The organism is Streptomyces sp. NBC_00490 (genome assembly GCF_036013645.1).
Taxonomy (GTDB): Bacteria; Actinomycetota; Actinomycetes; order Streptomycetales; family Streptomycetaceae; genus Streptomyces; species Streptomyces canus_F.
On sequence record NZ_CP107869.1, the window covers coordinates 4,833,602 to 5,291,372 of the forward strand.

A 457,771-nucleotide genomic window follows, 5' to 3' on the forward strand; every position below is an offset into this window, starting at 1 on the left:
CCTTCCCCGTCAACGGCGGCCAGCCCAGCCTGCTCGCCGGCCTCGGCAAGGAACTCGGCGGCAGCTGCGGGCCCGTGGCGCTGGTCCGCCCCGACAGCATCGCGGGCGACGAACTCCACGTCATGCTGGACTCCGGCCTGAAGGCCTCCGGCCACGCCGTGGCGGACGACCTGCTGGCCGCGGAGGACGCCACCGAGTACTCGGCGCAGTCCGAGCGCGCGCTCGCCCGCACGACCGGCGACCCGGTGAAGAAGGGGTGTGTGCTGCCCGCGCTCGGGGACCGCACCAGCACCTTCATGGACTCCTTCCGGCGCGCCCGCGAGGACTTCCCCGACGTACGCACCGGCACGGTCCTCGGCAGCGTCGACCAGACGGTGATAGACGCCTCCGGCGGGGCGTCGGGGCCCTACGAGGGCTCGTACATCACCGGCTGGTACCCGGTCGCGACCGATCGGCGCTGGGATCCGATGAAGAAGGTCATCAAGGAGCAGGCCTTCGACGACAACCGCATCGATCCCGCGGACGCCGGAGTGCAGACCACCTGGCTCGCGTACACCGTGTTCAAGGCCGCCGTCGACTCGCTCGGCGAGGGCGAGCTCACCTCGACCACCGTGCGCAAGGCGCTGGACGACGGTCTGAAGGTCGACACGGGCGGACTGACCCCGACCCTCGACTGGGACTACAAGAACGGTCTCGGCGCCGTCGGCCTGCCGCGTCTGGTCAACACCGAGGTGACGCTGCAAGCCGTACGCAAGGGCCGGCTGGTGGCGGCGCGCAAGGGCTTTACGGACGTACGCCAGACGCTGGCGAACGCCGACGTGAGCTAGCGCCCGGGAGCGGGGGCCGCGAGGGGCGGCCCCCGTCGGTCACAGCTGGGTGCGGTTGCGTTCGGTCAGGCCGTACGTCTTCGCGATCGCGTTCCACAGCTTGGCCGCCGTGATCTTCTGCGTGCTGGCCTCGCCGCTCGCGGTGTTGCCGGCCTGGGTCTGGGGGGTGGTGCGCGCCTGGCCCTTCTTGCAGCCCTTCTTGCCGGCGGTCTGGTCGGCCCACGCCGCGTAGTGGTTGTCGGCCGACGCGGACGCCTGCCACGCCTTGGTGAGGGCGGTGGTCAGCTGGGCGTGGTTCGGCAGCTGGTCGACGGAGAGGGTGGACAGCCGGGTCACCAGGTCGTTGCGCTGGGCGGCCGCGTCCCGCAGGTCCTTGGCCGCCTGGCCGAGGTTCTTGCAGGCCTTCACGTTCTCCACCGCGCTGATCACCGAGGCCCGGCTGTCACCGCTGTCGGCCAGCAGCTTGTCCAGCTCGACGGCCTGCGCCTCGGCCGGGTCGGCGGACGCCGAGGCGGACTCGCTCGCCGGCGCGGTCGCGGCGACGGGCTTGTTGCCGTCGCCGTCGTCCCCGCCGCCACCGGCCAGCAGCGCGCCCGCGCCGATGCCGAGGACGGCGATACCGATACCGACGGCGGCGATGACCGGCACCCGCGAGCGGTTGCGGCCGCCGCGGCCACCACCGTCGTCGTGGCGGTCACGGTGTCCGTGCGACGGCTGCTGGTGCCCCGTGTGCGGCGGCGGCGCCTGCTCGAAGCGCGGGAGCTGCTGCGTGGACCCGGCCGGGCTCTCGGCGCCCGGCCCGCTGCGGAAGAGGTTGTCGAACTCGGCGGGCGGCTGCCGCTCCCCGCCGTGCTGCCCGGGCACGGGCGCGATGTACTGCGTGGCCTCGGCGTCGGGCCCGGACACGGGCGGCAGCGGCCCGCCGCCCTGCGGGGCACGCCCCAGGTACTGCGTCTGCTCCGAGCCCCCCGGCGCGGGCATCTCGGGCGGCAGCGCCCCGGGCGCGACGGGCGGGATGTACTGCGTCGCCCCCTCGTCCGGGGACGCGGCGACGGGCGGGATGTACTGCGTGGCGCCCTCGTCCGCCGGGGGCAGGGGTACGCCGGGAGCGCCGTACCCTCCCGCGGTGTTCTGGTTCACCGGCGGCAGGTAGTACGAGGTGGGCTGGTCACTGTCGTGGCCGGCGCCCTGCTGGGGGTTCTGGTTCACCGGCGGCAGGTAGTACGAGGTGGGCTGGTCGTTGTCGTAGCCGCCGGGCTGCGGCAGCGGCTGTGACGCGTCCTGGGCGCCCCACTGCTGGGCCTGCGCCTGGTACGGGTCCGGCGCGCTCCACTGCTGCTCCTGCGGCGCACCCCAGCCCTCGCCCTGCTGCGGGGCGGGCGCCTGCTGCTCGGGCCCCCACGGGGTGCCCCAGGCCTGACCGCCGGGCGGCGGCGCGGGGGTCGGGTTCGGGGGGTGCGGGGCGGACTGGTGGCCGCCGGGTCCGCCCGTCTGGCCCGGCAGCAGCGGTTCGCCGCCGTCGGAGGGCAGCACGATGCCTTCGCGCGCCACGCGTGGCGAGGGCTCCTCGCCCTGTCCACTCTGCGTCACCGGGACTCCTACGAATGGGGGACCTTGTGAATCGTCGGCTCACGCTACCGGGTCCCCCGAGCCCGGTGCCACGCAGCACAGGACTGGAACGGTGTCCCTGTGACCGCGGTAACAAACCGGGCCCGCATCCGCTACACAGACGCTCCTTCCGCCTCCGGAGCCTTCGTTTCCCGTGTGTTCACGCCCCCGTACCCCGGGGTTTCACGCCGCCGCCTGCAACTCCAGCCGTGCCCCGAACTCCCTTACCACGGACTCGTCCTGGAACGGCTCCAGCCGCTGCTGGAAGTCCTCCAGGTAGTCGGCGCCCCGGTTGGAGCGGACGGTCTCCAGCAACTCCACGGCCTTCAGCCCGGTGTGGCAGGCCTGTTCGATCTCGCGCTGCTGCACCTGCGCGGTGGCGAGCAGCACATAGCCGATGGCCCGGCGCCGCGCCTTCGTCTCGGGAAGCCCGTCCAGCGACTCCTGGGCCCGCCGTGCCGCCGCCTCGGCCTGCCCGAGGTCCCGGTGGCAGTGCGCCAACTCGTCGGCGAGATAGGCCTCGTCGAAGTGCGCGATCCACGCCGGGTCGTCCCCGGAGGAAGGATCCGCCGCCTCCAGCGCGCCCACCGCCCGCCCGGACGCCAGCTGGGCCGCCCGCGCATCGCCCATCAACGCGTGCCCGCGCGCCTCGGCCGCGTGGAACATCGCCTCCGCCCGCGGTGTCACGCGCCCCCGCGCCCCTTCCTGCGCAGCGCGCGCCAACTGGGCGATCTCGCGCGGGTTTCCGAGCTGCGCGGCGAGATGGCTCATGGACGCGGCGAGCACGTATCCGCCGTAGCCGCGGTCCCCCGCCGCCTGCGCGAGCCGCAGCGCCTGGATGTAGTACCGCTGCGCCAGCCCCGGTTGGCCGGTGTCGATCGCCATGTACCCGGCGAGCTCCGTCAACCGCGCGACCGTGGCGAACAGTTCACGCCCGACGGCCTCCCGGTACGAACCGGCGAGCAGTCCGCTGACGACACTGTTGAGGTAGTGCACGACGACCGGCCGCACATGACCGCTGCCGTACTGGTGGTCGAGTTCCACGAGGGCCTGCGTCATCGCCCGCACGGCCGCCACGTCGGACTGGCCCACCCGCGGTCCCGCCTGCCGTGCCACCTGCGAGTCCGGCGAGGAGATCAGCCAGTCGCGGCTCGGTTCGACGAGCGCGGACGCGGCGACCGAGGAGCCGGACAGGAAGTCCCGGCGCCCCACGTCGCTGCGCCACAGCTCGCAGACCTGCTCGATGGCCCCCAGCACGGTCGGCGAGAACTGGAGGCCGACGCCCGACGCGAGGTTCTTGCCGTTGGCCATGCCGATCTCGTCGATCGTGACCGTACGGCCGAGTTTGCGGCCCAGCGCCTCCGCGATGATCGCCGGGGCGCGTCCCCTCGGCTGCTGCCCGCGCAGCCAACGCGCCACGGACGTCTTGTCGTAGCGCAGGTCGAGACCGTGCTCGGCGCCGCACATGTTGACCCGGCGGGCCAGCCCGGCGTTCGAGCAACCCGCTTCCTGGATGAGCGCCTGCAACCGTTCGTTCGGCTGCCGCGCGACGAGAGGCCTTGCGGCCATGGCGTACCCCCTGGGAACAACCCCTAGAGCGAAAAGATCCGGCCGTGAAGATCAATGCCCCGCGGACATACGGAAAATGCGAGGGATGTGAGGATTGCCGGGGTAAAGGACGGAAGCCACCCCGCATGTGGTTACCCACCTCCCCCCGCAGTTCCTCCCGCGCGCCCCCACACATGCATCCATGCGCCCCAGATGCGGAATCGATGCGCTGCCCCCGCGCGCGCTACGGCCGTAACCCGAGGTGGGCGCGGGAGTTGTGTTGGGCGTGGAAGAGACGATCGCGAGCACCGAAGCCGCCCAGATTCCGAAGCAGCGCGGGGAATCGCTGCTGGAGACCGCCGTACGCTACGCCGAGGAGCGCCACTGGGACGTGTTCCCCGGCACCTGGCTGGAAGCCGTCGACGGGGTGCAGCACTGCTCCTGCGGCGACGCGGCGTGCGCCGCTCCCGGCGCGCACCCCTCGCGGGAGGACTGGGCGACGCAGGCCACGGGCAGTGCGACCGTCGCGCGCCGGTTGTGGTCGAAGCAGCCGCTCGCGTCGATCCTGCTGCCGACCGGGCGGACCTTCGACGCGATCTCCGTCCCGGAGACCGCCGGGTTCCTGGCGTTGGCGCGGATGGAGCGGATGGAGCTGACGCTGGGGCCGGTGACCTTGTCGCCGGATCGCCGGATGCACTTCCTCGTACTGCCGGGTGCTTCGGTGAAGGTGCCGGACCTGGTGCGCAAGCTCGGCTGGACGCCCTCGTCCCTCGATCTGGTCGCGCTGGGCGAGGGCGCGTACGTGGCGGCGCCCCCCACGCGGTACGGATCCAGCGGGGCCGTGCAGTGGGCGTGCAGGCCCACGCCCGCCAACAGGTGGCTGCCGGACGCCGAGGAGTTGATCTCTCCGCTCGCCTACGCGTGCGGGCGGGACCGCTGAAAGGTCACCGCGCCCCTTAGGTTGGCTCCATGACGTCGGCTGTGAGTGTGCGTGGGCTCTGGAAGCGGTTCGGCCAGCAGGTCGCCGTTGCCGGGATCGATCTGGAGTTGCCCGCCGGGAAGTTCATCGGGCTCGTCGGACCCAACGGGGCCGGGAAGACCACCACCCTCTCCATGATCACCGGGCTGTTGCGGCCCGACCAGGGCTCCGTCGAGGTCGTCGGGCACGACGTCTGGCGCGATCCCGTCGAGGTGAAGGCCCGGATCGGCGTCCTCCCCGAGGGGCTGCGCCTCTTCGAACGCCTCTCCGGGCGGGAACTGCTCGCCTACTCCGGGCGGTTGCGCGGACTGCCCGGCGCCGAGGTCGACAAGCGGGCCACCCAGCTCCTCGACGTCCTCGACCTGGCGGGCGCGCAGCACAAACTGGTCGTCGACTACTCGACCGGGATGCGCAAGAAGATCGGGCTCGCGGCAGCCCTGCTCCACAACCCCGAAGTGCTGTTCCTGGACGAGCCGTTCGAGGGCGTCGACCCGGTGTCCGCGCAGACCATCCGCGGGGTGCTGGAGCGGTACACGGCGTCGGGCGCGACCGTCGTCTTCTCCTCCCACGTCATGGAGCTCGTCGAGTCGTTGTGCGACTGGGTGGCCGTCATGGCCGCGGGACGCATCCGGGCACACGGCCCCCTCGCCGACGTACGCGGCGCCGCGCCCTCGCTCCAACAGGCCTTCCTGGAGCTCGTCGGGGCGGGCGGGCGGAACACCGGGTCCGATCTCGACTGGCTGGGCGGCGGGGCGGCACGATGAGCGCCGACGTCACCGCCGTCGTCGTACGGCTGAAGCTGTCACTGCTGCGGAACGGGCTGAAGCAGTCCGGCGGGCGGCGGGCCGCGTACATCGCGTCGGCGGTCGTCACCCTGCTGTTCGCCGCGCTCCAGCTCCTCGGGCTGATCGCCCTGCGCGGCAACGAGCACGCCGTGTCCGTCGTCGTGCTGCTGGTGGCGGTACTGGCGCTGGGGTGGGCGGTGATGCCGCTCTTCTTTCCCAGCGGCGACGAGACGCTCGACCCGACGCGCCTGGTGATGCTCCCGCTGCGACCCCGGCCACTGGTGCGGGCACTCCTCGCGGCCTCGCTGGTGGGGATCGGGCCGCTGTTCACCCTCTGCCTGCTCGTCGGGTCCGCGATCTCGGTGGCGCACGGCGGACTCGCGTACGCCGTCGGCGTCGTCGCGGTCGTGCTGGCGCTGTTGGTGTGCGTGGCACTCGCGCGGGCCGTCGCCGCCGCCAACGTCCGGCTGCTGACCAGCCGTAAGGGCCGGGATCTGGCCGTACTGAGCGGGCTGGTCATCGCGATCGGGGCGCAGCTCGTCAACTTCGGCGCGCAGCGGCTGGGTTCGAGCGGGCTCGCGGAGCTCGATCCGGCGGGCGAGGTGTTGCGGTGGGTGCCGCCGGCTTCCGCGATCGGGGCGGTGGAGTCGGTGAGCGAGGGCTCCTACGGGACCGCGGTCGTCCAACTCGCGCTGAGCGCGGGGGCGCTGGCGGGCCTGATCGCCCTATGGGCCCGGCATCTGACCCGGCTGATGACCGCCCCCGACGGTTCCACGCTGCAGTCCGGCGGCGAGTCGGCCGCGCGTGAGCGGACGTCGACCGGGCTCGGGCGGCTGCTGCCCGCCGGGCGGACGGGGACGGTCGTGGAGCGCAGCCTGCGGTACATCTGGCGCGACCCGAAGACCAAGGCGGCGTGGGTGACCTCGCTCGCGATCGGCCTGATCGTGCCCGTGTTCAACGCGTTGCAGGGCACCGGATCGATCTACTTCGCCTGTTTCGCCGCGGGGATGCTCGGCATCCAGATGTACAACCAGTTCGGCCAGGACACCTCCGCGTTCTGGATCGTCGCCCTGACCATTTCCTCGACCCGGGACGCCTACGTCGAGCTGCGCGGCCGTGCACTGGCCCTGCTGCTGATCACCCTGCCGTACGCCACCCTGGTGACCGTCCTGACCACGGCGCTGCTCGGTGACTGGGCGCGACTGCCCGAGGCGCTCGGCCTGTCCTTCGCCCTGCTCGGCGCGATGCTGGCCACGGGTGCGTGGGCCTCCGCCCGCTTCCCGTACTCCATCCCGCAGGAGGGCTACAAGAACGTGGCCCCCGGCCAGGCCGGACTCGCCTGGATCTCGATCTTCGGCGGCATGGTGGGCGCGGCCCTGCTGTGCGCCCCGGTCATCGTCCTGACGATCTGGCTGAACGTCAGCGCGAACGGCGACGACTGGACCTGGCTGCTGCTCCCGGTGGGGGCGGCGTACGGGGCGGGCCTCACCCTGCTGGGCCTTCGCCTGGCGGCCCCGAGGACGGCGGCACGGCTCCCGGAGATCCTGGCGGCGGTGAGCAAGGGCTGAAGCGCTGTTCCGGCGGTCCCTCAGGGGCGCGGGGAACCGCGCGACAAGCCACGAACTGCCCGCACCCGCCGACGGCGACAGCCCCCCGAGTTCCTAGGCGCTCATCACCCCGTCAGCCCGTCGATGAACGGCTCGATCGCCGCGCGCCACGCATCCGGCTGGTCGTAATGAACAAGATGCCCCGCGTCAGCGACCTCCGCGTACTCCCCCCGCGGCAGCACCCGCACCATCTCCTGTGCCTCCGCCCGCCCCAACTCCCCGTCGAGCCCCCGAACGACCAACGCGGGGCACCGCACCTGCGCCAGCTCCTCCCAGTGCGCGTCGAACACCCACGGCTCCCGGGACTTCAGCATCTGCTCGTGCTCGAACACCGGCCGCCACCCGTCCGGTGACTCGGCCATCACCTCGGCGTAGAACTCCCCCCGCGCCGGATTGGGCCGCTCCACCCACGGATCGTCCTCCCCGAACCACTTGCGTACGTCGGCGAGGGTGGCGAAGGGGACGGGCCAGGCCTTGAACCAGTCCGCCCACTCCCGCTGCGAGGCCGCGCCGAGCGCGGAGGCCCGCATGTCGCAGATGATCACTCCGGACACCAGGTCCGGCCGTTTCGCGGCGAGCTGCCAGGCGGTCAGCGCGCCCATGGCGTGGCCGATGAGGACGGCGGGGCCGAGGCCGAGCTGTTCGAGGGCCGCTTCGGCGTCCTCGACGTAGGCCTCGCGGGTGAAGGCGGCGTGCGGGGGCTTGTCGCTGCGGCCGTGGCCGCGCTGGTCGAGGGCGACGGCCCGGTGGCGTTCGGAGAGCCAGCGGGCGGTGGAGGCCCAGTGGGAGGCGCGGCCCATGAGGCCGTGCAGTAAGAGCACGCCGGGCGATGGGTCCAGGGCGCCTTGTACGGTCCGCTGACCGACGTGCCGCCCGGCTGTCTCACCGTTCTCCCGGAGGCCGTGCTCCGTCGCGTCCCTCGCCGGGTCGGGCTTGGGAGGGTCGCCGAACTCCCAGGCCGCGAGACGTACGCCGCCCGCCCCGGTCACGTCGATGCGCCGCGCCATTGGTCCTGGCACCCCCCTCAACGGGTTCGTCGAAGTCCGTTCCGGCACCGCACCCCGAAGGACGCCGAGCCGGCCGGTCCTGTGAACCGTGTGCTGCCTGCCCCTGCCTGACGTGCCTGCTGTCGTGCCGCCCCCTCCCTGAAGCGCACGTTCCGCCCGACGTGTCACCCGAAGGCTATCGAAAGCCCATTCGAGAATGCGGTTTCCGCTGACAACACCCCTCGTTTGAGTGACCTTGCTCAAGGATTGATCGTCGCCGCCGAGGGGAGATCTTCAGCGGGAGGCGGACCGGTCGGGGAAACCGGTCCGAGGGGATTGACCCTGGGAGCTCGGGGCTCCGGGTCAGCACAGGGGAGGACAGGCCCCGGCGCCACACGGCGCCGGGGCCCTCCACACGTCTGCGGCGCATCCTCCCCGCCCCCTCAGGTCATATGCCTCACGCGACAGCCTTGCACGCGGGGCGTCCGAGCGCTGCGATTCGGCACAGTGAATCTTGGAATCGACGAGATCATCGGGATACCGCAACTGCCTCTGCTGTCCCGGCAGTTGAACACTCGACAGCAGGCGTACGACAGTCAGCGCTTGGCGACGAACACATGCGACGCGACGTCCGACTCCAACTCGGCCGCCTCACCCCCGCTGCCCACCAGCACCCCGCCGGCCGACTCCGTCACGCTCACCACCGAACCGGGCTGCACGCCCGCCCGGCGCAGCGTGTACATCAGCTGCGCGTCCGTCTGGATCGGCTCGCCGATACGCCGGACGACGACCGTCTTGCCCTCCTGGCCCGGGTCCAGGTCGGCCAGCGACACCATGCCCTCGTCCAGGAACGGGTCGGCACTGTCCTTCTCGCCGAGCTCCTCCAGACCGGGGATGGGGTTGCCGTACGGCGACTCGGTGGGGTGGCGCAGCAGCTCGAGCACCCGCCGCTCCACGGCCTCGCTCATCACGTGCTCCCAGCGACACGCCTCGGCGTGCACCTGCTCCCACTCCAGCCCGATGACGTCGACGAGCAGACACTCCGCCAGCCGGTGCTTGCGCATCACGCGCGTCGCCAGCCGGCGCCCCTCGTCGGTCAGCTCCAGGTGCCGGTCGCTCGCCACGGACACCAGCCCGTCGCGCTCCATCCGCGCCACCGTCTGGCTGACGGTCGGCCCGCTCTGGTCGAGCCGCTCGGCGATCCGGGCGCGCATGGGGACCACACCTTCCTCCTCCAGCTCGAGGATGGTGCGGAGATACATCTCCGTGGTGTCGATCAGTCCGGACATACGTGCCCCTCGATGAGATCTGCCGGAAGCGCAACGACTTCGCGGCGTGTGCGCTGGCCCTGGCCTCAATTCTGACGCATAGCACTGACAACCGTGCCGCGCCGGTGAAACGAGCTGGTTTCGCCAGCGATCCGAGGCACCGCCACGGCTGGGCCCCGCCGTATTGACACCGCACTGGTCCAGACCGCACGGTGATCCGCGACACAGCCGACCCGAAGGGGCCCGTATGAGCGACGGCACGCCCGCCGACCGGTTCTTCGACGCTGCGATCGGCCTGCTGCAGCGGGTCCGCGAGGAGGAGGCCGAGCACATCGACGCGGCCGGGGCACTCCTCGCCGACACCGTCGCCGCCGGCGGCAGGCTGTTCGCCTTCGGCGCCGGACACTCCTCGCTCGCCGCGCAGGACGTCGTCTACCGCGCCGGCGGACTCGCGCTGATGAACCTGCTCACCGTCCCCGGTGTCGTCGGCGTCGACGTCATGCCCGCCACGCTCGGCTCCGCCCTGGAGCGCGTCGACGGCCTCGCGACCGCCGTCCTCGACTCCTCCCCGCTCCGCGCGGGCGACACCCTCGTGATCATCTCCCTCTCCGGCCGCAACGCCCTCCCCGTCGAGATGGCGATGAGCGCACGCGCGCGTGGCGTGAAGGTCATCGGCGTGACGTCGGTGGCGTACGCCTCGGAGACGACCCCCCGCCATTCCTCCGGCACCTACCTCAAGGACCACTGCGACGTCGTCCTCGACTCCAAGATCGCCATCGGCGACGCGGAACTCACCCTCGACACCGTCCCCGCCCCCTTCGCCCCCGCCTCCACGGTCGTCACCTCGGCCCTCCTCCAGGCCACCGTGGCGACGGCGGCGGCCGACCTGGCGGCACGCGGCATCGAGCCCCCGATGCTGCGGTCGGGGAACGTGGACGGGGGGCTGGCGTGGAACGCGCGGGTGTTCGAGGAGTACGGGGACCGGATCTTCTACCGGCACTAGCGGGTGACGGGAGGACGGCCCGTCACCTCACCGCCGCAGAGCCCCCGCCAGATCGAGCGCCGAAGCGATCCGCACCGCCACGTCCTCCGCGTACACCGCGTCGGACCGCTCGAACTGGCTCCGCCCGGCGCCCCGCAGGAACGTCACGACCCCCAGCGTCCGCCCCCGGCTGCGCAGAACCGCGCACAGCGCGTGTACCGCGTCCCCGGGCCACTGCCGGGCCAGGGCCCACTCGCGCGCCTTCTCGGGCGGCACCGCCCCCACGCTGGCCCGTACGGCGCCCGTCCGGTCCACGCACTGGAGCGCCGGATGTCCCTCGGCGTAGCGCGCGGGCAGCCCGGCCTGTCCGGTCAGCAGGCTCGGGCCGGGCGCCCCGGAGGGCGTCGAGGCGACCCGTACCAGCCGTACCGGGGTGTCCGACTCGGCGGCCGGTTCCCCCGCCACCCGGTCGATCAGCGCGTGGTCGGCGAAGCCGGCGAGGGCGAAGTCCAGGTGGATCGTCGCGGCCTCGGCCGGGTCCTCGCACTCGGCGCCCGCCCGGGCCGCCCGGTGCAGCTGGTTGGCGCGGAAGCGCAGCGTGGACGCCTCCTGCTCGGCCTGCTTGGCCTCGGTGACGTCGTTGAAGAGCCATCCGACGCCCAGCGGCACCGGCTCCTCGGCGAGCGGCGAGGCCAGGCGGACGAAGCCGCAGCGCCAGCAGCGCCGCTGTTCGCCCTCGGGCGTGCGTACGCTCACCCAGATCTCGGCGGGTGCGGGCGGCGCGCCCTCGGCCAGCACATGGGTGAGCGCGCTCTCCAGCTCCTCGACGCCCTGTGCGAGCAGGTCCCCGAGGGGCCGTCCCAGGACGGAGGTGCGGCCGACACCGAGGGCCCGGGCCGCGTGCGCGTTCACCAGTGCGGGCCGCAGATCGGCGTCGACCAGCACGACACCCCAGCTGGCGTCGTCGAACAGGGCCTCGCTCAGGGCGATGGACCGCTCCAGGTCGATCTGCGCGTGCACCTCGCTGAAGGCGCAGTACACCCCGGCCGGCTTCCCGTCGGGGCCGTGCACGGCGGCCGACTGGGTCCGTACGAGGACCCGCCCGCCCTCCTTGGTGAGCAGGGCGAACTCGTGCACCTGCCGTCCGGGAGCCCGCATGGCGGACCGCAGCCACCCCTCGACCTCCTGGGCGTCCGCGCTGCGCACCGCCCACCCGGCGAATCCCTGCCGTCCCACCGCCTCCGCCGCGGTCCAGCCCAGGATCCGTTCGGCCTCGCGGTTCCAGTGGGTGACGACGCCGTCGGCGTCGAAGGCACACAGTGCCGCGTCCATACCGTCGAGCAGGGCGGCGAGCAGATCCGCGCCGTCGGGCTGTTCGGGCTCGTTCGGCCCCAGCTCGTCGGTGGTCCCACTACGCCGCGAAGCACTCACCTGGACCCCCTGCAGGCTGCGTCCGTCCGTACGGCACGTCGGTTCACTCACTTGCAATCATCTAACTGGAACGTGACGCAGCACACACCGGGTTCCCGCAAGTTGGGGGAATCGTTGTACGCCGCTTCTGTCTCTACGGTGCCCGATCCAGCCTGAGGTCGACCCACAGGTCGGTCTCGGGCGGCAGCACATAGCGCTCGACCTCGGTGAACCCGTGCTTCTCGGCGAAGCGCAGACCGTCCTCGTTGACGGCCAGGACACAGGTCTCGATCGTGGTGGCGCCCAGCACGCGCGCGTGGGCGAGCCCGTTCTCGTACAGCGCCGTCCCGAACCCCTGCCGCCGGTGCTCGGGCAGCACGCGCGCGATGACCGTCGCCGCCCCGCCCTCCGGGGGCCGTACCGTCGAGCAGCCGACGAGCACGTCACCGACGTACGCGTTCTCCAGCCGGTACCGCGCGGCGCGCTCCCGCACCGTGGCGAGGTCCAGCTCGTCGGCCGGGATGATCACGTTGTGGACGTGTCGCCACTGCTCGAGCATGGCGTCGCCCACGGCGGGCTGTATTCGGACATCAGGCACGAGGTCCACCTCCCCGCCGCGCGGACACCTCAATCTCGATCTTCGTACGAGGATGCCGGCGCCGTGAGGTGCTCTCTGGCCGCCTTGCGGAAGGCTGCCACCACGCGGCCCCGGTCCCCGGCCCGGGTCGCGACGACGACATGGCTCGGCTCGACGCCGTCCAGGGGGACCGTGGTGAGGTCGTGGCGCAGCGCCCTTCCGACGGAGACGACGGAGACCGCCAGGGTCTCGCCGGCGGCCACGAGCTCCAGTTTGTCCTCGATCGCCCCGATGAGCGGCCCGTCGGGTGCCGGGCGGCCGTCCGGCCGGGGCTCGAACCGCCAGAAGGCGCTGCGCACCGGATCCGCGGTCCGGGGCAGCGGCTCGTCGGCGATGTCGTCGAGGGTGACGGAGTCCTTGCCGGCCAGCCGGTGGTCCAGCGGGACGACGAGGACGCGCGGCTCGTCGTAGAGGACCGTCACATGCAGGCCCTCGGTGGGGAACGGCAACCGGGTCACGACCGCGTCGACCCTGTGGTCGAGGAGGGCCGGGCACACGTCGTCCCAGTTCAGGTGTGTGGTCTGCACGTCGGCGTCCGGGTGGCGGTGGCGAACCGCCCGTACCGCAGGAGTGACGATGAGGCCCGACGTGAAGCCGACCGTCATGCGGTTCGGCCGGGCGGCGGCACGCGTGTGTGCGGCCGCCTGCGTCGCCGCGCGGAGCAGCGCGTCGGCATGGGGCAGGAAGGTCTCCCCTGCCTCCGTCAGCCGCGTCCCCTGCGGGGTCCGGTCGAGGAGCCGGACGCCCAGCTGCCGCTCCAGGCGCTGCACCTGCCGGCTCAGTGACGGCTGGGTGATGTGCAGGGCCGTGGCGGCGCGGCCGAAGTGCCGGTGCTCGGCGACGACCGTGAAGTACCGGACCAGGCGGAGGTCGAGGTCGGTCATACGGGGAGCCTACCCAGTCCTGAGCTGTGGCGATGCCTGAACCGTATTGCTCGATGAGAAACAGGCTTTGGACGCGGACGGCGCCTGCTCCGGACGATGAGGACACCCAGACACATCCCTCTGTTCGGAGGCATCACCATGCGCGTTTTCGTCACCGGCGCCAGCGGGTTCGTCGGTTCCGCCGTCGTACGCGAACTCCTCGACGCGGGTCACCGGGTCGTCGGCCTCGCCCGCTCCGACTCCTCCGCCGCGGCGCTGACGGCCGCGGGGGCCGAGGTGCACCGCGGCGACCTCGACGATCTCGACAGCCTCCGCCGTGGCGCGGCGGCGGCGGACGGCGTCATCCACACGGCCTTCAAGCACGACTTCTCCGACATCGCCGCCTCGGGCGCGATCGACCTGCACGCCATCGAGGCGATGGGCGCGGCACTCGAAGGCACCGGCAAGCCCCTCGTGACGACCTCGGTGTTCCTGGTCCCGCCGGGTTTGTTCGCCACGGAGGAGGACCCGGCCGACCCGGTGTCCGTGGCACCCTTCCGCGTGCCCTCCGAGGAAGCCACCCTCGCCCTCGCCGAACGCGGCGTACGCGCCACGCTCGTCCGCCTCCCTCCGTCGGTCCACGGCCGCGGCGACGGGGCGTTCGTCCCCCAGCTGATCGACATCGCCCGCGACCGGGGCGTGTCGGCCATGGTCGGCGACGGCGCGAACCACTGGCCCGCCGTCCACCGCCTCGACGCGGCCCGCCTGTTCCGGCTGGCCCTGGAGAAGGCCCCGGCGGGCATCCGCCTGCACGCGATCGACGACGAGGGTGTGCCCTTCCACGCCCTCGCGACCGCCATAGGCCACGGACTGGGCCTCCCGGTCGTCCGGCTGTCCCCCACCGAAGCCGCCGCCCACTTCGGCTGGATCAGCCACTTCGTCTCCCTGAACCTCCAGGCGTCCAGCGCCCTGACACGGCAGCGGCTGGGCTGGAAGCCGGAGGAGGCGGGACTGCTCGCGGACCTGGCGGAGGGCCACTACTTCGAGGACGGGCGGACGAGCAAGCTCTGAGAGGCCGTTGTCAGACCCTCCTGCCACAGTTCCCGCCATGGACACGGACGAGTTCTGGAGCATCGTCGAGACAGCGCGCTCGAACACGACGGAAGACCTGCCCTTCCACGAGGCACTGGTCGACCTGCTGGCCCGCCGCTCGCCGCAGGACATCCTGCGGTACCAGGAGCGCTTCGACGCGCTCCACGGCGCCGTCCACCGCTGGGACGTGTGGGCCGCCGCCTATCTCATCGGCGGGGGCTGCTCCGACGACAGCTTCACGGACTTCCGTGCGGGGCTGATCGCCCAGGGGCGCGAGTGGTACGAGCGGGCGGCCGCCGTGCCGGACAGCCTCGCGGATCACGCCGAGGTCATCGGCGCGGCCGCCGACTTCGAGGACCGGGCCGTCTTCTACGAGGACGCCAACTACTGCGCCTCGGACGCGTACGAGCGGATCACCGGGGACGGCGAGGCCTTCTACGAGGCCTGGAGACAGTACGCGGCGGATCGTCCCGAGACCCGCGCCGCGACCGACATGGGCGAGGACTTCGACTTCGACGACGATGACGAGATGCGGCGACGGCTGCCCCGGCTCGCCTTGCTCTTCCTTTCCGAAAAAGCGGTTGATCGGACGCCGACCGGTTCTTAGGGTGGGTTCATCGCTGAAAGGAGGTGATCGGGTTAATGAGTGACACCCGGGCGCGAGAGGTGGCTGCGGGCTAGCGGCCTGCCACCACACCAAGTGCGGTGCCGGACCAGCGTGTGCGAGAAACACGCAGCCGGCCAATCCAACGCAGTCACCCGACCCGCAAGCTCGCCGGTAAGTCCGGCCGGCTCCCCGCTCAGGCGGTGGAACCCGAGCTTGCGGGTCGTCTGCGTTCCTGGAAAATTTTCGTAAGTGATCTGCGACACCCGCGTTTCTTGCGGCGCGCAGTACGCTGACCTCATGCTTTCGCTCGTTCGACGCCGCCACGTGGACTACGTCCGCGTCACGAGCATGGGCTGTCGACGCTCCATCTGAGCTTCCGGCCCCTTTCTGACGCAGCCACCCGCTGCCGTTCCCCACTTTGCTCCCCTCCTCTTTCTGTGGACGAACTCCATGACGAACGTGTCGACGCATCCGTCGTACCAGCAGCTCCCGATCATCGATCTCTCCGCCGCCGACCGCGGCCCCCAAGCCCGTGCGCTGCTTCATGCCCAGCTGCACAGCGCCGCCCATGACGTGGGGTTCTTCCAGCTCGTCGGGCATGGGGTCGGCCCGGAGGAGACCAGCTCCCTGCTCTCCGCCATGCGGAAGTTCTTCGCGCTTCCCGAAGCGGAGCGGCTCGCCCTCGACAACGTCCGCTCGCCGCACTTCCGCGGGTACACGCGGACCGGCGACGAGCGGACCGGCGGCAGCAGGGACTGGCGGGATCAGCTCGACATCGGGGCCGAGCGGGAGGCCCGCATACCGGGCGCCGACGAGCCTGCCTACTGGTGGCTCCAGGGGCCCAACCAGTGGCCCGGCTCACTGCCCGAGCTGCGGACCGCCGCGCTGGGGTGGGTCGAGCGGCTCAGCTCCGTCGCCGAGCGGCTGCTGCACGAGCTGCTCGCCTCCATCGGGGCGCCCGCCGACTTCTACGACCCGATCTTCGGGGCGCACGCCCATCCGCATCTGAAGCTCGTGCGGTATCCGGGCAGTGCGGGGGACGGGGCCGATCAGGGGGTCGGTGCCCACAAGGACTACGGGTTCCTGACCCTGCTGCTCCAGGACCGGGTCGGCGGACTCCAGGTGGAGCGTGAGGACGGGCGGTTCCACGATGTGCCGCCGCTGGACGGGGCGTTCGTCGTGAACCTCGGTGAGCTGCTGGAGGTGGCCACCAACGGGTATCTCGTCGCCACGAACCACCGGGTCGTCTCCCCGCCCGGGGCGACCGAGCGGTTCTCCGTCCCGTTCTTCTACAACCCGCGTCTCGACGCGCGCGTGGAGCCGCTGGCCTTCCCGTACGCCTCCGCCGCGCCCGGTGTCTCCGACGACCCCACCAACCCGCTGTTCGCGGAGTACGGCTACAACGAGCTCAAGGGCAAGCTGCGGGCACACCCGCTGGTGGCGGAGCGCCACCACGGCGACTTGCTGACTCCGGCCTGACTCACTCACCCGAGGAGCGCGGGCGACCGGCCACATACGGCCCGCAGCCGCCCGCGCCCCCCAGGCACCCTCTCAGTGAGCGATGTCCTCGTATCCCGGGACGTCCTGCGGCGTACGCGACCCCGGCCCCACGTACCGCGCGGAGGGCCGCACGAGCCGCCCCGTCCGCTTCTGTTCCAGGATGTGCGCCGACCAGCCGGCCGTGCGCGCGCACGTGAACATCGACGTGAACATGTGGGCCGGCACCTCGGCGAAGTCGAGGACGATGGCCGCCCAGAACTCGACGTTGGTCGCGAGCACCCGGTCGGGGCGGCGGGCGTGCAGTTCGGCCAGGGCCGCCTTCTCCAGGGCTTCGGCGACCTCGAAGCGGGGCGCGCCCAGCTCACGGGCCGTGCGCCGCAGCACGCGCGCGCGGGGGTCCTCGGCGCGGTAGACGCGGTGGCCGAAGCCCATCAGGCGCTCGCCCTTGTCGAGGGCCTGCTTGACGTAGGCGTCGGCGTCGCCGGTGCGCTCGATCTCCTCGATCATGTGCAGGACACGGGAGGGGGCGCCGCCGTGCAGCGGGCCGGACATGGCTCCCACGGCGCCCGAGAGGGCGGCGGCGACGTCCGCGCCGGTGGAGGCGATGACGCGGGCCGTGAAGGTGGAGGCGTTCATGCCGTGCTCGGCGGCGGACGTCCAGTAGGCGTCGACCGCGGCGACGTGCTTGGGGTCGGGTTCACCGCGCCAGCGGATCATGAAGCGTTCGACGACGGACTGGGCCTTGTCGATCTCGCTCTGCGGGACCATGGGGCGGCCCTGGCCGCGGGCGGACTGGGCGACGTACGACAGGGCCATGACGGCCGCCCGGGCGAGGTCGTCGCGGGCCTGGGCCTCGTCGATGTCGAGGAGGGGTTTCAGGCCCCAGACGGGGGCGAGCATCGCGAGTGCGGACTGGACGTCCACGCGGATGTCTCCGGAGTGCACGGGGATCGGGAAGGGCTCGGCGGGCGGCAGGCCGGGGCGGAAGGCGCCGTCGACGAGCAGGCCCCAGACGTTGCCGAACGAGACGTTGCCGACGAGGTCCTCGATGTCGACGCCCCGGTACCGCAGGGCGCCGCCTTCCTTGTCCGGTTCGGCGATCTCCGTCTCGAACGCGACGATTCCTTCGAGGCCAGGTACGAAACCGGGGTCGAGGTCGGACATCAGGCGGCTCCTCATGATGTGTGCGACGGGTGTCGGGGGCGGTGTGGGGGCGACCGGCGGAGGGGACGGCTCCGGATGGTCGGTCGGCCCTGTGATGCCCCGTACGGCGGGTGGTCACCCCACCGCGGCGACATCTGCACCATATCCCCGAGTGCCACCTTTGGGGAGTACTTGCGGCACTGAGTGCCACCCCTGTGCGGTGGGCCCCGACCGGTTCTCCGGCGGATTCCATACGGCAAGATGACGGCGTGACCGACGCAGACGCCGTCTCCCGCGACCCCGTTCCGTTCCCCGATCCCGCCGCCATGCGCAAGCAGTACCGGGCCGAGGGGCTCGCCGAGACCGACCTCGCCGCCACCCCCGTGGGGCAGTTCGCGCGCTGGTTCAAGCAGGCCGCGACGGAGGCCCAGCTGTTCGAGCCGAACGCCATGGTGGTCTCCACGGCGGACGCGGAGGGCCGGCCCACCTCTCGTACGGTGCTGCTGAAGCAGTTCGACGAGCAGGGGTTCGTGTTCTACACGAACTACGACTCCCGCAAGGCGCGTGACCTCTCCGAGAATCCGTACGTCTCGCTGCTCTTTCCGTGGCATCCGATGGCCCGGCAGGTCGTCGTCACGGGTGTCGCGCGCCGTACCGGGCGGGACGAGACCGCCGCGTACTTCCGGACCCGGCCGCACGGTTCGCAGCTCGGGGCGTGGGCCAGCGCCCAGTCGTCGGTGATCGCGACCCGGGCGGACCTGGAGGCGTCGTACGCCGAGCTCGAAGCCCGCTATCCGGAGGGCGAGCAGGTGCCGGTGCCGCCGAACTGGGGTGGGTTCCGGGTGGCTCCGCGGACGGTGGAGTTCTGGCAGGGCCGGGAGAACCGGCTGCACGACCGGCTGCGGTACGTGGCGGAGCCGGACGGGAGCTGGCGGGTGGAGAGGCTCAGCCCCTGAGCAGTCGGGGCGCTCAGCCCAGCGCGTCGTCCAGCAGTACGGCCCACTGGGCGACGACGCGTTCCCGGCGCCCCGCGTCGTCCGTGAGCAGGTTGGCCAGCCCCAGGCCCCGGGCCATGTCCAGCAGTCCCTGGACCGTCTCCCGTACCCCGGGCCTGGACTCGTCCGCGCCCAGGAGCTCGACCGCGATGCGGTGGGTCTCGCGGCCGACGCGGGCCTCCAGTTCCGTCACGTTGGGGCGGAGCTGGTCCTCGTTGGAGGCGGCGACCCACAGGTGCAGGGCGGCGCGGAAGAGGGGGCCGGTGTAGAGGTCGACGAGGGCTGCGACCACGGTCCGCCGGTCGGCCGTCGTGCCCTGCGGGAAGAGCGCCCGCAGAGCCGTCGAGCGTTCCTCCGCCACGTACTCCACCGCCGCCGTGAACAGGTCCTCCCGGGTCGGGAAGTGGTGCTGGGCGGCGCCTCGGGAGACGCCCGCGCGTTCGGCGACGACGGACACCGTGGAGCCCGCCCAGCCGTGTTCGGCGAGGCAGGCCACGGCGGCTTCCAGGAGCCGCTGCCGGGTGGCCCGGCTGCGGTCCTGTTTGGGAGTACGTTCCACACGGTCGCCGACCGTGCTCACAGCGCCCATGCGGGATCCCGTCGTTCCAGAAAGGCCGTCATGCCCTCGCGGGCCTGTGCGGAGGCGAACAGGCGGGCCGACGTCGCGGTGAGGTCGGCCGCGTCCCGGTCGAAGGCTTCCAGCACCCTAGCGGTGAGCAGCCGTTTCGTCTCCGCCAGGGCTTCGGGGGCCGCCTTGCGCAGGCCGTCCAGGAGGGGTTCCAGTACGTCGTCCACGGCGTCGCCCATCGCCGTCAGGAGGCCGATGCGGGCGGCCTCGGCGGCGTCGAAGCGTTCGCCGGTGAGGTAGTAGCGGGCAAGGGCGCGGGGGTCGGTGCGGGGCAGCAGCGGCAGGGAGATCACCGCGGGGGCGACCCCGATCCGTACCTCGGTGAAGGCGAAGCTCGACCCGGTGGCCGCCACCCCGATGTCGCAGGCCGCCAGCAGGCCCAGTCCGCCCGCGCGGACGTGGCCGGTGACCCGGGCCAGGACCGGTTTGGGCAGCTCGACGATCTGCCGCAGCAGCCCCACCAGCGCGTCCGGGTCGGGCGGGTCCTTCAGGTCGGCTCCCGCGCTGAACGTGTTCCCGGTGTGGGTGAGGACGATCGCGCGTACGTCCCCGTCCTTCCCCCCTTCGGCCAGGGCGGTCGCCAGCTCGCCCACCAGCGCGGCCGACAGGGCGTTGCGGTTGTGCGGCGAGTCGAGGGTGAGGGTCTCGATGCCCCGCGCGCGTGCGCGGCCGATCAGTGTCACTGGAGCTCCCTCAGTCGGCGGCGCAGGATCTTCCCGGAGGCGGCCCGCGGTACCCCGTCGATGAAGGTGACCTGGCGGACGCGTTTGTAGGGGGCGACGCGTTCGGCGACGTACATCATGACCTCTCCTTCGGAGAGGTCGGTGGCGGTGGGGCCGCGGACCACGTACGCGTGCGGGACCTCGTTGCCGTCGTCGTTGTAGACGCCGATGACGGCGGCGTCGGCGATGCCGGGGTGGGTGAGGAGGAGGGCCTCGAGTTCGGCCGGGGCGACCTGGAAGCCCTTGTACTTGATGAGTTCCTTGACCCGGTCGACGACGAACAGCCACCCGTCGGCGTCGGCGTGGCCGACGTCGCCGGTGTGCAGCCAGCCGTCGGCGTCGATCATGGCGGCGGTGGCGTCGGGGCGGCCCAGGTAGCCCTTCATGACCTGGGGGCCGCGGATGAGGATCTCGCCGTCCTCGCCGACGCCGACGTCCTTGTCGGGGTCGTCGAGGGAGACGATGCGCATCTCGGTTCCGGCGACGAGGCGGCCGACCGTGCCGGGGGGTGCGTGGCGCATGGCGGCCAGAGGGACGACGTGGGTGCCGGGCGAGAGTTCCGTCATGCCGTACGCCTGGCCCACGGGCGGCAGGTTCAGACGCTGCGAGCAGGCCTCGGCGAGCTTGGCGTCCAGGGGGGCGGCGGCGCTGATGATGTAGCGCAGCGTCGACAGGTCGTACTGGGTGACCAGCGGGTGCTTGGCGAGGGCCAGGACGATGGGCGGGGCGACGTACAGGCCGGTGATGCGGTGGTTCTGGATGGCCGCGAGGAAGGTCTCCAGGTCGAAGCGGGGCAGGACGACGACGGTGGCGCCGTTGCGCAGGGGCCCGTTCATGAGGGCCGTCAGACCGTAGATGTGGAAGAAGGGCAGTACGGCGAGGATGCGGTCGCCGGGGCCCACCGCGAGGGCGGGCGAGAGCTGGGCGAGGTTGGTGGCGAGCTGGCGGTGGGTGAGCATGACGCCCTTGGGGATGCCGGTCGTGCCCGAGGAGTACGGCAGTGCCGCCACGTCCTCCACGGGGTCGATGTCGATGACCGGTTCCGGGGCGGTCGAGCCCAGCATGTCGAGGAGCGAGCGGTGTCCCGGCGCGCTGTCGCAGACGAAGATCTCCTCGACGCCGCCCGCGAGTTCGGCCGCCCGGCGGGCCGTCTCCAGCAGTGGGGAGACGGTGACGATCCAGCGGGAGGCGGAGTCCTTGAGCTGCTTGGCGAACTCCTCCGGCGTGGCGAGCGGGTGCACGGTGGTGACGGTGGCCCCCGCGCGCGTGGCGGCGTAGAACGCCGTGGGGAACGCGATCGTGTTGGGGCTGTGCAGCGCGAGGACGTCCCCCTTGACCACCCCCGCCTCGGCGAGCCCCGCGGCGACGCGCCGGTGGAACACGTCCAGTTGGGCGTAGGTGAGGGTGGTGCCGTTCGTGCCGTCGACGAGGGCGGGGTTGTCGCCGAACTCGGCGGCGCGGCCCAGGACGGCCTCGTGGATGGGGAGTTCGACCGGGGGGACGTCTGCGTACTCGCTGCGGAACACGGTTCCTCCAAGACGGCCTAGTACGACTTGGGCAGGCCCAGGGTCTGGTGGGAGACGTAGTTGAGAATCATCTCCCGGCTCACCGGGGCAATACGAGCCACGCGCGAGGCCGTTATCAACGAGGCGAGCCCGAACTCCCGGGTGAGGCCGTTCCCGCCGAGGGTGTGCACGGCCTGGTCGACCGCCTTCACGCAGGCCTCCCCCGCCGCGTACTTCGCCATGTTGGCGGCCTCGCCCGCGCCGACGTCGTCGCCGGTGTCGTAGAGATGGGCCGCCTTCTGCATCATCAGGCGGGCCAGTTCGAGGTCGATGTGCGCCTGCGCCAAGGGGTGCGCGATGGCCTGGTGGGCGCCGATCGGGGCGTTCCAGACGGTGCGGTCGCGGGCGTACTCGACGGCTTTGGCGAGCGCGTGGCGGCCCATGCCGATCGCGAAGGCGGCCGTCATGATGCGTTCGGGGTTCAGGCCGGCGAAGAGCTGGAGCAGGCCCGCGTCCTCGTCTCCGACGAGTGCGTCGGCGGGGAGGCGTACGTCGTCGAGGGTCAGCTCGAACTGCTTCTCCACCGCCTGGAGTTCCATGTCGATCTGGCGGCGGGTGAAGCCTTCCGCGTCCCGGGGGACGATGAAGAGGCAGGGCTTGAGGCGGCCGGTACGGGAGTCCTCGGCGCGGCCGACGATGAGGGTGGCGTCGGCTATGTCGACGCCGGAGATGAAGACCTTGCGGCCGGTGAGGAGCCAGTCGGTGCCGTCCTTGCGGGCGGTGGTGGTGATGCGGTGGCTGTTGGAGCCGGCGTCGGGTTCGGTGATGCCGAAGGCCATGGTCCGGGTGCCGTCGGCGAGGGCGGGGAGCCAGTCCTGCTTCTGGGCTTCCGTGCCGAACCTGGCGATCACTGTGCCGCAGATGGCCGGGGAGACGACCATCATGAGCAGGGGGCATCCTGCGGCGCCGAGTTCTTCGAGGACGATCGAGAGTTCGGAGATGCCGCCGCCTCCGCCTCCGTACGCCTCGGGGAGGTTGACGCCGAGGTAGCCGAGTTTGGCTGCCTCGGACCAGAGTTGTTCGCGGTCGTAGGTGCGGCCGTGGCGTTTACCGAGGGCGGCTACTGCTGCTCGGAGGGCTTTGTGTTCTTCGGATTCGATCGTGGATGGCATGGGGCTCCTCCCGGGTGTGAGTTGTTTGTGGCTGGTCGCGCCCGCGCGGCGGTAGCCGCAAATTGATACAGCCCCGCGCCCCTAGGTGTCCTGCACTACTGCCAGCAATGAGCCGACCGTCACTTGTTGGCCAGGCACCACGTGCAGAGCCGTGAGCGTGCCTGTGAGCGGGGCTGTGATCTTGTGTTCCATCTTCATCGCCTCCAGCCACAGCAAGGGCTCTCCGGCCTTCACGGGCGCTCCCTCGGCCAAGCCCTCCGCGATCCTGACCACCGTTCCCGGCATCGGGGCCACCAACGAACCCGGGGCCAGCTGGGCCGTGGGGTCCGGGAAGCGGGGCAGGGCCCTGAGCCGGGTCGCGTTGACGTGCACCTCGTCGGCGTACCTCGTCACCTCGAACTTGCGCTGCACGCCCTCCACTTCGAGTACGACCAGACGCGCGTCCGCGTGCACGACGCGCACCCCGTCCGCTTCCAGGCCGTCGCGGGTGTGGCGGTAGCGGACCTCGTGCTCCTCGCCCGCGTGCTCGTAGCGCTTGGTCTGGGGCTGTGAGGGAACGTTGCGCCAGCCTCCGCCGAAGCGGGACGGGCGGCTTCGGGCGTCGGCGAGGGCCGCGGCCAGGGGGGCGTACGGGTCGGGGAGCGTCACCGTCAGGGACGGGAGGTGGCGGTCGTAGAACGCCGTGGTCATCGCCGCCGCCGTGAACTCCTCGTGGCGCAGGCTGCGGACCAGCAGGTCCCTGTTGGTGGTCGGGCCGTGGACCGTGGCCCGTTCCAGCGCGCCCGCCAGTTTGCGGAGTGCCTCCGTGCGGGTGGGGGCGTGGGCGATGACCTTGGCGAGCAGGGGGTCGTAGTGGACGCCGATCTCGGTGCCGTCGTCGTAGCCGGTGTCGAGGCGGACGGATTCCGGGACGGTCAGGCGGTGGAGGGTGCCCGTCTGGGGGGTCCAGTCGGTCGAGGGGTCCTCGGCGTAGAGGCGGGCCTCGACGGCGTGGCCACGCGCGCGTGGAGGGTGGTCCGCGTCCAGCGCGCGGCCCTCCGCCACCGCGATCTGGAGAGCCACCAGGTCCACGTCGAACACCGCCTCCGTCACCGGGTGTTCGACCTGGAGGCGGGTGTTCATCTCCAGGAACTGCGCCTTGTCGTCGGCGACGAGGAACTCGACGGTGCCGGCGCCCACGTAGTCGACCGCGCGGGCGGCGCGTACGGACAGCGCGTGCAGCTCGGCCACGAGGCCTTCGGAGAGTCCGGGGGCCGGGGACTCCTCGATGACCTTCTGGTGGCGGCGCTGGAGGGAGCAGTCGCGGGTGCCGAGCGCCCAGACCGTGCCGTGGGTGTCGGCGAGGATCTGGACCTCGACGTGGCGCCCGTTCTCTATGTACGGCTCCAGGAAGACCTCGCCGTCCCCGAAGGCGCTCGCGGCCTCGGCGCGGGCGCCCTCCAGTGCGGCGCTCAGCTCCTCCATGCGGCGCACGACCCGCATCCCGCGTCCCCCGCCACCCGCGGCCGCCTTCACCAGCAGGGGCAGATCGGCCTCGGTGGGCTCCCCCAGCGGCGCGAGGCCCATCAGCTCCTTCGCGCGCGTCTTGGACGCCATCGCCTCGATCGACGCGGGGCTCGGGCCGATCCACACCAGTCCCGCGTCCAGGACGGCGCGGGCGAAGTCCGCGTTCTCGGAGAGGAAGCCGTAGCCGGGGTGCACGGCGTCCGCGCCGGCCGCGACCGCCGCCTTCACGATCAGGTCGCCGCGCAGATACGTCTCCGCGGGGGTCACCCCCGGCAGCCGTACCGCCGTGTCGGCCACGCGCGCGTGGAGGGCGTTCGCGTCAGCGTCCGAGTGCACGGCGACCGTCCGGATTCCCAGCTCACGACAGGTGCGGAAGACGCGGCAGGCGATCTCGCCGCGGTTGGCGACCAGCACAGTCCCTATCAAGTGATCCCTCACATCCGTCACACCCCTCACATCCTGAAGACGCCGAAGCCGCCGCGCGCACCCTCGTACGGCGCCGTGTGGATGGCCGACAGGCACAGGCCGAGGACGGTACGGGTGTCGCGGGGGTCGATGACGCCGTCGTCGTAGAGCCGCCCGGACAGGAACATCGGCAGCGACTCGGACTCGATCTGCTGCTCCACCAGGGCCCGCAGAGCCGCGTCGCCCTCCTCGTCGTAGGGCTGTCCCTTCGCCGCCGCCGACTGCCGGGCCACGATCGACAGGACGCCCGCGAGCTGCTGCGGGCCCATCACGGCCGACTTGGCGCTGGGCCAGGCGAAGAGGAAGCGGGGGTCGTAGGCCCGCCCGCACATGCCGTAGTGCCCGGCGCCGTACGAGGCTCCCATCAGCACGGACAGGTGCGGGACGCGGGAGTTGGAGACCGCGTTGATCATCATCGCGCCGTGCTTGATGATGCCGCCCTGCTCGTACTCCTTGCCGACCATGTACCCGGTGGTGTTGTGCAGGAAGAGGAGCGGGATGTCCCGCTGGTTGGCCAGCTGGATGAACTGGGCCGCCTTCTGGGACTCCTCGCTGAACAGGACCCCCTGCGCGTTCGCCAGCACACCGACCGGATAGCCGTGCAGCGAGGCCCACCCCGTGGTCAGGCTGGTCCCGTACAGCGGCTTGAACTCGTCGAAGTCGGAGGCGTCGACGATCCGGGCGATGACCTCGCGCGGGTCGAAGGGCACCTTCAGATCGCCGGGGACGATCCCCAGCAGCTCCTCCGCGTCGTACTTGGGCGGCTCGGCCGGACCCGGATCGCCGTACGCCTTGCGGTGGTTGAGGCGTGCCACGACCCGGCGTGCCTGCCGCAGCGCGTCCTGCTCGTCGACGGCGAAGTAGTCGGCGAGGCCCGACACACGCGCGTGCATCTCCGCGCCGCCGAGGGACTCGTCGTCGCTCTCCTCCCCCGTGGCCATCTTCACCAGCGGCGGACCGCCCAGGAACACCTTCGCGCGCTCCTTGACCATGATCACGTGGTCGGACATGCCGGGAACGTACGCGCCTCCGGCGGTGGAGTTCCCGAAGACGACGGCGACCGTAGGGATCCCGGCGGCGGAGAGGCGGGTGAGGTCGCGGAAGATGGCCCCGCCGGGGATGAAGATCTCCTTCTGGGACGGCAGGTCGGCGCCCCCGGACTCCACCAGGCTGATGCAGGGCAGCCGGTTGGCGAGCGCGATGTCGTTCGCGCGCAAGGCCTTCTTCAGCGACCAGGGGTTGCTGGCGCCTCCGCGCACGGTCGGGTCGTTCGCGGTGATCAGGCACTCCACGCCCTCGACGACCCCGATGCCGGTGACCAGGGAGGCGCCCACGGTGTAGTCGCTGCCCCAGGCGGCGAGCGGGGACAGCTCCAGGAAGGGCGTGTCGGGGTCGAGGAGCAGCTCGATGCGCTCACGGGCGAGCAGCTTGCCGCGCCCCCGGTGCCGTTGGACGTACTTCTCGCCGCCGCCCGCGAGGGCCTTGGCGTGCTCGGTGTCCAGTGCGGTGAGCTTGGCGAGCATGGTCTCGCGGTGGGCGCGGTAGTCGGGGCCGTTGGTGTCCAGCGCCGACGACAGGACGGTCACAGCAGCTCCTCCGGGATGTCCAGGTGGCGGGAGCGCAGCCATTCGCCGAGGGCTTTGGCCTGCGGGTCGAAGCGGTGCTGGGCGGCGACGCCGGCGCCGAGGATGCCCTCGACGACGAAGTTGAGGGCGCGCAGGCCCGGGAGGGTGTGCCGGGTGACGGGCAGGTCGGCGGTCTCCGGGAGGAGTCCGCGGAATCGGTCGACGCTCAGCGCGTGCGCGAGCCAGCTCCAGGCCTCGTCGGTCCGTGCCCAGACCCCCACGTTGGCGTTCCCGCCCTTGTCGCCGCTGCGGGCGCCGACGACGAGCCCGAGAGGAGCGCGGCGCGTGGGCCCCGCCGGAAGGGGCTCGGGCAGCGGCGGCACCGGCACGTCTTCCAGTACGACGGTCTCCTGGGCCGGTGCCACGGACACCCGCCGCCCGTCATGGAGGACCGCGACATGGGGCACGGCCCCCTGGGGGACGTACACATCCTCGAAGACCCCATAAGGCGCGCCCTTTCCAGGTGGCGCCAGCACATGGAAGCCGGGGTAGCTCGCCAGCGCGAGCTCGATGGCGGCCCCGCTGAGCGCCCGTCCCACGGCCTCCTGGTCCGGGTCCCGTACGACGAGCCGCAGCAGCGCGCTGGCGGTCTCCTCGGTGTCGGCGTCGGGGCGGTCGGTGCGGACGAGGTCCCAGCGCACCTCGCTCACCTTGCCGAGGGCAGCCTCCAACTGCCCCTTCACCAGTGCCGCCTTGGCCTCGATGTCGAGCCCGGTCAGCACGAAGGAGACCTCGTTGCGGAAGCCGCCGAGCCGGTTGAGGCCGACCTTGAGCGTGGGCGGCGGGGGCTCGCCGCCCACACCGTCGATGCGGACGCGGTCGGGGCCGTCCTGGGTGAGGCGGACCGTGTCGAGGCGGGCGGTGACGTCGGGGCCCGCGTACCGGGCGCCGCCCGTCTCGTACAGGAGCTGCGCGGTCACCGTGCCGACGTCGACGAAGCCGCCGGTGCCGGGGTGTTTGGTGATGACCGCCGTGCCGTCCTCGTGGAGCTCGGCGAGGGGGAAGCCGGGGCGTCGGACGTCCCCCTCCCGGAAGAAGGAGTAGTTCCCGCCGGTCGCCTGCGTCCCGCACTCCAGCACATGCCCGGCGACGACGGCCCCCGCCAGCCGGTCGTACTCCCCGGGCCCCCACCCGAAGTGCGCGGCGGCGGGCCCGGTGACCAGGGCCGCGTCCGTCACGCGCCCGGTGACCACGACGTCGGCGCCCTCGCGCAGACAGGCGGCGATACCGAAGCCGCCGAGGTAGGCGTGGGCGGCGAGGCTGCCGGGGTGCTGTGCGGTGAGGTCGTCGCCCTCGACGTGGGCGACGCGGACCGGGATGCCGAGCCGGTCCGCCAACTCCCGCACCCGTTCGGCGAGTCCGGCCGGGTTGAGGCCGCCGGCGTTGGCCACGAGCTTGACGCCCCGCTCGTGGGCGAGAGCTAGCGAGTCCTCGAGCTGGCGCAGAAAGGTACGGGCGTAACCGGCGCCGGGGTCCTTCAGGCGGTCGCGGCCGAGGATGAGCATGGTCAGTTCGGCGAGGTAGTCGCCGGTGAGAACGTCGAGTTCACCGCCGGTGAGCATCTCGCGCAGGGCGTCGAACCGGTCGCCGTAGAAGCCGGAGGCGTTGCCGATACGCAGAGTCCTCACCCGGCCGCCCCCTTCGGCGGGCGTCCGCCTCCCGGTGGGCCCGCGAAGGCCTGGGCGATGTCGAGCCAGCGGTCGGCGTCGGAGCCTTCGGCGCACAGGGCGAGGTCGGTGCGGTGGGCCCGGTGGGTGACCAGGAGGCAGAAGTCGAGGGCGGGGCCGGTGACGCGGTCGGTGGCGTTCTCGGGGCCGTAGATCCACAACTCGCCGGAAGGGGCGGTGAGTTCGATACGGAACTCCTCGAACGGCGGAGTGAGTCCGTGCACGCCGAAGGAGTAGTCGCGCGTGCGGACACCGAGCCGGGCGATATGGCTCAGCCGGTCGGTGGGGGTACGGGTCACGCCCAGCGCGTCCGCCACGTCCAGTCCGTGCGCCCAGGTCTCCATGAGACGGGCGGTGGCCATGGAGGCGGTGGACATGGGCGGGCCGTACCAGGGGAAACGGGCGCCGTCGGGGGCGGCCCGCAGGGCGTCGGCCAGGTCCTCACGTCCCGCGCGCCAGTAGGCGAGCAGCCGCGCCGGGGGCTTCCCGGCACCCTCCTCGGCCCCGTTGTCCACGAAGTCCCCGGGTGCGGCGAGCGCCTTCTCGACCTCGCGGGAGAAGGCGTCCTGATCGGTCACCGCCAGCAGCGAGGAGTGGTCGGTCCAGGCGAGGTGGGCGATCTGGTGGGCGATGCTCCAGCCGGGGGCGGGCGTCGCGAGCCGCCACTGCTCGGGGCTCAACTCGGCCACGAGCAGGTCGAGCTCCTCGCTTTCGGCGCACAGATCGTCGATGACGGGCGTCGGGTCTGCCATGGAGCGAGGATGTCAGCGGTCCCAAAAACAAGCAAGCGTGCTTGCATGAAAATGTGCGGCCCTTAGGTCTGCCATTGACGGCACCCGACTTTTCCACAAGTCGGGATCTCTGCGCATTCGTCTGGCTACTCTCAGTCATGGGAGGTGGTCGGCATGCGGATCCGTGAACTCGACCCCAGCGCATCGCCGTTGGACTACTACGGCTACGAGTTGCGCCGCGTACGGGAGGAGGCGGGGCTGACGCTGGCGCAGCTCGGGGCGATCGTGTTCTGTACCGGGTCGCTGATCGGGCAGATCGAGACGGCGGCGAAGGTGCCGCAGCGGGAGTTCTCCGAGCGGGTGGACGCGGCGATGGGGACGGACGGGATGTTCTCGCGGCTGGTGGGGCTGGTGCTGCGGAGTCAGTTGCCGAACTGGTTTCAGCCGTATGCGGAGATGGAGGCGAAGGCGGGGTTCATCTCGACGTACCAGGCTCAGTTGGTGCACGGGCTTCTACAGACCGAGGCGTACGCCCGTGCTGTGCTCAGCACGCGGGAGGAGGGCAACCTCGACGGCCGGGTCGCAGCGCGGCTGGACCGACAGCGCATCCTGGAGCGGGACCAACCTCCCGTGACATGGGTGGTGTTGAGCGAGGCAGTACTCCAGCAAAAGGTCGGCGGGCCGAAAGTCATGCGACAGCAACTGGCCCACCTGCTGTCGCTGCAGAAGCGACGTGGCTGGAGATCCAAGTGCTGCCTTTCGAGGCCGGGGCACACACGGGACTGATGGGCTCGTTCACGCTTCTGCGCTTCGCCAGTGACCCGGACATCGTGTACACCGAGGACTTCGTCCAGGGCCACATGACGGCCAATCCTGAAGCCGTCAGAGAAGGCATGGTCCGTTACGATCATCTTCAAGCCGCCGCGCTCTCCGTGGACGACTCGGCGGCGCTGATCGCCCGTGTGATGGAGGAGCGGTATGGCAACCAACCTGAACATGACGGGCGCGATATGGCGTAAGTCCTCGTACAGCGGGGACACCGGCGGCGAGTGCGTCGAATGCGCCCCGCTCGGCAGCGCCTCCTGGCGTAAGTCGTCGTACAGCGGTAGCAGTGGCGGTGATTGCGTCGAGGTCGCCCGCCTCACCCCCCACATCGCCGTCCGTGACTCCAAGAACCCCCGTGCCGGAGTCCTCTCCGTGACCCCCGAAGCCTTCACTCACTTTGTGAGGGCAGCCGGCGGCGGTGTCCTCCGCTGACGCGTGACGGTGGGACGGCCGGAGGCGTCGGCTGCTGTGCCGCGGCGAGACCTTCGAGAAGGTCCCTGCGGATCGGGCGGAGGCCCGGTGCGCGTCGGTAGCCGAGGTGGCGTTCCAGGGGCCAGAAGACGGGCTGGCCCGTAGTGCGTCCCGGTTCTGTCGTGGTGGGCTCGGCCGTCGGGTCCACCCCGTCCTTCCACTCCACGTCCCCGAATGTGCCGTTCTCCGTGGCGCCCCCGACGACGGGTCCCGCCAGTACGTCGGTGGTGCGGTGGATGTTGATCCAGGCGTGCAGCTTCCGCAGGGCGTCGATCGAGTCGCCGGGCGCGTAGCCGGGGTAGTGGCGCCGGAACACCACACCGACCGGGCTGCCCGTGGTCAACAGGGCGATACGCCATCGCAGCTTGGGCCGTACCTGCCACAGGGCGGCCACGGCGATCACGGATCCCATGGAGTGGGCCTGGATCAGCAGGCGGCGGCGGTCGTTCTCGTCCAGCAGGTACTCGATCCGGTGCACGAGTTCGGGCACGGTGCGCACCGCCCAGGCCGCCGGGGTGAACGGGTGCGCCGCACGCGGCCAGAACGCGCCGAACGCCCAGGCCAGCCCCGCGTTCCGGCGCATCTCGGGCCGCAGCACGATGGCGCGTACGGCGAACACGGCCACCGCGACAAGGCCCACCAGGATGACGGCCCCGAGCGTCGTCAGCTGCTGGAGTACGTCGACCATGACGTCTCGTACGCCGGCCAGCCAGGAGCCGTCGCCGACCCAGTAGGCCCCGTACATGGCGCAGGTCAGGAGGACGACCAGGACCGCGAGGGTGGCCAGGCCGCGGTCGTACCAGATCAGGGCGCGGACTCCGGCGTACTCCGCGAACCGCAGCCTTTTCCACTGGCGTTGGTTGTCGAGGATGTCGTCCGGGTCCGCCTCGGGACCGGGACCGGGGGCGGGGGCGGGGGGCGAGACGTTCCGCAGCCAAGGCCGGCGCAGGGCGATGCACGTGGCCGCGATCGCGCCCACCGCCACGCCGAGCAGCACGACCAGCGGGAAGGCCGCCGCGACCACCTGGACGGCCCGCGGGATGAGGGCCGCGTACGGGTCGCCGTCTGGGGTGAGCCAGCCCTGGAGCCACAGGGAGAACGCCGCGGTGTACAGCCAGCCCACGAAGCAGGCCAGCACTCCCACCACGGGTCCCAGCAGCCCGAACAGGGTCGTCCTCGACGCCGAACCGGTCTCTCCGCGGACCATGGCGAGACAGGCGACGACCATGAGCACGAGTCCGACGCCCTGGGCGATGACCACGTAGTTCGCCTCCGCGCCCATGCCGGGCAGCATCGTGGAGCGCTCGCGGGCGGCGTCCCAGTCCCGGGAGGGCACCGCGCAGCACACCATGGCACCGACCGTCACCGCCAGGCACCCGCCGACGGCCCCCTTCGCGTACCGCAGGGGCCAGCGAAGCCGGTGCCGTGGAGTGACCATGGTTCCTTCGCGCTGGACGTAGCTGGCGCGGAAGTACGGGCCGTCGATCACCACGAGGACGGCGATCACCAGGATCAGCACGAACAGGGTCAGGGCCGGGGTGGCGTCGCCCTCGCGCAGGTCGTACTGGAGCGGCGGGACGATGAGCAGCATGGCCACCGTGAGCAGTCCCGCGCACAGGTGCCGTGTGGTCAGGCCCTTGGCCCGCGTGTTGTGCTCCCAGAAGCCGCGGACCTCCAGGGGGCGCCGGGTGTGGTGTCCGTTGCGCCGGTGCCGGTCCTCCTCCTCGGCCCGTTCGTAGGTCTCGCGCGCGGCGGTCCTGAGCACCGGGCGGTACTCGCGTTTGGCGTCCCGGGCGCTGAACGCCATCAGGGTGCCGACGACCAGAGGCGCGAGGGCCGCGAGGGCGAGGGCCGTCCCGGTGTCCGGCTCGCGGGCCGCGGTCACCGCGAAGTTGCCCGAGACGCACTCGGCGGTCTCGGCCCCGCACTGCCAGACGACCTGGTCCATGGCCGCCTGCCCGAAGACGCCGACCAGCATCACCGTCAGGGAGAGTCCGAGCAGCCGCGCTCCGAAGCTGTACAGGGAGCCCTGCCATGAGCGTTCCGGTAAGCGTGGCTGCATCCACGTCACCAGGTTGATGACGAGAAAGGGCAGCAGGAAGAGCCAGGCGGCCCGGCCGGCCCCGCCGATCAGGAGCCGGGGCCAGTCGTACACCTCCCGCAGGGGGCGCGGCCCGTCCGTGTCCTCCTCGGCGGGCCGGTACCAGCCCGCGCTGTCGTCCCCGCTCACCTGACGTACACCGGGCGGCCGGAGAACCTCCTCGCGGTCCACGACGCCGGTGCCGGGTATGACCAGTTCGATCAGTTCGACCGGCTCCGGCGGGGGTGGTTCGCCGACGGGCGCGCCCGGTGTTCCGTTGTCCATGAGAGCTCAGGGTGAGGCTGCCGACAGCCGCTGACAATGCGCAGAATGTACGAGAAGTCGCTGTCCGGAAGGGGGCTCGGGCTCCCCGCGGACCTCAGGAACCGTCCTCCGGAACCTTGGCCTTCCCCCGCCCCACCTGGGTCCGCACCGCCCCCATGCTCGCCGCGATGACCAGGGCGATCGCGGCGGCCTCGGTCATGGACAGGGCCTGGTTCAGGATGAGGAAGCCGGCGGTCGCGGCGATGGCCGGTTCGAGGCTCATCATGATCGCGAAGGTGGAGGCGGGGAGGCGGCGCAGGGCGACGAGTTCGAGCGTGTAGGGCAGGACCGAGGAGAGGACCGCCACGGCCGAGCCGAGGGCGATCGTGGTGGGGTCGAGGAGCTTCGCGCCGGATTCGGCGACGCCCAGCGGGAGGAACACCAGCGCCGCGACGACCATGGCGAGGGCGAGCCCGTCGGCCTGCGGGAAGCGGCGGCCCGTACGGGCGCTGAAGACGATGTACGCCGCCCACATGGCACCGGCGCCCAGGGCGAACAGCACGCCGACGGGGTCGAGGCCGCCGAAGCCTCCGCCGCTGAGGAGGAAGACGCCGCCGAGGGCGAGAGCGGCCCAGACGAGGTTGACCGCCCGGCGGGAGGCGACGACGGAGAGCGCCAGGGGCCCGAGCACCTCCAGGGCGACCGCCGGGCCCAGCGGGATGCGGTCGATGGACTGGTAGAAGAGCCCGTTCATCCCGGCCATCGTGATGCCGAAGACGACGACCGTGCCCCAGTCCGCACGCGTGTAGCCGCGCAGCCTCGGCCGGCAGACGACGAGCAGGACCAGCGCGGCCGCCACCAGCCGCAGGGTCACCACACCGGACGCCCCGGCCCGCGGCATCAGGCTCGCCGCGAGGGCGCCGCCGAACTGCACCGAGATGCCCGCGGACAGCACCAGACCGATGGAACCGAGGGAAGCCCGGCGGTGCGGGACTCCCGCCGGAGCGGTCTGGGCGACGGGGAACTCGGAAACCGGGGTCGGCGTGTTCACGGGGCCTTCCAGAGGACTTGGCGCGGATTTCGTTCATCTTGATGGACTTACCAGTCCACAGTAATGGACTACGTCAGGCGCGTGAACCTTTTTTGCCACTGTTTCCGGATGACTCGGCTCACGCCCCAGGGCCCTCCAGCCCCTCCGCCAGCACCTCCGCCAGATGCCGCCCCCGCACCCCCGCCAGCTGTCCCAGCTGCGTCCGGCAGGAGAAGCCGTCCGCCAGGACCACCGTCCCGTCGGCCGCCGCCCGCACCGCCGGCAGGAGCTGTTCCTCCGCGCACGCCCGCGACACCTCGAAGTGGCCCTTCTCGAAGCCGAAGTTGCCCGCGAGTCCGCAGCAGCCGCCCGCCAGCTCACCGCTCAGGCCCGCGGCTTCCCGCAGCCGCCGCTCGGCCGCGTCCCCGAGGACCGCGTGCTGGTGGCAGTGGGTCTGGCCGACCGCCGGACGGTTCACGCGAGGCGGCCGCCAGTCCGGCGCCAGGCGCTCCAGCGCCTCCGCGAAGGTCACCACCCGCGAGGCGAGACGCGCGGCCCGCTCGTCGTCGTGGAGCAGCTCCGGCAGGTCCGTGCGGAGCGCCGCCGCGCAGCTCGGTTCCAGGACCACCACCAGGAGGTCCGTCTCCAGTACGGGTGCCATCAGGTCGAGGGTGCGGCGCAGGACCGTACGGGCGCGGTCGAGCTGGCCCGTGGAGACGTACGTCAGACCGCAGCAGACCCGTCCGCGGCGCGCCTCGAGCGGACGGAAGCCCCCGGACGCCGTGCGCAGGGTCGGCGGCAGCACGGTCCCGATCCCCGCCGCCTCCAGGACCCGTACCGCCGCCCGCCCCACCTCGGGCGACAGATGCTCGGTGAAGGTGTCCGGCCACAGCACGACCCTTCCGCGCGGCCCCTCGCCCCGCGGCCTGAACGACCGGCTGAACGTCCTGGTCGCCAGCCGCGGAATGTCCCGCTCGGGAGCGAGCCCGCCGAGCCTCTTCGCGACGGCCGCCAGCGGGCGCACCCCGGCCAGCGCATTGGCCACCCGCGCGGCACGCGTGCGCGCCACCGCCCGCAGCCACACCGGCAGCCACCCCATCGCGTAGTGCGCGGCCGGGCGGCGCCGCCCCTCGTAGTGGTGGTGCAGGAACTCCGCCTTGTACGTGGCCATGTCCACCCCGACCGGACAGTCCGACCGGCAGCCCTTGCAGGACAGGCACAGATCCAGCGCGTCCCGCACCTCCTCGGACCGCCAGCCGTCGCTGACCAGTTCTCCCGCGAGCATCTCGTGCAGCAGCCGGGCCCGCCCGCGCGTGGAGTGCTCCTCCTCGCCGGTCGCGCGGAACGACGGGCACATCACGGAGGACCCGGGCGCGGACGTCGTACGGCACTTCGCCACGCCCACGCACCTGCGGACCGCCGCGGAGAAGTCACCGCCGTCGGCGGGGTAGCCGAAGGCCACGTCGACCGGCTCGCGGGGCAGGACGGAGAAGCGGAGGTTCGTGTCCAGCGGTGCCGGGCGCACCAGCATCCCGGGGTTCAGCAGGTCGTCCGGGTCCCACACGCCCTTCGCCCGCTCGAAGAGCCCCACCAGCTCCGGGCCGTACATCCGGGGCAGCAGCTCCGCCCGCGCCTGCCCGTCCCCGTGCTCGCCGGACAGCGAGCCGCCGTGCGCCGCGACCAGGTCCGCGAGCTCCTCCGAGAAACGCCGGAAGCGGCCGACCCCCGCGTCCGTCAGCAGATCGAAGTCGATACGGACGTGGATGCAGCCGTCCCCGAAATGGCCGTACGGCGTCCCGCGCAGCCCGTGCTCGCCCAGCAGCCCCCTGAAGTCCCGCAGATACGCGCCCAGCCGGGCCGGCGGCACCGCGCAGTCCTCCCAGCCGGGCCAGGCCTCGGAGCCGTCCGGCATCCGGGTCGCCGTACCGCTGGCGTCCTCGCGGACGCGCCACAGGGCGCGCTGACCGGCCGGGTCCGTCACGACCACCGCGTCCATGACATCGGCGGCCCGCACGATCGTCTCCGCACGCGCGCGTGCCTCGGGCTCGGTGTCGCCGCCCGTCTCCACGAACAGCCACGCGCCGCCGCGGGGCAGCGCCACCGCCGCGGGCACCAGGTCGGCAGCCATGCCCTCGACCGTCAGGGGGCCGTGCGGCAGCAGTCCGGCCGCGGCCTCGGCGGCCGCGCCCTCGTCCGGGTAGCCCAGCACCGCGAGGGCACGCGCGCGTGGTGACGCGACGAGCCGTACGACGGCTTCGGTGAGGATCCCCAGCGTGCCCTCGCTCCCGCAGAAGGACCGGGCGACATCCGCGCCCCGCTCCGGCAGCAGCGCGTCCAGCGCGTACCCGGAGATCCGGCGGGGCAGCTCGGGGAAACCGGTCCGCAGCCGCGCCAGGTCCCCCTCCACCAGCTCCCGCAGCCCCTCCGGCGCGCCCGCCCACCCCGGCCCCAGCCGCGACCGCCGCCCGCGCGCGGTGACCACGTCCAGCTCCCGCACACTGTCCGCGGTCGTCCCCCACGCCACCGAGTGGGAGCCGCACGAGTTGTTCCCGATCATCCCGCCGAGCGTGCACCGGCCGTGGGTGGAGGGGTCGGGACCGAAGCGCAGTCCGTGCGGGGCGGCGGCCTCCTGGAGCCGGTCGAGGACGAGACCGGGCTGTACGACGGCGGTGCGCGACTCAGGGTCGAGGGCCAGCAGCCGGTTCATGTGCCGGGTGAAGTCCAGCACCACCCCGGTGCCGGTCGCCTGGCCGGCGATGGAGGTGCCGCCGCCCCGCGCGACGACCGGTACCGCGTGCTCCCGGCACACGGCGAGGACGGCGGCGACGTCGTCGGCGTCGCGTGGGGCCACGACTCCGAGCGGGACCCGCCGGTAGTTGGACGCGTCCATGGTGGTCAGCGCGCGGGAGGTGATGTCGAAGCGGACGTCACCCCGGACGGCCTTACGCAGAGCGGCCTCTAGATCCGTCATGTGTCCAGCAAATCAAACGCCGCGTCTCAGCCGACGGACTGCGTTTCGACCAGGTTTCCCGTACCGGCTAACCTCACTCCGTGGCTGAGATCCAGATTCCCGCTGACATCAAGCCCGCCGACGGTCGATTCGGCGCGGGCCCCTCCAAGGTGCGGACGGAAGCGCTGGACGCGCTGGCCGCAACCGGTACGTCCCTGCTCGGCACCTCACACCGCCAGGCCCCGGTCAAGAACCTGGTCGGCCAGGTCCGTGAGGGCATCAGTGCACTGTTCTCCCTGCCCGAGGGGTACGAGGTCGTCCTCGGCAACGGCGGCTCGACCGCGTTCTGGGACGTGGCGACCCACGGCCTGATCGAGAACAAGTCGCAGCACCTGAACTTCGGCGAGTTCAGCTCCAAGTTCGCGAAGGCCGCCAAGCTCGCCCCGTGGCTGGCCGAGCCCACGGTCATCGCGAGCGACCCGGGCACGCACCCGGAGCCGCAGGCCGAGGCGGGCGTCGACGTGTACGCCCTCACCCACAACGAGACCTCCACCGGTGTCGCCGCCCCCGTCAAGCGCGTGGCCGGTGCCGACGAGGGCGCCCTCGTCCTCGTGGACGCGACGAGCGGCGCCGGCGGTCTGCCCGTCGACATCGCCGAGACCGACGTCTACTACTTCGCCCCGCAGAAGTCCTTCGCCTCCGACGGCGGCCTGTGGATCGCAGTGTTCTCCCCCGCCGCGATCGAGCGCGCCGAGCGCGTCCACGCGTCCGGCCGCCACGTGCCGGAGTTCTTCTCGCTCCCCACGGCGATCGACAACTCCCGCAAGAACCAGACGTACAACACCCCGGCCCTCGCCACCCTCTTCCTGCTCAACCAGCAGCTGGAGTGGTTCAACAGCCAGGGCGGTCTCGCCTGGTCCACGGCCCGTACGAAGGACTCCTCGACCCGCCTCTACGGCTGGGCCGAGGAGAGCAAGTACGCGAGCCCGTTCGTCACCGACGCCGCCAAGCGCTCGCAGGTCATCGGCACGATCGACTTCTCCGACGAGATCGACGCCGCCGCGGTCGCCAAGGTCCTGCGCGCCAACGGCATCGTCGACACCGAGCCCTACCGCAAGCTCGGCCGCAACCAGCTCCGCGTCGCCATGTTCCCGGCGATCGACCCGGCGGACGTCGAGGCGCTGACGAAGTGCGTCGACTACGTGATCGAGAAGCTGTAGTCGCCCGAGTTCGTACGACGACGAAGGGCGCCCGGGCGAACACCCGGGCGCCCTTCTCGCGTACGGCGCTCCCCTAGGCCGCCGTACAGCTCACACTCGGCACACCCCCGCCCCCGGGCGCGCCGCCGAACCCGAAGGTCGCCGAACCGCCCGCGGCGACCGAGCCGTTGTGCGAGGCGTTGGACGCGGTCACGGTCGACCCGGTCTGCGTGTACGACGCGTTCCACATGCTCGTCACCCGCTGCGAGCCGCTCCAGGTCCAGGTCACCTTCCACGAACTGATCGCGGTCGTGCCCGTGTTGGTCACCTTCACCTCGGCGTTGAAGCCGCCGCCCCAGTCGCTGCTGACGGTGTAGGCGGCGGTGCAGGCCGCCGTGCCGCCGCCGGGGTCGCCCGGACCACCGGGGCCGCCGCCGCCCGCCGGGAAGCCCGGCGCCTTGACGCTCGCCAGATACCCGTCCTTCACGGTGTCCACGGTCTGCCAGTCGTCCTTCAGGATCCCGCCCGTGTCACCGGAGTTGGGGTTCCAGGACCAGTAGGTCCAGTGGAAGGAGTCCGAGCCGTACGTCGACGTCGGCCGCAGATAGTCCACCAGCGCGGCCAGCCACCGCTGGTCCACGGTCGACTGGAGGGTCGTGCCGAACTCGCCCACCCACACGGGCGCGATGTTCTGCTTGAAGATGTAGCCCCAGTACTTGTCCCAGATGCCGGGCATGTTGGCGGGGAAACTGGGATCGCTGAACCAGCTCTGCTGGGCCACGGACGTGGCGTAGTCGTGCGCCGAGTAGACGACCCGGTTCGCCACGTTCAGCTGGACCGGGTGGTCGGCCACTCCCATCAGGTTGCCGCCCCACCAGCCGGAGACACCGTTGTACGTCTGGACACCCTCGACGAAGATCAGCAGCTCGGGGTTGACGGCGAGGACCGCGTTGCCGGCCCGCTGGGCGGCCAGACGCCAGTCCCTCGTCGTGTCGCCGCAGCCCCAACAGGCGGGGTCGTGGGGTTCGTTGTGGAGGTCGATGCCCACGACGGTGTCCTGGCCGAGGTAACGGGTCGCCAGGTTCCTGAGGTTGGCGATCCAGGTCGACTCCGGTACCGCGGAGGTGTACCAGAGCGCCGACTGGCCGCCGGAGTCCGGGCGGTGCCGGTCGAGGATGACCTTGAGGCCGTCCTGACCGGCGTACGAGACGATCTTGTCCAGGATCTGGAGGGAGTTGAGTCCTTGCAGGTCGGCGTTCTTGCCGCTGGAGAAGTCGATGCTGTTGGGGACGGTCCCCGACTTGAAGATGTCGTCGCTGAACGGGATGCGGATCGTGTTGTAGCCCAGCGTCTTCATCTGGTCGATCATGCTCTTGTAGTCGCGCGACCAGAGGCCGTGCAGGACGTAGTTGCCGGTCTCGAAGCCGAACCAGTTGATGCCGGCGATACGGACCGGCTGCCCGGCCTCGTCCAGGATCTGGCGGCCGCTGGTGTGCCAGTAGCCGGCGCCCGCCGCGGCCTCGGCGGCCTGGGCACTCTGGGCCGTCTGCGCGCCCAGCGGCAAAAGAAGGGCCGCGGCCACCGCACACAGCGCTCTTCGCAAGCTGCGGAACATGTCGCTGCTTCCTCTCGGGAGGCGCGGGCCCGGAACTGGGTGGGAGCGCTCCCACACCCGCACCTTCCATGGAAGTCAGGTCACATGAACACGTCAAGACACTGGACGCTACCGGCTGAGCTTCTGGAACCTGCGTACCGCCAAGGGCAAGAAGATCGCCGTCAGGATCACCGGCCACACGTACGCCATGAGCAGCGCGTGCTGCTCGACCCAGGAGTCACCGCCGCCGACCGGGGTGCCGAACAGGTCGCGGGTGGCGGCGGCCGTGGAGGAGATCGGGTTCCAGGAGGCCACGGCGCCGAGCCAGTCGGGCATCAGCTGGGGTGCGACGAAGATGCTGGAGATCATCGTGAGCGGGAAGGCCACCGCGAACAGGCCGCCCGCCGCCTCCGGGTTGGGCACGATCAGCCCCAGCCACACACCGATCCAGATCAGCGCGAACCGCAGCCACAGCAGCAGCCCGAACGCGGCGAGGAAGCCCAGGCCCCCGTCCGGCCGCCAGCCCATGGCGATCGCGGTCAGCATCATGATGGCCAACTCGGCGCAGGCGACCAGCAGATCGGTGACCCCGCGCCCGGCCACGACCGCCGAGGACGCCATCGGCATGGAGCGGAACCGGTCGATCACGCCCTTCGTGGCGTCGTACACCACGAGCGTCGCGGTGTTGATGAAGCCGAACGCCATCGTCATCACGAACATCCCGGGCATCAGGAAGTCCTTGTAGTCCCCGCCGCCGGGCACCTGCATGGCGCTGCCGAAGACATAGCAGTAGAGGAGGACGGAGAGGATCGGGAAGCCCAGCTGCCAGGCGATGTTGACGGGCTGGCGCTGGTAGTGGGTCAGGCCCCGGCGGACGATGTTCCAGACGTCGGCGAGGATCCAGTAGGCGCGGCCGTGGGTGGCCTGGCCGGTCAGGTCGACGGTGCTCATGCGGCGGTCTCCTCCTTCTCCGTGCGGTGTCCGGTCAGGCGCAGGAACACGTCGTCGAGGCTGGGCCTGCGCAGCCCGATGTCCTCCACCCGGACGCCCTCGTCCTGGAGGGTGCGGGCCACCTCGGTGAGCGCCGAGACGCGGTCGAGGACCGGGGCGTGGACGCGCAACTCGCCCTCCTCCGCCTCGGGTTCGCCGTCCGAGACGCGGGCGACGACCTTCACCACCCGCGGGATGTCGGCCCGTTCGGCGACCACCACCTCGACGCGGTCGCCGCCGACCCTGCTCTTCAGCCCGTCCGGGGTGTCGTCGGCGATGGAGCGCCCCTGGTCGATGACGGTGATGCGGGAGGCCAGCTTGTCGGCCTCCTCCAGATACTGCGTGGTCAGCAGCACGGTGGTGCCACTCGCCACCAACGCCCGCACGGAGTCCCAGACTTCGCCCCGGCTGCGGGGGTCGAGTCCGGTGGTCGGCTCGTCCAGGAAGAGGACGGCCGGGGCGAGGATCATGGAGGCGGCGAGGTCGAGGCGGCGCCGCATGCCGCCGCTGTACTTGCCGACGCCCTTGTCCGCGGCGTCGGTGAGGTCGAACTGCTCCAGCAGGTCGGTGGCGCGCGCCTTGGCCCGTCGGCCGCCGAGATGGAAGAGCCGGCCGAACATCTCCAGGTTCTGCCGGCCGGTGAGCACCTCGTCCACGGCCGCGTACTGCCCGGTCAACCCGATGCGGGCGCGCACCTCGCGCGCGTGCCGGGCCACGTCCAGGCCGGCCACGGTCGCCTGTCCGCCGTCCAGCCGCAGCAGCGTGGCCAGGATGCGGACGGCCGTGGTCTTCCCGGCGCCGTTCGGCCCGAGCAGTCCGTGCACGGTGCCTTCGCGGACGGCCAGGTCGAAGCCGTCGAGGGCGCGCTTCTCGCCGTACCGCTTCTCCAGTGCCTCGGCGCGCACCGCGTATCCGTCAGTCATGGGTTCCCCCTTGGTCTCCTTAACTGAGTACACCGTACCCGATTGCGCGTACGCCGTACCCAATTAAATTCCGGGGAACTAAGCTGCACCCATGACGAGCAGTTCGGAGACCAGCGGCGGCGGAGACATCGTCCGCACCCTTGAGCTCCTGTGGGACACGGGCCGGCGACCCAGCCGCGGACCCAAACCGGCCCTGACCCTGGACCGGATCGTGGAAGCGGCCGTCCAGGTGGCGGACGCCGACGGTCTGGACGCGGTGTCGATGCGCCGCGTCGCCGGCGAGCTCGGCACCGGCGCGATGTCGCTGTACCGGTACGTCCCCGGCAAGGCCGAGCTGCTCGACCTGATGCTGGACCGGGTACAGCGGCCGTCCGAGAACCCGGCGGACCTGGGCGACGGCGACTGGCGGTCGGCCCTGGAGGCCCTGGGCCGCGCGACCCTCGCCCTCTACCGCCGGCACCCCTGGCTGCTCCAGGTCAACCAGTCCCGCCCGATCCTCGGCCCGAGCGCCCTGGACGGCATGGAGAAGGTCCTCACCCTCATCAAGCCGATGGGCCTGACCGACCCCGAGCTGGTCTCGGCGATCATCATGATCGACGGTTACGTCGTCGGTGCCGCCCGCACCCAGCTGTACCAGCAGGAGGTGGAGCGCCGAACGGGCCTGACGGACGCGGAGTTCTGGCAGGCCCAGGTGCCGACGCTGGAGAAGGTCATGGCGACGGGCCGCTACCCCGTGCTCGCCGCCCTCTCCGACGACGCGTTCGGCACCGACTTCGACCACTTCGAGTTCGGCCTGCAACGCATCCTGGACGGCCTGGAAGTCATCGTGTCGCGGCGCCGGACGGAACAGTGATCCTGGCCCGGCGGCTCACTTACGGCGCAGCACCCGGAACCCGAACACGACGGCCGCGGCGATGGCCACGGCGAAGGCGCCGACCTTGACGTTCTTGCCGTCGGAGCCGCCGTCGCCGTCGGCCTGACCCGAACTCCCGCTGCCGGACGGCGAGTCGGACGATCCGCCGCCCCCGGGCGCGTCCTCGGCCACCACCTCGCTGTTGGCGCCCTCACTGCCGAGCATCAGCTTGGTGCCGTCCGGCGAGTAACTCACGGACTCCCCCTGCCCGATGGGCACGCTGATCCGGCCGCCGCGCTTGAGGTCGCCGCCGTTCCAGTCGTACCAGATGCCGCCGAAGTAGCCGCGTACGGCGAGCCGTCGGCCGTCCGGCGAGAAGGCGGCGTCGGTGGCCCAGAGGTCGACGGCGGCGGCGGGCCTGAAGACGTTGGCACCGGAGGTGGAGAGCTTGGCGGGCCCCTCGTACAGATGCCCGCCGTCCTCCTGCTTGTCGATGAGGTAGACGCGCCCGGTCTTCGGATGGACGATCATCGACTCCGCGTCACGGGAGCCGTCGGAGTACTTCACGACGTACTGCTTGGCGCGGATCGTCTGGTCCTTGAGCTCCTTGGGCTCGGGCAGCTGGTAGATCCAGACGTAGGGCCAGGTCACCCCGTCGTTGTCGCCGATGTCCCCGACGTAGATCTGGTTGTCGGGCCCGATGGCGATGGCCTCGACGTCCCGCTGGGTGCCGACACCCTTCAGGGTGATCCTCGCGACGGTCTTCCCGGTGGAGCTGTCGACGGCGTAGAGGTAGGTGCCGGTGTCCTGGTCGTTGTGGGTCCAGTAGATGCCCGGGTGCTGACGGGACGCGGCGAGCCCGCTGGACTCGGTGATGCGCGGATCCTCGATGGTGAACCCGCTGTCCCCGTCGGCGGCGACCGCGGGGCTCGCGCCCGTGAGAACGAGCAGGGCAGTGGCTCCGACAACACCGAGTAGCGCACGCATGGGGCCAAGCTTGCCATCCCTGGAAGGGCGTTCAAGTGTCCGGCCTCACACCCCACCGCGACCGCTGATCGTTCATCATGAGCGGATGCTCAGGTTCATGCCCGTCGGCGACTCCATGACGATCGGAAGCGCGGGCGAACACACATGGCGTTACCGGATGTGGCAGCACCTGCGCGGCACCTACGGCCGCCCCTTCGCCCTCGTCGGCCCGCGCGAGACGCTCCACGACAAGGCGACGGACACACCCACCTCGTACGAGTACGCCGACCCGGACTTCCCCCGCGCCCACCTCGCCGGCTGGGGCGAGGGGTGGCTGCACATGGCTCCGCTGATCGGTGACGCGGTCCGCTCCTGCCGGGCCGACGTCCTGCTGGTGTCACTGGGCCTCATCGACCTGGGCTTCTACACCAACGCGGAACAGACGGCGGAGAACGTCCGCGCCTTCGTCGCGGAGGCGCGCGCGGCGCAGCCCCGCGTCCGCATGGTGCTGCTCCCGGTCATCCCGAACGTCCGGGCCCAGGACGACCCGCCCTTCGGCACCCAGGTCACCCTCTTCAACGAACTCCTGGCCAAGGCGGTGGCCGACCTCGACGAGCCCCGCTCCCCCCTCCTGCTGGCCTCGCCGCCGCCGTCGTACGACATCACCCACGACACCTACGACGGCACCCACCCGAACGCGAGCGGCGAACACAAGATCGCGGCGGCTTTCGCGGAGGCGATGCATCAGGGGTGGGGGGTCGGGGAGCCCTACGTCTCCTCATCCTTGAGGTAGGCGGCACGCGCTTCCCCCACGTGTCCTGGTCACCGTGCGTATCGTTGTACTGCGCGGCTGTCCTTGTGCGAGGGGAAGCCGGGGAGGAGCGCCACGATGACCGTCCTTGAAGACAGGATCGCGATGGCTGAGGAAGACGACGAGCTGACGCTGGACAACCTGTTCGCGTCGCTTGAGCCGGCCACCCCCGAGGGATACAAGGTCGAGATCGTCGAGGGGACTGTCTTCATGGTGCCGCAGCGGGACATCCACTGGGCCATCATCCGCAGGATCGTCCGTGCTCTTGAGGATGTGTTCGGCGTGGACGTGAATGTCCTCTCGGACGTTCGCATCGACTTCCCGGGCGCCTTGAACGGCTACGCTCCCGATGTGGCGAAGGTCCGTGAGGGTGCCACGAAGAATGCCAAGAATCTCTGGTCCCACCAGGACCTGGAGTTCATCGCCGAGGTGATCTCCCAAGGCACCGCCGCCAATGACTACGGCCCCAAGCGGATCGCCTACGCCACCGCCGAGGTGCCCGTCTACCTCATCGCGGATCCCTATCAGGGCCGCTGCCACGTCTTCACGGATCCCAAGGAAGGCGACTACGCCACCGAGACGAGGGTCAGCTTCGGCAGCACCGTCGACCTCACCGGCACCGTGGTCGGCCTCACCCTCGAGACCGACGGATTCCCCCGCGACTGAGACGGGTCACTTGCCGCCGGCGGGTGGTGTCGCCGCGGGTTCCGCGAAGAACTGCCAGATCGTGATCACGGCGATGAGCTGGCCGATGAGGTAGGCGACCTGCAAGGAGTAGTAGCGCATCTGGTAGATCGACAGCAGCAGCCCCAGGCGGCTCTGCCAGTACCGGCGTTCACCTCGGAAGGTGTCCAGGTCCAGCGCGATACCCGTGACGGTGAGGACGAGCAGCATCGTCGCGGCGTACAGCGCGAGGTTGGCGGCGCCCTCCTGGGTGAACCAGCCGAACAACGCGTCCAGCGCCAGCGGAACACTGAAGGCGAGCACGACCGGAATCGCTTTGACCGCCCCGCGCCGCCCGGGCAGCACCCGCCACAGCGCCCCCAGGAAGAACCCGCCGCCGACCCAGGTGGACAGCCAGTAGACGATGCCGAGCGCCATGCCGGGCAGGCCGAACAGATCCAGCAGGGTGTCCCGCCAGGCCTCTCCCCGGACGAAGCCCGCCCAGGTCGAGAGGACGGCGGCGAGGAGACCGGGAACCAGTGCGCAGCGGACACCGCGGACGCCGTTGGCCCACCAGGTGTTCCTCGGCCCCAGCGCCAAAGCCGCGTCGACCACGGACACTTGCGCGGGAAGACGGTCGGGGAACGGCAGCGGGCCAGCCGCGGGCCAGTCATGCAGATCGTCCAACCGCCCTTCCAGCACCTGCCGTTCGGGCGGCTCGTCGCCGAACAGGCCCTGGTCCAAGCGGCGCAGCTCCGCGTGGGTCTCACGGTAGACCCGTGACTTCTCCATCAGCTCGCGGCGGGCGGCGGCGGCCGCCGCGAGGGGCCACTTTGAGACCTCGAAGCGTTGCTCCAGGACGGCGAGGCTCCGGAAGGAGACCACCGCCGCGTACAGGGCCAGCATGTAGACGGGGATCCAGAGGACCTCGGCGAGTGAGTTCGCGAGGCGGCCGCCGCTGATGGACACCGCGACCGGAAAGAACGCGAGGAACAGCAGACGGTCCGCCGGGTCCTCCAGGGGTGAGCCCTTCGGGGCTCGCCTGGTGTGCAGTACGGCGAGCATGGCGAGGGCGGTGAGAATCCAGGAGTAAGTGAGGATCCAGCCCTGACCCTTGGACACGGACCACATCGCTTCCCAGACGAAGTCGCTCCGATGCTGGATCCCGTACGAGGGGTCGCCACGGTCGCTGAGCCAGGAGGCGCGCTGCCAGTTGCGTTCCTCCGTGAGCGCGTAGCAGAGGGCCACCACGGCCGTCCACACGGCGATGGCGGGTACGACGATCCGCAACCGCAGCTCACGGTCCCTCGGTTGCCCACCGGAAGGAACACCTCTACGGGTCTTCGGGATGAGCTCCCCGTCGACGCCGAGCCGCCACGCGACGGCGACGAATCCGAGGACTGTCAGGGCCATCAGACAGCACGAGGCCGTCGTCTCGGCGGCGAGTGCCAGATCCGACGTCATCGGCTGGTCGTCCCACCACTGGTACAGGTCGAACCCCTCGGGCAGGCTCATGGTCACCGCGGGCGGGATCGCCAACAAGGCACCGACGACCCAGACGCGCCGGGGCGGTTTCGCGAAGGCGAGCAACAGAGCACCGGTGGCCAGTGCGAAGACATGTCCCCGCAGCAGCGCGTCCTCGAACCACCATGCGCTGCGCCGCACGTCGTATTCATGGATGAGATCGTCCGTGTACGTCAGCACGAAGAGGGCGACGGCGATGACGGCCCAGTATTCGAGGTTGCGCAGGACGGGATCCCGCGTGCGGCGGCGCGGGCGATAGCGGGCCGCCGCCCACAGCAGCAGGGCGGACATGGTCGTCGTCGACACCAATCCGCCGACCCAGTCGAGGCCCTGGGCGGTCAGGCGCTCGCTCTGCGCGGCCCACAGACGCTGCCAGGACGGCTTGACGGCGACGGTCACGGAGGGAGCCGAGCGCGAGCCCGTCATGCGGTTCTCGGGCCGCCACACCAGCCGGGAGCCGTCCTCCACGGCCGTCGGCCACGGCTGCGCGCTCTCGACCCCGGGTGCGCCCGGGTCCACCGTGATCGCGTCCCACCGGGCACCGCTCAGCGCGAGCGGTGGCCGGAGCGTCACGGACCAGGTGCCGGCTCCGGCCCGCAGCCGCCAGATCCCCACGTCGAGGTTCTCGTGGTACTGGCTGACCCAGGAATGGGCCTCGTAGACGACTCGGACTCGGCCGCCCTTCTCCGCCATGACCTCCGGCGCACCGGGGCGCCACTCCCACCAGCGCAACGGGTCCTGCCAGCCCGTCGCCTGCCGGGTGAGGCAGGCCATCGCGGTGGTGTGCGCGGGGCTGTGCCGACTGAGCAGCAGTGCCTCGGCGAAGGCCCAGTCGCCGGGTACGTCGACGGTTTGCCTGGTGACGACCTTCGTGTACGTACGGTCGTCGTGGAGGAGTTCGAGACTGGTCGACACCCTGGCTTCGGCGAGGCCCGTGCTCACGCACGCGGGGTCCGCCGTGTCCGCCGCACGCGCGGAACCGGGGCAGAGCAGCACCCACACGACCACCACGACCGCCGCCCACGCCCGGCTTCCCGGCAAGTCCGCCCCCCGACCGACTCATCACTGTGCGTTGCCGGTCATATTGCCCACGACCTCGCACAACAACTCCTCTGCCACGAAGGGCGCTACGGCCGACGGCACGGACGCGGGCCTGCGGGTGAAGAGCAGCGCCGTGTCGGCGTCAAGGCTCAAGATCACCCTTGCCTAGAGCGCACTCCACGCCGTTGGCTAGGGAGACATGAAGTACACGCAGCTCGGACGCACCGGACTCAAGGTCAGCCGACTCGTCCTCGGCACCATGAACTTCGGCCCGCAGACCGATGAGGCCGACTCCCACGCGATCATGGATTCGGCCCTCGACGCGGGCATCAACTTCTTCGACACCGCCAACGTGTACGGCTGGGGCGAGAACAAGGGCCGTACCGAGGAGATCATCGGCAACTGGTTCGCGAAGAGCCCCGCGCATCGCGACAGGACCGTCCTCGCCACGAAGGTCTACGGCAACATGGCCGGCGACGGCCCCTCCTGGCCGAACCACGACAAGCTCTCCGCCCTCAACATCCGGCGGGCGGTGGACGCGAGCCTCAAGCGGCTGCAGACCGACTACATCGACGTCTACCAGTTCCACCACGTCGACCGCGCCACCCCCTTCGAGGAGATCTGGCAGGCGATCGACGTCCTCGTCCAGCAGGGCAAGATCCTCTACGTCGGGTCCAGCAACTTCCCCGGGTACAAGATCGCCCAGGCCAACGAGATCGCCGCCCGGCGCGGCGGCACCATCGGGCTCGTCAGCGAGCAGTGCCTCTACAACCTCGCCGAGCGCCGCGCCGAGATGGAGGTCATTCCGGCCGCGCAGGAGTACGGGCTCGGTGTCATCCCGTGGTCGCCGCTGCACGGCGGGCTGCTCGGCGGTGTCATCAAGAAGGAGGTCGAGGGCGGGCGCCGGGCCGGTGGCCGGGCCGCCGACGCCCTCGCCAACACCACCGTCCGCGCCCAGATCCAGTCGTACGAGGATCTCCTCGACAAGCACGGACTCGCCCCCGGCGAGGCCGCCCTGGCCTGGCTCCTCACCCGCCCCGGCGTGACCGGCCCCATCGTCGGACCGCGTACGGCCGAACAGTTGGAGTCGGCGATCAGGGCGGTGGAACTGGAGCTGAGCGAGGACCTGCTGACCGGCCTGGACGAGATCTTCCCGGGCCCGGGCCCGTCGCCGGAGGCATTCGCCTGGTAGGAGCACCCCCTCAGGAGCGCGGGGGCGGAGTCGACAGGCGGCTCCGCCCGGCGGGCCCGTCGCCGGGGGCGTTCGCCTGATAGGCGCGCCCCGTCAGGGGCGCGGGGAACCGCGCGACCAGCCGCACTCGGCCCGCGGCCGGAAGCCGGCCGCAGTTCCCCGGGCCTACCGTCCGAGCATCGATGCCAACGCCACGACGACGAACATCAGCACCAGCACGACGGCCATGATTCGGTTCCGGGTCTTCGGGTCCACGCCCCGAGCCTAACCGGCCCCGCCGAGGGCCCACCGGGCGACCACCTCGTACCGCGGCTGCTCCCCCGGCACCCCCGACGTCGGCAGGTCGCTGCGGACCAGCGCCAGCTCGCCCACGGTCCACGTACGGCTCGTGAACCCCTCGAGGGCGGAGACGTACACCCGTACGTCCACGTCCGACCGGCTGCGCGCCAGCGTGAGGTGGGCCTTGTACCGCCGGTGCTCCCCCATCGGCACCCCCGCCTTCCGGGCCGCCGCCTCCGCACGGTCCGCCAGCAGCCGCAGCGCGGGCACATCGCCGGAGGCGCCCGCCCACAGCGCCCGCCCGTGCCCGAACTGCCCGCCGCCCCGCACGGCCAGCTCGAAGGGAGCGGTGCGCGCGGCCGCCCGCTCCAGCCGCGCCGACAGGTCCGCTACGACGACGTCCGCCACCTCGCCGTAGAACGCGAGCGTGAAGTGCCATCCCGGCCGGCCCGTCCAGCGCAGCCCGTCCGCGCCCGGGAGCCTCCTCAGCCCGTCCACCTCCGCGGCGAGTTCCCGAGCGACTTCCTGCGGGGGCAGTACGGCGGCGAAGAGTCTCATGAAGCCAGCCTGTCACCGGCCCGGACAGCCGTCGGCCCGGAGGGTGGGAGCCGTATCGAGGCGCTCCGGCCCTCCGGGCCGACCGGTCGGGACTTCTTACGCGGCCGTCGCCAGCCGCTCCCGCTCCCGGGGGACCAGGCCCACCCGCGGGTGCCCGTGGTGCCAGCCCACCGAGAGGCGCAGGTTGCCGACGCGGGCGAGGAACAGGCCGATCGTCACGGCCGCCGAGGCGGCGATCACACCGCCGGCCGCGAGGCCCGCCCGGACGCCGTACGCGTCGGTGATCCAGCCCGCGATCGGGGCGCCGAGGGGGGCGCCGCCCATGAACACCATCATGTAGAGGGACATCACCCGGCCGCGCATCGCCGGGTCGGTGCTCAGCTGGACGCTGCTGTTGGCGGTGACGTTGACCGTCATGCCGAACATGCCGATCGGGACCATGAGCAGGGCGAAGAGCCACAGGGACGGGGCGAGCGCGGCCACGATCTCCAGGGTGCCGAAGGCCACCGCGCCCGCGACCAGCACCCGCATCCGGGCGGTGCCGCGCCGGGCGGCGAGCAGGGCGCCGGCGAGGGAGCCGACCGCCATCAGGGTGTTGAAGAGGCTGTAGGAGCCGGCGCCCGCGTGGAAGACGTCGTCGGCGAAGGCCGACAGGTACACCGGGAAGTTGAAGCCGAAGGTGCTGACGAACCCGACCAGGACGATGGTCCAGATCAGGTCCGGGCGGCCCGCGACGTAGTGGAGTCCCTCCCGCAGCTGGCCCTTGCCGCGCGGGGCCCGCCCGACCGCGTGCAACTCGCGGGACCGCATCAGCAGCAGTCCGGTGATGGGCGCGACGAAGGACAGGCCGTTGGCGAGGAACGCCCAGCCGGTGCCGACGCCGGTGATCATCAGGCCCGCGACGGCGGGGCCGATCAGACGGGCGGACTGGAAGTTCGCGGAGTTCAGGCTGACCGCGTTCTGGAGCTGGTCGGGGCCGACCATCTCGGAGACGAAGGTCTGGCGGGCCGGGTTGTCGACGACCGTGGCGAGACCCACGGCGAAGGCCGCCAGGTAGACGTGCCAGACCTGCACGTGCCCGGAGAGGGTCAGGAAGGCGAGGGCGAGACCGGTGACGGCCATCGCGGACTGGGTGACCAGCAGCGTCGGGCGCTTGGGGAGGCGGTCGACGAGGACACCGCCGTAGAGCCCGAAGAGCAGCATCGGCAGGAACTGGAGCGCGGTGGTGACGCCGACGGCGGTCGAGGAGCCGGTGAGGCTCAGGACCAGCCAGTCCTGGGCGATGCGCTGCATCCAGGTGCCGGTGTTGGAGACGACCTGACCGGCGAAGAAGAGCCGGTAGTTCCGGCTCTTCAGGGAGCTGAACATCGAGGACTTCGAGGACCCGGCGGGATCCCCGGGGGTAGAGGTGGACGGTGCGGGGGCGGAGTCTGCTCCGGATCCCGTACTCAAAAGTGGTCGCCTCCTCAGGACGGATTACAGGTGTGCGAGCTTCTCCAGCACGGGGGCGGCGGCGCGCAGTTTCGCCCACTCGTCCTCGTCCAGGCCGTCGACCAGGGTGGCCAGGAAGGCGTTGCGCTTGGCGCGGCTCTCGGCGAGCATCGCCTCGGCCTGTTCCGTCTTCGTGACGACCTTCTGGCGGCGGTCCTCGGGGTGCGGCTCGAGCCGGACCAGTCCCTTGCCCTCGAGCAGGGCCACGATGCGGGTCATCGAGGGCGGCTGCACATGCTCCTTGCGGGCGAGTTCACCCGGGGTGGCCTTGCCGCAGATGGAGAGGGTGCCCAGGACCGACATCTCGGTGGGGCTCAGCGACTCGTCGACCCGCTGGTGCTTGAGCCGACGGGACAGTCGCATCACGGCGGAGCGCAGGGAGTTCACGGCGGCAGCATTGTCGCCATGCGTAAGGTCCGGCATCTCTTTAGCGTAACTCATTACTCTCGCTAAACAAGCTGGCGCGCGCGAGGATTCCCGTGAGGCGGGCCACTAAAACAGGATCATCACCCGTACGAGTGAGACGGCAGCGGAATGTGAACGCCGTGCGCCGACGCCCGCGACCCTCGTGTACATGGGGACCAGCGTGCTCAGCCTGCGGATAGACGGGGAGCTGCTCGAACGGCTCCGGGACCATGCGGCGAAAAGGGGAATGAGCGTCCAGGACTATGTCGTCCGAACGCTCATCCGGGATGACTTCGACGAGCGGTTCCAGACCGCCGTCGAGGAGACGGAGAAGTTCTACGGGGTCACGTGAGACCCAGGGCCGGCATCAGGTAGTAGAAGGCGAAGACGGCGGCGACGACGTACATCGCGGCGGGGATCTCCTTGCCCCGCCCGGCGGCCAGCCGCAGCACCACGAAGGTGATGAAGCCCATGCCGATGCCGTTGGTGATGGAGTACGTGAACGGCATCATCACCATGGTCACGAAGGCCGGGACGGCGATCGTGTAGTCCGCCCAGTCGATCTCCTTGACCGAGTTGGACAGGATCAGGAAGCCCACCGCGAGCAGTGCCGGGGTCGCCGCCTGGGACGGGACCATCGTGGCGACGGGCGTCAGGAACAGCGCCACGGTGAAGAGGCCGCCGGTGACGATGTTCGCGAAGCCGGTGCGCGCGCCCTCGCCGACACCCGCCGTGGACTCCACGAAGGCGGTGGTGGCCGAGGAGGAGCTGGCACCGCCCGCGGCGACCGCGAGGCCGTCGACGAACAGCACCTTGTTGATGCCCGGCATCTGGCCCTGGGCGTCGGTCAGCTTGGCCTCGTCGCTGACGCCCATGATCGTGCCCATCGCGTCGAAGAAGCACGACAGCAGGACCGTGAAGACGAACAGGACGCCGGTCAGCACGCCGACCTTGTCGAAGCCGCCGAACAGACTGACCTTGCCCAGCAGCCCGAAGTCGGGGGTGGCGACCGGGTTGCCGGGCCACTTCGGCGTCGTCAGACCCCAGGACGGGACCGTGGCGACGGCCTCGATGATCATCGCCACGACGGTCATGGCGACGATCGAGATGAGGATCGCGCCGGAGACCTTGCGGACGATGAGCGCCAGGGTGAGCAGGGCGCCCAGGATGAAGACCAGGACCGGCCAGCCGTCGAGGTGGCCGTCGCCGCCGAGCTGGAGCGGGACGGTGGTCTGGGCGGCGTCCGGGATGCGGGAGACGAAGCCGGAGTCGACGAGGCCGATCAGCATGATGAACAGGCCGATACCGATGCTGATGGCCTTGCGCAGACCGAAGGGGACCGCGTTCATGACGCGCTCGCGCAGACCCGTGGCGACCAGCAGCATCACGATGAAGCCGGCGAGCACCACCATGCCCATGGCGTCCGGCCAGGACATCCGGGGCGCGAGCTGGAGCGCGACGACCGAGTTCACACCCAGGCCGGCGGCCAGCGCGATCGGGACGTTGCCGATGACGCCCATGAGGAGCGTGGTGAACGCCGCGGTCACACAGGTGGCCGTCACCAGCTGACCGTTGTCGAGCTGGTTGCCGTACATGTCCTTCGCGCTGCCCAGGATGATCGGGTTCAGCACGATGATGTAGGCCATCGCGAAGAAGGTGGCGAAACCGCCGCGGACCTCGCGGGGGAGCGTGCTGCCCCGCTCGGAGATCTTGAAGTAACGGTCGAGGGCGCCGTATGCGGGCGCACCACCCGGCTGATCGGGCGCGGGGACCTTGGCGGGGGCCGAGGTGGACATGTTTTGGTGTTTCCTACGATGAGAAGTGGTCAGAGGCAAACCGTTTCAGTATGAACATATAAGGCGCCGCTCCACCATCTCCGCGCGTAGAACTGATCGCCTCGTAAGCTGTGCTCCATGGCGAAGTGGACCCCCAAGCACGAGGCACCCGAGCCCCTGGAGGGGCCCATCGTGCCGACCATCATCGGCGGCACGATCCTCTGGTTCGTCCTCTTCCTCGTCCAGCTCCCCTTCTACGGCTGGTTCGACGACCGCGGACACGCCTGGTGGGTGTGGACCTGCCTGGCCGGCACCGGGCTGGGGCTGTACGGCGTCTACTTCGTCAAGAAGCGCGACACCGCCATCAAGCGGGCGGCGGCGGCAGCGGCCGAGGACACCGGGACTCCTGCCGCGGAGTGAGGGGCATCCCGTACAACCACGGCACCACTCCCCTTGCCGGTCCGTCCTCCCCAGGTCGGATCTTCCGGCCACTCGGCATGTGAAGCCGTAAATCCGCACGTACCGTCGAACGCATGACGCACACCGACGCGGGCGCCGAACTCGATCCTGTGCATCCCGTTCCCGTCCCCGCCACGCCGGCGACCGGGCTCTTGGCCGCCGAGGTGGCCGAGCGGATCGCGAGCGGTCAGGTCAACGACGTCCCGGTGCGCAGCAGCCGGTCGATGGCCGACATCGTCCGCGCCAACGTCTTCACCCGGTTCAACGCGATCATCGGCGTGCTCTGGCTGGTCATGCTGTTCGTCGCGCCGTTCCAGGACAGCCTGTTCGGGTACGTGATCATCGCCAACACCGGTATCGGCATCATCCAGGAGTGGCGGGCGAAGAAGACCCTCGACTCCCTCGCGGTGATCGGCGAGGCCAGGCCGACGGTACGGCGGGACGGGGTGGCCCTGGAGGTCGGCACCTCCGACATCGTGCTGGACGACCTCATCGAGATCGGGCCCGGCGACAAGGCCGTCGTGGACGGGGTGTGCGTCGAGGCCGACGGTCTCGAGATCGACGAGTCACTGCTCACCGGCGAGGCCGACCCCGTGGTCAAGCAGCCCGGGGACGAGGTCATGTCCGGCAGCTTCGTCGTCGCGGGCGGCGGGGCGTTCCGGGCGACCAAGGTGGGGCGCGAGGCGTACGCCGTCCAACTCGCCGAGGAGGCCTCCCGGTTCACCCTCGTCCACTCCGAGCTGCGCTCCGGTATCTCCACGATCCTCAAGTACGTGACCTGGATGATGATCCCGGCCGCAACCGGCCTGGTCATCACCCAACTCGTCGTCAAGAGCAACGACCTCAAGGAGTCCGTCGCCCGCACGGTCGGCGGCATCGTCCCGATGGTGCCCGAGGGGCTCGTCCTGCTGACGTCGGTCGCCTTCGCGATAGGGGTCATCCGACTTGGCCGAAAACAGTGCCTTGTCCAGGAGTTGCCGGCCATCGAGGGGCTCGCCCGCGTCGACACGGTCTGCCTCGACAAGACCGGCACGCTGACCGAGGGCGGCATGGACGTCACGGAGCTGCGGCCGCTGAACGGCAGCGACGAGTCGTATGTACGCAAAGTCCTGGGCGCCCTCGGCGAGTCGGATCCGCGGCCGAACGCGTCCCTCCAGGCGATCATCGACGCCTACCCCGACGCGGAGGACTGGCGCTGCACCGAGTCGCTGCCCTTCTCCTCCGCCCGCAAGTACAGCGGGGCGACCCTCAGCGAGGGCAACGGGGAGTCGAGCACATGGCTGCTGGGGGCGCCCGACGTGCTGCTCGCGGCGGACGACCCCGCCCTCGCCGAGACCGAGCGGCTCAACGAACAGGGCCTGCGGGTACTGCTCCTGACGCGGGCCGCGCGGAACCTGGACGAGGCGGAGGTGGCCCAGGGCTCACGGGCCACCGCCCTCGTCGTCCTGGAGCAGCGGCTGCGGCCCGACGCGGCCGACACCCTGCGCTACTTCGCCGAGCAGAACGTCCGGGCCAAGGTCATCTCCGGCGACAACGCCGTGTCCGTGGGTGCGGTGGCCGGAAAACTCGGGCTGACCGGGGCGACCGTCGACGCGCGCACCCTGCCCACCGACACGGAGGGCATGGCGAAGGCCCTCGACGAGGGCACGGTGTTCGGGCGGGTCACCCCGCAGCAGAAGCGGGACATGGTGGGCGCGCTCCAGTCCCACGGGCACACGGTCGCGATGACGGGCGACGGCGTCAATGACGTCCTCGCGCTGAAGGACGCCGACATCGGGGTGTCGATGGGCTCCGGCTCCGAGGCGACCCGGGCGGTGGCGCAGATCGTGCTGCTCAACAACAGCTTCGCGACCCTGCCCTCGGTGGTCGCGGAGGGCCGCCGGGTCATCGGGAACATCACGCGGGTGGCGACGCTGTTCCTCGTGAAGACGGTGTACTCGGTACTGCTGGCGGTCCTGGTGGTCTGCTGGCAGGTCGAGTACCCCTTCCTGCCGAGGCATCTGACGCTGCTGTCCACCCTGACGATCGGTGTCCCGGCGTTCTTCCTCGCCCTCGCGCCCAACACGGAACGGGCGCAACCCCACTTCGTACGACGGGTCATGCGGTACGCCATTCCCGGCGGGCTGCTGGCCGGGATCGCGACCTTCGTGACCTATCTGATCGCCCGTCACCACTACACGGGCAAGGGCGCGCTGGACGCGGAGACGAGCGTCGCCACACTGACCCTGTTCCTGATCTCGATGTGGGTGCTCGCCATCATCGCCCGGCCCTACACCTGGTGGCGGGCGGCGCTGGTGGCGTCGATGGGCGCGGGGTTCCTGCTGGTGCTGGTGGTGCCGTGGCTGCAGGACTTCTTCGCGCTGAAGCTGGTCGGGGTGACGATGCCGTGGATCGCGGTGGGCATCTCGGTGGTGGCGGCGGCCGTCCTGGAGTTGACGTGGAAAGTGGTCGACCGCCGCGTGGCCGCTTAGCGCTTGGCTGGAGCCGGGGGGTGGGTGGGGGGTTCTTGTGGTGTGCCGGGTGCGGCGCCGTGGGGGCTGGTCGCGCCCGCGCGGCGGTAGCCGCAAATGAATACAGCCCCGCACCCCTGACGGGGCGCCTATCTACTGGACGTCTATGTAGTCGCCCGTTGCGCTCACTGCGGGAGTCGTGGTCGTGCCGGCGAAGCTGTAGCGGTAGTAGCCGTCGGTCGAGGCCGTGACCGTGGTGCTGAGGTTGCCGGTCGAGTTGGTGTTGATGGTCTTGACCGTGGTGTAGGTGGTGCTGCCCTTCTTGCGGAACTGGAGCTTCACCGGCTGGGTCGCGTAGCCCGCGTACTTGTTGGTCTCCCAGTTGGCGCGGGAGAGCTTGCCGGTGACCGTGATGGTCTTGCCCTTCTTGACCGGCTCAGGGGAGGCGTTGACGGTGAGGGTGGCCCTGCGCTGGAGCTTGGTGGTGCCGAAGCCCGCCTGCCAGGTGAGCCCGCCCTTCTCGTCGGCCGCGAGGGCGCCCAGCTTCCAGGTGCCCGCCTCGTCGTTGACCAGGTCGCCTTCCCCTTCAGAGGAGTCCGGGCGGAACTCGATCTTCGCCGTGCACTTGAGGACCGTCGAGGAGGACGCCGTGCAGGTGCCGGGGTTGTCGCCGAGGAGGAGGCTGTCGGAGTTCTCGCTGAGCGTGTCGCCGCGGTAGAGAACGGGCCCGGTCTGGAAGGAGCTCGCGGTCAGGGTCGCGGGCTTGGTGACGGTGTAAGTCGCGGAGACCGTGACCTGGGTCGTGGTGCCGACCACGATGTTCTTTCCGCTGTTCACCGTGAGCGCGGAGAAGGTGACGGCGGGCCCGGCGGTGGTGGCGGCCTGCGCGGCCGGCACGGCGAGGGCGGTGAGCGCCAGGGCGCCGGTCACGGTGGAGACGGCGGCCAGAGTGGCTCTGTTGCGCATGTGCGTTCCCCAGGGGGAGAAGTGATCTAGGAGTCTGTTGACTCACGCGATCAGATCCGTGACCCCTGGGAGGGGTTGTACGGGTGGGTCCGGATTTTGTCCTAGCCTGCACAATGCTTGAATCTTGGAGAGATTCCGAGGGAATCCGTTGGGCTCCGTATGACCAAGCACGAACGCCGGCCCCGGACGGCTTCCGGGACCGGCGTGCGCAGGGGTTCTGCTTACTTCACGTCGACGAAGTCACCCGTGGCGCTGACGGCCGGGGTGGTCGTGGTGCCCGCGAAGGAGTAGCGGAAGTAGCCGTCGGCCGAGGCCTTGACCGTGGTGCTGAGGTTGCCGGTCGAGTTGGTCTTGATGGTCTTGACCGTGGTGTAGGTGCTGGAGCTCTTCTTACGGAACTGCAGCTTCACCGACTGGCCGCTGTAGCCGGCGTACTTGTCGGTGTCCCAGTTGGCACGGGAGAGCTTGCCGGTGACCGTGATGGTCTTGCCCTTCTTCACCGGCTCCGGCGAGGCGTTGACCGTCAGCTTGGACAGGCGCTGCACCTTGGGGGCGGCGGCCTTGTCGGCCACGGCGACACCGACGTTGTCCAGGTTCGGGTTCTCCGGGTCCTCGCCGTTGAACGCGACCGCGAAGGCGGCCGCCTTCCAGGTGCCGGCGTCCGAGTTCAGCAGGGTCCACTCCGGGTCGCCCGGGGCCGGGTCGACGGCGAGGGTGGCCGTGCAGGCGGCGACGGTGGCGGAGGAGTCCGTGCAGGTCGCGTTGGCGCTGTCGTACCAGAACTCGGACGTGTAGAAGTCCTCGCCCTTGTAGATCTCGACGCCGGCGAAGAAGTCCGGAGCGTGGATGTCGACGTCCGCGCCGTGGGTCAGCGTGAAGGAGACCGGCACCTTCACGACGCTGGTGGTGCCGACGACGATGTTCTTGCCCTTGTTGACCTTCACGTTGGAGAAGGAGGCGTCGAGGGCGTAGGGAGTGCCGTCCACGGCGGCGGCGAACGTGGACCTGCCCGAGGCGGCCTGGGCGACGGCGTGGACGTCGGAGGCGTCGGAGGTCCGGGACGTGTCCGCCTGCGCGGCCGGAACAGCGAGGGCGGACAGGGCCAGGGCGCCGGAGACGGCGGCCACGGTGGCGCGAATACGCATGTGTTTCCTCAAGGAAGAGAATGTGGGAGGTACCAGGCCCCGGACAGGCCGGGACCGGGTGGGGTGGTGCGGGGACCGCTGCGGTTACTTCACGTCGACGAGGTCACCGGTGGCGTTGACCGCCACGGTGGTCGTCGTGCCCGCGAAGGAGTAGCGGTAGTAGCCGTCGACCGACGCCGTGACCGTGGTGCTCAGGTTGCCCGACGCGTTCGACTTGATGGTCTTGAGCGTGGTGTACGTGCTGGAGCTCTTCTTGCGGAACTGCAGCTTCACCGACTGGCTCGTGTAGTTGACGTACTTGGGAAGCGGGTAGGCCTCCCAGTCGGCCCGGGTCAACTTGCCGGTGACCGTGATGGTCTTGCCCTTCTTCACCGGCTCCGGCGAGGCGTTCGCCGTGAGCTTGGCCGCACGCTGGAACTTGAAGGACGCGGCCTTCTCCTTCCAGATGTAGTCGTCGTCGTTGGCGTCGATCCACGCGTTGACGTACCACGTGCCGGCGCTGGCGTTGCTGAGGTAGTCCGTCTGCGGGTCCACCGTCACCGACGCGGTGCAGGTCGACGTGGTGGCGCTGACGGCCGTGCAGGTCGGCTTGCCGGTCGTGAGGAAGCCGGTGCTGGGACCTTCCAGCGCGAACTCCTCGGCGCCGGCGATGCCCGAGTTGTCCGTGGCCGTCACGCTGACCTTGATGGTCTTCGCGGCCGAGGTGCCGACGGACACCTTGTTGTCGCCGTCGACGACGACCTTGGTGATCTTGATGTCACCCTGGCTGCCGTCCGCCTGCGCGGCAGGCACAGCGAAGGCGGACAGGGCCAGGGCGCCGGTGACGGCAGCCCCGATGGCTCGTATACGCATGCGATCCCCGTGTGGAGAAAGGGCCCCGACGGTCGTCGTCCCCCACGGCGATCGCCTACACGCCGGGGCCCAAGTGATCAAGGAGTCTGTTGACTCATGTGATCAGATTCGTGACGGGAGTGAATGGTTGTACGGGTGGTGAGAAATTTGTGCGAGCTTTTCAAAGATCACCCGCACAGATCAGTCGAACCACCGGTCGCGCGCCAACTCCGCTGTCCGTGACGGGTCTTCCAGCAGCGCCGCGACCTCGAAACGACGCGGCCACTGCCCGGCCGCCCAGGCGAGACCGGCGGCCACGCCTTCCAGCGTCGAGGCGTGCAGGACACCGTCGTTGGTCAGCCGCCAGTCCAACTCCACCCCGTCCACGACGAGTTCCTCGTGCTCGACGTACGTCGTCGGCGTCCGCGACCCGAGCAGCACCCGCACCGGCTCCGGTACGTCGTGTTCGGCGCCCTCGGAGTCCACCGACCCGGTGACCGACTCGCTCAGCCGCCGCACCTGGAACAGTTCCGCCAGCTCGGCGGCGCGCGCCGGGCGCACCGGCAGCAGCGGCATGCCCGCGGTGAACGGCAGCAGGTCGGGCGAGTCGACGACCACGGCGTCGGCCGCCTCCACCACCTCGACCCGCCCGTCGACGACGGCCCGCAGCTCGTCGGGCAGGGTCACCTGCTCGGGGTCCAGGTCGGCCAACGCGCCGTAGAGGGCGTGCAGCTGGGTCCCCGTCACCTCCCGCGAGGGGTCGGCGAGGCGGTCGAGCAGCTCCGCCGCCCCGCCCGGCTCCTCCAGCAGCGCGGCCACCGACGTCCGCACGCCGAGCGCCCGCAGCACCTGCTCGTCGTCGAAGCCGGCCGCGTCCGCCTCCTCGTACAGGCCCCGCAGCAGCGGGTCCCCGCCGGCCGCGAGCAGACCGGCCGGGCGGCGGCCGTCGAGCACCGGGTGCCCCCGCAGCCACCACGCGGTGTAGGGCCGTACGACTTCATGGGTGCCGTCCGGCAGCAGGATCCGCACCGGCTGGGTGAGCGCGTCCCGCAGCGGCGGCCGGGCCAGCAGGGCGAGCGCCTGCGGCCAGCACTCCTCGTCCACCAGGTCCAGATCGCGTACGGCGATCAGTTCGGTGGCGACCGGCGGGACCGGCGAGTCGGGGAAGCGGTCGAGGATGTCCTCGCTCCACACGTCCACGGCGTCCAGCAGGCCCGGGTCGTCCGGCTCGGCGAAGTCCCCGTCGCGCGGCTCCAGTTCGTCCGGGTCCAGGACCACGTCGGTGGCGCGGACCAGCGCGAAGGTGGCGAGCACGCCACAGGCGGCCAGCGGCTGTTCACCCCAGCGCTCGGCCAGCTCGGCGTCCACGGTGGCCAGTTCGCCCTCGCGCATGATCTGCGCGAACGGGCTGCCGGGGAGGACGAGTTCACCGGCGGGCGCCGGTTCGCCGTCCTCGTCGGGCAGGGCGAGCGCACCGAGCCAGGGCTCGTCGCCGGGCTCCAGGCCCGCGTCGCGGACGAGGGCGAGGACGGTGTCCGCCAGCTCCTCCGCGTCCAGGGTGTCCTCCTCCCACACTCCGCCGTCGTCGTCCAGTGACGCGGCGACCGCGGCCCGCACCTGCGGGGTGGTCAGCACCGCACGCGGGGAGGCGGGAAGCGCGCCGAGCTTCTCCAGCAGGGGGTGCGCGGCGTCCGGGTGGGCGACCTTGAGGCCGAGCCGGGCGAGCACCTCCGGGTCGATGACGGCGCTGTCGGCGGTGGGGAGGAGGACCTGCCGGGGTCCGATGGTCGTACGGCCGTCGGCGAGCGGGACGGGAAGGCCCGACAGCCGGTCCGGGTCCACCCCCGCGAGGCTGTCGTACAGGCTGCGCCACCAGCCCGGCTCCTTCTCCAGCCCGGCCAGCCGGTCGACGGCGTCGGTGAGCGGGAGCCGCGCGACACCGAGCGTGCGCAGTTCGACCCGGCGTTCGAGACCGGCGGGGAGGAGCGTGGGGAGGACCTCGGCGAGGACGCGCACAGTCTCGGCACCGGCGCCCTCCACCACCTCCGCGTCCCTGGGGCGCAGGGCCTCGGGCAGGTCGTCGTCCTGCTCGGGGGGCAGGGCCGGCGGCAGGAAGGCGGTCCGGGGCAGCCGCTCCAGGATCGCCTGCCGCAGGGCCCCGTCCAGCTCGCCCTTGCCGAGCGGGCCGGGCACGAGGTCGATGATGCCGGCGGTCACCGGCCGCCACGCGGCGAGCAGTTCGACGTACGCGTCCGCCGCGCGCTGCACCACGAAGTCGGTCAGCGGACCGGGCGCCGCGTGCCGGCGGGTGGGGTCCAGCGGGAAGGAGGCGATGAGCAGCGCGGGCACACCGAGCGGCTCGTCGCTGGGCGTGGGGGCGTGCACGACGGGGGTGGTGCGGGGGCGGGCCGGGGTGCCGTCGGCGTCGGCGGGGACGGCCCAGGTGACCGACCAGTGCGGCCGCAGCCGCTCCTCGACGGGACGGTCGGCGAGGAGGTCGGCGGTCAGCGGCCCGTTCGAGGCGGCGACCCGCCACCGGGTCACGCCCTCCCGCGAGTCCTCCACGACGGTGAAGGCGTCCTCGGTGCGGCGGCGCAGGGTCCGGGTGGTGTCCGTCTCGATCACCACCTCCTCCAGCCCGGGGAGGGCGAGGAGCAGGGCGTCGTCGACGGCGTTCAGGAGGCGCTCGGCGAGGTCGCCGGCGGCCGGGTCGCGCAGCGGCAGGATGACGGCCGTGTCGTACGGGTCCGGGGCGGTGCCCTCGGCGGCGAACGGGAGACGCAGGAGCGGGATGTGACCGTCACGCCGGCGCATCTCGTCGCCCAGGCCCGGGCTGTGGCGGGCGACGTCGGCGGCCCGCTCCCGGCCCTCGGCGAGGGACCAGCGGACGCCGCCGTGGCGGCCGACGACCGCGGGCTCGTCGGTGACGGCGAGGACGGCGGCGAAGCCGACGCCGAAGCGGCCGATGGCGGCGGTGTCGCGTTTCGCGGAGGCCCGCAGGGTGGAGAGGGACTCGACGCCGGTCGCGTCCAGGGGGGCGCCGGTGTTGGCGGCGACGAGGACGCCGTCGCGGAGGGTGAGCCGGAGGCGGCCGGGCACGCCGGCTCTGGCGGCGGCGTCGGCGGCGTTCTGGGCGAGCTCGACGACCAGTCGGTCACGGTAGCCGCCGAGGGCGAGGTCCTCCTCGGCGTTGGCGTCCTCACGGAACCGGGCGGGGCTGGTCGCCCACGCGTCGAGCACCCCCCGCCTGAGACGGGCGGTCCCGAACGGGTCGGCTCCCTCGGCTGCGGGCCGCACGAACTTGCTCACGTTCAACACTCTCCTCGTCGGCGTGGGGTCGAAGGTACCGCGAGGAGAGGGGATCGTAGATCGGGGAGTCCATGTGTGGCCGGGACGACCGCCGGCCCACGGCGGAGCCACTGCCGAACACGGTCTCGCCCCCGCCGCCCCTACCCGTCCCATCCCTGGGGGCTGCGCCCCCAGACCCCCGCCGTCGGCCCCGAAAGGGCCTCGTCCTCAAACGCCGGACGGGCTGAAATACCCCGACCGGCGTCGAGAGCCGCAGCCCTCAGCGGGTGAGTGGGGGCTTGGGACGGAAAACCCCCGCCCTCGAACACCGGACGGACTGAAACTGCCCGGACCGGCATCGAGAAGCGCAGCCCCAGCGGGGTCCCGCCCTCAAGCTCCGGATGGGCTGGAGCTCGGGGCGGTGGGATCCCGTCCTCGAAGCCGGGCGGGCTGGAAAATGCGGACCGGCGCCTGAGAGGTGAAGCCTCCGCCGGGTTCGGGGCGGCGACAGGCTTGTTCCCGGGTGCCTAGGAGTGGCCCAGTTCCGCCGATTCCTCGTCCGGGATCGCCGGGACCGAGCCGGAGTCCGGTGCCGGGCGCAGGGGGAAGGGGTCGACCTTGGTCTCGTCGATCACCGGGGCCGCCGGGCGCGGAGGCTTCGGCATGATCGCCGCCTCGGAGTGGCCGCCACAGCCGTACGACAGGGAGACCACGCGGCCGTCCGCCGGGGCGAACTCGTTGGCGCAGACGCCGAAGGCCTGGCCGAGGGAGCCGCCGATCGGCTGGAGGAAGCCGCAGCTGACGCAGGTCGCGGGGGCCGCCTGTGCCATCGGGGTCTTGGCGCCGTAGGACTCGTCCCAGCGGTCCGCGGCGATGTGCAGGCCGTAGCGGGACAGGACCCGGGCCCGGCGCATGCCCAGTTCCTCGGCGACCGAGGCGATCGAACCCCGGGTCGGCGCCATGGGGAGGCTCGACGGCGTGCCGGCCGTGATCTCCGCGTCCTCCGCCTCCACCAGCTCGGCCATCTCCTCGGAGACGGCGGAACTCGGGACCGGCTCGTCCTCGCCGGAGTAGCCGGGTTCCAGACGGAGGTCCTCGGCGTCGGTGGGGAGCAGGTCGCCGGGGCCCATGTCGCCCGGGCGCAGGCGCTCGCTCCACGGCACCCACTCGGGGGCCAGCAGGGCGTCCGGGCCCGGCAACAGGACGACTTCGTCGAGCGTCACGATCTTCGCGCGGGATGCCCGCGCCACCGTGACGGCCCAGCGCCAGCCCCGGTAGCCGAGTTCCTTGCACTCGAAGAAGTGCGTGACGACACGGTCGCCCTCGGATTCGAGTCCGGCGTGCTCACCGACGACGCCTGGCGCCGCCGCCTCCTCGGCTGCGGTGCGTGCGAGGTCGACGGCCTCGGCGCACAGGCGGTCGGGGGTGCGGCTTCGCGTGGTCGCTGCGCTCACAGGTATCGCTTCTCTCCTACGCCGTCACTGTAGGTGCGTACGCCGGGGGCGAGGGTGGCGGACGGAGCGGACCCGGGGACCGCGTCAACGTCCGCGCCCGCTCACGCTCGGGCGCACCTGTGCCATCCATTGTGCAAGATGGCTGAGATACGCACGCTACCTGCTCGCGTGCGCTCGGCCTACACCGACGGGACGTTTGGCACCCCCGCACCGGTCTCGGTATGGCCACGGCAAGTCCGTGAATGCACGGCCATACGCGCGGTAACCGCACTACGAACGCCTCAGTCGGGGCACTATGACGTCGTGGCAGCCGCGAAGACACCCCAAGGAGCCACCGGCATCGGTGGGGCCAAAGGGATCAAGGGGAGCAGCCGACGCAACGGCACGGGCCGGGTGCGCGGCTCCTTCCGCTCGGTCGGACGTGCCCTGCACTTCCCGGTCACCGGACCCGCCCGGGGCATCCGCAAGGCCACGCACGCCCACGGGGCCGGGGAGTCCGGTCTGGGCAAGCTGATCGAGCTGCACGGTGTGAACGGCGCGGGTGATGTGATGATCACGGTCGCGCTCGCCTCCACGGTCTTCTTCTCGGTTCCCACGGACGAGGCCCGCGGGCGTGTCGCGCTCTACCTCGCGATCACCATGGCCCCCTTCACGGTCCTCGCCCCGGTGATCGGCCCGCTCCTGGACCGCCTGCCGCACGGCCGCCGTGCCGCGATGGCGGGCGCGATGCTCGCCCGGGCCCTGCTGGCGCTGGTGCTGTCCGGGGCGGTGGTCACCGGCAGCATCGAGATGTATCCGGCGGCGCTCGGCGTCCTCGTGTCCTCCAAGGCGTACGGCGTGGTCAGAAGTGCCGTGGTGCCCCGCCTCCTGCCACCCGGCTTCTCCCTGGTGAAGGCCAATTCCCGGGTCACCCTCGGCGGGCTCCTCGCGACCGGCATCGCCGCGCCGGTCGCCGCGGGACTGCAGTCGCTGGGCCCGCGCTGGCCTCTCTACGGCGCCTTCGTGATCTTCATCGCGGGGACGTTCCTGTCCTTCACCCTGCCGCCGAAGGTCGACTCGGCCAAAGGCGAGGACATCGCCCTGCTCGCCGCCGACGAGGACCACCTCCACGGGCCGCACCGGCAGCCGGTCAAGCGTCCCGGGCTGCGCACGGTCGGCATCGCCGTCACCCACGCCCTGGGCGCCAACGCCGGTCTGCGCTTCCTGTCCGGGTTCCTGACCTTCTTCCTGGCGTTCCTGCTGCGCGAGCATCCGCTGTCCGGGGAGAGCGCCGCGGTGTCGCTGGGCATCGTGGTCGTCTCGGCCGGTGTGGGCAACGCGCTGGGCACGGCGGTGGGGGCGGCGCTGCGCCAGCGGGCTCCGGAGATCATCATCGTGACGGTCGTCGCGTTCGTCCTGGGCATCGCGATCACCGCCGCGATCTTCTTCGGGGCGTTCCTGGTCGCGGTCCTCGCCGCGGTCGCCGGGTTCGCGCAGGCGCTGTCCAAGCTGTGCCTGGACGCGCTGATCCAGCGGGACGTGCCCGAGCAGGTCCGTACATCGGCCTTCGCGCGCTCGGAGACCCTGCTCCAGGTGTCCTGGGTGTTCGGCGGCGCCGTCGGCATCGTGATGCCCCTCAACGGCTCCCTGGGCCTGTCGGTGGCCGCCGCGATCGTCGCCGTGGGCTGGCTGGCGACGGTGAAGGGCCTGCTGCGCTCGGCCCGCCACGGCAGCTCTCCCCGCGCGCGCGTGGCCTAACGCACGGCACGCCGCACCCCGCGTAACGGGACGGCTGGCACCGCCCTATAGCCTTCCGCCATGACCACGATGCAATCCGCTGTGCGACGCCGCCGCGTTGTCGCCGCCGCCGGCGCCGTTTCCGCCGGACTGCTCGTCCTGTCGGCGTGCGACAAGCCGACGCCGCGCGCCACCGTCACGGTCGGCAAGAACTCGGTCAGCGCCGAGGCCGAGTGCTGGGACGACGGCGACAACCTGGGCCAGGAGAAGGCCACCAAGTGCGCCCTGAAGAAGGCGTCCGACTCGATCGACGTCCCGCAGAGCGAGACCCTGCGCATCGGCGTCGACCCGGAGATCGCGGACACCGGCTGGGCGCTGTGGATCAACGGCCAGCAGGTCACCGACGTCTACACGTCGACGTACTACTCCTTCCAGGGCGTCGACCTCTTCGCCAGCCAGCAGGGTCAGGCCGCGCCGAAGCAGCTCTACATCAGCGTCGTCCAGCAGGACAAGCCCGGGTCCGCGGGAGCCAGCAAGGACTTCAAGGGCGTCTGGAACTTCAAGCTCGTCAACGACAACGCGTAAGCGCCACGACGTCGATGCGCATCCTCGTGGCCACCGCGGTCCCGGTCGAACGGGACGCGGTGGCCCGGGCGTTTGACGGGGCGCCGGTCGACGTCGTCGCCGTCGGGGTCGGTCCCGCCCGCGCCGCCGCCGCCACGGCCACCGCGCTGGCAGGCACCCCCTACGGCCTCGTCGTCTCCGCCGGGATCGCCGGCGGTTTCCCACCCGAGGCCCCCGTGGGCTCTCTCGTCGTCGCCGACGAGATCACCGCGGCCGATCTGGGCGCCGAGACCGCCGAGGGCTTTGTCCCGGTGACCGAGCTGGGGTTCGGGACCGTCACCCACCGTCCCCCGGAAGCACTCGTACGGGACGCCGTGGCCGCCACCGGAGCCCGCCGCGGCGCCGTGCTCACCGTCTCCACCGTGACCGGCACCGCCGCCCGCGCGGCCGCGCTCCGCGAGCGGCACCCCACCGCCCTCGCCGAGGCCATGGAGGGGTTCGGGGTCGCCGAGGCCGCCGCCCTGCACGGGGTGCCGGTGCTGGAGGTGCGGGCCGTGTCCAATCCGGTCGGGCCCCGCGACCGTGCCGCCTGGCGGATCCCGGACGCCCTCGCCGCACTGACCGACGCCTTCGGGAAGCTCGCGCCCGTACTGGAGAGTTGGAACCGACATGACCGGTGACCCGATGCAGATCGCGTACTCCCCCTGCCCCAACGACACCTTCGTCTTCGACGCCCTCGCCCACGGCCGCGTCCCCGGCGCGCCCGCGCTCGACGTGACGTTCGCGGACATCGACCTCACCAACGGCATGGCCGAGCGCGGTGAGTTCGACGTGCTGAAGGTGTCCTACGCCGTACTGCCGTACGTCCTCGACGAGTACGCGCTGCTGCCGTGCGGCGGCGCGCTGGGGCGGGGCTGCGGGCCGCTGGTGCTCACCCGTGGGCCGGGGGATCTGACGGGCCGTACCGTCGCCGTGCCCAGCGAGCGCTCCACGGCGTATCTGCTGTTCCGGCTGTGGGCCGCGGACACGATCCCCGGCGGTGTCGGCGAGATCGTCGTCATGCCGTTCCACGAGATCATGCCCGCCGTGCGGGACGGGAAGGTCGACGCGGGGCTCGTCATCCACGAGGCGCGCTTCACGTACCAGAACTACGGGCTGCACAAGCTCGCGGACATGGGCGAGCACTGGGAGAACACCACCGGGCTGCCGATCCCGCTGGGCGCCATCATCGCCAAGCGGTCGCTGGGCGCGGAAACGCTGACGAACCTGGCCGATTCCATCCGTACCTCGGTGCTCGCCGCCTGGGACGACCCCGAGATCTCCCGCCCGTACGTCATGGAGCACGCCCAGGAGATGGATCCCGCCGTCGCCGACCAGCACATCGGGCTGTACGTCAACGAGTTCACCCATGATCTCGGTGTCGACGGCTATGCGGCGGTGCGGGGGCTCCTCACACGTGCGGCGGCCGAGGGGCTGGTGCCGCCCCTCGGCCCGAATGCACTGGCTTTCCCTTAGAAATCCAGCAGTTCTATACGTCGAGCTGGTCGGCGACCGCCCGCAGCAGGCCCGCGATCTTCCCGCCGGCGGCCTTGTCGGGGTAACGGCCCCTTTCGAGCATCGGGGTGATGTTCTCGAGAAGGGTCGTCAGATCCTGGACGATCGAGGCCAGCTCGTCCGGCTTCTTACGGGTCGCCGCCGCGACCGACGGGGTCGGATCGAGGACGACTACGGAAAGGGCCTGGTCACCGCGCTGCCCGGCGACGACCCCGAACTCCACTCGCTGGCCCGGCTTCAGGGCCTCGACTCCGGCGGGGAGGACCGAGGAATGGACGAAGACGTCACCGCCGTCGTCGCGGGAGAGAAAGCCGAAGCCCTTCTCGCTGTTGAACCACTTGACCTTGCCGGTAGGCACGTCTGTTCCTCGTCCTCGTACTCGTCGGAAAACTGCTTCTGAAACGGCTCTTGATAGCACTGGGGCGGGTCGTCGGGACCCGCCGGTACCAAGGCTAATGGTCTTCAGGCCGGTGACAAGACGTCGCCCGGTTGTTCCTCCGGGCAGGGAACTACCCTGGTCCGGTGCGTGACAAAACCCAAACGAATTCCGCCGCGCCCGGTGACCGACTGATCCGTGCCGGAGCCATCGTGTTCTTCATCGGTACGGTGGCCACTCTCGTCACCGTGGCCCCGCTGCTCCTCGGAACAACGCCCTTTCCGACGTACATGTTCGGACTGAGCATGCTGATGGGCGTCGGTTTCCTGCTCGCCGGCGCGGGCGTGCTCCAGTCGATCGCGGCGGGGCGGCGTCAGGCGCGGGCCGGACGGTAGCCGGCGAGCCAGCTGGGGAACCCGGTGAGGTCGGCGAGGACCACGTCCGCACCGGCCGCGGTCAACTCCGCCGCGCTGCACGGGCCGGTGGCCACCGCGACCGAGAGCGCCCCGGCGGTCCGGGCGCCGCGGACGTCCCCGAGGTGGTCGCCGACGTAGACGCTCGCGCCGTGCTCGCGCAGCGCCACCGCCTTCTGCTCGGCCCACAGATCGCCGATCACCGCGTCGGGGGCGAGGCCGAGGTGCTCCACGTGCAGCTTGGCACTGGGCTCGTACTTCGCGGTCACGACGATCGCCCGCCCACCGGCCGCCCGCACCGCGGCGATCGCCTCACGAGCGCCGGCCAGGGCGGGCGACGCGGTGATCGCGATGGCCGGGTACAGCGACCGGTACAGGTCGGCCATGGCCGGGATCGCGTCCGCCGGGAACCAGTGGGCCAGCTCCTCCGCCAGCGGCGGCCCGAGCCGGGTGACCGCGAGGTCGGCGTCGATGTACGTCCCGGTCCGTTCGGACAGCTCCAGGTAGCAGGCGCGGATGCCGGGGCGGGAGTCTATGAGGGTCATGTCGAGGTCGAAGCCGACGGTCGGGGCGGAGACGGGTGCAGTGGCCATATGGGCCATTGTGCCCAGCCGGTACGACCGTCCTACCGCTGCCTCTGGGATCGCCAGACCAGGAAGAGGGCCGACGCGACGGCCGCGCCCCTGATCACCCACGGCCAGGTGTCGGCGATCGCGTCGCTCATGTGCCCCTTGACGATGGGGTCGCCCCAGCGGCCCTCGGAGCGCCCCCACAGCCACACGATCCCAGCGGTGAGCGCCAGGCCGGGCAGGAACATCACCGCCCACTTGGTCTCCGCCTCGGTCAACCGCCGTGAGGCGTAGGCGATGAGCCAGCCGAGGAGAAGGACGACGAGGTTGCCGAGGACCGACCCCACGACGAGGAGGCCCGCGGCGATCAGCAGGAGGGGGTTGGTCCACTTGCCCTTGGGGAGGGAGGGCAGCCGGCGGCGGCGCGTGACGGGAACCTCGTCGACGGCGGCCTCGGTCGCGGGCCCGGCTTCCGGCGCCTTCTCGACGACCGGCTTCGGCTCCTGCTCGCGCGGCGGGGGCTTGAGCAGCTCCGGGATCTCCACACCGCCGACGAACCCCGCCGGGAGGCTCTCCCCGACCCCGAACGGGGTGCTGTCCGTGCGCCACCAGTCCGGCTGGAGCGCGCTGTTCCCGATCTCGGCCTCGCTGGCGAGGTGGGGCGGCGCGGGTGCCTCGTCCACCGTCTCGGCGGGCCGCGGCTTCGGCACGGGGACGATACGGCGCAACCCCTTGGGACGGGGGGTGCCGGTGTCCCGGTCCCGCTGCGCGGGTACGGCGGTGGGGGCCGGGGCGGTCCGGGCCTGCGGTACGGCACCGGTGCCGGTCGCGTCTCCCCCGGAGGAGGTACCCCCGGCCGCGGTGACGACGTCGTCGGGGCTGCCGAGACGGGCGATGATCCGGCGCACGGCCGCGGGACTGTCCACGGGGACCTTCGCCCGGCGCCGGTCGATCTCGTTGCGCAGCTCCGAGACCAGGCGCATCCGGGTGCCGGACGGCAACTGCCGCTGCTGGGCCACGTCCCCGACGCGGCTCAGATACTCGTAGACGACCTGGTCGCTCTCGATACCCACGAAGTCCCTCCGGGGGGCGGCGCGTTGAATCCCCGGGGATGACCGTATCGCGCGGGATGCGACCGACGTAGCCACGCGCGGTCGTGCCGTCGGCCGGCTCCCGACCCACGGACCCGCACCTCGCCGTCGCGGCCACCCGCTAACGTGGGTCGGATGAGCACCTCGGCCACACCGCCCCGCTCCCTCGCAGAGGCTCTCCGCGTCCGGGACGACGCCTCACTGGGCGCGCTCCTGCGTGCCCGCCCCGATCTCATCACGCCCGTCCCCACCGACCTCACCCAGCTCGCCACGAGGGCGGGCACCCGTGCCTCGGTCGTGCGTGCTCTGGAGCGCCTGGACCGGTTCGCGTTGCAGACCGCGGAGGCGCTGGCCGTGGCGGGGGAACCGGCGTCGTACGCGGAGTTGCTGGGGCTGCTGGCGGGGGACGCCGGGGCGCCCGCCGTCGCCGGAGCGCTGCCGCGTGCCCTCGGGACCCTGCGGGAGCAGGCGCTGGTGTGGGGCGAGGACGAGCGGCTGCGGCTGGTGCGGACCGCGCGGGAGCTGCTGGCGCCCTCGCCGCAGCATCCGTCGCCGACGGGGCTCGGGCCGACGGTGCAGGAGGCCACGGCGGGGATGTCGCCGGGCCGGATCCAGGAGATCGTGGCCGCGGCCGGGCTGCCCTCGACGCACGACTCGGTGACCGCCGTCGCCGCGCTGAGCGGGCTGTTCACCGACCGCGAGCGGATGGCGGCGCTGCTCGCCGGCCTGCCGGAGGAGTCCCTGGAGGTACTGCGGCGCCTGGTGTGGGGGCCGCCGTACGGGCAGGTCACGGCGGATCCCGCGGTCCGGCTGCGGCGCCTCCTCGACGTGGGGCTGCTGCTGCCGACGGCGCCCGGGACGGTCGTACTGCCGCGGGAGGTGGCCCTGCATCTGCGCGGCGGGCTCGCGCACCGGATCACCGAACCGCTGCCGCCGGCCGTCGAGCCGGTCGCCACGCACCGTCCACAGGTGGTGGACGCGACAGCGGCCGGACAGGCGTACACCGCGCTGGCGACGGTGGAGGAGCTGCTGAAGGACTGGGACGAGGGCGGCCCGGTGGTGCTGCGGGCCGGCGGTCTGAGCGTCCGCGACCTCAAGCGGACCGCCGTCGCCCTGGACGTGTCCGAGCCGGTCGCCGCGTTCTGGGTCGAGCTCGCCTACGCGGCCGGTCTGATCGCCTCCGACGGCGAGGCCGACGAGCGGTACGCGGCGACCCCGGCCTACGACGAGTGGCTGGAGCGGCCCTCGGCCGAACGCTGGGTGCGGCTCGCGGAGGCCTGGCTGACGGCGACCCGGACGGCCGGCCTGGTCGGCGGCCGGGACGCGAAGGACCGCACCCTGTCCGCGCTGGGCCCAGGCCTGGACCGCAGCGCCGCCCCGGAGGTACGGCACCGGGTGCTGACCCTGCTGGCAGGTCTCCCGGAGGGTGCCTCGCCGTCCGTGGAGTCCGTGCAGGCGCGGCTGCGCTGGGAACGGCCGCTGCGAGGCCCCCAGCGCGACGACGACCTGCGCTCACGGCTCACCGAGTGGACGCTGAGCGAGGCGGAACTGCTGGGAGTCACGGGACGCGGAGCGCTGTCGGCCCAGGGCCGGGCCCTGTGGGGGGCGGCACCGGCGCGGACGCCCCGCACGGAGCCGTCGGGCCCCGGCGACAAACTGCCCGTCCACCACCACACCGCGCCCCCGGCGGAGCCCCTCTCCCCGACCGAGCAGGCCGTGGCCTCAGCCGCGGCCGCCCGGATCCTCGCCCCGCTGCTGCCCGAGCCCCTGGACCATGTCCTGCTCCAGGCCGACCTCACCGCGGTGGCCCCGGGCCCGTTGCAGCGCCACCTGGCGGACGTGCTCGACGTGCTGGCGGACGTGGAGTCGAAGGGCGGGGCGACGGTGTACCGGTTCACACCGGGCTCAGTACGCCGGGCGCTGGACGCCGGGCAAGCCGCCTCCGACCTGCACGCGTTCCTCGCCGCGCACTCCCGCACCCCGGTCCCGCAGCCGCTGACGTATCTGATCGACGACGTGGCCCGCAGACACGGCCACCTGCGCGTCGGCGCGGCCTCGGCCTATGTCCGCTGCGACGACGACGCCCTGCTGAACGAGATCGTCGCCGACAAGCGCGCCGCCGGCCTGGGACTGCGCCGGCTGGCCCCCACGGTCCTGGCCGCCCAGGCCGAGCCGACCGTGCTCCTGGAGGGGCTGCGTCAGATGGGCTTCGCGCCGGCCGCCGAGTCCGCCGAGGGCGACGTCCTCATCGCCCGCGCCCACGCCCACCGCACCCCACCGCGCACCGCGCCGGAACCGGTCCCGGACGGCCCGCCGGTGCCGGACGCCACCCTCCTGTCGGCGGCGATCCGCGCGATCCGCGCGGGCGATCTGGCCTCCACGACCCCGCGCAAGGAGAGCCCCGACCACGGCACCACCGGCGAGCTCCCCCGCACCAGCGCCGCCGAGACCCTCGCCACCGTGCAGGCCGCCGTCCTCACCAACGAGGCCCTGTGGATCGGCTACGTCAACGCGGAGGGCTCCGCCAGCCAGCGTGTCATCGCCCCGATCCGCGTCGAGGGCGGCTTCGTGACGGCGTACGACCACACGGCGGACGAGGTACGGACGTATCCGTTGCACCGGATCACGGGGGTGGCGGAACTGGCGGACGACTAGCCATGGAAGGCGGCGCGGCCGCTCCTCCAGGGGCGGGGCTGTATCGATTTGCGGCTCCGCCGCGTGGGCGCGACCAGCCACGACGGCGCCGCGGACAAACAGCCGACCTCAGCAGTCGCCGATCGGGGCGTCCTCCGGGAGGCCGAAGTACGTGCGGGCCTCCGCCTCCAGGCCCGCTGACGACATGGGGTCCTCCGTCTCGGACTCGGCGAAGAAACCGAAGTGGGTCTTCGTCCACTCCGCGTTGCCGGCGCCGTCCGGCGGCTCCTCCCGGGAGACGACCCGGTAGCCGTCGTCCGGGCCCCGTTCCAGCCGCACCACCTGCGGGTACCGCCCGCCACCGCACTCCAGCAGCACCTGGTCGCGCGCCCCGTACTCCATGCACAGGGTGTTGACGCCCGCCCGCACCCGCCCGTCGTGCTCGGCCAGTTCGAGGGCCTCCGCCCGGCAGAACCACCGCGCCCCGATCCCCGGCACCGTCTCCCCGTACCCGCTCCCCCGCGAGTCCGCCGCGAGCCGCGCCTCGATCACCGGCCGCACCTCGCCCCACAGCCGCCCGTCCACCCCCGGCGGCCACATCACCCAGGTGCCCGTGCCCACCAGCACCAGCACGGCCCCCACCCCGGTCGCCCAGCCGCGCACCGACAACCCCGTCATGCCCCCACCCTCCGCACATCGCGCCCGGTGCGCTGCTCGCCCGGTCAGACGGCCGACGGTGGCGCAGGGTTGCCCAGGACGGGCCCGTCGCATCGGCGCGCGGTACGGCACACTGGAGGTTTGGCCGTGCCGAAGGGAAGTGCGTAGGTGAACGGACCGCTGATCGTCCAGTCCGACAAGACTCTGCTCCTGGAGGTCGACCACGAGCAGGCCGACGAGTGCCGTCGGGCCATCGCGCCGTTCGCGGAGCTGGAGCGGGCGCCGGAGCACATCCACACCTACCGGGTGACGCCGCTGGGGCTGTGGAACGCCCGGGCCGCCGGGCATGACGCCGAGCAGGTCGTCGACGCCCTGGTGCAGTACAGCCGGTATCCGGTGCCGCACGCGCTGCTCGTCGACGTCGCCGAGACCATGGACCGGTACGGGCGGCTGACGCTCAGCAAGCACCCCGCGCACGGGCTGGTGCTCACGACCACCGACCGGCCGGTGCTGGAGGAGATCCTGCGCTCGAAGCGGATCGCTCCGCTCGTCGGTGCCCGGCTCGACCCCGACACCGTCGCCGTGCACCCCTCGGAGCGCGGGCAGATCAAGCAGACCCTGCTGAAGCTGGGCTGGCCGGCCGAGGACCTCGCGGGGTACGTCGACGGCGAGGCGCACCCGATCGAGCTGGACGAGGACGGATGGGCGCTGCGGCCCTATCAGAAGCAGGCCGTGGAGAACTTCTGGCACGGCGGCAGCGGGGTCGTCGTCCTGCCCTGTGGCGCGGGCAAGACTCTGGTCGGTGCCGGGGCCATGGCGCAGGCGAAGTCCACCACCCTCATCCTCGTCACCAACACCGTCTCGGCCCGGCAGTGGAAGCACGAGCTGGTGAAGCGGACCTCGCTGACCGAGGAGGAGATCGGCGAGTACAGCGGGACGCGCAAGGAGATCCGGCCCGTCACCATCGCCACGTACCAGGTGCTCACCACCAGACGGAAGGGTGTCTATCCGCATCTGGAGCTCTTCGACTCCCGGGACTGGGGGCTGATCCTCTACGACGAGGTGCATCTGCTGCCGGCTCCCGTCTTCAAGTTCACGGCGGATCTGCAGGCGCGGCGGCGGCTCGGGCTGACCGCGACGCTGGTGCGGGAGGACGGGCGGGAGTCGGACGTCTTCTCGCTCATCGGGCCCAAGCGCTTCGACGCGCCCTGGAAGGAGATCGAGGCGCAGGGGTACATCGCGCCCGCCGACTGTGTCGAGGTCCGGGTCAATCTCACCGACTCCGAGCGGCTCGCGTACGCCACCGCCGAGCAGGAGGAGAAGTACCGCTTCTGTGCGACGACCGCGACGAAGCGGAAGGTCACGGAGGCGCTGGTCAAGCGCTTCGCGGGACAGCAGACCCTGGTGATCGGCCAGTACATCGACCAGCTCGACGAGCTCGGCGAGCATCTGAACGCGCCCGTCATCAAGGGCGAGACCTCCAACGCCCAGCGCGAGAAGCTCTTCGACTCCTTCCGGCAGGGCGAGATCAGCGTGCTGGTGGTGTCGAAGGTCGCGAACTTCTCGATCGACCTGCCGGAGGCGACGGTCGCCATCCAGGTGTCGGGCACCTTCGGGTCGCGGCAGGAGGAGGCACAGCGGCTGGGCCGGGTGCTGCGGCCGAAGGCGGACGGCCACCAGGCGCACTTCTACTCCGTCGTCGCCCGGGACACCATCGACCAGGACTTCGCGGCGCACCGGCAGCGGTTCCTGGCCGAGCAGGGGTACGCCTACCGGATCGTGGACGCGGACGAGCTGCTGGCGGGCGACAAGGGCACCGAGGGCTGACGGACGCCGGGCGTCCTACCTGCGGCGGACGCCCGCGTCCTCGGCGTACTCGCCGAGTACGACCACGTCGAAGGCGGCGCCCGCGAAGACGCGGATCGCGCGCAGGGCGTTGCCGAGGCGGTGGCCGGCGTGGCCGTCGGAAAGGGAGGTCGCTCCGGAAGGGCGACCGGGGGCCGGGGTGAAGGTCGCTGCACTCATGTCCCCATGGTGGCTCGCGGGGCATAAGGAGGGCATCGGCCCCAAGTCCCCACTTCCCGTGCTACCTGGGTACACCCTGGGGGTGGAGTCTCCCCCAGCGGACCGAGGGGCGATCCCCTAGGGGGCGCGGACAGGGGCACGGACAGAGGGCACGGACCGAGGGCGCGGAAAACGGTTGGCCCTCGCACCCGCCGTCCCTCTAGAATCCCCGCTCTTGCCCGCCTCCCACCCGGAGTGCCGCCGACCGGACGGAAACCGGTCGGCATGCCGCAGCATCCCAGCCCGCAGCACCTTCGGAGGCACCCCCTTGTCCACGCCCGTCGACGACCCCCTCGGCCGCGAACGCTCCCATCTCGCCCGGTCCCGGGCCGCCCTGCGCGCCATGCGTGAGGACGCCGAGTCCCTCGACATCAGCGACGTGACCGCGAACTGGGTCAACGCCCAGATCCTGGAGCGCCAGATCGGGGAGCGCATCAAGGCGCTGGCCGATCTCAGTGACACCCCCCTGTTCTTCGGCCGCCTCGACTATCTGCACGCGCCCGGTGTCGATCTGGCCGAGGGCGCGGAGGGTGAGCGCTTCTACATCGGGCGCCGCCATGTGCACGACCAGGGCGGCGACCCCATGGTGATCGACTGGCGGGCGCCGGTCTCGCAGCCGTTCTACCGGGCGTCCAAGAAGGACCCGATGGACATCGCGCTGCGCCGACGCTTCGGGTACACCCGCGGGGACATCACCGCGTACGAGGACGAGCACCTCTCCGACCCCGCCGAGGCGGCCACCACCAGCAAGCTCCTCCAGCAGGAGATCGAGCGGCCCCGCGTCGGCCCCATGCGCGACATCGTCGCCACGATCCAGCCCGAGCAGGACGAGATCGTGCGGTCCGGGCTCGGCGGGACCGTGTGCGTGCAGGGAGGTCCGGGGACCGGGAAGACCGCCGTCGGACTGCACCGGGTCGCCTATCTCCTCTACGCCCATCGCGAGCGGCTGGCCCGTACCGGCACCCTCGTCATCGGGCCGAACCGGTCCTTCCTGCACTACATCGAGCAGGTCCTGCCGGCGCTCGGCGAGCTGGCGGTCAAGCAGGCCACCGTCGACGACCTGGTCGCCGGAAAGGTCGAGGTGCGGGGCACCGACGACGCGGCCGCGGCGGTCATCAAGGGCGACGCCCGGATGGCGGAAGTGCTCCGGCGGGCCGTGTACGCGCATGTCACCCTGCCCACCGAGCCGGTCGTCGTCGTGCGCGGGTCGCGGCGGTGGCGGGTCCCGGCGTACGAACTCGAGGACATCGTCCGTGAGTTGCTGGACCGCGACATCCGCTACGGCGCCGCCCGCGACGCCCTCCCGCAGCGCATCGCGCACGCCGTGCTGGTGCAGATGGAGCGTTCCGGGGAGGCCCCGGACGACCGGGTGCAGGACGCGGTGGCCCGCAACAGCGCGGTGAAGGCGGCCGTGAAGGAGATCTGGCCGCCCGTCGACCCGGCCAGGCTGGTGCTGCGGCTGCTGACGGACGCGGACTTCCTCGCCGTGCACGCGGACGGGGTGCTCGACGAGGACGAGCAGAAGACGATCCTCGCGGCGAAGCCCGCCCGGTCCGTGAAGGCGGCCAAGTGGTCGGCCGCGGACGCGGTGCTGATCGACGAGGCGACGGACGTCGTCGAGCGCACGCACTCGCTCGGCCATGTGGTGCTGGACGAGGCGCAGGACCTCTCCCCGATGCAGTACCGGGCGGTCGGCCGCCGCTGCACCACCGGTTCCGCGACGGTTCTCGGCGATCTCGCGCAGGGCACCACGCCCTGGGCGACCCGGAGTTGGGACGAGGCGCTCGCGCATCTGGGGAAGGCGGACGGGGTCATCGAGGAGCTGACGGCCGGATTCCGGGTGCCGACGGATGTCATCACGTACGCCTCCCGGCTGCTGCCGCACATCGCGCCGGGGCTGACTCCGGTGGCGTCGGTGCGGGAGAACCCGGGGTTCTTCGAGGTGCGTGAGATCGGCGACACGGCGGAAGTCGTCGCCGCCTGCGAGGAGTTGCTGGCCAACGAGGGCTCGACGGGGCTGATCGCGGCGGATGCCCGGATTCCGGTGCTGGCGGAGGCGCTGGCGGCGGCGGGTATCGGATATCTGGCGCCGGGTGAGGAGACGACCGAGGAGACCCGCCTGACCCTGGTCCCCGCGTCCCTCGCCAAGGGTCTGGAGTACGACTACGTGGTCCTGGACGAGCCGCAGGCGGTGGTGGACGGTGAGCCCGATGAGCGCACGGGTCTGCGGCGCCTGTACGTCGGGCTCACGCGAGCGGTGTCGGGGTTGATCGTGACCCATGCGGGGCCGCTGCCGCGGGAGCTCGCGGGGTGATCACGGGGTAGCGGGGGCCTCTCGGGGTGCGTCGCCGGGTGCGGGTGCGTGGGGGCTTGTCGCGCAGTTCCCCGCGCCCCTGGGTGGGAGCCGCAGCGCCTGTTCAGCTGTTCGCGGCGCCCCTGGGCCGAGCCGCCAGCGTGCGTTGCCGGGTGCGGGTGCGTGGGGGCTTGTCGCGCAGTTCCCCGCGCCCCTGGGCGGGTGTCGGCGGCGTTCGTTCAACAGTGCGCGGCATCTCTGGGTGGGTGCCGCAGCGCCTGTTCAGCTGTTCGCGGCGTCCCTGGGTGGGTGTCCGCAGCGCCCGTTCAGAGGCGGTCCTGGCCGACCTCGCCGTCCAGCGCCCTGCGCCATTCCGCCACCGCCTTCGTCGACACCGGGTGGTTCCAGCCTTGTGGTCTTGCTGCTCCGCCGATGTGGAAGGCGTCGATGCCGGCGGTGCGGAGGGTCGGTACGTGGTGGAGGGTCAGGCCGCCGCCGACCAGGAGCTGCTGCTCGTATCCGGGCTCCCCGCGGCGCTGCGCCTCGGCGAGCAGCGTGGGGAGGCCGGTGTCCACGCCGGACGCGGATCCGGCCGTGAGGTAGGTGTCCAGGCCGGGGAGGTCCGCCAGCTGTTTGCGCAGGGCGTCCCGGTCGGTGGCGTGGTCGATGGCGCGGTGGAAGGTCCAGCGGCATCCGTCCAGCTCGGCGACCACGCGCTCCACGGCCCCCAGGTCCACACCGCCGTCGGCGTCGAGGAAGCCGAGGACGAACTCCTGCGCCCCGGCCTCCCGCAGCTCGCGCGCGGCCCGGACCACCCGGGAGACGTCCCCCGCGTCGAAGCCGTCGGCGAGCCGCAGCATCACCCGCAGCGCGATGTCGACGGCCCCGCGGATCCCGGCGAACGTGGCGGCCGGCGGGGTCAGCCCGTCGGCCGCCATGTCGGTGACCAGCTCAAGGCGGTCCGCGCCTCCGGCCTGGGCGGCGACGGCGTCCTCGACGTCGAGGGCGATCACCTCCAGGACTGCACGCTTGCTCATGGGACCCCATTCGTCGGCGGCTACAGGTCTAGTCCAATCTCAGACTACGCCCGCGGCCGCCGCGCCCGCGACAAGATCGGCCCCGCCCGGGGGTGAACTCAGCCGAAGATGTTCAGCTCCGCCGCCTCCGCCCCGGCCAGCTCGAACGTCCTCCCCTCCACCGGCCGCCCCGCGTACAGCCGTACGAGCGTGGCCGCGTCCCCGATGAACCGCGCCGGCGTCCGCTCCCCCGACACCGCTCCCAGCGTGAGCGGCTCGTCCACGTCGTCGAGGTCGGCGTGCAACGGCAGCCGCCCCTGCTCGCGGGTGATCCGGGTGAGCAGCGCGAGGGCGTGCGGCAGCCCGGGGCCGGCGTACGCGCCCGGCTCCCCGAGGACGTCCCGTACGTCCCCGCCGTGCACCCACTCGCCCACGGCGACCAGGTCGAGCACCCCGCCCGCCTTCGCGATCGCCGGGCCCGCCTCGGTCATACCGCGCTCCAGCTCGTCGACGATCCGCGCGTTGGTCCAGTCGGCGCGCTCGGCGATGTCCCGGTCGTTGCACTCGGGCGAGAACACACCCTTCTCGAACCGGCTCTCCACCACCCGCATCAGCGCGGACGAACAGTGCGCGAGGACCTCCCGTACGGTCCAGCCCGGACACCCGGCGGTCGGCAGGGCGAAGTCCTGGTCGGGCCGGGACCGCAGCAGCGGGATCAGCGCGTCGCGCTCGGTGGTCAGGAGGAGTCCGGGCAGTTCGGGGTCGCGTACGTCAGCAGAAGTCATGACCCCACACGCTAGAGGCCGACGTCCCGGCCGCGCAGGGGTCGGGCGGGGGAGAATGGGCCCATGGCCGATCTCGACGCCCTGCGCACCCGTTTCGTCCACGCCCTGGAAGCAGCCAGGGGCGCCGGATCCACCGGACCCGACGCCACCGCGTACGCCGACGACCTCCTCGCCCGCTGGCAGGAGCCGCAGCGGCGGTACCACACGCTCGCGCACCTCACCGCGGTCCTCGACCACGTCGACGTACTGGAGAAGTACGCCGAGGACCCGGACGTGGTCCGCCTCGCGGCCTGGTTCCACGACGCGGTGTATCTGCCCGAGCGCTCGGAGAACGAGGAGCGGTCGGCCCGGATCGCCGAACGCGCCCTGTCCGAGGCCGGGTTGCCGCAGGCGCGGACCTCTGAGGTCGCCCGGCTCGTGCGGCTCACCGTCACCCACGACCCGGCCGACGGCGACCGCGACGGCCAGGTGCTGTGCGACGCGGACCTGGCGATCCTGGCGGCACCGCCGAAGGCGTACGCCGCCTACACGGCCGCCGTACGCGAGGAGTACGGCTTCGTGCCGAGCGACGCCTTCCGCGAGGGCCGGGCCGCGGTGCTGCGGCAACTCCTGGAGCTGCCGCGGCTGTTCAGGACGCCGTACGGACAGGCGGAGTGGGAGGCCACGGCCCGCTACAACCTCGCCGCCGAGCTGGAAATGCTGTCGCCCTGACGGGTCCGGCCGCTTAGCCTGCCCGCATGACTGACATGGGTGGGGAACGCGTGACCGAGGCCGTCGAGAGCGCCGTGGCGCTGCTGCGGACGGTGGTGGACCGGGACTGGGAGGGGGTGCCGGCCGGCCGGGTGGAGTGGAGCTGCCGGACGACGGCGACCCACATCGCGGAGGATCTCATCGCGTACGCGGGGCAGCTGGCGGGCCGGGCGAAGGACGCCTACGTGCCCTTCGAGATCATCCTCGAAGGGGGCACCGACAACGCCGGCGTCATCCAGGTCATCGAGACCACCGGCGCGCTCTTCGCGACCACCCTGCGCACCACCCCGCGCGAGGTCCGCGCCTTCCACCCCTACCCCTTCCGCAGCGCGGGGCGCGAGGGCTTCGCCGCGATGGGCATCGCCGAGGTGCTGCTGCACGCGCACGACATCGCGGAGGGTCTGGGGCTGGCGTACGAGCCGCCCGCGCATCTCCCCGAGTACGTCCTGACGCGGATCTTCCCGCACGTCCAGCCCGGCCCCGACCACTGGCGCACCCTGCTGTGGGCCACCGGTCGCGGGGACCTGCCCGGGCGTGCCCCGGTCACCGCGTGGCGCTGGAACAACAACCTCGTGCTCGAGTCGGACCGGCTCACCCTGGAGGGCGTCTCACCGGCCGCCGCCGCCGACCTGGCCGCGGGGGGTTCCGGCGGGTTCGACTGGGTCGTGGGCGGGCCGTTCCAGGGGACGCGGGAGGCGTCCGGGATGGTGCTGAAGGCGTACGAAGCGGGCGTGCACCGGCCGGAGTTCGGCCTGTTCGTGCTCGTGCGCCGGGAGGACGACCTCGCGATCGGCGGCATGGGCTTCCACGGCGCGCCCGACGAGGAGGGCCGGGTGGAGATCGGCTACGACCTCGTGGAGGGGGCCCGCGGCAGGGGGTACGCGACGGAGGCGCTGCGCGAGCTGGCGCGGTGGTCGCTGGCGCGGGACGACGTGAACACCCTTTTCGCGACGGTCGAGCGGGCCAACGTCCCCTCCCAAGGGGTGGTCTCCCGCGCGGGGTTCACCAGGGCGAGCGAGGACGCGGAGGTCCTCGCCTACGAACTGGGCCGCTGAGTCCCGGTCACGAACCGGACTGCGGTTCGCGCCCCTTGGGCCTGCGCAGACCCGACGCCGTCAGCAGCCGTACCACCTCACGGCTGCTGACCTCGACGGCCCCGGCGGCCACGACGTCCGCGTACCGGTGCGAGGGGATGTCGTAGTGGTCCCGCTCGAAGGCCCGCCGCGGCACGCCCAACCCGTCGGCGAACGTGTGCAGTTCGTCGTAGGAGACATCGCTCACGAGGTGCGACCACATGCGGCCGTGGCCGGGCCAGTCGGGCGGGTCGATGTAGACGGTCACGGGGACGCCGCCCCGCCCGTCGCGGGACGCAGCGAGCCCACCGCGGCGACCTTCACCCCCGCCTGGTGACACACCCAGTGCGGATCGGGCCCCAGTTCCGGCTCGACGTCGAGGGCATGCGGGTCGCCCGCCTCGCACACCGGGCACAGCGGCCACCGTCCGTACCGCTCCAGCAGCGCGTCCTGGACGTCCTGCGCGATCAGCCCGGCCACGAACTCCACCCCGTCCGGCCACTGCTCCACCCACCAGCGCCGCTGCACGACGGAGTCCTCGACCAGCGACACGACGTCCGCCTCGGCGACCCCTCCCGCGATCAGGTCGGCGAGCACGAGGGCGCGTGCCGCGTGCAACGCCTGCTCCAGGGGGCTGATGGGGTGGCCGGAGGGATCCATGCACCCATTGTGCGCACTCTTGACCCCGGCACCGAGCCGAAAATATCTTTCATGGGTGACCCAGGAAGTGAAGGAAATTTTCGGGGGCGGTTCGGGAGGCGCACCGCCGGCCCCCGCCGCGCTCGCCGCCAAGGTGCGCACCCTCGCCCCTTCCATGACCCGCTCCATGCAGCGCGTCGCCGAGGCGGTCGCCGGCGACCCCGCGGGCTGCGCGGCCCTCACGGTCACCGGCCTCGCCGAACTCACCGGCACCAGCGAGGCGACGGTCGTGCGCACCGCCCGCATCCTCGGCTACCCGGGCTACCGCGACCTGCGCCTCGCCCTCGCCGGCCTCGCCGCCCAGCAGCAGTCGGGGCGCGCGCCCGCGATCACGACGGACATCGCGGTGGACGATCCCCTCGCGGACGTCGTCGCCAAACTCGCCTACGACGAGCAGCAGACCCTCGCGGACACCGCGGCCGGCCTCGACACGGTCCAGCTGGCCGCGGCGGTGACGGCGGCCGCGACCGCCCGCCGCATCGACGTGTACGGCGTCGGCGCCTCCGGTCTGGTCGCCCAGGACCTCACCCAGAAACTGCTGCGCATAGGCCTCATAGCCCACGCCCACCACGACCCCCACCTCGCCGTGACCAACGCGGTGCAGTTGCGGGCGGGCGACGTGGCGATCGCGATCACGCACTCGGGCGCCACGGGCGATGTCATCGAGCCGCTGCGGGCCGCCTTCGAGCACGGGGCGACGACGGTGGCGATCACGGGCCGGCCGAACAGCCCGGTCACGCAGTACGCCGACCACGTACTGACGACGTCGACGGCGCGCGAGAGTGAGCTGCGGCCCGCGGCCATGTCGTCACGGACCAGTCAGCTGCTGGTGGTGGACTGTCTGTTCGTGGGGGTGGCGCAGCGGACCTACGAGACCGCGGCTCCCGCGCTCGCCGCGTCGTACGAGGCATTGGCACATCGACACCGCGGTAAGCCATAAGCCGTAGGCACGCCATCGGATCGCCACCTGAAAGAGCCACCCCCCATGACTTCCACCTCCCACCCCCGGGCCGTCCGCGCCGAGCTGGAGACCCTGACCACCGAGGCCTTCCGCCCCGAGCTGGCCGAGATCGACCGGCTCCCCACCCTCGACATCGCGCGGCTGATGAACGCGGAGGACGCCACCGTGGCCGCCGCCGTCGCCGCGGGCCTGCCCGCCATCGCCGCCGCCATCGAGGACATCGCCGCCCGGATGAGCCGCGGCGGCCGTCTCGTCTACGCCGGTGCCGGTACCGCGGGGCGTCTCGGCGTGCTGGACGCCTCCGAGTGCCCGCCCACCTTCAACACCGACCCCGCGCAGGTCGTCGGCCTGATCGCGGGCGGCCCCGAGGCCATGGTCACCTCGGTCGAGGGCGCCGAGGACTCCAGGGAGCTGGCGCGGGCGGACCTCGACGCACTGGAGCTGCGGGCGTCCGACACGGTGGTCGGTGTCTCGGCCTCCGGCCGCACCCCGTACGCGGTCGGCGCCGTGGAACACGCCCGCGCCCGGGGCGCGTTGACGGTCGGTCTGTCCTGCAACGCGCACAGCGCGCTGGCGGCCGCCGCCGACCACGGCATCGAGATCGTCGTGGGACCGGAGCTGCTCACCGGCTCCACCCGGCTCAAGGCCGGCACCGCCCAGAAGCTGGTCCTCAACATGCTCTCGACGATCACGATGATCCGCCTGGGCAAGACGTACGGGAACCTCATGGTCGACGTACGCGCCTCCAACGAGAAGCTGCGCGCCCGCTCCCACCGGATCGTCGCCCTGGCCACCGGCGCGACGGACGAGGAGATCGAGCGGGCCCTGGCGGCCACCGACGGCGAGGTGAAGAACGCCGTCCTCACGCTCCTCACCGGCGTGGACGGCCCCACGGCCGGCCGCCTTCTGGAGGAGTCCGGCGGCCATCTGCGCGCCGCGCTGGCGGCGGCGGGCGGCTGACCAGCACGCTCGGTGTGTGAACACCTCCTGCGACACCGCCGCGGCGATCCTCCCCCTCGTGGGCGGCCCCGCGAACATCACCTCGGTCGCCCACTGCATGACCCGCCTCCGCCTGGGCCTGGTGGACCGTTCGACGGTGGACGGGGAGGCGCTGCGGGCGCTGCCGGGGGTGCTGGGCGTGGTCGAGGACGACACGTACCAGATCGTGCTGGGGCCGGGCGCGGTGGCGCGGGTGACGGCCGACTTCGAGGCGCTGCTGCGGAAGGAGACGCAGAAGGCCCGCAACGCGACCCCGGTGAAGCTGGCGCTGCGGCGGGTGGCGAACGTCTTCGTCCCGCTGATCCCCGCGCTCATCGGCTGCGGGGTGCTGGCGGGCCTGAACGGCCTGCTGCTGAACCTGGGCTGGCTCCCGTCGCTCACCCCCGCCCTGGCCGCGATCGCCACCGCCTTCATGGCCCTGATCGCGGTCTTCGTCGGCCACAACACCGCCAAGGAGTTCGGCGGCACACCGGTGCTGGGCGGGGCGGTCGCGGCGATCGTGGTGTACCCGGGGGTGGCGAAGGTGACGGCGTTCGGGGTGACGCTCGCGCCGGGGCAGGGCGGCGTCCTGGGCGCGCTGGCGGCGGCCCTGCTGGGGACGTACGTCGAGAGGTGGTGCCGCAGAAGGATCCCCGGCGCACTGGACGTCCTCCTCACCCCGACCCTGACGGTCCTCGTCTCCGGCCTGGCGACGCTCTACGTCCTCATGTACGCGGCCGGAGCGGTCTCCTCGGCGATCGGCACGGCGGCGAACTGGCTGCTGACGACGACGGGCGCGTTCGCGGGCGCGGTCCTCGGCGGCCTCTTCCTCCCCCTGGTGATGCTCGGCCTGCACCAGGCCCTGATCCCCATCCACACCACCCTGATCGAACAGCAGGGCCACACGGTCCTCCTGCCCCTCCTCGCCATGGCGGGCGCGGGACAGGTGGGGGCGTGCCTGGCGGTCTACGTCCGGCTGCGGCACGACGAGGCACTGCGTACGACGATCAGGTCGGCGCTTCCGGCGGGCTTGCTGGGCGTGGGTGAACCGCTGATCTACGGGGTGTCGCTGCCGCTGGGCCGCCCGTTCCTGACCGCGTGCGCGGGCGGTGCGGCGGGCGGCGCGTTCGTCGGCCTGTTCGCGATGCTCGGCGACCCGGTGGGATCGACGGCGATCGGCCCGTCGGGCTGGGCCCTGTTCCCCCTCCTGGCGGGGCACGGCGGCCTGGGAACGGCGATGGCCGTCTACGCGGGTGGCCTGTTCACCGGCTACACGGTGGGATTCGTGACGACGTACTTCTTCGGCCTGCGACGCCCGCCGACGCCGGCATCGGAGGCTGCCTGACGGGTGAGGTGCGGCGTGGGACAGATCTGCCGATCCCCGGGCCCCGGAGGGGCGTTGTCAGTGGGGGGTGCCATCGTGGAGGTCCGGCGATGGGAGGGGGCTTCGTGGGCGGGCGCGGTGGCGGTTGGGACGGGATGGACTACCGGGGGTGGCTGGACCTCGGTGATGTGCGGAGGCGGCTCGACGAGGGTGCGGATCCCGAGGCGTGGGGGGCCGGGGGGTCGCGGCCGCTGCACCGGGCGGCGGTGTTCGGGGCGCCCGAGGTCGTCGCGGAGCTGGCCCGGCGGGTGCGGGACGTGGACGCGCTGGAGAACGGGACGACGGCGTTGTGGGACGCCGTGGTGGCCGGGCGGGCGGAGAACGCGCGGGCGTTGGCCGAGGCAGGGGCCGATCCCTGGCGGGCGGGGTTCGGCGGCTGGTCGCCCGGGCGGCTGAGTCTGGCGGGGCCCGTGCCGGGGCTGTTCGCGCTGCCCGAGGGTGAGCGGGGGCTGAGCGAGGCGGAGCAGGCGGTGGTCCGGGAGGGGCGTCGGCTGATCGACGCGCTGGGCGAGCTGTACTACGACGGCACGGGACTGGCCTGCGTGGCGGGCATCGACGCCGCGGAGGCGGTACGGCGGCTGGGGGCGACGGACGCGGACCCCGAGCTGATGGAAGCGGTCCTGGACGACCCGTACGACCTCGACATGGACGAGACCCTGCGCCTGGTCGGCGTCACCACCGTGCCGGGCGGCTGCATAGTGACCCAGCCGTGGGGCTACGCGCCGCAGCAGCCGCTCGTCCAGAAGCTCCTGTCGGCCGGAACGGTCTGCTACGGGCTGTACGCCAACCCCAAGAGCGGCAATCAGGGCAGCGTCTTCCGCGACGGCGTCGGCGAGGGCTGGGATCTGCACCCCGGCGGCGGACCGGACGAGGGGGACAGTCCGGCGGAGGTGCTCACCAACTATGTCTACTGCCACCACGCGGTCGCCTACTCGATCGCCTACGCCGGTCTGCGCCCGACCGACGCCCGGGCCGTCACCGGTCCGCCCGACGCCTGGGTGGTGCTGCCGGAGCGCGACTACTGGGCGCAGTGAGGGGCGGGGCGCTGTCAGCGCGGGTGGGTACGGTTTCCTCATGAACCACGCCCAGCTCACCGCCCTGGGCCGAGCCCTGCGCCTTCTCGGCGAGCATGGCGAGGCCCTGACCGGCGACACCCCGGACACCAAGCTGTACGAGGTCAAGGCCGACATCAAGCGGGCCCTCGACCTGCTGGACGACAGCGTCAACGCCGCCGCTCCCAGCACCCGCTGCGCCGAGCACCCCAACGGACCGGTCGACGAGAACGCCCCTGACCTGTGCCTGCTGTGCGAGACCCGGCGCCGTACCGCCCGGCGCTCCCAGATCAACGGCCCCTCCGCACCGGCGCAGGCCGCCTCCGCCCCCTCCCGATACGGCGTGCGCGACGACCGGCCGCAGCCGCAGCAGCGCTGGCTGCCCGAGATGTGGAACGGGCAGGAGTGGCAGCTGTGCGGCACACCGCGGCGGGACCGGAGGGAGGCCGAGCTGTATCTGGCCGCCCAGCGGCGCGCCCCCCGGGCCGCCATGGCGTACCGGCTCGTCCATGAGTTCACCGACTACGAGGTGCTGCGGGTGTGGGGCACCCCCGTCAAGGTCGACATCGAGCCCCTGGGCAACCTGTAGACGGCGAAGGCCCGCCACGGTCACCGTGACGGGCCCGACCGGCTCACCGGGTCTACGACGTGGACGCGACCCCGGCCGCTTCGGAAGCGTCCTGGGACACCGGCGTCGCCGTCTCCCCCGCCGGCTTCTGGCGCGGGATGAACGAGGCCACCACGAACGCCAGCAGTGCCGCCCCGGCGCCCACCGCCAGGACCACCTTGAAGCCGCTCTCGGAGGGCAGCGCGTAGCCGCCGAAGTCGGTCGTCATCTGGGCCAGGATCACCCCCGCGATGGCGCTCGCCGACGAGGTTCCGATGGACCGCATCAGGGTGTTGAGGCTGTTCGCCGCGGCCGTCTCCGAGGCGGGGACGGCGCCCATGATGAGGGCGGGCATCGAGCCGTAGGTGAAGCCGATGCCGGCGCCGATGACGCAGGCGGCGAGCACGAAGTGCCAGACCTCGGTCATGAGGACGATGTTGACGCCGTAGCCAGCGGCCACGATCAGGGCGCCGATCATCAGCGTCGTCTTCGGACCGCGGGCCTTCGACACGGCCGCCGAGATCGGCGCCGTCACCATCATCACCAGCCCCGACGGGGCCATGACCAGGCCCGCGACGAGCATCGACCTGCCGAGGCCGTAGCCGGTCTGCGAGGGGAGCTGGAGCAGCTGCGGCAGGACCAGGGACATCGCGAACATCGCGAAACCGACGGCGATCGAGGCGAGGTTGGTGACCAGCACCTGGCGGCGGGCGGTCGTACGGAGGTCGACCAGGGGCTGGTCGGTCCGCAGCTCGAACCAGCCCCATGCCAGGAGGACGACGACCGCCGCCACGAAGAGGCCGATCGTCGTGCCGCTCGCCCAGCCCCAGTCCGCGCCCTTGGAGATGCCGAGCAGGAGGCAGACCAGGCCCGTCGCCATGCCGATGCCGCCGACCAGGTCGAAGCGGCCGCCGGTACGGACCCGGGACTCCGGCACGAGGAGCGAGACCAGCGCGAGAGCCACGACGCCCAGCGCCGCCGACGTCCAGAACAGGACGTGCCAGCTGAAGTTGTCGGCGATGAGGGCGGCGGCCGGCAGCCCCAGCGCGCCGCCGATGCCGAGGGAGGCGCTCATCAGGGCCGTGGCACCGGCGAGGCGCTCCGCGGGCAGTTCGTCGCGCATGATGCTGATGCCGAGCGGGATCACACCGGAGGCCAGGCCCTGGAGCACCCGGCCGATGATCATCGGGATCAGGGAGTCGGACAGCGCGCAGACCACCGAGCCCGCGATCAGCATGACGACGCTGATCAGCAGCATCCGGCGCTTGCCGAACATGTCGCCGAGACGGCCCACGACCGGGGTGGCGACGGCGGCGGCGAGCAGCGTCGCGGTGACCGCCCACGCGGTGTCCGAGGCCGGGGCGTCCAGGAGCCTCGGCAGCTCCGGGACGATCGGGATCACCAGGGTCTGCATCAGCGAGACCACGATTCCGGCGAAGGCCAGCACCGCGACCACGGCGTTCGGCCGTGGAGGTGCGGCGGCAGGGGCGTCGGACATGGCGGGGCCTCCGTAGCGGTGCGCTGGTGATTGACCTAGGCAACTTTCGGTCAATACTTTAAGTCAGTTGCTTGACTTAACCAAGAGCAGCAGGTCAGCCGTACCGCTCCACGAAGGACCGGACCGTGCCCTCGTCCAGCTCGTAGACCGTCTCGTGGGCCCGGGGGTCGCGTGCGTGGAAGGTGTGGAAGAGCGGGCCGGCGGCTCCCCCGAGGACGATCAGGGAGGCGGAGGCGCCGCGCACCGCGCGCTCGGTCCCCGGCGCCGTCGTCAGGTCGATGCGGTTGACCACGCCGGGGGTGACCCACACCGGGACGGACTCCAGGAGGCCGCAGAGCTGGAGGTGGAAGTGGCCGGTGAGGATCACCTTGACGTCGGTGCCGCGGACCGCCGCCGCCAGGTCGGCGGGGTTGCGCAGACCGAAGAGCTGCTGGAGGGGGTTGTCCAGCGCGACGGGCGGATGGTGGAAGGCGAGGACCGTGCCGTTCGGCGACGGGGTCGCCAACACGTCCCGCAGCCAGTCGAGTTGGGCGGCGCCGAGCTGCCCGTGCACCTTCCCCGGCACCAGCGAGTCCAGCGTCACGAACCGCCACCCCGCCACCACGCTCACCGCGGCCCGCTCCCCCTCCGGGGACTCCAGCACCCGGCCGGGCTCCGGATGGCCGCTGCCCAGCACCTGGGCGAAGGCCTCGCGCTCGTCGTGATTGCCGGTCGTGTAGAAGACAGGCGCCCCGCCGAGCCTTTGCGCGAACTCCCCGAACATGTCCCGGACGGCCGTATACGCCTCCACCGTCGCGTCGTCGGCGAGGTCACCGGTGACGACGATCGCGTCGACGCCCTGTACGTGCCGGAGTTCGGCGAGCATCAGGCGCAGGGAGTCGTGGGCGTTGACACCGCGCTTGTTGGGGGCGTCGGTGCGTTCGAGGTGGGTGTCGGAGAGATGAAGGATCCTCATCTCCCGCAAGCTAGCGCGAGTTGAGGAGGTATTTCAGCCTGTCCGGCGTTTGAGGACGAGGCCCTTCGGGCCGATGGGGGTCCGGGGGCGCAGCCCCCAGGGACGTGCACCCCCACCGGCCCGCAGCAGACTCAGCTCAGCGAGCGCAGCGCCACCGCGTCATAGGCCTTCAGCTCGTCCGTGCGGCCCGCCAGCACCTTCGCCGCCCACTCCGGGTCCTGGAGCAGCGCGCGGCCGACGGCCACGAGGTCGTACTCCTCGCGCTCGAGGCGGTCGAGGAGGTCGTCGATGCCGCGGAGCGGGGAGCCCTCGCCCATGAAGCCCTTGATGAAGTCGCCGTCGAGACCGACCGAGCCGACCGTGATGGCCTGCTTGCCGGTGAGCTTCTTGGTCCAGCCGGCGAGGTTGAGGTCGGAGTCCTCGAACTCGGGGAGCCAGTAGCGGCGGGTGGAGGCGTGGAAGGCGTCGACTCCGGCGGCGGCGAGCGGGCTCAGGATGGCCTCCAGCTCCTCCGGGGTCTCGGCGAGGCGGGCGTCGTAGGCCTCCTGCTTCCACTGCGAGTAGCGGAAGATGATCGGGAACTCCGCGGAGACCGTCTCCCGTACGGCCGCCACGATCTCGGCCGCGAACTTCGTCCGGGCGACGAGGTCACCACCGTAGGCGTCGCTGCGGCGGTTGGTCCCCGCCCACAGGAACTGGTCGACGAGATAGCCGTGGGCGCCGTGGATCTCCACGCCGTCGAAGCCGATGCGCTCGGCGGCGGCCGCGGCCTCGGCGAAGGCGCCGATGACGTCGTCCAGGTCGCGCTGGGTCATCGTCACGCCGGTGGGCTCGTCGGCGCCGGGGCGCAGACCGGAGGGGCCGACGACGGGGGCGTCCGGGACGGGGCCCTTGCCCGGCGTACGGGTCATGCCGATGTGCCAGAGCTGCGGGACGATGGTGCCGCCCGCCGCGTGCACGTCCGCGGCGACCTTCGCCCAGCCCGCGAGCTGCTCCTCGCCGTGGAAGCGCGGGACGCGGTTGCTCTCCCCCGCCGAGTCATGGCCGACGTAGGTGCCCTCGGTGACGATCAGACCGACGCCCGCGGCGGCGCGGCGCGCGTAGTACGACGCCACGTCCGCGCCCGGGATGCCGCCCGGGGAGAAGTTGCGGGTCATCGGCGCCATGACGATGCGGTTCGGGACGGTCAGGCCGTTGATCGTGATCGGCCGCGAGAGGACCTCGGCGGCGCGGGAGGCGGGGACGGTCACGTGGGGGCACTCCTCGGGGACGGTCCGTCCGGCACCGGTACCGGTCGGTATGTGCATGCGCATGGGATACGCATGTAGGAGTCAACCACCTCGTCCGCCACAGACATTCCGTCAGCCCTGTGATCCCGGACACGCGGGGCAAGGCCCGCACCGCGGCAGAAAGCCCGAGGGCGGCACCCCCTGTGCAGGGAGTGCCGCCCTCGGCAAGGACGTTGATCAACCGTCAGGTCGATCAGAAGTCCATGTCACCGCCCGGCATGCCGCCGCCGGCCGGGGCAGCGCCCGCCTTCTCCGGCTTGTCGGCGATGACGGCCTCGGTGGTGAGGAAGAGCGCGGCGATGGACGCGGCGTTCTGCAGGGCAGAGCGCGTGACCTTCGCCGGGTCGATGATGCCCTCGGCAATCATGTCGACGTACTCACCGGTGGCCGCGTTGAGGCCCCAGCCCACGGTGAGGTTGCGGACCTTCTCGACCACGACGCCACCCTCGAGACCACCGTTGACGGCGATCTGCTTGAGGGGGGCCTCCAGGGCGAGCTTCACGGCGTTGGCGCCGGTCGCCTCGTCACCCGTCAGCTCGAGCTTCTCGAACACCGCGGAGGCCTGGAGCAGGGCCACGCCACCACCGGCGACGATGCCCTCCTCGACGGCCGCCTTGGCGTTGCGCACGGCGTCCTCGATGCGGTGCTTGCGCTCCTTGAGCTCGACCTCGGTCGCGGCACCGGCCTTGATGACGGCGACGCCACCGGCGAGCTTGGCCAGGCGCTCCTGGAGCTTCTCGCGGTCGTAGTCCGAGTCGCTGTTCTCGATCTCGGCGCGGATCTGGTTGACGCGACCGGCAACCTGGTCCGCCGAGCCCGAGCCGTCGACGATCGTCGTCTCGTCCTTGGTGATGACGACCTTGCGGGCGCGGCCCAGGAGGTCCAGGGTCGCGTTCTCCAGCTTGAGGCCGACCTCCTCGGAGATGACCTCGCCGCCCGTGAGGATGGCGATGTCGCCGAGCATGGCCTTGCGACGGTCACCGAAGCCCGGAGCCTTGACGGCGACGGACTTGAAGGTGCCGCGGATCTTGTTGACGACCAGGGTCGACAGGGCCTCGCCCTCGACGTCCTCGGCGATGATCAGCAGCGGCTTGCCCGACTGCATGACCTTCTCCAGGAGCGGGAGCAGGTCCTTGACGGAGCCGATCTTGGAGTTGGCGATGAGGATGTACGGGTCGTCGAGCGACGCCTCCATCCGCTCCATGTCGGTGGCGAAGTACGCCGAGATGTAGCCCTTGTCGAAGCGCATACCCTCGGTGAGCTCGAGCTCCAGACCGAAGGTCTGGGACTCCTCGACGGTGATGACGCCTTCCTTGCCGACCTTGTCCATCGCCTCGGCGATGAGCTCGCCGATCTGGGTGTCGGCGGCGGAGATGGAGGCCGTCGAAGCGATCTGCTCCTTGGTCTCGACATCCTTCGCCTGCTCGAGCAGGGCACCGGAGACAGCCTCGACGGCCTTCTCGATACCGCGCTTGAGAGCCATCGGGTTGGCACCGGCGGCCACGTTGCGCAGACCCTCGCGCACCAGGGCCTGGGCCAGGACGGTCGCGGTCGTCGTGCCGTCGCCGGCTACGTCGTCCGTCTTCTTCGCGACTTCCTTGACCAGCTCGGCGCCGATCTTCTCGTACGGGTCCTCGAGCTCGATCTCCTTGGCGATGGAGACACCATCGTTGGTGATCGTGGGGGCGCCCCACTTCTTCTCGAGGACGACGTTGCGGCCCTTGGGGCCGAGCGTCACCTTGACGGCGTCCGCGAGCTGGTTCATGCCGCGCTCGAGGCCGCGCCGCGCCTCCTCGTCGAACGCGATGATCTTGGCCATGTGAAGTGGTCCCTCCAGGACTGGGGGTGATTCCTTCGGACCGCGCCCGCGCCCGCGACGGACGGCTCGCACACCTCGTGGTTCCTTGCCCCACCTGGCCTGCGGGCCTCACCGACCCGGTCCTTCTTGTCACTCTCACCTTCAGAGTGCTAACGCCAATGATTAGCACTCGACCCCTGCGAGTGCAAGCGCCTCTCAGGGATCGTCCAGGTCCCGCACGGGTTCCGGGCAGCTGCCGGACGGGTCCCGGGCAGGTACCGGAGGGGGTCCGGACATGCCGGAGGGCCCGTACCCATGACTCCCCATGGGGTACGAGCCCTCCGAAAAAGAACGAAGAACGACGCTGCAGTTACCCGGCGCGTGCTTCAGCCTGTCGCAAGGCGAACCATGTCCGCCTGCGGCCCCTTCTGGCCCTGCGAGATCTCGAAATCGACCCGCTGACCTTCCTCGAGGGTGCGGTAGCCGTCCATCTGAATCGCGCTGTAGTGGACGAATACATCCGCACCACCGTCGACCGCGATGAAGCCGTACCCCTTCTCCGCGTTGAACCACTTGACGGTGCCCTGAGCCATGCCTAACTCCCCTATTACTGGCCCTTGCACAGATCCACACTTCATGGATCCGGGTCAGACCTCACCCCCCACGGATTGGGGGCGTGCGCCGGAACGCGTCGACCGCGGCTGAATGTATCTGTCCAACTGCCGTCTGCAACAGGTCAATCGGACGAGAATTCTGGACGCGAAGGGTCCGGAATGTAGTGAGAATTCGCCCGAATTCTGGGCAAGTCGGGCTCCACAAAAGGAGCAAAGTTCACAAAAGAACCACACACTTTGGCTACTTCTCGCCGCATCCGGAGCAAGAACTCATATGCGGGTGGCATGAAGGGTGAAGCGGGTTCCCCAACTGTACCGCGCTCAACCATAGAGAATTGCCCCCTCCGCTTCTCTCACGGAGGGGGCAATTCGATGAACTCTTGGTAATCGGCCTTACCGAGGGTAACGACCGGGGCTCCGTCAGCCTCCGGCGACGGCCGGAATGATCGAGACTCCGGCCCCGTCCGGAGTGGCCGTTTCCAGGCCCTGCTCGAAGCGGACGTCGTCGTCGTTGACGTACACGTTGACGAAACGGCGCAGCTTGCCCTGGTCGTCCAGGACGCGGGCCGCGATACCGGTGTGGTTCTTCTCGAGGTCGGCGATGACCTCGGCGAGGGTCGCGCCCTCGGCGGCGACCTCGGCCTGTCCGCCGGTGTAGGTGCGCAGGATGGTGGGGATGCGGACGTTGACGCTCACGGTTGAACCTCCGGTCGGGGTTGCGGGGGCCTAGAGGAGGCCGGCCTCGCGGAACGAGTCGAGATTGGGGCGGATGGTCGCGGTGAGCCCCGTACCCGCCACCGCATCCAGGGTCTTCAGTCCGTCGCCCGTGTTCAGCACAACGGTGGTCAGTGCCGGGTCCAGCAGGCCGTTCTCGATCAGCTTCTTGGTGACACCGACCGTCACACCGCCCGCGGTCTCCGCGAAGATGCCCTCGGTCCGCGCCAGCAGCTTGATCGCGTCCACGACCTGCTCGTCGTTGACGTCCTCCACCGCACCGCCGGTACGGCGCGCGATGTCCAGGACGTACGGCCCGTCCGCCGGGTTGCCGATGGCGAGGGACTTGGCGATGGTGTTCGGCTTCTGCGGCCGCACCACGTCGTGGCCCGCCTTGTAGGCGACGGAGACCGGCGAGCAGCCCTCGGCCTGGGCACCGAAGATCCGGTACGGCCTGTCCTCGACGAGCCCGAGCTTGATCAGCTCCTGGAGCCCCTTGTCGATCTTCGTGAGCTGCGAGCCGGAGGCGATCGGCACGACCAGCTGGTCGGGGAGCCGCCAGCCGAGCTGCTCGCAGATCTCGTACGCCAAAGTCTTGGAGCCCTCGGCGTAGTAGGGCCGCAGGTTGACGTTGACGAAGCCCCAGCCCTCGCCGGCCGGGTCGCCGATCAGCTCGGAGCAGAAGCGGTTCACGTCGTCGTAGTTGCCCTCGATGCCGACGAGCTCGCCGCCGTAGATCGCGGCCATGACGATCTTGCCCTGCTCCAGGTCGTGCGGGATGAACACGCAGGACCGGAAGCCGGCCCGGGCGGCGGCGGCGCCGACGGCACCGGCCAGGTTGCCCGTGGAGGAGCAGGAGAGGGTGGTGAAGCCGAAGGCGCGCGCGGCCTCCAGGGCCTGGGCGACGACGCGGTCCTTGAAGGAGTGCGTCGGGTTGCCGGAGTCGTCCTTCACATACAGACCGCCGGTGACACCGAGTTCGCGGGCCAGGTTGTCGGCCTTGACGAGCTGGGTCCAGCCCGGGTTGATGTTGGGCTTGTCGGCCACGTCCGCGGGGACGGGCAGCAAGGGCGCGTAGCGCCAGATGTTCGCGGGTCCCGCCTCGATCTGCTTGCGGAGTTCCTCGGTGTCGTAGGCCGAGAAGTCATAGGCGATCTCGAGCGGGCCGAAACACTCCTCGCACGCGAAGACCGGGCCGAGGGGGACGCGGTGACCGCACTCGCGGCAGCTGAGCGCCGCGGCCGGGCCGAGGTCTACGGTGGTTTCGGTGGTGCTTGCAACAGTCTGCGCAGCCATGAGAGGCGAGGCCCTTTCCTCATCTTCCTCACGACGCATCTCGCCGTGAGACGGATTTGGCACCTTCCCGAGTCGGGAGCCTCACGCGCGTGAGAAACCGACTGGAGGGTTGCCGGGGCTTCATCGGGCCGTATCCCTCTGCCCCTCTGGATGAGCGGTATGAAGTTGTGTGAACGGCGGGCCACCCTCGACATGCGATGGTCATCCGCGTTGTTCAAGACTGTAACCGACGACCAGGACAGTTGAGATAGTCGTCCGGTCCGCGAGATGGATCACATGCTGATACGCATACTCGCCGAGAGAACGCAGAGGAGCCGCGCACTGTGCTGAACGAAGTCGAGCGCTGGCTGACCACCCGGTCCTGGTCCCTGACCGATCGCCCGCTCCACCAGCTCCTGGCCGCCAAGCAACGCACGAACCAGTCGGTCAGCGTCGTACTGCCCGCACTCAACGAGGAGGAGACGGTCGGTGACATCGTCTCCGTGATCCGTCACGACCTCATGCAGCAGGTCCCCCTCGTCGACGAGATAGTCGTCGTCGACTCGGGCTCCACCGACCGTACATCGCAGGTCGCCGCCGCGGCCGGGGCGACCGTCGTCCACCGCGACGACATCCTGCCCCGTCTCCCGGCCGTGCCCGGCAAGGGCGAGGTGCTGTGGCGCTCGCTGCTGGTGACCCGCGGTGACATCGTCTGCTTCATCGACGCCGACCTGAAGGAGTTCTCCTCCGACTTCGTCTCCGGGATCGTGGGCCCGCTGCTCACCGACCCCGCCGTCGACCTCGTCAAGGGCATGTACGACCGTCCCCTGGGCGGCGCGGCGGGCCAGGGCGGCCGGGTGACCGAGCTGATGGCGCGCCCGCTGCTGAACATGCACTGGCCCCAGCTGGCCGGCTTCGTCCAGCCGCTGGGCGGCGAGTACGCGGCCCGCCGCTCCCTGCTGGAACAGCTGCCGTTCCCGGTGGGCTACGGCGTCGAGCTCGGCATGCTGGTCGACGCGCTGCATCTGGTGGGCCTGGACGCGCTGGCCCAGGTCGACGTGGGCGTGCGCAAACACCGCCACCAGGACGGACAGGCCCTGGGCCGGATGTCCGCCGCGATCTACCGCACTGCCCAGCTGCGGCTGGCGCGCGGCCACCTCATCCGCCCCTCCCTCACCCAGTTCGAGCGGGGCGCGGACGGCTTCGAGCCGCGGACGTACTCCGTGGACACGGAGGAGCGCCCGCCGATGGTGGAGATCGTGGAGTACGCGTCCCGGAAGGTCGCCTGAGGGCGGCCGTATTACGGCGCCCACAAGCCCGTATACAGCGAACCGCACGTTTGAGCGTTTCCGGGTCGGGCTAAGTTGAGGCGTATGGCTTCCACGCAGTCCGACCAGGGTGCCCGGGTGCTCGTCGCGTCCAACCGCGGCCCGGTCTCGTACGAGGTGCAGGAGAACGGCTCGCTGTCCGCGAAGCGCGGTGGCGGCGGGCTGGTCTCCGGCCTCTCCGCGATCGGGTCGGACGCGGACTCGCTGTGGGTGTGCTCGGCACTCTCCGACGGCGACCGCGAGGCCGTGCGGCGCGGGGAGGGAGAGCAAGGCGTCCGGATGCTCGACATCCCGGCGGACGTGCACGCGGACGCGTACAACGGCATCGCGAACTCGGCCCTGTGGTTCGTCCACCACATGCTGTACCAGACCCCGCTGGAGCCGGTCTTCGACGCGGAGTTCCGGCGCCAGTGGGCGTCGTACGAGACGTACAACCGCGCCTTCGCCGAAGCACTGGCCGAGGAGGCGGGGCAGGGCGCGGCGGTCGTGGTGCAGGACTACCACCTGACGCTGGTGCCCGGGATGCTGCGCGAGCTGCGCCCCGACCTGCGGATCGGCCACTTCTCGCACACCCCGTGGGCGCCCCCGGAGTACTTCCGGATGCTGCCGGACGACATCGCCGAGAAGGTCCTGCGGGGCATGCTGGGCGCGGACCGGCTGGGGTTCCTGACCCGGCGGTGGGCGTCGGCGTTCGAGGCGTGCGCGGAGCAGCTCGTCGGCGGCCTCGGGGACACCCGGATCGGTGTGCACGGGCTCGGGGCGGACGCGGACTTCCTGCGCAAGCGCTCGCACGAGACGGACGTGGACGAGCGGCTGGCGGCGCTGCGGGCGGAGGTCGGCGAGGGCCGCAGGACGATCGTCCGGGTCGACCGCACCGAACTGTCCAAGAACATCGTCCGGGGCCTGCTGGCGTACCGGCAGCTGCTCGACGACCGTCCCGAGTGGCGGGAGCGGGTCGTCCACGTGGCGTTCGCCTACCCGTCGCGGCAGGACCTCGCGGTGTACCGGGAGTACACGGCGGAGGTCCAGCGGGTCGCGGAGGAGATCAACTCGGTGTACGGCACACCGGGCTGGACACCGGTCGTCCTGCACGTGAAGGACGACTTCGCGCGCTCGCTGGCCGCCTACCGGCTGGCCGACGTGGCGCTGGTCAACCCGATCCGGGACGGGATGAACCTGGTCGCGAAGGAGGTGCCGGTCGTGTCGGACGAAGGATGCGTGCTGGTGCTGTCGCGGGAGGCGGGGGCGTACGAGGAGCTCGGCGAGGACGCGATCGTGGTCAACCCCTACGACGTGGTCGGTACGGCGGAAGCCCTGCACGAGGCGTTGACCCTGCCGGTGGAGGAGCGGGCCTCGCGGACCAAGAGGCTGGCCGCGGCGGCGACGGCGCTGCCGCCGGCCCAGTGGTTCCTGGACCAGCTGCACGCGCTCGACGCCGATCAGCCCAGCTGAGCGGCGAGCGCCCGCAGCAGCCCTACGACACCCTGCGGACCGTCGACGACGAGATCGGCCCGCTCCTTCAGCTCGGGAACCTCCTCGCTGCCGGCGCTGCACACCAGCAGGCCGGGGACGCCGTCGGAGCGGAGCTTGTCGACGGCGGAGTACGCGGGGAGGTCGCCCAGGTCGTCGCCCGCGTACAGCACGGCCTCGGCGCCCAGCTCACGGACGTACTCCGTCAGGGCCACGCCCTTGTCCATGCCGGGCGGCCGCAGTTCCAGCACCAGCCGGCCCGGTTCGACGATGAGGCCGTGGCGGGTGGCGAGGTCGGTGAGGGGTGCGCTCAGGGCGTCGAAGGCGGCCTGGGGGTCTGCGGCACGGCGGGTGTGGACGGCGAGGGCGCGGCCCTTCTCCTCGATCCACGTGCCCTGCCAGGCGCCGATCCGGTCGAGGAACCCGGGCAGTTCGGCGCGGGCGTGGGCGACGCCGGGGTGGGGCGGTGGGGCGGTGATGTCGCCGGTGGCGGCGTCCCAGCGTTCGGCGCCGTAGTGGCCGAGGACGACGAGGTGGTCGAGTCCCGGTGTCCCGTCGAATCCGCCGAGCCGTACGGCCACGCCGGGCGGGCGGCCGGTGATCACCGCGACGGAGGCGACCTTCGGGGCCAGTGCGGCGAGCGCGGACGCGGCCTGCGGGTGGGCGCGGGCCTGCTCGGGGTCCGCCACGATCGGCGCGAGCGTCCCGTCGAAGTCGAACGCGACGACGGCTCTGCCGGGCCGGCTGAGAATGGCGTCCAGTCCGTCGCGCCCGACCTGAGTGACCGGCGTCGGCAGCGACTCGTCCATGACGTGCGTGTGGGAGCCCATACGCCGACCCTAATGTCTTCGCCCCCGCCGCCCCTACCCGTCCCGTCCCTGGGGGCTGCCGCCCCCAGACCCCCGCTTCGGCCCTGAAGGGGCCTCGTCCTCAAACGCCGGACGGGCTGGAATGCAGTGACCGGCGATGTGAAGCGGACGGTCCGTGAATTTCAGCCCCTCCGGCGTTTGAGGAGCGGGGGTCCAGGGGGCAGCGCCCCCTGGGAGCGGGGTCGAAGGGGCGGCATGCCCCTGGGGATGGGACGGGTAGGGGCGGCGGGGGCGAGGAAACCCGAGGGTCACCTCTCCGATCTGCGGGAATCTCTCACCCGGCGTAGGCGGTTCACCGTGACCGGGTCGAAGGCGAGGGCTCGTGGGTCGTCGAGGAGGGCGTTCAGGAGCTGGTAGTAGCGAACCGGGACCAGGCCCAGTTCCTCCCGTATCGCCCGCTCCTTCGCCCCCGGCCCGGCGAACCCCCGCCGCTCGAGGACGAGGATCGCCCGCTCCCGGGCCCCGAGCCCGTCCTGGTCGTCCATGCCCCGCACGGTAGCCGCCGCCACCGACAACGCCTACTCCCCGCTCTCCGCCTGCAACGCCGTCGACTGAAGCCCGGCGAGGACCTCCGTAGGGCTGCCGCCGGACACCACCGCGCTCCCGATCCGCTTCTTCACCGCCTCGCTCACCGTGGCCCAGGACGTCCGCCCGACCGGATACAGCTCGGACAGCGGAAGCTCCTCCAGGAACGGCCGCAGGTCCTTGTCCCGCGCGGCCGTGCTCATGACGCCGGACGCGGACGCGGTGACCGGCAGCAGGTCGTACTCGCGCGAGAAGGCGAGGACGTTCTTCTCGTCGTAGACGAAGTCGAGGAAGTCCCCGACCTGCTCGGCGTGGCCGTTCTGCTTGAAGGCCGTCATCCAGTCGGCGACGCCCATGGAGACCTTGGTCTGGCCGTCGACCCCGGGCATCGGCACCATGCCGAACTTCACGCCCTTCTTGGCGGCCATCTGCATCAGGGTGGGGTGTCCGTTGAGCATCCCGACCTGCCCGTTCGCGAACGCGGCGAACGCGTCGGCCCGGTTCAGCCTCCCCGGCGCGACGGGCCCGGTCAGTCCCTTGCCGACGAGGTCGTCCTTGAGCCAGGTGAGAGTGGCGACGTTCTCGGCGGAGTCGATGCCGTACGACGTGCCGAGGTTCTCGGTGTAGCCGCCCCCGCCGCTGAGCAGCCACTGCATGGTCTCGGCCTGCGCCTCCTCCGACCCGAGCGGGAGGGCGTACGGGTACTTCACCCCGTCCGCCTTGAGCGCGGCGGCGTCCGCGGCGAGCTGGTCCCAGGTCTTCGGCGCGCTGAGGCCGGCCTCGGCGAAGAGGGTCTTGTTGTAGAAGAGCAGCCGGGTGGAGGCCGCGAACGGCATGCCGTACTGCGTCCCGTCCACCTCCCCCGCGGAGGCGAACTGCGCGGCGAAGTCGGCCTGCGTGGAGATGGAGAGCAGTTCGTCGGCCGAGTAGAGGAGGTCGTCGGCCGCGTAGTCGGCGTACGCGCCGATCTGCGCCATGTCGGGCGCGTTCCCGGCGGCGACCATCTCCTTGACCTTGCGGTCGACGTCGTTCCAGGAGTAGACGCTGACGTCGACCGTCACGTTCGGGTGCTTCTTCTCGTACTGCTGGACGAGCCCGTCCCAGTACTTCTGCGAGCTGTTGGCCTCGCTGTCCCCGTAGTCGGCGGCGACCAGCCTCAGCGTCACCTCGTCGGAGTCCGCCCCGGCTCCGCAGCCGCCGAGTACCGCCGTCATGCCCAGTGCGGACACCACCGCGATCGTTCCTGTCCTACGCCGCTGCACTGCCGAGCCCCACATCGTCATCGTCGAAACTTTCGAAAGGTCAGACATAAGGTCTACACCACGTAAGTGGACTAGACCTCTCACGGGTCGCCGGGCCACACTACCCCCGTGAGACATGTCATCGCCCTCGATGTGGGCGGCACCGGAATGAAGGCCGCCCTCGTCGGCGCCTCCGGCGAGCTGCTCCACCAGGCTCGCCGGGCGACCGGCCGTGAGCGCGGCCCGGACGCGGTCGTCGAGGGCATCCTCGGCTTCGCCGCCGACCTGCGCGCGTACGGCGCCGAGCACCTCGGCGAGCCCGCGTCCGCCGCCGGCGTCGCCGTCCCCGGCATCGTCGACGCCGAGCACGGCATCGCCGCCTACGCCGCCAACCTCGGCTGGCGCGACGTACCGCTGCGCGCGCTGCTCACCGAAAGGCTCGGGGGCGTCCCCGTCGCCCTCGGCCACGACGTCCGCACCGGTGGTCTCGCCGAGGGTCGCATCGGCGCCGGCCGGGGCGCCGACCGCTTCCTCTTCGTCCCCCTGGGCACCGGCATCGCGGGCGCCATCGGCATCGCCGGCCGGGTGGAGGCGGGCGCGCACGGCTTCGCGGGCGAGATCGGCCACATCGTCGTACGCCCCGGCGGCACCCCCTGCCCCTGCGGCCAGCACGGCTGTCTGGAGCGGTACGCCTCCGCGGCGGCCGTCAGCGAGGCATGGGCCGCCGCCTGCGGGGACCCGGACGCGGACGCGGCGGACTGCGCGAAGGCGGTGCGCTCCGGGGACCCCCGTGCCGTACAGGTCTGGCAGAACGCGGTCGACGCCCTCGCCGACGGCCTGGTCACCGCCCTCACCCTCCTGGACCCCCGCACCCTGATCATCGGTGGCGGCCTGGCCGAGGCAGGGGAAACCTTGTTCACACCACTGCGGGACGCCGTCCGGCGGCGGATCACCTTCCAAAAGCTGCCGACGATCGTCCCGGCTGCCCTGGGCGACACGGCGGGTTGCCTGGGCGCAGGCCTGCTGGCCTGGGATCTCCTCGACACAACGGACCGTACGGAGGTAACCCCCTGATGGCAACGCCGCTAGGGGCGCGGGGAACTGCGCGACCAGCCACATCGAGCCCGCACCCCGCGACGGACAAGTCCCCCCTCGTCCTGTCCGGCGCGACGGTCGTCCTCCCCACCGGAACCGTCACAGACGGCCGAGTGATCGTCGACGGCACCCGCATCGCCGGCAGCGCACCGGACCACGCCCAGGTCATCGACGTAACCGGCTACACCCTGGTCCCCGGCTTCGTCGACATCCACAACCACGGCGGCGGCGGAGCCTCGTTCACCTCAGGCACCGCCGATGACGTACTCCACGGCATCCACACCCACCGCCTCCACGGCACCACCACCCTCGTCGCCTCCACCGTCACCGGCGACATGGACTTCCTGGCCCAGCGGGCGGGCCTGCTGTCCGAGCTCGCCGAGCAGGGCGACATCGCCGGCATCCACTTCGAGGGCCCCTTCATCTCCCCCTGCCGCAAGGGCGCCCACTCCGAGGAGCTGCTGCGCGACCCGGACCCGGCGGAGGTCCGCAAGCTGATCGACGCGGCGCGCGGCAAGGCCAGGATGGTCACCCTCGCCACCGAACTCCCCGGCGGCATCGACTCCGTACGCCTGCTCGCCGAACACGGCGTCATCGCGGCGATCGGCCACACGGACGCGACGTACGAGCAGACGGTGGAGGCGATCGACGCGGGCGCGACCGTCGCGACGCACCTGTTCAACGCCATGCCCACGCTCGGCCACCGCACCCCGGGCCCGATCGCCGCCCTCCTGGAGGACGAGCGCATCACGGTCGAACTCATCAACGACGGCACCCACCTCCACCCGGCCGCCCTCCAGCTGGCCTTCCACCACGCGGGCGCGGACCGGGTCGCGTTCATCACGGACGCGATGGACGCGGCCGGTTTCGGCGACGGCCGCTACATGCTCGGCCCGCTGGAGGTCGAGGTCAGCGAGGGCGTGGCGCGGCTCGTGGAGGGCGGTTCGATCGCGGGCTCCACGCTCACCCAGGACCGCGCGTTCCAGCGGGCGGTGACGGTCGACCGGCTGTCCGTCGAGGACACCGTCGCGGCCCTCTCCGCCAACCCGGCCCGGCTGCTGGGGATGTACGACACGATCGGCTCGCTGGAGCCGGGCAAGTACGCCGACCTGGTACTTCTTGACCATCAATTCGCCCTCAAAGGCGTGATGCGACGCGGTGAATGGGTGGTCGATCCCCAACTGGGCTGATGTGTCCACCTGTTGAGGCGGCGGCCGTCCTGGGAGACTGGGAGGGCCGCCGTCCGTTTGGCGTGATCAGCTCGCCGGACGGACGGTCACAGCGAGTCCGTTCCGCGTTTCTTTCCTCGGGGGAGGTCGATCCAGGTGATCCTCACGGTCACGCTGAACACCGCTCTCGACATCACCTATCGCGTGCCGGACCTCAGGCCGCACGCCTCCCACCGGGTCTTGGAGGTGACGGAACGCCCGGGCGGCAAGGGCCTGAACGTGGCCCGGGTGCTCGCGGCCCTCGGTCACGAGGTGACGGTCACCGGCTTCGCCGGCGGCGCCACGGGCCGAGTCGTCCAGGAGCAGCTCACGACGGCACCCGGCGTGGTGGACGCGCTCGTCCCGGTCACCGGCGCGACCCGGCGCACGATAGCGGTGGTGGACGAACAGAGCGGCGACACCACCCAGTTGAACGAGCCCGGGCCGACCGTCACACCCGCCGAGTGGTCCGCCTTCCAGGAGGCGTACGAGGATCTGCTCCCGTCGATGGCCGCGGTCGCCCTGTGCGGCAGCCTGCCGCCGGGGGTGCCGGTGGGGGCGTACGCGGGGCTGGTGCGGACGGCTCGCGCGGCCGGGGTGCCGGTCCTCCTCGACACCAGCGGCGAAGCCCTGCGGCGCGGGGTCGCGGCCCGCCCGGACATCATCAAGCCGAACGCCGACGAGCTGGCCGAACTGACGGGCTCCCACGAGCCGTTGCGCGCCACGCAGGACGCGCGGCGGCGGGGCGCCCGGGCGGTCGTCACGTCTCTCGGTGCGCAGGGTCTCCTCGCCGCGTCCCCCGAGGGCCGCTGGCGCGCCACCCCGCCGTCCCGTGTGCACGGCAATCCGACGGGCGCCGGGGACTCCGCGGTCGCGGGGCTGCTGTCGGGGCTGGTCGAGCAGCTGCCGTGGCCGGACCGGCTGGCCCGCGCGGTCGCACTGTCGGCGGCGACGGTACTGGCGCCGGTGGCGGGCGAGTTCGACCCGTCCGCCTACGAGGAGTTGCGGGGGCGGGTCGCGGTGACGACTGAGGTCACCGCGGCCTGACTACTCGACCCAGCCCTTGACGAGCCACATCTGGTCGAGCAGGGCGTCGCACTGGTTGCCCTGCTCGCAGGAGACCTTGATGGTGTTCGAGCCCTTGTTGAGCTGGACGTAGTTGTAGGTCTGCGTCCAGCCCTTGGTGTAGTCGCCCTCGGCCGCGTGCGCGTAGTTGTCCATGCCGACCGGCGTCGTGGAGGCCGTGCCGTTGACGCTGAGGGTGGCGGTGGCGTCCTTGCCGGGGACGCTGTACCCGACGTACAGCGTGTACTTGCCGGTCTTGGGGATACCGCTGACGTTCCACGTGACCGAGGCGCCGACGGCGTTGAAGCCGTTGAGGTAGACACCGCCGCCCGCCTTGGCGCCCTTGATGTCCGTCGCCGTGGTCACACCGGGGCTGAGCGAGAGGGCCTTGGCGTCGATCTTCGGCAGGTCCTCCTCGTCGGACGCCGCGCTGCTGGCGGCCTGGCTCGGCTCGCTGCTCTGCTGGGACGAGGGTGTGGCGGAGGCCTCGTTGCCGGAGGCGTCGTCGTCGCCGTTGCCGCCCAGCATCGCCACCCCGATGCCGATGACGACCGCGGCGACCACCGCGATGGCACCGATCAGCAGACCCTTGGTGTTGGGACCCCGGCCGCGACCGCCACCGCTGTACCCCTGCTGCGGGTGCTGGCTGGTGGGGGCGCCGCCCGGGAAGGTCTCCGGCGCCGCGTAGTGCGCGCTGTGGGGCTGGCCGTGGGCGCCCTGCTGCTGCGGCACCTGGCCGTACGGCGCGGTGGCCTGCTGCTGCGGCTGCCCGTACTGGCGCTGGCCGACCGCGCGCACCCGGTTGACGGAGCCCGGATAGCCGTAGCCGCCGGAGGGCGGCTGGGCTCCGTTGGCCTGTCCGTCGGCGTAGAGGTAGCCGAACGGGTCGTCGTCCTCGGGCGGCGTGTTCGCGCCGGTGGTGCCGGACGTCATCCCAGGTACTCCTCAGCAGGTGCGGGGACGGATGCGGTACGCGTGGTGAATGGCGAGCCTACCCGCTCCTGCTGCCCCAAACGGGTGACTCGGATCGCATCAGCTCGCTGACCTGGGGATCATCCCGCGCGTCTGTGTTGTTTGGGACGAGATCGTTTCTCTACGTACATCCGCTCGTCGGCGGACTTCAGCACTTCGTCCGCCGTCATCCCGCAGTGCGCCCAGCCGATGCCGAAGCTGGCGCCGACGCGGACGGCCCGGCCCTCGGCGCGGATGGGCTGGATGATCTCGTTGCGCAGGCGTACGGCGAGGTCGGCGGCGTCCGCGCGGCCCAGGCCGTCGGCGAGGATCACGAACTCGTCGCCGCCGAGGCGGGCCACGGTGTCGCCGTCGCGGACCTGCCGGGACAGCCTGCGGGCGACCTCGATGAGGACCGCGTCACCGGCGTTGTGCCCGAACCGGTCGTTGATCGACTTGAAGCCGTCGAGGTCGCAGAAGAGGACCGCGAGCCCCTTGGTGCCGTCGTCGAGCTCACCCTCGGGGGCGACGGTGTGCACATGGTGGTCGAAGGCGGTGTCGAACGCCTCGGCGCCGGGCCGGAAGTCGAAGCCGTGGCCGTTGGCGTCGTAGGCGGGGTGGCCGAAGGCCGCGTCGATGGATTCGAGGGCGGCGTGGGTGGGGCGCTTGCACAGCCGCGCGGAGAGCCGGGCGCGCAGCTCGGCGGAGTTCGGCAGGCCGGTGAGGGAGTCGTGGGAGGCACGGTGGGCGAGCTGGAGCTCGCGGCGCTTGCGGTCCTCTATGTCCTCGACATGGGTGAGGAGAAACCGGGGGCCGTCCGCGGCGTCGGCGACGACGGAGTTGCGGAGCGAGACCCACAGGTAGGTGCCGTCGCGGCGGCCCAGGCGCAGCTCCGCGCGGCCGCCCTCCGCCGAGGTTCTCAGCAGTGTCCCTATGTCCTCGGGGTGGACCAGGTCGGAGAAGGAGTAGCGGCGCATCGCGGAGGCGGGACGGCCCAGGAGGCGGCACAGGGCGTCGTTGGTCCGCAGGATCCGGCCGTGCTGGTCGCCGCCCATCTCGGCGATGGCCATGCCGGAGGGGGCGTACTCGAAGGCCTGCCGAAAGCTCTCTTCACTCGCCCTGAGTGCCTGCTGTTCGCGCTCGAGCCGGACCAGCGCGCGCTGCATGTTGGCGCGCAGGCGCGCGTTGCTGATCGCGATGGCGGCCTGGAAGGCGTACATCTGGAGCGCTTCGCGTCCCCAGGCGCCCGGCCGGCGGCCGTTGCGGGGCCGGTCCACGGAGAGCACGCCGATCAGCTCACCGCAGGCGGCGCCGCCCACGCCGGGCGTGAACATGGGGGCGAAGAGCCGGTCGGAGGGGTGCCACTCGTCCTCGAAGCGGGGCGCGGGGCCGTCGGTGTACCACTGCGGTACGTCGTCGTCGTCGAGGATCCAGCCCTCGGTGTGCGGGATGAAGACCAGGTCGCCCCAGTTCTCACCCATGCTCAGGCGGCGCTCCCAGGAGTCACGGGAGCCGACCCGGCCGGTGATGAGGGCCTCGGCGGCGGGGTTGCCCGCGAAGGCGGCGACGACGAGGTCGCCGTCGGGGCGGACGAGGTTGACGCACGCCAGCTCGTAGCCGAGGCCGGTGACCACTCCGTCGGCGACGGTCTGCAGGGTGTCCGCCAGGGAGCGGGCGGTGTTCATGTCCGCCATGACCTGATGCAGTTGTCGCAGAGTCGCAAGACGGACGTAGGGCTCCGACTCGGTCTCCATGCTCGCCCTCCCCCCGAGACCTCGCAGCGAATCAAGGGTTCTCATCGGCGTATCGTTCTGGCAGCTTCCCCGCCACTGAATCACAGCGCGCTGCCCACTCGGTACACAGGGTCAACAATTAGTACCTCTTGTGACTCAAGTCACAGCGAAAGATGAACAATTGAGTGGGGTTTCTGCATTTTCCCTGTGCGTTTACTGAACGCAAACTTTGTGGGTTTGTGGAGGTTCACAGGGACGGGCTGGTAGGGGGTCCTAGGTCCGAGATCGGGCCCCGCCTCGGGCGGAGGTCCGATGCGGTCCGCCCCGGTCGGACACTAGCGTTTTCGACGTGCCGAACACTTCCCCGATCACCGCCGCCACCGCCTACGGGCATCCTGTGGGGGTGAGCAACGACGAGTTCCGCGCCGCCATGTCACGGCTGGCCGCGGGTGTGGTCCTGGTGACCGCCTACGAGCCCCCGCTCGACGACGAGGGGCCCAAGGGCGAGGACGTCGGCATGACGGCCACCGCCTTCATGTCGGTGTCCCTGGACCCGCCCCTGGTGATGGTCAGCCTGCGCGAGGGCTCCCGTATGGACGACCTCCTCGACGAACAGCCCCTGTGGGCCGTCTCGGTCCTCTCCGAGAGCCAGAGCCACATCGCCGGCCGCTTCGCCATGAAGGGCCGCATCAGCGACCGCCTCCTCTTCGAGGACGTCCCCCGCACCCGGGGCGAGGCCACCGGCTCCCTCCTGGTGAGCGGCGCCCTGGCCACCCTGGAGTGCCGAACGGAACAGCGGATACGCGCGGGCGACCACACCCTGGTGATCGGCCGGGTCCTGACGGCCGGGGTCCCGACCGCGGACGGAGGCCCGTTGACGTACTTCAGGGGCCGCTACCGCCGCCTGGACTGAGGGTGCACGGAGGCGGGGGCGGGAAGCGGGAGGGATCGGCAGATGTGTCCCAGGCCCGACGGCGGCCACCTGCGGTGAGGTGATGCCGACGGGAGTTGGGACACATCCGCCAATCAGTCCTTGCCTCGGCGGTGGCTAGAGGAGCTCGATGTTCAGGGCTGCCACTCGCTCGGGGGCGGACACCACGTCGATCACGGCGATCCGGTCCCGTACGAACGTGAAGGCCAGCGCACGCTCCACCCGGCCGTCCGCCAGCACCGCGAGTCCCGTGGCCCCGTCGACCAGCGCGGGGCGCGCGACCAGGGCGAGGCTCGCGAAGCTCGTCGCGCCCTTCGCCACCGCAAGGGCGCCCGCCGTGACACCGACCTCGGCGCGCGCCACGACGTCCGGGTCGAGCACCTCCACCAGCGCGTCGAAGTCGCCCCCGCGCGCGGCGGCCAGGAAGGCGTCGACGACCTCCCGCTGCCGGACCAGGTCCGCGTCGGGCGCCGGAGCGCCCTGCACCCGGCGCCGGGCCCGGCTGGCGAGCTGCCGCGCCGCGGCCGGCGTACGTCCCACGATGTCGGCGACATCCTCGAACGGCACCGCGAACAGGTCGTGCAGCACGAACGCCAGCCGTTCGGCGGGCGTCAGCGTCTCCAGTACGACGAGCAGCGCGACGCCGACCGAGTCGGCGAGCAGCGCGTCCTGCTCGGGGTCGGGCACCACGCCGGGCAGCGGTACGTCCGGCTCCAGCGGCTGCTCGGCACGCGCCTTGCGGGACCGCAGCATGTCCAGGCAGACCCGCCCGACGACCGTGGTCAGCCAGCCCCCGAGATTCTCCACCTGCCGGGTGTCGGAACGGCTCAGCCGGAACCACGCCTCCTGCACCGCGTCGTCCGCCTCCGCGCGTGACCCGAGCATGCGGTAGGCGACGGCGCTCAGATGCCCCCGGTGCGCCTCGAACCGCTCGGCAAGAAACTCACTCTCGCTCATCCGCCTCTGACCTCTCGTCGCGTCGCCGGGGTGGTCTCAACGCTCTGACGAAAGAGAGGACGCGGATGTGACAGGGGTACGCCTCGGCACAGGGGTACGCCTCGGCGCGCGCCGGCCCTAACCCCAGTCGCGGCCCGTCCTGCCCCGCTTCGTCTCCGCCCGCTGCTTCTTCTCGCGCAGGCGGCGTTCGTTGATGCCGCGCGGGATGCGGGTTGCCCTGCGGGGCTTGGGGGGCGGGGCGGTGGCCTCGGCCAGGAGGGCGGCCAGGCGTACGGCGGCGGTCTCGCGGTTGCGCCACTGGGAGCGGTGCTCGGAGGAGCGGACCGTGACGACGCCGTCGACGAGGCGGCCGGCCAGGCGTTCCAGGGCCCGCTGCTTCCACACCTCGGGCAGGGACTCCGTCTTGGCCAGGTCGAAGCGGAGCTCCACCTGCGAGTCGCTGGTGTTGACGTGCTGGCCGCCCGGTCCGGACGACCGCGAGAAACGCCACATGAGCTCGGCCTCGGGAAGGGAGACGGAGCCGCGGATGACGTGAGGACCGGACATGCCCCCTATGGTCGCGCGGCTGACCCGCACACGTCACGCGAATATCCCCGTCTCTGTGCTCGCGCCCCTCACTCCCGCTTGGTAAAGAAAGTAAAGGGAGGCGGAACCTTTGGTGCCCCTCTCCGCGTTCTTGGGGGTAGATGTAGCTTCAAGCCCGTACTGCCTGTGCAATGCATAACGAGGGAAGGATCCCAACCATGGCTGTAAGCCTGTCCAAGGGTGGCAACGTCTCGCTCAGCAAGGAGGCTCCGGGCCTGACTGCCGTCACCGTGGGCCTGGGCTGGGATGTCCGCACCACCACCGGCACGGAGTTCGACCTCGACGCCTCCGCGATCGCGGTCAACCCGACGGGCAAGGTCTACTCCGACGGCCACTTCGTCTTCTTCAACAACAAGCAGACGCCGGACCAGACCATCGTCCACACCGGTGACAACCGCACCGGCGAGGGCGCGGGCGACGACGAGGCGATCAACGTCAACCTGGCGGGCCTCCCGGCCGACGTCGACAAGATCGTCTTCCCGGTCTCGATCTACGACGCCGAGAACCGCTCGCAGAACTTCGGCCAGGTCCGCAACGCGTACATCCGCATCGTCAACCAGGCCGGCGGCGCCGAGATCGCGCGCTACGACCTGTCCGAGGACGCGGCCACCGAGACCGCCATGGTCTTCGGCGAGCTGTACCGCAACGGCGCCGAGTGGAAGTTCCGCGCCGTCGGCCAGGGCTACGCCTCGGGCCTCGCGGGCATCGCGTCGGACTTCGGCGTGTCCGTCTGACGTCTCACGGACACAGGCACACCACGCACCGCAGGAACCCCCGGCTTCACGGCCGGGGGTTCCTGCGTCGTGAGGGCCCTTGCAATGCGCGTGGCCGGGGTGCGTCGCGAGGTGTGCGGTGACGAGGCTGCGCATGACGTGTGCGCGATACGTTGCCCCGCATGATCCTCGCCCCCGTCCCCCTCACCCCCGACCACGACATCCCGGCCCCCGTCCTCACCGAACTCACCGCGCTCTACGCCGCCAACCGTGAGTTCCACGCGCTCAGCGGGGACTTCCCGGACCCGGACGACGTGCGCCCGGAGCAGGTGGCGGCAGCGCTGGCCGACGACCTCGCGGAGCCGGACGCCGAGGTGCTGCTCGCACGCAGCGAGGGGCGGCTCGTCGGGGTCGTGATCACCCTCGCCCACCATCCCGACCCGGCCGACCCTGACCCCTGGATCGGCCTGCTGATGGTGGACGCGGGCAGTCAACGCCAGGGGCACGGGCGGCGGTTGGCGTCCCTCGTCGAGGACCGTTTCCGCACGGCGGGCCGCGGCGCCGTGCGCCTCGCCGTCCTCGACACCAACCCCAGGGCCCTCGCCTTCTGGACCGCCCTCGGCTACGAGGTGATCGACCACCGCGAGGACCGCGCGCTCGGCCGCCCCTGCGCGGTCCTGCGCAAGCCGCTGCGCATCCCCCGCCGCGCCGCCCGGGTCGCCGTGCTCGACCCCGAGGGCGCCGTCTTCCTCCTGCGGTACGACAACGTCGAGGTCGGCGTGCACTGGGCCATGCCCGGCGGCGGCCTGGAGCCGCACGAGAGCCCCGTCGAGGGCGCCCTGCGCGAACTGCGCGAGGAGACCGGCTGGACGGACCTGACGGCGGGCGCGCTGCTGTGCACCTGGGAGCACGACTTCACGCACGCCCTGGCCGGCCCCGTCCACCAGCACGAGCACGTCTACGTCACCCACGGCCCGCGCCGCGAACCCACCGGCCCCCACCTCGCCGCCGCCCACGCCGAGGACCGCATCCTCACCTGGCGCTGGTGGACCCGGAAGGAACTCAGGTCGGCGACCGAGGCCATGTGGCCGCCGGACCTCGCACGCCGGCTCGACGCGTTCGACGCGTTCGACGGGGCATGATCCCGACGGCCCTGACCGGGCGGCTCAGCGGTGCTCCGGTTTCCCCTCCCCGTACAGCCACTGCGCCCAGATCGCGTCGAAGTCCTCGTCCGGCGCCTGCTTCTGCACATACGCCGTGAAGTCGGCGGTGTCCGCGTTGCCGTGGCGGTGGGCGGCCGTCCAGCCCTGGACGATGTCGTAGAAGGTGTCGTCGCCGACGGTCTGCCGGATCTTGTGGATCACCATCGCGGCGCGCTGGTAAATGGGGCCCTCGTCGGAGATGTGCGCGGCGCCGGCGGGCTTCGCCGGCGGGAAGGACCAGAGGTCCTCGAACCTGTCCTCGCCGTGGTCGTAGAGCGCGTCGAACGTCTCCTGGGCGCTGTCACCGCCCTCGTCCTCCTCCCACAGCCACTCCGCGTACGTCGCGAACCCCTCGTTGAGCCACATGTCCCGCCAGGATTTCGGCGTCACGGAGTTCCCGAACCACTGGTGCGCCAGCTCATGGACGAGGAGTTCGGTGTCCGGGGCGCCGGGGAAGAAGGGACGGTTCTGCGTCTCCAGCGCGTACCCGGCGTCGCGCTCGCCGCCGACGATCGCGCCGGTGGAGGAGAAGGGGTACGGGCCGAAGTTGTACTCCGCCCACTCCATGACCTCCGGCAGCCGGGCCAGCACCTTCGCGCTCGCCTTCGCCTGCCCCGGGGTGACGGCCGTGTACACCGGGAGGTCACCGGCGGTGGAGCGGCGCAGGTCGTAGTCGCCGACCGCGAGCGTGGCGACGTGGCTCGCCATGGGCTCGGTGGTGCGCCAGGTGAAGGTCGTACGGCCCTTGCTGGTCGTCTCGCCGGTCAACTCCCCGTTGGACACGGCCCGCAGGCCCTCCGGCACGGTGACCGCGATGTCGTACGACGCCTTGTCGCAGGGGTGGTGGCTGCCGGGGAACCACGCCATCGACCCCGTCGGCTCGCCGAGTCCGACCGCGCCGCTCTCCGTGTGCAGCCAGCCCTCCTCGGAGCCGTCCGGGTCGGTGATCGTCCGCGGGGTGCCGGAGTAGCGGACCCGCACCTCGAACGTCTCCCCCTGATCGAGCTCGTCCGCCGGGCGTACGGTCAGCTCCTGACCGGCGCGGTTCCAGCGGGCCTTCGCGCCCTCGACCGTGACCTCGTCGACGTCCAGGCCCTTCAGGTCCAGGTCGAAGGCGGACAGGTCCTGCGTGGCCCGGGCGGTGACGGTGGCCGTGCCGGACAGGTGCTCCGCGTCGGGGTCGTAGGACAGTCGCAGGGCGTAGTGCGTCACGTCGTAGCCGCCGTTGCCCGCCTTCGGGAAGTACGGGTCGCGCACACCGGAGCCGCCGGGGGTGCCCTGCACTCCACCGCTGGTGCACGCGGAGAGCGCGAGGGCGAGCAGGACGGAGGCACAGGCCGGGACAAGGCGCACGGAACGGGACATGACCGTGATCCTAGAGCGGGCGCACCACCACCCCACCGCGGCTCCGGACCCGGCACACGGTCACCCCGTCCGGGCTCCCGCCGGGCCGTGACACCATCTCGTACGTGCTCGACATCGGCTACGCCCTCTCCAACCGCTTCCCGGACCCGCCCCAGACGGACTACCGCCGCGCGGACGTCCACGCGCTGCGTCACGACCTGTTCTGCGGTGACGTCTATCTCGCCGACACCAAGGCGGACCGGGAACTGTCCACAGCCTGGGGATGGGTGCCGGTGCTCGACTTCGCGTGGGCGCTGTGCGACATCGTGGAACGCCTCGACCGCGACCCGGCCGGCTCCCGGGCCTCCCGTCCCCAGCACGCGGAACTCGACTTCACCGAGTCCACCGACCGCATGCTCTTCGAGCGCCGCTTCGGCTGGGTCGACATCGAGTCCGACTGGATGCCGGCCGAGGAACCGCCCCTGACCTTCTCCCACTCCGAACTGCGCCGCGAGGCACGGGACTTCCTCCACGACCTGCTCGCCGACCTGTGCGACCTGCACGACGACCTCGCCGAGAACCCGGCGATCTGGACCCTCCAGGCCCGCTTCCCCAGAGTCGACTGACCGCACCCGGCGGCCGGCCCCTCAGTCCCCGGCCTCAGCTCCTCGAGCAGCAGCCCCTCGGGCAGTTCGCCGCGGGCGAGGCCTGTGTACCCCGTGCTCAGCCGCCGACCGTCCAGACCCAGCGTCTCCATCACGTCGTAGTGCTGGCCCTCCGCGAGGACATACCGCCCGTCCCCGCCACCGCCCACCGGATTGCCGTCCTCGCCGGTCTCGCCGTCCCCAGCAGCCGGCTCAGCGGTCCGGCCGGCTCGATCACCTCGGTGTCCGGGTCCGGGAACAAGAGCACCGTGTGCCCGGGCCCCGCCGGTATCGCGTATCCCCGCAGCGCCCCGCCGTCCTCCGACGTCGCCCCGGCGAGCAGCGGCGCGACCTCGGCGCACGTCCGCGCGACCAGGACATTGCCGTAGAAGGCCCCCACCCCGTCAGTCCTCCACCCTGATCCCCATCTGAGCCGCCAGCACCGGTGCCAGATCCAGCAGTTGTGCGCTGCTGACGACCGCCCCCGCAAGCCGCTCCACCCCCCGCGCGATGTCGATCTCCACCGCCCCCCGCAGATCCACGTCCATGAGCGTCACCCCTGTCAGGTCCGCACGCTTCAGCACGCAGTCCACGAACTCCACCCGCGCCAGCCGGGCCCCGCCGAAGTCCGGCTCGACGAGGACGCAGCCCTCGAAGACGACGTCCCGCAGGTGCGCCGCCCGCAGGTTCAGATAGTCGATCTTGCCGCCGCGGATCACCACCCGCTCCAGGACCGCCCCGTGCAACTGCACCCCGCCCAGCCGGGCGTCGACCAGCTCCACGTCCCGCAGGGTCGCCTCCGACAGGTTGGTCCCGACTCCCCGGACGCCGGTGAGGACCGAGTCCAGCAGGCGCGCGTTGCGCAGCCGTGTCTCGTCCAGCGCGCACCCCGTCAGCGCGCAGTCCATGAAACGGGCGCCCGAGGCGTCCTGGCCCGCGAAGTCCGCCTCCGTGAACTCCAGCCCGTCATAGTCCCCGTCCGGCTCCAGCCCCCCGCCGTCGTACGCCGCCAGCGGCGGCAACCGCACCTCCGGCCGCCGCGCACCCTTCACACCGGCACCGCCGGCTCCACCCGCCACTCGCCTCGCCATGCCCCCATGCTGCACCCCACCACTGACAACACCCCGGGCGAACACCCTGACCTGCGAAGCCTCCCCCGCTGTCACAAAACAGGGCGCCCGGTCCGTCGTACCCACGAAAGAACCCCGAAAGAACCCCGAAAGGGCGAAGAACCCGAACGAGGAACGGCACGACCGACCAGGCGACCACGACCCGAGGGAGACCCCAGCCATGCACCGCATCACCGTCATCGGCGGCGGCTTCGCCGGACTCACCGCGGCCGTCACCGCCGCCGAGGCGGGAGCCAAGGTCACCGTCCACGAAGCCCATCACACCCTCGGCGGCCGCGCCCGGACCGCCGAGGGGCCCTACAAGACGAACGAGGGCCCGCACGCCTTCTACAGCGGCGGCCCGCACTGGTCCTGGCTCAGGCAGCGCGACCTCATCGGCCCGCTCGCGCCGATCCCGCCCCTGGAAGCGGCCCGGATGCGGCTGAGGCACCACGGCGTCCTGCGCCGCACCCCGCCCTTCGCCATGCTGAAGCTGCTGCGCCGCGCCTCCCGGCACGCGCCCGTCGACACCGACTTCCTCACCTGGGCCACCGCGCAGGCCGGCGAGGAGGGCGCCCGCGCCGCCGCCAGCTACTCCGCCGTCGCCCTCTTCCACCACGACCCCGGCGCCCTGTCCGCCGCGTTCGTACAGGAACGGCTGCGCCGCGCCACCAAGCTGCCGCCCGAGGCCCACTACCCACGCGGCGGCTGGGCGAGCGTCATCGACCGCATGGCCGCCCGCGCCTGGAACCTGGGCGTACGGGTGGAGACCCTGTCCCGCGTCGACACCCTCCCGACCGACACCCCCGTCGTCATCGCCACCTCCCTGGACGCCGCCCGCCGTCTGCTCGCCGACGACACACTGACCTGGACCAGTGGCCGGACCACTCTCATCGACCTCGCCGTCCGCACCCGACGCGGCGACGCCTTCGCCGTCTCCGACCTCGACTCCCCCGGCTGGATCGAACGCTTCACCGCCCAGGACCGCACCCTCGCCCCCGCCGGCGAACAGCTGATCCAGGGCCAGATCCCCCTCGCCCCCCACGAGTCGAAGGCAGACGGCATAGCCCGCGCCGAGCAGCTGCTCGACCTCGCCTTCGACGGCTGGCGCGACCGCGTCACCTGGCGCCGCGAGTCCGTCGCGGCAGGCCGTACCGGCGCCGTCGACCTGCCCGGCACCAGCTGGCGCGACCGCCCCGCCATCGACCGCGGCGACGGCGTCTACCTCGTCGGCGACCAGGTCGCCGCCCCCGGTGTGCTGTCCGAGGTGTCCTTCAACAGCGCCCTCACCGCCGTATCGCTGGCACTGGGCCGGCACACCCTTGACCTCAAGCATGCTTGAGGTTGAAGAGTGAGGTCGACGGCCCGGACCATCACGGCCCGGGCTCCGACAGCCCACAGGGGGACCACCCATGCACGCCATCCGACTGCACGCCTTCGGCCCGGCCGAGAACCTCGTCCACGAGGAGGTCGAGGCCCCGCTCCCCGGCCCCGGCCAGGTCCGTATCGCCGTCGAGGCGGCCGGCGTCCACCTCCTGGACACCGCACTGCGCGAGGGCGCACAGGGCCCCCTGCCCGAACCGACGCGGCTGCCCACCATCCCCGGCCGTGAGGTCGCCGGCGTCATCGAGTCCCTCGGCGACGGCGTCGCCGCCCTCTGGCTCGGCAAGCACGTCGTCGCCCACCTCGGCTTCGCGCCCGGCGGGTACGCCGAACTCGCCGTCACCGACGTCGAACGCGTCCACGAGATCCCGGCGAACCTCGACGCCGCCGAGGCCGTCGCCATGATCGGAACAGGCCGCACGACGATGGGGATCCTCCAGTTCGCCGACCTCGGCCCCGACTCGGTCGCCGTGATCCCGGCCGCCGCCGGCGGCATCGGCACCCTCCTCGTGCAGTACGCCAAGAACGCCGGCGCCACCGTCGTCGGCCTGGCCGGCGGCCCGCAAAAAGCGGCCCGCGTCGCGGAGAACGGCGCCGACCTCGCCGTCGACTACAAGGACCCCGCCTGGCCCGACAAGGTCCGCGCCTTCCTCGGCGGCAGGCCCGCCACCGTCGTCTTCGACGGCGTCGGCGGCGAGATCGCCCGCCACAGCACCGAACTCCTCGGCCCCGGTGGCAAGCACATCGTCTTCGGCTGGTCCGCGGAAGGCACCCGCGACGGCGGGCCCTACCTGATCGACGGCGTGTCCGAGCAGGTCCTGGGCCCCGCGATGATGCGGAAGGCCGGCGGCCCCGACCCCGTCCGCACCCTCGAACTACGCGCCCTCAGCGAGGCCGCCGCAGGCCGCCTCACCCCCGCGATCCACCGCTTCCCCCTCACCGAGGCAGCCGCCGCACACCGAGCACTGGAAACCCGCGGCACCACGGGAAAGGTCGTCCTCGTGCCCTGACGCGCCTAGTGACGCCCCGCGACCCGGTCCGCGACCCGCGCCAGCCGCGACGTCTCCACGCTCCGCGCCCCCGCCTCCCGCCGGTCAGCCGCCCGATACGTCGCGTACATCCCCTGCACCCCCAGCCACCGAAACGGCTCCGGCTCCCACCTGCGCACCTTGTGCCCCACCCACGGCAGGCCCGTCAGCTCGGTCGTCCCGCCCTGCCCCGAGTCCAACCGCACCAGATCCCGGAGCGTCCGCGCCGCGAGATTCGTCGTGGCCACACCGGAGCCGACGTAACCCCCCGCCCAGCCCAGCCCCGTCGTCCGGTCCAGCGTCACCGTCGCGCACCAGTCCCGCGGCACCCCCAGCACCCCCGACCAGGCGTGCTCGACCCGCACACCGGCCAGCGAAGGGAAGAACCGCACGAGGATCTCCCGCAACGCCTCGACCGTCGCCTCCTGCGTCCGCCCGTCGTTGTCCGTCCTCGAACCGAAGCGATACGGCACCCCGCGCCCACCGAGCGCGATCCGCCCGTCCTCGGTGCGCTGCGCGTACATGTACGCGTGCGCCATGTCCCCGAGCGCCTCCCGCCCGCCCCAGCCCACCGACTCCCACTGCGCGTCGCTCAGCGGCTCGGTGACGACCATGGAGGAGTTCATCGGCAGCCAGGTCCGCCGCTGACCCTTCAGGTTCGCGGTGAACCCCTCGGTGCAGCGCAGGACATAGGGCGCGCGCACCGTGCCGTACGGCGTGACCGCGTGCTTCGGCCTGATCTCCGTCACCGGCGTCTGCTCGTGGAGGGTCACCCCCAGCGCCTCGACGACCGCCGCGAGCCCCTTCACCAGCTTCACCGGGTGCACGCGCGCACCGTGCGGCGTCCACGAGGAGCCGACCGCGCCCGCGACCCGGATCCGCTCGGCGGTCCCACGGGCGTCGTACAGCTCACGGTCCTTCTCGCCGTACGACAGCTCGTGCGCGTGGAAGTCCTTCAGCCGCGCCAACTGCGCGGGCGTCGTCGCGACTTCCAGGACGCCGCCCTTGTGGATGCCGGCGTCGATGCCCTCCTCCTCGGCGGCCCGGACGACCTCGTCGACGGTGTCGTTCATGGCCTTCTGGAGGCGTACGGCGGCCTCGTGGCCGTGCAGCCTCGCATACCGGTCACGGCCGGCGACGCCGTTGTAGAGCCAGCCGCCGTTGCGACCGGACGCCCCGTATCCGCAGAACTTCTGCTCCAGCACGGTGATCTGGAGGAAGGGCGCCGCCTTCTTCAGGTAGTACGCGGTCCACAACCCCGTGTACCCGCCGCCGACGATCACCACGTCCGCGGTGGCATCACCCGGGAGCGGTTCCCGCACCGCCGGGAAGCCGTCGTCCGCGTACCAGAAGGAGATGCCGCCGTTCACGACAGCGCGTTCCGAGCTGCTCATGGCCGGACGGTAACCCGCGGCAGCACCCACTGTCTCCTTCGGATTTCGTCGTCTCCCACACCCCTGACCAGCGCTTGAACACCCTGTGGAGGCTCCGGGAAATTCGCGTGAGCCGGTGCACCCACGCCGTTAGCCTCGAACAGTGATCGACATTCCGGAAGGGCTCGCGGCGTCGCAGGAGAAGTTCAACGGAGAGGCCGGACGGAGATTCATCGCCGCACTGCCCCGACTGACGGCGGACTTCCTGGACCACTGGGACCTACGACGGGACGGCGCCGCGATGCACGGCGTCGCGGCACTGATCCTGCCCGTCGTCCGCCGCACGGACGGCATCCCGGCCGTACTGAAACTCCAGCTCCTGGACGACGAGAGCGAAGGCGAACCCGTCGCCCTGCGCGCCTGGGACGGCGACGGAGCCGTACGCCTCCTGGACCACGACCCCACGACGGGCACGATGCTCCTCGAACGCCTCGACCCGACCCGCATGCTCTCCCACGTACCCGACCCCCGCGAGGCCGTCCTGACCATCGCCCGCCTCCTCTCCCACCTGACGTCGCTCCCGGCCCCGGCCGGCCTGCGCAGGCTCGGAGACATCGCGGGGGCGATGCTGGACCGGACGCCGTGGGCACTGGACCAGATCCCGGACCCGGAGGCACGCGGACTGGTCGCCGACTGCGCGTCGGCGGTACGCGAGGTGGTGGACGAACCCGGCGACCGCCTCCTGCACTGGGACCTCCACTACGACAACGTCCTGGCCTCGGACCGTGCGCCCTGGCTCGCCATCGACCCCAAACCCCTGGCCGGCGACCCCGGCTTCGACCTCCTCCCCGCCATCGGCAACCGCTTCGACCCCGACGAGGTGCTCTGGCGCTTCGACGCCATGACCGACGTCCTCGGCCTGGACCGCTCACGCGCGCGTGCCTGGACCCTGGGCCGTGTCCTCCAGAACTGCCTCTGGGAGATCGAGGACGGGCGCCCGCTCGAGCCGGAGCAACTGGAAATCGCCCGCCGCCTGAAAGGCCACCACCCCTCATGATCCGCACCGCCACCCCCGCCGACATCCCCGCCGTCCACACCCTGATCCGCGAACTCGCCGACTACGAGAAGGCCCCGGACGAGGCGAAGGCGACCCCGGAACAACTCCACGAAGCCCTGTTCGGCGACCGCCCGGCCGCCTACGCGCACATCGCCGAGGACGACACCACCGGAGAAGCCGTCGGCTACGCCCTGTGGTTCCTCAACTTCTCCACCTGGCGCGGCGTCCACGGGATCTACCTGGAGGACCTCTACGTACGCCCCGAAGCCCGAGGCGGCGGCCACGGCAAGGCCCTGCTCACCGAACTCGCCCAAATCTGCGTGGAGCGGGGATACGAACGCCTGGAGTGGTCGGTCCTGAACTGGAACACCCCGTCGATCGCCTTCTACGAGGCACTGGGAGCGCGCCCGCAGGACGAGTGGACGGTGTACCGGCTGACCGACGAAGCGCTGGCGGCGCTGGGCGGCCGGGCATGAAAAAACCCAGGTCAGATTGGGTCTGACCTGGGATTTCGTGGAGCCCCCTGTCGGATTCGAACCGACGACCTACGCATTACAAGTGCGTTGCTCTGGCCATCTGAGCTAAGGAGGCATGCGTACGTCCGCCGCGAACGCGCCCGAGCAGTGTACCCAGGTCCCGGTGGCACCCTGTCGAAAATTTCGGCGAAGTTCACATGCCCCCGACTACTGACAGATCGGGTGAACGCCGGGTACCGTCCGTCCCAGTTCACCTGTGTGGACTACACCACCACCTTCCTACAACGGATCGTCCGGCACGTTCCTGCCGGTAGAAGGGGGCCCATCACCATGGCCACTGTTTCGTTCGACAAGGCGACCCGGATCTACCCGGGCACCGAGAAGCCCGCCGTAGACGGTCTTGACATCCACATCGAGGACGGAGAGTTCCTCGTTCTGGTCGGTCCGTCCGGCTGTGGCAAGTCGACCTCCCTCCGCATGCTGGCGGGGCTCGAGGACGTCAACGGCGGTGCGATCCGCATCGGTGACCGTGACGTCACGCACCTGCCGCCGAAGGACCGGGACATCGCCATGGTGTTCCAGAACTACGCGCTGTACCCGCACATGACCGTCGCCGACAACATGGGCTTCGCGCTCAAGATCGCCGGTGTGCCGAAGGCCGAGATCAAGCAGAAGGTCGAGGACGCGGCGAAGATCCTCGACCTGACCGACTACCTGGCCCGCAAGCCGAAGGCGCTCTCCGGTGGTCAGCGTCAGCGTGTCGCCATGGGTCGCGCCATCGTGCGTGAGCCGCAGGTGTTCCTCATGGACGAGCCGCTGTCCAACCTGGACGCCAAGCTCCGTGTCTCCACGCGTACGCAGATCGCGTCCCTCCAGCGCCGTCTCGGCATCACCACCGTCTACGTCACCCACGACCAGGTCGAGGCCATGACGATGGGCGACCGGGTGGCCGTGCTGAAGGACGGTCTGCTCCAGCAGGTCGACACCCCGCGCAACATGTACGACCGTCCGGCGAACCTCTTCGTCGCCGGCTTCATCGGCTCCCCCGCGATGAACCTGGTCGAGGTCCCGATCACCGACGGTGGCGTGAAGTTCGGCAAGAGCGTCGTGCCGGTCCAGCGTGACGCGGTCTCCGGCATCACCGACAAGACGGTGACCGTGGGTGTCCGTCCGGAGCACTTCGAGGTGGCGGGCCCGGACGCGGACCTGGGTCTCGCGGTCACCGTGAACGTGGTCGAGGAGCTGGGCGCCGACGCGTACGTCTACGGCACCGCCAAGCTCGACGGCAACGCCCAGGACCTCGTCGTCCGTGTCAGCGGCCGTGACGTCCCGGAGAAGGGCAGCACGCTGCACGTCGTCCCGCGCGCGGGCGAGACCCACGTGTTCTCGACCTCGACGGGTGAGCGTCTCTCCGACTGACCCACAGGCGGTACATCCCGGGTGATTTCACCCAGGTTGACGAAGAGGGCCCCGCAGCCTGCTGCGGGGCCCTCTTCGTTGTCGACAAATACCCCGGCAGACCGGTCATTTCGAGCAGTGTGCGTCAACGCCTTACCCAATTCGAGGCACCAGTTCATCCCCCGAACCGGTGACTAAATGTCGCCAAATCATCACCCCGCGCTACCCTCACACGCGTGAAGCACTCCACTAACCAACAGACGCGACGCGGCCAGGGCCCCGCCCGCCGTATCGGCCGCACGCTCGCCCTTGTCCTGCCCGTCGTCCTGGTCCTCTCCGGGACCCTCGCGGTCACCCGAGTCGACTGGTCGGGGGATCCCTCGGGCTCCGTGCTCACCGCCTCCGACGTCTCGGCGGCCGGCGCCTCCTCGAAGGCCAGGGCGCGTGCCCCGCAGGAGATCCTGCGCGACAAGCTCCTGACCGAGCTCCAGGAGGAGAACCCGGGCGTCGCCCTCACCCACCTCCAGGAGGCCGTGAACGGGCGCCCGTCGCTCGCCAGGCACTGTGTGTCGATCGCCCGCGCGCTGGGCCGTGCAGCGGTGCGGGTGTACGGCCCGACGCGTGCGCAGTCGTACGCCCGGCCCGTCTGCGACACCTCCTTCGCGACGGGTGTGGCGGCGGCGCACAGCTGAGGCCATGGCCTCCTCACGATCGGGGGAGGCCTCCATTCCGCTTGTGGAAAGTTACGTCTGAATAAGGAACGGTTACCGACAGAATCCGCACGCGGGACGCCACGTACAGTTCGGTCATGACCGATCCGAACGCCGCGTCCCGCCCCGTTCAAGCCGTCGTCCTGGCAGGTGGCCAGGGCTCGCGGCTGCGCCCGTACACCGACGACCGGCCCAAGCCGATGGTCGAGATCCCCGGGACGGGGACTCCGATCATCGGCCATCAGCTTGTCTGGCTCGCCGAGGAGGGCGTGACGGACGTGGTGGTCAGCTGTGGCCATCTCGCCGATGTCCTGCAGACGTGGCTGGACTCGGCCGATCTGCCGGTGAACGTGACGACGGTCGTCGAGACGGAGCCGCTGGGCCGCGGTGGTGGCCTCAAGTACGCGGCGGCGCGTCTTCCGCACCCGGACCAGCCCTGGTACGCCACGAACGGCGACATCTGGACCAGGTTCTCGCTGCGTGAGATGGCGGACTTCCACGCCGAGCGCGACGCGGTGGCGACGCTGGCGCTGGCGCGGCCGCGGATTCCGTGGGGGGCCGTGCAGACCGACGGGTTCGGGCACATCACGGACTTCATCGAGGCCCCGCCGACGACGTACGAGATCAATGCGGGTGTGTACGTCTTCTCCCCGGAGTTCGCCTCGATGCTGCCGGAGCGGGGGGACCACGAGCGGACCACGTTCCCGCATCTGGCGCGGGAGCTGCGGCTCGCCGGGTATCCGATTCCGCAGGGGGCGTACTGGCGGGCCATCGACACCGCGAAGGACCTGACCGAGGCGGCGAAGGAGTTGGCGGCACTGGGGCGCTGAGCGTCACGTCGCAGAAGGGCCCGGCACTCACGTGCCGGGCCCTTCGCGTCTTCGGGTCAGCCGGTGGGCTGCTGTCCCAGAATGCCTCCCACCGGCCCAGCTACCCCAACAGGCCGCCTACCAGGCCCGGTTCGCCGGAGGAGCCTCCGGTGTCCGAGCCGCCTGTCGTACCGCCGGTGCTGCCGCCCGTGGAGCCGGTGCCGCCGGTCGGTCCCGAGCTGCTGCTGGGGGCGCCTCCGGTCGGGGAGGACTGCTGGGGCGGGGCCTGGCCGGTGCCCTGGGTCTGGCTGGGGGCGCCGGTGGTGGTGCTGGTGTCCTTGGTGGCGCCCGGGGTGGTGGCGGCGCCGGAGGGAGTGGCCGTGCCCGCCGTGGCGCCCTGGGTGGGCGAGGCGGAGGCGGACGGGGCCTTCTTGCGCTTGCCGGGTTCCTGCGGGAGCGGGGAGCCGGGGAGTTCGTTGCGCGGGGCGTCGCCGGGGCCGGGGACGATGATGCGGTCGGCGTCGCGGACGGCGCCGCCGAGCATCGAGCCGATCAGCAGGGTGAGCCCGATGACGACGGATGTGACGAGGGCGCCTCGGCGCAGGACGTAGCGGCGCAGTTCCCAGATGTCGGACCGGGGTCCGAGGCGTCGCCAGGCGCTGCCCGCGAGGCGTCCGTCGATGGAGTAGACGGGGGCGCCGGCGATGATCAGCGGGGACCAGGCGGCGAGGTAGATGATGTCGGGCGCGTCGTAGGCGGGGACGCTCTTCCAGCTGACGGTGAGCAGGAGCGCGGCGGAGAGCAGGGCGCCCAGGGCGGCGCCGACGCGCTGCCAGCAGCCCAGGATCGTGAGGACGCCCACGATGACCTGGAGGAAGGCGATGACCAGGCCGGAGCCGACGGGGTGCTGGAGGGCGAACTGGCGCAGTGGTTCGGCGACTTCCCCGGGGTGCAGGGTGTTGAGCCACTTGACCATGGAGCCGCGCTTGCCGCCGTCGAAGTAGACGGGGTCGCAGAGCTTGCCCATGCCGGCGTAGATGGAGATGAAGCCGAGGAAGATGCGCAGCGGGAGGAGGACGACGCCCAGGTTCATGCGGCGGCCCGGGTAGTAGGCGTGCCGCGCGGGGTCGACGCCGGGACGCCGGGACGTGCCGGTGTCACCGGATCGCTCCGTGTCCTCGAACTCCTCGTCGCCGTAGCCGAGTTCCTCGTCGTAGGCGCTGCCGACGGTCCGCATGTCGGGCAGGAGACGGGGTTCGTCGCCGTCGTAGGTGCGCTGGGCGCCGACGACGGGGGTCTCGACGGTCTGGGTCAACTCGTCGTCGTAGACGTCGATTCGGGGGATGACCTGGGTGGCTCCGGCGTCGGCGGAGGGCTCGTCGACCTGGCGGACGCCGCCGCCGCGCACGGCCTGGAGCAGGCGGTGGGCGCCGGTGTCGTCGGGGGCGGACCTGCCGCTCCAGACGACGGGGCGGCGGCGGGCCGCACCGGTGGCCGTGGTTCCCACGGCGGGCATCCGGGCGGTGTCCTCGGCGGCGCTCAAGTGCCGGGCGATCCGCGGGGATTGGGCGGCACGTCTCGTCGACGCGCCCAACTGCACGCGGAAGCTGGCGTGATTGACGATGACCTGCGCCGGATCGCTCGGCACCTTCACCATGCTCAGCGCGGGAGCGTCGTCGAATCCGGAATCGAATCCCGACGAGCGGTCCCCCGTGGGTGTGCGGGGTGTTCTGGTGTCCACACTCATCTAACCGAGTGACGTGTGTTTAGGACACTGCTTTGACTGCCCGGATGTGTCCGGACAGCGTCAAGCTTGCCCGCATCGCCCGAACGGAGGTGAGATTCCCCCGTACGGGTGACGGTGCGGACCCCTGTTCAGGCCCGCCGACGAGCCGCCTCGACCCCTCTTGTCCGCCGCCCTCGCACCGCTGCGCGGCTTCGGACGCCTGCGCCGGCCTCCGACCGGCGGGCTCCGCCTGCCTGAGCCGACTCCCGTCAGGCCCGCCGACGAGCCGCCTCGTACAGCACCACACCCGCTGCCACACCGGCGTTCAGCGACTCCGCGCCGCCCGGCATCGGGATCCGCACCCGGAAGTCGCACGTCTCGCCGACCAGCCGGGACAGGCCCTTGCCCTCGCTGCCGACGACGATGACGACCGGGCCGCCGAGGGCCTCCAGGTCGCCGATCTCGTGCTCTCCGTCGGCGGCGAGGCCGACGACGGCGATGCCGGCCTTCTGGTACGCCTCCAGGGCGCGCGTCAGGTTGGTGGCGCGGGCGACGGGCGTACGGGCGGCCGTACCGGCGGACGTCTTCCAGGCTCCGGCGGTCATGCCGGCCGCGCGGCGCTCGGGCACGACGACGCCGTGGCCGCCGAAGGCCGACACGGAGCGGACGACGGCGCCGAGGTTGCGCGGGTCGGTGACACCGTCCAGCGCCACGATCAGCGGGTCCTCGCCGTGGTCGTAGGCGGCGGTGGCGAGGTCCTCGGGGTGGGCGTACTCGTACGGCGGGACCTGGAGGACCAGGCCCTGGTGGTTGAGCCCGTTGGTCATCCGGTCGAGCTCGGGGCGGGGGGCCTCCATGAGGTTGATCCCGCCGCGCTCGGCGGCGAGCTGGAGCGCCTCGCGCACCCGCTCGTCGTTGTCGATGAACTGCTGGACGTACAGCGTCACCGCGGGCACGCCCTCGCGCAGCGCCTCGACGACGGGGTTGCGGCCGACGACCATCTCGGACGTGCCCTTGCCGCCCCGGCCGCGCGGCGTGGGACGGCGCGCGGCCTGCTTGGCCTTGGCGTTGGCGATGCGGTTCGCCTTGTGCTTCTTACGCAGCTCGGCGGGCGGCGTCGGACCCCGGCCTTCGAGGCCCTTGCGTCGCTGGCCGCCACTGCCGACCTGCGCGCCCTTCTTGCCGGACATGCGGCGGTTGTTCGCGGCCATGACCTACCTGTTCTCTACGGAAGTAATACGTACGTCTATGCAGTGTGCCGCCCGGAGGGCCGGGCGGCACAATCGATCAAGAAAGCGGGCTAGCGCGGACCGAGGGTCCAGCGCGGTCCCTGGGGGCCGTCCTCGATGGACAGGCCCGACTGGTTGAGCTGGTCGCGGATGGCGTCCGCGGTGGCCCAGTCCTTGCGGCCGCGGGCCGACTCGCGCTGGTCGAGGACGAGTCGTACGAGGCTGTCGACCACGCCGTGCAGGTCCTCGCCGCGGCTCTCCTCGCCGGCCCAGTGGGCGTCGAGGGGGTCGAGGCCGAGGACGCCGAGCATGGCGCGGACCTCGGCGAGGCGGGCCACGGCGGCTTCCTTGTCGTCGGCGGCCAGCGCGCTGTTGCCCTGGCGGACCGTGGTGTGGACGACGGCGAGCGCCTGCGGGACACCCAGGTCGTCGTCCATGGCCTCGGCGAAGGCGGGCGGGACCTCGGCGGAGGGCTCGACGGTGCCGGCCTTCTCGACGACGCGCTGCACGAAGCCCTCGATGCGGGCGAACGCCGACTCGGCCTCGCGCAGGGCCTCCTCGCTGTACTCGATCATCGAGCGGTAGTGCGGGGTGCCGAGGTAGTAGCGCAGGACGATCGGGCGCCACGTCTTGACCATCTCGGAGACCAGGACGCTGTTGCCGAGCGACTTCGACATCTTCTCGCCGCTCATGGTGACCCAGGCGTTGTGCACCCAGTACGCGGCGAAGTCGTCGCCGTAGGCCTTGGCCTGGGCGATCTCGTTCTCGTGGTGCGGGAAGATCAGGTCGAGGCCGCCGCCGTGGATGTCGAAGGCGGTACCGAGGTACTTGTGCGCCATGGCCGAGCACTCCAGGTGCCAGCCGGGACGGCCACGGCCCCACGGGGTCTCCCAGTCGGGCTCGCCCGGCTTGGTCGCCTTCCACAGCGCGAAGTCACGGGGATCGCGCTTGCCGGTCTCGCCGTCCGCGGCGGGCTGGAGCAGGTTGTCCAGCTCCTGGTTGGACAGCTGGAGGTAGCCCGGGAAGGAGCGCACGTCGAAGTAGACGTTGCCGTCCGACTCGTAGGCGTGACCGCGCTCGATGAGGCCGCGCATCATCTCGATCATCTCGGGGACGTGCCCGGTGGCACGCGGCTCGTACGTCGGCGGGAGGCAGCCGAGGGCCTGGTAGCCGTCGTTGAACGCCCGCTCGTTCTCGTAGCCGATGGACCACCAGGGGCGGCCCTGGTCGTGCGACTTGGCGATGATCTTGTCGTCGATGTCGGTGACGTTGCGGATGAACGTGACGTCGTAGCCGCGGTACTCGAACCAGCGGCGCATGATGTCGAAGTTCAGACCGGACCGGATGTGCCCGATGTGCGGTGCGGCCTGCACGGTGGCACCACAGAGGTAGATCGAGACACAACCCGGCATGAGCGGGGTGAAGTCACGGATCTGCCGGGCGCTGGTGTCGTACAGCCGAATAGTCACGAGACAAGGGTAGTGGGCCCCGGGTAGTGCGGTGCGCGCGTTCTGCTCAAGGGGACGTTTTCGTGACGTTGCCGGTCAGCCGACCCGTACGACCAGCGCCGTGGCGATCGCCATGAGGCCCTCGTCGCGGCCGGGGAACCCGAGTCCGTCCGTGGTCGCGCCCGACACCGACACCGGCGCTCCGGCCGCCTCCGAGAGGATCTTCTGGGCCTCGTCGCGGCGCTTGCCGATCTTCGGCCGCGGTCCTACGACCTGTACGGCGATGTTGCCGATCCGGAAGCCCGCGGAGTTCACGATCCGGGCCGCCTCCGTCAGCAGGGTGACCCCGGACGCACCCGACCACTCGGGGCGCCCCGTGCCGAAATGCTGCCCCAGGTCACCGAGGCCCGCCGCCGAGAACAGCGCGTTGCACGCGGCGTGCGCGATGACGTCGGCGTCGGAGTGGCCGGCCAGGCCCGGGCCCTCGCCCTCCCACTTCAGTCCGGCGCACCACAGCTCGCGGCCCTCTTCGAAGGCGTGGATGTCGGTGCCGATGCCGACCTGCGGCAGCGGCGTCCCCGCGAAGGCGTCAGAAGCCATCGTTGAGCCTCCTGCGTGCCAGGACCGCCTCCGCGAGGACCAGGTCCAGGGGGCGGGTGACCTTGAAGGCCTCCTCGTGGCCGGGGACGACCACGACCGTCTCGCCGAGCTGCTCGATCATGCTGGCGTCGTCGGTGACGTTGCCGGTGACGCTCTCGTGGGCGCGGATCAGGGTCGCGCGGTCGAAGCCCTGGGGTGTCTGGACGGCGCGGAGGCGGGCGCGCTCCGGGGTGGCGACGACGGGCTCGGGGTCGCCCGGGACCGTGGCCGGCTCGACTTCCTTCACGGTGTCGGCGAGGGGCAGTGCGGGCACGACGGCCGTGGCGCCGTCGCGTACGGCCTCGATGACCGCGTCCACCGTGTCCACGGGGACCAGCGGTCGGGCCGCGTCGTGGACGAGGACGATGTCGTAGTCCGGTGGCAGGGCGTCCAGGCCGAGCTTCACGGAGTCCTGGCGTTCCTCGCCGCCGGGGACGACCAGGAAGTCGGTGCGCTCGGGCAGGGCGTGGGCGTCGAGGAGGCTCTTGACCTCGGCGGCGCCCTCGGGCGGGGCCACGACGACGACCAGGGAGACCGCGCGGGACGCGGCCATCGCACGGACCGCGTGGATCAGCATGGGGGTGCCGTTCAGCGCGCGGAGCGCTTTGGGGGCGCCCGGGCCGAGTCGTACGCCCCGGCCGGCGGCGGGAATCACGACCGCCGTACGGACTTCGGCGCGCGAAGGACGCGAATCGTCAGACATCGGTTCCTGTCAGGTTTGTGTGCTCGGCCAAGGTGGGTAGGCCAGTCAGCGTGCCGGGCGCGACGCCTTGACCGGACCCTTCCGTGACGCCGGTCGAGCCTGCTGCCCGGGCCCGGCACGCCAAGTATCGGGGCTCGTCCCCGAAGATGTGAGCACCGGAACAGCGTCGGTCCCAGCAGGACAGATCGGCGTCCGGGCGTGAACATGCCGCAGCGCCCGGCGACAATGGATACGTCATCGGGCACCGCGGCATTTCTTTGCAGCGTTTCCCTCTTCAGAGAACGCGGCAATGTGCTGAGCCGGGTCTGGCGGCAGCGTGCGTCGTCAGGACGCGAGGACCTCGTCGAGCAGGGCCTCGGCCTTGTCTTCGTTCGTGTTCTCCGCGAGGGCGAGCTCGCTCACCAGGATCTGGCGGGCCTTGGCGAGCATGCGCTTCTCACCTGCGGAAAGTCCGCGCTCACGCTCACGACGCCACAGGTCACGCACGACTTCCGCGACCTTGATGACATCGCCGGAGGCGAGCTTCTCCAGATTTGCCTTGTAGCGACGCGACCAGTTCGTGGGCTCCTCGGCGTACGGCGCGCGCAGCACCTCGAAGACCCGGTCCAGTCCGTCCTGACCGACCACATCACGCACGCCGACGAACTCCGCATTGTCCGCTGGCACACGTACCGTCAGATCACCCTGGGCGACCTTCAGCACCAAGTAGGTCTTGTCCACGCCTTTGATCTGGCGAGTTTCGATAGCCTCGATCAGCGCGGCCCCGTGATGGGGATAGACCACGGTGTCGCCAACCTTGAACGTCATGTGACAGGTACCCCTTCCGTGGCTATCCAGGGTAACACGGAAACTGCGGGTTCTGAATGGCGTTTTCGCAGGTCAGGGCATATCTCGGGGCTTGACAACAACAACAGGAACGTGCTGCGCGGGCCGAGCGGAAGAAGGTATTCGCAGGTCGGAGCGGCTCTCCGGGGGAGGTGAAACGCGTACGTTACACACATCCGGAGGCCCTTCAGCGTAGACGAACGTCCCCATATGTCTGGTTCCGTGTGTGCGACTTCCGCTACTCCGTTCGGTGGCCCCGAGTCGCTTCCGCGCCGTTTCCGGAATTGATCACTCGCAATCGTGAGCGCCCACCGGATCAGCCCGTGATCAATTTCGTGGGCGATCGCGATTTCCTTCACGGAAGATTTGCGAGGGGCGTGGAGGCCTCTTATGTGAATGGCGGACGAGCGCGGCTCAAAGTGACCCGTGGGTCACCTGTGAGGGGTGGTGACTAGCCCCTGCGGTGCGGAAGACGGCCCGTTGGGGAGGGTCGGGTGCGGTGACGCGGGAACGGCTCGGTAACCTAAGGCCCGCTGACAGACACTTAGGGCGGCTTTATGCGCCCGCTCCGTTCGAGTCAAGGAGTTGCCGCCCCCGTGAGCAGCAGCCTTCGACGCGGTGGCCTCGCGGCCGCCGCCATCGCGTTCTCGATCGCCTCGCTCTCCGCGTGTGCGGCCGGCAACAACGCCCAGACCCTGGAGGTCAAGCCGGACAACGCGGCCACCTCCGTCGGTGACATCAAGATCCAGAACGCTGTCGTCATCACCCAGCCCGACCTGGAGTCGACGGGTCCGGCCGTGATCTCCGCGACCCTGTTCAACAGCGGCCCCACCGCCGAGACGCTGGACTCGGTCACCGTGGACGACGCCGGCAAGACCGCCGAGCTCGCCGCCGCCAAGGGGAAGGGCAAGCTGACCATCCCGGCCGGCGGGTCCCTCGTCATCGGCGGTGAGGGCAACGCCTCCGCGATCCTGCCCAGCAGCCGTGAAGCGATCCAGGACGGCAACGCGCAGAAGATCACCTTCAGCTTCAGCAAGACCGGTGACGTGAGCCTGCGGGCCTTCGTGGTGCCGGCCAAGAGCTTCTTCGAGAAGTGGGGCCCCACCGAGATGCCCGAGGCGCCGGGCACGGGCGAGAGCACCTCGCCCTCCCCGACCGGCTCGGCCACCGGCACGGCCTCGCCCTCGGCGACGGAGACCGCGACCGACGCGGCATCGGCCTCCGCCTCGCCGACCGAGAGCGCTGCCGCCGGGCACTGAGCGGTCGTACGACGACCGTCTGGTCGTAAACGAAAGGGCGGGACCTCCGAGGAGGCCCCGCCCTTTCGACGTCGTACGGCTTACGGTTTACGGCTCGAACTTGTAGCCCAGGCCCCTGACCGTCACCAGATACCTGGGCGCGCCCGGGTCCGGTTCGAGCACCATCCTCGACGCACCCCTCGCACCGCTACGCGGGCTTCGGAGTGCTGCGCCGGACTCCGTCCGTCGGCTCACCAGCCGGGTCGCTCTACGGCTCGAACTTGTAGCCCAGGCCCCTGACCGTCACCAGATACCTGGGCGCTCCCGGGTCCGGTTCGATCTTGGCGCGGAGGCGCTTGACGTGGACGTCGAGGGTCTTGGTGTCGCCGACGTAGTCGGCGCCCCAGACGCGGTCGATGAGCTGCATGCGGGTCAGGACGCGGCCCGCGTTGCGCAGGAGCATCTCCAGCAGGTCGAACTCCTTGAGGGGCAGGTCGACCTTGGAGCCGGAGACCGTGACCACGTGACGGTCCACGTCCATACGGACCGGACCGGCCTCCAGCGCGGCGGGGCTGACCTCCTCGGGCTCGCCGCGGCGGCGCAGGACGGCCCGGATACGGGCGACGAGTTCGCGGGACGAGAAGGGCTTGGTGACGTAGTCATCGGCTCCTATTTCCAGGCCGACGACCTTGTCGATCTCACTGTCCTTGGCGGTGACCATGATGACGGGCACGTTGGAGCGGCCGCGCAGCTGACGGCAGACCTCGGTGCCCGGCAGGCCGGGCAGCATCAGGTCGAGCAGGACGAGGTCGGCGCCGTTGCGCTCGAACTCGTCGAGGCCGTCGGGGCCCGTGGTCGCGACCGCGACCTCGAAGCCCTCCTTGCGGAGCATGTACGACAGGGCGTCGGAGAAGGACTCCTCGTCCTCGACGACAAGCACTCGGGTCACGGAAGGACCTCCGGGGCGGGAAGCGGTTCGTACGGGGATGGGTCGGGTCCGTCCTCGTCATCGAGGTCGGCCGGGTGATGTGCGCGGTCGCGGGCAGCCCCCGCCTCCGGCAGCCGCAGGGTGAACGTGGAGCCTTGTCCCTCCGAGCTCCACACCGTGACCTCCCCGGCATGGGAGGCGGCCACGTGTTTGACGATCGCCAGGCCCAGGCCCGTGCCGCCGGTGGCACGGGAGCGGGCCGGGTCGACGCGGTAGAAGCGCTCGAAGATGCGCTCCTTGTCCTTGTCGGAGATGCCTATGCCCTGGTCGGTCACGGCGATCTCGATGAGGTCTCCGCCGGGCGCGGTGACCCGGCGGGCGGCTATGCCGACGCGGGTGCGGGCCGGGGAGTAGTTCACGGCGTTCTCGACGAGGTTGCCGAGGGCGGCGGCCAGCTGGCCGCGGTTGCCCCAGATCCTGAGGTCGGCGGTGCCGCCGGCGGCCATGGTGATCTGCTTGGCGCCTGCCTGGTGACGGCAGCGGTCGATGGCCTCGGCGACGAGTTCGCTGATACGGACGGGTTCGGCGTCCTCCAGGGGGTCGTCGTTCTGGACCCGGGAGAGGTCGATGAGCTCCTGGACCAGGTTGGTCAGCCGGGTCGCCTCGATCTGCATACGGCCGGCGAAGCGTGTCACCGCCTCGGGGTCGTCGGAGGCGTCCATGACAGCCTCGGACAGCAGGGAGAGGGCGCCGACCGGGGTCTTGAGCTCGTGGCTGACGTTCGCGACGAAGTCGCGGCGTACCGCCTCGATGCGGCGGGCCTCGGTGAGGTCCTCGACCAGCAGGAGAACCAGCCGCGAGCCGAGGGGGGCGACACGGGCGGAGACCGCGAGGGCCTCGCCGCGTCCGGTTCCCCTTCTCGGCAGATCCAGTTCCACCTGTCGTATCTCTCCGTCTCTCCTGGTGTCGCGGGCCATCAGCAGCATGGGCTCGACGGCGAGTTTGCCGCCGCGGACCAGGCCGAGGGCGTAGGCGGCCGAGCTGGCCTTGACGACACCGTCGGCCTCGTCGAGGACGACCGCGGAGGAGCGGAGGACGGACAGGACGGTGTCCACGCCCGGCGGGAGCACCGGGTCGGTGTGCAGCGAGGTGCGGGTGGGTCGCTTCTGTTCCCGCTCGCTGAAGCGGAACGCCAGCATGGCGATCACGCCGGTGAGTGCTCCGGCGATCGCTGCCACTGCGGCGACCGCCGCGTTCACGTCCATGCGTCCAGGTTAGGCATGGGATCGCTCCTGGCCACAGCCTTCGAGGTGCGAGCTCGAACACTCGTCGCCCAGAGTTCACCTAGGAGCCAGTGATGGTTCATTTGGGGTGACGGAAATCGACGCGTACAGGGCCGAACGTGGGAGCGTGGGGTTCACAGCGCCGGTCGTCGGATGTTTCCGATGGCTGGTTCTGGCCCCCGGAACCCCCGAGGCAGACGTAAGAGAGGGATCCCTGATGCGGGACGCGTACCACGAGGAACTTGACTCGATCGGCGACGGTCTGGTGGAGATGGCCCGGCTGGTGGGGTCGGCGATCGGTCGCGCCACGACGTCCATCCTCGACTCCGACCTGAAGCTGGCCGAGAGCGTCATCGAGGCCGACCAGCGGGTGGACGACCTCCAGCACGAGCTGGAGGCGCGGGCCATAGCCCTGCTGGCCAGGCAGCAGCCGGTGGCCACGGATCTCCGTATCGTCGTCACCTCCCTGCGGATGTCGGCGGACCTGGAGCGCTCGGGCGACCTCGCCCAGCATGTGGCGAAGCTCGCCCGGCTGCGCTTCCCGGAGCGTGCCATCCCGCACGACCTGCACGCCACGATCCTGGAGATGGGCCAGCTCGCCCAGCGTCTGATGGCGAAGGCGGCGGAGGTCATCATCACCAAGGACGTCGACCTCGCGCTCCAGCTGGAGCAGGACGACGACGAGATGGACCTGCTGCACCGCACCCTCTTCCAGCATCTGCTGGACGACCGCTGGAAGCACGGCATCGAGACGGCGGTGGACGTCACCCTGCTGGGCCGCTACTACGAGCGGTTCGCCGACCACGCGGTGTCGGTGGCCAAGCGGGTGGTGTTCCTGGTGACGGGTGAGCACGCGGACGATCTGCAGGCGGACATCCAGCCGGCGACGGGGGTGGAGGGGGCCTGAGCCCCAGGCCTGTGGGGGGGGTGCGGGGCCTGTTCGGGGCGCGTGCAAGCCTCAGTGCGCCGTTGATGCGACCTCGTGGGCGGGCATGCAATGGGGACAGGGTCTGTGCCGAGAGTCAGACCCTTGCCCCGAGGAGGGACCCATGGCCGAATCCCCCAGCACCCCCACGCCCGACCCCGCGCAGGAACGCCCGACCGAGCAGCCCGCCGAGATCAGGAACCTGATGCTGATCGGCGCGTGCGGCTGCGGCTCGGGCTGCGGGTGCGGGTGCCAGTCGGGCAATCCGTGCCAGTGCGGCTGACGCCGCGATTCTTGTCGTACGACGGTGAGGGCCCCGGTGATCGCGCCGGGGCCCTTCGCGTGCCGGGGGTCAGGCGCCCCGGGTCCGGTCGACCGTGAGCAGGACGTCCGTGGTGGGCCGGAGGGTGCCGATGTGGGCGGGGTCCGTCTGCAGGGCGATGCCGACGGTCTCCGGCTCCCCGCCGAAGTCGGCGCGCTGCTGTTCGACGAGGACGCCGGGCGCGTGGATCTCGGGGACGTCGCCGCACAGGCCGAGGGAGGCGGGAGGTGTGCCGACGTCGCCGGTGAGGAAACGGCCGTCGGCGAGGTGGGTGAACCCGGTCGTCACGATCCTGTGCTCTGCGAGGTAGGCGCGCATCACCTTCGCGGTGCTGCGGAAGGCGACGGCCAGCTCGACGTCTCCGTCCTTGGCGGCGGGGTGGGTGACGTAGTGGACGTCCCGTGCGCCGGACGGCATCGGCAGGCCCACGACGTCGAGCTCCTGTTCCAACGGCACGTCGCTGCCCTCGCAGGCCCGCGCGTCCGCGAACGGATACCCCTTGTCCGCGGCCACGAGCCACCCGCCCACCGCCAGTACCGCCGCGGCGAACCCGCCGCCGACCGCCCACCACACGCGTCGCATGAAGCGCACGCTAGGGGCGGGGCGAGCGCCCGGTCGGGGAGTTGTCCGGAGGTTGACGGACTCCTTGCCCGCTCAGCACCACTCCTTCCACCACGGAACGTCGGGCGAGGAGCAGGGCAGGACGCGGACCCGGCGCAGGATGACGGCGTCGAGCTCGTGGAGCAGGGCGCGGAGTTCACGGGCGGATCTGGTGGGCAGGGCGTGGAGCACCTGTTCGAGGTGGTCGCGGTAGTACCCCGGGTCGCACCCGCACCCGGCGATGCCGCAGACGTCGACGTCACGGGTCAGACGGGCGAGGGGTCCGTGCGCGAGGGCGGCCCAGTACCGGAACGCGCTGTCCGTGTCCCCCGGTGAGAACCGTCGGTGCTCGAGCCTGCGGATGTCGGCGGCACAGCCCGCGGAGATCCGGCCGATACGGGGGCGTGGACGGGGGTGCCGGGAAGGTCGTACCCGCACCGGCGTCGCGGCCTGTACCGCGGAGGGGCGCCTACGCGGCATCGCCCTTTCGGTGGTGAGTCATGCGCGCAGGTCAGCGGGACGCGCGAGCCGGCCGCACAGACAAAACCCCCTGCCTGCGGGAAGACCGCGGGCAGGGGGCCCGATCGGTGCGGGTTACTTCTTCTTGCCCTGGTTCTTGACCGCCTCGATGGCCGCCGCGGCCGCGTCGGGGTCGAGGTAGGTGCCGCCCGGGTTGAGGGGCTTGAAGGCGGCGTCGAGCTCGTAGGACAGCGGGATGCCCGTGGGGATGTTCAGGCCCGCGATGTCGGCGTCGGAGATGCCGTCGAGGTGCTTGACCAGGGCGCGCAGCGAGTTGCCGTGGGCCGCGACCAGGACCGTGCGGCCCGTGAGGAGGTCGGGGACGATGCCGTCGTACCAGTACGGGAGCATGCGCGTCACGACGTCCTTGAGGCACTCCGTCCTCGGGCGCAGCTCCGGCGGGATCGTCGCGTAGCGCGGATCGTCCGACTGGGAGTACTCGGTGCCGTCCTCGAGCGCGGGCGGCGGGGTGTCGTAGGAGCGGCGCCAGAGCATGAACTGCTCCTCGCCGAACTCCGCGAGGGTCTGCGCCTTGTCCTTGCCCTGGAGGGCGCCGTAGTGACGCTCGTTCAGGCGCCACGAACGGTGGACCGGGATCCAGTGGCGGTCCGCGGACTCCAGCGCGAGCTGGGCGGTGCGGATGGCGCGCTTCTGGAGGGACGTGTGGACCACGTCGGGCAGGAGATCGGCGTCCTTCAGGAGCTCGCCACCGCGGACCGCCTCCTTCTCGCCCTTCTCGTTCAGGTTCACGTCCACCCAGCCGGTGAACAGGTTCTTCGCGTTCCACTCGCTCTCGCCATGGCGGAGGAGGATCAGCTTGTACGGTGCGTCGGCCATGCGTATGAGCGTAATCCACCGACTCGATCGCTTGTGCCTCCGCTCGTCAGGCGGACGGTTGACGAGATCTGTTAATTGAGTGGCCTCCCCGAGCACGCCGATTGTAAGTTGCCGTTGCCGCCAGAGACACTTACATCATCCCCGGGGGATCCGCCATGTCAGCAGCCACCTTGAGACGTGCCCTCAGGGAATCCGTCTCCGGTCTCCCTCGCGCGTTCTGGTGGCTGTGGCTCAGCACCCTCGTCAACCGGCTCGGCGCCTTCGTCGCCACCTTCATGGCGCTCTACCTCACGCTCGACCGCGGGTACTCCGCCGCCTACGCCGGTCTCGTCGCCTCCCTGCACGGCCTGGGCGGTGTCGTCTCGTCCCTCGGGGCCGGCGTCATGACCGACCGGCTGGGACGGCGGCCCACGCTGCTCGTCGCCCAGGCCTCCACCGCCGCCTCCGTCGCCCTGCTCGGCTTCATGCACCATCCCGTCGCCATCGCCGCCGTCGCCTTCCTCGTCGGCATGACGAGCAACGCCTCGCGGCCCGCCGTGCAGGCGATGATGGCCGACATCGTGCGGCCCGAGGACCGGGTGCGCGCCTTCTCCCTCAACTACTGGGCGATCAACCTCGGGTTCGCCATCTCCTCCATGGCCGCCGGGTTCATCGCCGAGTTCAGCTACCTCGCCGGCTTCCTCCTCGAGGCCGGCATGACGGCCGCCTGCGCGATCGTCATCTTCCTGAAGCTGCCGGAGTCGCGGCCCGAACGCACCCCCACCGAGAAGGCGGCGGACAACGAGACCGGGCTCGGCACCGTGCTCCGCGACGGGCGCTACATGGGTGTCGTCGGGCTGTCCTTCCTCATCGCCCTCGTCTTCCAGCAGGGCGCCGTCGGACTGCCGGTGGCGATGGGCGAGGCCGGGTTCACCCCCGCCGACTACGGCATGGCGATCGCCGTCAACGGCATCCTCATCGTGGCGTTGCAGATCCCGGTCACCCGGTTCATCCAGCACCGCGATCCGCGCCGGCTGCTCGTCATCTCGTCCCTGCTCGCCGGATACGGCTTCGGGCTCACCGCCTTCGCCGGCTCCATCGGCGTCTTCGCCCTCACGGTCTGCGTCTGGACCCTCGCCGAGATCGTCAACGCCCCCACCCAGACCAGCCTGGTGGTCCGCCTCTCCCCCGTGCACGGCCGCGGCCGCTACCAGGGCATGTACACCCTGTCCTGGGCCGTCGCCTCCCTCGTCGCCCCGCTGATGTCCGGCCTGATCATCGACCACTACGGCGCGGAGTGGCTGTGGGGACTGTGCGCGGTCGTCGGCACGGTGGCCGGCATCGGGTACAGCGTGCTGATGCGCAGCCTGCCCACGGAGGACGCGTACGCCGGCCTGGACGTGGCTCCGACCGAGAGCCTGGACGAGCCCGTGGTGAAGGTCCCGGACGAGGCTCTGGCCAAGGTCGTCCCGGACGCGGCCCTGGGCAAGGTCCCGGACGGGACCCCGGTCAAGATCCCCGCCCTCGACACCACCGAGGCCCCCACCGCCGATGCCCTCCCGGCCCCTACCGAGCCGCCACTCGCCACCAAGCCCGAGATCAGCACCGCCTGAGCCCGGCCCCTCTCCTCGCCGGGTCCTCCTGCTCGCCCGAAAACGGCCCCCCGTATCCCCTGATCACCAACTTTCCACTACCCCAGGCGAGGACCCGTTTCCCGGCGGTATACAGGAAGCCGCGGGGGGCCGCCGGGGCCGCTGGGGTGGGAGACGGGCATGTCCGACAGTTCCGAGCCGATCTTCGTCAGCTACGCCGGTCCGGACAACGGGTGGGCGGAGTGGGTGGCCTGGCACCTCCAGGAGAACGGCTACCGGGTGGAGCTCGACCGCTGGAACTGGCGCACCGGCGACGACTTCGTGACGAAGATGAACAACGCGCTCGACCAGGCGTCCGCCGTCGTCGCCGTCTTCTCCCCGCGCTACTTCGAGGCGGGGCGGTACACCGAGGAGGAGTGGACGTCTGTCATCGCCCGGCGCGGCCGTTTCATCCCGCTCGTGGTCGAGCCCTTGGAGTCCGGCCAGGTCCCGGCGATCCTCGCGCCCCGGCTCCGCAAGGACCTGCACGGACTGAGCGAGCCGGACGCCCTCAAGGCCCTCCTCGACGCCGTCCGGGGACCCGCGCGGCCCACCAGCCCGCCGGCCTTCCCCGGCGCCGCGGCCACACCGTCCGCGCCGCCCGCTCCGCACGGCCCCCAGCCGCCGTTCCCGCCCCGCACCGGCGGCGACCCCGCCGTGTAGGACGTACGCGACCGGCGGCGCAACCCATCGGCAGCACGCTGAACGGCCCGGGGGCCGGCACGACGAGGCACACGGCATGCTGGCCGCCACGCTGGAACGGCAGGGCCCTCACGGATGCATCCGCGCCCCCTTCACCACCTTGTCCACCCCGTTCCTCGCCCCGTACACAGCCATCCCCACCACATCCAACTCCCCCGTCCCCACGGCCCGTACCGCCGCCCGGTTGTCCCGGTCGTTGCCCGTGGAGAACAGATCGCCCGTGAACACCGAGCACGGCAGCCCTCGGGACACCGCCCGCGCATGCGCCGCCGTCAGCGTCTCCTTCGTCCCCTCGAAAACCATCACCGGCTGCCGGAACATCGGCAGATAGACCACCCCGTCGGCGTCCTCGTACGGCTCCCCGACCACCTCGGGAACCACCGTGCCGAGGCCGCTGACCAGGAACGCGGTGACGTTCAGCCGCTGCCACGGCTCCAGGTCCTCCCGCAGCAGGACGGCGATCTTCGTGTCGAATCGGATGGGTGCTTCGCTCATGCCCTGAGACTGCCGGGCGGCCTACGACACCGTCTTGTACGTTCTTTGCATGGCCACCCGGCAGACCGTCTCCGCCTGGCGCCCCGCCGTCCCGGGCATCGTGGAGGTCTTCCACGCCCACTACACCGGGTACGCCTACCCGATGCACGTCCATGACGCGTGGACGCTGCTGATCGTGGACGACGGCGCCGTACGGTACGACCTCGACCGGCACGAGCACGGCACCCCGCACGACACGGTGTCCCTGCTGCCGCCGCACGTCCCGCACAACGGCTCCCCCGTCACGGCGGACGGTTTCCGCAAGCGGGTCGTCTACCTCGACACCTCGCTGCTCGGCGAGGATCTCGTCGGCTCCGCCGTCGACACCCCTGATCTGCGGGACCCCCTGCTGCGGCAGCGCGTCGGGCAGTTGCACCACGCCCTCGACCATCCCGGCGACGAGCTGGAGGCCGCGAGCAGGCTGACGTTCATCGGGGAACGGCTCACCGCACAGCTGCGGCCCCGCCTGGTCACCGACGTCCCGCGCGCCGACCCCGCCCTCGCCCGCCGGCTGCGCGAACTCCTCGACGAGCGGGTGGTCGAGGGGATCACCCTCGACGAGGCCGCCGCGCTGGTGCACGCGCATCCCGCCCATCTGGTACGGGCGTTCAGCACCGCCTACGGCATCGCACCGCACCAGTACCTCAACTCCCGCCGCGTCGACCGCGCCCGACGGCTCCTCCTGGACGGGGTGCGGCCGAGTGAGGTCGCCACCGCCACCGGCTTCTTCGACCAGTCCCATCTCACCCGGCACTTCAGGAAGTTGGTGGGGGTCACGCCCGGGCGGTACACAAAGGGAGCGTGAGACCTCGGATCACGGCAGGTCGGCGGCCGAAAGCGGACGCCCGTTCGAGAGGTTCGGCGGAAGACGCCCGTCCGGTGATCAATGCCGCTTAGCGTCGGTTCATGGACAACTCAGAGAACAACTCAGAGGAAACCCAAGGCACTTCACAGCCCGACCGCACCGTGAGAGTCAGACGTTTCTCGACCGCCGTCGTCGGCGCGGCCGCCCTGGTCGCCCTCAGCGTCGGGGCGGCCCTCGCGGCGACCTCGGACGAGGAGCCCACCTCCGAACCCTCCGTGGGGATCAGCGTCCCGGCGGACGGGGACACGGGCGGCTCCGGCGGGGGCGACACCACCGGCGGCAGCGAACCGAGCCCGATCCCGACGTTCACGGAACCGGACCACCCCACCGAGGAACCGACCGAGGGCCCCTCCGGCGAACCGTCCGCGCCCAGTGAGCTGGACGAGCTCAACCGCCGCATCTCCGAGCTCGACAAGAAGGTCGACGAGCTGCCCACCAAGAGGGAACTCGCGGACGCCCTGCGCGCGTTCGCCGACGAGCTCGACAAGAGCGACCCTTCCGGCGCGTCCTGACGCGCCGGCCCGGGGTCAGTCGGTCTGGTCGGGCCGGTCGGGCCGGTCGGGCCGGTCGGCCGGGCGCTGGGTCAGGTGGGCGAACGCGTCCAGGTTGCGCGTCGGCTCACCCCGGGCCACCCGCCACTCGTACTCCTTGCGGATCGCGGACGCGAAACCGAGCTCCAGCAGGGTGTTGAAGCTGCCGTCCGCCGCCTCCAGGGTCTGTCCCAGGAGGCGGTCGATCTCGTCGGCGGTGACGGCGGCGAGGGGGAGTTTGGCGGTGACGTAGACGTCGCCGAGCCGGTCCACGGCGTAACTCACGCCGTACAGCTTGAGGTTGCGCTCCAGGAGCCAGCGGTGGACGCCGGACTCGTTCTCGTCGGGGTGGCGGACGACGAAGGCGTTCAGGGAGAGGGAGTGGCGGCCGACCAGGAGCGAGACCGTCGTCTTCAGCTTGCGGGTGCCGGGGAGCTGGACGACGTAATTGCCGGGGGCCGGGCTCTCCCACTCCAGTTCGTTGTCCTGGAGGACAGCCTCGATGACCTGTGCCGCCTTCTGCTCCTCAGCCATGGTGGGAGCGTACGCGACGGCGGTGGGCCTGCATCGCGGCCGTGTAGACGTCCGCCGTCGCGGCGGCCGCGGTGTCCCAGCCGAAGGACTGCGCGTGCCGGGCGGCCGCCTCGCCCATGCGGGGCGCGAGGTGGGGGTCGTCGGCGAGGTCGCGGAGCACGCGCGCGTAGTCGGCGGGGTTGTGGCCTCGGACGAGGAAACCTGTCTGCCCGTCGCGCACGGCCACCGGCAGGCCGCCGACCGCTGCCGCGAGGACGGGGGTGCCGGCCGCCTGGGCCTCTATGGCGACCAGGCCGAAGGACTCGCTGTAGGACGGCATGACCAGCACGGACGCGGCCCGGAACCAGTCCGCGAGCTGTTCCTGGCCGACGGGCGGACGGAACCGTACGACGTCCGCGACGCCGAGCCGGGCGGCCAGCTTCTGCAGGCCCTCGGGCTTGGCGAGGCCGCTGCCGCTGGGGCCGCCGACGATGGGCACGACCAGACGGGAGCGCAGGTCGGGGCGTTCGTCGAGGAGGACGGCGACGGCGCGCAGGAGGACGTCGGGGGCCTTCAGCGGCTGGATGCGGCCCGCGAAGAGCGGGATGAGGGCGTCCTGGGGAAGGTCGAGGCGGGCGCGGGCGGCGGCGCGGCCGTCGGCGGGACAGAAGCGGTCCAGATTGACGCCGGGGTGGACCACGGCGACCTTGCCGGGGTCCGCGCTGTAGTGGCGTACGAGCTCGTCGGCCTCCTCCGCCGTGTTGGCGATGAGGCGGTCCGCGGCGTCGACGATCTGGGTCTCGCCGATGACCCGGGCGGCGGGTTCGGGGGTGTCGCCGTCGGCGAGGTTGGCGTTCTTGACCTTGGCCATGGTGTGCATGGCGTGGACCAGGGGGACGCCCCAGCGCTGGGCGGCGAGCCAGCCGACGTGGCCGGAGAGCCAGTAGTGCGAGTGGACGAGGTCGTAGTAGCCGGGGCGGTGGCCGGCCCATGCCTGCATCACGCCGTGCGTGAAGGCGCATAGCTGGGCGGGGAGCTCCTCCTTGGCGAGGCCCTCGTAGGGGCCGGCGTCGACGTGGCGGACGAGTACGCCGGGGGCGAGCTGGACCGTCGGCTCCAGTGCGGCGGTCGTCGCGCGCGTGAAGATCTCGACCTCGATGTTGATCGCGGCGAGGCGCTGCGCCAGCTCGACGATGTAGACGTTCATGCCGCCGGCGTCGCCGGTGCCGGGCTGGTGGAGCGGGGAGGTGTGCACGGAGAGCATCGCGATACGGCGGGGGCGGCGGTGCAGCCTCAGCCGCGGGGGTGCGGCCGGGGAGCGCCGCCCGAGCCTGCTGACGTACTGGCTCACGTGGCGGTCCTCCTCGCAGCGGGCATGCCTGACGGAGGGTGTGGGGAGCCCTCCACGGGGGTGCAACATCGGAGGAGCGGGTTCCCATTCCGGGCACGGTGAATTTTGCTGAGGCATTACCGGGGGTCGCTCAACTGTTCGGGCAACGGATGCGTCAGGAGTGTCTACGGCGCGCATACCCTCGTAGGCATGACCTCCCGCGCCGCCACCCGCCCCGTGGGCACAGTGACGCGCGGGACCACCAACCCCAACCGGCTGCGCCGTATGGACCGCTGGATCACCGCGGTCCACGGGCCCGGACTGCGGCACACCGACGACCCCCTCGCCATCGATCTCGGGTACGGCGCCGCCCCCTGGACCGCGGTCGAGCTGTTGCAGCGTCTGCGAACCGTCGCGCCACGCGCGCGTGTCGTAGGGGTGGAGATCGAGCCCGCCCGGGTCGCGGCCGCGAAGCCGTACGAGCGGGAGGGCCTCGAGTTCCGGCACGGCGGCTTCGAGGTGCCGGTCCCGTCGCGGCCGATGCTCATCCGGGCCGCCAATGTGCTGCGGCAGTACGAGGAGGGCGAGGTCGCCGAGGTGTGGGCGCGGCTGTGTGCGCGGCTCGCGCCGGGCGGGCTGCTCGTCGAGGGGACGTGCGACGAGATCGGGCGGCGGCATGTGTGGGTCGCGCTCGGACCGGAGGGGCCGCGGACGGTCACCTTCGCGACCCGGCTGGGCTCCCTGGAGCGGCCGTCCGACCTCGCCGAGCGGCTGCCGAAAGCCCTCATCCACCGCAACATCCCGGGCGAGCCCGTGCACGCCTTCCTCCGTGACTTCGACCGCGCCTGGGCCGCCGCCGCGCCCTACGCCTCGTACGGCGCCCGCCAGCGCTGGATCCGGGCGGTGCGGGAGCTGACCGCCGACTGGCCTGTGACCGATGGGCCGGTGCGCTGGCGGCAGGGGGAAGTCACCGTGGCATGGGGGGCGTTGGCCCCGCGCGGGTGAACCTCGCCCGTCCGCCTGACCTGCGGGGAACGATCTCCGTGAGTCGTTCGTCACAAAGGCGGGGAGATCGTCATGGGGCGGGTGGATCAGGGGGATGGACGTCGTACAGCCTCTGTCGTTTTCTGTCAGGACATGGCACGATCCCCGGGCGTCCGTAAGTTACTGACGGTAAATCAGGTGGGGGGCTGAGGTATGGGTGCGGGCAAGCGCGGGCTGTTGACGGCTGCTGTGACCGTGGTCTGCGCGGTCACGGTGCTCGCGGCGCCGGGCACGGCGTTCGCCAGCCCGAGCCCCAGTCCCAGTCCCAGTCCCAGTTCCACGCCTTCGGCATCCGCCACCACCGGGACCAACAAGGACCTCGAGGCCGTACACAAGCAGCTGGACGACCTCTATCACGCCGCCGCCGTCGCCACGGACGAGTACAACGCCGCCGAGGAAGCCGCCGACCAGCAGTCGGCCGCGATCGTGGCGCTGGCGAAGAAGATCGTCAAGGGCAAGGAGAAGCTGGCGGAGCTGGAGAAGCGCGCGGGCGACTCGGCCGCCGCCCAGTACCGCACCGGCGGACTGCCCGACGAGGCACAACTGATGCTCAGCGACGACCCGCAGCAGTTCCTCAACGGCGCGGGCCGGATCCTGCAGGGCCAGCGCGCCACCAAGGGCCTCATCGCGGAAATGACCCGCACCCAGGAGGACTTGGAACAGTACGCCAAGGACGCCTCCGCCCAGTGGAACAAGCTCGAGGCCAACCGGAAGACGAAGGCCGCCGCCAAGAAGAAGGTCAAGAAGCAGATCGCGGCGGCCGAGGAGCTCGAGTCCCAGCTGGAGAAGGAGGAGAAGGAGCGCCTCGCCCGGCTGGAGCAGCAGGCCGCCTATCAGGCGCAGACCGCCTGGCTGGACTCCGGGATCCTCGACGAGATCAACGGCAAGGCGTCCGCCCAGGGCAAGAAGGCCGTGGAGTACGCGAGCGCCCAGCTGGGCAAGCCCTACGAGTGGGGCGCCGAGGGGCCGGGCTCGTACGACTGCTCGGGGCTGACCTCGCAGGCCTGGGCCAGTGCCGGGCAGGCCATTCCGCGGACCTCGCAGCAGCAGTGGAAGCAGCTGAAGCACGTGGACGTCGCGCAGATGCGGCCCGGCGACCTCATCATCTACAACGCCGATGCCAGCCATGTGGCGATGTACATAGGCGACGGCGCGATCATCCACGCCCCGCGGCCCGGACGGACGGTGACCATCGCCGGGGCGGGCTCCCTGCCGATCCTGGCGGTCGTGCGTCCGGACGCCTGACGCACGGGCAGGTGAGCCCGCGGACCCCTGAGACCGGGGTCACGTGACGCACCGCACGCCGACGGGCTCCCAAACCCGGCGCCGACGTGACGTTCGTCATTCCCGCACCTCGGGCGGGGTGTCCAACTGCGGTACGGAACGCGGCATATGACAGCGGCCGCCTGCCGAGCCGGGTGCCGTACGCCATTCCGTTGCGGCGCCGAGTACCGCTATGGTCCCCGTCGGTGGGTCGAGGTCCCTCGCCCCGCCATGCCCTCGGGGGGAGGGAAGGACCCAAGACGATGCCCGTACCCGTACCGCGGCAGAGAGCGATCCCGGCCGTGGAAAGTGGTCAGGCGCCGGCCGCAACCGCAAGTGGCGGCCCTTCGAAGGAAGAGGCCCCGCGCACGGACGGCACGATCGAGAAGCACAACGGCACGACCCATCTGACGCTGCTGGTGATCGAGGACGATCCCGGTGGCTCGACGCTCGTGCCGGAGCTCCTCGACGCCGCCGGCAACCCCATCCGCGTCCGCACCGCCCGCAACCTCACCGAGGCCGAGCGGCTGCTCACCGACGACGTCCACTGCATCCTGCTGGACCTCGCCCTGCCCGCCCCCGTGCGCGGCGGCGACGACGAGCTCGCCGTGCTCAAGCACGTACTGGAGCTCGCACCCCGGCACGCCGTGCTCGCCCTCACCACCTCCGGCGACGCCGAGCGCGGCACGGAGGCCGTACGCGTGGGCGCCCAGGACTACCTCTTCCGGGACGAACTGGACAGCCGGCTGCTCAGCCGGGCGATCCGCTACGCCGTCGAGAGGAAACGTTCCGACACGGCCGAGCGGAGGCTCGCCGAGGGCCGCCTGCGGGCGCAGGAGAACCGCCGCCTGGAGCGGGGCCTGCTGCCCACGCCTCTCCTGGAGGGCTCCTCGCTGCGGTTCGCCGCGCGTTACCGGCCGGGCCGTTCGCGCGCGCTCCTCGGCGGCGACTTCTACGACGTCGTCCGCACCCCCGACGGCACGGTGCACGCCATGATCGGCGACGTCTGCGGGCACGGGCCCGACGAGGCCGCGCTCGGCGTGGAGCTGCGGATCGCGTGGCGGGCGCTGACCCTGGCGGGGCTGTGCGGGGACGAACTGCTCGGCACCTTGCAGCAGGTCCTGGAGCACGAGCGGTCCGACGACGAGATCTTCGCGACGCTGTGCACGGTGGACATCGCGCCGGACGGGCGCCGGGCGGGGCTGTGCCTGGCGGGGCACCCGGCGCCGCTGGTCGCGCGGCCGGGGCGGCCGGCACGGCTGCTGCCGTACGACAACAACGGGCCGGCGCTCGGGCTGCTGCCCGGTGCCCGGTGGCCGCGGATGCAGGTGGAGCTGGGGCGGGAGTGGAGTCTGATGCTCTACACCGACGGGCTGATCGAGGGGCGGATCGGGGCCGGCAAGGAGCGGCTCGGTCAGGACGGCATGGTGGAGATGGTCCGCCGGCAGCTGTCCGAAGGGCTGCAGGGGGAAGCGTTGCTGCGGGCGGCCGTCAGCGAGGTGCGGGAGTTGAACGGTGGCGAGCTGACGGACGACGTGGCTGTGCTGCTGCTGGATCGGACCGGGTGAGTTCGGGCGCGGGCCTGCCGTTGTGGGTTCCTGCCGTGTCCCGGGCGCGGGTCCGCTGTGGCTGGTCGCGCAGTTCCCCGCGCCCCTGGGTGGGTCGCGCCTGACGGCGTCTTCTACCTGCCGCCGTTGTACGGGCCGTACGGGCCGTCGCTGCTGCTGCCGCCGCGGCCCCTGCCTCCGCCTCCTGACACCTGGCGGAGTGCCGGGCGTACGTCGACGAAGAAGACGATCGAGGCGACCAGGCCCGCGAGTTGCAGGAAGAGCATCGGCACCAGGAGGTTCACCGCGACCGCCACGCCGAGGATGATCAGCCAGAAGCCCTTGTTGTTCTTGCTGGCCGCGCGGTACGCGTCCTCACGGAACAGGGCGGCCATCACGAAGGCCACCACCGCGAATCCCAGCATCGCGAGGTAGAGAATCCACATCAACCCCGCGAATCCCTGCATCAGCACAACGCCCACCACCTGACTCGGATCGTCGTTACGCGGTCACCGTACCCGGAGAACGGGCCGGGCACCCCAGGGGTGCCCGGCCCGTCGTACCGGTACCGGCCGCCTCGCCTACTTCGCGGGCGGGGTCGTCTTCTTGGCGGTGGTCTTCTTCGCCGGGGTCGTCTTCTTGGCGGTGGTGGTCTTCTTCGCCGGTGCGGCCGCGGCGGCCGGGGACTCGGCGGGCTTCGGCTCTTCCTTGACCTCGACGGGCTCGGCCTTGGGCTCGACGGCCACGGCCAGCTCCTCGATCTCCTCGGCGGCCTCGCCACGCCAGGTCTTCACGGCCTGCTCGCCGTGCTCGGCGACCTTCTCGTAGGTCTCGCGGGCCTTCACGGCGTACTCGGCGGCGACGCCGACGCCACGCAGGGCGAAGTCCTGGGCGCTCTCGCCGAACTTCTTCAGGTCGGCGTCGATGGTGGTGCCGAGCTTCTTGATGTCGCCGTCCAGGGTCGCGATGAACTCGCCGACCTTGGCCTGGAGGGACTCCTGCGCCCCCTTGGCCTTGGCGCCGGCCTCCTTGGCACGGGCGGCGGCCTTCTCCTGCACGGCCTTCGGGTCGGTGCCGCGCACGGCCTCGATACGGGCCGGGGCCTCGGCGCGCAGCTGCTCGACGATGCCGGGCACCTTCTTGGCCTCCTGGAGGGCGAGGTCACCGGCGCCGGCGAGGAAGTAGAGCGGGGTGGGGTCCGAAACGGCCTTGCGGATGTCGTCGGTGATGGCCATGGTGATGGTCCTCCCGGATCGCTTTCGTGTGAGGGTTTTGGTTCCGCGCTCGGTCGGCCGGTGTCTCAACTGGCCGTCTGCTGCGGGCCGGCGTCGCTGCCGTCGGTCGTGCGGGGGGCCGTGCTCTTCTTGCGGGTACGGCGCTCGGCGGTGCCCCGGGCTTCTTCGCCCGGGATGTCCGCCGCTACGGCGACCGTGGTGGCCTCCGCTTCGGGAGCGGGTGCCCCCTGTGAGCCGGTCTCCTCAGTGTCGGTCCCGAATCCGTTCTCCTTGCGGAAGGACTCGTAGATCTGGAGCAGCACCTGCTTCTGCCGCTCGTTGAGCGTCGGGTCGGCGATGATGACGGCGCGCGTCTCCACCTCGTCCCGGTCGCGCTCGGCGTCGAGGATGCCGGCACGGACGTACAGCGTCTCGGCGGAGATCCGCAGCGCCTTGGCGACCTGCTGCAGTACCTCCGCGCTCGGCTTGCGCAGCCCGCGCTCGATCTGGCTCAGATACGGATTGGACACCCCGGCGGCGTCGGCGAGCTGCCTGAGCGAGAGCTGGGCGTTTCGCCGCTGCTCGCGCAGGTACTCACCGAGATTGCCGACGTTGAGCGATGCCATGCCCCCACTGTGCCTCACCCTTGCTAACTATTGCAAGCAGGCGCTTGCAAAAGTGCTCCACGCCACGTGATCCGGCGGCGCGGGTGCATAAGATCGGCCGCATGGCACTGCGACCTGTTCAGCTGAACATCAAGGCCGTCGACGGCCCGGCGGTCGGCCGGTTCTGGGCCCAGGCGCTCGGCTGGAACCTTTTCCGACCCGGCGTGACCACGTATGTCGGACCCTCCGCCGAACTCGTCTGGCCGGACCCGGCGGGCGTCGGCATCGACATCGTGCCGGTTCCCGAACCCAAGACGGCGACGAAGAACCGTGTGCACCTCGATCTCGCCTCCACTTCCGCCGCCCATCAGGTGGAGTGGGTCGCGCGCCTGAAGGCGCTCGGTGCGACCCCTGTAGACGTGGGCCAGGGCGACGACGTGCCGTTCACGGTCCTCGCCGATCCGGAGGGCAACGAGTTCTGTGTGCTGGAGCCCCGGGAGATCCACCGGGACACCGGGCCGATCGCGGTGATGGTGGTCGACTGCGCGGATCCGCGGGCCATGGCCCGGTTCTGGGGTGAGGCGGTGGACTGGCCGCTGCACGAGGTGACCGACGACCACGCCTTGTTCCGCTCCCCCGAGGGCGTCGGCCCGTATCTCGAGTTCCTCCGCACGCCCGACGTGAAGACCGTGCCGGACCGTATCCATCTCGACCTGCTGCCGTATCCCGGTGACGACAAGGAGGCGGAGGTGGCCAGGCTGCGGGCCCTCGGCGCCGTCGACCTCGACCTCGGCCAGGGCGATGTGCCGTGGACGTGTCTGACCGACCCGGAGGGACACGAGTTCTGCGTCCTCGCCCCGTCCTGAGACGGCACGGCCCGCAGGTGCGAAGCAGGATCAGCCGACTATGGCTTGCAGGTGCGCTGCGAGATCAGCTCACGTCACCCACCGGCCTCAACCCGTCTGCCCCGACTGCCCCGTCAGCCCCGGAGGGGCACGAGTTCTGCGTCCTCGCCCCGTCCTGAGACGGCACGGCCCGCAGGTGCGAAGCGGGATCGGCTCGTCATGGCTTGCAGGGGCGGGGCGGGATCAGCTCACGTCTCCCACCGGCGTCAACCCGTCTGCCCCGCCTGCCCCGACTGCCCCGTCAGCGCCTTGACCGCCGGCCGCAGAAGTGCCGCGACGCGCTCGGGCGGGGCGTCATGGAGGGCGGGCAGGTCGAGGAGCTGGTGCCCGATGGTGACGCCCAGGAGGGTGGTGACGATCAGGGCGGCGCGCAGTTCGGGGTCCCCGGCCGTCGGCAGGGTGGCGGCGACGCCGTCGATCTGCCGGGCGAGGGCGGCGCGGGCGTGGTCGGCCGCGGCCGGGTCGGTGAGCATGGAGCGCATCATCGCCAGCGTGCCCTCGGGCAGACCGCCGAGCTTGAGGCCGAGCGTGGCGATGAGTTGATCGACCAGCGCGTCGGTGTCGGCGGGTGCCGGTGACACGGGCAGCGCCTGCACCGCCTGCGAGAACAGCTCGCGCTTCGAACCGAAGTACTGCATGACCAGGGCCGGGTCCACACCCGCCGCGGCCGCCACGGCACGGATGGTGGTGCGGTCGAAGCCCTTCTCCGCGAACAGCTCCCGGGCACTGTCGAGAATGCGCGCCTCGGTGGCCCGACGGCGGTCGGCGCGGGACCGATGGGGCGAGGAGGGGGACGTAGGCATCAATTGACTCTACAGCCGTTGACCGAACCACCCCGCCGTCCTTACGGTGATTGGGTCAACGCTTGTTGAGTGAAGGACCATACGACCGAGGTGGTCACCATGTCCGAACCGCAGCTCGCTCCCCTCCGCACCCCGCGCGAGGTGCTGGCCCGCTACTACCGGGCCATGGTCGACAAGTCCGCGGACGACCTCGCCGACCTGTACGCCGTGGACGCGGTGCACGAGTTCCCGTTCGCCGTCCCCGGCTTCCCCCCTCGCTACGACGGGCGCGAGGCCGTACGTGCGGGGTACCGGGTGGCCTGGGGCGGAAGCCCCGCCCAGGTGGACGAGATCAGGAAGGTCGCGGCCTACGAGTCCACCGAACCCGGCGTGATCGTCGCCGAGCATGTCGTGGTGGGGTCGGTGCCGCCCGGGCGCGGCTCCTTCACCGTCCCCGGCCTGCTCGTACTCCATGTCCACGACGGACTGATCACGCGGGCGCGCGACTACATGGACGCCTCGGGGGTCGCCGGCGCCCGCGGTTGAGCGCCCGGGACAGCCCTTCGCCCCGCCGCTCATGCGAAAAGCGGTGCGCGAAGATCGCCCGCGTCACAGACTGGCACGTATGACCGAAACGGATCCCAAAGACGTCCTCCGCTTCTACCTCCAGTCCGCCCGCGACGCCCTCCTCTGGAAGCTCGACGGGGTCTCCGAGTACGGCGTCCGCCGCCCCCTGACACCGACCGGGACCAACCTCCTGGGGCTGGTGAAGCACGCGGCCGGCGTGGAGTTGGGGTATCTGGGCGACACCTTCGGGCGCCCGTCCGGGGAGCGACTGCCCTGGCTCGACAGCGCCGCCGAGGCCAACGGCGACATGTGGGCCACCGCCGAGGAGTCGCGCGAGGACATCGTGGGCCTGTACCGCCGGGCATGGGCGCACGCGGACGCGACGCTCGACGCGCTCGCCCTGGAGACCGTGGGCAGGGTGCCGTGGTGGCCGGACGGCAAGGACGAGGTCACGCTGCATCACGCGATGGTCCGCGTGATCGCCGACACGCACCGGCACGCCGGGCACGCCGACATCCTCCGGGAGCTCATGGACGGTGCCGTCGGGATGAACCAGGGCAACGACAGCATGGCCTCGCAGGACCCGGCCTGGTGGGAGGCCTACCGGGAGCGGCTGGAGCGTGCGGCGCGGGAGGCCGACCGGATGAGCTGACCACGTACCCACAAAAAAGTGCGTACTTGGCAGCGGGACCGGGTGGATCAGAAGCTGGTCACGAAGGGCCGGCGAAGGAAAGGGGATCGGAAACCGGAGGGTTCAGGAAGCGGCCTGCTTCTCCATGTGGCGGTGGCCCCAGTCGGACAACGGGGCCAGCAGCTCGGAGAGTTCACGGCCGAAGGCGGTCAGGGAGTAGACCGTCTTGAGCGGCAGGACGTCATGCACCTCCCGGTGCACGAGACCGTCCGCCTCCATCGAGCGCAACGCCTGGGTCAGCACCTTCTCGCTGAGGCCCGGCAGTTGCCTGCGCAGCTCACCGGGCCGTTGCGGACCGGCCTCCAGCAGCCACAGCAGCGAGGTCTTCCACTTGCCGTCGATCACCGTGATCGCGGCGGTCACTCCGCAGGTGTTCATGTCCAGGACGCGCGCGCAGCCCATCTCCGCCCCCTTCGTCGTCATGTCCAACGGCCTGCCAATGGCCTCTGTTCCCATGGGAGTTGCAGCATGCCCGAGTCCTCTTCCGTCACCGTCCTCGGCCTGGGCCCGATGGGCCGCGCGCTGGCCGGTGCCTTCCTGGACGCCGGTCTGCGGACCACGGTCTGGAACCGCACCCCGGGCCGGGACCTCGACCTCAAGGAGCGCGGGGCGATCGGCGCCGCCTCGGCCGCCGAAGCGGTCGCCGCGAGCCCGCTGACGGTCGTCTGCGTGGTCAACTACGACGCCGCCGACACCTTCCTGCGTACGGGGCCCGTCACCGACGCCCTCAAGGGCCGTACCGTCGTGAACTTCTCCAGCGACGCCCCCGACCGCGCCCGCCGCACCGCCGACTGGGCCGCCGAGCACGGCATCCGCTACCTGGACGGCGCGATCATGACGCCGATCACGACCATCGGCACGCCCCACGCCGTCTTCCTGCACAGCGGGCCCGAGGACCTCTACGCCGAGCACCGCCCCGCCCTGGAAGCGCTGGGCGGCACCCACACCCACCTCGGCGCGGACCCCGGCCGGGCCGCCGCGCATGACATCGCCCTGCTCGACATCTTCTGGACGGCCACCGCGGGCTACGTCCACGCCCTCGCGCTGGCCCGCGCCGAGGGCATCACCGCCCGCGAACTGGCCCCCTTCGCCCAGGGCATCGGCGCGATCCTGCCGCCGCTGTTCGCCGAGTGGGCGGACGACATCGACGAGGGCACCTACTCCGGCGAGGGCAACCCGCTGACCTCGTCGGTCTCCTCGATGACCCACATCGTCCACACCGCCGAGGCGCACGGCATCGACACGGCCGTACTGCGCGCCGCCGAGGGCCAGGCCCGCCGCGCCGTCGGTCTGGGCCACGGGACGGACGGCATCACCCGGCTGACCGAGCTGCTGGGCCGCCGGTGATCCGGTGCGCTACGCCCGCCGGGACGCCAGCCAGTCCGCTACGACCGTGAGGTCCGCGTCGGTGATCCCGTACCGGTGATCGACGCGGTGGAGCAGGGCCGGTGCGGGGTGGTGGTCCGCCACCCACGCACGGTCCGCCGGCCCGATCTCGTCGTCGACCCAGACGAAGGGCCGCCCGGCCGCCCGGGCGAGGAGGGGCAGCGTCTTCCAGTGCAGGGCGCCCTGCTCCTCCCCGGCCGGGTCCGGCCAGTCCACGGCCGGCAGCGGGGGCAGCCCGAGCCAGGGGGCGAGGAGGTCGTTGGCGTCCTCCGTCGCCCAGGTCGTGGCCCATACGAGCTCGCAGCCCAACTCCGTGAGCCGCGGCCCCAGGCCGGGATCGACGCGGGTCAGCAGGGGATGTCCGGCGGCCGCCGGACCGTCGTAGAGCGGATACGGCCGCGAGGATCCGAACGGCAGGATCGTTCCGTCGATGTCGAGAAAGAGCATCATCGGCAGCCAGCATGCACCGCCCGCGCCCGCGTGCGCCGATATTCGGTGGCGCCGTTCATGACCGCGGGACTACCGTCCCTCCCATGACTGCCGGGTTTGCGGCCACGCGCCGCGCGACAGTTGGGTACCCGGCCTCCGAGTGAGGCCGGTGCGGACCAGAGGTCCGCCTCCTTCTCTTCGCCCTCGCCTCCCGGAGACCAGCGACGAAGAGAAAGAAGAGAATGCCCAACGACTTCAACCAGCCGATCATCGACGAGTTCCGAGCCAACAACGGCCGCGTCGGCGGCATGTTCGAAGGTGCCCGGCTGCTCCTGCTGACCACGACCGGCGCCCGCACCGGCACCCCGCACACCACCCCCCTCGGCTACCTCCCCGACGGCGGCGACCGCGTCCTGGTCATCGCCTCCGCGGGCGGTTCCCCCAGACACCCGGCCTGGTATCACAACCTCCGCGCGAACCCCCAAGTCACCGTCGAGAGCGGCGCGTTCACCTACGAGGCCCGGGCCGTCGTCCTGGAGGGCGAGGAACGGGACCGGTCGTTCGCGCGGGCGGTGGAGACGGAGCCGGGCTGGGCGGCGTACCAGGAGAAGGCCGGCGACCGGGTGATCCCGATCGTCGCCCTGTACGAGAACGCGGCACCCGGCCCGCCGAACATCCGGGCCGGCTCCATGGGCGAGGCCATCAAGCTCGTCCACGACAACTTCCGCCACGAACTCGCCCTGATCCGCGAGGAGATGCGCAAGAACACCGGCTCGACCCTCGGCGCCCAGCTCCGCGTCAACTGCCTCACCTTCTGCCAGGGCATCCACAACCACCACGTCGGCGAGGACATGGGCCTGTTCCCCTTCCTCGCCGACCGGCACCCCGAAGCCGCCCCCGTGCTGGCCCGCCTGGGCGAGGAGCACGAGCGGATCGCCGCGCTGGTGGAGGAGCTGAAGCAGGTGGTGTGGACGGCGACCGAGCCCGCCACGGCCCAGGCGGAGGTCGAACGGCTCGCGGCCGAACTGGAGGCCCATCTGACCTACGAGGAGGAGCAGTTGATCCCGCTGCTGGGCGGCTGAGGCCCTTTCCCAGCGGTCAGCAGCCGTCCGTCACAGGGGCAGCGGCCGTCCGTGCACCACCTCGAGCCCCGACACCGCCCGCGTGAGCACCACGTACAGCCGGTGCAGCCCCCGCTCCTCCGCCTCGGCGATCGCCGCGGGCTCGACGGCGACGACATGGTCGTACTCGAGCCCCTTGACCAGCGTCGCCGGTACGAGGGTCACGCGGGCGCCCAGGTCGTCGGGGCCCGCGGTGTCGAGGCCCGCGGCATGGAGGGCCGCTCGCACCCGGGGCACGTCCGCGTCGGCGGCGACGACCCCGATCGACCCCTCCCTCAGGAGCGCGTCGCGCACGGCGGCCACGACCGCGCCGGGCACGTCGTCCCCGGCGTCCCGGATCCGCAACTCCCCGTCCCGGCGCAGGGATCGCGAGGCCGGGACATCGACGTCCAGCCGCTCCAGAAGCCGGTTGGCCAGCCCTACGACGGCCTCGGGCACACGGAATCCGGTGGTGAGCGGCACGACGGCGGCGTCCGGGCGGCCGAGGTGTGCGAGCTGCTCGGACCAGGTCCGCGCCGCCCACGGCGTGGTGCCCTGCGCCAGGTCCCCCAGCACGGTCAGCGACCCGAAGGAGGCCCGCCGGGCGATGGCCCGGCACTCCATCGGGGAGAGGTCCTGGGCCTCGTCGACCACGACATGGCCGTAGGCCTCGGGATGTTCGATCAGCCCGTCGGCCTCGTCGAGGAGCACGAGGTCGGCGGCCGACCAGCGAGCCGACTTCCACGACCGCGGCGGCTTGCCCCACAGCAGCGCCTTCTGCTCCTCGGCGTCCAGCACCCCGTCCGCGGCCCGCTCCAACACCCGCGGGTCCGTGAGGAGTTCGGCGACGACCTCCTCCGGCCGCACCCGGGGCCACACGGCGTCGACGTACGCGCTGATCGCCCGCGCCCGCTCGATCCTGCGCACCCAGGAGTTCGGCACCGGCCCCTCGCGCCGCTCGGCCTGCGCCCGGACGTACGCCACGACGCGCGCCCGGACCCGCTCCCGCCCGACACCGTACGGCGGCTCCTCGGCCCGCACCCCCGCCACGATCCGCACCAGCTCACCGGCCGGCACCCGCCACCGGTACGACCCGTCGGGAATCGCCAGCCCCTCGACGACCTCCGCGGACACCCGCGCGTACAGCGCCCGCCGCAGCACCTCCGCCATCCGCCCGTCGTGCTTGACGGCGGCGGCCCGCCCGTCGTCCGCCCCCCTGACCGGATGCCGCGCGATCTCCTCCTGGAGGGTGGCCTGCCGTACGCCGGTCTCGCCCAGCGCGGGCAGCACCTGGGAGATGTACGCCAGGAAGGTGCGGTTGGGACCGAGGATCAGCATGCCGCCGCGGCGGATGCGCTGCGGGTGGGTGTAGAGCAGATACGCGGCCCGGTGCAGCCCGACGGCGGTCTTGCCGGTGCCCGGGGCGCCCTGCACACACACGGAGGCGCGCAGATCTCCTCGTACGAGATCGTCCTGCTCGGGCTGGATGGTCGCGGCGATGTCCCGCATGGGCCCGACGCGGGGCCGCTCGATCTCCCGCAGCACGATGTCCCCGACCCGGTCCTCACCCTCTTCGAGATGCTCGTCCTCCAGCCCGGTGAGGTCGGCGGAGTCCCCCCGGCTGCCCGGCGCCCACCCGAACCGCCGCCGTACGGCGACGCCCTGCGGGTCGCGTGCGCCGGCCTGGTAGAAGGCGCGCGAGACGGGGGCGCGCCAGTCGACGACGAGGGGTGGGGCGGCGGGGTGCTCGCTGATCCGCAGCCGCCCGATGTGCAGCGTCTGCCGGTCATCGGAGGAGTCCAGCCGACCGAAGAACAACGGCCCCTCGGGCAGCTCCCGCATCTCCTTGGCCCGGCTGCGCAGCCGGTACCCGAGCACTTCGGCGTCGGCACCGGAGGCGGAGACGTCCTCGCCGGTGACGACGTGTTCCTGGGCACCGTCGACCATGGCGGCGAGGGCGGCGCGGCAGGTGTCGTGGTGGGCGCGTTCGAGGTGGAGGGCGTGCTGGAGTCGGTCGGGGTCGGGTGACGTCATACGGTCGAGCCTACCGAAATAACGTAACCGAGTTAAATTTTTTACCCAGCCTCGCCTACGCCAGCTGCGGCAGCCCCGCCGCCAGCCGATCAAAGGCCCGCTCGGCGGCGGCAACGGCATCCGCCCTTACGACGCCCACATCCTCGCCACCAGTGACCCGCCGCCAGTTCTCCTGAGCCAGCACCCTCCGCACCGCGACGATCTGCCCGGCGGCGAGCCGTGCGTCCAGATCACCACCGAGAGCCTCGGCGAGGGCCTCCTCGGAGCGTTCGAGGTGGGCGTACATACGGGCGACGAGGGCCGGGGTGCCGTAGAGCAGGTCGTAGAAGGCGAGCACGGCGGGATGATCACTGAGCCCGGTGATGGGATCCGCCCGCTCGATCCCGTCGAGAAAGTCCCGCCGGAGAGCGACGAGCGGCGGCACATCATCCGAGGCTTCCGCCACGACCCGCGCGGCCTCGTCCTCGTGATCGGCGATGCGGTGGAAGACGAGGTCTTCCTTGGTCGGGAAGTACCGGAAGAGCGTCGGCTTGGAGATCTCGGCTGCGGCGGCGATCTCTGCTACGGGGACTGCGTCGTAGCCCTTTTCCAGGAAGAGGCGGATCGCGGTTTCGGAGAGGGTCTCGTACATCCGCTGCTTCTTGCGTTCGCGCAGGCCGGGGGTGGTCATGGGACGAGCGTAGAGGCCGGAGGGGAGCCTCGGTCACTGTGTCGGGGCCGGAGCCGGGACAGGTGCCGGGCCTCGTCGCCAACTCGGCTGTAGCGAGAGGTTCCACAGGTCGTCCAGATGCTTGCTCCACGTGGCGACGATGGCCCGGGCGTCGTCGCCCGCACCCCGGGACCAGACGCTGAGGTCAGTGCGGTAGCCCTTGGGGTCGTAGAACTCGGGGCCGCCGCTGCGGAGCATGCTGCGGGCCGACACGTTGTAGAGGCCGTGCAGAACTTGCTCGCGGTTGAAGATGCAGACCTTCTCTCGGGGGATGCCCGGGTAGACCCGGTACTCGCACTCCGCGCTCACCCTGCCCAGCGCGTTGAGGCGGTCCTCAAGGCCTGACAGGGTCTCGTCGTACTCCTTGCACTTCTCTTGCAGGCGCTCGCGGAATTCGGGGTCGTCCAGCGGTGCGCCTTCCTCGCCCACGCGCGACGGCACGGTCATCGACTGTCCGAAGTCCGGTATCAGCACCCTGACCGACACATGCCGGGTCGGGCCGGGGTCTTCGAGAAGCCCTTCAAGGCGGTGGAAGAGTTCGTTGCAGAGGGTCTCCCCGGTGTAACCGAGGAAGTGGATCTCCACCTCCCGGGACCGGAACGCCTCGGTCACGAAGGTCCCCAGCTCCCGCGACTCGACCTGGACCCGTGGCGGCTGCCGGAGCGTCAGGGCCAGGTCCTTGAGCGTGTCGTACAGGACATAGCCGACGAGACTGAGCAGGGCGCCGCCGAGGAACGCCTTGTCCTCCAGGGCGTCGCCGACCGGGCGTACGAACTGGGCGGTCAGACCGGTGACGAAGATCGTCATCAGCAGGACACGGATGACGATCGGTTCGTAACGGGCCTGGAAACGCCTCCAGTGCTCGCCCACGCCACCGTCGGCGGGCGGCCTTCCTCCTGCGGGCATCCCTGGCCCCTTCCCCCGCGCGTAACGAAGGGCCCGACGGCAGTTCAGACGTCCGCGGACACCCCAGCTGTCTGTGCCTCTCCATCGTCGCGGCGCATGAACGCGCGGGCAAGGTAGGGGTTTGCGGGCCTCGTCGGTCGGCCCGGCAGGCCCAGTGCGGCTGTGGCGTCGGCCAGGGTCCTGGAGTAAGTGTCCACCGCCCGCCGGACGTTGGGAGCCTCAAGGCTGTCCGCCGTGACCAAGCGGTCCAGGTCCACGTAGGCCGAGCGGACGATCTCCATCCAGCGGTACACGTGCCAGTCGTCGGCCCAGCCCTTGGTGCACTCTTCCGGAAGCGAACGGGACCAACGACGGAACATCCGTTCGCGGATCTCGGAGCTCGTCGGGGTGAGACGCATATGGCGGACCAGGTCGTACAGCGGGTCGCCGATCATCGCCATCTCCCAGTCGATGAGCGTCAGACCTCCGTCCGCCCGGCGCACCAGGTTCCAGGGGTTGAGGTCACCGTGCAGGAGCGCCGGCCGACGCAGGACCACGACATGGCGCCCGAGGATCTCCATCAGCCGGTGACTGCTGGGCAGCCCCAGCTCGCGTGCCACCTCCAGAGTCGCTTTGGGAAGGTCGTCCACCATGCGGACCAGCTCGTACTGCAGCTCCCAGTAGAAGTCCTGGTCGTGTATCGATTCGAGCTGCGTGTAGTCGACTTTGCTCAGCTCACAGAGCTGGGCCACGAGATCATCCGCCTCCTGCGGGCGCAAGCCGTTCTCAGGGTGGCGCGGAGGCGTGACCCCGTCCGTCGACCCCTCGTAGGAGTGGATGGTGAACGGTTCGTCCAGACCGCTGGTGCCCAGCGCCAGCACACGGGGCGCACGGACGGCGACACGGGAACGCTCGATCGCCCTGAGCACGGCGTGCTCATTGAGGAACCGACGTTCCCGCGGGTTCGCCGCGCCCACCTTCCGGCGGACCATCACCGGAAAGGGGACCCCCGGAACCTCGACCGCGGTATTGAGATGCGCCGTTCCCTTGAACACACGGTCCGCCGAGGCGGCGCCCTCCAGGAACAGCGCCTGGCTGACTGCCTCGGCGGGAAACTCCGGATGCGGTGGGACCCGAGGATCGTGCTTCCAGCCGACCGGGACGATGGGGCGCTCCTGGCCGGTCTGCCCGCCATGGGACTCGTTCCACCGGAAGAGCACGCGCTCGATCTCGCTCTTGTCCGGCACCTTCTTCAGGCGCAACGGTTCCTCGGCCACCTGCAGAGCCTGGTGCACCGCGTTGGTCGCCGCGTCCAAGTCCCGCTGCTGGCCGGAGGAGCCGGCGAGCGAGGTCGCGGCGCGCATCACGTCCGGGTAGACCGACTGGGCCCGCTCGAAGGCGAGGTAGTGCTGCAGGTCCCGGTCGAGTCCCTCGACGGCACTGCTGTTGCGTCGGTCCATGGTTTCACGCCATGCCCCGATCACCGCCTGCCACTGGTCGGTCGGATATTGCATCCGGATCAGGTGCGTGGCGAGGTCGTGCAGCGGATCGCCGTACGACGCCAGTTCCCAGTCGACGCAGATCAGGGGCGGGTCACCGTGGTAGGAGACGATGACGTTGTCCCGGTGAAGATCCGTGTGCAGGAGACTGAAGGGCCGTCTGATCAACGGCGGCACCCGCTCGGCAAACTGCGTCATGGCGTCTTCCGGGATGCCCAGCATGGCGAACAGACCGCCGAACCTTCCCCAGTTCCGCCGGCGGATCTGTTCCTCCGCCGCGGCGGCGAGGGTCCGCAGATAGGCCTTGCTGTTCTTGCTGGAACGCGGCCAGAACAAGGGCAGCGGTGGCAGCTGCTGCCTCGGGACCTGCGCCATGTCCGCAAACAGCCCCGCGAGAGCGGACACCAGATCGGAATCGACTCGCTTGCCGTTCGGGCAGATGCTCGAGAGCGGTACTCCCTCCACATAGCTGAGGATGGTCATGTCCTCGCGCTTGACCAGGCACTGTGGCACCTGGGGGAGATAGCGGCGAATGCTGTTGAGGACAGCCCCCTCGTCCTCCCAGGTCCTGATGACCACGGGCAGCACGGAAGGGATCGGCAGCCGCACGGTGACGGGCTGGCCCTCCTCGACACCGACCAGGTTGGAGTAGCCGGTCAAGGGCCGCACCATGTAGTTGAGGTTGTGGTGTCCGCGCCCGAACGACCCCAAGGCCCGCGCATACCGCTGGAACTTCGCGTACTCGGCATCCGCCGCCCTGGGCAGAGCGCGGATACCGGGCAATGGCGGAACGCCCACGGGCCACTCCTGAATGACTGTGCGTCGCCTGCGATGTTCATGCGCCGCAAGAGAAGTGAGCACACACTAGTGCTCGTCTTCTTACACGGTTCAGCGGACTCCGGCATTCGATACCGACTTGAGAGAGATACCACCCGTCAGCGGCACGCAGTTCGAAGTTCACCGGATTACGGATGGACTCACAGACCCTCGGCCAGGAGGCTCCAGCAGGAGTCGAACCACGCCTGCATGCTCTCGATGAACACGGAGCCCGGGGCGTCCGGGTCGCCCTCGTCATTGACGTGCCGGGTCAGCGTCGATCCGAGGCCGAGCACGTCCCGGGCTTCGACCTCCGTGAGGTCGTCCAACAGAATGGTGCGCTCCACCACTTCGTACGGCCCGAACAGCGCCTCGACCCCGGGACGCAGATAGAGCTTGAACGTCGGAGTCAGCGGCACATGCCGCACCTGCACGTCGATGTCCCCGACCAGCCCCTCGGCCTTCAGGTCGAGCAACGCGATGCGCATCGACGTCGTGTGCCGCCGGGTGATCGCGCGGAGCCGCTCCTGCAACCGGTCCGGTTGGCCTGGTGGCCGCTGCGGTATCTCCTCCCCCTCCGGCTGCTTTGCTCGGGGGTAGGGAAGATCGAGCAACTCCGAGGGCAGCAGCATCCGGAGCTTGATGCGCTCCGGATGGATCTCGCCAAGTCGGATACTCTCGGCCTGGAGCCGGATATGGGCGTCCAGAGACTCAGAGGTCAGAGTGAACACGTCCAGTTGCACGATCGGCTGAGCGAAGGCCCGCTCGATGAAGGTACCGAGAGCCGCACGCACCCGAGGCGTCTCCAGCTTGGGCGGCAGTCCCACATGGGTCGGGCTCTTTACGACACGTGATCCGCTGCCCTGCCGGGATTTGATCCAGCCTTCGCTGTTCATTTCACGCATGACCCGCTGCACGGTGTCGCGCGACACCCCGAATTCTTCCGCAAGTTGGCGCTGCGGCGGGATCTGCGAGCCGACCGCGTACGTACCAACGGCTATCCGAGTCCGCAACGCCGCCAGAACACGCTCGAACTCCGTCCCGCCTCCGTCGCCGCGTTCCTCGCTCACATCGCGACCGTACCGCGCCCACAGCGACGGCAAACCGCTTCCAGTCATATTGGTGGCCTGATTTGTCGGTTGGCTTATCCGGTACCGGGGCGGCAGTTAAGGGATCACGCAGGCAGGGCACACACCAATCAAGTTAATCAGTCCAATTGGATTGGTAGTTGATCGATTCGCTGAAGTGGACGGGGTGGGGCTCATGGTCTTCTTCCAACTGGTGGGGGCGATCCTCCAATTCATGATCAGTCGGCTGGTGCGGACGCACCTCGGGCCCGCCGGCTTAGTCCTGCTGGCTCTGGCTCCGATACTCATACGGCTGCTGCTGCCGCAGATCCTGCGCACCATGCACACCAGCCCGGGATGGTGGGCTGGCCTTCTCCTGCTCGCGCTGCTCGCCCTTTCCCTTCAGGCCTGACCCTTCAGCGCCCGCAACACCGGCTCGAAGGAATCCACCACACACGCGGCCCCTGCTTCGCGAAGGCGTGTGGCCTTGTCCTCGTTACGCGCGTAGCCCAGGAAGGGAACCCCGGCCTGCCGTGCGGCCTCGCCGTCTGCCGGGGAGTCGCCGATCATCAGGGCTGAGGAGGCGGCGACGCCCATCGCGCGCAGTGCTCGCTCAAGACAGTACGGGTGGGGCTTGAGCAGGCTGAGGTCCAGCGTGCGGCCGTAGATGTGCGGATCGAAACACGAGGTGAGGTCACGGTCCGCCAAGTACTCGCGGACCGTCCGCGGGGAGTTGTTCGTCGTCACGGCGAACCTGGCCCCGACCGCCAGCCAGGTGCGTATGAGCGGATCCGCGAACGCGGTGGGCATGGCCGTGCCCACCGCCTTGAGTTCCTGCTGAGTGAGTCGCTCCTCGAGCTCGGTCACCAAGTCGCTGCGCGGGTGCCGCCGGTGGACCGCGTACAGGACGGCCATCGGGTCGGGATGCTCGCGCTCCTCCTCGGTCAGCAGCCCCCTCAGGCCCTGTCCCGCGAGCCATTCGACCAGGTCCTTCGCCACGACCACCGCGGAGTGCCCCGCGAACAGCCGGCAGATGGGTCCGTCGAAGTCCCAGAGGACGACCTGTACGTCGGCGACCAGTTCCCGCAGCTTCTCGATCGCGTTCTCCGTCTCCGCTGTCACTCGTACAGTCTGCGTCGCATCAGAAGTCACTAGGAGAGTGTCAGGTCCGTCGTGATGGTTTCCCAGAGGGCGTCGAACCACTTCTGGGATTCCTCCACGAACGCCCCGTCCCGCTGGCTCGCCGCCTTCACGAAGGAGAAGAGGACGGACTGGGAGCCGAGGGCGTCGTACATCTCCAGGGTCTGGCTCTCGTACTCCTCCTCGCGCTTCTCCAGCATGTAGTAGCCGAGCAGCACTTCTTCCTCGTTGAGCAGGTACATCTTCACCGGCGGCGTGAAGGGCAGCGCCCGGAAGGTGATCCGGACGTCGATGCCGTGGGTGGAACGGACGGCGTTGAGGTTGTACTTGAGGACGTGTGCCTGGGCGTTGCGCATCTCCAGCCACCGCTGATGGACCGGATCCTCGTCGACATCGCGGTCGATCAGTACCGGGAAGGCGAGGTTGATGTCCCGGGACGGCAGCAGGACGCGGAAGTTGATCGACTCGGGGTGGATCCTGCCCTCGTGGATCCGGCGGAGCGAGTCGCCGAGGGCCAGCATCAGGGTTTCGGAGGTGTGGCTCACGACGTCCACGCGTACGTGCTTGGCCGTGAAGGCCTCCGACAGTCGTGGCGCCAGACCCACCATCGTCGGCTGCGGCGCCCCCCGGACCGGCGCCGGCTCCGCGATCCTCGGCGGGCTCCCCTTGCTCACATTGCTGAGCAGCCCGTCCTCCTGGAGGGCGCGCAGGGCCTGGCGGACGGCACCGCGTTCGACGCCGAACTCCTCTGCCAACTCGGCCTGGGTGGGGAGTCGGTCGCCCGTCTTGAGGTCGCCCGCGCGAATACGTTCCCGCAGGATGTCGGCGATCTCCTGGGGCGAGAGCCTTCTGCTGCCGTTCACTGCAACGTTCTCCTGGGTCACGACCAAACGCTACAACTCCGATCCATCTATGGGGAGTTGTTTGGAAGTTGTTTCGGACTATAGGCCAAGTGGGGACAACTAATACTGAGATGGTTGCCAACTTAGCCAAGTTGGCGGAAGTTTTGCCTCCTTGTCACCCAACCCCCGCACTTCCAAGCCCAGCACATCCAACCCCCCGCACATCCGACCGCCCCGGATGCCCGCCTCACGCCCGAAGGGGGAACACCGTGCCAGCTCTCTACCTCCTCTCCGCCCTCCTCGTCACCGGCATCGAGCAGACCGTCCAGTGGAAGTACGGCGCCACCGGCATCGTCGGCCTGCTGCTGCTCAGCATCGGCGTCAGGGCCAAGAGCCCGGCGCTGAGCTCCATCGGCGCCGTCGTGCTCGCCCTGCTGGTCGCGGGGCCCGCCCTATGACGGACAGGCGACGCCCGGATCCGCCACTGTGGGAGACCTTCAGCTCGTGAGCGTCAGCTCCGAACTGATCGTCTCCCACAGTGCGTTGAACCACAGGTGGGACTGCTCGACGAAGGTGGTGTCCCGCAGCCCGGCGCCCTGGTCGAAGGCGAACAGCATCGACTGGGTGCCCTCGGCGTCGTACATCTCCAGGAACTCGTGGTCGATCTGCTCCTCGCGTCGGCTGAGGGTGTAGTAGGCGAACAGGGCCTCCGTGTTGTTGAGCAGGTACAGCTTCACCGGGGGGGTGAAGGGCAGCGCGCGGAAGGTGACCTGGACGTCGATGCCGTGCGTGGAGCGCAGGGCCAGCAGGTTGTGGCGGAGCACATGACCCTGGGCGTTGCGGTGGGCCAGCCAGTGGCGCTGCAGCCGACCGTCCACGGAGGCGTCGACCGGGGCCGGGAAGGCGAGGTCGATGTCCCGGCTCGGCAGCAGGACCCGTACGTCGATCTTGGCCGGTTTCAGCTGCCCGGCGTGAATCTGGCGCAGTGGTTCGCCGAGGGCGAGGTTGAAGGAGACCGAGGTCAGGCAGAGCGCGTCGATCTCGACATGCGGGGTCGCGAAGGCGGCGGCTATCCGCGGGGCGAGGGCCACCATCGTGGGCTGCGGCGGGGCTCCGGGGCCGGTCAGCGCCCTGCCGAGGTCGGGGGCGACGGTCGCGGGGCTGCCCTTGGACACGTTGGTGAGCAGCCGCTCGGACTGCAGGATGCGCAGGGCCTGTCGTACCGCCCCGCGCTCCACTCCGAACTCGTCGGCCAGCCTGGCCTGGGTGGGCATGCGCTGACCCGGCCGCAGCTCACCGGACCGGATCCGGGATCGCAGCTCGTCGGCCACCTCACGATGTGATGTGTGTGACCGCTGTGACCTCTCCCGTCCATTGACGGGGGCGTGTTTCGGGTCCACAACCAAACACTACAACTTCCCGCCATCTTTGGGCAGTTCGGAGGAAGGTGGTTATGAGACGCATCCAAGCGGAGATAAGTACAGTGAAGTTGGTAGCCAACTTGCACAACATGGTCAAACTTCCAAAGGGTTGGTGTCACCAAGCCGCTTCAGACCTCTACAGGTAGCACCGCAACAGGGGGGATCGTCATGCCGCTCGCCATTGCCCTCGCCGCCCTCGCCATCGGATTCGAGCAGCTCATCCAGTGGAGGTGGGGGCCGATGGGCATCATCGCCTTCGTCCTTCTCACCGTCGGCATCAAGGCAAAGAACACCATGGTCGGCGGCATCGGTGCGGCGATCCTCGTGATGCTGCTCGCCCAGTCCGGCTGATCGGACCGCCCAAGTCCGCGCAGTCGGCCGATCGGGCTCCCTTCCGGAGGGGAGCCGGGAGCCCGTTCGGTCAGCACAGCCACAACTCCACACCGACAACTGAACACCGCTGCCGCACAGCCACAACTGAAGAGCTACACAGCTACAGCTACGGATCGGATCAGTCCCGAGCCCCTGCCACCGGCAGGAGGCGGCCGGCAGGAGGGAGACGTCAGAACATGTCCGGGCACCAAGGCCGCCCGGACGTATGCAGCAGGGCGTCGGCCATTCGGCCGGCGCCCGCTCGGTCTTCCCGGACCCGACCGAGCGCGGCGAGCCGTACGGCGGACTCGTCGCCGAGCCACAGAGTGGCCAAGTCGGCGACATCCAGGGTGAGTTCGGCACTCTGCGTGGTCGCCGTACAGGACGCCCGGCCATCCTCCGCCACCTCCAGCCGATAACGCCCGCCGGCCAGACCGGCCGCGTCGACGACCTCCAGGACCAACTCCCCCGCCCTGTCGTACGTACGCGCCTCCAGAGCCCGTACGACGTCCAGGATCCGCACCCACAGCCAGTCCGCGTGCATGGTGATGCGCGCGGCCCGCGGATCAGGCAGGTAGAAGGGGAGCAGGTCGTCGGGGCCGCGCCAGCCGCTGCGCACCTTCGTGACCCAGTCGATCGAGCAGAGGTGACGCCACAGGGCGCGCTCGGCGGCCGCGGTCGTGGCGATCAGCCACTTCACCTTGGCCGTCTCGGCGGGTTGCTTGTCCTCCCACAGGTCGTCGCACTTGTACGCCACCATCCCCTCGACCTCGCCGGTGGCCGACCGGTACACCGCGAAGAACGGCTCGACCCAGGGGGCGCGGTCCAGATGCACCGCCCCGGTCTCGATCTCCCACCATCGCGGCGTACGGCTCACCGCACCGGGTTGGCTGCGGCGCACGCGCTCGTGCAGTTCCGGGCCGAGTTTGCGTACGTCCTCCCGGTCCACGAGGTCGATACGGCCGCCGTCCTCGGGCCCCGACCAGCGGGCGTCCAGCCCGGCGCGCGGCACGTCCACCGTCCACTCGGTCATCCAGGTGGCGGGGCCGAACCCGTAGCGGCCGTAGATCGGGTACTCGGCGGCGATCAGCGTGGCGACGACGTCTCCGCGCTCCTTCGCCGCGCCGAGGTCCTCGGCCATCATGCGCGTCAGGATCCCGCGCCGGCGGTGCGTGGCCGTCACCGTGACGTTCGTGACGGCATCCGCGGGAACGGCCGCGCCCCCCACGACCGTGAGCTGCTGCTCGAACGACCGGAACGTCCCCACACACCGCCCGCCGTCGAAGGCGCCCAGCGTCCGGGACGGTTCGATATAGCTGCTCCGGTCCGCGATCTCGTCCTCGGTGACGCCGGGACTGCGCAGAAAACCGGTGTTCAGGGCACGGATCCAGTCGGGGATCTCGCCCTCGTCGATCGGACGGATGTCGATGTCGGGATACGGGCGGGTCATGGAGCCACGTTAGGTCGACGACGATGAGCTGTCGCCACGTTTTTCCCGCTCCCGACCGGCCCCCGGCCCCGCCCTACCCGGGCCGCGCACCATGGCCCCAGGACCCCACGGCCCGTCCCCTCCTCACATCAACAGGTCCTCCACCTGCGCCTCGCCCTCCCGGTAGCGTCGGGCGATCTCCGCGCTGGAGTCGTCCGCCGTGCGTTGCAGGCGCTGGCGGCGGCGGGAGACCTGCTGTTCGTAGCGGACGAGGCGGGCCATCGCGGCGTTGAGTTCGAGGTCGGTGCGGGCCCGGAGGTCGGAGAGTTCGACCTCGGCGAGCATCTCGGCGGCGAGGCGCCGGTACTCCTCGCTGTGGGGCGTGCCGAGCGTCACGTGGCGGGCCGAGGAGCGGTGGCGGGCCGGGGCGTCCGCGAGGATCTCGGAGAGGCGCTCCACCACCGAGCCCTCCCCCGCCGGCGAGCGGCGTGCCAACTCTGCTCGCAGGATGTCGATACGGCCCTGCAGCAGCCGCCGTACATAGCTGAGGTCCGCCTCGTCGCGCTGGGCGTCCCGGCGCAGGGTGCGCAGCTCGGGCAGGCTCAGCGAGGCGAGGTCGTGCTCGGACGGGTCCGCGGACAGCCACGGCTCCTCCGTACGCTGCGCGGGCGGCCGGACAACAGCCCCGGGCGGCTGTCCGATGCTCGGTGTGCTCATGTGCCTCAACCGTCCCCTCGACCGGGCGTGTGTGAGCATCGTGCCACCCCAAGTGGCCGCTATGTGACCGAGTGCCCCCGATCGGCCCCAGATGGGGGGTTATCCATCAAAAAGAAGCCCGAGGAAAGGTCACTGCGGCCCGGGCGGCATGATGGGTCCCATGCGTGCAGTGGTTCAGAGAGTCGACGGCGCGAGCGTCGTCGTCGAGGGTGAGACCGTCGGGGAGATCGTCGGCGAAGGGCTCTGTGTCCTCGTGGGGGTCACCCACGAGGACACCAAGGAGAAGGCCGCCCAACTCGCCCGCAAACTCTGGTCGATCCGCATGCTGCACGACGAGAAGTCCTGCAGCGACATCGACGCCCCGCTCCTCGTGATCAGCCAGTTCACCCTGTACGGGGACGCGAGGAAAGGCCGCCGCCCCACCTGGAACGCCGCCGCCCCCGGCGACGTCGCCGAGCCGCTCGTCGACGAGGTCGTGGCCCAGCTCCGCGCCCTGGGCGCGACGGTGGCGACGGGCCGGTTCGGCGCCCAGATGCGGGTGTCGCTGACGAACGACGGTCCCTTCACCGTGCTCGTGGAGATCTAGGCCCCCAGCCCTTCAGCCCTTCAGGGCTCGACCACGACCTCCTGCGCCGCCGCCGTCGTGTCCGCCACCAGGCGCGCGTCCAGCGGTACGTTCCGCTTCACCAGGGCGAGGGCGACCGGGCCGAGTTCGTGGTGGCGTACGGACGTCGTGATGAAGCCGATCTTGCGGCCGTCGGGGCCGTCGTCCGCGAGGTGGATCTGGGTGCCGGCCGGCGGCAGGTGGACCTCGCTGCCGTCGAGGTGGAGGAAGACGAGGCGGCGCGGGGGCTTGCCCAGGTTGTGGACACGGGCAACCGTCTCCTGACCTCGGTAGCAGCCCTTCTGCAGATGCACCGCCGTGCCGATCCAGCCCAGCTCGTGCGGGATGGTGCGGTGGTCGGTCTCGAAGCCGAGGCGGGGACGGTGCTGCTCGACCCGCAGCGCCTCGTAGGCCAGCAGGCCGGCGGCCGGGCCCGCCTGCTCGGCGTACGACTCCAGGTCCGCGCGCGGGAGGAACAGATCACGGCCGTACGCCGTCTCGCGGACGACGACGCCCTCCGGCACCGGGGCGATCGAACCGGCCGGCAGATGGACGACCGCGATGTCGGCCGTGCGGTCGGCGGTCTCGACCCGGTAGAAGAACTTCATCGACTCCAGGTAGGCGAGCAGCGCCTCCTGGGTGTCGGGTTCCACATGGATCCAGACCGTCGCACCGTCGTCCACCAGGTACAGCGCGTGCTCGATGTGGCCGTTGGCGGACAGGATCAGCGCCTCGGTGGCCTCGCCCACGGGCAACTCGGAGACGTGTTGCGTGAGCAGCAGATGCAGCCAGCTCAGCCGGTCCTCGCCGGTGACGGTGAGAACACCCCGGTGGGAGAGGTCGACGAATCCGGTGCCCTCGGCGAGGGCGCGCTGTTCGCGGAACAGGTCGCCGTAGTGGGCGGCGACACCTTCGTCCACGCCCTCGGCGGGAACGGCGCCGGGCAGGGACAGCAGAGGGCTCTTCATACGCCTAAGCCTACGACTCGGTAGTTGAAGCCTTCAGGGAACAGTCCTTGCACCGGCCGAAGATCGCGAAGTGCTTCATGTCCGTCTCGAACCCGAAGGTCGAGCGCAGCTTCGCGGTGAACTCCGCCGCCACCGCGATATCCGCCTCGATGACGTTCTGGCAGTCGCGGCAGACCAGGTGGATGTGGTGGTGGCGGTCCGCGAGATGGTACGTCGGCGCCCCGTGCCCCAGATGGGCATGGCTGACCAGACCGAGCTCCTCCAGGAGCTCCAGGGTCCGGTAGACCGTGGAAATGTTGACCCCCGACGCCGTCTTCTTCACTTCCGTGAGGATGTCGTCGGGGGTCGCGTGTTCGAGGGTGTCCACGGCTTCGAGCACAAGCTGCCGTTGCGGGGTCAGCCGGTAACCGCGCTGCCGCAGATCACTCTTCCAGTCGGTGCTCACCACACCGACGAGTCTAGGCCTACTTGCACGAAGGCTTACTTGAAGAAGGCGATGCCGTCGTCCGGCATATCGTCGGGGAGGGCCTTGGCCCAGCGTTCGACGTCCTCCGGGGTGACGACCTTCTTCAGGTGCGCGGACATGTAGGGGCGCAGCTCGACCTCGGGGGTCTGCTTCTCGCCGACCCACATGAGGTCGCTCTTGACGTAGCCGTACAGACGCTTGCCGCCGGTGTACGGGCCCGAGGCCGCCGTACGCGCCACCGCGTCCGTGACCAGGTCGATCTGCGGCTTCTGCTTGGCGAGCTCGCCGTACCAGATCTCCACCACGCCGTCGTCACGGACCATCGTGATCTCGACCTTGCGGTCGGCGTCGACGCGCCAGAAGCCGTGCTCGGACTCCAGCGGACGGACCTTGTTCCCGTCGTTGTCCAGGACCCAGGTGTGGGACTGGTACTCCAGGAAGTCCCGGCCGTCGTGCGAGAAGGTGACCTCCTGCCCGAAGTTGCACTTCTCGGAGCCGGGGAAGTCGTGCACGCCCGCGCCGGCCCAGTTGCCGAGCAGGAAGGCGAGCGGGACGAGGTCCTTGTGGAGGTCGGACGGGATCTCGATCATGAGAGGCGGTTCCTAGGTATGGGTCAGCGCTGGCCCTGGTACAGCTTCTTCGCTGTCAGCCCAGCGAAGGCGAGGACGCCGACGCAGACCAGGGCGAGCAGGATTTCGAAGACAACCTCAAGCACGTGGTGCTCCTACGGTGAGCGAGGGTGGGCGGTACACAGGCCGGGCCCCAGCTTAGTCGGCCGGGGCCCCGCCTTCTCCGCGAGGTGGGCCCCAGCCAAGCAGCTGGCTCTGCAGCACCACCGTCTGCTGGAACGGCACGGACCTAGCGCCGCCCTTCTTGGACTGGACGACCAGCGCGAGGACGTCCCCGGAGACGAGGTAGGCCTGGCGGACGTGCTCGGCGCCGTAGGGCTTGGTCTCGGTGTACGGGTAGCGCCGTACGTCCTCCACCACGACCTTCGTCGGGAACTCCTCGTCCATGAGGCTCTGAGCCGCGCCCTTCAGAGGGTACGGAGGCGCCATGACGCTGGAGAAGTAGTTCTGCTCAAGGCTCTCGGCGACCGCGGCCGTCTCGAACTGGAGCAGGTAGATCCGGGTGCGCGTACCGTCCGTCGTGGTCCAGCCGCGGGCGGCGATGTGCCGCAGCCCGTGGTCGGTCAGCAGCGTCCCCAGCGTGTCCCGCTCGGCCTTCGACTCGTACGCCGCCAGGAAGTCCTTCGTCGCCAGCCAGCCGGCCTTCCCGTCGAGCGCCTTGTCGGCCGTCGCGCCTTCGGGTGCGGGCAGCAGGAGTTTGCGCAGATCGGCGTAGTGCGAGCCGGCCGTGTTCGCCTCGGCGAAGGGGCCCGGGCTGCCGGAGGGCAGCGGCGGCCTGACGATCTCCGGGTACTCCCAGCGCCCGTCCGACTCGGTCGCGAGTCCGGGTACGTCCGTCCGCTCCATGCGGGTGATGCCGTACGCCGTGCCCGCGCCGGCCACGGCGAAGACCACGACAGCGGCGGTCCAGCGCAGGGCGGCCCGCAGGACACGACGGTCCTTCGGGGCCGGGGCCAGGGCCACGGGCTCCGGGAGCGCCTCGGGCACGGGAGGCACCACGAGGTGCTGCTGCTCGGTCGTTTCCGTCTGCTCGGTCATACCGCCTCCCCAGGCTCCGCGATGCGGTCGAGCTGCTCGGCGAGAAGCATCGCGATGGACTTGGTGTCGAGTGACTTGACGCCGTCGGCGGTGGCACTGATCAGGATGTCGCCCTGGTAGGCGGAGCAGAACATCATGTCGAGGTCGTCGTCGGCGTCCTTGGGCGGCAGGAAGCACTCGGCGTTCTTGAAGCCCTTGATCTTCGGGCCCGCGCGGAAGATGTCCAGGGCGTCGAGGAAGGCGTTCTGGGACGTCGAGATGTCCTTGGCGGCGGCCCGCTTCTCCATCCGGGACAGCGTGATGCTGACCACGGAGGCGCCCTTCCCGCTGGCGTTGCTGCCCGTCGCGCTGACGTAGCTGCGCATCGCCATGCCCGTGATGCGCTGCTTGTCGATCTCCTTCTCCAGCTGTCGGCGCTGGGTACGGGGCAGGCCGCTCAGCGACTCCTTGCGCAGGGCGGTCGCCTGGGCGCCGCTGAGTTCGGCGTCGGAGCCGAACTCAGCGAGGTCCGGGCCCCGGTTCCAGCCGTCGGTCCCGTACGGCACGAGCACCCCGGCGAGCCCCTCGGCGGTGGCCGCCTTCTCCTTGTCCGCCTCGGGCTGCGGGAGCTTCCAGCGCGGGGCACCGGCGTCCCGGTCGGCGCCGTCCACGGTCACGACGGTGTAGCCGACGCCGGCCACGACGGCACCGGTCAGCAGCACGGCCCCGGCGATCGCGGCGATACGACCACGGCGGACGGGCTTCTTCACGGGCTGCGCGGGGGCCTCGTCGGGGACGTGGCTCTGGAGGACCTCGGGGGTCTCGGCGCTCTCGGCGCTCTCGGGAGCCTCGGGAATCTCGCTCACAGCCGCTCCATCTGCCGCTCGGCCAGGTCCATGATCTTCTTCTTGCTGATCGGCTTGCTGTCGTAGACCCAGACCTCCACGGCGATGTCACCCCGCCAGGCATGTGCCTCCGCGCTGTAGAGCGGCAGATAGCCGGGCTCGGTCTCGGGCTCGCGATGGACGTACGCCATCCCGTCCTCGGTGCCCGGGACGACCCAGCTGTCGGTGGAGTCCTCCTTGTCCGCCCAGTACTGGCCGTCGTCCGCGGCGTCGTCGGCCGCGAGGTACTCCTCCTGCCGGTACTGGACCAGCCGGATCGACACCGAGAGGTCGCCGGTCTCCCAGCCGGTGACGGCCGCGCGCCGGAACTCCTCGGCCACGAGGTCGCCGAAGGCACCGCCCGGCTTCTCGAAGGAGCCGGCGTAGGACGCCAGATCCATCCAACCGTCGTTGTCGCCCAGCCAGGCGCCGGCCTTCTTCGCCCCGGTCGGCTTCTTCAGCAGGAGCTTGCGCAGATCGCCGTCCGTCTTCAGACGCCGGTCCTGCGCCGCGGACAGCGGCTCGACCTCGCCCTTGGCCTGCTTGACGGCGGGCTGGGACAGCGGCGGGAGCCTGGTCGGCTCGCGGTCGGCCTGGATGAGGAAACCGGTGCAGGTGCCCGCGACCGTGCCGAGGACGGCGGCCGCGGCGATGAGGAGTGCGGTGCGTCCGCGGCGGCGCGGACGGGGCGCTTCGGGCGCCTCCGCCGTTACCGGTATTTCCAGAACTTCAGGTACTTCCAAGACGTCCCCCCACAGAACGTGTAGTGCGCATTCCGTATGCGCGCACAGGAGACTCACCGTCGATGACCTGGGTTGTAGACGGGATGATTACGATTCGGGCATGGCGAAGAAGCTCGTGATCAAGGTGACGGCGGGGGCCGATGCCCCCGAGCGCTGCTCGCAGGCGTTCACGGTGGCGGCGGTGGCCGTGGCCAGCGGGGTGAAGGTCTCCCTGTGGCTGACCGGGGAGTCCGCGTGGTTCGCGCTGCCGGGCCGTGCCGCCGAGTTCGAACTGCCGCACGCGGCCCCGCTTCCCGACCTGATCGACTCGGTCCTGGCCGGCGGCACGCTGACGCTGTGCACCCAGTGCGCGGCCCGTCGGGACATCACGGAGAAGGACGTCATCGAGGGCGTACGGATCGCGGGGGCGCAGGTGTTCGTGCAGGAGGCGCTCGCGGACGGCACGCAGGCGCTGGTCTACTGAGCCGCCCGCGCGGGGTCGAGGAGCATGTTCTTCGCCCCCGCCGCCCCTACCCGTCCCGTCCCTGGGGGCTGCGCCCCCAGCCCCCCGCTTCGGCCCTGAAGGGGCCTCGTCCTCAAACGCCGGACGGGCTGAGATCGCCTGGACCGGCGTCGAGAGGCGAAGCCCCCGGCGGGTGGGTGGGGGCTCGGGACGGCGGCAGCCTCGTCCCGGGATGCCAGAGGGGCTGAGCAGCATGTCAGCCCCTCCGGCGTTTGAGGAGCGGGGGTCCAGGGGGCGGAGCCCCCTGGGATGGGACGGGTAAGGGCGGCGGGGGCGAGAAACGCCTCCTACCGCGGTCGCTTCTTTCCGTCCAGTTCGTCCCACCAGTCGTCCGACTTGGGGTCACCGGACGGGTCGTCCCACCAGCGGTCGTCGGGGCCGCGCCGGTTGGCGGCCATCGCGGCGACCGGGGGGATCAGCATGGCGACCACGCACATGCCGACGGCCACCGGAACCGACCAGAGGCGCACGACGGACCAGGCCAGGACGAAGAGCCCGATGCACGTGCCCATCATGGCGAAGTAGACATGACGTCGTCGTGCCAGCATGACTCCAGCGTAGGCCCGTACCCGGGCATGACGAAGGGCCGCACCCGGCAGGGTGCGGCCCTTCGGTCGGTCTCGGCGGTTCAGACCGCGATCGCGACCTCCGCGAGGCCGCCCTGCTGGGCGACGACCGTGCGGTCGGCGGTGCCACCGGGGACCAGGGCGCGGACGGTCCAGGTGCCCTCGGCCGCGTAGAAACGGAACTGGCCCGTCGCCGAGGTGGGGACCTCGGCGGTGAACTCGCCGGTCGAGTCCAGGAGGCGGACGTAGCCCACCACCGGCTCGCCGTCGCGGGTCACCTGGCCCTGGATCGTGGTCTCACCGGGCTTGATCGTCGAGGCGTCCGGGCCGCCGGCCTTCGCTCCACACATGTCTTTCTCCAAGAGGGGTCTGACCGGAAGGAAGGCCGGTCGGGATTGAGCGGGGTCTGTGCTTACTTGTTGGCGCCGAGCTCGATCGGAACGCCGACCAGGCTGCCGTACTCGGTCCAGGAGCCGTCGTAGTTCTTGACGTTCTCCACGCCCAGCAGCTCGTGCAGCACGAACCAGGTGAGAGCCGAGCGCTCACCGATGCGGCAGTAGGCGATGGTGTCCTTCGCCAGGTCGACCTGCTCCTCGGCGTAGAGCTCCTTGAGCTCCTCGTCCGACTTGAAGGTGCCGTCGTCGTTGGCGTTCTTCGACCACGGGATGTTGCGGGCGGACGGGACGTGGCCCGGACGCTGCGACTGCTCCTGCGGAAGGTGCGCCGGGGCGAGCAGCTTGCCGCTGAACTCGTCGGGCGAACGGACGTCGACGAGGTTCTGCGAACCGATCGCCGCCACCACGTCGTCGCGGAAGGCGCGGATCGCGGTGTTCTGGGGCTTGGCCTTGTAGTCGGTGGCGGCCCGCTCCGGGACCTCCTCGACCAGCTCGCGGGCGTCCAGCTCCCACTTCTTGCGGCCGCCGTCGAGGAGCTTGACGTTCTCGTGGCCGTAGAGCTTGAAGTACCAGTAGGCGTAGGACGCGAACCAGTTGTTGTTGCCGCCGTAGAGGATCACCAGCGTGTCGTTGGCGATGCCCTTCGCCGAGAGGAGCTTCTCGAAGCCCTCCTGGTCGATGAAGTCACGGCGGACCGGGTCCTGCAGGTCCTTCGTCCAGTCGATCCGGATCGCGTTCTTGATGTGGTTCTTCTCGTAGGCGGACGTGTCTTCGTCCACCTCCACGATCGCGATGTCGGCGTTGTCGAGGTTGGCCTCGACCCAGTCGGCGTCGACCAGGACGTCGCTGCGGCTCATGCTCTTTCTCCTCCGGGGCAGTTACGGCGGGGCGTGCGAGTGCGAGGGTGCGTGGCCCGGTGCGGGCGCGGCGCACGGATGCCCTGGAATCAGGGCGAGGGGATGCGGAAGGACGGAGCTTCCGCTCAGAAGGGGCGACAGAGCATGGCGGCAACGCGGCACAGGTCCACTGCCCGCCGCTTCGTGAGATCCGCCTGTCGCTTCATGCGTCGATCGTAGGGACGGACAGCCTGGCGTGTCACCGGCGTGTCGTATTTTGAGACGCGATCGTCCGGGATGTGGGATCCGAGCAGCGCCCGGGCCGTGTTCGCACGGGTTTCGGGCGCCGGTGGCCGTCGTCACATCTGCGCTGCGGACGGCCCGTCTCGCTCCTCGGACAGTTCCTGTCCGCCGAACGCGGTCCTACCCGGCCAGCTCGACGTTCGAACCCTTCACTGTCACCTCTACACCGTTCTGCGCGGCCTCGACCTTGTCGAGCTGCACGCCGCCGGGCAGATCGTCGATCTTCTGCTCGAAGTCGGTGATCGAGCGGACCTTGCCCTCCGCGACCTCGACGACCATGTTCGGCAGGTTGTCCGCGTGCACCTTCACGGTGTCGCCGTCGACGGTGACCGTGCTGAGCACCGGGTATGTCGTCGACTTGCCCAGGGCCGTGACCTTGACGTTCACCTTGATCTTGCCGTTGCCGCCGTCGGAGAGGCCGACGACCTCGGCCGTCACCCCGGTGAAGATCTGCGTCGGTTCGGACGCGGCGGCCTTGAGCAGCTCGTCGTAGGAGATGCTCGCGGTGCCGTTCGCGGTGGCGGCGGTCGCGGAGCTGTAGTCGCCGTTGAAGGCCACGCCCTTGAAGTTCGCCTTGATGTCGTCGATGCGGATCTTGTCGCCCGTGGTGCCGGCGGCGGCCTCGTAGTCCTTGATGCCGACCTCGGTGTCGTCGAGCTCGCCGGAGACGACCTGGGTGAGGAACGGGAAGCCCTTGATCGACACATCGGGGGTGGAGGAGAGGTTCTCGGTGGTCCTGAGCTTGTCCGCCACCTCGCCCTCCGCGAAGTGGACCGCGACACGGTCGGCGATCACGAAGAGGCCGCCCAGAATGACGACGACGATCAGGAGTATTCGCAGTGCGCGCATTCTTTGGTGTTCCCCCACCTAGGCGGTCTACGTCCGGCTGCCACCGTAACTGCGGCCGGGACGCCGACCAGGAGTTTGTCGATCACCTGTGACAAGGCGGGCCCGGGCTTTACCCGAGCGCCCGCCCCAGCACGTACACCGCCGGTGCCGCGGCGGCCAGCGGCAGGGCCACGCCCGCCGTGAAGTGCACGAAGCGGGACGGGTAGTCGTAGCTCGCGACCCGGTGTCCGATCAGCGCGCACACCCCCGCGCCCGCACCCAGCAGCGCGCCCTCGGAGCCCAGGTCCGTCATCCCGCCGGCCGCGATGCCCGCGCCCGCCGCGGCGAGCAGCGAGACCACCACGGAGGCCGGCGTCGGCAGCGGCAGCGCACGGGCCAGGACGGCGACCGCGACCGAGGCCGCGCCGACCGTCACCGCGTCCGCGGCGGCCGCGAGATAGCCGGACGCGATGATTGCCAGGGCCGCCGAGGCGACGGTGGCCATCAGGCCGTACATCCGGGTGTCGGCGTCGGCGTGCGAGCGCAGCTGGAGCACCAGGGAGAGCAGCACCCACACGCCCAGCGTCCCGAGGATCGCGGACGGCGCGTGGTCGGACGCCAGCAGCGCCACGTCCGCGACCAGCGCGCCCAGGAACGCCAGCGCGATGCCCTGCCGGGCGGGCCACATGCCGTTCAGCCGGAACCAGCCGGCCGCCGTGACGGCCTGCAGGACGACGAGCGGGACGAGCAGCGCGTACGACCCGACGGCCGCCGTGCCGGCGAGGAGCAGACCGAGCAGCGCGGTGAGCGCGGCGGGCTGCATGCCGGGCTCGATGACCGGGGAGCGGCCCTCGAGCCGGGCGCGCTGGGCGTCGGTGATGCGGGCGTTGCCGCCGATGCTGGCGGGGCCGTACCCGGAGGTGACGGGGGCCTGCGGAGGGGTCGCCGCGGGGGCCGGCGGCTCGGCGTACGCCTGCTGCGGCACGTACGAGGTGTCCGCGGCCGGCGCGACCGGTGCGTGGGCCTGGGTCTCCCAGGTCTGGCCCTGCCACTGCTGGGTGTACTGCTGGGCGGCCTGCGGATCCTCGTAGCCCTGCTGCTGCCCGGGCCAGGACTGCTGCTGATGCTGGGGCTGCTGGTGCTGCTGCCAGTACCGGTCGTAACCCTGCTGGTACTGCTGCTGCCCCTCATACGGCTGGTCGGTCATCGTCACCCTCCTGCGAACGGCGGGAGCACCTCGACCGTGCCGCCGTCGGCCAGCCGTACCGTCTCATGTCCGCGGGTGCCCACGGGGTCACCGTCGATGAGGAACGAGCATCGCTGCAGGACGCGCGTGAGTTCGCCGGGGTGTCGCCCGCGCACCGCGTCGAGCGCCTCGGCGAGCGTGTCCGCGTCGTACGCCTCCTCGGCGACGCCGGCCGCGGACTTGGCGGCGGCCCAGTAGCGGACCGTGACCTTGGGCATCCGGTTCCTCAATCAATCGGCTGTGTACACGGTCAGGCTAGCCGCCCTGCGCGACGGCCCAGTCCCCGATGCGCCCCAGCAGCTCGTCCGGTGCCGCGTTCTCGGCATGGCCCATGCCGGGCTCCAGCCACAGTTCGCCGTGGTCACCGGCGGCCGCGGCGAGCATGCGGGGGTGGTCGAGGGGGAAATAGCCGTCGCGGTCGCCGTGGACGACGAGGAGAGGGGTGGGGGCGATCCTCGGGACGGCCTCCACCGGGGACAGCGGGACCGGGTCCCACTCCCGGTGGTGGATCCTCGTCCGCAGGCCGTAGCGGCCGACCAGACGGCCCTCGGGGCGGGTTATCAGCCAGTGGACCCTGCGCATAGGGGCTGTGCCGCGGTAGTACCAGCGAGCCGGAGCACTCACCGAGACCACCGCGTCCGAGTGCGCTTCCGTGCGCCCCTCGCGCCCCGAGTCACCGTCCGGCCGGTACAGGGCCGCGTGCCGGAGCACCACAGAACCGCCCATGGAGAAGCCGACGGTCACCACGCGCGGGTGCCCGAGCGACCGGGCCCACTCCACCGCGGCCGCCAGATCCAGCACCTCGCGGTCCCCCACCGTCGAACGCCCGCCCGAGGCCCCGTGGCCGCGGAAGGAGAACGTGACGACGCCCCCGTACTGCGTGAACGTCTCCACCACCCGGCGAACATGTGGACGATCCACATCGCCGGTGAAACCGTGCGCGACGACGAACACGAGACCACGCGCGGATGAAGCGGAGGTGTCGTATACAACGGCCGGCGGATCGTATACGGAATCGATCGTCACACCGTCGGCGGTGTGCAGAAACGTCCGTATAGGTGTGCCTCTGTTCGTCTCAGAGTGCGGAATCGGGGTGGATCGCACCACACGACCTGCCGGATCAATGCGCATGTGGGCTATTCTCCTCAACAGAGGACTCGGGCAATGCAGCCCCCGAGTCCTTTTGTGCTTTCGGATCACCTGTATACGAAAGCAAGACCTCGCCGGGACCGAGGAGGAACCAGCCGTATGAGTTCTCTGCTGCTCCTGACCAATGCCCTCCAGCCGTCGACGGAGGTGCTTCCCGCTCTCGGCCTGCTTTTGCACAACGTGCGAGTGGCCCCGGCAGAAGGCCCTGCCCTCGTCGACACCCCTGGTGCCGACGTGATCCTCATCGACGGCCGCCGCGATCTGCCACAGGTCCGCAGCCTGTGCCAGCTCCTGCGCTCCACGGGGCCGGGCTGTCCGCTCATCCTCGTCGTCACCGAGGGCGGCCTCGCCGCCGTCACCGCCGACTGGGGCATCGACGACGTCCTGCTCGACACCGCCGGGCCGGCCGAGGTCGAGGCACGACTGCGACTGGCCATGGGCCGGCAGCAGATCGTCAACGACGACTCCCCCATGGAGATCCGCAACGGCGACCTCTCGGTCGACGAGGCGACCTACAGCGCCAAGCTGAAGGGCCGGGTCCTCGACCTGACCTTCAAGGAGTTCGAGCTCCTCAAATACCTCGCGCAGCACCCGGGCCGCGTCTTCACGCGTGCCCAGCTGCTCCAGGAGGTATGGGGCTACGACTACTTCGGTGGCACCCGGACCGTGGACGTGCACGTACGACGTCTGCGCGCCAAGCTCGGCCCCGAGCACGAGTCGCTCATCGGTACCGTCCGTAACGTCGGTTATCGATTCGTTACTCCGGAGAAGGGTGGGGCCGTCTCGGACGAGGCAAAGTCCAAGAGCGCCCAGCCAAAGGCGGAGGATGCGGACGAGACGGCCGCCCTGGACGCGGCCGAGGTCAATGCGGACGTCTAGCGGTCGTCGGAAACGCTCGGGCGGGGCACGGGGAAGCTCCTTCACGCCCTGCCCAGAGCGGGTCCATCCGCGTAGACTCCGCGCGTGGCCAAGGTAACCAGGGATGATGTGGCGCGGCTGGCGGGGACGTCCACCGCCGTCGTCAGCTATGTCATCAACAACGGACCCCGGCCGGTTGCCCCGGCCACGCGCGAGCGTGTCCTCGCCGCGATCAAGGAACTGGGTTACCGGCCCGACCGGGTCGCCCAGGCCATGGCATCGCGCCGCACCGACCTCATAGGCCTGATCGTGCCGGACGCGCGCCAGCCCTTCTTCGGGGAGATGGCGCACGCGGTCGAACAGGCCGCGTCCGAGCGCGGGAAAATGGTGCTGGTCGGCAACTCCGACTACATCGCCGAGCGCGAGGTCCACTATCTGCGGGCCTTCCTCGGCATGCGGGTCTCCGGCCTGATCCTGGTCAGCCACGCACTGAATGACAACGCTGCCGCCGAGATCGACGCCTGGGACGCCCGCGTGGTGCTCCTGCACGAGCGGCCCGAGGCGATCGACGACGTCGCGGTGGTCACGGACGACCTCGGCGGCGCCGAGCTCGCCACCCGCCACCTCCTGGACCACGGCTACGCCTACGTCGCCTGTATGGGCGGCACCGCCGAGACCCCCTCCGTCGGCGACCCGGTCTCCGACCACGTCGAGGGCTGGCGGCGCGTGATGGACGAGGCGGGGATCTCCACCGAGGGGCGGCTCTTCGAGGCGCCGTACAACCGCTACGACGCGTATCAGGTGGCGCTGGGTGTGCTGTCGGGCCCCGAGCGTCCGCCCGCGATCTTCTGCTCCACCGACGACCAGGCGATCGGCGTGCTGCGCGCGGCGCGCGAGCTGCGGATCGATGTGCCGGGTGAGCTGGCGGTGATCGGGTTCGACGACATCAAGGAAGCGGCGCTGGCGGATCCGCCGATGACGACGGTCGCGTCGGACCGGTCGGCGATGGCGCGGGCGGCGGTGGACCTGGTGCTCGATGACGGGCTGCGGGTCGCGGGTTCGCGGCGCGAGCGGTTGAAGGTGTTTCCGTCGAGGCTTGTTGTGCGGCGCTCTTGCGGGTGTGAGTAGGTTCGGCCGTCATTCGTCTGCGGCTTGTCCGTGGCTGGTCGCGCAGTTCCCCGCGCCCCTGGGTGGGTCTTCATGAGGTCTGTCTGAGAAGGTTCCGCTCGCTCCCTGGTCCGGCTTTATATCGGGCGAACGAGGTTCTCGGGGCGTTCTCAGGGAGCACTCAGGGAGCTCTCATGGTGGGGCGACAAGCTCAGTGCCATGACCGAGAGCTTCCGCCGCGACGGCGAGTACGAGCAGTACGCGAACCCCTACCAGGGCGCCCAGCAGCACGCCTCCTCCCCCGTGAACCCGGAGTGGCCGCCCCCGCCGGCGCAGCCGCCCGCGCCGCAGCCGGTGACCGTCGAGCCGGGTACGACCGTGTGGCCGGCCCAGCAGCAGCCGGCCTACGCCACGTCCGCTGACGGCGGCGACGGCAACGGCAACGGCGGCGGTACGGCTCTCCTCACCGCGGCACCGGCGGAGCCCGCCGCGCCGAAGAAGCGGACCCGGGGCCCCCTCGCCCTCCTCGCCGCCGTGGCGATCGTCGCCGCGGCGATCGGCGGCGGTACGGCGTACGGCATCCAGGAACTCACCGGCAACGACACGGTCACCTCCAGCAGCACCAGCACCAACGTCGTCCCGTCCTCCGCCAAGGGCACGGTCTCCGGGGTCGCCAAGGCGGTCAGCCCGAGCATCGTCGAGATCAACGCGACGCTGAGCAACGGCTCCTCCACCGGCTCCGGCGTGATCATCACCGGCGACGGCGAGATCATCACCAACAACCACGTCGTCTCCGGCGCCTCCTCGATCAAGGTCTCGACGAGCGACGGCAAGGAGTACACCGCCAAGGTCGTCGGCACCGACAGCGCCAAGGACCTCGCCCTGATCAAGCTGGAGAACGCCTCCGGGCTGACCCCCGCGACCCTCGGCAACTCCGACGGTGTCCAGGTCGGCGACCAGGTCGTGGCGATCGGCTCCCCCGAGGGCCTGACCGGCACCGTCACCAGCGGCATCGTCTCGGCGCTCGACCGCGACGTGACCGTCTCGACCGACGAGAGCCAGAGCCAGGGCCAGGGCGGCGGCAGCGGGCAGTGGCCGTTCGAGTTCGGTGGCCAGGAGTTCAACGGCGACACCGGTTCGTCCACGACGACGTACAAGGCGCTCCAGACCGACGCGTCCCTGAACCCCGGCAACTCCGGCGGCGCGCTGATCGACATGAACGGCAACATCGTCGGCATCAACTCGGCGATGTACTCCGCCGCGGACTCCACGTCCTCGTCCAGCGCCGGCAGTGTCGGCCTCGGTTTCGCCATCCCGATCAACACCGTCAAGGCCGACCTGGCGAAGCTGCGGGCCGGCGGCAGCGACAGCTGAACCCCCTCTGAGCAGCAGGGAGTACGTCATGATCAAGCAGGTTTCCCACCCGGTGGGCGGCGACGACCCGGCCGGTTTCGCCCTCGCGCTGGCAGTGGCGTACGAACTCAACGCGCCCACCGCGGCGGTCCGCGCCCCCGAGATCTCGACCGCGGCCGCCCGGCACGCTGCGAGGGTCACCCGGCGTCGAACGGTTCGCGGCTGATCCCCACCGTGTTCGACCCCGCCGCACCGAAACATGCGAGGCTGAGAGCAACCCGGCCCCGCCCCACCGCACCCCGAGGAACCGCGAGCGATGAGCCCCGCCGATGGCGACCGTGACCCCCAGCGCATCCTGATCGTCGACGACGAGCCGGCCGTGCGTGAAGCACTTCAGCGCAGCCTCGCCTTCGAGGGGTACGACACCGAGGTCGCGGTCGACGGCGCGGACGCGCTGGAGAAGGCGACGGCGTACCAGCCGGACCTGGTGGTCCTCGACATCCAGATGCCCCGCATGGACGGCCTGACCGCCGCGCGGCGCATGCGGGGTGCCGGCACGACGACGCCGATCCTCATGCTGACGGCTCGGGACACGGTCGGCGACCGTGTGACGGGTCTCGACGCCGGCGCCGACGACTACCTGGTCAAGCCGTTCGAACTGGACGAGCTGTTCGCGCGGGTCCGTGCGCTGCTGCGGCGCAGCTCCTACGCTGCGGCGAACGCGGGGGCCGCTGTTCAGGAGGACGAGGCGCTGACCTTCGCGGACCTGCGGATGGACCTCGCGACGCGGGAGGTGACCCGTGCGGGGCGGCCGGTGGAGCTGACCCGTACCGAGTTCACGCTGCTGGAGATGTTCATGGCGCATCCGCGCCAGGTCCTCACCCGTGAGCAGATCCTCAAGGCTGTCTGGGGCTTCGACTTCGAGCCGTCGTCGAACTCCCTCGACGTGTATGTGATGTACCTGCGCCGCAAGACGGAGGCGGGCGGAGAGCCTCGGCTCGTGCACACGGTGCGGGGCGTGGGGTACGTGTTGCGGCAGGGCGGGGCCGAGTGAACAGGGTTCTGCACCGGTTCCGGACGCTTCCCATCCGGGCGCGGCTGTCGTTGCTGGTCGCGGCGGCGGTGGCGTTCGCGGTGGCGGCGGTTTCGGTGACCTGTTGGTTCATCGTGCAGGGGAAGTTGTACGACCAGCTGGACAGTGACCTGCAGAAGTTGATGCAGGGGCCCAGGCAGATCCAGCAGATCGGCGATGCCGAGGCCGCCCTCAATTCCTGCACCACGAACCCGACGAACGGCGCTGGCTTCAACTTCCGGAACAACTACTCGCAGGTGGTGACGGACAGCGGCAAAGTCTGTGTCTTCGACGGCTCCACGGGCACGATCAAGGTCACTCAGGCCGACAAGAACGTGATCGAGAGGGCCGACAGCGACCGGCTCTACTTCCGCACAGGAACGGACGAGGACGGCAACGCGGTACGTGTGGTGACCCGTTATCTGGGTCCCACCACCACCGGCACCGGCGACGCCGGCCCCAACGTCGGGATCATCGCCGCCGTCCCCCTCAAGGGCACCCAGTCCACCCTCAACGAACTCGCCCTCATCCTCCTCCTCGTCTCCGGCGTAGGAGTCCTCGGTGCCGGAGCCGCCGGGCTCGCCGTGGCCCGCGCGGGGCTGCGTCCCGTCGACAAGCTCACCGAGGCCGTCGAGCACGTGGCCCGTACCGAGGACTTGAGTGTCCGTATCCCCGTCGAGGAGGACTCCGAGGACGAGGTGGCCCGGCTCTCGCGGTCGTTCAACTCGATGACCTCGTCCCTCGCCAGCTCCCGCGACCTCCAGCAGCAGTTGATCGCGGACGCCGGCCACGAACTCCGTACCCCCCTCACCTCCCTCCGCACCAACATCGAGCTCCTGACCCGCAGTGAGGAGACCGGCCGTCCCATCCCCGAGGCGGACCGCAAGGCGCTGCTTGCCTCGGTGAAGGCGCAGATGACCGAACTGGCGGCGCTCATCGGCGACTTGCAGGAGCTGTCGAGGTCGGAGGGGCAGCGGGGGGAACGTGTGCAGGTCGTCTCGCTGGAGGACACCGTCGAGTCCGCCCTGCGTCGCGCGCGGCTGCGCGGCCCCGAGCTGACCATCGACGCCGACCTCCGGCCCTGGTACGTCCGTGCCGAGCCCTCCGCTCTGGAACGTGCCGTGGTCAACATCCTGGACAACGCCGTGAAGTTCAGCCCCGAGGGCGGCTCGGTCGAGGTCCGGCTGACCTCCGACGGCACCCTCACCGTCCGCGACCACGGCCCCGGCATCCCCGAGGACGAACTCCCGCACGTCTTCGACCGTTTCTGGCGCTCACCGAGCGCCCGCGCGCTCCCCGGTTCGGGCCTCGGTCTCTCCATCGTCGCCCGCACGGTGGAGCAGGCCGGCGGCCAGGTGACGCTGGGGCACGCGCCGGGCGGCGGCACCATCGCGACCGTGCACATGCCGGGTGCGCCCACTCCTCCGCCGGAGAATCCCGCCGCTGGACAGTGACGGCCAAGCTGTCAATGTCCTGTCAAGGCTCCCGCGTTTTCGACCCTACTCACGGGTTCTCTGCCACCTTCCTGAGCTGTCGAACAGATGCCCCACGCGTCTGTCCTCAACGCTCAGGAGTGAAGAACCCCCCATGCGCACGTTTCGCACATCGGCTCTGAAGAAGAGCGCCCTGGCCGCCGCGTCCGTGGCCCTCGCCGTCACCGGACTGCTGGCCGGTTCCGGCGCCGCGCAGGCCGCCGGCCCCGGCGGCGCCCAGAACGTCCGGGGTGTGGACCCCGGGAACACCGACGTCATGCTCGACCGGCTGTGCGGCCAGGAGACCAGCCTGACCGGGGTCTACGGCGCCTACAACGTCGACACCGGCGAGTTCAAGACGCAGGACGAGTACCTGCGGGACGTCGTCGGGCTGTGGGTGCCCGCCGGACCGTGGGAGCTGTTCCGCGGCTGGTGCGGGTACGCGCAGGCGTCCACCTGGTCGGTCAAGGGCGAGCCCGTCCGCACTTCCGAGTGGACCGGCAACCACGGCACGACGGAGGACAAGGTGACCTTCGTCAGCGGCTACAGCACCAAGACGTTCGCCAAGAAGAGCGTCGGCGCCAACATCAGCCTCTCGCTCGCCAAGAGCATCTTCTCCGGCACCGTGGGCGGCAGCGCCGGCTACGAGTGGGGCTGGGAGAAGAGCTCGTCCTTCGAGCGCCGCAGCGAGAAGTCGATACCGCCGTGCACCCAGGTCGCGACGACCTGGACGCCGTACCAGCGCGTGGTCCGCGTGAACCCGGTCTTCTACGTCGAGGACTACCAGTGGAACAAGGGCGACGGCGAGGTCACCGCGCACACCTGGCGTGGCCGGGACGCGAGCTGGAAGACGATCTACTCGTACGGCTACTACATCGACGGCGTCTCCGACAAGCTCCTGCCCAACGGCCAGCCGGACGGCCGTGAGGACAAGTGGCAGGAGAACCTCGACCCCAAGTCCTGCGCCAAGTAGCCGGACTGGCCGGTTCGCGCGGCAACCTTCCGTGCGGGGGCGGCGACTGCACTGCGGTCCCTACCCCCGCACGGAACGGAATCCCCCCATGAGTGAGATCCGCGGCAAGGCCCGCCACCGCCGGAGGAAGACAGCCCTCGCGGTGGGCGTCCCGCTCGCTCTGACCGCCGCCGGCGTCACGGCGTACGGCTCCCTCCCGGGCACCCAGTCCCACGCGTCCGCCGCCACCGCCGCGGCCCCCGCGTGGGCGACCGCCACCGCCGACGGCTTCGCCTCGGTCAACGCGCTGGGGCAGAACGGCACTTACGGCGGGCGCGACGGGCAGACCGTCACCGTCAAAACGCTCGCGGACCTGGAGAAGTACGCGACCGCGGCCGAGCCGTACGTCATCGTCGTCGCCGCGACCATCAACATGAACCCGGTCGGCAAGGAGATCAAGGTCCGGTCCGACAAGACCATCGTCGGGGCCGGGACCTCCGGGCACATCGTCGGCGGCGGGTTCTTCCTCGGGTCCGGCGTGCACAACGTGATCATCCGGAACCTGACCATCCGGGACGCCTACCAGGGCATCTGGAACGACAAGGACCACGACTTCGACGCCGTCCAGATGGACGGTGCCCATCACGTCTGGATCGACCACAACGATCTGCGGCACATGGCCGACGGGCTCATCGACGTCCGCAAGGACAGCACCTATGTGACCGTCTCCTGGAACAAACTCAGCCAGGACAACAAGGCGTTCGGCATCGGGTGGACGGAGAACGTCGTCACCGACATCACCATCCACCACAACTGGATCCGCGAGACCGAGCAGCGCAACCCGTCGACGGACAACGCCGCGCACGCGCACCTCTACAACAACTTCCTCGAGGACGTCGCCGACACCGACATCAAGTCGTCGTACGGCAACTACTCGCGCGGCGCCACCAAGATGGTCCTGGAGAACTCCTACTTCCAGGGCGTCAACAACCCCGTCATCAAGGACAGCAGCGCGACGATCGCGCAGAAGGGGAACACCTTCGTCGGCACCAGCGGGCGCAACGAGAGCGGGGGTACGGCTTTCGACCCGAAGACGTACTACGCCTACACGCTCGACAAGACGGCCGACGTACCGGCGCTTCTCAAGTCCGGTGCGGGACCCCGGAGTTCGATCGGTACGACGGCGACCGCCTCGACGAAGGCCGCCACCGCCACCACGCTCACCGTCGCCAAGGACGGCAGCGGGCAGTACTCGACCGTGCAGGCCGCGGTGAACGCCGTACCGGCGGGCAACTCCTCCCGCGTGGTGATATCGGTGAAGCCGGGGACATACCGCGAGCTGGTCAAGGTGCCGTCCAACAAGCCGCACGTCACCATCCAGGGGTCGGGCGCCAGCCGTAAGGACACGGTGATCGTCTACAACAACGCGTCGGGCACGCCCAAGCCCGACGGCTCCGGCACCTACGGCACCGGCGGCAGCGCCACCGTCGCCGTCGAGGCCGACGACTTCCAGGCCCGCAACCTGACCGTCTCCAACGACTTCGACGAGGCCAGCCACCAGGACATCGCCAATCAGGCGGTCGCCCTGCGCACCGCCGCCGACAAGGTGTTCCTCGACGGGATCATCGTCAGCGGCGACCAGGACACCCTGCTCGTGGACACGGCGGCGAAGGACAAGCTGGGCCGGGTCTACATGACCAACTCCTACGTCATCGGCAACGTCGACTTCATCTTCGGCCGGGCCACCACGGTGATCGACAAGTCCGTCATCACGCTGAAGAAGCGCTGGAACGGCACCTCGGCCGGTTACGTCACCGCGCCCAGCACCGCCGCCGACCGCAAGGGCATCCTCATCGCCAACTCGACGGTGAACGGGGACGTCTCGGCCGCGAGCTTCTACCTGGGCCGCCCCTGGCACGCCGGCGGCGACACGACCCTCGACCCGCAGACCACGGTCCGGAACACGTCGTTGAGCGCTGCGATCAAGTCCACGCCGTGGACCGACATGAGCGGCTTCTCCTGGAAGGACGACCGGTTCGCCGAGTACAAGAACACCGGCGCCGGTTCCGGCAGCGCGAGCGGTGACCGGCCCCAGCTGACCGACTCCCAGGCCACCGGCCAGGAGGTCGCCGACTGGCTCGGCGGCTGGACGCCGACCGCTTCCTGACGCACGGGTCCCCGTCCTACGATCAGCGCGACCACGGGGAGGGATCATGGGCGGGGACATCATCAGGGAGTACCGCAGACGGGGGCCGGCGTGGAAGGCGGCCGCCGCCGTCGCGCTCTTCTTCGCGGCCGGCGTCGGGGAAATACTGCTCAGCGGGGTGCCGTTGTGGCCCGCGGTGGCCCTGGTGACGGTCCTGCTGCTCTCCAACGGCTATATGGCGCTCGCCCTGCTGCGGGCCCGTACCGTCGTACGGCCCGGCGGGATCACCTCGTACAGCGCCCTGCGCGTGCGGAAGTGGACCTGGCACGACATCCAGGACCTGCGCGTCGAGAACGCCCCGCAGGAGTCCAGTCTCCGCTTCATCACCTGCCTGTACGACACGACGGGCCGCCGGACCGCGCTGCCCTTCGTCAACGACCGGTGTGTGACAGACCTGAACGCCGAGACCGAGTTCCTGCGGGGTGTCCTGGCGGGCGGCCGGAGGGTGGCATAGCCAGCCGGGCGTATGTCCCGCCGCGCTCCACGAGTTCGTCGTGCGTGCCGGCCTCGACCAGCCGGCCCTCGTCCACGACGAGGACGCGGTCGGCGTCGGGGGCGAGGCTCAGATCGTGGGTGATCATGATCGTCGTACGGCCGGACATCAGGTGGCGCAGCGGCCGCACGATGCGGCGGGCGGCCACCGAGTCGAGGCCGGTGGTGGGTTCGTCGAGGATCAGGACGGGGGCGGCGCGCAGCATCGCGCGGGCGATGGCGATCCGCTTGAGCTGGCCGCCGGAGAGAGCGGCGGTGCCGGGGGCGATGACGGTGCCATAGCCGCCGGGGAGTTCGGCGATGAACTCGTGCGCCGCGGCAGCCCGCGCGGCCCGCTCGATGTCCTCGTCGGTGGCGCCGGGGCGGCCGCACTCGATGTTCTCGCGGATCGTGCCGTGCAGGACGAGCGTCTCCTGCGGCAGCAGCGCCACGTTCTCGCGCAGGAATTCCAGGGGTACGTCGGTCAGCGGGACGCCGTCCAGGCAGAGCACTCCGGACGAGGGGTCGTAGAAGCGGAGCAGCAGCTTGGCGAGGGTGGACTTGCCGGCGCCGCTCGGGCCGGTGACGAGGACGAGTTCGCCGGGGGCGGCCTGGAAGGTGACGTCGTACAGGGAGTCCCTGGCGGCGCCGGGGTAGCGGAAGCCGGCGCCGTGGACGCTGACCCAGCCGCGTACCGGCCAGTCCCGGACCGGTTCGGCGGGGTCGGTGACGGCGGGTTCGGCGTCGAGGATCTCGCCCAGCCGCTGGGCGCCCGCGGTGGCGGCGGTGAGGGTGAGGCCGAGTTGGCCGAGGTTGCGGACCGGTGGGTAGAGGTAGCCGATGAACGCGGCGAAGGCGAGGAGCCGGCCGAGGGTCATGCGGTCGGCGGAGATCTCCCAGACGCCGAGTCCGATGACGGCGAGGACGCAGACCGTCTCGACGACCTCGACGAACTGTTCGTACATCTCGCTGAGCCGGGCCCCGCGCACGGATGCCGTCATCCAGGCGCGGGCCTCGCGGTCGAGCCGCTTCTCCTCGTCGGCGCGGCGGTTGTAGGCCTGGGTCAGCACCACATTGCCGAGGGACTCCTCGACGACGGAGGTGATGGCGCCGTCGGCGGTCCGCTCGTCCTGGGAGGCGCTCTTGATGCGGCCGGCGAAGCGGCGGGCGGCCAGCAGGAACAGGGGGGCGAGGACGAAGGTGACGAGGGCCAGGTCCCAGCGCAGACACAGGGCGGCGGCGGAGTAGAAGACGGCGGAGAACGCGGCGGCGACGGTACCGACGACCCCGGACACCACCATCTGCTCGATGGCCTCGACATCACCGGTGAGCCGTTCGACGAGGTCGCCCTGTCGGTGCTTCTGGAAGAAGTGCGGGGGCAGGTCCTGGACGTGCCGGAACACCTTGGCCCGCAGGCGGAGCACGAATCTCTCGGCGGTCCAGGCGGCGAGCGAGTTGCCGAGGTAGCCGACCAGCGCGCCGAGCGCGGCGACGGCGAGCCAGGCGCCGGCCGGGCCCCAGAAGGCGGACAGCGAACCGGCCTTCAGGGCGGTGTCGGTCAGCTCTGCGAACAGCAGGATCGAGGCGGTCTCGGCGAGCGCGGACACCACCACGCACCCGACGATCGCCACCAGCCACCTGCGGTCACCGCGGGTCAGCGGCCAGAAGCGGCGGAAGGCCTCGCGGACTTCCCTCATGGTTGCTCCCTTGCAGTACGGGCGGACATGCCCGAGGCGGGGCCACCGAGTCCCTGTCGGTGGCCCCGCCTCGTGGTTCGGCGTCAGCAGCCCTTGCGGGACACCGGGCGAGCGGCCGCCTTCTTCTGCCGAGGGGCCTTCTTCTTCGGGGCCGGGGCGGCGGGCTTGGTGTTCTTCTTGGCGACGGGGGCAATCTTGTGGAAGCTCATGGGAATTACCTTTCCGGTTATCAGGTTCAGATGATGCGGGGCTTGTTTCAGTTCTTATGGGAGACCGGGCGGCGTCGCGGGGTCACCTTCTTGACCTGGGCCTTCTTCTTGGGGGCCAGGGCGGGCTGGGGAGCCTTCTTGGCGACGGGGGCGACCTTGTGGAAGCTCATTGTCTTCTCCTTCGTGTTGTCCGGTGCCGTTCGCTTTCGACATGGAAAACACTACGGGACCGCAAACCCGAAAAAGGCCAATTCCGCTTAGACCTCGATGAATTGCGGCTGAGATCATTTTTCAGGCGGCACCCGGAACCAATACGCCACTCACACAGGTTTTAATACGCGAAGAGGCGGCCGCGTCGATATGACGCGACCGCCTCTTACCGCCCCAGGGGGTTACTTCAGGATCGTGATCCGGTTCGCGGCCGGAGGTGCGATCGGGCTCGTGGCCGAGGAGTTGGCCAGGAGGTACTGCTCGAGGGCCGCCAGGTCGTCCGTGCCGACGAGGTCGTTGGTGCCCAGGCCCAGCGTGGTGATGCCGTCGCCGCCGCCCGCGAGGAAGCTGTTGGTCGCGACGCGGTAGGTGGCCGCCGGGTCGATGGCCGTGCCGTTGAGCCGGATGGAGTCGACGACGATGCGGTCGGCGCCGGTCTTCGTCAGGTCCAGCGTGTACGTCAGGCCCGAGGAGGGCTGAAGGATCTTCGGCGAGGCCGCGTTGCTGCCGCTCACCTGCTCCTGGAGGACCTTGATCAGCTGGGCACCGGTGAAGTCCTGGAGGTTCACGGTGTTGGAGAACGGCTGGACGGTGAAGCCCTCGGCGTAGGTCACCACGCCGTCGCCCTCGGTCCCCTTGGCCGCATAGGTGAGGCCGGCCCGCACACCGCCCGGGTTCATCAGCGCGAGGTCGGTCTCCGGGTCGAGCTGCTTGCCGTAGGCGAGCTGCGCGTCGGCGATGAGGTCACCCATCGGGGACTCGGTGCCGGTGGAGGGGATGTCGGCGGAGATGTAGCCGATCGCGCGGTTGCCGATGGGCGCCGCGAGGGTGTTCCACCTGCTGATCAGCTCGGTCATGTCCGTCGCCTTGGCGACCGTCCGGGTGACCACGTGGTTCGCCGACTTCACGGCCGTACGGGCGATGTCACCCGTCCACCGGTCGTACGTCAGCGTGGTGTCCGTGTAGAGGCGGCCGAAGGACGCGGCCGAGGTGACCGTGCGCGGGTTGCCCGCCGGGTCGTTGATGGTGCAGGCGTAGGCGGCGTGGGTGTGACCCGTCACCAGCGCGTCGACCTGCGGGGTGATGTTCTTGGCGATGTCCACGATCGGGCCGGAGATGCCGTCGCCGGCGCCCGGGGCGTCGCAGTCGTAGTTGTACGACGCCGAGGCCGGGGCCCCGCCCTCGTGGATGAGGGCCACGATCGACTTGACGCCCTGGCGCTGGAGCTCCTTGGCGTACTTGTTGATCGTCTCGACCTCGTCCTTGAACTTCAGGCCCTTGACGCCCTCCGCGGAGACGACGCCCGGGGTGTCCTCCAGGGTCACGCCGATGAAGCCGACCTTGACGCCGTTCTTCTTCCACACCCAGTAGGGCTTGAGGATCGGCTTGCCGGTCTTCTCGTTCAGGACGTTGGCCGCGAGGTAGGGGAAGTTCGCCCCTTCGAACTCCTCGTCCGTGTAGCAGCCGGCGGTCGGGTGGCAGCCGCCCTTCTGCAGACGGGCCAGTTCCTTGGCGCCCTCGTCGAACTCGTGGTTGCCGACGGAGGTGACGTCCAGGTCGAGGCCGTTGAGCGCCTCGATGGTCGGCTCGTCATGGAAAAGTCCCGAAATGAGCGGAGACGCACCGACCATGTCGCCGCCGGCGGCGGTGATGGAGTACTTGTTGCCCGCACGCGCCTCGCGCAGGTGCGTGGCGAGGTACTCGACACCACCGGCGTCGATGGTCTTCGTCGTGCCGTCCGCCTGGAGTTCGGTGACCCGTCCGGACGAACCGGACGGCGGCTCCAGGTTGCCGTGCAGGTCGTTGAAGGACAGCAGCTGCACGTCCTGGTAACGACTGGGCGCCTTACCACCCGACTTGCCCGATTCGCCCGCCGCGGCCGTCGAGGGCAGCGCGGCGGCGAGAGCGCCGACGGTCGCGAGACCGGCGGCTGCGGCAAGGAGACGGACGGTCCGTCTGCGGCGGTGGTGCGGCTGGGATATGGCTGGCATACGCCCCCCCTGTGGGATGTCTGAATCACGTGGGCCCCGTCCGGCGCAGCCTAGAGTCAACGCGCGTAGCGCGACAGGGGTTTCCTGGTTACATCCTGGTTTCCCTTTGCCCTTTCCTTTGCCGCCACTTTGCGGGGTCCTCCCCGTACCCTCGTACGCATGACCAGCGACGACACCGCCCGGCACGGCACTTCCCGCTCGATCGACACCTACTCGGCGCTCTCTCCGGACCGGACCGAAGCGGTGCTGGCGCTCCTCGCGGAGGCCGTGCGCAGCGACGGGCAGCAGGCGGTGTCGGAGCAGGGGCGGCTGCAGCTGCGCGGTGGCGCACGCGAGGGGGTGTCCCATCTGCTGCTGACCGTCGACGACCAGCTCGTCGGCTACGCCCAACTGGAGGACACCGACCCGGTGGAGGCGCCGGCCGCGGAACTGGTCGTCCATCCCGCGCACCGCGGTCACGGCCACGGCCGGGCGCTGGGCTCCGCCCTTCTCGCCGCGTCCGGCAAGCGGCTGCGCGTGTGGGCCCACGGTGGCCACTCCGCGGCCCGGCATCTCGCCCAGGTCCTCGGTCTGACCCTGTTCCGTGAGCTGCGGCAGATGCGGCGGCCGTTGACGGGGCTCGAGCTGCCCGACCCCGTCCTCCCGGACGGCGTGACGGTACGCACCTTCGTCCCCGGTCAGGACGACACGGCCTGGCTCGCCGTCAACGCCGCCGCCTTCGCCCACCATCCCGAGCAGGGCTCCCTCGTCCAGCGCGACCTCGACGCGCGCATGGCCGAGTCCTGGTTCGACCCGTCCGGGTTCTTCCTCGCCTTCCGCGGCTCCGAGCTGATCGGTTTCCACTGGACCAAGGTCCACGCCACGGAGCAGCTGGGCGAGGTCTATGTCCTCGGGGTGAAGCCGGGTGCGCAGGGTGGGGGGCTCGGCAAGTCCCTCACCACGATCGGCCTGCGGCATCTGGCGGGGCAGGGGTTGCCCACGGCGATGCTGTACGTCGACGCGGACAACAAGGCGGCGGTGTCGGTGTACGAGCGGCTCGGGTTCGTGACGCACGAGACGGATCTGATGTACCGAACGGAGACGTGAGGGCGGGGGGTGCGCGCCGGGCGGTTCTCGCCCCCGCCGCCCCTACCCGTCCCGTCCCTGGGGGCTGCCGCCCCCAGACCCCCGCTTCGGCCCTGAAGGGGCCTCGTCCTCAAACGCCGGACGGGCTGGTTGGTCAAAAGCGGGGGTCCAGGGGGCAGCGCCCTCTGGGAGGGGAATGGGTAGGGGCGGCGGGGGCGAGATCACGCGCCCGACGGATCCGCCCGCAGCCTCCGCCGTCTCGACCGTTCCGGTGCGCACGCCGTCCACACCACCGCTGCCGCCACCAGCACCCACACCCACCGCTCATGGGACGCCGCCCACCGCTCGTCCCGCACCGCCACGAACATCGCCCACCGCCCCGGCAACGCCAGCGGCACCACGACCGCCGACGTGAGTACCGCCGCGGCCACCGCCTGCCCCGGCTCCGACGCCTCGTTGAAGCGCACGGCGACAGCGGCCGCCGCCAGGGCGAGCACAGCGGTCGCGGCGGCCTCCAAGGTGACGTCGCCCACGGGAGGACGTATCTCACCCGGCACGAGGAGCATCGCCACCGTCCAGGCCAGCGCCAGGAACGGGGCGACCATCGCCACCCGCAGCGCCTGCCGGAGCGGACGCGTCGTCGGCACCGAAGCGGTGGTCTCGCGGGCCGGGTCGTCCAGGAGGAACGCCAGGCCCAGCGCGAAGGCCAGCGCGGTCGCCCGCAGCAGATTCAGCGCCAGCCACTCGTCCACGTCGATGAGCCACCGCGCCGCCCCCGCGAGCAGCAGCCCCACACCCCCGGCGGCCCCCAGCGCCCGCCACGGCAAGGTCCGCAGGACGGGACCCTGCAATGCCCGCCACACCACCGCACTCCGCACCCGCGCCTCCCCGGCCCCGCTCATCCCCGACCTCTCCCCTCTCTCCACTCGAACGCCGGAGCCCGTGTCAGTCACACGAGTCGGCCTTCACCTTGGCGTTCACGCCGAGCAGTTCGGCCACCCGGGCGGTCGTCACCTTCGGTGCGGTCAGTTCCGACCACCGCGACTTCACCTTCGCCGCGATCTCGTCCCGCGGCCGCTCCAGCAGCTCGCGGACCACCGTCGTCTGGCCCTCCGTCATCGACATCGAGTTCGTCGGGGACAGCACGATCGCCGAGCCGGTCACGCTGTCGTCGAGGCGGACGCGCCTGAACTGGGTCATCGGGTCGGACTCCCAGGCCAGGGCGATCCACATGAGGGTGACCATGCGGCCGTCGCACAGTTCGCCCGCCGCGTCCTCGTCGCCCGCGATCAGTACGGCGGCGACGGCGGCCGAGAACTCGGGGACGCGGTTGCCGCCCCAGTTCGTGCCGACCGTCACCTGGTGGGCGGCCTTGGACGGGGTGACCGCCGCGTCGGCGTCGAGGCCGTAGGTGGCGTCTATCCGCTGACGGACGAGAAGTCGCTGGTCGTGTGCCGTGCCGCCCGCCAGGGACTGCACGTGTGCCACGACCGAGGCCCAGTCCGCCGTGCGGCCCCGCCACTCCGGGAAGGCGCAGTACCGCGATCCGGCCCGCTCCACGCAGGTCTGCACCTGCTCGGGGTGGAACGTCACCCGCTCCCGCGCCGCCGTCGTCTTCGCCGGCACTCCCTGTGCCTGGGCGGTCCCGCCCAGAACCGTCAGGGCCAGCGCTCCGACGAACAGGGCCCGTGCGGACCGCGCACGACCGCCGCCCAGCAGCACCGCGAGCAGCGCCAGGCTCAGTCCGAGTCCGGCGAGATAGACGGCGTGCCAGAGGGCGGGGCGGCCGATCAGGTCGGAGGGCAGGGTGTCGTTGCTCATCTCGCCCACCACCGGGTACAGCCAGCGGACCCAGCCACCTTCGCCTCCCAGCCCCGTGCCGAGCACGAGGAAGAAGAGGAAGACCACCAGCAGCAGCGGAGCCGCGAAGGTCGAGGCCACCAGCCGGGCCATCAGCACGCCGACCGCCCCGAACAGCAGCACCGTCAGCGGTCCCACCAGCAGCTCGCCGACCGAACCGTGCCCGAGGGCCCCGGACTTGAGGGCCTCCCAGCCGAACTGCCCCGTCACGCAGACCACGGTGAGCAGGACGGCCGGCCCGACGGACAGCAGATGCGCCGCCGTACGCCGCCCCGCCCCCATCACCAGCACCCCGAAGTGGCGTTCGGTGTCCCGCCGCCCGGACCGCAGCACCGCCTGGTTCACGGCCAGCAGCACCGCGAGGCCGACCAGCAGCGGCCCGCCCTGTGTGGCACGGTCGACGTTCTGCAGGGCCGGATAGCCGTCCGCGTAGTCCCGGGCGTTCCACACGATCCAGGCGGCGTAGGCCAGGAAGCCGACGATCACCGGAAGGCTCATCAGCAGTCGGCGCGCCTCGAACCGGGCGAGGGCGAACACCGCGGTCCAGGAGTCCCGTGACACGGTCCGCTCGGCGGGCGGGGCCGCCTCCATCACCGCGCTCATGCCGCCACCTCCGCAACCGCGCCGTCGAGGGTCAGCAGGTAGCCGTCCTCCAGGGTGGGTTCGAGGAGTTCGGCACCGGCGGGCGGATCCCCCACGTTGCGGAAGGAGCCCGTGCCGGTGCGCCACCCCGCCTTCGCTCCCGGGTCGCGTTCCGTACTGCTCCACACCCGTCCGGCGGCCCGCGCGGTCAGTTCGGCGGGGGTGCCGTCGAAGCGCACTCCGCCGGTCGCCATCACCACGACCCGGTGGCAGAGCATGGCCACGTCCTCCGTCTGGTGGGTGGACAGCAGGACCGTCCGCCCTTCGCCCGCCCGGGCGATCAACTCGCGGAACCGCATGCGCTGTTCGGGGTCGAGGCCGACCGTCGGTTCGTCCAGGACGAGCAGGCCCGGGTCGCCGACGAGCGCCGCGGCCAGCGCGACCCGCTGCCGCATGCCTCCGGACAGCTTCTTGATGCGCTTGGCGCGCACCTCGCCCAGGTCGACCTCCTCCAGCACCCGGCGCACCTCACGGTGGCGGGCGGCGCGATCCGTGAGCTCCTTCAGGATCGCCACGTAGTCGACGAACTCGAAGGCCGTGAAGTCCGGGTGGAAACCGGGGGTCTGGGGCAGATAGCCGAGCCGGCGCCGCACCTCCTGCCGCCCGCGGGTGGTGCTCGGGTCGTGTCCGAGGACCGTGAAGGCGCCCCGGTCGGCGGGCACGGCGGTGGCCAGCACCCGCAGCAGGGTGGTCTTTCCGGCCCCGTTGGGGCCGAGCAGTCCGGTGACGCCCCGTGTCAGCCGCAGCGACACGTCGTCCAGGGCGCGGGTTCCGCCGTAGTGGAGGCTGAGCCCCGAGGCGGAGACGGTGGGTGTCATACGGCACTCCTGTGGGAGACGTCGAAACGGTCACGTACGAGGTAGAGCAGTGCGACCGCGAGTGCGGCGACTGCGGCGGCGGCACCCTGGCCCGCCGCGGTGAACGGCACGAGCGGCCCGTCACCGCTCGCGTCCGCGACGATCAGCAGCGCGACCCACACCCCGCCGACGAGGGACGGCGCGAGGGCCGGGCCCAGCCGGGGGGTCAGCGCGAGACCGGTCGCGGTGAGGGCGAGCGCGGGCAGCAGCCAGGCCAGGGCGCGCAGGCCGTAGACGGGGAGTGCGAGGGTCGCCAGGCCGTTGAGGCCGAGGACGGTGGTGAGCACGGCGACGGTACGGATCATCAGCAGCCGGAATCCGTGCACCGGACTGACGACCGCCATCTCGTACGTCGGGTCCAGCGCGGGCCCGTACGCCAGGGCCACACCCGCGAGCGGCAGCAGCGGGGCGAGGGCGAGGAACAGCGTCGGCGAGTCCGCCGAGTACACCGCCCCGACCGTCGTCGCCAGCACGAACACCACCGCCGCCAGCCACGACCGGCGCAGCACCGGGGTCGCCGCGAGCAGCCGCGCGGTGTGGTCGGCGACCCCGAGCCGCACGAGCAGCCCCTCGAACAGTCCCCGCTTGGGCGCGTCGAGTTCGGCGTCGAGGCGCTCCCAGCCGGCGTCCACGGAAGGTCCGACGGAGGCGAGCACCTCCCGGCACCGCGCGCAGGAGACGAGGTGTGTGTCGGCGGACCAGAGCAGCGGGGGCGTCAGCTCACCCTGCGCATAGGCCCGTAGATCCTCTTCGGCCACATGCCATGTCATGCCGCCACCTCCTGTCCGTGCTCCCGGCCGTGCTCCCGGCCCCGCAGACCCTGTTCGCTCACGTGCCTGCTCATGCCAGTGCCTCCCGCAGTTGCTTACGGGCCCGCATCGCCCGCGTCTTGACCGTGCCCGGCGGGATCCCCAGGACGACGGCCGCCTCGCGGGTGGTCAGCCCGTCGATGACCGTCGCCTGGAGGACCGCCCGGAGCTCGGGTGAGAGCCGGACCAGGGCGCCCGCGAGGTCTCCGTGCTCAACCCCCGCGAGCACGCGTTCCTCCGCGGACGCCTCGTCCCGGTGGCGCAGCCTGGCCAGTGCCTGCCGCAGCCTGCCCCGCGCCCCGTCGCCGCGCAGCGCGTCGACGAGCCGCCGCGAACCGATGCGCCACAGCCACCCGGCCGGATCCCCGGTGGCTCCGTCCTCGCGGTAGCGGGCCTTGCCCCGCCAGATCGCGAGGAACGTCTCCTGCACCACGTCGTCGACGACCCCGGCGTCGGCGCACCGGCCGCGCAGCCTGGCCGTCAGCCAGGGCGCGAACCGCCGGTACAGCTCCTCGAAGGCGCGCCGGTCCCCGTCCGCCGCGGCCCGCAGCAGCTCCCCGTCGCTTCTCGTCTCGCTCACATCACCCTCATCGCACCAGCCCCGCCGATCGGTTCACAGGATCGCTCTTGACTTTCCGACCCACCTTGCACCACCCTTTCACTACTCAATTAGTGAAAGGGTGGTGCACGGGTGGTCGAGTACCGCATCGACCGGCACTCCGGGGTCGCCACGTACGTCCAGATCGTCCAGCAGACCAAGCAGGCCCTCCGGCTGGGCCACCTGGAACCGGGCGACAAGCTCCCGACGGCGCGCGAGGTAGTGGAGGCCACCGCCATCAACCCCAACACGGTCCTGAAGGCCTATCGCGAACTGGAGCGCGAGGGACTGGTCGAGGCCCGGCGCGGCCTCGGCACCTTCGTGCGCCGCGGCCTCGGCGCCGCCACCGCCGACTCGCCCCTCCACTCCGAGCTCGACGGATGGACCCAGCGGGCCCGCGCGGCCGGCCTCGACCGGGACGACGTGGCCGCGCTCTTCACCGCCGTACTCGACAAGCACTTCCTGGACAGAAACGGCCAGGACCAGCACAGCCAGGGAGCCCCCTCATGACCGACACCGCCCTCGAGGCAGCCGCGCTGGGCAAGCGCTTCGGCCGGCTGCGGCGGTCCGCCGGATGGGCCCTGCGCGACTGCACCTTCACGCTCCCCACCGGCCGCGTCTGCGCCGTCGTCGGCCCCAACGGCGCGGGCAAGTCCACCCTGCTCGCCCTCGCCGCCGGCCTCATGGCCCCGAGCGAGGGCAGCCTCTCCGTCCTCGGCGGGCCCGCCGGAGCGGCACGCGCACGTGTGGGCTTCGTCGCCCAGGACAAGCCGCTCTATCCCCAGCTCAGCGTCGCCGAGACACTCCGCATGGGCGCCGACCTCAACCCCGGCCACTGGGACGCGCGCGCCGCCGAGCGGATCGTGGCCGGCGGCGAGCTCGACCCCAAGGCCCGTATCCGCGCCCTGTCCGGCGGCCAGCGCACCCGGGTCGCGCTCGCCCTCGCGCTCGGCAAACAGCCCGAACTTCTGCTGCTGGACGAGCCGATGGCCGACCTCGACCCGCTGGCCCGGCACGAGCTGATGGGCGTCCTGATGTCCCAGGCGGCCCAGCACGGCACCACGATCGTCATGTCCTCGCACGTCGTCGCCGAGCTGGAGGACTCCTGCGACCACCTGCTGCTGATCGGCGGCGGCCGGGTCCGCCTCGCCGGGGAGATCGACGAGCTGCTGGAGACGCACACGCGCGTGTCGGCATCCGCGGACACCGTCCTCGACCCGCACACGGTCGTCGAGTCCCGCACCACGGGCCGCCAGCTGTCCGCCCTGATCCGCCCGGCCGCCCCGCTCCCCGCCGACTGGCGCACCAGCGCGCCCTCCCTGGAGGAGCTGGTCCTGTCCTACCTGCGCAACCCCGAAGCGGCCGGAAGGACGGCCCTGTCGGGAGCCGAGGAGGTCTCGGCGTGAGCGCCCTCACCGCGCCCCACCTGAACCGGTGGCTGATACGGCTGCACCGACCGGCCCTCTTCGTCTGGACCGTCGTCCTCCTCGGCCTCGGCAGCGCGCTGATGTGCCTGTGGGGCCCGCTGGCCGACGCCTCCGCCGAGGCCTGGCAGCAGCACTACGCCTGCGCGTCCACCGGCCCCTGTCTGTACGACCAGGCCGCGGTCCTGCGCTACAAGCACGTCTACGACTACGCGACCATCGCGGTCCTGGCCATCCCCTTCCTCGTCGCCGCCTGGGCGGGAGCCGCCCTGACCGGCCGTGAACTGGAGCAGCGCACCGCGCAGCTGGCGTGGACCCAGGGTCTGACCCCGACCCGCTGGCTGCTCGCGAAGCTCACCCTCCCGGCCGCCCTGGTCACCGCCGGCACCGGCCTCCTGGTGCTGCTGCACCACGGGATGTGGTGGGCGTCCGAGGGCCGGATCGGCAGCGCCAAGTCCTGGTACGACCCGCCCACCTTCTACGCCGGCGGCCCGATCACCGTCGCCCTCGCCCTGGCCGGCCTGTTCGCCGGCGCCTTCGCGGGCGTGCTGCTGCGCCGCTCGCTGGCCGCGCTGGGCGCCGCCGTCGTCGCCGTGGGCGCGCTGTGGGCCGGTGTCCACCAGGCACTGCCCCACCTGTGGACAACGGTGACCAGCGTGTCGAGCCTGGAGAGCGACCTGCCCGTGGGCAACGGCGTGGACGTGTCGACAGGCCTGCTCACCGCCGACGGCGAGCGCCTTCCCGACCCGTTCTGCGGCAGCACGATCGACCCGCAGTGCGAGCGGCTCTACGACCGTCTCGGCGCCGTCAGCTGGTACCACGACTACCACCCGCTCTCCCACTACTGGCCCCTGCAGCTGACCGCCTCCGCGATCGTGCTCGCCGTCGCCGCCCTGCTCGCGCTGGCCGCGTTCCGCGTGATGGCCGTACGCACGAGAGGCCTGTCATGATCCGGGGCGTGCTGCGGCTGCACCGCGCGGCACTGATCGTGTGGACCGTGTTCGTGCTGGGCTCGGTGGCCTGGCTGGTGTGGCTGACCGAGGTCACCGCCGACGACGTACGGGCGGCCCTGGACGCCTGCCGGGACACCCCCGCGGCCTACTGCGGCTTCGAGGCCTCGCACGACTACAGCGGCCCGATGGGCTGGACCAGCACCTTCATGTACTACGCCTTCTGGGCCGTCGCCGCCTGGTCGGCCGGCGCGCTGATCGGCCGTGAACTGGAGTCCGGCACCGCGCGGCTGGCGTGGACGCAGGACGTCTCGCCGACGCGCTGGCTGGCCGCCAAGCTCGCGGTGCCGGCGCTGGTCCTGATCGCCGGCGGCGCGCTCTTCGTCCCCGTCTTCCGCTGGGCCTGGTCGGCCCACCGCGAACTGATGGGCGACGACTGGGGCTTCGCCGACGTGTTCGCCGCCCGCGGCCCGCTCGTCGTGGCCTACGGCCTGTGCGCCCTCGCCGTCGGCGCGCTCACCGCGCTCGTCGTCCGCCGCTCACTGCCCGCGACGGCGATCGCGGTCGCCGCGGTGATCGTGCTCAACCGGTACGTGGAGAAGTACCGCGACGCGTACTGGCCCACGGCCGACAGCGACGGACGCGAACTGCCCGCCACCGTATGGCAGCTGGGCGACGGCACCTACCACCCGCAGTCCCACTTCTGGCCGCTGCACCTCGTCGAGACCGGCATCGTCCTCGCCGTCGCGGCCCTGGCCACCCTCGCCGCGTTCCTCCTGCTCCGCCACCGCACCCACCCCGCTCGCACGCCCCGCCAGGAGTCCCCCGCATGACCGCATCCGTCGCCACGGCCCCACCGCGTCCCCCGGCCACCGGCCGCACGGTGCTGCGCCTGCACCGCGCCGCCCTGATCGTCTGGGTGCTCGTGGCCGTCGCCGCCGCGCTGGCCCTGCTGTGGGCGTACGGCCCCGGCGCGGAGTCCGCCGAGACAGCGTGGCGGCGCAACTGCCCCGTCGGCGACGACTGCATGTGGGACACCACGCTCAACGGCTACTACCGGACCGTCATGCTCGCCAGGTGGGCCATCGTCTACCTGCCCTATGCCGTCGCCGCCTGGGCCGGTGCCGTCGTCGGCCGCGAACTGGAGTCCGGCACCGCGCGGCTGGCGTGGACCCAGGGCGTGACGCCGACCCGCTGGCTGGCCGCCAAGCTCGCCGTCCCCGCGGCCCTGCTCACCGCCGGCACGGCCGTACTGGTCCTGCTGCACCGCATGGTCTACAACGCGAACGAGTTCCCGCTGGACTGGGCCTGGTACGACGACAACACGTTCACCGCGAACGGCACCCTGGCCCTCGCCCTGCCCCTGCTCGCCCTGGCCGTCGGCACCCTCGCGGGCCTGCTCCTGCGCCGCGCCCTGCCGGCCCTCGCCGTGGGCCTCGCGGTCACCGTGCTCGTGGAGTACGCCGCCGACACCGTCACGCCCCACCTGTGGCCCTGGCAGACCGCCCGCGAAGGTCTGCGGTCGGGCCCCGGGACCCCGCAGAACGTCCTGTGGGGCGACCAGGGGGCCCTGACCGCCACCGGTGAACGGATTCCGATCCCGGACTGCGGCGACAGCATGAAGTGCTTCACCGACCACGGCGTGACCGGCTACTACCTCGACTACCACCCCGCCGCCGACTTCTGGCCCCTCCAGCTCATCGGGACCGGCATCGTCCTCGCGGTCGCGGCGGCCGCGGTGGGTACGGCGTTCTGGCTGCTGCGCAGGGGAACGAGGGCGGCGGCATGAGCGCGCTCTCCGTCCCCAGGTCCGCGCCCGCCGTCCGCGGTGTGCTGGCCCGCACCGCGCCGCACTGGCCCTCTGGCTCACGGCACTGGCCGCCGCAGCGGTCTACCTGGTCTGGCTGCACGCCCTCGCGGACGAGGCCCGCGCAGGCGTCGGCACCTGTGCCTGTGCCGTACCGCAGCAGAGCGGCCTGCCGCTGTGCTCGGCCGTCGAGGCGATCACCGCCGACGTGCCGTACAGGGACGGGATCGCCCAGGTCACCAGCGCGCCGGCGCTCGTCATGTTCCCCGCGGCCCGCTAGGCCGGTGCCGTCATCGGCCGGGAACTGGAGAACCGCACCGCCCTGCCGGCCCGGACGCAGGGCGTGTCACCGGCCCGCCGGCCGGCCGCCAAGCTCGCCGTCCCGGCGGTCCTGCTCGCCGCCGTCGCCCACGCCCTCGCGGGCCTCGCCCTCGGCGGCCTCGCCAGCCTGCTGACCGGGCGGGCCCTGGCCGGGGCGGGGGTGGCGTTCGCGGCCTGTCCGGTCCTCCACAACCTGGTGGACCGCTTCCGCGAGGACCTGTGGCCCACGCTCACCCGTCGCGGCGCCTTCGAGCCGCCGCGCCGCCGCGCCGCCGCACGGCCTAGAACCTCCGGACCGCACGTCCTCCCACGGGGGTGGGGGACGTGCGGTCCGGACATGCGTTCGGGGCGCGCGGATGCCCGGGATCCGCCCCCCGGTGTCCCGCACGCCATGTCTTTGTAACCAATGGTTCAGACAGACTTGCGAGGCTCGGCGAATGAAGCCCGCCGTGCCCGAGCCTTCGCCACCACCCGAGGGACCCGCGCGGAACGGAGTCGCCGCGCTCCCGCCCGCGCTCTCCGACGCGCCTGTCTCGCCCCTGGCGCGGAACAATGGGTCCATGAGCCAGCCCAACATCCAGGCAGCACAGGTCCAGCACGCGCAGCCCTCCGTGGGCTCCATAGCCGCGCACCGCCCGCACACCGTGGCGGCGGCGGTCTCCGACCTGGAACCCGACATCGACGCCGACCTCGACGCGTACGAGGAGTCGCCCTTCGATGGACCGGATCTCCCGCAGGGTCGTTTCCTCGACCGGGAGCGCAGCTGGCTCGCCTTCAACGAGCGCGTCCTGGAACTCGCCGAGGACCCGAACACGCCCCTGCTCGAGCGGGCGAACTTCCTCGCGATCTTCGCCAGCAACCTGGACGAGTTCTTCATGGTCCGGGTGGCCGGTCTGAAGCGCCGTATCGCCACCGGCGTCGCCACCCGCTCCGCCTCCGGCCTCCAGCCGCGCGAGGTGCTGGAGATGATCTGGGCCCGCTCCCGCGAGCTGATGGCCCGGCACGCCGCCTGCTACCACGAGGACGTCGCCCCCGCACTCGCGGAGGAGGGCATCCACCTGGTCCGCTGGAACGAGCTCCAGGAGAAGGAGCAGGCCCGCCTCTTCACCCTGTTCCGGCACCAGATCTTCCCGGTCCTGACCCCCCTGGCGGTCGACCCGGCGCACCCCTTCCCGTACATCTCGGGTCTCTCGCTGAACCTCGCGGTCATCGTGCGCAACCCCGTCACCGGCCACCGCCACTTCGCCCGCGTCAAGGTCCCGCCGCTGCTGTCCCGCTTCCTGGAGAGCTCCCCCGGCCGCTACGTCCCCATCGAGGACGTCATCGCCGCGCACCTGGAGGAGCTGTTCCCGGGCATGGAGGTGCTGGAGCACCACGCCTTCCGCCTGACCAGGAACGAGGACCTGGAGGTCGAGGAGGACGACGCCGAGAACCTCCTCCAGGCCCTGGAGAAGGAGCTCATGCGGCGCCGCTTCGGGCCGCCGGTGCGCCTGGAGGTGGAGGAGTCCATCGACCGCGAGGTCCTGGACCTGCTGGTGCGCGAGCTGAAGATCTCCGAGGCCGAGGTGTACCCGCTGCCGGGTCCCCTGGACCTCACCGGTCTCTTCCGCATCGCCTCCCTCGACCGGCCCGAGCTGAAGTACAAGAAGTTCATCGCCGGCGTCCACCGCGACCTGGCCGAGGTCGAGTCCGCGTCCGCGCCCGACATCTTCGCGGCCCTGCGCGCCCGTGACGTGCTGCTGCACCACCCGTACGACAGCTTCTCGACGTCCGTGCAGGCCTTCCTCCAGCAGGCGGCCGACGACCCGGACGTCCTCGCCATCAAGCAGACCCTGTACCGGACCTCCGGCGACTCCCCGATAGTCGACGCGCTCATCGACGCCGCCGAGGCCGGCAAGCAGGTCCTCGTCCTGGTCGAGATCAAGGCCCGCTTCGACGAGCACGCCAACATCAAGTGGGCGCGCAAGCTGGAGGAGGCGGGCTGCCATGTGGTCTACGGCCTGGTGGGCCTGAAGACCCACTGCAAGCTGTCGCTGGTGGTGCGCCAGGAGGGCGAGACGCTACGGCGCTACAGCCACGTCGGCACCGGCAACTACCACCCCAAGACGGCCCGCCTGTACGAGGACCTGGGCCTGCTGACGGCGGACCCACAGGTCGGCGCGGACCTCTCGGACCTGTTCAACCGTCTCTCGGGCTACTCCCGCCGCGAGACCTACCGCCGTCTCCTGGTGGCCCCCAAGTCCCTTCGGGACGGTCTGATCTCGCGGGTCAACAAGGAGGTCCAGCACCACAAGGCCGGGCGCCCGGCGTTCATCCGCATCAAGGTCAACTCGATGGTCGACGAGGCGCTCATCGACTCGCTCTACCGCGCGTCCCAGGCCGGCGTGCCGGTCGACGTGTGGGTGCGCGGCATCTGCGCGATCCGCCCCGGCGTCACGGGCCTGTCGGAGAACATCCGGGTCCGCTCGATCCTCGGCCGCTTCCTGGAGCACTCCCGGGTCTTCGGCTTCGGCAACGGCGGGGAGCCCGAGGTGTGGATCGGCAGCGCCGACATGATGCACCGCAACCTCGACCGCCGTATCGAGGCGCTGGTCAGGGTGACCGACCCGGCCCACCGGGCGGCGCTCAACCGGCTCCTGGAGACGGGCATGTCCGACGCCACGTCCTCCTGGCACCTGGGCCCGGACGGCGAGTGGGAGCGGCACGCGACCGACGCGGAGGGCCAGCCGCTGCGCAACGTCCAGGAGATGCTCATAGACGCCCGGAGGCGCCGGCGTGGCACAGCAACACCTTGAACCGACGGAACCCGTGGCCGGTCGCGTCGGGCCGGTGACGGGGGAGGCCCTCGCGGGTTACCTCCGGGCCCAGGCCACGGAGTTCCTGCGCGCCCTGCGACTGCACCGGGAGTCCGGTGCGGTCGCCGGCGGCGGCGCGGTGCCCCCCGTCGACGCGGCCCGGGCCCTGCGCCGCTCGGCCCGCCGCATCAGCGGCAGCCTCCACACCTTCCGGCCGCTCCTGGAGGCGGACTGGTCGGAACGGATGCGGCCCGAACTGGCGTGGGTGTCGGGCACGCTGGCGTCGGAGCACGCGTGCGAGGCGCGGTTGGAGAGACTGCTGCTGGCGCTGCACAGGCTGTCGGGGGCGACGGCGTTCCCGGCGCAGGGGGCCGGCGGGACAGTCGCCACGGCCCCGCCGGCGTCCTCCCCGGACCGCGGCAACCTCACGGTGGGCGCGGCGAAGGCGGGCGCCCTCCTGGACCGCCAGCTGACCCTGGCCCGGACCCGGGCGCACTCCACCGCCCTCCAGGCCCTCGGCTCCTCCCGCTTCCACGCGGTCGCCGACAACATCGCCGTACTGGCCAGCGAGGTGCCCCTCACCCCCGCGGCCCCCTCCACCGATCTCCACCCCCTGGCCCGGGCCGCCGAGGACCGCCTCAAGGACGCCGCGGCCGCCCTCCCCCTGGTCACCGCGGGCCACCCCTACAACGCGGAGGCCCTCGTCCACGGCCTCTCCCCGGACCCGGCCCCGCACCCCCAGGACGCCCCCTGGCACCAGGTCCGCCTGCTGCTGCGTCTGCACCGGTACGCCCGCGAGGTCCTGCGCGGCGACCTGACCGAGGTACGGCTGCTCGCGGCCGGCGAGGCACTCGACCGGCACCGCGACGCGTCCGAGGCCGCCGCGGCCGCCGCGCAGGCGGCCCGCACGCCCCGGATCGCGCCGGCGACCGCCTACGCCCTCGGGGTGCTCCACGCCGACCAGCGCCACGAAGTGGAAGCCGCCAGGTTCGCCTTCCAGCGTTCGTGGCAGATGGAACCCGTCAGCACCTCGTAGCCGACACGGAGGCGGTGAGCCCTCGGTGAGCTCTCCCGGCAACAGCACCGTCCAGGCGGCGGGCTGCGTCCTGTGGCGCCGCTCGCCCTTCGACGGCGAGCTGGAGATATGCCTCGTCCACCGGCCGAAATACGACGACTGGTCGCACCCCAAGGGCAAGCTGAAGCGGGACGAGGACCCCCTGGCGGGCGCCCTGCGCGAGGTGGCGGAGGAAACCGGCTACCGGGCGGTGACCGGTGCCGAGCTGCCCACGATGCGCTACATGGCGAACGAGCGCCCCAAACAGGTCCGCTACTGGGCCGCCGAGGCCGTCGACGGCGCCTTCACCCCGAACAGCGAGGTCGACCGCATCCTGTGGCTCTCCCCGACGGGAGCCCGCAACCGCCTGACCCAGCCGAGGGACCGCACACTCGTGGACGCGCTGCTGGCCTCGCTGCACCTGACCTAGCCCGGAATCTCGTCGTGTCCTCGACGTAAGCCTTCCGTGACCTAACCGCACCTTCCGCAGGGGTTCACCCCGCGTTCATTTACGCCAGTCGGCGCCTTCACCTGATCTGCCTAATTTCGGCCTTACGCGGTGCGGACCGCTCCTCGGAAGAACATCTCGAAGACGTGTCCGCATCACCCAGTCTTCGCACGCCGCCGGATTCAGGACGGCGGCTCTCGGAAGGAACTCCCTCAGTGAAGCTTCAGCGCAAGAACCGGCGAGCCCTCGCTCTCGGCGCGATCGCCGTCTCCGGCGCCCTGGCCCTCACGGCGTGCGGCTCCGACGACACCGGCTCCTCGGACGGCGGAAGCAACGCCACCGCCGCCAACAGCTCGATCAAGTGTGACGACGCCAAGGGTCAGCTGCTCGCCGACGGCTCCTCCGCGCAGAAGAACGCCATCGACGCCTGGGTCAAGCAGTTCACGGCCGCCTGCTCGGGCGTCCAGATCAACTACAAGGGCGGCGGCTCCGGCGCCGGCGTCACCGCGTTCACCCAGGGCCAGGTGGCCTTCGCCGGTTCGGACTCCGCGCTGAAGCCCGAAGAGGTCACCGCCTCCAAGTCGGTCTGCAAGGGCGGCCAGGGCATCGACCTGCCGATGGTCGGCGGCCCGATCGCGGTCGGCTTCAACGTCCCGGGCGTGGACAAGCTCGTCCTGAACGCCGAGACGCTCGCCAAGATCTTCGACAGCAAGATCACCAACTGGAACGACAAGGCGATCAAGGCGCTCAACCCCGACGCCAAGCTCCCCGACCTGAAGATCCAGGCGTTCCACCGCTCCGACGAGTCCGGCACCACGGACAACTTCACCAAGTACCTGATCGCCGCCTCCCCGGCGAACTGGAAGTACGAGGGCGGCAAGGCCTGGCAGGCCAAGGGCGGCCAGTCGGCCTCCGGCTCCTCCGGTGTCGCCCAGCAGGTCAAGCAGACCTCCGGCGCCATCTCCTATATGGAGCTGTCGTACGCCAAGGACGGCATCGTCCCGGTCACCATCGACACAGGCGCCTCCGCCCCGGTCGAGGCCACCGTCGAGAACGCCACCAAGGCGATCGCGGCCGCCCAGGTCGTCGGCACCGGCAAGGACCTGTCGCTGAAGCTGGACTACGCGACCAAGGCCGACGGCGCCTACCCGATCACCCTGGTCACGTACGAGATCGTCTGCGACAAGGGCAACAAGGCCGACAGCCTGCCCGCCACGAAGGCGTTCCTGCGCTACATCGCCTCCGAGGACGGCCAGGGCGTGCTCGCCGAAGCCGGCTACGCCCCGATCCCCGACGACATCATCGCCAAGGTCCGCACCACCATCGAGGGCCTGAGCTGATCCCGCGTGCGGTCCGGTCCAGGGCCTGAAGCCCCGGACCGGACCGCACCGTCCGGTGCACCGCCGCCAGGAGCCGTACAGCCGTACGACTCCGCAGACCGGAGAACCCGATGGACACCACACAGATAGCTGACACTCCTCCCCCCGCCCCGCAGCCCACCGTGACCGAGCAGAAGGCCGCGGCCCGTGGCGCCACCCGCCCCGGCGACCGCGTCTTCCTCGCCCTGTCCCGCGGTTCGGGCATCTTCCTGCTGGTGATCATGGCCGCGATCGCGGTCTTCCTCACCTACCGCGCGTCCCTCGCGATCAGCAAGGACGACGGCAACTTTCTGACCACCTTCGAGTGGAACACCGGCCTCAACCCGCCGGTCTTCGGCATCGCGGTGCTCGCCTTCGGCACGGTCGTCTCCTCGATCGTCGCCATGGCCATCGCGGTCCCGATCGCGGTCGCCATCGCGCTGTTCCTCACGCACTACGCCCCGCGCAAGCTGAGCGGCCCGATCGCCTACGTGATCGACCTGCTCGCCGCCGTCCCGTCCATCGTGTACGGCCTGTGGGGCGCTCTGGTCCTCGTACCGAACATGACCGGCCTCTTCGGCTGGCTGGACACCTACCTCGGCTGGACCGGCATCTTCTCCTGGCAGGGCGGCGCGCCCCGCTCGATGCTGACCGTCGGCATCCTGCTCGCGATCATGATCCTGCCGATCATCACCAACGTCAGCCGTGAGGTCTTCCGGCAGACACCGCGGATGAACGAGGAGGCGGCCCTGGCGCTCGGCGCCACCCGCTGGGAGGTCATCCGCATCTCGGTGATCCCCTTCGGCCGCTCCGGCGTGATCTCCGCCTCGATGCTCGGCCTCGGCCGCGCGCTCGGCGAGACGATGGCCGTCGCGACCGTGCTCTCCCCGACCTTCGACATCCAGGCCAGCCTGCTCGACCCGGGCGGCGGCACCTTCGCGCAGAACATCGCCAGCAAGTTCGGCGAGGCGACGGAGTTCGGCCGTGACGCGCTGATCGCCTCCGGTCTGGTCCTGTTCGTCATCACCCTGCTGGTCAACGGCGCGGCCCGCGCGATCATCGCCCGCCGCAAGGAGTACTCGGGGGCCAACGCATGAGCACCGCAACCGTCAGCACCCTGCGCGGTGCCCGTCTGCCCAAGTGGTCCCCGTTCGCCATCGCGGCGGGCTCGATCGCCGTCGCGGTCGGCATCGGGCTGGGCGCCGGCCTCGACAGCGAGGTCCAGTGGGGCCTGATCGCCGCGATCCTCTTCCTCGTCGGGACCTACGGCATCGCCGCCCGCGTCGAGGGCCGCCGGCAGGCCAAGGACCGGATCGCCACCTCGCTGGTCTGGGTCTCCTTCCTGATCGCCCTCATCCCGCTGGTCTCCCTGATCTGGGTGACGGTCGCGCGCGGGGTGAAGGTCCTGGACGTCTACTTCCTGACCCACTCCATGGGTGTGGTCGCCGACACCGAGCCGGGCGGCGGCATCTACCACGCCATCCTCGGCAGCCTCGAGCAGGTCGGCCTCGCCACGATCATCGCCGCTCCGATCGGGGTGCTCACCGCGATCTACCTGGTGGAGTACGGCCGGGGCAACCTCTCCAGGGCCATCACGTTCTTCGTCGACGTCATGACCGGCATCCCGTCGATCGTCGCGGGCCTCTTCATCCTCAGCCTCATGCTGATGTTCGAGATGCAGCCCTTCGGGTTCGCAGGCTCGCTGGCCCTGGCCATCCTGATGATGCCGGTGGTCGTCCGCTCCACCGAGGAGATGCTCAAGCTCGTCCCGAACGAGCTGCGCGAGGCCTCCCTGGCCCTCGGCGTCCCGAAGTGGCGCACGATCCTGAAGGTGGTCCTGCCGACCTCGATCGGCGGTATCACGACGGGCATCATGCTGTCGGTCGCCCGTATCGCCGGTGAGACCGCTCCGGTTCTGCTGCTGGTGTTCGGTAACCCGTTCATCAACAACAACCCCTTCGAGGGCGCGCAAGCCTCGCTGCCGCTGTACATCTACCAGCAGTACGCGAACAGCGCGGGCTCCGGAGCGGCGTACGACCGCGCCTGGGCGGCGTCACTGACGCTGATCGCCTTCGTGATGATCCTCAACCTGGTGGCCCGCGGCATCGCCCGCTGGAAGGCCCCCAAGACCGGTCGCTGACGCGGCCTCTCGGCGACTGAATCTCTGGAAGTGACGTAATCATGGCCAAGCGAATCGACGTAAGCGGACTGACCGCCTACTACGGCTCCCACAAGGCGATCGAGGACATCTCGATGACCGTCGAGCCCCGCTCGGTGACGGCCTTCATCGGCCCCTCCGGCTGCGGCAAGTCGACGTTCCTGCGCACCCTGAACCGGATGCACGAGGTCACCCCCGGCGGCCGTGTCGAGGGCAAGGTGCTCCTGGACGACGAGGACCTGTACGGCAGCGGCATCGACCCCGTGTCGGTGCGCCGCGAGGTCGGCATGGTCTTCCAGCGCCCGAACCCGTTCCCCACCATGTCGATCTTCGACAACGTGGCGGCGGGCCTGCGCCTGAACGGCTCGTACAAGAAGGCCCAGCTCGCGGACACCGTGGAGAAGTCCCTCAAGGGCGCGAACCTCTGGAACGAGGTCAAGGACCGCCTGAACAAGCCGGGCTCGGGCCTGTCCGGCGGTCAGCAGCAGCGTCTGTGCATCGCCCGCGCGATCGCGGTCGAGCCGAACGTCCTGCTGATGGACGAGCCCTGCTCGGCCCTGGACCCCATCTCCACCCTGGCGATCGAGGACCTGATCGGCGAGCTGAAGGAGCGCTTCACGATCGTCATCGTGACGCACAACATGCAGCAGGCCGCCCGTGTCTCGGACCGCACCGCGTTCTTCAACCTCGCGGCGGTCGGCCAGCCCGGCAGGCTGATCGAGATCGACGACACGGAGCGCATCTTCTCCAACCCGTCGGTCCAGGCCACGGAGGACTACATCTCGGGCCGCTTCGGCTAGACCGGCGCCCGCCGAAGACCCCTCGCGGTGCTGCATGGCGGTGCCACCGCGAGGACGAAAAAGGGCCCGCCCCCTGGTGAACCAGGGGGCGGGCTCTGTTCATGCCGTGTGGGCGGTTTACGGCACGCCGTCGGCGTAGCCCTTGTACCACTCACTGCATGTGTTGGAGACGACGACACCGTCGTCCCGGAGGCAAACCTTGATGTAGACCGTGGCTGACTCAGCGAAGTCCTGGTTTGACGTGGAACACGTGTTACGGCCGCCCCCGTTGTAGTGCGAATTCACCGCACCGGTGGAGCTGAGCTTCCAGTAGCCGATGACGCCGGCACCGTCAGACGAGTTGTCGCAGATCTGGAAGTTGTCACCTTCCGTGACGAAGATCTCCTGGCCTGCGGCGGCCGGGTAATCACCGTACTTGTAGGTGATCACGTCATAGCTGTACTCCGCAGCCGAGGCAGGTGCGGCCACGTAGAGCATGGTCGCGGCCAGCACGCCAGCCGTACCTGCGGCAGACATCAGGCGCTTCCCCAGTACTGCCATGGAATCCCCTCCCTTGTCCAAACGAAGATCCATCGAACATGTGAACGCCATGCTGTCAGGAAAGGGGAAGAAGTGACGGAAGTTTTCGGCAACCGCCCTACAGGAACGCCAGATTCACGACACCGAACACACCCGCCGCGACCAGCGCCGCCGCCGGCATGGTGATGAACCAGCCCAGGATGATGTTCTTCGCGACACCCCACCGCACGGCGTTCACCCGCTTCGTCGCACCCACGCCCATGATCGCCGAGGTGATGACATGGGTCGTCGAGATCGGCGCGTGGAACACGAACGCGGTGGTGAACATGATCCCCGCGCCCGTAGTCTCCGCGGCGAAGCCCTGCGGCGGATCCAGCTCGATGATCTTCCGCCCGAGGGTCCGCATGATCCGCCAGCCGCCCGCGTACGTGCCGAGCGACAGCATCAGCGCACAGGCGATCTTGACCCACACCGGGATCGGGTCGCCGGCCTGTTCGACATCGGCGATGACGAGCGCCATCACCACGATGCCCATCGTCTTCTGCGCGTCCTGCAGACCATGACCGAGAGCCATGGCGGCCGCGGACACGGTCTGCGCGATCCGGAAACCGCGCTTGGCCTTGTGCGGGTTCGACTTCCGGAACATCCACATGATCGCGACCATCACCAGATAGCCGGTGACGATACCGACGATCGGCGACAGGAACATCGGGATGACGATCTTGTCGAGCACCCCGGACCAGATCACCCCGATCCCGCCCGCGAGTGCCGCTCCCACCATGCCGCCGAACAGCGCGTGCGAGGACGACGAGGGCAGACCGAAGTACCAGGTGACCAGGTTCCAGACGATCGCGCCGACGAGGGCGGAGAAGAGGATCCACATCCCCCTGTTGCCCTGCGGCGTCTCGATCAGGCCCTCACTCACGGTCTTGGCGATCCCGCTGCCGAGGAACGCACCCGCGAGGTTCATCACGGCCGCCATCGCGAGCGCGGCCCGCGGGGTCAGCGCACGCGTGGAGACCGAGGTCGCGATCGCGTTGGCCGAATCATGGAAGCCGTTGGTGTACGTGAAGCCGAGCGCGACGCCGATGGTCACGATCAGAGCGAAGGTGTCCACGTGGTTCAGGACTCCTTGACCGCGATGGTCTCCACGGTGTTGGCGACGTGTTCGAACGCGTCAGCCGCCTCTTCCAGCACATCCACGATCTGCTTGAGCTTCAGCACCTCGATGGCCTCGTACTTGCCGTTGAAGAGCATGGCGAGCAGCTTGCGGTGGATCTGGTCGGCCTGGTTCTCCAGCCGGTTGACCTCGATCCAGTACTCGGTGAGGTTGTCCATGGTGCGCAGGTTCGGCATGGCCTCGGCGGTGAGCTCGGCGGCCCGCGCCAACACCTCGATCTGCTGCTCGACGCCCTTGGGGAGTTCCTCGACGTTGTAGAGGACGACCAGGTCGACGGCCTCCTCCATGAAGTCCATGATGTCGTCGAGGGACGACGCGAGGTTGTAGATGTCCTCGCGGTCGAACGGCGTGATGAACGAGGAGTTCAGCTGGTGGAAGATCGCGTGCGTGGCATCGTCACCTGCGTGTTCCGCCGCCCGCATCCGCTCTGCGATCTCGGCCCGGCCGGCGGTGTCCGCCCCGAGCAGTTCCATGAGGAGCTTCGAGCCCGTGACGATGTTGTCCGCGGACGCGGCGAACATGTCGTAGAAGCTCGTCTCCCTGGGGGTCAGACGAAAGCGCACAAGGGGTCCTCGGGGTGCATGGGTTTCGGTCAGGCTGATGCTAAGTGCATCATCCGGCCACGGCTAATGGGCCGTCCCCCAGTGTCGCCCATCAGGCACAGTGGTCGGCACGGGGGCCGTCCGCAGGCCCTATACCCGCCAAAGTTGGGTACGATATACCCGGTAGGGGTATATGTTCTGCCCTCAGTTTGGCCCGCAGATGTGGAGGACGCCATGACGACCACCGAGGCCGGCACGGAAGTGCCCTCCGCGGAGACGGACCACGACCACGGGGTCCACGGGTACCACAAGCAGAAGGACGAGCACCTCAAGCGCCTGCGCCGCATCGAGGGCCAGATCCGCGGCCTTCAGCGCATGGTGGACGAGGACGTCTACTGCATCGACATACTCACGCAGGTGTCCGCCTCCACCAAGGCCCTGCAGTCCTTCGCGCTGCAACTGCTGGAGGAACACCTGCGGCACTGCGTCGCGGACGCGGCCGTCAAGGGCGGCGAGGAGATCGACGCGAAGGTGGAAGAGGCGACCAAGGCGATCGGCCGGCTGCTGCGCACGTGAGACGAACCAGGACGCAGGGCTGGCAGGGCTGGCAGGGCTGGCAGGGCTGAGGGGACGCCCCCGGGCGGCTCACGCGCCGGAGGCGTCCTCGCGCTCCTGGGCCACTTTCAGCACCTCGTCGATGCTCTCCAGGCTGAGCCTGTCCTCGTGGGCGGCCGAGGCCGCGATGATCAGGTCCCCGCACAGCTCGATCTCGGCGAGGGCCACGTGGTCCTGAACTGCCGTACCGCCGACCGGAGCCACGTGCATCACCTCTTCTCTGCCGTTACCGCTTCCTAGAGTAGGGAGCGGCCTACGCACCGCGCATGGCACGGACGGGCTAGTTCTTGACGCCCGTCACGGCCGCTCACTCCTCGGCGATCTTCCCGGCGTAGATGTCGTCGTCGTCCGGAAGCCGTACGTCGACGGCGACCCCGAAGTCGTAGAGCAAGGTCGTGGACGCGACCGCCACGGTCCCCTCCCGCTGCCCGTTGACGAAGCTGAACCGATGCCGGACCTTGCGGATCCGCCCGTCGTCGTCGAGGTAGACGTCGAAGGGGACCCGGTCCGTGGCGAACCCTTTCGCCGCCGCGCCGAGGGCGGACCTGTTCCCGGCGGAGGCGTCCCGGGCGGCGACGGTGAGATCGGCCACCCCCCGATAGTGCCGCACCTCCGTCCCCGCCACGTCGGTCTTCCCGACATAGGCCGCGGACCGCGTCCCCCGCAGCAACTCGGCGGCGGCGAACGGGTCGGTGGCGCCCCCGGTGACGAGATTCCCGTCCGACAGCGAGGCGGTCTCGACCCGCACCCACTTGTCGGAGGGCACCCCGGCGCCGCGGTTCTTCATGAACAGCGCGCCGGGAGCGAGCAGTTCGGTGATGGGCCGATGCTCGCTGGTCCCGGCGGGATCCTGCGGCAGCAGCACCTTCAGCTCACCGAGCCGGCGCCGATAGTCGTAGATCCCCTCCCCGCGAATGGTGACGCGGGTCCCCCCGGTCGCCATCTCCATGGAGGTCCGGGCCTTGGAACTGCGCGCCTCCACAAGCCGGTCGGCGGCAACACGCACCACCTCGACGGCGTCACCCGAGCTCCGTCCGTCCTCGGCGGCTACCCCGCTCCCCGAACACCCCGCGGCCCCGGCACAGAAGACGGCCACGACCCCCGCCACAACACCGACCCCGCCCGTCCGCCTCTGCTGCCGCTCCGTCATCGCCTGCCTCCGTCACGGACCCCCTGTCCGTTCCGCTAACGACGACCATGCGGAGCCCGTCACGCGCATACGAGCCCTTTACCCGGGCTCGGTAACGTTGTCGCCGTGGCACACCAGGACAGGGTCCCCCCGCCCCACGACTCCCCTGAACACCTGACGACGACAGTCGACCAGGGCCCCTTCTGCACAGCCCGCTGCACCTGCGGCTGGCGCGGCCCGGCAAGAAGAGCCAGAAGCCAGGCAAGAACAGACGCAAAACACCACACAGAGACATAAACAGCACACCTCTCAACGTCGGTCCGTGTCTTTGTTTTTCAGCCAGTCCGGCGTTTGAGGACGAGGCCCGTTCAGGGCCGACAGCGGGGGTCTGGGGGCGCAGCCCCCAGGGATGGGACGGGTAGGGGCGGCGGGGGCGAGAACCGCCCCACGCGCACCCCCACCGACCGGCACGATGGAACCCCCGACCCCACCACCTCGTCTCGTTCCACGAACCCTCAGGAGGCGACATGGAACGGCGTACGTTCATCGGCGGCGGCGTAGCCGCAATCGCCGCGGCGACCGCGACCGCGTGCAACGGCGACGACAAGGCCGACGCGGCACAGACGGCCACCGCCGCCACATCCGCACGTACGTCGACCAGAACCGGCACCACCGCCACCGCCCCCGCGAACTGGACCGCCCTCGCCCGCGACCTGGACGGCACCCTCGTCCGCCCGGGCGACACGAACTGGCCCACCGCCCACCAGCTCTACAACACCCGCTTCGACAACCTGAAGCCCGCGGCGGTCGCGTACATCGCCCACGCGGAAGACATCCGCACCGCCCTCGCCTACGCCCGAGCCCACCACCTCCACGTCGCGATCCGCAACGGCGGCCACTCCTACGCCGGCTGGTCCTCCGGCAACAACCGCCTGATCATCGACGTCTCGAAGCTCAACAAGGTCCGCAGCAGCGGCGGCACAGCGGTGGTCGGCGCCGGATCGAAACTCATCGACGTCTACCGTGCCCTGACCGCGAAGGGCGTCACCATTCCCGCCGGCTCGTGCCCCACCGTCGGCGTCTCCGGACTCACCCTCGGCGGCGGCCACGGAGTCGTCTCCCGCGCCTACGGCCTGACCTGCGACAGCCTCACCCAGGCGACGCTGATCACGGCGGACGGCAAGCAGCTCACCGCGAACGCGACCGAGAACAAGGACCTCTTCTGGGCGCTGCGCGGCGCGGGCAACGGCAACTTCGGCGTCGTCACCGAACTGCGCTTCAAGACCCACCCGGCACCCCAGGCGGTGAAGGCGTACATGTCGTGGCCGTGGGCGAAGGCCGCCGCCGTGACCAAGGCGTGGCAGGAGTGGGGCCCGGCCCAGCCCGACGAGATCTGGTCGTCCCTGCACCTGGCGGGCACCTCCGGCGGCCGCACCACGGTCTCCGTCGCCGCCTTCTCCCTGGGCACCTACGGGGAACTCCAGAACGCCGTGGACCGCCTGGCCGACAGGATCGGCGCCCCCGCGACCAGCGTCTCCCTCAAGCGCCTCTCGTACGAGGACGCGATGGAGGTCTACGCCGGCTGCTCCTCCTTCACCACGGACGCCCAGTGCCACCTGCCCGGCAAGATCCCGGGCCGCTCCCCGCAGGGCGCGCTCGGCCGGGAGACGTACGCCGCGAAGTCGGACTTCTTCGACCGCTCCCTGTCCACGGCCGGCATTCAGGCGATGCTCAAGCAGCTGGAGTCGGTGCGCGGCGGAGCCGGCGACATCGCGCTCACGGCCCTCGGCGGTGCCGTCAACCGCGTCTCCCCGACGGCCACGGCGTTCGTCCACCGCCGTTCCCGGATGCTGGCGCAGTACATCGCCGCCTGGAAGGCGGGCACGTCGGGCACGGCAGCCCAGTCCTGGCTGACCCAGGCCCACAACGCGATGAAGCCCTACGCGTCGGGCGCGGCCTACCAGAACTACACCGACCCGTCCCTGACGGACTGGCGCAAGGCGTACTACGGAGACGCGGCGACCAGGCTCTCGGCCCTGAAGAAGCAGTACGACCCGAAGGGTTTCTTCACGTTCCCGCAGGCCCTCTAGGGCGCCTCCAGGGCCTGTCCGGCGGGTCAGGCGGCGAGGTCGCGCTCCTCGGCGCCTGTGTCCTTCCGGGCGCCGGGGAGCAGGGTGTCCTGACCGTCGTGGGACTTCCCCCGGGCCCGGATCAGCCATCCCGCGCGCGGCGACCGCTCGATCGCCTTCATCAGCGGGGTGAGCAGGGCCATGGCCGGCGGGGACAGCAGCAGGGTCACGGCGGTGCCGAGGGCGAAGCCGCCGATGACGTCGGTCGGGTAGTGCACACCCATGTAGACCCGGCAGAAGCCCTCGAGCAGGGCGAGGCCGATGCCGAAGAAGCCGAACTTCCGGTTGGCGACGAACAGTCCGACCGCCATGGCCATGGTGATCGTGGCGTGGTCGCTCACGAAGGAGTAGTCGGTCTTGCCGGAGACCAGGACCTCGAGTCCCTCGTGCTGGAGGAACGGCCGGGGCCGCTCCACGAATCCTCGGATCGGCACGTTGACCAGCACGGCGACACCGGCCGCGAGCGGCGCCCAGACCAGCGCGGCCACGGACGAGGGCGCGTCCTCGCCGCCCCGCTTGCGCACGGACAGCCAGCACCACAGCACGAGCAGCACGGTGACCAGGAGGATCCCGTACTCACCGACGTACTCCATGACCCGGTCGAACCACACGGGTGCGTCCTTGGCCAGGCCGTTGATGTCGTAGAGCAGGTCGACGTCGGGGTTCGACCCGGATGCGGCGAGTCCAGCCATGGTGCTGCGGCCCCTTCGTCGGCTCTCCCGGCGCGCAGAGGTCGCGCGCCGCTGTTCCACCCCCGTGGTGTGTAGATCGCTACGAGAACAGGAACGCACGGTCCCCGTTAATACGTTCCACCCTCCACTGAATGATCACGCAGACGTTATCGAAGAGAGACACATCGCCGCAGCTCAGGGGGCAGGTTCACAGGCTGTCAGACCGTCGTGGGGAGCGCTTTCGCGCCATCTTCGGTGACGCGGGTGGCTCCGAAGTAGTCGGGGGTGTCGATCGGGTCGAACCGGATCACAGCACCTGTTCTCGGGGCGTCGATCATGTATCCGCCGCCGACATAAATCCCCACATGCCGGATGGCCCGGGAGTTGGTGAGGTCGTCCGAGAAGAAGACGAGGTCGCCGGGGAGCAGCTCGTTCCTGGCCGGATGCTGACCCGCGTTCCACTGGTCGTTGGCGACGCGGGGCAGCGTGATGCCGACACTCTCGTACGCGGCCTTCGTCAGCCCCGAGCAGTCGAACCGGCCACCGTCCTGAGCAGTACCGTCACCGCCCCAGAGGTAGGGCGTGCCGAGCTTCTTCTGCGCGTAGTAGATGGCTCCGGCGGCCTGCTTCGAGGGGTCCACGCGCGTGACGGGAGCGGCGAAGCTCTCCTCCAGCGTCGTGATCGTCTTCACGTAGTTCTGGGTCTCCTTGTACGGCGGCACACCCCCGTACTTGATCACCGCGTAGGCCCCCGCGTTGTAGGACGCGAGCATGTTCTTCGTGGCGTCCCCGGGGACGTCCTTCACGTACGAGGCGAGGGTGCAGTCGTACTTCGCGGCCGACGGAATCGCGTCATTCGGATCCCATACGTCGCGGTCGCCGTCCCCGTCGCCGTCGATTCCGTGCGTGGCCCAGGTCCCGGGGATGAATTGCGCTATCCCCTGCGCGGCCGCGGCGCTCTGCGCCTTCGGGTTGAACCCGCTCTCCTGGTACAGCTGGGCGGCGAGCAGCGCCGGGTTGATCGCGGTGCAGAGGTTGCCCCACTTCTGCACGAGGTTCTGATAGGCGGCCGGCACGGATCCCTTGGCCAGCGCCTTCGTGGCTCCGCCGACCCCGTTCGCGAGGTTCCCGGCGACGACGTACACACCGACGACGAGCAGCATCACGAAGCTGAGCCCCGCCCCGAGGACGGCACCCCCCACGAGCCATGCCTTACGCACCGTCAACCGCCCCTCGCTGCCCCGGAGTCCGACGCCCACGTCAGTTTAGGGGCGCCTTCGTCGTTCTGGGGCGATCATGCGGAAGGAGACTCCGTGGCGTCCCGGTACAGCCGAGCGGCCTCCCGCCCGAGCACCACGCTGTACGAGATGTCGGCGGTCGCCCCGCCCTGCTCGTGCCCGCCGAGCACCCCGACGACCTCCCCGTCCCCGTTGACCCACGGGCTGCCGCTGGTGCCGCCGCTGAAGCCGGGACAGTCGACGCGTTGCTGTGTACGGCTGTGCGCGAGCGGCTTGTCGGCGCAGCGGACCGGCGTCTCGCGGGCGTCGGGGTAGCCGGTGACGGTCACGCCGGTGGCGCCGGTGGCGGTACCGGTGGTGAAGCGGTTCCCCCCGACGAGGTCCTCGACGTCCTCGCCACGCCGCTCGGCCAGGGCCGCGAACGCCACGTCACTGTCCTCGTCCCACGCGTCGGGGAGGAACCGTCTGGTGACGCGCCACTTCCCGTACGGCGCCACGCCGTTCCGGTAGCCCGGCGCGAACACGAGGTCGTCCGTGTCCCCGTCCAGGCAGTGCGCGGCGGTGACGATGAGATCCCGGTGCGGGCTGTGCACGACGGACGCGGTGCAGAAGTGCTGCCCGCCGGAGAACAGCGCCCCCACCCGCACGGTTTCCGCGGTCGCGGTGGCGGTGACGGTGACCCCGAAAGGGCCGGGACCGTCATCGGCGGCGGCCTCGGAGGCGGAGGTGGCGGCGAGCAGTACGAGGACGGCGTAGAGAGGCGTGCGCTTCATCGGAACGCAGCCTTCCGCACGAAGGTGAGAACCGGGTCAGGCGCGCGTTAAAGGACGCCTGCCCGGACACCTACCCTGGCAGCGTTCTCCCCCGAGCAGAGGAGCCCTCATGCCCACGCTCATCGCGCGGCGAGCCGTATGACCGCCACCTGCCGGACCTGCGGACGCCCCATCGAGCGCACCGCGGGTCCCGGACGGACCGCCTCCTACTGTTCGCAGGCATGCCGGCAGCGGGCGTACCGGAAGCGGCGCGGCCCCGCCGCCAAGGAGCTGGTCTCCGACATCGGCGACCAGCTGAACCGGCTGCGGCTGGAACCCCCGGTCGTCTTCCACGCCGACGTCGAGGCCCTCCACACCCGGTTCGCGCAACTGCGGCGGCTCGCCCGGGAGGCCCGCACGGAAAACGTCACACCGGAGGGCGTGACGAATCCCGGCGAGGACGACTTCACGGCTCTCATCGAGGCCCACCGCAAGGAACTCCGGGTGCACTGCTACCGCCTGCTCGGCTCGTACGACGAGGCGGAGGACCTCACCCAGGAGACGTTCCTCAAGGCGTGGCGGGCGCGGGAGTCGATGGACGGGGTGGAGAACCCGCGCGCGTGGCTGTACCGGATCGCCACCAACGCCTGCCTGGACTTCCTCCGGAAGAACGACCGCCGCCCCACGCCCTACGAGCCCGTCCCCGGCATCGACTCGGGTGACGGCCCGCCGCCCCCGTCCATGCCCTGGCTCCAGCCCTTCCCGGACGACCAGCTCCCCGACGAGCCCGTCGCGCGGGCCGTGGCGAGCGAGACGCTGGAGCTGGTCTTCCTCACGGCGATCCAGCACCTTCCGCCGCGCCAGCGCGCCGCGGTGATCCTGCGGGACGTGGCGGGATGGTCGGCCCAGGAGACCGCCGACCTGCTGGAATCGTCGCTCGCGTCGGCCAACAGCGCGGTGCAGCGCGGGAGATCGGCGCTGCGGGAGGCGCTGCCGGGGCGGCGCGAGGACTGGTCGGCGGCCACCCCCAGCGCCGACGAACTGGCGCTGCTCCAGCGCTACATGGACGCCGTGGCCCGCGTGGACTTCGACGCCATGGCCGAGCTGGTCCGCGAGGACGCCGTGCTCACGATGCCGCCGAACCCGTTCTGGTTCACGACCCGCGAGGCCCTCTTCGCCTTCATCCGGCCGAACCTCGACCCGGCGTCCCCGATGTTCGTCGGGCACTGGCGTCACCTGCCCGTACGCGCCAACGGGCAGGTGGCGGTGGCCGGTTACCTGCGACGGCCCGGTACGACCGTCTTCCGGGGCCAGAACATCGACGTCCTGCGGATCGAGGACGGGAGGATCGCCGCGATCACCACCTTCGAGCCGCATCTGTATCCGGCGTTCGGTCTGCCGATGACTCTCTGAGGCGGCGATGAGTTTTCCGCGCGGGCACGTCCCATGAGTGACGGGCGCACACGGCGCCCCCCATTCAGGGAGTCATCATGCTGAACCTGCTGAAGAACAAGGTCGCGGTCGTCTACGGCGGTGCGGGTTCGCTCGGCGCGGGTGTCGCGAAGGCGTACACCGACGCCGGCGCGCGGGTCTTCCTCGTCGGCCGTACGGAGTCGACGCTGCGCAAGGTCGCGGAGGAGACCGGTGCCGAGTACGACGTACTGGACGCCCGTGACGAGACCGCCGTGGAGGCGCACGCGGCTTCGGTCGTGGAGCGGGCGGGCCGGATCGACATCTCCCTCAACCTCGTACCGCGCGGGGACTTCCAGGGCGTACCGCTGACGGAGATGTCGGTCGAGGACTACACGCGGCCGGTGGTGCAGGGCATCGCCTGCCAGTTCGTCACCGCACGGGCGGCGGCCCGCCGTATGACCGCACAGGGCTCGGGCGTGATCCTCTCCCTCGACAGCGGATCCGCCAACGGCAGCCCCATGATGGGCGGTACGGCCGCGGCCGACGGGGCGATCGACGCGCTGATCCGTCAACTGGCCGCGGAGCTCGGTCCGTCGGGCGTGCGGGTCTGCGGGATCTGGACGGCGGGCGTGACGGACACCCTCACCCCGGAGAAGCTGACCGCCGCCGGCGCCCCGGCCATGGACGAGACCGCCGTCCAGGGCATCCGCGCCCACCTCGACAGCCTCCGTATGACCAGGCGCTCCCCGCAGATCGCCGACATCGCCGCCCTGGCGACCTTCCTCGCCTCGGACGCGGGCGTCACCATCACGGGTACGTGGATCAACGCGACGGCGGGAATGTTCGCCAGCTGACGACCGGCCGGGCAGCGCCTAGCCGGGTCGTACGGCCGTCTCCAGCGGGAACCGCGTCCCGGTCAGCTCCTCCGACACCGTCCACAGCCGCCTCGCCGTCGCCGGGTCGCTCGCCGCGGGTGAGCGGCCCACCAGGGTGGGGGCGCCCCGCATCTCGCCCAACCCGTTCGGGCCGACGTAGCTCGCGCCGGGCAGGTCCTGCGTCGCCGCGTACAGCGTCGGCAGGGTGCCCGCCTTGTCGTCCTGGGCCAGGAACCTGTTGCCGAACTTCATGAAGGCCCGGGCCGCCGGACTCGCCGCGTGGCTCTGGAGGTTGGTGGCCGAGTAGCCGGGGTGGGCGGCGAGGGCGCGGACCGCGGAGCCCGACTCCGTCAGGCGGCGCTGGAGTTCCAGGGTGAACAGGAGGTTCGCCAGCTTCGACTGGGCGTAGGCCTGGTTGGGGTGGTAGCCGGTCGCCCAGTTCAGGTCGTCGAAGCGGATCCTCGCGTTGCCCCAGCGGTGGGCGCCCGAGGACACCGTGACCACCCGGTCCCTGAGGTACGGCAGCAGCAGGTTCGTGAGCGCGAAGTGGCCCAGGTGGTTGGTGCCGAACTGCATCTCGAAGCCGTCCGGCGTCCGCTGCTCCGGCACCATCATCACGCCGGCGTTGTTGATCAGGAGGTCCAGCGGACCGTCCCACGCCGCCGCGAACTCCCGCACGGAGGTCAGGTCCGCCAGGTCCAGGCGCCGCACCTCCACGCTGCCGCTCACCGTCCGCGCCGCCGCCTCTCCGCGTCGCGGGTCCCGTACGGCGAACACCACGTGCGCGCCCGCCCCGGCCAGCGCGGCCGCGGCGGTGAGGCCGATGCCGCTGTTGGCGCCGGTGATCACGGCGGTGCGGCCGGTCAGGTCGGGGAGGTGGGTCGCGTTCCATGCGTGCTTGCTCTTGTCAGCCATGCCCTCAAAGTAGGCGATGCCAACAATGCTGTCAATGACAACAATGATGGCGATGCCAACAATAGTGACGCCGTCTACATCGGGATACGATGGCGTCCATGCCGTCCGAGAAGTCCGAGACCCGCCCCTACCACCACGGAGACCTCCGCTCCGCCCTGCTGGCGAGCGCGGAGCGCACCCTGCGCGACAGGGGCGCGGCCTCGCTCTCCCTGCGGGAACTGGCCCGCGACATCGGCGTCAGCCACGCCGCCCCGGGGCGCCACTTCAAGGACAAGCAGGCCCTGCTCAACGCCCTGGCCCTCGCCGGCTACGAACGACTGACCCGGGCGCTCGACGCCGCCGACGACCCCGGCCTGCCGCTGGAGCCCCGGTTCACCGCCCTCGCCCGGGCCTATCTGGCCTTCTCCCTGGAGAACGCCGAGCTCCTGGAGCTGATGTACGCCCGCAAGCACGACCCCGAGGCGTCCGAGCAGATGGCCGTCGCCGTCGGCCGCACGATCGGGGCCCTCGAGCAGATCATCTCGGACGCCCAGCAGCGCGGCGAGATCGTCCAGGGAGACCCCGGCCGCCTCACCCTCGCCCTGGGCGCCACCCTGCACGGCACCGCCATGTTCGCCGCCACCGAGAAGCTCGACCCGCAGACGGCCCTCGACGGCATCCCCGAGCTCGTCCATCTCCTGCTGCACGGCCTCAAGCCCCGGTAACCCCGCGCGGGTTGTGCGCAACGCGTGTAGATGGTCAAGCCGAGGCCATTCGCCGCCCATCGCCCCGCCATTGATCAGTAACCCCCAACACCCCTTCAGTAAGGCGGAAGTCAGGATTCCACCGCGCGTCTTGTTGTCACGTACTCAACAAGGGGATGGTCTACGCGGGTCGCCGCCCCCACCGGGAACCTCACCGGTGGTCCCCACCGCAGGCCTCTGCAACCCCACTCTCAGGAGGCTGTACGTTGCGTACGCCCAACACCCCCCACATATCCGGCAGATCGCGCCGGATCGGCACGGCCGCCACGGCCACGGCCGCCCTCCTCCTCGCCGGGCTCGGCATCGCGGCCCACGCCGACGCGGCCACCCCGACGCCGCACAAGGTGAGCGCCAAGACCGTCGCCGCACAGGTCGCCAAGGCCCATGTGCAGTACGAGAGCGCGTGCGGCACGACGCCGAAGAAGGGCTACGCCGCCTGCCACGCGCTCCGCGTCACCGGCGGCACCACCGCCTACATGGAGAAGCAGGCCGCGCTCAAGGGCGCGACCCCCAAGACCGTCAAGCCGAACGCCACCTCGGCCACGCCGACCGGCTACGGCCCGAGCGACCTCCAGGCCGCCTACGGCCTGACCGCCGCCTCCTCCTCGAACGGCGCCGGCCAGACCATCGCCATCGTCGACGCCTACGACGACCCCAACGCCGCCGCGGACCTGGCCACCTACCGCTCCTACTACGGCCTCCCCGCCTGCACCGTGGCCAACGGCTGCTTCAAGAAGGTCTCCCAGACCGGCTCCACGACCTCCCTCCCCACCGCCGACAGCGGCTGGGCGGGCGAGATCTCCCTCGACCTCGACATGGTCTCCGCCATCGCCCCGAACGCCAAGATCCTGCTGGTCGAGGCGAGTTCGTCGAGCATGGCCAACCTGGGCAAGGCGGTGAACGAGGCCGTCACCCTGGGCGCCAAGTTCGTCTCCAACTCCTACGGCGGCTCCGAGTCCTCCTCGGACACCTCCTACGACTCCTCCTACTTCAACCACCCGGGCGTCGCCATCACCGTCTCCGCGGGCGACGAGGCCTACGGCGCCGAGTACCCGGCCGGCTCGAAGTACGTGACCTCGGTCGGCGGCACCAAGCTCTCCACGTCCTCCACCAGCCGCGGCTGGACCGAGAGCGTCTGGAAGACCAGCAGCACCGAGGGCACCGGCTCCGGCTGCTCCGCGTACGACGCCAAGCCCAGCTGGCAGACCGACACCGGCTGCACCAAGCGCATGATCTCCGACGTCTCCGCCGTCGCCGACCCGGCCACCGGCGTCTCCGTCTACGACTCCTACGGCTCCGACGGCACCGGCTGGAACACCTACGGCGGCACCAGCGCCTCGGCCCCGATCATCGCCTCCGTGTACGCCCTGGCCGGCACACCGTCCAGCAGCTCCTACCCGGCACAGTTCCCCTACAAGAACACCGCCGCCCTCAACGACGTCACCTCCGGCAACAACGGCAGCTGCACCACCAGCTACTTCTGCACCGCCGCCACGGGTTACGACGGCCCGACCGGCCTCGGCACCCCGCAGGGAGTGGCCGCCTTCACAGGCTGACGACCCCGAACTCCCCGTCGGGTCACGGGGAGCCGCCGGCGGGCAGGGGACGTGGGGTCCCCTCGGCGGCACAACGGCAACGGGCCGCGACCAACGCACCATCGGTCGCGGCCCGTTCGCCGTCAGCAGGCAAGTAAGGCCAGGCCTGGGATCCGGTAAGGCGGAGGTCAGAATTCCGCCTCCCGCCTTGTTGTCACGTACTCAACAAGAGACTGTCGTCCCACCGCCGCACGCACTCGCACTGCTCCTGTTCCACCACCCTCAGGAGGCTGCACGATGCGCACGACACCCCCCGACAGACCCTCCATACGCGGCAGCCGGCGCCGGATCGGCTCGGCGGCCGCAGCGACCGCCGCGCTCCTCGTCGCCGGACTCGGCACCGCGCTCCACGCCGAAGCCGCCGCCCCGGCCAAGGCCACCAAGGTCACCTGGGCCGCGACCCCCTGCGCCACCCCCAGGAAATCCGGCGAACTCACCTGCGACTCCCTGCGCGTGACCGGCGGCACCACCGCCTTCCAGAAGGCGCACGGCATCACCCCCAAGGCCGCCGACGCCTCCACCCCCTCCGGCTACGGCCCCAGCGACCTCCAGGCCGCCTACGGCCTGACCGCCGCCGCCTCCTCGAACGGCGCCGGCCAGACCATCGCCATCGTCGACGCGTACGACGACCCCAACGCCGAGTCCGACCTCGCGACCTACCGCTCGCACTACGGCCTGTCCGCCTGCACCACCGCCAACGGCTGCTTCAAGAAAGTCAGCCAGACCGGCTCCACGACCTCCCTGCCCACCGCAGACTCCGGCTGGGCCGAGGAGATCTCCCTGGACCTCGACATGGTCTCCGCCATCGCCCCGAACGCGCACATCCTCCTCGTCGAGGCGAAGTCGGCGACGATGGCCAACCTGGGCAAGGCGGTGAACGAGGCCGTCACCCTGGGCGCCAAATACGTCAGCAACAGTTACGGCGGCTCGGAGTCCTCGTCCGACACCTCCTACGACTCCTCCTACTTCAACCACCCGGGCGTCGCCATCACCGTCAGCGCGGGCGACGCGGGCTACGGCGCCGAGTACCCGGCCGCCTCCAAATACGTGACATCGGTCGGCGGCACCGCCCTGTCCACGGCCTCGAACACCCGCGGCTGGACGGAGACGGTCTGGAAGACCAGCAGCACCGAGGGGACTGGCTCCGGCTGCTCCTCGTACGACGCCAAGCCGAGCTGGCAGACCGACAGCGGCTGCACCAAGCGCATGATTTCGGACGTTTCCGCGGTGGCCGACCCCGCGACCGGTGTCTCGGTCTACGACTCCTACGGCGTCACGGCCGGCTGGTACACCTTCGGCGGCACCAGCGCCTCGGCCCCGATCATCGCGGGCGTCTACGCCCTCGCGGGCACGCCGTCCAGCAGCTCCTACCCGGCGCAGTTCCCCTACAAGAACACAGCCGCCCTCAACGATGTCACCTCCGGCAACAACGGCAGCTGCACCACCAGCTACTTCTGCACCGCCGCCTCGGGCTACGACGGCCCGACCGGCCTCGGCACCCCGCAGGGAGTGGCCGCCTTCACAGGCTGACGCTCAGTCACCACGCAGACGGGCCGCGGCACCAGCCGCGGCCCGTTCGGCATGCCGGTGCCGTGCGGAGATAGCCTTCACCCGCAGAACATGGGTGCACTCGGGTGCCACCAGCACACCAGATGCCGAGAAGAGGTCAACGACGGAACCACACGAAGGTTCCGCTCCGGCCTCATTGCCCGGCGTGACCTGCCGTGATACACAGAGTGACCGGACAGTGCATTCGTACGAAACCCGCCAATCAATGACGCCAAGTCGACATCCGGCAGCAGAATTGTCGGCGAGAATGAGGCCTGACCTCTGCGCACCTGCAGGGGGAAGCGGAACTACCCACCAGGGGCGGTGACTTACATGCTCTTTGCGGCCGACAAGGGAGACATCAACACCATCATCGGCGGGATCGCTCCGGACTGGGGCCCCTTCGGGGCGCTGGGCACGGAAGCGAAGACGATGATCCAGGTCGTCATGGCGGTCGCCATCATGCTCTGCCTCGGCATCGCCATCTGGGGCGCCGCGAAGCAACGCATCGGCGCGACGGCCCTGCGTGACACCTTCAGCGCGGAACAGGGCAAGGGCCTGATCATCGCCGGCCTCACCGGGGTCTTCATCATCGGCTCACTCGGCACGCTGTTCACCATCGTGTACGGCATGGCCGTCTAGCGGGCGTTCCTCCAGTCCCCGGGCACGCCCGGTCGTACCCCTCCACCCCACCCGCCCGTCGTGCCCACCGACTGAGGTTGCGTTTCCCTGATGCCGAGTCACCACACCGCGCCCGCGCGGGAACCAGCACGGCTACCGTCGTACTCCTACGTGTTTCCGCACGACGTCGAGGGGGCGTACGCGGCATGAGTCCCGGTGACGAACACGACACCTCCGGCGGCTACGGGGGTTCCGGCCAGACCCGCACGCGCATGCCGGACGACGTGTACGGCGGCGCGCGTCCCCGCGCCCGCTCGTCGTCACGCAGCCTGGTCACCGTGGTCGGCGTAGTCGTCCTCCTCATCGCCGCGATCGCCTTCGCGAACCGCGGAGGCGACGACTCCTCATCCAAAACCGGCGCCAGCGACAAACCCGAGGTGGCGAGCACGGCGGCAAGCGGAACGAAGCCGGTGGCCAAGGGGTTCGCTCATGACGCGCAGGGGGCGCAGAGTGCGGCGGCGAATTACGCGGTGGCGCTGGGTTCTGCCGAGATGTTTGACAAGACGAAGCGCAACGCGATCCTGCAAGCCATCATCACGCCCTCCCGCGTGTCGCAGTTCGAAGCGACACTGGACAAGGCCTACACGCCGGCCTTCAACAAGGCCGTCGGCCTGAACGAGGACGGCTCCACACCGAACGGCTACACCTTCGTCTCCCGTACGAGCCCGATCGGCACCAAGACCACCCAGTCCTCCGCCGACGGCACCACCGTCGAGGTCTGGTGCAGCGGCCTCCTCGGCCTCGCAGGCGAGAACTCCACCAACCCGGTCACCAGCACCTGGTTCACCATCACCATGCAGCTCCAGTGGACCGATGGCGACTGGAAGATCGTGACGCACTCCCAGAAGGACGGCCCAGCGCCCGTCCCCGGCGACGACAGGGCCTCCAGCGCCGACGAGATGGCGAAGGCCGTCGAAGAGTACGGAGGGTTCACGTATGCCCGGTAGCCGACGCGCACTCAAGCTCGCCGCTGTCGTCACGGCCGTACAGACCACAGCCGTCCTCATGGCCACGCGTGCCTTCGCCGCGCCCACCCCCAGCCCCACGCCCTCACCAACCGCGAGCAACAACCCCTGCGACCTGATCCACGGCCCCGCCAAGGACTACTGCGAACGCGGCGAAAGCGGCGCGCGCTCCGGCGGATCCACCATCGACCCCACCGCCACCCTCGACCCCCTCTCCTCCCTCGCCAAGGGCTGTGCCGACGCCGCCGCATGGACCGTCGACAAGCTCAGCGAGGCCGTGAAGGACACCGCGAACGTCGACTTCACGAACCCCAAGTTCCTCCAGCAGTACGCGGTCGTCTTCGCGGCGTCGACGATTCTGACCCTGCTGCTGTGGCTGCTGGCCGTGGCCAAGCGAGCCGTCCGCGGCGCCCCCCTCAGCACGGCCATCTCCGAAGCGATCGGGTTCCTCTGGCTGACCGTGCTGGCGTCGGCCTTCACCCCTCTGATCCTCTACACGGTCGTCTCGGCCACCGACGGCGTCAGCGAGGTCCTCGCGAAGACCACCGGCGACCAGACCGACACGTTCTTCGGCACCTTCTCCGGCGCCCTGGAGAAGGGCGAGGACATCGGCGGCGGCCCGATCATGCTGATCGTGGTGTCCCTCGTCTCCATCCTCGCCGCCGGCGTCCTCTGGCTGGAACTGGTGATCAGGGCCGCGCTCCTCTACGTCGGCGCCCTCCTCGGCACCGTCGTCTACGCGGGCCTGGTCGACAAGAACCTGTGGGGCCACGTCCGCCGCTGGGCGGGCATCATGATCGCGGTCATCCTGGTCAAGCCGGTCATCGTGATCGTTCTGGGGCTGGCCGGCGCGCTGTCCGCCGACGACGGCCCCGACGCCTTCTCCGCCGTGGTCTCCGGCCTGGCCATCATCCTGCTCGCCATCTTCGCCAGCGCGATGATCTACCGCTTCGTCCCCGGCTTCGGCGACGAGATCGCGGGCTCCCGCAACAACCGCATCATGCAGGGCGCCGAAGGAAAGGCGGCCGCGGTCATCAGCTCCCCCGCGACCCTCGTCGCCCAGGGCATCAAGACCCACAGCTCCAGGGCCGACAACAACGGCGGCGGCAGCGGTTCGAGCGGTGCCCGCCCCTCCAACCCCGCCTCCGGCGGCGTAGCCGCCCACAGCGCCCGCACCCCCAACGGTGGCGGCGGATCTGTCCCCTCCGCCGCACCCCAGCCCCGTTCGAGCAACACGGTCAACACCCCGCACGCCAGCAACAACCGCAACAAGCCCACAGGAGGTGACGGGCGTTGACGACCGAGTCCCACGTGTCCCACGCGGTCACACCCCGCCGTACCTATCTCATCGGCCGCGCCCGGCCGAACGCGATCGTCGGCCGCAACCGTGAGACCGGCGAGATCGCGCTGATCATCGCCGGCGCCTTCCTCGGCATGATGTGCGGGCTCCTCGTCCCCGTCCTGGCCCTGCGCATCGTGCTGCTGATGGGCTTCCCGCTGATCGCCCTGATGGCGGTCTACGTGCCGTACAAGCACCGCACCTTCTACAAGTGGTTCGAGATCAACCGCAGTTACAAGCGGTCCCTGAAGCGGGGGACCGTCTACCGCTCCGGCGTCATGGAGGCCGGCATCAGGGCCGACGGCCTGGAGGTCGAGATCGGCCCGCCGCCCGGCATCGGCCGTATCACCTGGCTCGCCGCGCCCTTCGGCCCCGACGAGATCGCCGTACTCCTGCACGCGGACCGCCGCACCGTCACCGCCGCCATCGAGATCGAGGGCCCCGGCGTCGGCCTGCGCGACTCCGAGGACCAGGAAGCCCTCGTCGACCGCTTCGGCACCCTGCTCAAGCACGTCGCCAACGGGGACGGCTTCGTCACCCGCCTCCAGATGCTCGCCCGCACCCTCCCCGCCGACCCCGACGCCCACGCCAAGGACGTCGCCGTCCGCGGGGACGACAGGGCACCGGGATGGCTGCAGCAGTCGTACGACCAACTCCAGTCCATGGTGTCGACGAGCAGCGAGCAGCACCGCGCCTACCTCGTCGCCTGCATGCACTTCACCCGCGAACTCGCCGCCGAGGCCCACACCATGGCCCGCGCGGCACGCCCCCAGTCCGGCCGCAAACTGGACCGCGACGCGGGCCTCGCGGTCGTGATGGCACGTGAGCTCACCGACATCTGCTCGCGGTTGCAGGAGGCCGACATCCGCGTACGGCAGCCGCTGGGCCAGGGCCGTCTCGCCTCGCTCATCCACTCCATGTACGACCCGGACCACCCCATCGACCACATCCAGGCGATGAGCAAGCGCAACTCCTGGCCGGCCGAGCTGGACGCCATGGAGCCGACGTATCTCCAGGCGAAGACGCGGGAGTCCAGCACCCGCGCGCCCTGGTGCCATGCGACGGCCTGGGTGAAGGAATGGCCGATGACCCCCGTCGGGGTCAACTTCCTCGCCCCCCTCCTCGTCCACACCCCGGACGTCATCCGCACGGTCGCCGTCACCATGGACCTCGAACCCACCGAGGTCGCCATCGAGCGCATGCTGACCGAGAAGACGAACGACGAGGCGGAAGCCTCCCGCCAGGCCAAGATGAACCGCACCGTCGACCCGCGCGACGTCGCCTCCCACAACCGTCTCGACCAGCGCGGCGAAGACCTCGCGAGCGGCGCGGCCGGCGTCAACCTGGTCGGCTACATCACCGTCTCCTCCCGCAATCCCGACGCCCTGGCCCGCGACAAGCGGACCATCCGGGCCTCGGCCGGAAAGTCGTACCTGAAGCTCGAATGGTGCGACCGCGAACACCACCGCGCGTTCGTGAACACCCTCCCGTTCGCCACCGGCATCCGAAGGTAGGGGCTGAGCTCAGATGCGGGACCCGCTGTCCGTCCTCACCGACGCCTTCACGTCCTTCCTCTTCGGCAAGGTCGAGACGACCCGCCTGCCCGTCCGCACCTCCACCGGCCAGGCCCAGGCGGTCTACCTGCCCACGGCCGCGCCGGGCCTCGGCGACTCCGGCGTGATCATCGGCCGCGAGGTGTACTCCGGCAAGGGCTACATCTACGACCCCTTCCAGCTGTACGGCCAGCAGCTCCCGGCACCCCACTGGCTGGTCCTCGGCGAGTCCGGCAACGGCAAGTCGGCGCTGGAGAAGACGTACGTCCTGCGCCAGCTGCGCTTCCGCGACCGGCAGGTCGTCGTCCTCGACGCACAGGGCGAGGACGGGGTCGGCGAATGGAACCTCATCGCGCAGGAGTTGGGGATAACTCCTATCCGCCTCGACCCGATGGCCGCCCTGGACATGGGGATCCGGCTCAACCCGCTCGACCCCGCGATCACGACGACCGGTCAGCTCGCGCTGCTCCGGACCATCATCGAGGTCGCGCTGGGCCACGGCCTCGACGAGCGCTCCGGCTTCGCCCTGAAGGTCGCGCACGCCTACGTCAACGAGACGATCGTCGAACGCCAGCCGATCCTCACGGACATCGTGGAGCAGCTGCGGCACCCCGAACCGGAGTCGGCCGAGGCGATGAACGTCGACATAGAGGACGTACGGGCCTGGGGTCTGGACGTCGCGCTGGTCCTGGACCGTCTGGTCGACGGTGACCTGCGCGGCATGTTCGACGGCCCCACGACGGTCGGCATCGACCTGGACGCCCCGCTCATCGTCTTCGACCTGTCGCACATCGACCGCAACTCCATCGCCATGCCCATCCTCATGGCGATCGTCGGCGTGTGGCTGGAGCACACCTGGATCCGCCCCGACCGGAAGAAGCGCATCTTCCTGGTCGAGGAGGCCTGGCACATCATCAACAGCCCCTTCGTGGCCCAGCTGTTCCAGCGGCTGCTGAAGTTCGGCCGACGGCTCGGTCTGTCCTTCGTGGCGGTCGTCCACCACCTGTCCGACGTGGTGGACGGAGCCGCGGCGAAGGAGGCGGCGGCGATCCTGAAGATGGCGTCCACGAGGACGATCTACGCCCAGAAGGCGGACGAGGCCAGAATGACGGGCCGGGTGCTGGGTCTGCCCCGCTGGGCGGTCGAGATCATCCCCTCGCTGACACCGGGCATCGCGGTGTGGGACGTCAACGGCAACGTCCAGGTGGTCAAACACCTGATCACCGAGACGGAACGCCCCTTGGTCTTCACCGACCGCGCGATGACCGAGTCCTCCGAGGACCACCTCGCGGACGACGCCCTGCGCGCGGCCGAGCTGGAGGCCGAGGAACGGGCGGCGGCCTTCATGGAACAGCACATGGAGCAGCACATGGGCGACTCCGAGTCGACGGTGGCGTAGGCGGGAGGCGTGCCATGGTGAGACCTGACGATCGCCGCGGGCAGGAGGGCCAGGGAGGTCAGGGAGGCGTCCCCGACGGGCTGTTGGTCGGCATACTCGCCTTCCTCCTCGGCATGACCCTGATGGTCTGGTCTGCCACCGGCCTGGCGGGCCTGTTCGCCCACGGCCACTGGCCCCAGGGCGTCACCTTCGCCCGTACGCCCATGGCGATGCGCCAGCTCATCGGCCGGCCCCAGGACATCCCGGGCGCCTGGCCGGAGACCCCGGCCGGGCAGCTCTCCGGGTACGGGCTGTTCTGGGGGCTGCTCATCGGGCAGCTGATGATCCTGGTCGTGCTCGCCGTGTTCGTCCTGGGGACGGTGGCCCGCTGGAAGGCGGTACGGCGGGCACGGCGGACCCAGGTTCCGGTCGCGGTCGTCGAACAGCCGCCGGCTCCCGAGCCCGTCGTCGAGACGGTCACGCACCACGAGGTCCCGACACCGCGGGCCGAGCCGGAGCCTCCCGCTCCCGCCACGGTGGCGGTGCCCGCACGGGTGGAGAAGGTTCTCGTGGCCCCCAGGGAGACACGGCAGGCCTCCGCCACCCAGGCGGTCCGCGACGCCGAGGGCGCCATCCTCATCGTCACCTCGAACCCCGCCGTCTGGTCCGACACCAAGGACGCCCGCACCAAGCTGGGCCCGGTCCACCTCTACGACCCCGCCCACCTCTGCGACACCCCGGCCCGCCTCCACTGGTCCCCCACGACGGGGTGCGAGGAGAAGCAGACGGCGACCGCGAGGGCCCACGCCCTCCTCGCGCCGGTCCGCCCCACCGCGAAGATCGACCAGGCCGTGGCCGACGTAGCGGAAACGCTCCTGCGGAGCTGTCTGCACGCCGCCGCCATCGACGGCCGCACCATCCGGCACGTCCACCGCTGGTCCCAGGGCACCCAGATCCAGGACGCGGTCCGCATCCTCCGCACCAACCCCAAGGCCGCTCCCGGAGCGGCGGGCGAGCTCGAGGCCGCGCTCACCGCGTATCCCGAACGCCGGGACATCGCCCAGGAGTTGACCGGACGCGCGCTCTCCGCCCTCTTCACGGTCAACATCCGCGAGGCGTGCACTCCAAACCGAACTGATGCCCTTGCCTTGGATTCCTTCGTGGACGAAGGGGGCACGCTTTATGTGGTGGGGGAATCCATCGAGGACCCCCGGACCAACCCGGGCGCCATGCCACTGCTGACGGCGCTCGTCTCCAGCGTGGTCGAGCGTGGCCGGCGCATGGCCGAACGGTCATCCTCCGGTCGCCTCGACCCACCACTGACGCTCGTCCTGGACGATGTCGCCGCCGTGGCTCCGCTTCCCCAGCTCCCGGAGCTGCTGGCCACCGGGGCGGACCGGGGCCTGCCGACCCTGGCCCTGCTCCGCTCCCGGGAACAGGCGAGGGCCCGCTGGCCGCACGACGAACTGCCGGTGTGACCACGGCCCGCCGAGAAGGTCAGGCCTTCTCGAGGACGAACTCCAACTCGATCTCGCCCTCGTTGCCGGGCAACGGCACGGTCTTCCCGCTCGGCACGAACCCGGCCTTGCGATAGAACGCCTGGGCGCGCGGATTGTCCTCATGCACGATGAGCCGCACAGCCTCGACCCCACGCCCCCAAGCCCACTCGACGGCGGCCTCGAAGAGCCCCTTGGTCACCCCGCCACCACGCCACTCGGGCCGCACGAACACCCCGACCACATGCCCTTGGTCGCGCTCGACGGGAAAACCGGCCCAGTCCTCCGTCCCGGCCGCCTCGATCAGCATGACCACGGACCCGACCCACGTCCCGTCCGCGGCCTCGGCGACGAACTGCAGCGCCCCGCCATCCACCTTCGACGACCCGGCGGCCCGCTCCTGCCAGAAGGAGTCCGGATGGGTCAGGGCCTTCTCGTACGTCTCCAGAAAGGCCACCGGTGCCGCGGGATCCTGCAACGCGACGAGCCGCAGCTCCTTCACGGCGGGCCACTCGTCGGCACGTATGGGCCGGACGACGTACGCATCGGGGATCGAGTCACTCATACCGATCACGGTAGTACCCAGGTACCAGACCCCTCACCTCATATAAGCCCCCAGGTCGGACGCCTGGTACCGGCCCCATCCTGGAGCATCGCACCATGGACCCCATGCCGGAGGAGCAAGAGACAAGAGCGGCCGAACCCCTGACCCAGTGGGTACAGCGCATCGCCCACGCGGTGCGCGCCTTCGACCGCCGCCATCCCCTCCCCTGGGACCTGACCTTCACCGGCTTCTGGGTGACGGCGGCCCTCATCGACTACGTCGGCGGCGGCTGGGAGAACGTGGCCCGCGACAAGGACGTCCCCGCCTCCCTGCTCCTCACCATGAGCCTGGGCCTCTCGCTCCCCCTGCTCTGGCGCCGCACCCACCCCCGAGCCGTCCTGTGCGCGATGGCCCCCATGGCCATCGTCAACGCCTGGAGCGGCGCGGTCCTCCAGGCGGCCCTGCTCCAGTTGGTCGTCGTCTACCACATCGCCCTGCGCCGCCCTCTGCGCTCCCTGTGGTGGACCACGATCCTCGTCATCACACCGGAGTTCGTGACGGCCGCCCGCCACTCGAAGAGGAGCTGGGACGAGCAGGTGGTCCCGCTCCTCCTCTCCATCGCCCTCTGCGCCGCCATCGGCATCACGGTCCGCACCCGTCGTAACTACACCGAGGCCCTCGAGGACCGCGCCCGCCGCCTGGAGACCGAACGCGACCAGCAGGCCCGGCTGGCCGCGGCCGCCGAACGCGCCCGCATAGCCCGCGAGATGCACGACATCATCGGCCACAACCTCTCCGTCATCACCGGCCTCGCCGACGGCGGCCGCTACGCCGCCGCGAAGTCCCCCGACCGGGCGGCACAAGCACTGGACGCGATAGCCGGCACAAGCCGCCAGGCGCTGACAGAACTCCGCCGCCTCCTGGACGTCCTGCGCGAAGAGGACCGCCCGGCCGCCGACCTGACCCCCCAGCCCGCCCTCACCGACCTGGACCAACTCCTCGACGGCGTCCGCAAGGCCGGCCTCCCGGTCAGTACGACGGTCCACGGCACCCCCGCCATCACCCCGGGCCGCGAGCTCACCGTCTACCGCGTCATCCAGGAAGCCCTCACCAACACCCTCAAACACGCCGGCCCCGGCGCCACTTCACAGATCGAGATGTCGTACGCCGACGGCGGCGCCGTCACGGTCACGGTGACCGACACCGGCCGCGGCGGCGACACAGACGGCACCGGCGGCCGGGGCCTGCCCGGAATGCGCGAGCGAACAGCCCTGTACAGCGGCACACTTGAGGCCGGCCCGCTCCCTGAGGGCGGCTGGCGTGTCCGCCTTCACCTACCGGAGGAAACCCCGCAGTGACGACCGTCCTCATCGCCGACGACCAGCCCCTCCAGCGCTTCGGCTTCCGCATGCTGCTGGAGAGCCAGGACGACATGACGGTCCTCGGCGAAGCCCAGAACGGCACCGAGGCGATCCGTATGACAGCCGAGCTCCACCCCGACGTCGTCCTGATGGACGTCCGCATGCCCGGCCTCGACGGCATCGAGGCCACCCGCCGCATCGTCGCGGCCGGCGCCCGCACCCGCGTCCTGATCCTCACGACCTTCGACCTGGACGAGTACGCCTACGCGGGCCTACGAGCCGGAGCCTCCGGCTTCCTGGTGAAGGACGCCCAGCCGGAGGACCTGCTGTCAGGCATACGCGCGGTGGCCACGGGCGACGCGGTGGTCGCCCCGAGCCTGACCCGCCGCCTCTTGGACGCCTACGCCCACCACCTCCCGGCGGAAACCCCGACCGCCGAACCGGCGGACTCACGCCTCGCGGCCCTCACCGACCGGGAACGCGAGATCCTGACAGTCATCGGCAAGGGCTGGACGAACACCGAGATATCCACCCGTCTGCACCTGGCCGAATCGACGGTGAAAACCCATGTGGGCCGCATCCTGGCGAAGACGGGTTCCAGGGACCGGATCCAGGCGGTGATCCTGGCGTACGAAACAAAGCTGGTGAAATAGAAAAAGGCCCACGCCTGATGGCGTGGGCCTTTTCTAAAGATTGTTCGGCGGTGTCCTACTCTCCCACAGGGTCCCCCCTGCAGTACCATCGGCGCTGTAAGGCTTAGCTTCCGGGTTCGGAATGTAACCGGGCGTTTCCCTCACGCTATGACCACCGAAACACTATGAAACTGTCAGCCGCACCATACCCGTGACCATGGATATGGGGCTGTTCGTGGTTTCAGAACCAACACAGTGGACGCGAGCAACTGAGGACAAGCCCTCGGCCTATTAGTACCGGTCACCTCCGCACGTTACCGTGCTTCCAGATCCGGCCTATCAACCCAGTCGTCTACTGGGAGCCTTAACCCCTCAAAGGGGGTGGGAATACTCATCTCGAAGCAGGCTTCCCGCTTAGATGCTTTCAGCGGTTATCCCTCCCGAACGTAGCCAACCAGCCATGCCCTTGGCAGAACAACTGGCACACCAGAGGTTCGTCCGTCCCGGTCCTCTCGTACTAGGGACAGCCCTTCTCAATATTCCTGCGCGCGCAGCGGATAGGGACCGAACTGTCTCACGACGTTCTAAACCCAGCTCGCGTACCGCTTTAATGGGCGAACAGCCCAACCCTTGGGACCGACTCCAGCCCCAGGATGCGACGAGCCGACATCGAGGTGCCAAACCATCCCGTCGATATGGACTCTTGGGGAAGATCAGCCTGTTATCCCCGGGGTACCTTTTATCCGTTGAGCGACGGCGCTTCCACAAGCCACCGCCGGATCACTAGTCCCGACTTTCGTCCCTGCTCGACCCGTCGGTCTCACAGTCAAGCTCCCTTGTGCACTTACACTCAACACCTGATTGCCAACCAGGCTGAGGGAACCTTTGGGCGCCTCCGTTACTCTTTAGGAGGCAACCGCCCCAGTTAAACTACCCATCAGACACTGTCCCTGATCCGGATCACGGACCCAGGTTAGACATCCAGCACGACCAGACTGGTATTTCAACGACGACTCCCCCTGAACTGGCGTCCAGAGTTCACAGTCTCCCAGCTATCCTACACAAGCCGAACCGAACACCAATATCAAACTGTAGTAAAGGTCCCGGGGTCTTTCCGTCCTGCTGCGCGAAACGAGCATCTTTACTCGTAGTGCAATTTCACCGGGCCTATGGTTGAGACAGTCGAGAAGTCGTTACGCCATTCGTGCAGGTCGGAACTTACCCGACAAGGAATTTCGCTACCTTAGGATGGTTATAGTTACCACCGCCGTTTACTGGCGCTTAAGTTCTCAGCTTCGCCACACCGAAATGTGACTAACCGGTCCCCTTAACGTTCCAGCACCGGGCAGGCGTCAGTCCGTATACATCGCCTTACGGCTTCGCACGGACCTGTGTTTTTAGTAAACAGTCGCTTCTCGCTGGTCTCTGCGGCCACCCCCAGCTCACCGAGTAAATCGGATCACCAGTGATGGCCCCCCTTCTCCCGAAGTTACGGGGGCATTTTGCCGAGTTCCTTAACCATAGTTCACCCGAACGCCTCGGTATTCTCTACCTGACCACCTGAGTCGGTTTAGGGTACGGGCCGCCATGAAACTCGCTAGAGGCTTTTCTCGACAGCATAGGATCATCCACTTCACCACAATCGGCTCGGCATCAGGTCTCAGACTATGTGCAAGGCGGATTTGCCTACCTTGCGTCCTACACCCTTACCCCGGGACAACCACCGCCCGGGATGGACTACCTTCCTGCGTCACCCCATCACTCACCTACTACCACCGTGGTTCGGCGGCTCCACCACTTTCCATTCCCCGAAGGGTCCGGAACGGCTTCACGGCCTTAGCATTAATGGGTTCGATGTTTGACGCTTCACAGCGGGTACCGGAATATCAACCGGTTATCCATCGACTACGCCTGTCGGCCTCGCCTTAGGTCCCGACTTACCCTGGGCAGATCAGCTTGACCCAGGAACCCTTAGTCAATCGGCGCACACGTTTCTCACGTGTGTATCGCTACTCATGCCTGCATTCTCACTCGTGAACCGTCCACCACTAGCTTCCGCTGCGGCTTCACCCGGCACACGACGCTCCCCTACCCATCCCAGCGGGCGTTGGCCCTCATGCTGAAATGACACGACTTCGGCGGTACGCTTGAGCCCCGCTACATTGTCGGCGCGGAATCACTAGACCAGTGAGCTATTACGCACTCTTTCAAGGGTGGCTGCTTCTAAGCCAACCTCCTGGTTGTCTGTGCGACTCCACATCCTTTCCCACTTAGCGTACGCTTAGGGGCCTTAGTCGATGCTCTGGGCTGTTTCCCTCTCGACCATGGAGCTTATCCCCCACAGTCTCACTGCCGTGCTCTCACTTACCGGCATTCGGAGTTTGGCTAAGGTCAGTAACCCGGTAGGGCCCATCGCCTATCCAGTGCTCTACCTCCGGCAAGAAACACACGACGCTGCACCTAAATGCATTTCGGGGAGAACCAGCTATCACGGAGTTTGATTGGCCTTTCACCCCTAACCACAGGTCATCCCCCAGGTTTTCAACCCTGGTGGGTTCGGTCCTCCACGAAGTCTTACCTCCGCTTCAACCTGCCCATGGCTAGATCACTCCGCTTCGGGTCTTGAGCGCGCTACTATGTCGCCCTATTCGGACTCGCTTTCGCTACGGCTTCCCCACACGGGTTAACCTCGCAACACACCGCAAACTCGCAGGCTCATTCTTCAAAAGGCACGCAGTCACGACTGTATGTGCAAGCACATACAGCGACGCTCCCACGGCTTGTAGGCACACGGTTTCAGGTACTATTTCACTCCGCTCCCGCGGTACTTTTCACCATTCCCTCACGGTACTATCCGCTATCGGTCACCAGGGAATATTTAGGCTTAGCGGGTGGTCCCGCCAGATTCACACGGGATTTCTCGGGCCCCGTGCTACTTGGGTGTCTCTCAAACGAGCCGTACAGATTTCAGCTACGGGGGTCTTACCCTCTACGCCGGACCTTTCGCATGTCCTTCGCCTATCCATACGGTTTCTGACTCGTCTCACAGCCGGCAGACTGTGAAAGAGAGATCCCACAACCCCCACGACGCAACCCCTGCCGGGTCTCACACGTCGTAGGTTTGGCCTCATCCGGTTTCGCTCGCCACTACTCCCGGAATCACGGTTGTTTTCTCTTCCTGCGGGTACTGAGATGTTTCACTTCCCCGCGTTCCCTCCACATACCCTATGTGTTCAGGTATGGGTGACAGCCCATGACGACTGCCGGGTTTCCCCATTCGGAAACCCCCGGATCAAAGCCTGGTTGACGGCTCCCCGGGGACTATCGTGGCCTCCCACGTCCTTCATCGGTTCCTGGTGCCAAGGCATCCACCGTGCGCCCTTAAAAACTTGGCCACAGATGCTCGCGTCCACTGTGCAGTTCTCAAACAACGACCAGCCACCCATCACCCCGGAGCTGCACTCCGAGTTCACTGGGACCGGCGTCGAGGGGGTTCATTCCCTCAGACACCCAACAGCGTGCCCGACACACTTCCCGCTTCCCTCAACGTTCCACGCTCTGACGAGCAGTACTGGAAGGAGAAGACGATCAAGTGTGCCGAATAATCAACGTTCCACCCTTGAGCAACCACCGCAGAACATTTGCCTGCGTAATGGCCCTGGACCACCAAGCAAGCTTGGCGGCCTAGATGCTCCTTAGAAAGGAGGTGATCCAGCCGCACCTTCCGGTACGGCTACCTTGTTACGACTTCGTCCCAATCGCCAGTCCCACCTTCGACAGCTCCCTCCCACAAGGGGTTGGGCCACCGGCTTCGGGTGTTACCGACTTTCGTGACGTGACGGGCGGTGTGTACAAGGCCCGGGAACGTATTCACCGCAGCAATGCTGATCTGCGATTACTAGCAACTCCGACTTCATGGGGTCGAGTTGCAGACCCCAATCCGAACTGAGACAGGCTTTTTGAGATTCGCTCCACCTCACGGTTTCGCAGCTCATTGTACCTGCCATTGTAGCACGTGTGCAGCCCAAGACATAAGGGGCATGATGACTTGACGTCGTCCCCACCTTCCTCCGAGTTGACCCCGGCGGTCTCCTGTGAGTCCCCATCACCCCGAAGGGCATGCTGGCAACACAGGACAAGGGTTGCGCTCGTTGCGGGACTTAACCCAACATCTCACGACACGAGCTGACGACAGCCATGCACCACCTGTACACCGACCACAAGGGGGGCACCATCTCTGATGCTTTCCGGCGTATGTCAAGCCTTGGTAAGGTTCTTCGCGTTGCGTCGAATTAAGCCACATGCTCCGCTGCTTGTGCGGGCCCCCGTCAATTCCTTTGAGTTTTAGCCTTGCGGCCGTACTCCCCAGGCGGGGAACTTAATGCGTTAGCTGCGGCACCGACGACGTGGAATGTCGCCAACACCTAGTTCCCACCGTTTACGGCGTGGACTACCAGGGTATCTAATCCTGTTCGCTCCCCACGCTTTCGCTCCTCAGCGTCAGTAATGGCCCAGAGATCCGCCTTCGCCACCGGTGTTCCTCCTGATATCTGCGCATTTCACCGCTACACCAGGAATTCCGATCTCCCCTACCACACTCTAGCTAGCCCGTATCGAATGCAGACCCGGGGTTAAGCCCCGGGCTTTCACACCCGACGTGACAAGCCGCCTACGAGCTCTTTACGCCCAATAATTCCGGACAACGCTTGCGCCCTACGTATTACCGCGGCTGCTGGCACGTAGTTAGCCGGCGCTTCTTCTGCAGGTACCGTCACTTTCGCTTCTTCCCTGCTGAAAGAGGTTTACAACCCGAAGGCCGTCATCCCTCACGCGGCGTCGCTGCATCAGGCTTTCGCCCATTGTGCAATATTCCCCACTGCTGCCTCCCGTAGGAGTCTGGGCCGTGTCTCAGTCCCAGTGTGGCCGGTCGCCCTCTCAGGCCGGCTACCCGTCGTCGCCTTGGTGAGCCATTACCTCACCAACAAGCTGATAGGCCGCGGGCTCATCCTTCACCGCCGGAGCTTTCAACCACCACAGATGCCTGCGGTAGTGGTATCCGGTATTAGACCCCGTTTCCAGGGCTTGTCCCAGAGTGAAGGGCAGATTGCCCACGTGTTACTCACCCGTTCGCCACTAATCCCCACCGAAGTGGTTCATCGTTCGACTTGCATGTGTTAAGCACGCCGCCAGCGTTCGTCCTGAGCCAGGATCAAACTCTCCGTGAATGTTTACCCGTAATCGGGTGCGCACATCACGAGAGCGGAACCACCGGCGGAATAAGCCGATGGTTCACAGCGTCCTCGCTGTGTTTTTCTTCAAAGGAACCTCATCTACGACCATGACGGCCGGAGACGGGGTATCAACTAATCTGGCGTTGATTTTTGGCACGCTGTTGAGTTCTCAAGGAACGGACGCTTCCTTTGTACTCACCCTCTCGGGCTTTCCTCCGGGCTTTTCCCTTCGGTCTTGCGTTTCCGACTCTATCAGACCGTTTCCGGTTCCGATTTCCTCGGTGCTTTCCAGGTTTCCGCTTTCGCGTTTCCCTTTCCGGCGGTTCCGACTCTATCAGATCCTTTCGGGCCTGACTCCCAGTCAGAGGGGGTTTGCCTTCCCGGCTGTTGGGCCGTTCCGACGTCTCAAACCTTAGCGGATCCTCTCGGCAGTTCCTAATCGAGCTGCCGCACCCAAATCGAATTGAATTCGGGCACGCCGAATTCGAATCCCGTTGGGAGATCATGCTGTGGTTTGTGTGCCGCTGATGCGGCGGAGGTGTTGTCGAAGAACCGTTACGGCTCTGCGGCAACCCGAAGAACTCTACGGATCGCACAAGGCGCTGTCAACCAAGCCTGTCAAGATCTTTTCGGGTGACACATCAGCCCAGGTCACTGAGCCGACCACCGGCGTCCGGCTGGGCATGCTCCACCCGACGCAGGAGACGGGTGAGGACATCGCCGAGGCTGGTCCGCTCCTCCGGGGAGAGGTCCTGGAGGAGATCCTCCTCGAAGACCGTGGCGAGTCGCATGGCCTCCAGCCACTTCTCGCGCCCCTCGTCCGTCAGCTCCACGATCACGCGGACACGGTTGGACTCGTCCCGCTCCCTGGTGACCAGACCCTCCGCGACCATCCGGTCGATGCGGTGGGTCATCGCGGCCGGCGTCAGGCCGAGTCCCTTGGCGAGGTCGCTGGGGCCCATTTGGTAGGGAGCGCCGGAGAGGACGAGGGCCTTGAGCACCTCCCACTCCGCGTTACTGATGCCGAGGGCGGAGGTCTGACGGCCGTAGGCGACGTTCATACGGCGGTTCAGCCGGGACAGCGCCGAGACGATCTGCTCGACCTGGGGATCGAGGTCCCGGAACTCGCGCTGGTACGCGGCGATCTGCTCTTCGAGGGTCGGCTCACTGCCGATGCCGATGCTGCCGGGGGTGTCACCCATGGGCGGAAGTATCGCACGGGGCTGCTTGGTGTTGAAGTTCTTCTGGGTGTACTGTTTAGCTTCTAACTTTAGCTTTGAAGTCTTCGGTTCTAAGTACTGAGGGACTCCAACTACCTGATTGAGGTGACCGTGACCAGGGCGATGGGCGCAGCGATGCGCCGGATTCACGTGGGTAACGCACTCAGCGCGTTCGGGCTCGGCTTCACCGTCCCCTACCTGTACGTCTATGTGGCGCAGGTGCGGGGACTGGGAGCCATGACGGCGGGGCTCGTCCTCGCCGTCTTCGCCGTGGCCGCGCTGATCGTGCTGCCGTTCGCCGGCCGGGCGATCGTGCGGCGGGGCCCGCTTCCGGTGTTGCTCACCGCCCTGGTCACTGCCGCGATCGGTGCGCTGAGCCTGGGGCTCGCGAGCAATGCGACCACCGTTCTGCTGTCGGCGGCCGCGCTCGGCGCCGGGCAGGCCGTGATGCAGCCGGCGCTCGCCACGATGATCGTGGACTGTTCCACCGCCGAGACCCGCTCCCGTGCCTTCGCGATGCAGTTCTTCCTGCAGAACCTCGGGCTGGGCGTCGGCGGTCTCATCGGTGGTCACCTCGTCGACACGACGAGCGCCTCCTCCTTCACCCTGCTCTTCGCGATCGAGGCGGCGATGTTCCTGCTGCTGGCCGTGGTGATGGCGACCGTACGGATCCCGCACGCGCCGCGGATCGGGGACGCGCCCGCCGGTTCGACGAAGGGCAGCTGGAAGCAGCTCCTCGGCAACCGGGCCATGGTGCAGCTGTGCGTCCTGGGCTTCGTGCTGTTCTTCGCCTGTTACGGCCAGTTCGAGTCGGGCCTGGCCGCGTACGGCGTCGAGGCCGCCGGGATCTCCACCTCCGCGCTGGGCTCGGCCCTGGCCGCCAACACCGCGATGATCGTCATCGCGCAGTTCGCCGTGCTGAAGTTCGTCGAGCGGCGTCGGCGCTCCAGGGTGATCGCCGCGGTCGGCATCATCTGGGCCGTCGCGTGGATCACCGCCGGTTACGCCGGTCTCGGTCACACCAGCCAGGCCATGGCCACGGCCGCGTTCGTCTCGACGTACGCCCTCTTCGGGCTGGGTGAGGCGATGCTGTCCCCGACCGTCGCCCCGCTGGTCGCCGATCTGGCGCCGAGCGGGATGGCCGGTCAGTACAACTCGGCGTTCGCCCTGGTCAAGCAGCTCGCCCTGGCCGTGGGCCCGGCGGTGGGCGGCCCGATGGGCGCGTCACTGCACACGCCGTACATCGTGACGTTCTTGGTGTTCTCGGTGGGCATCACGTTCCTGGGCCTGAGGCTGGGCCGTCAACTGACGGCCGTACAGGACCACCCGTGGCGCGCGAGGAGCAGGGTTGTGGCCAAGGGCGGCACGCAGCACGAATCCATCGCCGCCTGACTTGAGCTGCCTGGGGGCGTGGGGAACTGCGCGACCAGCCACAACGCACCCGCGGCCGCCGAGCAACCCTGCGCCCCTACCCCTTGGGCAGCACGAACTCGCACCAAACCGCCTTGCCGCCCCCCGGCGTCCGACGAGACCCCCAGTTCGAGGCGATCGTCGCCACGATGGCGATCCCCCGACCGGACTCGTCACCGGGCTCGGCTCGCCGACGCCGGGGCAGGTGATCGTCCCCGTCCGTCACCTCGATGATCAACCGTCGGTCCGTACGGCGCAGGCGCAGCCGCATCGGGGGCGTCCCGTGCTGAAGCGAGTTGGCGACCAGCTCGCTCGCCGCCAACACTCCCAGGTCATGCAGCTCCGCGGGGAACCGCCAGCTGGTGAGCACGCCGGAGGCGAACGCACGGGCGCGTGGAGCCGCTTCGATGCCGCCGAGGAGTTCCAGTGCGGCGTTGCGGAAGAGGTCGCTGTCGGGGCCCGTACGGGCGGGGTGCTGGAGGACGAGGACCGCGACGTCGTCGTCGTGGTCCGCGGTGACGCCCGCGGAGCGGACCAGGCGGTCGCAGACGACCTGGGGTGTCCCGGTCGCGCCGGACAGGGCACGTTCCAGGGAGGCGATGCCCTCGTCCAGGTCCTCGTCCCGACGTTCGACCAGACCGTCCGTGTAGAGGACGGCCGTGGAGCCGGGGCCGAGCGGGATCGAGCCCGACGCGTGCATCCAGCCGCCGGTGCCCAGCGGGGGGCCCGTCGGTTCGTCGGCGCGCAGTACCGCCCCGCTCTCGTCGCGGACGAGGATCGGGAGGTGGCCGGCGCTGGCGTACACCAGTCGGCCCTCGTTGGGGTCGTGGATGGCGTAGACGCACGTGGCGATCTGGTTGGCGTCGATCTCCGCGGCGAGGCCGTCGAGGAGCTGGAGGATCTCGTGCGGGGGCAGGTCGAGGCGGGCGTAGGCCCTGACCGCCGTACGCAATTGGCCCATGACCGCTGCCGCGCGGACTCCTCTGCCCATGACGTCGCCGATGACCAGGGCCGTGCGGCCGCCGCCGAGGGTGATGACGTCGTACCAGTCGCCGCCGACCGCGGCCTCGGTGCCGCCTGGCTGGTAGGTGGCGGCGATGCGGAGGTCGTCGGGTTCCTCCAGGACCTGGGGAAGCAGGGAGCGCTGGAGGGTCACGGCCGTCTCGCGCTGGCGGCGTTCGCTGGCTCTGAGGCGTTCCGCGGCCTCGGCGTGGTCGGTGACGTCGGTCGCGAAGACGAGGACGCCGCCGGTGTCGCCCTCCGTCACCGGGGTGCAGGTGAAGGTGTAGGAGTGGCCGTCGGGGGCCTTGCGGGACTTGACCGTGCGTGCCTTGCCGCTGCGCAGGACCTGGTCGAGGAGGGGGAGGAGGCCGATCTCGTCGAGCTCCGGGAGGGCTTCGCGGGCGGGGGCGCCGGGTTCTCGTACGCCGAAGGCCGTCACATAGGCGTCGTTGACGTAGGCGAGGCGGTGGTCGGTGCCGTGGACCAGGGCGACGAGGGCCGGGACGCGGTCGAGTACCTCGCGCACGGGGAGTTCGTCGACGGCGGGCACGTGCGGTGCTTCGTCGGTGAGTTGTTCGGCGCGGGCAGCGGGTACGGCGCCCTCCCCGAGTCGGTCGGGGGTGACCGGGTGGTCGGTCCGCGCTGCGGCGCGGCGCTGTGTTCCGGGGAGCCGGGCGCTCCAGCGCGTGAAGTTCACGAATCCTTGCCTCGTGTCGTCGTCTTCGGCCGGCTCCGGACCCGGCCTGGGTCCTCGTGGTGCGGAGAGCGGGCGTCCACCCGTCCTGGGTCGGGGATCAGTGTGGCAGTGTGGCCGACCGGGTCGACATCCGTCAGACGCCTACCTTGCCGATGGAGTTCCTGGGTCCGGTCAGGACGACCCCTTCGGGTCGTTCGTGGGGTCCTGAGGAGGCTTTCCACCGGCCGCGAGTTCGAACTCCGCTCGGGGATGTTCCAGGGAGCCCAGCGAGACGATCTCCCTTTTGAAGAGCCCGGACAGCGTCCATTCGGCCAGGACGCGGGCCTTGCGGTTGAAGGTGGGCACCCGGCTGAGGTGGTAGACGCGGTGCATGAACCAGGCAGGGTAGCCCTTCAGCTTGCGTCCGTAGACGTGTGCGACACCTTTGTGGAGGCCCAGGGAGGCCACCGAGCCGACGTACTTGTGGGAGTACGTCTCCAGTTCCTCGCCCCGTAGCGCGTGCGCGATGTTGTCGCCGAGGACCTTGGCCTGGCGTACCGCGTGCTGGGCGTTGGGGGCGGTCTCCCTGCCGGGTTCGGCGGCCGTCACATCGGGGACGGCGGCGGCGTCTCCGGCCGCCCACGCGTGCGTGGCGCCCTCGACGGTGAGCTGGGGGGTGCATTTCAGCCGACCTCGGTCCGTGAGCGGGAGGTCGCTGGCGGCGAGGATCGGGTGGGGTTTGACGCCGGCGGTCCACACGACCGTACGGGTCGGGAAGCGGGAGCCGTCGCTGAGGACGGCCACGCGGTCGGCGCAGGATTCGAGGCGGGTGCCCAGGCGTACGTCGATGTTGCGGCGGCGCAGTTCGGTGACGGTGTAGCTGCCCATCTCCTCGCCGACCTCGGGGAGGATGCGGTCGGAGGCCTCCACGAGGATCCACTTCATGTCCTCGGGCTGGACGTTGTGGTAGTACCGCGCGGTGTAGCGGGCCATGTCCTCGAGTTCGCCGAGCGCCTCCACGCCCGCGTAGCCGCCGCCGACGAAGACGAAGGTGAGGGCCGCGTCGCGGATCGCGGGGTCGCGGGTGGAGGAGGCGATGTCCATCTGCTCGATGACGTGGTTGCGCAGTCCGATGGCCTCCTCGACGGTCTTGAAGCCGATGGCGTGGTCGGCGAGGCCGGGGACGGGCAGGGTGCGGGAGATCGAGCCGGGCGCGAGGACGAGTTCGTCGTACGTCAGCTGCCGGGCGCCGGTCCCCTCTTCCTCGGTGGCGAGGGTGGTCACGGTCGCGGTGCGTTTGGCGTGGTCGATGGCGGTGGCCTCGCCGATGACGACATGGCACTGGTCCAGGACGCGGCGCAGGGGGACGACCACGTGGCGGGGGGAGATGGAGCCGGCGGCCGCCTCCGGAAGGAACGGCTGATAGGTCATGTACGGGTCGGGGGTGACGACCGTGATCTCGACGTCGCCGCGCCTCAGTTCCTGTTTCAGCCTCCGCTGAAGACGCAGGGCTGTGTACATCCCGACGTAGCCGCCACCGACAACGAGAATGCGCGCACGTTCCTTCACCACCCCATGACGCACCCGACGCTTGAGTTTGTCCACAGCCCCGGCAATTTGTGTGACCGCGCGTTTCGCGCGAGCGGGGTTGGCCGAATCGGCGGCGTGCGGGGAAGATTTGCAGGTCAGCGGGTGTGCGCCGGGGGTGTTGAGGGGGTGCAATCGGGACGTATACGACCCGTACTCCGATCGGGGGGCGCTCCGTGCGGAACCTGCCCCTTCTGAATTGACCCCCTCTCAACTATGTTCGTGTGTCGACGGGGTGTAGGGGGATGCACTCATCGGATCCGCGACGGGCGGTCCGTGAAGCGGTTTGTTCCCCATAGCGCTCCGGCTTTCAGTGGCGGGGAAAGTCTCCGGGGGGAGACGTCATTACCGGGGGATCGCTTATGCATGTTCAGGACTCTCATTGGTCTTCCGCGTCTGCCATCGGACCAGGTGGCGGAGCGATGAGCGCGGCGGTGGGGAACGGACGCGACGGTTCGCGTTCGACGCCGCTGCGCGTGGACGCACAGCGCAATCTGGAGCACGTACTGCGTGCGGCGCGCGAGGTCTTCGGCGAGCTGGGGTACGGCGCGCCGATGGAGGATGTGGCGCGACGCGCGCGGGTCGGTGTCGGCACGGTGTACCGGCGCTTCCCGAGCAAGGACGTCCTGGTGCGCCGGATAGCCGAGGAGGAGACCTCCCGGCTGACGGACCAGGCGCGTACGGCGCTCGGTCAGGAGGACGAGCCGTGGTCGGCGCTGTCGCGCTTCCTGCGGACGTCGGTGGCCTCGGGTGCCGGGCGGCTGCTGCCGCCGCAGGTGCTGCGGGTCGGGGTGGCCGACGAGCACGAGGACGGTGCCGGGTACGACGAGGCGCGGGTGCCGCAGCAGCGGACGCAGCCGGGCTCGGGTGAGTTGCGGCTGGTGTCGGAGAACTCGGGGAACGGGGTCGAGGACGACTCCGGGGCGGCGGCGCTGCTCGACGTGGTGGGCCAGCTCGTGGAGCGGGCGCGGACGGCGGGTGAGCTGCGGGCCGATGTGTCGGTGTCGGACGTGCTGCTGGTGATCGCGACGGCGGCGCCCTCGCTGCCGGATGCGGCGCAGCAGGCGGCGGCCTCGGCGCGGCTGCTGGACATCCTGCTGGAGGGTCTGCGGTCGAGGCCGTAGTAAAGGCCGCTTGACGCGGTGCCTCGATCAGGTGACGACGAGGTGTGGGTGCTGCGCCGCCCGCGCCTCGTTCGCATGCCCGGATTTCCCGGCATGTCCCCAACTCTCGCTCATGACACGAGAGTTGAGCCTTCCCCGGATGGGTGACGGCTAGTACTGCGGTGCGGCAAAACCCCACGGACGAGTGGAAGCCCCGCACAGCCGGGTTCTGACCAAAAGCCAATATGGCACGCTGACCCGGTGTTCGTGACTGGTGGGCAGGCGGCGGGGGCTTTCCGCGATGGGCGTTGACGGGCGGGACGAGTCACAGGGCGAGGGGGACGCGGAGGCCGGTGGCCTGGCGTCGCCCCAGGTGCCGAGCCAGGGGGGCCGGGCGGGCCGCCCGCCGGTCGGCGCAGACCCGATGGAGGGCAGCGTCCCGACCCAGCGCGACCGCCGCGAGGACGGCGTCCTGCCGCCGCCGATCGAGCTGCCGCCCGGTGACGCCGACCTGATCGGCCGGATGCGCGCGGGCGACGACACCGCCTACGAGGAGCTGTACCGGCGCCATGCGGACGCGGTCCGCCGGTACGCCCGCACCTGCTGTCGTGACGCCCACACCGCGGACGACCTCACCGCCGAGGTCTTCGCCCGCATGCTCCAGGCGGTGCGCGGCGGCTCCGGCCCCGAGTACGCCGTACGCGCGTACCTGCTGACGACGGTCCGGCGGGTCGCCGCGAACTGGACGAAGTCAGCCAAGCGGGAGCAACTGGTCGACGACTTCGCGGTGTTCGCCGCACAGTCCACGCGCGTGACCGATGTCTCCGACGACGACACGCTGGACCTGGGCGCCGATGTGCGCGCCATGCACGTGGCCGAGCAGTCCATGGCCATGCAGGCCTTCCGGTCGCTGCCCGAGCGCTGGCAGGCCGTGCTGTGGCACACCGAGGTCGAGGACGAGTCGCCGAGCGATGTCGCCACCCTCTTCGGGCTCGACGCCAACGGCACGCGTGTGCTCGCCAGCCGCGCCCGCGAGGGCCTCAAGCAGGCCTATCTCCAGGCCCACGTCAGTGCCGCCCTCGCCGACGACGAGGAGTGCGCCCGCTACGCCGACCAGCTCGGCACCTATGCCCGCGGCCGGCTGCGCACCCGTGCCGAACGCGGGTTGCGCAAGCACCTGGAGGAGTGCGCCAAGTGCCGCCTCGCGGCCAGCCAGATCGCCGAGGTCGCGAGCAGCATCCCCGCCGTCGTGCCGGTCGCGGTCATCGGCTGGTTCGGTACCGCCGGGTACGCCAAGGTCGCCGCGCTCATCGCCGGTGGCACGGGAGCGGGCGCGGCGGGTGTCGCGGGCGCGGCGGTGGCGAGCGGCGGCTCGTCGGGCGGCGCGGGCGCGGCAGGCGGTGCGGCGGCCTCGGAGGGCGTGGGCATGCCGGTGAAGGTCGGTATCGCCGCCGGTGCGCTGGTCGCGGCGGGTGTCGTGGTGGCGCTCGCCCTGTCCGGCAACGACACCCCGGCCGACGACAAACCCGTGGCCCAGCCCCCCGCGACCGCACCGGTGGTCAAGCCCGCCGAGAACATCCCCGAGCCGCCGAAGAAGGAGCCCGCGCCCGCGCCGCCGGTCATCGCGCTCGAGCCGACGCCGACGCCCACCCCCACACCGGCCCCCAAGCCCAGCCCGACCCCCACACCGGCGCCGAAGCCCACCCCGACGCCGAAGCCGAAGCCGACCCCCAAGCCCACCCCCACCCCCACACCGACGCCGCCTCCCCCGCCCGCGCCGGCCGTCTACCAGTGGAGCGAGCTGGCGTACGACATCAACGGCGACGGCACCCAGCCGGAGATGCGTATCTCCGAGAGCAGCTGGGTGTGGCAGCGGTGGGGTGTCTCGGTCGGCGGCACGCGGTACGAGCACGGCGTCACCGTGCACGGCCGGTCCTCCGTCACCATCGACCTCAACCGGGAGTGCGCCTCCTACGATGCGACGGTCGGCGTGGACGACATGGCGCTGGGGCTCGGCAAGGTCTACTTCTCCGTCTACGCGGACGGGGTCCAGCTGTGGAAGTCCGGGCTGGTCGAGGGCGGGGACGCGGCGGTGCCGGTCCATGTGAACCTCGCCGGACGCGAGACCGTACGGCTGGTGGTGGAGCCGCACAGCTCCTTCGACGACCTGGCGCTCGCCGACTGGGCGGAGTCGAAGTTCAGGTGTGCGTAGCGCCGGGCGGACTCGGTGCCGGGCGGATGCGCGGGGCTTCGCCTCATGACGCCGCCGTGTCCGCGGAGTGGGTGCGCAGGGCCTCGTCGACTTCGCCGAGCACGTCGTCCGGGGCGAGCGCCGAGCCCTTGGCGCACTCCGCCGTGTAGCGCTCGTCGCCGAGGGCCGCGCGGGCGTCGGCCTCGGCCCGTTCCGCAACCGTGCCCTCCGGCATGGGGCGCGGGAGCCCGTCGCGCCAGCGGGTGGCCGCGGCGAGCAGGCGGGCGGCGCGTGCATGGTCACCGAGGCGGGACATCAGGTCCGCCGTGCCGTCGGCGAGCGCCGCCTTCATCGCGTCGGAGCAGCGCGTCTCGACCGCCGTCCGCAGCGCTTCGGCCAGTTTGGGCAGAGCGGTCCCTGGGCCGGACACGGCCGCCGACACCATGGCGTCGACTGACAGCAGCATGACCCTGAACTGCGGTGGCGGAGTCGCCCGCCCGACGGCGTCGCGCGCCTCTTCGTACAGGTCGCGAGCGCGGTCGATGTCCTTGTCGTCCAGCGCCATCAGGGCCAGCTGGAGCAGCACGAACGCCCGGGAGTCCGCCACGGCGTACCGCTCGGCGGCGGCGCTCGCCTCGTCCAGGGTGGCCAGTGCCGTCGTACGGTCGCCCGCGCGGTAGGCGATCTCGGCGAGCCGGGCGAGGAGGAACGGCGTTTCGGTGTGGGCCCCCACCTCGTGGGCGAGCCGCAGGGCCTCCTCGTACTCCCCCTTGGCCTCCTCGAAGCGGCCCCGCGCCATGGCCGCCTCACCCGCGGCGCTGCACACCTGGGCCCGCAGCCAGCGGTCGCCGACCCGCCGGCTCAGCACCCTCAGCTCCGCCAGGTCGCTGTCGATGCCGGGCATGCCGCCCGGGGAGTCGACGACCATGTGCGCGCGGAACATCAGGATGACACCGGTCTCCCAGTCGCCGCCGTGGGCACGGCAGTTGGCGACCGCCCTGTCCAGGACGGGCCGGGCGTCCTCCCTCGGGGCGGGAGGGAGGAAGACCGTCACCGGCCAGGCGAGGCCGGGGAGACGGGCCGCGTGAGGGCCGCCGCTCCCGAAGTGGTCCCGGATGCGTGCCACGTACCCGTGCATCCGCTCGTCCAGCCCGTCCAGGGGCGGTTCGACCTCGGCCATGAGAAAGAGATGCAGCATCCGGAGGTCCATCCGCAGGGCGTGCAGCGGGTGGTGCCTCTCGCCGTCCGGGTCGGCCAGGAAGGTGTCGACGGGGTCCAGGGACGTCATCAGGGAGCACGCCGCGTCCTGCTCCGCCGGGAGCGTGCTCCCGGCGGCGTCGAGGGCCGCGCCCAGCCGCAGCACCTGGCCGGTCCAGTCCGCGCCCTCCCTGCGGTAGTTCCGCAGCCACCAGAACCAGGTCATCGCGACGGCCAGGGCACCGGCCTCCGCCTCGTCGCCTGCCTCGACCGCGCGGTGGAGGGCCGCGCGGATGTTGTCCAGCTCCGTCTCCAGGCGGGAGATCCACGGGAGCTGGCCGGCGGAACGCAGCTCGGGCTCGGCCTCCTCGACGAGGGCGCGCACCCACGCTCGGTGCCTGCGCAGGGCGTCGGCGCGCGCCTGAGGGGCCTCGGCCGCGCGTTCGACCGCGTACTCGTGGATCGTCTCCAGCATGCGGTAGCGCATGGCGTCACCGGTCCGCTCGCACGGGGCGGCGACGATCAGGGACTTGTCGACGAGCGCCCCGATCAGCTCGGCGGCGGGGCCGGTGCACACGGCCTCCGCGGCGGCGAGGTCCCAGCCGCCCGCGAACACGGACGCCTCGCGCAGCACCGTCCGCTCCCGCTCGTCGAGCAGGTCCCACGACCAGTCGACGACCGCGCGCAGGGTCTGCTGGCGGGGCAGGACCGTGCGGCTTCCCGAGGTGAGGAGGCGGAAGCGGTCGTCGAGGCGGTCCGCGATCTGGCGGGGGGTGAGCAGCCGCAGCCTTGCCGCGGCCAGTTCGATGGCGAGCGGCAGTCCGTCGAGGCGGCGGCAGATCTCGGTGACGGCCTCGGTGTCGCGGAGGACGGCGTCCGCGTCGGGGCGGACCGCCGTCGCGCGCTCGGTGAAGAGGCGGTGCGCCTGGGCGGGGAGGAGGGGCTCGACCGGGCGCACGGACTCGCCGGGGACGCCCAGGGGTTCACGGCTGGTGGCGAGGATCGTGAGCCCGGGGCAGCGGGTCAGCAGGGTCTCGGCGAGGTGGGCCGCCGCTTCGATGACATGTTCGCAGTTGTCAAGGATCAGGAGTTGGCTGCGCGGGGCGCAGTACTCGACGAGCAGGGCGAGCGGGTCGTCCTGCCGGTCCGTCAGCTCGGTGGTGATCAGCTTGGTCTCGCGCAGACCGAGCGCGCTGACCACCGCCCCTGGCACCGCCTCCGGCCGGTCGAGCGGCGCCAGCTCGACGAGCCACGCCTCGGGGCGCCCGGCGGCGGCCTCCTCGGCGAGACGGGTCTTTCCGGAGCCGCCCGGTCCGGTGAGGGTGACGAGGCGGGCCCTGTGCAATTCGGAACGGATGGCGTCGAGTTCGGGTTCCCGGCCCACGAAAGAGGTAAGGCGCGGACGGAGGTTGCCGCGACGGGTGGCGGGCGCCGGGGTGTGGGGGCTCACGGGATCCGGGTGGGCCGGTGTCGGAGGGAGAGCGGGTGCCGGGGTGAGCAGTTCGGCGTGCAGGGCGCGGAGTTCCGGGCCGGGGTCGGTGCCGAGGCCCTCGGACAGGGTGCGGCGGGCCGACTCGTACGCGGCGAGTGCGTCGGCGTTGCGGCCGGTGTCGCGCAGGGCGCGGATGAGGAGGGCGTGCAGCGGCTCGTCGTACGGGTGCGCGGTGGTCAGTTCCGTCAGTTCCGGTACGGCGTCCTGGGCTCGGCCGAGTCTCAGGGCCGCGTCGGCCCGGGCGCGCAGCGCTTCCAGGCGGCGGGTCTCCGGGCGGGTCGCGGGGGTGCGGTCGGGGAGGTCGGCGAGGGCGGGGCCGCGCCACAGGGTGAGGGCCTCGTCCAGGGCGTGGGCGGCGGCTCGGGGGTCGTCCCGGTGGAGGGCCGCGGTGCCCTGGCGGGTGAGCCGTTCGAAGACGAAGAGGTCTACGTCGTCGTGGGTCGCGGTGAGGCGGTAGCCGCCGGGGGCGGAGGTGATCGTGTCCTTGCCGAGGGTGCGGCGGAGGCGGCCGACGAGGGCGTGGAGGGCGGCCGGGGCGTCCTGGGGTGGGGAGTCGGCCCAGATATCGGCGATCAGGGTGTCGGGGGTGGTGACGGTTCCTGGGCGGAGGGCGAGGGCGGTGAGCAGGGCGCGTAGGCGGGGGCCGCCGAGGGGTACGACGGTGCCGTGGTCGTCCTCGGCCTGGGTGACGCCCAGGATTCTGTACCGCACCGGGTCATTGTCGCCGGGGTGACTGTGGGGGGCACAGGTTTTCGGGACCTGGGCGTGGGTGGGTGCGGGGTGGTGGGGGTGCGCGCCGGGCTTTTCTCGCCCCCGCCGCCCCTACCCGTCCCGTCCCTGGGGGCTGCGCCCCCAGACCCCCGCCGTCGGCCCTGAAGGGGCCTCGTCCTCAAACGCCGGACGGGCTGAGTTGGCCTTGGCCTCGGGCCCCGGACTGGCTGTAGAGCACAGACCGGCATCGTGAGGCGAAGCCCCCAGCGGGTGGGTGGGGGTTTGGGGCGGTGCGGCTTCGGCCTCGGACGTCGGACGTCGGGTCGGTCACGAGCGGCTCGTCCCTAGCCTCTCCTCGCCGTCGCTCCCGCCCCCAGTGCCCCCCGCTGGGGTGTGATCCCCGCCGGTACCGCGCGGGCGCGTGCCGGAGTTCCTGTCCAGCAGGTTCCGCGGCGGGCCAGCAAGCGGCGGAGCCAGAGTTCCAGGGAGACCAGGTCGGCGAGGCCGTCGAGGGGGAGGGGTTCGCCCTCCGCTGCCGCGCGGAGCGCCTTGCGGACGACCCTTGCCTCCACCAGGCCCGCCTCGGCGAGCAGGGGTGTGCCGAACAGGGACATCAGGGAGTCCGCCGCCACCCGCAGGCCGGTGCGGGCCGCCACCGCCGCCGAGGCGTGGGACGGTGCGCCCCAGCCGGGCGGGAGGTCGGTGATGCCCGCGCCCTGGAGGACCGTGCGCAGGATCGCGGCCCGTGCGCCCGGTTGGACCCGCAGCGCCTCCGGGAGGGCCCGGCAGGCTCGGACGACCTGGTTGTCGAGGAACGGGGCGTGCAGGCGTTGGAAGCGGATCTCGGCGGCCTGCTCCAGGATGCGCACATCGGCGGCGGTCCTCGCCAGTGCCGCACGCGCGCGGTAGTCGCCGGGGCGCTGGCCCGGGCCGACCCCGGAGCGGCTCGTCGCACCCTGCAGGCGAACCGATACTTCAGCCAGCGCCTCCCCCGTCAGCCAGCGCGCCGCGGGGCCGGGTCTGGCCCAGGACAGGGCGGCCAGTGACGCCCCCACGGCACCTCCGGGCTCGTCGAACCGGCGGTCCATCAGCCGGTCGGCGAGGACCTCCAGGCCCGTCCGGTACGGCGTACGGGCGAGGCGGCGTGCCGCCCCGTACACGCGCGCGGGGACCATCACCGAGCCGTCCGCCTTCGCCAGCGCCGCCACCGGGCGGACCAGATGCCGTCGCTTGCGGTCCATCAGGAGGTCGGCCAGGCGGGCCGGGTGTGCGTCCAGGACCTGGCGGGCGCCGTATCCCGTGAAGTGGTCCGCGCTGCCCGACGCCAGGCGCGCACGGTGGCGGGCCGCCGTCACCAGGGAGGGGCCCGGCTCGTCCGTCAGCGGGCCGTCCAGGTCGGCGTACGGCAGTGTCTCCTCGCCGCCGGCCACCACCACGTGGTGCAGCCGCGGGTTGGCCGCCAGTGAGCCCGCCCGCTCCACCTCGGCCTCCCGCCCGCGCACCACCAGGTCGTTGAAGGTGACCGCCAGCAGTCGCTCGCCCGCGCCCGTGCCGTGCCCCAGCACCGTCCCCGGCATGCCCGGCAGGCCGGCGGCCAGCAGCGCCAGCGTGCCCGACGCCGGGCCGCCCGACAGGTCCGCCCCGATTCCCGGGACCGGCATCCCGCGCGCGGCACGGCGTTCGGCGGGGCCCATCCCCGGGACCGGGCCCGGGTCTATGTCGGCGCCGGGCACGTGGCGGGGCGCCGACAGACGCGCGCGTACCGCCTCCACCAGCGCGTCCCGCACCGCGTCCACCGCGCTGTCCGGGTCGGCGGAGGGTGCCGCCACCGCGAGGGAGGCGACCGCCTCGTACCCCGCGATCTCACGCGCCCCGTTGCGCAGGATCAGCGCGTGCCCCGGCGGAATGCGCCGTACGCCGTCGTACGGAGTGGAGTCGTGCAGCGCGGCCGGGACGTCGGGGGCCGCGAGGAGGGCCGCGAGATGTCCGAAGTCGAGGTTGGCCTCGATGAGGTCGGCCAGCGGGAGGGCCGCCGTCGCGTAGGCGGTGCCGCCGGCCCAGGGGGTGTAGAACACCGGGCGGGCGCCCGCGAGATCGCCGCTGACGGTGATCCGGCGGCCCACCTGGACGACGGCCGTGTAACTGCCGGACCAGGCCGTCAGATGCCGCAGGGCGCCTCCGCGCGCGGCGAAGAGACCGACCCGCAGTTGTTCGTCCGTCGCCCCGCAGGTACCGAGGACGGCGATTCGATTCTGCGCGTCGGCCTTCACCACCCGCACCTCGTCGGGACGCCAGTCCCCGACCGCCCACAGCGGATCAGGGTCGCCCCACAGCAAGTGGGAACCCACCGGATGCACGGTCTCGCCGTCGCCTCCGGTCGCCCCCGCGGAGCCGATCACGGCTGCTCCCGCTGCGGTGCTGCTCCACCCCACCAACCACCGCATGGACGCCTCCACAGACTGTGGACAACCAGTGCACCGTACGAACCGGTTCCCCATGCTGCCATGAAGGAGGCGCACCGGAGAGGCGGCGGAGCCGCTTGGGCTCCGTCGAATGCGCCCCCGCACACCTGCACGTGAGGAAGCGAACGCTCTTACGGGACACGGCGAGTGCGGCGCGAATGCGCCCCCGATACGCTCCCCCAAGACGCCCTTCGCGCCGTCAATTTCCATGGTAGGAGCGGTAATTGCCCTGGAGATACGGGGTCTGTTTTCAGCCAACTTGGCGGAGCGGGGACAGGCTCGCGCACGCTCCGTACAGGCTCTGCGCACCGCATCGGTAACGCGCAGTCCGGGGAACGGAGTTCGCCCCCCGGACCGTTCCGCCACCCGCGGGGATGGAGGTGGCGGAATCCCCCAGCCCACTGGATCCAGTACAGCGGGCCGACCCACGCACGATCCATGCAACCGCTCCCCCGATGGCCGGAGAAGAGCGCACGCACGGGCGCACGGCCACACAAGCGGGGGCACGCCGCGACGGTGCGTAAGGGGGCCGTACGTGCGTACGGACCACAATCCCGCCATCCGGAACAATGCCTCTTAACGCATGGGATGCGGCGAACTACGCTGGGTTTACGAATGCCGCGTGGTTATGCCAGCGCGGCAGCCGTCTGTGTCGAGGGGTGGCTCATGTCCAGGGAGCAACGCGGGCCGAACGAAAAACTCGGCGCCGTTCTCGCCCTCGCGGGAATCAGCAACGCAGGGCTCGCGCGACGCGTCAACGATCTTGGCTCTCAACGCGGGTTGACTCTTCGCTACGACAAGACCTCGGTGGCGCGCTGGGTGTCCAAGGGCATGGTGCCCCAGGGCGCCGCGCCGCACCTCATCGCCGCCGCGATCGGCCAGAAGCTCGGCCGCCCGGTGCCGCTCCACGAGATCGGTCTGGCGGACGCGGATCCCGCGCCCGAAGTGGGCCTCGCCTTCCCCAGGGACGTCGGACAGGCCGTCCGCTCGGCGACGGAGCTGTACCGGCTCGACCTCGCCGGCCGCCGTTCGGGCGCCGGTGGCATCTGGCAGTCGCTGGCCGGATCGTTCGCGGTAAGCGCATACGCAACCCCTGCCTCACGGTGGCTGATAACCCCGGCCGACAGCTCGGTCGCGCGCGAGATGAACTCCGCGGAGGCATCCGGCGCACCGCTCAAAGTCGGCCACAGCGATGTGCAGAAGCTGCGGGAGGCCGCCGAGGACGCCAGGCGCTGGGACTCCAAGTACGGAGGCGGCGACTGGCGTTCGTCCATGGTGCCGGAGTGCTTACGGGTGGAGGCGGCACCGCTGCTGCTCGGCTCGTACTCCGACGAGGTGGGCCGGGCGCTGTTCGGCGCCTCCGCCGAACTGACCCGTCTCGCGGGCTGGATGGCCTTCGACACCGGTCAGCAGGAGGCAGCCCAGCGGTACTACATCCAGGCGCTGCGACTGGCCCGCGCGGCGGCCGACGTACCCCTCGGCGGGTATGTGCTGGCGTCGATGTCCCTGCAGGCGACCTACCGCGGGTTCGGCGACGAGGGCGTGGACCTCGCGCAGGCCGCGCTGGAGCGGAACCGAGGGCTGGCGACCGCCCGCACCATGAGCTTCTTCCGCCTCGTCGAGGCACGTGCACACGCGCGTGCGGGTGACGCGCAGGCGGCGGGGGCGGCGCTGAAGGCGGCGGAGGGGTGGCTGGAGCGGTCCCGGGACGGGGACCAGGATCCGTCGTGGCTGGGCTTCTACTCCTACGACCGGTTCGCCGCGGACGCCGCGGAGTGCTACCGCGATCTGAAGGCGCCTCGCCAGGTGCGGCGGTTCACCGAGCAGGCCCTGTCGAAGCCGACGGAGGAGTTCGTCCGGTCGCACGGGCTGCGGCTGGTCGTCTCGGCGGTAGCGGAACTGGAGTCCGGCAATCTCGACGCGGCGTGCGAACAGGGGGTGCGCGCCGTGGAGGTCGCGGGGCGTATCTCCTCGGCCCGGACCACCGAGTACGTCAAGGACCTGCTCCATCGGCTGGAGCCGTACGGTGACGAGCCGCGTGTGGTGGAGCTGCGGGAGCGCGCACGGCCTCTGCTGATGGCTCCGGCCTAGGCCGACAGGGCCTGGGAGCGGGTCCGCCCTCATCCCCGCGTTTGAAGGCACTGTCAGTGGCGCAGTGCACTATCGGAAGCGGGAGGTGGTGCAGGTGCGGGCGGAGGTCGCTTACGACTGTGACGTGCTCGTCATCGGGGGCGGGATCGTCGGGCTGTCGACCGCGTATGCGATCACTCGGTCCGCGCCGGGGACGCGGGTGACCGTTCTGGAGAAGGAGCAGGGGCCGGCCCGGCACCAGACCGGGCGCAACAGCGGGGTCATCCACAGCGGGATCTACTACCGGCCGGGATCGCTGAAGGCGCGGTACGCCGTCACGGGCGCGGCCGAGATGGTGAAGTTCTGCGCGGAGTACGGGATCGCGCACGCCGTCACCGGCAAGCTGATCGTCGCGACCGAGCAGGCGGAGCTGCCCCGGTTGCACGCCCTGGTCCAGCGGGGCCGGGAGAACGGGATTCCGGTGCGCGAGCTGGGACCCGCGCAGATCATGGAGTACGAACCGGAGGTGCGTGGCCTGGCGGCCATACACGTCGGGACGACCGGGATCTGCGACTTCGTCGGGGTCGCCCGGCAGCTGGCGGAGGCCTCGGGGGCGGACATCCGGTACGGCGCCCGGGTCGTCCGCGTCGACCGGCGGCCGGAGCTCGGGGTGGCCGTGCGGACGGCCGACGGGGACATCGTGCGGGCGCGGGTGCTGGTGAACTGTGCCGGGCTGCACTGCGACGAGGTGGCGCGGCTGACCGGGGACGAGCCCGGGATGCGGATCGTGCCGTTCCGGGGCGAGTACTTCACGCTGGCGCGCCCTGAACTGGTCAACGGGCTGGTGTATCCGGTGCCCGACCCGGCGTTCCCGTTCCTCGGCGTGCATCTCACGCGGGGGATCGACGGCGGCGTCCACATCGGGCCCAACGCGGTGCCGGCGCTGGCCCGGGAGGGGTACGGGTGGGGGGTCGTACGGCCTCGGGAGCTGGGGGCGACGCTGGCCTGGCCGGGGTCGTGGCGGATAGCGCGGCGGCACTGGCGGTACGGGGCGGGTGAGCTGCGGCGGTCGGTGTCCAGGGCGGCGTTCGCGGATGCGGTGCGCAGGCTGCTGCCGGCGGTCGAGGACGGGGATCTGGTGCCGTCTGCCGCGGGGGTGCGGGCGCAGGCGGTGCTGCGGGACGGGACGCTTGTCGACGACTTTCTGATCAAGGAGGGGCCGCGGACCGTGCATGTGCTGAACGCGCCGTCTCCGGCCGCGACCGCCTCGCTGCCGATCGGGCGGGAGGTGGCGAGGAGGGCGCTGGCTGCGCTGGGGGGCGTGTGACGGGACGGGGTGTGGTTGCGGTGCGGGGGTTCTCGCCCGTCGCCCCTACCCGTCCCATCCTCCAGAGGCGCTGCCCCTTCGACCCCGGCCTCTGGGGGCTCCGCCCCCGGACCCCCGTCGGCCCGAAGGGCCTCGTCCTCAAGCGCCGGACGGGCTGAGATGGATCGCCCCCCGCCCCGTAAAATCGGCCTCACTGTGTCTGACTCCCGCAACGCGCCCGACGCGTCCCAGTCCGCCCACGCCCCCGGTGAGCCCGTCCGGCACACCCGGGCCAAGGGTGAGCCCCGTTTTCCCGACGGGCCCAAGCCCGATCCGGCCGGGTCGCACTTCGAGCGGCGGATCCGGAGTTTTCAGCCGCGGCGGAGCCGGGTGACGGCGGGGCAGGCGGACGCGTTGCAGCGGCTGTGGCCCAAGTGGGGGCTGGACATCGACGGACAGCAGGTCTTCGACCTGGCCGAGCTGTTCGGGAACGACAACCCCGTCGTGCTCGAGATCGGGTTCGGGATGGGCGAGGCCACCGAGCGGATGGCGGCCGCCGACCCCGGCACCAACATCCTCGCCGTCGACGTGCACACCCCCGGTCAGGGCAACCTGCTCAACCTCGCCGACCAGAGCGGCCTCTCCAACGTCCGCGTCGGCAACGGCGACGCGATCATCCTGCTGCGCGAGATGCTGGCCCCTGACTCGCTGGACGGGCTGCGCGTCTTCTTCCCGGACCCGTGGCCCAAGAAGCGGCACCACAAGCGGCGGCTGATCCAGCCGGAGTTCCTCAGCCTCGCCGCGACCCGGCTGAAGCCGGGGGCCGTGGTGCACTGCGCCACCGACTGGGAGCCGTACGCCGAGCAGATGCTCGAGGTGCTCACGGCGCACCCGGACTTCGAGAACACACAGGCCGACGGCGGTTTCGCGCCCCGTCCGGACTACCGGCCGCTGACCCGTTTCGAGGGCCAGGGACTGGACAAGGGACATGTCGTGAACGACCTGTTGTTCCGTCGCGTACAGCGGTAGGACAGCAGTAAGGGCGGGAGCAGGAACCGCACGACGACCAACCCCCCCCCACCGGCGCCCGAGACCACCTCGCCCACCTGCGGGCGGCGCCCCTGACTCGTTAGGGTCGATGCCGTGGCCACCTTTCCCCCGTACCCGACGCATCCCACCGGTCCCCCCGGCGAGGGTGCGCTCCGGCACGCGCACTGGTGGCAGCGCAAGTGGGTCCGTTACGGCGCGCTCATCACCCTGCTCGCGCTCTCCGGGCTCGTCATCCTCGCCCTGGTGCGCGAACAGACCGGCACCGAGGGCTTCCTGGTCGGGCTCGGCCTCGCGATCCTGCCCGTGCCGCTGCTGATAGCCGCCTTCCGCTGGCTGGACCGGGTCGAGCCGGGCCCCTGGCGGAATCTGCTGTTCGCGTTCTCCTGGGGCGCCTGCGCGGCGGCGCTGATAGCGATCGTCGCCAACAGCTTCGCGACCAGATGGATAGCGACGGCGACCGCGGATCCGTCCAGCGCCGACACCCTCGGCGCGACCGTGATAGCGCCCGTCGTCGAGGAGACCGCCAAGGCCGCGGCCGTCCTGCTCGTCTTCCTCTTCCGCAGACGGGACTTCACCGGGATCGTCGACGGCGTGGTGATAGCAGGGGTCACCGCCACCGGCTTCGCCTTCACCGAGAACATCCTCTATCTCGGCACCGCCTTCGGCACCGACCAGCTCACCGGCGACAGCGGCATCGCCTCCGTCACCGCGGCCACGTTCTTCGTCCGCGTCATCATGTCGCCGTTCGCACACCCGCTGTTCACGGTCCTCACCGGCATCGGCTTCGGCATCGCGGCCCTGTCGGCGGACCGCCACCACGTGCGCCGGGTGCTCCTGCCCCTGTCCGGCCTGCTGCTCGCGATGGGCATGCACGCCGTCTGGAACGGCTCCTCGACCTTCGGCGAGTACGGCTTCTTCGCCGTGTACGCGGCCTTCATGGTCCCCGCGTTCGGTCTGCTGACCTGGCTCGTCATCTGGACCCGGCAGCGCGAACTGCGCACCGTGCGCGAGGAACTGCCCGCCTACGCCGTCGCCGGCTGGCTCACCCCCGCAGAACCCTTCGCCCTCGGCTCGATGCGGGCCCGCCGGATCGCCCGCCAGTACGCCCGCGCCCACGCCGGGAAGTCGGCGGCGCGGGCGGTGGCGCAGTACGAGGCGTACGCGACGTCCCTGGCGTTCCTCCGGCACCGGGGGCGCCGCGGCCGGGCCGGCGCCGACTTCGTCGTACGGGAGCGGGAACTGCTGCACGAGTTGTGGGTACGGCGGGAGGCGGCGCGCCCGGCCCTGGACCACGCGGCCCGGATGACGGCACCGCCGACCCCGGTCGTGATCCCGCCGACGCACTGGCCCGTGCACGGCTACCCGGCGGTGCAGTACCCCGGCTACAACCCGTACCGGACCTGACGGCCGAAGCCACCGCCGAGACACCCCGCCGCGCTGTCGGTGCGGGTGTAGGCGACACTCCGGCGCCACTCCCCCGACACGCCCCGGCGAGCCGCACGCACCGCCGGACCGCGCAGCACTCCTAGGCCGACGCCTCCGTCAGCCGCGTCACCTCGTCCTCCGTCAGCCGCACCTCCGCCACCTTCAGCAGCGCCGGCAGCTGCTCCACGGTCCGTGCGGACGCGATGGGCGCCGCCACCGTCGGCCGGGCCGCCAGCCACGCCAGGGCCACCGTCGCCACCGGCACGCGGTGGGCCTCGGCGATGTCGTCGAGGGCGGCGAGGACCTTGCGGCCGCGTTCCGTCTCCAGGTGCTTGCCGGCACCGGCGGCGCGGGCGCCCTCCACCACCTCGCCCTCGCGGTACTTGCCGGTGAGGAACCCGGAGGCCAGCGCGTAGTACGGGACGGCGGCCAGTCCGGTCCGTTCGGCCAGGTCCTGGAGCTCGCCCTCGTACGTCTCGCGCGAGACCAGGTTGTAGTGCGGCTGGAGCGCCACGTACCGGGCCAGTCCCTCGCGCTCGGAGAAGGCGAGGGACGCCTCCAGGCGCTCGGCGGAGATGTTGGACGCGGCGATGTGCCGCACCTTGCCCGCCTTCACCAGTTCGTCGAGCGCGCCGATGATCTCCTCGACCGGCACTTCCACCTTGTCGAAGTGGGTGTAGTACAGGTCGATGTGGTCGGTGCCGAGGCGGCGCAGGGAGGCGTCCGCCGCCGCCTTGATGTTCGCGGCCGTCAGGCCCTGGAAGTCGGGGTGCTGGCTGACCTTCGTGGCGATCACGACGTCGTCGCGGTTGCCGCGCGCCTTGACCCACTTGCCGATGATGGTCTCGGACTCACCGCCGACGTTGCCGTCGACCCACGCGGAGTACGCGTCCGCCGTGTCGACGAAGTTGCCGCCCGCGGCCGCGTAGGCGTCGAGTACGGCGAAGGACTGTGTCTCGTCGGCGGTCCAGCCGAAGACGTTGCCGCCGAGGGAGAGCGGGAAGACCTCGAGGTCGGACGTGCCCAGCTTGCGAAGAGAAGTCATGTACGGGGTCAACGCCGGTGCGCGGACCGCTCTTCCGGAACGGCCGCAAAGTCTCCGTAAACAAGCGGAGGCAGGCGCTCCTGAACCGGTGACGGAAAAACCGGCGGCCCTGACGTCGGGGGGTGTGCGTCAGGGCCGCCGGTGGATCAAGAAAAACTCAGGGGGTGAGCCCCTTGCTCCGCAGCCACGCCATCGGGTCGATCCCGGTGGACGCGCCGCCCGAGTGGACCTCGAGGTGCAGATGCGCGCCGGTGACGTTGCCGGTCGCACCCACGCGCCCGATCACATCACCGGTGTTGACCTTCTGGCCCACGCTGACGCTGATCGAGGACTGGTGGGCGAACCACAGCTCGGTGCCGTCGTCGAGGGTGAGGACGGTCTTGTAGCCGTACGACCCGTCCCAGCCGGCCTGCGTGATGGTGCCGCTGTGGATCGCCTTGATGAGCGTGCCCGTGGGAGCCGCGAAGTCGAGACCCGTGTGGTACCCGGAGGACCACAGGGAGCCGGCCTGACCGAAGGTCGAGGTGATCGTGTACGAGGAGGTCGGCAGCGTGAACTGCTTCGCCAGCGCGGCGAGCCGCTTGGCCTCGGCGGCCTTCTCGGCCTCCGCCTCCGCCTTCTTCTTCGCCTCGGCGGCGTCGTCCGCGGCCTTCTTCAGCGCGGCGGCCTCGGCCTTGGCGGCCTCGTCGGCGAGGGCGCTCTGCGTGGCGAGCTGCGTCTTGTTCTCGACCTGCGTCTGCTGGCTCTCGGCCTGCGCCATGATCCGGTTGCGCAGCGTCTCGCCTGCGCCGGTGCCGGAGTCGGAGAGGCTGACCTGGGTCTTGTCCGTGACGGCCGTGGCGGCGGCCGTGGGGGCCGCGGCGAGGTCGCTGAGCGCGGTGGCCGAGCCCTGCGGTGCCTCCTCCTCGCCGGACACGAACGGAAGGTCGGGCATCGAGATGGAGACCGGCGGCTTGCCGGTGTTGGCGCTGGCCATGCCGGCCCCGCCGACGGCGGCTATGACACCGACGCCCAGGACGGTGGAGCTGCGGGCGAATCCCCCGCTGCGCTGCTTGGCGACCCGATGCTTGCCACGGACCGGTCGGATGGAGTCCTCGTTGGGATTCCACTCCTCCCGCGGACCCTCGTCGTGGTGGTAGCTGCCGTAGCCGAAGACATCGGTGGTGCTGCGCTGGCTCGGCACGTACGGGGCCTCGGGGGCAGGCCGGTTTGACGCCACGTGGGCGTGCTCCTTTCCTTCCTTCTCGCCTACCGGGTTAGCTGACGGGTTCGGAGCAGGAAGGTCTCCTACGCGCGTATACCGGCCGTGAGTTCACGGCGGCATCCGCGCGATTCACCCCAGGGTGGTGGTTCCCCGGCTCCCTTGCGGGATTAAGCGCGTGAGCACGGAGCCGTCTCTTGTGACGGCTGGGACGACCGCGCTGCGTTATCGAACGTTAATAGACCCGGACCATGGATTCCAAGCTGTTCTGCTTGATCATTAACCTTTTTCCGCTGGACGTACGGGTCCATGAGCGGTGAAAAACGGGCGAGTTGACCGCCCTCCGGTAAACTCACAGGTATTGACTGTATGTCAGTTGTTATGCGGAGGGCACTCACCCGATCACCCCACGTGATAAAGCCCCCCAACGGTCACGGCCGTCGTACGGCGAGCAGCGCCATGTCGTCCGTCATGCCGCCCCCCGTGTGCCGGCGCACCTCCCCGGCGAGCGCGGACAGCAGTGCCCCGGGAACCCGGAAGGCGCGTCCCGCGAGCCGTGCCGCCGGATCGTAGAACTCCCCGTACCGGTCCCGCGCCTCGGACAGCCCGTCCGTATACAGCAGCAGCGTGGCCCCGCCCGGGAAAACCGCCTCCTCCGCGCGGTCGGGCCAGCTCCCCAGCTCGCCCATGCCCAGCGGCAGCGCGGGCTCGGCGGCGGGCAGCGCCCGCACGGTGCCGTCGGGGCACAGCAGCAGCGGCGGCGGATGGCCGCGGTTGAGGACCCGCACCACCCCGTCGCCGTGCGGCAGTTCGGCGAGTACGACGGTGGTGAACCCCTCGACGGCGTCGAGCCCCTCGCGTCGCCTGCCCTCGCGCGCCAGCGCCCGCTCCAGCCGCCGCGCGACCGCCTCCAGCGTCGGCTCCTGCTCGGCGGCCTCCCGGAACGCCCCGATGACGACGGCAACCGCGGCCACCGCCCCCATGCCCTTCCCTCGCACGTCCCCCACCACCAGCCGCACCCCGTACGGACTGTCCTGCACCGCGTAGAGGTCCCCGCCGATGAAGGCGTCCCGCTGCGCGGCCTCGTACCGGACCGCGATGTCGAACCCGCCGATCCGGTCGTCGGGCTCGGGCAGCACCGCCCGCTGGGCGGCCTCGGCGATCTGGCGCTGGGAGGCGAGCCGCTGGTCGCCGCGGAGCACGACCCGGTTGAGGACGGCGGCCAGCACGGCGACGACCGCCACGGTGAGCGCCTCGGTGAGGGTGTCGGCGTCCAGCCGGAAACCGAACCGCATATGGACGGCGAAGGCGGCGATCAGGGCCACCGCCCCGGCGACGACGGTGCCGAGCAGTGGGTAGAGGGGCGCGGCGACCAGGGGGGCGGCGGTGAAGAAGGGGATCGCGGTGAAGTCCCGGGGGGTCAGGACGTCGTAGAGGACGCCACCGACGATCAGCAGGACGGGCAGCACCCGTAAGAGGGCGGAGACACGCCGTCCCGCCACCGCCGCCTGATCCACATGCCCAGGTTTCCCGGGCCGGGACCGGGCGGCGAGCCGTGTGGCCCGACCGGGGGAAACACTCAGGGCCGGAATCCAGTGAACTGGATTCCGGCCCTGAGCTGTGAGTAGCGGGGACAGGATTTGAACCTGCGACCTCTGGGTTATGAGCCCAGCGAGCTACCGAGCTGCTCCACCCCGCGTCGGTGAAACCAGCATACGCCATTCGCGGGACGCTCAGCACCACGGTTGCTTCGCGCCGCCGCTGACCTGCGTTTTCAGCTCCCGGGGTTGCCCGCGTGGGTCAGGGTCTCCCAGGACACGAACAGGTTGTCGGTACCGGCGGGCCGGGTCTCCTCGGCGAGCCGGTGGGCGGCCGGGACGGAGACGCCGAGGCGGTTCTCCAGGTGGTTGAGGGCGACCTCCAGGTCCGGGCCCATGTTCCGGTCCACCTTCCCGCCGCACAGCCACGCGGGCGCGGGTTCGCCGGACTGGTACCGGGCGTGGAAGGCGAGCGCCGACTTCAGCCGGTCCTTGACCTCGCCGTACAGGTCGACGCCCTGGTGCCAGGCGGTCTCGGCGATGTGGGCGGTGGCGGCGATGGAGTAGCCGACGTGCTTGAAGTTGCGGCAGGTCTCCTGGGAGACGCCGTCCTGGTACGTCTTCTGCCCGAACCAGTACGTCGTCAGTTTCGCCGGCGTGTTCACCCCGGATCCGGCCGGGGTGAGCGGCACCCGCCCGTCCTTCTCCAGGTAGAAGTAGGCGGGGACGCGCTCCCGGAAACGCTGGAGCGCGTGGTCGAAGGCCTGGTGGTCGTCGAGGAAGACGGCGATGCCGATGGCCGCGTCGGTCATCACGAGGTCCCAGTTGCCGTTGTAGTCGGGGACCTTGCGGGTGACGGCGGGCAGATACGCGGTCCGCAGCATGTCCTGGAACCGCGTGACCCGGTCCTGCGGCCATCCCGCGCCCTCGCTGTGCCGCACGATCTCCGCGGCCCGCGCCCAGGTCGCCCCGGCCCACCCGGTCTGCAGCCCGGCGTCCTCCTCGGTGTGCTTGCGCATCCTCGCCGACCAGGCATCCATGATCTCCCGCGCCTTGACGGCGTGCCGCTGCTTGCCGGTGACGCGGAAGAGGAGCGCCTGCGTATAGGCGGCGATCGCGTCCTCACGCTCCTGGACGCACCCGTGCGCGGGCCGGTCGGCGCGCTCCCCACCGGGACAGTCCACGCTCGCGTACGGCTCGGCCTGGTACTTGTACGCCCCGTACTTGCTGTCCCTCATGTCGAGGTACGCCTTCAGCCACGGCTGCTTCCCCGCGGTGACCTTCTCCCGTACGGCGTCCAGCTGGGCCTCGCTCACCAGCACACCGGGGTGCGTGAACGCCGCGTCCGGGGGCAGCGCGCGGGCCATGGTGCGGGTACCGGCGTCGGTGGTCCCACAGGCGGTGGCGAGAAGGGGGGCGAGCAGAAGGGCGACGGCGGCACGGAATCGGGCTGACCTCATGCAGGCAGCGTCACCCTGCAGGGAGCGGCGCGCAGGAAATGTTGGGCTGATCGGTCCGTCACCCGTCACCCGCCGCCCGAGCGGGTGAGGCTCAGCCCAGCAGAGGAAGATTCGGCCTCTTGGCCTGCTCCTCGAACTCCGGCAGCACCACGACGGACACCCCGGCGGCCGCCAGGAGCCCACTCCCGTCGGCCCCTTCCACGAAGGTGTCCGGCTCCCGCCAGGCCGTCACCACGCGCCGCACCCCCGCCTCCAGAATCAGCCGGGCACACGGTGCCAGGCGCGAGGCTCGCTGCGCGCACGGCTCCAGGCTGGAGTACACCGTCGCCGAGGCCAGCCTCGGATCCCCCGAGTCGATCTTCGCCAGCGCCGCCTCCTCCGCGTGGACCACGGGGTCGCCCCCCTCCCTGGAGTGCCCGCGCGCGAGTTCCGTGCCGTCGGCGGCGACCACCACCGCGCCCACGCTGAACGCGGTCCGGGACGGCGGGCACAGGGCGGCCAGTTCGCAGGCGAGGCGGAGCCAGTGGCGGTCGGCGGCACGGGAGCCGGGCGCGGTGGGCTCGTAGCGCATGAGGACGACGTCCTCGATCTGCCGGGACTCGACCAGGCGCAGGCGTCCGCCCTGGTAGGCGCCGGGTCCGAAGAGGCGGGGGGCGGTCGCGTCGCCGACGAAGAGGGGGGCCAGGACCAGTTGGAGCTCGTCCGCCAGGCCCTGCTGGAGGAGCTGGGTGTGGATCTTGCCGCCGCCCTCGACCATGAGGCGTCGCACCCCCCGGGCCCACAGGTCCGCCAGGAGGCCGGGCCAGTCCAGGTCGGCGCCCAGGCAGACCACATCGGCCGCCAGACCCGCCGCACGGGCCCGCTCCGCGCCCTTGTCCGTCGTATAGACGACCTTGTCGCCGCCGGTGTGCCAGAACTTCGCGTCGGGGTCCAGGTCGCCCGAGCCGCTGACCGTGACCTTGAGGGGGTACTCCGGCTTGCCCGCCGCCACGCGGGCCGCGCGCCGCTCGGGGGAGTTGACGAGCAGACGGGGGTTGTCGGCGCGGATCGTGCCGGCGCCGACGAGGATCGCGTCGACCGAGGCGCGGACCTCGTCGACGCGGTCGAAGTCGGCCGGGCTGGAGAGGAGCAGGCGGTCGGGGCCGGTGTCGTCCAGGTAGCCGTCGAGGGAGACGGCCGCGGAGAGGAGGACGTACGGGTGAGACATCGGGTGCGGTCCCTCTCACGGTGACGGGCGGGGCTTGGTTCAAGTTTGAAACAAACCTACACTGGTGGCATGACGACTCGCTGGCTCACTCCCAAGGAGCAGCGCGCATGGCGCGCGTACCTCGCCGCGTCGCACCTCCTCGAGGACGCGCTCGACCGGCAGCTCCAGCAGGACGCCGGCATGCCCCACCTCTATTACTCCATCCTCGCCAATCTCTCCGAGGCGCCGGAGCGGCGGATGCGCATGACCGACCTCGCCGAGGGGCTGAAGATCACGCGGCCCCGGCTGACGTACGCCGTAAACCGGCTGGAGAAGGACGGGCTGGTCGGGCGCGAGAGCTGCCGGTGGGACAAGCGCGGCAGCATCGCCGTACTGACCGCGGAGGGCTTGGCGGTGCTGGAGCGGGCGGCGCCGGGGCATGTGGAGACGGTACGCGCCGCCCTGTTCGACCGGCTCACCGCGGAGCAGGTCGGACAGCTGGAGGAGATCTGCGCGAGCATCGCCGACGGGCTCCAGGGGGACGAGGGCACCGCGCCCGAGGACGTCCCGTGGCGGCGGCGGTCCTCCCCTTCCTGCTCGTGACGGACTGTTCATGACGGGCCGGTCGTGACGAGCGCCATATATCTGTTGCTTCAAATTTAAAACATGGGTAGGGTCTCGAACCGTAGAGCTGCTTCAAATCTGAAGCAGATATGCCTGAGGACCGGAGTACCCGCATGACCGACATCCCCGCCGCAACCCAGCGCTCCCGTGTCCGCGTGCCGCTCCGCTTCGGGGACGGTTACAGCGTCGACTCCGAGCTGGTCACCTTCCACGGGCTGGCCGACGGCCAGGAGCACGTGGCGGTCGTCCTCGGCGACCCGGCCCCCGGCACCGTCCCGCTGGTGCGGCTGCACTCCGAGTGCCTCACCGGTGACGTCTTCGGCTCCGCCCGCTGCGACTGCGGCCCGCAGCTGCGCGAGGCGGTCGAGCGGATAGCCGAGCGCGGCGGCGTCCTGCTCTACCTGCGCCAGGAGGGCCGCGGCATCGGCCTCTACAACAAGCTCGACGCGTACGCCCTCCAGGACCAGGGCCTGGACACCTACGCCGCCAACACCGCGCTGGGCCTGCCCGAGGACGACCGCGACTACACGGCGGCCGCGCAGATGCTGCGGTCCCTGGGGATCGGCTCGCTGGACCTCCTCTCCAACAACCCCGACAAGGCGGGCCAGTTGCGCGACCTCGGCATCGACGTCCACGACCGGGTGCCGACCGGCGTCTTCACCACCGCCCACAACGTGCGTTACCTGCGCGCGAAGGTCCTCCAGACCCAGCACACGCTGCCGCTGGGCGAGTTGACGGAACTCAGCGTCGGCTGATCGGCTTCGCGCTATGCCTGAGGTGTGTGCGCCAGGTACGCCAGCACGGCCAGGACCCGGCGGTGGCCGCTGTCGCTCGGCGGGAGGCCCAGCTTCAGGAAGACGTTGCCGATGTGCTTGTGGACGGCGCGCTCGGTGACGACCAGGGTCTTGGCGATGGTCGCGTTGTCGTGGCCCTCCGCCATGAGCGCGAGGGTCTCGCGCTCGCGCGGCGTGAGGGAGTCCAGCGGGGTGTCCTTGCGGCGGGTCAGCAGCTCGGTGACGACCTCGGGGTCCAGGGCCGTACCGCCGCCCGCGACCCGCTCCAGCGCGTCGAGGAACTCGTCGACCCGGCCCACCCGGTCCTTGAGCAGATAGCCGATCCCGCTGGTGCCGCCGCCCAGCAGCTCGGCGGCGTAGGACTCCTCGACGTACTGCGAGAGCACCAGCACCGGCTGCCCGGGGAACTCCTCGCGGGCCTCCAGCGCGGCCCGCAGCCCCTCGTCGCGGAAACCGGGCGGCATCCGCACATCCAGGACGGCCACGTCCGGCCGCTGTTCCCGCAGAGCCGGCATGACCTCGGGCCCGGTGCCGACGACGGCCACCACCTCGTGCCCGGCCGAGGTCAGCAACAGGACGAGACCCTCCCGCAGCAGGGCGTTGTCCTCGGCGATCACCACACGCACGGCAGCTCCACTTCGATCACGGTCGGCCCCCCGACGGGGCTCGACACGTCCACGGTCCCGTCGAGCGCGGCGACCCGGCGCCGCATGCCGAGCAACCCGGAACCGGCGGTTTCGTCGGCACCGCCGCAGCCCGCCACGTCACTGACCCGCACCCGCAGTCCGCGCTTCGTGCGTACGAGCCTGACGTCGGCCCGGGACGAGCCACTGTATTTGGCGGCGTTGGTGAGGGATTCGGCGACCACGAAGTAGGCGGCGGCCTCGACGGCGGCGGGCGCCCGTACGCCCTCGTCCATCCCGCCGTCGTCGATGGCGACCTGGAGCCCGCTGCCGGCGGCCAGCGCGCGCACGGCGCCCACGAGCCCCCGGTCGGTCAGGATCGGCGGGTGGATGCCGCGCACGACGTTGCGCAGCTCCGTCAGCGCCTGCTCGGCCTGGTCCTGGGCCTCGTCCAGCAGCTTGCGGGCGGTGTCGGGGTCACGGTCGTAGGCCCGCTTGGCGAGCCCGATGCGCAGGGACAGCGCGACGAGGTTGGCCTGGGCTCCGTCATGCAGGTCCCGCTCGATACGGCGGAGTTCGGCGCCGTGCGCGGCGATGGCGTCGGCGCGGGTGGCGGCCAGCTCCTCGACCCGGCGGGTCAGCCGCGCCTTCGGGGACGGCTTGAGCAGGGCCGTCGACCAGTCGGCCTCCAGATCCGCGACCTTCACGACGAGCGGCAGTACGACCGGCTCCCGGCGCAGCAGCCCGCTGCGCACACCGTCGACGACGAGCCCGACGGGCCACAGCGGCAGCGCGACGAAGAGCAGGGCGCCGTAGAGGTAGTACGCCACCATCCACCGGAAGTCGGTCAGCGTGCCGGGATCCTTCACGGCCGTACGGAACCGCTCCCGGACGGTCCCGGTCAGCGGCTGGTACGCCTCGGGGATCCGCACGCCCGTCCACGAGGCCGTCAGCTGCCGCTTGGCCCCGGCGATCCGTCGTATGAGCAGCACCGTCTCGGGCAGCAGCCAGGCGCCGACCACCGCGAGCGTGCCGATGGCGGTGATCAGCAGCACGCAGATGAAGATCCACATGCCGAACGCCATCACGGCGGCCAGCAGGAGGTGGCCGGTGGCCTGCGCGGCCCGCCGCACGGTCTTCCCCATGGGGGCAGGCTAGATGACCAGGGTGCCGGGACACGGTGGTGCGGGCTCCACTGCCCGGGTGCAGCCCGCTCCACCCTTCCCGGGCGCCGGAGAGGCGCACGCCCCGGGCGTGAGAAAACGCCGAAAAAGGCTGTTCCCTGGCATAAGGGCCACCTGCCCCGCGTCCCGGTGGTAGATCTCTCCACCTGGCACACCTTGGGGGGATCCATGCGCGCGCCCACACGCGACCTCGTCCGGCCGTCCGAACCGATCGGAGTCGCGGGCTGCCTCTACACGGTCGCCGCCCTCGTCCTGCTCCCGGCGGCGCTCCTCGCCTGGGCCGACGGCAACAGCGCGGGCGCCTTCTTCATCCTCCTGCTCCTCGTGGGCGGCGGCCTCGCACTCGGCAAGCGCCGGGCCCGGCAGGCCACGGAACTCCATCGTGTCCGCTCCCTGCGGTCCACGGAGGTGGCGCGCTACCACGCCATGGGCTCAAGGGAGTTCGAGGACGCCGTCGCGTTCCTGTGCGAGCGCGACGGCTGTCTCGGGGTCCGGGTCGTGGGAGGCGCCGGGGACCTGGGCGCCGACGTCGTCGCCGATGCCCCGGACGGGCGTCGCGTCGTCATCCAGTGCAAGCGCTACGGCCCGGCCACCAAGGTGGGCAGCCCGGATCTCCAGCGGTTCGGCGGCACTTGCTACAGCGTCCACGGCGCCCAGGTCGCCGCCGTCGTCACCACGTCCGTGTTCACCAAGCCCGCGGCCCAGTACGCGTCCGGCACCGGGATCCGCCTCGTCGACGAGGCCGCCCTCGCCGCCTGGGCCACCCGCACCGGCCCGCCGCCGTGGGGTCCGTAGCGTCCGGCAGGGCTCCGGGAACGCCGAAACCCCCGCCTCAGAACAGTCTGACGCGGGGGCTCCCGGGTAGGCCCTGTGGGACTCGAACCCACAACCAATGGATTAAAAGTCCACTGCTCTGCCAATTGAGCTAAGGGCCCAGGCGATGTTGCCTCCCCGAGCATAGCCGGACGCGGCCGAGTCTCCGATCGGGTATCGGTGACACGGCCGCGCCGGAAGTGACCGGGCGAGCGGAAGTCGACCCAAAGATCACGGATCAACCGGTTCCGGCGCCCCCTTGCGTGCCGCCTCGCGGGCCCGCGTCCGCGCGTGCTCGGGGTTCAGGAACCAGTGCCGGGCCGAGGCCAGCCACCAGGCCGCCGCGAAGCCCAGGACCGCCAGGACGGCGATCGGCGCGTAGTTGAAGGTCTCCCAGGTGACCGGGGAGACCTGCGGCAGCATGAAGAGGACCGTGATCACGACGACCCACACCACCGACACCACACCGATGACCCGGGACCACCGGCCCAGATGCCACGGCCCGCGCTCGAAGGCCTCGCCCTTGCGCAGCCGCAGCAGCGTCGGGATGACGTAGGCGATGTAGAGCCCGATCACCGCCACCGACGTCACCGCCGCGTAGGCCGTGTAGTTGATCAGATACGGCAGCCCCAGGACCAGCGCCCCCGTGGCCGCCAGCCACACGGCCGCGACGGGCGTCCGGGTGCGCGGGCTGACCGTGTGCCAGATGTGCGAGAAGGGCAGCGCGCCGTCACGCGAAAAGGCGTAGATCATGCGGCTGTTGGCCGTCACCGAGGCCATCCCGCAGAACAGCTGCGCCCCGATCACGACGAGCAGCAGCAGCTTGCCGGCGGTCGCGCCCAGGGCGTCCAGGAGGATCTGCGCCGGGGGTGCGCCCGTCGAGGAGTTCAGCGCGCCGTCGTAGGACTGGATGGCGAAGGTGAAGCCGAGCAGCAGCACGAAGCCGGCGATCCACGAAGTCCAGATCGACTGCACGATCCCCTTCGGGCCGGCCGTCGAGGCGTCGTGGGTCTCCTCGGTCATATGGGCGGAGGCGTCGTAGCCGGTGAAGGTGTACTGGGCCATCAGCAGGCCGAGCGCGACGACGTAGACCCCGCTGCCCCAGCCCGTGTTGTTGACGAACTCCGTGAACACGAAGGACGCGGACTGGTGGTGGTCCGGTACGAAGGTCAGCGCGCCGACGATCACCGCCACGCCCACCACGTGCCACCACACGCTGACGCTGTTGAGGAGGGCGACGATGCGTACGCCGAAGGTGTTCAGCAGACCGTGCAGGACGAGGATGCCCGCGAAGAGCAGGATCGTCCGGCCCGGTGTCACCTTGAAGTCGAACTGCAGGTTCAGGTACGCGCCGAGGAAGGACGCGGCGCCGAAGTCGATGCCGGCGGTCACCGCGACCTGGCCGAGCACGTTGAACCAGCCCGTGAACCACGCCCAGGCGGCCGCGGTCCGGCTGGGGGCGAGCTTGTGCGCCCAGAAGTACAGGCCCGCCGACGTCGGGTACGCCGAACAGATCTCGGCCATCGACAACCCGACGAACAGCGTCATCAGGCCGACCGCGACCCAGCCCCAGATCATCACCGAGGGGCCGCCGGTGTTCATCCCGAACAGGTACAGCGTCAGACAGCCCGACAGCACCGAGATGATCGTGAAGGAGACCGCGTAGTTGGAGAACGCCGACATGCGGCGGGCCAGAACCTGCGTGTAGCCGAGCTGGGCGAGGCGTTCCTCGTCGGAGAGTCCGGAGACCTTCGACGGCCCACTCGCTATGTGGTCATCTGTCATGCCCCCAGCAATTCCCTTACGGAGGGCGTGACACACGTCACAACTTGGCTAGAACCTTTCGCGAAAGGGTCGCAAAAGGGCCCCTGCGACCGAGGTCGCAGGGGCCCTTTCAGAGTCGGTTCAACCGACGTCAGCCGTTGCGCTTCCAGCGCGGCTTGTCGTCACGGCGTCCGAAGGAGGAGCCGGAACCAGAGCCGGAACCGGTACCGGTGCCGGTACCGCGGTGGTCGTCGCGGCGGAAGCCGGGGCGGTCGTGGCCGCCGGAGCGGAAGCCCGGGCGGTCGTCGCGGCGGTCACGGTTGAAGGGACGGTCGCTGCCACGGTGGCCGCCGCGCTCGTCGCGACGCTCGAAGGAACGGCCCGCCGGGCGGTCGGCGGGACGGTCGTCGCGACGGAAGCCGCCACGGTCGTTGTCCCGACGCTCGAAGGAACGACCACCACGGTCGTCACGGTCACGGTTGAACCCACCGCGGTCGTCACGACGCTCGAAGGAACGGCCCGCCGGACGGTCGGCGGGACGGTCGTCGCGACGGAAGCCGCCACGGTCGTTGTCCCGACGCTCGAAGGAACGACCACCACGGTCGTCACGGTCACGGTTGAACCCACCACGGTCGTCACGACGCTCGAAGGAACGACCACCACGGTCGGCCGGACGGTCGTCGCGACGGAAGCCGCCACGGTCGTTGTCCCGACGCTCGAAGGAACGACCACCACGGTCGTCACGACGGTCGTCGCGACGGAAGCCGCCACGGTCGTTGTCCCGACGGTCACGACGCTCGTACGAGGAGGAACCCTCCGTACGCTCGGCCTGCTGCGCCACCGGCTGCTCCGGCACGGACGCGGCCTCCGCCTCGGCGGCCACCGCTGCCTGCGCCTCGGCCACCGCGGCCTCCGGGTCCTCGCCACGCTCACGCGCGGCACGGGCCACGAGACGGTCGGACTCCTCGCGCAGCTCGCTCGCGCGGCGCTGCGCCCGCTCCAGCTGCTTGGTGAGGGAGACCACCTCGCGCTCGGCCTGCTGCGCGGCGTTGCCCGCAGACTCGGCCTGGACCTCGGTCATCGACCGGGCGCCGGTGATCTCGGCGACCTCGGGGTCGAAGGCGGCGCCGCCCTGGATGATGTGACGCCCGGCGTCGACGCCCGCGTCCTCCATGAGGCGGAAGATCTGGCGGCGCTGGTGCGGCAGGGACAGCGACACGACGGTGCCGGTGCGGCCGGCGCGGGCCGTACGGCCGGCGCGGTGCAGGTAGTCCTTGTGGTCACCGGCCGGGTCCACGTTGAGCACCAGGTCGATGCCGTCGACGTGGATACCGCGCGCGGCGACGTCGGTGGCGACCAGCGCGTTGACGTAGCCGTCCTTGAAGTCGGCCAGGACGCGGGTACGGGCACCCTGCGTCATGCCGCCGTGCAGCGCGTCGGCCTTCACACCGGCCTCGACGAGCTGCTCGGCGATACGGTCGGCGCCCAGCTGGGTGCGGACGAAGATGATCGTGCGGCCCTTGCGGGAGGCGATGGCCGCGGTGACCGGCGCCTTGTCCTTGGGCTTCACGATGAGGATGTGGTGCGACATCGTCGTGACGTTGCCCTGGGCGCTGTCGACCTCGTGCGTGACCGGGTCGGTCAGGTAGCGCTTGACCAGCGTGGAGATCTCGTTCTCCATCGTGGCCGAGAACAGCATGCGCTGGCCGCCGCCCGGGATCTGGTCGAGCAGCTCGGTGACCTCGGGCAGGAAGCCCAGGTCCGACATCTGGTCGGCCTCGTCGAGGACGGCGACCTCGACGTTGGCCAGGGAGCAGGCGCCGCGGTTGATGAGGTCACGCAGCCGGCCCGGGGTGGCGACGAGGACGTCGACACCGCGCTCCAGGGCGTACATCTGGTTGCTCATCGACGTGCCGCCGCAGACGACCTTCATCTTCAGGCCGAGGACGTCGCCGTAGGGCTGGAGGGCGTCCGCGACCTGCATCGCGAGCTCACGCGTCGGCGTGAGGATGATGCCGCGGGGCTTCTTCTTGTCGGTGTGGCCGCCGGACAGCTTCGTCAGCAGCGGCAGACCGAAGGAGAGGGTCTTGCCGGAGCCGGTGCGGCCACGGCCGAGGATGTCCTTGCCGGCCAGGGCGTCCGGGATGGTCGCGGCCTGGATCGGGAAGGGGGAGGTCACGCCGTTCTGCGTGAGCTTGCGCACGACGCCCTCGGGGAGACCGAGAGTCGCGAAGGTGACCTCGGGGGTCTCCTCGACGATCTCGTTCTCGCCGTTCTCGGGCATGACGGCGTGATCAGAACTGGAAATGGACATGCGTATGCGAAACCTTCCGGAGTCTCGTCGGCACGCGCCCGTCAACTCCGTGATTCGCAATACGACCGCCTCTATGCGGTCAGCCACGGCAAGGGAGAGAACGCGCCACACGGCGCGCTCTACGTTGGCGCCGGGCAAATGGGATCAAACGATCTACCACCTTACGCACCCATCCCCCCGGAAGGCAAACCGCCTCCCATTGACGTACGTCACACCCGGCTCCCGCGGGCATTCCCGCCCCGCAGGAGTGCCGTCCCACCGCCCTACGCCGGCGTCCCCGCCGCGGGTGCCGGCTCGCGCTGGGCCAGCTGCGGCTCGGCCTCCTGGTGGGCGGAGGACGACGGCTCGGCGACCGTGGGGGTCGGGGTGGGCGGCTCCGGGGTCGGAGTCGGCGTCGGGGTCGGCTCGGGCGTCCTCGTCGGGGCGGGCTGGGTCCTCGTCGGGGTCGGCTGCGGCTTGTCCGGCTTTCCGGGCTTGACGTCCACCGAGGGCGACGCGCTCTCCCCGGCCGACTCCGAGGCGGAGGGCGACGCCGACTCCCCCGCCTTGCCCTTGCCCTTCTTCTTCCCGTGCTTGCCGTCGGCCTCGGCGGCCCCGTACCCACCGCCCCCGCCCGACACCGCCGATCCGCCGTCCGGAGCGTCCCCGCCCCGCTGCCCGGCGGAGTGCGACGGCTTGGCACTCCCGCCACCGTCGTCGTCGCCCACACTCATACAGCCGGCGGCAGCGGCGACCGCCATCACCGTGGCGGCCAGACGGACGGGTACGTACAAGGCGCGCACGGGCAGCCACCTCCGAGGGCGGTCGAGAGAGTCAACCTGTTCAACTCCCGCCGCCCACAAGAGGACACGCGCGAGACCCACCCGCACCCGCCTCCCCTCCAGGCACCCCGTCCCCGACAATGGCCCTGTGCTGGAGATGACGCGCGAAGCCTTCGAAGAACTCGTGAGCCAGGCCCTGGACCGGATCCCGCCCGAGCTGACCCGGGTCATGGACAACGTCGCCGTGTTCGTCGAGGACGAACCCCCCGCCGACGACCCCGAACTGCTGGGCCTCTACGAAGGCACCCCGCTCACCGACCGCGGCGAGTGGTACGCCGGCGTGCTCCCCGACCGCATCTCGATCTACATGGGCCCGACCCTGCGCTTCTGCGAGACCCAGGACGACGTGGTGCACGAGGTCGCCGTGACCGTGATCCACGAGATCGCCCACCACTTCGGCATCGACGACGAGCGGCTCCACGAGCTGGGCTGGGGCTGACCGCGGAGACCGGCCCCGCCGCCCGCCACGGCACAGCCGCATACCCGCCCCCGGACTTGGGCATACGGGACCAATGGCTCGCGTCCCCGCCGCAGTCCTGAACGTCCTGTTCCGCCTACGCCGCTCACCACGCACCTTCGCCCGCCACTACCGCACCCGCCGCCCCCTGCCGACCCTGGAACTCGTCCACCAGCCGCACCCGTGGGTCCGGGCCGTCGGGCTGGTGGCCGTCGTGCTGCTCGGGGCATGGCTGGGACTGCTGATCGTCGGCAATGTCCGCACCCCCGTCGGCCCCATGAACACCACGATGACCCTGCGCCCGTCCCTCACCGGCGGCACGAAGATCAACATCTCCCCGCTGGGCGCCCTGCAACTGGACAGCCACCACGCCCCCGTCCGCCTGGACGTCAACGTCGACCAGCTCGACCCGGTCCGCTCCCAGGCCCTGGTCGACCACCCCGAACGCCTCTCCGGGCTCCAGGACGAGGTCGCCGAGGACGTCGAGCACGGCACCCTCGACCTGGCCGTACGGTCCTGTGTCGCCGTCGTCGTGGGCGCCACCGCCCTCGGGCTCGCCGTCTACCGCCGCCCCCGCCGCGCCCTCGCCGCCGGCGGCCTCGCCCTCGGCATGCTCGCCGCGTCCGGAGGGACGGCGTACGCCACCTGGAACCCCGACTCCGTCCTGGAGCCGAAGTTCTCCGGACTGCTCTCCTCCGCCCCGTCCCTGGTCGGCAACGCGCGCAACATCGTCACCGAATTCGACGTCTACCAGCAGGAGTTGGCGCGACTCGTCACCAACGTGACGAAGCTGTACGACGTCACCTCCACACTCCCCGCCTACCAGCCGGACCCCACCACCATCCGTGTCCTGCACATCTCGGACATCCATCTGAACCCGGCCAGCTGGAAGATCGTCGCCTCCCTGGTGGAGCAGTACCAGGTGAACGTCATCGTCGACTCCGGCGACACCATGGACCACGGCACGGCCGCCGAGAACGGCTTCCTGGACCCCATCGAGGACCTCGGGGCGCCCTACGTGTGGGTGCGGGGCAACCACGACTCCGGCGTCACCCAGCGCTACATGGAGGGCCTGAAGAACGTGCACGTCCTCGACGACGGGCGCGCCCAGAACGTCGCCGGCCTGCGCTTCGCCGGAATCGGCGACCCGCAGTTCACGCCCGACCGCAGCGAGGGGCCCGGCGCCGAGGAGACCCAGGAGGCCGCGGGCGCCCGCCTCGCCGCCGCGCTGCGCGACTGGACGACCGCCGGAAAGCCCGTGGACGTCGCCGTCGCGCACGAGCCGTCGGCCGCGCGGGAGGTCGACGGCTCGGTGCCGCTGGTGCTCTCCGGCCATCTGCACCACCAGGAGATGGAGGTCCTGCGCAACGGCACCCGGCTGCGCGTCGAGGGCTCCACCGGCGGCAGCGGACTGCGCGCGGTGGAGGGGAAGTACCCGGACCCGATCGAGGCCTCGATCCTCTACTTCGACCGCGACTCCCGGCACCTCCAGGCCTGGGACGAGATCAAACTCGGCGGACTCGGCCTGACGACGGCCGAGGTCAGCCGCCACCTGCCGGAGGAGAACCTGCCGGGCGCGGCTCCCACCCCGAGCGCCACCCCCAGCCCCGCCCCGAGCCCCGCCCCGAGCCCCGCCCCGACACCGTCCCCCAGCCCGTCGGACAGCGCTCCCTAAACCGTTTTGGCGATACCTCCCGGCATCCCATATGCTTCTCACGTCCCCGACGCGCTGAGAAGCGCAAGGCGGGCCGATAGCCCTCATCGTCTAGCGGCCTAGGACGCCGCCCTTTCAAGGCGGTAGCACGGGTTCGAATCCCGTTGGGGGCACGCAACACCGTGTGCGACACTGTTCGCACACAAAGCCAGGTCCTGTGGAGCAGTTTGGAGTGCTCGCCACCCTGTCAAGGTGGAGGCCGCGGGTTCAAATCCCGTCAGGACCGCTGAGGTTTCCTCGGAAACCTCGTGGCTGGGTAGCTCAGTTGGTACGAGCGATCGCCTGAAAAGCGATAGGTCGCCGGTTCGACCCCGGCCCCAGCCACTCAGTACGTCAACCCCCTCCGGGCGACCGGAGGGGGTTTTCGTCGCTCACAGAGAGCCTGGGGGGTTCTTGAGAAGCATGGTCCGAGGTCTGGTGACGGCCGGTGCCGTCCTGGTCTCCACACTCGCGGTACCCGGCACGGCCCACGCCGCGGGGCCGACCGTCATGACGGCGTACAGCGACCAGGCCGACTGGTCGGTCATCGACGTACGCCTCAACTACAGCGGGACGATCGACAAGGTCACCGCGTCGCTGCGCCCCGTCGGCAGCAGCGAGACGGACACACCGGTCGCCACGGTCACCGACTTCACGCAGACGTACTACACGAGCTCGTGGGAGGGCATCTGGTCCTCCCCGCCCGTCCACCTCGACACGCTCGGCAAGTACACGATCGACATCGAGGCCACGAACACCGCGGGCGAGACGACGCTCCAGCGGAACGCGGGCACGCTGCGGTACGAGAAGCAGCCCGTGATCAGCGGCTTCACCGTCACACCGACCGATCCGGACATCGAGCACCGGACGGTCACCGCCACCGGCGACCTGGTGCTGCGCGACCCCGCCACCCGTGAGACGGTCCCGCTGCCCGGGGCCCCCGTGGACCTCACGTTCGACGAGAACGAGGACTCGACCGTCGTCACGGACGAGGCAGGCCACTTCTCCGCCTCCGACGAGACGACGTCGGGCGGCTGGACCTTCGCCCAGTACAACGGCGACCTGGGCTTCGCCACCGTCCCCTGGGTCGACGTCAGACCGCAGGCCGCGCCCACCCGGTTCGTCCTCGACAAGAGCAGCTTCCACGTCACGGCGGGCGACCGGATCGACGTCACCGGCACCCTCCAGTACCAGTACGGCTCGGAGTGGAAGCCGCTGGCCGGCATCCCGCTGGAGATGGACTACAAGGACTGCACCACGTGCAGCCCCACCGAGGCGACCACCGACGCCGACGGCCGCTTCTCCTTCACGAAGTCCCCGTACGGCAGCAAGAGCGTCTACGAGGTCGCCTTCCGGTCCTACCCGTACAACCCCTTCGTCCAGCGCACCACGACCGCCGAGGTCACCGCGACGGTCACCGCCACGACGAAGTTCACGGAGTTCACGGCCGCGCAGGACAAGTACGCGCAGCTCGACATCACCGGCAGCCTCGATCTGATCGGGCGCGACACCAACGACCGGATCAGCGTCGACATCCAGTACTCGGCCAACGGCAGCACCGGCTGGAGCACCAAGAAGACGGTGAAGACGAGCTTCGGCTCACAGTTCGTCGTCGAGAACCTGCCGGGCTACACGGACGGCTACTGGCGGCTGCGCTACGCCGGGTCCACCACCAAGGACATCAAGGGCACCGTCAGCAAGAGTCTGCGCAAGAACCGTGCCCTGACCCGGATCAAGGACGCCAACGCCTCCCCCGAGCCCGTCACCAAGGGCCGGACGATCACCGTGAAGGGCGTGCTCCAGGAGCGCAAGCCCGGCACGTCGACCTGGAAGGCGTACGGCGACAAGAAGGTCCAGATCCTCTTCCGGCCCAAGGGCAAGAGCACCTGGTACCTGATGGCCACCGTCACCACGAAGACGAGCGGATCCTTCAGCAAGGGCTTCAAGGCCCAGCAGGACGGCACCTGGGTGCCCGTCTTCCTGTACCCCGACAGCAAGCACTTCGTGGGCAGCGGCACGGAGGACTACGTCGACGTGCGGTGACGTGAACGGGGAGTGCGGGAGGGGGCGGGCCCAAAAGGGTTCGCCCCTTCTTTGTGCGGGATGAGATCCTGGATCGCGTATGTCTACGCATCCCGCCCCCGGTGCCCCGGCCCTCGGCACAATCGCCCCTCGCCTGACCGAGCTCTCCCTGCGCGACGCGCAGCGACTCGGGCGCAGGCTCGAAGGCGCGCGCAAGATCCGCAAGCCCGAAGCACGGGCCGCCGTGCTCGCCGAGATCGAGGGCGAGGTCGCGAGGGCCGAGGAGCGGATGGCCAAGCGGCGCGGACGTGTGCCCGCCGTCAGCTATCCCGAGCAGCTGCCCGTCAGCCAGAAGAAGGCCGAGATCGCGGACGCCATCCGGGATCACCAGGTCGTGATCGTCGCGGGTGAGACCGGGTCGGGCAAGACGACCCAGATCCCGAAGATCTGTCTGGAGCTGGGCCGTGGCGTCCGCGGCATGATCGGGCACACCCAGCCCCGTCGTATCGCCGCCCGTACCGTGGCCGAGCGGGTCGCCGAGGAGCTGGACACGCCGCTCGGTGAGGCCGTCGGCTGGAAGGTGCGGTTCACCGACCAGGTGAACCCGGACGGCACCTTCATCAAGCTGATGACGGACGGCATCCTGCTCGCCGAGATCCAGACCGACCGTGAGCTGCGCGCCTACGACACGATCATCATCGACGAGGCTCACGAGCGGTCCCTCAACATCGACTTCCTGCTGGGCTACCTCGCCCAGCTGCTGCCGAAGCGGCCCGACCTCAAGGTCGTCATCACCTCGGCGACCATCGATCCCGAGCGGTTCTCCCGGCACTTCGGTGAGGCGCCGATCGTCGAGGTCAGCGGCCGGACCTATCCCGTCGAGGTCCGCTACCGCCCGCTCCTCGAAGAGGACTCCGAGGACTCCGACCGCGACCAGATCACCGCGATCTGCGATGCCGTCGAGGAGCTCCAGTCCGAGGGCAAGGGCGACATCCTGGTCTTCCTCTCCGGTGAGCGGGAGATCCGGGACACCGCGGACGCACTCAACAAGAAGAACTACCGGTTCACCGAGGTCCTCCCGCTGTACGCCCGGCTCTCGCACGCCGAGCAGCATCGCGTGTTCCAGCAGCACACGGGGCGCAGGATCGTTCTGGCTACGAACGTCGCCGAGACCTCGCTGACCGTCCCCGGCATCAAGTACGTCATCGACCCCGGCTTCGCCCGGATCAGCCGCTACAGCCACCGCACCAAGGTCCAGCGGCTCCCCATCGAGGCGATCTCGCAGGCCAGCGCCAACCAGCGCAAGGGCCGCTGCGGCCGTACCTCCGACGGCATCTGCATCCGGCTCTACACCGAAGAGGACTTCGAGGCCCGCCCCGAGTTCACGGACGCGGAGATCCTCCGTACGAACCTGGCCTCCGTCATCCTCCAGATGACCGCGGCCGGCCTCGGCGACATCGAGAAGTTCCCCTTCATCGACCCGCCGGACCACCGCAACATCCGCGACGGCGTGCAGCTGCTGCAGGAGCTCAACGCCCTTGACCCGGCGCAGAAGGACGCGCGCAAGCGGCTCACCGAGACCGGCCGCAAGCTCGCCCAGCTGCCCGTCGACCCGCGCCTGGCCCGCATGGTCCTGGAGGCCGACAAGAACGGCTGTGTCCGCGAGGTCATGGTCATAGCCGCCGCCCTGTCCATCCAGGACCCGCGCGAGCGCCCCGCCGACAAACAGGCCCAGGCCGACCAGCAGCACGCCCGCTTCAAGGACGAGACCAGCGACTTCCTCGCCTACCTCAATCTGTGGCGGTACGTGCGCGAGCAGCAGAAGGAGCGCGGCTCCTCGTCCTTCCGCCGGATGTGCAAGCAGGAGTACCTCAACTTCCTGCGCATCCGTGAATGGCAGGACATCTACACCCAGCTGCGCACGGTCGCCAAGCAGATGGGCATCCACCTCAACGAGGACGACGCGCCCGACCAGAGCGTCCACGTCTCCCTCCTCGCCGGTCTGCTCTCGCACATCGGCATGAAGGACGTGAAGGACGGCAACAAGAACGAGTACCTGGGCGCCCGCAGCGCCAAGTTCGCGATCTTCCCCGGCTCGGCGCTCTTCAAGAAGCAGCCGCGGTTCGTGATGTCGGCCGAACTGGTGGAGACGTCGCGTCTCTGGGCCCGCGTCAACGCGAAGATCGAGCCGGAGTGGGTCGAGCCGCTCGCCGAGCACCTCCTGAAGCGAACGTACTCCGAACCGCACTGGGAGAAGGACCAGGCGGCCGTGATGGCGTACGAGAAGGTCACGCTGTACGGCGTCCCGATCGTCGCCCAGCGCAAGGTGAACTACGGCCGGATCGACCCGGAGGCGTCCCGCGAGCTTTTCATTCGCAACGCGCTCGTCGAGGGCGACTGGCGCACCCACCACAAGTTCTTCGCCGACAACCGCAAACTCCTCAGCGAAGTCGAGGAGTTGGAGCACCGGGCGCGGCGCCGGGACATCGTGGTCGACGACGAGACCCTCTTCGACTTCTACGAGCAGCGGGTGCCCGAGCACGTCGTGTCCGGCGCCCACTTCGACTCCTGGTGGAAGCACAAGCGGCATGAGCAGCCGGACTTCCTGGACTTCGAGCGGGAGATGCTCATCCGGGAGTCGGCGGAGGCGGTCACCAAGGACGACTATCCGGACTCGTGGCGGCAGGGGCCGCTCAAGTTCCGTGTGACGTACCAGTTCGAGCCGGGTGCGGACGCGGACGGTGTGACGGTCCACATCCCGCTCCAGGTGCTCAACCAGGTCACGGACGAGGGCTTCGACTGGCAGATCCCGGGACTGCGGGAAGAGGTGGTGACGGAGTTGATCCGTTCGCTGCCCAAGCCGATCCGCCGCAACTACGTACCGGCGCCGAACTTCGCGCAGCGCTTCCTGGCCACGGCGGTCCCCCTCCAGGAGCCGCTGACCGTCACCATGGCCCGTGAGCTCAAGCGGATGGTCGGGGTGCCCTTCGACGCCGAGGACTTCGACTGGTCGAAGGTCCCGGACCACCTGCGCATCACCTTCCGGATCGTCGACGAGCGGCGCCGCAACCTCGCCGAGGACAAGGACCTGGAGGCGCTGAAGCTCCGGCTGAGGCCGAAGGCGCGCCAGGCCCTCTCGCAGGCGGCCGCGGCGACGGCGGAACGCCAGGGCGGCGAGTCCCTGGAGCGCAAGGGCCTCACCGACTGGACCATCGGCTCCCTCACCCGCGTCTTCGAGACGCGCCGCGCCGGCCAGCCGGTGAAGGCGTACCCGGCGCTGGTGGACGACGGCGACACGGTCTCCGTACGCCTCTTCGACACGGAGGCGGAGCAGGCGGCGGCGATGTGGAAGGGCACGCGGCGGCTGGTCCTGCGCAACATCCCGGTGAACCCGGCGAAGTTCGCGTCGGACAAGCTGACGAACCCGCAGAAGCTGGCGCTCTCGGCGAACCCGCACGGCTCCATCCAGGGCCTGTTCGACGACTGCGCGATGGCGGCGGCGGACCGGCTGATCGCCGACTTCGGGGGGCCGGCGTGGGACGAGGAGTCGTACCGGAAGCTCTACGACAAGGTGCGTGCCGAGATCGTCGACACGACGGTCCGTACGGTCGGCCAGGTGCAGCAGGTCCTCGCCGCCTGGCAGGCCTGTGAGCGCCGCCTGAAGGCCGTACGCAGCCCCGCGCTGCTGGCGAACCTCCAGGACGTACGCAAGCAGCTGGACGCCCTCGTGAAGCCGGGCTTCGTGACGGAGACGGGTCTGCGTCGGCTGGCGGACCTGATGCGCTACCTGGTCGCGGCGGACCGGCGCCTCCAGCAGATGCCGACGAACGTCCAGCGGGACACCACGCGCATGGAGAAGGTCCACGAGATGCAGGACGAGTACGCCTGGCTCCTGGAGCAGATGCCCCAGGGCCGCCCGGTCCCCTCCTCCGTGCTGGACATCCGCTGGATGATCGAGGAACTCCGGGTCAGCTATTTCGCCCACGCGCTGGGCACGGCGTACCCCGTCTCGGACAAGCGGATCGTGAAGGCGATCGACGCCGCCGCCCCGTAACCGCCCCCGCACACTGGGTGAGTTCGCGCACGGGGCTCACCCTCCTGTACAGTCCTTCTCGCAGCGCAACGCAGCAATAAGCGCCGCGAAACCTGGTCCTGTGGAGCAGCTTGGAGTGCTCGCCACCCTGTCAAGGTGGAGGCCGCGGGTTCAAATCCCGTCAGGACCGCAGTGAAGCAAGAAGGCCCGCACCCACCAAGGGTGCGGGCCTTCTTCGTGCCCGCCGCGAACCAACCCGCTCGCCAGCCTGTCAAGGTGGAGGCCGCGCCCGCGGCGGAGCCGCAATCGGGTACAGCAAATCCCGTCAGGACCGCCATAGGGAGCCCGGATCTTCGGATCCGGGCTCTTTTGCGTTCCCTGCCGCCCATGCCGTCTTGACGGGGTCACATTCGCTCGGTACTCCAGAAACCAGGGCCTGTTCCCCTGTGTGACCCCTGGAGGTGGCGTATGGCGGCTTCGGCCAGGCACGAGACGCGGGCGTTGCTCCGTGCGCATCTGTCGTCGGCCGCTACCTCCTATCGCCGCCATCTGACGCGGCACTGCCCGATCTGCCATCAGCTGCTGCGGCTGGCCATGGACTCCGCCCCACGGGCCGACGAGGCCGGTGGAGAGGTCGCCGAGGACGAGAGCCCCTCGCCCGCGTGACCACCGGGCGACCCCAACGGCCGTACGGACGCGGGGCGGTGGAACGCGAGCCTCCTCTAGCGCACATGCGCCAGAGGCAACAAGGACCCTGGCATGTGACGGGTGTCACCGCATGAGTTTCTGAAATCGCGGTACTTACGCCTCACCTACAACTGGTCAATTTAATATGTGCAATTGCACCAGCCCGCAGGGCCGACCGGTCGGTACGTCGGCAGCCGTCCACAGGAGATCCGACACCCCTCCCCAGACTCCGACAAGCCCGCTCACAGCGGCACGCGCCGGCCCACATCCCGCACGTGGAACGCACAAAAAAATCGCGCTGGACTCGGCGGAGTCCAGCGCGATCGACGACGCACCCTGTGACGTTCTGGGATGAGCTTGGGCGTGGGTTCTGTTGGGGCAGTACCCGCGTCGCTTGGAGCTTGGTCACGGACACCTCGGCACGTTGGGGGACCTGCCGGTTTGTCCGTTATTCAGTTGGTTCAGGCCTCGCTGCGCTGCTGGGGGATGCCCGCGAGCAGTGCGCGGACCTCCGCCTCGCGGTAGCGGCGGTGCCCGCCGAGCGTACGGATGGACGTGAGCTTCCCAGCCTTCGCCCACCGCGTGACCGTCTTAGGGTCGACGCGGAACATCGTGGCGACCTCAGCCGGGGTCAGCAGCGGCTCGGCATCAGGGGTGCGAGCGGTCATGAGCGGCCTCCTCGGGAGAACCGAACCTTCTCGGTTCTTTCCTCTAAATTCTGCACCTTGACCCGCGTTGCCCGAAATGGCGGACGCGAGTCGAGTCGGTTATAGGACGAACGGCTTGTCCTCGGCACTACAACTACACCATCTGTCCAGCCTCGTCGGCCAAACCGATGGAATTGCCCCCCAGGTGTTCATCGGCGACAGAGGCCGATGGACCATGCCATAGCGGACAGTCACGCCACTGTGACGATCAGTCACAGAGCGATCAGGAGTCACCAGACCCCCCAAAGCGGAACCTCCCCCGGGCCCCTTGTCCTATTTTGGCATGAGGAGGGGGAAGAGATGCAAGAGCCGGGTACGTGCGGTCCGTCACGCTTGACACACAGTGAGGCGTACGCCCGGATCGGGACCTACGTCCCTTGTTGGCGGAGCATCAGGGGAAACTTGGTGACACCTTGACCGAGGACGAAACCCCAAAACGGGCGTCAGGTCAAACGCCAGTTCGTGACCAAAGTGACCCAGGGCACACTCAGTTCACGGAACACCTAGTTCGCGGAGCGCCGGTCCCGCACCGACCGCCACCGCTCCACGAGCCGTGCGTACGCCTCTCCCGCGGCCGCCCCGTCACCGATCCGCAGGGCCTCGATCCCCGCGGCCACGTCGGCCGCCGAGTGGTCGTCCTCGAGCTCGCCGGGCGGCAGGGTGTGCACCAGACCGCCGTAGTCCAGCTCGACGTGCGAGCGCGGGTGGAACTCCTCCAGCCAGCGCCCCACGTCCACCAGACCGTCGGTGAGCGGCCCCTCGTCGACGGTGTCCTTCAGGGTCCGCAGGGCCCGCGCCACCCGCCGCCGGGCCTGCACCATCGGCGTCCGGTAGCGCAGCGTCGGCGGGATCTCGCCCGAGCCCTTGTCGAAGGACCGCTCCTCGTCGGCCACCAGCACGAACCAGTGCAGCGGCACCTGCCAGGTCGAGGTGCGGATCCAGGGCCGGGCGTCGGGGTTGCGGACCAGCCAGCGCTCGTGGTCCTGGGCCGCCTGGCGCCGTAGGACCTCCGGCAGCACCGCGTCCAGGACCGGCTTCGGCAGCTCCTCGGGCAGCTCCTGGAGCGCCAGCCAGCCACGCAGCCGGGTCCGCCAGGGACAGACGCAGACCACCCCGTCCACGTCCAGCACGAACGCGTCGGCGCTCTCGTGCACCGGCACCGGGATCGGCGGGGTGGGCAGCAAGTCGGCCAGGGAGCGGCGCAGTTCGTCCTGGTACGAGGGGCGGTCGGGGCGGCGGGCGTAGCGCGTCCAGTGGCCGCGCTCCGGCTCCGGGAAGGCCGCCAGCGGCTCGTACACGCGCAGATAGGTCGCGTACGGGACGACCACCGAGGACACCTTGGGCACGCCTGCTCCCTCCCCCGCCCACTGCCAGGAAAACCTGCGGAACCCGCCCACAAACGAGCGGGAAATCTATGCAAATCGTCCCACGGACGCACTCCGCCGGTAGGTGATCCTGAGCACGGCGCCGTAGGCAGCGGCACCCAGGCTCTAATCTCATGCTCACAGCGCCCGCCACCCTTACGGGAGCTGGTCCCAACCGCCGCTCTTTACCCAGGAGTCACCACAGTGACCGACGTATCAGCCGGCGTCCTGCACACCCTGTTCCACTCGGACCAGGGCGGTCATGAGCAAGTCGTGCTCTGCCAGGACCGTGCCAGCGGCCTCAAGGCCGTCATCGCCATCCACTCCACCGCGCTGGGCCCCGCGCTCGGCGGCACGCGCTTCTACCCGTACGCGACCGAGGAGGAGGCCGTCGCCGACGCCCTGAACCTCGCGCGCGGGATGTCGTACAAGAACGCCATGGCCGGACTGGACCACGGCGGTGGCAAAGCCGTGATCATCGGCGACCCGGACACCGTCAAGACCGAGGAGCTGCTGCTCGCCTACGGCCGGTTCGTGGCCTCGCTCGGCGGGCGCTACGTCACCGCCTGCGACGTCGGTACGTACGTGGCCGACATGGACGTCGTGGCGCGCGAGTGCCGCTGGACGACCGGGCGTTCCCCCGAGAACGGCGGCGCCGGCGACTCCTCCGTGCTGACGTCCTTCGGCGTCTACCAGGGCATGCGCGCCTCCGCCCAGCACCTGTGGGGCAGCCCCTCGCTGGCCGGGCGGAAGGTCGGCATCGCGGGCGTCGGCAAGGTCGGCCACCACCTGGTGGAGCACCTGCGGGCGGAGGGCGCCGAGGTCGTGATCACGGACGTGCGTGAGGAGGCCGTGGGGCGGATCCTCGCCGCGCATCCGACGGGTGTGACGGCCGTCGCCGACACCGCGACCCTGATCCGCGCCGAGGGCCTCGACATCTACGCCCCCTGCGCGCTCGGCGGCGCCCTCAACGACGACACCGTCCCGGCGCTGACCGCCAAGGTGGTCTGCGGCGCCGCCAACAACCAGCTCGCCCACCCGGGCGTGGAGAAGGACCTCGCCGACCGCGGGATCCTCTACGCGCCGGACTACGTGGTGAACGCCGGCGGGGTCATCCAGGTCGCCGACGAACTGCACGGCTTCGACTTCGAGCGGTGCAAGGCGAAGGCGGCGAGGATCTACGACACCACGCTCGCCATATTCGCACGTGCGAAGGCCGACGGAATCCCGCCGGCCGCCGCGGCCGACCGGATCGCCGAGCAGCGGATGCACGAGGCGGCGGCGGCCCGCAGGGCGCGCTGATCGGGCGTCCGCGGCCCCCTGGCCGGTACCCGCCGACGGGCACTTAGAGAGAACTCTCACGTTCGTCGGCGGGTCGGCCGCCAAGAAGTGGTTAAAATCGCGGTTGACCAGCAGGGAAAGGGCACTCTGAGGGTCGAGGGTCCCGGCACGTACTGCGGGCGACGTACCGTACGGGCGTGGGCTCAGGTACCGTGGAAGCCCTACGGACCGGTCTCTCTGCGGAGAGCCCGTTCCAGATCATGAACGCGTGTCAAGACTCTGGGGCCGTCGAGCCCCGTATCCGAGGGGGTCGAGCCATGGGGCGCGGCCGGGCAAAGGCCAAGCAGACGAAGGTCGCCCGCCAGCTGAAGTACAGCAGCGGCGGGACTGACCTCTCGCGTCTGGCCAATGAGCTGGGCGCTTCGACTTCGAACCAACCGCCGAATGGCGAGCCGTTCGAGGACGACGAGGACGAAGACGACCCGTACTCCCAGTACGCGGATCTCTATAACGACGACGATGAGGACGAGGACGACGAGTCCGGTCCCACGTCTCAACGCCGCGGCGCTTGACGCTCCAGCTGCGCTTCACCCGGTCCGATGTGGTCCACACCACCGGACCGGGTTTTGCGCTGCCGTCAGGATCTCCGCGGCGTCACGCTGTCGGGCGCTCTAGATCGAGTAGGTGCTGACCAGCTCGGCGCCCGTGGTGTGGTCGCCGCGCTCCGTGATCTCGCCGGCCACCCAGGCCTCGACCCCGCGGTCGGCCAGGGTCCTCAGCGCCACGTCGGCCGACTCCTCGGGGACGATGGCGATCATGCCGACGCCCATGTTGAGGGTCTTCTCCAGCTCCAGGCGCTCGACCTGACCCGTCCTGCCGACGAGGTCGAAGATCGGGTCCGGGGTCCAGGTGGAGCGGTCGACGATCGCGTGCAGCCCGTCCGGGATCACGCGGGCCAGGTTGGCCGCGAGACCGCCTCCCGTGACGTGGCTGTACGCGTGCACGTCGGTGGTGCGGGTGAGCGCCAGGCAGTCCAGCGAGTAGATCTTGGTGGGCTCCAGGAGCTCCTCGCCGAGAGTGCGGCCGAGCTCCTCGATCCGGGCGTCCAGGGACAGACCCGCCTCGTTCAGCAGGACGTGGCGGACGAGCGAGTACCCGTTCGAGTGAAGACCGGACGACGCCATGGCGATGACCGCGTCACCCGTACGGATACGATCCGGGCCCAGCAGCCGGTCGGCCTCCACGACGCCCGTACCGGCGCCGGCGACGTCGAAGTCGTCCGGACCCAGCAGACCGGGGTGTTCGGCCGTCTCGCCGCCCACCAGGGCGCAGCCGGCGAGGACACAGCCCTCGGCGATGCCCTTGACGATCGCGGCGACCCGCTCGGGGTGGACCTTGCCGACGCAGATGTAGTCGGTCATGAACAGCGGCTCGGCACCGCACACCACGATGTCATCCATGACCATCGCGACCAGGTCGTGGCCGATCGTGTCGTAGACGCCCAGCTGGCGCGCGATGTCGACCTTCGTGCCGACGCCGTCGGTCGCGGAGGCGAGGAGGGGCCGCTCGTAGTTCTTGAGGGCGGAGGCGTCGAAGAGGCCGGCGAAACCGCCGAGGCCGCCGAGGACCTCGGGGCGCTGGGTCTTCTTCACCCACTCCTTCATGAGTTCTACGGCGCGGTCTCCCGCTTCGATGTCGACGCCCGCGGCTGCGTAGCTGGCACCAGTTGTCTCAGACATGACGGTGAGAACTTTCGTGTCGTACTGCAGGTATTACGGGCGACGGATCGCGTCGGCCGCCGCCGTGGCCGCCGGGCCGGCGGCCAGTTCGGTCTCCAGGAGCTGCTTGCCGAGCAGCTCGGGGTCCGGGAGCTCCATCGGGTACTCGCCGTCGAAGCAGGCGCGGCAGAGGTTCGGCTTGGCGATGGTGGTCGCCTCGATCATGCCGTCGAGGGAGATGTACGCCAGGGAGTCGGCGCCCAGCGAGACGCCGATCTCGTCGATGGTCATGCCGTTGGCGATGAGCTCGGCACGGGTCGCGAAATCTATGCCGAAGAAGCAGGGCCACTTCACGGGCGGGGAGGAGATCCGGATGTGGACCTCGGCCGCCCCGGCCTCGCGGAGCATCCGCACCAGGGCCCGCTGGGTGTTGCCGCGCACGATCGAGTCGTCGACGACGACCAGGCGCTTGCCCTTGATGACTTCCTTCAGCGGGTTCAGCTTCAGACGGATGCCGAGCTGTCGGATCGTCTGCGAGGGCTGGATGAACGTACGACCGACGTACGCGTTCTTCACCAGACCCGCGCCGAACGGGATTCCGCTCGCCTCCGCGTAACCGATCGCGGCCGGGGTGCCTGACTCCGGGGTCGCTATGACCAGATCGGCCTCGACCGGGGCTTCCTTCGCCAGCTTGCGGCCCATCTCCACACGGGAGAGGTACACGTTGCGGCCGGCGATGTCGGTGTCGGGTCGGGCCAGGTACACGTACTCGAAGACACAGCCCTTGGGCTTTGCTTCCGCGAAGCGGGAGCTGCGCAGACCGTTCTCGTCGATGGCGATGAACTCGCCCGGCTCGATCTCCCGGACGAAGCTCGCGCCGCAGATGTCGAGGGCGGCGCCCTCGGAGGCGACGACCCAGCCGCGCTCCAGCCGGCCGAGCACCAGCGGGCGGATGCCCTGCGGGTCGCGGGCGGCGTAGAGGGTGTGCTCGTTCATGAAGACGAGGGAGAACGCGCCGCGGACCTGGGGGAGGACCTTCGGGGAGGCTTCCTCGATGGTCAGCGGCTTGCCGTCGTCGTCGACCTGGGCCGCGAGGAGCGCGGTGAGCAGGTCGGTGTCGTTGGTGGCGGCCACCCGGGTCGAGCGGCCGTTGGTGTCCTTGGGGAGGTCGGCGACCATCTCGGCGAGCTGCGCCGTGTTGACCAGGTTGCCGTTGTGGCCGAGCGCGATCGAGCCGTGCGCGGTGGCACGGAACGTCGGCTGGGCGTTCTCCCAGACAGAGGCGCCGGTGGTCGAGTAGCGGGCGTGACCGACCGCGATATGACCCTGGAGCGAACCGAGAGAGGTCTCGTCGAAGACCTGGGAAACGAGCCCCATGTCCTTGAAGACGAGGATCTGGGAGCCGTTGCTGACCGCGATACCCGCGGATTCCTGGCCCCGATGCTGGAGGGCGTAGAGCCCGAAGTAAGTGAGCTTGGCGACCTCTTCACCCGGGGCCCAGACCCCGAAGACGCCGCAAGCGTCCTGGGGGCCTTTCTCGCCGGGGAGCAGATCATGATTGAGTCGACCGTCACCACGTGGCACGTTCCCGAGTGTAGGCGAGGTCGACCACTGGTCCGAATTGGGGATACGTGCCTTTGTTGCACCACCGGGCGGCGACCGCTTTGGCGGTTTTTTCGTTTTGGCTGGTCAGCGCGGTGGATCGACGGCCCTCCGGATATATGAGTGAGGTGTCGCACACCTCTCAGCCGGTGGACTCGGGGGCCTCGGTCAGGCGCACGGTGTCTCCGCCCGCGGTGGTGAGCGTGAGGTGGTCGTCGGTGACGGCGGTCTTCAGGGCGCCGCCGACGAGGGTGTCGGAGAGGGTCCGCTCGAAGGTCATGACCGGCTTCTCGCAGGCCATCCTGGTGGTCGTGGCGTGGCTGAGCCGGATGGTGCCGTCCTCGGCGGTGGTGACCTTGGCGTTGAAGTGGTTGCAGCCGTAGCTGCCGGCGGCCTTGCCGTCCTCCAACTCCACGTTCGCCCCGTCCGGCGCCTTGTGGGTCCTGCCGTCCACGGTGACGCTGTCGACGCTCCAGTGGACGCCGGTGACGGGTTTCTCGGCGCCGACCGAACCGCTGCCCGCCTTGTCGGTGCCGCAGGCCGCGGCGAGCGGGAGCACGGTCAGGACCACGAGGATCAGTCGCTGTTTGTCCATGCCGATGGGACGGGAGGGACGGGGGACCGGTTCCTTGCCGGCGACCGGTTCACCCCATCAGGGGCAGCAACCCGCCGAGATCCGCCCGCTCCCCGCTGGCACTGACCTTCGCGTCCTCGATCGCCTCCGACCACGCCACCCGTCCCGTCGCGAGCCGGATCCAGGTCAGCGGGTCGGTCTCCACGACGTTGGGCGGGGTGCCGCGGGTGTGCCGGAGCCCCTCGACGCACTGCACGACGGCGTACGGCGGGATCCGCACCTCGGTCGAGCCGCCGGGGGCCTTCGCGGCGAGGGCGTCGGCGAGGAGGCGGGTGCAGGCGGCCAGGGCCTGACGGTCGTACGGGATGTCCAGGCCCGGCACCGCGGCGTTCAGGTCGTCGGTGTGGACGACGAGTTCGACGGTGCGGGTGACCAGGTAGTCGGCGAGGGTCATGGCGCCGGTGCGGCTGCCGATGAGGCGGTCGCCGGGGGTCTGCGCGAGCTGGTGCGCGAAGCGGTCCTCGGTGTCGGCGTACAGGGCGTCGAGGTCGGGGTGGGCGGCGGCGAGGTCGCGGGTGCCGTCGTCGATGTCGTCCGCCCGGGGGGCGGTGGTGGAGGGCCACTCCAGGAGGGTCAGTGCGGGCTTCTCCGGCTCGTCGCGCTCCAGGCCGCGGCTGATGGCGTCGACGGCCATCGTGATGTGCGCGGCCAGCTCGCGGACGGTCCAGTCACCGAGGCGGGTGGGGCTCGCGAGCTGTTCCTCGCTCAGCGTGCCGACGGCCTGCCGTACGTGCCCGAACTGGGTGAGCACCGCGGTGCGGATCTTCGCGGGGTCGTAGGTGCGGGCGCGCTTCTTGGCCGGTGGCATGTGATCAAGCCTAGGCGGGGCGGTGGTGCGAGGTGGCGTGCATCGAGGATCTCGCGGTGGTGGGGGTTGCGGGCGTCGTGCGGGCGCGCCCTCGGTTTCCTCGCCCTCGCCGCCCCTACCCGTCCCGTCCTCCAGGGGCGTGCCGCCCCTTCGACCCCGCCCCCAGGGGGCTCCGCCCCCTGGACCCCCATCGGCCCGAAGGGCCTCGTCCTCAAACGCCGGACGGGCTGAGGTGGGCAGAAGTCAACACGAGTGAATGCCCCGGCCGTTGGACGGCCGGGGCCTTCAACTCCGTGTGCACGAAAGGCTTTACGCCAGCAGCGCCGGGATCGTCTCCTCGTGCGCCGTGCGCAGTTCCTCCAGCGACAGCTCGAACTCGCCCTGGAGCTCGATCGTGTCCCCGTCCACGACACCGATGCGGGTGACCGGCAGGCCGCGCGCACCGCACATGTCGTTGAAGCGGAGCTCCTCGGAGCGCGGCACGGCGACGACCGCGCGTCCCGCCGACTCGGAGAAGAGGAGGGTGAAGGCGTCGAGCCCGTCCGGTACGACCAGACGCGCGCCCTTGCCGCCGAGCAGCGCCGACTCCACGACCGCCTGGATCAGGCCGCCGTCGGAGAGGTCGTGCGCGGAGTCGATCATGCCGTCGCGGGAGGCGGAGATCAGGATCTCGGCCAGCAGCCGCTCACGCTCCAGGTCGACCTTCGGGGGAAGGCCGCCGAGGTGGTCGTGGACGACCTGCGACCAGGCCGAACCGCCGAACTCCTCACGCGTCTCGCCGAGGAGGTACAGCAGCTGGCCCTCCTCCTGGAAGGCGACCGGCGTGCGGCGGGCGACGTCGTCGATGACACCCAGGACCGCGACCACGGGGGTCGGGTGGATGGCCACCTCGCCCGTCTGGTTGTAGAGCGAGACATTGCCGCCGGTCACCGGGGTGCCCAACTGCTGGCAGGCGTCGGCCAGTCCACGGATGGCCTCCGCGAACTGCCACATGACGGCCGGGTCCTCGGGCGAGCCGAAGTTCAGGCAGTCCGACACCGCGAGCGGCTTGGCTCCCGTCGTGGCGACGTTGCGGTACGCCTCCGAGAGCGCCAGCTGGGCGCCCGCGTACGGGTCCAGCTTCGCGTAGCGGCCGTTGCCGTCCGTCGCGATGGCGACGCCGAGGCCGGTCTCCTCGTCGATGCGGATCATGCCCGAGTCCTCGGGCTGGGCCAGCACCGTGTTGCCCTGCACGAAGTGGTCGTACTGCGAGGTGATCCACTTCTTGGAGGCCTGGTTGGGGGAGCTCACCAGCTGGAGGACCTGCTGCTTGAGCTCGTCGCTCGAAGCGGGCCGCGGCAGCTTGTTCGCGTCGTCCGCCTGGAGCTCGTCCTGCCAGGACGGGCGCGCGTAGGGGCGCTCGTAGACCGGACCGTCGTGCGCGACCGTGCGCGGGTCGACGTCGACGATCTTGCCGCCGTGCCAGTAGATCTCCAGGCGGTCGCCGTCGGTCACCTCACCGATGACGGTGGCGATGACGTCCCACTTCTCGCAGATCTCCAGGAACCGGTCGACCTTCTCCGGCTCGACGACCGCGCACATGCGTTCCTGCGACTCGCTCATGAGGATTTCCTCGGGCGAGAGCGTGGAGTCACGCAGCGGTACGTCGTCCAGCGTCACGCGCATGCCGCCGGAGCCGTTGGAGGCCAGTTCGGAGGTGGCACAGGACAGACCGGCCGCGCCGAGGTCCTGGATGCCGACGACCAGCTTCTCCTTGAAGGCCTCCAGGGTGCACTCGATGAGGAGCTTCTCCTGGAAGGGGTCGCCGACCTGGACCGCGGGGCGCTTCGAGGGCTTGGCGTCGTCGAAGGTCTCGGAGGCCAGGATCGAGGCGCCGCCGATACCGTCACCGCCGGTCCGGGCCCCGTACAGGATGACCTTGTTGCCCGAGCCGGACGCCTTCGCGAGGTGGATGTCCTCGTGCCGCATGACGCCGATGGCACCGGCGTTGACCAGCGGGTTGCCCTGGTAGCAGGAGTCGAAGACGACCTCGCCGCCGATGTTGGGCAGGCCGAGGCAGTTGCCGTAGCCGCCGATGCCCGCCACGACACCCGGCAGCACGCGCTTGGTGTCGGGGTGGTCGGCCGCGCCGAACCGCAGCGGGTCCACGACCGCGACCGGGCGCGCGCCCATCGCGATGATGTCGCGGACGATGCCGCCGACACCGGTGGCCGCACCCTGGTAGGGCTCGACGTACGACGGGTGGTTGTGCGACTCGACCTTGAAGGTGACCGCGTAGCCCTGGCCGACGTCCACGACGCCCGCGTTCTCGCCGATGCCCACGAGCAGCGCGTCGGACTGGGGGGCCTTCTCGCCGAACTGGCGGAGGTGGACCTTCGAGGACTTGTAGGAGCAGTGCTCGGACCACATGACCGAGTACATGGCGAGCTCGGCACCGGTGGGCCGGCGGCCGAGGATCTCCACGACCCGCTCGTACTCGTCCTTCTTCAGACCGAGTTCGGCCCAGGGCAGCTCGACGTCGGGGGTCGCGGCCGCGTGCTCGACCGTGTCCAGAGGCGTCCGGCTCATGCGTTGACCAGCTTCTTGAGGATCGAGGTGAAGAAGGGGAGGCCGTCGGTGCGGCCGGAGCCGATGAGCGGCTCGACGGCGTGCTCCGGGTGCGGCATGAGGCCTACGACGTTCCCGGCCTCGTTGGTGATGCCGGCGATGTCGCGGAGCGAGCCGTTCGGGTTGAAGTCGACGTACCGGAAGGCGACACGGCCCTCGGCCTCGAGCTTGTCGAGGGTGTACTCGTCGGCGACGTACCGGCCGTCCATGTTCTTCAGCGGGATGTGGATCTCCTGGCCGGACTCGTAGTCGGCGGTCCAGGCGGTCTCCGCGTTCTCCACCCGCAGCTTCTGGTCGCGGCAGATGAAGTGGAGGTGGTCGTTGCCGAGCATCCCGCCCGGGAGGAGGTGGGCCTCGGTGAGGATCTGGAAGCCGTTGCAGATACCGAGGACCGGGAGCCCGGCCTTCGCCTGCTCGATGACCGTCTCCATCACCGGCGAGAAGCGGGAGATGGCGCCGGCCCGCAGATAGTCGCCGTAGGAGAAACCGCCGGGCAGCACCACGGCGTCGACCTGGTGGAGGTCCTTGTCCTTGTGCCAGAGGGCGACCGGTTCGGCACCCGCGAGGCGGATCGCGCGCTGGGTGTCCCGGTCATCGAGACTCCCCGGGAAAGTGACGACGCCAATACGAGCGGTCACTTCGCGGCCTCCGCGACTTCTTCCACCTTCACGGTGAAGTCCTCGATCACGGTGTTGGCGAGGAAGGATTCCGCAAGATCGTGGATGCGGGCGAGCGCGGCCTCGTCGACCGGTCCGTCAACTTCCAGTTCGAATCGCTTTCCCTGACGTACGTCGGAGATGCCTTCGAAACCCAGACGCGGCAGTGCGCGCTGCACCGCCTGGCCCTGGGGGTCGAGGATCTCCGGCTTGAGCATGACGTCGACTACGACGCGTGCCACTGGCACTCCCGGTGTGTGGTGCTGAGCAAGGTTCCTGAAGGTCTCTGTCCAACAGTGTCTTCAGGCAGTGTCTTCAGACTACCCGCACAAAATTTCTACGCGCGTCGACTTGTAGGAAACTACGTGACTGCCGTCACGATCCGGTATCAACGGCTGTGTTCACGAAAATTTCCAGGAAAGATCCCCGATCGACACCCGATACCTATTGCGCTCAGACACGCGGAAGGATTTAGTCGGGCTTCCCATTGCATTGTCGGGCACTGTACAAATGAATTGGCAAGTGCCGTATGAAGGGACCGATATTCGTGGCGCAGAAGGTCGTGGTCACTCTCTCTGACGACATCGACGGCTCGGAAGCGGCGGAAACGATCGCCTTCGGACTTGATGGCAAGTCGTACGAGATCGACCTGAATCAAGCGAATGCCAAGAAACTGCGTAAGGCGCTCGAGCCCTACGTGGACGCTGGCCGCAAGCGGTCGAAGTCCGGCAAGGCCTACCGGCAGACGGAGGTCGCCCCCGACCCGGCGGCCGTCCGCGCCTGGGCGCAGGCGAACAAGATGGACGTCCCCGCGCGCGGCCGTATCCCCAAGAAGGTCTACGAGGCGTTCGCCGCGGCGCAGTGACAGCTCACAGGGCGTCCTCAGGGTCCGTCAGCGGGCCTTGAGGACAACCGACTTGCGTTGCACCCCACCTGGTCGGCTAGAGTCTGGAGCACGCCGAGGGGCGGGGACGGAAAAGCCCAGCCCACGGAGTACATGCGGGTGTAGTTCAGTAGCAGAACATCCCCCTTCCAGGGGGAAGGCGCAGTGTGCAATTCCTGTCACCCGCTCTGCATCACCATCTGACCACTGTTGTGGATCAGGTAGGATGGTGTCCGCGCCGATCGGTGAGAGCCGGTCGGATGCAATGCGAACGTAGCTCAGTTGGTAGAGCGCAACCTTGCCAAGGTTGAGGTCGCGAGTTCGAACCTCGTCGTTCGCTCTTGATGTGAAGGCCCCCCGGCTTCTGTCGGGGGGCCTTTTCGTTGGTTGGCGTACCCCTGACATTTGTCATGCCGAGCGATGACAGCGCGCACTGCTTCCGGGCCCGGGGCGCCGAGATGCTGGGACCATGAACACGAACGTGATTGAGGTCACCGACCTGCGACGCGTCTACGGGGGCGGGTTCGAAGCGGTCCGCGGGATCAGCTTCTCCGTGGCCCGGGGCGAGATCTTCGCCCTGCTCGGCACCAACGGGGCCGGCAAGACATCGACCGTGGAACTCCTGGAGGGGCTCGCCCGGCCGACCGGCGGCCGGGCGCGGGTGCTCGGGCACGATCCCTACGAGGAGCGGGCCGTCGTCAGGCCGCGGACCGGCGTGATGCTCCAGGAGGGCGGGTTTCCGTCCGAGCTCACCGTCGCCGAGACCGCCCGGATGTGGGCGGGGTGCGTGAGCGGGGCGCGGCCCGCGCTGGAGGCGCTGGAGCTCGTCGGGCTCGCGCGGCGGGCCGACGTACGGGTGAAGCAGCTGTCCGGCGGTGAGCGGCGGCGCCTGGACCTGGGGCTCGCGCTGCTCGGGAACCCGGAGGTGCTGTTCCTGGACGAGCCGACGACCGGGCTCGACGCCGAAGGGCGCCGGGACACCTGGGAGCTGGTCCGGGCGCTGCGCGACGGCGGTACGACGGTGCTGCTGACCACGCACTACCTGGAGGAGGCCGAGGGCCTCGCCGACCGGCTCGCCATCCTGCACGAGGGGCGGATCGCGGTCACCGGGACACCGGCCGAGGTGACGGCCGGACAGCCCTCGCGGATCTCCTTCGAACTGCCCGAAGGGTACTTCGTGGGCGATCTGCCGCCGCTCGGAGAGCTGGGGGTGCTGTCCCACGAGATCGACGGCCGGGTCGTACGGCTGCGGACGCGGGAGCTGCAGCGGGCGGCGACGGGGCTGCTGGTGTGGGCTTCGGGGGCGGAGGTCGAGCTGCGGGGGCTCGATGTGCGGTCGGCTTCGCTGGAGGAGGCGTTTCTCGGGATCGCGCAGGGGTTCCAGACGAAGGAGAAGGTGGCATGAGCGGGACGATCACCACCCCGTCGGGCCGGCTGACGGCACTGGCCCGTGCCGAGGCGACACTGCTCGGACGCAGCAGGGGAACGCTCGTAGCGGCTCTGTTCGTACCGCTGGTCCTTCCGTTCAGCGTGTGGTCGGCGACCAAGGACATGGACCTCGAGAAGTCCGGCCTCACCCCCGGCACCGTCGTCCTGCCCGCCGCCATCGGGTTCTCGCTGATCTTCGCGGTGTACGGAGCGCTCGTCGGTGTCTTCACCGCCCGGCGCGAGGAACTCGTCCTCAAGCGGCTGCGCACCGGTGAACTGCGGGACAACGAGATCCTCGCGGGATCCGCCCTCCCGGCCGTTGTCACGGGCCTCGCGCAGTCCGTCCTCCTGGCGGTCGGCTGCACGGTCCTGCTCGACGTCCCCGCGCCCCGCGCGCCCCATCTCGCGGTACTGGCCCTGCTCCTGGGGCTGGTGCTGTGCGCCCTGCTCGCGGCGGTGACCTCGGCGTTCACGCGTACCACCGAGAGCGCCCAGGTCACCACGCTGCCCATGATGTTCGTCTCGATGTTCGGCTCCGGCATGGCCGTCCCGCTGGAGGTCCTGCCCGACCGCATGGCGTCGGTGTGCGAACTGCTCCCGCTGACTCCGGTGATCACGCTGGTGCGCGGCGGCTGGACCGGGGACCTGTCGGCGTACGAGGCGCTCGGTGCCGCGCTGACGGCACTGGCCTGGGCCGCGCTGGGCGTGTTTGCTGTACGACGGTGGTTCCGGTGGGAACCGCGGCGCTGATCACGGGGGCGGGGAAATGAGCGGTTCGGGGGGCTGGTGGCGGCAGAAGAGCACGCCGGCCAAGGTGGAGACGTACACACGATGGTCGTTCCACTTCTTCGCGCTGATCGAGGTCGTCTCGGTCGGGCTGCCGCTCTTCGGCGAGATGGTGCCCTGGGTAGCGGCCTCGCTGGCGCTCGTGGTGGCCGGGCACGCCGTGATCTGTGCCGTGACCGCGGCGCGGGCACTGGACTGGACACTCGGCCGCCGCGAACAGCCCGTCCACATGCTGTGGACGCTCGGCGCCTGCACCGCGGCGGTCGCCGTCATGGCGATCGTGATCGCGGAGCACGGGCCGGGCGGGGACGACGTCGACACCGCGGCCGGCTCGGTCTTCGCCGTCGTACTGATCTTCGGAGCGGGCATTTTCTCGCTCGGGGTGCGCAGTCGGCGGCGCATGTACTCCGTCGTGACGGGCTTCGCCGTCGGGGCGGGACTCGTGTCGTTCGCGGGCAGGCCCGGTCCCGCCGCCCTGATCAGCGTGCTGGTGGTGCTCCTCGGCGGCGGGTTCCTCGCCTTCACCTCCGCCTTCTCCGTCTGGCTGCTCAACGCCGTCTACGAGCTCGACCAGGCCCGCGAGACCCGGGCCCGGCTCGCCGTCGCCGAGGAGCGGCTGCGGTTCGGGCGCGATCTGCACGACGTCATGGGGCGCAACCTCGCGGTGATCGCCCTGAAGAGCGAGCTGGCCGTACAGCTGGCGCGGCGCGGGCGGCCCGAGGCCGAGGAGCAGATGGTCGAGGTGCAGCGCATCGCGCGGGAGTCGCAGCGCGAGGTGCGCGATGTCGTACGGGGGTACCGGGAGGCCGACCTCGGGGTCGAACTCACCGGTGCGCAGGGCGTGTTGGAGGCGGCGGGGATTCGCTGTGAGGTGTCCGGAGAGGCGGCCGGGCTGCCGGTGGACGTGCAGTCGGCGCTCGGGTGGGTCGTACGGGAGGCGACGACCAATGTGCTGCGTCACGGGGATGCCGGGCGGTGCGCGGTGGATGTGCGGGTGACGCGCGAGTGTGTGGTGCTGAAGGTGGAGAACGACGGGGTGGCCGCGCCGTCCGGCCCCGGAGGATCGGGGCTGGCCGGGCTGCGGGAGCGGCTGGCGGCGGTGGACGGGACGTTGGAGGCGGGGCCCGTGGGTGAGGGTGTGTTCAGAGTGGTGGCCTCGGTGCCGCTGCGGGTGAGCGAGGTCATGGCATGACGGTGCGACTGCTGCTCGCCGACGACGAGCATCTGATCCGGGGCGCGCTCGCGGCGCTGCTCGCGCTGGAGGACGACCTGGTGATCGTCGCCGAGGCGGCGTCCGGCCCCGAGGCGCTGGCGATGGCGAAGGCGCACACTCCCGACGTCGCCGTACTGGATCTCCAGATGCCCGGCGCCGACGGTGTGAAGGTCGCCACATCCCTGCGCACCGAACTGCCCGGCTGCAAGGTGCTGATCGTGACCAGCCACGGTCGGCCCGGGCATCTCAAGCGGGCCCTTGGGGCCGGTGTGCGCGGGTTCGTCCCGAAGACGGTCAGCGCGCAGCGGCTCGCGGAGATCATCCGCACGGTGCATGCCGGAAACCGCTACGTCGACCCGGAGTTGGCCGCCGACGCGATCTCCGCCGGGGACTCACCGCTGACCGCGCGCGAGGCCGAGGTACTGGAACTCGCCGCCGATGGGGCGCCCGTCGCGGAGATCGCCGAGCGGGCCGCGCTGTCGCAGGGGACCGTGCGGAACTATCTGTCCTCGGCGGTGTCGAAGCTCGGGGCGGAGAACCGCCATGCGGCGGTGCGGCTCGCGCGGGAGCGAGGTTGGGTATAGTGGTTCTCGCGCCACGGCGCATGCGAACGTAGCTCAGTTGGTAGAGCGCAACCTTGCCAAGGTTGAGGTCGCGAGTTCGAACCTCGTCGTTCGCTCCATGTGAAAGCCCCCGGTCTCCCGGGGGCTTTTCGCGTTACGACCAGCTGGTGCCGGTCAGTCGCTCGTACGCCTCGACGTACTTGGCGCGGGTCCGGTCCACGACCTCCTGCGGCAGCGGCGGCGGGGGCTGCTCGCTCTTGCGGTCCCAGCCGGACTCCGCCGAGGTCAGCCAGTCGCGCACGAACTGCTTGTCGTACGAGGGCTGCGCGCGGCCCGGCTCCCACTGGTCGACCGGCCAGAAGCGGGAGGAGTCCGGGGTGAGGACCTCGTCGCCGATGACGAGGGTGTCGCCGTCGAAGCCGAACTCGAACTTGGTGTCCGCGAGGATGATGCCCCGGTCACGGGCGATGTCCCGGCCCCGCGAGTAGACGGCCAGGGTGGCCTGGCGCAGCCGGGCGGCGGTGTCGGCCCCGACCTGGCGGGCGACCTCCTCGTAGGAGACGTTCTCGTCGTGCTCGCCGACCGCGGCCTTGGTGGCCGGGGTGAAGATCGGGGCGGGGAGTTCGCTGCCGTCGGCCAGGCCCTCGGGCAGGGCGAGGCCGCAGACCGTGCGGGACTCGTTGTACTCGAGGAGTCCCGAGCCGGTGAGGTAGCCGCGGGCGACGGCCTCCACCGGGACCATCTGGAGCGACTTGCAGATGAGGGTGCGGCCCGCCCAGTCGGCCGGGGCGCCCTCGGGCAGTTCGGTGCTCAGGACGTGGTTGGGGATCAGGTCCCGCAGCTGGTCGAACCACCACAGGGAGAGCTGGGTGAGGATGCTGCCCTTGTCGGGGATCTCGGTCGGCAGCACCCAGTCGAAGGCGGAAATGCGGTCACTGGCGACCATCACGAGGTCGCCCGCCTCGTTCTGGTACAGCTCACGCACCTTGCCGGTGTGGAGGTGCACCAGGCCCGGAACCTGAATCGGCTCGGGCTTTTCTACGAATCCGGACACGGTTCCTCCCCGTGGTTCTGTCCAAGTGGCTCGATTGTCCCGTATCGGGGCCCTGGCCAGGGACAGGGGGTCGGTGGCTGTGGCGTACGGGGTCAGTCGCGCTTGCAGATGTGGTCCAGCAGATTGGCGGTGGCGCGCTGGACGCGGGGGTCCACATGTCCGGGGCGGTCCAGGGACGGGGACCACGCGAAGGTGCCGGACGCGAAGACCAGGGCGCCCGAGGGGGCGCGGTAGAGGGAGGTCTCCTGGTGGCGGAGGGTGCCCTCGCTGTCGGCGTACGGGGAGTGGGCGAGCAGGATGCGGTCGTCGTGCTCGGGGAGCGGGGTGCGCGGGAAGTAGCGGTCGGCCTCGCCCGCGACCAGTCCCTCGATCTCGTCGCCCTCGTGGGCGCCGGTGGCCTCCCAGAGCCAGTGGTCGGCATTGCGCACGATCAGCGGGTGGGGGTCGGGGACCCGGCCCGCGTACTGGATGCCGACCACCTGCTGCTCGGGGCGGTCGACCTCGCGCCACAGCACCGGCCGGCCCGGGCCCCTGCGCTTGCGGCAGGTCAGGAGGCGGTCGGGGACGCCGGACGGGGACGGGCCCAACTCCACCTGCCAGTACATGGTGTTGGCGGAGAGGAAGACCAGCGATGTGCCGTGGTCGCGGGCGCGCTCCACGGTGCGGCGCATGTTCGCCGACCAGTACTCGTCGTGGCCCGGGAAGACCAGGCCCCGGTAGCGGGTGGGGTCGACGCGGCCGGAGTGCAGGTCGCGGGCGTCGGCGTAGGCCAGGTCGTAGCCGTAGCGCTCGGCGAAGCGGATGAAGTCGTAGGCGTGGCCGACGTGCAGAGGCAGGCCGGCGCCGGCGTACGGGCGGTCGAAGGAGACGGTCGTGGCGGCCTCGGACTCGCCCAGCAGACCGCCTTGCTCGTCCCAGGCGTGGTAGAGGCTGGCGCCCGTGCGGCCGTCCTCCGGGTAGAGGTTGTACGCCTGCCAGGTGACGTCCGGCAGGAGGAGCAGCAGGTCCGCCGGGTGGTCGTGGCGGACGGTGAACGGCACGTGGGAGCGGTAACCGTCGGCGGTGGTCAGGACGGCCACATACGCCCCGACGCTCCAGAAGGAGGGGATCTGCAGGCGCCAGCTCAGCCACCAGTGGTGGCAGGAGACCGTGCGGTCCGCGGTGAGCGGCGGGGGCTGGACGATGCCGGAGAGGCGGGGGCTGGTGGTGATCTTGGCGGCGCCGTCACCGCCGTAGTGGCCGATGCGGTACACGTCGACGCCGAACTCCTGGGGCGGGTCGACCGTGATGTGGAAGTCGATGGCCTCGCCGGGGGCGACCGCGCCGGTCGAGGTGAAGCCCTTGATCTGGCGGCGCACGTCGTCCGCGGCACGGGGGCCGCCGGCGGTGCGGGGCGCCGGGATGCGAGAGCCGTCGGTCCGGGCGCCGGCGGGGTCAGGCTGCGGGGATCCCTCCACGTACCAGGGGACCACCTGGCCGGTGCCGTCGAAGTACGTCTCGTCGCCGCGGAGCCAGGGCACGGGGCCCTGGCCGAAGGGGTCCGTCACCGCGTGCGCCAGCGCTCCCGACTCCCAGCGGCGGATCTGCTCCGACCCCATGGCTGCTCCCCTCCCTCGCGCCCCCGTGTGTGAATGCGGTCGTCCGTTCGTCCTTCTGACGCCCGTCCTATGTCGCAAGCCCTTGCCATACACCCGATCGGTCCCAGCACATCACATTACGCACGCACGCGGTCACTATTCGTTGCGAATTGGCCGAAAGTGGAACGAGGGCTTCCGGTAAGGGAGTTGTGCGGTGGCCCGGTCGGCGGGTCCCGCTCAGACGAGGCGGACCGGCTTCTCCGCACGTATGCCGGACTCCAGCAGCCAGGTGCGCAGGGGGACCGGGTCGCCGTCCACGATCAGGCTGAGGACCACCGGGCTGAGGTCGGCCGCGCGGTCGCCGTTGATGAGGAGGGTCGGGCCGTCGAGCCAGTCGAGGCCGGGGGTGGCGCCCGCGGTGTCCATCGCGGCGCAGCAGACCATGGCCGTGACGTGGTCGGTGAGGAGTTCACGGGACGTGCGAGGCGGTTGGGGCGGGAAGAGGGGGAGCGCGCCGTCGTCCCAGAGGGTGGCGTCGGGGCCCTGGGGGGCGGGTGCGGTGGCTTCCTCGCGGGCCAGCTCGGCGGTGAGACCTGCGGCGAGGGTGGCGGTGCGTTCGTTTTCCTGCTCGTCGGCCTCCGCATCGGCCTCGCCTTCACCATCGGCGAGCGTGCTCCCGTCCGCGCCGCCCATGACGGTTTCGTCGTCGGGTGCGGGTGGCCCCTGTGGGGCGGGGGCGCCGTCGGCGGCTGCGGGTTCGGCTGTCACCAGGGGTACGGACGCCGGGCCGGACTCCATGTGCTTCGCACCGTCGGGCGCCGGCGTCGCAAGGTAGTCCAGGACCCTGGACAACGTCGGGCCGTCCGTCTCCGGGCCCGTGGTCTCGGGGGTCCGGCGTACTCCCTGTGCATCCAGGACTCGGTGGAGGCGGGCCGCGTCGAGGCGCCACTTGCGGTCGACGACCTCTTCCGGATACTCCTGCCAGCCGACCGGGGACCAGTCGGGACCGGACTCCGCCGGGCCGCCGTGGAAGAGGCGGGCGGCCAGGAGGGAGGTGGCCTCGTCGATCGTGCCGGGTTCTTCCAGGAGGTCGCAGGCAGGGCGCTCACCCAGACGGGAGGCAAAGCCCTCGGCCAGACGGTCCCGCCGGGAGAGTTCCGTGAGTGCCGCCACCACTCCCGCGTCCAGGCGGGACGGCCAGCGGCCCATCCGCCAGGCGGGCAGCGCCACGCGGGTCAGGAGGCGGTCCCAGCCGGCGTAGGCCAGGCCCACCTGTTCCTGGGCGACGATCCGCAGGCCGTAGTCCACGCCCTGGGCGCGCTCGGCCGCCGCGGCGGCTACCCCTCGCTCCATCTTGGACGCGTGCTCCCGGCAGCTGCGCAGCAGCAGACGGGCCACCCAGCCGACGCCGGCGCACACCACGCGGATCATCCGGCAGCGGTCGGCCGCCGAGGCCACGGCCACCGCGGCATCCAGGCCGCGGACGAAACGGCGGGCCGCGGCTATGTCCGGGTGGGCCGAGGGGCCCGTGCCGGCGACGACCGGGGCGAGGACCGCGCGGAGCTCACCGACCCGCATCCACCACAGGAACGGGGAGCCGATGACCAGGACGGGCGCCACTGTCGTACGCCGCGAGCCACGGGCACCCGTGAGCTCGTCGCGGTCCTCGTGCTTCGGCGGGCCGTGGGACGGGTGGGTGCGGTCCTCCAGCCAGCTGTCGCAGTCCGGGGTGAGCGCTATCGCGGAGGGGGCCGGCACATCGAGACGGTCGGCCAGGTCGCGCACCATGCGGTACAGGTCCGGCGCCGACTCCTCGGCGATCGGGACCGTCGGACTCATGGCGGGGCGGGCACGGGCGACGACCAGGGCGATGCCGGCGGCGGCCAGCAGGACGAGCACGGCGAACGGCGTGACGGCCCAGCGGGCGGCATGCCAGCCCGGGCCCACGAGGTGGCCGGTGGAGCCTCCCGCGTACAGCACGACGGCGACGGCCGCCGGCAGCAGCGCGACGGCGAGCGCCCGGCTGCGGATGCGCAGCACGGCGAGCGCCCAGGAGCGCGCGGCCTGTGCGCCCGCTTCTCCACCCATACCGGTCACGACCGGGTGTCACCCCCTCCGTGCTGTCCTGGCTGTCTGCCTGTCCTGGTGTTGCTCACTCCCCCACTGTGGCACCCCCCACTGACATCGCAATGCCGGTGGGCCAAGTGCCGGAATGCTTGCGCCGCACCCTAGTTGGGGCCCCTGTCCACGTCACCAGGAAAAGGGACCGGTCACTCGATGGAATGGCTTTGGGGAAAGGTGGATGACGGACAGCGAAGATCAGGCCTTGGTTCTTGACCCAAGTTCAGCCCCCGTCCGACGCGCGGTTCCCGGCTGGTGGCAAGGCCGGCGGCGGGGCCGGGCATGCGTCAGGCCCCGAATCCTGAGACGGATTCGGGGCCTGTCGGGTTCATCCGGTCTGCCGGTTTTCCCGGCTGTTCCGGTGGTGGCGGCTATGCGCCCGCCGCGGCCTTCGCCGCGATGTCCGTACGGTGCTGGGAGCCGTCGAGACGGATGCGGGAGACCGCCCGGTACGCCCGGTCGCGGGCCTCGTCGAGGTCCTTGCCGGTCGCCGTGACGGACAGGACGCGGCCACCGGCGCTCACCACGGCGTCGCCGTCGTGCCTGGTGCCGGCGTGCAGGACGTACGCGTGCGGAGCGTCCTCGGCGGCCACCTCGTCGAGGCCGGTGATCGGGTCGCCGGTGCGGGGGGTGCCGGGGTAGTTGTGCGAGGCGACGACCACGGTGACCGCGGCCTCGTCGCTCCAGCGCAGCGGCGCCAGGTCGGCGAGGTCTCCCTGGGCGGCGGCCAGCAGGAGACCCGCGAGGGGGGTCTTCAGCCGAGCCAGAACCACCTGGGTCTCGGGGTCGCCGAAGCGGGCGTTGAACTCGATGACGCGGACTCCGCGCGAGGTGATCGCGAGACCGGCGTACAGAAGCCCGGAGAAGGGAGTGCCGCGCCGGCGCATCTCGTCGACGGTGGGCTGGAGGACGGTCTGCATGACCTCCTCCACCAGCTTCGGGTCGGCCCAGGGCAGCGGGGAGTACGCGCCCATGCCGCCGGTGTTCGGGCCCTCGTCGCCGTCCAGGGCGCGCTTGAAGTCCTGGGCGGGCTGGAGCGGGACGACGGTCACGCCGTCGGTGACGGCGAAGAGGGAGACCTCGGGGCCGTCGAGGAACTCCTCGATGACGACGCGCTCACAGGAGTTGGCGTGCGCCCTGGCCGCCTCCAGGTCGGGCGTGACGACGACACCCTTGCCGGCCGCGAGACCGTCGTCCTTGACGACGTACGGGGCGCCGAAGGCGTCGAGGGCCTCGTCGACCTCCTCGGGGGTCGTGCACACGTAGGAACGCGCGGTGGGGACGCTCGCCCCCGCCATCACGTCCTTCGCGAAGGCCTTGGAGCCCTCGAGCTGCGCGGCCTCCCCGGAGGGACCGAAGACCGGGATGCCGGCCTCGCGCACGGCGTCGGACACCCCCGCGACAAGGGGTGCCTCCGGGCCCACGATCACGAGCTCGGCGCCGAGCTCGGTGGCCAGCGCGGCGACGGCCGTGCCGTCCAGGGCGTCGACCTGGTGCAGCTCGGCGACCTCGGCGATGCCGGCGTTGCCGGGGGCGCAGTACAGCGCGGTGACGTCGGGATCGAGGGACAGGGAGCGGCACAGGGCATGTTCGCGGGCGCCGCTGCCGATGACGAGGACCTTCACGGGGTCAGCGTAACCGGCTCGGGGCCCGGGAAATTGTGCGGGTTGCTGAAGGGGCGGGGGAACGGGGTTTGTGGGTTTCTCCGAAACAGAGGTCCCGGCAGAGTTCCGGCAGCGCTCCCGACCGGGGTTCCGACAGGGGTCCCGCCTCGTCGGGGAGCCCCTATTCGTTGCTGAACTCCTCCACCACCGTCGCTCCCAGCTCCCGCACGATCAGTTCACGGCCGGAGAGGGCCGATTCGTTGAGGTCGGGGTCGTCGTCCTCGGGGATGTCGTCCTCGGGGGAGACCGGGGGCGGCTCCGGGGCGGGCGGCCGGGGGGCGGGAGCGGCGGCCGGGGGCGGTGTCGCCGAGGACTGTGCGGAGGTCGTGGAGGGGGCAGCGGGGGTGGCCGGGCGCTGTGCCGGGGCGGGGGCGCCGCCTCCGCCGTAGCCACCGGAGGATCCAGGGGTCCCGGAGGCCCCTGGGGTGCCGTAACCGCCACCGCCACCGTTGAAGCCGGGCGTGCCGCCGCCGGTCTGCGGGGGTGCCGAGCCGCCCGAGGGGTCGACGACCGCCTCGATCTTCCACTGGACGTTGAACTGCTCGCCCAGCGCCTGCTTCAGGACGTCCTCGCTGCCGCTGCTCACGAAGTTGTCGCGTGCTCCGACATTGACGAAGCCGATCTGGAGGGTGGCGCCGTCGAAGCCGGCCACCTGGGCGTTCTGGCTGAGCAGGATCCAGGTGAAGCGCCGGCGGTTCTTGACGGCCTCCAGGATGTTCGGCCAGAGCGTGCGGGGGTCGACGCCGCCGGCCGGAGGTGCGTAGGCGGCGGGGGCGGCCTGCTGGGGCTGGGCGGGTGCGGGCTGGCTCGGCGCGGGAGTGGCGGGTGCGGATTGGCTCGGGGCGGCCGGGGGCCGGCCGCCTCCGGCGGGGGTCGCCGTGGGCCAGCCACCTGGGCGTCGGCCGCCGCCCGCGGGTGCCGCTGCGGGCCAGGCGCCGGGAGTGGAGGTGGTGGGGGCCGCGGGGGCGGGAGGGGGTGTGGCGGGGGCCTGGGGAGGCTGGGGGGTCTGGGGCTGCGCGGTGCCGGTGTCGCCGGGTGCAGGGCCTGTGGGTGCGGGCGCGGCTTGGGCGGAGGCGGCGTCGTAAGCCGGGGCCGGGGACGGGGTGGTGTCCTGGGCGGGCTGACCGGGTGTGGAGCCGAAGCCCGGGGCGCCCCCCGCCGCGGGTCCGTTCGCCGCGGGTCCGCTGTGGGCAGGTCCGGTCGGCGCAGGTGCGGTCACCGGGCCCGAAGCCCGTACCGCCGCCCGGGCCGCCGCGACACCGCCTCCCGGCGGAACCGGTGCAGCAGCCGCAACCGCTGCCCCGTGCGCCTCGGGCCCGGGGACGTACCCCATCGCGGGCGCTCCCCCGCCCCCGGAGAAGTTCACGCCACGCTCCAGCCGGTCGAGCCTGGCCATCACGGACCGCTCGTCGCCGTAAGCGGCCGGCAGCAGCACGCGCGCGCAGATCAGCTCCAGCTGGAGGCGAGGGGAGTTGGCGCCCCGCATCTCGGTGAGTCCCGCGTTGACGAGGTCGGCGGCGCGGCTGAGCTCGGCGGCGCCGAAGATGCCGGCCTGGGCCTGCATACGCTCCAGCACGTCCGCGGGGGCGTCGATGAGGCCGGTCTCCGTGGCGTCCGGGACGGCGGCGAGGATCACCAGGTCCCGCAGCCGCTCCAGCAGGTCGGCGACGAAGCGCCGCGGGTCGTTGCCACCCTCGATGATCCGGTCGACCACCTCGAAGGCGGCGGCGCCGTCACCGGTGGCGAAGGCCTCGACGACGGAGTCGAGGAGCGAGCCGTCGGTGTAACCGAGGAGGGACGTGGCCATGGCATACGTCACACCCTCCTCCCGCGCCCCGGCGAGCAGCTGGTCCATGACGGACATGGAGTCACGCACGGAGCCCTGCCCCGCCCGCACGACGAGCGGCAGCACGCCCTCCTCGACGGGGATGTTCTCTTGTCCGCAGACCTCGCCGAGGTAGTCGCGAAGGGTGCTCGGCGGCACGAGCCGGAAGGGGTAGTGGTGGGTCCGCGAACGGATGGTCCCGATGACCTTCTCGGGCTCGGTGGTCGCGAAGATGAACTTCAGATGCTCCGGGGGCTCCTCGACGACCTTGAGCAGCGCGTTGAAGCCGGCCGACGTGACCATGTGGGCCTCGTCGATGATGTAGATCTTGTACCGGCTGCTCGCGGGTCCGAAGAAGGCCTTCTCGCGCAGCTCACGGGCGTCGTCCACACCACCGTGGGACGCGGCGTCGATCTCGATGACGTCGATGGAACCCGGGCCGTTGCGCGCGAGGTCCTGGCAGGACTGGCACTCTCCGCACGGGGTCGGCGTGGGACCTTGCTCACAGTTGAGACAGCGGGCCAGGATGCGTGCGCTGGTCGTCTTGCCGCAGCCACGCGGACCGCTGAACAGGTACGCGTGATTGACCCGGTTGTTCCGCAGCGCCTGCTGCAACGGGTCGGTGACATGCTCCTGCCCGATGACCTCGGCGAACGACTCCGGGCGATAGCGGCGGTACAACGCGAGAGACGACACGCATACGAGGTTATAGGCGCCCACTGACAACCAGCCCCACGCAAGAGACCACCCTTGCCGGGAAACGCAAGCGCCCCCCACGCACCCGCCAGAGCCAACCTACCCTTGCTGCCTTCCGGCCCTGGGGGAGTTCAGTCAGATAGCGCCACGTGAGGGGCTGCCCAAACAGTACCCGATGTCGGGGGCTGGGAACGAGTTCGCGAGCACTCCTCAACGTCTTGTATTGTTTGCCCCGGAGGATTCGCCTAGTGGCCTAGGGCGCACGCTTGGAAAGCGTGTTGGGGGCAACCCCTCACGAGTTCGAATCTCGTATCCTCCGCCAGTGCCTCACCGGGCACGATGTCGAAGGGCCCCACCGTTCGCGGTGGGGCCCTTCGTCGTTGTCCGGGTCTTCAGAGCGGGTCGCCGGCGTGCTGGGCCGTTCTGTGGAGGGCGGGGTGGGCCGGAGAGCGGGGCGGTGATTCGTAGCGGCTCGGGAAGGGGTATTTGCGTTCCAGGAAGGCGCTGATGGCCGCCTGGGCCGCCGGTCTGGCCTCGGGGGGCGTGTCCACGTCGTTGAGGCAGAAGAAGTCGACGTCCTCGCCGGCCGCGAGGCGGGACAGGCGGCGGCGCATGTCCGGGGTGCCGAGCTGGACGTAGCGGAAGCGGTAGTCGGCCGGGACGGCGCGGGCGGTGGCCATCGCCCAGTGGTGGTGGAGGGTCGATGCCGGCGCCACGTCGGACGTCGAGCGGAAGCGGGAGTACGCGGTGCGGTCCAGCTCCTCGATGCCCAGGCTCTCCATCTCCCGCATCACCGACAGCAGTTGGGGGTGCGGGGTGTGCAGGGACTTGTGGGTGATGTGTCTGCCGTGGAAGCGGCTGATGATCTCGCGGGCGTTCTTGCCCGCGGAGTTCGGGGCCGGTTCCAGGGGGTGCGGGGCGCCTATGCCCAGCTTCAGCGGGGAGAGGGGGATGCGGGCGATGCCGTTGCCGTGGAAGAAGTGCTCGGCCCCTACCGGACGGTTGATGAAGACGTCGTCGTTGAAGTAGAGGTAGTGCTCCGACAGGCCCGGGATGTGGTGCAGGCGGCTCTCGATCGCGTGGGAGTTGAAGACGGGGAGCGCGTCCGCCGGGAGGATGTCCCGGTGGTCGATCACGGTCAGGCCTTCCGCCCGCGGGTCCAGCCAGTCCGGGATCTGGGAGTCGGTCACCAGGTAGACGTGCCGGACGAAACCGGCGTACATCTCCAGCGAGCGCAGGGCATACCTCAGCTCGTCGTGGCTGGTGTAGCGGGAGGCACCGGTCTCGCGCGGGGCGATGGTGTCGTGGGAGAGCGCCTGATGGGCGCGGCGCTTGGCCGCCATCGCGGGGTCGTCGCCGTCGACCCAGGTGTAGACGGCGTCGACGGGGAAGCGCACCTCGTCGATGCCGGGCTCGGCGAACGGGGCGAAGGTGGGCACGCCGCGACGGCGGCCCGCGACGACGGCGGGGCGTTGCGCCGACACAGGGAGGACCTCCGACACCGGGTTGTGGCGCGGGGCGACCAGCGCCGGGCCGAAGACGTCCGGCATCCGGCTGCCGGGCACGGTGAGCCAGGAGGGGTCGGTGCCGAGGTCGCGGCCGTGCCGCCAGAACTCGATGTCGCAGCCCGTTTCGAGTCCGGTGAGGACCTGGCCCTCGGGGCCCAGGCGCACCACGCCGGTGCGGAGCACCTCGGCCCGCCGCAGCGCCCGCGGCAGCTTCCCGTCGGCCCACAGTGCCGCGGCGGTCACCCCGCCGTCCGGTCCCACGGCCCCGACGTATCCCGCACCGGAGGCGAAGCGCTGGGCGGCCCGCTGGAGGATCGTGTCGCGGTACGTCTCCGCCACGCCGATGACCTGGCGCGGCACCCCCTGTCCGTGGTCGACGGGGACCAGGAAGTACGGGACGCCGAGTCCGTCCAGCAGGGTGCAGACCCGTTCGAGGTCGGCCTCGACGGCGTCCGCGGCGGTGTATCCGGCGACGGTACGGCCGTACAGCCGCGTCGGTCCGAAGGTGACCCGGCGCAGCCCCGGGACGGCGGCCCGCAGGCGCCGGCGGGCCCGGGCCGTGCGCAGCGCCCAGAGCCGGGCCGCGAGCCAGAGCCTCAGGCGTACGAGAAAGTCCCGGACCGTTCGGATGCCCCCCGGCATTCCGAAGCGGTCACGGATGTCCATGCCCCCCATGTCCTTGTCCCCCCGGCCCCGTCAGCTCTGCTTCTCGTACGGGCTCGCGAAGGGGAAGTAGTCCTCCAGGAACTCGTGCATCCGGACGCTCACCTGCTCCCGTTCCTCGGGCGGTACGTCGACGTCGTTGAGGCAGAAGAAGTCGAAGCGGCGGTTGCGGCGCAGGTCGTCCAGGCGTCGGTCGGCGTCCGGGCGGCTGATGTTGACGTACCGGAAGCTGTACTTGCCGGGCAGGCCGTGGCCGGTCATCAGGGCGTACTGGTAGAGCAGCGGAGCCGTCACCGCGATGTCCTGCGGCGAGCGGAAGCGGGAGGCCGTGGTGCGGCGGATGTCCTCCGGGAAGAGCTCTTCGAGCACCTGGTGGGTCCGGCGCTGCTGGGGCAGCGGGGTGTGCATGAAGTTGTTCGTCGTCATCCGCCCGAACCGCTCAAGCAGGAGCCGGCGGACGTTCTTGCTGGCGGAGTTGGTGGCCGTCTCCTCGGCGTGCGGCTTGCCGACTCCGATCTTGAGCGGGGACACCGGGATCTTCATCAGGCCGCTGCCGTGGAAGAAGTGCTCCGGGGTGACCCGGCGGCCGACGAACACGTCGTCGTTGAAGTAGAGGTAGTGGTCCGACAGGCCCGGGATGTGGTGCAGCCGGGTCTCGATCGCGTGCGAGTTGAAGACCGGCAGGACACCCTCGGGGAAGATGTCGCGGTGGTCGACGACCGTGAGCCCGGGAGCGGTGTCGTCGAGCCAGTGCGGCTTCTGGCCGTCGGTCACGATGTAGATGTGCCGGACGAAGTCGGCGTACATCGCGAGCGAGCGCAGCGAGTACTTCAGCTCGTCGTGGCTGGTGTAGCGGGAGGCGTTGGTCTCCTTGTCCAGGATCTCGGCGGTGCCGCGGTCCTGGTGGCGGGCCCGCTTGGCCCGCATCTCGGGCTCCTCGCCGTCGACCCAGGTGTAGACGACGTCGACGGGGAAGGTCACGTCGTCGACGGTCGGCAGGGTGAGCGGGACGAAGCTCGGCAGCTCGCGGTCGCCGACCCGGACGGTGGCGGGCCGCTGCTCGGAGGCCGGGAGGACGTCGGTGATGCCGTTGTTGCGGGGGGCGACGAGGGAGTCGGCGAAGATGTCCTCGGACGCCTGCGGCTGCACCTTGGCCAGGCGCCGGGGGCCGTCGGCGGAGGCGAGGAGTTCCGCGCCGTCCTCCCAGAACTCGATGTCGCAGGCGAGTTCGGGCCCGGCGAGCAGCTGGCCCGCGGGGCCGAGGTGGTTCTCCCCGACCCGCAGGATGGGGGCGGTGCGCAGCCCGGCCGGCAGCGCGCCGTCCATGAACAGCGCGGGGTGCTTGAGCTTCCCGCCGGGCATGGGGCGCCCGATGAAGACCGCCTTGCCCTCGTTCTGCGCCTCCAGGGCGGTGAGCAGACGCTCCCGGTCGACGACGTTCACGCCGACCGTGTAGCGGGTGCGGGCGGCCGGCACCAGGAAGTACGGGATGCCTTCCTGCTCCAGCGCGGCGACGACCAGGCCGAGGTTGGCGGCGGCCGCCTCGGCGGCGCTGAACTTCGTCACGACCCGGCCGTAGAGCTGCTGGCCGCGCACCGCCACCGGTCGCAGGACCGGATCCGTGACCGCGGCCCGACGGCGGCGCCGCATGGTACGCAGCTGCCACACGCTCTCGGCGGCCTTCCGCTCGACTCGCGGGCGCATCCGCCGGGCAAAGGAACGCACGGTCACGTTCTGAGCTCCTCTTCCATGAACCTGTCGAACATCTCTGCGTAAGGCAGACAGACGTATGTGACGGAAGGTTGTAGAAGAGTTCTCCAGGATTTAACGGACGAAGAGGTTCCAGAACAGCTGGACCACAGCCGGGAGTGGTAATGGGCCCGGGCGCCGGGACGTCACCTGCCCTCGGCCAGGGTGTGCGCCACCAGCGCGTTGGCGTGGCCGTGACCGAGGCCGTGTTCGGTCTTGAGCCAGGTGACGAGCTCCATGTGCCGGGTCAGGGGAGAGGCGCGGATCAGGTCCTGCCAGTGGGCGATCGGGTGGCCGTACTTCTTCTCGATGGAGGGGAAGTAGGAGGCGGGGCCCTTCACGGGTCCGGTCATGTGCGTCACGTCCTCTCGTAGGTGTCGCCACTATGACCGGAGCCCGCGGAGAAACTCATCGCCAGGAGAAACTCATCGCTGCCCGCGCGGCTGCCTCACCACCGCCACCTCGCCCGCCGCGACGGTGACCGCGCCCGGCACCGGCTTCCCGGTGAGCAGTTCGCGGGCATCGCCGGACACGGGGATCTCCGCGCTCGCCTCGCTGTGGTTGATCAGGAAGAGGTAGTCCGCGTCCGTACCTCGCCGCAGCACCGCCTCCACCCCCTCCGGAGTACTGAGGACCGGCATCACGCCCGCCTCCGTGCGGATGCGGTCGAGGAGGGCGGCGAGCGTCGCCGGGTCCGGCTGGGTGGCCAGGTACCACGTGGTGCCCGTGCCGAAGGAGTTGCGGGTCACCGCGGGTACGTCCACCAGCGGGCCGGTCGTGTACGTCGTGATCGCCTCCGCGCCCGCCAGACGCACCCGCTCCGACCACAGCCGTGCCGTACCGCCGTCGCTCAGCTCCACCGACTCACCCGGCAGCAGCGGGAACAGCTCGTCCGTGCGCACCCCGAGCGCCTCACGGAACGCGCCCGGGTAACCCCCGAGCCGCACATGGCAGTTGGTGTCGACCGCCCCGCTGTGGAAGCCCACGGCCAAGGTGCCGCCGCGCTCCGCGAAGCCCGTCAGATTCGCCGCGCCCTCGTCGTCGACCAGGTACAGGCTGGGCGCCAGGACCAGGCGGTACGAGGACAGGTCCGCCTCCGGGTGGACGAAGTCCACCGCGACGCCCGCCCGCCACAACGGCTCGTACCAGGCCCGGACCAGCTCCTGGAAGCGGAGCTCCGCGCTCGGCTGCGAGGGCAGTTCCAGGGCCCAGCGGGCGTCCCAGTCCCAGACGATGGCGACCTGCGCCGGGACGGTCGAGCCGCGCACCTCCCCCAACGCCTTCAGGTCCGCGCCGAGTTGGACGACGTCGTGCCAGATCCGGCTGTCCGTCCCCGCGTGCGGCAGCATCGCCGAGTGCCACTGCTCGGCGCCCGCCTTCGCCGCCCGCCACTGGAAGTAGGCGATGCCGTCGGCGCCGCGGGCCACATGGGCGAGCGCGTTGCGGCGCAACTCCCCGGGATTCTTGGCCCGGTTGACCGGCTGCCAGTTCACCGCGCCCGTCGAGTGCTCCATCAGCAGCCAGGGCCCGCCGGCCAGCGAACGGACCAGGTCGCCGCTGAGCGCGAGGTCGATGTGCGACTCGGGGTCGGTGGAGCGGAGGTAGTGGTCGTTGGAGACCACGTCGAGCTTCGGGGCCCAGCGCCAGTAGTCCAGCGCGTCGAAGTTGTGCATCACCATGAAGTTGGTGGTCGCGGGGATCTCCGGCGCCGCCTCCCGCAGCACCTCGCGCTCCGCCTCGCACAGCGAGAGCAGCGCGTCGCTGCAGAAGCGGCGCCAGTCCAGCAGGTGGGCCGGGTTGGGGACGGCGCCGGTGGCGCGGGGCGGGATGATCTCGTCCCAGTCGTAGTACCACTGGCTCCAGAAGCGGGTGCCCCAGGCGTCGTTGAGCGCCTCCAGACCGCTGTACCTCTCGCGCAGCCAGCCCCGGAACGCGGCCGCGCTCTCCTCGCAGAAGCACTCCGGGTTGTGGCAGCCGTACTCGTTGTGGACGTGCCACATCACGACCGCCGGGTGGCCGGCGTACCGCTCCCCTAGCGCACGGGCCATCCGCAGCGCCGCCTCCCGGTAGGCGGGGCTCGACGGGCAGAACGTCTGGCGGCTGCCGTACGACAGTCCCCTGCCGTCCTTGTCCACAGGGAGCGCCTCGGGGTGCTTGACGAAGAACCACGCCGGCGGTGCCGCCGTCGGGGTCGCCAGGTCCGCCGCGATGCCATGGGTGTAGAGCATGTCGAGGACGCGGTCCAGCAGAGAGAAGTCGTACGCGCCCTCCCTCGGCTCCAGGAGTGCCCAGGAGAAGATCCCGACGCTGACCATGGTCACCCCGGCCTCGGCCATGAGGCGCATGTCCTCGGCCCAGACCTCCTCCGGCCACTGCTCGGGGTTGTAGTCACCGCCGTAGGCGATGCCCTGCGGGATCATCGGGCGCCGCCCAGGAGCCGGCGGGTCGTCTCCACACCCCACGGGTCCAGGGACAGCAGCCGGTCGCTCGACGCCATCAGACCGCCGGTCGCCTCCACATGGGCCGCCCAGCGTTCACGGGTCTCCACGGCCGGGCGGGCCATCAGACAGTCGGGGTCGTTGACCCAGAACCGGCCGTGCTGCCACTGGCGGGCGGCACCCGTGAACTCCGCCGGGTCCTGGCCGGGCTGGCTGTAGTCGTCGGCCTCGGGGCGGCGGTGCGGGGCCGTGTCGGGGCTGACGCGCATGGCGTCGAAGAGGCCGAGGGAGGGCAGGATCGGGGCCCCGCAGCCCAGGAGGTAGGCGTCCTCGCCGATCGCCTCGCGGATCAGCTCGATGCCCTGGCGGTACGCCGTGAGGGGGTCCGCGTCGGAATGCCGTACGCCCTCCAGCGCGCCCGCGTACAGGAAGTCGACCTTGAAGTAGTCGTAGCCCTCGGCGCGCAGCGTCCGGAAGACGTCCGTCAGGTACGCGGCCGCCTCCGGGTGGGTCGTGTCCAGGACGCTCAGGTCGTGGCCCCAGTTGCGGCCTGCGTGCAGGAAGCCGCCGTCGAGTGCCTTGACCAGCCAGTCGGGGTGTTCGGCGGCCAGGTCGCTCGCCGGGTCGACGAGGAAGGGGGCCGTCCAGATGCCGGCTCGCCTGCCCCGCGCCCGGATCGCGTCCGCGATGCCTCGGCGGGAGTTGAAGCGGCCGGAGAGGGTGAGCCAGTCGCCGAGGGCCTTCTGGTAGCCGTCGTCGATCTGGACCACGTCGACGGGCAGGTCGAGGGTGTCCATCGCGCGGAGGTTCTCGTGGATGTCGTCCTCGGTGACCTGCGTGAAGTACTCGTACCAGGAGCACCAGACGGTGGGCGCCGGGCGCGGGGGCGCGACCTCGAGAGAGGCGGCCCAACTCCCCAGCACCTCCTGGATGTCCGTGCCCGTCCACTCCTTCACCGGGCCGTCGGCACTGATCTCCGCCAGGTCGCCGGTGACGGCCAGCCGGATCGACGGGACCTCGCGGACCGGGTCCACGGCGGCCCAGAGGCGGACCGCGGAGCCGTCGCCCGGGTCCAGGGCCAGCAGCCCCTCGCCCTGGAAGGTGCCGTGGGGAACCGTGACGCCGGGCCGGTAGCAGACCGTCGCCCAGTTGTCGTTCGTCGGGCGGTACGGCTGGTCACCGAGGGCGTAGGCGCCACTGGGGCTCCAGGACTGCCAGCCCTCCTCGTGGACACGGGCCGTGCGCGCGTCCACGGGCACGGAGGCGACCGGGGTGAAGGAGTGGGACACGGTGGTTCTCTTTCAAGAAGGGGCCGCGGTGGAAGAACTCAGCCCTTGTTGGCGCCGAGCGTCAGACCGCTGACGAACTGACGCTGGAGCACGAAGTACACGATGAGCGTGGGGATCGCGGTGAGCAGGGCGCCCGCGGCGACCAGGTTCGGGTCCGTGAAGTACGTACCGGAGAGGTTGTTGAGCGCCGAGGTGATCGGCATGTTCTCGCCGGTGGAGATGAGGACCAGGGCCCAGAAGAAGTCGTTGTAGATCCAGATGGACAGCAGCGTGCCCAGCGCGGCCATCGCGGGCTTGCACAGCGGGAGCACGATCTGCCAGTACATGCGCCACACGGAGGCGCCGTCGACGAGGGCGGCCTCGGTGAGCTCGTGCGGGAGCGAGCGCATGTAGTTGCTCAGTACGAAAGCGCAGAAGCCGGACTGGAACGCCACGTGGATGAGGACCAGGCCGAGCGCGGAGTCGTAGAGCTTGCCGGACATGGTGATGCCGGGCAGGTCCACCAGGAGGTACAGGCGGTACAGCGGGGTGATGATGACCTGCTGCGGGAGCAGGTTGCCGGCGGTGAAGACCAGCAGCAGGGCGAGGTTGAGACGGAAGTCGAAGCGGCTGACGTAGAAGGCCACCATCGAGGACAGGAACAGCGTCACCAGCACCGCCGGGACGGCGATGATCATCGTGTTGACGAAGTAGTGCGTCATGTCCGACTGCTCGAAGGCGTTGGTGAAGTTGTCCAGGCTCAGGGAGTCCGGCCAGGACACATAGCCCTTCTCGCTGGTCTCCGCGTACGGGCGCAGGGCCGCGTAGACCGCCCAGAGCAGGGGGGCGAGCCAGGCCAGGGCCATGGTCGCCAGGACGACATGCAGCAGGACCCGGGCGGGGCGCACCGGTGTCCTCGGCTTCTTCAGAGCGAGGGTGCTCATGCGCGCCGCTCCTTCCGGAAGGTGGACACCAGGTACGGGATGATCACGACGAGCGATATCAGCAGGAGGACGACGGCGATCGCCGATCCGTACCCGATCCGGCTGGACTCACCGATGATGTTGTTGGTCACGAGGATCGACAGCAGCTCGGTGCCCTCAGCGCCCTTGTTGAAGACGAAGACCAGGTCGAAGGCGCGCAGCGCCTCGATGATCGTGACGACCAGGACGACCGTGTTGGTGGGCCGCAGCACCGGGAAGATGACGTTCTTGAACGTCTGCCACTCGCTCGCCCCGTCCAGCGCGGACGCCTCCCGCAGCGACGGGTCGACGCCCTTCAGACCGGCCAGGTAGAGGATCATCATGTAACCGGTGTGGCGCCAGCTCGCGGCGATGAGGATCGCCCAGAGGTTGAGGTTCGGGTCGCCGATCCAGTCGATGTAGTGGCCGGGCTTGTTGGCCCCGATGACGCTGTTGATCAGGCCCGTGTCGGGGTTGTAGACGAGCTGCCAGACGAACCCGATGACGGCCATGGACAGCACGACCGGCAGGAAGAACGCCGTCTGGTAGACCCGGCTGAACTTGATCTTCTTGTCCAGCTGCACGGCCAGGAACAGCCCCAGCGGGGTCGGGATGCAGATGAGCACCACGAACCAGATGACGTTGTGCTCGACGGCGGGCCAGAACTGCGGGTTGTTGGTGAACAGTTCCTTGAAGTTCTCGAGCCCGACCCACTGGATGGAGTCGAAGCCGATGCCGTTCCAGGAGGTGAAGGCGAGGAGGATCGACGCGAGCGCGGTGACCCAGACCAGGGCCACGTGCAGGATCGTCGGCAGGCCGGCCATGAAGCCGAGCGTGAGCCGGTCGCGGCGGGTGAGCAGGCGCTTGTGTCCCTGCGGGATCCGCTTCGTGACCGGGGCGGTGCCCGGAGGCGGCTCGGGGGCCGCCTCCGGGGACTTCGTGGGGGTGTCGGTGGTCATCGTCGTCAGTTGGACGCGAAGATCGTCTTCTTCTGGCGCTCGATCGAGCTGAGCAGGCTGTCGATGCCCTTGGGATCGCGGACGAACTTCTGCAGCGCGGGCTGCATGACCGTCGAGGTGAAGTCGGGGCGGCTGTCGCGGTCCATGAACTGGGTGAGGCTCTTGGCGCCCGAGATCATCTCGTACGCCTTCTTCTGGAGGGCGGTGTACGCGTCGGTGGAGGCCTTCGTGGAGGCGGCGACGACGCTCGGGTCGGACTTGAGGTAGATCTCCTCGGCGGCCGGGGTGCCCAGGTACTCCAGCAGCTTGACCGCACCGGCCTTGTTCTTCGGGCTCTTGCTCATCATGAAGCCGTCGGTCGGGGCCTCGACGGTGTCCTGGCCGTACGCCGGGTCGATCTCCGGGAAGGCGAAGAAGTCGAGGTCGTCCAGGGCGGCCTTGTCGGTGAACTGCTGCGCCACGAAGGTGCCGAGGAGGTACATGCCGGCCTTCTTCGAGGCCAGGGTCTGGGCCGCGTCCTGCCAGGTGCGACCGGTGGCGCCCTCCTGGTGGTACGGGAGGATCTCGGTCCACAGGTCGAAGACCTTGCGCACCTTGGCGTCGGTCCAGGCGGCCTTTCCGGCCATCAGGTCGACGTGGAAGTCGTAGCCGTTCTGGCGGAAATTGATCTGGTCGAAGGTGCCGAGCGCGGGCCAGGCGTCCTTGTCGCCGAAGGCGATCGGGACCAGCTTGTCCTTCTCCATCTGCTTGCACAGGGCGACCAGCTGGTCCCAGGTGGTGGGGACCTCGTAGCCGTACTGCTTGAAGACGCTCTTGCGGTAGAAGAGCGCCCACGGGTACGAGTACAGCGGCACGAAGTAGTACTTGCCGTCCTCGCCCTTGCTGAGCTTCTTCATCGCCTCGGGGAAGTTGCCCCCGATGGTCTGCCACACGTCGTCGATCGGGGTGGCGAGGCCCTTGGCCGCGAAGAACTGCATGCGATACCCCGCGAACCAGGTGAACACGTCGTCCGGGGTGCCCTGGAGGTAGGCGTTGATCTGCTCCTGGAAGGTGTTGGAGTCCTTGGTGTTCACGTCGACCGTGATCCCGGAGTCCTTCTTGAAGCCCGCGTAGATGTCCGCGAAGGCCTTCTTCGGGACCGGGTCGGACGCCTTGGAGCCGAGGGTGACCGTCTTCGGGTCGGACGAGGCACCGCTGCCGCCGCAGGCGCTCAGCAGGGGGATGCCGGCGCCGAGCACGGCGGCGCCGCCTATGCCGCGCAGGACGGAGCGGCGGCTCGCGGAGGGGAGGGAGAAGTCGGGCATGAACGGCTCCTGAGGGGCAGGGTTTCGGCCAGGCAGGGGGTGCGTCGAAGTCCGTCGTAAACGACCAGAAATCAACTTGACCGAACACGGTTGCGTAATGACAGCCGTATGTCCTGTCATGCGTCAAGAGATGACCGTCACCTTTGTGGAAACGTGACCGACACATCCAAGATCGATCCGATCGTCCGAATCGCCTTCGACTGGTCGAACAGGCGGCTGACCGCCGGGGTGGCCGTCTTCGTCTCGCCGTGAACGCCGGGCTGCCCGAGCGGGTTCTTGTCCTCTGGGTCTTCGGGACGAAACGCCTGCCGGCCGGCCTCGTCATCCATCCGCTCGCCGCTGGAGAGCTGTACGGCCGCGAGATCCTGTGGCGGCGCCGCGGCGTCCGCGTCCAGGCGACCTTCTGGCGGGTGCCGCTGGCTCTCGGCGCGGGGATTTTCGGCCGCCCTGGTCGGCGGGGTCCTAGCCGATCAGGACGGGCTTCTCCACGCTGACCTGGTCGATGTCGGAGACGCGGATCGTCACCTTCATGTCCCAGGTGCCGGCGATCGGCAGGTCGAGGTCGCCGGTGCCCCAGTAGCCGCCCTTGTCGGTGAGCTTCGCGTCCAGCGGGCCGATGTCCTGGGACGGGAGGGTGAAGGAGAGCCGGAGTTCGGGGACGATGGCGAAACCGCCCTGGGCGTCGAGGACCACCGCTTCCACCGAGTTCCGGCCGACCCGGCCCGGGTCGAGGGTGATCTGCACCTTGCCCCGGGCGCCGCCGATGTCGAAGGGGACGTAGGAGACGGACGCGACGGGCAGTCCGGTGGCCGCGGGGCTCTGCGCGGCCTCCGCCTCCGCGCGGCCCGGCACGGTGCCGGTGAGCACGGTCGTGAGCACCAGCACCACGACACCGATGGTGACTTCGGCGAGGACGGAACGTCGCAGACCACGGCGGTCCGGAACGACCGGCGCCTCCTCGGGCGCCTCCGGCAGCGGCGGCCCGCCCGCCGGCTCCGGCACCCGTTCCGCCACGACGGTCCGCGCGTCCGCCGTCGCCAGGCGTACCGTCCACAGCCGCGAGAACCCGGCCGCCGTCAGCAGCACGACCACCGCGGTCAGCTTGGCGACCAGGAGCCGGCCGTACGCCGTGTCGGTGAGCGCGCTCCAGGAGCCGAGGCCACGCCAGGACTGGTAGACGCCGGTGAGGACCAGGACGGTCACGGAGACGAAGGCGAGGCGGGAGAAGCGGGTGACCGTGGCCGGTTCGACGACCGCCGCCCGGTACAGCGTGACGACCAGTGCCGTCAGACCGCCCAGCCAGGCCGCCATCGCCAGGACGTGCAGGACCGAGGAGGCCATCGCCACGGGCACCTGGATGCCGGCGGAGGCGTGCTCACCGGCGGCCCAGGTGAGGGCGAGGCCGAGGGCGAGGGCGACGCCGATCGCGTAGGAGGACCGGCGGTGCCGGAACAGCCGTAGCAGGAAGACCGCCGTCAGTGCGAGCAGCACCAGCCGGGCCAGCAGCACCAGCCCGGGCCGGCTCGTCACGGTCCGTTCGAAGGCCGCGGCGTCGAAGGCCGTCGCGGGACCCGTGCCGGCCTCGTAGGGCGCCCGCAGCACGAACAGCGCGACCGTGGCGCCCGCCAGCGTCCACCAGCCGACCCGCAGCAGCCTGGGCAGGATGTTGGCGTCCGCCGGGCGGCACAGCGCGAGGAAGAGCGCCGTGCCGATGAGCAGCGCCACCGCGAGATAGGCCAGGTAGCGGGCGATGTTGTAGAGGCCGGCCGTCGCCGGGTTCTCCACGGGCCCGGGGTCCACGCTCACCGCCGTAGCCGAGGGCTTCCCGACGGAGAAGGTGAACGCCCCCGACACCGGATGGCTGTCCGCCGAGACGACCCGCCAGGCCACCGTGAAGGTGCCCTCGCCGAGCCCGGAGGCGGGCAGCGACACCCGGGCGGTGTCCGAACTCCCCGGCACGTGCTCGGCCTCCCCCGTGCGCACCCGCTCGTTCTTCGGGCTCAGCACACGGAAGGAGTCGTCGAGCAGACCGACGGACTCGGTGAAGGTCAGGGTGATGTACGCCGGGGCGGACTTGAGGACGATTCCGTCCTCGGGGTCGGTGGAGCGGAGGGCGGCATGGGCCGACGCCGGTCCCGCGCCTCCGAAGAGGAGCAGGACCAGCACGGTGCCCAGCAGCACCAGCCCTTGAACTCGCCGCCGGCCTCGTCCACCGTCACGCTCCACGTCAGTACTCCGTCCCCACGGCTCCGGGTTATGTACGGACACCGGCGCCGGAACACTCACCACGTGGGCCGGGCCGACACTCCCCCGTCGACGGCCAGGTCCTGGCCGGTGACCCAGGAGGCGAGCGGCGAGGCGAGGAACACACAGGCGTCGCCGATGTCCTCGGGACGGCCGAGCCGGCCCAGGGGCGCCTTCGCCTGCCACCGTTCCACACCCTCCGGCCAGTCCCGCGCCAGCCCCTCCCGGTCGATCAGCCCGGGCGAGACGCTGTTGACGCGGATACCGCGAGGCCCGTACTCCAGGGCCGCCGACCGGGCGTGCATCACCAGGGCGGCCTTGGACGCGCAGTAGTGGGCGTGCCCGGCGGCGGGACCGTGCGCCTCGATCGAGGCGATGTGCGTCACCGAGCCGCCGTGCTCCATGACCTCAGCCGCCGCCTGCGTGCACGCGAAGGCGCTCGTCAGGTTGGTGTCGACGACCTCCCGCCACTCGGCGGCCGTCATCCCGGGCAGCTCCCGCACCGGCTGCACCCCCGCGCTGTTGACCAGCGCGGTCAGTCCGCCGCCCCACGCGTGCGCCTCCCGGACCAGTTCCCGGCAGGCGTCCTCGTCCGTCAGATCCGCCCGCAGGACGACGGCCCGCGCGCCCGACTCCCGGACCCGGGCCGCGACTTCCTCCGCCGCCGTCACCGCCGTACGGCAGTGCACGACGACCGCTGCCGCCCCCTGTTCGGCGAACCGCACGGCGATCCCCCGGCCGATACCGCCGCCCGCGCCCGTGACGAGGGCGACCTGTCCTTCGAGCAGTCTCATGGACGACACAGTCGCGCGATCCGGTCGGCCTCGGCGGGATACCGCGCCCTCAGTGCCTCGGCGTCACCGTGCTCATAGCCCTCGTAGGTGAACCCGGGAGCCATCGTGCAGCCGAAGAACGTCCACGCGCCCCGCGTCCGCGCCCCCATCCAGGTGCCGCCGGGGACGGTCAGCTGGACGTGCTGACCGGCGAGGACGTCGGGTCCCAGCACCGGGGTGCTCGACGTGCCGTCCGGGGAAAGGAGCAGGAGTTCCAGGGGGTCGCCGAGGTAGAAGTGCCAGATCTCGTCGCCGGGCAGGCGGTGCAGGGCGGAGAAGTCGCCGGCGGTGAGCAGGGCGACTATGGCCGAGCCCTCCGGTCTGCCGTCCGCGCGCTCGGGGCCCGCCCAGGTACGGCGGAACAGGCCCCCTTCGCGCGGAATCGGCTCCAGTCCGTAGTGGGCGACGAGGTCTTCAGGGGTCACGCCGGGAAGGCTACCTCCCTGGCCAGGAACGCCAGTTGAGCGTGCTTCTCGGGCAGATACACGTCCGGGAGGTCGATCTCCGGCAGCACGACCCGCTCCCCGGCCACGAACCCCTGCCGCAGGAACCGGGCGATCGCCCTCTCGTTGCGTACGTCGGGATCGACCACGACCCGCTTGCGGTCCAGGCCGAGCAGGACGTACGAGGCGACAGCGCCCAGCAGCGCCGACGACCAACCGGGCCGCCCGCCGTCCGCTCCGGCCGGCGCGAGCAGCAGGTGGACGCCGATGTCACCGGGCTCGACGGGGTAGCACTCGCTGACCCGGTCGGCCTCCGGCTCATAGGTCTGGAGCAGTCCGACCGGCTCGCCGTCCTTCTCGAGCAGATAGGCGTGGTGGGTGTCGAGGGTGTCCATGTGGGCGTAGATATCGGCCACTTGGTCCTGGGTGAGGCCGTTCATGCCCCAGAAGGCGGCCCGTTCCTCGCTGACCCAGCCGTGCACCACCTCGGCGTCGGCCTTCGGGTCGAGGGTGCGCACACGGACGGTGCCGAAGCCGTCGACCTCCTGCTCGTGGACGTAGGTGTCAGACATCGCTCTCCTTGCTGAGCTGTTCGAAGTCGGTGACGACCGGGACGAGGTCGCCCGCGAGCCACAGGGGAAGTTGATCACGGTGATGGGGCGAGCCGGGCACGCCCGAGGCGCCGAACGGCACCACCCAGCGGCTGTCCTCGCGCCGGGCCAGATCCCACACGTAACGGGCGGCCGGACCGCGCGCGGCCAGGTCGGTCAGACCGGGCACGGCGGAGGTGCACAGCACGCAGTCGTGGTCGCCGGAGAGACCGGGTTCGTCGTGCTTCTCGTACGACGTGTCCGGCAACGCCCGCCACGGGTACAGCCGGTGGGTCTCGCCCCAGGCCGCGGGCGGCTTCCCGGCGGCCACCTCCTCGACGGCCGCGCGGATCTCGGCGGGACGGTCGATGCCGTACAACTCCTCGGCGCGCAGCAGGTGTTCGAGGGCGAAGCCGATGCGCGGCAGCAGACCGAGCCAGGGGAGGAGGACCTCGGGGTAGGCGGGCGGGCAGGTCAGCGCGGCGAACGCGGGGTGGGCGGCGAGCCGGCGGGCGACGGCGCCGCGCACCGCGGAGTAGAGGGCGGCGTCCTCGCTGTCCGCGTCCATGCGGCGGTTCCAGCGCAGGAGGGTGTCCGTGAGTTCGGCGGCCCGCGGGGTCAGATCCCGGAGGGCGGCGAGCTGGTCCAACAGGGGCCCGGCGGAGGCCAGATACGTGTCCATGTGGAGGGCGGGCATGTCCCCGGCCGACCACGTGTCCTTCTCCGCGAGCATCGCCGCGATGCGGTTCGCGCGGTGCGGCGGGGCGAACTCGACGCCGAGGGGTTGCGCCGGACCCCGCTGGTTGGCCATGACGGCGACGCCGTCCTGCGTGAGTCCGGCGCGGGGCATCTCGTGCCAGCCTCGCCACGCGTGCCCGGGCTCCCAGGCGGGGACGACACGTGTGCGGTTGGCCTCGGACCGCAGCGGCACCCGGCCCGCGACCCGGTGCAGCAGCCCGCCCTCGGTGTCGGCGGCCTGGACGACGTTGACCGGCTCGGCCCAGCTGTCGAAGGCCCGGTCCACGTCGGCGACCCGGCGGGCCCGCAGCAGCGGGAGCAGGGCGCTGAAACCCAGGTCGTCGGTGACGCGGGGCGGGATGCGGAGGCTGAGGGCGAGCGGCGTGCCGTCGTCGAGTCCTTCCGGGCCGCCGGCGATGACGGGCCCGCGTTCGGTCTCGATGACCTCGACCTCGACGGACTCCTCGCCGGCGACTTCGACGGTCTCGGTGTGCCGGGACGCGCGCGTCCACCTCCCGTCCGGGCCGAGGGCCTCGACACCGGCCCCGGTCCGCCGCAGCCGTTCCTCGTACAGGTCCTGGTAGTCGGCCATGGCGTTGGTGATGGCCCAGGCGACCGTGCCGGTGTGGCCGAAGTGGGCGGTGCCGGGGACGCCGGGGACGGCGAGGCCGACGACGTCGAACTCCGGGCAGGAGAGGTGGATCTGCTGGTAGACGCCGGGATCCTCGATGAAGCGGTGCGGGTCTCCGGCGATGACGGCCTGCCCGGTCACGGTCCGTTCGCCGCTCACCAGCCAGCCGTTGCTGCCGGAGGTGCCGGGACCGTCGGTGGCGAAGAGCCCGACGGCCTCCTCGCCGAGGTGCTTCACGGCCTGTTCGCGCCAGAGCTTGGCGGGGAAGCCCGCGAAGAGGATGTGGGCACCGAGCCAGACGCCGAGGGGGGTCCAGGGCTCCCAGCGGCCGGGGGCGCCGAGGGGCAGGGTCGCGTCGGCGAGCCCTTCGTTGACCCCGTCGACGTACGCCCGTACCCAGTCGGCCGTCTCCGGGTCCCGTCTCTCCAGCTGCTCGAAGCAGCGTCTCGCGGTGTCCTCCAGCCGGGCCCTGCGCACGAACCGGTCCCAGGGCAGGGCGTCGGGGCCGAGGAGGGACGCCGAGGTGCCGCGGGCCCGGTGCCGCTCGACCTCCAGCTGCCAGGCCCGGTCGCGGGCGGTGACGATGCCCTGGGCACGGGCGAGTTCGCGCACGCTGTCGGCACGCAGATGCGGGACACCCCAGACATCCCGGTAGATCTCGGCGCTCACTCTGTAGCTCTCCTGTGCTTTAGGTTAGGCTCACCTAAGTAACTGGTGGTGAAATCGTACGCGAGGAGTGAAGAGACGATGGGGCAGGGGCACGGCTGGGAGGGCGCGGTCCTCAAACTGCTGCGGGCCAAGGACTACGTCCTCACCGTCACCGGCGCCGAGGACGTCACTCCGGACTACCGGCGCATCCACCTCACCGACGGCGGCCTGCTCGCCGCGACCGGCGTCCACCCCACGATGTGGGTCCGGCTGTGGTTCTCCGACGCGGGCAAGCCGCACCAGCGGGCCTACACCCTCGTCGACCCGGACCCCGCGGCCGGCACCTTCGGCCTGGAGTTCGCCCTGCACGAGGGCGTGGCGAGCGACTGGGCACGGAACGCGAAGCCCGGCGACACCATCGAGGCGACGGTCCACGGCACGGCGTTCGAGAACCCCGACCCGGCACCGACCCACGTCTTCGCGATCGGCGACCCGGCGTCCCTGCCCGCCATCAACTCCCTGCTGGAAGCGCTGGACTCGTCCCCGGCGACGGTCTGGTTCGAGGGCGGCACGGACGGCCTCCCCTTCCGCACGGACCCGTCCCGCCACGACGTCCGCCCCTCCTCATCCCTGGTCGACGAGGTGAAGAGGGACCTCCCCGACCTCCTCAGGACTCACCCGGACGCCTACGTCTGGATCGCCTGCGACACGAGGACCACCCGCACCCTGTCCTCGTACGTCCGCAAGGACCTGGGCGTCCCGAAGGAGCGGATGCACGCGCTGGGGTACTGGCGGGCGGCCTGACCCCGTACGCGGCATGATCGGGGTCATGGACGTCACCCTTCACCTCGCCCAGGACCCCGAGGCCGATGAGCTGCTCGGGCGTTCCCCGCTCGCCGCGCTGGTCGGGATGCTGCTGGACCAGCAGGTTCCGATGGAGTGGGCGTTCAAGGGGCCGCGGACGATCGCGGACCGGCTCGGCCTCGACGACCTCGACGCGCACGAGATCGCCGCGCAGGACCCGGACGCCTTCGCGGCCCTGCTCTCGGACAAGCCGGCGGTCCACCGCTACCCGGGCTCCATGGCCAAGCGGATCCAGCAGCTGTGCCAGTACCTCGTCGAGCACTACGACGGCAATGCCGAGCTCGTTTGGAAGGGCGTGGACGACGGACGCGAACTGCTGCGCCGGCTGGAGGAGCTGCCCGGCTTCGGCAAGCAGAAGGCCCAGATCTTCCTGGCCCTGCTGGGCAAGCAGCTCGGCGTACGGCCCAAGGGCTGGCGGGAGGCGGCGGGCGCGTACGGCGAGGCTGAGTCCTTCCGCTCGGTCGCCGACATCACCGGCCCGGAGTCGCTGGTCAAGGTGCGGGCGCACAAGCAGGAGATGAAGGCGGCGGCGAAGGCCGCGAAGGCGGCCGGCAAGTAAGCCGATCGGCGCAGCCCACCGCGCGGGGCGACCGGAGCCGGTCCAAGCATGGACCATGACCGAGGCACCGCACGGCTCCTCCTGGGGCCGGGAGTTCGACGACCGCAAGGTCCACACACAGCAGCGCGCCCATGAGCCCGAGCCGCCCGTCGAAGGCCCCCTGCACGCACTGTCCAGGGCCGCCTGGCAGGTCGTCCTGGTCACCGGCATCGCCTCGCTGGTCCTGGGTGTCCTGGTGCTGATCTGGCCGGGCTCCACGCTCCGCGCCACCGGCGTCCTGTTCGGCGTCTACCTCGTCGTCAGCGGCGTCTTCCAGCTGGTCTCGGCCTTCGGCACGCACCGGACGACAGGGCTGCGCGTCCTCGCCTTCATCAGCGGCGCCCTGTCGATCCTGCTGGGCCTGTTCTGCTTCCGCGGCCCCATGCAGTCGCTCCTGCTGCTCGCCCTGTGGATCGGCATCGGCTGGCTCATCCGCGGGATCACCCAGACCCTGGCCGCCGCCTCCGACCCGTCGATGCCCGCCCGCGGCTGGCAGATCTTCCTCGGGATCCTCACGTTCCTCGCCGGGATCGTGCTGATCGACTCCCCCTTCGAGTCGGTCGCCGTCCTCACCGTGGTCGGCGGGATCTGGCTGGTCGCCGTGGGCATCGTCGAGATCGTCATGGCCGTACGGATGCGCGGGCAGGCCCGGAACGTGCCGCGCACGGTGTGAGTAACCCGTGCGAGCGGATCTGACGGACGACGCGATGAACCTCGTACTCCCCGGGGCAGACCAGCAACCATGAGCAGCACCAGAACCTGGCTCCGCGCCTTTGTCCTGCTGCTCGCGCTGCTCGTGCCGGGCGGCCACGCCGGGGCGCCCGCCGCCACCGCCGTCGCCCCGATCGCCGGCGAGCTCGCCGAGTACGACGTTCTGGACACGGCCCTGCGGCCACCGGCCCGCGCCGCCCACCGGCCCGTCGTACCCCTGCGCCCCGCGCCCCGGCCCGCCCCGGCGCCCGCTGTCCCGGCGGGCCGCCCCCTCCCGGCGCCGCCGCGGCCGCCGTACGCCCTGCACACCCTGCGCTCGGTGGTCCTGCGCTGCTGACCGGCCCTCGCACCACAGGTCAGTCAAGCAGCGACGCAAGGAGCACGACCATGCCCATCGACCCGTACGCCGTCCTGCGCGCCCTCGTGCGCGCCGAGGCCTCCCGCAACACGCCCAAGCCGCAGCCCCGGGAGGGCAAGCCGCCCGTGAAGGAAGCGAAGCGCGGCTGATCCGGTGCGGAGGCGGGGCCTTACGGGGTCACCGCCTCCGCCGTGCCGTACCGAAGACCGAGCGGCTGATCTCGCGGCCGATCTGCGTCCCCAGGGAGCGGGCGAGGGACTTGAACACCCCGCTGCGAACGACCTGTTCGACCATGGAGGGGTCGTCCTCGGGCTCAGCCTTCCTGGACCCGGTGTTCTTGGAGGGGGTCTTCGCGGGCGGGGCCGTCATCTCGTCCGGCCCCTTCGCGCCGCGCGCCGCGGTCAGCTTCTCGTACGCCGACTCGCGATCCACAGCCTGTGCATAGCGCCCGTGCAACGGCGAGGCCCGCACCGCCGCGTCGAGGGCGGCGCTGTCGACGGGGCCCATCAGGGACTCGGGCGCACGCAGACGGGTCGCCGCGACGGGTGTCGGAGCACCCTTCTCGCTGAGCACCGTGACCACGGCCTCCCCCGTCCCCAGGCCGGTGAGCAGCTCCTCCAGGTCGTACGCCGAGTTGGGGAGGGTCTTCACCGTGGCCTTCAGGGCCTTCTGGTCATCCGGTGTGAAGGCCCGGAGCGCGTGCTGGACGCGGTTGCCGAGCTGGGCGAGGACGTCGGCGGGTACGTCCTTCGGCGACTGCGTCACGAAGAAGACCCCGACCCCTTTCGAGCGAATCAGCCGGACGGTCTGCGTGATCGAGTCCAGGAACGCCTTCGAGGCGTCGTGGAAGAGCAGATGCGCCTCGTCGAAGAAGAAGACCAGCTTCGGCTTGTCCGCGTCCCCGACCTCGGGCAGATCGTGGAAGAGGTCGGCGAGCAGCCACATCAGGAACGTCGAGAACAGCTGCGGTTTGTCCTGTACGGCGGGCAGCTCGAGGACGGAGACCATGCCGCGCCCGTCCTGCGCCGTGCGCAGCAGCTCGTTCGTGTCGAACTCCGGCTCCCCGAAGAAGTCGCCCATGCCCTGCGCCTCGAAGGCGGTGAGGGAGCGCAGGATCACACCCGCCGTCGCCGTGGACAGCCCGCCGATGTTCTTCAGCTCGCTCCTGCCCTCGTCCGAGGTCAGGAAGGTGACCACCGCCCTGAGATCCTTGAGGTCGACCAGCTCCAGGCCCTTGGTGTCGGCGTAGTGGAAGATCAGGCCGAGCGACTGCTCCTGGGTCTGGTTGAGCCGGAGCACCTTGGACAGCAGCAGCGGGCCGAAGTCCGTGACCGTCGCCCGCACGGGGATTCCGTGGCCGAGGCCGCCGAGGGCGTAGAACTCTGCCGGGAAGCCGGTCGCCGTCCACTCCTGGTGTACGTCCGCGGCGCGGGCCCGCACCTTGTCGTCGGCGGCTCCGGGCGCCGAAATCCCGGACACGTCGCCCTTGATGTCCGCGAGGAACACCGGCACACCCTGCGCCGAGAGCTGCTCGGCGATCAGCTGGAGCGTCTTGGTCTTGCCGGTGCCCGTCGCACCCGCCACGAGACCGTGCCGGTTCAGCATCGGCAGCGGGATCCTGACCTGCGCGTCCGGCAGACACACCCCGTCCCACAGGAGGGCGCCGAGATCGAGGGCGGGCCCGGTGAAGGCGTACCCGGAGGCGATCTCCAGGGCCTCCTTCGGAAGGGCCGGCGCACTGCCCGGGGCCTCGGGAGCGGCGGCCTGCGCCATGGTCTCGCTGTCACTCATCTCAGGCACCTGTTCCGGTTTGCCCCCGTTTAAGGCATCTTTTCCAGCATCACACTCCGTCGCCATGGCTGCGCCCGGAAGGTCTTGACCGGTAGGCTTTCCGTGTGATCTTCAAGCGCATCGGAAACGGCCGGCCGTACCCCGACCATGGCCGGGAAAGCACCCGGCAGTGGGCGGACGTCGCGCCGCGCCCGGTCCGCCTCGATCAGCTCGTGACGACCAAGGGCCAGCTCGACCTGGAAACCCTGCTCGCCGAGGACTCCACGTTCTACGGCGACCTCTTCGCGCACGTCGTGAAGTGGCAGGGCGACCTGTATCTCGAGGACGGCCTCCACCGCGCGGTGCGGGCGGCGCTCCAGCAGCGCCAGGTGCTGCACGCGCGTGTGCTTGAGCTGGACTAAGCGGCGGACTTGTAAAGGGTTGGCCCTTTCGGGTTCTTCCGGCCCGAATCCAATGATCATTTAGTAGGCATCGCCGCCCGGGCGCACTACGCTGCGCCCATGAGCATGCTGACTCCCCCAGGCATGGGCGGCAAGTACCGGATCACGGGGGACAAGTACCCGCGCATGCGCCGTCCCCGGCGGCGGGGCAGACTCGTGGCCGCCCTGGTCGCCTCGGTCACCGCGCTCGGCCTGGTCGGCTGGGGCACCCTGCAGCTCATCGACGTCTTCACCGGCGGCGGCGACAAGGCCTCGGCAGCCGGCTCCAAGGCGGACTGTGGGACGAAGGCGTCCCCGTCGGCCTCGCCCTCGTCCTCGTCCTCGTCCTCCACCACGGCGTATCCCAAGCCCGCCCAGATCACCGTCAACGTCTTCAACGCCACCCCCCGTGCGGGGCTCGCCAAGAAGACCGCGGACGAGCTGAAGAAGCGCGGCTTCAAGATCGGCGACGTGGGCAACGCGAGCGCGGAGTTCGACAAGAAGGTCAAGGGCACGGGGCTGCTGCTCGGCCCCACGTCCGCCGTGAGCACGTCGTTGCCGGTCCTCGGCACGCAGCTCGCGGGCGCGGAGACCCGGGCGGACACCCGCAAGGGCACCGACGTGGACCTGATCATCGGCACCGGCTTCAAGTCGCTGACAGCAAAGGCGACGGCGGCCAAGGCCCTGACCAGGCTGGGCGCACCCCAGCCGACGCCCACTTCTTCGAAGAACTCCTGCTGAAGAAACCCAAAGGGGCGCGGGGAACTGCGCGATCAGCCACAAAAGGCCTGAAGTCGCGACGCCTCCGCACCCCTACGGCGAAATGGCGTCCTTACTCAGCGGCGCCGTAAAGACGATCGCCCGCGTCACCAAGGCCCGGCACGATGTACCCGTGCTCGTTCAGGTGGTCGTCGACCGCCGCCGTCACCACGGTGACCGGCGTGCCCGCGAGCTCCCGCTCCATGACCTCGACGCCCTCCGGCGCAGCGAGCAGCACGACGGCCGTCACATCGTCCGCACCCCGCTTGATCAGCTCCCGGATCGCCGCGACCAGCGTGCCACCGGTGGCGAGCATCGGGTCGAGGACGTACACCTGACGCCCGGAGAGGTCCTCCGGCATACGTGTGGCGTAGGTGGACGCCTGGAGGGTCTCCTCGTCGCGCACCATGCCCATGAAGCCCACCTCGGCGCTCGGCAGCAGGCGGACCATGCCGTCGAGCATGCCGAGGCCGGCGCGCAGGATCGGCACGACCAGGGGGCGCGGGTAGGAGAGCTTGACGCCGGTGGTGGTGGTGACCGGGGTCGTGATGTCGACCGCTTCGGTGCGCACGTCTCGCGTGGCCTCGTAGGCAAGCAGGGTGACCAGTTCGTCGGCCAGCCGACGGAAGGTCGCGGAGTCGGTGCGCTGGTCGCGCAGGGTGGTGAGCTTGTGAGCGACCAGAGGGTGGTCGACGACGTGGAGACGCATGTCCACAACATTAACCGGGCCCGTTGTCCCCGGCGTCCCGTGCGGCTTTCCCGGCCGGGGCAAACCGTGCTTCGGCCGTCCGCTGGCATCAAACCCCTCGTCGGAGGGAAAGTGGGAGAGACGCAACCGGGTGGTGAGCCTATGCCGGACCAGGAGTCACAACAGGAGACCGATGCCGAGCGCCGTCGGCGCCGCGCCCAGTTCCTGCGCGATCTCGCCGAGGCCCGTGAGCTGCGCGACCGCGTCCAGCCCCGGCGCGCCAAGGCGGCCCGGCTGCGGCACGCGATGCGCATGCGCACCTTCCGCTGGTAGGCCAACCGGCAGGCTGATCCGCCCTCTTCGGGCGCCCGCGTACGTCCCTGTCGCCCGGGCCGCGTACGATCCCGCTGGTGGACGATCAAAACGGGCGGACACAGGGTGCCGAAGACGTCCCCTGAACGCTCCGTTTCTGCCACGATTCCGAGTGGGCGGGGCTCGGAGCCAATGCCTCCCCGCCCATAGCCTCCGCCGGGGGGACCCCCAACCGGCACGCCTATGACCAGTGGGAGAGTCACGGTGTACTTCGCCGCACTGCTCGCGCGCACCGAAGACGGGTGGGAAGCGAGCGACACAGAGCTCCTCGACAATGTGGAGACGCTGTCGGATCTGGCCGACCTCGCCCGGGAAGCCGCGGCCGAGGACGACACGGTGCTCGTGCTGATCGAACAGGAGGACGTCTGGTTCGGCGTCGTCCGCATCGACGGCGAGGACGACCCCCGTATCTACGTCTCGGACGCCGCCGCCGCTGCCCGCAGCAGTTACGGCGAGATCCTGCTCACCGACGAACTGCTCGGAAGGGAGCCCGAGGACGACGAACCCGACCTGGACGCCCTCGATCTCGACGGCACCGAGGACGGTGAGGACGAGGACGGGGACGACGCCGAGAGCGTCGGCTCCGCCGAGGTCGTGCCGCACGGCCCGGTCGGCGACCCCGGCGTCCTCGACGACCTGGGTGTCAGCGAGAAGGAGCTGAAGGCCCTGTCGACGGACGCGCTCACCGAGATCGCCGACTCCCTGGGCGCCTCGGAGGTCCTGGAGACCGTCCGCTGACCGGGGAGACCATCGAGGGCCCCCCGGACCCGGTACGCGACCGCTGGCGAGCCGCGATGCGGCTCGCCCTGGACGAGGCCGGGCGGGCGGGTCCGGACGTACCGGTGGGGGCCGTCGTGCTGGCCCCGGACGGCACGACCGTGCTCGGGGCGGGGCACAACGAACGCGAGGCGGTCGGCGACCCGACCGCCCACGCGGAGGTCCTGGCGATCCGCCGGGCGGCCGCGGAACTCGGGGAGTGGCGGCTGACCGGCTGCACGCTGGTCGTCACCCTGGAACCGTGCACGATGTGCGCGGGCGCGCTGGTGCAGTCCCGTGTGGACCGCGTCGTCTACGGCGCCCGCGACGACAAGGCCGGCGCGGCCGGCTCGCTCTGGGACGTCGTACGGGACCGGCGGCTCAACCACCGTCCCGAGGTGATCGAGGGCGTGCTCGCCGAGGAGTGCGCGCGGCTCCTCACGGACTTCTTCCGGACCCGGTAATACCGATTTCAGAGCACGCCCCACCGTGTTGTAAGGTCTCTCTCGGTAGCGTGTCCGAGCGGCCGAAGGAGCTCGCCTCGAAAGCGAGTGTGGCGCAAGTCACCGAGGGTTCAAATCCCTCCGCTACCGCTTCTGAAGGGCCCCGTCGAGAGACGGGGCCCTTCGTGCGTGCCGCGAGGGCTCCAGGGGCCCTGCAAAGAGCCCGGAACCGCAGGTCGTCGGTCCTTAAATGTGATGTGCGGAAGTTACACTCGCGGCCGGCACAGGAGTCCCAACAGGCACGACAGTCACGGGGGAGGCCGCGGTGGCGGTGAATTCGAAGAGGGCCGCTGTCTACATACTCGTGGTCTTCATTCTGTACGTGATCATCACGGACCCGGCCAAGGCGGCCGACTACGTCCAGATAGGGTTCGAGGGCATATCGGACGCCGCCAAGGCCATCGGTGACTTCTTCACCTGGCTCGCCGACGGGGCGCAGTAGCGGCTGATCGGAAGCTGGGAGCGCACATGATCCGCCACCTTGTCCTCTTCAAGCTCAACGAGGGCGTCGAGCGTGACGACCCGCGGGTCGTGAAGGGCGTCGAGGCCTTCCGCGCCCTCGACGGCAAGATCGAGGACATCCGCTTCTGGGAGCTGGGCTGGAACCTCAGCGACCGGCCCATCGCCTACGACTTCGCCATCAACTCGGGGTTCGAGGACGCCGACGCGCTGCGCCGGTACGTGGAGCACCCGGAGCACCAGGCGGGGGTGGCGCTCTGGAAGGAGTTCGCCACCTGGGTGATCGCGGACTACGCGTACTGAGCTTCTCCCGCACCTCGTATGGCCCCTCGCCGGAACGGCGGGGGGCTTTCACGCGTCTTGTGCCCCAACTCTTCACTCAACACGGTGTTATGCGGTGCTTGCACACAGTGCACATGTCTTGTGATGCTATGACCGCTTTTGACGGATGAGTTGACAGATGTAGACCGATGAAGAGGTGGCGTTGACCGTGTCGGCCAGTACTGCGCCGCCCCAGGAAGAGGCGCCCGCCCAGACCCCGGCGCCCGCCGCCCCCCAGCGCAGCCGCGGCGCCGACACCCGGGCGCTCACCCAGGTGCTCTTCGCCCAGCTCAAGGAGGTCCAGCCGGGTACGCCGGAGCACAACCGGGTACGCGGGGCGCTCATCGAGGCCAACCTCCCGCTCGTGCGCTATGCCGCCGCCCGCTTCCGCTCCCGCAACGAGCCGATGGAGGACGTGATCCAGGTCGGCACGATCGGGCTCATCAACGCGATCGACCGCTTCGACCCGGAGCGGGGCGTGCAGTTCCCGACGTTCGCGATGCCGACCGTCATCGGCGAGATCAAACGGTACTTCCGTGACAACGTGCGCACCGTCCACGTGCCCCGCCGGCTCCACGAGCTGTGGGTGCAGGTCAACGGCGCCACCGAGGACCTGACGACCGCCTTCGGGCGCACCCCGACCACCGCCGAGATCGCCGAGCGGCTGCGCATCGGCGAGGACGAGGTGCTGTCCTGCATCGAGGCCGGGCGCTCGTACCACGCGACCTCCCTGGAGGCCGCCCAGGAGGGCGACGGCCTCCCCGGACTGCTGGACCGGCTCGGCTACGAGGACCCGGCGCTGGACGGCGTGGAGCACCGCGACCTCGTCCGGCATCTGCTGGTCCAACTGCCGGAGCGGGAACAGCGAATCCTTCTGCTGCGCTACTACAGCAATCTCACCCAGTCGCAAATCAGCGCGGAACTCGGCGTCTCCCAGATGCATGTCTCGCGGCTACTCGCGCGTAGCTTCCAGCGGCTGCGATCTGCCAATCGGATCGATGCATAAGAGGCGCACGGGGGCGCGTTCCGGAACACCCCAGTTCGCAAGCAGGATCGAGGCGTAACCGGCACGAGCGAATCGCTCACCAGGCCCGTTCCCGACACTTCTGCGCCGAAAAACCGTCAGACCCCCTTTATCCAGGGCGGATTCACGTCTCAGGTGTCGACATGTCACTACAGCGTGTTGCCGACATGTGACATTCTTCCGGCAGAGCGTTTGCCGGAGCCCCGGCTCCGGTATTCAGGTGAAGGCTGACGTTCCTCGATGGAGCGTTCGCCGCGACCGTCCCGCGACCCAAAGGGGGTGGCATGTCCGCAGACCAGGGCAGCTCGAAGGTGCTCACGCTCATCAAGAGCGAGGCTGCGCCCGCGCTCGACGACAACCCGGCTGTCGAGGCCGCCGTAGAGGCTCCGGCCCTGCCGGTGACCTCGGGTGCCCTCGACACCCGCACCCTGTCCCGCTCCCTCTTCCTGCGGCTCGCCGCCCTCGACGAGAACAGCCCCGAGCGTGTGTACGTCCGGGACACCCTCATCGAGCTCAACCTCCCACTGGTGCGCTACGCGGCGGCCCGCTTCCGCTCGCGCAACGAGCCGATGGAGGACATCGTCCAGGTCGGCACCATCGGCCTGATCAAGGCGATCGACCGCTTCGACTGCGAACGCGGCGTGGAGTTCCCGACCTTCGCGATGCCGACGGTCGTGGGCGAGATCAAACGGTTCTTCCGGGACACGTCCTGGTCGGTGCGCGTCCCGCGCCGGCTGCAGGAGCTGCGCCTGGCCCTCACCAAGGCCAGCGACGAGCTCTCGCAGAAGCTGGACCGCTCCCCGACCGTCGCCGAACTCGCCGTGGTGCTGGGCGTCTCGGAGGAGGACGTCGTCGACGGCCTCGCGGTCGGCAACGCCTACACGGCCTCCTCGCTGGACTCCCCGGCCCCGGAGGACGACGGCGGCGAGGGCTCCCTGGCCGACCGGCTCGGCTACGAGGACACGGCTCTCGAAGGTGTCGAGTACCGCGAGTCCCTCAAGCCCCTGCTCGCCAAACTCCCGCCCCGCGAGCGCCAGATCATCATGCTGCGCTTCTTCGCCAACATGACCCAGTCGCAGATCGGCGAGGAGGTCGGCATCTCCCAGATGCACGTCTCCCGGTTGCTGACCCGGACGCTGGCGCAGCTGCGCGAGGGCCTGATCTCGGACTGACGGTGCGGGACTGACGGAAGTCGCGCACGGGACTTCCTTACTGACGGAGTGTCAGCCACACTGGCGCGATGCTCCGGGCGACGACATGGACACATGGCCGTCGGGGCGCCGCGATCGGCGCGTCGGCGGCCGTCGCCTGTCTGGGCGCGGTCCTGGCCGGCTGCGGGAGCGGCGCCGGGGACGGGTACGTCGCGGTCGGGGCCGCGGGTGGTACGAGGCCCACGGTGGCCGCCGGACCGACGGGCGGGGTGCGGGTCGTGCCGTTGGACGGGGCTCACGGGCCCGACGGGTCTGACGGGTCCGACTCACCGGGGACGGAGGGGAGTTCGGAGACAGGTGCTCCGGGCCGGTCCTCGGTGGCGGGCACGCCGGGACGTCCGAAGACGCAGGGCGTCCCGGAGGCTTCGGGCACTCCGAGCGGCCCCGTCCCCTCGACCGAGGGGGCCACGCCCGGTCGTACGCCCACGAGTTCACCGGCCGAGCCGAGCCCTACGACAACGGCGGCCACCCCCGCCGCCCTGACCGTGAGCGATCCGGTGCGGGAGGCCACCGATCAGCGCTGGTGCGAGAAAGTGACCCTGGTCCTGCGCAACTCCGGTGGCAGCGCTGTGCGTTCGGGCACCGTGACCTTCGGGACGCACATCATCGGCGCGCTCGGGGTCGACTGGGGGACCGTCGAGTCGACCGAGGCGCTTCCGGCGCCGATCGGGGCCGGGGCGCGCAAGGAGAAGACCTGGACGGTGTGCGTCGACGCGTGGCGGGTGCCGCTCGGGATGCACATCGAGACGCGGGACGTGTCCGTCCGGTGGGAGTAGCCCCGCCGGTCAGCTGAGCGCCAGCCAGGCCACCGCCGCGACGATCGCCACGGCGACGACGACGCCGATGATCAGGCCGATGCGGGGGCCGGCGGCGGCCGCCGTCTGCTGCGGGCCCTGCGGGGCCTCGTCGACGAAGGCGCGGAACATCTGGGTGTTGCCGGCGGGGTCGTGGTTGCCCTGGGGGTTCTGGGTGTTGGCCATGCCCCGAGACACTAGCGAATCCGCGGGGGGTGCCCAAGTGCGGGGCCGCGCCGTGAGGGTGTGGGGTTGTTGCCGGGTGCGGCGCCTTCGTGGCTGGTCGCGCAGTTCTCCGCGCCCCTGAGGTGGGTGCGGTGGCCCCTACTCGGTCGTCACCTGCCTGTTTACGCTCGCAATACTTGCCTTTGCCAAGTTTTTATACCGGGCCCCCGCCGTTTTATTTGCCTGTAGCAACCATCAGCTTCTATGGTTGCCCCAAGCAACGAATACGGGAGGTGTGATGGCCGAACAGGCGCAGTACGAGGAGCTGATGCGTCAGTTCAGTGCCTTCGGAGCCGTGAAGCGGGAGATGGGGCGGATCCTGCCGTCCGACTGCCCCGCCGGTTCCGCCGCCGTGCTGACGCTGCTCGCCCGTCACGGGGACATGCGCATGAGCAAGCTCTCGGAGCTGCTCGCCGTGGACATGTCGGTGACCAGTCGGCATGCCGCGCATCTCGCGGAGCGGGGCTGGATCGACCGGTCCCCCGACCCGGCGGACAAGCGCTCCCGCATCCTGCACCTCACCCCCGCGGGTCTGGCCCAGCTCGAAAGGCTGTCGCGGCGGACCTGCGAGCTGCTCGCCGAGCGGCTCGGTGACTGGAGCGACGAAGAGGTGGCCCAGCTGACCGGCCTGATGGCCCGGCTCAGGGCCAGCTTCGACGACTGCCGCAGCGCCGCCCCTCGCGTATTCGAAGAGATCACCCGTACACCCGCAAACACGTAAGCAAAGGAAGCCCATGGCAACGACCACACCAGCCGGTGTGCGGGCTCACGCCAAGCACGGGGGAGGCGCTGAGCACGCCCCCATGACACACCGGCAGATCATGGAGGCCCTCTCCGGGCTGCTGCTCGGGATGTTCGTGGCGATCCTGTCGTCCACGATCGTCTCGAACGCCCTCCCGGAGATCATCGGCGACCTCGGCGGCGGCCAGTCCGCCTACACCTGGGTCGTCACCGCGGCCCTGCTGTCCATGACCGCGGCCACGCCCCTGTGGGGCAAGCTGTCGGACCTCTACAGCAAGAAGGCGCTCGTCCAGATAGCGCTCGTCATCTACGTGCTGGGCTCGGCCGCCGCCGGACTCTCGCAGAACGCCGGCACGCTGATCGCCTTCCGTGTCGTCCAGGGCATCGGCGTCGGCGGTCTGTCCGCCCTGGCGCAGATCGTGATGGCCGCGATGATCTCCCCGCGTGAGCGCGGGCGTTACTCCGGCTACCTGGGCGCGACCTTCGCCGTCGCCACCGTCGGCGGTCCGCTGCTCGGCGGTGTCATCACCGACACCTCGTGGCTCGGCTGGCGCTGGTGCTTCTACGTCGGTGTGCCGTTCGCGGTCATCGCGCTGATCGTGCTCCAGAAGACCCTGCACCTGCCCGTCGTGAAGCGGGACGTCAAGGTCGACTGGTCCGGCGCGTTCTTCATCTCGGCGGCCGTCTCGCTGCTGCTGGTCTGGGTCACCTTCGCCGGTGACAAGTACGACTGGATCTCCTGGCAGACGTACGCGATGGTCGGCGGCTCGATCGCGCTCGGCCTGATCTTCGTGCTCGTCGAGTCGAGGGCCAGCGAGCCGATCATCCCGCTGCGGCTGTTCCGCAACCGCACCATCACCCTGTCGTCGATCGCCTCGATGTTCGTGGGTGTCGCGATGTTCTCCGGCACGGTCTTCTTCAGCCAGTACTTCCAGCTGGCCCGCGACAAGTCCCCCACGATGTCGGGCGTCATGACGATCCCGATGATCGCCGGCCTGTTCGTCTCCTCGACCGTCTCCGGGCAGCTCATCACCCGCACCGGCAAGTGGAAGGCCTGGCTGGTCAGCGGTGGCGTGCTCGTCACCGCAGGGCTCGGTCTGCTGGGCACCATCCGGTACGACACGGAGTACTGGAAGGCCGCGGTCTTCATGGCCCTGCTGGGCCTCGGCATCGGCATGATGATGCAGAACCTGGTCCTGTGCACCCAGAACCAGGTCGAGCCCTCCGACCTCGGCGCCGCCAGCTCCACGGTCACCTTCTTCCGGTCCCTCGGCGGTGCGATGGGCGTCTCCGCGCTCGGCGCCGTCATGGCCCACCGGATCACCGACTACGCCAAGGACGGCATCACCGACCTCGGCCCCAAGTACGCCTCTCTCGCCTCCGGTTCGAGCTCCACCGGCGAGATCCCGGACATGGACAAGCTGCCCGCGCCGCTGCGCACCGTCATGGAGAGCGCGTACGGCCACGGCATCGCGGACGTGTTCATGATCGCGGCGGCCCTGGCGGCGGTCGCCTTCCTGATCACGCTGTTCATCAAGGAGGTCCCGTTGCGGACGAAGGGCGCGCTGGCACAGGAGGCCACTGCTTCCGAGGAGGAGACGGTGGCCGAGGCTCCGGCCGCCGCCGAGGAGCGCGTCCCCAGCTGGGCCGCCACCTCCGAGACGCAGCCCGCCGCCGACGGCACGCAGAAGCTCGCCGCGGTCGCCACCCTGGAAGCTCCCCCGGCCTCCTCCGGCGGCGGCATCCCGGTCCGCGGCCACGTCCGCGGCGTCGAGAGCGCACCCGTCCCGCAGGCCGCGGTCACGCTGATCTCCCTCGCGGGACGGCAGCTGGGCCGGTCGGTGACGCAGCCGGACGGTTCGTACGGCGTGGACGCGCCGGGCGTGGGCTCGTACGTCCTGATCGCCTCAGCCGACGGGTTCCAGCCGCAGGCGTCCACGGTCGTCGTGGGCGGTGAGCCGGTGGCGTACGACATCCTGCTCAGCGGCACGAGCGGGCTGAGCGGTGTGGTGCGGGCCTCGGACAGCGCGCTGCCCGTCAAGGACGCCATGGTCATCGTGACCGACGTCCGCGGTGATCTGCTGGCCACCGGGACCACCGGTGAGCAGGGCGAGTTCGGCTTCGCCGAGCTGGTGCCGAGTGCGGTGACCATCGCGGTGAACGCCGCCGGGTACCGGCCGCGCGCGCTGCCCGTCGAGGTCGGCGGCACGGGCGTCACCCGGATCGAGGTCGAGCTGGAGGCCGGAGCCCAGCTCCAGGGCGTCGTACGGGCTCCGCACGGACCGCTGGCCGACGCGCGCGTCACGCTCGTCGACGCGGCCGGCAATGTCGTGGGAACCGCGACGACCGGGTCGGACGGGGCGTACGCCTTCACCGACCTGGACGGCGGCGACTACACGGTCATCGCCACGGGCTACCCGCCGGTGGCGACGGCCCTGACGGTGGGCGGTCGTGGAACCGACGGCCATGACATCGAACTCGCCCACCCCGGCGAGTAGGGCCCAGGTGAGCGGGGTCCGGTACGCGGTGACCACGCGTCCGGGCCCCGCGCCCCCGAGGCCGGGACGACCCGGCACCGAAAACCCCGGCCCGTGGCGGGTGGGCGCGCGCTCCGAGCAAAGGCGCGCGCCCCGCCGCGGGCCGGACGCATTCTCGAAGGAGTACGTGAGATGGGACTGACCGCGAGGATCCGTACGCGGGACGGATGGGCCGTGTCGCACGCGGTCGTCACGCTGACCGACATGACCGGCTCGCAGGTGCTGCGGGCCGAGGCCGACATCGAGGGCACGGTACGGGATGTCAACCCGCTGCCGCCCGGGGCGTACACCGTCATCGTCACCGCCGTCGGATACGCGCCCGCCGCCGCCAGTGCGATCGTCACCGCGAGCGGCCGCGCCGAGGTCGGCACGGTGACGCTGGCCCGGCAGGGCGGGGCCGAGCTGCCGCCGCCGGGGCCGTGGACCGTGGACCCGGCGCACTCCACGGTGGGCGCGGTGGCCCAGCATCTGGGGATCTCCAGCGTGCGCGGGCGGTTCACCGAGTTCGCCGCGTCGATCGAGGTGGCGGCGGACGACGTCACCAAGTCCCGGGTGGAGGCGGTGATCCGGGCCGACTCCATCGACACCGGGAACGCGATGCGGGACGGGCATCTGAAGTCGGCGGACTTCCTGGACGTCGAGCGGTTTCCCGAGATCACCTACCGGTCCTCGGGGCTTTCCGTGGCGGGGGCGGACCGCTGGACCGTGCACGGTGAGCTGTCGCTGCACGGGGTCGTACGGCCCGTCGACCTCGACCTCGCCTATCTGGGGACGGGTGCCGATCCGTGGGGCGGTACCCGGGCGGCTTTCCGGGCCACGGCTCAGCTGCGGCGCGAGGACTTCGCCATGAACTACAACCAGGTGGTGCAGGCGGGGATCGCGGCCATCGGTACGACGCTGAAAGTGGAGCTGGATGTCCAGGCGGTACAGGGGGATTCACTGCCGCAGGCCTAGGCTGGCGCCATGGCACCGAACATCGCGACGAACACCACCGTCTCCCTCGATGACCTGCTGGACTTCGTACGGCCCCGGCACCGGGCCCTGCTGCTGACCCGCCGGGCCGACGGGAGTCCGCAGGCCTCGCCGCTGACCTGCGGGGTCGACGACTCGGGGCGGATCGTGATGTCCACGTACCCCGAGCGGGCCAAGACGCGCAACGCCAAGCGGGACGAGCGGGTCAGTGTCGTCGTGCTGAGCGACGACTGGAACGGGCCGTGGGTGCAGGTGGACGGGACGGCGGAGGTCATCGACTCGCCCGAGTCCGTCGAGCCGCTCGTGGAGTACTTCCGGAACATCTCGGGGGAGCACCCGGACTGGGACGAGTATCGGGAGGCGATGGTGAAGCAGGGGAAGTCGATCATTCGGGTCACGCCGGTGAAGTGGGGACCGGTTGCCACCGGCGGGTTTCCGGCGCGGTTGGCTTCGCCGGACGCGTGAGAGCTCGGGGGAGTCGGTAGCTGGGCGGGTGCGGGTTCGTCGTGGTTTCTCGCGTAGTTCCCCGCGCCCCTAGGTTGCTCATCCATCCCCCCTTTTCACCATCGCCTCGATTCCCGCGACCAACAGGTCCAGGGCGAATTCGAAGTCTCGTTCCCACATTTCCTCGACCGTGTCGCCGCCTCGGGCCGCCATGATGTCCTCGGACTGTTTGACGATCTCGGCGGCCGCCGGGGCCTGGGTCACCGTGGTCATGGCGTGCTGGAAGTACTCGTCCGGGGTCATGCCTACGTCGGTGGAGCGGGCGATGATGTGGCCCTCGATCGTGCCGAAGCCGTACACAAACTGGAAGACGGCGGAGATGGCGGCGGCCAGGCCGTGGGCGGGCAGGCCGGTGCGGCGGATGACGTGCTGGATGACCCGGGCGAACGCCAGGTAGTTGGGGCCGATGTTGAGGAAGGTCCCGCTCAGCGGGGAGACCCAGGGGTGGCCGACCAGGAGGGCGCGGTAGCCGCGGGCCAGCGTGCGCAGTTGGTCGCGCCAGTCCTCGTCGGCCTCCGGGTCGGGCAGGGTCAGTTCGCCGCAGACCGAGTCGAGGGCCAGTTCGAGGAGGTCGTCCTTGGTGTCGACGTACCAATAGACGGACATCGCGGTGACGTTGAGCTCGCTCGCGAGCCGCCGCATGGAGAACTTGGCCAGGCCCTCGGCGTCCAGGAGCCGGACGGTGACCGAGGTGATGCGCTCACGGTCGAGCCCGGAGGGGTGCCCGCCACCACGGGTGCCACGCCGAGCCTTGTCCGCCAGCCACACGCTGGTCCGCTCCGCACGATGGCCCGCCTTCACCATGGCACACCTTCCTGATCTTGCAATTGTCGATCAGCTTAGGCGCCCCCGCCCCCGAGCTCTTAGGCGACCTCTTCCCGCTCAGCCCGCCGCAGCAACGCCCCCGCGAGCAACCCACCCAACAGCACGGCCACCGCTCCCACCAACAAGCTGGTCTCCAGCCCCGAGGAGTAGGCGTCCGTGATACGCGCCTTCTCGGCATCCGACCCCGCCGCCGCCAACGCCGCCGGCAGCGAAGACGCCGCCACCGGAATCAGCGCCGCGAACCGAGAGCTCAGCACCGCGCCCAGCACCGCGACCCCCAGACCCTGCCCGAACTCCGCCACCGTTCCGTTGATCCCCGCCCCGATCCCCGCCTTCTCCGGCGGAATGGAACTCATGATCGCGTGCGCCATCGCCGGATTGGCGACCGCGGCGCCCGCGCCGATCAGCAGCAGCCCCAGCAGCGTTCCGCTGTAACCGCCGGAGGCGACCGTCGCGATGGACACCAGGCCGCCCGACATCAGGACCATGCCCAGCCCGATCGCGGCCGGATTCCCCAGCCTGGCCGCCCACTTGGCGGCCACCCCGGAGAAGTTCAGAGCCACGATCGTGAGGGCGAGCGGGGCCGTGCGCAGACCGGCCTCCAAGGGGCCGTAGCCGAGGACGAACTGCATGTGCTGGGTGAGCAGGAAGAGCGAGCCGCCCATGCCGAAGGTGATCAGCACCGCGCCCGCGATGGCGCCCGTGAAGCGGCGGTTCCGGAAGAAGTGCAGGTCGAGCATGGGGTACTCGATGCGGCTCTCCCAGTACGCGAACCCGGCGAGCACCACGACCGCGACGGTCGCCGACGTCAGCACCCGGCCGGACGTCCAGCCGTGCCCGGGACCGGAGATGATCGCGAACACGAGGGAGGCCATGCCGATGGTCGACAGGAGGGCGCCGAGGAGGTCGGGACGGTCGCCGCGCGGGTTCTTCGACTCGGGGACCAGGGTGATGGCGGCCACGAGACCGACCGCCGCGACCGGGAGGTTGATCAGGAAGATTGCGCCCCACCAGAAGTGGTCCAGCATGAAGCCGCCGAGCAGCGGACCGCAGGCGAAGCCGAGCGCGTTGACCGCCGCCCAGATACCGATCGCCTTGGCGTGCTCCTCGGGCGCGAAGATCTGCATCACCACCGCGAGGGTCGTGGTCAGCAGCAGCGCGCCGCCGACGCCCATCCCGGCCCGCGCGGCGATCAACTGGCCCGTGCTGTCGGCCAGTCCGGCCACCAGCGAGCCCGCGCCGAACAGGGTCAGGCCCGCTATCAGCATCTTCTTGCGGCCGTAGCGGTCGGCGGCGCTGCCCGCGCTGAGCAGGAGGCCGGACTGCACCAGGGAGTACGCGTTGATCATCCACTGGATGTCCGAGGTGGCCGCGCCCAGTTCCTCGGTGAGGGAGGGGATCGCGACGTTCAGGACGGTGTTGTCGAGGACGACGGTGAGCTGGGCGAGACAGATGACGCCGAGGATGAGCCAGCGCTGGGGGTGGCCCTGGGAGACGGTGACGGGTGCGGGGGCGGGAGCAGACATGTTGTACACCGTAGAACAGCTCCTATACGGCGTACAACGCGATTTCTCGCCGTGCGGTCGTCGTACAGGTGCCGTACGACGAGGAGGGCGGTGACCGTCGATGGTCACCGCCCTCCTGGCTCCGCCGGGCGTCAGCCGGCGCTGCTGCTCGCCTTCTGCGTCAGGTCGTAGAAGGTGGACGAACCCACCGTCACCTTCTTGAAGTTGGCCTCGACCCAGCTGGTGATCTGTGAGGACGTACCGCTGCTGCTGCCGCCCATGCCGCCGCCGGAACCGCTGGAGATGAAGTAGTGGACCTTGCCGTCCGCCACGTACTCCTTGAACTGCGCCAGTGTCGGGGACGGGTCGGTGCCGTTGAAGCCGCCGATCGCCATGACCGCTTCGCCGGTGGAGAGCTGGTAACTCGCCGCGTTCTGGGCGCCGATGGCCGCCGCGACCCAGGTGTAGTCGCCGGAGTCGGTTTCCAGGAGCTTCTTGGCCTCGTCGGAGACGGTCGCGCCGTTGAGGAGGCCACCGACACCGCCGCCGCCCATGCCGCCGCCTTCGCCGGTGGTGCCGCCGGGCATGCCGCCGTTCTGCCGGCCCTGGCCCTGTTGCTGGCTCTGGCCGGGCATGCCGCCACCCGGGAAGCCGTTGCCGGTGCCGCCCTGGCGGCCCTGGCCCTGGGTGTTGCCGTTGCCGTTCTGCTGGTTCTGGCCCGGCATGCCGCCGCCCATACCGCCACCGCCACCGCCGCCACCGGGACCGCCGCCGCGGCCGCCCATCATGCTCGCGCCGGCGGGACCGGCCGTCACGATGGAGCCGGTGTGGCCCTCCTGGAGGGTGCTGACGGTGTACGCCGTCGGACCGGCCAGCGAGGCCGCCAGGCCCACCGACGCCGCGGCGAGGGCGAGTTGCCGGTTGATGCGGCCCGCGAAGACCAGGCCCAGCGCGGAGACCAGGCCGCCGATCAGGACCAGCCACTTCAGCCAGGGCAGATAGTCCGGGGTGCGGTTGAGCAGGACGTAACCCCAGGCCGCACTGGCCACGACCGCGGCCGCGAGGGTGAGGGACGCCCAGATGTCCTTGCGCCTCTCCCACAGCAGGGTCGAGCCCATGCCGATCACGGCGGCCAGGTAGGGCGCGAGGGCGACGGTGTAGTACTGGTGGAAGATGCCCGCCATGTAGCTGAAGACGACCATGGTGATGAGCAGCGAGCCGCCCCAGACGAGGAACGAACCGCGGGTGACGGACGTCCGCTCGCGCTTGCGCGTCGCCACCAGGCCCGCGACCAGCAGGATCAGCGCGGCCGGGAGCAGCCAGGAGATCTGGCCGCCGATCTCGGAGTTGAACATCCGGTCCCAGCCGGTCTCGCCCCACTGGCCGGTGCCGGTGTTGCCGCCACCGCCGCCGACGCTGCCGGTCTCCTCGCCGTTGAGACGGCCCAGGCCGTTGTAGCCGAAGGTCAGCTCGAGGAAGCTGTTGTTCTGGGAGCCCCCGATGTAGGGGCGGGAGGACGCGGGCCACAGCTCGACGATCGCGACCCACCAGCCGCCGGAGACGATGATCGCGACCGTCGCCGCGGCCAGCTGTCCGAAGCGCTTCCTCAGCGACACCGGCGCGCAGACCCCGTAGACGATCGCGAGCGGCGGCAGGATCAGGAAGGCCTGGAGGGTCTTGGCGAGGAACGCGAAGCCGATCGCGACACCGGCCCACAGCAGCCACTTCGTCCGGCCGTCCTCCAGGGCGCGGACCACGAAGTAGCAGGCCACGGCCATCAGCAGGGCCAGCATGGCGTCCGGGTTGTTGAACCGGAACATCAGCGCCGCGACGGGGGTGAGCGCCATCACGGCGCCCGCGATCAGACCGGCCGCGGGGCTGAAGCGGCGGCGCACGGAGGCGTACACGACGGCGACCGTGCCGATGCCCATGAGGACCTCGGGCATCAGGATCGCGAAGGAACTGAGCCCGAGGGCCCGCACCGACAGGGCCATCGGCCACAGCGAGGCCGGGGGCTTGTCGACGGTGATGGCGTTGCCCGCGTCCAGCGAGCCGAAGAAGAACGCCTTCCAGGACTGGCTGCCGGCCTGGACGGCCGCGGAGTAGAAGGAGTTGGCGTAGCCGGAGGAGCTCAGGTTGAAGAAGTAGAGCGCCGCGGTGACCAGCAGCAGGGCCCAGAACGCGGGGCGTGCCCAGCGGGGGTCCTCGGGGCGACCGCGCCACAGTCTTTTGACGAAGGGCTGCTTGGGTTCGCCGGCCTCGGGGGCGGGCGGGGCCGTGGACGCCGAGGGCTCCTGGACGGCCGTACCGGTGATGGTCATCGGGGGTCCCCCGGGGTGTTGTCGGAGGGGCGCACCGGCTGAAGCTGCATGGTGGCGTCCCGCCAGGTCTGGTCCGCGGCTTCACCGGCGCGGATCTGGGTGTCGTACGCGTACTGGGGCGCCGTCGGGCGCTGCGGCAGCGGCGCGCAGGACGGCTGCCGGGTGGGGTACTGCGGGGAGCCGGTGGGCGAGGAGGGGGCGGGGGCCGGCTGGTGCGAGGCCACCACCGTCGACTCGCGGCGCTCGGGGAAGACCCAGGCGCGGAAGAGCAGGAAGCGCAGCACGGTCGCCGCGAGGTTGGCGGCGATGAGGACCGCCAGCTCGGTGGAGTGCGCCGGGTCGCTGCTGGCCGCGTTGAGGGCGGCAAGGGAACCGCTGGTCAGCGCGAGGCCGATGCCGAAGACGACCAGACCCTGGGCCTGGTGCTTGACGGCGCTCCCCCCGCCGCGCACCCCGAAGGTCAGCCGGCGATTGGCCGCCGTGTTGGCGACCGCCGAGACCAGCAGAGCGAGCGCGTTGGCGACCTGCGAGCCTCCGAACTGCCGGAAGACGCTGTAGAGCAGCAGATAGAAGAGGGTCGACAGGCCGCCGACCACACAGAACCCGACGAGCTGGCGGGCCAGCCCCTTCGGTACGTCCTGGATCTCACGGTCGCGCGGATCGTCGCCGAACGGCCGGGTGATCCGGTCCAGCGGCAGGGAGCCGGTGGCCAGGGCCTTCCCCACCCGCCACACCCCCTTGAGGTCCTCGGTCGCCGTCTTCACGATGTGGACGGTGGAGTCCGGGTCGTCGACCCAGTCGACGGGCACCTCATGGATACGGAGTCCCGCGCGCTCGGCGATGACGAGCATCTCGGTGTCGAAGAACCAGCCGGTGTCCTCGACCATCGGCAGCAGCACCTGGGCGACATCACGCCGGATCGCCTTGAAGCCGCACTGCGCGTCCGAGAAGCGGGCCTGGAGCGAGCCGCGCAGGATCAGGTTGTACGAGCGGCTGATGAACTCCCGCTTGGGGCCGCGCACCACACGGGAGGAGCGGGCGAGCCGGGAGCCGATCGCCAGGTCGGAGTGGCCCGAGATCAGCGGGGCCACCAGCGGGAGCAGGGCGTTGAGGTCGGTGGACAGGTCCACGTCCATGTAGGCGAGGATCGGGGCGTCCGAGGCGGACCACACGGTGCGCAGGGCGCGACCGCGGCCCTTCTGCTCCAGGCGGAAGTTGCTGACCTCGGCGATCTCCGCCTCCAGCCGTGACGCCACCTGTGGGGTGGTGTCCGTCGACGCGTTGTCCGCGATCGTGATGCGGAACGCGTACGGGAAGGTGCGCTTGAGGTGCTCGTGCAGTCTCAGCACACACGGCTGGAGGTCCTTCTCCTCGTTGTACACGGGGATCACTACGTCCAGGACAGGCGCACCGGCGACTCCGGCCGGGAGGTGCTCCCGCGCCGGCAGATTGCCGGGAGAAGAGTCGGTTCGCATGACAACGACTCTGGTCAGGTGCCCTGTTGCACCCATGTGCTGGCACTGTGCTGTACCTGTGAGTGCGATTGCCAGTTCGTTTCGGGGGCCGGGCGGGGGGCCACCGGGGTGAGCGCGGGCAGGTGCACGGTGAACACGGTCCGCCCCGGAACGCTGTCCACGGTCACGGCACCGCCGTGCGCCGTCACCACGGCCTGCACGATGGCGAGCCCGAGCCCGGTGGACCCGGAGGCCCTGGACCGCGAGGAATCGCCGCGCGCGAACCGCTCGAAGACATGCGGCAGCAGATCGGGCGGGATGCCCTGGCCGTTGTCCTCGACGTCCACGCACATCCAGGGTCCGCGCCGCTGGATACGGGCGGTGATGGTGGTACCGGGCTCCGTGTGCTTGCGGGCGTTGCCGAGCAGGTTGATGAGCACCTGCTGGAGACGGGCGGCGTCGCCGGAGACGAGGGCGGGTTCATCGGGCAGGTCGAGACGCCAGTTGTGGTCCATGCCGGCCGCGCGGGTGTCGCTGATGGTGTCCACGACGAGCGGGATGAGATCGCTCTGCTCGAACTGGAGGGGTCGGCCGGCGTCGAGCCGCGCGAGGAGGAGGAGATCTTCGACCAGCAACGTCATCCGGCCCGCCTCGGACTCGATACGGCCGAGGGCGTGCCGGGTGTCGGGGCCGATCTGCTCTCTGCCGCGTCTGGTCAGCTCGGCGTAGCCGCGGATGGAGGAGAGGGGGGTTCTGAGCTCGTGGCTGGCGTCGGCGACGAACTGCCGTACCCGCATCTCGCTCTGCTGACGCGAGTGCAGGGCGGCGTGGACGTGGTCCAGCATCCGGTTCAGCGCGGCGCCCACCTTGCCGACCTCGGTGTCCGGGTCGCACTCCGACTCGGGGACACGCTCGCTGAGGTTCACCTCGCCGGTGTGCAGAGGGAGTTCGGAGACCCGGGTCGCTGTCGCGGCGACTCGGCGCAGGGGGCGGGTGGCTACGCCGACGATGACGGTACCGGCGATACCGGCGGCGATGAGACCGGCGGCGGTGACGCTGGCTTCTACGGCGATGAGAGTGTTGAGGGTGTTGTTGACTTCGGCGGTGGGCAACGCGACGTAGTAGCTGCCCTTGTCGCCGGAGGTGTACTTGACGAGGTACTCACCGAGGCCGGGAATGTCCACGGTGTGCAGCTTCTCGTCCTGAGTGACCTCGTTGAGCGCCTCGATCGCCTCTTCACTGAGGTCCACCGCGGTCCTGTTGTAGTGGTCGTCGTCCCCCACCTTGGCGTCAGTGATGAGGCCCTTCTGAACCGTGGCAGCGATACTGCCCTGCTGCGGCCCCCTGGTGACCAGCATCTCCAGGTCGTTCGTATTGCCCGTCGGCGGCGTGTTGTCACCAACCTTGCCGGGCGGAGCACCCACTCCGGAGGCTCGCGCCGCGGCCTCTCCTACCTTGGTACCCAACTGCTCGTACAGATGCGACCGCAGCGCAAGTGTCGTCACCGTGCCGATCACCGCGCACACCACCGCGATCAGCACCACGGACGCGACGACGAGCCGCGCCCGCAGGGTACGCGGCTTGCCCAGTCGCTTCTTCTGCGTACGCGGCCGTCGTCGTCCGCTCATGACGCGGCGGGCTTGATCAGGTAACCGGCTCCACGCCGGGTGTGGATCATGGGCTCACGGCCGGCGTCGATCTTGCGGCGGAGGTAGGAGATGTAGAGCTCGACCACGTTGGCCTGGCCGCCGAAGTCGTAGGACCACACACGGTCGAGGATCTGCGCCTTGCTGAGCACGCGCCGCGGGTTGCGCATCAGGAAGCGCAGCAGCTCGAACTCGGTGGCGGTGAGGTGGATGCCCTCCCCGGCCCGCGACACCTCGTGGCTGTCCTCGTCGAGGGTGAGGTCACCGACGACCAGCACGGAGTCCGAGCGCCGGTCGGCGGCACCGGAGCGGCGGATCAGCCCGCGCAGCCGGGCCACGACCTCTTCGAGGCTGAAGGGCTTGGTGACGTAGTCGTCGCCACCGGCGGTGAGCCCGGCGATCCGGTCCTCGACGGCGTCCTTCGCGGTGAGGAACAGGACGGGAACGTCCGGCAGCTCACGGCGCATGCGCCCCAGGACGGTCAGCCCGTCCATGTCGGGCAGCATCATGTCGAGAACGACGGCGTCGGGCCGGAACTCCCGAGCCGTCTGGATGGCGCCCGTGCCATCTCCCGCACTCCGGATCTGCCATCCCTCATAGCGCAGGGCCATGGACAGCAGTTCGGTGATCGACAGCTCGTCGTCCACCACAAGCACTCGGACGGGGCTCCCGTCCGGCCTCAGCAGTTCGGTGCGCCCCTGGGGCGAGGTCGTGGTCATGTGGCCACACTGTCTGGATCCTCTGAGAGCACGCTTTCCACAACCTGTGATTTCCCTGAGAAACTCACAGGGACCTCTCAGGGAACACCCTGGAGGCTCCTTGCCTTCTCAGCGGGCCGGATCTCTCATCGCTCGGCCCGCTGGAAGCCGTGACTGTGCTCGACGCGGGCGATGTGCAGGGAGTACCGCTCGTACCAGTGCGCCCGCCCGTGCTCCTTGGCCTCCCGGTGCTCCGCGTTCTGACGCCACTGCTCGATGCCGGCCAGGTCCCGGAAGTAGGCGATGGTGATCGACAGCCCGCCCGGCGTGCGGGCCGAGTCCTCGCCGAGGAAACCGGGGATCTGCTGGACCAGCTCGCCCATGCGCTCCGCGGTGGCGCCGTATCCGGTGTCCTCCTCGGTACGCAGGGAGGTGAAGACGACGGCGTAGTACGGAGGTTCATGGGCGGCGACGGGTACGACAGGTGCCATGCGGTGATCGCTCATGTCGTCCACGGTCGTTCTCGGCCGGGCGCCGCGTCCAGGCACCTTGCCGAAAGGGATCCGGGAGGGATCCGAGTCTTTGCCATCCACCTCCAGCGGGTCGCCCGAACCGTCAGCCCTGTCAGGTGTGACAGATCTGCCAGTCCTGCCAGTCCTGGCAGGTCCGTCAGAACAGTCCGTCCTGCACCCCTGTCGCCCTCCTGAACTCCCGCACCGGCACCGAGAGTTCCTCGGTGTCGACGGGGATCAGCCCCCACCCCGTCATCAACCGCGTGTCCAGCACGACCACTCCGCCCCCGGTCTCCAGATGCAGATCGGGCCCGGCGGCGGCGACCAGCCGTCCTCCCACCGCACCTCCGGCGACGAGCTCTGCGACCACACCGGCGGGGGCGGGCAGGTCCGCCAGCCCGAACACCCGCACATGGTCGACGGGTTGGCAGGGCTCGGCCCGCAGCGACTCCGGCCACCCGCCCAGCCCCACGGCCCGTGCGTGCAGCTCGCGGATCTCGGCGGCCCGCTCCGCCTCGGTACCGGGCAGCCCGGACCGCACCGCCCGCTTGTCGGCGTAGGGAATGCGGTCAGGCACCCGCAGGGCGGCCCGCAGCAGCTCCTCCGTCCGCCGGGCCGCCATGAGCGGGCCGACGCCGAGCCAGGTGAAACAGACGGCACCCTGTTCGAGCAGCCGCGCGGAGCCCCGTTCTTCGGCGGTGATCCCGACCTTGGTCATGCCGGGTCCGAACCAGGCCAGATAGACGTGGTACGGCCGTGGATCGTCCGCGATGGTGTCGGCGGCGACGGAGTGTGCCCGGTCCAGCCGCGCGCACTCCTCGCACCGCGCCCCCGTACTGCGCCCCGACACGGCCGACCGCACCGGACACGCATGCCCCCGCGCTCCCACGCATGTCCGCACACCCCCGTCCGCGACCCCGAAGGCCACCCGTTTCCCCCAGGTCAGCGCACTGCGCCGACCGCCTTCCCACGTCAGCTCGGGACCGTCCGCCGCCCACCGCAGCCCCGAGCACTTCCATGCCTGTGCCATCACTGACGAGAGTAGAGGCCGGCACTGACAACAGGCGGTGACCAGCGGAAACAGAGGTCAGTGAGCGGCGGCCTCCGCCCCCGCGGGCTCCGGCTCCCCCATCACCACGACCGGCCCCGCCCCCGGCTCGGGCACCAGCTCGGACACCGGCTCCACCGCCGTACTCCTGCCCCGGCCCCGTCCCGCCAGTCGGCACCCCACGCACCCCGGATGTCCGTCGCGCGCCGAGCTGTCCCGCACCCACATCCCCCACTCCTCCCGGGGCCGGCGTCCCGGTGGCTTGCCCCAGCCGGTGAGGTGCAGGGCCCAGGTGACCAGGACGCTCGCCACGACGAGGGCGAGTCCGCCCGCCAGCACCGGGGCGGACACCATGATCATCCCTAGTCCCAGAACGGCCGCCCCGACGACGGCCACGGCGCATCCGGTCCACCCCGCGACCGTGTGCCCCTCGTCATACTGGTGCGCACTCACGTTCCCGCCTCCCGCTCACAGCAACAGAACATCTCACGACGTAAGAAATTTAGCACCGAAACCTCTCACGATCTAAGGTAATCAGCAGATGCAAGCCGAGCCCCGCCCCGCCACCACCCCGGCCCAGGCGCTGTCCTCGATGGACTCCCTCATCGCGGCGCATCTGCTCGGCCAGCAGGAGATGGCCCAGCGGCTGGGCCTGAACGTCACCGATCTCCTCTGCTTCGGCTGTGTCCTGAAGGCAGGCGAGAACCTGCTCACCGCGGGCGACCTCGCGGAGCACGCCCATGTCACGACGGGCGCGATGACCGGCATCCTCAACCGCCTCGAACGCGGCGGCTACATCACCCGCCGGCCCGACCCCGAAGACCGCCGCCGGGTCCGCGTCGCCGCCGTCCCGGCCGCGGTCGCCCGCGTCGAGGCCCTCTACGGCCCCTACTACACCCGCCTCAACACCCTCTTCGCCGACTACTCCGCGGACGAGATCGCCGTACTCAACGACTGGTTCACACGCACGGCGGGACTGGCGCTGGAGTACATCGAGGAACTCCGGGGTCAGGACGGCGAGTAGGGCCTGGCGCAGGGCGATGGTGGGGCTGGCTCCACCATCGATTCGGTAGGGGACACCCTCGTTCCGAAGGGCGCGCGACGAGATCGTGGAACCACGCTGATCCGGGCTGAAGCCGCGGTGAAACTCCACTGAAGCCGGTGCGGGGTCAGCTGTGGTCCGTCAGATTCGCGCCCCGCCCGGAAGGAACCGTCATGGAGACGCAGCGCACAGAGGCCGAGCCGGTGGGCCCGCTCGCCTCGTTCGTCCGGTTCGTGGTGTGCGGCGGCGGGGTCGGGGTCCTGTCCAGCGCGGCGGTTCCGCTGCTGGCGCTGCTGATGCCCTGGGCGGCGGCGAACGCGGTGATCACGGTCGCGTCGACGATCCTCTGCACCGAACTGCACGCTCTGTTCACCTTCGGCACCGGCGGCCGCGCCGGGCTGCGCCGCCACCTCCAGTCGGCCGGTTCGGCGACCGCCGCCTACGTCGTGACCTGCGCCGCGATGGTCGTCCTGCACTGGGTGCAGTCCTCGCCGGGCCTGGCCTGGGAGCAGGCGGTCTACCTCGGCGCCTCCGGTCTCGCCGGGATCGGCCGGTTCCTGGTGCTGCGGCTGTTCGTCTTCGCCGGCCGCAAGGAGACCGAGGCTGTGGCGGTACGCCCGGTGCGCGGCGGCCGCGTCCACCACGGCGACCTGCTGCTCGCCCGCTGAACTCCTCGCCTTCGGGGCCCCGGGATCTCCCCGGGGCCCCCTTTCATGCGGTCAGGAGCCGTCGGCCCGGACCGCGTACACGTACCGCTTGTCGACGTACTCGCTGGCGTTCCAGATCACTGACTCGCTGTACGACCAGCCCGACGCGCCGCTGCTGTGGAAGCTGAGGTCCTCGGAGCCGATGGCGAGGTCGGCGACGGTGCTCGCGCTGTTCGCGCCGGAGGTGAAGGTGCGCAGCGCGCCCGCGGTGGACTTGCCGGCGCTGACCGAGAGGTAGTGCTTGGTCTTGCGGGAGACGACGCCCTGGATCTTCTGCTGGGCGACGGTGACGGCCTCGGTCGCGGTGAGCGAACCCGGATGCCGGTCGGTGTAGTCGAGCTCCCAGCGGACCACCTTGGGCACGGTGTTGGTGGGCCTGGTCGAGCCGAGGAAGGGGTCGCCCCGCTCGTCGTAGTCGACGACGCCGGAGAGCGAGTACTCGCCTATCACCAGGCTGTCGGGGGTGCTGGCGCGGTCGAGGCCTATCGCCGAGTAGCGCAGCCAGGTTCCCGCGTTGTCGTAGGCGTGGCTCTGCGGGAGAACGTACTGGTAGCCGTAGCCGTAGTACTGACCGTCGGTGTGCAGACCGCACACGTCCTTCTCCGTGGTGGGGACGGTGAAGAGGGTGTTGAGGTCGAAGATCCTGAGGCCCTTGTACGTGTCGACGACGTACAGCAGATTGCCGTACCACATGATCCCGCCGGCGTGTTTGCGGACGGGGTTGAAGGAGTACGCGCCCGTGCCGGTCCTCACCGGTTCGACCAGCAGTACGTGCCGATAGGTGGGTGCGGAGGGGTTGTTGTAGTCGACGAAGGTGAGCCGCATGCCCTTGTCGAGCTCGTAGTCGTCGTCGCTGTCTTCGTCGGGGTCGGTCTCGAAGTACCAGGAGACCAGGATGACCTTGTTGCTGCCGCCCTCGGGGTAGAGCCCGTTGCCGTAGGCGTCGGCGCTGGTGGTGACGCCCTGGGGTATCCAGTAGGCGACCTTCTGGTCGTCGGGGTCCCAGGCGAATCCGGCCTGGAAGGCCTCGGACGTGCTGGGGGCGCTGCTGAGCGCGTCGGCGCTGCGGTTGGTGTCGGCTATGACGGTGGTCGCGTCCACCTTGGTCAGACTGGCCGCCAACCCGGCTGCCAGGGCGGCGAATTCGCCGTGGCTGTTGAAGGAGCGGCTGGTCAGTGAGTACTGGCCGGCGTCGATGGTCGCGGCGTGCGCGGCGGTGGGGGCGAGCAGGCTGCCGGCGGCACCGACGAACGGTGCGGCGGCCATGCCCTTGATGATCGCTCTTCGCGTCATGGTCATGACGCGAGAAAGTATGCGGATTCGAACAGACAGCACAAGCACATATGTTCGTCACCAACAGGCAAGGGCAGCACACCACTTGCTCCGGGCCCGGTCTCGGCGGAACCTCGTCCGACTCCGCCGTAGCACGCCCGCACGGCTCCCGGGCGGCCGTTCTCGAGACCCGGTCGAGGGGGGCTAACCGTCCCCTGGGGTACGGCTAGCTACACCCCCCACGCGGTAGGCCGCTCCATGGCGGCTGAAGGCCGAGGGGGGCATCGTGGAAAGCAGAGGATCCGAGAGGCACAGACCCGAGGCACTGCCCGAGGCACATCACACCTCCCCGGAAGGACATCCCATGCAGTCGCTGCCCTCACCCGAGCCGAACGCCACCGTGGCCGCCCTGACCGAGACCGCGCACGAGAGCGAACTCGCCCCGCTCCTCACCGCCTGGGACCAGACCCACCCGCCCGCGGCCGACCCCGAGTGGCGACACCTCCTGGACGAGCTGGCCCACCCCCGCACCACCGAGGCGTTCCACCGCCTGGCAGGAGCCACGGCTTGAACCCGCCCCCTTCTTACCGCCAGACCCAGAACGCCAGAGGCCCCGGACATCCCGCCGGGGCCTCTTCTCGTGTGTACGGATGCCGGTCCTTCCCCGACAACGCGAGAGGCCCCGGATCTCTCCGGGGCCTCTCACTTCATGTGCACTCGGCAGGATTCGAACCTGCAACCTTCTGATCCGTAGGCGTGTGCACCACCCGCGTGGGCCCCTCGCCCACCGGGATCTTAATGGGCACATCGAACGCTCAGCCGAGTGATCAGTACGTAGCCGTGCCCGGCTGTACGCCGCTGTTGATGTCACCCGTTGATGTCACACGCAAAAGCCTTGGACCTGTGGCTTCACCTTGGAGGTTTGCAGTCTGCGGCCGTGGCTGGAGGCTGCACCGGCTTCCCGATGGATCGTTCAGTCCCGCCACGTTCACACGACTGAGCATCGAGACACCCCTGCACAAGAGGAACCGCGTACGCCATCATGGAGGTGGCCCATCGCGCAACCGAACTGACCTTCGAACATCAGGGCCGACGAGTAGAAGGACGCACCATGACCACCATGACTCCCGAGCAGAAGGATCTGCTCGCACTCTGCGCTCTAAGGGTGGAGAGTAAATCTATCGACTGGAACCTGCTTGCCCGGATTTGCCAGTCACGTGAGGCGCTAGACGTCGTACTCAGCGGGGATCTGCCCGAGGACTCCGCGATCGCTCGCCGTAATCAACCACTCCTACGCGAAGCGCTCGCCTCCATGGACGAGGCGCGTTCACGGGTTGCGTCTGAGTACGAGGCCGCCGAGAGCGCAGGGGCTCGGCTGGTAACAGTCCTTGACCCTGACTACCCCGCAAACCTACGCGTGATCCCGAACCTCCCGCCGTTCCTCTTCTACCTCGGTTGCCTCGAAGCGCGTGACGCTCGGTCAGCCGCAGTGGTAGGTACGCGCAACGCCAGCGAGGAGGGGTTGCAGCGCGCTGCACGAATGGCGCGGGGTCTCGTTGAGCACGATGTCGTGGTTTTCAGTGGTCTTGCAAAGGGCGTCGATACCGCTGCCCACACCGCGACCGTGGACGCCGGCGGCCGTACCGTTGCTGTCATGGGAACGGGAATTGCCCATAAGATTTACCCTGCACAGAATAAACCTCTCGCTGCACAAATCGTTGAGAGCGGCGGCGCATTGGTCTCCCAGTTCTGGCCCACGTCCAGCGCAGCAACGTGGACCTTCCCGCGGAGAAATGTCGTCACATCAGGCTCCACTATGGGCAGCATCGTCGTCGAGGCGTCATCGACGTCCGGGGCGAAGATGCAGGCACGAATCGCGCACGAGCATGGCAAGCACGTCTTCCTGTTGCGGTCTCTGGCTACCAAGGAGCCATGGGCAGCGAAGATGATCGCCGAACGCAAAGCCGTGGAAGTGACCGAGCTGAACGACGTCCTTGCACTCATGGGCGAAGCAACACGCGTACAACAAGCCGGAGAACAGCGTCTTCAGCTCACGCTGGCGGGTCTGTGACCCACGCTGCGGACCTACCTCTGCCTCTTGGCTTTCCAAAGTGCCGCACCTGCGCATACGTCCGGATCGGTTCACCGGACGTATGCGCAGAGTGCGCTGGGCAAACTCTGCATCCCCTCGCTGAACATCATTGCGATCTTTGCAGTCAATCCCTGACTTCACCTGACGACGAGTGCCGAAACCCTATTTGCCGCTGGACCCCACGGCAACGACACTTCACGCGTGTAGATGCTATCGCGATGTTCGCCGATCCTTTAGAGCAGAAAATCAAGCGTTTTAAGTACGACGGGTACACCGGCTGGGGGCTCATATTCGGTCGCCTAATAGTCGGCTGGCTCAATGCACACGAGGCGAACGTCGAGGATATTGACCTTATCATCGGCAATCCCACAGCTCCGGAGCGAACGCCAGTACGCCACATTGAAGTAATGATGAAATCGGCGTATGCAGAAGACATTCGCGGGCGTTGGCCGATAGCCAGCCCAGAAAATCCTGTGCTAATCAAGAGGTACGAAACCGAAAAATCAGCCGGCAAGGGCTGGTCTGCGAAAATGGATGCTGCACGCCAACATGCGGCAGCTTTGCAGCTATGCCAAAGCGTCGAAGGTCAAAGAATTCTACTAGTGGATGACATCTTCACCACAGGAGCAACCTTTCACACCGTCGGAAAGCGGCTCATTACCGAGTGGGGAGCTACTGAGGTACGCGGCCTGGTCCTTGCGCGAGTCCCGTTTGGCCTATCGTAGTGCCCACGGAAAACCATGGTGCGCTATCTATCTGCTCTGCGACTAGCTGGGCGAGGCTAAATATCCCCTCGCCGAGCACTCCTATCTTTAAGTTGCTGTAGCTTCTCGGCGGGGAAGAAATCTTCCTCCACTTGCCAACCATACCTAAGCTCGAACATCATATCGATATTAGAGGCGGGAAAAATCCTGTTCTCAAATAGCATTTCCCAGAGTGGCTCGATCGTCAAGGCTGCCCCATAACCAAGCTCTGGGGCAGCATGGTCCGTGAGCAGGGAAGAAGTAACAACCCCCAGCAACCATCCACTCTCAGTCAGAACGGGACCGCCACTGAAACCGCCCCGCGCCATTGGGGAGATAATAAAGAGCGGATTGCGCGATCCGAGGTATGGGTCAATAATTGTATTCACCTCGCCTCGAACAGCAACCAGTCGCGGCCCCGGAGAGGTAGGAATCGGCGGATAACCGAACGCCACGACCTTCATCAGAACCATTGAGTCATCAATCCAATCGTTTAGATGACTTCCAATCTCAATATGGTCGACCTTTTTTACTTCACCCCGCCCCCAGAAATTTACTCTATTCATGTAATAATCTAGCGAAAAATCCGTCTTAAGTAGAGCGAGATCCACCATAGGGTCAGATGGATATATAATCTCTACCGATTCCAAAGATACAGAACCGTAGTAGGCGGGAATTAGATTGGTTAACTCTCTGCCTTCAACGACATGTCGCGCAGTCACCAGGTATCCATCGCCAATATGAAATGCCGTCCCTATTCCAAGTTCTCCATCCTCGCCCCGCGTTTCAACGCACAGGAGACAAGGGGAATATAGGCTGTAAAAACCTAATTGCGGAGCAGAATCTTCCATAGAGAAATTCTAGCGATATACGGGCGACCCCGGGGTCTCTTTGGTGCACTCAGCTCGGACGCACAAGCGGTCACCCTCCTCACCGGCCCCAGGGGCAGATCACCCGGCGTCGCCGTGGTCGCTGGTCCGTCTCGCGTGGGTCCGCGGGCCGCTGCCAACGCTCAGGGATAGATGACATGAGACAGCAGCGTCCGGGGGACTCAGCGCACACAGGTCTTTTCTGTGTTCAGGTCACCACTGGCAGAACGCAACGGCTGCGTCATCGCCGGACTTGTAGCGTGGCCATCGAAGCCCGGTTGGGTCTGTCGCCTCGACTTTGCGCACCTCGTTGATCAGTTCTGCCGGGCCTCCCGTACGAAGCGTCTCGAAGACATCGGACCAAGTCGCCATCTGGTACTCAGTCACGAGACGCGATACGCCGTCGGACATGACGGCAGCAGAGCTAGCCGCTTCGAGCGGTCTTGTACCCGTCAATGCATGCTCAGCTGCCTCCGGGCTGGCCGAAGCCACCCAGTACCCAGCTGGCGTGTTGCGGACCTGTCGCTGTGCGAGGACCAAGCCTTGCAGAGCCTCTCTGTGCCCCTGCGTGTGCGTCTCATGTCGCTCTACCTCAGAGCGCATTTCGGGCAGGACGTCGTCAACGCGGAGATCTGTTATTACTGAGTAGCCATCAGGGCCGTCGAAGACGACGGGTGAGTCCGCGAGAACCAGATGGTCAAGCAACCCGTTTCGATGCCGCAGAACCGCCACCGTGGCCGACGGCGTCCCCGGGTTACTTAGGTCGCACTCGGGGTGTAGTACAGCGACGCGTTCGAGTGCTTCCGCCAAGCCACTGGTGAGCGATCGGTCCGGCTCCGCGAGCGCGGCCACCAACTGACTGCCCAGATGAGCGACGTACCACGGGACACCATGGCGGCACCCCGTGGGCAAACCGGCCGTGCTCAGTCCGTCCAGCACGATGGCGAGGGTGGGCGTGCCGGCCACCCAATCCTCGTTCGGATTCGCTCCGCCGGGACGTGTGTCGATGGAGACTCGCATGATCACGCCTCATGTCGGTACAGCGGGGTGACACGTCGACTCTCCAGCACGTCGAGCGTCTTGGGGTCGTAGCGGCATGAGATGAGCGTCGAGAACCGTCGTGTACGGACCTCTCGGTACAGCTCAGCCAAGTTGTTCTCCAGGAAGTGAACGACTCCGTTCGCGCCAATGGAGTGGACTCCAGCGATGTACAGGAACGTCCCACGACCGTCCAAGCGCGGGAGGCGACCGAGGTACCCGAAGTCACCTGCTGAACCGTCTTCGTCCATCGGGGATCGGTACTTCTCCCCGGTTTTCCGGTCCACCAGGTGCCAGGCTCGATCCTTCTCAAACGCTAGGTTGTCGTCCCCTTCCAGTACCTGCGCAACTATGGGTGACAGTCGCGGCCCGCAGACGACGACGTGGTTGTCACGGTTCAGATTGATGATCCCTGTCGGCGGAACCACCTCGTATTTCGCCTCAAGCTTCATGCCCGCGAGCAGCGTGCGCAGGTGCTCGAAGTTGCTGATGTCCTCTCTGGTGACCACCTCGCTGGACTGCTCGGGGGTCTTGCCGGCCTCGTATTTGCCACCGAGCGACACCGTCACCATGTCCGTGCCGAAGAACGCTCGCTCTGGGGGCGGGCCGGCGGACGCGAGTTGCCCGACACGGCCTCGGCTCACACCGAGTCGCTTCGCGATTTCTGCCTGAGTCAGGCCTGACGCTTGCGCTTCCTCGATGGCCTCACGACGGATGCGGGAGAGCTCCAGCACCCATCCCTGATACGTCGCCATGAGGTCGATTGCCGCTTTCGCGCGGTCGACCGGCTCAGCGATCCCGGAGACCTGCTCCATGTCTGCGTGCACGACTCTCCATCCATTGCCTAGGGGGGCTACACGACTCTATCGCGAGAGGGGGTTGCGCGCAGCCTCGGGCTTGCCTATGGTCTCTAACAAGCAAGACGGCAACCCCCCCTAAGCAAGACGGGGGCGACCCCCTCTTGCACCTGCTTGACCTGCAACAACGCACCACAAGGGGCCCGGGACAGAGCGGGCCGAGGGCGCCCCCGACCCTGGGCATTCGGGAGGGCTTAGACCGAAAGGTCACGTCTCCATACGCCTACAACGGGGTCATGTCGCGCTACCTGATACGGGCGCAGCACCCCCGAAGGAGACATGCACGTCGCCCCGGCATCCAGCCGTGAAGGGTGCGAGATCGAATCTCGCCCGGGGCACTGCGTCCGCCATAACGGCTGACGCGGCAGTCAGTCCTCCGTGGACCCGAGAGGGGAAGTCATGCGCCGGATCACGAACCCCAAGCACCCCAACGTCGACCAGGTCGGGACGGACGTTCAGTACGAGGGCGAGCCGCACCGGATCACGGACGTCGGCGGCGGCTCCTTCACGCTCGTCCGTCTCCGCGATGGATACGGCCGGACCGTCTCGATTCGCAAGGTCAACGGCCGCTAGCCGAGGCACCGCCTGGCACGACTTACCGCCCCTGCGGGGGCCACCACCACACAACGGCGCGCGGCTCCCGGGGGGCAACCCGGGAGCCGCTGTCGGGCCGTTTTCACCTACCAGGGAGACCACGACCCATGAGCACCATCGTCACTGTTCAGGGCACTGTTACGACGTCCGATGACTGGACACCGTTCGCTAGCCTCGCCGACTTCTTCATGGAGCCGACAGACGCAGAGCTGGATGCGATCGAGCAGGAGATGCCGCTGATCCTGGCGGACGTCGACCTGCTCGACGCGCAGATCATCACGCTGGACCGCACGCCGAACGAGGTGGACGCCCGACGTATCCGCCGCGCCCGGCGCCGGGTGCTCACCGCTCGCCGCACGCTCGCCAACCAGAGCGTCACGGGCGCTTCCGGGGGTGCGGCGTGAGCGCCAGGCCGCTGTCGAGGGTGCAGATCGGTGTCCTGGCCGCTGCGTTCGTGCCGATGCTGGCCACGGGCGTGATCGGCGGGATCGGCACCTACAGCAACATCGGCCACGCCTACGGCAAAGGCACCGCCCTCGGGGCCCTCGCGGCTGGTGAGGGCGCCACCGCCGTACTCGCCCTGGTCCTGCTCGGGCTGACCATGCTCGGGCAGTCCTCGCCGCGCGTGGTGCGCCTCGGGTTGTGGGCGCTGCCCGCCGCCGCGTCGGTCATGGGCGCGATGGCTGCACCCGATCCGGCGCGCACTGTCATCTACGCCCTGACCCCGATGGGCATGTCCGTCTCGGCTGAGGGCATGGCGTTCCTTGCGCGGCGGATCGTGGTGCACACCGACGGTCGCGACGCCGAACACGAGCGCCGCACCGCCGATCTCGTGCAGGCTTTGGCCTACCACCGCGCCCGTGCCGCTCAGCACCCCAGCGATCGGGTCAAGAAGTGGTCGGAGCGCAAGTCGTGGCGCCTGGCCCGCAGGATCGGCGTCGGGGACACCGCGCTGGGATCGAGGCTGCTCGATGTCCAGCGCGATCGGGTCACCGAGGGCGCCGATGCCGCCCTCTCGTCGATGTACTGCGCCCCCGCCGGCCCGGCGCTGACCGTGTCCGCGAATGCGGAGGAATCTACCGAGACCAGCAGGAAACGGTCTATGGCTGACCTGGGGGAATCGGCCCCCGTTCCGGCCATGACGCTGACCCGTCTGCCGGTGCCGGAACCGGTCGCGATCGATGCGGGCAAGTCGATTCTTCCGCTCAAGCCGATGCCCGCCATCCCCGCCCCGACCCCGGCACCGATCGAGACGCCGGCGGGACGGAGTGTGGCGGCGGGATCGACTGCGCCGCGTGGGGTGACCGGTCGGGTTCCTGACGCTGCTCGATCGCCCCGGCCCAAGCGCACCCCGGCTCAACTGCTCGATGAGGCACGCAAGGCGATGGAAGGCCTGCCGGACGCGAAGGTGACCGGTGAGGGCATCCGCCGCGCGATCCACACCTCACCCGTCAACGCCCGCATGCTGCGGGACACGCTGCGTGCCGAGCGCGCGCAGCGGACCGGTCCGGCGGTGCCGTGATGGCCACCGCCTACACCAAGTGCTACGACCCGACCGGCGCCCGCTACGGGATACCGACCTACCCCTGGCGCTACGCCCCGGACGGACTCGCCACCCGCCGGCAGTTACGGGCCAAGGGACTGCGTCCGGGCGGTCAGCCAGTCTGCGCTCAGCTCATGCTGCGCCACCGCGGCCGCAAGTCCGGCGCCATGGTCGCCTACCTCTACCGCGAGGACCTCGCCAAACCGGTACGGCCGATGACCTCGCGCAAGTGGGGCGCCCTCGCCCTGGCGATGCTCGCCCGCCGCACCTGCCCGGTCTGCCGGGTCACCTACAGCTACTGCATGCCGACCTCACTCGGCATGTGCGTGCTGTGCGCCTTCCCTGCTACCTCTTCTAGGAGTGCGTGATGGGCAAGCCCAATACCCGCCGCTTGGACAAAGAGATCGAGCACACGCGGCGGAAGATCGAAGCGGTGCACAACGACGAGTGGTGGCCGCTGACCGCCGCCGAACGTCGCCAGGTGACCGGCGCCCTGGTGGGCGGCTCGTACCGGGCGGCACGCGGCAAGGGCACCGACCGCGCGGAACGGCGCCTGGAGTCGCTGAAGCAGTCGGTGCTGACCCGGCTCACCGCCGAACTGACCGCGTTGCAGAGCGAGCGGCAGCGCATCGTGACCGAGGCCGCCACCGCCAAGGCCGCCAAGAAGTCCTCGGGCTGGTGGTGAGCGTGGCCGTACCCGAGACGCCTCCGGGTGAGTGCCCGCAGTGCTGGCAGCACGCCTACGACCGGAGCGTTCACCGCCGCCTCAAGCCGCGTGAGGACTGCCCGCAGTGCGTGGACCACATGCGCAACGGCCACCCCTACCTCGTGCCCAAGCAGAAGACGGGCCGACGGTGAGCAGGAACGACCGCTGAACCGCACCGGGGTGGCCCTTGTCTGCCAGGACCCGGCCACCCCGGCTACTCCCTCTCAACTCCCGCCCCGAGTGGGGCAGTCAGGAGCAGTTCCAGCATGTCTGAGAACGTCGTTCACCTCTACAAGGACCCCACCCCCGAACCCGAGGACGCCCCGACCCCGCCCACCCCGCTGACGGTCGTCGCGGAGGCGCCGACGGTGCCGCTGTGGGTGCGCTCCGGCCGCGCGATCCGGCGTCTGGTCACCGACGAGCGGACCATGACCGTCGGCCGTGCGGTCGTCCGGCACAGCCTGTACACGTTCAACGGGGGCCGGATCGTGGCCCGCCGTACCTGGGACAGTCGTACCGGTGCCCGCTACGAACGCATGCTCCGCGCGGCGGAAGCTGCCGGGAACTATGAGGTGGCGGAGGAGTGGGAGGAGCGTCTCCAGCGCTTCCGCGACGCCCGCCACCGCCGCCGGATGGACCTGCTCCACTCGCCCCTGGACGCGGCCAAGGGCGTGGCCGTGGGCACCGGGATGAGCATCGGGGTGCTGGTCGGGCTCGGCATCGTGATGGCCCTGAACACAAAGGAATTCGGCGACGTCATCACCCCACTGAGGGCCACGATCGAGTTCATCGCCGCGCTGATCCGGATCGTGCAGATCATCTGGCCCACCGCGGTCGTTGTCGGCCCGCTGCTGGCGCTGTTGGCGATGTGGACGGTCGGCAGCAAGCAGCAGGCCGCCCCGCAGTGGGCTCTGCCCGCCAACGTGCGCAGCGGTGAGGGTGAACCGATCACCCCGTCCATCGTGGTCAAGGCCCTGCGTGACCTCGGGGTGCCCGCACTCAGGAACGCCATCAAGGAGATGGGCGACGCCGGCGCGGGCATGCTCGGGCCGATCCGGATCGCCGGATGCGGTGTCGAGGTCGACGTCACGCTTCCCTCGGGGGTGTCGACGATCGAAGTGCAGAACCGGCGCCGCAAGCTCGCGGAGAACCTCACCCGGCACGAGCACGAGGTGTTCATCACCATCCCGCAAGCTGCCCGCACGGTCCGGTTGTGGGTTGCCGACTCCGGCGCCCTGGACGAGCCGATCGGCCCGTCCCCGCTGGTCACCGACGAAACCATGACCGCCGATTACGCCAAGGGCAAGGCGCCGTGGGGGCAGGACCTGCGCGGGGATGCCGCCGCCCTGTCGCTGTATCAGCGCCACCTGCTCATCACGGGGCTGTCGAACCAGGGCAAGACCGTCGCGCTGCGCTCTCTGGCCCTGTGGCTGTCCCTGGACAAGTCGGTGCAGTTCCTGATGGGTGACCTCAAGGGCGTAGGCGACTGGAACATGTTCGAGGGTCTCGCCGAGGTGCTGATCCAGGGGCCCACCGACGAGCACGTCATCCAGGTGACCGAGATGGTCGAGGGCGCCGTGGACGAGATGAACCGCCGCATCCAGGCCCCGCCCGGAACGCAGTTCCCGCCCCTGATCGTCCTGGTGGACGAAGCGCAGGTGGCGTTCATGTGCCCCGCCAAGGACGACGAAAAGCGCCCCTACGGTGGCTCCAAGGCCAACTCCCGCTACTTCATGGCCGTCCGCAAAATCCACAACCAGGGCCGTGCGGTCAACGTCCTGATGTGGCAGGGCACCCAGGACCCCACCAACGAGAACCTGCCCAAGCTGGTCCGTGAGGGCGCGCACACCCGCGCCTCTCTCGCCCTGGGGACCGAGTCGCAGGCTCGGATGGCGCTCGGGGACAAGGCGGTCGACGGCGGGGCCGCGCCGAACCTGCTGCGTCCCGGTTTGGACCGGGGCACCCTGGTGGTCGCCTCCGACGGCATCACCATCCCGGCCGGACAGTCCTCCATCACGGTGCGCACGCACTACATCGACGACGACGCGGCCGTCGTCATCACGGACCGCGCCAAGGCCATACGGGACGGTGTCACCACCCTCACCGTCATCGAACGCGGCGAGGAGCGCGATGCGCTCGCCGACATCGCGCATGTGATCGGCGACGCGTCGCGGCTGCTCACCCTCGACATCCTCAAGCGGCTCGCCGTGCTCAGCGAGGACGCCTACGGTGCCTGGACGTTCGGCGACCTCAAGCGCGTGTTGGAGGCCGAGGGCGAGGAGCCCAAGAAGTCCAACGGACGCATGGTCGTCCACCGCGATCACGTCCTGCGCGCCCTCGCCAACCGTGACGGAGACGGTTCCGCTTCCGACGCCGGATAGCAGGGAGGAACACCCTTGCGGGCCAGGGATGCGGGGATACACCCCCAACCCCCTCCCTGGCCCGCCTCCCTCGCCCTGACCTGCACAAATGATCAGTCAGGGAGGCAGGGAGGCACCGCAGGTCAACCCCCGAAAACCCCCTCCACAGCGCCCCCACGAGGGGGTGTCCCTACCTCCCTGAACCGCCACTCGAAGGGATTCCGCATGCACCCCGACACCACGGCTTCCACGGGCACCGGGTTGACCGCAGTTGAAGCCGAGACCGAGGCGCGCCGGATCATCGCCGACGCCTACCGACCCACCGCCTACCGCGACGACACCCCCGTACCCGCCCACGGCGACACCCCGCCCGTCGTCCAGCCGGGCCGGCCCCCGATGAGCCAGGGCGCCACCGATGCGAGCGTGCTCATGCTCGCGGGCGGCACCGCCACCGCCATGGTCGGCGGTACCGCGGCGGTGCTCATGTACGTCTCGCAGTTCGCCGACCCGATCGTGTGCGGACTCGTGTTCGGCGCCCCCACCGCCCTCGTGCTCGCCCTCGCCCGGCTCGCCGCGAGGGCCAGGCCCGCCCCGGACGTCCACCACCACTACGAGGGCCCCGTCCACCAGGACCAGCGCAACGTGTCCACCACGACGCGTGGCGTGTGGGCCAAGACCAACAACCACCAGTAGCGACGCCAAGGGCGACCCCCCATTCCGCCAAGAACTGGGGTCGCCCCTGTCCAACCGTCCCTCTACAGACCTGTTGGAGGTCCCCCAGCATGACCCAAGCCACCGACATCCGGCGAGAGGGCAACCGGCCCTTACTGCCTCCTGATCACCTGCAGACCGCCTTGCGCCTCGCGGCTGGCGGTCTGCCCGTGCTGCCTCTGCGGGCGGGGAAGCTGCCGTTCGGGAACTGCCCCACCTGCGCCCGCAACGCATGCGGGGGCCGGCCGAACATGCGGACCCCCGGCCGCTGCGCCTGCCCCGCCCCGTGCCACGGCTGGGCCGCCGCCACCACCGACCCCCACACCCTCAACTCCCCCCAGTGGACGCGAGCATGGCGGGAAGCGGCGGCAGTCGCTTACCACCCCGGAGGCGCCGGACTCACCATCGTCGACCTCGACACCCCGGACGCCATCGACTGGGCCCGCGCCACCCTGCCTCGCACGCGGACCGTGCCAACCACGCGGGGTGAGCACTGGTTCTACCTGGGGACCATGCCGTCCGCGAACGCGGTCCGGCCCGGCGTCGACATCAAGTCCCTTATGCAGTACGCCCGTTGGCTGGCTCCCGGCGAGGGCGCCACGGCGCCTCTGCCGGACGCTGTGCGCGCCCTGGTGGTGAAGCAGGCGCCCAAGCCTTCCAGGGCGCCACAGAGCCTCACAGCGCCCGTTCCGGGCATTCGGGGCGCGTGCCCGCACCGCACACCCGCCTACCTTGCCCGTGGCCTGGCCATGGCAGAGCAGCGCATCACACAGGCGCGCAGCGAGATCCACGCGACGGTCTATCGCACGTTCCTCGCGGTGCTGTCGACGCACGGTGGGTGTGGCTGCCTGACCGAAGCGCACGTTGCCCGGCTGTTCACCGCAGCTCAGGCCAAGGGCGAATCGGCCCGGCACTGCACCGACGCGTGGACCAACGCCCGCACTGCACTGGGGATGTGACCGTGTCCGAGGACGACAAGAACCCCGCCCGTCAGGTCATCGCCGACTACGCGCACTCCCACTTCCGCTACTTCCGCACCGCCGACGGCACCGTCTACGCACAGAAGAACGGCCACCCCGTCGCCCGCCCGATCCGCTCCCAGGGCACCACCGGAAGCCACCGCCAAGAACTCATGGTCGGCCTCTTCCGCGACGGGGTCGGAGTCTTCAACGGCACCGCCTTGAAGGAGGCGTTGGACTTGATCGAAGCGCTCGCCCTGTCCGAGGAGGTGCAGCCCACATACATCCGCGTCGCCCCCGGCTACGACGGAGCGACGTGGTTGGACCTGGGCCGTGCCGACGGCCAGTCGGTGCGCATCCACCCCACCGGATGGGAGGTCAAGGTCCCGGACCCGCGTGAGGTGTCCTGGCGCCGGACACAGCTCACCGGGGAACTCCCGCTCCCTGCTCGGGACACGAACGGCAAGGGAATCGATCTCCTGCTGAGGCTGTGCAACTTCGCCACAGCGGAGACGGAGTGCCTGGCCATCGCGTGGCTGATCGGCTGTCTCGGGCCGTCCGTGCCCGTCCCGGCCCCGTTCCTCACCGGCCCCCAGGGGGCGGGCAAGTCGACGGGCGGCCGGATGCTCGTCCGGATCATCGAGGGCATGACCGGTGACCTGCGGCGGGCGCCGAAGGATGAGGAGAACCTGATTGCAGCGGTCGCGGCAGGGTGGGTGACCGCGCTGGACAACCTCTCCCACATGACCCCGGACCTGTCGGATGCGATGTGCTGCATCGTGACCGGAGCCGAGAACGTCAAGCGCGCCCTGTTCACCGACGGGGATGTCTTCCGCGTCGGCTACCGCCGCCCCCTGCTCCTCACCGGGATCGACGTCGGAGTCATCCGTCCCGACCTCGCCGAACGCCTCCTCCCGCTCCGTCTGGAACGGCCGAAGGTGCGGCGCACGGAAGCCGAACTGTGGACGGAGTACGCCGAGGTGCTGCCCGTCGTCCTCGGCTCGCTCCTGGACCTGACGGTCAAGGTCCGGGCCGTGGACGCGGAGACTCCCACCGATCTGCGGATGGCGGACTTCGCGCACCTGTGTGCCCAGCTCGACGGTGCCACCGGGTTGGGGGCGCTCGCCGCCTACCGGGCCAGTCTCGATGACCTCAACGACGACGTCATTGAGGGCGACCTGCTGGCACAGACCGTGCTCCGGCATGCCGAGACCATCGAGCCGGGCCAGGCGCAGCGGATGACGTCCACAGAGTGGCTGCACTGCCTCAGCCGCCTCTACAGCGACGAGGACATGCGCGCACTGCCCAAAGGCTGGCCCACCACAGGAAAGGTACTCTCCGACCGTCTCAAGCGGCTCCAACCCACGCTTGCCGCTCGCGGGGTCCTCGTTGACTCCGGACGCACCCGAGAGGGCCGCTATCTCGAAATGGCCCGTGCGTCCATCTCGCCGCCGCACGCGCAGGAAGCGGCGTTCTGACGCACCGGACACAAGCAAGAAGAGCACCAGCCGCGCCGGGGGTGCTCTTCTTGCTGTTCGGCGCCATGCGCCGCGCCATAGACGCGCCGCTAGCGGCTCCTTCTTCACGTCCTGAGATGCACCCGCACCACTACAGACACCCCCTCCCTTTTTCCTAAGTAGGGGAAGGCTGCGTCACCTGCGTCACCAACACCCCGCAAACGGCACGTGACCTGCGCAGACGAGCGTGACGCAGAACCCATCCGGCTGCGTCATCCTGCGTCACCTGCGTCACGGATGACGAACCGTCTGCGTCACCGATGACGCACCGCACCCCCGCTGCGTCACCCCAAACCAGCAGGTCAGAAGCCTGCGTGACGTGGGTGACGCGGTGACGCAGAAATCCGAACCTCGGACACACACGGGCGCGCGAGTCCTGAGCGCAGCCCCATTTGTAGGCCTCACCCCCAGACCGGAGGTAGCCGCGTGCTCACCCTCGTACCCAGCGAGCCGCAAGCACTGACCGTCGCTGAAGCCATGACGGCGCTGCGCCTGAGTCGCAGCAAGATTTACGACCTCATTCGTTCGAAACAGCTCCCGAGCTACACGTCCGGCCGAGCCCGCCGCATCCCGGTCGACGCCGTACGCAACTACATGCGCGACCGACTGGAGGAAGCAGCCTGATGGCCAAGCGACGCGCCAATGGCGAAGGCACGATCACCAAGCGGGCGGATGGTCGGTACCAGGCCGCCGCCTACGTCTACCGTCCCGACGGAACCCGCACCCGGAAGTTCGTCTACGGCAAGACCCGCGACGAAGTAGCCGACAAGCTCACGGAGATGCAGGAGAAGACCCGACAGGGCATCCCTGCTGCATCGTCCACGATGGCGTTCGGCGACTACCTCACGTACTGGCTCGCGACCATCGCGCCGGAGCGACTCAAGCCCTCCACACTCAACAGTTACGAGGGACTGACCCGCCTCTATATCCGGCCCGCGCTCGGCAAGAAGAAGCTGAACCGGCTGACGCCGGCGGATGTGCGCCGCTTCCTCACCGAGTTCAAGACGTCGTGCCTGTGCTGCCTCCGGGGCGCCGACAAGGAGCGCCCCGAGGACAAGCGTTCCTGCTGCGCCGTAGGCCGTTGCTGCAAGCGTCTCCCGTCGGCCCGCACCGTTCAGTACATCCACGCCGTCCTACGGTCCGCTCTCCAGCAGGCAATGCGAGAGGAACTGATCGCGCGGAATGTCGCCCGGATCGTGGAAACCCCCACCGTCACCCCCAAGGAGGTGCGTCCGCTGAACACCGCAGAAGCCCGACTCCTGCTCAAGACGGCCCAACCCCACCGTCTCTACGCCCTGTGGCTGCTGCTCGTGTCGACCGGTCTGCGTCGGGGCGAGGCGCTCGCGCTCACGTGGTCGGACGTCGACCTCACGAACGGTCAACTTCGTGTTCGCCGGAACGTGCAGCGCATCCGGCGAGAGTTGCTCTTCGGTACTCCGAAGACCATGCGGTCCGTCCGCACGGTGCCTCTGCCGAGGCACTGCGTACGGGCGCTCACGAAGCACCGTGAGCAGCAGGAGCGGGAACGCAAGGTGGCGGGGAAGAAGTGGCAGCCCGCCCCCGGGCAGCCGGACGGGCTGATCTTCACCACGGTCACCGGTCGCGTCACCGACCCCCGCGGCCTCAACCGCATGCTGACCATCCTGTGCAGGGACGCACACGTGCCGCGAGTGCGGGTCCACGACCTCCGGCACACGTGCGCCTCGCTCCTGCTCGCTCAGGGGGTCGACGCGCGCACGATCATGGAGACGCTCGGGCACAGCACGATCACAATGACGCTGGACACCTATGCGCACGTGATGGACACGACGCTGCGCGCCGCTGCCGAGCGCATGGACGATGCCCTCAAGCTCGACGAGTCCGAGGAGAAATCGGAGGGCGGGGAAGAACCGGCCATCGACGAGTAGGCGCCGTTTCCGACCGCGTTGATGTCAGCCGTTGATGTCAAAGGCCCCTTGGGATGATCCCAAGGGGCCTTTGACCTGTGTGCACTCGGCAGGATTCGAACCTGCAACCTTCTGATCCGTAGTCAGATGCTCTATCCGTTAAGCTACGAGTGCTTGTTTTGTTTTCCCGCCGTTCCTTGCCCTTCCGGGCCGCTCGCGGCGACAGGAAGAACATTACATGACTGCCGCCGCCATGTGAAATCCGTTTGCCGTACCCGTTGTGAGCTGCGGAAACGGCCTGAGAAGGCCCTCGTGGCAACGACGAAGCCCCGGCCGAAAGACCGGGGCTTCGTGATCAAGCGCGGAGGCGGAGGGATTTGAACCCTCGATGGGATTTAAGTCCCAAACCGCATTAGCAGTGCGGCGCCATAGACCGGACTAGGCGACGCCTCCAGCACAGCCGCCCGCGCGAGCGCGAGTGGTGCGTGCAGATGATGACACAGTCGAGCGCGCTGTCACCAATCGCCTCCCACGGTACTAGGCAGGCGGGCCGCAGGGCAAAGCCCTGCCGACGGTGCGGGAGGCGTGGCGCAACCGGGCGGGGCGGGGCGCGTTAGTCAGGTCATGCTCCAGTCCGCCCGGCTAGCCCGGCTTCTCGTCCTCGGCGCCTCCACTCTCGTCGCCGCCGGTTCCGTCACCGCCGTACCCGCCTCCGCCCACACCCGCACGCCCCCGCCCGTCCGCGACGACGACCAAGTCGGCGACCACCTCACCGTCACCGTGCGGAACGCGGGCGGCGGCAGGGACGGGACCTTCGAGCTGTACTGCCATCCCGGCGGCGGCACCCACCCCGACGCCGGCAGCGCGTGCGCCGCGCTCGACCGGGGTGCGCGCTGGGGCAAGGACACCTTCGCCCCCGTACCGGAGCGGAGCCTTTGCACCATGCAGTACGGCGGTCCGGCCACCGCTCATGTGACCGGGACCTGGGCCGGGCGGCCCGTCGACGCGCGGTACGACCGGAGCGACGGCTGCCAGATCGGACGCTGGGACCGGCTCGTTCCCGTGCTGCCCGACATGGGCCGGTAGGCAGGCAGTACCTCGCACAGGCATTTCATGGCGGAAACAGGGCGTCCGGAAAAGTCCTGCGAAAGTCCCACGGAGTTCTCGCGGAGGAGAAGCAGGTGGTCGCGCGTGCGGTCACACGTTCTACGTCACTTCGTCGTGCGACCTCCCTCTCATCCGGCGCCCCCGGCACAACCGGTGCCCTTAGACTCCCTCGCGTGACACGCCGCGGGCCGGTTGGCAAGATGGCCCGAACGGTCGGCAAGGTGCGGTAACAGGGAGGAAGCGTCTCGTGAGCAGCAGGCCATCCCGAGGCGCTGCTCGCCTCGCAGCCATACTCGACGCGCTGCCCGACGCGTTGGTCCTGGTCAACGCCAACGGGACCGTCGTGAACGCCAACACCATCGCCCTCGAGGCCTTCGAGTCGCCGGGTACGGCTCTGGTCGGGCGCGGGCTGCTCGATCTGCTGCCCGAGTTCGACTCCAAGCTGATCCCGGGGTCGATGCGGCGGCCGGACCACATGGATCCGCGGGGGCAGACCAAGCCGACGCGGATGATCGCGCGCCGCACCGACGGGGCCGAGTTCCCGGTCGAGGTCACGAGCGCCAACCTCGAGAACGGCCAGCAGGCCTACGACAACTACGGCTACGGCGGCGACGAGCTGCTGATGCTCGTCGTACGGGACCTCACCGGGACCGTCGACACCGAGGCCGAGCTCGCGCGTTCGCAGCGGCAGACCGAGATGATCCTGCGGGCCGCGTCCGAGGGCGTCGTCGGTACCGACACCGACGGGCGGATCGTGCTCGTCAACCCGGCCGCCGCCCAGATACTGGGGTACCGGGCCAGCGACCTCGGCGGCCGCGAGCTGCACGAACTCATGCTGCACTCCCGCGCGGACGGCACCCCGTTCCCGTACGAGGAGTCCCCGCTCGCCGACACCCTGCGCTCCGGGCGCAAGCACCGGGTGCGCGGGCAGGTGGTGTGGTCGAAGAAGGGCGACAAGGTCTCCGTCGACCTGACGACCGCGCCGGTGCGCGACGGTGACCAGCTCGTCGGCGCCGTCATGACCTTCACCGACCGGCGGCCCTACGACCAGCTCGCCGAGGAGAAGGACGCCGCCGAGCAGCGGCACGCGCAGGAGCTGGAGCGGCTCGCCGAGAAGCACGCCTCCGAGCTGACCGCGCTGCGCCAGAAGCACATCACCGAGGTCGAGGAGCTCCAGGAGCAGCACGAGGAGGAACTCGCCGCGGGTGAGGAGCGGTACGCCTCCCTCGGGGAGCGGGCGAAGGACCGCTACGAGGCGCTCGCCGGACGCCACGAGCAGCTCCTCACCCTGCTCGGGGCCTCCCTGCGCGGGCCCCTCGACGAGCTGCGCCGCGAGCTGGCGGCGCTGGCCGCGGACGACGCCGGGCAGCTGTGGCCCGAGGCCAACCAGGTGCTGCACCATCTGTCCGCCGGGTACTCGCGGATCACCCAGCTCATCGACAACGTCCTCGCCTACCAGCGCCTCGACACCGGCACCGACGGCATCACACGGACCAAAGTGATGCTCGACGCCGTCGTCGCGGCGGGTGTCGACGGGGCCGTGGAGCTCATCGGGCCGGGGCGCGTGCAGTTCGCCGTGCACGCCCCGCCCATCGAGGCCGAGGTCGACCCGCAGCTCCTCGCCCGGGCCCTCGCCCACCTCGTCGCGGACGTGGCCGGTGTCGACGCGACCGGCAACGCGCCCGTGTCGGCGGGCGGTTACATGGACAACACCGTCGTCGTGGCGGCGGCACAGCGCGGCGAGGTCGTACGCATCGAGGTGCGCGGGCCGTACGCCGGGGGAGACCCGGTGCACGAGCCGATCGTGCGCGGGATCGTGCGCGCCCACGGTGGTGTGCTGCAGACGCATGACGTGCCGGGCATGAGCGGGAGCGCCTACGTCCTCGAAGTGCCCATCGGCGGTGGGGCGGGGGCCGTCGCGGCCGTCGGTCCGGCCGCGATCGAGCCGCCTGCCGGGACCGATGGCGGGGGCGGGCGGCGCAGGGCGCGACGGTCGTCCGTCGACGCGTTCCTGGAGAGCGATGCGCCGGAGGCTTCCGGCGTCGGCGCGGACGCCGACTCCGACGGGGCCGAGGGCACGCCCACCGGGCGCCGCAGAAGGCGTACGGAGCAGGCTCCGGCCCTTCCCGCGCCGGCCTCGGGCGTGGAGTCCGGGTCCGGTGGTACCGGTCGGCGGCGGGGCAGGCCGGCCGAGGGCGCCGGTGAGGACGTGGCCGACGGGGTCGACGCGGGCGTGTCCGAGGGTGCCGTCGTCACGGCCGCCGAGTACGCCGCGGGGACCGCGGCCGTGGGAAGTGGGCTGGGCGGGACCGTGCCGCCGCAGGGTGTGCCCGCGCCCGCGGAGGGCCGCCGCGCTCTGCAGGAAGCGGGCCCGGGCTCCGGCTCCGGCGAGCAGCACGCGCTGCCGGCGCTGCCCGCCGTCGCGTCCCCCGAGCCCGCGGAGGGCGGTAACCAGCCGACCGGACGTCGGCGCCGCGCCCTGGCCGCAGCGAACGAGCGGGCCGCCGCGCAGGAAGCCGCGCCCCGCGCGGTGTTCGCCCTGCCGCCCGCGGACGCGGACCGGGCCGAGGACACCCCGGACGGGCCGAGCGGCGCGCAACAGCCGGCGGCCGCGGCCGGGCAGGGACACGTTCCGGGGCAGGCACACGTCCCCGGTCAGGCCCACGTTCCCGGGCAGGCGCAGGGCGGTGTGCCGCCGCAGGCACCTGGCGTCCAGGGCGCCGTTCCCGGGCAGTTGCCGGGTCAGATCGCCGTACCCGCACAGGTGCCGGTCCAGGCCGGTCTTGCCGGGCAGGCGCCCGGTGCGGCCGCCGTACCCGCGCAGGTGCCGGGCGCTCAGGTCGCCGTCCATGTCCCCGGGCAGGCCGCTCCCGCCGCCGGGCTCGTCGACGACGGTCGGCACGACGCCGTGCCGCACGACCAGTCCGGCGACCACACCCCGCCGCAGCCGCACCCCGCGTCCGCGCCCACGGGCCGGCGCCGACGGGCCATGGGTACGCCCGCGGAGGCCGGTGGGACGCCCGCGCAGGGGGTTCCGGCGCAGCAGCAGGGGGTCATGGCACCGCAGGCGACCACCGGGCAGCAGACCGCTCAGCCGGTCCCCGCCCAGGCCGCCCGGCCCGCCGCCGTACCCGCGCAGAACGCCAGCGGTCAGACCGCGCTGCCCGCGCAGGCACCCCCCGTCCAGGCACCCTCCGGACACACCCTGGCCGGTCAGCCGCTCCCCGCCGAGGCCGCTCCCGGTCAGGCGCCCCAGGCTGCCCCGGCTCCCCAGCCGTGGCCCGCCGACGACAACGCCGTAGCGGCGAACGCCCCGCAGCCCGTGCCGTCCGCCGGCACCCCGGCCCCCGGCACCACGCTGCCCCCCGAGGCGGCCGCGCAGGCCCGCCCGGCGCAGCCGCTGCCCGCGGAGGCCGCGCCGCCCGTCGACCCGAACTCGACGCAGGGGCGGGCGATCAGCGTGCGGACGCTGGGGCAGGGCGTGCCGTTCACCCGGCAGGCGGCCCATGTGCAGCAGCCGACGTCGACGCCCGCACCGCACCAGCCCGGCGGTTCCGGCCGTCGCCGCAAGCTCGGTACCCCGCCCGACCCGGCCGCCGGGCGCCCGCATCCGACGGCCGAGCAGGCCCCGGCGCAGCCCCAGCCGTCGTTGGCCGGGCAGGCGTCCGCGCAGGCCCAGCCCTCGCTGGCCGGGCAGTCCCGGCTGGCGCAGATGACCGAGGGCACCGGACGGTCGTACGCCATAGGCGCACCGGACGAGAACGCCGCCGAGGGTCCCGAGCCGCTGGACGGCCCCGGTGGGGCCGTCGAGATCGCGGACACCCCGCGGCCACAGCCCATGGACGACGAACTGCCCCCGGAGCCGCTGGACAACCCGCGCCGGCTGCTGGTGTGGCCCGCGCCGGACGTCACCACGCAGCAGGCGCTCAGCGACCGCGGCTACCGGCCCGTCATCGTGCACTCGCGCGAGGAGGTCGACGCGCAGATCGCCGCGTTCCCGGCCGCGCTGTTCGTGGACCCGCTGACCGGGCCGATCACCCGGACCGCGCTGCAGTCGCTGCGGCAGGCCGCGGTGGCCGCCTCGGTGCCGGTGATGGTGACCGCGGGGCTCGGACAGGCGACGCGCGAGGCGGCGTACGGCGCCGACCCCGCCGTACTGCTGAAGGCCCTGGCCCCGCGCGACAGCGAGCAGCACCCGCCGCGCGTGCTGCTGATCGAGGAACACGCGGAGATCGCGCTGGCGCTGACCGCGACGCTGGAACGGCGCGGGATGCAGGTGGCGCGGGCCGCGAGCGACGCGGACGCGGTGGCGCTGGCGGGGCAGTTCCGGCCGAACCTGGTCGTGATGGATCTGCACCAGGTGCACCGCCGCCAGGCCGGCATCGTCGACTGGCTCCGCGCGAACGGGCAGCTCAACCGCACCCCGCTCGTCGTCTACACCGCCGCCGTCGACCAGGCGGACCTGCCGCGGCTGGCGTCCGGCGAGACGGTGCTGTTCCTGGCGGAGCGGTCCACCAGTGGTGAGGTGCAGTCGCGGATCGTGGATCTGCTGGCACGGATCGGCACGAACTAGGGCTCCGAAAAGCCGTACGCCGGGCGGGACTTGGGTGTCCTGCCCGGCGTACGGCTTTTTTACGATTCCTCGTACGGGTCAGAGCTTGGTCACGTCGAGCTCGCCGGCCGCGTACTGCTTCCTGATGACCTTCTTGTCGAACTTGCCGACGCTCGTCTTCGGCACCGACTCGATGATCGTCCAGCGCTCCGGGAGCTGCCACTTGGCGATGTGGCCCTCCTCGGCGAGGAAGGCGCGCAGGGACTGGAAGTCGGCGGTGGAGCCCTCGCGCAGGACGACCGTGGCCAGCGGGCGCTCGCCCCACTTGTCGTCGGGGACGGCGACGACGGCCGCCTCGGTGACGTCGGGGTGGGACATCAGGGCGTTCTCCAGCTCCACCGAGGAGATCCACTCGCCGCCGGACTTGATGACGTCCTTGGCGCGGTCGGTGAGGGTGAGGAAGCCGTCGGCGGAGATGGTGCCGACGTCGCCGGTCTTCAGCCAGCCGTCCTCGCTGAACTTGTCGGCGGGGCGCAGCGCTTCGGCGTCCGGGCCGTTGTAGTAGGCGCCGGCGATCCAGGGGCCGCGGACCTCCAGCTCGCCCGCGGACTCGCCGTCCCAGGGCAGGCGCTCGCCGCCGGGGCCGGTGAGGCGGGCCTCGACGCTGGTCGGGAAACGGCCCTGGGTGAGGCGGTACGCGAACTCCTCCTCGGTGCCCACTACATGGGCCGGCGGACGGGCGATGGTGCCGAGCGGGGAGGTCTCGGTCATGCCCCAGGCGTGGCAGACCCGCATGCCCAGCTTGTCGAAGGCCTCCATGAGGGAGGGCGGACAGGCGGAGCCGCCGATGGTGACCTGCCCGAGGGAGGAGACGTCGCGCGGCTTGGCGGTCAGTTCGGCGAGCAGGCCCTGCCAGATGGTGGGGACGGCGGCCGCGTGGGTCGGCTTCTCGCTCTCGATCATCTCGGCGAGCGGCGCGGGCTGCAGGAAGCGGTCGGGCATCAGCAGGTTCACACCGGTCATGAACGTCGCGTGCGGCAGGCCCCAGGCGTTGACGTGGAACTGCGGCACCACCACCAGCGAGGTGTCCTGGTCGGTCAGGCCCATCGACTGCGCCATGTTGACCTGCATGGAGTGCAGATAGATCGAACGGTGGCTGTACACCACGCCCTTGGGGTCGCCCGTCGTGCCGGACGTGTAGCACATCGCGGCGGCCTGACGCTCGTCCAGCTCGGGCCAGTCGTACGCGGTCGGCTTCCCGGCGATCAGGTCCTCGTACTCGTGCACCTGGACGTCGGCGGCCGCGAGGCCGGAGCGGTCGCCCGGGCCGGACACCACCACGTGCTCGACCGTCTTGAGGTGCGGCAGCAGCGGGACGAGCAGCGGCAGCAGCGAACCGTTGGCGATCACGACCCGGTCGGCCGCGTGGTTGACGATCCACGCCAGCTGCTCGGCCGGGAGCCGGAGGTTCAGCGTGTGCAGGATCGCGCCCATGGACGGGATCGCGAAGTAGGCTTCGACGTGCTCGGAGTTGTTCCACATCAGGGTCGCGACCCGCTCGTCGTCCGCGACGCCGAGGTCCTCGCGCAGCGCGTGCGCCAGCTGTGCGGCACGGGCGCCGATGTCGGCGAAGGAACGCCGGTGCGGCTCGCCCTCACCGGTCCAGGTGGTCACCTGCGATGTGCCGTGGATCGTGGACCCGTGGGCCAGGATCCTCGAGATCAGCAGCGGTACGTCCTGCATCGTGCTCAGCACGGCGTCCTCCCGGGGCGACATTGCCTACGCGGTGGTAAGGGCTGGGGCTGATTCTGCTCACATACCACGCGGTATGTCACTAGGCAGCGGTGATCGATCACGTCACGTTGCGTTCACAGTGCTGTGCGGCTAACGGGGAGACCTCACTGCCGTTCTCAGGGCCGGAGGAGGATCTCCCGTCGCTCGGCTAACAGTTGACGCAACGGCTGGTGACGGTCGCCCGGGTACTTCGGCCGGACGAGCCGGACGAGGGCCGGCACCGGATAGCCGGAACGGCCGGAACGGCTGTGACCGCCCCCGCGGTCCGGGCCCGGATTCGCCCCCGCGGTCCAGGTCGGCGCGGTCGAAGCAGTTTGCCGTGCCCGGGGCGCCTCCCTGGCGGGGCCAGGCCCGAACCGTGCGAGGCAGCCGCCCGCTCCAGCGCCGCGCACACGCGACGGGGGTAGCCGCCCTAGCGGGCCAGCCCCAGCTCCGGGTCCTCCCGCAGCTTGCCCAGCGCCCGGGACACCGCCGACTTCACCGTGCCCACCGACACCCCGAGCACCTCGGCCGTCTGGACCTCGCTCAGATCCTCGTAGTACCTGAGGACGACCATCGCCCGCTGCCGGGCCGGCAGCTTCGTGATCGCCCGCCACATCGCGTCGTGCAGCGCCTGCTGCTCGGCCGGGTCGTCCCCGCCGGGCGTCAGCTCGGGCTCCGGGATCTCGTCGGTCGCGAACTCGTCCACCTTGCGCTTGCGCCACTGCGATGTACGCGTGTTGAGCAGCGCCCGACGCACATAACCGTCCAGCGCCCGGTGGTCCTCGATCCGCTCCCAGGCCACATAGGTCTTGGCGAGCGCGGTCTGCAGCAGGTCCTCCGCGTCGCACGGGTTCGCGGTCAGCGACCGGGCGGTACGCAGCAGCACCGGCTGGCGGGCCTTCACATACGACGAGAAGGAGGGGTACGTCGCGTGCGGGCGGGTCAGCCTCGCCGGTACCGCGACGTCCGATGCGCTGGTGCAGACGGGTGTGGTCATGGCTCCACGCTAGGAGCGAGGAGGCCTCCCGCTCATCGGCCGCAGGTCCCGAAGCCGCCTCCGCCTCAGGTTGTAGGGGTGGGGGTGGCTCCACCTCCTGTGGGTGGACGAGGGGGTGGGGACTACTGCGGGACGACCCCTGAGAGGTACACCCGTCCTCGCAGACGGGCCCGCCTTCCGAGGGTTCAGCCGTCCCCGGAGAGCACCAGCCCCGAGGTGGGCACTCCCGTCCCCGCCGTGACCAGGACCCGGTCCGCGCCGGATATCCGGTTCACCGCCGTTCCCCGTATCTGACGTACTCCCTCCGCGATCCCGTTCATCCCGTGCAGATACGCCTCCCCCAGCTGTCCTCCGTGTGTGTTCAGCGGCAACCGCTCCCCGGCCACGAAGTCCGCCGCCTCCCCCTTCCCGCAGAACCCGAACTCCTCCAGCTGCATCAGCACGAACGGCGTGAAGTGGTCGTACAGGATCCCCACGTCGATGTCGGCCGGCGTGAGCCCCGAGGTGCGCCACAACTGGCGGGCCACGACCCCCATCTCCGGCAGGCCCGTCAGGTCGTCGCGGTAGAAGCTGGTCATCTGCTCCTGGGCCCGACCCGCTCCCTGGGCAGCCGCGGCCACGACCGCCGGCGCGTTCGGCAGATCACGTGCCCGCTCCAGGGACGTGACGACGAGGGCCTGGGCGCCGTCCGTCTCCTGGCAGCAGTCGAGCAGACGGAGCGGCTCGACGATCCAGCGTGAGGCGGCGTGGTCGGCGAGGGTGATCGGACGGTCGTGGAAGTACGCCGCCGGGTTGGTCGCCGCGTGTCTGCGGGCGGTCACGGCCACCTGCCCGAAGGCTTCCGGGGTCAGACCATAGGTGTGCAGATAACGCTGGGCCGCCATCGCCACCCAGGACGCCGGGGTGAGCAGCCCGAACGGCAGGGACCACCCGAGCGCGACCCCCTCCGCCGAGGGCTCCCGGTGCTGCACCCCCGAGCCGAAGCGACGCCCCGACCGTTCGTTGAAGGCGCGGTAGCAGACCACCACCTCGGCCACGCCCGTCGCCACCGCCAGCGCCGCCTGCTGGACCGTCGCACAGGCCGCTCCGCCGCCGTAGTGGACGCGGGAGAAGAAGGACAGCTCACCCATCCCGCAGGCCTGGGCCACGGTGATCTCCGGGTTGGTGTCCATCGTGAACGTCACCATCCCGTCCACGTCGGCCGGCGTCAGCCCCGCGTCGTCCAGCGCGGCCCGCACCGCCTCCACGGCGAGCTTCAGCTCACTGCGGCCCGAGTCCTTGGAGAACTCGGTGGCACCGATGCCGACGATCGCCGACCGCCCGCCGAGGGTGTCCCGGGTACGGACGCTCATCGGGCACCTCCTGGGGCCGTCCCCGAGGCCGTCTCCGAGGCCGTCCCCGAGCGCGTCTGCGGCGGCACAACCTGCGGCGCGTCCGGCGGGACGGTGACGGTCACCGTGCCGGTGACATGTCTGCCGACGCCGTTCTCCCCAACCACGCGGACGGTCGCGGTGTCGCCTTCGACCTCCTCGACCGTGCCCGTCAACACCATGGTGTCTCCCGGGTAGTTGGGGGCGCCCAGACGGATCGCGACGCGGCGGAGCTCGGCCGTGGGACCGAAATGGTCCGTGATGTAGCGGCCGACGATGCCGTTGGTCGTCAGGATGTTCATGAAGATGTCGGGGGAGCCCTTCTGCCGGGCCGACTCCGCGTCGTGGTGGACGTCCTGGTAGTCGCGGGAGGCGACGGCGCCGGCGACGATCAGCGTGCGGGTGACCGGGATCTCCAGCGAGGGGAGCTGCTCACCGACGTGCATGGGACTCCTCCTCGTGCGACCCCTTCCCGTACAGGCCTTCCTCGGCCCGGAAGACCGGGAGCACCAACTCCTCGTCGTACTCCTTGAATTCGAGCCGCACGGGCATGCCGATCCGCACCTTGTCGTACGGCACCCCGGTCACATTGCTGATCATGCGCACGCCTTCCGTGAGCTCTATCAGGCCGACCGCGTACGGAGGGTCGAAGGCCGGGAAGGGCGGGTGGTGCATGACGACGTACGAATGGACCGTGCCGGTGCCGCTCGCCTCGACGGTGTCCCACTCCGGGTGTCCGCAGGTGTTGCAGCCGGGCAGCCAGGGGTGGCGCAGGGTGCCGCAGGCGGTGCAGCGCTGGATGAGGAGGCGGTGTTCGCGGACGCCTTCCCAGAAGCCGGCGTTGTCGCGGTTGATGACGGGGCGGGGGCGGCGGGGTGTCTGGTCCGGCTGCCGCTGTCGCGCGGACGCGGGGGCGTATTTGAGGATGCGGAAGCGGTGGGTGCCGGCGAGGTCGGGGCCGACGCGGATGTCCATACGGGTCGTGACGAAGTGACCCGTGCCGAGCTTCGTCGTCTTGCGGGGCGACACCGACTCGATCACCGCGTCGAAGGTGATCTCGTCGCCGGGGCGCAGGGGGCGGATGTACTCCTGCTCGCAGTCGGTGGCGACGACCGAGGTGCAGCCCACCTCGTCGAGGAGGGTGAGCAGTTCGTCGTAGGCCGACGAACGGTCCGTATGTCCGGAGAGGCCGCCCATCGTCCAGGCCTGGAGCATGGTGGGCGGGGCGATGGCGTCCGGGCCGGAGTAGGCCGGGTTGGTGTCGCCCATGGCCTCGCACCAGTGCCTGATCATGGGCGCGTTGACGGGGTCCTTGCCGGCGCCGGAGACGGCGGCGGGCCGGCCCTCGTACGTCTTCAGTCGCTGCTCCAGTTCGTCGGCCATGGCCTCCCCCTCGTCCTCGTGGTCCCGTTCGTCCCGCCCGTTTCGTATCGACACTTCTGGTACACCGCTGCCGCCGCCGGGGTTCCCACCAATCCGACGAAGATTTCTGACTGTCCGTCAGATAACGTGCACTGTCAAGGCGGATGGTCACGGGCCCGGACGGAGTGATCAGGTCCCGGCCGGAGCTGGCAGGTCCGGCCGTAGTCGACAGGTCCGGCCAGGGTTGGGAGCCCCGGCCGAAATCGCAGGCCCGCCCCCGGCATCCGCGGCCAGGCCCACCCCCGGCATCCGTGGCCGTACGCACAAACGCCTGCGCGGCGATGTCGAAGCACCGCCGCGCAGACGCGTCACACCCCATGAAGCACACCTGGTCGGAGACCGGGGCCACCGCCTGGGCGGCGGCTCCTCAGCTCACCACCACAGCGGGGTGAAGTTGATGGACGTGTTGTCGTTGCCCTGATTGATGGCCGTGAACGCGGAGCCGTTGACCTGCGCGGTGTTGCTCTGGTTCGAGGCACCGGAGCCCACCGCGTTCTGCTGCGTGGTGGACGAGTTGCCGTTGTTGGTGCCACCGACACCGCTGCCGACGATGCTCGCGACACCCGCGTTCGATCCGTCGTCCGCGAAGCCACCGTTGTCCGCCGTCGCGACGCCGGTGAAGAGCGCGGCGGCGAGCGGAAGGGCGGAGACGGCGGCGATGAGGCGGGCGGTACGGATGCTTGCCATGTTCTTCCTCCAGAACCCGGCTTCATAGCCGGAAGTACGTCAAGTAGAGCTTTTTCCCGGGCAGTTGGCCGACCGCCTCGGAGTCGATCACGACGTCGCGAGATCAGAGTTGCCCACCGAATCCCCGGCGAACCAGCCCGGAAGCGACCATTCCCCCTGAAGCGTGAGGACAAGTTGATAAACCCCTTTCACGACCTTGAGCATCAGGTCAGGGTGATTCGGGCAGACCCATCCCAAGCGCCGCAAGAGGGGAAGCGTTCCGGCGCTTTTCCGGCCAACCCACCCCGCTCGGCGAGTCGCCCTGGAATACGCTTCCCTTTCTCGAACAGGTGTACGAAAATAGAGTCATGGCCACCACAGACCGGCAGGCCACGACGCTGGCCCTCGCCCACGCCCTGTCAGCCGCCGAACGCGGCCTGGCCGTCATCCCCCTGTCCCGTTCGAAACTCCCGGCCCTGCGCTCCCCGCACCGCGACGACCCCGAGGCCCCGCCCTGCCACGGCGAGTGCGGCCGCTTCGGCCACGGGGTCTACGACGCCGCCACCGACCCGAACCGCATCCGCGAACTGTTCGCCGCGGCCCCCTGGGCGACGGGCTACGGCATCGCCTGCGGCCTCCCGCCCCACCACCTGATCGGCATCGACCTCGACACGAAATCGGACACGGACTCCTCGGCGGCCCTGCGCGAGCTGGCCCTGCGCCACCTGTTCACGATCCCCGCCACGGTCGTCGTCCTGACCCCCAGCGGCGGCCGCCACCTCTGGCTGAGCGGCCCACCCGACGTCGTCGTGCCCAACTCGGCCGGCCGCCTGGCCCCCGGCATCGACATCCGGGGCGCCGGCGGCTACCTCGTAGGCCCCGGCTCCCGCACCGACCACGGCGTGTACGCGACGGCCCCCGGTACGGCCCATCTGGCCCCCGCCGCCTGCCCGCCCGCCCTGCTGCGCCTCCTGCTGCCCCCGCCCCGCACCCACCACCCCACGCCCCCGTCGGCGGGCGACCACGGTCAGGGCCTGGTCCAGTTCGTCCTCGCCGCGCACGAGGGACAGCGCAACACCCGCCTGTTCTGGGCGGCCTGCCGTGCCTACGAGGACGGCATCGGCCCCGCCCTCGTCGATCCCCTGGTCGACGCGGCCCTCAACACCGGCCTCACCGAACGCGAGGCCCGCGCGACGATCGCGTCGGCGGCACGCATGACGGGGCACCGGCCGTAAGGCATGTACGAACCGGCGTCGGCCATGAAATTCACGGGAGCTCGATGCACCACCGCCCTAGAGTGCCGACCATGTCACTGGCCCGCCTCGTCCTGACCTCCGGCCGCAGCATCGACCTCTCCGACCTGCGGCTCTCCTCGACGTACGGCGGAATGCTGGAGGGTTATCCCTGCAAGCCGGTCAACGAGATGAAGATCAAAGGCCTGTTGCAGTCGGCGGAGCGGGATTTCCCGAGGACGCCGGTCCACCTGGTCCCGCCCCCGCGGGAGTACCCGGACCAGTACGCGGGTGCCTTCGGCCCGGTGGAGGTGCTCCCGCCGGTGGCGTGCGTGGGCCACTTCCGCTCCGACGCCATGAACCCGGCCCACGATCCGATCCTGTACCGGTCGGACCTCACGGTCATCTGGTTCCAGCCCACCACGCAGGTGCCATCGGGCTGCGACGCGGAGCCCGGGCTGCGCGACGTGGCGTGGGACGAACTGGCCCAGGACTACGAGCTGTAGCCGAACCGCTTGCCGCGGCCCGGGAAGGCGTACGGGGCACGGGGATCGGCCGTATCCCTCGGCCCGCCTCACCGCGGGTGGCTACCCGGCGATGCAAGTACCTTTGGCCACCGGACGAAGGAAAGTCGTGAAGTACGCAGTTGTGGAGCAGCGGGGGCAAGGCACCTACTGGCACGACCCCAGCCCCTATGTCGCCAAGCTGTCCGAGATTCTTCCGAAGCTGCCTCCCGGGGCAAGGTCCTTTGCTTCGCATCCCGAGCACTACGACTTCTCGGCACCGCGCTGTGTGAAGGACCTGAGGCCCCAGGAACTGCCCTCAGCTGCTGATGACCTGGGGCACTACGAGCTTCGGTTCGCCTGGTCAGGGTGCGAGAGCGATGTACTCACCATCCGCTACAAGGGCGTCAGCAGCGTTCACATCACGTCTGACGACGGTGGCCCTGTCGAGCTGTCGGACTACAACAGCGTGCGCCTGGACGAAGTCCTGCCGCACGAGGCCGGATGCAGCCACGAGCTGAGGCTGACGACGGGGACCGTGCGGGTCGAGTGCGCAGACCTCACAGCGAGCTGGGCGCCGATCAGCAGCTAGCGAAGCGTGACCCTCCCGTGCCCGATCGAGCGGGCGCCCCGGGAACAACGGTCACCCACAGGCAGAGACCAAGGAACAGCCCCCGACCGATTTACCTGGCCAGGGGCCGTTCACCTGCGGTGGGTGTGGGATTTGAACCCACGGTGACATCGCTGCCACGACGGTTTTCAAGACCGTTCCCTTAGGCCACTCGGGCAACCCACCCCGCGCCACCGGTGATCGGTGGCGCGGGGACCAGAGTAACCGGTGAGCACGCGCGCGCGTGGGTCAGCTGTCGCCCTCGCGGGAACCCAGGGTGAGATCCACGGTGTTGGTCTTGCCACCGCGTTCGTAGGTGATCTTGACCTTGTCGCCGGGCTGGTGGGTCCAGATCTCGCCGATGAGGGTGGGGCCGGAGTCGATGACCCGGTCGTCGAGCTTGGTGATGACGTCGCCGGGCTTGAGGCCCGCCTTGGCCGCCGGGCCGCCCGCCTCGACCGCGTCGGAGCCGCTGGCGCCCTGCTCCGTGATCTTCGCGCCGCCCGTGGAGTCCTCCAGGGAGACCGAGGCGCCGATCTTGGCGTACACCGGCTTGCCGGTCTTGATCAGCTGCTGGGCCACGTACTTGGCCTGGTTGATCGGGATGGCGAAGCCGAGGCCGATCGAGCCGGACTGGCTGGTGCCGCCCAGGCCGCCGTTGCTGCTGGACTGGATCGCGGAGTTGATGCCGATCACATTGCCCTGGGCGTCCAGGAGGGGGCCGCCCGAGTTGCCCGGGTTGATCGAGGCGTCCGTCTGCAGGGCGCTCATGTACGACGCGTTCGAACCGCTGCCGTCGCTCGACGCGACCGGGCGGTTCTTGGCGCTGATGATGCCCGTCGTGACCGTGTTGGAGAGGCCGAAGGGGGCGCCGATGGCGATCGTCGAGTCGCCCACCGCCACCTTGTCCGAGTTGCCCAGCGTCAGCGGCTTCAGGTCGCTCGGCGCGTTCTTGAGCTTGATCACCGCCACGTCGTAGCCCTGCGCGTGGCCCACGACCTCGGCGTCGTACTTCTTGCCGCTCGGGAAGGTCGCGGTCAGCTTGCCGCCGTCCACCGCGTCCGCCACGACGTGGTTGTTGGTGACGATGTGGCCCTCGGTGTCGAAGACGAAGCCGGTGCCGGTGCCGCCCTCGCCGCTGCTGGACTCGGCCTGGATGGTGACCGTGCTCGGCAGGGCCATGGCGGCCACGCCCGCGACCGTGCCGGCGTCACGCTTGACGGAGCCGCCGCTGTCGGAGGCCGAGACGGTGGTCGACGAGCCGTTGTCGTCGTTCTTGGCCAGGGTGTAGCCGAGACCGCCGCCCAGGCCGCCCGCGACCAGCGCGGCGATCAGGACCGCCGCCATCAGGCCGCCGCGGCGGGACTTCGGGGCGGGCTGCTGGTAGGAGGCGCCCCAGCCACCGGCACCCGCACCCGCGCCGCCCGAGCCGCTGTCGGCGTACGTCGGGGTGGCCGGGGGCGGGGGCGGCCAGGAGCCGTCCGGCGCCCGGCCGGGGGCCGCGCCGCCCTGCGGACCGCCCGCGCTCGCCGAGGCGTACGCCGGTGCCTGGCCCGCGTGGACCAGTTCCTGCTCCGGTGCGCCGGGGGCGTGCGGGGGCGTCGTGGGGAACTGGGTCGTCGGGGCGCCGCTGCCGGGCGCGGTTGCCTGCGGGGAGGCTGCGGGGGAATCCACCGGCACGGGAGGTGCGGACGGGGCCGGGGGTACCGCAGTGCCCTCGTTCTCGGTGCTCACAGCTTTTCTCCTCGATCCACGGCTGTTGTCCTGATGTCACGCTCGTTCACGCTTGCCGACGGTCCGGCGCGATGCAGCTGTGCATGTGCTTTTGTATGCCGTCAGCTTTTCCCACAGGCCGTCAGAGCACCATAAGCGGTGGCTGTGGGTCCGTGACTTTCCTTTATATGGGACCTGTCCGGCGAACCGGACGCATCTTGGCGCCCTCCTCGTGCGACGCGTACCCCGGTGCGGTGGCACCATGACGCGGTGACCCACGCACGGCAGCAAAGCATTCAGGTCGTCGCTCACCGTGGAGCCTCCGAAGAGGCCCCGGAGCACACTCTGGCCGCGTACAAGAAGGCGATCGAGGACGGTGCCGACGCCCTCGAGTGCGATGTGCGCCTGACCGCCGACGGCCATCTCGTCTGCGTCCACGACCGACGCGTCAACCGTACGTCCAACGGGCGCGGGGCGGTCTCCGCCCTGGAGCTGGCCGACCTGGCCGCCCTGGACTTCGGCTCCTGGCGGAACCGGGACGAGGAGCCCGACTGGGAGCACCGCCCGGAGGACCGTGAGGACACCTCCGTACTGACGCTGGAGCGGCTCCTCGAACTGGTCGCGGACTCGGGGCGGCGGGTGGAGCTGGCCATCGAGACCAAGCACCCCACCCGCTGGGCCGGGCAGGTGGAGGAGCGGCTGCTCGTCCTGCTGAAGCGGTTCGGGCTGGACGCGCCCGCCTCGGCCGCCGACTCCCCGGTGCGGATCATGAGCTTCTCGGCCCGCTCGCTGCATCGCGTGCGTGCCGCCTCGTCGGCGCTGCCCACGGTCTACCTGATGCAGTTCGTCTCGCCCCGGCTGAGGGACGGTCGGCTTCCGGCGGGCGTCCGCATCGCGGGGCCCTCGATCCGGATCGTGCGCAATCACCCGGCGTACATCGAGCGGCTGAAACGAGCCGGTCACCAGGTGCACGTATGGACGGTGAACGAGCCCGAGGACGTGGATCTCTGTGTCGAGCTCGGCATCGACGCGATCATCACCAACCGACCGCGCGCAGTCCTGCGCCAGCTGGGCAGATAACCAAAACGCCGACAACTGGTAAAGACCTGTGACGACATCTTGACCCGGCCCCCCGGGCACCCGCATTCTCCCAACCCGGCCAGGACGTCGAAATCCAGCCAGTCGATTACAGGGTGTGCTCCGGCGCGTTCGGACCGTATTCGATCGTTACGAATGCGTCAGCGGACCTTGATTGGCCGGTTTCCGGTACAGGCCAATGGGGCATCCACACCGTGGCGTGGGGCAAAGGAGGTCTCGGGGGTGGCGTTGGTGGTGGCACAGGAGGTGCCCACGTCGTCGAGCATGGCCGTACCCCATGGCCCTGCGGGCGTGGGGGAAGCAAGGCACCGGATGCGTTCTCAGCTGCGCAGAGGTGGTGTGTCGGAAGCGGTCATCGACGACGCCGTACTCATTCTTTCCGAACTCTTGAGCAATGCGTGCAAGCACGGTCGGCCACTGGGCGACGCCCTGGCCGGGGACGGCGATGTCCGCGCCGCCTGGCGGGTGGACACCGGGGGCAGACTCACGGTCGAGGTGACGGACGGCGGTGGGCCCACCCGCCCTGCTCCGGCCACGCCCTCGGTCACCGCACACGGCGGCCGCGGGCTGAACATCATCACCGCACTGTCCGACGACTGGGGCGTCAGGGACGACGCCCGCGGCGAGGTCACGGTGTGGGTGGTCGTCCACGACGACGTGCACGATCCGGACGCCTGTCACCGCCGCGACGACTTCGCCACGCGCATCACGGCTCCCTCGGTGTCGACGATGGCCGGTCTGGACTTCGCGGACGCGTTCACCGACCTGGACTAGACGCTCCGCCGGGAGGGCCGTGACGGTCCGCCCTCGGCGGCTCCGTCGTGGCTGGTCGTCCAGTTCCCCGCGCACCTGCGGGGCGTTACCGGACCGCCGGGGTTGTCCACAGGTTCCCGTCGGTCACCCCATGAACGGCTAGGCTCCCGCCGTACCAAGACCAGCCGTAACCGGGAGACCTCACGATGGCCAAGAAGCGACCCCAGACGAAGGCCAAAGGCCCGCAGATCGCCGACGGGGAGGTCCCGGTCGTCGGTGCCCGCGAGCCCTGCCCCTGCGGCAGCGGCCGCCGCTACAAGGCCTGTCACGGCCGGGCCGCCGCGCACGCGGTGACCGAGCTGGTGCAGCGCCCGTTCGAGGGGCTGCCGGGCGAGGGCGACTGGGTGGCCCTGCGCGAGCTGGTGCCGGCCGCCACGGTCGAGCTGACGCTGAAGGGCGGCCTCCCCGAGGGCGTCCCGTCGGTCTCGCTGGCCACGGTGCTGCCGATGGCCTGGCCGGCGCTGCGCCGCGAAGACGGCTCGGTGCTGCTGGGCCTGCAGAACGACACGGCGTCGGGCGACATCAGCCGCGACCTCGCCGACACCCTCCAGCGCGCCCTCACCGCCGACCCGGGCACCCCGGTCCAGGGCCGCCGCGCCCCCGCCGACGGCCCGCGACTGCAGGATCTGCTCGACCCCGAAGGCACGTTCGAGCCAGTCGTGCACTCGGGCTTCGAGTTCTGGGTGCCGGACGCGGAGAACTCCAGCCCGGAGGTGGCCGCCTCCCTGGAGCGCGCCAACGCCGCGGCCATCCCGACCGCCAAGCTCCAGGGCGTGGACGCCGCCTACTGGTGCGAGACGCCGGACAAGAACCACCTGCGCTGGGTCATGCCGTATCCCGAGGAGCAGCTTCTGGACGCGCTCGCGCGGCTGCACGCGGCGGGCCGGGCCGGGCTCGGCGAGGGCACCCGGCTCGTGGGTTCCTTCCGCGCGCACGGGCTCACCGTGCCGGTCTGGGACCTGCCGAGCGGAGTCACCGCGGAGGACATGGAGAAGCCGGCGGCCGAGTTCGCCGAGCGCCTCACCGGCGCGCTGGCCTCGGACGCTCCGCTCACCGCGGACGAGCGTCGCGCGCGTGGCGGGCTGACCAACCGACAGGTCACGCTCAGCTGACACACAGGTTCGAAACCGGGAGCTGCTGACTGGTCGGTCAGCGGCTCCCGTGGCGTGCGGAGCCCCGGGAGGCGCTCACAACTCCCGTCCGGAGCAAGTGAGTCGGTGTCCGGAAAGCCGATGAAAAACCGAGATCGAATTTGCGAACAGCCGATCTCTTGTTACCGTTCCAGTAGCCCGGTTGCTGGTGCATCCCCCGTCGCCAGCAACCGGGTCTTTCTTTGCGCCGTTCCGTTTACGCAACGCTGCCGGGCGTCAACTGCCCGTGTACGCACCGGAGTTGCTTCCGGAACGCAGCAGGAGCGGCCCCTGCCCGCCCCGTCCCGCGAACTCCGCGACCGCCGTGTACGCGCCCGGTTCGCCCTCGGTGCGCCGCCTGGGCGTCTCGCAGGTTCCCGGCTCGTCGCCCGCGCCCACGGCGCAGTGCATCTGCACGGTGCGGCCGCCGGGGCCCATGAGGCTGAGGACGGATTCCAGGCCGCCGCCGGTGGCGTTGCGGTAGTAGGTGCGCGCCCAGGTCTCCTCACCCTGCGTCAGGACACAGGTCTGTGCCTCGATGCCCTCGGGGGAGGTGAGTTCGGGTCCGCAGCGGGCGGCGGTGGCCAGGCCCAGGCCGAGCAGCCAGGGCGAGCTGGTGGGAGCGGCGACCTTGTGGTCCTCGCGCGCCCCGTCAGACGCGGCGCCTTCTTCACGTACGGCCGCCTCATCACGTACGGCGGCCTCGTCGCGTACAGCCGCCTCGTCGCGTACAGCGGTGCGGCGCTGCTCACCCACCTGTCCCGCGGACGCCACGGCCAGCGGCAGCGCGACCGCGCACACCACGACGCCCGTCAGGGCAAGCAGACGAAGGTTCATGAAAGGGACGATAACGAGCGCGCGCGGACGGCTGGTTCCGCGCGCGCCCGACACCCTTACAACTCGGGCGCGCTCACACCCGTACGAGTGAGGGCGTCCACCGCCGCGTCCACCACGGCCTCGACATCGGGCAGCCACGGGGAGGCCGAGCCGGGCAGCGGAGCACGCTCCCAGTGGATGGCGCCCCGGCCCGTCTCGGACGGGGGCAGCGCGACATAGCCGCCCTCGCCGTGGAAGCGCAGGGAGCCGGGGACGAAGTCCTTGGCGTACAGCAGTTCGCCCAACTGCTCCATGGAGTACGGCTTGACGAGGATCGCCCAGCGGGTGGGCGAGGCGACCACCGGTCCCAGGCGCATGCCCTGGCGGTCGAGGGCGGCCAGCGCCCGGGAGCCCGCGAGGGCCGGCAGGGACACCGCGCAGGGTGCCGTGCCGCCGGTGGCGAGGACGATCGGCGCGGCGGGCCGGTTGGCCCACCACCAGCGCACCATGCGCGCGTCAGTGGTCGCCGCGAGGAGCCCCGGGTCGAAGGGGTGCGCGCCGGGGACCGTGCATTCGGGGTCGGGGCAGCTGCAACGGGCCCGACCCTGCGGGTCCGGTGCCGCGCCCGGGAGTACGGGCCACTGCCATTCCGTCGCGAAGGTCAGGGCCGCGCTGATCAACTCAGGCCCCCCGTCGTTCCGCTTGGACAGGAGCCTGCGTGCCTTTCCGAGGATCTCGCGCATGAGCGCTCGTTCCTTTCCGTTGCACCGCTGGCAACACCGTGGGCCACATCACACCATGTGTCGATCACTGCACTGTGCGTACCTGTTGGCGCATCACACCCCTGTCAGAGACAAGGGGAACCCCTATGGGTCGAGCGTTGGCTGCGTCCACGGCAGCCTGACCCACACTGCGTCTATCAAAAGCATGGGCGTGGCGTGGGGGTGGCGAAGTCTGGCGTTTTGCCGTCCCGCGTGTTTCTCCTCGCCTCCGCCACGGAGGATGGGGCACGGTCGTCGGTGGTTAAGACGCCCGGGTCCGTCACCAGGTTCCGGGTGGATGTCAACCACCCCTGGTCTTCTCCGAGTACGTACCCATCACGACCGCTGTGACGCTCAGTGGAGCAAGGCCAGTCGACCGCAATAACGTGTTACCCGAGTCAGTTTTAAGCCAACTTTGCTTTTCGGCAAGAGGTACACCGGTGACCCACGGACACCAGGAATCCCGGCAGGACAATGCTGGACATCCCCTCACGAGTGCGTGTACATGTGGAGACACCGCTAGCGGCGCAGAATGACATGGGGGTTTGCGATGCTTTTGAGCAATACGCACCGGTCGGAAAGCCGGACGCCATGAACGCCCCTCACCCTCCGAAAGTGGCCGGAATCGATTCAACGGTTCCCTCGCCCGCACACACTGTCGCGCCCGCGCCCGCCGTCCCGGGCACCTCTCCGGTCCCGCCACCGACCGCTCCGAACGCCCCGAGCGCCCTGCTCCAGGACCGGCTCGCAGGCTGGGTCTCCGACCTCACGACCCTGCACGAACTCACGGAACGTCTGGCCCGCACGGACACACTGCAGGATGCCCTGACCGAACTCCTGCGCGCCGGAGCCGCCCTGGTGGGCGCCCGGCGCGGCCTCGTCGTCCTGGAGCCGGACGACGGACTCGGACCCGACACCACGATCGGCCTGGGCCTGGCCCGGGCCGATCTCGGTCACATCGAGACCGTGCCGCGCAGTGCGATGTCGTACGGCAGGATCCTCGACGGACTGCCGGGCGCCGACGGCGAGATCGCCGAGCCGGACCTGTTCGCCGAGGACGGCCTCGACCCGCGGCACCGCGAGGTGGCCGCCCGCCTCGGCTACGCGGCGTGCTACGCGCTGCCGCTCTCCTCCGACGCCGCGGGCCGCCTCGGCGCCGCCGTGTGGCTGTACGACGAGCCGGCCGAACCGGACGAGCGCCGACGCCACCTCGTCGGCCTGTACGCGCGTCACGCGACCGAGTACCTGGCACGCCTGCTCGAAGTCGAGCGCACGCGCGCGTGCATGGCGACGATGGCGGAGGAGCTGCTGCCGTCCCGGCTCCCCCGCGTCGCCGGTGTGCGGCTCGCCGTCCGGCACCGCACCGGCCCGCGCGGCGGCGGCGACTGGTACGACGCCCTGCCGCTGCCCGACGCCGCGCTCGGTCTCGCGGTGGGCTCGGTCACCGGATCCGGCCCGAGCGCGATCGCCGCGATGGGCCGGCTGAGAGCCAGCCTGAGGGCGTACGCCGTGATGGAGGGCGAGGACCCCGTCGCCGTCCTGTCCGACCTGGAGCTGCTGCTGCGGCTCACCGAACCGGCCCGCTCCGCGACCGCCCTGTTCGCCTACTGCGAGCCCGCGCTGCGCAAGATCACGCTGGCCGGTGCCGGGCACTGCCCGCCGCTGCTGGTCGGGGAGCGGCGCACGGAGTTCGTGGAGACGTCCGTGTCGGCGCCGCTCGGGATGCTCGCCTGCTGGGAGGCGCCCAGCGTGGAGCTGGAGGCCGAGCCGGGAGAGACGGTTCTGCTGTACACCGACGGGCTGCTGCACCGGACCGGCGACCCCACCGACCGCGCCTTCGCACGGCTGCACTCGGCGGCGGCCGGGGTGCCGAAGGCGCTGCGGCACGACCCGGACGCGATCGCCGACCACGTCCTGCGCACCGTCCTGCCGGACGGGCTCGACGCGGCGGACTCCGAGGAGGACGTCGTCCTGCTCGCCGCGCACTTCGAGTAGTGCCGCGGGTAGCTCTCGGTAACAGGTCCAACGGCCCTGGGCCCCCTTCCGTACGACCGTACGATGGACGGGGTCCAGTGCCGTATCTAGGAGGATGACCGTGGCCGAGGAGCTCAACCCGGAGACCCCGGAAGAGACCGAAGAGCCGATCAAACAGCGGAAGAACGGGCTGTACCCGGGCGTGTCCGACGAGCTGGCCGAGAGCATGAAGTCCGGCTGGGCCGACACGGAGCTGCACGACCTGCGGCCGATCCCCCAGGCCGCCGAGACCGCCGCCCGCCGTGCCGCGCTGTCCGCGCGTTTCCCGGGCGAGCGTCTGGTGATCCCCGCGGGCAACCTGAAGACCCGCTCGAACGACACGGAGTACCCCTTCCGGGCCTCCGTCGAGTACGCGTACCTCACCGGCAACCAGACCGAGGACGGCGTGCTCGTCCTGGAGCCGGCCTCCGAGGGTCACAAGGCGACGATCTACCTGCTGCCGCGTTCCGACCGCGAGAACGGCGAGTTCTGGCTGTCCGGGCAGGGCGAGCTGTGGGTCGGCCGCCGGCACTCCCTGGCGGAGTCCGAGGCGCTGTACGGCATCGCCGCCTCCGATGTGCGCGAGCTGCCGGACGCGCTGCGCGAGGCGACCGGTCCGGTGCGGGTCGTACGCGGGTTCGACGCCGGGATCGAAGCGGCGCTGACCGACAAGGTCACCGCCGAGCGCGACGAGGAGCTGCGGGTCTTCCTCTCCGAGGCGCGGCTGGTCAAGGACGAGTTCGAGATCGGCGAGCTGCAGAAGGCGGTCGACTCGACCGTGCGCGGCTTCGAGGACGTCGTCCGCGTGCTCGACAAGGCCGAGGCGACCTCCGAGCGGTACATCGAGGGCACGTTCTTCCTCCGCGCGCGCGTCGAGGGCAACGACGTCGGCTACGGCTCCATCTGCGCCGCCGGTCCGCACGCCTGCACCCTGCACTGGGTGCGCAACGACGGGCCCGTGCGCTCCGGGGACCTGCTCCTGCTGGACGCCGGCGTCGAGACGCACACGCTGTACACCGCCGACGTCACGCGCACGCTGCCGATCAACGGCACGTACACGGAGATCCAGAAGAAGGTCTACGACGCCGTCTACGAGGCCCAGGAGGCCGGTATCGCGGCAGTGCGCCCCGGTGGCAAGTACCGCGACTTCCACGACGCCGCGCAGCACGTGCTGGCCGAGAAGCTCGTCGAGTGGGGCCTGGTCGAGGGGCCCGTCGAGCGGGTGCTGGAGCTCGGGTTGCAGCGGCGCTGGACCCTGCACGGGACCGGGCACATGCTCGGCATGGACGTCCATGACTGCGCCGCGGCGCGCACCGAGACGTATGTCGAGGGCACGCTGGAGCCGGGGATGGTGCTGACGGTCGAGCCCGGGCTGTACTTCCAGGCCGACGATCTGACGGTGCCGGAGGAATACCGGGGTATCGGTGTGCGGATCGAGGACGACATCCTCGTGACGGAGCACGGGAACCGGAATCTGTCTGCCGGGCTTCCCCGGCGGTCGGACGAGGTCGAGAGCTGGATGGCCTCGCTGAAGGGCTGAGGGTGGAGTGATGGCCGGGTACCAACGGGGTACCCGGCCCTTTCGTTGCGGTCTGCGGGGTTGTGGGGGCTTGTCGCGCCCCTAGGGGGGTTGATGTGGACCTGCATATCGAGCTTGGGTCTGTCGAGGGGCGGCGGGCCGGGCTTGAGCGTGCCTTGCGGGATGCCGTGCGGGACGGGCGGCTGGCTCCCGGGGCTCGGCTGCCTGCCACTCGGCGGCTGGCCGCCGAACTCGGTGTCTCGCGCGGGACCGTGAAATCGGCGTACGACCAGCTCGTCGCAGAGGGATACCTGACCGCTCGGCAAGGGTCGGGAACCCAGGCCGCCGCCCTGCCGGCAGCGAGCCAGGACGCCCCCGAAGCCGCCTCACGCACGCGTGCGCCCCGTTTCGATCTGCGGCCCGGTAGTCCGGACGTCGGGACGTTCCCGGCGGCGGCCTGGCTGCGGGCGCTGCGGCGGGCGATCGCGACGGCGCCCTCACTGGCGTACGACTACGGCGATCCGCGCGGGCGCATCGAGCTGCGGACCGCGCTGTCCGGGTACCTGGGGCGGGCGCGAGGGGTCATCGCGCCCCCTGAGCGGATCGTGATCACGTCCGGGTACGTGCAGGGGCTCGCCCTCCTCACGCGCGTGCTCGACGGGGGCGAGATCGCCATGGAGGATCCGGGGCTGCCCTTCCACCGGGAGGTCGTGCGGCGTGGCGGCGGGAGCGTGGTGCCCGTGCCGGTCGACGAGAGGGGCGCCTGTGCCGACGGGCTGGGGGACTGCGGAGCCGTCGTGCTCACTCCCGCGCACCAGTACCCGACCGGGGTGACGTTGCATCCCGCGCGGCGGCGGGCGTTCAGCGACTGGGCACGCGCGCGTGGCGGGCTGCTCGTCGAGGACGACTACGACGGGGAGTTCCGCTACGACCGGCAGCCCGTCGGCGCGCTGCAGGGGATGGCGCCGGGGCATGTCGTGTATCTCGGCACCGCCTCCAAGACGCTGGGGCCCGCGCTGCGGCTCGGGTGGATGGTGCTGCCGCCGCACCTGGTCGACGCGGTCGCCGACGCCAAGCTGCACAGCGATCACCACACCGAGTCCATCGGGCAGTTGGCGCTCGCCGAGCTCATCCAGAGTCATGCGTACGACCGTCATGTGCGCGCCTGCCGGCTGCGGTACCGGCGGCGCCGGGACCAGTTGCTGCACCGGCTCGGGGAGCGGCGGCCGGTGCGGGGGATCGCGGCCGGGCTGCACGCGCTGGTGGAGGTCGCCGACGAGAAGGAGGCCGTGGCGCGGGCGGAGGCGGCGGGTCTCGCCGTGGGGCGCCTGGGAGACCACTGGCACGCGCCGGACGCCGAGGGGCGGCCTCAGGGGCTCGTGGTGGGGTACGGGACGCCGCGGGAGCGTGTGTATCCGGAGGCGCTGGAGACGCTGGGGACGGTGCTGGACGGATTGGGCCAATAAGAGGGGCGACTATTGGGTCTGCAGTGGGGTCCAGTTTCCTTCTACCGTCGTAGACATGACGAACTCCCTCGTCCCGCCCGCGGGGCCGCGACGCGTCCTGGCCCTGGCCCAGTTGACCAATGCCGTCGGTGACGGCGCCTACCTCGTGACCTCCGCGTTCTACTTCACCCACGTCGTCGGGCTCTCTCCCGCGCGCGTGGGGCTCGGGCTGACCGTCGGGTGGGCGGTCGGGTCGGTGGCGGGCGTGCCGCTGGGGCGGCTCGCGGACCGGCGCGGGGCGCGCGGTACGGCCGTGCTGCTGGCGCTGGCGGCGGGGCTCGCGGTGGCGTCGTTCCTGTTCGTCCGCGGGTTCCTGCCGTTCGTCGCGATCGCGTGCGCGTACGCCGCCGCGCAGTCGGGGCTGGCCGCGGCCCGGCAGACACTGCTGGCGGGGCTGGTGCCCGCCGGGGAGCGGACCGGAGCGCTGGCGTATCTCCAGTCGGCGTTCAACGCCGGGCTCGCGGTGGGTGCGGGGCTGGGCGGGCTGGCGATCCAGGCCGGGACGCGGGAGGCGTATCTGGCGGTGTTCGCGATGGACGCGGTGACGTTCGCGGTGTGTGCGGGGGTGCTGCTGCGGCTGCCGTCGGTGGCGCCGGTGGCTGTGCGGAAACGTCACGGCCTCGGTGTCGTACGGGATCGCCGCTATGTCGCCGTCACGGCCCTCAACACCGTCCTGCTGCTGCGGATGCCGCTGCTCAGCCTCGGGCTGCCGCTGTGGATCGCCGAGCGGACGCAGGCGCCGACCTGGCTGGTGTCCGCGCTGTTCGTGCTCAACACCGGGGCCGTGATGGCCTTCCAGGTACGGATGGCGCGCGGTGTCACGGGGATCGGGTCGGCGGTCGGCGCGGTGCGGCGGGCGGGGTGGGTCATGCTCGCGGCGTGCGCGGTGTTCGCGCTGTCGGCCGGTGCGTCGCCGTGGGTCGCCGCCGGGGTGCTGGTGGCCGGGGCGGTCCTCCAGGTCGTCGCGGAGATGGGGCAGTCGGCCGGGTCATGGCAGCTGTCCTTCGATCTGGCCCCGGCCGACCGGGTGGGTGAGTACCAGGGGTTCTTCGGGACGGGCGTGACCGTGGCGCGGACGCTGGGTCCGCTCGTGGTGACCACGCTGCTGATCGGCTGGGGGACGGCGGGCTGGCTGCTGCTGGGAGGGGTGACGCTGCTGGCGTCGTACGCCATGGGTCCGGCGGCGCGCCGGGGCACCGCCTCCCAGCGGGAGGTCAGGCAGCGGCCCGTGCTCGTGAACTGACCGTCGCCGGTAGCGAGTCCAGGAACAGGGCCCCCGCGAGCAGCCCCGCGCTGCCACGGGGGCTCCACGCGCGCGCGTGAAGGTCCTCGTCGAAGGCGGCCAGGGCCGCGGCACCGGCCTCGGTGGACGTGCCGCCGGCCTCCAGGACGCCGCGGGCGCCCGCCTGGACGTGACGCAGACCGAGCGGCCCCGCGGTGTACAGGAGTTCGGTGTCCTGGAGGGTGGACATCACGGTGAGCAGGGCGTCGAGCCGGGCCTCGGCCTCGGTGGCGCCTGCCGCGCGCGCGGCGGCCAGGGCCCCCACGGCCCGCCGTACGTGCGGGAATCCGGCCCGGGCCTCGCCCCGCGCCCCGGCGGCGCCGTACTTCGCCGACACCGACGAGCCGTGGGAGGGCTTGCGCGGGGCACGCTTGTCGGTGTGCCGGGCGATGCCCTTGGCGGTCGCGGTGATGTCGGTGGCCACGGCTCGGGGGTCCAGGGCGGCCGCGGCGACCAGCAGGCCGAGGGCCCACGTGGCGCCGCGGTGGCCGCCGCCCGCGAGGCCCACCGAGTGCTCGGTGCAGCGGCCGATCGCGCCGAGTTCGGTACGGAGTGCGGGGGTGGGTTCGCCGGTGCGGCGGGCGGCGGCGGCCATCGCCGCGAGGCCGGGCACGAGTGCCTTGGCCGACCAGCGCAGGGAGCAGTGGTCCCGGCGGGTGACGCGGGCGTCGAGGTCACGCGGATCGGGCAGTCCCGGCTTGGGAGCCAGGGCCAGCTGCCCGGTCAGCGCGGTCACGGCGGCCTGCGCCAGCGCTTCGTCCTCGCGGCTGCTCATGGCCGTACCTTACGAGGAGGCCGAGGCCGACGGGGAGGCACTTCCGGTCGGGGCGCCGCTCGGCGGAGTGCCCGTCGGTGCGTCGCTCGGCGGGGTGCCGCCGCCACCGCCGCTGCCCGCGTCGGTGCTCTCGGCGTCGGGGTCGATGCCGAGGGTCAGGAAGCCCTTGTAGCCCTTGGAGGGGTCCTTTTTGTGGACGGCCTTGAGGGTGAGCAGGCCGCTGGAGGCGCCGCCGCCGTCGTACACCATGTCGTTGTCGAGGGTGGTGTAGCTGCCGGAGTGCCGGGAGTAGGGCTCCAGCGTGAAGATCTCCTCGGCGACGGTGTCGTCGAAGAAGAACTGGCCGGTGTAATTGACCTTGCCGCCCTCGTAGGTGCCGTCCTCCTTCTCGCCCCCGGTGTGGACTTTGACGTGGATGTGGCAGGTGCGCGGGGTGTACCAGCCGGGGAAGATCGTCTCGAACTTGACGACCCCGTTGCCGTTGGCGATCTGGTAACCGCGCAGGTAGGTCCGGTCGTCGGCGGTCGAACCGTCCTCGCTCTCGGCGGGGGCGGAGCCGCCGGGGTTGGCGGTGGTGTAGCCGGAGTAGTAGCCCCAGGCGTCGCAGTGCCAGATCTCCACGGCCGCGCCGGGGACCGGGGTGCAGCCGTCGGTGGCGTCGACGACCGTGAGGCGCAGGGTCAGCGGGACGCCGGTCTTGCCCTCGGTGATGTCTTTTCTGACCAGGGCGCCGTCGAGGTAGTACGGACCTTCGGTGACGCTCGTCATGAGCGTCATGCACTCGCTGCCGGTGCTGCCGGCGGATGCCGAGGCCGTCGCGTCGGCGGTGGTGGCGTCGTCGGCGAAGGCCGACTGGTAGCCGGCGACGGCGAGGCCGCCCGCGGCGACCGTGCCGCCCGTCACGGCGATGGCGCGGCGCCTGGTGATCGTCTTGTTCCGGTGGTTTCCCGTCATGACCGGGAAGGTAGGGACGGTGTCCGTCAGGGAGGTGGGGGGAGGCTGAGAGCCGCCTGTGAATGCTGAGGAAGCTGAAGGTCCGCGTCTTCGCGCGTGGAGAAGTCCTCGGGGCGGCGGGCGCTAGACCGCCATGAGCGGCGCGTCCTTCTTCCACTTGAGGATCTTGTCGAAGCTGACCACCGCGCCGCCCCGGCCCGGCTTGTTGCCGATGTGGACGTGGTCGGCGAGCTCCTGGATCAGACACAGCCCGCGGCCGTGCTCGGCCTCGCTGGAGGCACGCCGGACCACCGGGGCGGGACGGCCGAAGCCCGGACCCGAGTCCGCGACCTCGATACGACACTTCTCGCCGTCCAGATAGGCGGTGACCCGGTACGCCTCCGAGGTGCCGCCCTGCTCGGTGTCCCCGCCGTGCTCGACGGCGTTCGCACAGGCCTCGCTGAGCGCCACGGAGAGGTCGTAGGAGATATCGGGGTCCACCCCCGCGGTCTCCATCGTGCCGAGCAGCAGCCGTCGCGCGAGCGGAACGCTCGCGGCTTCGCGGCGCAGATGGAGTGACCACCAGATGCTCATGCTCCAGCCTCCCGGCCGCGGCTCGACATACCGTTACCTATTGCCGCCAGTGGCCAGGTGTAAGCACACAGTTGACGTGACGCCGCCCATATGGGCGATGCGTACCGAGCGGCGCATGGGGTATGTGGGGGTGGTTCATATCAGAGGTTGATCTTCCGGTCGTACCGCCTATACGTCATCTTGTGGGCCTGCCGTAGGGCCGCCGTAAGGCCAGTGCGATGATGAGCCCGCCATGTCTGCCCCCCACCAGCGCACCGGAGACGGTCTCCGGGTCCCGCGGGCCGCGGTGTTCGCCGCGGTCTGCGTCGTGCTGGCCGCCGCCGGGCACACCATGGCCGCCTGCGCCGCCGTTCCGCTGTGGACGCTGGGCGCGGGATTCCTCGGGGTCCTCGCGGTCGCGGCACCGCTCGCCGGGCGGGTGCGCTCGCTGGCCGGGACCGCGGCTCTGCTGGCGCTCGGACAGACCGTGCTGCACACGCTGTTCGGACTGGGACAGCACGGGACGACGACCCAGTCGATGCCCCCGATGCCGTCGGACGCCACTGTGGTGGAGCAGGCCGCGCGGCTGGTCTGCGGGACCACCGCGGCGGCGATCAGCCCCACCCAGGCGGTCCGGATCCTCACCGAGGCGCGCCTCTACCAGGGCACACACGCGCACGGCTCGATGGACACCATGTCCACCGCCGGCGCCTCCACCTCGCTGCTGCCCTCCCTGCCGATGCTGCTCGGCCACGTCCTCGCGGCCCTCGCCGCCGGCTGGCTGCTGCGCCACGGCGACCTGGCGCTGCTGCGGCTGGCCGAACTGTCGGCGCACGGCGTCGCTCACGTGGCGCTCGTGCGGTCCCTGCGCGCAGCGCTCGCTCTGGTGCGCGCCCTGCGGGCCGGACTGCCGGGCGCGCCGGAGGCCGGTCCGCGGCTTCCGCGCACCGACCTGGTCGCGCCCCCCGCGCCTCGTACGACCGCACTCCGGCACGCGGTGATCCGGCGCGGTCCGCCGGCCGCCGACGGTCTCGTCCTCGCCGCCTGACACGACGCGAGCACCCCTTCCTGGGTTGGGGGCCGCCGTCGTGCGGCCACACGCGCGTGCCCTGTTCCGAGTGATCGGGCACCTCTGCGCGCGCGTATCCCTCTTCAACTCCGGAATTCACACGCGAAGTGGAGTGCTCTCTTTCATGAAGGTTTCTCGTCTGGCCGCCGTCGGCGCCCTCGCCGCCTCTGCCGTCGTCGTCCTGTCCTCCCCCGCGTTCGCGCACGTCAGCGTGCAGCCCGAGGGGACCGCCGCCAAGGGCGGTTACGCGGTCGTCGACTTCAGGGTCCCCAACGAGCGCGACAAGGCCTCCACCACCAAGCTCGAGGTCAGCTTCCCGACCGACCACCCGCTCGCCTCGGCGATGCCGGAGCCGATCGCCGGCTGGACCTCCAAGGTCACCAAGTCCAAGCTGGACAAGCCGATCGAGCTGCACGGCCAGAAGATCTCCGAGGCCGTCTCCAAGGTCACCTGGACCGCCACCGGCAAGGGCGTCGAGGCCGGCTACTTCCAGAAGTTCCCGATCTCCATCGGCGCCCTGCCCGAGGACGCCGACGAACTGGTCTTCAAGGCCGTCCAGACGTACTCCAACGACGAGGTCGTCCGCTGGATCGAGGTCCAGGAGGACGGCCAGGAGGAGCCCGAGAACCCGGCTCCCGTGCTGACGCTGTCCGAGGCCTCCGAGGGGGGCCACCACGGCGCCTCGGCGGCCGAGGAGGCCTCCGACAAGACCGAGAACGCCGCCGCCGAGACGGCCGCCCCCGCCGACAGCAGTGACACCACCGCGCGCGTGCTCGGCGTGGTCGGCATCGCCGTCGGCGCGCTCGGGGTCGGGTACGGCGTGCTCGCCGGCCGTCGGCGCACCACCGACGCCTGAGGTCCGACCTTCCGCGCGGTGCACCGGGATCGTGCGACCTGTCCGCACGGTCCCGGTGCACGCCGGGCCCTTCACATCTGGGACATTCTGATATGCGCAAGAAGACGTTCGCCGCGGCCGCGCTGCTCGCCGCCGCATCCCTGACGCTGACCGCCTGCGGCAGCAGCGCCGACAGCGACTCGCCCGTCTCGGTGGTCTCCGAGGAGGCGGGTTCCGACAAGGCCGCCACCGTCCTCGACAAGCCGTTCGAGAAGCCGGACCTCGTCCTCACCGACACCAGCGGCGAGAAGTACGACCTCCGCGAGCAGACCAAGGGCCGGCCGACGCTGATCTACTTCGGCTACACCCACTGCCCCGACGTCTGCCCGCTGACGATGAACAACATCGCCGTCGCCAAGAAGCAGCTGAGCAAGGCACAGCAGGACGAGCTGCGGATCGTGTTCGTCACCACCGACCCCGACCGGGACACCCCGAAGGCGCTCGGCAAGTGGCTCAAGGGCATCGACTCCCAGGTCGTCGGCCTCACCGGCGACTTCGACACCATCCAGGCCGGCGCCCGCACCCTCGGCATCTCCATCGAGCCGCCGCACAAGGACAAGAACGGCAAGATCGTCTCGACGCACGGCACACAGGTCGTCGCGTTCTCGCCGAAGACCGACGGCGGGTACGTCCTCTACGGCGAGGACGCCACCGTCGACGACTACACCAAGGACCTCCCGCGGCTCATCAAGGGAGAGAACCCGTGAGCCGGTTCCCGCTCCTCGCGGCCGCCGCGCTCGGCGTCCTGGTGCTGTCCGGCTGCTCGGACTCCGGCTCCTCCGACGACGGACAGGCCGACCTGTCCGTCAGCGCCGCCTACATGCCCCAGCCGGTCTCCGAGTCGATGGCGGCGGGTTTCCTCACGATCACCAACCAGGGCGGCGCGAAGGACGACCTGACCTCGGTCACCAGCGATGTCGGCCAGGTCACCGTGCACAAGACCGTCGACTCCGCCATGACGGAGGTCAAGAGCCTCGACGTGCCCGCACACGGTCAACTCGTGTTCAAAAGCGGCGGCAACCATCTGATGTTCGAGAACCTGAAGCGGAAGCCGAAGCAGGGCGAGACGGTCTCCGTGGAACTGCACTTCGCGAAGTCCGGCCCGGTCACCGTCGAGATGCCGGTGAAGTCCGCGACGTACCGCCCCAAGACCGGGCACTGAGGGAGGGACCACCTTGACGCAGACCATCGCCCCCCGCGTCCGGATCCTGGTGTTGCTGCTTCTCGCGGCCACCGGACTGCTTCTCGCCGGTGCCGGTCCGGCCTCCGCGCACGCCGCGCTGACCGGCAGCGACCCCCAGCAGGGGGTGGTGGTCGACAAGGCCCCGACCCAGGTCTCGCTCACCTTCTCCGAGAAGGTCGCGATGTCCGACGACTCCCTGCGGGTCCTCGACCCCAAGGGCAAGCGCGTCGACACCGGCAAACCGTCCGACGTCAGCGGCACGACCTACGCCGTCCAGCTGCACAGCGGACTGCCCGACGGCACCTACACCGTCACCTACCAGGTCGTCTCCGAGGACAGCCATCCCGTCGCCGGGGCCTACACCTTCTCCGTCGGCGCCCCCTCGAAGACCACCGTCTCGGCCTCCGGCCCGACCGCCGGCGGCGGAGTCGTCGGCTGGCTCTACGGCTTCGGGCGCTACGTCTCCTACGCCGGGTTCATCGTCATGGTCGGCGGCGCCGCCTTCGTGCTGGCCTGCTGGCAGCGCGGTTCCGGCGTACGGCCCCTGCAACGGCTCGTCGTCTCCGGGTGGCTCGCCCTCACCTCGGCCACCCTCCTGCTGCTGCTCCTGCGCGGCTCGTACACCGGCAGCGGCAGGCTCGGCGACGTGTTCGACCTGAGCCTGCTCGGACAGGTCCTGCAGACCAAGACCGGCGCGTCGATGGTCTCCCGGCTGCTGCTGCTCGCCGCGGCGGCACTGTTCATCGCCGTGCTCTTCGGGGCGTACGACAAACGCGAGGACCAGGAGAAGCGGGACCTCACCTTCGGGCTCGCCATCGGCGGCACCGTCGTGGCTGCCGGGCTCGCGGCGAGCTGGGCGATGGCCGAGCACGCCTCGACCGGGCTCCAGACCGGCATCGCGATGCCCGTCGACGTGGTGCATCTGCTGGCGGTCGCGGCCTGGCTGGGCGGGCTGACCGCGCTCCTGGTGACGCTGTACCGGGCGGACACCCCCATCGAGCGCTCCGCCGTCCGCCGCTTCTCCCGCCTCGCCTTCAGCAGCGTGGTGACCCTCGTCGCCACCGGCATCTACCAGTCGTGGCGCCAGCTCGGTTCCTGGTCGGCCTTCACCGACACGACGTACGGACAGCTGCTCCTCGTCAAGATCGGGCTCGTGACGCTCCTGGTGGGCATCGCGTGGATCTCCCGGCGATGGACCGCGCGGCTGGGGGACAGCGCGGTGGCGCCCGCGGTGGAGGTTCCCGAACAGGAGGAGACTCCGGAGCGGGAGAAGGAGCACGTCAGCGCCCATACCAAGGGCGGCGACTCCCAGCGGGACGCCCAGCTCGCCCGGCAGCGGGCCGCCGTCGACGCGGCGCGGCAGCGGCGGCAGCGGGACGCCGACCCGGACCGCTTCGGGCTGCGCCGCTCGGTGCTCGCCGAGGCGAGCGTCGCCGTCGTGCTGCTCGCCATCACCACCGTGCTGACCCAGACCGAGCCCGGCCGCACCGAGGAGGACGCCAAGGCGGCCACGTCGTCGTCCTCTTCCTCCTCCACCTCGTCCTCGGGCGCGCTGACGCTCGACATGCCGTTCGACACGGGCGACACGGACGGCAAGGGCCTCGTGCGGATCGACCTCGACCCCGCGCGCGTGGGCGCCAACGAGATGCACGTCTACGTGGAGCGGCCCAATGGGCGCGGCTTCGACGTACCCGAGGTGAAGGTGTCCTTCACCCTGGAGTCCAAAGGCATCGGGCCGCTGCCCGTCGTTCCCGACCACATCACCACCGGTCACTGGTCGGCCAACGGCATCCAGCTCCCCGTCGCGGGCGACTGGAAGATCGCGGTGACCGTGCGGACCTCCGACATCGACCAGACCACCGTCTCGAAGAACGCGCAGATCGGCTGAACCACCATGGCTGACCAGTCCATTCCGGAGGTCCGTACTCCCGAGAAGGCACTTGATGACGGCGTTTTGCACAACGCCGTCATCAAGGAAGGCGTTTCGCGGCGCCGGCTGCTCGGGACCGCCGGTGCCACCGGGCTCGTGCTCGGCGCGGCCGGCGGGGCCGTCGGGTATGCCGCCCGGCCCTCCGAGGCCACGCCGCTCGCCTCGGTCGGCGCCGACGAGGCGATGTTTCACGGGAAACATCAGCCCGGCATCCTCCAGGGCCTCCAGGCCTGCGGCCACCTCGTCGCCTTCGACCTGGCGGCGGGCGCCGGCCGCAAGGGCGCGGCCGCGTTGCTGCGCCGCTGGTCCCAGACGGCCCGGCGGCTGATGGCGGGCGAGGGGACGGCCGCGGGCGACACGGATGTCGCGCGGGACGCCGGTCCGTCGGCGCTGACGATCACCTTCGGGTTCGGGCACAGCTTCTTCGCCAGGACCGGCCTGGAGAAGCAGCGCCCGGTCGCCCTGGACCCGCTGCCCGACTTCTCCTCCGATCAGCTCGACAAGGCGCGCAGCAACGGCGACCTGTGGGTGCAGATCGGCGCCAATGACGCGCTGGTCGCCTTCCACGCCCTGCGCGCGATCCAGAAGGACGCGGGGAGCGCGGCCGGCGTCCGGTGGCAGATGAACGGGTTCAACCGGTCGCCGGGTGCCACCGCCCACCCCATGACCGCCCGGAACCTCATGGGGCAGATCGACGGCACCCGCAATCCGAAGCCGAGCGAGCCCGACTTCGACCGGCGGATCTTCGTGCCGTCGTCCGGTTCGAACGACCCGTCCTGGATGGCGAACGGCTCCTACGCCGTCGTACGCCGTATCCGCATGCTCCTCGACGACTGGGAGAACCTCTCGGTCACCGAGCAGGAGAACGTCATCGGGCGCCGCAAGGCGAACGGGGCGGCCCTGTCCGGGGGCTCCGAGACGACCGAGATGGACCTGGAGAAGACGGACGCCCAGGGCAATCTGGTCGTCCCGATCAACGCCCACGCACGCATCACCCGGCCCGACCAGAACGGCGGGGCGGCGATGCTGCGGCGCCCGTTCTCGTACCACGACGGCATCGGCACGGACGGGGTGCCGGACGCGGGGCTGCTCTTCGTGTGCTGGCAGGCCGACCCGCTGCGCGGCTTCGTCACCGTGCAGCGCAAGCTCGATCGCGGGGACGCCCTGTCGAAGTACATCCGGCACGAGTCGAGCGGGCTGTTCGCGGTGCCGGGCGGGGCGGCGGAGGGGGAGTACGTGGGGCAGCGGCTGCTGGAGGGGTGAGCGGACGGGGTGGTCGTGCGGTCCGGGGAGGGTCACGCGAACGTCCGGGGCGGCTTGCGGTCACGCCGGTTCACTCAGCGGAGGGGCTGTCGTGAGACGTGTGCGCCAGGCCGCGCAAGGGCCATTAGGGTGAGGTCATGCCAGCGAGCTATGCGTATCTCGGTCCTGAAGGCACCTTCACCGAAGTCGCCCTGCGCACGCTTCCGGAGACGGCCACGCGGGAGCTGATCCCGTACGTGTCCGTGCAGTCCGCGCTGGACGCGGTGCGCGCGGGCGAGGCCGAGGCCGCGTTCGTGCCGATCGAGAACTCCGTCGAGGGCGGCATCACCACCACCCTCGACGAGCTGGTCGCGGGCGCCCCGCTGATGATCTACCGCGAGGTGCTGCTGTCGATCACCTTCGCGCTGCTGGTCAGGCCCGGCACCGAGCTGTCGGGGATCAAGACGGTCTCCGCACACCCGGCGGCCCAGCCGCAGGTCCGCAACTGGCTGAAGAAGAACCTCCCGGACGCCCTCTGGGAGTCCGCCGCCTCCAACGCGGACGCCGCGCGCCTGGTCCAGGAGGGCCAGTACGACGCCGCCTTCGCGGGCGAGTTCGCGGCTGCCCGGTACGGCCTGGAGGCGCTGGAGACCAACATCCACGACGCCGAGAACGCCCAGACGCGGTTCGTGCTGGTCGGCAGGCCCGCCCGGCCCGCCGCGCCGACCGGCGCCGACAAGACGTCCGTGGTGCTGTGGCAGCGCGACGACCACCCCGGCGGGCTGCGCGATCTGCTGGGCGAGTTCGCCACCCGCGGCATCAACCTGACGGTGCTGCAGTCCCGGCCCACCGGTGCCGGAATCGGCAACTACTGCTTCTGCATCGACGCCGAGGGGCACATCTCCGACCGCCGGGTCTCCGAGGCCCTGATGGGGCTCAAGCGGATCTGCCTCGATGTGCGGTACCTCGGCTCGTATCCCCGTGCGGACATGACCACGGCCGATGTGCAGCCGCCGCTGCGCGGGACGTCGGACGACGAGTTCGTGGCGGCCGCGGACTGGGTGGCGCGTTGCCAGGACGGGCGTTTCTAGCAGGCGTCGAGCAGGAGAACGCGGGGTTTCGGGCCGCTCCTACCTGCATATTTTCGTTATCCACAGGAGTTATCCACAGGCTGCTGTCTCGACCTGGGGACAAGTCGACACGGAAGCGCCACTCAGTCGACAAATCGCCCTACAGCCCGCAACTTCGTCCACAGCTCCACAGGTCACCCTTCGTCCACCCGTTTCCATCGATCAATCCTTTGGAGCTACCCATTTCCACCCGAAAGTGGGTCTGAACAGGGTTTGGTTCGGGAATTCCCAGCCCGGCGAGGCCGGTTCGGAATGATCACTTCCGAAGTCCACAGATCTTTCGCACACCCTGTGGATAACTTTCCGGGGGTGTGGATTCCTGTGGACAGAGCGGCCTCCAAGTCCCTTCCCCCACAAGGGAATCGAGTCAACCAGCCGCCTCTCGCCTGCCTCGTTCCAGGGAGTGAGACGCCTTTTATTGACACGGTACGCAATTCCCCCATAACGGTATGTAAGGCGTAGTTCGGAATAGCGAGTCGTGGGCTCTCACCAGGCACCGGTAGCCTGGGCCGCGTGATTGACCTTCGCCTGCTCCGTGAGGACCCCGACCGAGTGCGCGCGTCCCAGCGCGCCCGTGGAGAGGACGTCGCGCTCGTCGACGCCCTCCTGTCTGCCGACGAGCGGCGCAGGTCGTCCGGCGTCCGCTTCGACGAGCTGCGTTCCGAACAGAAGAACCTCGGCAAGCTCATCCCCAAGGCCTCCGGCGACGAGAAGGCCGAGCTCCTGAAGAAGGCGGGCCAGCTGGCCGCCGACGTCAAGGCGGCCGACGCCGAGCAGCACGAGGCCGACGAGGAGACCAAGCGCCTCGCCCTCCAGCTCGGCAACCTCGTCCACCCCGACGTGCCCGTCGGCGGCGAGGAGGACTTCGTCGTCCTGGAGACGCACGGCACCATCCGCGACTTCGGCGCCGAGGGCTTCGAGCCCAAGGACCACCTGGAGCTCGGCGAGTCGCTGGGCGCCATCGACGTCGAGCGCGGCGCCAAGGTCTCCGGCTCGCGCTTCTACTACCTCACGGGTGTCGGCGCGCTCCTGGAGCTCGCCCTAGTCAACGCGGCGATCGCCCAGGCCACCGAGGCCGGCTTCATCCCGATGCTCACCCCCGCGCTGGTCCGCCCGCGTGCCATGGAGGGCACCGGCTTCCTCGGCCAGGCCGCGGAGAACGTGTACCACCTGGAGAAGGACGACTACTACCTGGTCGGCACCTCCGAGGTCCCGCTCGCCGCGTACCACATGGACGAGATCCTCGACGCCGACAAGCTGCCGCTGCGCTACGCCGGCTTCTCGCCGTGCTTCCGCCGCGAGGCCGGCACCTACGGCAAGGACACGCGGGGCATCTTCCGCGTCCACCAGTTCGACAAGGTCGAGATGTTCTCGTACGTCGCCCCCGAGGACGCCGAGAACGAGCACCAGCGGCTCCTGGACTGGGAGAAGCAGTGGCTGACCGGCCTGGAGCTGCCCTTCCAGGTCATCGACGTGGCCTCGGGCGACCTCGGCGCGTCGGCGTCCCGCAAGTTCGACTGCGAGGCGTGGATCCCGACCCAGGGCAAGTACCGCGAGCTGACCTCGGCGTCCAACTGCGACAGCTTCCAGGCCCGCCGTCTTTCGGTGCGCCAGCGTGACGGCAAGAAGGTGCAGCCGCTCGCCACGCTCAACGGCACGCTGTGCGCCGTACCGCGCACGATCGTGGCGCTCCTGGAGAACCACCAGCAGGCCGACGGCTCCGTGTACGTGCCGCCGGTGCTGCGTCCGTACCTGGGCGGGCGTGAGGTGCTGGAGCCCGTTGCCAAGTGAGTACGGCCGCTGAGTTTCCCTTCAAGCTGATCGCGACCGACCTCGACGGAACGCTCCTGCGCTCCGACGAGTCGGTCTCGCAGCGCACGCGTGCCGCCCTCGCGGCGGCGACCGAGGCCGGTGCGGCGCACATCGTCGTCACCGGCCGCGCGGTGCCGTGGACGCGGCACATCCTCGACGACCTCGGCTATGACGGGCTCGCGGTCTGCGGGCAGGGCGGGCAGGTGTACCACGCCGGGGAGCATCGGCTGCTGACGTCGGTGACGCTCGACCGGCAGCTGGCGGGGGTCGCGCTGGCCAAGATCGAGGCGGAGGTCGGACCGCTGTACCTGGCGGCGAGCCGGGACGGTCTCGACGGTGCGGTGCTGGTGGGGCAGGGGTACGCGCTCACCGGGGACCTGCCCGCGACGCCGTTCACGGATGCGGCCGATCTGTGGTCCGCGCCGCTGAACAAGATCTACATCCAGCATCCGCAGCTGTCGGACGACGAGCTGGCGGAGGCGTCCCGGCGGGCGGCGGGCGGCTTCGTGTCCGTCGCGATGGCCGGTGCGGGGATCGTCGAGCTGCTGCCGTTGGGGCTGTCGAAGGCGACGGGACTGTCGCTGGCGGCCCGCCGGCTCGGTCTGAAGGCCGCGGACACGATCGCCTTCGGTGACATGCCGAATGATGTGCCGATGTTCGGGTGGGCCGCTCGGGGCGTGGCCATGGGCAATGCGCACGAGGAGCTCAAGGCGGTGGCCGACGAGGTGACCGCGTCCAACGAGGACGACGGGATCGCGGAGGTCCTGGAGCGTCTGCTGGGTTGAGGTTGTCGGGTGACTGCGGGCCGTCTGTGGCTGGTCGCGCCCACGCGGCGGTAGCCGCAGATCGACACAGCCCCGCGCCCCCAGGTGGGTCCTGTGCCGTGTGCTTCAACGTCTTGCGGAGGATGCACGGATCGAACGTGCGCGGGCGTTAACCCGACCGCGGCTTAGCAAGCCGGTGCCTTTCCACTCGGCCAATCCTCCGGGTGGGCGGCCCACGCGAGAGCGACATCGCGTGCTCGAAGCGGCCGCCCCGGGCAGCTCCCGAGCGAGCGGGTCCGACGGTGGCGTAACTACACCGGAACCCGCCACGGACTGCCCTGAAGGGAGCTGGACGTACTGTCGTGCATGGACATCGTCCACCTCCTCTCCCAGAACGTGGCGCCGGAGTCACTCTCCGGCGTGGACACAACCATCGTGCCTGTACGCCGAGTTGGACGCCACTGATTAAAAGCGGCCGGGTGTTCGCCTACCGCCGCCACCACTTGCGGCGCGCCTTGCTGAAGAACCAGCCCGCGGGCGGCTCGTCGGAACGCCACGGCTGCGGCTCGGGCTGCTCGCCGCGCCAGCGGGCGGCGAGCATACGGGCCCGGGCGGACGGCTCGGAGGACTCCGCCGAGCGTATGAAGTCCTCGTCCAGGACAAGGCCGTCCCAGGTGTCGTCCCCGGATCGGGCCCGCCCGTCGTGGTGCGCGTCCGCCATCCCCGTTCCTCCTCGCAGTGCTTCCCTGCTGCCCAGTCTGCCCGGGCAGTGGTGAAGTCCCGGTCAATAAGCCCGGCGTCTACTCCTCGCCCGCCAGCGTCAGCGTCCGCAGCTTCTGTCCCGCGTACCAGGTGGCGAGCACGGTCACCGCGACCAGCAGCACCGTGGCCGTCGTCAGCCCGACGTCCGAGGTGACCAGGTCCCCGCCGGCGACCTTCTGAGCCACCGCCAGCGACCACTGCTGGACGCTGAGCGTGCGCGCCCCGGCGACCAGGGAGCCGAACAGGGCCTCCCAGACAAGGGCGTAGACGAGACCGAAGACCACCGCGTGCCGGGACACCGTGCCCAGCAGCAGGAACAGCGCGGCATAGGCGATGGAGGAGACCAGCGCGGCCACCGTGTAGGCGACGGCGATCTGCTGGCCGTTGCCGTTGAGGATGAAGCCCGCGATCAGGGTCGGCAGCGCCGAGAACACCATGGTCACGGCGACCGCGACGATCAGCTTGGTAAAGATGATCGTCGGCCGTTTGATCGGCTTGGACAGCAGATACACCACCGAGCCGTCGTCGATCTCCGGGCCGATCGCGCCCGTGCCGGCGATGACACCGATGATCGGCACCATCGTGGCCAGCGCGAGGCCGCCCAGGAGGTCGGCCGTGGTCTGGTCGTCGGCGCCCACCAGAGCCCGAACGATCACGGAGATCAGGATCAGCAGTGCGGGCAGGGCGCCCAGGATGAGGGCCCGGCGCCGGCCGAGCAGGGCCCGGTAGGTGAGTCGGGCGACTGTGGGGTCGTACATCTTGGGCCTCCTACGCCGCGACCAGATACGAGAACACGGACTCGAGGGACTCGTCGGACGGCGAGACCGTGAGCAGCCGGATGCCGTGGTCGCGGGCGACCTTGGGCAGCAGCGCGGTGAAACGGCCGAAGTCGACGGCCTGGACGCGCAACGCGCCCTCCGCCAGGTCGACTTCGATGCCGGACGTCGACGGGTCGGCGATCAGCGCGGCCGCGAGGGCGCGGTCGTCGCTGGAGCGCACCAGATATCGGTGCGGCCGGTCGGTCATCAGACGGCGGATCTTGCGGAAGTCACCGCTGGCCGCGTGGCGTCCGGCCACCACGACCTCGATGTGCCAGGCGAGTTGCTCGACCTCTTCGAGGATGTGGGAGGAGAACAGCACCGTGCGGCCCTCGTCGCCCATCCGTCGCAGCAGGTCCATGAGCTGCATGCGCTGACGCGGGTCCATCCCGTTGAAGGGCTCGTCGAGGAGGAGCAGCGACGGGTCGTGGACGAGGGCGCTGGCCATCTTCACGCGCTGGCGCATGCCCTTGGAGTACGTCTGGATCTTGCGGTCCTGCGCGTACTCCATCTCGACCGTGGCCAGCGCCTTCTGGGCGGCCTTGGCCCCCAGACCGTGCAACTCGGCGTTGGCGACGACGAATTCACGGCCGGTGAGGAAGTCGTACATCGCCTCGCGCTCGGGGACGATGCCGATGTGCTTGTAGATGTCCTCGTTGCGCCACACCTGCTGGCCGTCGAGGGTGACGGTGCCGGTGGAGGGCGCGAGGAAGCCGCCCATCATGTTGATCAGGGTGGACTTACCGGCGCCGTTGGGGCCGAGAAGGCCGGTGACGCCGGGGCCGATCGTCATGGTGATGTCGTTGACGGCGACCACGTTGCCGAACCAGCGCGAGACGTGGTCGATGTTGAGCGTGGTCACAGTCCGACCTTTCGGTAGCGGCGCAGCAGCAGGCCGTAGCAGGCGGCGATGAGGCCGAGGACGGCCAGGACGTAGACCACGCCCTCGCCGTTCGAAGGACCTACCGCGCCGGGGAAGGCCGAGGTCGCGCCGAGGAACGCGGTCTGCAGTCCGTCGATGAGGGTGACCGGGGAGAACAGGCCGATCCACGGGACGGCGTCCGAGCTGCCCTGGGCGTCGGCGATGGCCTGGAGCGTGGAGACCGCTCCGTAGGAGATCGTCATGACGGCGATCACGGCCGCGATGCCGAAGCCGCGGCGCGGCGTGACCGAGGCGATGACCAGACCGATGCCGGCGAACAGCAGCGAGAGCAGTGCCACCGAGACCAGTCCCTGTGCGAATCCCTTGGTCTGGTCGGCGAAGTCCAGCTTGGCCAGCAGTGCGCCCACATAGAGCACGACCAGAGGGGCGGCGGTGAGGATGAACATCGCCGAGGCCAGCGCCGCGTACTTCGCGCGGACGTAGTCGGCGGTCTCGATCGGCCGCGAGAAGTACAGCGGCACGGTCTTGAAGCGCAGGTCCCGCGAGACGGACTGGGGTGCCTGGGAGGCGATGTAGAGGCTGATGACGGCCTGCATGACGATCGCGTAGCGCGTGTAGTCGACGGGCAGGTCGTTGGCCTTGGTGGCGACCGCGACGGCGACCATGATGGCCGCGGGCACGCACATCACCACGAACAGCAGCATCGGCAGCACCTTGGACTTCACCGACCGGCCGAGGCCGTAGGAGCCGCGCAGGGACTGCGAGTAGAGGGAGCGGGTGGCGTAGGAGCGGCCGAGTCGGGGGCCGTCATAGGTGCGGTAGCCGATGTTGTGGATGCGGGTCTGGTCACCCGGTGTCGCGACCGGTGTCGACAGAGGCTGCTCAACTGCCATGGCCGACGGCCTCCTTCCGCTGCTCGCTGGTGTCCTGGTCGTCGGTAAAGACCTCGGAGATGTGATGCCGGCGCTGCTCCATGCGGACCAGGCCGAGGCCGAGGTCGGCGACCGCGTCCCGGACGACGTCGTACGTCTCCTCGCCCTGTGCGGTCAGCAGCAGGATGTGGCCGGCGCCCGGCAGGGCGCTGTTCGCGTCGAGGACTTCCACCCCGCGCGCGTGGAGCGCTTCTCGTACCGCGCGGGTGCCGTCGGGGTGCGCGTCGGTGTCGGTGACCTCGATCGCCAGGGTGGTCGTGGTCTGGGTGAAGTCGGTGGTGGAGCTGGAGCGCAGCAGCTTGCCGCCGTCCACGACGACGACGTGGTCGCAGGTGCGTTCCAGTTCGCCCAGCAGGTGCGAGGTGACCAGGACCGAGATGCCGAAGTCGGTGTAGATACGCCGGATCAGGCCCAGCATGTCGTCGCGGCCGACCGGGTCGAGGCCGTTGGTCGGCTCGTCCAGGAAGACCAGCTGCGGGTCGTGGACCAGGGCCTGGGCCAGCTTCACGCGCTGCTTCATGCCGGTGGAGTAGCCGCCGATGGGGCGGTACCGCTCCTCGTACAGCCCGACGTGGCGCAGCGTGTCGGCGGTGCGTTCGCGCGCGGCGGCGGGCGGCAGGCCGGACATGCGCGCCATGTGGACGACGAACTCGGTCGCCGAGACGTCGGGCGGCAGACAGTCGTGCTCCGGCATGTACCCCACGCGCTCACGAATGGCGCCGCCCTTGGTGGCGACGTCGAGTCCGAGCACTTCGGCACGGCCCTCCGTGGCGGGGGACAGACCCAGCAGGATCTTGATCAGTGTGGACTTGCCGGCTCCGTTTGCTCCGACGAGTCCGGTCACACCGGGCCCGACGTCGACGGAGAGCCGGTCAAGCGCGGTCACCCGGGGGAACCGCTTGCTCAGGCTTTCGGTCGCGATCACAGTCACGAGATAGACGGTAGTGACGCGGACCACGCCGGTCGTCACACCGCAGAGCTGTCTTCGGGTCAGCCTCCAGACGTACGGGCCCGTAGGGGATGCCATGCCTGAGAGCTACGCGGGGGCGTTTTCCACAGGCCGCGACCCTGCTATTGACGCTGACTCTAACAACTGTCACATTCGGTGATGTCAAGTTACGGACACGTAGCGCAGTCGACGTGGACTGGGTGGGGCGGAGTGGCATGACGACGGCAGTGACAGACGAACGGGCCGCTGAGCTGCGCGGGTTCAGAAAGGTCCAGCGGCTGGCGTACGAGTGCGCCGAGGCCGTCGCGGCCCGCCTCGAGCCGGGGGTGACCGAGCGTGAGGCGGCGCGGATGCAGCGCGAGTGGCTGGGCGAGCGCGGGGTGCGGGACTGGTTCCATCTGCCCTTCGCCTGGTTCGGGGACCGCACGGCGTTCGTGAACTTCCGCGTCCCGCTGCAGTTCTTCCCCACGAACCGCAGGCTGGAGCCGGGCATGCCGTTCATCCTGGACATGGCCCCGGTCCACGAGGGCTTCACGGCGGACATCGGCTACTCGGGCTCGCTGGGCGTCAACCCGGTGCAGGACAAGCTGATGGACGACCTCCGGGCGCATCGCGAGCTGATCCTCTCCAAGGTGCGGGAGCGGCGGTCGCTGCGCGAGATCTACCAGGACGTCGACCGCCTCATGGTCCGCCAGGGCTACGCCAACCGGCACCGCGCGTATCCCTTCGGGGTGATCGCGCACAAGGTGGACCGGGTGCGGGAGCGCCGCTGGTCGCCGAAGGTCTTCGGCTTCGGCACCCAGTCCCTCAAGGGCCTGGCGGCCGACGCGCTGCACGGACATCGCGAGGGCTGGTCGCCGCTGTGGTCGCCGTACCGCTTCTCCGACCATCCGCCGCGGCCGGGTCTGTGGGCGGTCGAACCCCACCTCGGTTTCCGGGGCACGGGCGCGAAGTTCGAGGAGATCCTCGTCGTCACCGACTCCAAGGACCCCGGACAGAGCGCCTTCTGGCTGGACGACGATCTGCCGCACGTGCGGCGCTGGACGGAGGGGGAGTGAGCGGCGTGACTCTTGAAGGTGCGCGCGAGCGCCGGGTGCGGACCGGCGGTATCGAGCTGTGTGTCGCCGAGCTGGGGGACCCGTCGTGGCCGACGGTCGTCCTGGTGCACGGCTATCCGGACAGCAAGGAGGTGTGGTCGCGGGTCGCGGCACGGCTGTCGGACCGCTTTCACGTCGTCCTCTACGACGTCCGGGGCCACGGCCGCTCGTCGGCGCCGCAGCCGCTGCGCGGCGGGTTCACCCTGGAGAAGCTGACGGACGACTTCCTGGCTGTCGTGGACGCGGTCAGCCCGGACCGGCCGGTGCATCTGGTGGGCCACGACTGGGGTTCGGTCCAGGGCTGGGAGTTCACCACGGTCCGGCGCACCGAGGGCCGGATCGCCTCCTTCACCTCGATGTCCGGGCCGTCCCTGGACCACTTCGGGCACTGGATCAACGGCCGGATCAAGCGCCCCACCCCACGCCGCGTCGGCCAGCTCCTCGGCCAGGGCGCCAAGTCCTGGTACGTGTACGCGCTGCACACGCCCGTGCTGCCCGAACTGGCCTGGCGCGGCCCGCTCGGCAAGGCCTGGCCGCGCCTCCTGGAGCGCGTCGAGCGGGTCCCCGGCGACGGCTACCCGACCTCCTCGCTGCCGACGGACGCGGCCCACGGGGCGTGGCTGTACCGGGACAACGTCCGCCCCCGTCTGCGCAGACCACGCCCGGACGCGTACGCCCACGCGCCCGTGCAGCTCATCACGCCGCTCGGCGACGCGTTCCTGTCGGAGTGGCTCTACGACCAACTGGAGCAGTGGGTCCCGCAGTTGACCCGGCGCACCCTCCAGGCACGGCACTGGATACCGCGCTCACGGCCCGACCAACTGGCCTCCTGGATCACGGAGTTCGTCACCTCTGTGGAAGGCGGGCGCCCCGAAGCGGTGACGGTCACCGGCAAGTACGCCGACCGCTTCGGCGGGCAGCTCGTGCTCGTCACGGGTGCCGGCAGCGGCATCGGGCGGGCCACCGCCTACGCGTTCGCGGAATCCGGCGCACGCGTGATCGCCGTGGACCGGGACGCCGAAGGCGCGACCCGTACCGCCGAGATGTCCCGGCTGATCGGCTCCCCCGAGGCCTGGGCGGAGACCGTCGACGTCTCCGACGAGCAGGCCATGGAGAAACTCGCCGCGAAGGTCGCCGCCGAGTACGGCGTGGTGGACGTCCTGGTGAACAACGCCGGGATCGGCCTGGGCGGCTCCTTCTTCGACACCAGCCCCGCGGACTGGAAGAAGGTCCTCGACGTCAACCTGTGGGGCGTCATCCACGGCTGCCGGCTGTTCGGCAGGCAGATGGCCGAGCGCGGACAGGGCGGCCACATCGTCAACACCGCGTCGGCGGCCGCCTATCAGCCCTCCAAGGCGCTGCCCGCCTACAGCACCTCCAAGGCGGCGGTGCTGATGCTCAGCGAGTGCCTGCGCGCGGAGCTGGCCGGACAGGGGATCGGGGTGAGCGCGATCTGCCCCGGCTTCGTCAACACCAACATCACCTCGACCGCACGCTTCGCCGGGGTGGACGCCGACGAGGAGAAGCGGCGCCAGAAGCGGACCGCGCGGCTGTACGGACTGCGGAACTACCCGCCGGAGAAGGTCGCCGACGCGATCCTGCGGGCAGTCGTGCGCAACGAGGCGGTGGTACCGGTGACACCCGAGGCCCGCGGCGCGCGCCTGCTGGCCCGGGTCTCACCGCGCGCGCTGCGGGCGATCGCGCGGCTGGAGCCACCGCTGTGAGGTCCCTGGACGGCGTCCGCGGCGTGCCGTCGTCCTTCGGGCCCCTGCTCCGCCAGGCGGCATGAACGGCATCCAGAGGAGGGTCGTGTGAGTGACGTACCGGCGCTCCGGATCGAGGACCTCGCCCACCTGAGCGGCGCCACCGTCCGCACCATCCGCGCCTACCAGGACCGCGGCCTGCTCCCCCGCCCCGAGCGCCACGGCCGCGCCAACCTCTACTCCGACGCCCACCTCGTCCGCCTGCGCCAGATAGCCGATCTCCTCGACCGCGGCTACACCCTGGCCTCCATCAAGGAGCTCCTGGAGGCCTGGGACACCGGGCGCGGCCTCGGCGGCGTGCTCGGGCTGGTCGCCGAGGTCGACGGACCGTGGAGCGACGAGGCGGCGGTCCGGATCTCGCGCGCCGAGCTGGAGGAGCGGTTCGGCGGCACTCCCGACGACGCGGCCATCGCCGACGCCGTGGAGCTCGGTGTGCTGGAGCCGGTGCCCGGCGACACGGACTGCTTCCTCGTGCCGAGCCCCCAAGAGCTGGCCGTGGCCGTCGAGTTGCACGCGACGGGAGTGCCGCTGTCGGCCATCTCCGGCCATCTAAGGGAGTTGAGGGGTCAGGTCGAGCACATCGCCGCCCGTTTCCTGGAGTTCACCACCGAGCACGTCTTCGCCCGCTACCTCGAGGGACCGCACCGTCCGACCGACGCCGACGCGGCCGAAGCGGCCTCTCTCGTACGCCGGCTGCGGCCGCTCGCCCAGCAAACCGTGGAAGCGGAACTCGCCCGTGCGATGAGGCTGTTGGCGGTCCGGCATCTTCGCCAGCACCTGGACTCGGGCATGGGGCCGCCGGAGCAAATTTCGTCACGCTCTGTGCCACTGCCCGAGGAGACAATGCGGGCGGTGGAGGGGCTGGTTGGTGCGGAGGGTGTGGCGGAGTTCATCGCGCTGGCGGCTGAACGGGAGGTGCGGGCAAGGGGGTTGGACGCGCTCACGTCAAAGCGACGGCCCCCAGCAGATCTTGACGAACTGGGCTGACATGACGGTGAGTTGTCCACAGAAACGCCAAGTAGCCTGTGGATAACTACACTTGATTGTGGATCAAACCTCCGCGCCAAAACAAAATGCGTGATGCGCGTCTCTCCCGTCATGCTGAGCAGATGGACGAAAGACGCACCGTGAAGGTGTCGAAGTACCTCTCGAAACACCTGCGCCACCAACCCGAGCGGATCGGCCTCGTCCTCGACGAGGCCGGATGGGTCGAGATCGACGTACTGATCGCCGCCGCCGCGGCGCACGGCTTCCGGTTCACCCGCGAGGAACTGGACCATGTGGTCGCCGCCAACGACAAGAAGCGCTTCGCGATCGAAGGCGCCCGGATCCGCGCCAGCCAGGGCCACAGCATCGAGGTGGACCTCGGACTGCCCCCGGCGACCCCACCGCCGTACCTCTACCACGGCACCGTGGACCGCTACCTGGACGCGATCCGCGCCGAGGGCCTCCGCCCCATGAACCGGCACGACGTGCACCTCTCACCCGACCGTGAGACGGCGACCCGGGTCGGCGCCCGCCGCGGCCGGCCCGTGGTGCTCTCCGTGGACACGGGCGCGATGCACCGCGACGGCCACGTCTTTCACGTCAGCGCGAACGGGGTGTGGCTGACGAAGGCGGTGCCGCCGGAGTACCTGAGATTTCCCGCGCCTCACTGACCGGACCTCCGGCATGATCAGTGGTATGGACCACAGTGGAACCCACCTCCCCACCACCGAGGCCGCCGTCACCGCCCTGCGCGCCCTAGCCGCCGAGTACGCGCTCGAGATCGAGGTGACCCACGACATCGGCGCCGACCAGACCTCGCGCCGCAGCGCCGCGGGCGTCGGCGTCACCACCGACCCGGACGGCTCCCTGCCGCACGAGGCGTACGTCGAGCTCGGTGGCCGGCCCCGCGTGGACGTACGGCTCTTCCCGGACGACGACGCGCTCATCACCGTCGACGGCGTCGAATGCCCCGACATCGCCCGCGACGACGTGCCCGCCTTCCTGCGCGCCCTCTACGACGGCCGCGCCTGGGTCAAGGTGCGCCGCTTCCCGCCGGGCAACTATCTGATGGTCCCGCTGCCGGGCGACCGCGTACACAAGGAGTTCATCCTGGTCGGGCTCAGCCCCTGGCTCAGCAGCCGAGGGCGATGACCGAGCGGTGACTGTCGGTCACTGTTTCACGTGAAACGGGCGGGTCCGCATACGCTCGAATCATGAGTCTGCGTCTGAGCACCGTGATCCTCCCGTACCGCCGCTGGCACGAGGGGAGTCGTGAGGCATGGCAGCGCGCGGAGCAGCTCGGCTTCCACACCGCGTACACCTACGACCATCTGTCCTGGCGCACCTTCCGGGACGGCCCGTGGTTCGGTGCCGTGCCGACACTGACCGCCGCGGCGGCCGTCACCGACCATCTGCGGCTGGGCACCCTGGTGACCTCACCGAACTTCCGGCACCCGGTCACCCTCGCCAAGGAACTGATCTCCCTCGACGACATCTCCGGCGGCCGGGTCACCCTCGGCATCGGCGCGGGCGGCACCGGCTTCGACGCCACGGCCCTCGGCCAGGAGCCGTGGACACCGCGCGAGCGTGCCGACCGGCTCGCGGAGTTCGTCCCGCTGCTGGACCGGCTGCTGACCGAGGCTTCGGTGTCCTACGAAGGCGACTTCTACTCGGCGCACGAGGCGCGGAACATCCCGGGCTGTGTGCAGCGGCCCCGGCTGCCCTTCGCGGTCGCGGCCACCGGTCCGCGCGGGCTGCGGCTCGCCGCCCGTCACGGGCAGGCGTGGGTGACCACCGGCGACCCGAAGCTGTACGAGAACGGCACTCCTGAACAGTCGATTCAAGCCATTCGCGGACAGGTCGACAAGCTCGCCGACGCATGTGCGGAGATCGGCCGTGATGTGACCGGGCTCGACAAGATCCTGCTCACCGGATTCACCCCGGACCGCGCCCGGCCGCTGCAGTCGCTCGACGCGTTCGTCGACTTCGCGGGACGGCACCGGGAGTTGGGCTTCACGGAGATCGTCGTCCACTGGCCGATCGCCGACTCGGACTTCGCCGCGGACGAGAAGGTCTTCGAGCAGATCGCCATGGAGGCCCCGGCACAGCTGGGCCGGGGCGACGGAGCGTGATCGGGCCGGTGGGGGCGGTAACTACTCACATGTGCGGGCTCTCGCACGACCGTGCGGGCATATGCGGGAGAATGAGCGGGTGACCTCAGCGACTCGACAGCCCGAGACCCCGGCCTCCACGGTCCCGCCGCGCCTGATAGCCACCGACCTCGACGGCACCCTGCTGCGCGACGACAAGTCCGTCTCCCCGCGCACGGTCGCCGCCCTCGCCGCCGCCGAGGAGGCGGGCATCGAGGTCTTCTTCGTCACCGGCCGCCCCGCCCGCTGGATGGACGTCGTCAGCGACCACGTCCACGGGCACGGCCTGGCGATCTGCGGCAACGGCGCCGCGGTGGTCGACCTGCACGGCGGCCCCGGCGCCCACCGGTTCGTCAAGGTGCGGGAGCTGGCGCGGGACAACGCGCTGGACGCCGTAAAGCTGCTGCGGGAGGCGGCGCCGGGCACGGTGTACGCGGTGGAGCAGACGTACGGCTTCCATCAGGAGCCGGACTATCCGAAGCTGCACATGGAGATTCCCGACGAACTCCAGCCGGCCGAGAAGCTGCTCGCGCCGGACGGTCCCGGGGCCGACGAACCGGTCCTCAAGATCCTCGCCTTCCACCCCACGATCGACCCGGACGCCTTCCTCACCCTCGCCCGTCTCGCCATCGGCGAGCGCGCCAACGTCACCCGCTCCAGCCCCAGCGCCCTGCTGGAGATCAGCGGCCCCGGCGTCTCCAAGGCCAGCACGCTCGCCCTGTGCTGCGCCGAACGCGGTATCTCCCACGAGGAGGTCGTCGCGTTCGGGGACATGCCGAACGACGTGGAGATGCTGACCTGGGCAGGTCAGTCGTACGCGATGGGCAACGCCCACCCCGACGTGATCGCCGCGGCCTCCGGACGGACGGTGGCGAACAACGAGGACGGCGTGGCGGTCGTGATCGAGCAGCTGCTGGCGCGGCGCTAACCGAGGGGGACGCCGCGTGCCGCCAGCCACGGCACCGGGTCCACCGCCGACCCCAGCTCGGACGTGACCCGGACCTCGAAGTGCAGGTGGGGCCCGGTGGAGTTGCCGCTGGTCCCCGACTGGCCGATCCACTGCCCCGGCACCACCTGGTCCCCCTGGTCGACGGTGACGGCGGCGAGGTGGGCGTACTGCGTGTAGTAGCCGCCCGCCTGCTCGATCACGATCTCGATGCCGAACGGGCCCCCGCAGGACACCTTCACCACCCGGCCCGCGCCGACCGACCGTACGGGCGTGCCGATCGGCACCGCGAAGTCCTGCCCGGTGTGCCGGTTCGCCCACCGCGAGCCGCCGCTGCCGAAGCCCGCGGACAGTGCGTACGTCTCCACCGGCGCGACCCAGCCGCCCACGACCTGCGTCGGAGGCTGGTCCAGCCGGACGGCACCCCGGCAGGCACCCGCGGCGACCGACGCGTCCGCCTGGCCCTGCAACTGCCCGCGCGCTTCTTCGAGCTTCTGCTCGATGTCCGTCTTCAGAGCGGCGAGTTCCGCCTTCCGCTTCTCCAGCGACTGCCACGCCGCCACGGCCTTCGCCTCGTCCTTCGCGAGCCGCTCCTCGGCACGCCGGCTCTTCTCGATGGAGTTGTTCACGGCCAGATTCGCCTGGGAGAAGACCTGCTGACCGCGCATCAGCTCCTCGGGACTGCCGGCGAGGAGGATCTGCGCGGTGAGCGGAAGGCCGCCGCCGTCGCGGTACTGGGTGCGGGCGATCCGGCCCAGGTCCTCGTGCAGGACGGCGATGTCCCGCCGCTCCCGGTCGAGCAGCGCCTCGAGCCGCTGTGCCTGGGCGCGCTGTACCTCCGCCTCCTGCCGCCCCTTCTCGTACTGCTGTGTCGCCACGGCCGCGTCCTCGTACAGCCGAGCCACCTGGGAACTGATCCCGGGGTCAGTGCCGTCGCGCCTCTTCTCCGCCGCGTCGGTGGGGCGGGCCGCGAGCACGGCGAGCGCGCACAGGACGACCGGGACGAGCAGGGGATGGCGCCAGGGCAGTCGCATGACAGCGATCGTGGCCCGAGCGCGGGACAGCGGCATGTCAGGTCGTACAGCCGGGGGAATCACCACCCCGTTCGGCGCAGTCGTACGACCGAACAGGCGTGCACGAGATGTCGGTTGACGGCTCGTCACGAGGAGGTGGCTTTCGGGTCCGCTCTTCAGTCGAGCGGTGCCTCCCACACCACCGTCGTGCCGCCGCCGTCCTTCCCGATGCCCGGCCCGTGCCGGCTGTCGCCGCCCAGCGACTCGGCGCGCCTCTTGAGGTTCTTCAGGCCGCTGCGCCGACCGCCCTCGGGGATGCCGACGCCGTCGTCCGCGACGCTCAGGCGTACGCCCTTCCGTCCGCCCGGCAGGGGCACGGTCGCGTCGACGACGACGTCGATACGACAGGCCTTGGCGTGCCGGAAGGCGTTGGAGAGGGCCTCACGCAGGGCCGCGATGAGGTTCTTGCCGGTGAGATCGCCGACGAGGGCGTCGACCGGGCCGACGAAGCGGTGGGAGGGCCTGAAGCCGAGCGGCACGGCGGCGGTGTTGATCTCCCGCAGCACGCACGTGCGCAGTCCCGCGGGCTTCTCGGCGGGTCCCTGTTGCAGCGCGAAGATCGCGGTGCGGATCTCCTGGATGGTGACGTCGAGGGCGTCGACGGCCTTGCCGACACCCTCGCGCACATCGGGCACGACCGTCGTGCGCTGCGCGCTCTCCAGCATCATGCCGGTGGCGAACAGCCGCTGGATGACAAGGTCGTGCAGGTCACGGGCGATACGGTCGCGGTCCTCGTAGACCGCGAGCCGTTCCCGGTCGCGCTGCGCGCCGGCCATCATCAGCGCGAGGGCGGCCTGCGAGGCGAACTGGACCGCGAGGGTGCGTTCCGTCTCCGTGAACGGCCGCTCCCCCCGCGCGCGAGGGGTGACGAGAGCGCCCAGGACACGGCCGTCGCTGTGCAGGGGCAGCATCATGGTCGGCCCGTAGTCGCACGCGAGTGTGGAGGTCATACGAGGGTCGGCGGCCGCGTCGTCCATGAACACGGCCTGTCCGTCGAGGAGTTCGGCGACGACCTTGTTCTCCGGCGGGACGACCGTGCCCAGGACGTTCGACGGCTGGTCCGCGGCCACCGCGGCGACCTCCAGGCCGCCCTCGTCGGCGGGCAGCAGCACGATCCCGGCTGTCGCTCCCGACAGCCGTCGGGTCTGCTCCGCGACGACCTGGAGGGCGTCGTCGACATCCCCGCCCGACAGCAGGGCGGTGGTGACGGCGACCGAGCCGTCGATCCACCGCTCACGCTGTTGGGCGGCCTCGTACAGCCGGGCGTTGCCGATGGCGATGCCGGCCTCCGTGGCGAGCACCCGGACCATGTCGAGGTCGTCGTCGTTGAAGGGCCCGTCGTCGCGCTTCTCCGTCAGGTACAGGTTCCCGAAGATCTCGCCCTGGACCCGGATCGGGAGGCCGAGGAAGCCGTGCATCCAGGGGTGGTGCTCGGGAAAGCCGCAGGAGCGCGGATCCCGGGTGAGGTCCGTGAGCCGGACCGGCTCCGGGATGGGGGTGCCCCCGGTCGAACGAAGTTGAGACTGGGGGAGGATGAGCGCGCCGAGCAGCCCCCGATGCCCGTCCGGCAGCCGTCCGATACGCCGGGCGGTCGCCTCGTCCACGCCGTGGAAGACGAAGTCGGCCAGCCCCCGGCCGTCCTCGTCGAGGACGCCGATGGCCGCGTACCGGGCCTCCGTGAGCGCGGCCGCGGTCTCGCAGATCCGTTCCAGCGTGGAGTGCAGCTCGAGGCCGCTGCCGACCGAACGCATCGCCTCCAGCAACTGCGGCACCCGCGCGGCCAGTTCGGCCGGGAGAGTCGGGGGCGGGGGACCGGGAGACGACGCTTCGGACATGAGCCGAGCGTAATTAGTCCCCTTTGATACAGAAAGTCGAGAGTGCCGGGCAACGGCTCACGCGGTGAGCGCCAACACCTCCGACTCCGCCTCCCGCTCCACCATCCCCCGCAGCGGCCCCGCCACGGCGGCCAGTTCCGCAAACGAACCCCGCTGCACCACACGCCCCTCGTCCAGCACGATCACCTCGTCCACTCCCTCCAGCCCGGCGAGCCGGTGGGTGATGAGCAGCGTCGTACGCCCCTCGGTGGCGGCCAGGAGGTCGGCGGTGAGCGCGTCGGCGGTGGGCAGGTCGAGATGTTCGGCGGGCTCGTCGAGCACGAGGACGGGGAAGTCGGCCAGCAGCGCGCGAGCCAGCGCCAGCCGCTGCCGCTGTCCCCCGGACAGCCTCGCCCCGTGCTCGCCGACCAGCGTGTCCAGGCCGTCGGGCAGACCGTCGGCCCACTCCAGCAGCCGGGCCCGCCCCAGGGCGTCACGCAGATCGTCCTCGGTGGCGTCCTTCTTGGCGAGCAGCAGGTTCTCGCGCAGTGAACTGTCGAAGAGGTGCGCGTCCTGGGCACACAGCCCCACGAACCTCCGTACGTCGTCGCCGTCCAGCGCGTGCGCGTCCACACCGCCCAGCGTGTACGAGCCGGTGTCCGCGTCCAGGAACCGCAGCAGCACCTGCGCGAGGGTCGTCTTGCCGGACCCGGACGGCCCTACGACGGCGATCCGGCGGCCTTCCGTGAGCGTCAGGTCCAGATCGGCGAGGGCGTCCCGCTCCTGCCCGGCGTAACGGGCGGACAGACCCCGCACGGCGACCGGGAACGGCGACGCGGGTGCCTCCCGCGGCCGCTCCGGCTCCCGCACCGGCTCCGGGGCGTCCAGCACCTCGTACACGCGCTCCGCGCTCTTGCGGACCCGCTGGCGGTACCGCACGGCGAGCGGCAGCCCGAGGACGGCCTCGAAGGCGGCCAGCGGGGTGAGGACGACGACGGCCATGGTGACGCCGCTCAGCCGTCCGTCGGCGACTCCCTGGGCGCCCACGAGGGCGGTGGCGGCGACGGTCAGGCCGGAGACCAGCGCGGTGAGCCCGTCACCGAGCGCGGTGGCGGTGGCCGCGCGCGAGGCGATCCGGGCGAGCACCCCGTCAGCACGGCGCGCATCGGCGGTACGTGCAGGCAGGGCGCCGGCGACGGCCAGTTCGGCGGTCCCGGTGAGCAGATCGGTCACGCGCGTCGCCAGTACTCCGCGTGCGGGGGCCAGCCGCCGCTCCGCCCGCCGGGCCACCGCACCGGTCACCGACGGCACCCCGACACCGGCCGCCAGCAGCCCGGCGGCGAGCACGGCACCGGCCTCGGGCAGCAGCCAGGCGGTGAAGCCCACGGACACGGCGGAGACCGCGAGAGCCGCACCGGCGGGCAACAGCCAGCGCAGCCAGTAGTCCTGCAAGGCGTCGACATCGGCGACGAGGCGCGACAGCAGATCACCGCGGCGGGTCCGGCGCAGTCCGGCGGGCGCCAGCCGCTCTAGGCGCCGGTACACGGCGACCCGGGTGTCGGCGAGCATCCGCAATACGGCGTCGTGCGACACGAGCCGCTCCGCGTACCGGAAGACGGCCCGCCCGATCCCGAAGGCCCGCGTCGCCGTCACGGCCACCATCAGATACAGCACCGGCGGCTGCTGCGAGGCGCGCGAGATGAGCCACCCGGAGGTGGCCATGAGCCCGACGGCACTGCCGAGAGCCAGGCTCCCGAGAAGCAGGGCGAGCGCGAGGCTCCCGCGCCGGGGGGCGGCCATGGCACGGACACGGGCGAGGACACCTCGGGTGGGTGCGGCCGCTTCCGGATCGCCGGGCACAGCCTCCTCGGAGGACGCCCCATCGGTGTCGAAGGACCGCTCTTCGCTCCCACGAGCCGCAGGCGCCTTCACGGCCTCAGTACGGCCGGGAGCAGCAGCCTCATCCAGCCGCACCACCCGGTCCGCCACGCCCAGAAGCGCCGGCCGATGAACGACGAGCAGCACCGTCCGCCCCACGGCCAGCCGCCGTACCGCCGCCACGACCTCCGCCTCGGTGGCCCCGTCGAGCGCCGCCGTCGGCTCGTCGAGCAGCAGCACGGGCCGGTCCGCGAGGAACGCCCGGGCCAATGCGAGCCGTTGCCGCTGACCGGCGGACAGCCCTGCCCCGTCCTCCCCGAGCACGGTCTCGGCACCCTGCGGCAGCGCGTCGACGAACTCCAGCGCGCCCGCGTCCCCGAGCGCCTGCCGTACGGCGGTGTCGTCCGAGTCGGGGCGTGCCAGCCGTACGTTCTCGGCGATCGTCCCGGCGAACAGATGCGGCCGCTGCGGCACCCACGCGATCTGCGACCGCCACTCCTCCAGATCGGCCTCGGCGAGATCGACTCCCCCGACCAGTGCCCGGCCTTCGGCGGGCGGCACGAACCCCAGCAGCACGTTCAACAGCGTCGACTTGCCCGCGCCGCTCGGCCCGACGAGCGCGACGGTCTCGCCGGACTCGACGGTGAAGGACACGTCGGAGACGACGTCTCCGGACCGGCCGGGATAGCGGACGGTGACCTTGTCGAAGGACAGCGCACCGGCGGACACGGCACGGGTGCCTGACGCCGGTACCGGCGTCTCCAGTACCTCGAAGATCTCCTCGGCGGCGGCCAGTCCCTCCGCCGCCGCGTGGTACTGCGCCCCCACCTGTCGCAGCGGCAGGTAGGCCTCCGGCGCCAGCACCAGGATGACCAGTCCGATGTAGAGGTCCATCTCGCCGTGCACGAGCCGCATGCCGATCGTCACGGCGACCAGCGCCACCGACAGCGTCGAGAGCAGCTCCAGGGCGAAGGAGGAGATGAAGGCGATCCGCAGCGTCCGCATGGTCGCCTGCCGGTACTCGCCGGTGATACGCCGGATCGAGTCGGCCTGCGCCTTGGCCCGTCCGAACACCTTCAGCGTCGGCAGCCCGGCGACGACGTCCAGGAAGTGCCCGGACAGCCGGGACAGCAGCTGCCACTGCCGGTCCATCCGGGACTGTGTGGCCCAGCCGATCAGCACCATGAAGACCGGGATGAGGGGGAGGGTGCCGACGATGATGGCCGCCGAGACCCAGTCCTCGGTGACGATCCGCGCCAGCACCGCCACCGGCACGACCACGGCGAGGCCCAACTGCGGCAGATAGCGCGAGAAGTAGTCGTCGAGGGCGTCGACTCCTCGTGTGGCGAGCGCGACCAGCGATCCTGTCCGCCGTCCGCTCAGCCATCCGGGTCCGAGCGCGGCGGCCCGTTCCAGCAGCCGGCCTCGCAGCTCGGACTTGACCGCCGCACTGGCCCGGTGCGCGGCGAGTTCGGTGAGCCAGGAGACCAGCGCCCGTCCCCCCGCCACCGCCACCAACAGCAGCAGGGGAGTGCGCAGTTCACCGACCGACAGACCGTGCTGGAAGGCGCCGACGACCACCTCGGCGATGAGCATCGCCTGAGCGATGACCAGCGCCGCCCCGACGGCACCCAGACCCACGACCGCCACCATGAAGAGGCGGGTGGCGCGGGCGTATCGCAGCAGACGCGGATCGATCGGTTTCACGTGAAACACACCCTCTTCTCAGCGGGAACGGTGGGGCATGTTTCACGTGAAACATGCCCCGACCCGGGCACCCGGCTCGGACTCAGTGCGCGACGTCCGCCGCGATGTGCTGCGTACCGATCCGCTTGCGGAACACCCAATAGGTCCAGCCCTGGTAGACCATCACGACCGGCGTGGCGATCACCGCGCACCAGGTCATGATCTTCAGGGTGTACGGGCTCGACGAGGCGTTGGTGACCGTGAGGCTCCAGTCCTCGTTGAGCGAGGACGGCATGACGTTCGGGAAGAGCGTCAGGAAGAGCATCGCCACGGCGGCCGCGATGGTGACACCCGAGAACGCGAACGACCAGCCCTCACGCCCGGCCTGGTTGGCCACCAGGGCGGCGACCAACGCGGCCACCGCCACGACCATGGCGACCAGGCTCTTGGCGTCGCCGCTCTCGACCTGCGTCCACAGCAGGAAGACGAGCGCCGACGCGGCGGTCACGAGCCCGACCTGAAGCGCCATCTTCCGCGCCCGCTCCCGGATCTCGCCGACCGTCTTGAGCGCGGTGAACACCGCCCCGTGGAAGGTGAAGAGCGTGAGCGTCACCACCCCGCCGAGGAGCGCGTACGGGTTGAGCAGGTCCCAGACGGTGCCGACGTACTCGAAGTTCTTGTCGATCTTCACGCCGTGCACGATGTTGCCGAAGGCGACGCCCCACAGGAACGCGGGGAGCAGCGAGGTCCAGAAGATCGCGGTCTCCCAGTTGCGCTGCCAGTTCTCCTCGGGACGCTTGACCCGGTACTCGAAGGCGACACCGCGGACGATGAGGCAGACCAGGATGAGCAGCAGGGGCAGGTAGAAGCCCGAGAAGAGCGTGGCGTACCACTCGGGGAAGGCGGCGAAGGTCGCACCGCCCGCCGAGAGCAGCCAGACCTCGTTGCCGTCCCACACGGGGCCGATGGTGTTGATCAGCACCCGCTTCTCGGGCCGGTTCCGGGCCAGCAGCTTGGTGAGGACGCCGACCCCGAAGTCAAAACCCTCCAGGAAGAAGTAGCCGGTCCACAGGACGGCGATGAGCACGAACCAGACGTCGTGAAGTTCCATGACTCGATCCCCCTCGGCCTAGTACGAGAAAGCCATCGGCTTGTCGGCGTCACGGGTGTCGCCGCCGATCTTCGTGGGCGGGTTGAGGTCGGCCTCGGTGAGCTCGGGCGGGCCGGCCTTGATGTACTTCGCGAGCAGCTTGACCTCGACGACGGCGAGGATGGCGTACAGCGAGGTGAAGACGATCATCGAGGTGAGGACCTCGCCCTGGGAGACACCGGGGGAGACCGCGTCACGGGTCCGCAGGACGCCGTAGACGACCCACGGCTGGCGGCCCATCTCGGTGAAGATCCAGCCCCACGAGTTGGCGATCAGCGGGAAGCCCGCGGTGAGAACGGCGATGCGCCAGTACCACGTGGTCAGCTTCGGGCCGAGGGCCTTCTTGCCCCGGGGCAGCAGCACGAGATGCGGCACCTCGTCGTCGGCGACCCTCAGAGTCTGCGGCAGCAGGAACTTCTTGCGGGTCAGCCAGAGTCCGAGCAGGCCGATCGCGAAGGACGTCATGCCGAAGCCGATCATCCAGCGGAAGCCCCAGTAGGCGACGGGGATGTTGGGCCGGTAATCGCCGGGCCCGTACTTCTCCTGCTCGGCCTTGTTGATGTCGTTGATGCCCGGGACGTACGAGGTGAAGTCGTCCTTGGCCAGGAAGGACAGCAGACCCGGGATCTCTATGGCGACCCTGTTGTGGCCCTTGTCGACGTCGCCGACGGCGAAGACCGAGAAGGGGGCCGGCTTCTCGCCGTCCCACAGCGCCTCGGCGGCGGCCATCTTCATCGGCTGCTGCTCGTACATGATCTTGCCGAGGGTGTCGCCGCTGACCGCGGTCAGCATGCCACCGATGACGACGGTGACCAGGCCGAGCCGCAGCGAGGTCTTCATGTCGCTGATGTGCTTCTTGCGCAGCAGATGGAAGGCGGAGATGCCGACCATGAAGGCGCCGCCGGTGAGGAACGCCGCCGAGAGGGTGTGGAAGGCCTGGGCGAGCGCGGTGTTCTGGGTCAGGACCAGCCAGAAGTCGGTGAGCTCGGCCCTGCCCTTGGCCTCGTTGATCCGGTAGCCGACCGGGTGCTGCATCCACGAGTTGGCCGCGAGGATGAAGTACGCCGACAGGATCGTGCCGATCGAGACCATCCAGATGCAGGCCAGGTGGATCTTCTTGGGCAGCTTGTCCCAGCCGAAGATCCACAGACCGATGAAGGTCGACTCGAAGAAGAAGGCGATCAGGGCCTCGAAGGCGAGCGGGGCGCCGAAGACGTCACCGACGAAGCGCGAGTAGTCGGACCAGTTCATGCCGAACTGGAACTCCTGCACGATGCCGGTGACCACACCCATCGCGATGTTGATCAGGAAGAGCTTGCCCCAGAACTTCGTCGCCCTGAGGTACTTCTCCTTCTCCGTGCGCACCCAGGCGGTCTGCAGTCCGGCCGTGAGGGCGGCCAGCGAGATCGTCAGGGGAACGAAGAGGAAGTGGTAGACGGTGGTGATGCCGAACTGCCAGCGCGCCAGTGTCTCCGGCGCCAAAGCCAGGTCCACGTCGTCAGTCTCCTTAGGTCGCCGTGGTACGGCAGTTTGCCCCTTATGTCACACGCATCATTGGAGCAACCGGGACACGCTTGTGAACGCGTTCACATTCACAAGCCCAGTATGCCGTACTGGTTTTCGACGAAAGGCAGGGGGGTCGTGTCTCCTGCGTCACGTGAACGCACACGGCGGCCGCCTCAACATCTCGTTGAAGCAGCCGCCGTGCGGTAGGTCTTCTGCAGCGCTTCAGAGCTCCTTGCGGAACCCTTCCGCCGCCTTCAGGAAGATGTCGTTCGCCTCGGTCTCCCCGACGGTCACCCGCACACCCTCGCCCGGGAACGGCCGGACCACCACACCCTGCCGCTCGCACGCCGCGGCGAAGTCGGCCGTGCGCTCCCCCAGCCGCAGCCACACGAAGTTGGCCTGGGTCTCGGGCACCGTCCAGCCCTGCCCCCGCAAGCCCTCGACCACCCGGTTGCGCTCACACACCAGCGAGCCCACCCGGCCGAGCAGTTCGTCCTCGGCACGCAGCGAGGCGATCGCCGCGTCCTGCGCGAGCTGGCTGACGCCGAAGGGCACCGCGGTCTTGCGCAGCGCCGCCGCCACCGGCTCGTGGGCGATCGCGAAGCCGACCCGGAGACCGGCGAGACCGTACGCCTTGGAGAAGGTCCGCAGGACGCAGACGTTCGGCCGGTCGCGGTACAGCTCGACGCCGTCCGGCACCTCGGTGTCCCGGATGAACTCGCGGTACGCCTCGTCCAGCACCACGAGCACATCGCTCGGCACCCGGTCGAGGAAACGCTCCAGCTCGGCCCGCTTCACCACGGTGCCGGTCGGGTTGTTGGGGTTGCAGACGAAGATCAGCCTCGTCCGGTCGGTGACGGCGTCGGCCATGGCGTCGAGGTCGTGCACATCGCCCGGCGTCAGCGGGACCTTCACCGAGGTCGCTCCGCTGATCTGCGCGATGATCGGGTACGCCTCGAAGGACCGCCAGGCGTAGATCACCTCGTCACCCGGACCCGAGGTCGCCTGGACGAGCTGCTGGGCGACACCGACCGAGCCGGTGCCGGTGGCCAGGTGGGAGAGCGGGACACCGAAGCGCTCCGACAGCTCGTTCATCAGGCCTGTGCAGGCCATGTCCGGGTAGCGGTTGAAGGACGAGGCCGCGGCCGTGACGCTCTCCATCACGCCCGGCAGCGGCGGATAGGGGTTCTCGTTGGAGGACAGCTTGTAGGCGACCGGGCCGCCGGCCGCTGCGGGCTTGCCCGGCTTGTAGGTGGGAATCTCCTCCAGCTCGGCGCGCAGCTTGGGGCTCGTCTCGCTCACCGCAGTCCTCCTTGTGACCACCACCGGCTTCGAATGCTTCTTACCTTATGAGGATTCGGCGCCGCTGCGTACAGGCGGGACGCAAACCCCATCAGCCCCACTGGCATCAGGGGCATCACCGTACGAAGACAGACGAATCACAGGGCGCTCTCACATATATCTATGCGCCGGTGGCTCGCGCCGTGGCGCGCATCACCCGTGCAGGTGAGTTGAGACCTCTTCGAAACATCGGGAACTTGGCAGGCCCATGCGCGTCGACAAGTCACGTAGTGCCATTGGATCGTTCAACTCCCTTTCAATCAAAGGAGATTGACGGGGTATGACCATGCAGAAACGTGCCTGTCAACGCGTGCATATGCGCCCGCCCTACCCCACCGCATGAGCCCTACTATCGGCTCGCCATGACAGCAGCAGGGAAGCACCAGGTGAGCCGCGCGGAAACCTCACGTCGAGGCAGCCGGCCGGGTCGTGCGGGCATCAGAGACGTTGCCGCCGCCGCCGGAGTCTCCATCACGACCGTCTCTGACGCCCTCAACGGCAAAGGGCGGCTCCCGGACGCCACCCGCCGCCATGTCCGCGAGGTCGCCGACCGGCTGGGTTATCGCCCGTCGGCGGCCGCCCGAACCCTCCGTACCGGAAAGTCGGGCCTCATCGGCCTCACCGTGACGACGTACGGGGATGAACCTTTCACCTTCACGGAGTTCGCGTACTTCGCCGAGATGGCCCGGGCCGCCACCTCGGCGGCGCTCGCCCGGGGCTACGCGCTCGTCATCCTCCCCGCGACCTCGCGCCACGACGTGTGGTCGAACGTCGCCCTGGACGGGACGGTCGTCATCGACCCGTCCGACCAGGACCCGGTGGTCAGCGAACTCGTCCGGCAGGGGCTGCCGGTCGTCTCCGACGGCCGCCCGGCCGGCTCGCTGCCGGTCACCGCGTGGGTCGACAACGACCACGAGGCCGCCGTCCTCGGCATCCTCGACCACCTGGCCGACGCCGGCGCCCGCCGCATCGGCCTGCTGACGGGGACGTCGACGGACACCTACACCCATCTGTCCACCACGGCGTATCTGCGCTGGTGCGAGCGGGTCGGCCAGGATCCGGTGTACGAGTCCTACCCGGCGCACGATCCGTGCGCGGGCGCCGTCGCCGCCGACCGGCTGCTCGCCCGCCCGGACCGCCCCGACGCGGTCTACGGGCTGTTCGACCCGAACGGCACCGATCTGCTCGCCGCCGCCCGTCGCTACGGGCTGCGGGTACCGGACGACCTGCTTCTGGTCTGCTGCAGCGAGTCCACCGTGTACGCCAGCACCGAACCGCCCATCACCACGCTCTCGCTGAAGCCGAGGCGTATCGGCACGGCCGTGGTCCAGCTCCTCATCGACGCCATCGAGGGGGTCGAATCGGACCAACCGGTCGAGCAGGTGATACCGACGGAGCTGATCGTGCGTACTTCGTCCCAGCGCCGTCCTCCCCGGACGACCGTCAGTCCGCCCCGGTCGCCCGAGGAGAAGTAGGACGAGGGACGTCAGCAGGCGGCACAGGCCCTGCCCAATCGGGGCGAAAGCCGCGGTGAACAGGAGTCTTGCTCCGATTCACCACCCCTGGGTCATCACATGGCGCGATCCGCATTCCTATGATGGGCCCACGACACCGCGGGCCGCTGCGACCAGGCAGTCCGAAGCGGTGCAGATGCGGCGTGATGGTGGAGGGGTCTGATGACTCAGGGGGCCGGTCAGGGACCCGAGGCGGAGCGGACGGCGACGTTGCGCGACTTCCGGGTGCCCGCGTACGTCCACGAGACCGGCCCGTACGGCCACAGCGCGCACCCCGGTGACGTCGTACCGGCGCACGAGGCGGAGTACCCGGAGGGGTACACGCCCACCGAGCGCAACCTGCCGGTCGTCAACCGGGGTGACACGCTTCAGGTGGCCGTCGACCCCGCGGCGGTCCCGCAGGCCGTCGTCGGGCCGGGCGCGCTGTTCGTCGTCGGTGACGTCCACGGCTATCTCGACGAGCTGGTGGCGGCGCTCCAGGAGAAGGGCCTCGTCGACGCGGCCGGCAACTGGTGCGCGGGCACCGCCCGGCTGTGGTTCCTCGGCGACTTCACCGACCGCGGCCCGGACGGCATCGGCGTCATCGACCTCGTGATGCGCCTGTCCGCCGAGGCCGCCGCGGCCGGCGGCTACTGCAAGGCCCTCATGGGCAACCACGAGCTGCTGCTCCTCGGCGCCAAGCGGTTCGGCGACACCCCCGTCAACTCCGGCGCGGGCACCGCCACCTTCCAGGCGGCCTGGCTGCTCAACGGCGGGCAGAAGACCGACATGGACCGTCTCCAGGACCACCACCTCCAGTGGATGGCCCGCCTCGACGCCATGGAGGAGGTCGACGGGCACCTGCTCGTCCACTCGGACACCACCGCCTACCTCGACTACGGCGACTCGATCGAGGCGGTCAACGACACCGTCCGCGAGACGATCACGCGCAACGACGCGGACGAGGTGTGGGATCTGTTCCGCAAGTTCACCAAGCGCTTCTCCTTCCGCGACGAGGGCGGTGCCGACCATGTGCGGTCCCTGCTCGACACCTACGGCGGCACGCGGATCGTCCACGGGCACAGCCCGATCCCCTACCTGCTGGGCGAGGTCGGCTCGGAGGACGGCGAGGACTCGTCGGGTCCGCTGGTCGAGGGACCGCACGTCTACGCCGAGGGGCTGGCCATCGCGATGGACGGCGGTGTGACCATGGCCGGAAAGCTGCTGGTCCAGCAACTGCCGCTGGATATCTGAACGTTCACGGGGCAGCCGATCCCCCATGACGGACTGAGCAAGAAACGACGCAGGCCAGGGCCCAATTTCTGGAAACCCCCTGTCACCGTGTGCCGTCACCGCTCTACCATCGGCTTATCCGTAGCAGGCTCCCCTCCGTTTCTGCCCGACGGCTCACAGTCATGCGAGCCCCAAGCCCTACGGAGCATCGGGGGATGCACATGAACAGCGTTCCGCAGCACCTGCTGATCGAGGACCGCCAGGAGTACGAGCGGATCCTCGATGAGGCGCTGCGCTCCGCCCCACACCGCCCGGAACTGGCCGCTGTGGGACAGCGGCTCAATCCCGAGCAGCTGCGCACCATGGCGCTCAACGCCACGGCGATCATCACGGCGGCCGCGGCGACCGAATACCAGCACTACGTGAAGGTCCGCGAGGAACTGCGCCAGCCGGCGCCGTCCACCCCGTCGTCCGTCCGTGAAACCGGCTCCGCGGAGCCGGGCTCGGGCGCGGTGGGGCTCGCCGCCACCATGGGAGAGGTCGCCGAGACCGCCGGCGCGGGCGCCGTCGCCGTCGCCGCGGTCCTGACTCCTGTCCTCGCCGGAACCGCCGCGGCGATCTTCCTGCTGGTGGGGTACATCCTGAAAATGCTGGACCCCCAGCCGGCGTTCGCCCAGACGATGCTGACCACCGGTTGGGTGTTCGGCGCGGTGACCGCGGTCGCGATCCTGGTCGCCGCGGTCGGCCTCCTGCTCACCGCCCTGCGCAACCGGCCCTCGCTGGACACGGGGCCGTACGGCGAGCTGAGCGGGGAGGTGGCCCGGGCCAGGGAAGCCTGGCGCGAGGCCCTGCTGGAGCGGGGTGTCCTGCCCTTCCTGCGGGACGCGCTGGCCGACCCCGGCTCGGCGACCGCTCTGCACCGCCCCGCACGGCCCGCGCCGACCAGCCGTATGCCGAACCTCGGCTACGGCCGCCCGGGTTTCAGCAGCCCGGACGACGGCTCCACCAGCCCCCGGCCCAGCTTCACGAGCCCGGACTACACCAGCCCGGACTTCGGCGGCCCGGAGCACCAGCCGGAGTAACCCCCGGCTTGCGCCCCTCCCCGCGGGGAAACCCGCTTCCGGGGGCGCGCAAGCCGGTCGTCCGGCGCCGCACGGACACCGGACGACCTGCGCCTTCCCCACTCCCGACGGGCCTCGGCTCAGTCGGCGAGCGGCAGGTACACCCGGTTCCCCGCCGCCGCGAACTCCTTCGACTTCTGGGCCATGCCCTCCTCGATCTCCTCCTGGTTCCCGCCGTGCCGGCGGCGGATGTCCTGGGAGATCTTCATGGAGGACAGCCTCAGCCCTGAGAGGGACCGGAAGAATCAGATCAAATGATGCCGGCCTGGCCGGCGGCAGCAATCCAGGTCGGGAACTCGGACAGGATCCGGTCGTACAGCTCCTGGTCGGGGACTGTGCTGATGTCGTCCACAGCAAAGAATCCGACGTTGTCGACGCGACGGCCCGGCAGGGTGTCGAAGCGTTCCAACACTCCATAGTCGGACCGTCCCAGCCCCACGAACTGCCAGAAGATCGGTTCCTCAACGGCTTCCCGCAACTCTCGCTCGATCATGGCGTTGCGGTGGATGCCACCGTCGGAGAAGAACAGCACCAGGGTGGGGACAGCAGCAGGGGTTTCCTGGACATACGTGCGGACTTGGGCAATCGCCTTCTGTTCTTCGTTCTGGATACCCACCATCCGCATGTCGACCTGACCGGGTTCCAACCCTCTGCCAGGCTTCTTACTACGCCGGAAGAGGCTGATCTGTCCCACCCGGACGTGCAGTCGCAGCCATTCGGGAAGGTCCCCGAGTCGCAGATCAGGGAGGCGTGCCGCGTTGGAAGCGAACGTCCAGGCTTGCATGTCACCGTCATCGTCCAACTGCGCGGCCACCGCTGCCATGCGCTCCACGACATCGGCGACGACGCCCTTGGAATAGAGGAAAGACATCGATCCGGAGGCGTCCAGGACCAGGATGACGCGCGCGGTAACTCCGACTGCTCCATGCTTTCTCAGACTCACCGCCACCTGTTCCTTACGCAGGGACAGACGCTTGCGCATATCGACGGGCAGTTGTTCTTCGCCCTTGCTGAGGCGCGGGCCAGCAGATGCCTGGGCCGGGACAGGCGATGGCGAAACAGGTGCCGCCGGGAGCACGGACGCATCCGAGGACGCATCCTCAACGGTGATGCCGAAGTCGGTGGCCAGCCCAGCGAGCCCCGAGGCATAACCCTGACCGACTGCGCGGAACTTCCACTGCCCCGCCCGTAGGTACAGCTCACCGCCGATGAACGCGGTCTCCGTCTCGGCCTCCATGGGAAACCGTGCGATCTCAGTCCCGCTCACCGCGTCCAGGAGCCTCAAGGTCAGCCCAGGCACCTGCCCGAACGTTCCATCATCGGCCGAAGCGCACAGCACAACTCGCTCGACGGCGGGGTCAAGCAAGCGCAGATTGACCTCGACTGTGTCGGTGAGGACGCCATCAGCGCTCTGCTTTCCCAGGTGGGTCACAGCGTTCGACGCATGTTGCGGCTGGTTGTAGAAGACGAAGTCACCATCGTCGCGAACGCGTCCGGCACCAGTGAGCAGCAAGGCCGACCCGTCGACATCGGGCGCGTCAGGCTTTTCGTGCCAAACGAACTCGACGCGCACCGCACGATAATCGACAGGAAGGTTGGCGCCCTTGCCCAATGTTCTCGTCATGGGGGCAGTCTGCCCGCCGAAAGAGCAGGAGGGCAGACTTGCCGAGATCCCAGGGGAAGCGATGCCCCGAAGCGCCGAGGCATCGCACCCCGGTTCTCACTCCGCGAGTGGCAGGTACACCCTGTTCCCGCTGGCCGCGAACTCCTTCGACTTCTGCATCATGCCTTCGGCGACCTCCTCAGCCGTCGCCCCCGCAGCCGCCGTACCGCCGAACTGCTTTGTGATGCTTTGGCTAATCTTCATCGAGCAGAACTTGGGCCCGCACATGGAGCAGAAGTGGGCCGTCTTGGCCGGCTCGGCCGGGAGAGTCTCGTCGTGGAACTCACGGGCCGTGTCGGGGTCGAGGGCGAGGTTGAACTGGTCCTCCCAGCGGAACTCGAAGCGCGCGTCCGACAGCGCGTCGTCCCACTCCTGTGCGCCAGGATGTCCCTTGGCGAGGTCCGCCGCATGGGCCGCGATCTTGTAGGTGATGACGCCTGTCTTCACGTCGTCACGGTTGGGCAGACCCAAGTGCTCCTTGGGCGTGACGTAGCAGAGCATCGCCGTGCCCCACCACGCGATCATCGCGGCACCGATGCCCGAGGTGATGTGGTCGTACCCCGGGGCGATGTCCGTGGTCAGCGGGCCGAGCGTATAGAACGGCGCCTCCTCGCAGATCTCCTGCTGAAGGTCGATGTTCTCCTTGATCTTGTGCATCGGGACGTGCCCCGGGCCCTCGATCATGGTCTGTACATTGAATCGCTTCGCGATCGTGTTGAGTTCCCCGAGCGTCCTCAACTCCGCGAACTGCGCCTCGTCGTTGGCGTCCGCGATCGAACCCGGCCGCAGGCCGTCGCCGAGCGAGTACGTGACGTCGTACGCGGCGAGGATCTCGCAGAGTTCCTCGAAGTTCTCGTAGAGGAACGACTCCTTGTGGTGCGCGAGGCACCAGGCCGCCATGATCGAGCCGCCGCGCGAGACGATGCCCGTCTTGCGGTTGGCCGTCAGCGGTACGTACGGCAGCCGGACGCCCGCGTGAACCGTCATGTAGTCCACACCCTGCTCGGCCTGCTCGATGACCGTGTCCTTGTAGATCTCCCAGGTCAGTTCCTCGGCCTTGCCGTCCACCTTCTCCAGTGCCTGGTAGAGCGGCACCGTGCCGATGGGGACGGGGGAGTTGCGCAGCACCCACTCACGGGTGGTGTGGATGTTGCGGCCGGTGGACAGATCCATGACCGTGTCGGCGCCCCAGCGGGTCGCCCAGGTCATCTTCTCGACCTCCTCCTCGATGGAGGAGGTCACCGCGGAGTTGCCGATATTGGCGTTGACCTTCACCAGGAACCGCTTGCCGATGATCATCGGCTCGATCTCGGGGTGGTTGACGTTGGCCGGGAGGACCGCGCGGCCGGCCGCGATCTCCTCCCGGACGACCTCGGGGGCCACGTTCTCCCGCAGGGCCACGTACTCCATCTCCGGTGTGATCTCACCGCGGCGCGCGTACGCGAGCTGCGTGACCGCTCCGCCGTCGCGGCTACGGCGCGGCAGGCGGGGCCGCCCGGGGAAGACCGCGTCGAGGTTGCGGAGGTTGCCGCCCCGCGGCGAGGTGTGCTTGATGCCGTCGTCCTCGGGACGGGCGGGACGGCCCGCGTACTCCTCGGTGTCGCCGCGGGCGATGATCCAGTTCTCCCGGAGCGGAGCCAGACCCCGCCGGACATCGGTGTCGACCAGGGGATCGGTGTACGGACCCGATGTGTCGTACAGCGTGACCGACTGCCCGTTGGTGAGGTGCACCTGACGGACCGGCACCTGCAGATCGGGGCGCGAGCCCTCGACATACGCCTTGTGCCAGCCGATGGACTTCCCGACCTCCGCGGACTGTTCGCCCTGAAGGGGCTGTTCGTCCTGGCTGAAGGCAGGCGTGCGCGCGTCCTTGATGGTCATGAGACCTACTCCCTACGCCGGCATTACCCGGTAACAGGTTCGGCGGTCGACGCAGCGGCTTCCGTCTGCCGACGTTTCGTGTGGAACGTCACTCGCTGGTGACGATGTTCCACGTGAAACATCGCTGGGACGGAGGTCAGCGCCCTCTCAGCCCGGTGCTCCGAGCTCCCGCGTGTACAAAGGTGCCCCCACGCTAGCGTCAATTCGGGCGCGGTGAACAGAGGGCCCCTGTCGTTCTTGCGATGATCGGTCGGTGACCACGACACATCAGTCCCCGTTCCCACCGCCCGAGCCTCCTCGCAGGCCCGGTTCCGGAAACGGGCCCGGCAACAGACCCGGGCCCGCGGACGGGCAGGGCGACGGGTACGGTCCGGGCGCGGGCCCCGGCGACTGGCCCGAGCAGGGCAACGGCACAGGTGACTGGTTCGGACAGGAGCCCGGATCGGGCGGCCGGGCCGAGCAGGGGGCCGGTTCCGGCGGCCACGGGCACGACGCCGGTGGCGAGCACGGACACGGTCATGGGCACGGCCCCGGTTCCGGTGGCGGGGGCACCGGCGGCGGTGGTGGCGGACACGGTCACAGCCACAGCCACGGCCCGGCGGCCCCCGTCTCCAAGCACCTGCGCAAGGTCATCGCAGCGATCCTCATCCCCTTCGGCGTCGCCGTGATCGTCGGCCTCGTCGTGCTGTGGCCCGGGGGTGCGCCGGGTCATGAGCGCACCGGTGTCGGCTTCGACCGGCAGACCCAGCAGGCCACGGTCACCAAGGTCGTGAGCGTGAGCTGCAAGTCGGTCAACGCCTCGGGCGAGACCCCGACCGGCGACACCTCCACCGCCGAGGGCTCCTCCGCCCAGCAGCAGGCCGACGGCGACTGCAAGAAGGCGACGATCCGCGTCGACACCGGGGACGACAAGGGCCGTACGTTCACCGAGATCGTGCAGCCGGACCAGTCACGGCAGTTGGACCAGGGCGAGAAGGTCGTGGTCGCCTACGAGCCCTCCGCCCCCAAGGACCTGCAGTACTCGGTCACCGACGTGAACCGCCGGCTTCCCATGGCGCTGCTCGCCGGCATCTTCGCCCTCGCCGTCGTGGTCGTCGGGCGGTTGCGGGGCGTCATGGCGCTGGTCGCGCTGGCCATCAGCTTCATGATCCTGAACTTCTTCATCCTGCCCGCGATCCTGCAAGGCTCGAACCCGCTGGTCGTGGCCGTGGTCGGGGCGAGCGCCATCATGCTGATCGCCCTGTATCTGTGCCATGGACTGTCGGCGAGAACATCCGTCGCGGTGCTCGGCACACTGATCTCGCTGCTGCTGATCGGCGTGCTCGGCTCGCTGTTCATCGACTGGGCCGCGCTCACCGGCAACACGGACGACAACACCGGCCTGATCCACGGCCTGTACCCGTCGATCGACATGAGCGGTCTGCTGCTCGCCGGTGTCATCATCGGTTCGCTCGGTGTCCTCGACGATGTGACGGTCACCCAGACGTCGGCGGTCTGGGAGCTGCACGAGGCCAATCCGTCGATGGGCTGGCGCGATCTGTACCGCGCGGGCATCCGCATCGGCCGCGACCACATCGCGTCCGTCGTCAACACGCTCGTCCTCGCCTACGCGGGCGCCGCGCTGCCGCTGCTGCTGCTCTTCTCCATCGCGCAGAGCAGCGTGGGGACGGTCGCCAACAGCGAGCTCGTCGCCGAGGAGATCGTACGCACGCTGGTGGGATCGATCGGCCTGGTCGCGTCCGTGCCGGTGACGACCGCCCTCGCGGCCCTGGTGGTGGCGGCCGACCGGCCTCAACTCCCTGACTCCGGGACGGCGCCGGTGGGCGGGCGGCCGGCTCCGGCGGGAGCCCAGTCGATGTCGGCGGGCACCCAGCCGACCGCGGCACGAGGCGGGCGCGGGCGGCGGCGCAAGCGCTGACGCCGGCGCCCGTGCCGCCGTGAGAAGGGCTGTACGGCGGCGTACAGCCGCTGCGGCCTGCCCCGGGCCCCGCCGGAGGAGAAGCGTTCCTGCGCGAGCCCCACGCCCGCGCTGAAGCGTTACGCCCCCCTCATGGCCGTAACGCCTCAGCCCGCGCTCTGTTCCTCCGCCAGGATCCGGTCCAGGGCCTCCTCGAGGTGGGCGTCGAAATCGGCGAGCGCCCCCTCCTGGCCCAGCGGCACCAGCTTGTCGGTGCGGTCGAGGAAGGCGATGAGCGGCGCCGCCGAGGAGCGGAACAGCGCCTGGTCGACGCCGACCTGAAGGCGGATCAGGACCTCACCCAGCGTGTCCTCCTCGGCGGGCGCGATGCGCACATCCCCGTCCCCGCACGGCCGCCCCACGCCGTCGATCAGCAGCTCACGCCCGAAAGCCCAGGTCACCGGCGCGTCACCGGGCAGATGGAAGGTGAGCCGCACGGCGTAGGGATCGCAGGTCTCGTAGCGCAGCTCCACCGGGATGCGGAAGGCGAGCTCCTCGGACACGAGAAAGCTCATCATGACCTCTGCCTGTACCGACTCACCCATCGTCTACCCCGTCATCTGCCGTCGACTGGCCGGGAATGATCCCTTTGACTGTGGTGGAAGTTTGCTTAACGTACACGAGAGATCACAAGGAGTGAGTTTTCAGATACTGATAGAGATCGCCAGTGACCCCAGAAGGCGTCCGATCTCGCTCTGCAACTGACGGGTGGCGGCCGCCAGTCGGTCGGCCTGGTGGGCGGGCAGTGAGATGGCCATCGTCGCGGCGGTGGTGCCCATGGTGATCGGGATCGCCGCGCAGACCGTCCCCAGCGCGTACTCCTGCCGTTCGAAGACCGGTTCCATCCGTCGTGCCCGGTCCAGACGCCGTAGCAGCGTGTGGTTGTCCCGCACGGTGTACGGGGTGATGGCCTGCACGGGGTAGCGGTCCAGGTGGTCTCGGCGGGCGTCCTCGCCGAGCTGGGAGAGCAGGCACTGGCCGATCGCGTGCGCGTGCGCCGTCTCGCGGAAGCCGGCCCATTCCTCGACCGCCGGGTTGCCCGGGGTCTCGGAGACGCACATGACCTCGATCTCACCGTCCCGGTAGATCGCGTAGTACACGGGTACACCGATGGCGTCACGCCAGTGGGCCAGTGTCTCGGCGATCGTGCTGCGACGTTTCTCCTGTGCTCCGCTGCTGCTCAGCCGTTCGGCCGCCTCGCCGAGGAAGAACAGACCCTTGTCCCGGCGCAGGTAACCCTCGTGGACCAGGGTGCGCAGCAGGTGGTAGGCCGTGGGCAGGGCGAGGCCGGTCTCGCGGGCCAGTTGTTTGGCGGGGGCGCCGTGTTCGTGCTCGGCGACGGATTCCAGCAGGCGCATCGCGCGCTGCACGGAGCCGATGAGGGTCGTGGAGTGCGGTGACTCCGGGGAGTCGGCGGAGACCGCTCTCGGTGCCGGGTTCGATGCCGGTGCCGGGGGTGCCCCCGGGCGCGACCGGCTGGTGGCTGCGGGCTGCTCCGGCGGCCGGAGCCGGGGCTCCGGCGAAGGGACCACCGCCCGGACCGGTGCGGGGGCTGCGAGGCGTTCCGCGGGTGCGGTGTCAACCGTGGCCAAGGGTCACTCCCGAAGCGCGAGGGGGCCGCCCGTGCGGGGGGACACGGGAGGGGGTGTGCGCCGCTCGCGGGGGATCGTCCCCGCGTCGAATTCCGGACTTTAACCGTCCGCCACCGCTCGCACTCGACCTGGACCGAAACTTCCCCCACCCGAGGGAACCGGCGATTCCTGTTACCGGTCGCCGGCGCCGATCACCGGTGCCGCTCGCCGGTTGCCGTACGTGTCACCAGTCGCCGCGCGAGGAGGAACTCGACGTGAACTTGCGCACCACGTAGATCAGTCCGCCGACCAGGGCCACGAAGACCAGCAGCTTGAAGAGCAGTCCGATGACGAATCCGACGACGCTGGCTATCAGCCCGCCGAACACGACCAGGGCGATGACCGGCACCGCGATCCACTTCACCCACCAGGGCAGTCCCGCGAAGAAATCTCCCATTGCTCTCGTCCTTGTCTCTCTGCCCGTCGCTCGTGCCGGGTCCGGTGGAAGACCCGGGCTCGTGATGCCGGATCCCTCTGATGTCCTGCACTCGATGCTAGGGCGGGGAAGGGGCCCGGCGGGGGCCTCGCACCCCTTGTCCTCCCCTGACTGATCCCCTAGGGAATCCCGGGGTGCCGGGTCAGCTCTCGGGCGGAGAGAACACCACGAGGACTCGCAGGTCCTCGCTGATGTGGTGGAACTTGTGGGCGACACCGGCCGGTACGTAGACCACGCTGCCGCGCGCGACCTGGGTGGTCTCCATGCCCACGGTGATCGCGGCGCGGCCGCTCACAACGAAGTAGACCTCGTCCTGATTGTGCGGCTTCTGTGGATCATGTTCACCGGCGTCCAGCGCGTACAGCCCGACCGACATGCTCCGCTCACGCAGAAACTGCAGGTAGGCGCCGTCGTTGGCGGCGCGTTCCGCCTCCAGTTCGTCCAGCCGGAATGCCTTCATCGCCCTCGTCCGCCCTCGTCACACTGCTGATCGCCGATCTCTTCTGCCACGATCAGACACATGAAGAATTTCGTAGTCAAGACGATCGCCAACGCGGGCGCCCTGGCGGTCGCCGTCTGGCTGCTGGACAAGATCACCCTGACCGGTGACAGCACGGGCAAGAAGATCGCCACCCTGATCCTCGTCGCGCTGATCTTCGGCATCGTGAACTTCCTGGTCAAGCCGGTCGTCAAGCTTCTCAGCCTCCCGCTGCTGATCCTGACCCTCGGTCTGTTCACCCTGGTCGTCAACGCGCTGATGCTGATGCTGACCTCGTGGCTGGCCGACAAGCTCGACCTGAGCTTCCACGTCGACGGCTTCTGGACCGCGGTGCTCGGCGCCCTGATCATCTCGATCGTGTCCTGGGCGCTCAACGTCGTCCTGCCCGACGGGGACTGAGCCCCTCGTGACGTACCGCGTCTGCTTCGTCTGCACCGGCAACATCTGCCGCTCGCCGATGGCCGAGTCCGTCTTCCGCGCCCGCGTGGCGGAGGACGGGCTCGACGGCTCGGTCGAGGTCGACAGCGCCGGCACGGGCGGCTGGCACGAGGGCGACGGCGCCGACCCGCGCACCGTGTCGGTCCTCGAGGCGCACGGCTACGACGGCGACCACACGGCCCGCCAGTTCCAGCCGTCGTGGTTCTCCCGCCTCGACCTCGTCATCGCCCTCGACCACGGCCACCTCAAGGCCCTGCGCCGCCTCGCGCCCACCCCGCAGGACGCGGCGAAGGTGCGGCTCCTGCGCTCCTACGACCCGTCCGCGGGCGACGACCTCGACGTACCGGACCCTTATTACGGGGGGATGGACGGCTTCGAGGAGTGCCTTGAGATGGTGGAGGCGGCGAGCGAGGGTCTGCTCACCGCGGTACGCGAGGACATGGAAGGACGGGTGGCATGAGCGAGTCGACCGAGGGCAACGGCGAGGGCACGCGCGCGGTACGGGCGGGACTGCCCGAGCCGGTCAGGAACGAACCCACCCTGCCGGGCCCGGCCTTCGCCGCCCACTTCCATCTGCCGGGCGAGGTGGGCGGCCCGTACACCTACGGCCGGGACGAGAACCCCACCTGGACCCTCCTGGAGCGCGCCATCGGCGAGCTGGAGGCGCCCGGGCAGGGCGGCCTCCACACGCTCGTGTTCGCCTCGGGCATGGCCGCCATCTCCTCGGTGCTCTTCTCCCAGCTGCGCGCCGGGGACACGGTCGTCCTGCCGAACGACGGCTACCAGGTGCTGCCCCTGGTGCGCGCACAGCTGGAGGCGTACGGCATCGAGGTGCGGACCGCGCCGACCGGCGGCGACGCCCAGCTGGAGGTGCTGGACGGCGCGAAGCTGCTGTGGATCGAGACGCCGTCGAATCCCGGGCTCGACGTGTGCGACATCCGGCGGCTCGTCGAGGCGGCACACACGCGTGGCGCCCTCGTCGCCGTCGACAACACCCTGGCGACGCCGCTCGGACAGCGCCCCCTGGAGCTCGGCGCCGACTTCTCGGTGGCCAGCGGCACCAAGCAGCTCACCGGGCACGGAGACGTCCTCCTGGGATACGTCACCGGCCGCGACGGCGAGGCGATGACCGCCGTACGACGCTGGCGCAAGATCGTCGGGGCGATCCCGGGGCCCATGGAGGCCTGGCTCGCGCACCGCTCGATCGCCACGCTCCAGCTGCGGGTCGACCGGCAGAACGCGACCGCGCTCGTGCTCGCCGAGGCCCTGAAGGGACGCCCGGACGTCACGGGACTGCGGTATCCGGGACTGCCCGACGATCCCTCGCACAAGGTCGCCTCGCAGCAGATGCGGCGCTACGGGTGCGTGGTCTCCTTCACGCTGGCTTCGCGCGAGCGTGCGGAGCGTTTCCTCGACGCGCTGCGGCTCGTGGACGACGCGACGAGCTTCGGCGGAGTACGTTCCACGGCCGAGCGGCGTGGGCGCTGGGGCGGGGATGCCGTGCCGGACGGCTTCGTCCGCTTCTCGGTCGGCGCCGAGGACCCGGAGGATCTGGTGGCGGATGTGCTGCGCGCGCTGGACGAGTCGGCGCGCTGACGCCGTGTTCTGCGCGTCCGTGGGGATCCGGCTACGCACAACGGACGGTCCGAGCCTCCCCCCTCGTGGCTCGGACCGTCCTCGGTTCCGCGCGCGAAGAACCGCGCAAGCAAGGCTAGTTGACTCTGCGTCAGTGTCCAATCACAGTAGCGACAGCGACCTATCGACATATTTATAGTTGGGCGCGGCCGGGGGGCCGGGAGCAGGCACTGAAGGGGAGGGCGTGGCATGGATCTGGCCTTGTTGCGGACCTTCGTGACCGTGCACCGGGCCGGCTCCTTCACTCGCGCCGCCGCGCTGCTCGGCCTCTCCCAACCGGCCGTGACCTCGCAGATCCGTACGCTGGAACGGCAGTTGGGCCGCCCTCTGTTCCTGCGACAGGCCCGCGGGGTGACCCCGACGACCATCGGCGACGAGCTCGCCCACAAGGCCGCTCCGCATCTGGACGCCCTGGTGGAGATCACCGAGACCGGCCTCGACGACGAGTCCTCCTTACGAACCCTCCACCTCGCCGGGCCCCCCGAGTTCGTCGCTGAACGGGCCCTGCCCGCGCTCACCGAGCTGACCGGCGAGGACGGCCAGGGCTTCGCACTGCGAGCCTCCTTCGGGAACGCCGAGGAAACCCTGGAAGGGCTGGCCGCCGGGCATCACGATCTGGCCATCACCACGGCCCGTCCACGCGGCTCCCTGCTCACGGCGACTGCGCTCTGCGACGAAGTGCACGTCCTGGTCGCCTCCCCCCGCTGGGCGAAGCAGATCAGTACCGGGACCCTGCGCCGCAAGGGAGCGCCCGCCCTGGAGAACCTCCCGGTGATCGAGGTGCACGAGTCGCTGCCGTTCGTCTCGCGCTACTGGGCTGCCGTCTTCGACTCCCGTCCGGCGGCCCCCGGCACCGTCATCGTCCCCGATCTGCGCGCGGCGCTCGCCTGCGCGGCGGCAGGCGCCGGACTCGCGGTACTGCCCAGCTATCTGTGCGCATCGGCCCTGGAGCGCGGCGACGTCGTCGCCCTGCACCATCCGGCGGTTCCGCCCCTGCGGACGTACTTCCTGGTGGTCCGTACCGGCACGCTGGCGATGCCGCACATCGCGCGCGCTCACGACTGGCTGCTGCACGCGGCCACGGACTGGTGCTGACCTGTGCTTTTCCTGGGGTCACCGGGTGAGTTCGGCCGATGACCGTTCGCGATGTTTCACGTGGAACCAACCGGGCCACATTTCACCCATGACCGTCCGACCCGTGGTCAAGCGCACCGCACGTGCCGTTCTCCTGCATGGCGACGACCTGATCCTGATCAAGCGCACCAAACCCGGCATGGATCCCTACTGGCTCACGCCCGGTGGTGGAGTCGAGCCGACCGACGCGACCGTCGTCGACGCGCTGCACCGCGAGGTGTACGAGGAACTCGGCGCCAAGATCACTGACGTGGTGCCCTGCTTCGTCGACACCGTCGAGCACATCGGCGAGGACGCCGCCGCGACCGGGGTGAAGGTCCAGCACTTCTTCGTCTGCCGTCTGGAGTCCATGGACACCTCGCTGCGGCACGGTCCGGAAATCGACGAACCCATCGGTGAGTACGAGATCGTGCGGGTGCCGTTCACCCGTGTCGGGATCGCCTCCGTCCACCTCGTCCCGCTGTCCCTGCGGCACTACCTGGACGGGAACATCGAGGGCGTCCGTGCCATGCACGCCCCCGACCTGGGCTGAGATCAGTCCCCGATGACGACGAGCTCCTCCACGGAGTCGTGACGTATACGGCTCGACGGAATGCCGATGTCCCTCAGGGCGTCCACACCGCTGCGGATCATCCCGGGCGGGCCCGAGACGAAGGCGTCGAACTCGTTCCAGGGGCCGTACTGGCGGATGGCGTCGGGGAGCTGGACACGCGCCAGTTGGTCGATGACCGCGCGGACCGAGAGCCACGGGTGGGACTGCTGGAGCCTGAGCATGGTGTCGATGTCGTACAGATCGTGGTCGGTGCGGGCGCCGTAGAACACCTCGACCGGCCGGCGCTCGCCGTGTTCGGCCACGTCCTCGATCAGTGCCTTGATGGGCGCTATGCCGGTACCGCCGCCCAGACAGAGCAGTCCGCTGTCGGTGGTGTGGTCCACGGTCATCGAACCGGTCGGCGGACCGAGCCGGAGGATGTCGCCGGGCCGGGCGCGGTGCACCAGGGCGTTGGAGACCCAGCCCGCCGGGACGGCCTTCACGTGGAACGACAGCAGACCGTCGGAGCGAGGCGCCGAGGCGAAGGAGTAGTGCCGCCAGATCCGCGGCCACCACGGCGTCTCCAGGCTCGTGTACTGGCCGGCGAGGAACGGATAGGGCTGGTCCGGGCGGACGGTGACGACCGCGACGTCCGGCGTCCTGAGGTCGTGCGCCACGACCTCGGCGTACCACCAGGCCGGGGCACGCAGTTCGTCCGTGGCCGCCGCGTCGATCATCACCTGCGAGATCGTCGTGTACGTCCGGACCCAGGCCGCCTCCAGCTCCGGATCCCAGATGTTCTGGGCGTACTTGCTCAGCGCACCGATGAGGCACTCGCCGACGGCCGGGTAGTGCTCGGGCCGGGTGCCGTACTTGCGGTGGCCGCGGCCGAGGTTCTGCAGATAGTCGACGAGGACAGGGGTGTTGTCGATGTGCTCCGCCGCGGTGAGCAGCGCCTTGAGCAGCCGGTCCCGCTGGGTGTCCATCGCGGCGGGGAAGAGCGAGCGCAGGTCGGGGTGGCGGACGAAGAGGAGCGCGTAGAAGTACGAGGTGACCTTGTCGGCCACGGGGGCGACCTCCGCCATGGTCCGGCGGATGAGGATCGCGTCCGGAGAAGCCTGCTGGGCCTGTGCCGGGTTGGCGCGCTGCGGAGGCAGATGCTGGTCCGGGGGCGGGGGTTGCGTCGGCCCGTGGTTCGGTATCGCGTGCGGGGCGTGGGTCGCTATTGAGTGCGTCTGCTCGGCCGAGACAGGTGGCGCGGCGAGAGCGGGCGGTGGCGCCGGGGTGGGCTGCGGGGCGTGCTGTGCCGGTGGGGCCGTGTCGGAGCCCTGTGGGGTCCTGCCGACCGGGCGCAGTGCCGCCAGGCGGCTGCCCTCGGCCGACTCCTGCTCGCTGCCCGGTGTCGGCTCCGGCTGCTTGTGGGACGTGAACCAGCCGTCCCCGCCGCCGGAAGTGCCGTTGTCGGCCGACGCGGTGGTCGGAGCGTCCATGGTGTGCCTCGCCTCGAACATCTTTCGGTCGGTCTGCGCACTTCCTCGGTCGGAATGTGCCTGCTTTCCCCCGTAGACGGCTTGCTTTCCCCGTTCATGGCCCTGGCCAAAGCGGCCACATTCAACCCGTATCCACGCTCCATACGGACAAGTAAGGCGAGAGTGTGACATTGGCCGCAGTGCTCTCACCGCAGCCTCCCACCGTGTGGGGATGCCCGGCCGCATAACCGAAAACGCGGGTCTTCGATCTCTCCGTCCCATTAGGCTGCCGTGCCTTGTTCACGCTCCGGGCAGGGCATGTGCAAGGTCTGCGCACCTCACGCCGGACGAGAACCGGAGTCGACCCTACCGGTCAGCGCTCCGCACACAAATCCCCCCTCCCTCCCCCACGAATGAGGCGAGGAGCGAACCCTCAATTGCTTCAATTACCGTACGTGGCGCACCAATTCATAGGCATCCCACAGATCCCTGCCCGTGTAGGCGTGGGTCGCGAGACCGGACAGATGGCTGTCCGCATTGACCGCCACGGAGACCGGCACCGTGCCGAAGAGGTCCTTGTCCGAGGACGAGTCCCCATAGGCAACGCAATCGGCCCTGCTCACCCCGAACTCCTCGCACAGCCGGTCGGCGATCAGGACCTTGGCCGCGGCGCTGAGCACCCCGGCCGGATCCACCGGCTCGGTGAACGGCACGGCGGGAAAGCGCGATCCGTACGCCGCGTGGGCACCCCAGGTGGTGAGCCGCTCGACGAAGAAGGACGGCGAGAGCGATACGACGGCGCAGTAGTCGCCGTTCTCCCGGATCTCCTCCCAGACGTCACGTATGCGGGCCAGCCACGGAGCGCCCTCGAAAGCGGCCGCCACGTGGGCCTCGGTGAGCTCCGCCCACAGTTCACGCACCCGCGCGGCGTACTCGGGCGGCTCGATCAGCCCCGTCGAGATCGCCTGGTCGAGTGCCACGGTCTCGGCTTCCAGCCCTAGTTGCCGGGAGATCTCCACAGGCGAGGAAGTGCCGTACAGCAAGGTGCCGTCGAGGTCGAAGAGATGAAGTCTGGCCATGGTTCCCGAGGCTAGCCGGGCCGGATGAGGGCACCTCGGCGAGGATCCCAGAAGCGCTGTGCCGAGGACACCGCCGCTCATGTTTCACGTGAAACACGCACCGTCTGCCGAGGCGCCGTGCGGTCGGCCACGACATGGCCAAAACCTCGTACATCACACCGGAAACAGGTGGACGCCGAGGGCGCCCGTCAGACAGCCTGACCTGCGTGTCGACACCTTCCCTCGCTGATCTGCCCATCCGCCGACTGACGCTGCGCGATCTCGCCGCCTGCGCCGACTTGTCCGAGGACCGGGGGTGGCCGCGCGAAGAGCACAAGTGGGGCTTCCTCCTCACCTCCGGGAAGGGATACGGCATCGACGACCCCGACGGCGGCCTCGTCAGCGCCTGCGTCGTCACCGAGTACGGCCCGCAGGACCGCCCCGATCTGGGCGCCATCGGCATGGTCCTGGTCGCCGAAAGGCATGCACGCCGAGGCATCGGCCGCCGACTGATGCGGCACGTGATCGCGGCGATGAGCACCACCCCGCTGACCCTGCACGCGACGCCCAACGGCCGCCCGCTCTACGAGGAACTCGGCTTCAAGGTCACCGGCCGGGCGGAGATGGTGCGGGGCCGTTTCATGGCCGCCGGATACGAGCCCGCCGTCGCCACACGTGCGGCGACCGCGGAGGACCTCACCGCCATCCTCCGGCTCGACGCGGAGGTCTTCGGCGCCGATCGCACGCACATCGTGACGCGCCTGCCCGCCTTCGCCGACCAGTTGCGGGTCGCCGAGGAGAACGGCCGGATCATCGGGTACGCGGGCGCGTGGCCCAACATGGACAACCATGTCGTGGGACCGCTCATCGCCAGGGACACGGAGACGGCGAAAGCACTCATCGCCTCGCTGGCCGCCGACACCGACCTCAAGCTGCGTACCGACATCGACGTGCGGCACGAGGAGCTGCTGACGTGGGTGAAGGAGCGCGGGCTGGCGTCCGTTGCCTTCAACTCGGTCATGACCTACGGGATTTCGGAGTTGCCCGGTGACTGGAGCCGGCGGTTCGCGCCGGTGACGGTGGCGGCGGGGTGAGGGACGGCGTCGTGGCGAGAGCTTGCTGAGAGCAGCCGTAGGGGTGATGCCGGGTCCCGGTCGGGACCCGGCATCGTTCTGCGCGGCTCGAGGTGGCTGGTGCGGCTCGAGGTGGCCGGTCCGGATCAGTGGTGGACGGTTGCCCGCCGCTCAGCCGGTGCGGCCCCTGCCACGACCTCGCTGGGCGTGCCGGCCCGGCGCTCCAGGGCGGCCGAGAGCAGCGCGAGCCCCAGGGCGGCAGCGGCGAGGACGGCGCCCACCCAGCTCGGAGCGGTGTAGCCGAGGCCGGCGCCGATGACGAGGCCGCCGAGCCAGGCGGAGAGCGCGTTGCCGAGGTTGAAGGCACCGATGTTCACCGCGGAGGCGAGTGTCGGGGCACCGTGCGCCTGGTCGAGGACGCGCTTCTGGAGCGGCGGGACCGTGGCGAATCCCAGGGCGCCGATCAGGGCGATGGTCACGGCCGCGAGGACCTTGTTGTGCGCGGTGAGCGTGAAGAGCGCGAGAACGACGGCCAGGGCGCCCAGAGACACGTACAGCAGGGGCATCAGGGCGCGGTCCGCGTACTTGCCGCCGATGAGGTTGCCGCCGACCATGCCGAGGCCGAAGAGGACGAGCAGCCAGGTGACGGAGCCGTCGGCGAACCCGGCGACGTGGGTCATCATCGGCGCGATGTAGGTGATGGCCGCGAAGACACCGCCGAAGCCGAGCACCGTCATCGCCATGGCGAGCAGGACCTGGGCGTTCTTGAAGGCGGCCAGTTCGTGGCGCAGGTGCACGCCCTCCGGCCTGGGCATGTCGGGGACGAGCTTGGCGATGCCCACCAGGCCCAGGACGCCGAGCGCGGCGACGAGGGCGAAGGTGACGCGCCAGCCGACGGTCTGCCCGACGAGGGTGCCCAGTGGGACGCCCACCACGTTGGCGACGGTGAGGCCGGTGAACATCATCGCGATGGCCCCGGCCTTCTTGTCCGGGGCGACCAGTTCGGCCGCCACGACCGAGCCGATGCCGAAGAAGGCGCCGTGCGCGAGCGAGGCGACCACCCGGCCGATCAGCATGACGCCGAAGGCGGGGGCCAAGGCGGACAGCAGATTTCCGGCGATGAAGAGGCCCATGAGCAGCATCAGCATGCGCTTGCGGGAGACCTTGGTGCCGAGCACCGTCATCAGCGGAGCACCGAACATGACGCCGAGCGCATAGCCCGTCACCAGGAAGCCGGCCGTAGGGATGGAAACCCCGAAGTCACTCGCGACCTCGGGCAGCAAGCCCATGATCACAAACTCGGTGGTTCCGATTCCGAAGGCCCCGATCGCGAGAGCCAGGAGCGCGAGAGGCATGAGGGACTGCACCTTCCAGGTAATTGCAGGAGCGTCTTACAGTCGAAGACAATACTTGCAGACGCCTGATACTTGCAAGCGCCGACTATTGCGGCCCTGCTCTATCCTGGTTTCAGTCGTTCCGGGACGAAGGAAGCGCCGATGACAGCGACGGACCCCGCACTCACCGCCCTCGCACAGGGCTGGTGCGCCCTCTCCCTGCTGCACGGGAGGATCGAGGCCCATATCGAGCGGGCCCTCCAGGCGAAGCACGACCTCAGCGTGCGCGAGTACTCCCTGCTCGACGTCCTCAGCCGACAGCACGACGGAGACGGCGGCCATCTCCAGATGAAGCAGGTCGCCGACGCCGTCGTCCTGAGCCAGAGCGCCACCACCCGGCTGGTCACCCGGCTAGAGGACCGCCACCTGCTCACCCGCTACCTGTGCCCCACCGACCGCCGAGGCATCTACACCAACGTCACCGAGGCAGGTCTCCAGCTCCTCGACGAGGCTCGCCCGACCAATGACACCGCCCTGCGCGAGGCCCTCGACGAAGCGGCCAGGAACCCCGAACTGGCCCCCCTGGTCCGGGTCGTGGAGTCGCTGAGCGTGCCCGCATAGGCTGGCCGGCATGGGAGATCTTGAAATACGCCCTGCCGTCGCCGCCGATGTCCCCGCGATCGTCGCCATGCTCGCGGACGACCCGCTGGGCGCGCAGCGCGAGTCACCGGACGACCTCGCCCCCTACCTGACCGCCCTGGAGCGGCTCGTCGCAGACCCGAACCAGCACCTCGTCGTCGCTGTTCGCGAGGACCGCGTCGTGGGCACGCTCCAGCTCACGATCATTCCCGGGCTGTCCCGACGCGGCTCCACCCGGTCGATCATCGAAGGCGTCCGCGTCCACGCCGACGAGCGTGGCAGTGGCCTGGGTACGCAGCTCATCGAGTGGGCGGTCGATGAATCACGGCGCCAGAACTGCCAGTTGGTGCAGCTGACCTCCGACGTCAGCCGCACCGACGCCCATCGCTTCTACGAGAGGCTGGGCTTCGAGGCCTCGCACGTGGGCTTCAAGCTGCCGCTCTGAGGCTCAGGCCCACCTTCCCGGCCCATGGGGGCTTGTTTCACGTGAAACAAGCCCCCACCGCTCAGCCGATACCGCGCCACCCCTCCGGATCCACCCCACCCGGCACGGGCGAGCCCTCCTCGTACGGCTGACGCGTGAACACGAACGAGCCGAGGTCCAGATGGCTCACACCGCCGTCAGGCCGTCGTACGGCCCTCAGAAGCTCTCCGGCGAAGTAGCCCTCAAGGCCGGTCCACGTGCCGTCACCGTTCCCGCGGAAACGTGAGCGGCGGCCGATCCCGCTCAACGGATCCAGCGAGACACCGCCCCCGGTCGTCAGCCGCAGGGCGAACGCATGCGTCCCCCAGTACCACGGCCCCGCCAACTCCAGCACAGCCGCGTCGACTTCGGGCAGAGGACGCCACGGTTCGGGAATCCGCGGCTCGGCCTCCGCGACGATCCGTACGAGGTCGGCGCCCACGGAACCCAGCAGTGGCCCGGAGGTGCAGTTGGCCAGCACCACCGCGGCCACGTCGTCCGCCACGCTGATGGTGAGGTTGGCCAGGAATCCCGGCAGGGACCCCGAGTGCCCGACGAGCAGTCGGCCGTCCCGGCTCTGTACCTGCATCCCCAGACCGTACGTCGCACCGTCCACGACATCCGCAGCCTCGGCCGGAGCCGCGGGCGTCCGCATCTCCCGCACCGTCTCCGCGCTCAGCACCCGGTCGTCGCCCTTCGCCAGGAAGGCCGCGAACTTCGCCAAGTCGCCGGTTGTGGACCAGAGTTGGCCCGCCGGCGCCATCCGGCCGAGGTCCTCGGTGGGCTCCGGAAGCATCACATCGGCCCAGGGATGCACCGCCCAGCCACCCGCGTGCGGCGCCCGGGGCTGGGCACTCGTGCTGTCGAGGCCCAGGGGTTCGAGCACTTCGCGCCGGAGGACGTCCTCCCATGCGGCGCCGCGCAGCTTCTCGACCAGCGCGCCCAGCAGGGTGTAGCCGGGGTTCGAGTAGTGGAAGCGACGGCCGCCCGGATGCAGGAAGGGCTGTTCGCCGAGCACGTCGGTCAGTTCGGGGCGCAGCGAGCCCGGGCTGCGCTCCCACCACGGCCCCGGTGACTCGGCCGCCAACCCGGCCGTGTGCGCGAGGAGTTCGGCAAGGGTGGCCTCTCCCGCGCCGGTGCCGGGCAGATGCTTCTCCAGCGGGTCGCCGAGGTCGAGCAGTCCCTCGTCGCGCAGCCGCAGCACGAGGACGGCGGTGAAGGTCTTGGTGATCGAGCCGATCCGGTACTGCACGTTCTCGTCCGGCCCGTGCCCGTCCACCGACGTTCGCGAGCCGTGCCAGACGGCCCGGCCGTCCCGCACGACCGCCGCGACCAGGGATGGCGTACGTCCCTCGGCCTGGGCGACGGCGATGCGGTGCAGCAGCGCCCGGCGCGTGCCGGGAAGCAACTCTTCCTGAGATGTCGTCATGGGCTCAGTCCACCCCGCGGAACCCCGCGGCGTCGAACGCTTTGGGCCCGGCGCGGGCGGCTCAGGTCTGGGCCATGTCGACGAAGCGCGAGTAGTGGCCCTGGAAGGCGACCGTGATCGTCGCCGTCGGGCCGTTACGGTGCTTGCCCACGATGATGTCGGCCTCGCCGGCGCGCGGCGACTCCTTCTCGTAGGCGTCCTCGCGGTGCAGCAGGATCACCATGTCGGCGTCCTGCTCGATGGAGCCGGATTCACGCAGGTCGGAGACCTGCGGCTTCTTGTCGGTGCGTTGCTCGGGGCCACGGTTGAGCTGTGAGAGCGCGATCACCGGGACCTCGAGTTCCTTGGCCAGGAGCTTGAGGTTACGGGACATGTCCGAGACCTCCTGCTGACGGCTCTCGGAGCGCTTGCCGGACTGCATCAGTTGCAGATAGTCGATGATCACGAGCTTGATGTCGTTGCGCTGTTTCAGCCGAC

The 457,771-nt window shown here is 70.4% G+C and carries 421 protein-coding genes, 16 tRNA genes, 3 rRNA genes, 1 other RNA gene, 2 pseudogenes and 2 riboswitches (2 of these 445 cut by a window edge); of the genes and pseudogenes, 214 read left to right on the plus strand and 229 right to left on the minus strand.

The features are described from left to right. Nucleotides 1–827: the 3' portion of an ABC transporter substrate-binding protein gene (locus tag OG381_RS21750; RefSeq protein WP_327717746.1), read on the plus strand. 481 nt of this gene lie to the left of the window's left edge; the window shows 827 of its 1,308 coding nt (coding positions 482–1,308); its start codon lies beyond the left edge, outside the window; the stop codon is at nt 825–827. A gap of 39 nt (nt 828–866) precedes the next feature. On the opposite strand, the gene OG381_RS21755 is transcribed toward OG381_RS21750, so the two are convergent. Beyond that, nucleotides 867–2,417: a hypothetical protein gene (locus OG381_RS21755; protein WP_327717747.1), complete on the minus strand. Its 1,551-nt coding sequence runs from the start codon at nt 2,415–2,417 to the stop codon at nt 867–869. A 201-nt stretch (nt 2,418–2,618) separates the two neighbouring features. Continuing rightward, a complete protein-coding gene (locus OG381_RS21760; protein WP_327717748.1) occupies nt 2,619–4,004 on the minus strand; it encodes a transcriptional regulator in 1,386 nt (461 codons plus the stop codon). Between the two features lie 256 nt (nt 4,005–4,260). On the opposite strand from OG381_RS21760, the gene OG381_RS21765 reads away from it, so the two are divergent. From OG381_RS21765 to OG381_RS21775, 3 genes are read left to right on the plus strand one after another with little or no spacing between them, the layout of a single operon-like run. After that, nucleotides 4,261–4,923: a bifunctional DNA primase/polymerase gene (locus OG381_RS21765; protein WP_327717749.1), complete on the plus strand. Its 663-nt coding sequence runs from the start codon at nt 4,261–4,263 to the stop codon at nt 4,921–4,923. Between the two features lie 29 nt (nt 4,924–4,952). Further along, nucleotides 4,953–5,726 (plus strand): ABC transporter ATP-binding protein, encoded by a 774-nt coding sequence (locus OG381_RS21770; protein ID WP_307029289.1) that lies wholly within the window; start codon nt 4,953–4,955, stop codon nt 5,724–5,726. Continuing rightward, nucleotides 5,723–7,315, plus strand: a complete 1,593-nt coding sequence (locus tag OG381_RS21775) for a transporter (RefSeq protein WP_327717750.1) — start codon at nt 5,723–5,725, stop codon at nt 7,313–7,315. The genes OG381_RS21770 and OG381_RS21775 overlap by 4 nt, the downstream gene beginning before the upstream one ends. A gap of 104 nt (nt 7,316–7,419) precedes the next feature. Here the strand turns inward: OG381_RS21775 and OG381_RS21780 are convergent, their stop codons facing one another. Together OG381_RS21780 and OG381_RS21785 are read right to left on the minus strand one after the other, a co-directional pair. After that, nucleotides 7,420–8,361: an alpha/beta fold hydrolase gene (locus OG381_RS21780; protein WP_327717751.1), complete on the minus strand. Its 942-nt coding sequence runs from the start codon at nt 8,359–8,361 to the stop codon at nt 7,420–7,422. A gap of 575 nt (nt 8,362–8,936) precedes the next feature. Then, entirely contained in the window at nt 8,937–9,629 is a 693-nt protein-coding gene (locus tag OG381_RS21785) for a metal-dependent transcriptional regulator (protein WP_327717752.1), read from the minus strand. A 226-nt stretch (nt 9,630–9,855) separates the two neighbouring features. Here OG381_RS21785 and OG381_RS21790 point away from each other — a divergent pair, with 226 nt between their 5' ends. Next, a complete protein-coding gene (locus tag OG381_RS21790) occupies nt 9,856–10,611 on the plus strand; it encodes an SIS domain-containing protein (protein WP_327717753.1) in 756 nt (251 codons plus the stop codon). Between the two features lie 27 nt (nt 10,612–10,638). Here the strand turns inward: OG381_RS21790 and OG381_RS21795 are convergent, their stop codons facing one another. The 3 genes from OG381_RS21795 to OG381_RS21805 all read right to left on the minus strand — a co-directional run bounded on the left by OG381_RS21795 (nt 10,639) and on the right by OG381_RS21805 (nt 13,521). Further along, entirely contained in the window at nt 10,639–12,021 is a 1,383-nt protein-coding gene (locus tag OG381_RS21795; RefSeq protein ID WP_327717754.1) for a PAS domain-containing protein, read from the minus strand. A 133-nt stretch (nt 12,022–12,154) separates the two neighbouring features. After that, the gene (locus OG381_RS21800) at nt 12,155–12,559 is read right to left on the minus strand and encodes a GNAT family N-acetyltransferase (protein WP_443062037.1); all 405 of its coding nucleotides are present in this window, start codon (nt 12,557–12,559) and stop codon (nt 12,155–12,157) included. 68 nt (nt 12,560–12,627) lie between these two features. After that, complete coding sequence (locus OG381_RS21805; RefSeq protein ID WP_327717756.1) at nt 12,628–13,521, minus strand: LysR family transcriptional regulator; 894 nt, start codon at nt 13,519–13,521, stop codon at nt 12,628–12,630. Nucleotides 13,522–13,659: 138 nt separating this feature from the next. On the opposite strand from OG381_RS21805, the gene OG381_RS21810 reads away from it, so the two are divergent. The 3 genes from OG381_RS21810 (at nt 13,660) to OG381_RS21820 (ending at nt 16,678) form a co-directional block, all read left to right on the plus strand. Beyond that, nucleotides 13,660–14,571: an SDR family oxidoreductase gene (locus tag OG381_RS21810; protein ID WP_327717757.1), complete on the plus strand. Its 912-nt coding sequence runs from the start codon at nt 13,660–13,662 to the stop codon at nt 14,569–14,571. A gap of 37 nt (nt 14,572–14,608) precedes the next feature. Further along, a complete protein-coding gene (locus OG381_RS21815; protein ID WP_327717758.1) occupies nt 14,609–15,199 on the plus strand; it encodes a DUF4240 domain-containing protein in 591 nt (196 codons plus the stop codon). A gap of 450 nt (nt 15,200–15,649) precedes the next feature. Next, entirely contained in the window at nt 15,650–16,678 is a 1,029-nt protein-coding gene (locus tag OG381_RS21820; protein ID WP_327717759.1) for an isopenicillin N synthase family dioxygenase, read from the plus strand. A 72-nt stretch (nt 16,679–16,750) separates the two neighbouring features. Here the strand turns inward: OG381_RS21820 and OG381_RS21825 are convergent, their stop codons facing one another. Next, nucleotides 16,751–17,863 carry a citrate synthase 2 gene (locus OG381_RS21825; RefSeq protein ID WP_327717760.1) on the minus strand — a complete coding sequence of 371 codons (1,113 nt, stop codon included), beginning with the start codon at nt 17,861–17,863 and terminating at the stop codon, nt 16,751–16,753. A gap of 305 nt (nt 17,864–18,168) precedes the next feature. Here OG381_RS21825 and pdxH point away from each other — a divergent pair, with 305 nt between their 5' ends. Continuing rightward, complete coding sequence (gene pdxH, locus OG381_RS21830) at nt 18,169–18,798, plus strand: pyridoxamine 5'-phosphate oxidase (protein ID WP_327722525.1); 630 nt, start codon at nt 18,169–18,171, stop codon at nt 18,796–18,798. A 13-nt stretch (nt 18,799–18,811) separates the two neighbouring features. Here the strand turns inward: pdxH and OG381_RS21835 are convergent, their stop codons facing one another. The 8 genes from OG381_RS21835 to OG381_RS21870 all read right to left on the minus strand — a co-directional run bounded on the left by OG381_RS21835 (nt 18,812) and on the right by OG381_RS21870 (nt 28,879). Further along, nucleotides 18,812–19,426: a TetR/AcrR family transcriptional regulator gene (locus OG381_RS21835; RefSeq protein WP_266825600.1), complete on the minus strand. Its 615-nt coding sequence runs from the start codon at nt 19,424–19,426 to the stop codon at nt 18,812–18,814. Next, on the minus strand, nt 19,414–20,148 hold the full coding sequence (locus tag OG381_RS21840; RefSeq protein WP_327717761.1) for an enoyl-CoA hydratase family protein: 735 nt from the start codon (nt 20,146–20,148) through the stop codon (nt 19,414–19,416). Before OG381_RS21840 ends, OG381_RS21835 begins: the two co-directional genes overlap by 13 nt. Continuing rightward, the gene (locus tag OG381_RS21845; protein ID WP_327717762.1) at nt 20,145–21,713 is read right to left on the minus strand and encodes a 4-coumarate--CoA ligase family protein; all 1,569 of its coding nucleotides are present in this window, start codon (nt 21,711–21,713) and stop codon (nt 20,145–20,147) included. Before OG381_RS21845 ends, OG381_RS21840 begins: the two co-directional genes overlap by 4 nt. A gap of 17 nt (nt 21,714–21,730) precedes the next feature. Beyond that, nucleotides 21,731–22,864 carry an acyl-CoA dehydrogenase family protein gene (locus OG381_RS21850; RefSeq protein ID WP_327717763.1) on the minus strand — a complete coding sequence of 378 codons (1,134 nt, stop codon included), beginning with the start codon at nt 22,862–22,864 and terminating at the stop codon, nt 21,731–21,733. A gap of 81 nt (nt 22,865–22,945) precedes the next feature. Next, a complete protein-coding gene (locus OG381_RS21855; RefSeq protein ID WP_327722526.1) occupies nt 22,946–24,796 on the minus strand; it encodes an acetyl/propionyl/methylcrotonyl-CoA carboxylase subunit alpha in 1,851 nt (616 codons plus the stop codon). 26 nt (nt 24,797–24,822) lie between these two features. Then, nucleotides 24,823–26,421, minus strand: a complete 1,599-nt coding sequence (locus tag OG381_RS21860) for an acyl-CoA carboxylase subunit beta (RefSeq protein WP_327717764.1) — start codon at nt 26,419–26,421, stop codon at nt 24,823–24,825. After that, nucleotides 26,418–28,088 (minus strand): acyclic terpene utilization AtuA family protein, encoded by a 1,671-nt coding sequence (locus OG381_RS21865; RefSeq protein WP_327717765.1) that lies wholly within the window; start codon nt 28,086–28,088, stop codon nt 26,418–26,420. The genes OG381_RS21860 and OG381_RS21865 overlap by 4 nt, the downstream gene beginning before the upstream one ends. Further along, nucleotides 28,085–28,879, minus strand: a complete 795-nt coding sequence (locus OG381_RS21870) for a TIGR03084 family metal-binding protein (RefSeq protein ID WP_327717766.1) — start codon at nt 28,877–28,879, stop codon at nt 28,085–28,087. The genes OG381_RS21865 and OG381_RS21870 overlap by 4 nt, the downstream gene beginning before the upstream one ends. Nucleotides 28,880–29,032: 153 nt before the next feature. Here OG381_RS21870 and OG381_RS21875 point away from each other — a divergent pair. After that, nucleotides 29,033–29,877: pseudogene (locus OG381_RS21875) on the plus strand (helix-turn-helix domain-containing protein). Then, nucleotides 29,837–30,115, plus strand: a complete 279-nt coding sequence (locus OG381_RS21880; RefSeq protein ID WP_327717767.1) for a DUF397 domain-containing protein — start codon at nt 29,837–29,839, stop codon at nt 30,113–30,115. Before OG381_RS21875 ends, OG381_RS21880 begins: the two are co-directional and overlap by 41 nt. Here OG381_RS21880 and OG381_RS21885 read toward each other — a convergent pair. The 3 genes from OG381_RS21885 to OG381_RS21895 all read right to left on the minus strand — a co-directional run bounded on the left by OG381_RS21885 (nt 30,072) and on the right by OG381_RS21895 (nt 36,499). Continuing rightward, the gene (locus tag OG381_RS21885) at nt 30,072–32,519 is read right to left on the minus strand and encodes a hypothetical protein (protein ID WP_327717768.1); all 2,448 of its coding nucleotides are present in this window, start codon (nt 32,517–32,519) and stop codon (nt 30,072–30,074) included. The genes OG381_RS21880 and OG381_RS21885 overlap by 44 nt on opposite strands. A gap of 94 nt (nt 32,520–32,613) precedes the next feature. After that, on the minus strand, nt 32,614–33,549 hold the full coding sequence (locus tag OG381_RS21890; RefSeq protein WP_327717769.1) for an EamA family transporter: 936 nt from the start codon (nt 33,547–33,549) through the stop codon (nt 32,614–32,616). A gap of 118 nt (nt 33,550–33,667) precedes the next feature. Continuing rightward, the gene (locus OG381_RS21895) at nt 33,668–36,499 is read right to left on the minus strand and encodes an FAD-binding and (Fe-S)-binding domain-containing protein (RefSeq protein ID WP_327717770.1); all 2,832 of its coding nucleotides are present in this window, start codon (nt 36,497–36,499) and stop codon (nt 33,668–33,670) included. Between the two features lie 80 nt (nt 36,500–36,579). On the opposite strand from OG381_RS21895, the gene serC reads away from it, so the two are divergent. Then, nucleotides 36,580–37,698 (plus strand): phosphoserine transaminase, encoded by a 1,119-nt coding sequence (serC, locus tag OG381_RS21900; protein WP_327717771.1) that lies wholly within the window; start codon nt 36,580–36,582, stop codon nt 37,696–37,698. 73 nt (nt 37,699–37,771) lie between these two features. Here the strand turns inward: serC and OG381_RS21905 are convergent, their stop codons facing one another. From OG381_RS21905 to OG381_RS21915, 3 genes are all read right to left on the minus strand, one after another. Next, on the minus strand, nt 37,772–39,292 hold the full coding sequence (locus OG381_RS21905; protein WP_327717772.1) for a cellulase family glycosylhydrolase: 1,521 nt from the start codon (nt 39,290–39,292) through the stop codon (nt 37,772–37,774). 108 nt (nt 39,293–39,400) lie between these two features. Further along, the gene (locus OG381_RS21910; RefSeq protein ID WP_327717773.1) at nt 39,401–40,222 is read right to left on the minus strand and encodes an ABC transporter permease; all 822 of its coding nucleotides are present in this window, start codon (nt 40,220–40,222) and stop codon (nt 39,401–39,403) included. Continuing rightward, complete coding sequence (locus tag OG381_RS21915) at nt 40,219–41,184, minus strand: ATP-binding cassette domain-containing protein (RefSeq protein ID WP_327717774.1); 966 nt, start codon at nt 41,182–41,184, stop codon at nt 40,219–40,221. The genes OG381_RS21910 and OG381_RS21915 overlap by 4 nt, the downstream gene beginning before the upstream one ends. A gap of 91 nt (nt 41,185–41,275) precedes the next feature. On the opposite strand from OG381_RS21915, the gene OG381_RS21920 reads away from it, so the two are divergent. Continuing rightward, nucleotides 41,276–42,037, plus strand: a complete 762-nt coding sequence (locus OG381_RS21920) for a TetR/AcrR family transcriptional regulator (protein ID WP_327717775.1) — start codon at nt 41,276–41,278, stop codon at nt 42,035–42,037. A gap of 15 nt (nt 42,038–42,052) precedes the next feature. Here OG381_RS21920 and OG381_RS21925 read toward each other — a convergent pair whose 3' ends face one another. After that, complete coding sequence (locus tag OG381_RS21925; RefSeq protein WP_327717777.1) at nt 42,053–43,024, minus strand: WD40 repeat domain-containing protein; 972 nt, start codon at nt 43,022–43,024, stop codon at nt 42,053–42,055. 85 nt (nt 43,025–43,109) lie between these two features. Here OG381_RS21925 and OG381_RS21930 point away from each other — a divergent pair, with 85 nt between their 5' ends. Next, nucleotides 43,110–43,796, plus strand: coding sequence for an SGNH/GDSL hydrolase family protein (locus tag OG381_RS21930; RefSeq protein WP_327717779.1), 687 nt, complete (start codon nt 43,110–43,112; stop codon nt 43,794–43,796). 96 nt (nt 43,797–43,892) lie between these two features. Further along, complete coding sequence (locus OG381_RS21935; RefSeq protein ID WP_327717780.1) at nt 43,893–44,480, plus strand: Uma2 family endonuclease; 588 nt, start codon at nt 43,893–43,895, stop codon at nt 44,478–44,480. Nucleotides 44,481–44,486: 6 nt separating this feature from the next. Here the strand turns inward: OG381_RS21935 and OG381_RS21940 are convergent, their stop codons facing one another. Further along, nucleotides 44,487–47,042 (minus strand): DUF6185 family protein, encoded by a 2,556-nt coding sequence (locus OG381_RS21940; RefSeq protein ID WP_327717781.1) that lies wholly within the window; start codon nt 47,040–47,042, stop codon nt 44,487–44,489. A 21-nt stretch (nt 47,043–47,063) separates the two neighbouring features. Next, on the minus strand, nt 47,064–47,195 hold the full coding sequence (locus OG381_RS21945; protein WP_327717782.1) for a hypothetical protein: 132 nt from the start codon (nt 47,193–47,195) through the stop codon (nt 47,064–47,066). 46 nt (nt 47,196–47,241) lie between these two features. Between OG381_RS21945 and OG381_RS21950 the strand changes: the two genes are divergently transcribed. Next, complete coding sequence (locus tag OG381_RS21950; RefSeq protein ID WP_327717783.1) at nt 47,242–48,234, plus strand: aldo/keto reductase; 993 nt, start codon at nt 47,242–47,244, stop codon at nt 48,232–48,234. A gap of 264 nt (nt 48,235–48,498) precedes the next feature. On the opposite strand, the gene thpR is transcribed toward OG381_RS21950, so the two are convergent. The 3 genes from thpR to OG381_RS21965 all read right to left on the minus strand — a co-directional run bounded on the left by thpR (nt 48,499) and on the right by OG381_RS21965 (nt 50,985). Then, nucleotides 48,499–49,071 carry an RNA 2',3'-cyclic phosphodiesterase gene (gene thpR / locus OG381_RS21955; RefSeq protein WP_327717784.1) on the minus strand — a complete coding sequence of 191 codons (573 nt, stop codon included), beginning with the start codon at nt 49,069–49,071 and terminating at the stop codon, nt 48,499–48,501. Nucleotides 49,072–49,167: 96 nt separating this feature from the next. Then, nucleotides 49,168–50,439, minus strand: a complete 1,272-nt coding sequence (locus OG381_RS21960) for an MFS transporter (protein WP_327717785.1) — start codon at nt 50,437–50,439, stop codon at nt 49,168–49,170. A 108-nt stretch (nt 50,440–50,547) separates the two neighbouring features. After that, nucleotides 50,548–50,985 (minus strand): MarR family winged helix-turn-helix transcriptional regulator, encoded by a 438-nt coding sequence (locus tag OG381_RS21965; RefSeq protein WP_327717786.1) that lies wholly within the window; start codon nt 50,983–50,985, stop codon nt 50,548–50,550. 145 nt (nt 50,986–51,130) lie between these two features. Here OG381_RS21965 and OG381_RS21970 point away from each other — a divergent pair, with 145 nt between their 5' ends. Beyond that, the gene (locus OG381_RS21970; protein ID WP_327717787.1) at nt 51,131–51,319 is read left to right on the plus strand and encodes a ribbon-helix-helix protein, CopG family; all 189 of its coding nucleotides are present in this window, start codon (nt 51,131–51,133) and stop codon (nt 51,317–51,319) included. Here the strand turns inward: OG381_RS21970 and OG381_RS21975 are convergent. Continuing rightward, nucleotides 51,312–52,763 (minus strand): NCS2 family permease, encoded by a 1,452-nt coding sequence (locus tag OG381_RS21975; RefSeq protein WP_327717788.1) that lies wholly within the window; start codon nt 52,761–52,763, stop codon nt 51,312–51,314. The two genes, OG381_RS21970 and OG381_RS21975, sit on opposite strands and share 8 nt — an antisense overlap. A 117-nt stretch (nt 52,764–52,880) precedes the next feature. Here OG381_RS21975 and OG381_RS21980 point away from each other — a divergent pair, with 117 nt between their 5' ends. Further along, nucleotides 52,881–53,162, plus strand: a complete 282-nt coding sequence (locus OG381_RS21980) for a DUF2530 domain-containing protein (RefSeq protein ID WP_327717789.1) — start codon at nt 52,881–52,883, stop codon at nt 53,160–53,162. 113 nt (nt 53,163–53,275) lie between these two features. Then, nucleotides 53,276–55,672 (plus strand): cation-translocating P-type ATPase, encoded by a 2,397-nt coding sequence (locus OG381_RS21985; protein WP_327717790.1) that lies wholly within the window; start codon nt 53,276–53,278, stop codon nt 55,670–55,672. 132 nt (nt 55,673–55,804) lie between these two features. On the opposite strand, the gene OG381_RS21990 is transcribed toward OG381_RS21985, so the two are convergent. The 5 genes from OG381_RS21990 to OG381_RS22010 form a co-directional block, all read right to left on the minus strand. Next, the gene (locus OG381_RS21990) at nt 55,805–56,617 is read right to left on the minus strand and encodes a hypothetical protein (protein ID WP_327717791.1); all 813 of its coding nucleotides are present in this window, start codon (nt 56,615–56,617) and stop codon (nt 55,805–55,807) included. Between the two features lie 221 nt (nt 56,618–56,838). Further along, a complete protein-coding gene (locus OG381_RS21995; protein WP_327717792.1) occupies nt 56,839–57,762 on the minus strand; it encodes a hypothetical protein in 924 nt (307 codons plus the stop codon). Nucleotides 57,763–57,846: 84 nt separating this feature from the next. After that, nucleotides 57,847–58,614 (minus strand): calcium-binding protein, encoded by a 768-nt coding sequence (locus OG381_RS22000; RefSeq protein ID WP_327717793.1) that lies wholly within the window; start codon nt 58,612–58,614, stop codon nt 57,847–57,849. A gap of 180 nt (nt 58,615–58,794) precedes the next feature. After that, nucleotides 58,795–61,902 carry a sacsin N-terminal ATP-binding-like domain-containing protein gene (locus OG381_RS22005; RefSeq protein WP_327717794.1) on the minus strand — a complete coding sequence of 1,036 codons (3,108 nt, stop codon included), beginning with the start codon at nt 61,900–61,902 and terminating at the stop codon, nt 58,795–58,797. A 506-nt stretch (nt 61,903–62,408) separates the two neighbouring features. Next, on the minus strand, nt 62,409–63,335 hold the full coding sequence (locus OG381_RS22010; RefSeq protein ID WP_327717796.1) for a DUF3027 domain-containing protein: 927 nt from the start codon (nt 63,333–63,335) through the stop codon (nt 62,409–62,411). 303 nt (nt 63,336–63,638) lie between these two features. Here OG381_RS22010 and OG381_RS22015 point away from each other — a divergent pair, with 303 nt between their 5' ends. The 4 genes from OG381_RS22015 to OG381_RS22030 are packed head-to-tail and all read left to right on the plus strand — an operon-like array spanning nt 63,639 to nt 67,130. Further along, on the plus strand, nt 63,639–65,072 hold the full coding sequence (locus tag OG381_RS22015; protein WP_327717797.1) for an MFS transporter: 1,434 nt from the start codon (nt 63,639–63,641) through the stop codon (nt 65,070–65,072). 60 nt (nt 65,073–65,132) lie between these two features. Further along, nucleotides 65,133–65,636 (plus strand): hypothetical protein, encoded by a 504-nt coding sequence (locus tag OG381_RS22020; RefSeq protein WP_327717798.1) that lies wholly within the window; start codon nt 65,133–65,135, stop codon nt 65,634–65,636. Nucleotides 65,637–65,650: 14 nt separating this feature from the next. Continuing rightward, nucleotides 65,651–66,295 (plus strand): futalosine hydrolase, encoded by a 645-nt coding sequence (locus OG381_RS22025; RefSeq protein ID WP_327717799.1) that lies wholly within the window; start codon nt 65,651–65,653, stop codon nt 66,293–66,295. Continuing rightward, nucleotides 66,285–67,130 carry a 1,4-dihydroxy-6-naphthoate synthase gene (locus OG381_RS22030; RefSeq protein WP_327717800.1) on the plus strand — a complete coding sequence of 282 codons (846 nt, stop codon included), beginning with the start codon at nt 66,285–66,287 and terminating at the stop codon, nt 67,128–67,130. The genes OG381_RS22025 and OG381_RS22030 overlap by 11 nt, the downstream gene beginning before the upstream one ends. Before the next feature lie 13 nt (nt 67,131–67,143). On the opposite strand, the gene OG381_RS22035 is transcribed toward OG381_RS22030, so the two are convergent. Continuing rightward, nucleotides 67,144–67,527, minus strand: coding sequence for a cold-shock protein (locus OG381_RS22035; RefSeq protein ID WP_046259101.1), 384 nt, complete (start codon nt 67,525–67,527; stop codon nt 67,144–67,146). Nucleotides 67,528–67,691: 164 nt separating this feature from the next. Here OG381_RS22035 and OG381_RS22040 point away from each other — a divergent pair, with 164 nt between their 5' ends. After that, nucleotides 67,692–67,940 (plus strand): hypothetical protein, encoded by a 249-nt coding sequence (locus OG381_RS22040; RefSeq protein WP_307029191.1) that lies wholly within the window; start codon nt 67,692–67,694, stop codon nt 67,938–67,940. Here the strand turns inward: OG381_RS22040 and OG381_RS22045 are convergent. Together OG381_RS22045 and OG381_RS22050 are read right to left on the minus strand one after the other, a co-directional pair. Continuing rightward, entirely contained in the window at nt 67,919–68,560 is a 642-nt protein-coding gene (locus OG381_RS22045; RefSeq protein ID WP_327717801.1) for an HAD family hydrolase, read from the minus strand. The two genes, OG381_RS22040 and OG381_RS22045, sit on opposite strands and share 22 nt — an antisense overlap. 23 nt (nt 68,561–68,583) lie before the next feature. Beyond that, the gene (locus tag OG381_RS22050) at nt 68,584–69,600 is read right to left on the minus strand and encodes a hypothetical protein (protein WP_327717802.1); all 1,017 of its coding nucleotides are present in this window, start codon (nt 69,598–69,600) and stop codon (nt 68,584–68,586) included. A gap of 153 nt (nt 69,601–69,753) precedes the next feature. Between OG381_RS22050 and OG381_RS22055 the strand changes: the two genes are divergently transcribed. Continuing rightward, nucleotides 69,754–72,273 (plus strand): helicase C-terminal domain-containing protein, encoded by a 2,520-nt coding sequence (locus OG381_RS22055; protein WP_327717803.1) that lies wholly within the window; start codon nt 69,754–69,756, stop codon nt 72,271–72,273. A gap of 108 nt (nt 72,274–72,381) precedes the next feature. Here the strand turns inward: OG381_RS22055 and OG381_RS22060 are convergent, their stop codons facing one another. Further along, nucleotides 72,382–72,930 carry a hypothetical protein gene (locus OG381_RS22060; RefSeq protein WP_327717804.1) on the minus strand — a complete coding sequence of 183 codons (549 nt, stop codon included), beginning with the start codon at nt 72,928–72,930 and terminating at the stop codon, nt 72,382–72,384. A 147-nt stretch (nt 72,931–73,077) separates the two neighbouring features. Between OG381_RS22060 and OG381_RS22065 the strand changes: the two genes are divergently transcribed. Further along, entirely contained in the window at nt 73,078–74,736 is a 1,659-nt protein-coding gene (locus tag OG381_RS22065) for a DNA repair helicase XPB (RefSeq protein ID WP_327717805.1), read from the plus strand. A gap of 15 nt (nt 74,737–74,751) precedes the next feature. On the opposite strand, the gene OG381_RS22070 is transcribed toward OG381_RS22065, so the two are convergent. Then, entirely contained in the window at nt 74,752–74,934 is a 183-nt protein-coding gene (locus OG381_RS22070; protein ID WP_327717806.1) for a hypothetical protein, read from the minus strand. 307 nt (nt 74,935–75,241) lie between these two features. Between OG381_RS22070 and OG381_RS22075 the strand changes: the two genes are divergently transcribed. Continuing rightward, nucleotides 75,242–77,287: a HelD family protein gene (locus OG381_RS22075; RefSeq protein WP_327717807.1), complete on the plus strand. Its 2,046-nt coding sequence runs from the start codon at nt 75,242–75,244 to the stop codon at nt 77,285–77,287. 305 nt (nt 77,288–77,592) lie between these two features. On the opposite strand, the gene OG381_RS22080 is transcribed toward OG381_RS22075, so the two are convergent. Next, nucleotides 77,593–78,303, minus strand: coding sequence for a copper homeostasis protein CutC (locus tag OG381_RS22080; RefSeq protein WP_327717808.1), 711 nt, complete (start codon nt 78,301–78,303; stop codon nt 77,593–77,595). A gap of 98 nt (nt 78,304–78,401) precedes the next feature. Beyond that, a complete protein-coding gene (locus OG381_RS22085; RefSeq protein ID WP_327717809.1) occupies nt 78,402–79,067 on the minus strand; it encodes a maleylpyruvate isomerase family mycothiol-dependent enzyme in 666 nt (221 codons plus the stop codon). Nucleotides 79,068–79,130: 63 nt separating this feature from the next. Between OG381_RS22085 and OG381_RS22090 the strand changes: the two genes are divergently transcribed. Together OG381_RS22090 and OG381_RS22095 are read left to right on the plus strand one after the other, a co-directional pair. After that, the gene (locus OG381_RS22090) at nt 79,131–79,778 is read left to right on the plus strand and encodes an HD domain-containing protein (protein WP_327717810.1); all 648 of its coding nucleotides are present in this window, start codon (nt 79,131–79,133) and stop codon (nt 79,776–79,778) included. Nucleotides 79,779–79,804: 26 nt separating this feature from the next. Beyond that, nucleotides 79,805–80,872 (plus strand): GNAT family N-acetyltransferase, encoded by a 1,068-nt coding sequence (locus tag OG381_RS22095; RefSeq protein WP_327717811.1) that lies wholly within the window; start codon nt 79,805–79,807, stop codon nt 80,870–80,872. Nucleotides 80,873–80,879: 7 nt separating this feature from the next. Here the strand turns inward: OG381_RS22095 and OG381_RS22100 are convergent, their stop codons facing one another. Beyond that, nucleotides 80,880–81,158 (minus strand): DUF4031 domain-containing protein, encoded by a 279-nt coding sequence (locus tag OG381_RS22100; protein ID WP_327717812.1) that lies wholly within the window; start codon nt 81,156–81,158, stop codon nt 80,880–80,882. Beyond that, nucleotides 81,155–81,550: a hypothetical protein gene (locus tag OG381_RS22105; protein ID WP_327717813.1), complete on the minus strand. Its 396-nt coding sequence runs from the start codon at nt 81,548–81,550 to the stop codon at nt 81,155–81,157. Before OG381_RS22105 ends, OG381_RS22100 begins: the two co-directional genes overlap by 4 nt. Nucleotides 81,551–81,605: 55 nt before the next feature. Here OG381_RS22105 and OG381_RS22110 point away from each other — a divergent pair, with 55 nt between their 5' ends. The 5 genes from OG381_RS22110 (at nt 81,606) to OG381_RS22130 (ending at nt 86,553) form a co-directional block, all read left to right on the plus strand. Continuing rightward, nucleotides 81,606–82,529, plus strand: a complete 924-nt coding sequence (locus OG381_RS22110; protein WP_327717814.1) for a MurR/RpiR family transcriptional regulator — start codon at nt 81,606–81,608, stop codon at nt 82,527–82,529. A gap of 45 nt (nt 82,530–82,574) precedes the next feature. Next, the gene (gene murQ, locus OG381_RS22115) at nt 82,575–83,510 is read left to right on the plus strand and encodes an N-acetylmuramic acid 6-phosphate etherase (RefSeq protein WP_327717815.1); all 936 of its coding nucleotides are present in this window, start codon (nt 82,575–82,577) and stop codon (nt 83,508–83,510) included. Between the two features lie 16 nt (nt 83,511–83,526). Continuing rightward, nucleotides 83,527–84,873, plus strand: coding sequence for a PTS transporter subunit EIIC (locus OG381_RS22120; protein ID WP_327717816.1), 1,347 nt, complete (start codon nt 83,527–83,529; stop codon nt 84,871–84,873). Between the two features lie 89 nt (nt 84,874–84,962). Then, the gene (locus OG381_RS22125) at nt 84,963–85,946 is read left to right on the plus strand and encodes an ankyrin repeat domain-containing protein (protein ID WP_327717817.1); all 984 of its coding nucleotides are present in this window, start codon (nt 84,963–84,965) and stop codon (nt 85,944–85,946) included. 40 nt (nt 85,947–85,986) lie between these two features. Further along, complete coding sequence (locus tag OG381_RS22130; protein WP_327717818.1) at nt 85,987–86,553, plus strand: hypothetical protein; 567 nt, start codon at nt 85,987–85,989, stop codon at nt 86,551–86,553. Nucleotides 86,554–86,605: 52 nt separating this feature from the next. Here OG381_RS22130 and OG381_RS22135 read toward each other — a convergent pair whose 3' ends face one another. From OG381_RS22135 to thrC, 7 genes are all read right to left on the minus strand, one after another. Then, nucleotides 86,606–88,069 (minus strand): MFS transporter, encoded by a 1,464-nt coding sequence (locus OG381_RS22135; RefSeq protein WP_327717819.1) that lies wholly within the window; start codon nt 88,067–88,069, stop codon nt 86,606–86,608. A 94-nt stretch (nt 88,070–88,163) separates the two neighbouring features. Next, the gene (locus OG381_RS22140) at nt 88,164–89,024 is read right to left on the minus strand and encodes a metallophosphoesterase (protein ID WP_327717820.1); all 861 of its coding nucleotides are present in this window, start codon (nt 89,022–89,024) and stop codon (nt 88,164–88,166) included. A gap of 131 nt (nt 89,025–89,155) precedes the next feature. After that, entirely contained in the window at nt 89,156–90,331 is a 1,176-nt protein-coding gene (locus OG381_RS22145) for an NADH:flavin oxidoreductase (RefSeq protein ID WP_327717821.1), read from the minus strand. Between the two features lie 175 nt (nt 90,332–90,506). Beyond that, complete coding sequence (groL, locus tag OG381_RS22150) at nt 90,507–92,132, minus strand: chaperonin GroEL (RefSeq protein WP_327717822.1); 1,626 nt, start codon at nt 92,130–92,132, stop codon at nt 90,507–90,509. A gap of 365 nt (nt 92,133–92,497) precedes the next feature. Then, nucleotides 92,498–92,704 carry a cold-shock protein gene (locus OG381_RS22155; RefSeq protein ID WP_007493268.1) on the minus strand — a complete coding sequence of 69 codons (207 nt, stop codon included), beginning with the start codon at nt 92,702–92,704 and terminating at the stop codon, nt 92,498–92,500. A 441-nt stretch (nt 92,705–93,145) separates the two neighbouring features. Then, complete coding sequence (locus tag OG381_RS22160; RefSeq protein ID WP_119103018.1) at nt 93,146–93,421, minus strand: MoaD/ThiS family protein; 276 nt, start codon at nt 93,419–93,421, stop codon at nt 93,146–93,148. Between the two features lie 30 nt (nt 93,422–93,451). Beyond that, a complete protein-coding gene (gene thrC, locus OG381_RS22165) occupies nt 93,452–94,735 on the minus strand; it encodes a threonine synthase (protein WP_327717823.1) in 1,284 nt (427 codons plus the stop codon). A 16-nt stretch (nt 94,736–94,751) separates the two neighbouring features. Beyond that, a riboswitch (SAM riboswitch) is annotated at nt 94,752–94,892 on the minus strand. Between the two features lie 166 nt (nt 94,893–95,058). On the opposite strand from thrC, the gene OG381_RS22170 reads away from it, so the two are divergent. Further along, nucleotides 95,059–96,003: a glucosyl-3-phosphoglycerate synthase gene (locus OG381_RS22170; protein WP_327717824.1), complete on the plus strand. Its 945-nt coding sequence runs from the start codon at nt 95,059–95,061 to the stop codon at nt 96,001–96,003. Between the two features lie 84 nt (nt 96,004–96,087). Then, nucleotides 96,088–97,494, plus strand: a complete 1,407-nt coding sequence (locus tag OG381_RS22175) for an alpha,alpha-trehalose-phosphate synthase (UDP-forming) (protein WP_327717825.1) — start codon at nt 96,088–96,090, stop codon at nt 97,492–97,494. Here the strand turns inward: OG381_RS22175 and otsB are convergent. The 3 genes from otsB to OG381_RS22190 form a co-directional block, all read right to left on the minus strand. After that, entirely contained in the window at nt 97,482–98,342 is an 861-nt protein-coding gene (gene otsB / locus OG381_RS22180) for a trehalose-phosphatase (protein ID WP_327717826.1), read from the minus strand. The two genes, OG381_RS22175 and otsB, sit on opposite strands and share 13 nt — an antisense overlap. A 287-nt stretch (nt 98,343–98,629) precedes the next feature. After that, nucleotides 98,630–98,866: a DUF3263 domain-containing protein gene (locus OG381_RS22185; protein ID WP_046258826.1), complete on the minus strand. Its 237-nt coding sequence runs from the start codon at nt 98,864–98,866 to the stop codon at nt 98,630–98,632. Between the two features lie 33 nt (nt 98,867–98,899). Next, nucleotides 98,900–100,168 carry an extracellular solute-binding protein gene (locus OG381_RS22190; RefSeq protein ID WP_443062038.1) on the minus strand — a complete coding sequence of 423 codons (1,269 nt, stop codon included), beginning with the start codon at nt 100,166–100,168 and terminating at the stop codon, nt 98,900–98,902. Nucleotides 100,169–100,276: 108 nt separating this feature from the next. Between OG381_RS22190 and OG381_RS22195 the strand changes: the two genes are divergently transcribed. From OG381_RS22195 to OG381_RS22205, 3 genes are all read left to right on the plus strand, one after another. Continuing rightward, nucleotides 100,277–101,221, plus strand: coding sequence for an ROK family protein (locus OG381_RS22195; RefSeq protein ID WP_327717827.1), 945 nt, complete (start codon nt 100,277–100,279; stop codon nt 101,219–101,221). Beyond that, nucleotides 101,221–102,432 (plus strand): N-acetylglucosamine-6-phosphate deacetylase, encoded by a 1,212-nt coding sequence (nagA, locus tag OG381_RS22200; protein ID WP_327717828.1) that lies wholly within the window; start codon nt 101,221–101,223, stop codon nt 102,430–102,432. Before OG381_RS22195 ends, nagA begins: the two co-directional genes overlap by 1 nt. Before the next feature lie 135 nt (nt 102,433–102,567). Continuing rightward, a complete protein-coding gene (locus tag OG381_RS22205) occupies nt 102,568–103,497 on the plus strand; it encodes a 1-phosphofructokinase family hexose kinase (RefSeq protein WP_327717829.1) in 930 nt (309 codons plus the stop codon). Here OG381_RS22205 and OG381_RS22210 read toward each other — a convergent pair whose 3' ends face one another. Continuing rightward, a complete protein-coding gene (locus tag OG381_RS22210) occupies nt 103,498–104,448 on the minus strand; it encodes a CBM35 domain-containing protein (protein WP_327717830.1) in 951 nt (316 codons plus the stop codon). Between the two features lie 119 nt (nt 104,449–104,567). After that, on the minus strand, nt 104,568–106,220 hold the full coding sequence (gene cdgB, locus OG381_RS22215) for a diguanylate cyclase CdgB (protein WP_327717831.1): 1,653 nt from the start codon (nt 106,218–106,220) through the stop codon (nt 104,568–104,570). A gap of 382 nt (nt 106,221–106,602) precedes the next feature. Here cdgB and OG381_RS22220 point away from each other — a divergent pair, with 382 nt between their 5' ends. After that, the gene (locus OG381_RS22220) at nt 106,603–107,112 is read left to right on the plus strand and encodes a flavin reductase family protein (RefSeq protein ID WP_443062039.1); all 510 of its coding nucleotides are present in this window, start codon (nt 106,603–106,605) and stop codon (nt 107,110–107,112) included. A gap of 135 nt (nt 107,113–107,247) precedes the next feature. Here OG381_RS22220 and OG381_RS22225 read toward each other — a convergent pair whose 3' ends face one another. Together OG381_RS22225 and arfB are read right to left on the minus strand one after the other, a co-directional pair. Beyond that, nucleotides 107,248–108,087, minus strand: coding sequence for a sigma-70 family RNA polymerase sigma factor (locus tag OG381_RS22225; protein ID WP_327717833.1), 840 nt, complete (start codon nt 108,085–108,087; stop codon nt 107,248–107,250). Between the two features lie 117 nt (nt 108,088–108,204). Continuing rightward, complete coding sequence (arfB, locus tag OG381_RS22230) at nt 108,205–108,642, minus strand: alternative ribosome rescue aminoacyl-tRNA hydrolase ArfB (protein WP_327722528.1); 438 nt, start codon at nt 108,640–108,642, stop codon at nt 108,205–108,207. A 188-nt stretch (nt 108,643–108,830) separates the two neighbouring features. On the opposite strand from arfB, the gene OG381_RS22235 reads away from it, so the two are divergent. Continuing rightward, the gene (locus OG381_RS22235; RefSeq protein WP_266825449.1) at nt 108,831–109,406 is read left to right on the plus strand and encodes a TerD family protein; all 576 of its coding nucleotides are present in this window, start codon (nt 108,831–108,833) and stop codon (nt 109,404–109,406) included. A gap of 161 nt (nt 109,407–109,567) precedes the next feature. Next, nucleotides 109,568–110,527 (plus strand): bifunctional GNAT family N-acetyltransferase/NUDIX hydrolase, encoded by a 960-nt coding sequence (locus OG381_RS22240; protein WP_327717834.1) that lies wholly within the window; start codon nt 109,568–109,570, stop codon nt 110,525–110,527. A gap of 24 nt (nt 110,528–110,551) precedes the next feature. Here the strand turns inward: OG381_RS22240 and OG381_RS22245 are convergent, their stop codons facing one another. Continuing rightward, on the minus strand, nt 110,552–111,952 hold the full coding sequence (locus tag OG381_RS22245; RefSeq protein WP_327717835.1) for a M1 family metallopeptidase: 1,401 nt from the start codon (nt 111,950–111,952) through the stop codon (nt 110,552–110,554). A gap of 104 nt (nt 111,953–112,056) precedes the next feature. Here OG381_RS22245 and OG381_RS22250 point away from each other — a divergent pair, with 104 nt between their 5' ends. Next, nucleotides 112,057–112,557, plus strand: coding sequence for a hypothetical protein (locus OG381_RS22250; protein ID WP_327717836.1), 501 nt, complete (start codon nt 112,057–112,059; stop codon nt 112,555–112,557). A 140-nt stretch (nt 112,558–112,697) separates the two neighbouring features. Beyond that, a complete protein-coding gene (locus OG381_RS22255; RefSeq protein ID WP_327717837.1) occupies nt 112,698–112,964 on the plus strand; it encodes a hypothetical protein in 267 nt (88 codons plus the stop codon). Nucleotides 112,965–112,979: 15 nt separating this feature from the next. On the opposite strand, the gene OG381_RS22260 is transcribed toward OG381_RS22255, so the two are convergent. Further along, nucleotides 112,980–113,666 carry a pentapeptide repeat-containing protein gene (locus OG381_RS22260; protein ID WP_327717838.1) on the minus strand — a complete coding sequence of 229 codons (687 nt, stop codon included), beginning with the start codon at nt 113,664–113,666 and terminating at the stop codon, nt 112,980–112,982. A 199-nt stretch (nt 113,667–113,865) separates the two neighbouring features. On the opposite strand from OG381_RS22260, the gene OG381_RS22265 reads away from it, so the two are divergent. After that, nucleotides 113,866–115,026: an FAD-dependent oxidoreductase gene (locus tag OG381_RS22265; RefSeq protein WP_327717839.1), complete on the plus strand. Its 1,161-nt coding sequence runs from the start codon at nt 113,866–113,868 to the stop codon at nt 115,024–115,026. 70 nt (nt 115,027–115,096) lie between these two features. Continuing rightward, nucleotides 115,097–116,077, plus strand: a complete 981-nt coding sequence (locus tag OG381_RS22270) for a zinc-binding dehydrogenase (RefSeq protein WP_327717840.1) — start codon at nt 115,097–115,099, stop codon at nt 116,075–116,077. Nucleotides 116,078–116,082: 5 nt separating this feature from the next. Here the strand turns inward: OG381_RS22270 and OG381_RS22275 are convergent, their stop codons facing one another. Next, the gene (locus OG381_RS22275) at nt 116,083–117,489 is read right to left on the minus strand and encodes an NAD(P)/FAD-dependent oxidoreductase (RefSeq protein WP_327717841.1); all 1,407 of its coding nucleotides are present in this window, start codon (nt 117,487–117,489) and stop codon (nt 116,083–116,085) included. A gap of 142 nt (nt 117,490–117,631) precedes the next feature. On the opposite strand from OG381_RS22275, the gene OG381_RS22280 reads away from it, so the two are divergent. Next, the gene (locus OG381_RS22280; RefSeq protein ID WP_327717842.1) at nt 117,632–118,525 is read left to right on the plus strand and encodes an aminoglycoside phosphotransferase family protein; all 894 of its coding nucleotides are present in this window, start codon (nt 117,632–117,634) and stop codon (nt 118,523–118,525) included. Next, nucleotides 118,522–119,001: a GNAT family N-acetyltransferase gene (locus OG381_RS22285; protein WP_327717843.1), complete on the plus strand. Its 480-nt coding sequence runs from the start codon at nt 118,522–118,524 to the stop codon at nt 118,999–119,001. Before OG381_RS22280 ends, OG381_RS22285 begins: the two co-directional genes overlap by 4 nt. 38 nt (nt 119,002–119,039) lie before the next feature. Here OG381_RS22285 and OG381_RS22290 read toward each other — a convergent pair. Beyond that, a tRNA-Thr gene (locus OG381_RS22290) sits at nt 119,040–119,116 on the minus strand. A 215-nt stretch (nt 119,117–119,331) separates the two neighbouring features. On the opposite strand from OG381_RS22290, the gene OG381_RS22295 reads away from it, so the two are divergent. The 3 genes from OG381_RS22295 to OG381_RS22305 all read left to right on the plus strand — a co-directional run bounded on the left by OG381_RS22295 (nt 119,332) and on the right by OG381_RS22305 (nt 121,939). After that, nucleotides 119,332–120,420: an ABC transporter ATP-binding protein gene (locus tag OG381_RS22295; protein WP_327717844.1), complete on the plus strand. Its 1,089-nt coding sequence runs from the start codon at nt 119,332–119,334 to the stop codon at nt 120,418–120,420. A gap of 215 nt (nt 120,421–120,635) precedes the next feature. After that, nucleotides 120,636–121,091 carry a hypothetical protein gene (locus tag OG381_RS22300; RefSeq protein WP_327717846.1) on the plus strand — a complete coding sequence of 152 codons (456 nt, stop codon included), beginning with the start codon at nt 120,636–120,638 and terminating at the stop codon, nt 121,089–121,091. Between the two features lie 116 nt (nt 121,092–121,207). Continuing rightward, entirely contained in the window at nt 121,208–121,939 is a 732-nt protein-coding gene (locus OG381_RS22305; protein WP_327717847.1) for a nucleotidyltransferase family protein, read from the plus strand. A gap of 100 nt (nt 121,940–122,039) precedes the next feature. On the opposite strand, the gene OG381_RS22310 is transcribed toward OG381_RS22305, so the two are convergent. The 6 genes from OG381_RS22310 to OG381_RS22335 all read right to left on the minus strand — a co-directional run bounded on the left by OG381_RS22310 (nt 122,040) and on the right by OG381_RS22335 (nt 128,470). Further along, nucleotides 122,040–123,665: a DoxX family protein gene (locus OG381_RS22310; protein ID WP_327717848.1), complete on the minus strand. Its 1,626-nt coding sequence runs from the start codon at nt 123,663–123,665 to the stop codon at nt 122,040–122,042. Nucleotides 123,666–123,913: 248 nt separating this feature from the next. Next, nucleotides 123,914–124,855, minus strand: a complete 942-nt coding sequence (gene rlmB, locus OG381_RS22315) for a 23S rRNA (guanosine(2251)-2'-O)-methyltransferase RlmB (protein WP_327717850.1) — start codon at nt 124,853–124,855, stop codon at nt 123,914–123,916. An 89-nt stretch (nt 124,856–124,944) separates the two neighbouring features. Then, entirely contained in the window at nt 124,945–126,342 is a 1,398-nt protein-coding gene (gene cysS, locus OG381_RS22320) for a cysteine--tRNA ligase (RefSeq protein ID WP_327717851.1), read from the minus strand. 75 nt (nt 126,343–126,417) lie between these two features. Next, the gene (gene ispF / locus OG381_RS22325; RefSeq protein ID WP_327717852.1) at nt 126,418–126,921 is read right to left on the minus strand and encodes a 2-C-methyl-D-erythritol 2,4-cyclodiphosphate synthase; all 504 of its coding nucleotides are present in this window, start codon (nt 126,919–126,921) and stop codon (nt 126,418–126,420) included. After that, a complete protein-coding gene (gene ispD, locus OG381_RS22330) occupies nt 126,911–127,663 on the minus strand; it encodes a 2-C-methyl-D-erythritol 4-phosphate cytidylyltransferase (protein ID WP_327717853.1) in 753 nt (250 codons plus the stop codon). Before ispD ends, ispF begins: the two co-directional genes overlap by 11 nt. Before the next feature lie 324 nt (nt 127,664–127,987). After that, entirely contained in the window at nt 127,988–128,470 is a 483-nt protein-coding gene (locus OG381_RS22335; protein WP_003953493.1) for a CarD family transcriptional regulator, read from the minus strand. Between the two features lie 614 nt (nt 128,471–129,084). Here OG381_RS22335 and OG381_RS22340 point away from each other — a divergent pair. Further along, nucleotides 129,085–129,747 carry a DUF461 domain-containing protein gene (locus OG381_RS22340; RefSeq protein ID WP_327717854.1) on the plus strand — a complete coding sequence of 221 codons (663 nt, stop codon included), beginning with the start codon at nt 129,085–129,087 and terminating at the stop codon, nt 129,745–129,747. Between the two features lie 247 nt (nt 129,748–129,994). On the opposite strand, the gene OG381_RS22350 is transcribed toward OG381_RS22340, so the two are convergent. Together OG381_RS22350 and OG381_RS22355 are read right to left on the minus strand one after the other, a co-directional pair. Continuing rightward, complete coding sequence (locus OG381_RS22350) at nt 129,995–130,675, minus strand: response regulator transcription factor (RefSeq protein ID WP_266890667.1); 681 nt, start codon at nt 130,673–130,675, stop codon at nt 129,995–129,997. After that, nucleotides 130,672–131,919 carry a sensor histidine kinase gene (locus OG381_RS22355; protein ID WP_327717855.1) on the minus strand — a complete coding sequence of 416 codons (1,248 nt, stop codon included), beginning with the start codon at nt 131,917–131,919 and terminating at the stop codon, nt 130,672–130,674. Before OG381_RS22355 ends, OG381_RS22350 begins: the two co-directional genes overlap by 4 nt. Nucleotides 131,920–132,154: 235 nt before the next feature. On the opposite strand from OG381_RS22355, the gene phoU reads away from it, so the two are divergent. Both phoU and OG381_RS22365 read left to right on the plus strand, forming a co-directional pair. Then, nucleotides 132,155–132,844: a phosphate signaling complex protein PhoU gene (phoU, locus tag OG381_RS22360; RefSeq protein ID WP_307029047.1), complete on the plus strand. Its 690-nt coding sequence runs from the start codon at nt 132,155–132,157 to the stop codon at nt 132,842–132,844. Between the two features lie 142 nt (nt 132,845–132,986). After that, nucleotides 132,987–133,145: a hypothetical protein gene (locus OG381_RS22365; RefSeq protein ID WP_307029045.1), complete on the plus strand. Its 159-nt coding sequence runs from the start codon at nt 132,987–132,989 to the stop codon at nt 133,143–133,145. Nucleotides 133,146–133,214: 69 nt separating this feature from the next. On the opposite strand, the gene OG381_RS22370 is transcribed toward OG381_RS22365, so the two are convergent. The 3 genes from OG381_RS22370 to OG381_RS22380 form a co-directional block, all read right to left on the minus strand. Further along, nucleotides 133,215–133,766: a hypothetical protein gene (locus tag OG381_RS22370; protein ID WP_327717856.1), complete on the minus strand. Its 552-nt coding sequence runs from the start codon at nt 133,764–133,766 to the stop codon at nt 133,215–133,217. A gap of 72 nt (nt 133,767–133,838) precedes the next feature. Beyond that, the gene (locus tag OG381_RS22375; RefSeq protein ID WP_327717858.1) at nt 133,839–134,264 is read right to left on the minus strand and encodes a hypothetical protein; all 426 of its coding nucleotides are present in this window, start codon (nt 134,262–134,264) and stop codon (nt 133,839–133,841) included. Nucleotides 134,265–134,378: 114 nt separating this feature from the next. Further along, nucleotides 134,379–135,140, minus strand: a complete 762-nt coding sequence (locus tag OG381_RS22380) for a phosphoglyceromutase (protein ID WP_327717859.1) — start codon at nt 135,138–135,140, stop codon at nt 134,379–134,381. A gap of 155 nt (nt 135,141–135,295) precedes the next feature. Here OG381_RS22380 and OG381_RS22385 point away from each other — a divergent pair, with 155 nt between their 5' ends. Together OG381_RS22385 and OG381_RS22390 are read left to right on the plus strand one after the other, a co-directional pair. Beyond that, complete coding sequence (locus tag OG381_RS22385) at nt 135,296–136,732, plus strand: MDR family MFS transporter (protein ID WP_327717860.1); 1,437 nt, start codon at nt 135,296–135,298, stop codon at nt 136,730–136,732. A gap of 159 nt (nt 136,733–136,891) precedes the next feature. Then, entirely contained in the window at nt 136,892–137,413 is a 522-nt protein-coding gene (locus tag OG381_RS22390; RefSeq protein ID WP_327717861.1) for a toll/interleukin-1 receptor domain-containing protein, read from the plus strand. A gap of 108 nt (nt 137,414–137,521) precedes the next feature. Here OG381_RS22390 and OG381_RS22395 read toward each other — a convergent pair whose 3' ends face one another. After that, nucleotides 137,522–137,947: a DUF2000 domain-containing protein gene (locus OG381_RS22395; RefSeq protein WP_327717862.1), complete on the minus strand. Its 426-nt coding sequence runs from the start codon at nt 137,945–137,947 to the stop codon at nt 137,522–137,524. A 49-nt stretch (nt 137,948–137,996) separates the two neighbouring features. On the opposite strand from OG381_RS22395, the gene OG381_RS22400 reads away from it, so the two are divergent. After that, nucleotides 137,997–138,791, plus strand: a complete 795-nt coding sequence (locus OG381_RS22400; RefSeq protein ID WP_327717863.1) for a helix-turn-helix transcriptional regulator — start codon at nt 137,997–137,999, stop codon at nt 138,789–138,791. A 161-nt stretch (nt 138,792–138,952) separates the two neighbouring features. Then, a complete protein-coding gene (locus OG381_RS22405) occupies nt 138,953–139,363 on the plus strand; it encodes a hypothetical protein (RefSeq protein WP_327717864.1) in 411 nt (136 codons plus the stop codon). Nucleotides 139,364–139,378: 15 nt separating this feature from the next. On the opposite strand, the gene OG381_RS22410 is transcribed toward OG381_RS22405, so the two are convergent. Together OG381_RS22410 and mshA are read right to left on the minus strand one after the other, a co-directional pair. Further along, nucleotides 139,379–139,915 (minus strand): YbjN domain-containing protein, encoded by a 537-nt coding sequence (locus OG381_RS22410; RefSeq protein WP_327717865.1) that lies wholly within the window; start codon nt 139,913–139,915, stop codon nt 139,379–139,381. After that, a complete protein-coding gene (gene mshA / locus OG381_RS22415) occupies nt 139,908–141,245 on the minus strand; it encodes a D-inositol-3-phosphate glycosyltransferase (protein ID WP_327717866.1) in 1,338 nt (445 codons plus the stop codon). The genes OG381_RS22410 and mshA overlap by 8 nt, the downstream gene beginning before the upstream one ends. A gap of 189 nt (nt 141,246–141,434) precedes the next feature. On the opposite strand from mshA, the gene OG381_RS22420 reads away from it, so the two are divergent. The 3 genes from OG381_RS22420 to OG381_RS22430 all read left to right on the plus strand — a co-directional run bounded on the left by OG381_RS22420 (nt 141,435) and on the right by OG381_RS22430 (nt 145,099). Continuing rightward, nucleotides 141,435–142,229 carry a class I SAM-dependent methyltransferase gene (locus tag OG381_RS22420; RefSeq protein WP_327717867.1) on the plus strand — a complete coding sequence of 265 codons (795 nt, stop codon included), beginning with the start codon at nt 141,435–141,437 and terminating at the stop codon, nt 142,227–142,229. 192 nt (nt 142,230–142,421) lie between these two features. Beyond that, complete coding sequence (locus OG381_RS22425) at nt 142,422–143,513, plus strand: C40 family peptidase (RefSeq protein WP_327717868.1); 1,092 nt, start codon at nt 142,422–142,424, stop codon at nt 143,511–143,513. 281 nt (nt 143,514–143,794) lie between these two features. Next, nucleotides 143,795–145,099 (plus strand): PP2C family protein-serine/threonine phosphatase, encoded by a 1,305-nt coding sequence (locus OG381_RS22430; protein ID WP_327717869.1) that lies wholly within the window; start codon nt 143,795–143,797, stop codon nt 145,097–145,099. Nucleotides 145,100–145,212: 113 nt separating this feature from the next. On the opposite strand, the gene OG381_RS22435 is transcribed toward OG381_RS22430, so the two are convergent. The 3 genes from OG381_RS22435 to OG381_RS22445 form a co-directional block, all read right to left on the minus strand. Further along, complete coding sequence (locus OG381_RS22435; protein ID WP_443062040.1) at nt 145,213–145,545, minus strand: DUF2516 family protein; 333 nt, start codon at nt 145,543–145,545, stop codon at nt 145,213–145,215. A gap of 114 nt (nt 145,546–145,659) precedes the next feature. Beyond that, nucleotides 145,660–146,313: a hypothetical protein gene (locus OG381_RS22440; protein WP_327717871.1), complete on the minus strand. Its 654-nt coding sequence runs from the start codon at nt 146,311–146,313 to the stop codon at nt 145,660–145,662. A 65-nt stretch (nt 146,314–146,378) separates the two neighbouring features. Next, nucleotides 146,379–146,918: a helix-turn-helix domain-containing protein gene (locus OG381_RS22445; protein ID WP_327717872.1), complete on the minus strand. Its 540-nt coding sequence runs from the start codon at nt 146,916–146,918 to the stop codon at nt 146,379–146,381. Between the two features lie 101 nt (nt 146,919–147,019). Between OG381_RS22445 and OG381_RS22450 the strand changes: the two genes are divergently transcribed. Continuing rightward, nucleotides 147,020–147,763 (plus strand): VOC family protein, encoded by a 744-nt coding sequence (locus tag OG381_RS22450; RefSeq protein ID WP_327717873.1) that lies wholly within the window; start codon nt 147,020–147,022, stop codon nt 147,761–147,763. 245 nt (nt 147,764–148,008) lie between these two features. On the opposite strand, the gene OG381_RS22455 is transcribed toward OG381_RS22450, so the two are convergent. Continuing rightward, nucleotides 148,009–148,605 (minus strand): TetR/AcrR family transcriptional regulator, encoded by a 597-nt coding sequence (locus tag OG381_RS22455; RefSeq protein ID WP_327717874.1) that lies wholly within the window; start codon nt 148,603–148,605, stop codon nt 148,009–148,011. Nucleotides 148,606–148,704: 99 nt separating this feature from the next. Between OG381_RS22455 and OG381_RS22460 the strand changes: the two genes are divergently transcribed. Together OG381_RS22460 and OG381_RS22465 are read left to right on the plus strand one after the other, a co-directional pair. Next, entirely contained in the window at nt 148,705–149,130 is a 426-nt protein-coding gene (locus OG381_RS22460; RefSeq protein WP_327717875.1) for a nuclear transport factor 2 family protein, read from the plus strand. Nucleotides 149,131–149,209: 79 nt separating this feature from the next. After that, nucleotides 149,210–149,803, plus strand: coding sequence for a DinB family protein (locus OG381_RS22465; protein WP_327717876.1), 594 nt, complete (start codon nt 149,210–149,212; stop codon nt 149,801–149,803). A 102-nt stretch (nt 149,804–149,905) separates the two neighbouring features. Here the strand turns inward: OG381_RS22465 and OG381_RS22470 are convergent, their stop codons facing one another. After that, nucleotides 149,906–150,265 (minus strand): winged helix-turn-helix transcriptional regulator, encoded by a 360-nt coding sequence (locus OG381_RS22470; RefSeq protein WP_327717877.1) that lies wholly within the window; start codon nt 150,263–150,265, stop codon nt 149,906–149,908. Nucleotides 150,266–150,310: 45 nt separating this feature from the next. Between OG381_RS22470 and OG381_RS22475 the strand changes: the two genes are divergently transcribed. Then, nucleotides 150,311–151,189 carry an NAD(P)-dependent oxidoreductase gene (locus OG381_RS22475; protein ID WP_327717878.1) on the plus strand — a complete coding sequence of 293 codons (879 nt, stop codon included), beginning with the start codon at nt 150,311–150,313 and terminating at the stop codon, nt 151,187–151,189. A gap of 9 nt (nt 151,190–151,198) precedes the next feature. Here the strand turns inward: OG381_RS22475 and OG381_RS22480 are convergent, their stop codons facing one another. Continuing rightward, the gene (locus tag OG381_RS22480) at nt 151,199–151,678 is read right to left on the minus strand and encodes an HAD domain-containing protein (protein ID WP_327717879.1); all 480 of its coding nucleotides are present in this window, start codon (nt 151,676–151,678) and stop codon (nt 151,199–151,201) included. A 221-nt stretch (nt 151,679–151,899) separates the two neighbouring features. On the opposite strand from OG381_RS22480, the gene OG381_RS22485 reads away from it, so the two are divergent. Then, complete coding sequence (locus OG381_RS22485) at nt 151,900–152,739, plus strand: nitroreductase/quinone reductase family protein (RefSeq protein WP_327717880.1); 840 nt, start codon at nt 151,900–151,902, stop codon at nt 152,737–152,739. Between the two features lie 30 nt (nt 152,740–152,769). Here OG381_RS22485 and OG381_RS22490 read toward each other — a convergent pair whose 3' ends face one another. From OG381_RS22490 to OG381_RS22510, 5 genes are all read right to left on the minus strand, one after another. Next, entirely contained in the window at nt 152,770–154,791 is a 2,022-nt protein-coding gene (locus tag OG381_RS22490) for a HelD family protein (RefSeq protein WP_327717881.1), read from the minus strand. Between the two features lie 55 nt (nt 154,792–154,846). Then, entirely contained in the window at nt 154,847–155,461 is a 615-nt protein-coding gene (locus OG381_RS22495; protein WP_327717882.1) for a TetR/AcrR family transcriptional regulator, read from the minus strand. Between the two features lie 33 nt (nt 155,462–155,494). Then, complete coding sequence (locus OG381_RS22500) at nt 155,495–156,406, minus strand: hypothetical protein (RefSeq protein ID WP_327717884.1); 912 nt, start codon at nt 156,404–156,406, stop codon at nt 155,495–155,497. 44 nt (nt 156,407–156,450) lie between these two features. Beyond that, on the minus strand, nt 156,451–158,682 hold the full coding sequence (locus OG381_RS22505; RefSeq protein WP_327717885.1) for a phosphotransferase family protein: 2,232 nt from the start codon (nt 158,680–158,682) through the stop codon (nt 156,451–156,453). Between the two features lie 179 nt (nt 158,683–158,861). Next, nucleotides 158,862–159,770 (minus strand): GntR family transcriptional regulator, encoded by a 909-nt coding sequence (locus tag OG381_RS22510; protein ID WP_327717886.1) that lies wholly within the window; start codon nt 159,768–159,770, stop codon nt 158,862–158,864. A gap of 193 nt (nt 159,771–159,963) precedes the next feature. On the opposite strand from OG381_RS22510, the gene OG381_RS22515 reads away from it, so the two are divergent. Further along, nucleotides 159,964–160,179: a hypothetical protein gene (locus OG381_RS22515; RefSeq protein WP_327717887.1), complete on the plus strand. Its 216-nt coding sequence runs from the start codon at nt 159,964–159,966 to the stop codon at nt 160,177–160,179. Here the strand turns inward: OG381_RS22515 and OG381_RS22520 are convergent. Continuing rightward, nucleotides 160,170–160,889: an HAD family hydrolase gene (locus tag OG381_RS22520; protein WP_327717888.1), complete on the minus strand. Its 720-nt coding sequence runs from the start codon at nt 160,887–160,889 to the stop codon at nt 160,170–160,172. The genes OG381_RS22515 and OG381_RS22520 overlap by 10 nt on opposite strands. 29 nt (nt 160,890–160,918) lie before the next feature. Next, a complete protein-coding gene (locus OG381_RS22525; RefSeq protein WP_327717889.1) occupies nt 160,919–161,797 on the minus strand; it encodes a GntR family transcriptional regulator in 879 nt (292 codons plus the stop codon). A 221-nt stretch (nt 161,798–162,018) separates the two neighbouring features. Here OG381_RS22525 and OG381_RS22530 point away from each other — a divergent pair, with 221 nt between their 5' ends. Continuing rightward, nucleotides 162,019–162,207 carry a hypothetical protein gene (locus tag OG381_RS22530; RefSeq protein ID WP_327717890.1) on the plus strand — a complete coding sequence of 63 codons (189 nt, stop codon included), beginning with the start codon at nt 162,019–162,021 and terminating at the stop codon, nt 162,205–162,207. Nucleotides 162,208–162,246: 39 nt separating this feature from the next. Here the strand turns inward: OG381_RS22530 and OG381_RS22535 are convergent, their stop codons facing one another. After that, the gene (locus OG381_RS22535) at nt 162,247–163,155 is read right to left on the minus strand and encodes a winged helix-turn-helix domain-containing protein (protein WP_327717891.1); all 909 of its coding nucleotides are present in this window, start codon (nt 163,153–163,155) and stop codon (nt 162,247–162,249) included. A 183-nt stretch (nt 163,156–163,338) separates the two neighbouring features. Between OG381_RS22535 and OG381_RS22540 the strand changes: the two genes are divergently transcribed. Then, nucleotides 163,339–163,521 carry a hypothetical protein gene (locus tag OG381_RS22540; RefSeq protein WP_327717892.1) on the plus strand — a complete coding sequence of 61 codons (183 nt, stop codon included), beginning with the start codon at nt 163,339–163,341 and terminating at the stop codon, nt 163,519–163,521. A 211-nt stretch (nt 163,522–163,732) separates the two neighbouring features. Here the strand turns inward: OG381_RS22540 and OG381_RS22545 are convergent, their stop codons facing one another. Continuing rightward, the gene (locus OG381_RS22545; RefSeq protein WP_327717893.1) at nt 163,733–164,992 is read right to left on the minus strand and encodes a GNAT family N-acetyltransferase; all 1,260 of its coding nucleotides are present in this window, start codon (nt 164,990–164,992) and stop codon (nt 163,733–163,735) included. Nucleotides 164,993–165,115: 123 nt separating this feature from the next. Continuing rightward, a complete protein-coding gene (locus OG381_RS22550) occupies nt 165,116–165,688 on the minus strand; it encodes an RsiG family protein (RefSeq protein ID WP_327717894.1) in 573 nt (190 codons plus the stop codon). Nucleotides 165,689–165,848: 160 nt separating this feature from the next. Here OG381_RS22550 and dtd point away from each other — a divergent pair, with 160 nt between their 5' ends. Continuing rightward, entirely contained in the window at nt 165,849–166,274 is a 426-nt protein-coding gene (gene dtd / locus OG381_RS22555; protein ID WP_266825332.1) for a D-aminoacyl-tRNA deacylase, read from the plus strand. A gap of 20 nt (nt 166,275–166,294) precedes the next feature. Here dtd and ygfZ read toward each other — a convergent pair whose 3' ends face one another. The 6 genes from ygfZ to OG381_RS22585 form a co-directional block, all read right to left on the minus strand. After that, nucleotides 166,295–167,260, minus strand: a complete 966-nt coding sequence (ygfZ, locus tag OG381_RS22560) for a CAF17-like 4Fe-4S cluster assembly/insertion protein YgfZ (protein ID WP_327717895.1) — start codon at nt 167,258–167,260, stop codon at nt 166,295–166,297. A 10-nt stretch (nt 167,261–167,270) separates the two neighbouring features. After that, a complete protein-coding gene (locus tag OG381_RS22565) occupies nt 167,271–167,708 on the minus strand; it encodes a Fur family transcriptional regulator (RefSeq protein WP_046258734.1) in 438 nt (145 codons plus the stop codon). A 32-nt stretch (nt 167,709–167,740) separates the two neighbouring features. Continuing rightward, complete coding sequence (locus tag OG381_RS22570) at nt 167,741–168,316, minus strand: FABP family protein (RefSeq protein WP_327717896.1); 576 nt, start codon at nt 168,314–168,316, stop codon at nt 167,741–167,743. 177 nt (nt 168,317–168,493) lie between these two features. Then, on the minus strand, nt 168,494–169,393 hold the full coding sequence (locus OG381_RS22575; protein ID WP_327717897.1) for a hypothetical protein: 900 nt from the start codon (nt 169,391–169,393) through the stop codon (nt 168,494–168,496). After that, a complete protein-coding gene (locus tag OG381_RS22580; protein WP_327717898.1) occupies nt 169,390–170,238 on the minus strand; it encodes a hypothetical protein in 849 nt (282 codons plus the stop codon). The genes OG381_RS22575 and OG381_RS22580 overlap by 4 nt, the downstream gene beginning before the upstream one ends. Next, nucleotides 170,235–170,999 carry a hypothetical protein gene (locus tag OG381_RS22585; RefSeq protein WP_327717899.1) on the minus strand — a complete coding sequence of 255 codons (765 nt, stop codon included), beginning with the start codon at nt 170,997–170,999 and terminating at the stop codon, nt 170,235–170,237. Before OG381_RS22585 ends, OG381_RS22580 begins: the two co-directional genes overlap by 4 nt. 100 nt (nt 171,000–171,099) lie before the next feature. Between OG381_RS22585 and OG381_RS22590 the strand changes: the two genes are divergently transcribed. Beyond that, the gene (locus OG381_RS22590; protein ID WP_327717900.1) at nt 171,100–171,462 is read left to right on the plus strand and encodes a DsrE family protein; all 363 of its coding nucleotides are present in this window, start codon (nt 171,100–171,102) and stop codon (nt 171,460–171,462) included. A gap of 326 nt (nt 171,463–171,788) precedes the next feature. On the opposite strand, the gene OG381_RS22595 is transcribed toward OG381_RS22590, so the two are convergent. From OG381_RS22595 to OG381_RS22625, 7 genes are all read right to left on the minus strand, one after another. Further along, nucleotides 171,789–172,049: a DUF3099 domain-containing protein gene (locus OG381_RS22595; protein ID WP_307028955.1), complete on the minus strand. Its 261-nt coding sequence runs from the start codon at nt 172,047–172,049 to the stop codon at nt 171,789–171,791. 80 nt (nt 172,050–172,129) lie between these two features. Continuing rightward, complete coding sequence (locus tag OG381_RS22600) at nt 172,130–172,417, minus strand: DUF1416 domain-containing protein (protein ID WP_007382995.1); 288 nt, start codon at nt 172,415–172,417, stop codon at nt 172,130–172,132. Between the two features lie 62 nt (nt 172,418–172,479). Continuing rightward, complete coding sequence (locus tag OG381_RS22605; RefSeq protein ID WP_327717903.1) at nt 172,480–173,319, minus strand: sulfurtransferase; 840 nt, start codon at nt 173,317–173,319, stop codon at nt 172,480–172,482. 402 nt (nt 173,320–173,721) lie between these two features. Next, a complete protein-coding gene (locus OG381_RS22610) occupies nt 173,722–174,450 on the minus strand; it encodes an LmeA family phospholipid-binding protein (protein ID WP_327717904.1) in 729 nt (242 codons plus the stop codon). Nucleotides 174,451–174,559: 109 nt separating this feature from the next. Next, complete coding sequence (locus OG381_RS22615) at nt 174,560–175,636, minus strand: hypothetical protein (protein WP_327717905.1); 1,077 nt, start codon at nt 175,634–175,636, stop codon at nt 174,560–174,562. A 2-nt stretch (nt 175,637–175,638) separates the two neighbouring features. Then, on the minus strand, nt 175,639–175,893 hold the full coding sequence (locus OG381_RS22620; RefSeq protein WP_046258723.1) for a MoaD/ThiS family protein: 255 nt from the start codon (nt 175,891–175,893) through the stop codon (nt 175,639–175,641). A 37-nt stretch (nt 175,894–175,930) separates the two neighbouring features. Beyond that, nucleotides 175,931–176,806, minus strand: coding sequence for an alpha/beta hydrolase (locus OG381_RS22625; protein ID WP_327717906.1), 876 nt, complete (start codon nt 176,804–176,806; stop codon nt 175,931–175,933). Nucleotides 176,807–176,923: 117 nt separating this feature from the next. Between OG381_RS22625 and OG381_RS22630 the strand changes: the two genes are divergently transcribed. The 9 genes from OG381_RS22630 to OG381_RS22670 all read left to right on the plus strand — a co-directional run bounded on the left by OG381_RS22630 (nt 176,924) and on the right by OG381_RS22670 (nt 186,298). Then, a complete protein-coding gene (locus tag OG381_RS22630) occupies nt 176,924–177,703 on the plus strand; it encodes a winged helix-turn-helix transcriptional regulator (RefSeq protein WP_046258722.1) in 780 nt (259 codons plus the stop codon). An 84-nt stretch (nt 177,704–177,787) separates the two neighbouring features. Beyond that, nucleotides 177,788–178,810, plus strand: a complete 1,023-nt coding sequence (locus tag OG381_RS22635) for a LacI family DNA-binding transcriptional regulator (protein WP_327717908.1) — start codon at nt 177,788–177,790, stop codon at nt 178,808–178,810. 198 nt (nt 178,811–179,008) lie between these two features. After that, on the plus strand, nt 179,009–180,163 hold the full coding sequence (locus tag OG381_RS22640) for a S1C family serine protease (protein WP_327717909.1): 1,155 nt from the start codon (nt 179,009–179,011) through the stop codon (nt 180,161–180,163). 28 nt (nt 180,164–180,191) lie between these two features. After that, complete coding sequence (locus OG381_RS22645) at nt 180,192–180,368, plus strand: hypothetical protein (RefSeq protein ID WP_327717910.1); 177 nt, start codon at nt 180,192–180,194, stop codon at nt 180,366–180,368. Between the two features lie 90 nt (nt 180,369–180,458). Continuing rightward, nucleotides 180,459–181,196: a response regulator transcription factor gene (locus OG381_RS22650; protein WP_307028935.1), complete on the plus strand. Its 738-nt coding sequence runs from the start codon at nt 180,459–180,461 to the stop codon at nt 181,194–181,196. Continuing rightward, complete coding sequence (locus tag OG381_RS22655; protein WP_327717911.1) at nt 181,193–182,668, plus strand: sensor histidine kinase; 1,476 nt, start codon at nt 181,193–181,195, stop codon at nt 182,666–182,668. Before OG381_RS22650 ends, OG381_RS22655 begins: the two co-directional genes overlap by 4 nt. A 133-nt stretch (nt 182,669–182,801) precedes the next feature. Continuing rightward, nucleotides 182,802–183,659 carry a hypothetical protein gene (locus tag OG381_RS22660; protein WP_327717912.1) on the plus strand — a complete coding sequence of 286 codons (858 nt, stop codon included), beginning with the start codon at nt 182,802–182,804 and terminating at the stop codon, nt 183,657–183,659. Nucleotides 183,660–183,747: 88 nt separating this feature from the next. Further along, a complete protein-coding gene (locus OG381_RS22665; protein ID WP_327717913.1) occupies nt 183,748–185,805 on the plus strand; it encodes a pectinesterase family protein in 2,058 nt (685 codons plus the stop codon). Nucleotides 185,806–185,851: 46 nt separating this feature from the next. Next, nucleotides 185,852–186,298 (plus strand): hypothetical protein, encoded by a 447-nt coding sequence (locus tag OG381_RS22670; protein WP_327717914.1) that lies wholly within the window; start codon nt 185,852–185,854, stop codon nt 186,296–186,298. Here OG381_RS22670 and OG381_RS22675 read toward each other — a convergent pair. The 4 genes from OG381_RS22675 to OG381_RS22690 form a co-directional block, all read right to left on the minus strand. Beyond that, nucleotides 186,216–188,012 carry an ABC transporter ATP-binding protein gene (locus tag OG381_RS22675; protein WP_327717915.1) on the minus strand — a complete coding sequence of 599 codons (1,797 nt, stop codon included), beginning with the start codon at nt 188,010–188,012 and terminating at the stop codon, nt 186,216–186,218. The two genes, OG381_RS22670 and OG381_RS22675, sit on opposite strands and share 83 nt — an antisense overlap. Before the next feature lie 83 nt (nt 188,013–188,095). Further along, nucleotides 188,096–188,221, minus strand: a complete 126-nt coding sequence (locus OG381_RS22680; RefSeq protein ID WP_327717916.1) for a hypothetical protein — start codon at nt 188,219–188,221, stop codon at nt 188,096–188,098. Nucleotides 188,222–188,268: 47 nt separating this feature from the next. Next, complete coding sequence (locus OG381_RS22685; RefSeq protein ID WP_327717917.1) at nt 188,269–188,391, minus strand: hypothetical protein; 123 nt, start codon at nt 188,389–188,391, stop codon at nt 188,269–188,271. Nucleotides 188,392–188,613: 222 nt separating this feature from the next. Continuing rightward, nucleotides 188,614–190,422: a bifunctional metallophosphatase/5'-nucleotidase gene (locus OG381_RS22690; RefSeq protein WP_327717918.1), complete on the minus strand. Its 1,809-nt coding sequence runs from the start codon at nt 190,420–190,422 to the stop codon at nt 188,614–188,616. A gap of 159 nt (nt 190,423–190,581) precedes the next feature. Between OG381_RS22690 and mshD the strand changes: the two genes are divergently transcribed. Beyond that, nucleotides 190,582–191,508 carry a mycothiol synthase gene (mshD, locus tag OG381_RS22695; RefSeq protein WP_327717919.1) on the plus strand — a complete coding sequence of 309 codons (927 nt, stop codon included), beginning with the start codon at nt 190,582–190,584 and terminating at the stop codon, nt 191,506–191,508. 200 nt (nt 191,509–191,708) lie between these two features. On the opposite strand, the gene OG381_RS22700 is transcribed toward mshD, so the two are convergent. The 5 genes from OG381_RS22700 to OG381_RS22720 form a co-directional block, all read right to left on the minus strand. After that, nucleotides 191,709–192,389, minus strand: a complete 681-nt coding sequence (locus OG381_RS22700) for an ABC transporter (protein WP_327717920.1) — start codon at nt 192,387–192,389, stop codon at nt 191,709–191,711. A 43-nt stretch (nt 192,390–192,432) separates the two neighbouring features. Continuing rightward, nucleotides 192,433–193,950: an ABC transporter permease gene (locus OG381_RS22705; RefSeq protein ID WP_327717921.1), complete on the minus strand. Its 1,518-nt coding sequence runs from the start codon at nt 193,948–193,950 to the stop codon at nt 192,433–192,435. Further along, the gene (locus OG381_RS22710) at nt 193,947–194,807 is read right to left on the minus strand and encodes an ABC transporter ATP-binding protein (protein WP_327717922.1); all 861 of its coding nucleotides are present in this window, start codon (nt 194,805–194,807) and stop codon (nt 193,947–193,949) included. The genes OG381_RS22705 and OG381_RS22710 overlap by 4 nt, the downstream gene beginning before the upstream one ends. Then, the gene (locus tag OG381_RS22715; RefSeq protein ID WP_327717923.1) at nt 194,804–195,616 is read right to left on the minus strand and encodes a zf-HC2 domain-containing protein; all 813 of its coding nucleotides are present in this window, start codon (nt 195,614–195,616) and stop codon (nt 194,804–194,806) included. Before OG381_RS22715 ends, OG381_RS22710 begins: the two co-directional genes overlap by 4 nt. A 70-nt stretch (nt 195,617–195,686) precedes the next feature. Next, on the minus strand, nt 195,687–196,235 hold the full coding sequence (locus OG381_RS22720) for an RNA polymerase sigma factor (RefSeq protein ID WP_327717924.1): 549 nt from the start codon (nt 196,233–196,235) through the stop codon (nt 195,687–195,689). 111 nt (nt 196,236–196,346) lie between these two features. Between OG381_RS22720 and OG381_RS22725 the strand changes: the two genes are divergently transcribed. The 5 genes from OG381_RS22725 to OG381_RS22745 are packed head-to-tail and all read left to right on the plus strand — an operon-like array spanning nt 196,347 to nt 200,416. Beyond that, nucleotides 196,347–196,763 carry a GntR family transcriptional regulator gene (locus OG381_RS22725; RefSeq protein WP_307028909.1) on the plus strand — a complete coding sequence of 139 codons (417 nt, stop codon included), beginning with the start codon at nt 196,347–196,349 and terminating at the stop codon, nt 196,761–196,763. Continuing rightward, nucleotides 196,760–197,659: an ABC transporter ATP-binding protein gene (locus OG381_RS22730; protein WP_327717925.1), complete on the plus strand. Its 900-nt coding sequence runs from the start codon at nt 196,760–196,762 to the stop codon at nt 197,657–197,659. The genes OG381_RS22725 and OG381_RS22730 overlap by 4 nt, the downstream gene beginning before the upstream one ends. Continuing rightward, entirely contained in the window at nt 197,656–198,627 is a 972-nt protein-coding gene (locus OG381_RS22735; RefSeq protein ID WP_327717926.1) for an ABC transporter permease, read from the plus strand. The genes OG381_RS22730 and OG381_RS22735 overlap by 4 nt, the downstream gene beginning before the upstream one ends. Then, nucleotides 198,624–199,460, plus strand: a complete 837-nt coding sequence (locus OG381_RS22740; protein WP_327717927.1) for a hypothetical protein — start codon at nt 198,624–198,626, stop codon at nt 199,458–199,460. The genes OG381_RS22735 and OG381_RS22740 overlap by 4 nt, the downstream gene beginning before the upstream one ends. Further along, a complete protein-coding gene (locus tag OG381_RS22745) occupies nt 199,457–200,416 on the plus strand; it encodes a hypothetical protein (protein ID WP_327717928.1) in 960 nt (319 codons plus the stop codon). The genes OG381_RS22740 and OG381_RS22745 overlap by 4 nt, the downstream gene beginning before the upstream one ends. 102 nt (nt 200,417–200,518) lie before the next feature. On the opposite strand, the gene OG381_RS22750 is transcribed toward OG381_RS22745, so the two are convergent. After that, nucleotides 200,519–200,695, minus strand: a complete 177-nt coding sequence (locus tag OG381_RS22750; RefSeq protein ID WP_327717929.1) for a hypothetical protein — start codon at nt 200,693–200,695, stop codon at nt 200,519–200,521. 85 nt (nt 200,696–200,780) lie between these two features. Next, nucleotides 200,781–200,945, minus strand: coding sequence for a hypothetical protein (locus tag OG381_RS22755; protein WP_327717931.1), 165 nt, complete (start codon nt 200,943–200,945; stop codon nt 200,781–200,783). A 247-nt stretch (nt 200,946–201,192) separates the two neighbouring features. Here OG381_RS22755 and OG381_RS22760 point away from each other — a divergent pair, with 247 nt between their 5' ends. The 7 genes from OG381_RS22760 to pstB all read left to right on the plus strand — a co-directional run bounded on the left by OG381_RS22760 (nt 201,193) and on the right by pstB (nt 209,368). Further along, on the plus strand, nt 201,193–203,550 hold the full coding sequence (locus tag OG381_RS22760; RefSeq protein ID WP_327717932.1) for an RNA degradosome polyphosphate kinase: 2,358 nt from the start codon (nt 201,193–201,195) through the stop codon (nt 203,548–203,550). After that, complete coding sequence (locus OG381_RS22765; protein WP_327717933.1) at nt 203,531–204,586, plus strand: CHAD domain-containing protein; 1,056 nt, start codon at nt 203,531–203,533, stop codon at nt 204,584–204,586. Before OG381_RS22760 ends, OG381_RS22765 begins: the two co-directional genes overlap by 20 nt. A 25-nt stretch (nt 204,587–204,611) precedes the next feature. After that, nucleotides 204,612–205,034, plus strand: coding sequence for an NUDIX hydrolase (locus tag OG381_RS22770; protein ID WP_327717934.1), 423 nt, complete (start codon nt 204,612–204,614; stop codon nt 205,032–205,034). A 233-nt stretch (nt 205,035–205,267) separates the two neighbouring features. Then, the gene (gene pstS / locus OG381_RS22775; RefSeq protein WP_327717935.1) at nt 205,268–206,392 is read left to right on the plus strand and encodes a phosphate ABC transporter substrate-binding protein PstS; all 1,125 of its coding nucleotides are present in this window, start codon (nt 205,268–205,270) and stop codon (nt 206,390–206,392) included. Nucleotides 206,393–206,502: 110 nt separating this feature from the next. Beyond that, nucleotides 206,503–207,507, plus strand: a complete 1,005-nt coding sequence (gene pstC / locus OG381_RS22780; RefSeq protein ID WP_327717936.1) for a phosphate ABC transporter permease subunit PstC — start codon at nt 206,503–206,505, stop codon at nt 207,505–207,507. Further along, on the plus strand, nt 207,504–208,550 hold the full coding sequence (pstA, locus tag OG381_RS22785; RefSeq protein ID WP_327717937.1) for a phosphate ABC transporter permease PstA: 1,047 nt from the start codon (nt 207,504–207,506) through the stop codon (nt 208,548–208,550). Before pstC ends, pstA begins: the two co-directional genes overlap by 4 nt. Nucleotides 208,551–208,591: 41 nt before the next feature. Beyond that, the gene (pstB, locus tag OG381_RS22790; protein ID WP_327717938.1) at nt 208,592–209,368 is read left to right on the plus strand and encodes a phosphate ABC transporter ATP-binding protein PstB; all 777 of its coding nucleotides are present in this window, start codon (nt 208,592–208,594) and stop codon (nt 209,366–209,368) included. A gap of 117 nt (nt 209,369–209,485) precedes the next feature. Here pstB and OG381_RS22795 read toward each other — a convergent pair whose 3' ends face one another. The 3 genes from OG381_RS22795 to OG381_RS22805 form a co-directional block, all read right to left on the minus strand. After that, nucleotides 209,486–209,908: a hypothetical protein gene (locus OG381_RS22795; protein ID WP_327717939.1), complete on the minus strand. Its 423-nt coding sequence runs from the start codon at nt 209,906–209,908 to the stop codon at nt 209,486–209,488. Nucleotides 209,909–210,005: 97 nt separating this feature from the next. Next, nucleotides 210,006–211,004: an inorganic phosphate transporter gene (locus OG381_RS22800; RefSeq protein ID WP_327717940.1), complete on the minus strand. Its 999-nt coding sequence runs from the start codon at nt 211,002–211,004 to the stop codon at nt 210,006–210,008. Nucleotides 211,005–211,009: 5 nt separating this feature from the next. After that, nucleotides 211,010–211,630: a DUF47 domain-containing protein gene (locus OG381_RS22805; RefSeq protein WP_030043659.1), complete on the minus strand. Its 621-nt coding sequence runs from the start codon at nt 211,628–211,630 to the stop codon at nt 211,010–211,012. Between the two features lie 213 nt (nt 211,631–211,843). On the opposite strand from OG381_RS22805, the gene OG381_RS22810 reads away from it, so the two are divergent. After that, entirely contained in the window at nt 211,844–212,185 is a 342-nt protein-coding gene (locus OG381_RS22810; protein WP_327717941.1) for a metal-sensitive transcriptional regulator, read from the plus strand. A gap of 69 nt (nt 212,186–212,254) precedes the next feature. Here the strand turns inward: OG381_RS22810 and OG381_RS22815 are convergent, their stop codons facing one another. Next, nucleotides 212,255–212,434, minus strand: a complete 180-nt coding sequence (locus tag OG381_RS22815) for a hypothetical protein (RefSeq protein WP_046262891.1) — start codon at nt 212,432–212,434, stop codon at nt 212,255–212,257. A 97-nt stretch (nt 212,435–212,531) separates the two neighbouring features. After that, entirely contained in the window at nt 212,532–213,374 is an 843-nt protein-coding gene (locus OG381_RS22820) for a hypothetical protein (RefSeq protein WP_327717942.1), read from the minus strand. Nucleotides 213,375–213,880: 506 nt separating this feature from the next. Here OG381_RS22820 and OG381_RS22825 point away from each other — a divergent pair. Beyond that, nucleotides 213,881–215,443 (plus strand): FAD-binding oxidoreductase, encoded by a 1,563-nt coding sequence (locus OG381_RS22825; RefSeq protein WP_327717943.1) that lies wholly within the window; start codon nt 213,881–213,883, stop codon nt 215,441–215,443. A 26-nt stretch (nt 215,444–215,469) separates the two neighbouring features. Here the strand turns inward: OG381_RS22825 and OG381_RS22830 are convergent, their stop codons facing one another. From OG381_RS22830 to OG381_RS22840, 3 genes are all read right to left on the minus strand, one after another. Further along, nucleotides 215,470–216,174, minus strand: a complete 705-nt coding sequence (locus OG381_RS22830; protein WP_327717944.1) for a phosphatase PAP2 family protein — start codon at nt 216,172–216,174, stop codon at nt 215,470–215,472. A gap of 197 nt (nt 216,175–216,371) precedes the next feature. Beyond that, nucleotides 216,372–217,379: a C40 family peptidase gene (locus OG381_RS22835; RefSeq protein WP_327722529.1), complete on the minus strand. Its 1,008-nt coding sequence runs from the start codon at nt 217,377–217,379 to the stop codon at nt 216,372–216,374. A 68-nt stretch (nt 217,380–217,447) separates the two neighbouring features. Continuing rightward, nucleotides 217,448–218,164, minus strand: coding sequence for a trypsin-like serine peptidase (locus OG381_RS22840; RefSeq protein WP_327717945.1), 717 nt, complete (start codon nt 218,162–218,164; stop codon nt 217,448–217,450). Between the two features lie 138 nt (nt 218,165–218,302). Between OG381_RS22840 and OG381_RS22845 the strand changes: the two genes are divergently transcribed. Next, entirely contained in the window at nt 218,303–219,556 is a 1,254-nt protein-coding gene (locus OG381_RS22845; RefSeq protein ID WP_327717946.1) for an RNA polymerase subunit sigma-70, read from the plus strand. A gap of 77 nt (nt 219,557–219,633) precedes the next feature. Continuing rightward, nucleotides 219,634–220,410, plus strand: a complete 777-nt coding sequence (locus OG381_RS22850; protein ID WP_327717947.1) for an SDR family NAD(P)-dependent oxidoreductase — start codon at nt 219,634–219,636, stop codon at nt 220,408–220,410. 18 nt (nt 220,411–220,428) lie between these two features. Here OG381_RS22850 and OG381_RS22855 read toward each other — a convergent pair whose 3' ends face one another. Further along, nucleotides 220,429–221,346 carry an oxidoreductase gene (locus OG381_RS22855; protein ID WP_327717948.1) on the minus strand — a complete coding sequence of 306 codons (918 nt, stop codon included), beginning with the start codon at nt 221,344–221,346 and terminating at the stop codon, nt 220,429–220,431. Between the two features lie 89 nt (nt 221,347–221,435). On the opposite strand from OG381_RS22855, the gene OG381_RS22860 reads away from it, so the two are divergent. From OG381_RS22860 to OG381_RS22900, 9 genes are all read left to right on the plus strand, one after another. Next, the gene (locus OG381_RS22860; protein ID WP_327717949.1) at nt 221,436–222,050 is read left to right on the plus strand and encodes a TetR/AcrR family transcriptional regulator; all 615 of its coding nucleotides are present in this window, start codon (nt 221,436–221,438) and stop codon (nt 222,048–222,050) included. 245 nt (nt 222,051–222,295) lie between these two features. Further along, nucleotides 222,296–223,645 (plus strand): S53 family peptidase, encoded by a 1,350-nt coding sequence (locus tag OG381_RS22865; protein WP_327717950.1) that lies wholly within the window; start codon nt 222,296–222,298, stop codon nt 223,643–223,645. A 276-nt stretch (nt 223,646–223,921) separates the two neighbouring features. Continuing rightward, a complete protein-coding gene (locus OG381_RS22870) occupies nt 223,922–225,214 on the plus strand; it encodes a S53 family peptidase (RefSeq protein ID WP_327717951.1) in 1,293 nt (430 codons plus the stop codon). 351 nt (nt 225,215–225,565) lie between these two features. Beyond that, nucleotides 225,566–225,874 carry a hypothetical protein gene (locus tag OG381_RS22875; RefSeq protein WP_046262904.1) on the plus strand — a complete coding sequence of 103 codons (309 nt, stop codon included), beginning with the start codon at nt 225,566–225,568 and terminating at the stop codon, nt 225,872–225,874. 185 nt (nt 225,875–226,059) lie between these two features. After that, entirely contained in the window at nt 226,060–226,860 is an 801-nt protein-coding gene (locus OG381_RS22880; protein ID WP_327717952.1) for a hypothetical protein, read from the plus strand. Beyond that, on the plus strand, nt 226,850–228,175 hold the full coding sequence (locus OG381_RS22885) for a hypothetical protein (protein ID WP_327717953.1): 1,326 nt from the start codon (nt 226,850–226,852) through the stop codon (nt 228,173–228,175). Before OG381_RS22880 ends, OG381_RS22885 begins: the two co-directional genes overlap by 11 nt. After that, nucleotides 228,172–229,731 (plus strand): SCO6880 family protein, encoded by a 1,560-nt coding sequence (locus tag OG381_RS22890; protein WP_327717954.1) that lies wholly within the window; start codon nt 228,172–228,174, stop codon nt 229,729–229,731. The genes OG381_RS22885 and OG381_RS22890 overlap by 4 nt, the downstream gene beginning before the upstream one ends. Before the next feature lie 13 nt (nt 229,732–229,744). Continuing rightward, nucleotides 229,745–231,169 (plus strand): ATP-binding protein, encoded by a 1,425-nt coding sequence (locus OG381_RS22895; RefSeq protein WP_266825211.1) that lies wholly within the window; start codon nt 229,745–229,747, stop codon nt 231,167–231,169. A 14-nt stretch (nt 231,170–231,183) separates the two neighbouring features. Then, nucleotides 231,184–232,626: a TraM recognition domain-containing protein gene (locus OG381_RS22900; protein ID WP_443061921.1), complete on the plus strand. Its 1,443-nt coding sequence runs from the start codon at nt 231,184–231,186 to the stop codon at nt 232,624–232,626. Between the two features lie 19 nt (nt 232,627–232,645). Here the strand turns inward: OG381_RS22900 and OG381_RS22905 are convergent, their stop codons facing one another. Next, nucleotides 232,646–233,209: a GNAT family N-acetyltransferase gene (locus OG381_RS22905; protein WP_327717955.1), complete on the minus strand. Its 564-nt coding sequence runs from the start codon at nt 233,207–233,209 to the stop codon at nt 232,646–232,648. A 95-nt stretch (nt 233,210–233,304) separates the two neighbouring features. Between OG381_RS22905 and OG381_RS22910 the strand changes: the two genes are divergently transcribed. Further along, entirely contained in the window at nt 233,305–234,546 is a 1,242-nt protein-coding gene (locus OG381_RS22910; protein WP_327717956.1) for a sensor histidine kinase, read from the plus strand. Next, entirely contained in the window at nt 234,543–235,202 is a 660-nt protein-coding gene (locus OG381_RS22915; RefSeq protein WP_327717957.1) for a response regulator transcription factor, read from the plus strand. Before OG381_RS22910 ends, OG381_RS22915 begins: the two co-directional genes overlap by 4 nt. Nucleotides 235,203–235,244: 42 nt before the next feature. Here the strand turns inward: OG381_RS22915 and rrf are convergent. The 4 genes from rrf to OG381_RS22935 form a co-directional block, all read right to left on the minus strand. Further along, nucleotides 235,245–235,361: ribosomal RNA gene (gene rrf, locus OG381_RS22920) — 5S ribosomal RNA — on the minus strand. Nucleotides 235,362–235,452: 91 nt separating this feature from the next. Further along, nucleotides 235,453–238,576, minus strand: a 23S ribosomal RNA gene (locus OG381_RS22925). 304 nt (nt 238,577–238,880) lie between these two features. Continuing rightward, nucleotides 238,881–240,406: ribosomal RNA gene (locus OG381_RS22930) — 16S ribosomal RNA — on the minus strand. The 16S, 23S and 5S rRNA genes sit together here, the layout of an rRNA operon. A gap of 647 nt (nt 240,407–241,053) precedes the next feature. Beyond that, nucleotides 241,054–241,614 (minus strand): MarR family winged helix-turn-helix transcriptional regulator, encoded by a 561-nt coding sequence (locus tag OG381_RS22935; protein WP_327717958.1) that lies wholly within the window; start codon nt 241,612–241,614, stop codon nt 241,054–241,056. 129 nt (nt 241,615–241,743) lie between these two features. On the opposite strand from OG381_RS22935, the gene OG381_RS22940 reads away from it, so the two are divergent. Next, on the plus strand, nt 241,744–243,024 hold the full coding sequence (locus tag OG381_RS22940) for an MFS transporter (RefSeq protein WP_443062041.1): 1,281 nt from the start codon (nt 241,744–241,746) through the stop codon (nt 243,022–243,024). A 76-nt stretch (nt 243,025–243,100) separates the two neighbouring features. On the opposite strand, the gene OG381_RS22945 is transcribed toward OG381_RS22940, so the two are convergent. Both OG381_RS22945 and OG381_RS22950 read right to left on the minus strand, forming a co-directional pair. Continuing rightward, the gene (locus tag OG381_RS22945; RefSeq protein WP_327717959.1) at nt 243,101–244,741 is read right to left on the minus strand and encodes an ATP-binding SpoIIE family protein phosphatase; all 1,641 of its coding nucleotides are present in this window, start codon (nt 244,739–244,741) and stop codon (nt 243,101–243,103) included. A gap of 171 nt (nt 244,742–244,912) precedes the next feature. Beyond that, nucleotides 244,913–246,292 carry an NAD(P)/FAD-dependent oxidoreductase gene (locus OG381_RS22950; RefSeq protein WP_327717960.1) on the minus strand — a complete coding sequence of 460 codons (1,380 nt, stop codon included), beginning with the start codon at nt 246,290–246,292 and terminating at the stop codon, nt 244,913–244,915. A gap of 377 nt (nt 246,293–246,669) precedes the next feature. Here OG381_RS22950 and OG381_RS22955 point away from each other — a divergent pair, with 377 nt between their 5' ends. Both OG381_RS22955 and OG381_RS22960 read left to right on the plus strand, forming a co-directional pair. Then, entirely contained in the window at nt 246,670–247,431 is a 762-nt protein-coding gene (locus tag OG381_RS22955) for a TetR/AcrR family transcriptional regulator (RefSeq protein WP_327717961.1), read from the plus strand. A gap of 280 nt (nt 247,432–247,711) precedes the next feature. Continuing rightward, on the plus strand, nt 247,712–249,622 hold the full coding sequence (locus tag OG381_RS22960; RefSeq protein ID WP_327717962.1) for a sigma-70 family RNA polymerase sigma factor: 1,911 nt from the start codon (nt 247,712–247,714) through the stop codon (nt 249,620–249,622). Between the two features lie 43 nt (nt 249,623–249,665). Here OG381_RS22960 and OG381_RS22965 read toward each other — a convergent pair whose 3' ends face one another. Together OG381_RS22965 and OG381_RS22970 are read right to left on the minus strand one after the other, a co-directional pair. Further along, nucleotides 249,666–253,001: an ATP-binding protein gene (locus OG381_RS22965; RefSeq protein ID WP_327717964.1), complete on the minus strand. Its 3,336-nt coding sequence runs from the start codon at nt 252,999–253,001 to the stop codon at nt 249,666–249,668. Between the two features lie 344 nt (nt 253,002–253,345). Continuing rightward, the gene (locus tag OG381_RS22970; protein ID WP_307028836.1) at nt 253,346–255,445 is read right to left on the minus strand and encodes an asparagine synthase-related protein; all 2,100 of its coding nucleotides are present in this window, start codon (nt 255,443–255,445) and stop codon (nt 253,346–253,348) included. Between the two features lie 684 nt (nt 255,446–256,129). On the opposite strand from OG381_RS22970, the gene OG381_RS22975 reads away from it, so the two are divergent. The 4 genes from OG381_RS22975 to OG381_RS22990 all read left to right on the plus strand — a co-directional run bounded on the left by OG381_RS22975 (nt 256,130) and on the right by OG381_RS22990 (nt 261,293). Beyond that, the gene (locus OG381_RS22975; protein WP_266890456.1) at nt 256,130–257,554 is read left to right on the plus strand and encodes an MFS transporter; all 1,425 of its coding nucleotides are present in this window, start codon (nt 256,130–256,132) and stop codon (nt 257,552–257,554) included. Between the two features lie 64 nt (nt 257,555–257,618). Next, nucleotides 257,619–258,860 carry an L-2-hydroxyglutarate oxidase gene (gene lhgO / locus OG381_RS22980; RefSeq protein WP_443061922.1) on the plus strand — a complete coding sequence of 414 codons (1,242 nt, stop codon included), beginning with the start codon at nt 257,619–257,621 and terminating at the stop codon, nt 258,858–258,860. Between the two features lie 195 nt (nt 258,861–259,055). Next, nucleotides 259,056–259,868, plus strand: a complete 813-nt coding sequence (gene trmB / locus OG381_RS22985; protein ID WP_327717965.1) for a tRNA (guanosine(46)-N7)-methyltransferase TrmB — start codon at nt 259,056–259,058, stop codon at nt 259,866–259,868. Between the two features lie 114 nt (nt 259,869–259,982). Next, the gene (locus OG381_RS22990; protein WP_327717966.1) at nt 259,983–261,293 is read left to right on the plus strand and encodes a PrsW family intramembrane metalloprotease; all 1,311 of its coding nucleotides are present in this window, start codon (nt 259,983–259,985) and stop codon (nt 261,291–261,293) included. Between the two features lie 121 nt (nt 261,294–261,414). On the opposite strand, the gene OG381_RS22995 is transcribed toward OG381_RS22990, so the two are convergent. From OG381_RS22995 to OG381_RS23020, 6 genes are all read right to left on the minus strand, one after another. After that, on the minus strand, nt 261,415–262,359 hold the full coding sequence (locus tag OG381_RS22995) for an aldo/keto reductase (protein ID WP_327717967.1): 945 nt from the start codon (nt 262,357–262,359) through the stop codon (nt 261,415–261,417). Between the two features lie 157 nt (nt 262,360–262,516). Continuing rightward, entirely contained in the window at nt 262,517–263,578 is a 1,062-nt protein-coding gene (locus tag OG381_RS23000) for a M23 family metallopeptidase (protein WP_327717968.1), read from the minus strand. Between the two features lie 11 nt (nt 263,579–263,589). Continuing rightward, nucleotides 263,590–263,747, minus strand: a riboswitch (cyclic di-AMP (ydaO/yuaA leader). Nucleotides 263,748–263,991: 244 nt separating this feature from the next. Then, nucleotides 263,992–265,077, minus strand: coding sequence for a PP2C family protein-serine/threonine phosphatase (locus OG381_RS23005; protein WP_327717969.1), 1,086 nt, complete (start codon nt 265,075–265,077; stop codon nt 263,992–263,994). A 108-nt stretch (nt 265,078–265,185) separates the two neighbouring features. After that, nucleotides 265,186–265,259, minus strand: a tRNA-Met gene (locus tag OG381_RS23010). Between the two features lie 75 nt (nt 265,260–265,334). Beyond that, the gene (locus OG381_RS23015) at nt 265,335–266,558 is read right to left on the minus strand and encodes an alginate lyase family protein (RefSeq protein ID WP_443061923.1); all 1,224 of its coding nucleotides are present in this window, start codon (nt 266,556–266,558) and stop codon (nt 265,335–265,337) included. 91 nt (nt 266,559–266,649) lie between these two features. Beyond that, entirely contained in the window at nt 266,650–267,765 is a 1,116-nt protein-coding gene (locus OG381_RS23020) for a dihydrofolate reductase family protein (protein ID WP_327717970.1), read from the minus strand. A 69-nt stretch (nt 267,766–267,834) separates the two neighbouring features. Between OG381_RS23020 and OG381_RS23025 the strand changes: the two genes are divergently transcribed. Beyond that, the gene (locus tag OG381_RS23025) at nt 267,835–268,347 is read left to right on the plus strand and encodes a MarR family winged helix-turn-helix transcriptional regulator (protein WP_327717971.1); all 513 of its coding nucleotides are present in this window, start codon (nt 267,835–267,837) and stop codon (nt 268,345–268,347) included. A 134-nt stretch (nt 268,348–268,481) separates the two neighbouring features. Beyond that, a complete protein-coding gene (locus tag OG381_RS23030; protein ID WP_307028820.1) occupies nt 268,482–269,123 on the plus strand; it encodes a GTP cyclohydrolase II in 642 nt (213 codons plus the stop codon). An 11-nt stretch (nt 269,124–269,134) separates the two neighbouring features. Here OG381_RS23030 and OG381_RS23035 read toward each other — a convergent pair whose 3' ends face one another. Continuing rightward, a complete protein-coding gene (locus OG381_RS23035) occupies nt 269,135–269,788 on the minus strand; it encodes a response regulator transcription factor (RefSeq protein ID WP_327717972.1) in 654 nt (217 codons plus the stop codon). Continuing rightward, on the minus strand, nt 269,776–270,930 hold the full coding sequence (locus OG381_RS23040) for a sensor histidine kinase (RefSeq protein WP_327717973.1): 1,155 nt from the start codon (nt 270,928–270,930) through the stop codon (nt 269,776–269,778). Before OG381_RS23040 ends, OG381_RS23035 begins: the two co-directional genes overlap by 13 nt. Nucleotides 270,931–271,395: 465 nt before the next feature. Here OG381_RS23040 and OG381_RS49660 point away from each other — a divergent pair, with 465 nt between their 5' ends. Beyond that, on the plus strand, nt 271,396–271,764 hold the full coding sequence (locus OG381_RS49660; protein ID WP_443062042.1) for a restriction endonuclease: 369 nt from the start codon (nt 271,396–271,398) through the stop codon (nt 271,762–271,764). A 67-nt stretch (nt 271,765–271,831) separates the two neighbouring features. On the opposite strand, the gene OG381_RS23050 is transcribed toward OG381_RS49660, so the two are convergent. The 4 genes from OG381_RS23050 to OG381_RS23065 form a co-directional block, all read right to left on the minus strand. Further along, nucleotides 271,832–271,904: transfer RNA gene (locus tag OG381_RS23050), tRNA-Lys, on the minus strand. A gap of 109 nt (nt 271,905–272,013) precedes the next feature. Beyond that, nucleotides 272,014–273,567 carry an amino acid permease gene (locus tag OG381_RS23055; protein WP_327717975.1) on the minus strand — a complete coding sequence of 518 codons (1,554 nt, stop codon included), beginning with the start codon at nt 273,565–273,567 and terminating at the stop codon, nt 272,014–272,016. 130 nt (nt 273,568–273,697) lie between these two features. After that, nucleotides 273,698–275,860, minus strand: a complete 2,163-nt coding sequence (locus tag OG381_RS23060; RefSeq protein WP_327717976.1) for a DEAD/DEAH box helicase — start codon at nt 275,858–275,860, stop codon at nt 273,698–273,700. A 263-nt stretch (nt 275,861–276,123) separates the two neighbouring features. Then, entirely contained in the window at nt 276,124–276,642 is a 519-nt protein-coding gene (locus tag OG381_RS23065; RefSeq protein WP_327717977.1) for a hypothetical protein, read from the minus strand. Nucleotides 276,643–276,769: 127 nt separating this feature from the next. Between OG381_RS23065 and OG381_RS23070 the strand changes: the two genes are divergently transcribed. From OG381_RS23070 to OG381_RS23110, 9 genes are all read left to right on the plus strand, one after another. Continuing rightward, on the plus strand, nt 276,770–277,120 hold the full coding sequence (locus OG381_RS23070; RefSeq protein ID WP_307028807.1) for a metallopeptidase family protein: 351 nt from the start codon (nt 276,770–276,772) through the stop codon (nt 277,118–277,120). A 73-nt stretch (nt 277,121–277,193) separates the two neighbouring features. Then, on the plus strand, nt 277,194–278,813 hold the full coding sequence (locus tag OG381_RS23075; protein ID WP_327717978.1) for a metallophosphoesterase family protein: 1,620 nt from the start codon (nt 277,194–277,196) through the stop codon (nt 278,811–278,813). A gap of 79 nt (nt 278,814–278,892) precedes the next feature. Beyond that, a tRNA-Glu gene (locus OG381_RS23080) sits at nt 278,893–278,965 on the plus strand. Between the two features lie 38 nt (nt 278,966–279,003). Continuing rightward, nucleotides 279,004–279,078: transfer RNA gene (locus OG381_RS23085), tRNA-Asp, on the plus strand. 24 nt (nt 279,079–279,102) lie between these two features. After that, nucleotides 279,103–279,176, plus strand: a tRNA-Phe gene (locus OG381_RS23090). 78 nt (nt 279,177–279,254) lie between these two features. After that, the gene (locus tag OG381_RS23095; RefSeq protein WP_327717979.1) at nt 279,255–280,874 is read left to right on the plus strand and encodes a hypothetical protein; all 1,620 of its coding nucleotides are present in this window, start codon (nt 279,255–279,257) and stop codon (nt 280,872–280,874) included. A gap of 79 nt (nt 280,875–280,953) precedes the next feature. Then, nucleotides 280,954–284,907 carry an ATP-dependent RNA helicase HrpA gene (hrpA, locus tag OG381_RS23100; RefSeq protein WP_327717980.1) on the plus strand — a complete coding sequence of 1,318 codons (3,954 nt, stop codon included), beginning with the start codon at nt 280,954–280,956 and terminating at the stop codon, nt 284,905–284,907. 94 nt (nt 284,908–285,001) lie between these two features. Continuing rightward, a tRNA-Asp gene (locus tag OG381_RS23105) sits at nt 285,002–285,076 on the plus strand. A gap of 278 nt (nt 285,077–285,354) precedes the next feature. Next, a complete protein-coding gene (locus OG381_RS23110) occupies nt 285,355–285,552 on the plus strand; it encodes a DUF6274 family protein (protein WP_266890421.1) in 198 nt (65 codons plus the stop codon). A 482-nt stretch (nt 285,553–286,034) separates the two neighbouring features. On the opposite strand, the gene bldC is transcribed toward OG381_RS23110, so the two are convergent. Both bldC and OG381_RS23120 read right to left on the minus strand, forming a co-directional pair. Continuing rightward, on the minus strand, nt 286,035–286,241 hold the full coding sequence (bldC, locus tag OG381_RS23115; protein ID WP_003949541.1) for a developmental transcriptional regulator BldC: 207 nt from the start codon (nt 286,239–286,241) through the stop codon (nt 286,035–286,037). 542 nt (nt 286,242–286,783) lie between these two features. Beyond that, nucleotides 286,784–287,626 carry a hypothetical protein gene (locus OG381_RS23120; RefSeq protein WP_327717981.1) on the minus strand — a complete coding sequence of 281 codons (843 nt, stop codon included), beginning with the start codon at nt 287,624–287,626 and terminating at the stop codon, nt 286,784–286,786. A gap of 222 nt (nt 287,627–287,848) precedes the next feature. Between OG381_RS23120 and OG381_RS23125 the strand changes: the two genes are divergently transcribed. Together OG381_RS23125 and OG381_RS23130 are read left to right on the plus strand one after the other, a co-directional pair. After that, nucleotides 287,849–288,946 (plus strand): Leu/Phe/Val dehydrogenase, encoded by a 1,098-nt coding sequence (locus tag OG381_RS23125; RefSeq protein ID WP_327717982.1) that lies wholly within the window; start codon nt 287,849–287,851, stop codon nt 288,944–288,946. Between the two features lie 296 nt (nt 288,947–289,242). Beyond that, complete coding sequence (locus OG381_RS23130) at nt 289,243–289,497, plus strand: DUF3073 domain-containing protein (protein WP_266890415.1); 255 nt, start codon at nt 289,243–289,245, stop codon at nt 289,495–289,497. 99 nt (nt 289,498–289,596) lie between these two features. Here the strand turns inward: OG381_RS23130 and purM are convergent, their stop codons facing one another. From purM to purS, 7 genes are all read right to left on the minus strand, one after another. Continuing rightward, entirely contained in the window at nt 289,597–290,664 is a 1,068-nt protein-coding gene (purM, locus tag OG381_RS23135; RefSeq protein WP_327717983.1) for a phosphoribosylformylglycinamidine cyclo-ligase, read from the minus strand. Nucleotides 290,665–290,697: 33 nt separating this feature from the next. After that, a complete protein-coding gene (gene purF, locus OG381_RS23140) occupies nt 290,698–292,227 on the minus strand; it encodes an amidophosphoribosyltransferase (RefSeq protein WP_307028791.1) in 1,530 nt (509 codons plus the stop codon). Between the two features lie 160 nt (nt 292,228–292,387). Beyond that, nucleotides 292,388–292,840 carry an META domain-containing protein gene (locus OG381_RS23145; RefSeq protein ID WP_327717984.1) on the minus strand — a complete coding sequence of 151 codons (453 nt, stop codon included), beginning with the start codon at nt 292,838–292,840 and terminating at the stop codon, nt 292,388–292,390. Nucleotides 292,841–292,889: 49 nt separating this feature from the next. Further along, entirely contained in the window at nt 292,890–293,687 is a 798-nt protein-coding gene (locus tag OG381_RS23150; RefSeq protein ID WP_327717985.1) for a maleylpyruvate isomerase family mycothiol-dependent enzyme, read from the minus strand. Nucleotides 293,688–293,996: 309 nt separating this feature from the next. Next, nucleotides 293,997–296,255 (minus strand): phosphoribosylformylglycinamidine synthase subunit PurL, encoded by a 2,259-nt coding sequence (purL, locus tag OG381_RS23155; RefSeq protein WP_327717986.1) that lies wholly within the window; start codon nt 296,253–296,255, stop codon nt 293,997–293,999. Next, entirely contained in the window at nt 296,252–296,932 is a 681-nt protein-coding gene (gene purQ / locus OG381_RS23160; RefSeq protein WP_266890397.1) for a phosphoribosylformylglycinamidine synthase subunit PurQ, read from the minus strand. Before purQ ends, purL begins: the two co-directional genes overlap by 4 nt. Continuing rightward, a complete protein-coding gene (purS, locus tag OG381_RS23165; protein WP_015659417.1) occupies nt 296,929–297,192 on the minus strand; it encodes a phosphoribosylformylglycinamidine synthase subunit PurS in 264 nt (87 codons plus the stop codon). The genes purQ and purS overlap by 4 nt, the downstream gene beginning before the upstream one ends. Nucleotides 297,193–297,497: 305 nt before the next feature. On the opposite strand from purS, the gene OG381_RS23170 reads away from it, so the two are divergent. From OG381_RS23170 to OG381_RS23205, 8 genes are all read left to right on the plus strand, one after another. Beyond that, nucleotides 297,498–297,815 carry a histone-like nucleoid-structuring protein Lsr2 gene (locus tag OG381_RS23170; RefSeq protein ID WP_327717987.1) on the plus strand — a complete coding sequence of 106 codons (318 nt, stop codon included), beginning with the start codon at nt 297,498–297,500 and terminating at the stop codon, nt 297,813–297,815. A gap of 134 nt (nt 297,816–297,949) precedes the next feature. Next, nucleotides 297,950–298,021, plus strand: a tRNA-Gly gene (locus OG381_RS23175). Nucleotides 298,022–298,100: 79 nt separating this feature from the next. After that, nucleotides 298,101–298,173: transfer RNA gene (locus tag OG381_RS23180), tRNA-Gly, on the plus strand. A gap of 129 nt (nt 298,174–298,302) precedes the next feature. Beyond that, on the plus strand, nt 298,303–299,238 hold the full coding sequence (locus tag OG381_RS23185) for an ABC transporter ATP-binding protein (protein WP_327717988.1): 936 nt from the start codon (nt 298,303–298,305) through the stop codon (nt 299,236–299,238). Next, a complete protein-coding gene (locus OG381_RS23190) occupies nt 299,235–300,011 on the plus strand; it encodes an ABC transporter permease (RefSeq protein ID WP_327717989.1) in 777 nt (258 codons plus the stop codon). The genes OG381_RS23185 and OG381_RS23190 overlap by 4 nt, the downstream gene beginning before the upstream one ends. A gap of 16 nt (nt 300,012–300,027) precedes the next feature. Then, nucleotides 300,028–301,239 carry a sensor histidine kinase gene (locus OG381_RS23195; protein ID WP_327717990.1) on the plus strand — a complete coding sequence of 404 codons (1,212 nt, stop codon included), beginning with the start codon at nt 300,028–300,030 and terminating at the stop codon, nt 301,237–301,239. Then, complete coding sequence (locus OG381_RS23200) at nt 301,236–301,844, plus strand: response regulator transcription factor (RefSeq protein ID WP_046259673.1); 609 nt, start codon at nt 301,236–301,238, stop codon at nt 301,842–301,844. Before OG381_RS23195 ends, OG381_RS23200 begins: the two co-directional genes overlap by 4 nt. A 22-nt stretch (nt 301,845–301,866) precedes the next feature. Then, nucleotides 301,867–301,942: transfer RNA gene (locus OG381_RS23205), tRNA-Gly, on the plus strand. 35 nt (nt 301,943–301,977) lie between these two features. Here the strand turns inward: OG381_RS23205 and OG381_RS23210 are convergent. The 6 genes from OG381_RS23210 to ffs all read right to left on the minus strand — a co-directional run bounded on the left by OG381_RS23210 (nt 301,978) and on the right by ffs (nt 310,922). Further along, a complete protein-coding gene (locus OG381_RS23210; protein ID WP_327717992.1) occupies nt 301,978–302,877 on the minus strand; it encodes a phosphoribosylaminoimidazolesuccinocarboxamide synthase in 900 nt (299 codons plus the stop codon). Between the two features lie 92 nt (nt 302,878–302,969). Continuing rightward, complete coding sequence (locus tag OG381_RS23215) at nt 302,970–304,475, minus strand: N,N-dimethylformamidase beta subunit family domain-containing protein (RefSeq protein ID WP_327717993.1); 1,506 nt, start codon at nt 304,473–304,475, stop codon at nt 302,970–302,972. Nucleotides 304,476–304,691: 216 nt separating this feature from the next. Next, entirely contained in the window at nt 304,692–306,551 is a 1,860-nt protein-coding gene (locus OG381_RS23220; protein ID WP_443061924.1) for a hypothetical protein, read from the minus strand. Nucleotides 306,552–306,946: 395 nt separating this feature from the next. After that, on the minus strand, nt 306,947–308,200 hold the full coding sequence (purD, locus tag OG381_RS23225; protein WP_327717994.1) for a phosphoribosylamine--glycine ligase: 1,254 nt from the start codon (nt 308,198–308,200) through the stop codon (nt 306,947–306,949). Nucleotides 308,201–308,360: 160 nt separating this feature from the next. Then, nucleotides 308,361–310,760 (minus strand): DNA polymerase III subunit gamma and tau, encoded by a 2,400-nt coding sequence (locus OG381_RS23230; protein ID WP_327717995.1) that lies wholly within the window; start codon nt 310,758–310,760, stop codon nt 308,361–308,363. Between the two features lie 63 nt (nt 310,761–310,823). Further along, nucleotides 310,824–310,922, minus strand: an RNA gene (ffs, locus tag OG381_RS23235) — signal recognition particle sRNA small type. A gap of 72 nt (nt 310,923–310,994) precedes the next feature. Between ffs and OG381_RS23240 the strand changes: the two genes are divergently transcribed. Further along, nucleotides 310,995–311,082 (plus strand) — tRNA-Ser (locus OG381_RS23240). 70 nt (nt 311,083–311,152) lie between these two features. On the opposite strand, the gene OG381_RS23245 is transcribed toward OG381_RS23240, so the two are convergent. From OG381_RS23245 to OG381_RS23310, 14 genes are all read right to left on the minus strand, one after another. Then, nucleotides 311,153–312,934: a stealth family protein gene (locus OG381_RS23245; RefSeq protein WP_327717996.1), complete on the minus strand. Its 1,782-nt coding sequence runs from the start codon at nt 312,932–312,934 to the stop codon at nt 311,153–311,155. 30 nt (nt 312,935–312,964) lie between these two features. Beyond that, nucleotides 312,965–314,662: a stealth family protein gene (locus tag OG381_RS23250; protein WP_327717997.1), complete on the minus strand. Its 1,698-nt coding sequence runs from the start codon at nt 314,660–314,662 to the stop codon at nt 312,965–312,967. 164 nt (nt 314,663–314,826) lie between these two features. Beyond that, nucleotides 314,827–315,033 (minus strand): DUF4287 domain-containing protein, encoded by a 207-nt coding sequence (locus OG381_RS23255; RefSeq protein ID WP_327717998.1) that lies wholly within the window; start codon nt 315,031–315,033, stop codon nt 314,827–314,829. Between the two features lie 72 nt (nt 315,034–315,105). After that, complete coding sequence (locus OG381_RS23260) at nt 315,106–317,100, minus strand: beta-galactosidase (RefSeq protein ID WP_327717999.1); 1,995 nt, start codon at nt 317,098–317,100, stop codon at nt 315,106–315,108. After that, nucleotides 317,097–318,407, minus strand: coding sequence for a glycoside hydrolase family 36 protein (locus tag OG381_RS23265; RefSeq protein ID WP_327718000.1), 1,311 nt, complete (start codon nt 318,405–318,407; stop codon nt 317,097–317,099). Before OG381_RS23265 ends, OG381_RS23260 begins: the two co-directional genes overlap by 4 nt. A 38-nt stretch (nt 318,408–318,445) precedes the next feature. Next, complete coding sequence (locus tag OG381_RS23270; protein ID WP_327718001.1) at nt 318,446–319,330, minus strand: carbohydrate ABC transporter permease; 885 nt, start codon at nt 319,328–319,330, stop codon at nt 318,446–318,448. Continuing rightward, nucleotides 319,327–320,307 (minus strand): carbohydrate ABC transporter permease, encoded by a 981-nt coding sequence (locus OG381_RS23275; protein WP_327718002.1) that lies wholly within the window; start codon nt 320,305–320,307, stop codon nt 319,327–319,329. Before OG381_RS23275 ends, OG381_RS23270 begins: the two co-directional genes overlap by 4 nt. A gap of 5 nt (nt 320,308–320,312) precedes the next feature. Beyond that, on the minus strand, nt 320,313–321,611 hold the full coding sequence (locus OG381_RS23280) for an ABC transporter substrate-binding protein (RefSeq protein WP_327718003.1): 1,299 nt from the start codon (nt 321,609–321,611) through the stop codon (nt 320,313–320,315). A gap of 137 nt (nt 321,612–321,748) precedes the next feature. Continuing rightward, nucleotides 321,749–321,940 (minus strand): hypothetical protein, encoded by a 192-nt coding sequence (locus OG381_RS23285; RefSeq protein WP_327718004.1) that lies wholly within the window; start codon nt 321,938–321,940, stop codon nt 321,749–321,751. A gap of 133 nt (nt 321,941–322,073) precedes the next feature. Further along, on the minus strand, nt 322,074–323,792 hold the full coding sequence (locus OG381_RS23290; protein WP_327722535.1) for a copper resistance CopC/CopD family protein: 1,719 nt from the start codon (nt 323,790–323,792) through the stop codon (nt 322,074–322,076). A 101-nt stretch (nt 323,793–323,893) separates the two neighbouring features. Next, nucleotides 323,894–324,649: an SDR family NAD(P)-dependent oxidoreductase gene (locus OG381_RS23295; RefSeq protein ID WP_327718005.1), complete on the minus strand. Its 756-nt coding sequence runs from the start codon at nt 324,647–324,649 to the stop codon at nt 323,894–323,896. Further along, nucleotides 324,646–325,113 carry a cupin domain-containing protein gene (locus tag OG381_RS23300; RefSeq protein WP_327718006.1) on the minus strand — a complete coding sequence of 156 codons (468 nt, stop codon included), beginning with the start codon at nt 325,111–325,113 and terminating at the stop codon, nt 324,646–324,648. Before OG381_RS23300 ends, OG381_RS23295 begins: the two co-directional genes overlap by 4 nt. Continuing rightward, nucleotides 325,110–325,703, minus strand: a complete 594-nt coding sequence (locus OG381_RS23305; protein WP_327718007.1) for a GNAT family N-acetyltransferase — start codon at nt 325,701–325,703, stop codon at nt 325,110–325,112. Before OG381_RS23305 ends, OG381_RS23300 begins: the two co-directional genes overlap by 4 nt. Next, on the minus strand, nt 325,696–327,759 hold the full coding sequence (locus tag OG381_RS23310) for a penicillin acylase family protein (RefSeq protein ID WP_327718008.1): 2,064 nt from the start codon (nt 327,757–327,759) through the stop codon (nt 325,696–325,698). Before OG381_RS23310 ends, OG381_RS23305 begins: the two co-directional genes overlap by 8 nt. A gap of 78 nt (nt 327,760–327,837) precedes the next feature. Between OG381_RS23310 and OG381_RS23315 the strand changes: the two genes are divergently transcribed. The 4 genes from OG381_RS23315 (at nt 327,838) to OG381_RS23330 (ending at nt 330,248) form a co-directional block, all read left to right on the plus strand. After that, the gene (locus OG381_RS23315; protein WP_327718009.1) at nt 327,838–328,542 is read left to right on the plus strand and encodes a siderophore-interacting protein; all 705 of its coding nucleotides are present in this window, start codon (nt 327,838–327,840) and stop codon (nt 328,540–328,542) included. A gap of 25 nt (nt 328,543–328,567) precedes the next feature. Next, a complete protein-coding gene (locus OG381_RS23320; RefSeq protein ID WP_327718010.1) occupies nt 328,568–329,161 on the plus strand; it encodes an HhH-GPD-type base excision DNA repair protein in 594 nt (197 codons plus the stop codon). Between the two features lie 55 nt (nt 329,162–329,216). Beyond that, a complete protein-coding gene (locus tag OG381_RS23325) occupies nt 329,217–329,873 on the plus strand; it encodes an HdeD family acid-resistance protein (RefSeq protein WP_327718011.1) in 657 nt (218 codons plus the stop codon). Between the two features lie 69 nt (nt 329,874–329,942). Next, nucleotides 329,943–330,248, plus strand: a complete 306-nt coding sequence (locus OG381_RS23330; RefSeq protein WP_327718012.1) for a hypothetical protein — start codon at nt 329,943–329,945, stop codon at nt 330,246–330,248. A 198-nt stretch (nt 330,249–330,446) separates the two neighbouring features. On the opposite strand, the gene OG381_RS23335 is transcribed toward OG381_RS23330, so the two are convergent. After that, nucleotides 330,447–332,060: a helicase HerA-like domain-containing protein gene (locus OG381_RS23335; protein WP_327718013.1), complete on the minus strand. Its 1,614-nt coding sequence runs from the start codon at nt 332,058–332,060 to the stop codon at nt 330,447–330,449. Between the two features lie 104 nt (nt 332,061–332,164). On the opposite strand from OG381_RS23335, the gene OG381_RS23340 reads away from it, so the two are divergent. After that, nucleotides 332,165–332,461 (plus strand): type II toxin-antitoxin system VapB family antitoxin, encoded by a 297-nt coding sequence (locus OG381_RS23340; RefSeq protein ID WP_003999914.1) that lies wholly within the window; start codon nt 332,165–332,167, stop codon nt 332,459–332,461. 99 nt (nt 332,462–332,560) lie between these two features. Next, complete coding sequence (locus tag OG381_RS23345) at nt 332,561–333,220, plus strand: LytR C-terminal domain-containing protein (protein WP_327718014.1); 660 nt, start codon at nt 332,561–332,563, stop codon at nt 333,218–333,220. Nucleotides 333,221–333,311: 91 nt separating this feature from the next. On the opposite strand, the gene upp is transcribed toward OG381_RS23345, so the two are convergent. Further along, nucleotides 333,312–333,947 carry a uracil phosphoribosyltransferase gene (gene upp, locus OG381_RS23350; RefSeq protein ID WP_307028717.1) on the minus strand — a complete coding sequence of 212 codons (636 nt, stop codon included), beginning with the start codon at nt 333,945–333,947 and terminating at the stop codon, nt 333,312–333,314. 141 nt (nt 333,948–334,088) lie between these two features. Here upp and OG381_RS23355 point away from each other — a divergent pair, with 141 nt between their 5' ends. The 9 genes from OG381_RS23355 (at nt 334,089) to OG381_RS23395 (ending at nt 339,348) form a co-directional block, all read left to right on the plus strand. After that, the gene (locus OG381_RS23355; protein WP_307028715.1) at nt 334,089–334,259 is read left to right on the plus strand and encodes a hypothetical protein; all 171 of its coding nucleotides are present in this window, start codon (nt 334,089–334,091) and stop codon (nt 334,257–334,259) included. 243 nt (nt 334,260–334,502) lie between these two features. After that, nucleotides 334,503–335,036: a tRNA adenosine deaminase-associated protein gene (locus tag OG381_RS23360; protein ID WP_327722536.1), complete on the plus strand. Its 534-nt coding sequence runs from the start codon at nt 334,503–334,505 to the stop codon at nt 335,034–335,036. A 56-nt stretch (nt 335,037–335,092) separates the two neighbouring features. Next, the gene (gene tadA, locus OG381_RS23365) at nt 335,093–335,518 is read left to right on the plus strand and encodes a tRNA adenosine(34) deaminase TadA (protein WP_327718016.1); all 426 of its coding nucleotides are present in this window, start codon (nt 335,093–335,095) and stop codon (nt 335,516–335,518) included. Between the two features lie 44 nt (nt 335,519–335,562). Beyond that, a tRNA-Ser gene (locus OG381_RS23370) sits at nt 335,563–335,647 on the plus strand. A 175-nt stretch (nt 335,648–335,822) separates the two neighbouring features. Continuing rightward, a complete protein-coding gene (locus tag OG381_RS23375; RefSeq protein ID WP_307028713.1) occupies nt 335,823–335,999 on the plus strand; it encodes a hypothetical protein in 177 nt (58 codons plus the stop codon). Between the two features lie 26 nt (nt 336,000–336,025). Next, nucleotides 336,026–336,319, plus strand: coding sequence for a Dabb family protein (locus tag OG381_RS23380; protein WP_046260675.1), 294 nt, complete (start codon nt 336,026–336,028; stop codon nt 336,317–336,319). Between the two features lie 175 nt (nt 336,320–336,494). Further along, entirely contained in the window at nt 336,495–337,343 is an 849-nt protein-coding gene (locus OG381_RS23385) for an RNA polymerase sigma factor SigF (protein ID WP_327718017.1), read from the plus strand. Between the two features lie 302 nt (nt 337,344–337,645). Next, complete coding sequence (locus OG381_RS23390) at nt 337,646–338,533, plus strand: RNA polymerase sigma factor SigF (RefSeq protein ID WP_046260673.1); 888 nt, start codon at nt 337,646–337,648, stop codon at nt 338,531–338,533. Between the two features lie 68 nt (nt 338,534–338,601). After that, nucleotides 338,602–339,348: a hypothetical protein gene (locus OG381_RS23395; RefSeq protein ID WP_327718018.1), complete on the plus strand. Its 747-nt coding sequence runs from the start codon at nt 338,602–338,604 to the stop codon at nt 339,346–339,348. A 9-nt stretch (nt 339,349–339,357) separates the two neighbouring features. On the opposite strand, the gene OG381_RS23400 is transcribed toward OG381_RS23395, so the two are convergent. After that, complete coding sequence (locus tag OG381_RS23400; RefSeq protein ID WP_327718019.1) at nt 339,358–339,552, minus strand: hypothetical protein; 195 nt, start codon at nt 339,550–339,552, stop codon at nt 339,358–339,360. A 277-nt stretch (nt 339,553–339,829) separates the two neighbouring features. Here OG381_RS23400 and OG381_RS23405 point away from each other — a divergent pair, with 277 nt between their 5' ends. The 4 genes from OG381_RS23405 (at nt 339,830) to OG381_RS23420 (ending at nt 344,306) form a co-directional block, all read left to right on the plus strand. Next, nucleotides 339,830–340,312 carry a MarR family winged helix-turn-helix transcriptional regulator gene (locus OG381_RS23405; protein ID WP_327718020.1) on the plus strand — a complete coding sequence of 161 codons (483 nt, stop codon included), beginning with the start codon at nt 339,830–339,832 and terminating at the stop codon, nt 340,310–340,312. Between the two features lie 13 nt (nt 340,313–340,325). Then, nucleotides 340,326–342,830: an MFS transporter gene (locus OG381_RS23410; RefSeq protein WP_327718021.1), complete on the plus strand. Its 2,505-nt coding sequence runs from the start codon at nt 340,326–340,328 to the stop codon at nt 342,828–342,830. Nucleotides 342,831–343,001: 171 nt separating this feature from the next. Beyond that, nucleotides 343,002–343,823 carry a YceI family protein gene (locus OG381_RS23415; RefSeq protein WP_327718022.1) on the plus strand — a complete coding sequence of 274 codons (822 nt, stop codon included), beginning with the start codon at nt 343,002–343,004 and terminating at the stop codon, nt 343,821–343,823. A gap of 9 nt (nt 343,824–343,832) precedes the next feature. Continuing rightward, on the plus strand, nt 343,833–344,306 hold the full coding sequence (locus tag OG381_RS23420) for a PPOX class F420-dependent oxidoreductase (RefSeq protein ID WP_327718023.1): 474 nt from the start codon (nt 343,833–343,835) through the stop codon (nt 344,304–344,306). Between the two features lie 78 nt (nt 344,307–344,384). Here OG381_RS23420 and OG381_RS23425 read toward each other — a convergent pair whose 3' ends face one another. From OG381_RS23425 to OG381_RS23465, 9 genes are all read right to left on the minus strand, one after another. Then, complete coding sequence (locus OG381_RS23425; protein ID WP_327718025.1) at nt 344,385–345,149, minus strand: TetR/AcrR family transcriptional regulator; 765 nt, start codon at nt 345,147–345,149, stop codon at nt 344,385–344,387. A gap of 59 nt (nt 345,150–345,208) precedes the next feature. Beyond that, complete coding sequence (locus OG381_RS23430; protein WP_327718026.1) at nt 345,209–346,696, minus strand: MFS transporter; 1,488 nt, start codon at nt 346,694–346,696, stop codon at nt 345,209–345,211. A gap of 131 nt (nt 346,697–346,827) precedes the next feature. After that, on the minus strand, nt 346,828–348,996 hold the full coding sequence (locus OG381_RS23435) for an ArnT family glycosyltransferase (RefSeq protein ID WP_327718027.1): 2,169 nt from the start codon (nt 348,994–348,996) through the stop codon (nt 346,828–346,830). Then, nucleotides 348,993–350,471: a bifunctional glycosyltransferase family 2/GtrA family protein gene (locus OG381_RS23440; RefSeq protein WP_327718028.1), complete on the minus strand. Its 1,479-nt coding sequence runs from the start codon at nt 350,469–350,471 to the stop codon at nt 348,993–348,995. Before OG381_RS23440 ends, OG381_RS23435 begins: the two co-directional genes overlap by 4 nt. Nucleotides 350,472–350,485: 14 nt before the next feature. Beyond that, on the minus strand, nt 350,486–352,078 hold the full coding sequence (locus OG381_RS23445) for a HAMP domain-containing sensor histidine kinase (RefSeq protein ID WP_327718029.1): 1,593 nt from the start codon (nt 352,076–352,078) through the stop codon (nt 350,486–350,488). Beyond that, nucleotides 352,075–352,815, minus strand: a complete 741-nt coding sequence (locus tag OG381_RS23450; protein WP_019054929.1) for a response regulator transcription factor — start codon at nt 352,813–352,815, stop codon at nt 352,075–352,077. The genes OG381_RS23445 and OG381_RS23450 overlap by 4 nt, the downstream gene beginning before the upstream one ends. Before the next feature lie 125 nt (nt 352,816–352,940). Next, nucleotides 352,941–353,300, minus strand: coding sequence for an antibiotic biosynthesis monooxygenase family protein (locus OG381_RS23455; protein ID WP_327718030.1), 360 nt, complete (start codon nt 353,298–353,300; stop codon nt 352,941–352,943). 163 nt (nt 353,301–353,463) lie between these two features. Next, nucleotides 353,464–354,336: a DUF2797 domain-containing protein gene (locus tag OG381_RS23460; protein WP_327718031.1), complete on the minus strand. Its 873-nt coding sequence runs from the start codon at nt 354,334–354,336 to the stop codon at nt 353,464–353,466. A 57-nt stretch (nt 354,337–354,393) separates the two neighbouring features. Then, nucleotides 354,394–354,807 (minus strand): HGxxPAAW family protein, encoded by a 414-nt coding sequence (locus tag OG381_RS23465; protein ID WP_327718032.1) that lies wholly within the window; start codon nt 354,805–354,807, stop codon nt 354,394–354,396. Between the two features lie 88 nt (nt 354,808–354,895). Here OG381_RS23465 and OG381_RS23470 point away from each other — a divergent pair, with 88 nt between their 5' ends. Both OG381_RS23470 and OG381_RS23475 read left to right on the plus strand, forming a co-directional pair. Then, complete coding sequence (locus OG381_RS23470) at nt 354,896–355,378, plus strand: MarR family transcriptional regulator (RefSeq protein WP_327718033.1); 483 nt, start codon at nt 354,896–354,898, stop codon at nt 355,376–355,378. Between the two features lie 191 nt (nt 355,379–355,569). After that, entirely contained in the window at nt 355,570–356,064 is a 495-nt protein-coding gene (locus OG381_RS23475) for a hypothetical protein (protein ID WP_327718035.1), read from the plus strand. A 51-nt stretch (nt 356,065–356,115) separates the two neighbouring features. On the opposite strand, the gene OG381_RS23480 is transcribed toward OG381_RS23475, so the two are convergent. Continuing rightward, entirely contained in the window at nt 356,116–357,402 is a 1,287-nt protein-coding gene (locus tag OG381_RS23480; RefSeq protein ID WP_327718036.1) for a hypothetical protein, read from the minus strand. A 337-nt stretch (nt 357,403–357,739) separates the two neighbouring features. Between OG381_RS23480 and OG381_RS23485 the strand changes: the two genes are divergently transcribed. The 3 genes from OG381_RS23485 to OG381_RS23495 all read left to right on the plus strand — a co-directional run bounded on the left by OG381_RS23485 (nt 357,740) and on the right by OG381_RS23495 (nt 360,192). After that, complete coding sequence (locus tag OG381_RS23485; RefSeq protein WP_327718037.1) at nt 357,740–357,946, plus strand: hypothetical protein; 207 nt, start codon at nt 357,740–357,742, stop codon at nt 357,944–357,946. A gap of 540 nt (nt 357,947–358,486) precedes the next feature. Then, nucleotides 358,487–359,446, plus strand: coding sequence for a DNA-processing protein DprA (locus OG381_RS23490; protein WP_327718038.1), 960 nt, complete (start codon nt 358,487–358,489; stop codon nt 359,444–359,446). Between the two features lie 239 nt (nt 359,447–359,685). Next, nucleotides 359,686–360,192 carry a ComF family protein gene (locus tag OG381_RS23495; RefSeq protein ID WP_327718039.1) on the plus strand — a complete coding sequence of 169 codons (507 nt, stop codon included), beginning with the start codon at nt 359,686–359,688 and terminating at the stop codon, nt 360,190–360,192. A 56-nt stretch (nt 360,193–360,248) separates the two neighbouring features. Here the strand turns inward: OG381_RS23495 and OG381_RS23500 are convergent, their stop codons facing one another. From OG381_RS23500 to OG381_RS23510, 3 genes are all read right to left on the minus strand, one after another. After that, nucleotides 360,249–361,061 carry a S1 family peptidase gene (locus OG381_RS23500; RefSeq protein ID WP_327718040.1) on the minus strand — a complete coding sequence of 271 codons (813 nt, stop codon included), beginning with the start codon at nt 361,059–361,061 and terminating at the stop codon, nt 360,249–360,251. 231 nt (nt 361,062–361,292) lie between these two features. Further along, nucleotides 361,293–362,018: a hypothetical protein gene (locus tag OG381_RS23505; RefSeq protein WP_327718041.1), complete on the minus strand. Its 726-nt coding sequence runs from the start codon at nt 362,016–362,018 to the stop codon at nt 361,293–361,295. Nucleotides 362,019–362,101: 83 nt separating this feature from the next. Next, a complete protein-coding gene (locus OG381_RS23510; RefSeq protein ID WP_327718042.1) occupies nt 362,102–362,944 on the minus strand; it encodes a sigma factor-like helix-turn-helix DNA-binding protein in 843 nt (280 codons plus the stop codon). A 429-nt stretch (nt 362,945–363,373) separates the two neighbouring features. On the opposite strand from OG381_RS23510, the gene OG381_RS23515 reads away from it, so the two are divergent. The 12 genes from OG381_RS23515 (at nt 363,374) to OG381_RS23570 (ending at nt 373,271) form a co-directional block, all read left to right on the plus strand. Beyond that, nucleotides 363,374–363,547 (plus strand): hypothetical protein, encoded by a 174-nt coding sequence (locus OG381_RS23515; RefSeq protein WP_266890288.1) that lies wholly within the window; start codon nt 363,374–363,376, stop codon nt 363,545–363,547. 128 nt (nt 363,548–363,675) lie between these two features. Then, complete coding sequence (locus tag OG381_RS23520; RefSeq protein WP_327718043.1) at nt 363,676–363,972, plus strand: DUF6284 family protein; 297 nt, start codon at nt 363,676–363,678, stop codon at nt 363,970–363,972. Nucleotides 363,973–364,028: 56 nt separating this feature from the next. After that, a complete protein-coding gene (locus OG381_RS23525) occupies nt 364,029–365,090 on the plus strand; it encodes a conjugal transfer protein (RefSeq protein WP_443062043.1) in 1,062 nt (353 codons plus the stop codon). After that, entirely contained in the window at nt 365,090–365,479 is a 390-nt protein-coding gene (locus OG381_RS23530) for an RRQRL motif-containing zinc-binding protein (RefSeq protein WP_327718045.1), read from the plus strand. The genes OG381_RS23525 and OG381_RS23530 overlap by 1 nt, the downstream gene beginning before the upstream one ends. Beyond that, nucleotides 365,479–365,796 (plus strand): hypothetical protein, encoded by a 318-nt coding sequence (locus tag OG381_RS23535; protein WP_327718046.1) that lies wholly within the window; start codon nt 365,479–365,481, stop codon nt 365,794–365,796. Before OG381_RS23530 ends, OG381_RS23535 begins: the two co-directional genes overlap by 1 nt. A 2-nt stretch (nt 365,797–365,798) precedes the next feature. Beyond that, entirely contained in the window at nt 365,799–365,969 is a 171-nt protein-coding gene (locus tag OG381_RS23540; protein WP_443061925.1) for a pRL2-8, read from the plus strand. 114 nt (nt 365,970–366,083) lie between these two features. Beyond that, nucleotides 366,084–368,198, plus strand: a complete 2,115-nt coding sequence (locus tag OG381_RS23545) for an FtsK/SpoIIIE domain-containing protein (protein ID WP_327718048.1) — start codon at nt 366,084–366,086, stop codon at nt 368,196–368,198. 204 nt (nt 368,199–368,402) lie between these two features. Continuing rightward, nucleotides 368,403–368,870, plus strand: coding sequence for a hypothetical protein (locus OG381_RS23550; RefSeq protein WP_327718049.1), 468 nt, complete (start codon nt 368,403–368,405; stop codon nt 368,868–368,870). 89 nt (nt 368,871–368,959) lie between these two features. Beyond that, nucleotides 368,960–369,847 (plus strand): bifunctional DNA primase/polymerase, encoded by an 888-nt coding sequence (locus OG381_RS23555; RefSeq protein ID WP_327718050.1) that lies wholly within the window; start codon nt 368,960–368,962, stop codon nt 369,845–369,847. A gap of 2 nt (nt 369,848–369,849) precedes the next feature. After that, complete coding sequence (locus OG381_RS23560; RefSeq protein WP_327722537.1) at nt 369,850–371,325, plus strand: ATP-binding protein; 1,476 nt, start codon at nt 369,850–369,852, stop codon at nt 371,323–371,325. Nucleotides 371,326–371,790: 465 nt separating this feature from the next. Continuing rightward, nucleotides 371,791–371,988 (plus strand): helix-turn-helix domain-containing protein, encoded by a 198-nt coding sequence (locus tag OG381_RS23565; RefSeq protein WP_266890266.1) that lies wholly within the window; start codon nt 371,791–371,793, stop codon nt 371,986–371,988. Then, nucleotides 371,988–373,271, plus strand: a complete 1,284-nt coding sequence (locus tag OG381_RS23570) for a tyrosine-type recombinase/integrase (RefSeq protein ID WP_327718051.1) — start codon at nt 371,988–371,990, stop codon at nt 373,269–373,271. The genes OG381_RS23565 and OG381_RS23570 overlap by 1 nt, the downstream gene beginning before the upstream one ends. A gap of 80 nt (nt 373,272–373,351) precedes the next feature. On the opposite strand, the gene OG381_RS23575 is transcribed toward OG381_RS23570, so the two are convergent. Next, nucleotides 373,352–373,424 (minus strand) — tRNA-Arg (locus OG381_RS23575). Nucleotides 373,425–373,612: 188 nt separating this feature from the next. Continuing rightward, nucleotides 373,613–373,703: transfer RNA gene (locus OG381_RS23580), tRNA-Ser, on the minus strand. A 171-nt stretch (nt 373,704–373,874) separates the two neighbouring features. Between OG381_RS23580 and OG381_RS23585 the strand changes: the two genes are divergently transcribed. Continuing rightward, a complete protein-coding gene (locus OG381_RS23585) occupies nt 373,875–374,336 on the plus strand; it encodes an SSI family serine proteinase inhibitor (protein ID WP_327718052.1) in 462 nt (153 codons plus the stop codon). 268 nt (nt 374,337–374,604) lie between these two features. Next, entirely contained in the window at nt 374,605–378,930 is a 4,326-nt protein-coding gene (locus tag OG381_RS23590) for a response regulator (RefSeq protein WP_327718053.1), read from the plus strand. Nucleotides 378,931–379,008: 78 nt separating this feature from the next. Here the strand turns inward: OG381_RS23590 and OG381_RS23595 are convergent, their stop codons facing one another. From OG381_RS23595 to OG381_RS23620, 6 genes are all read right to left on the minus strand, one after another. After that, a complete protein-coding gene (locus OG381_RS23595) occupies nt 379,009–380,685 on the minus strand; it encodes a long-chain fatty acid--CoA ligase (protein WP_327718054.1) in 1,677 nt (558 codons plus the stop codon). A 430-nt stretch (nt 380,686–381,115) separates the two neighbouring features. Next, complete coding sequence (locus tag OG381_RS23600) at nt 381,116–381,682, minus strand: SigE family RNA polymerase sigma factor (RefSeq protein ID WP_327718055.1); 567 nt, start codon at nt 381,680–381,682, stop codon at nt 381,116–381,118. Nucleotides 381,683–381,867: 185 nt separating this feature from the next. Further along, nucleotides 381,868–383,034 (minus strand): lipid-transfer protein, encoded by a 1,167-nt coding sequence (locus OG381_RS23605; RefSeq protein WP_327718056.1) that lies wholly within the window; start codon nt 383,032–383,034, stop codon nt 381,868–381,870. Further along, nucleotides 383,031–383,498 carry a MaoC/PaaZ C-terminal domain-containing protein gene (locus OG381_RS23610; RefSeq protein WP_327718057.1) on the minus strand — a complete coding sequence of 156 codons (468 nt, stop codon included), beginning with the start codon at nt 383,496–383,498 and terminating at the stop codon, nt 383,031–383,033. The genes OG381_RS23605 and OG381_RS23610 overlap by 4 nt, the downstream gene beginning before the upstream one ends. After that, entirely contained in the window at nt 383,485–384,435 is a 951-nt protein-coding gene (locus OG381_RS23615) for a bifunctional MaoC family dehydratase N-terminal/OB-fold nucleic acid binding domain-containing protein (protein WP_327722538.1), read from the minus strand. Before OG381_RS23615 ends, OG381_RS23610 begins: the two co-directional genes overlap by 14 nt. Before the next feature lie 411 nt (nt 384,436–384,846). Continuing rightward, nucleotides 384,847–385,161, minus strand: coding sequence for a hypothetical protein (locus OG381_RS23620; protein WP_327718058.1), 315 nt, complete (start codon nt 385,159–385,161; stop codon nt 384,847–384,849). 347 nt (nt 385,162–385,508) lie between these two features. On the opposite strand from OG381_RS23620, the gene OG381_RS23625 reads away from it, so the two are divergent. The 3 genes from OG381_RS23625 to OG381_RS23635 all read left to right on the plus strand — a co-directional run bounded on the left by OG381_RS23625 (nt 385,509) and on the right by OG381_RS23635 (nt 387,467). Beyond that, on the plus strand, nt 385,509–386,375 hold the full coding sequence (locus OG381_RS23625) for a bifunctional DNA primase/polymerase (RefSeq protein ID WP_327718059.1): 867 nt from the start codon (nt 385,509–385,511) through the stop codon (nt 386,373–386,375). A 71-nt stretch (nt 386,376–386,446) separates the two neighbouring features. Then, the gene (locus OG381_RS23630) at nt 386,447–386,878 is read left to right on the plus strand and encodes a hypothetical protein (protein ID WP_327718060.1); all 432 of its coding nucleotides are present in this window, start codon (nt 386,447–386,449) and stop codon (nt 386,876–386,878) included. 127 nt (nt 386,879–387,005) lie between these two features. Beyond that, nucleotides 387,006–387,467 carry a hypothetical protein gene (locus OG381_RS23635; RefSeq protein ID WP_327718061.1) on the plus strand — a complete coding sequence of 154 codons (462 nt, stop codon included), beginning with the start codon at nt 387,006–387,008 and terminating at the stop codon, nt 387,465–387,467. 117 nt (nt 387,468–387,584) lie between these two features. Here OG381_RS23635 and OG381_RS23640 read toward each other — a convergent pair. Together OG381_RS23640 and OG381_RS23645 are read right to left on the minus strand one after the other, a co-directional pair. Further along, nucleotides 387,585–387,671 (minus strand) — tRNA-Ser (locus OG381_RS23640). A gap of 63 nt (nt 387,672–387,734) precedes the next feature. Beyond that, nucleotides 387,735–389,219 (minus strand): S1C family serine protease, encoded by a 1,485-nt coding sequence (locus OG381_RS23645; protein ID WP_327718062.1) that lies wholly within the window; start codon nt 389,217–389,219, stop codon nt 387,735–387,737. 249 nt (nt 389,220–389,468) lie between these two features. On the opposite strand from OG381_RS23645, the gene OG381_RS23650 reads away from it, so the two are divergent. The 3 genes from OG381_RS23650 to OG381_RS23660 all read left to right on the plus strand — a co-directional run bounded on the left by OG381_RS23650 (nt 389,469) and on the right by OG381_RS23660 (nt 392,221). After that, on the plus strand, nt 389,469–390,278 hold the full coding sequence (locus OG381_RS23650) for a glycerophosphodiester phosphodiesterase (protein ID WP_307028635.1): 810 nt from the start codon (nt 389,469–389,471) through the stop codon (nt 390,276–390,278). Between the two features lie 153 nt (nt 390,279–390,431). Next, entirely contained in the window at nt 390,432–391,070 is a 639-nt protein-coding gene (locus OG381_RS23655; protein WP_307028632.1) for an ATP-binding protein, read from the plus strand. Between the two features lie 185 nt (nt 391,071–391,255). Then, nucleotides 391,256–392,221 (plus strand): DUF5926 family protein, encoded by a 966-nt coding sequence (locus OG381_RS23660; RefSeq protein WP_327718063.1) that lies wholly within the window; start codon nt 391,256–391,258, stop codon nt 392,219–392,221. A gap of 255 nt (nt 392,222–392,476) precedes the next feature. Here OG381_RS23660 and OG381_RS23665 read toward each other — a convergent pair whose 3' ends face one another. Together OG381_RS23665 and OG381_RS23670 are read right to left on the minus strand one after the other, a co-directional pair. Further along, nucleotides 392,477–393,076: a hypothetical protein gene (locus OG381_RS23665; RefSeq protein WP_327718064.1), complete on the minus strand. Its 600-nt coding sequence runs from the start codon at nt 393,074–393,076 to the stop codon at nt 392,477–392,479. Between the two features lie 56 nt (nt 393,077–393,132). Next, a complete protein-coding gene (locus tag OG381_RS23670; protein ID WP_307028627.1) occupies nt 393,133–393,798 on the minus strand; it encodes a bifunctional DNA primase/polymerase in 666 nt (221 codons plus the stop codon). 492 nt (nt 393,799–394,290) lie between these two features. Between OG381_RS23670 and OG381_RS23675 the strand changes: the two genes are divergently transcribed. The 4 genes from OG381_RS23675 (at nt 394,291) to OG381_RS23690 (ending at nt 400,096) form a co-directional block, all read left to right on the plus strand. Then, on the plus strand, nt 394,291–395,811 hold the full coding sequence (locus OG381_RS23675; RefSeq protein ID WP_327718066.1) for a PP2C family protein-serine/threonine phosphatase: 1,521 nt from the start codon (nt 394,291–394,293) through the stop codon (nt 395,809–395,811). Between the two features lie 100 nt (nt 395,812–395,911). Further along, nucleotides 395,912–397,369 carry an aminopeptidase P family protein gene (locus OG381_RS23680; protein WP_443061926.1) on the plus strand — a complete coding sequence of 486 codons (1,458 nt, stop codon included), beginning with the start codon at nt 395,912–395,914 and terminating at the stop codon, nt 397,367–397,369. A gap of 62 nt (nt 397,370–397,431) precedes the next feature. After that, nucleotides 397,432–398,814 carry a MocR-like pyridoxine biosynthesis transcription factor PdxR gene (gene pdxR, locus OG381_RS23685; RefSeq protein WP_443061927.1) on the plus strand — a complete coding sequence of 461 codons (1,383 nt, stop codon included), beginning with the start codon at nt 397,432–397,434 and terminating at the stop codon, nt 398,812–398,814. Nucleotides 398,815–398,869: 55 nt separating this feature from the next. Beyond that, nucleotides 398,870–400,096, plus strand: coding sequence for an MFS transporter (locus tag OG381_RS23690; RefSeq protein ID WP_327718069.1), 1,227 nt, complete (start codon nt 398,870–398,872; stop codon nt 400,094–400,096). Here OG381_RS23690 and OG381_RS23695 read toward each other — a convergent pair. The 3 genes from OG381_RS23695 to OG381_RS23705 form a co-directional block, all read right to left on the minus strand. Continuing rightward, nucleotides 400,068–400,910: a triphosphoribosyl-dephospho-CoA synthase gene (locus OG381_RS23695; RefSeq protein ID WP_327718070.1), complete on the minus strand. Its 843-nt coding sequence runs from the start codon at nt 400,908–400,910 to the stop codon at nt 400,068–400,070. The genes OG381_RS23690 and OG381_RS23695 overlap by 29 nt on opposite strands. Nucleotides 400,911–400,919: 9 nt before the next feature. Then, on the minus strand, nt 400,920–401,864 hold the full coding sequence (locus OG381_RS23700) for an intradiol ring-cleavage dioxygenase (RefSeq protein ID WP_327718071.1): 945 nt from the start codon (nt 401,862–401,864) through the stop codon (nt 400,920–400,922). A 123-nt stretch (nt 401,865–401,987) separates the two neighbouring features. Beyond that, entirely contained in the window at nt 401,988–402,437 is a 450-nt protein-coding gene (locus tag OG381_RS23705; protein WP_327718072.1) for an ATP-binding protein, read from the minus strand. A 232-nt stretch (nt 402,438–402,669) separates the two neighbouring features. On the opposite strand from OG381_RS23705, the gene OG381_RS23710 reads away from it, so the two are divergent. The 9 genes from OG381_RS23710 to OG381_RS23750 all read left to right on the plus strand — a co-directional run bounded on the left by OG381_RS23710 (nt 402,670) and on the right by OG381_RS23750 (nt 412,462). Next, nucleotides 402,670–403,464 carry a hypothetical protein gene (locus tag OG381_RS23710; protein ID WP_327718073.1) on the plus strand — a complete coding sequence of 265 codons (795 nt, stop codon included), beginning with the start codon at nt 402,670–402,672 and terminating at the stop codon, nt 403,462–403,464. A 145-nt stretch (nt 403,465–403,609) separates the two neighbouring features. Continuing rightward, nucleotides 403,610–404,341, plus strand: a complete 732-nt coding sequence (locus OG381_RS23715; protein WP_327718074.1) for a YcnI family copper-binding membrane protein — start codon at nt 403,610–403,612, stop codon at nt 404,339–404,341. 92 nt (nt 404,342–404,433) lie between these two features. Beyond that, on the plus strand, nt 404,434–405,087 hold the full coding sequence (locus OG381_RS23720; RefSeq protein WP_327718075.1) for an SCO family protein: 654 nt from the start codon (nt 404,434–404,436) through the stop codon (nt 405,085–405,087). Further along, the gene (locus OG381_RS23725) at nt 405,084–405,542 is read left to right on the plus strand and encodes a copper chaperone PCu(A)C (protein ID WP_327718076.1); all 459 of its coding nucleotides are present in this window, start codon (nt 405,084–405,086) and stop codon (nt 405,540–405,542) included. Before OG381_RS23720 ends, OG381_RS23725 begins: the two co-directional genes overlap by 4 nt. Before the next feature lie 13 nt (nt 405,543–405,555). Next, a complete protein-coding gene (locus OG381_RS23730) occupies nt 405,556–407,451 on the plus strand; it encodes a copper resistance CopC/CopD family protein (RefSeq protein WP_327718077.1) in 1,896 nt (631 codons plus the stop codon). Nucleotides 407,452–407,457: 6 nt separating this feature from the next. Continuing rightward, complete coding sequence (efeB, locus tag OG381_RS23735) at nt 407,458–408,756, plus strand: iron uptake transporter deferrochelatase/peroxidase subunit (RefSeq protein WP_327718078.1); 1,299 nt, start codon at nt 407,458–407,460, stop codon at nt 408,754–408,756. Nucleotides 408,757–408,893: 137 nt separating this feature from the next. Then, nucleotides 408,894–409,826, plus strand: a complete 933-nt coding sequence (gene pheA / locus OG381_RS23740; protein WP_327718079.1) for a prephenate dehydratase — start codon at nt 408,894–408,896, stop codon at nt 409,824–409,826. Between the two features lie 552 nt (nt 409,827–410,378). Then, nucleotides 410,379–411,656, plus strand: coding sequence for a serine--tRNA ligase (gene serS / locus OG381_RS23745; protein ID WP_046256448.1), 1,278 nt, complete (start codon nt 410,379–410,381; stop codon nt 411,654–411,656). Continuing rightward, nucleotides 411,653–412,462 carry an HAD family hydrolase gene (locus tag OG381_RS23750; protein WP_327718080.1) on the plus strand — a complete coding sequence of 270 codons (810 nt, stop codon included), beginning with the start codon at nt 411,653–411,655 and terminating at the stop codon, nt 412,460–412,462. The genes serS and OG381_RS23750 overlap by 4 nt, the downstream gene beginning before the upstream one ends. A 116-nt stretch (nt 412,463–412,578) precedes the next feature. Here OG381_RS23750 and OG381_RS23755 read toward each other — a convergent pair. From OG381_RS23755 to OG381_RS23780, 6 genes are all read right to left on the minus strand, one after another. After that, nucleotides 412,579–412,663: transfer RNA gene (locus OG381_RS23755), tRNA-Ser, on the minus strand. Nucleotides 412,664–412,928: 265 nt separating this feature from the next. After that, the gene (locus OG381_RS23760) at nt 412,929–413,162 is read right to left on the minus strand and encodes an SGM_3592 family protein (protein ID WP_327718081.1); all 234 of its coding nucleotides are present in this window, start codon (nt 413,160–413,162) and stop codon (nt 412,929–412,931) included. A 79-nt stretch (nt 413,163–413,241) separates the two neighbouring features. Next, on the minus strand, nt 413,242–413,961 hold the full coding sequence (locus OG381_RS23765) for an ABC transporter permease (RefSeq protein ID WP_307028597.1): 720 nt from the start codon (nt 413,959–413,961) through the stop codon (nt 413,242–413,244). A 10-nt stretch (nt 413,962–413,971) separates the two neighbouring features. After that, nucleotides 413,972–414,883 (minus strand): ABC transporter ATP-binding protein, encoded by a 912-nt coding sequence (locus OG381_RS23770; RefSeq protein ID WP_327718082.1) that lies wholly within the window; start codon nt 414,881–414,883, stop codon nt 413,972–413,974. After that, a complete protein-coding gene (locus OG381_RS23775; RefSeq protein WP_327718083.1) occupies nt 414,880–415,797 on the minus strand; it encodes an ABC transporter permease in 918 nt (305 codons plus the stop codon). Before OG381_RS23775 ends, OG381_RS23770 begins: the two co-directional genes overlap by 4 nt. Further along, nucleotides 415,787–416,761 carry an ABC transporter ATP-binding protein gene (locus tag OG381_RS23780; RefSeq protein WP_046256587.1) on the minus strand — a complete coding sequence of 325 codons (975 nt, stop codon included), beginning with the start codon at nt 416,759–416,761 and terminating at the stop codon, nt 415,787–415,789. Before OG381_RS23780 ends, OG381_RS23775 begins: the two co-directional genes overlap by 11 nt. A 239-nt stretch (nt 416,762–417,000) precedes the next feature. On the opposite strand from OG381_RS23780, the gene OG381_RS23785 reads away from it, so the two are divergent. The 7 genes from OG381_RS23785 to OG381_RS23815 all read left to right on the plus strand — a co-directional run bounded on the left by OG381_RS23785 (nt 417,001) and on the right by OG381_RS23815 (nt 423,710). Beyond that, nucleotides 417,001–417,843 carry a M24 family metallopeptidase gene (locus OG381_RS23785; protein WP_327718084.1) on the plus strand — a complete coding sequence of 281 codons (843 nt, stop codon included), beginning with the start codon at nt 417,001–417,003 and terminating at the stop codon, nt 417,841–417,843. Between the two features lie 5 nt (nt 417,844–417,848). After that, nucleotides 417,849–419,606: an SDR family oxidoreductase gene (locus OG381_RS23790; protein WP_327718085.1), complete on the plus strand. Its 1,758-nt coding sequence runs from the start codon at nt 417,849–417,851 to the stop codon at nt 419,604–419,606. 87 nt (nt 419,607–419,693) lie between these two features. Further along, nucleotides 419,694–420,632, plus strand: coding sequence for a MerR family transcriptional regulator (locus OG381_RS23795; RefSeq protein WP_327718086.1), 939 nt, complete (start codon nt 419,694–419,696; stop codon nt 420,630–420,632). Between the two features lie 122 nt (nt 420,633–420,754). Then, the gene (locus OG381_RS23800) at nt 420,755–421,303 is read left to right on the plus strand and encodes an RNA 2'-phosphotransferase (RefSeq protein WP_307028585.1); all 549 of its coding nucleotides are present in this window, start codon (nt 420,755–420,757) and stop codon (nt 421,301–421,303) included. Nucleotides 421,304–421,316: 13 nt separating this feature from the next. Further along, entirely contained in the window at nt 421,317–421,784 is a 468-nt protein-coding gene (locus OG381_RS23805; protein ID WP_443061928.1) for a hypothetical protein, read from the plus strand. 62 nt (nt 421,785–421,846) lie between these two features. After that, complete coding sequence (locus OG381_RS23810) at nt 421,847–422,764, plus strand: LLM class flavin-dependent oxidoreductase (RefSeq protein ID WP_327718088.1); 918 nt, start codon at nt 421,847–421,849, stop codon at nt 422,762–422,764. Nucleotides 422,765–422,843: 79 nt separating this feature from the next. Next, complete coding sequence (locus OG381_RS23815) at nt 422,844–423,710, plus strand: Cof-type HAD-IIB family hydrolase (RefSeq protein ID WP_327718089.1); 867 nt, start codon at nt 422,844–422,846, stop codon at nt 423,708–423,710. On the opposite strand, the gene OG381_RS23820 is transcribed toward OG381_RS23815, so the two are convergent. The 6 genes from OG381_RS23820 to hisC form a co-directional block, all read right to left on the minus strand. Then, the gene (locus tag OG381_RS23820) at nt 423,707–424,762 is read right to left on the minus strand and encodes a murein hydrolase activator EnvC family protein (RefSeq protein WP_327718090.1); all 1,056 of its coding nucleotides are present in this window, start codon (nt 424,760–424,762) and stop codon (nt 423,707–423,709) included. The genes OG381_RS23815 and OG381_RS23820 overlap by 4 nt on opposite strands. Nucleotides 424,763–424,917: 155 nt before the next feature. Beyond that, on the minus strand, nt 424,918–426,636 hold the full coding sequence (locus tag OG381_RS23825) for a sensor histidine kinase (protein ID WP_327718091.1): 1,719 nt from the start codon (nt 426,634–426,636) through the stop codon (nt 424,918–424,920). Nucleotides 426,637–426,693: 57 nt separating this feature from the next. Then, nucleotides 426,694–430,200 carry a thiol reductant ABC exporter subunit CydD gene (gene cydD / locus OG381_RS23830; protein ID WP_327718092.1) on the minus strand — a complete coding sequence of 1,169 codons (3,507 nt, stop codon included), beginning with the start codon at nt 430,198–430,200 and terminating at the stop codon, nt 426,694–426,696. Nucleotides 430,201–430,282: 82 nt separating this feature from the next. Beyond that, the gene (gene cydB, locus OG381_RS23835) at nt 430,283–431,290 is read right to left on the minus strand and encodes a cytochrome d ubiquinol oxidase subunit II (RefSeq protein ID WP_327718093.1); all 1,008 of its coding nucleotides are present in this window, start codon (nt 431,288–431,290) and stop codon (nt 430,283–430,285) included. 18 nt (nt 431,291–431,308) lie between these two features. After that, nucleotides 431,309–432,823 carry a cytochrome ubiquinol oxidase subunit I gene (locus OG381_RS23840; protein WP_327718094.1) on the minus strand — a complete coding sequence of 505 codons (1,515 nt, stop codon included), beginning with the start codon at nt 432,821–432,823 and terminating at the stop codon, nt 431,309–431,311. 234 nt (nt 432,824–433,057) lie between these two features. Next, nucleotides 433,058–434,137, minus strand: a complete 1,080-nt coding sequence (gene hisC, locus OG381_RS23845; protein ID WP_327718095.1) for a histidinol-phosphate transaminase — start codon at nt 434,135–434,137, stop codon at nt 433,058–433,060. Nucleotides 434,138–434,538: 401 nt separating this feature from the next. On the opposite strand from hisC, the gene OG381_RS23850 reads away from it, so the two are divergent. The 3 genes from OG381_RS23850 (at nt 434,539) to OG381_RS23860 (ending at nt 437,984) form a co-directional block, all read left to right on the plus strand. Continuing rightward, complete coding sequence (locus OG381_RS23850) at nt 434,539–435,651, plus strand: LacI family DNA-binding transcriptional regulator (RefSeq protein ID WP_266824842.1); 1,113 nt, start codon at nt 434,539–434,541, stop codon at nt 435,649–435,651. A gap of 201 nt (nt 435,652–435,852) precedes the next feature. After that, on the plus strand, nt 435,853–436,923 hold the full coding sequence (locus OG381_RS23855; protein ID WP_307028567.1) for a metallophosphoesterase: 1,071 nt from the start codon (nt 435,853–435,855) through the stop codon (nt 436,921–436,923). A 194-nt stretch (nt 436,924–437,117) separates the two neighbouring features. Then, on the plus strand, nt 437,118–437,984 hold the full coding sequence (locus OG381_RS23860; protein WP_327718097.1) for a hypothetical protein: 867 nt from the start codon (nt 437,118–437,120) through the stop codon (nt 437,982–437,984). 119 nt (nt 437,985–438,103) lie between these two features. Here OG381_RS23860 and OG381_RS23865 read toward each other — a convergent pair. From OG381_RS23865 to thiC, 3 genes and pseudogenes are all read right to left on the minus strand, one after another. Beyond that, a pseudogene (locus tag OG381_RS23865) lies at nt 438,104–438,241 on the minus strand (thiamine biosynthesis protein ThiC); the annotation flags it as partial. Nucleotides 438,242–438,273: 32 nt separating this feature from the next. Continuing rightward, nucleotides 438,274–439,647 (minus strand): VWA domain-containing protein, encoded by a 1,374-nt coding sequence (locus tag OG381_RS23870; RefSeq protein ID WP_327718098.1) that lies wholly within the window; start codon nt 439,645–439,647, stop codon nt 438,274–438,276. A 96-nt stretch (nt 439,648–439,743) separates the two neighbouring features. Next, entirely contained in the window at nt 439,744–441,567 is a 1,824-nt protein-coding gene (gene thiC, locus OG381_RS23875; protein ID WP_327718099.1) for a phosphomethylpyrimidine synthase ThiC, read from the minus strand. 253 nt (nt 441,568–441,820) lie between these two features. Between thiC and OG381_RS23880 the strand changes: the two genes are divergently transcribed. Further along, complete coding sequence (locus tag OG381_RS23880) at nt 441,821–443,485, plus strand: YibE/F family protein (RefSeq protein ID WP_327718100.1); 1,665 nt, start codon at nt 441,821–441,823, stop codon at nt 443,483–443,485. Nucleotides 443,486–443,631: 146 nt separating this feature from the next. Here the strand turns inward: OG381_RS23880 and OG381_RS23885 are convergent, their stop codons facing one another. From OG381_RS23885 to OG381_RS23900, 4 genes are all read right to left on the minus strand, one after another. Next, on the minus strand, nt 443,632–444,069 hold the full coding sequence (locus OG381_RS23885; RefSeq protein WP_327718101.1) for an SsgA family sporulation/cell division regulator: 438 nt from the start codon (nt 444,067–444,069) through the stop codon (nt 443,632–443,634). A gap of 99 nt (nt 444,070–444,168) precedes the next feature. After that, nucleotides 444,169–445,116: an IclR family transcriptional regulator gene (locus OG381_RS23890; RefSeq protein WP_443061929.1), complete on the minus strand. Its 948-nt coding sequence runs from the start codon at nt 445,114–445,116 to the stop codon at nt 444,169–444,171. 223 nt (nt 445,117–445,339) lie between these two features. Beyond that, nucleotides 445,340–445,552, minus strand: a complete 213-nt coding sequence (locus OG381_RS23895) for a DUF5326 family protein (protein WP_046256474.1) — start codon at nt 445,550–445,552, stop codon at nt 445,340–445,342. Nucleotides 445,553–445,733: 181 nt separating this feature from the next. Beyond that, complete coding sequence (locus OG381_RS23900; protein ID WP_307028557.1) at nt 445,734–446,051, minus strand: cupin domain-containing protein; 318 nt, start codon at nt 446,049–446,051, stop codon at nt 445,734–445,736. Nucleotides 446,052–446,111: 60 nt separating this feature from the next. On the opposite strand from OG381_RS23900, the gene OG381_RS23905 reads away from it, so the two are divergent. The 5 genes from OG381_RS23905 to OG381_RS23925 all read left to right on the plus strand — a co-directional run bounded on the left by OG381_RS23905 (nt 446,112) and on the right by OG381_RS23925 (nt 449,829). Then, nucleotides 446,112–446,489 carry a phage holin family protein gene (locus OG381_RS23905; RefSeq protein ID WP_327718102.1) on the plus strand — a complete coding sequence of 126 codons (378 nt, stop codon included), beginning with the start codon at nt 446,112–446,114 and terminating at the stop codon, nt 446,487–446,489. A 7-nt stretch (nt 446,490–446,496) separates the two neighbouring features. Then, nucleotides 446,497–446,988: a low molecular weight protein-tyrosine-phosphatase gene (locus OG381_RS23910; protein ID WP_327718103.1), complete on the plus strand. Its 492-nt coding sequence runs from the start codon at nt 446,497–446,499 to the stop codon at nt 446,986–446,988. Beyond that, nucleotides 446,985–448,124 carry a cystathionine gamma-lyase gene (locus OG381_RS23915; RefSeq protein ID WP_327718104.1) on the plus strand — a complete coding sequence of 380 codons (1,140 nt, stop codon included), beginning with the start codon at nt 446,985–446,987 and terminating at the stop codon, nt 448,122–448,124. The genes OG381_RS23910 and OG381_RS23915 overlap by 4 nt, the downstream gene beginning before the upstream one ends. A gap of 228 nt (nt 448,125–448,352) precedes the next feature. After that, nucleotides 448,353–449,258, plus strand: coding sequence for a LysR family transcriptional regulator (locus tag OG381_RS23920; protein WP_327718105.1), 906 nt, complete (start codon nt 448,353–448,355; stop codon nt 449,256–449,258). Nucleotides 449,259–449,346: 88 nt separating this feature from the next. After that, nucleotides 449,347–449,829: an NUDIX hydrolase gene (locus OG381_RS23925; protein ID WP_327718106.1), complete on the plus strand. Its 483-nt coding sequence runs from the start codon at nt 449,347–449,349 to the stop codon at nt 449,827–449,829. Nucleotides 449,830–449,831: 2 nt separating this feature from the next. Here the strand turns inward: OG381_RS23925 and OG381_RS23930 are convergent, their stop codons facing one another. Beyond that, nucleotides 449,832–451,340, minus strand: a complete 1,509-nt coding sequence (locus OG381_RS23930) for a globin domain-containing protein (protein WP_327718107.1) — start codon at nt 451,338–451,340, stop codon at nt 449,832–449,834. 404 nt (nt 451,341–451,744) lie between these two features. Then, nucleotides 451,745–452,377, minus strand: coding sequence for an HAD family hydrolase (locus tag OG381_RS23935; RefSeq protein ID WP_327718108.1), 633 nt, complete (start codon nt 452,375–452,377; stop codon nt 451,745–451,747). Nucleotides 452,378–452,583: 206 nt separating this feature from the next. On the opposite strand from OG381_RS23935, the gene OG381_RS23940 reads away from it, so the two are divergent. Further along, nucleotides 452,584–453,450 (plus strand): GNAT family N-acetyltransferase, encoded by an 867-nt coding sequence (locus OG381_RS23940; RefSeq protein ID WP_327718109.1) that lies wholly within the window; start codon nt 452,584–452,586, stop codon nt 453,448–453,450. A 125-nt stretch (nt 453,451–453,575) separates the two neighbouring features. Here OG381_RS23940 and OG381_RS23945 read toward each other — a convergent pair whose 3' ends face one another. After that, a complete protein-coding gene (locus tag OG381_RS23945) occupies nt 453,576–454,784 on the minus strand; it encodes an MFS transporter (RefSeq protein WP_327718110.1) in 1,209 nt (402 codons plus the stop codon). Nucleotides 454,785–454,925: 141 nt separating this feature from the next. Here OG381_RS23945 and OG381_RS23950 point away from each other — a divergent pair, with 141 nt between their 5' ends. Further along, nucleotides 454,926–455,384: a MarR family winged helix-turn-helix transcriptional regulator gene (locus OG381_RS23950; protein WP_307028537.1), complete on the plus strand. Its 459-nt coding sequence runs from the start codon at nt 454,926–454,928 to the stop codon at nt 455,382–455,384. A gap of 10 nt (nt 455,385–455,394) precedes the next feature. Next, entirely contained in the window at nt 455,395–455,847 is a 453-nt protein-coding gene (locus OG381_RS23955) for a GNAT family N-acetyltransferase (protein ID WP_327718111.1), read from the plus strand. 61 nt (nt 455,848–455,908) lie between these two features. Here OG381_RS23955 and OG381_RS23960 read toward each other — a convergent pair whose 3' ends face one another. Further along, nucleotides 455,909–457,294: a serine hydrolase domain-containing protein gene (locus tag OG381_RS23960; RefSeq protein WP_327718112.1), complete on the minus strand. Its 1,386-nt coding sequence runs from the start codon at nt 457,292–457,294 to the stop codon at nt 455,909–455,911. Nucleotides 457,295–457,355: 61 nt separating this feature from the next. Then, nucleotides 457,356–457,771, minus strand: the 3' end of a protein-coding gene (dnaB, locus tag OG381_RS23965) for a replicative DNA helicase (protein WP_046256486.1). The gene runs 1,057 nt beyond the window's last position; only the last 416 of its 1,473 coding nucleotides appear in the window; its start codon lies beyond the right edge, outside the window; its stop codon occupies nt 457,356–457,358.

Coding starts and splice junctions, on each gene's coding strand:
- OG381_RS23380 (WP_046260675.1), top strand. CDS start 336,026: ATGATCCGCCACCTTGTCCTCTTCAAGCTCAACGAGGGCGTCGAGCGT.
- pstB (WP_327717938.1), top strand. CDS start 208,592: ATGGCCAAGCGAATCGACGTAAGCGGACTGACCGCCTACTACGGCTCC.
- OG381_RS23480 (WP_327718036.1), bottom strand. CDS start 357,402: ATGACCATGACGCGAAGAGCGATCATCAAGGGCATGGCCGCCGCACCG.
- OG381_RS22960 (WP_327717962.1), top strand. CDS start 247,712: ATGGGCGTTGACGGGCGGGACGAGTCACAGGGCGAGGGGGACGCGGAG.
- OG381_RS22675 (WP_327717915.1), bottom strand. CDS start 188,012: ATGAGGGAAGTCCGCGAGGCCTTCCGCCGCTTCTGGCCGCTGACCCGC.
- OG381_RS23395 (WP_327718018.1), top strand. CDS start 338,602: ATGCTCCGGGCGACGACATGGACACATGGCCGTCGGGGCGCCGCGATC.
- OG381_RS22650 (WP_307028935.1), top strand. CDS start 180,459: ATGAGCCCCGCCGATGGCGACCGTGACCCCCAGCGCATCCTGATCGTC.
- OG381_RS22260 (WP_327717838.1), bottom strand. CDS start 113,666: ATGGCGAGGCGAGTGGCGGGTGGAGCCGGCGGTGCCGGTGTGAAGGGT.
- OG381_RS23055 (WP_327717975.1), bottom strand. CDS start 273,567: ATGACAGATGACCACATAGCGAGTGGGCCGTCGAAGGTCTCCGGACTC.
- OG381_RS23655 (WP_307028632.1), top strand. CDS start 390,432: ATGCGTCAGCGGACCTTGATTGGCCGGTTTCCGGTACAGGCCAATGGG.
- OG381_RS22055 (WP_327717803.1), top strand. CDS start 69,754: ATGAGCACCTCGGCCACACCGCCCCGCTCCCTCGCAGAGGCTCTCCGC.
- OG381_RS23435 (WP_327718027.1), bottom strand. CDS start 348,996: ATGACCATCACCGGTACGGCCGTCCAGGAGCCCTCGGCGTCCACGGCC.
- OG381_RS23020 (WP_327717970.1), bottom strand. CDS start 267,765: ATGTCTCACCCGTACGTCCTCCTCTCCGCGGCCGTCTCCCTCGACGGC.
- OG381_RS22750 (WP_327717929.1), bottom strand. CDS start 200,695: ATGACGAGCGCCGGCGCGCTGGTGACCTGGGCGATCCCGTCCCTGTAC.
- murQ (WP_327717815.1), top strand. CDS start 82,575: ATGACTTCCACCTCCCACCCCCGGGCCGTCCGCGCCGAGCTGGAGACC.
- OG381_RS22485 (WP_327717880.1), top strand. CDS start 151,900: ATGCCCAACGACTTCAACCAGCCGATCATCGACGAGTTCCGAGCCAAC.
- OG381_RS23040 (WP_327717973.1), bottom strand. CDS start 270,930: ATGGGGAAGACCGTGCGGCGGGCCGCGCAGGCCACCGGCCACCTCCTG.
- OG381_RS21770 (WP_307029289.1), top strand. CDS start 4,953: ATGACGTCGGCTGTGAGTGTGCGTGGGCTCTGGAAGCGGTTCGGCCAG.
- pstA (WP_327717937.1), top strand. CDS start 207,504: ATGAGCACCGCAACCGTCAGCACCCTGCGCGGTGCCCGTCTGCCCAAG.
- OG381_RS22030 (WP_327717800.1), top strand. CDS start 66,285: ATGACCGGTGACCCGATGCAGATCGCGTACTCCCCCTGCCCCAACGAC.
- OG381_RS22225 (WP_327717833.1), bottom strand. CDS start 108,087: ATGAGCGAGAGTGAGTTTCTTGCCGAGCGGTTCGAGGCGCACCGGGGG.
- OG381_RS22335 (WP_003953493.1), bottom strand. CDS start 128,470: ATGACGTTCAAGGTTGGCGACACCGTGGTCTATCCCCATCACGGGGCC.
- OG381_RS21870 (WP_327717766.1), bottom strand. CDS start 28,879: ATGGCAGACCCGACGCCCGTCATCGACGATCTGTGCGCCGAAAGCGAG.
- OG381_RS23620 (WP_327718058.1), bottom strand. CDS start 385,161: ATGGCAAGCATCCGTACCGCCCGCCTCATCGCCGCCGTCTCCGCCCTT.
- OG381_RS23280 (WP_327718003.1), bottom strand. CDS start 321,611: ATGCCCGACTTCTCCCTCCCCTCCGCGAGCCGCCGCTCCGTCCTGCGC.
- OG381_RS21760 (WP_327717748.1), bottom strand. CDS start 4,004: ATGGCCGCAAGGCCTCTCGTCGCGCGGCAGCCGAACGAACGGTTGCAG.
- OG381_RS21995 (WP_327717792.1), bottom strand. CDS start 57,762: ATGCGTATTCGCGCCACCGTGGCCGCCGTCTCCGGCGCCCTGGCCCTG.
- OG381_RS23525 (WP_443062043.1), top strand. CDS start 364,029: ATGCTGGCCACGGGCGTGATCGGCGGGATCGGCACCTACAGCAACATC.
- OG381_RS22185 (WP_046258826.1), bottom strand. CDS start 98,866: ATGGACGACCAGGACGGGCTCGGGGCCCGGGAGCGGGCGATCCTCGTC.
- OG381_RS21965 (WP_327717786.1), bottom strand. CDS start 50,985: ATGCCGGACCTTACGCATGGCGACAATGCTGCCGCCGTGAACTCCCTG.
- OG381_RS22970 (WP_307028836.1), bottom strand. CDS start 255,445: ATGCGGTGGTTGGTGGGGTGGAGCAGCACCGCAGCGGGAGCAGCCGTG.
- OG381_RS22955 (WP_327717961.1), top strand. CDS start 246,670: ATGCATGTTCAGGACTCTCATTGGTCTTCCGCGTCTGCCATCGGACCA.
- OG381_RS23255 (WP_327717998.1), bottom strand. CDS start 315,033: ATGACCGGACCCGTGAAGGGCCCCGCCTCCTACTTCCCCTCCATCGAG.
- OG381_RS23260 (WP_327717999.1), bottom strand. CDS start 317,100: ATGATCCCGCAGGGCATCGCCTACGGCGGTGACTACAACCCCGAGCAG.
- OG381_RS22240 (WP_327717834.1), top strand. CDS start 109,568: ATGATCCTCGCCCCCGTCCCCCTCACCCCCGACCACGACATCCCGGCC.
- OG381_RS22105 (WP_327717813.1), bottom strand. CDS start 81,550: ATGGATCCCTCCGGCCACCCCATCAGCCCCCTGGAGCAGGCGTTGCAC.
- OG381_RS22885 (WP_327717953.1), top strand. CDS start 226,850: ATGCCCGGTAGCCGACGCGCACTCAAGCTCGCCGCTGTCGTCACGGCC.
- OG381_RS23060 (WP_327717976.1), bottom strand. CDS start 275,860: ATGTCCATTTCCAGTTCTGATCACGCCGTCATGCCCGAGAACGGCGAG.
- phoU (WP_307029047.1), top strand. CDS start 132,155: ATGCGGGACGCGTACCACGAGGAACTTGACTCGATCGGCGACGGTCTG.
- OG381_RS23400 (WP_327718019.1), bottom strand. CDS start 339,552: ATGGCCAACACCCAGAACCCCCAGGGCAACCACGACCCCGCCGGCAAC.
- OG381_RS21950 (WP_327717783.1), top strand. CDS start 47,242: ATGAAGTACACGCAGCTCGGACGCACCGGACTCAAGGTCAGCCGACTC.
- OG381_RS22470 (WP_327717877.1), bottom strand. CDS start 150,265: ATGACGACGAAGGGGGCGGAGATGGGCTGCGCGCGCGTCCTGGACATG.
- OG381_RS22500 (WP_327717884.1), bottom strand. CDS start 156,406: ATGCCCGCAGGAGGAAGGCCGCCCGCCGACGGTGGCGTGGGCGAGCAC.
- OG381_RS23690 (WP_327718069.1), top strand. CDS start 398,870: ATGACGAACTCCCTCGTCCCGCCCGCGGGGCCGCGACGCGTCCTGGCC.
- OG381_RS23275 (WP_327718002.1), bottom strand. CDS start 320,307: ATGACCACCGACACCCCCACGAAGTCCCCGGAGGCGGCCCCCGAGCCG.
- OG381_RS23195 (WP_327717990.1), top strand. CDS start 300,028: ATGAGCGGTTCGGGGGGCTGGTGGCGGCAGAAGAGCACGCCGGCCAAG.
- OG381_RS22825 (WP_327717943.1), top strand. CDS start 213,881: ATGGAACGGCGTACGTTCATCGGCGGCGGCGTAGCCGCAATCGCCGCG.
- OG381_RS22685 (WP_327717917.1), bottom strand. CDS start 188,391: ATGAGCTTCCACAAGGTCGCCCCCGTCGCCAAGAAGGCTCCCCAGCCC.
- OG381_RS23475 (WP_327718035.1), top strand. CDS start 355,570: ATGGAGACGCAGCGCACAGAGGCCGAGCCGGTGGGCCCGCTCGCCTCG.
- OG381_RS22435 (WP_443062040.1), bottom strand. CDS start 145,545: ATGCAGGGATTCGCGGGGTTGATGTGGATTCTCTACCTCGCGATGCTG.
- OG381_RS23405 (WP_327718020.1), top strand. CDS start 339,830: ATGGCCGAACAGGCGCAGTACGAGGAGCTGATGCGTCAGTTCAGTGCC.
- OG381_RS21915 (WP_327717774.1), bottom strand. CDS start 41,184: ATGACTGACGGATACGCGGTGCGCGCCGAGGCACTGGAGAAGCGGTAC.
- OG381_RS23315 (WP_327718009.1), top strand. CDS start 327,838: ATGGGGCAGGGGCACGGCTGGGAGGGCGCGGTCCTCAAACTGCTGCGG.
- OG381_RS23720 (WP_327718075.1), top strand. CDS start 404,434: ATGCGCAAGAAGACGTTCGCCGCGGCCGCGCTGCTCGCCGCCGCATCC.
- OG381_RS22305 (WP_327717847.1), top strand. CDS start 121,208: ATGACCGATCCGAACGCCGCGTCCCGCCCCGTTCAAGCCGTCGTCCTG.
- OG381_RS22745 (WP_327717928.1), top strand. CDS start 199,457: ATGACCGCATCCGTCGCCACGGCCCCACCGCGTCCCCCGGCCACCGGC.
- OG381_RS21835 (WP_266825600.1), bottom strand. CDS start 19,426: ATGGGCGCTGTGAGCACGGTCGGCGACCGTGTGGAACGTACTCCCAAA.
- OG381_RS21880 (WP_327717767.1), top strand. CDS start 29,837: ATGGCAACCAACCTGAACATGACGGGCGCGATATGGCGTAAGTCCTCG.
- upp (WP_307028717.1), bottom strand. CDS start 333,947: ATGCGTCTCCACGTCGTCGACCACCCTCTGGTCGCTCACAAGCTCACC.
- OG381_RS22495 (WP_327717882.1), bottom strand. CDS start 155,461: ATGACCACCCCCGGCCTGCGCGAACGCAAGAAGCAGCGGATGTACGAG.
- OG381_RS23285 (WP_327718004.1), bottom strand. CDS start 321,940: ATGGATGACGAGGCCGGCCGGCAGGCGTTTCGTCCCGAAGACCCAGAG.
- OG381_RS22025 (WP_327717799.1), top strand. CDS start 65,651: ATGCGCATCCTCGTGGCCACCGCGGTCCCGGTCGAACGGGACGCGGTG.
- OG381_RS22680 (WP_327717916.1), bottom strand. CDS start 188,221: ATGAGCTTCCACAAGATTGCCCCCGTCGCCAAGAAGAACACCAAGCCC.
- OG381_RS22740 (WP_327717927.1), top strand. CDS start 198,624: ATGATCCGGGGCGTGCTGCGGCTGCACCGCGCGGCACTGATCGTGTGG.
- OG381_RS22210 (WP_327717830.1), bottom strand. CDS start 104,448: ATGACGTCCGGCACCACCGGCGCGAACACGCCGCCCGAGGACGACGAC.
- OG381_RS22140 (WP_327717820.1), bottom strand. CDS start 89,024: ATGAGGATCCTTCATCTCTCCGACACCCACCTCGAACGCACCGACGCC.
- OG381_RS23705 (WP_327718072.1), bottom strand. CDS start 402,437: ATGAGCATCTGGTGGTCACTCCATCTGCGCCGCGAAGCCGCGAGCGTT.
- OG381_RS22400 (WP_327717863.1), top strand. CDS start 137,997: ATGGCCACCCGGCAGACCGTCTCCGCCTGGCGCCCCGCCGTCCCGGGC.
- cydB (WP_327718093.1), bottom strand. CDS start 431,290: ATGGAACTTCACGACGTCTGGTTCGTGCTCATCGCCGTCCTGTGGACC.
- OG381_RS22000 (WP_327717793.1), bottom strand. CDS start 58,614: ATGCGTATACGAGCCATCGGGGCTGCCGTCACCGGCGCCCTGGCCCTG.
- OG381_RS23695 (WP_327718070.1), bottom strand. CDS start 400,910: ATGAGCAGCCGCGAGGACGAAGCGCTGGCGCAGGCCGCCGTGACCGCG.
- OG381_RS22245 (WP_327717835.1), bottom strand. CDS start 111,952: ATGTCCCGTTCCGTGCGCCTTGTCCCGGCCTGTGCCTCCGTCCTGCTC.
- OG381_RS23320 (WP_327718010.1), top strand. CDS start 328,568: ATGGACGTCACCCTTCACCTCGCCCAGGACCCCGAGGCCGATGAGCTG.
- OG381_RS22610 (WP_327717904.1), bottom strand. CDS start 174,450: ATGCGCGCACTGCGAATACTCCTGATCGTCGTCGTCATTCTGGGCGGC.
- purM (WP_327717983.1), bottom strand. CDS start 290,664: ATGTCTGAGACAACTGGTGCCAGCTACGCAGCCGCGGGCGTCGACATC.
- OG381_RS23710 (WP_327718073.1), top strand. CDS start 402,670: ATGTCTGCCCCCCACCAGCGCACCGGAGACGGTCTCCGGGTCCCGCGG.
- OG381_RS23295 (WP_327718005.1), bottom strand. CDS start 324,649: ATGAGACTGCTCGAAGGACAGGTCGCCCTCGTCACGGGCGCGGGCGGC.
- OG381_RS22760 (WP_327717932.1), top strand. CDS start 201,193: ATGAAGCCCGCCGTGCCCGAGCCTTCGCCACCACCCGAGGGACCCGCG.
- OG381_RS22845 (WP_327717946.1), top strand. CDS start 218,303: ATGACCGCCACCTGCCGGACCTGCGGACGCCCCATCGAGCGCACCGCG.
- OG381_RS22935 (WP_327717958.1), bottom strand. CDS start 241,614: ATGGGTGACACCCCCGGCAGCATCGGCATCGGCAGTGAGCCGACCCTC.
- OG381_RS23630 (WP_327718060.1), top strand. CDS start 386,447: ATGTCACTGGCCCGCCTCGTCCTGACCTCCGGCCGCAGCATCGACCTC.
- OG381_RS23935 (WP_327718108.1), bottom strand. CDS start 452,377: ATGGCCAGACTTCATCTCTTCGACCTCGACGGCACCTTGCTGTACGGC.
- OG381_RS23960 (WP_327718112.1), bottom strand. CDS start 457,294: ATGACGACATCTCAGGAAGAGTTGCTTCCCGGCACGCGCCGGGCGCTG.
- OG381_RS22795 (WP_327717939.1), bottom strand. CDS start 209,908: ATGGCAGTACTGGGGAAGCGCCTGATGTCTGCCGCAGGTACGGCTGGC.
- OG381_RS23545 (WP_327718048.1), top strand. CDS start 366,084: ATGTCTGAGAACGTCGTTCACCTCTACAAGGACCCCACCCCCGAACCC.
- OG381_RS22705 (WP_327717921.1), bottom strand. CDS start 193,950: ATGAGCGCGGTGATGGAGGCGGCCCCGCCCGCCGAGCGGACCGTGTCA.
- OG381_RS23600 (WP_327718055.1), bottom strand. CDS start 381,682: ATGACCACACCCGTCTGCACCAGCGCATCGGACGTCGCGGTACCGGCG.
- OG381_RS23550 (WP_327718049.1), top strand. CDS start 368,403: ATGCACCCCGACACCACGGCTTCCACGGGCACCGGGTTGACCGCAGTT.
- OG381_RS23030 (WP_307028820.1), top strand. CDS start 268,482: ATGACCGACATCCCCGCCGCAACCCAGCGCTCCCGTGTCCGCGTGCCG.
- OG381_RS22020 (WP_327717798.1), top strand. CDS start 65,133: ATGACCACGATGCAATCCGCTGTGCGACGCCGCCGCGTTGTCGCCGCC.
- OG381_RS22375 (WP_327717858.1), bottom strand. CDS start 134,264: ATGCCGCGTAGGCGCCCCTCCGCGGTACAGGCCGCGACGCCGGTGCGG.
- OG381_RS22850 (WP_327717947.1), top strand. CDS start 219,634: ATGCTGAACCTGCTGAAGAACAAGGTCGCGGTCGTCTACGGCGGTGCG.
- OG381_RS23675 (WP_327718066.1), top strand. CDS start 394,291: ATGCTGGACATCCCCTCACGAGTGCGTGTACATGTGGAGACACCGCTA.
- OG381_RS23095 (WP_327717979.1), top strand. CDS start 279,255: ATGGTCCGAGGTCTGGTGACGGCCGGTGCCGTCCTGGTCTCCACACTC.
- OG381_RS22285 (WP_327717843.1), top strand. CDS start 118,522: ATGATCCGCACCGCCACCCCCGCCGACATCCCCGCCGTCCACACCCTG.
- OG381_RS23025 (WP_327717971.1), top strand. CDS start 267,835: ATGACGACTCGCTGGCTCACTCCCAAGGAGCAGCGCGCATGGCGCGCG.
- OG381_RS23665 (WP_327718064.1), bottom strand. CDS start 393,076: ATGAACCTTCGTCTGCTTGCCCTGACGGGCGTCGTGGTGTGCGCGGTC.
- OG381_RS22480 (WP_327717879.1), bottom strand. CDS start 151,678: ATGATGCTCTTTCTCGACATCGACGGAACGATCCTGCCGTTCGGATCC.
- OG381_RS23345 (WP_327718014.1), top strand. CDS start 332,561: ATGAGCATGCTGACTCCCCCAGGCATGGGCGGCAAGTACCGGATCACG.
- OG381_RS22710 (WP_327717922.1), bottom strand. CDS start 194,807: ATGACACCCACCGTCTCCGCCTCGGGGCTCAGCCTCCACTACGGCGGA.
- OG381_RS22095 (WP_327717811.1), top strand. CDS start 79,805: ATGACTGACATGGGTGGGGAACGCGTGACCGAGGCCGTCGAGAGCGCC.
- OG381_RS23200 (WP_046259673.1), top strand. CDS start 301,236: ATGACGGTGCGACTGCTGCTCGCCGACGACGAGCATCTGATCCGGGGC.
- OG381_RS22475 (WP_327717878.1), top strand. CDS start 150,311: ATGCCCGAGTCCTCTTCCGTCACCGTCCTCGGCCTGGGCCCGATGGGC.
- OG381_RS23950 (WP_307028537.1), top strand. CDS start 454,926: ATGACAGCGACGGACCCCGCACTCACCGCCCTCGCACAGGGCTGGTGC.
- OG381_RS23920 (WP_327718105.1), top strand. CDS start 448,353: ATGGATCTGGCCTTGTTGCGGACCTTCGTGACCGTGCACCGGGCCGGC.
- OG381_RS22640 (WP_327717909.1), top strand. CDS start 179,009: ATGACCGAGAGCTTCCGCCGCGACGGCGAGTACGAGCAGTACGCGAAC.
- OG381_RS23925 (WP_327718106.1), top strand. CDS start 449,347: ATGACCGTCCGACCCGTGGTCAAGCGCACCGCACGTGCCGTTCTCCTG.
- OG381_RS21800 (WP_443062037.1), bottom strand. CDS start 12,559: ATGCTCGAGCAGTGGCGACACGTCCACAACGTGATCATCCCGGCCGAC.
- OG381_RS22130 (WP_327717818.1), top strand. CDS start 85,987: ATGAACCACGCCCAGCTCACCGCCCTGGGCCGAGCCCTGCGCCTTCTC.
- OG381_RS23330 (WP_327718012.1), top strand. CDS start 329,943: ATGAGCAGCACCAGAACCTGGCTCCGCGCCTTTGTCCTGCTGCTCGCG.
- OG381_RS23555 (WP_327718050.1), top strand. CDS start 368,960: ATGACCCAAGCCACCGACATCCGGCGAGAGGGCAACCGGCCCTTACTG.
- OG381_RS22910 (WP_327717956.1), top strand. CDS start 233,305: ATGGACCCCATGCCGGAGGAGCAAGAGACAAGAGCGGCCGAACCCCTG.
- OG381_RS23490 (WP_327718038.1), top strand. CDS start 358,487: ATGACCACCATGACTCCCGAGCAGAAGGATCTGCTCGCACTCTGCGCT.
- nagA (WP_327717828.1), top strand. CDS start 101,221: ATGGCAACGCCGCTAGGGGCGCGGGGAACTGCGCGACCAGCCACATCG.
- efeB (WP_327718078.1), top strand. CDS start 407,458: ATGGCTGACCAGTCCATTCCGGAGGTCCGTACTCCCGAGAAGGCACTT.
- OG381_RS23110 (WP_266890421.1), top strand. CDS start 285,355: ATGGCGGCTTCGGCCAGGCACGAGACGCGGGCGTTGCTCCGTGCGCAT.
- OG381_RS22265 (WP_327717839.1), top strand. CDS start 113,866: ATGCACCGCATCACCGTCATCGGCGGCGGCTTCGCCGGACTCACCGCG.
- OG381_RS22570 (WP_327717896.1), bottom strand. CDS start 168,316: ATGATCGAGATCCCGTCCGACCTCCACAAGGACCTCGTCCCGCTCGCC.
- ispF (WP_327717852.1), bottom strand. CDS start 126,921: ATGGCTTCTGACGCCTTCGCGGGGACGCCGCTGCCGCAGGTCGGCATC.
- OG381_RS23215 (WP_327717993.1), bottom strand. CDS start 304,475: ATGGGGTCGGAGCAGATCCGCCGCTGGGAGTCGGGAGCGCTGGCGCAC.
- OG381_RS22595 (WP_307028955.1), bottom strand. CDS start 172,049: ATGCTGGCACGACGACGTCATGTCTACTTCGCCATGATGGGCACGTGC.
- OG381_RS21920 (WP_327717775.1), top strand. CDS start 41,276: ATGACGAGCAGTTCGGAGACCAGCGGCGGCGGAGACATCGTCCGCACC.
- OG381_RS22310 (WP_327717848.1), bottom strand. CDS start 123,665: ATGAGTGTGGACACCAGAACACCCCGCACACCCACGGGGGACCGCTCG.
- OG381_RS23785 (WP_327718084.1), top strand. CDS start 417,001: ATGACGACGGCAGTGACAGACGAACGGGCCGCTGAGCTGCGCGGGTTC.
- OG381_RS21885 (WP_327717768.1), bottom strand. CDS start 32,519: ATGGACAACGGAACACCGGGCGCGCCCGTCGGCGAACCACCCCCGCCG.
- OG381_RS49660 (WP_443062042.1), top strand. CDS start 271,396: ATGGGCTCAAGGGAGTTCGAGGACGCCGTCGCGTTCCTGTGCGAGCGC.
- OG381_RS22820 (WP_327717942.1), bottom strand. CDS start 213,374: ATGACGGAGCGGCAGCAGAGGCGGACGGGCGGGGTCGGTGTTGTGGCG.
- OG381_RS22380 (WP_327717859.1), bottom strand. CDS start 135,140: ATGGCCGACGCACCGTACAAGCTGATCCTCCTCCGCCATGGCGAGAGC.
- rlmB (WP_327717850.1), bottom strand. CDS start 124,855: ATGGCCGCGAACAACCGCCGCATGTCCGGCAAGAAGGGCGCGCAGGTC.
- OG381_RS22445 (WP_327717872.1), bottom strand. CDS start 146,918: ATGGCATCGCTCAACGTCGGCAATCTCGGTGAGTACCTGCGCGAGCAG.
- OG381_RS23355 (WP_307028715.1), top strand. CDS start 334,089: ATGCCGGACCAGGAGTCACAACAGGAGACCGATGCCGAGCGCCGTCGG.
- OG381_RS23150 (WP_327717985.1), bottom strand. CDS start 293,687: ATGCCACCGGCCAAGAAGCGCGCCCGCACCTACGACCCCGCGAAGATC.
- OG381_RS22540 (WP_327717892.1), top strand. CDS start 163,339: ATGCCGCTCGCCATTGCCCTCGCCGCCCTCGCCATCGGATTCGAGCAG.
- dtd (WP_266825332.1), top strand. CDS start 165,849: ATGCGTGCAGTGGTTCAGAGAGTCGACGGCGCGAGCGTCGTCGTCGAG.
- OG381_RS23515 (WP_266890288.1), top strand. CDS start 363,374: ATGCGCCGGATCACGAACCCCAAGCACCCCAACGTCGACCAGGTCGGG.
- OG381_RS22355 (WP_327717855.1), bottom strand. CDS start 131,919: ATGGACGTGAACGCGGCGGTCGCCGCAGTGGCAGCGATCGCCGGAGCA.
- OG381_RS22385 (WP_327717860.1), top strand. CDS start 135,296: ATGTCAGCAGCCACCTTGAGACGTGCCCTCAGGGAATCCGTCTCCGGT.
- OG381_RS22045 (WP_327717801.1), bottom strand. CDS start 68,560: ATGGCCCATATGGCCACTGCACCCGTCTCCGCCCCGACCGTCGGCTTC.
- OG381_RS22630 (WP_046258722.1), top strand. CDS start 176,924: ATGAGTTCTCTGCTGCTCCTGACCAATGCCCTCCAGCCGTCGACGGAG.
- OG381_RS23775 (WP_327718083.1), bottom strand. CDS start 415,797: ATGGCAGTTGAGCAGCCTCTGTCGACACCGGTCGCGACACCGGGTGAC.
- OG381_RS22715 (WP_327717923.1), bottom strand. CDS start 195,616: ATGACATGGCATGTGGCCGAAGAGGATCTACGGGCCTATGCGCAGGGT.
- OG381_RS23585 (WP_327718052.1), top strand. CDS start 373,875: ATGCTCCAGTCCGCCCGGCTAGCCCGGCTTCTCGTCCTCGGCGCCTCC.
- OG381_RS23130 (WP_266890415.1), top strand. CDS start 289,243: ATGGGGCGCGGCCGGGCAAAGGCCAAGCAGACGAAGGTCGCCCGCCAG.
- OG381_RS22665 (WP_327717913.1), top strand. CDS start 183,748: ATGAGTGAGATCCGCGGCAAGGCCCGCCACCGCCGGAGGAAGACAGCC.
- OG381_RS23760 (WP_327718081.1), bottom strand. CDS start 413,162: ATGGCGGACGCGCACCACGACGGGCGGGCCCGATCCGGGGACGACACC.
- pstC (WP_327717936.1), top strand. CDS start 206,503: ATGGACACCACACAGATAGCTGACACTCCTCCCCCCGCCCCGCAGCCC.
- groL (WP_327717822.1), bottom strand. CDS start 92,132: ATGGCCAAGATCATCGCGTTCGACGAGGAGGCGCGGCGCGGCCTCGAG.
- OG381_RS22275 (WP_327717841.1), bottom strand. CDS start 117,489: ATGAGCAGCTCGGAACGCGCTGTCGTGAACGGCGGCATCTCCTTCTGG.
- OG381_RS23245 (WP_327717996.1), bottom strand. CDS start 312,934: ATGGACATCCGTGACCGCTTCGGAATGCCGGGGGGCATCCGAACGGTC.
- OG381_RS23495 (WP_327718039.1), top strand. CDS start 359,686: ATGTTCGCCGATCCTTTAGAGCAGAAAATCAAGCGTTTTAAGTACGAC.
- OG381_RS23800 (WP_307028585.1), top strand. CDS start 420,755: ATGGACGAAAGACGCACCGTGAAGGTGTCGAAGTACCTCTCGAAACAC.
- OG381_RS21990 (WP_327717791.1), bottom strand. CDS start 56,617: ATGCGCAACAGAGCCACTCTGGCCGCCGTCTCCACCGTGACCGGCGCC.
- OG381_RS22080 (WP_327717808.1), bottom strand. CDS start 78,303: ATGAGCAAGCGTGCAGTCCTGGAGGTGATCGCCCTCGACGTCGAGGAC.
- OG381_RS21780 (WP_327717751.1), bottom strand. CDS start 8,361: ATGGCGCGGCGCATCGACGTGACCGGGGCGGGCGGCGTACGTCTCGCG.
- OG381_RS23390 (WP_046260673.1), top strand. CDS start 337,646: ATGTCCGCAGACCAGGGCAGCTCGAAGGTGCTCACGCTCATCAAGAGC.
- OG381_RS21815 (WP_327717758.1), top strand. CDS start 14,609: ATGGACACGGACGAGTTCTGGAGCATCGTCGAGACAGCGCGCTCGAAC.
- OG381_RS23145 (WP_327717984.1), bottom strand. CDS start 292,840: ATGGACAAACAGCGACTGATCCTCGTGGTCCTGACCGTGCTCCCGCTC.
- OG381_RS21935 (WP_327717780.1), top strand. CDS start 43,893: ATGACCGTCCTTGAAGACAGGATCGCGATGGCTGAGGAAGACGACGAG.
- OG381_RS23825 (WP_327718091.1), bottom strand. CDS start 426,636: ATGTCCGAAGCGTCGTCTCCCGGTCCCCCGCCCCCGACTCTCCCGGCC.
- OG381_RS21790 (WP_327717753.1), top strand. CDS start 9,856: ATGAGCGACGGCACGCCCGCCGACCGGTTCTTCGACGCTGCGATCGGC.
- OG381_RS23450 (WP_019054929.1), bottom strand. CDS start 352,815: ATGACCACGACCTCGCCCCAGGGGCGCACCGAACTGCTGAGGCCGGAC.
- OG381_RS23455 (WP_327718030.1), bottom strand. CDS start 353,300: ATGAGCGATCACCGCATGGCACCTGTCGTACCCGTCGCCGCCCATGAA.
- OG381_RS23485 (WP_327718037.1), top strand. CDS start 357,740: ATGCAGTCGCTGCCCTCACCCGAGCCGAACGCCACCGTGGCCGCCCTG.
- OG381_RS23530 (WP_327718045.1), top strand. CDS start 365,090: ATGGCCACCGCCTACACCAAGTGCTACGACCCGACCGGCGCCCGCTAC.
- OG381_RS23415 (WP_327718022.1), top strand. CDS start 343,002: ATGGGACTGACCGCGAGGATCCGTACGCGGGACGGATGGGCCGTGTCG.
- OG381_RS21980 (WP_327717789.1), top strand. CDS start 52,881: ATGGCGAAGTGGACCCCCAAGCACGAGGCACCCGAGCCCCTGGAGGGG.
- OG381_RS22465 (WP_327717876.1), top strand. CDS start 149,210: ATGACCGAAACGGATCCCAAAGACGTCCTCCGCTTCTACCTCCAGTCC.
- OG381_RS22155 (WP_007493268.1), bottom strand. CDS start 92,704: ATGGCTCAGGGCACCGTCAAGTGGTTCAACGCGGAGAAGGGGTACGGC.
- OG381_RS23810 (WP_327718088.1), top strand. CDS start 421,847: ATGAGTCTGCGTCTGAGCACCGTGATCCTCCCGTACCGCCGCTGGCAC.
- OG381_RS23915 (WP_327718104.1), top strand. CDS start 446,985: ATGAGCGAGTCGACCGAGGGCAACGGCGAGGGCACGCGCGCGGTACGG.
- OG381_RS23015 (WP_443061923.1), bottom strand. CDS start 266,558: ATGAGGTCAGCCCGATTCCGTGCCGCCGTCGCCCTTCTGCTCGCCCCC.
- OG381_RS23765 (WP_307028597.1), bottom strand. CDS start 413,961: ATGTACGACCCCACAGTCGCCCGACTCACCTACCGGGCCCTGCTCGGC.
- OG381_RS22135 (WP_327717819.1), bottom strand. CDS start 88,069: ATGTCCGACGCCCCTGCCGCCGCACCTCCACGGCCGAACGCCGTGGTC.
- OG381_RS23900 (WP_307028557.1), bottom strand. CDS start 446,051: ATGAAGGCATTCCGGCTGGACGAACTGGAGGCGGAACGCGCCGCCAAC.
- OG381_RS23855 (WP_307028567.1), top strand. CDS start 435,853: ATGACTCAGGGGGCCGGTCAGGGACCCGAGGCGGAGCGGACGGCGACG.
- OG381_RS23570 (WP_327718051.1), top strand. CDS start 371,988: ATGGCCAAGCGACGCGCCAATGGCGAAGGCACGATCACCAAGCGGGCG.
- OG381_RS22295 (WP_327717844.1), top strand. CDS start 119,332: ATGGCCACTGTTTCGTTCGACAAGGCGACCCGGATCTACCCGGGCACC.
- OG381_RS23625 (WP_327718059.1), top strand. CDS start 385,509: ATGGCCACCACAGACCGGCAGGCCACGACGCTGGCCCTCGCCCACGCC.
- OG381_RS21820 (WP_327717759.1), top strand. CDS start 15,650: ATGACGAACGTGTCGACGCATCCGTCGTACCAGCAGCTCCCGATCATC.
- OG381_RS23945 (WP_327718110.1), bottom strand. CDS start 454,784: ATGCCTCTCGCGCTCCTGGCTCTCGCGATCGGGGCCTTCGGAATCGGA.
- OG381_RS21905 (WP_327717772.1), bottom strand. CDS start 39,292: ATGTTCCGCAGCTTGCGAAGAGCGCTGTGTGCGGTGGCCGCGGCCCTT.
- OG381_RS22425 (WP_327717868.1), top strand. CDS start 142,422: ATGGGTGCGGGCAAGCGCGGGCTGTTGACGGCTGCTGTGACCGTGGTC.
- thiC (WP_327718099.1), bottom strand. CDS start 441,567: ATGACCATCAAGGACGCGCGCACGCCTGCCTTCAGCCAGGACGAACAG.
- pheA (WP_327718079.1), top strand. CDS start 408,894: ATGCCAGCGAGCTATGCGTATCTCGGTCCTGAAGGCACCTTCACCGAA.
- OG381_RS23420 (WP_327718023.1), top strand. CDS start 343,833: ATGGCACCGAACATCGCGACGAACACCACCGTCTCCCTCGATGACCTG.
- OG381_RS23185 (WP_327717988.1), top strand. CDS start 298,303: ATGAACACGAACGTGATTGAGGTCACCGACCTGCGACGCGTCTACGGG.
- thrC (WP_327717823.1), bottom strand. CDS start 94,735: ATGGCTGCGCAGACTGTTGCAAGCACCACCGAAACCACCGTAGACCTC.
- OG381_RS22410 (WP_327717865.1), bottom strand. CDS start 139,915: ATGGCTGAGGAGCAGAAGGCGGCACAGGTCATCGAGGCTGTCCTCCAG.
- OG381_RS22550 (WP_327717894.1), bottom strand. CDS start 165,688: ATGAGCACACCGAGCATCGGACAGCCGCCCGGGGCTGTTGTCCGGCCG.
- OG381_RS21975 (WP_327717788.1), bottom strand. CDS start 52,763: ATGTCCACCTCGGCCCCCGCCAAGGTCCCCGCGCCCGATCAGCCGGGT.
- OG381_RS22860 (WP_327717949.1), top strand. CDS start 221,436: ATGGCGTCCATGCCGTCCGAGAAGTCCGAGACCCGCCCCTACCACCAC.
- OG381_RS21825 (WP_327717760.1), bottom strand. CDS start 17,863: ATGTCCGACCTCGACCCCGGTTTCGTACCTGGCCTCGAAGGAATCGTC.
- pdxH (WP_327722525.1), top strand. CDS start 18,169: ATGCGCAAGCAGTACCGGGCCGAGGGGCTCGCCGAGACCGACCTCGCC.
- OG381_RS22515 (WP_327717887.1), top strand. CDS start 159,964: ATGGTCTTCTTCCAACTGGTGGGGGCGATCCTCCAATTCATGATCAGT.
- OG381_RS22390 (WP_327717861.1), top strand. CDS start 136,892: ATGTCCGACAGTTCCGAGCCGATCTTCGTCAGCTACGCCGGTCCGGAC.
- OG381_RS22615 (WP_327717905.1), bottom strand. CDS start 175,636: ATGACCGACCAGCCGTATGAGGGGCAGCAGCAGTACCAGCAGGGTTAC.
- OG381_RS23700 (WP_327718071.1), bottom strand. CDS start 401,864: ATGACGGGAAACCACCGGAACAAGACGATCACCAGGCGCCGCGCCATC.
- OG381_RS23820 (WP_327718090.1), bottom strand. CDS start 424,762: ATGCGACTGCCCTGGCGCCATCCCCTGCTCGTCCCGGTCGTCCTGTGC.
- OG381_RS22900 (WP_443061921.1), top strand. CDS start 231,184: ATGGTGAGACCTGACGATCGCCGCGGGCAGGAGGGCCAGGGAGGTCAG.
- cdgB (WP_327717831.1), bottom strand. CDS start 106,220: ATGGAGACCGAGTCGGAGCCCTACGTCCGTCTTGCGACTCTGCGACAA.
- OG381_RS22975 (WP_266890456.1), top strand. CDS start 256,130: ATGTCCAGGGAGCAACGCGGGCCGAACGAAAAACTCGGCGCCGTTCTC.
- OG381_RS21810 (WP_327717757.1), top strand. CDS start 13,660: ATGCGCGTTTTCGTCACCGGCGCCAGCGGGTTCGTCGGTTCCGCCGTC.
- otsB (WP_327717826.1), bottom strand. CDS start 98,342: ATGGGCTCCCACACGCACGTCATGGACGAGTCGCTGCCGACGCCGGTC.
- OG381_RS23440 (WP_327718028.1), bottom strand. CDS start 350,471: ATGCGAACCGACTCTTCTCCCGGCAATCTGCCGGCGCGGGAGCACCTC.
- OG381_RS23520 (WP_327718043.1), top strand. CDS start 363,676: ATGAGCACCATCGTCACTGTTCAGGGCACTGTTACGACGTCCGATGAC.
- OG381_RS22855 (WP_327717948.1), bottom strand. CDS start 221,346: ATGGCTGACAAGAGCAAGCACGCATGGAACGCGACCCACCTCCCCGAC.
- OG381_RS23715 (WP_327718074.1), top strand. CDS start 403,610: ATGAAGGTTTCTCGTCTGGCCGCCGTCGGCGCCCTCGCCGCCTCTGCC.
- OG381_RS22430 (WP_327717869.1), top strand. CDS start 143,795: ATGCCCGTACCCGTACCGCGGCAGAGAGCGATCCCGGCCGTGGAAAGT.
- OG381_RS22605 (WP_327717903.1), bottom strand. CDS start 173,319: ATGAGCCGCAGCGACGTCCTGGTCGACGCCGACTGGGTCGAGGCCAAC.
- OG381_RS23595 (WP_327718054.1), bottom strand. CDS start 380,685: ATGTCGCCCCGGGAGGACGCCGTGCTGAGCACGATGCAGGACGTACCG.
- OG381_RS23425 (WP_327718025.1), bottom strand. CDS start 345,149: ATGGTGAAGGCGGGCCATCGTGCGGAGCGGACCAGCGTGTGGCTGGCG.
- tadA (WP_327718016.1), top strand. CDS start 335,093: ATGCGGCTCGCCCTGGACGAGGCCGGGCGGGCGGGTCCGGACGTACCG.
- OG381_RS22700 (WP_327717920.1), bottom strand. CDS start 192,389: ATGAGCGGGGCCGGGGAGGCGCGGGTGCGGAGTGCGGTGGTGTGGCGG.
- OG381_RS22870 (WP_327717951.1), top strand. CDS start 223,922: ATGCGCACGACACCCCCCGACAGACCCTCCATACGCGGCAGCCGGCGC.
- OG381_RS22730 (WP_327717925.1), top strand. CDS start 196,760: ATGACCGACACCGCCCTCGAGGCAGCCGCGCTGGGCAAGCGCTTCGGC.
- hrpA (WP_327717980.1), top strand. CDS start 280,954: ATGTCTACGCATCCCGCCCCCGGTGCCCCGGCCCTCGGCACAATCGCC.
- OG381_RS22840 (WP_327717945.1), bottom strand. CDS start 218,164: ATGAAGCGCACGCCTCTCTACGCCGTCCTCGTACTGCTCGCCGCCACC.
- OG381_RS22995 (WP_327717967.1), bottom strand. CDS start 262,359: ATGACTTCTCTTCGCAAGCTGGGCACGTCCGACCTCGAGGTCTTCCCG.
- OG381_RS22235 (WP_266825449.1), top strand. CDS start 108,831: ATGGCTGTAAGCCTGTCCAAGGGTGGCAACGTCTCGCTCAGCAAGGAG.
- OG381_RS23805 (WP_443061928.1), top strand. CDS start 421,317: ATGATCAGTGGTATGGACCACAGTGGAACCCACCTCCCCACCACCGAG.
- OG381_RS22450 (WP_327717873.1), top strand. CDS start 147,020: ATGGCACTGCGACCTGTTCAGCTGAACATCAAGGCCGTCGACGGCCCG.
- OG381_RS23445 (WP_327718029.1), bottom strand. CDS start 352,078: ATGAGCGGACGACGACGGCCGCGTACGCAGAAGAAGCGACTGGGCAAG.
- OG381_RS22660 (WP_327717912.1), top strand. CDS start 182,802: ATGCGCACGTTTCGCACATCGGCTCTGAAGAAGAGCGCCCTGGCCGCC.
- OG381_RS22880 (WP_327717952.1), top strand. CDS start 226,060: ATGAGTCCCGGTGACGAACACGACACCTCCGGCGGCTACGGGGGTTCC.
- OG381_RS22370 (WP_327717856.1), bottom strand. CDS start 133,766: ATGCGACGCGTGTGGTGGGCGGTCGGCGGCGGGTTCGCCGCGGCGGTA.
- OG381_RS22460 (WP_327717875.1), top strand. CDS start 148,705: ATGTCCGAACCGCAGCTCGCTCCCCTCCGCACCCCGCGCGAGGTGCTG.
- OG381_RS22895 (WP_266825211.1), top strand. CDS start 229,745: ATGCGGGACCCGCTGTCCGTCCTCACCGACGCCTTCACGTCCTTCCTC.
- OG381_RS23615 (WP_327722538.1), bottom strand. CDS start 384,435: ATGGCCGACGAACTGGAGCAGCGACTGAAGACGTACGAGGGCCGGCCC.
- OG381_RS22090 (WP_327717810.1), top strand. CDS start 79,131: ATGGCCGATCTCGACGCCCTGCGCACCCGTTTCGTCCACGCCCTGGAA.
- OG381_RS22060 (WP_327717804.1), bottom strand. CDS start 72,930: ATGACGGGGTTGTCGGTGCGCGGCTGGGCGACCGGGGTGGGGGCCGTG.
- OG381_RS22875 (WP_046262904.1), top strand. CDS start 225,566: ATGCTCTTTGCGGCCGACAAGGGAGACATCAACACCATCATCGGCGGG.
- OG381_RS22600 (WP_007382995.1), bottom strand. CDS start 172,417: ATGTGTGGAGCGAAGGCCGGCGGCCCGGACGCCTCGACGATCAAGCCC.
- OG381_RS21925 (WP_327717777.1), bottom strand. CDS start 43,024: ATGCGTGCGCTACTCGGTGTTGTCGGAGCCACTGCCCTGCTCGTTCTC.
- OG381_RS23410 (WP_327718021.1), top strand. CDS start 340,326: ATGGCAACGACCACACCAGCCGGTGTGCGGGCTCACGCCAAGCACGGG.
- OG381_RS22690 (WP_327717918.1), bottom strand. CDS start 190,422: ATGCCAGCCATATCCCAGCCGCACCACCGCCGCAGACGGACCGTCCGT.
- OG381_RS22420 (WP_327717867.1), top strand. CDS start 141,435: ATGACCTCCCGCGCCGCCACCCGCCCCGTGGGCACAGTGACGCGCGGG.
- OG381_RS22440 (WP_327717871.1), bottom strand. CDS start 146,313: ATGGCCATCACCGACGACATCCGCAAGGCCGTTTCGGACCCCACCCCG.
- OG381_RS21910 (WP_327717773.1), bottom strand. CDS start 40,222: ATGAGCACCGTCGACCTGACCGGCCAGGCCACCCACGGCCGCGCCTAC.
- OG381_RS22645 (WP_327717910.1), top strand. CDS start 180,192: ATGATCAAGCAGGTTTCCCACCCGGTGGGCGGCGACGACCCGGCCGGT.
- OG381_RS23610 (WP_327718057.1), bottom strand. CDS start 383,498: ATGCACGTCGGTGAGCAGCTCCCCTCGCTGGAGATCCCGGTCACCCGC.
- OG381_RS22365 (WP_307029045.1), top strand. CDS start 132,987: ATGGCCGAATCCCCCAGCACCCCCACGCCCGACCCCGCGCAGGAACGC.
- OG381_RS23885 (WP_327718101.1), bottom strand. CDS start 444,069: ATGGGTGAGTCGGTACAGGCAGAGGTCATGATGAGCTTTCTCGTGTCC.
- OG381_RS21895 (WP_327717770.1), bottom strand. CDS start 36,499: ATGACGGATCTAGAGGCCGCTCTGCGTAAGGCCGTCCGGGGTGACGTC.
- OG381_RS22175 (WP_327717825.1), top strand. CDS start 96,088: ATGGCTTCCACGCAGTCCGACCAGGGTGCCCGGGTGCTCGTCGCGTCC.
- OG381_RS23870 (WP_327718098.1), bottom strand. CDS start 439,647: ATGACGAGAACATTGGGCAAGGGCGCCAACCTTCCTGTCGATTATCGT.
- OG381_RS22575 (WP_327717897.1), bottom strand. CDS start 169,393: ATGACCGAGCAGACGGAAACGACCGAGCAGCAGCACCTCGTGGTGCCT.
- OG381_RS21785 (WP_327717752.1), bottom strand. CDS start 9,629: ATGTCCGGACTGATCGACACCACGGAGATGTATCTCCGCACCATCCTC.
- OG381_RS22810 (WP_327717941.1), top strand. CDS start 211,844: ATGACGACCACCGAGGCCGGCACGGAAGTGCCCTCCGCGGAGACGGAC.
- OG381_RS23930 (WP_327718107.1), bottom strand. CDS start 451,340: ATGTTCGAGGCGAGGCACACCATGGACGCTCCGACCACCGCGTCGGCC.
- OG381_RS23860 (WP_327718097.1), top strand. CDS start 437,118: ATGCACATGAACAGCGTTCCGCAGCACCTGCTGATCGAGGACCGCCAG.
- OG381_RS23075 (WP_327717978.1), top strand. CDS start 277,194: ATGGCTCGCGTCCCCGCCGCAGTCCTGAACGTCCTGTTCCGCCTACGC.
- OG381_RS22620 (WP_046258723.1), bottom strand. CDS start 175,893: ATGCCCAAGGTCACGGTCCGCTACTGGGCCGCCGCCAAGTCCGCGGCC.
- OG381_RS22670 (WP_327717914.1), top strand. CDS start 185,852: ATGGGCGGGGACATCATCAGGGAGTACCGCAGACGGGGGCCGGCGTGG.
- bldC (WP_003949541.1), bottom strand. CDS start 286,241: ATGACCGCTCGCACCCCTGATGCCGAGCCGCTGCTGACCCCGGCTGAG.
- OG381_RS21805 (WP_327717756.1), bottom strand. CDS start 13,521: ATGACCGACCTCGACCTCCGCCTGGTCCGGTACTTCACGGTCGTCGCC.
- OG381_RS22545 (WP_327717893.1), bottom strand. CDS start 164,992: ATGACCCGCCCGTATCCCGACATCGACATCCGTCCGATCGACGAGGGC.
- OG381_RS22590 (WP_327717900.1), top strand. CDS start 171,100: ATGGCGAAGAAGCTCGTGATCAAGGTGACGGCGGGGGCCGATGCCCCC.
- ygfZ (WP_327717895.1), bottom strand. CDS start 167,260: ATGAAGAGCCCTCTGCTGTCCCTGCCCGGCGCCGTTCCCGCCGAGGGC.
- OG381_RS23325 (WP_327718011.1), top strand. CDS start 329,217: ATGACCGAGGCACCGCACGGCTCCTCCTGGGGCCGGGAGTTCGACGAC.
- OG381_RS23955 (WP_327718111.1), top strand. CDS start 455,395: ATGGGAGATCTTGAAATACGCCCTGCCGTCGCCGCCGATGTCCCCGCG.
- OG381_RS23895 (WP_046256474.1), bottom strand. CDS start 445,552: ATGGGAGATTTCTTCGCGGGACTGCCCTGGTGGGTGAAGTGGATCGCG.
- mshD (WP_327717919.1), top strand. CDS start 190,582: ATGACCAGCGACGACACCGCCCGGCACGGCACTTCCCGCTCGATCGAC.
- OG381_RS23270 (WP_327718001.1), bottom strand. CDS start 319,330: ATGAGCACCCTCGCTCTGAAGAAGCCGAGGACACCGGTGCGCCCCGCC.
- OG381_RS22625 (WP_327717906.1), bottom strand. CDS start 176,806: ATGCGCATTGATCCGGCAGGTCGTGTGGTGCGATCCACCCCGATTCCG.
- OG381_RS23460 (WP_327718031.1), bottom strand. CDS start 354,336: ATGGCACAGGCATGGAAGTGCTCGGGGCTGCGGTGGGCGGCGGACGGT.
- OG381_RS21985 (WP_327717790.1), top strand. CDS start 53,276: ATGACGCACACCGACGCGGGCGCCGAACTCGATCCTGTGCATCCCGTT.
- OG381_RS22905 (WP_327717955.1), bottom strand. CDS start 233,209: ATGAGTGACTCGATCCCCGATGCGTACGTCGTCCGGCCCATACGTGCC.
- OG381_RS22490 (WP_327717881.1), bottom strand. CDS start 154,791: ATGACGTCACCCGACCCCGACCGACTCCAGCACGCCCTCCACCTCGAA.
- OG381_RS22125 (WP_327717817.1), top strand. CDS start 84,963: ATGGGAGGGGGCTTCGTGGGCGGGCGCGGTGGCGGTTGGGACGGGATG.
- OG381_RS21930 (WP_327717779.1), top strand. CDS start 43,110: ATGCTCAGGTTCATGCCCGTCGGCGACTCCATGACGATCGGAAGCGCG.
- OG381_RS22085 (WP_327717809.1), bottom strand. CDS start 79,067: ATGACTTCTGCTGACGTACGCGACCCCGAACTGCCCGGACTCCTCCTG.
- OG381_RS23430 (WP_327718026.1), bottom strand. CDS start 346,696: ATGTCTGCTCCCGCCCCCGCACCCGTCACCGTCTCCCAGGGCCACCCC.
- OG381_RS21960 (WP_327717785.1), bottom strand. CDS start 50,439: ATGTTCAGCTCCCTGAAGAGCCGGAACTACCGGCTCTTCTTCGCCGGT.
- OG381_RS23335 (WP_327718013.1), bottom strand. CDS start 332,060: ATGAGTGACAGCGAGACCATGGCGCAGGCCGCCGCTCCCGAGGCCCCG.
- OG381_RS23660 (WP_327718063.1), top strand. CDS start 391,256: ATGGCCAAGAAGCGACCCCAGACGAAGGCCAAAGGCCCGCAGATCGCC.
- OG381_RS22145 (WP_327717821.1), bottom strand. CDS start 90,331: ATGCACATACCGACCGGTACCGGTGCCGGACGGACCGTCCCCGAGGAG.
- purL (WP_327717986.1), bottom strand. CDS start 296,255: ATGAGCCGGACGCCTCTGGACACGGTCGAGCACGCGGCCGCGACCCCC.
- OG381_RS23605 (WP_327718056.1), bottom strand. CDS start 383,034: ATGAGCGTCCGTACCCGGGACACCCTCGGCGGGCGGTCGGCGATCGTC.
- OG381_RS22070 (WP_327717806.1), bottom strand. CDS start 74,934: ATGAGTGCAGCGACCTTCACCCCGGCCCCCGGTCGCCCTTCCGGAGCG.
- OG381_RS23670 (WP_307028627.1), bottom strand. CDS start 393,798: ATGCGCGAGATCCTCGGAAAGGCACGCAGGCTCCTGTCCAAGCGGAAC.
- ispD (WP_327717853.1), bottom strand. CDS start 127,663: ATGTCTGACGATTCGCGTCCTTCGCGCGCCGAAGTCCGTACGGCGGTC.
- OG381_RS23905 (WP_327718102.1), top strand. CDS start 446,112: ATGAAGAATTTCGTAGTCAAGACGATCGCCAACGCGGGCGCCCTGGCG.
- OG381_RS23305 (WP_327718007.1), bottom strand. CDS start 325,703: ATGTCTGACACCTACGTCCACGAGCAGGAGGTCGACGGCTTCGGCACC.
- OG381_RS22270 (WP_327717840.1), top strand. CDS start 115,097: ATGCACGCCATCCGACTGCACGCCTTCGGCCCGGCCGAGAACCTCGTC.
- thpR (WP_327717784.1), bottom strand. CDS start 49,071: ATGAGACTCTTCGCCGCCGTACTGCCCCCGCAGGAAGTCGCTCGGGAA.
- OG381_RS23190 (WP_327717989.1), top strand. CDS start 299,235: ATGAGCGGGACGATCACCACCCCGTCGGGCCGGCTGACGGCACTGGCC.
- OG381_RS22395 (WP_327717862.1), bottom strand. CDS start 137,947: ATGAGCGAAGCACCCATCCGATTCGACACGAAGATCGCCGTCCTGCTG.
- OG381_RS23850 (WP_266824842.1), top strand. CDS start 434,539: ATGACAGCAGCAGGGAAGCACCAGGTGAGCCGCGCGGAAACCTCACGT.
- OG381_RS23500 (WP_327718040.1), bottom strand. CDS start 361,061: ATGGAAGATTCTGCTCCGCAATTAGGTTTTTACAGCCTATATTCCCCT.
- OG381_RS23470 (WP_327718033.1), top strand. CDS start 354,896: ATGCAAGCCGAGCCCCGCCCCGCCACCACCCCGGCCCAGGCGCTGTCC.
- OG381_RS23535 (WP_327718046.1), top strand. CDS start 365,479: ATGGGCAAGCCCAATACCCGCCGCTTGGACAAAGAGATCGAGCACACG.
- OG381_RS22830 (WP_327717944.1), bottom strand. CDS start 216,174: ATGGCTGGACTCGCCGCATCCGGGTCGAACCCCGACGTCGACCTGCTC.
- OG381_RS21850 (WP_327717763.1), bottom strand. CDS start 22,864: ATGCCATCCACGATCGAATCCGAAGAACACAAAGCCCTCCGAGCAGCA.
- OG381_RS22455 (WP_327717874.1), bottom strand. CDS start 148,605: ATGCCTACGTCCCCCTCCTCGCCCCATCGGTCCCGCGCCGACCGCCGT.
- OG381_RS22815 (WP_046262891.1), bottom strand. CDS start 212,434: ATGCACGTGGCTCCGGTCGGCGGTACGGCAGTTCAGGACCACGTGGCC.
- OG381_RS21775 (WP_327717750.1), top strand. CDS start 5,723: ATGAGCGCCGACGTCACCGCCGTCGTCGTACGGCTGAAGCTGTCACTG.